Genomic DNA, 461,373 nt, shown 5'->3' with positions numbered 1-461,373 from the left:
CAATATTACATAAGAAGGGTGCAGGTGATTTTATAAAGGTTGCTGAAATTAGCAAAATCACCGAAGAGCCCCAAGAGTTTACGTTTGAATTGAAACAGAAAGACGGATGGTACGACAGCACAGCGACGCTGACTGCGTGGATCCGTAAAGACGCAAAGGGTGATATTTATGCGCTTTCACCCATTTGTAAACATTTAGGATGTACGGTTGGGTGGAACAATGATAAGGCACATCCGGACGAGTATCACTGTCCTTGCCACGGTGCGCGTTATACCAAACTCGGCAAAAATCTCGAAGTAGCTCCAAAACCGCTTGACCAGTATAAAACGAAATTTGATAACGGGTGGGTTCTTTTGGGTGATATTGTGCCTAATACAGTAGCTAGTGAGGAGGCGTAGGTTCTAATGTTTAAAAATGTCTATAACTGGATTGACGAACGTTTGGATGTTACGCCAATTTGGAGAGACGTGGCCGACCACGAGGTTCCTGAGCATGTTAACCCGGCCCATCACTTCTCTGCGTTTGTGTATTGTTTTGGCGGACTGACCTTTTTTATTACAGTGATTCAGATCTTATCGGGTATGTTCTTAACGATGTATTATGTTCCAGATATTATCAATGCTTATGCAAGTGTTGAGTATTTACAATCTAGTGTTGCCTTTGGACAAATTGTTCGCGGAATGCATCACTGGGGTGCCAGTCTTGTCATTGTTATGATGTTCCTTCATACGATGCGCGTCTTCTTTACAGGCTCTTATAAAGCTCCGCGTGAGATGAACTGGGTAGTTGGAATGCTCATCTTCTTCGTAATGTTGGGGCTTGGTTTAACGGGTTACTTATTGCCTTGGGATAATAAAGCTTACTTCGCGACTAAAGTAACACTCGAAATTGCTAACTCTGTTCCAGTGATGGGACCCGTATTGAAAGAACTTATGCAAGGCGGTACGATTGTTGGTGCAGAAACGTTGACTCGGTTCTTCGCACTTCATGTATTCTTCCTCCCAGCGGTGCTTCTTAGTCTGCTCGTAGGACACTTTATTATGATCCGCAGACAAGGGATTTCTGGACCGTTGTAAGTTAATCTGAGAGAGGAGGAATACGGATGGCACATGGAAACAATTCTAAGGAAAAGGTTGTATATGTCGGTGATACCAGAGTTCGTAAAGGCAATGGATTTATCACACCTCCAGACTATTCAGCCTATCCTGGTAAATCGGAAGCCTTTATCCCTAACTTTCTACTGAAAGAATGGATGGTTGGCGTCGTTGTACTTGTAGGAATATTAGTGCTTACTATTTCAGAGCCAGCGCCGCTAGGGTTTCCAGCGAATGCGAGTGCTACGGTTATCCCAATTCCTGACTGGTATTTCTTGTTTCTCTATCAGTATTTGAAGCTTCCTTATGCTTCAGGTGATTATATCGTTCTGGGTACATTAGGTGTAACCGGTGTAGCGTTTGGTTCACTTCTTTTAGCACCATTTCTTGACACGGGCAGAGAACGTCGCTTCTATCGTAGACCGATCGCTTCATCTTTGATGTTCTTATCGCTAGCGGCGATTGTGTACTTAACAAATACCGCTTGGACGGAATACAAACATGAAATGGCTGAAACTGGTCAAATTCCTGAAGATGTTCAACGGGAAGAGAAGGCGGCAGAGAATAGGGCGAAGGGGCTTCCAACCTCGAGTGCAGTTAAGGCAAAGGAAGTAGCGATTGTAGATAAGGATGATCCGGCTATGGGGCTGTTTAAGCAAGCTACTTGCATCTCTTGTCATGCGGCGGATTTGAAAGGGGCAGGCGGGCCTTCACTTCGCGGCGTTGGGGACACCCATGATAAAGAAGCAATCCTTACTATTATAAAAGAGGGTCAAGGACAGATGCCGAAGATGTATGATATTGCTCTGGGAGCGGGGCTTTCGGATCAAGACATTGATGCCTTGGCAGACTGGCTTGCCAAACAAAAAAGCGAACAGTAAAATAAAAATAACGCAAAACCTGATCGAAACTGCGGTCAGGTTTTTGTATGTCTAAATGTAAAGTTTCCACTACTTGGGAGGTTAATGATCTGTATGTCCGTTCTTGATAAACTGTTTAAGCACCGAGGAATCATTTGGTTGTTATTTATTGTGAATCTTCTCGGTACCATTTATGGCTACATATGGTATGGCAATCAATTGGAGTTCACGGCGGCTAACTTTCCGCTTTGGTTGCTCCCGTTTGTTCCAGATAGTCCAACCGCGAGCCTGTTCTTTACCTTGGCGCTGTTGCTAATGCTTTTTCCTCCAAAAAGCTATACGGGAAACAATGTAAGGGAGCTTATTGAGGCGTTAGCGGTTGTGACGTCTGTGAAGTATGGGATTTGGGCAGTAAGTATGATTTTTGCTGGAGGTTATCAAGGAGATATTCTAGTTTGGAAAGACTGGATGCTGGTGATCTCTCATTTGGGGATGGCGGTAGAAGCTTTGATCTATGCACGATTCTTTTCTTTCCGCAAAATGATTCCGCTAGCGCTGTTCTGGACCCTTGCTAACGATATGCTGGACTATTCCTATGGAATATACCCATGGTTACCTTCTGTACTAAATGATGATGTCACACAGGTGCAATATTTCACGATGGCGCTTACGGTGTTTAGTGTAATTGTTGCTTGGTTGTTTAGTAGTAGACAAAGACCAGTAGACTCTATCTATCAGTTTAAGAACAGGTTCTAGTAAGCAGTTCTAACCCTTGTCCGCCTGCCATACATTTAGAATTATAAGAAGTATAAGTTTTATACTATACTTTATCCTTATAATTTTACGAGAAACGAATATCGTCTAATAAAGACGACAACGTCGTTTCTTCTTAGGTAGGAGGGGGATGTCTCATGCTCCGAGGGAGATATTATGTGTTGGTTATTCTAGTGTTTTGCTGGTTACTGACCAGCATGAATGTTGAAAAAGCTTCAGCAGCGCAAGGGAATGCTGGTGAAGGTTCTGGCAAGGTTTCGAAGCAAAGCGCCGACGTTAGTTCGGGCAACGGTTTGACAGTGATGAGCGGAAAGACTGGAGCACAGCAGCTAGAACAAGCCGCTGAGGCGTTGTATGGGTATGTCTTGGAAGGGGATGTGATGAAGGTCCGACAAGAGACCGAAGAGATCTCTAGGATCATAGTGTCCTCTTCTTTTGAAGGAATGACCTCTGTAGAGGGCATTAATGCGTTGTCAGGGGTCATTATGGACCTGAAGGCTGCTGTGGCAAGTGCAAAAGTATCTCAGCAGCAATTGGAGGCTACAGCTACCAGGTTACGATTAGCTGCCAACAGTCTGAATCAACCCGGACAACCCATTTGGCTTCAGTATTATAAGCTAATTCGCGAGGATTTAAATGCGATGGAGCAAAGTGGTGCTACAAATGATCTGACGGGATGGAAAACGGCTGTAGAGAGGCTACAGGGAAGGTATGAAAATATCCGGCCAGCGGTGATCGTCTCTCGGAAACCTGAAGTTGTAAATGCATTTGATTCTTGGCTCTCATATGCCGCAGGCATTCCTTCTTCCTCACGAAAAATCGAACGGGCCCGGTTGCTTGAAATTGTGTCTTATGGTCAGGATACTGTGCGGGTAATGTTCGGAAAAGAGAAGGATGAGCCGGCTTTGTCAGTACCCCTGGCCTCACAAGAATTTGGGATTTGGGGAGGACTAGCCGCAGGGTTTATTATCGCTGTATTAGCATATGCGGGTTATCGTAAGTACCGAGGAGAGAATCAGAACTTCAAACCAATTTAGTGGAATGGTTATATAAATAACCAAAAGGAGCGGGGAAGAGTCCCCCGCTCCTTTTTTAACGAATCAAAACTTATATATTTGGGGCTTCCGCAAAGTACCTGAGTACGTATCGAAGCAAGGCCCCACTTTGTGGGGATATTTTATGTTTCTCTGAATCCCTCGCCTTGTACGTCGTGTACATCGCTAATAATTACGAACGCGTGCGGATCAATCGATTTGACCAGTAAACTAAGACGGCGAATTTCCTGCCTTGAAACTACACAGTACACCATATGTTTGGCTTGCTTAGAATACGCACCGATTGCAGGGATGAGTGTTACACCTCGTTCTAGTTCAGCAGTTATTAGATCAGCAATTTGGGGTGCCTCATCACTAATGATTGTAAATGCTTTGGCGGCATAAGCGCCTTCCTGGATAAAATCGATGACACGCGATGCGATGAACACTGCAACGAGTGTGTATAGAATTTTTTCTTTGGGAATATAGAAGATGGAAGAGCCGATAATGAAAATGTCGATGGCCAGAATAATCTGCCCCATACTCCAGCCGAAATTCCGTCCCAGAATTCTTGCCACAATGTCTACGCCACCTGTAGTGCCACCAAAACGGAACACAATCCCAAGCCCGGTTCCAAGGGTTACCCCTGCGTATAGTGCAGCAAGAATAAAGTCATGTTCGGTACTGAAAGGGACAATCCATCCAGCAGAGATCAATCTTTCGAAGATCCACAAGAAAAGGGACAAAGATCCGATTCCTACCCCTGTGTATACAATTTGGCGGCCGCCTAGGACTTTCCAACCGAGCAGAAACAATGGGAGATTGATTAGCAGTGTTGTTAAAAAGATTGGAATGTCAAAGGCATAATTAAGCAGCAGTGTGATTCCCGTTACGCCGCCTTCCATTAATTGACTGGGAATGATGAAATACAGTAGTCCGAATGCATATACTGCGGTTCCGAGCATGATAGGGGCAACTGTTTTGCTGATTGAAATTACCTTGTTTGAATTCATGGAATCCCTCGTTAGGCCTTGTTTAGGCAGTTTTTCTTTTCCTATAATAAGTATACCTTTTCTTGCGGGTGTTAAAATATTCAAAAAAGATTTGTCTTCAAAACGTCTTTACGATAACATAGGGGCAAACAGAAGGCAAGATATACAGAGGGGGCAAAGATACATTTTATGGACAAAAGTCTTGGTGACATTCAGCGTGAAGTAGACGCTTATATATCGCAATTTAAAGAAGGGTACTTCAGTCCGCTGTCTATGTTAGCCCGCATGTCCGAGGAAGTCGGAGAGTTGGCGCGGGAAGTCAATCATGAATTCGGTGAGAAGCCGAAGAAGTCTGACGAAGCAGAGAATTCTATAGAGCTTGAACTGGGAGATATTTTGTTTATTACTGTTTGTTTTGCAAATTCTCTAGGGATTGATCTGACTGAAGCACATAATAAGGTCATGCATAAGTTTAATACCCGAGACGCTGGTCGTTGGACACCAAAAGACACCGATTAGGCCTCTATAACATATGCTGTACCAAACGAACGGGATTTAGCCGTGAGGATGGTGAGGATATGGATCAAAGGGATTATGTAAGAGAAGCCTATCGCTCTATATTGCGTAGTGACTTTGCAGAAGCTATTGTATGCTTTGAAGCCGCGATTGCAGCAAGTCCGGCTGATGCTGAAGTCAGATATCGTTGTTCCATAACGTATGCCCGCAGTGGTATGCTAGATAAAGCTTTAGTTCATGCTCAGGCGGCTATGAAGTTAGATGGCAGCAAACCTGAGTATAGTCTACATCTACAGCATCTTCAAGCTATGATGCATGTACAGGAAGCTAAGCGGTTGATAGAAGATGAAGATAACAAAACTCGTAACCCGTATCATCCGATTACGCTACTCAAAGAGGCCATCACCCTTGATCCATTATATGGGGATGCTTATGTATGGCTTGCCATCGCACATAGTCGGGTGAATGAACATATGCAGGCTATGGCCGCCTTGAAAGAAGTGATTTCTTTACATCCGGATGATTCTGGCTTGCGAGAATTAATGGTAGACCTTCAGAAATCCATACAATCGTATATGCAGTAACTATATAACTAGTGAAAGCGAGGATGAAAAGATATGAGCAACAAGATCAGAGTTATCGTATCCGGAGCAGGCGGGAGAATGGGTAAAGAGGTTGTTAAACTTGTGCTGCAGGACGAAGAGTTGGAGCTAGCGGCTGCGGTAGATCGTTCAACGATGGATATCGATGCAGGCCGTCTAGTAGGTCTCGAAGACTCAGGAGTTATTGTAACTTCAGATCTTGAGGCTGCCCTCGCGGGAAGCAACGGAGATGTTGTGGTCGATTTCACTACACCACAATCCGCGTATATGAATACAGTGCTAGCCATTAAATATGGAGTGCGTCCGGTTATCGGTACAACCGGATTCACACCGGAGCAAATTGTGGAACTGGACAAGCAGTGTCAAGACCAGGGGATAGGTGGACTTATTGCTCCAAACTTCTCTATAGGGGCTATTCTGTTGATGAGATTTGCGGCTCAAGCTTCAAAATACTTTCCGCATCTGGAGATTATCGAGTATCATGGTGACCAAAAACTGGATGCTCCATCCGGGACTGCAGTCAAAACAGCAGAGATGATTTCAGAAGTACGGGAAGAGCTTCGTCAAGGAAACCCTAAAGAAGAAGAAACGATTGAGGGTGCGCGTGGGGGTTACTATAATGGATTCCGGATACATAGTGTCCGTCTTCCTGGTGTGTTTGCCCAAGAAGAAGTGATTTTTGGTGGGTTCGGACAATCCTTAAAAATCCGGCATGATTCTTATGAGCGAGCAGGCTATATGCCAGGCGTTAAGATGGGTATTCAAAAGGTTATGGGATATACTGGCTTGATCTATGGATTTGAGCACTTTATAGAATAGACAGGGGAGAACACCATGTTAAAGATCGCATTTATTGCACATGATCGTAAAAAAGATGAAATCGTAAATTTTGTATTAGCCTATGAGCATGTATTTGTAGGTCATGAACTATTTTCTACGGGGACTACTGGCCAACGGATCATGGATGTGACTAGCTTGAAGATTCATCGCTATATGTCAGGACCATTGGGTGGAGATCAGCAAATTGGGGCAATGGTAGCCCAAGATGAATTGGATCTTATTATTTTTTTGCGCGACCCATTAATGGCACAGCCACATGAACCAGATATTACAGCTTTACTTCGTCTATGTGACGTATATGGTATCCCTGTAGCAACGAATATCGCAACAGCTGAGGTGCTTGTGAAGGCGATTGATCGCGGTGACTTTGCTTGGCGTGAACTCGTCCATAAATACAAACCAGGTGTTGATGAATGAAGCTGGACATTCTTGTATTTGGGGCTCATGCGGATGATGCGGAGATCGGAATGGCAGGTACGATTGTGAAGCATACCGCTGCAGGACTAAAAGTAGGTCTGTGCGATTTAACAGCTGCGGAAATGTCCTCGAACGGTACTGTAGAGCTACGCAAGGAAGAGGCACAGCAAGCTGCTGATCTGCTTGGCGTGTCTGTGCGGACGAATTTGGGTTTATCTGACAGAGGGCTGTTTATAACAGAAGAGCATGTGGCCGCTGTGACAGCCGAAATTCGCCGGTTTGCTCCTGCGATTGTTTTTGCTCCTTATTGGGAAGATCGTCATCCGGATCATATTGCGTGCAGTAAGCTAGTAGAAGAGGCTGTTTTTAATGCTAAACTACGTAAATATATGCCGGACAAGCCGGCAGTTCCGGCTCCACAGCTGTTTTTTTATTTTATAAATGATTTAGGACGTACGGATCTTATTGTAGATGTTACTAAACAATATGGGCTGAAGGAGCAGGCGTTGTCCTGCTATCGCTCCCAGTTCACCAAGCCGCTCGGTGCCGATGCTGTATCCACACCGCTAACGGAAGGTTATATTGAACGTGTTCGTTCCAGAGACATGTTGCTTGGACAGCGGAGACTTATTCCCTATGCGGAAGGATTTGCAACAAAAGTTCCCTATGCAGTAGATCTGTTTACTGCAGGGGATCAAACTATATAAGGTATAGAAGGGGACGGAATATGGATCGTTTGAAAATAGGCATCACTTGTTATCCGTCTCTTGGCGGCTCAGGCGTAGTAGCGACTGAATTAGGAAAACTCTTGGCCGAGAAGGGACATGAAGTTCATTTTATTACACACAGCATTCCGTTTCGGTTAGGGAAATTCCAGAAAAATATATTTTATCATGAGGTAGAGGTTAATGATTATTATGTATTTAAATATCCTCCTTATGATTTAGCACTTGCTACGAAGATGGCTCAGGTTGCCAAAATGCAGAATTTAGATCTGTTGCATGTTCATTACGCCGTTCCGCATGCTGTTTGTGCTTTCCTTGCTAAGCAGATGCTTGGTAATGATATAAAAGTTGTAACGACTTTGCATGGCACTGATATTACGGTACTTGGACAGGATGAATCGCTAAAAGATCTAATCCGTCTTGGAATTAATGAAAGTGATGCCGTAACAGCCGTATCGAAGGATCTCATTAGAGAAACACGAGAAGTGCTGGATATTACGCGCCAGATCGACCTCACTTATAACTTCGTTGATCATCGTGTCTATTATCCACGGGATGTATCGAATCTGCGAGAAGATTTTGCTTCTCCTGAGGAGAAGATCTTGATGCACATCAGTAACTTCCGCCCAGTTAAAAGGGTAAGCGATGTTGTCGATATCTTTGCTAAAGTGAATCGTGAAATCCCTTCACGTCTGCTGCTTGTTGGCGAAGGGCCAGATCTTCCTAAGATTCAAGCTAAGATCAGTGAAATGGGTCTTGATGATAAAGTCCGCTTCTTAGGAAGACAGGATGAGATTGCTCAAGTTATTTCGTTGGCTGATCTTCTTCTGTTACCTTCTGAGAAGGAAAGCTTTGGTCTGGTCGCCCTGGAAGCGATGGCCTGTGGTGTTCCGACTATAGGTTCTCAAACCGGAGGCATTCCGGAGCTCATAGAACATGGCAAGACAGGATTCATTGCTCCAATTGGTGATACAGAAACTATGGCGAAATATGCAATCAAACTCCTATCGGATGATCGCATGGTGGAGCAGTTCAGACAAGCTTGTCTGGAAACGGCCTGCAAAGATTTCTGTAAGGATTCGATTACAAGTCAGTATGAGGATATATATTACCGTGTGCTCGGGCGCAAGGTACCTAGACTGGATACAGTCAGGGGGTAAGGAGTTCGTAATGAAATGGAAAATGGCGCCATCTGCTATGGCTCTTGCGGCGGAAAATGTAATTTCTGAGCTAACCCAAAACGGCCATGAGGCTTTTTGGGTTGGAGGCTGCATTCGCGATGAGCTATTGGGTAGGCCAGTGCATGATATGGATATTACAACTTCAGCAGTGCCGGAGGAAGTGATAGCCATTTTCGCACGCAGTATTCCGACAGGACTAGCACATGGGACGGTTACTGTGCTTCAGGATGGGCATGGATTTGAGGTGACGACATACCGAACTGAAAGCGGCTATGTCGATCATCGTCGTCCGGACCATGTTGAATTTGTTAGTGATGTGAAGGAAGATCTTCGTCGTCGTGATTTTACGATTAACGCGATATGCTGCGGGCTGGACGGGGATTTGATTGATCCCTTCGGAGGCGAGAAGGATCTAGCTCTCCGTGTGATACGCTGTGTGGGTGATGCTGAGGAACGGTTCGATGAGGATGCGCTTCGCATGCTTCGCTGCGTTCGTTTCGCATCGGTGTTAGATTTCTCCATCGCTAAGAATACGTGGAGGGGGCTACTGCGCCAGCGAGATAAGCTGGCGCATATTGCTGTGGAGCGTGTCCGCGCGGAGCTGGACCGCATTGTAGAGGGGCCGCATCCTCGGCGCGGCCTTGCTATGCTAGCGCGCTGTGAGCTGCTCGCGCGCGGCAAAGCCCCGTTCCCCTGGACCGGAACCGATCTGGCAGCTGTTGCCGCCTTAACGGCCGGGATAGGGGAACTGGAGAGCGCCACCTGCGGTGGGCGCTTCTCCTCCATGCCCTGAAGCAGTCGGCCCAGGAGGCCGATGAGCTGCTGCGGGCATGGACGTTCTCTGGGACGACGCGTACCAGCGTCGTCCAGGTGCTGCGGGTCCGCGAAGCTTGGACCGCTGCCCTGGAGGCTGTGCCGCCGGGGGAACCGGGCGGCACGGATCTATTGCGGCGGCGCTGGATCGCCGCCGTGCTGACCTTCGGCGTGGAAGCCGCCGAAGGGTGGCTCTCGCTGCTAGCGATCCTGCCAGCAGCTGCCCTTTCCGCTGCGAATCAGCCAGCGGACACGGAAATCTCGCCCGCTGTCACCACGGTGCCTGCAAGAGAGTGGATCGTGCAAATGCCACTGAAGAGTCTCTCGGAGCTTGCTGTTACAGGCAATGATTTAGCGGAAGCGCTTGAGAAACGTCCAGGACCTTGGCTTGGCAATATGCTGAGTGCACTTCTGCAGGCGACTGCTTCGGGAGATCTTCTTAACAATAAACAAGAATTGCTGCTTGAAGTAAAAAGGATGGATGGACATGAGCTATGAAAAAGCGCTGTCGCTAACCGGGTTGAAGCAGAAAGCTTCTGATTCGAATTGGCTAGACAGAGTTCAGCTCCTGGAGTCTGTCGTATCTACTCAGGAGGAAGCCAAACGATTGGCGGAAAACGGTGCGCCAGAAGGAACAACCGTAATCGCTGAAGAACAGACCGGTGCTAGAGGGCGAATGGGTAGAAAATGGTTTTCTCCTCGTGGCAAAGGCATTTGGATGAGTATTGTATTGCGTCCGAAGTTACCTTTGTTACAGACTCCTCAGTTAACACTGCTTGCTGGGGTTGCTGTCTGTAAGGCAATTCGCCGAGTAACCGGAGTAGACGCCGGGATTAAATGGCCAAATGATTTGCTTGCGGGCGGTCGAAAAATATGTGGAATTTTGCTCGAGTCTTCGCTAAGAGAAGGAGAGCTTCATTATTGCATCGCCGGGATTGGAATTTCTGCCAACTTGACTGAAGACGATTATCCTGATCACCTGAAGGAAGTAGCGACTTCTCTTCGGATTCAGCGGGGCGGTGTCCCTATTGACCGTTCGGAGCTGGTAAGAGCTGTATTGAATGAGTTAGAGCTGCATTTCAATCTTTACATGGAACAAGGGTTCAAACCTATCAAAGAGCTGTGGGAGTCGATGTCAGTTACTTTGGGTCGCCAAATCGCTCTGAATAGCCCTCAGGGACGCTCTGAAAGTTTTGTGGTAGGTTTGGATGAGTTAGGTGGACTAATCCTTAAAAACAGCGCAGGAGAGATTTCTAGCGTATGCTCAGGTGAAATCGAGCTTTTATAAATCTTTTTTATATGACAGGGTGTCATCCCCTGTCATATTTTTTTCGTGTATTTCCGAGTCCTTTTTGTTATACTATGGGGCAGAGGCGGTATCGTTTTGCGAACTGTACTCTTGATCTGATGTACTTATAATGGTTTTATTATTGGAATCACCTTCATAACTGCGTTAGACGGTTACGTTGGATTCTGCTCTGAGCCGTAAGGACCGAGACAGAAGGGACGATCGCGAGTGACTCTTTTTTGCCCTTCGGACCTTTTTAGCAAATCGTTGCTAAAAGGTTTTTTTGTTGCGATTTTTACGGGGATGTAATTTCAAAAAGGAGGACGAAGAGAGAAATGGCAAACAAACAAGCACTTAATATTGTGAAAATGAAAAAAATGAAAGCAGATGGTGAGCGGTTAAGCATGCTGACTGCTTATGATTACCCATCGGCTCTACTTGCTGAAGAAGCCGGTATCGATCTTATTCTGGTGGGTGACTCCCTGGGAAATGTGGTACTTGGATATGATACAACTTTACCTGTTACGATTGACGATATGGTCTACCACACTCGTTCGGTAACTCGGGGCGCACAAAAAACATTCATTGTGGCAGATATGCCATTTATGACCTACCACGGAAGTATAGATGAAACCTTGCGGGGTGTGCGCAGACTGATGCAGGAAGGGCGGGCTCATGCCGTCAAAATGGAAGGCGGTCTCGAAATTTGCGAGACAGTTACTGCAGTTGTAGCTGCGGGAGTTCCTGTGCTGGGGCATATTGGACTTACACCACAATCGGTAAATATGATTGGCGGCTACCGCATTCAAGGTAAGGACGCCAAAGATGCAAAACGTCTGATGGATGAAGCTAAGGCCCTTGAAGCAGCAGGTGCTTTTGCAGTGGTACTGGAGCTGGTAACAGAAGAAGTAGCACAAGCAATTTCTGAGGCACTGAGCATTCCGACCATTGGGATTGGTGCAGGTCGTTATTGTGATGGACAGGTATTGGTTTTCCATGATTTGTTGCGTTATGCCTCACCCTACCGTGAGAAACGTTTTGTCAAAACCTACGCGGATGTGGGTAGCCTGATTCGTGAGGGTATCAGCCAATATGTGCAAGAAGTGAAGAATCGCTCGTACCCAGATGAAGGTCATGTTTTTAAAGCAGATGAAACCGTTCTGGAATCTTTATACGGCGGTGCCGGAAAGGATGGGGAATAAGATGAGAGTCGTCAGAAGCATTAAGCAACTGCGCGAAGCTTTGGAATATATGAGACAAGGTGGGCATACCCCGATTGGGTTTGTTCCAACCATGGGATACCTGCATGAAGGACATGCCAGTCTGCTTCGGCGGGCAGGAGAAATGAGCAACACGGTCGTTATGAGCATATTTGTGAACCCGCTGCAGTTCGGACCGAATGAGGATTATGATTCCTATCCGCGCGATGAAGAGCGTGATTTGGAGCTTGCGGAACGCGAAGGTGTCGATATTGTATTTATCCCCAGTGTGGAAGAAATGTATCCGCAGCCTACCCGGACTACTGTCTCGGTATCAGAGCTTACCACTCGACTTTGTGGGGCTTCGCGTCCAGGGCATTTTAATGGCGTAACAACAGTTGTTAATAAACTATTCAATATCGTGCAGCCAGATTATGCTTTCTTCGGGCTAAAGGATGCTCAGCAAGTAGCTGTGCTCCGCAGAATGGTATCTGATTTGAATATGAATGTTGAAATTGTACCTTGCCCTATCGTTCGTGAAGGAGATGGACTTGCACTTAGCTCGCGTAACGTATTCTTATCTCCAGAGGAACGTTCTCAAGCACTGGTGTTATCTCGTTCCTTGCGTGAAGCACGTCAGTCCATTGAAGAAGGAAAAGTAACAACCGTTGCTGAAGTGCGGGAATTGTTGACCTCGGTTATTTCCAACTCTCCTTTGGCGGTCATTGATTATGCGGAAATACTGACTTTCCCTAATCTGGAAGGCTTAGAGAACGAAGTTTTATTAACGGATGTAAATGGGGAGATTATTATAGCGCTTGCCGTGAAGTTTGGCAGAACACGATTAATTGACAATAATGTATTTATTCCAAAGGAGGTTGCCGCTCTTGTTTAGACATATGATGAAATCCAAAATTCACCGCGCGACGGTGACAGAAGCCAATTTGAATTATGTGGGAAGTATTACCATTGATGAGAACTTAATGGAAGCGGCAGATATTCTTGAGAATGAAAAAGTGCAGATCGTGGACAACAATAATGGTTCACGGTTAGAAACCTATGTTATTCCAGGGCCTCGCGGCAGTGGTGTGATCTGCCTAAATGGTGCAGCTGCACGTCTTGTTCAACCGGGAGATACAGTAATTATTATTTCGTATGCGATGCTGTCTTCGGAAGAACTGGAGTCGCATAAACCAACGGTGGTATTCGTGGATGAGAACAACAGACCAGTGAAGCTGGCTGATCATGAATTGCATGCTACAATCGCTTAAATTATGGACTTACGCCATGTAATGAATGGCAGGGATGAAAGACCCCGTTCTCGCAGAAAATGAAGTCAGGCAAGCTGAACTGATTTCATCTTCAGTAAGGGGGGATAGCCCATGTTTCAACATTTGTTTGCTGAAATGAACAAGGTGCTTCAGGAGATCGTTACAGATTACCCTACAGCGGAGGGTGCCCGCCGGAATGAGCTTTTATGCAATTATAATATGCTGCATCGACTTAGTGATAAAGTGATGGATGAATGGCTGGCCTTTGCTGAGAAGCTAAGTCACTTTCGTGAAAGTGTAGATTTTACGACTGTGGTTGAAGAGGATGTGCCAGAGCAGGAAGCACCCGAGCTGTGTATGGATACTTTTGTTAGAGGTCAAGGGTATTATAAGCTGCTGATGTATGGGAAATGTATTGAACAGTTTAAGGAAGTTATTGTGCAATATCCGGATAGCTTGGCTGCTCGATTATATTTAGCCATCTCTTACCTGCAGGAAGGGGAGGGGGAAGCTGCTTGGAGCCATCTGAACCATATGCTCGGTTTGATACGGGAAACCAAGCTGAAGGCAATGGTTTATAACGCTTTAGGTTGCATCAGGGCCTCTCAAGAACGGTTCAACGAAGCGCAGGAGCTGTTTGGCCTTTCTTTGCAACTTGACCCGGCACTTCCTGAACCAACCGTTAATTTGGAGGTTTGCCGCCGCCGAGGAGGTAAGCTTCATTTCGGAAATCAGCTTGTTTCATTATTGTAAATTATTACGTTTACGGTTTATTATTCCGCATTTTCATTCAAGCGATGCATCCCCTGAACCAGTGGTGTGCATCGCCTTTTTTCGCAACTTCTGTTATGCTGATTAAGAGTCTCAATTGAAAGGGAATAGAATTATAATGAAATTTGCCGTGCTTGATTTTGAAACAACGGGAACCCAATCCGTGGGTGAAATTATCCAGGTTGGCCTTGCAATTATAGAAGAAGACCGGTCCATCTCCCGGGTATATGGTTCCTACGTCAAGCCCGGAACGCCGATACCTCCTTTTATAACTGGTCTAACGGGGATTACCGACGATGATGTAAAGGATGCACCTGAGCTGGATGAGATGATGATGGAGCTTGTCCCACTCTTGGATGATGTTGTGCTTGTAGGGCATAATGTCGCATTCGACTTCCATTTTTTGCAAAATGCTTTAGACCGATGTGGGTATTTACCATTTCAAGGGCGGATTTTAGATACGATTGATTTTCTGAAAATCTGCTTTCCTTCCCTCACATCCTATCAACTAGGATCAGTTAGTGCACATTTTGGAGTGACGCATGATCGTCCGCATCAGGCAGACAGTGATGCACTCGCAACTGCTCTTGTATTGCTGAAATGTCTGGAGGAGCTCTACGATTTGCCTCTGCTGACGATTCAGAGACTCTGTGAGCTGTTTACGGAAGAGGATAGTGATCTGGGTTGGTATTTTGATGGTCTGCTGCGTGAACGGGAAGCGGAGACGCTTCAGCCCGAAGGTGATCTGACTTTCTATCGTCAATTAGCGCTTGCTGTAGGAGACTGGAACGAATTAGCTCCACCTCGAGACGAGCATGCTGAGAATCCACTACACAATTTATCTTTTACAGATTATATGGATGAAGTAACGAAACGACTTAAAGAAACTTTGCCACAGTATGAAAGCCGAGAAGCTCAGGATATTATGATCAATGAGGTGATGACGGCACTTGCCGAAGACAAGCATCTATTGATCGAAGCAGGGACAGGAACCGGTAAATCCCTTGGTTATTTATTGCCTGCCATATACCAAAGCGTACGCACTAATGAAAAAGTCATGGTCAGCACTCATACTATTAATCTGCAGGATCAATTGCGTGAGCGTGATATTCCTTTGTTAACGCAGGTAGTTCCTTTTCCATTTAAAGCTGCAATTTTTAAGGGCAGAGGGCATTATTTGTGTCTTCGTAAGTTCGAACATAAAATTAATAAAAAAGACTTTATAAGTCCGAGGGAAGATGCGCTTACTGCGGCTCAGATGATCGTTTGGCTGACACAAAGTGAATCAGGAGATGACGAAGAGCTCAATCTAAGTGGACGTGGCGGAGATTTTTGGGAGACGGTAGCAAGCGATACCGATTCTTGTCTGGGTCGCTCGTGTCCTTGGTTCCGTAAGTGTTATTATCATCGGGCTAAGCATGAAGCTGGTATTGCAGACGTGGTCATTACGAACCACTCTAAGCTTTTCGCAGATGTTAAGGCTGGGCATCAACTACTTCCGGCTTATGAACATCTTGTAATAGATGAGGCCCATCATCTGGAGGACGTGGCTGGCAAGCATTTAGGCATGCATATGAAGCATTTCACGGTGGCACATACACTATCGCGTCTTTATAAGGATAGTCGAAATGGCCAACTTCCTACACTTCGCCAAATGCTTCAGTCATCAGGCAGTGAGGAAGCTTCTGAATGGAGCGGAGTGATCGATAGAATCTATCCGGATCTTCTTACCGTAAAAGAAACCTGGGATCTGCTTAGTGATAAACTATTCAGCCTCTTGCCGGAACGCAGCGATGCAGCGGCGGGAGAAGCTGGCCAGTTAGTCATGCGGCTACTTCCTACCCGTAAACCGAAAGATTGGGATGAATTGGTTGCTTTAGAGAATACTATGAATCTGACATTAAGCGAAATTATCCGTAAAGGTGATAAAATGCTTAATGAGATGCGAGATCAAGAAGGTCAATCTTCCTCAGATAGCCTAGTTACCGATATTAGCGGCTTATTTAAGGATTTAGCTTCTATACGTGAGCAAGTACGGTTTTTTATGGGATTAAATGATGAGAATGTAGTATATTGGCTGGAGGCGAATGGAAATTATCGCAGTAAATCGCTACAGCTGTATGCCGTTCCTGTTGATGTTAGTACTCAGCTTAAGGAGCTGTTTTTCGACAAGAAGAAAAGTATCGTACTAACTTCGGCGACACTCTCTGTGGATAAATCTTTCCAGTTTATGATTGATAATCTCGGACTTAATGAAGCTGCGGAAGAGGGGCGTCTGATGACATCACTCCTGCCTTCTCCCTTTAAGTATCGGGAGCAGGCGCTGTTAGTTATTCCGCGGGATTTCCCAAGTGTGAAGGGGAGTGTAGGCGATGCCCGATTTGTCGATACACTCGTACAGTCACTAGCAGAAGCAGCTATTACAACACGTGGGCGGATGCTTGTCCTGTTTACTTCTTACAAGATGCTACGCCAGGTTTACGATCCTCTGAAAGAGGCTCTAGCCTCACAAGAGATCACGGTATTAGGTCAAGGCGTGGAGGGGGGCAGCCGTAGCAAGCTGATCCGCCGTTTTCAGGACAGTGCAGCTTCTGTACTGTTAGGAACAAGCAGCTTTTGGGAGGGTGTAGATATTCCAGGTGAAGCATTAACATGCTTGGCCATCGTGAGACTCCCATTTCAACCGCCAAACCACCCCCTAGCGGAAGCGAAGTCTGAGTTATTACAAGCCCAGAAAAAGAATCCGTTCATGAAGTTGTCTGTTCCTCAGGCGGTTATTCGCTTCAAGCAAGGATTTGGGAGGCTGGTACGGACAGCGCAAGATCGGGGTATTGTTATTGTGTATGACACAAGGGTGATCGAATCTCACTATGGGAAGTATTTCCTCTATTCGTTGCCTGGCCCGAAAATGGAGCATATGCTTACGGATCAAATGGTTCCTCGTATAGCGGAGTGGTTGGAAGACGGAGGCGTTTCTTGAAAAGAACGTCATCGATCTTATTAATCACTCTACAAGGAAGGGCGGTATAAGAATACCGCTCTTCCTTGAGACGAGGTGCAGATATTTCGATAGGATTTGAACAGAATATCACTTAAATTAGGAGGTAAATTATGAAATCGGATAAAATATCAGAAGCCGTTGTTCGCAGACTTCCTGTGTACTTGCGTTTCTTGAATGATCTCCAGAAACGTGAAATATTAACCGTTTCCTCACAAGAACTAGGACAAAAACTTGATTTGAATCCTGCTCAAATTCGTAAAGATTTAGCTTATTTTGGAGACTTTGGTAGAAAAGGTATCGGGTATGACGTAACTTATCTTATTGAAAAAATCCGTCATATTCTGAAGCTGGATCAACAATTGAATGTGGCTTTAGTAGGTGCTGGTAACCTTGGACATGCATTATCTAATTACAATGCTTATCTGAAAGATACTATGAAGATTACCGCTATATTTGACTCCTATGCACCTAAGGTAGGGCGGAAAATCAACTCTCTTACCGTTCAACCGATGGAGGAGCTTGGTCAGACGGTTCGTGAGCAAGGTATTCGAATTGGGATCATTACTGTGCCTGATTCAGAAGCGCAGAATGTAGCAGATATTCTCATTGAGTCTGGCATTGAGGCGATTTTGAATTTTGCACCAGTGATTCTAAAAACACCATCGAATATCCGTGTTCATGCTGCCGATTTTACAACGGATTTGCAAAGCCTTGCTTATTATTTGAAAGACGGAAAGGAAGAAAGCGGAAATGAAGAGCAGTAAAACGATTATTAAGGGCGGGCGTTTTCTTATTCCGGGAACGGATGAGCCGGTTCTGAGCGGATATATGACTATTGAAGATGATTTGATCACTTACATAGGAAAAGAAGAACCTTTAATGGAAGATGATGTGCAAGTTGTTGATGGCAGTCGTCTGCTGTTTATGCCAGGTCTGGTAAACACACATGGCCATGCCGCAATGTCATTGCTTCGTGGTTATGGAGATGATTTAGCACTTCAGGTGTGGCTTCAAGAGAAGATGTGGCCGATGGAAGCGAAATTCACTGGAGAAGATGTATACTGGGGAACCTCCTTGTCGGTACTGGAAATGCTAAAAGGTGGTACTACAACCTTCTTGGATATGTATGATCATATGGATCGAGTAGCAGAGGTAGTCGAATTATCAGGCATCCGTTCCGTACTGATGAGAGGCGTAATCGGATTATGCCCAGAGGAAGTACAAAATCACAAGCTTGCGGAAGCGATTTCTTTTGCACGAAATTGGCATGGTAAGGCTGATGGTAGAATTACGACGATGATCTCGCCACACGCCCCATATACTTGCCCACCGGACTTCTTTGTTAAGTTTGTACAAGCGGCACATGATTTGGATTTACCGATGCATACCCATATGTCCGAGACCAAACGCGAAGTGGAGCAGAATGTGGTGGATTACGGACTTCGGCCTGTAGCGCATTTAGAGAAGCTTGGAATGTTCACACGTCCGTCTATTGTTGCACATGGCGTTCATTTGAATGATGAAGAGATCGAGATACTGGCTCGTCATGATGTAGGCGTGTCTCATAACCCAGGAAGTAATCTGAAACTGGCTAGTGGAGTGGCTCGGGTTACGGATCTTCTAAAGGCTGGTGTGAAGGTGTCACTGGGTACAGATGGTGCGGCAAGCAATAATAACCTGGATATGTTTGAAGAGATGCGTCTTGCAGCCCTCATCCATAAAGGTGTAAGTGGTGATCCGACGGCTGTCCCAGCTCCGGAAGCGCTGCGTATAGCTACAGAGTATGGCGCAAAGTCTATCTTTTTAAATGATGTGGGTAGACTCGCTGTTGGCATGAAAGCGGACTTTATCGCGATTGATATAGACCAGCCGCATTTGCTACCACACACAGATCTGTTGTCTCATGCTGTATACTCTGCCAGCGCCAAGGACGTTGAGCATGTATGGGTGAATGGTAAACAGGTTGTAAAACATGGAGAATGTGTAACGCTAGATGAGGAAGCAATCCGTCGTAAGGCGCAAGAATTATTTGATGGACTGCTTAAACGATAGTCTAAGATCATAACGAATAACTGAAAGGCTGTGACTTTCTGCGATTGCAAAGTTACAGCCTTTTGTGTTTCTGATCATTAGATCATTGAATTGGATATGAAACTTTGGATAAACACACAGGTGTGTTATATAATCAAAAAAGATATATTACTAGAAAGGGAGCTGTACCTTGAAGAAAAGGAAAAAATGGATCCTCCTGGGGTCAGTTCTGATTCTGCTCCTTCTGTTCGGACTTATCCAGTTCTATGCTTATATTATGAAAGATCAATGGAACGAGCGAGATATCGCTAAGGATGTCGCTAAAACCAGTGCTGGTCTGACAGAGGTAACCAAAGCGCAGAAATCCGTGTGGGATGATAATGCGGTGTACTGGGTCTTAACAGGGAAGAATGAAGCCGGGACCGAGTTGATGGTTTGGGTACGTTTTACTGTAGACGGGAAGTTTGCTGAAGGAACCGACGCAGTATATGCTGAAGAACTAAGTAAAGGGACCTCTGAAGCGAAAATGCGTAGCCTTATAAAAGCCGATCTTCCGGACATCAGCATTGAGCGGTTGTTGCCAGGAGTATATAACGGGGAGTATGCTTGGCAGCTTTTTTATAAACAAAGCGGTCGATATTATTATCAATTTTATCGGTTCTCAGATGGGGCTCGAATGGGTGAAGGTTACAGTTTACCTAGCCGCTAAATTAAACAAAAGCATTATAGGAGAAACAAGCGGACCATTTATGGTTCGCTTGTTTTTTAAAATGACATATTATTTGATATACTATAAGTACACGAATTGTGATATACTATAAGAGTAGTTTTTATGTATTGGTATTTAAAGATTCATACGAAAAAAGGTCTGTTAGTTAAGAGTAACAGCCCTTTTTTTGTCGAATTAAATCAATAAATTTAATAAAATGGAAAGAATTAAAAAATAAAATTTTAAATATCTTCACACTTTTTTTCAATATAGTATATACACCTGTGATATACTACTGTTTGTAATTAGAACAGTGTTAGTAGAACGTCAGGCTCTGATGAGCTCTTAGCAGCTATGACTTTGGATCATTCTGTTTACATTTTTTCATCTTTGAGAGGAGGACGTTTCTTGAAATTACGTCTTGTACCTGTACTGATAACGTCTCTACTGTCGGCTATGCTATTATTCGGAGGATTCTTTTTATATCGTCAGTTTGCTTTACAGGAACCGCTCCAAAAGATTGTAACCGGATTTGAGGGAGTAAATACTTCACATATTAGTATTAACCGCGATGAGGTCACTTTGAAACTTGATTTGCAGCCGGGCACGAATTTACGTGATCTAGTATCGTATGTATCCAAAGAAGGAAAATCAGTGATTGAAGGACGTAAACTTAAACTCGATGTGGAGCAAAATTCAAGTGAACTATTGGATGATTACTGGGATAAAGCGATGTTCTCTGTAGCTGAAGCCATGGAGAGCCGTAAATATACGATTATACCTACAGAACTTGATAGATTGAAACAGCAAAATACGGAATTTAAAGATGTGATAGCATCTACTGATATCGACGACAACAATGTGTACGTAAGCTTGAGTAATGGAAAAGAAAGCAAATTTATTATTTTGCCGCGAAAACCTGCGACCTTGGGGGTATGGAATAATGCCTAAGTACCTTAAAGAAATTTTACTCGGATTTATTCCTGTGCTGTTTATTTTCATGGCTTTTTTAGGTATTAATATATTCCCGATTGTTATAGCAGCTGGAATGCTTACTGCATTACTTATAATTGCTCATTTGCGTGGCGGGCTTACGGTGAACGCTGGTGCGGGGAAGAAACGCCAGAAGGAAGGGCCTTCAAAGCTCACTTTTGAAGAAATTGGTGGGCAAGACAATGCGAAGCAAGAGCTTCGTGAGGCACTCGATTTTTTGATCCGGCACGAGGAGATTAGTAAATTTGGGATTCGTCCTTTGAAAGGGATTCTGCTCACTGGCCCTCCAGGAACAGGTAAGACCCTTATGGCCAGAGCAGCAGCGCATTATACAAACTCCGTATTCGTAGCTGCATCAGGTAGTGAATTTGTAGAAATGTATGTTGGTGTCGGGGCTGGTCGGATCCGCGATTTGTTCAAGGATGCTCGTAACCGTGCTGTTAAGGAGAACAAACAAAGTGCCATTATTTTTATTGATGAAATTGACGTTATTGGCGGTAAGCGCGAAGGCGGTCAGCAACGTGAATATGATCAGACCTTAAATCAGCTATTGACCGAGATGGATGGTATTTATAATAACGAAACTCCGCGTATTTTGCTGGTAGCTGCAACAAACCGGAAAGAAATGCTTGATTCAGCATTGTTACGTCCTGGACGCTTCGACCGTCATATTCAAGTGGACATGCCTGACAAAAAGGGCCGCAAATCGATTCTCGAATTGCATGCGAAGAATAAGCCTCTTCATACAGAGGTGAGTCTCGACAAAATCGCTGAAGAAGCCTATGGCTTTTCCGGTGCTCAGCTTGAAAGTGTCATGAATGAGGCTGCGATTTATATGATGCGTGAGGACTTGACGAAAGTTGAGCAGCGGCATCTGTCGATGGCGATTGACAAGGTAATGATGGGTGAAAAAACGGATAGAGAAACAAATAATGAAGAGAAAAAGAGAGTCGCCATTCATGAATTGGGACATGCCATCATGGCAGAGCTCCTTCGTCCCGGAAGCGTTAGTCAGGTTACGCTGACTCCGCGTGGGCAAGCCCTTGGTTATGTGCGACATAATCCTCAGCAAGAGCAGTATTTGTACACCAAAGATTATCTCGAAGATCAGATTATGATTGCACTTGGTGGAGCAGCTGCTGAAGAAATGTATTATGGTGGACGAAGCACAGGTTCACGGGGTGATTTCGATCAGGCGCTGAATATTGTGGAAACGATGATGAAGTCAGGTTTAACTTCGCTGGGTATCGCTAAGCTGGAAATGGTTACCACTGAAGAGCTTATGAAGGAAAATAGTAAGATATTGGATGGGCTGATGACGCGCACTCGTGAGCACCTTGAAAAGCAACGAAATGTATTTGATTACTCTCTTGACATTTTAATGAAGGAAGAAGTACTCTCTGGAGAGCAATTTCGATGTCAATTTCGTGACAGCGTCCTTTTACCAGCATAAATATTTATGCTGGTTATTTTTTTTTACTTTTCAGGCATGCTAAGATATCATTATATGTCGGGCTTTATAAATTTTTGCGACAGACAAGGTACAATACAAAAGTATAGATACCTGAAAGGATGGAGACTTTTTTATGAATTTCAAAAAAATAGGTGTCATCGGCGGTGGCACAATGGGACAAGGTATTGCTGAAATGTTAGCAGCCAAAGGCCTGGATGTATTACTAGTGGAGAAAACCGCGGAGAAACTGGACTACTCTTACGAAATGATCGAGACAAGTCTAGATAAGCAACTGGAGAAATGGGCGATCACTCAAGCTGAGAAGAAGCTGATTCTTAGCCGTATTCAAAAAGTGACACATTTCGCGGAGCTCAGCTCTTGTGACATGGTTATCGAAACCATTGTTGAGGATTTGGAAGAAAAGAAAAAGATTTTGAATCAATTGGATCAAGTATGCCCGAACCACATTATTCTTGCCAGCAATACATCAACACTTAGCTTGACTGAACTTGCAAGTTCTACGATGTATCCGGAACGCGTGATCGGAATGCATTTCATATATCCTGTAGCTAAAGTGGATCTTGTAGAAATCGTACGTGGTCTGAAAACTTCAGATGCTACTTTTGAAGATACAAAATCCTTTGTTGATGAGATTGTTGAGAAAAAAGGTGTAATGATTTATGAATCCCCAGGATTTGTAACATCACGCCTCATTTGCTTGTTTATCAATGAAGCTATGCATGTGCTGCAAGAAGGCGTTGCCTCCGCACAGGATATTGACGATGCTATGCGTATTGGTTATCAATTCCAATATGGACCGCTTGAAATGGCTGACAGATTTGGCCTGGATTCGGTACTTGCGGCACTCGAAAATATGTTCCGTGAATACGGAGAACTGAAATACCGTCCTTCTACAATTCTTAAGAAGATGGTACGTGCAGGACAACTGGGTATGAAATCAGGAGAAGGCTTCTTCAAGTACGACAAGGATGGTGACCGTGTATGAATATTTTAGTTATTAACTCAGGTAGTTCTTCTTTGAAATATCAGCTGTATAACATGACCGATGAATCGGTTTTGGCTAAGGGTTTGGTTGAACGTATTGGGATGGATTCCTCCATTCTGAATCATAAACCTACTGGCAAAGCGGAAGTGACAGAAGTAAGCGAAATTCTGGAACATAATACTGCGATCCGCAAAGTCCTTGCTTGTCTTACAGACAAAGAGCATGGTGTAATTGAATCTATTAAAGAAATTGATGCTGTAGGTCACCGCGTAGTGCATGGTGGAGAGTTCTTCAAATCCTCCGCACTTGTGGATGCTGACGCAAAAACGAAAATTCGTCAATTGTTTGACCTTGCACCACTGCATAACCCAGCAGCAATGATGGGGATTACGGCTTCTGAAGTAAATATGCCAGGTGTACCGCAGGTTGTTGTATTCGATACTGCATTCCACCAAACCATGCCTGAAAAAGCTTATATGTACGCTATTCCTAGAGTATTGTACAATAAATATAAAGTTCGTCGTTATGGCGCACACGGTACATCACACGACTTCGTAAGCAAGGCTGCTGCGGAGTACTTGGAGCGTCCGCTGGAAGATCTGAAGATCATTACTTGTCATATCGGTAACGGCGGTAGTGTAACTGCAGTTCAAGGTGGAGTGTCCGTGGATACTTCCATGGGTATGACCCCTCTGGAAGGTTTGATGATGGGTACTCGCAGTGGTGATCTTGACCCAGCAATTGTCCCTTATGTGATGAACAAGGAAGAATTGTCCGTAGGCGAAGTTAACTCCATGTTGAATAAACATAGTGGTCTCTTAGCAATTTCGGGCGTAAGCAGTGACATGCGCGATATTATTGATGGTATGGAAAAAGGTGAGCCTAATTCCACACTAGCTTTTGAAATGTATGAGTACCGCTTGCGCAAGTATATCGGTTCATATACGGCTGCCATGAACGGTGTAGATGCGATCGTATTTACTGCCGGTGTTGGTGAAAATGCTTCATTGCTTCGTGAGAAACTGCTAAATAACCTTACGTTCCTGGGTATTGAGTTGGATGCTGAAGCTAACAAAGTTCGTTCCGGCGATCCACGTCGTATCTCTACGGAAGATTCCAAGGTACAAGTGCTAGTAGTTCCGACAAACGAAGAACTTGTCATTGCACGTGATACACACCGTATTGTGCAAGGAATTAACGGCTAAATTAGAGGAGAGATTGAAGGCATGGCTAACAAGAGTGTAATTAAGAACGTGAATGAACATGTTGGAGAGAGTGTTGTTATCGGTTGTTGGGTAAACAACAAGCGCTCCAGTGGTAAAATTCAGTTCCTGCAGCTTCGCGATGGTACAGGTTATATTCAGGGAGTTGTAGTGAAATCAGAAGTGCCTGAAGAGGTATGGGATGCAGCTAAGAGCCTCACACAGGAAAGCTCTTTGTATGTGACCGGAATTATCCGCGAGGAACCTCGCAGTCAATCTGGTTTTGAAATGACTGTAACTGGAATTGAAGTTCTGCATCTTACAGAGAATTATCCAATTACTCCGAAAGAGCATGGCGTAGATTTCTTGATGGATCACCGTCACCTCTGGCTGCGTGCATCGAAGCAGCGGGCTGTTCTGGTAATTCGTGCGGAAATTATTCGTGCAATCCAACAGTTCTTCAACGAGAGTGGATTTACAAAGGTGGATCCTCCGATTCTGACGCCAACGTCAGCAGAAGGAACTACTAACTTGTTCCACACGAAGTACTTCGATGAGGACGCTTATCTAACACAAAGCGGACAGTTGTATATGGAAGCTGCGGCAATGGCACTAGGCCGTGTATATTCCTTTGGACCAACTTTCCGTGCAGAGAAATCTAAGACTCGTCGCCACTTAATTGAGTTCTGGATGATCGAGCCAGAAATGGCCTTTACAGATCACGAAGAAAGCTTGAAGGTTCAGGAAGAATTTATTAGCTTCGTAGTGCAATCTGTATTGAAGAATTGCCGTGCGGAGTTGGAAGCGGTAGGTCGCGATATTTCCAAGCTGGAGAATATCAAAGCACCATTCCCACGCATTACTTATGACGATGCGATCAAGTTCTTGAACGATAAAGGCTTTGAAGATATTGCTTGGGGTGATGATTTCGGTGCACCTCATGAAACAGCAATCGCAGAAGCATACGATAAACCTGTATTTATTACTCATTATCCTGCTTCTTTCAAAGCGTTCTATATGAAGCCAGATCCAAACCGTCCGGAAGTCGTACTGTGTGCGGATATGATCGCTCCAGAAGGCTACGGAGAGATTATTGGTGGTTCACAGCGGATCGATGATCCTGCGCTGCTTGAAGAGCGTTACAAAGAGCATAATCTTTCGATGGACTCTTACAAATGGTACATGGATCTGCGTACTTACGGATCTGTACCTCACTCTGGTTTTGGACTTGGACTTGAGCGTACTGTAGCTTGGATCTGTGGCCTTGACCATGTACGTGAGACTATTCCATTCCCACGTACACTGTACCGTCTCTACCCATAAGTTCTTATATTTGAAGGGGGACGTTCATGGACGGCAAAGGATGGAGTACCTGGGGCGAAGGCGTCTCCTTCGGTCTGGAGAACGGAATGGCCGTCATACCTTACGCATTACTGAAGTATTACCGGAAGCTGAATTTAAGCGGAAGTGAAGCTATGCTGCTGATACATCTGCTTTCTTTCAGGCAGGTGGAAGGGATTGACTTCCCTTCTCTTGAGGAGCTTCAGGTTGTAACTGGCCGTAGCATATCTGTACTAGCAGGAGAGTTGCAGAAGCTTATGAAGGAAGGTTTTATTAGCATCGATGGAGACAACGATGAGCTAAGAGACATCCATTATGAACGCTACAATTTCTCAGGGTTATACGGAAAGCTTGGTGCTTATCTAGCGACAGTTGTACAAGAGCATGAGCAAGATAAGCACGTAGGTGGCTATGCAACGTCGGCACCTCGAGCTGCTTCAGGGGGTGGATTCGGCGGAAAGCCCCCCTCATCTCCTTCTCAACTTGGGGCTGAAGAGGAAAGCCGAAATCTGTTCAGTATTTTCGAAAAGGAATTCGGACGTCCGCTATCTCCAATGGAGTGTGAGACGATATCCAGTTGGGTGGATCAAGACCGGTATCCCGAGGAGCTGATTCTGTTAGCGCTGAAGGAATCTGTATTTGCAGGAAAGGTTCATTTCCGTTATATTGATCGAATATTGCTGGAATGGGCCCGCAACCGGGTCAAGAACGCTCAGGATGTAAAGAACTATACACAAAAATTCCGCAATGGCGGAAGATAGATAGATTAGGAGAGAACCGCACTGCTTTAGCCCATCGCTAAAGTCAGTGCGGTTCTTTTTAATATTTTTATAAAAAAATGCAGGGGTAGTTGTTATCGGGCGCGTCTATTGCTGTGGGAAGGAGGGGAGAGTCATTGAAGAAGAGGTATTAATCCAGCGGATTTGCCAAGGTAACGAGGATGCATTCCGTCAATTTGTAAATACATATAGTCAGCAAATTTACAAAATTACTTATTCTGTATTACACGATGTCAAAATGGCTGAAGATGCTGCTCAGGAAGCTTTTTTACAAATGTACAAATCTCTCCCTGACTACCGTTATCAAGGCTTAAAGTCATGGATTACACGGATCGCCTTAAATAAGGCAATTGATGCGAAACGTAAACGTGATCGACTTAGGGAACTTCCTGTTGACTATGAGCTTGTACTGAGCCAGACCGCTTCCAACGAAGAGGATGTGTTGTCAGGTGTTATACGCCGTGATCGGATGGATCGGCTGCTCGGTGAAATCAATAGCCTGCCTGAAACTCATCGTGAAATTATGGTGGCTTATTATCTGGAACATAAAAAATATGATCAGATTGCTGCAGAGCAGGGAATTTCCCTGAAGACGGTAGAGTCCAGATTGTATAGGGCGAGACAATGGATCCGAAATCATTGGAAGGAGGACGAATGGCTATGATGAAGCGTGGAGACGATCTAATCCAACGGGAACAAGCGAAATCTTATATTGAAGGTCACATGGACGAGGCGACCAGAGAAGATTGGGAACAGTTGCTGCTGGAAGATACGGAAAGTTTTACTTCATACATGGAAATGTTGGATGAGCTACAGGAGGATCTGCCTTCATTGGAGAATTCGTCTATTTTTACAGAGAGGGTTATGGCAGATTGGGCTAGTATGACGGAATCGTCAGCAGCATTGGAACAAGTGACGGTTGAAGAAGGGGTACGGCGATATCGCTGGTATGAAAAGACAATCTTTCATTATGCGGTTGCCGCGTCACTTACGCTGTTGATAATGACATCTGGTATGTTTGATAAGTTGCACACAGGTCAAATGGAGCTTATGATCCCTAAAAAAGATAATTCCCCATCATTTAGCGAGCAAGTCATACAGGCAACTAGCGGATGGTTGGATCAGCTAATGGGCAGCAGAAAGTGATGAGAGGAGAAATGAAATATGCAACAGCAGCGTAGTAAATTAAAAGCTTTTTTTCTTAATTTGATTCCTGGAGCAGGTCATTATTATATGGGAAAACGCCCACAGGGAATTGTTTATCTTCTGTTAAGCTTTGGCATCTTATTTATGTCTTTCTTAATAGCTGTGGCTGAAGGTGCCGAGGATATTCTATTAATGGGTGTGATAGGGTTCCTACTTATTGGGACGGTTTCGATGGTGCATCTGGTGGTTAAAATGCTCCAGATGCCTGCTCCGGCAATGACTCCAGATGGATCGAATTTTGATTTTTCTTCAATGCCCGTTAAGACAGACGATAATGAGCGTGTACATGTAATTTTATTATCGTTCATTCCAGGATTGGGTCATTTTCATATGGGGTTGATGCAGCGAGGATTGTCTTTCCTCATTTCTTTCTTCGGTTTCATGACCGTGATGTTATTCCTGGCAGGGATTACGTCAAGTGATGTTTTCCTTCTTCTGTTTGGCGTATTACCAGTGATTTGGTTATATTGTATGTTTGATGCGGTTCAGTTAATCCATCGTAAGCAAGCTGGAGAAGAAATGGTAGATCGTACTTTATTCGAAGAAATGGAGGCTGGTCGTGAGGAGGGGCGCCGTAGCAAAGTTTTGGCTACATTGCTTTCTGCTTTTCCGGGTGCCGGACAAATGTATCTAGGGCTGCAAAAAAGAGGATTACAGCTCATGCTGCTATTTCTAGGGAGTATTTATGTCATGGACCTACTGCGTTTAACGCTGCTATTCTTCCTCATTCCAGTCATTTGGTTTTACAGTTTGTTCGATGGCTTACAGCTTGTCAGCCGACATGGACGTGAACCTTTACAGGATAAGCCAGTCATAGAAGGATTTTTAAATCATCAAGGATGGCTTGGCGCTGCTCTGATGTGTCTAGGACTGTATTACATTGTAGTTAATGTCGCAGTTCCTGCGCTTGATATCAGATTTCCTGGATGGCGTTTAGAGTATATAGTCAATGAATATTTCAGGACCTTTATCGTATCTGTGCTGTTGATTGGCGGTGGTTTGAAGCTGATGGCGGGAAGCAAGAACAATAAAGGGAGAAAAGGGACAGGTGGTCATTCTTGAATAATCAGACAGAATTACAGCAAGGAGTTATTGTTTCAAGTGAGCGTCCGGTTGCTGAAGATAAATCAAGACGCTGGCGTGTTGGAACGTTGTCGATGGGATTGAGCCTTTTATTTCTGGGAGCACTAATCATGGTCTCGCAGTGGAGGGGCGCCGAAGTGTTTGAGACGACGCTTGCTTGGTGGCCGATCATTTTTATATTATTAGGCTTAGAAATTGTGATATACACTTTATGGTTTCGTGGAAAAGGAAAAATGTATTATGATGTACTAAGCGTTCTGTTCGTAGGGTTTATAGCTGTATGTTGTCTGGTTTTTGCGGGATTTAGTTCTTTAGGATTAACACAGGAATTTCGCCGTACCGTTTCAGCTGTGCAAGAAAGTTACGCATTGCCAGATTGGAAGGGAGCCGTTCCAGAGGGAGTTAGTACCATCATTATCCAAGCTGCAGAGCCTTATGGGATTAAAGTAGATCAAACGGGTGGAAACGAGCTGAATGTATTCGGGAGTTATTCTTCAAATAAAGGAAAGCTACAAGAAGCAAAAGAACAACAGCTGCTTCAAACTAAGCATGTTGGGAATACGCTATACATCATTTTAGGGGAAACTCCTAGAGATCTGCTATTCGATAATTCTAGGAACACGCTGGACGTGACTGTTGGGGCTCCGGCTAATGTTAAAGTGATTGTTCGAGATACTTATGGAAATGTTGTAACGGGCTAATCATGGCCTTAAATTGAAAAAAAAGATCGCTTCCTGACCAATGTGGTATGGGAAGCGATCTTTTTATTTTACGAATGCAGCTCTTTCTCAAGCGCAGCGCCCATTTCACGGGAACGTTCGGCACAGCGATTTACTGCCGCGATGACAGTTTCGAAAAATTCTCCCTGCTCGAGTACTTCTATCGCTGCTTGTGTAGAGCCATTCGGGGATGTGACCTTTTTACGAAGTGCAGCTGGATCCTCGCCCGTCTGTTGTACCATTCTAGCAGCGCCAAGAACCGTTTGAACGGTTAACTCCGTGCTTTGATCAAGCGGCAGTCCGCCCCGTATACCGGCAGCGATCATTGCCTCCATCATATAATAAATATAGGCAGGCCCACTGCCGGAGATACCCGTTAAGGTCTCCATGCGTTCTTCATCAATGACTGTTGTTAGTCCGACAGCTTCAAAGATGTTGAGTGCTAGGCGTCGTCCTTTCTCATCTACTTCTTTGGAAAAGGCTATGCCAGTGGCACCAAGACCTATGGAACTAGAAGTATTCGGCATAGTACGGACGATGGGTTGCTCTTTGCCAAGCAGACCTTGCATCGTTCGAATGGACAGCCCAGCAATTACAGAGACTATGATCTGATCAGGTGAGAGAAGTGGGCTGAGTCCCCGAAGTGCTTCTGCAGCGTCTTTTGGTTTCATAGCCAACACGATTACTGGTGAGTTCCGTAGGTAATCTGTTTTTTGTTCAGGATCATTTGTACCGATTACACCGTAACGACTTCTTAGTTCTGCCAGACGTTCACTACTGCTACGGTTAAGCATAATAACATTATCGGATTTTACGATACTACGGCTAATCATCCCGCGAACGATGGCTTCTGCCATAGAGCCTGCGCCATAAAATACAATATTATGATTCATAAGTGGAATGGAAGGTTGCTGACACATGGCTCAAAATCCTCCTAAAAGTGGTGTAATTAAAAACGGATGCATGGACACTAACCCCGAATTTGACCTGTTCCGTAAATCTTATATTTGGTTGAAGTAAGAGCAGGCAGACCCATCGGTCCACGGGCATGGAGTTTCTGTGTACTAATGCCGATCTCTGCACCAAATCCAAATTCAAAGCCGTCTGTGAAGCGGGTTGAAGCATTGTGGTAAACAGCTGCAGCATCAACCTCCTGTAAGAAGCGTGAAGCGTTATCCGGATCTTCAGTTACGATACATTCCGAGTGCTTCGTGCCATACTGGGCGATATGCTGCATAGCTTCGTCTAAATCGCTGACGATTTTGATATTCAAGATATAATCATTATATTCAGTAGCATAGTCCTCTAATGTTGCAGGTAATGCCCATGGGACAAAGGATAATGTTTCCTGGCAGCCACGTAATTCAACGTTAACATCACGGAAAGCTTCGGCCAAAGAAAGCAGATACTCGTTTGCGTAATCCTTATGAACGAGTAGCGTCTCCATGGAATTGCAAACTGAAGGGCGCTGTGCTTTGGCATTCAGACTAATGTTCTGAGCCATTTCTGGCAAAGCGCTTGCGTCGAGATAAGTATGGCAGATGCCTGCACCCGTTTCAATGACGGGCACGGTTGCGTTAAGCACAACATTTTGAATCAGAGAACTTCCTCCGCGAGGGATAATCACGTCAAGTAGTCCGTTGAGCTTAAGCATTTCATCAACGGAGGAACGGTTGGGATCTTCGATCAACTGTAGCGCATTTTTCGGCATTGAAGTATTTGCTAGAGCGTTGTGAAGAACCTCGACAATTTGTCGGTTGGAGGACAGGGCGGAGGAGCCACCACGCAACACAACAGCGTTACCAGTCTTTAGACACAGACCAGCGGCATCAACAGTTACGTTTGGACGTGCTTCATAGATGATGCCGATGACACCGAGTGGAACACGGAGTTTCTGGATGTTGAGACCATTTGGACGTTCAATAGTTTCTAGCGTGTCACCAATTGGATCAGGTAATACAGCGATTTGTTGAAGTCCTTCTGCGATACTGTTAATTCGGCCTACATCTAACGCTAGTCGATCAAGCATGGACTCGGGAGTACCACTTAAGCGTCCGCGTTCCAGATCTTCCCGGTTGGCAGCAATGATAGCTGGAGCTTCACGACGCAGCGCATCAGCCATAACTAAGAGTGCTTCATTTTTTTGGCCGGTAGTTAGACTCGCTAATACTCCGGTGGTTTCCTTGGCTAATTTTGCTTTATTGACAACTTCACTCATGACGATTCCTCCTTAAATTTGTATGGGCAAAATTTTTACCTCAATGTAATCCATTCGTCACGGTGAATGACCTCCAGCCGGTGTACTTCTCCCAGCTTCGGTACAATCTGACGGCTGGGTAAACCTTGAATACTGCGCAGCTGAGTGTCATCGTAATTCACAATCCCGCGTCCCAGCAATTTGGAGTCTGGTCCAAGGACTTCTACAACATCCCCAGCGTGAAAGTTACCTTCGATCTGCTTGACGCCGACAGGCAGCAGACTATGACCGCCATGAAGCAGCGCTTCAACGGCGCCTTCGTCAACGTACAGGGAGCCGAGTGGGGTGGACATAAAGCCAAGCCATTGCTTTTTAACAGGTAAAGAAGATAACTTGGTTGCAAAATAAGTACCTCGGCCCGAGCCTGTCGCTGCGAGTTGTAAATCCCCTGGTTCGGTAGCTCTCCCAACAAAGACGGGCACACCGCCTCGTGTAGCGATCTTGGCAGCATCGATTTTTGAACGCATGCCACCTGTCCCCACACTAGAGCCAGCTCCACCAGCAATAGCATAAATCTCCGGCGTAATATCATCAACGAACTGATAGCGAACAGCGTCGGGATGTTTCCGAGGATCTCCACTATATAAGCCATCCATGTCAGTTAAGACGAGCAATCTGGTGGCTTTCAGCAGGTTAGCTACCAGCGCGGACAAAGTATCGTTATCACCGAATTTTAACTCATCAACGGAGACGGTGTCATTCTCGTTAAATACGGGTACCGCTCCTAGGCGAAGCAGCTCTTCTACCGTCATCATCGCGTTGTTCATAGCTCTGCGACTACAAAAGTCGGTACGGGTTAGTAGGATCTGTGCTGTGGTTATTCCATGCTCGGCAAAAGCTTCCTGATATGCCTGCATGAGCAGTACTTGGCCTACAGCAGCAGCTGCTTGCTTCTCATGCAGCAGCTTCGGACGTGTAGGATAACCGATACTGCGAAAGCCTGCGGCTACAGCACCGGAGGTTACTAATAACACCTCGCAGCCGTTTCTCTTCAATTCGGCAATCTCTGAAGCGAAGAAGGACACGGCTTCGCGATTCAATCCGCCTTCTGTTCCAGTCAGTGAGCTGCTGCCTATTTTGACTACGATTCGTGTCGTCATATCTGTTCACTTCCTCAGTATTTTTATAGATGCTGAAAATGACAAAAAGCCCCCATCCTTAGACTTAGCAAAGGACGAAAGCTTGTAAACTTCCGCGGTACCACCTTCATTGATGAGGGATCATCCGACTTCATTCTCGTAACGGGAGGATCCGTCCTGCTTAGCACAGGCCGCTCGGGGGTAGGATTCGGAACGAAAACCGCGGTAAATTCTTTCAGCCTGTCGGAATTTACTCTCTAGGCGCGGTTAGACTCATTCTTACTGGTCCCGTCTGCACGTTTCACTTATTTTCAATAGAATACCATGGAGATGGTTGCTTTGCAAAGGAAAAACGAAGGAACTATTTCTCGCATTAGAAAGCTTTGATTATTCAGTTTAACCTCTAAGTAAGGGGGTGGAATACTTATAATCTGTTACCAAGAGGTGGATTAAATTGACTAAAGACAACAATCCTGAGCAGGCGCAGAATCAAGATCTAAACGAAAAAGCGGCCAGTTAATGAAAGTGTGGCTCGGTGTCAGATGATCAGAGCGGCCTTCCAAGGGTCTATTCTTCGGTTAATTCAGATACCGTAGATTTAAATGTTTCTACAAAAGCCTTAGCGGCTTTAGATAAATAACGTCCGCGTCGATAGGCTACGACAAGTGTTCGGCTAGGGGCAGGATCAGTGAGCGGTAAGTAGACAGGGACGAATTCACTCCGCGGTGCACGGGCAATAAAATGAGGCACAAGAGTTACACCCATTCCAGTGGCGACCAGTGACTGAACTGTTTCCATGTTATTGCTCTCAAAAACAATTTTTGGTTCGAAGCCAGCGTTTCGGCACAGATCCATAGTCATTTTACGGAAGCCTTGGCCTTCTTTAAGTACGATAAATGGCTCGTCCTTTAGTTCTTCCAAAGAGGTCTTAGTTCCATCTAAGCTACGTTTAGCTAGCGGGTGTTCGGGTGGGACTGCAAGATCGATCCTTTCCTCACCCAGTTCTTCGTAAGCAAGTGCCGGAATTTCGAGCGGCAATGAGAGCAGGCTTAAATCAGTCTGACCACTCGCAGTGAGCTTCTCTAGGTTCATGGAGGAGTCTTCGAGCAGAGTGATTTCTACTTCCGGGTAATTTTGTTTAAAAACCGGAAGCACATGCGGCAGTAAATGTGCACCAGTGATCGGCATACTGCCTACAACGACGCGCCCGGTACGCAGTTCAGAAATATCAGACATTTCTTGTCGCAGCAGTTCTACGCCATCAATGATGATTTGAGCTTGCTCTACGAATTTAGATCCAGCATAGGTCAGTTCAACAGAGCTGGTATTTCGCTGGAACAGCATTACACCGAGCTCTTTTTCCAGCTTGGAAAGCTGCTGACTGAGTGATGGTTGGGCAATGTGCAGCTTGTCCGCTGCACGGGAGAAGTTTTTTTCGGCTGCGATTTGCAGTACATATTGTAGTTGTCTCAGTTCCATGTATAAACTCCTTTGGGAGATTGTTTTTACTTATAAGTATAAACTATGAAACTGAAGTTTTATATAGGTTCACATGTAAGTTCGTGCACGAACGCACTGACCGGCAAATAGGAAGGGGTGGATTACCAGTATTCGCTGGAGTCCTTTATGTTTGCCGGTCTAATTTCGATGCTACGCTATTACGTCTTACTATACTTTGCGGGCTGGAGAGATGCTTTGAGGGTTGTTAAATATATTTCCCGGGTCATATTTAGCTTTGACTCTCCGTAATCTAGGATAGTTCGCTCCATAATATACTGGTCCGGAATTTTTAATTCCCTGGTCTGGAACGTTGATGTAGCTCCCCACGATAAATGGCTGCAGCTTCCGGCGTGTATTTCGTACTACGAATATATTTCTGGCAGCTTCGGATTTCTTGATCCATGAGCTATTCCACTCAACATAGAATTTCGCTTTACGCCAGTAAAAGGCTGTAGATTTGGGTGACTTACGGCTCACAGCTCCACCCCAGTTGAGGAAAAAGAAACCTGCGAATTCTCCCTCCACTTTCTCTAAGAATTCACGCATGGACTTAATTGCCTTGTCCGGGAAGGGTTTTCTTACGAAACCGCTGGAGAACTGGTTGCTGACTCTTTGAGTTAGCACTGGATCAGGCGCTAACATAAAACTCACTACTTTTGTATAGGGCAAAGAGCGGATGATTTGATTCGTAGGCGTTCCAACGCTCGTAACGGGCTTTAAGAGGCGGGAAGCCTCTGCCTTTGATCCGAGGAACAGCCCCGTCATAGTGACATTACCGCCTTTTTTCGGACCAATGGATAATTCACTGCCTAGTTTGGTATTAACGCAAGGAGCCCAGAGTTGCCAAGCTTTGAATACCTTCTCGAACTGATCCCAAGGCCAGGTGATACGAAAAACGGTAGCCGAAGCTGGAGCAGGACGTACTTTGAATTTGTAACTGGTGTAAACTCCGAAATTCCCCCCGCCACCTCCACGGGAAGCCCAGAGGAGATCAGAGTTACTATTCTTATGGGCACGAATAATTTTCCCTTTGGCATCAACCATTTCGAGTTCGATTAGATTATCACTCACAAGGCCCACGGTTCGCTGGAGCGGTCCGATACCCCCGCCTAGGGTGATGCCTCCGATTCCAACCGTAGGGCTATCACCGAATGGAGCCATATATCCTTGCCCAGCAAGCGTGTGTGCAATTCTCCCAACTGTATTTCCGGTACCCACAACAACAGTTCCTGATTTTTTATTTAGTTTGATTTTCTTCATTTCACTTACATCGATGACAATTCCTCCGGTGACCTGTGAAAGATTAACCTCCAGAGAATGTCTACCGCTTCTTGCGCGGATGGGGACTTTATTCTCGTTAGCCCATTTTATGGCGTTCGCAACATCTTGTGTTTTTTGTGCGAAAACAAACACTTTCGGGAATTTGTCAGTATGCGGATCCCAATTCTTACGTGCCGTTTCATACCCTTGATCACCTTTGAAAATAACTCGCCCGGTAAGTCTCGTTCCTGACCTCAATTGTTCCAACTCCTTCTGCGCTAACAAATGCACTGCATTTCAACCAGGACCCGATATAGTATGAAGGGCATTCGTCTAAGGAGTGGGCTGACTAGGGTCTCAGCAAAAAAAACATCTTCAATTTATAGGTTAAACCTATCACTTCTATAGATATCATATCTTGGAATTATAAAGATGGTGATGTTATATTTAGATCATTCAAGAGAGACTCCACGCTCTCTTCCAATGAACGATTCTATTAATGAGGTGAAATTATGAGCAACAAGACAATGTTTGAAAAGATTTGGGATAATCATGTTATTCATCAAGAGGAAGGTAAACCTAGCATTATTTATATCGATCTGCATTTGGTTCATGAAGTAACTTCTCCACAAGCTTTCGAAGGACTTCGCCTCAGTAACCGCAAGGTTCGCCGTCCTGAGCTGACTTTCGCTACAATGGATCACAACGTTCCTACCAAGGATCGTTTTAATATTAAAGATCCAATTTCCAAGCAGCAAATTGATACACTTTCTAAAAACTGTGCTGATTTTGGTGTTAGATTGTTCGACCTGAATGATATCGATCAAGGCGTTGTACACGTAATGGGACCTGAGATCGGCTTGACGCACCCTGGTAAAACTATCGTTTGCGGTGACAGCCATACCTCCACACATGGAGCATTTGGTGCGCTGGCTTTTGGTATCGGTACTAGTGAAGTTGAACATGTAATGGCTACCCAATGTTTGCAGCAATCCAAAGCTAAGACTATGGAAGTTCGTTTCACAGGTAAACGCAATCCTGGTGTAACAGCAAAGGATATGATCCTTGGTGTTATTGCTAAGTATGGTACTGATTTTGCAACAGGTTATGTAATTGAATACACAGGTGAAGCTATTCGTGAGCTGTCGATGGAAGAACGTATGACCGTCTGCAACATGTCGATCGAAGGTGGAGCAAGAGCAGGTTTGATCGCTCCTGACGAAACTACTTTTAACTATCTGCGTGGACGTCAATATGTGCCGCAAGGCGAAGCATATGACGCTGCTGTTGAAGGATGGAAGAGTCTTGTTAGTGACGAAGGTGCTCAGTATGATACGGTGGTTGAATTCGATGTGGAGACATTGATTCCACAAGTGACTTGGGGTACTAGCCCGGGCATGGGTACAGATATCAACTCTAGCGTGCCAAATCCGGCTGACTTTACCACTGAAAATGAACGCAAAGCTGCTGAAAAAGCGCTTGAATATATGGATTTGACTCCTGGAACTCCTATTTCTGAAATTCCAATTGATTATGTATTTATCGGTTCTTGTACTAACGGACGGATCGAAGATTTGAGAGCGGCAGCCGTGGTAGCAAAAGGCCATAAAGTCTCTGACAAGGTTACTGCCATTGTTGTTCCTGGATCTGGTCGTGTTAAAATGCAGGCTGAGAAGGAAGGGCTTGATAAAGTCTTTACTGACGCGGGCTTTGAATGGCGCGAAGCGGGATGCAGCATGTGCCTTGCGATGAACCCTGATGTACTGCAACCTGGGCAACGCTGTGCATCTACCTCGAACCGTAACTTTGAAGGACGTCAAGGTCGCGGTGGACGCACGCATCTGGTATCCCCAGCTATGGCTGCTGCAGCTGCGATAAAAGGCCGTTTCACTGATGTACGTGATTGGAACTATAAGACGGAAGCTGTCAGCTCATAGAACTAGAGAGAACACGGGAGGATAAAACTATGGATGCTTTTAAAAAATTAACAGGAATTGTTGCACCAGTAGATCGGGTGAATGTAGATACGGATGCTATTATCCCAAAACAGTTCTTGAAACGGATTGAACGGACAGGATTTGGACAATTTTTGTTCTACGAATGGCGTTTTGATGAAGCTGGTAACGATAACGCTGCCTTTGAAATGAATAAGCCACGCTATAAAGGTGCTTCTGTCTTGATCTCACGTGCTAACTTTGGCTGTGGTTCCTCACGGGAACATGCACCTTGGGCGATTATGGATTATGGGTTCAGAGTTGTTATTGCACCTTCTTATGCAGATATCTTCTACAACAACTGCTTTAAGAATGGCATTTTGCCGATCAAGCTTTCGGAAGAGCAAGTGGATGAGCTGTTTAATCGGACAGCCGAGCATGATGGCTACCAATTGACCGTGGATCTTGAGAGCAATACACTTCACGATGAATTTGGACTGAGCATCAGCTTTGATCTGGATGAGCACCGTCGTCAGTTCTTGCTGCAAGGTCTGGATGATATCGGATTAACCCTTCAGCATGCAGATGAAATTGCTGCGTATGAAGAGCGTCATGCGGCTAAGTTATTCTCTTAATAATAGGATATAACTGGTTTGATTCTTAACTTTTACAAAAATTACGCAAAACTTCTATTTCCGGGTGTCGGAAATAGAAGTTTTTTTGCTATAATCGAAATATTGATTGGTGATAAAGGAAACATTTGGTGATTTCTGTCGTCTTAATACTTATCTAGATCTATTACTTGCAGAAGGAGCGGGAAAATGAGAAGAGTTGGGTATCGAACGTTGCTACTATTGTTGCTGCCATTATTCTTACTATCATTCACTGGACGTGAAGCTGCCGCAGCTGGTAGCAGCTCAGGCAGAATTATTATGGACAATCAAGAGCTTGCTTTACCAAAAGGAATTAAACTTGAGAACGTCAATGGTAGCGTTATGATTCCCGTCAGAGTGGTAGTGGAGAATCTTGGATTTGAGGTATTGTGGGAGCAGCAGGCCCGCAAAGTAACGGTTCACCAAGATGGAAAAAGCATTGAGCTGGCTGTAGGAAAAAAAACAGCTGATGCGGATGGAGTAACGTTTGATTTAAACGCAGCACCCAAGCAAAGCGGTGGTACAGTTCTCGTTCCGATTCGCTTCGTAAGTGAGCAGTTCGGTCTAAAGGTTGGCTGGGATAATAGCGATAAAACGGTCTATTTGACGGGTGGACAAGCTTCGGTGGCTACACCTGAGGGAACCGTTACTAGTCCAACAGCAACAAGTACTCCTTCTCCAACTCAGATTACTACACCCGGCGTGGATAATGGCACAAGCGCTGGAAGTGTTTTGCCCTCACCGACACCACAATCTACCTCAGTACCAGGAAGCACTGGTGTGAATGCAGCAGGTCCGCTTGTAAATGGGGCAGCCTTCACTGAGAATCGATTAATCATCGCTGTTTCTGGGGCTCCTAAACCTAGCATCACAAAAATGAGCAGTCCAGATCGAATCGTCGTAGATTTTCCCGGTGCAGCTTTTGCTCCTGATTTCGTAGGAGGTCTACCGAGTATTACCACAAACGGAAGTCCGCAAGGGAAGCTGGATGTTACTGGTTACCCTCTAGTTTCTGAGATCCGGTATGCGTTGTTCAGTGTAAGTCCTTCTACTGTTAGGTTCGTGATTCAAACGGTCGGGAGTCAGCCTTATCAATTAAGTACGGATGAAAGTACTGGACTGGTGACACTGGATTTGAATGTTACAGGCAGTGAAGGGAACACCTCAGGTGGTAGTCGAATGACAGGAAAGCCGGTTGTAGTTCTCGACGCGGGTCATGGAGGGACACAATCAGGAGCAGTCAGTCTCACGGGTAAGCTGGAAAAAGACTTCAATCTGTCAGTTATCCGTAAAGTGCAAACACTACTTATGCAGGAAGCTTTGGTTGACGTCGTATTTACTAGGACTGAAGATATTACGTTGGGTCTTCAGGATCGAGTAAATATCGCAGAAGCAGCAAAGGCTAATCTATTTATTTCAGTGCATGGGAATTCACTAGAGCTGGGTTATCCGAATAGAGACAAAATAAATGGCAGTGAAACGTACTATTCGCGTAGTGGGAGTCTGCCGCTTGCTCAGGTCATGCACAAACATCTGATAGCAGGTACTGGATTCAAGGACAACGGAGTAAGAACGAAAAGTCTGCATGTTACAAGAGAAACCAGTATGCCGGCAGTACTTCTAGAAGTGGGGTATCTTACTAATTCAGGAAATGAATCAGGGATGTATAGTGAGCAGCTTCAAGACAAATTAGCGAGGGAAATTGTAGCTGGTATTAAGGAATATTTAGGACTTTAATGCTTAATGTTGGTGAGATTTCTCAATTTTTATGGAATATATTCGCAACCTTTATAGATTATTAGCGTCTAATAGAGGTCTGAGGTTGACGTAGACAGGCCATCACGATCGCCATTCACAGGCGAATACTAGATTTAGAGGTGAAGAATGAAGAAATTCAGTTTGATGTTGTTTTTGTTGCTCTTAGTATTTGTTTTGCCTGAGAACGGACATGCTGCTGCCGGGAATAGCAAGATTTTTCTGGACGGCAAGGAGCTGACCGCAGGGCAAAATGTCCCGGTTGAGAATGTGAATGATACAATCATGGTGCCGTTAAGGTTGATCTCTGAAAGCCTTGGATATAACGTGGGTTGGGATCAGAAGAGCAAGACGGTAACGATTGAACAGCAAGGAAAGGTCATCAAACTGGTTGTGAATCAAAAGATAGCCTCAGTTGATGACAAGACAGTAACGCTTACCACAGCACCTATCCTTCGTAGTAATACGACACTTGTACCGATTCGGTTCATTAGTGAACAGTTCGGATTAAATGTCTCGTGGGACAACGTGAAGAAGAGTGTGTATCTTATTACCCCAGGATCCTCAAATGATAACGGCAGTTCAGGTGGAAATACTGAAAATGGTGGATCTGAGGTTGTACCGCCGGTAGATCCTTCTAAGAATTTAACGATGGTAAATGGTGTGAGCTTTAGTGAAAATCGTTTAAGCATTGCCATGGAGGGTAATTCAGTACCGAAAGTGACAGTGATGACTGGGCCGGATCGGTTAGTTGTTGATTTACCTAATGCCACCTTCTCAGACCTATTTGGCACAGGACAGATCCTTGATCCTGACCTAAACGGTAGCTTGGAAGTGAAAGATTATCCCGATGTATCAGGAGTACGTTACTCCCTTTATAGCACGAATCCTTATACAGTACGTTTTGTAATCGATTTGAACTATGCTAAGAATTACAACGTTAGCGTAACTGGAGACGATTCTAAGCTGGTTGTAATCGATCTAAATGCGGAAAGCACTGATGATACTACTACACAACCAGGAAATAATGGCAGAAAGCTAGTAGTATTAGATGCAGGGCATGGTGCTAAAGATTCTGGAGCAGTGGGTGTTACAGGTAAATACGAGAAGAATTTTAATTTGGCCATCGTACTTAAGACAGCTGAATTGCTGAAAAAAGAAAGTAATATTGACGTCGTGTTAACACGAAGTAATGATACTTTCTTGGAGCTTAAAGAAAGAGCAGCTATGGCGAATAATTTAAAAGCTGATATCTTCATATCTGTACACGCCAATAGCTCCGGTTCCTCATCAGCTAGTGGAACAGAAACGTATTATCAACGGGAAGCCAGTAAAGCATTGGCGAACGTGATGCATAAATATCTTGTTCAAGCTACAGGGCTTAGCGATCGCGGTGTACGTTATGGGAATTTCCATGTTATCCGTGAAACGAAAATGCCTGCAGTATTACTTGAAGTGGGATACCTTAGCAACAAAAAAGATGAAGCATTGCTCTTTACAGATGCACTTCAAAACAAAGTTGCGGCTTCAATAGTGAGTGGGATTAAGGAATATTTGGGTATAAAATAACAGACCAGTGGCAGACGAGCGCCGCAAAGTCAGCTTTCTGCTTTTATTTTAAAAGGCAAGAAGTGGTTTTGCGGTACCTGTCTGCCCGTATTCATCTAGAGGAGGCGTTTATTAATGATGAAACAAAAATGGAGTACAATTGGGATCGCTACACTGCTTCTGCTAGTGATTGCTGGCTGTGGAGACAAGCCTACTGCGGCTCCAGCAAATGGTGTGGAGCAAGAGACTTCAAATGTTGTAAGTGGTGCGGGAGAAAGTACACCGGCTCCAAGCGATGAACCAGGAAACGAAGTGACTAGCACTCCGCAACCGACAGCAGATAATAGCAACACAGAAACTCAGGCAACTGCAAAGCCAGTAGCAGATGAGAAGCAAAAACAGAGCCAGAGTATCGATGCATATTATACGGATTCACAAGTTATGGATCTGATTCCTGCTAAGACTAGCATTAGCTTCTCTGACGATGCCCAGAAATATACAGAGACGTTCAAAGCATTGCAAAGCAACGAGAATACCGACCTTGTATCATTATGGGGCAAGATTGAACTGAAATCGTTAAAGTTTGTTGATGGTCAAATTGTGATGGATCTTCATAAACCGGATGAAGCACAGCTGGGTGCTGGTGGGGAGTCCTTAGCGATTTCATCACTTGCCAAAACCTATTTTCAATTTGAAGAAGTAAAAAGCATCGAAGTTTTGGTGGATGGTGAAAAGGTTGAAAGCTTGATGGGTCATGTTGATCTAATGCATCCAATGACTAGAGATAATAGCTAATTGTTATTACAACAAAGGATAAAAGCATCTAACTGACGAACTTTAAATTATACTATTTATTTGAGTCATAGAGAGGGGAATAATCTATTGTCCGCGCAAAAAAGGTCAAAACGACCATTGAAGGCTTATTCTACGAAAGCAGTATCGGCTGTTATGGCTGGAACCATGATTTTTAGTGGCGCAAGCACAGTGTTTGCAGACACAGCTGCTACGACAGCAGCAACAACCACTACACAATCTGTAGGAATTTTTAGCGATGTGAAGACAGGCTTCTGGGCTGAAAAGCATATTTATAAATTAGCATCACAAGGAATTGTGGTTGGAAATAATGGTTTATTTCGCCCGGGAGATTCTGTAACTCAGCAGGAAGCAGTGCTTATGGCATTACGTTTTATGAAGTTGCAGGATAAAGTGGATACTTCTTCAGCTGTGGCCTTGCCTACTGATTTTAAGGTTTCAAATTATTACAAAGATTATGTTGTTCTAGCTTTCCAGCAAGGTCTTTTGGACAAAACTACGGAAATGTCTCCTGATAATTTGAAAACTTCATGGGGTGAACGTAAAGCATCCCGAGAATGGATTGCTGAACTGTTAATTCGTGCACTAGGTAAAAGTGCAGATGCAACTGTAGCAGCTAGCAAACCGACAGGCTTTGCAGACGATTCTAAAGTGTCTGCGAACAAAAGAGGGTATATCAACGTTGCTGTTGATCTAAAACTAGCCAATGGTCTTGACGGTAATCGCTTTGATCCACAAGGGGCTGTGACCCGTGCTCAGCTGGCGACCTTTTTCAGTCGGGCAGAAGCCCATAATACACTTGAGTATGATAACACTTACACAGGAACAATCAGTCAATTAGCAGATGGGAAACTATCCGTTTATAATAACGGAAAGACTTCTACATATACCCTGGGTGCGAGCACCGCTTATTACACAAGCGCTTCTGAAAGTAGAATAAATCTAAGTGATATCCAACCTTACACAAAGGTTACTGTAATTGGAGCGACATATAACGCAGCCTATGTTGAAGTGACTGACCCTACACAACAAGTGGAGAGCCTTTCCGGAAGCTTCGCAATGGTAGCACCTGGTAATAAGCTATGGCTGAAATCAGCTACTGGGTTCACTGAATATTACTACGATGAAACGACTACCTTTGTAGATGCGAATGGGACTACAATTGAACCTGCTTCGCTGGTAGCAGACAGCATAGTTACGTTACAGCGTGAAACTTATAGTGGTTCACATAAAGTGGTCAAGGTTCAAGTGACTTCAGGCGTTGTTAACAAAACGACAACAGGTACCGTTCAAAGTATAGATCTTACTGGGAAAAGCATTACGTTTAAAAATGTTGCTGGTACGGTGGAAACCTTTAAATGGGAAGATGGAACTTCATTATTCACTTATCAAGCATCCGTGTTGCAGCCTGCAGAATTGAAGACAGGTTCTGCTGTTAAATATACGGTTAAAGAAAATGTAATACGGTCTGTAGAAGTGACAGAAGGTGTTGAACGGACAGTTCAAGGTGTACTTACAGAACTGACCAGTTCAACTGTTGTTTATAAAAAAGAAGATGGAACTCGTGAAGTCAAACTCCTGGCAACAAAACCATCAATTGTTATTCCGAACATGAATAGCGCTGTGGCCGATGATCTTATAGCTGACACAGTAGGTGGGGACAAAATTCAGCTTACGCTGAACAGCAGTGATCAAGTCATAAAGATTGAAGTGTTAAGCCGTCAAATTGAACAGTATAGTGGAGCGACGGTTATTGATTATAATACTAAAACTCAGCTGTTGACAGTTATGGATACCAATAAAAAGGCGCATGTCGTTCAGTTGGATGAAAAAACAAAACTGTTAATTGAAGGTGCACTTCCTAACTTAACTAATATCGGTACGAAGCTTATTGAGAACCGTAAAGTAAATGTAAAAGCTATAGGACAACGGGCTTTGTCGTTGGAAATTGTCACAAAGTATGAAGGAACCTTGACGACTGTTAATACTTCCTCGAGAACTATTGTATTGAAGCTTAATGATGGGCAAACTTTAACGATGCCTTATCCACAATTAATTGATCTCTTTGGTAAAAATAGTCCAACTTTAAGTGATGTTCCTGTTGGTAGTAATGTGACAGCCTCACTGACAACTGGCCAGGACATTATTGCAGTACTGAAAGTGAAGACAGCTTTACAAGTTGAAGCAGCAACTGTTAATGCCGGAACCAATCGTTTGAGTGTTAAATGGAGCGGTGGAACAAGTGAGATCAATACTGCTGTACTTCCAATAACAAATGAAGCTGGCGAGAGCATTAAGCTGACAGCTGTGAAATCGGGAGATTTTCTTAATGTGACTTTTGATGGAAGCACTCCACTCGCTATTCAGACAGTTAAGCTTACAACGGGTCAGATTAATTCAGTCGATGCTGCAGCGAATAGTTTGGTGGTTAAAGAGTATGCTGGTGCAGCACAAAACTTTACTGTAAGCGGTGGGGTTAGAATCATACGTGATGGCGCCACAACAACTGCTCTTAGTAATGTAACAACAGCGGACAGAGTGGAGATTCGTAAAGACACAGATGGAGCGACAGTCATTCGTGTGTTACCACAGTTAACTCGTTCATTCTCTCGTTATGACAGTACGACGAACTCATTGGTGACTAAGAGAGCTAATCTGAACGATAAGTATCAGTTCACTCTTGCTTCAAATGTATATATTCATCAAGGAGATACGACATTGTCCGTGCAATCTTTGAAAGAAAATGATAATATTATAATGTATTTCAATAATGATATCGTGGTTGAAATTGTGAAACAATAGTAGTAATGGTGGATTTCTGAGTGAATCACCGTCTTGACACAGGAGCTTTGCCTGCGTCAAGACGTTTTTTTTGAAATATAAGAAAGTATAAGAGTTGTATTTTCTTGAAATGTATGAAACCATACGTTATAATACAGACTTTGCTTATATTTCTTTACATTAGAGAGGACACGCTCATGTGAGTTTTAATGAGCGTAAACGCTCCGTGGAGGGGACACTATGAAAGTTGCAGAGGTCCGCCACATTTTGGATACGATTGGAGACTTGTTCCCTGATGCTCATTGCGAGCTAAATCACAGTAACGCTTTTGAATTAACGATAGCGGTACTGTTATCAGCCCAATGTACGGATGCAACGGTGAACAAAGTGACCGTGGACCTGTTCCAAAAGTACAAAGCCCCCATCGATTATATTTCTGTACCGCTGGAGGAATTGGAGGGGGATATCCGGCGCATCGGCCTATATCGTAACAAAGCTAAGCATATCCAAAGCCTATGCTCTATACTCATAGAACAGTATGGTGGCGAGGTGCCTGAGGCTCATGACTTGCTTGTAACTTTACCCGGTGTAGGTCGTAAAACTGCAAATGTAGTAGTATCCAATGCTTTTGGAGTTCCTGCCATTGCAGTGGACACGCATGTGGAGAGGGTTGCTAAACGACTTGCATTAGCAGGCTGGAAAGATTCTGTGCTGGAAGTGGAAAAGAAGCTGATGAAGGCTGTGCCACGTGACGAATGGACGATCACTCATCACCGGCTTATCTTTTTCGGACGATATCACTGCAAGGCACAGAACCCAAAATGTCAAGTTTGCCCACTCCTTGATCTATGTCGAGAGGGCAAAAAACGTATGAAAACAGCTGTTGTCAGGAAAGCTAAAGATCATACGCCAAAAAGTTAGAGTTGAAGAAGAGGATGGGATAGAGATGAAATGCATTTCTGTATACACAGATAATTTTGAAGTGTTCTCGGATATTTTTGATCGCGTTGTGGAAAGCCCACTCGAAGAGAACGAAGAGCAAGAAGTAGAAGGTATCACGATCAGTCATTCCGGTGACGTTCCTGAACACTATTTTGAGCGTATGTCAGTGAAACCTGAGGTTGTTGTAATGAGAGATAAATCTCGTGGTTTGACTATTCTGCAACACGGAAAAGTATTCGAAATTCTGTTGCCTGTTTCGGAAACTGCATAAATTTAGAAGTGATAAAAGGAGTCGGCCCTAGGGTTGGCTCCTTTTTTGCTTCTTACTTTTCTAGCGAAAAAGCAGAAAGATGTTTGAATAACCTCATTTCGTAAGAGATGATAGGTTATTTTGTAAGTAGTGTGTATTTAATTTGTGTCAAACTGGTGATAAAATGTAATTATTATTTATAAAAAAGGTTCTGCGTGACATCACAGAAATTACACCTGTATAAACATTGAATAAGCATAAACGTCTTCGGCGTTCTTATAAGGACGGTAAGCGTTTAAGCGAGAAATATAAGGATAATGTATCATGTGAAACTTTTACTTTCCTATATTTTAAAAATGAGTCTGATTTCGTATTCTTGAATGGGTTATATTCAAAGCATGATTAGATGGTAACAGTGGAGGTGGAGAGTCAGTGAGAGCGGAACAGGTTAGAATCGAGAAAGAGTCATTAAGTAAAACGGCATCGCTGCTTTTCCAGTTGCGTGGATTAATGCATCGCTGGGGTGATGAAGGATCTGAACGTATATATGAAGATTTACAACATAAAGAGGGTGGGAATGAGCTGACCCTTGCTTTTTGCGGACATTTTTCGGCAGGAAAATCCAGTATGATCAATCTTCTTTGCGGCAGTTCAGTGCTGCCTTCTGGACCTGTGCCGACTAGTGCGAATATTGTCTCTATTCGCAGTGGAGTTCCACGAGTGCTTATATATCCTAGAGTTGAAGGAAGTAAAAATGATCCTGCTCCTATAGAGACAACTCCAGAAAGATTACAAGAATACTGTCGAAATGGTGGTGAATATTCCGCAATTGAAGTGTGGAATGAGATACCACTGCTAGGTAAGGATGGCGTACTATTGGATACACCTGGTGTAGATTCCACGGATGATGGTCATCAGGCGGCTACCCGCTCTGCGCTGCATTTAGCTGATGTCGTATTTTATGTAATGGATTATAACCATGTACAGTCAGAGAATAATTTGGCTTTTGCTAAAAATCTTAGTGACTGGGGTAAACCTTTGTATCTAATTGTTAATCAGATCGACAAGCACAGGGAACAAGAGATTTCCATTGAGGAATATAAACGTCAACTTGAAAATGCTTTTGAACAATGGGGGATTCATTGTGCGGGAATTCTATTCACCTCTCTCAAAAAGAAAGAGCATCCTCTTAATCATTGGGATCATCTACTCAGCCTTATAACCGAGCTGTTGGAACAAAAGGAACAGCTGCTTCAATATAGCTTGTCTCGTTCTATTCATCATACAGCGGATTCTTCTCTAACTGCATTCCGTGAAGATCAGCAGGAGGAAAGAGCGGCTCTCTTTGAAGAACTAGAAGGTACGAATGCAGAGACAGTGACGAATGAACTGAAGTCACTCGAAGAAGAGAAGGAACGACTTGAGGCGTTGCCTCAGCAGTCACGAGCGAGTTTGCGAACTGGCCTAGACACCTTACTTAATAATGCTAATCTAATGCCTGCAGATGTAAGAGAGGCGTCGGGAAGCTATATGGAAAGTGCTAGCCCTACGTTTCGATTAGGGTTATTCTCTACGGCTGCACGGCGGGAGAAGGAACAAAGTAAACGATTGGCAGTCTGGCAAGGACTGTTGACCCGAGAGGTTTCCGCTCAGCTGGAATGGCATTTGATTCAGCTGGTACGTGATTGGGCGGAGAATCTCGGGCTGTGGGAGGAGGAGGCGGAGACGACTCTGAAGCAAGGGTTCCCGGCGGTGAGCCAGGAGTGGCTGGCGGCTGCAGTTAAGCCGGGAACGGGGTATAGCGGCGAGGCGCTGCTCAATTTCTGCCGCACACTTGCGGCTGATATTAAGAGCCAGTTCCGCCGTGCCGCGTTAGCGGTGAGCGATGAGCTGTTAGCGAAGCTGCCGCCGCTCATGGATGAGCAGCGTGCCGTACTCCAGCGCCGCGAACAGGCTCTTGCGCGGCAGGCGCGCGCCGTTGACGCGCTAGCCGCGCTGGACCGCGCGGCAGCTGCCCGCGCGCACGAGCTCGCGGCGCTGCTGCCACCGCGCCGGCCCCTCACCCCCGGCATCCTGCCGGAGGTGAGGGTAACCCCGCGAGCGGCTGCGCAGAGCGCCGCACCGCGGGAGGTCCAGCCGCCGCAAAACGTCGCGGCTGGAAGTGCCGCCGCCGCAAATTGGGCGGCGGGAACGGCTTCGCCGGCGGGCGGACGCCGCCGGCTATCCGCAGCCGCTGACACGCTGGCGGCTGCGGCAGAGCTGCTGCGCCGCGAGCCAGCGATGGCATCGGCGGCGCGGAGTCTGGCCGCACGGGCGGAGGATCTCGCCGGCGGCCGCTTTACCCTCGCGCTGTTCGGTGCATTCAGCGCGGGTAAGTCCTCCTTCGCCAACGCTTTGCTCGGCGAAGAAGTGCTGCCCGTGTCTCCACATCCCGCCACGGCTGCGGTCAACCGCATATTGGCGCCGGAAGGTGACTTCCGCCATGCCAGCGCGGTTGTCACAATGAAGACCATGGCAGATTTCTGGGATGACATCTGCCATTCCTTCAGTGTGCTGCAACTAGGAGAACCACAGCAAAACTCATGGACAACAGTTCTAGCAAGCTTGCCTGCAAGGGGAGTTCATCCCTCTGCGTTGCCACATGCTGGATTTCTAAGGGCAGCAGCGGCTGGCTGGGCAGAAGCTGAGCCCTTGCTGGGAACGGTGCGAACGGTTGATTTAGAAGAATACCGAGGCCTTGTAGCGGAGGAGACCCGAGCCTGTTTTGTGCAGGGGATTGATTTGTATTATGCCTGTCCATTGACCGAAAGCGGAATTGTACTCGTGGATACACCAGGAGCCGACTCATTGCATGCTCGTCATACAGGCGTAACCTTTAATTACATGAAAAACGCAGACGCGATTTGTTTTGTTACCTATTACAACCACGCCTTTTCAAAAGCAGATCGAGGTCTGCTTGCGCAGCTAGGCCGAATTAAAGATAGCTTTGCACTTGATAAAATGTTCTTTATTATCAACGCTTCTGATCTTGCTTCAGGCGAAGATGAATTGGAAGAGGTACGAGAACATGTTGCTCAAAATTTACGTGCAGGCGGCTTACGCTCGCCGAGAATTTATGCACTCTCTAGCTTGCTTGCTCTGGAAGGCAAAACCCAGCATGATTATGCACGCTATGAGGCTTCCCGTTTCCATCATTTTGAGCAAGCCTTATCAAGCTTTGCGGGAGATGAACTTCCTCAGCTTTCACTTAACGCAGCTGCAGAGAGCATCGCATCTGTTCGACGCAGGGCGGAAGAGTGGCAGAATCTCGCTTCCATGGCGGCAAACGAGCGTGAAGCAGGATTAAAAGAAATGCAAGAACGTCGTCAGCTAGCTATGAAGAGACTTTCCCTATTGGAGACCGAAGAACGTCCTAGCAGAGATCTTGTTCATGAAGGTGAGGAACTGATCTATCATGTCTGTCAACGAATTAGCTTCTCCTTCACCAGAAATTTTCAGGAATCTTTCCACCCCTCATTATTACGTGAGGACGCAGGAAATTTAAAAGCTATCTTCGCTGCGTGTGGTGCAGAGCTGATGCGTACCACTAAGCGTGAATTGGAGCAAGAGCTATGGGCGACAACGCTGCGACTAGAAAGTACCGGGCGTAGACTTGTTCATGAAGCGGCTGAAGCGGCTGCTACTGAGCTGTTTTTCTCTACTCAAGAGTTTCATCTGATGGAGAATGAAGAAGCAGCATGGCCTTCTCCTAGTGAGCTGGAATGCCAGCTTCAGTCCGTGGAATGGCCAACCTTATGGGGATATTTCAAATCCCCTCGCTATTTCTTTGAAGGCGCTGGCCGGGAGCAAGTCAAAGGTGCGACTGAGCCTCTTGTGAAAGAAGCTGTTAATGTTGCGGCGGCAGAGCAGAAGAAAAAATTGCTTGCGCATTATGTCGATTGCATAACCAGAGAATTAAAGGTTGCTGCAGAACGCCTACAAGAAGGGTTAGCGGAGCAAGAGAAAGCGATGTTAGATCTCCTTAAAGGGGGTGAATCCGCAGATCATTGGGGTCAATTAGGTCACCAATTATCTCTCTTGGAACAATCTTTCGTTGATAGATTAGACAAAAATCTTTGAAATTTGTAGGAAATTGTCGAAGAACACTTGCAATCTGGCGTATGATGGATGAAAATAAAGAAGCCTGAAAATATACAATGAAACTGTTTTGTTTTCAGAAATTTATGGAAACGAGATAGTCAATTTGCCGAAAGAGGTTGAAATCGACAATGTGGGGAGCTCCTTTTTCAGCTCAAAGCCGCAAGCTGCTGCTACTGGGCAGCGGGGAACTGGGTAAGGAAGTCATAATCGAAGCTCAACGTCTTGGCGTAGAGACCGTAGCTGTAGACCGTTATAGCGATGCACCAGCGATGGGTGTAGCTCATCGTTCACATGTTATTGATATGCTGGATGCAGAGGCGCTTAAAACGCTTATTCGCTCAGAAAAACCGGATGTTATTGTTCCGGAGATTGAAGCAATCGCTACTCATGCTCTTCAAGAGCTTGAAGAGGAAGGTTTCTTCGTTGTTCCGACCGCACGAGCGGCTCGTCTGACCATGGACAGAGAAGGCATTCGCCGACTTGCTGCTGAAGAACTTGGATTGCCAACAGCGGATTATCGTTTTGCAGATAGTCTGGAAGAACTGCATCAAGCCGTTGCAGAACTAGGCACTCCTTGTGTCATCAAGCCGATTATGAGTTCTTCCGGCAAAGGTCAGAGTGTTTGCAAAAGGCCGGAGGATGCAGAAGAATGCTGGAACACTGCTTTGGATGGAGCGAGAGCTAAAGGGACTCGTGTTATCGTAGAGGCATTCGTTACCTTTGAAAGCGAGATTACACTTTTAACGGTGCGGTCCGTGTCTGGCACGATATTTTGTCCACCTATTGGGCATATTCAGAAGGACGGGGATTATGTCGAATCATGGCAGCCTCACTTTATGAAGGCGGAACTTCTGGATGAAGCTCAGTCTATTGCCAAGGCAGTTACCGATCAGCTCGGAGGTTTTGGTATTTTTGGAGTGGAGCTTTTCTTGACGGATCGAGGCGTATTGTTTAGTGAAGTGTCCCCTAGACCTCATGATACGGGGATGGTAACGATGGCAACGCAGGATTTATCTCAATTTGCAGTGCATGTCAGAGCTATTCTTGGTTTTCCAGTCCAGTCAGTACAATTACTGACATCAGGTGCCTCAGCTACGCTGAAGGCTGAAGGAGAAGGACGAGCTTTTGTTGTGACCGGAATTGGTGAAGCTTTGGAACTACCTAGGACTCAGGTTCGGGTGTTTGGTAAACCAGAAGTCCGTCCAGGGCGGCGGATGGCTGTAGCATTAAGTGCGGCGGAAAATGTGGAAATCGCGCGGACGGTAGCCAAGCAGGCAGCGTCTATGCTAAAAGTGGAGGTAAATGAGGATGAACAGTAGTACCATGGCACCTGTACTGGAAATTCGCAAATGCGGCTTGAATGATCTGGAGAGAGTGACAGCGCTTCTGCGTGAATTCGGCTATCCAACAACGCTTAGCGTGATGAAAGAGAGACTTGAAAGCATGGAGAATAACCATCTCCAATGCACGCTTGTTGCAGAACTAAACAATGAAGTTGTGGGAATGGTCGGTCTTAGACAGGTAATCTCGTATTACAAACAGACAGATTGTATCACTGAGATTACTGCACTTATCGTATCAGAAGAACTCAGAGGAAACGGACTCGGTAAAAGACTTGTGGCCGCAGCTGAAGAATGGGCACGTGAGCAAGGTTGCTGTCAGCTCTTCTTGAGAAGTGGTAACCGCGTAGAACGCGCACCGGCACATGCTTTTTATCGTCATCTAGGTTTCGAAAAGACAGCAGGCTATCGCTTTAACAAAGCGTTGCTATAATACTTATAGGTTCCGATCATCCCCATCCCAGCTACGGCGGGATGGTTTTTTTTTGCTCAAAATCTATTTAAATAACTTAACCATAGATGGAATAGTTTGAATCATATAGAATGAATTTTATGACAGTTAAATAAATCGTGTCCAAAGAGGGATGAGAAATGTACAAGTTAATACTTGCTGAAGATGAAGAAGATGTAAGGGAAGGGGTCATCAGTCAGATTGATTGGGAGCACTATGGCTTCGAAATTGTAGAACAGGCGGAGAATGGACGAGAGGCAGCGGATGCGATAGATCGTTTGCTCCCGGATGTAGTTGTGACTGATATTCAAATGCCTTTTATGAACGGGCTGCAGCTGGCGGAATGGATTCGCGAGCGGCATCCTAATACCAAGATTATTATTCTGACAGGGTATGATGAATTTGAATATGCACAGAAGGCGATTAAACTGCAAATCGATGAGTATATTTTGAAACCGTTTTCTTCACAGGAGTTGATTGATGTTCTGCTAAAGGTCAGAGCCACTATAGAGGCTGAAATTGCAGAGAAGGAGAATGTTTTTGTACTCAGTGAGCATTATCGGAAAAGTCTGCCTGTGCTGCGTGAGCAGTTTTTATCTTCACTAGTTTCACGCAAGTTACGAATGAATGAAATAGATGAGAAAAGTTCGGAATACGGAATAGATCTACATGGGAAATGGTTCCAAGCCTCGGTAATTAGTGTGGATTATATTCGTCCAGAGCGGGAAACGGTTAGCCTTACCGCAGGTAAGCAAATTTCTTTGCGAGATACGGGAGAGAGAAATTTACAGCTCTTCGCTGTGCTGAATATTGCAGAAGAATTATGTAATAAGCATAATTTTGGCAGGGTGTTTATCCATCGTGATGAGGTAGTGCTTCTTTCCATTTGTGATGCAGGAGAAGAAACTGAAATTACGGGGAAAACTTTTGAAATTCTAGAAGAAATCCGCCACAATGTGCAGCGGTTTCTTAAGCTAACGGTAACCGCTGGTTCTGGAACGGTTTGTCACTCGCCTGCTATGCTATTTAACTCCTTTGGAGATGCCATGCAAGCGTTAGATTATCGTCTCATTCTTGGCAATAACAGAGTCATTTGGATCGAGGATGTGGAGTCACGTTCGAATACACTCTTGGCCTATGATGAATTGACCCAGCAGTCCTTAATCCGAACGATTAAGATGGGAACCGTACAGGAGCTTAAGGAGGTCGTGGAGGAGTTATTTGGCGGATTGAATGCTGAGCAGGTATCTACTCAGGATTATCAGATTTTTTTGCTGGAGATTATTACATCCATCCTGCGTGTAGCCAAAGAGTCCGGTAGTGATGCTGCTAAGTTCGTTGGATCTGGCATTTCCTCATTAACTGAGATGAATAAATTCAATAGTATGAGTGAAGCCAAGCAATGGATTATTACGATCTGCAGCCGGCTAATGGACTCTATTGCCTTAGAACGCCAATCTAGCTATAAGCTGCTCATTGATGAAGCTAAAGATTACATCCGTAGCCATTATGAGGAATCGGATATTTCTATCGGAAAGGTCTGTCAGCATTTACATATCAGTACGGGTTATTTTAGCAGTATTTTTAAGAAGGAAATGAAGATGACTTTCGTTAGTTATCTCTTGCAAATCCGATTAGAGGCAGCGAAGGAACTTTTACGCTCCACGGAACTGAAGGCTTTTGAAATCGCCGAGAAAATTGGCTTTGCTGATCCTAACTATTTCAGCTTTTGCTTCCGTAAAAAATATGGTCAGTCTCCCAAAGAGTATAAAAATAGCTCCAGAGGAGGGTAGTTATGCGGCAAGAAAAGCCCTATTCTTTTCGACTGCGGCCGCAGCATCCAACAGGGGGAAAACGCCGGTTGTCCTCTAAGCTGCGTAGTATTCAAGTAACGATTACGCTCACTTTTACATCCGTTGCCGTTCTTGTAGCCGTCGTTGTCAGCCTTATGCTGTATAACAAGTTTGCGAAGACAGCAGAAGAGAATGCCAATATGAATATGCAGCAGATTATTGAGCAAGTGAACTACAATTTGGAGCTTTATGTAAAAGGAATGCGAAATATTTTTGAAACTGCAGAAGATCAAATTACGAATAGTCCCTCCGTGGACTCTGCTTTACTGATGGAAAGAATGGCCATGTTAATGGGAAGTAGAGAGGATCTGGTTTCTGCTGCGGTTTTTACACCACAGGGGAAATACGTCGTGGGTACAGCAGGACAGAAGTTGCGCAGCAACACACAGTTAGAAACCCAGAGCTGGTTTACAACGGCCAAAAGAACATCTGAGATCTCCTATTCAGCGCCCCATATTCAGAACTTGTTTAAAGGTCAATATATTTGGGTTGTGTCGATCAGTAAACTCATTCAATATCAGGAAAATGGAGTCCTAAAAACGGGTATTCTCCTGATGGATTTTAACTTTCGCACCATAGATGAGCTGAGTAAGCAGGTTAAGCTTGGTAAAAGAGGATACGCTTACATCCTCGATCAGTTAGGCAACATCGTGTATCATCCGCAGCAGCAGCTTATTTATGCTGGTTTAAAGTATGAGAATGTGGAGCCGGTATTGGAATATGCTTATCGTAGCTATTTGGATGAGTCTACAGGTGAAAAACGATTTATTACAGTACGTACGTTAGAACAAACCGGGTGGAAAATAGTAGGTGTTGCTTATTATGACGAGATCGTGACCACCAAGCGTGATCTGAACAACTTTTTATCCTGGTTCTTAGCGGTAGTTATTTTATGTGTAATTATCGTATCTGTCGTTTTGTCTGCGCGAATTGCCCGCCCGATCCGTAAGCTGGAACGGACACTTCAGCAGGTAGGAGAAGGGGATCTTAATACTCGAATCGATGTGAGTGGCGCCTATGAGGTAGAACAGTTGTCTAAACGCTTTAACCTCATGCTACAGCGTATCCGTCAATTGATGGATCAAATTATTTATGAACAAGAGACGAAACGTAAGGGTGAGCTTGAAGTTCTGCAATCCCAGATTAATCCACACTTTTTGTACAATACTTTGAACTCTGTGATCCGGCTTGCTGAGCGTGGTAAGACGGAGGAGGTCGTTACAATGATTCAATCTTTATCTAAGTTTTTCCGAATTAGTCTAAGCAAAGGGAATAATATGATTACCGTGCAGGAAGAGCTTGATCATATTCGTCATTATCTCGTCATTCAGAGCTTTCGTTTTAAAAATAAATTCCGCTACGAGATCATTGCACAAGATGAAGTACTGCAGTGTCAGACGATTAAGCTGATTTTGCAGCCGATTGTAGAGAATGCCTTGTATCACGGAATAGAAATGATGCCTGATGAAGGCTTTATCTCTATCCAAGCAGAACTGAAGGACAATCTTGTCATTATAAGGATTAGTGATAATGGATTAGGAATGTCCAAGGAGACTATGAAGGTTATTTTGACAGGCGGCAGTAAGAGTATGAGTGGTTCCGGGGTAGGCGTAAGAAATGTGAACGAGCGTATTGAGTTGTACTATGGCCGTGAATATGGACTTTCTTTTGAAAGTGAAATTGAAGAAGGCACTACGGTTACCCTTATCTTCCCGGCACTAGCAAAAGGCGAAGGCAATGAAGGGCTTAAGGAGGATGAGACATCGTCATGAAAACCTTTCGTTTTTGGCTAACCTTGTTAATGTGTGCGGTGTTATGGACTACAGTTACCTCTTGTTTTAATTCAGCGCCCAATTACATCAACACAAATAAGACCCGTAATATTCATCTTATTGTGAAAATGAACAGGGGCGATTACTGGAATACGGTTAAATTGGGAGCAGAAGCTGCAGCGCAGGAATTCAACGTCAAATTAACCTTCAAAGCTCCGGACTCCGAGAGTGACATCACAGAACAGGTGAAAATGGTGCAGGACTCCATAAAAGAAAAAGCAGACGTGATTATTTTAGCTGCAAGTAGTTACATGGGGCTTGCTCAGGTTGTAGATCAGGCGGCTTATTCCAAAATCCCTGTCATATCCGTAGATGCGGAAGTAGGTTCAGCAAGAGTAAGGACATATATTGGCTCGAACGGCTATGAAGCGGGTCAAAAATCTGCAGAACGATTGATCAAGCTGTTAAAAGGATACGGCGAGGTTGGCATTATTAACTTCACCAATTCAACGCAGAGTGAGAAGCTGGAGTCTTCTAACGGCATTGAGTATGGTGCAAGAGACGCGGAGGAGCGGGAGAAGGGATTTTTAAATTACACTGCACGTTATCCGAATATACAAGTAGTTGAGATTTCATACACGACCTCCAGTATTAAAGATGCAGAAGATCTTACGCAACTGATGCTGCTGAAGCATCCGAATCTTAGAGGAATCGCGAGCCTGAATGAGACTGCTTCACAGGGGGCCGCAATGGCTATCCAAAGTCGGGGGCTGCAAAATATTAAAATGGTTGCTTTTGATAGCTCCCCCTCCATGATGGAGTTGCTGCAGGATGGTACTGTTCAAGCAACAGTCATCCAAAATCCTTTTAGCAACGGGTATTTGGCTGTAAAACATGCCGTTGAAGTGATCGAAGGAATCGATGTACCAGAGCGCGTCGATACAGGAACAAAGCTAATTGATTTGGACAATATGCTGTGGCCAGAGAATCAAAAGCTGTTATTTCCGTTTGTTAGATAGAAGCTGATTTAAAATAGGCACCGAAGGCGTTTATGCTTATACGTTTCGTGAAACGGATACCATCCTTGAATGGGGCGGTATTCGTTTTTTATTTTAGAATATAAGAAAGTATAAATTTTCAATGAAAATCATCCTTATATTTCTTCTTGGGTTCATTAGAATTTTTATAGTAATGAGTAGGATTTTATATTCGCAAGCGTTTTCAGGTGAGGCATAATATGAATGTACCCGAGACGATCAGGGGCAAACAAAAAAAGAAGTATAAATAGGAGGTCAATGAATAATGAAAAAAATCACTTCCGTTCTATTAGCTAGTGCTTTGCTGGGTGCTGCTCTGACAGGCTGTGGTGGCAACAACAAAACTACAGATAGTGCTACAGACAAGGCAACTAACGCTCCAAAGACTGAGAACTCGGGCACTACAACAGAAACGCCTAAAGTTGGGGTCGCCATTTACAAATTTGACGATACTTTTATGACAGGTGTTCGTAACGCTATCGATAGTGCTGCTAAAGGCATCGCTACAGTAGATATCGTAGATAGCCAAAATTCACAACCCACACAAAATGACAAGGTTGACTTATTCATCACTAAAAAATATAACGGGATGCTGATTAACCCAGTTGACCGTACTGCTGCTGGCGTCATTATCGAAAAAGCAAAAACAGCAAACATTCCAGTGGTATTCCTTAACCGCGAACCGCTTCCTGAAGATATGAAGAAATGGGATAAAGTTTATTATGTAGGTGCGAAAGCAGAAGAGTCCGGTACAATGTCCGGCCAACTGATTGTTGACTACTGGAAAGCACATCCTGAAGCGGACAAGAACGGCGACGGAGTTCTCCAATATGTAATGCTGAAAGGTGAACCAGGACACCAAGATGCTGAGCTTCGTACTACTTACTCTATTCAAGCTATCGAAGATGCAGGAATCAAGGTAGAGAAACTGGCTGAAGATACAGCAATGTGGGATCGCGTAAAAGGACAAGAAAAAATGGCGGCATTCCTTGGCTCCCACGGCGACAAAATTGAAGCAGTTCTTGCTAACAACGATGATATGGCCCTCGGTGCAATCGAAGCTCTGAAAGCTTCAGGCTACTTTACGGGTGACAAATTCATGCCGGTAGTAGGTGTGGATGCAACTGCTCCTGCGATTCAAGCGCTGGAAGATGGAACAATGCTTGGAACGGTGCTAAATGATGCGAATAACCAAGGTAAGGCTGCCATCACAGTTGCTGCTCTGCTTGCTAAAGGCGAAACGCCTTCGAAAGATAATGTAGGCTTTGATATCACTGACAACCAATACGTATGGATTTCCTACAAAAAGATTACGAAAGACAACATAGCTGACGCTAAGTAATTAACCTCGGCTACAGAGTTACTCATGATCATATGACAGCACGGGGAGCGGATAACCGCTCCTCGGTATTTCTTTTAGGCAGGGAACAGGATGGAACCGCTGTGCCTCTCATAAAAAAGAAAAAAAGCGTAGGGGGCGTAACAACATGGAAAAAGCTGAGTTTTTGCTGGAAATGAACAACATTACTAAAGAATTCCCCGGCGTCAAAGCGCTGGATGATGTTAGTTTAAAGGTCAGACCCGGTTCGGTGCATGCCCTTATGGGCGAGAATGGTGCAGGTAAGTCCACACTTATGAAATGTCTTTTTGGTATTTATTCACCGGATGCCGGTGAGATCTTTTTGGATGGTGAGAAGGCTTCTATCAGCAGTTCAAATGATGCGTTAAAAAGTGGTATTTCTATGATTCACCAGGAGTTGCATCCCGTGCCGTTCCGAAGTGTTATGGAGAATATCTGGCTAGGACGTTTTCCAACGAAGGGAATCGGACCGATTCAGTTTATTGACCATAAGAAAATGTTCACTGACACGGAAAATTTGTTTAAAGATCTGGATATCGACCTGAATCCCGAAACATTAGTGGGTAAGCTTTCCGTATCCAAAATCCAATCCATTGAAATTGCGAAGGCTGTCTCTTTTCACTCCCGAGTTATTGTAATGGATGAACCCACTTCTTCCCTAACCAGTGTGGAGGTGGAACATTTATTCCGGATCATACGGGATCTCAGAAGTAGAGGCGTAGCTATTATCTATATATCTCACAAAATGGAAGAGATTCTCGCAATCTCTGACGAAGTTACTATTATGCGTGACGGTAAAAAAATCGGAACCTGGCCAGCGGCGGAATTAACTACAGATCTTATCATTTCCAAAATGGTGGGCCGAGAATTGACCAGCCGTTTCCCTGAACGCTTCAACGTACCTGGTGAAGTATACATGAAAGTGGAAGGCTTAACCTCTCCGGAGGAAAGATCTTTTAAAGATGTGTCTTTCGAATTAAGACGTGGAGAGGTCCTTGGTATTGGGGGTCTGGTAGGTGCCCAGAGAACTGAGGTAATTGAGGCGTTGTTCGGTCTGCGAGCCTTGAAATCCGGAACGATCTCTATTAAAGGCAAGGATGTTACTATTAATTCTCCGAAAGATGCTAAGAAACACGGAATGGCTTTGCTTACCGAAGAGCGTCGTGTAACAGGCATATTTCCAGTCTTGTCTGTTCATGAGAATGGTGCGATTGCTAATCTACATCGTTATCAAAAACCGTACTTCCTGTTGAATAGCAAGAAGAAAAAAGTTGAAGTCGATAAAATGATTGAAAAATTACGAACTAAAACACCTACAACCAAAACGCTAATCATGAATCTTTCTGGTGGTAATCAGCAAAAGGTCTTGCTTGCTAGATGGCTGCTTACTGAGCCCGAAATCCTGCTTCTGGACGAGCCGACCCGTGGTATCGACGTAGGGGCTAAATTCGAGATTTACTCCATAATTGCCGACTTGGCGCAGCAAGGGAAGAGTATCATTATGATCTCCTCTGAAATGCCGGAGCTGCTCGGAATGTCTGACCGTGTAATGGTCATGTCGGAAGGACGGCTTACAGGAATATTAGAAGGCGAGCAAGCTACGGAAACCGAAGTTATGCGTCTCGCTGCACAGCATTAAGGAGTACGGATAGGAGAATATGTTTGCGTAATTTTAAGGGGGATCACTACTAATGAACGTTAAAAAAGCTCAATCCTTTGTGACTCAAAACGCAATTTACATCGTGCTGGTACTGCTGATTATGGGGATCATCATATATGATCCAAACTTTATGTCCATCAACACCCTGCGTGACGTACTGATTCAGTCGTCTACACGCGTTATCATCGCGCTTGGGGTTGCCTTTATCCTTATTACGGCAGGTACTGACTTGTCAGCTGGACGGGTAGTTGGTTTTACGGCGGTTATCTCCGCTTCCATGCTGCAAATCCCAGACTATTCCCGTCGTTTTTTTCCAGATCTTCCGCAAGTCGAAGTATGGCTCCCAATCCTTATTGCTATCGTTGCTGGTCTTCTCTGTGGACTTATAAATGGTATTGTCGTTTCCAAGCTTCATGTTCCGCCATTTATCGCTACCTTGGGTACAATGCTAATCGTGTACGGGCTGAACTCCCTGTACTTTGATATGGACCCGAACCAATCCCAGCCAATCGGCGGTCTGCGTCCTGATTTCACCAAGATCGGCTCGGGCTTCATCGGGAGCGGCCAATATTCAATCCCGTATATCGTGCTGATAGCCTTGGGTGTCGCTGCCATTGTGTGGGTGGTATTCAATAAAACCAAGCTGGGTAAGAATATGTATGCTATTGGCGGAAATATGCAGGCAGCTAAAGTATCCGGTATCGATGTTTCCAAGAACCTGATTTACATCTATGCCATTGCTGGTGCGCTTTATGGTCTGGCAGGCGTTCTGGAAGCTGCTAGAACAGGTGGAGCAACTAATAACTACGGTAACATGTATGAGCTAGATGCCATTGCAGCTTGTGTAGTTGGTGGTGTATCTACAACCGGGGGTATCGGTACTGTGCCGGGTGTTTTAGTGGGGGTTATCATCTTTACTCTCATTAACTATGGTCTGACCTTTATCGGCATTAGCCCGTACTATCAGTTGATTATCAAAGGTTTGATTATTATAGCCGCTGTCGCATTTGATATGCGGAAGTACTCTTCGAAGAAGTAGCAGCGTGGTCGCGTGGTGATTAAGGGCTAACTCCGGGGAATATTGGGCTTACGATCGCTGTTGTTCTCAGATTCCTTGATTGATACCGCGTTAGCGGTTGGAATCTGAGAACAAAGGCGACCACTTCGTTTCTACAGCTCCAAAATTCCCCTCCGTTATCCTTATCACCTCGCTGGGGTAGGGCAGAAGAAGCGTTTGCTAGTTATCGCAAACGCTTTTTGGCATGCCTGTTTCGATGGCTTCGCTTCGAAAAAGTAGCAGGTAAAAACAAACAACTAACACTGTCACAACTAAATCTGCCACAACCAAAACTGTTATAACTAAAACTGCCGCAAAAACACTGATACAACTAACACCGTCACAACCAACATTGCTACATCCAATACCGCTACAACAACACTGCTGCAACAACACTTCTGCAACTAACACCGTCACAACCAACATCACTATACCCAATACCGCTACAACAACATCGTGCCAACACCTTCGTGCGAACACCATCGCCTACTGCCGCCAGTAATCCTATAGCGACTTAGCCACGTCTAAGACCAACTTATATTACATGCAGAAACTTCACTTGTTTTTGTTTGAAATGTGGCAAATGAACGGTAAAAATCCCGTAGAATCGACGAAAATGAGCTAAAAGTGGTAAAAGAACGGTAATAATCCCGCAGAATCGGCTGAAATGAGCTACAAGTTGCAAAAGAACGGTAAAAATCCCGTAGAATCGGCTGAAATGAGCTAGAAGTGGTAAAAGAACGGAATTAATCCCGTAGAATCGGCTGAAATGAGCTACAGGTGGCAAATGAACGGTAAAAATCCCTTAGAATCGACGAAAATGAGCTATATGAAGCGGATGCATGAAGAAACAAGGGCATAAATACCCCAGAAATAGCGGAAAAGAGCCCTAGTGGAAGAATAAGGGGTATAAATGCCCCAGAAATAGCGGAAAAGAGCCAAAGTGGAAGAATAAGGGTATAAATGCCCCAGAAATAGCGGAAAAGAGCCAAAGTGGAAGAATAAGGGGTATAAATGCCCTAGAAATAGCCGAAATGAGCCATTGTAGAAGAATAAAGGGTATAAATGCCCCAGAAATAGCCAAACGAGTCATTGTGGAAGAATGAAGGGCATAAATGCTCTAGAATTAACCGATAGGAGCAACGTGAAGCCTTGAATTCGTGGTGAGGCTGAGTTGACGAAAAACGTTAATAGCAGCTGAGAGAACGGCATGATTGCGTGCAAGCGCTAGCGTTCGTTCTTCTCTTTATACTTTAATGCGCATGTGGTACAAATCAATAAATTTGGAGACAACAGCGATAGGAGCAACGTTTCGTTCTCGGAGCGAACGCCCAGCACGAACCGCCATCCTCAATCACACTCCCTTATTAACTCCACACCTCCTACGTTACTCCACACCCCGATCCAAGTACGCTTTGACAATAGCCCTAGCAAATCTCCCGCCTCATCTTGTCATACTTCTGCACCCCACGAACGCGTGAATCCTCCAAACCCGACTCCCCCGCGGCCCGATCCATCCTCAAGTGCATCCCGCAAATCCCAGGAGTCACACGAATCCCCACACCCTACACTCGTACTCGCCCCGTAGCTCAATCCATCTTCAATCACTCTCCCTTATTTACTTAACGGCTACTATGTTACTTTCCACACCACGACCCGAAACTTCGCCCTGCACCCCAAACCCGCATCGCAGCCCTAACCATTCTCAAGCGCATCCCACAAACCCTAGGAGTCACACGAATCCCCGCACTGTCACATCCCCCGTCACCAGCCTTGCCACCAGTCTCTGCCCCCCGTCCAACATCCCACCGTGCAACCTGTATCGACACACCTAACACACTTAATGCGTTTTAACCCTTCTCCCACACCTCAAAGATCAAAATCACATAAACCAACATTCTCCCATATTCTATAGGCAAATGCCTTTGTTAAAGGGGAGCGACTCGATGTTAAGGATTAGATTGAATGAGCTGGGGAAAGGGAATGACAATGGTCCATTGCAAGCGGATGTATGGAGATGGGACGGCATTGGCTGGAACGAATATATTACGCAGCAAGAAGAAGATTTCATACGCACAGAAGAGGAGCTGTTCGTTACGATCCCGGCAGAGGCGGGATTATATCGTGTAGACTACTCTAATAAGCCTTATGAGACGCCGTATGTATTACCGGAGTGGGTTGATGACGAATTAAGGAATACTGGGCTACATCCGGCGCCTTTTAATCTTAAAGAGGGTATGCTCTGGGGGTATATTAACGACGAAGGTCGTGCTCAGATTGAACCTAGATACGAATATGCTGAGGATTTTCAGAAGAACGGGCTAGCAATTGTACAACGAAAAAACAGTAGCGGACTGATCGACAGCTCTGGAAGGGAGCGGGTGAAGCCCATTTACTCGTTTATTGCCCCTTTTTCGGAAGGACGCGCAGTAGTATCAGATGCGAAAGGGTACACATTTATCGATGAAAAAGGTAAAGAGGTGACTCCAGCCCGTTATGATTATCTAAACTCATTGCATGAGGGACTTGCATTATTTTCGAAACAAAATACAACGGGTGGTCCATCACTATATGGGTATGTAGATGCGCAAGGCAAAGAGGTTTTGCCTGCAATTTATGTGGACGCCAATGATTTCATGAATGGTGTGGCTTTGGTCAAGATTAAAGAGGGAGAGTACGCACTCATTGATCCTGAAGGGAAGATTCTCTATACGTACAATCACCCATTCGTAGGGAGTCCGGGTGATGGGCTGCTCTCCTATCAAGCGACTGAGAACGGTAAGTATGGCTATTTAAACACGGATGGAACAGTAGCTATTCAGCCACAATTCACTTCTGCCTTACCTTTCTCGGAGGGGCGTGCAGTGGTGAATACCGCTGAGAACTATGGCAACGCCTACGGGCTGATTGATAAACAAGGAAAAATGATTATCCCCGCGAAATATTATGAAGTCCTGCAGCTTGGTGAAGGCAGAGCAGCTATAGGAACACCAATATTCCCTAGTCAACCTTATCGAGGCTCACGTTACATTATCGCTGATGCAGAGACAGGAGCAATTCTGAGCAATCATACCTTGCTTGGTGTGAATAATTATCAGGACGGACTGGCATCTGTATATGATGCTAAGGAGACTTTTTTTATAGATCGAACTGGAAAAAGAGCAGCTCAGCCTCCAGTTATTCAAGGGACGGGAACACTTACCCTCAGTGGACGCCTAATTAGAGCAGATATAGATCAACGTACAGCATATTATGATCGTCAAGGGAAGCAGATTTGGAGGCAAAATGGAGTCATCCCACTGAGACCTCCATATTCCGTAGTCGAGAAGAAGTACAAACCGAACAGGGATTATCTGGTTTACTATCCGGTTGTTGAAGGAATTGCAAGCGCGGAAGTTTCTAGAGAGGTTAATGATAAATTACGGAAGCTTTCACTAGTCGAAGACCCAGGTAGTAATGGAGCAACACAGGATTTCAGTTATAATGGTGATTTTTCAGTGTCCTTTTTCCGCAAAAACCTTCTAGTGTTGGAGTTAACGGGTTATCGTTATCCTTTTGGAGCAGCTCACGGCATGCCTACCAAAATCTATACACATACTAATGTACGTAACGGAAGGTTCTATAAGCTAGGTGATTTGTTTAAGCCAGGAAGTAGATACGTGGAGAAGCTCAGTAAAATCGTAGGTAAGCAGATTGAAAACGATCCTGAGTACTCCTATGTTTTTCCGGATACGTATAAAGGAATTACCTCAGCTCAGCCTTTCTTTGTAGATAATGAAGCGTTATATCTTTATTTCGCACCTTATGAGATTGCTCCTTATTCTGCGGGTTTTCCTACTTTCCGTATTCCTTATGCAGAAATTATGGGACTTATCTCTACTGAGGGAGAATTTTGGCAGTCGTTTCACTAGTTACTTTTTATCTATTAGCACATAGAAGTTGCTATTCTCTCGAGAATGGCGACTTTTTTTGCTTTTTAACGCCAATATCGAATGCAATTCATGCTCAGGAAACTTACAATCAAGACTAGTAAATGTTAAAAATTAGAAGAGCACAGCTGATAGATTTATGCTACAATGACTGAGGAACAAATTACAACTTTGTAACATTTGTAGCTGGTCACTCTAAGCAGAAACATATATTACACACAAGAAAGAGGAGATGGCAGAATGAAGAACAAGAGATTAAGAGCAATTATTGGTGGTAGTGTAGCAGCTGTTATGGCACTTAGTATTTCTCTTCCACTCGAAGCGAATGCGGCCTCAACTGAGGTAACAGTAATTAAATCAGGTACTAGCTATGAGCAAGTTTTACAATATTTAAAACAAGCTAACCTACAGGGATTCCCTATTTTTAATAGCACAATCGTGGTGTCCAAGCCTCAAACAGGAACGGTTCCAAACAAAGATACATCTACCGGAACTCCGGTTACTAAGCCTTCGGATACAACTACTGTAACCAAGCCTGTAACTAAGCCTTCGGATACGACTACTGTAACTAAACCTGTAACTAAACCTGTAACTAAACCTGTAACTAAACCTGTAACTAAACCTACAGAAACTACACCTACTACAGGTGCTGCGAGCAATAAAGGAACTTATGTTCAACAGATCGTAACGCTGGTAAATAAAGAGCGTGCAGCAGCTGGTTTGAAGCCTGTTGCTGGACTAGACAGCCTTCATAAAGTAGCAGCTACAAAAGCTACGGATATGCGTACTAATAACTATTTTTCACATACTTCACCTACGTATGGTTCACCATTCGATATGATGAAATCCTTTGGGATCACTTATAACGCTGCAGGCGAGAACATCGCCATGGGTCAAAAAACACCAGAAGAAGTAATGAAAGCATGGATGAATAGTCCTGGTCACAAGGCTAATATTTTGAATGCTAACTTCAATTATATCGGTGTAGGGTATGACAATAACTATTGGGTTCAAGAATTTATTGGTAAATAATTGAAAAAAAGTTGCTGGAATCAAACGTTCTCCGATGAAAATCGGGGAACGTTTTTTTGTACCCAAACTTTAATCGCTAAATTTTTTTGAGAATTTTCGTATTCAGATTCGGGTTAAATAAGCGGATTAGCTGGATTTATTTCTATTTTAGACATTTGCAAAACCGGTATGGAAGATTTATGTTTATGTACATAGTTAAGATCTTTGTAAAATGTGGAACAATACATAATAGAACGGCACACGGAGGGATGGCTTTGAATGATTCAAAGTGGACATGGCGCACGGTCAGCCTGATTTCCATAGTAACAACAATAATTCTAATTGTAGGTTTAGTTTATGCGGTCAGAGACATCATCTATCCGGTTGGAGAAGCGTCAGGGACCAACTTACCTCAGCAAACAGCCGCTCCAGTGACGGAGACGGTTAAGAAGCTCAAAGTTGTTGCTCTCGGAGATTCGCTAGCCAAGGGAACTGGTGATAACACCGGAGAAGGATTTGTTAAGCGTACGGTTAGTGGTTTATCCGCTAAAGGTGTCGAAGTTGATTTACTGGGTAATATGGGAATTAATGGTTTAACAACTGCAGGACTGCAAAGCAAGCTGGATGAAGATGGTATAGATTACGCGCTGCATATGGCGAATGTCATTCTGCTCTCGATCGGAGGGAATGATTTATTCAAGGACTCCAATATTTTGCAGAATAGTGGCGCACTTCAAAGTGAATCCACGACTGATCAAGAGCTGACTCCAGAGTCTTTGCTAGCAGCCCTTCCGGAAGCAGTAGAAAGATTAGGTAAGATTCTGGAGAAAATCACGGAAATCAATCCAAACGCTCAAATTTATTATATGGGGTTATACAATCCCTTTGGTGATATACCAGATCTACTTGTACCAGGTAATCAGGCGGTTGCGAAGTGGAATAATGCGGCAATGGATATTATTAATAAGCACAGCAATATGACATTGATTCCAACCTTCGACTTGTTTAACAAGCATTTGGACAAATACTTATCAACGGATCATTTTCATCCGAATGGGGATGGCTATCAACGAATTGGAGAGCGATTCATTCAGGCTATACACTAGAAAAAGAAGTGAGAGCCAGCTTTCTAAGAATGATGATTTGTATTAGATAAAATATCCTTTGAGCAAGTACTAGCCGAGGAAATGACAGTAACAAGGAGCTAAGGAGAATATGACAAAAGCGAACAGTGGAGAATCCAGCCCGGTCGTCTTGTCTGTAGACGGGGTACGGAAAAAAATAGGGCGAAAGTGGATTATAGATGATGTTACGTTTGATGTGAGAGAAGGAGAAATTTTTGGCTTCCTCGGACCCAATGGAGCTGGGAAGACAACTACGATTCGAATGCTTGTTGATTTGATTCGTCCAAGCGAGGGCAAAATCACGGTATGTGGTTACAATGTGAACCGAAATCCGGAAAAAGCGTTGCAATTTGTTGGCTCTATCGTTGAGAATCCTGAGGTATATACCTATTTGACGGGATGGGAGAATTTACAGCATTTTGCCCGAATGCAGCCAGGTATAGATAATGCACGCATTAGTGGAGTTGTAGATATCGTTCGGTTGGATCAACGAATCCATGATAAGGTAAGTACATATTCGCTTGGGATGAGACAACGACTTGGTATAGCGCAGGCTCTTCTGGGACGTCCGCGTCTGCTTATTCTGGACGAGCCTACAAATGGCTTAGATCCAAAGGGGATTAAGGAGCTGCGAGAATTTATACGTAAGCTAGCAGATGAGGGCTTGGCCGTATTTGTATCGAGTCATTTACTTAGTGAAATCCAGCTTCTCTGCGACCGTGTTGCGATTATTAGTAAAGGGCGAGTACTTGCAGTGGGTGCGGTAGATGAGCTGATCGCTCGAAATTCTCCGTATGTACTTTGGGAGCTGGAGCCTTTTGCTGAAGCTAGGGGATTACTGGCTGATCGCCCAGATATTCAGATTCAGAATCTGGAAGACGTTACCTTGGATGATTCAATAATTGCAGGTATGGGCCCAAATTCTTTAATCACAATTATGGATCAGGATTTGATCCCCGAGATTGTGGCTGTTATGGTAACTGCTGAAATCGAAGTTAGGGCTGTGCATAAAATCAATCCGACACTGGAACAGCTATTCTTGAAACTAACGGAGGGTGAGAACGTTGAATAATATGCTTCCGCTAATCCGTAATGAATGTTTAAAAATCATAAAAAAGAAACGGTTTTATGTTATACTGCTGATTCTGATTGTACTGGTGCCTATGTTCACCTACGCTCAAATGCGCTCAGCTGAGCGTAGCCGAGATAAATTCAACTCCGATTGGCGCCTGGAGATCCAGCAGCAGATCATTGATAATCAAAATTCTTTGGGTAGCGACCGAATTCCAGAGGAATGGAAGACTTATCGGCGAATATTTGTACAGCAGCTTCAATATTACCTTCACCATGATGTGAATCCGAACGAGCCAAGCGGCGTTACCTTTACCCGTGAGTTTTTGGATAATTCCGTTACTTTATTTATTCCGTTACTCATTATGGCGGTAGCCTCAGATTTAGTTTCTGCGGAGCGAACTACAGGGACGATCAAAATGCTGTTGACAAGGCCAGTTAAGCGTTGGAAAGTTTTGTTTAGCAAATTGGCGGCACTGCTTATGTTTGTCTCGCTTATTGTACTCTCCACATTTGTGATCAGCTACCTTATCTCTGGTCTTGCTTTTGGATATAAGGGCTTTAATATCCCTGTCTTTACAGGCTTTAAGATCAGTGGGGACTCGGTGGATATGTCTACTGTACATGCAGTACCACAGTGGAAATATATGCTTATGCAAGGTGGATTGGTCTGGTTCGTAAGCGTCATAGTTGCCCTGCTTGCTTTTATGATCTCTGTACTTGTAAGGAGCACTGCTGCTAGTATAGTGGTCATGATGGCAGCGCTGATCGCCGGGAATATTCTGACCAATATGGCTTCAGCCTGGACAACAGCGAAATATTTATTTATGGTAAATCTTGGACTGACTGGCTATTTGTCAGGAACTCCCGCACCCATAGAGGGGATGTCCTTGTCATTTTCCATGGCTGTACTGGCTGTATGGGGGGCTGCTTCGGTGATCATTTCATTCGCCGTCTTTACGAAAAGGGATATTTTGAATTAGAATGTACAAAGTGACGAAAACGTTTGTTTGCATTTCTAGAAATATAAGAAAGTATAAGTTTTCATTAGTTTTGCACTTATGCTGTATTTCTTATATTTCTCGCTTAAAGGCTTACCGTCTTTATAAGGACGCCGAAGGCGTTAATGCTTGAGTATAGAGAAAAGAAGGAGGAGCATGAATGCTCGAACAGATCGATATGTTTGCTGAAGTTTCTAATAACGGCGAGAATAGCCGTACTGGATACGATGCTGACGACATTCAAGTGCTCGAAGGTCTGGTTGCAGTACGCAAACGACCTGGCATGTATATCGGCAGTACAAGTTCTTCGGGACTACATCATCTAGTATGGGAAATTGTAGATAATGCTGTGGATGAGCATTTAGCCAAGTATTGTACGAAGATTGACTTACTGCTTCGCAAAGATGGCTCAGTAACGGTGACGGACAACGGTCGTGGGATTCCAACTGGAATGCATAAGACAGGAGTGCCAACGCCGCAAGTTGTATTTACAATTTTGCATGCAGGCGGTAAATTCGGAGGATCTGGTTACAAGAAATCAGGCGGTTTGCATGGCGTAGGGGCTTCAGTAACGAATGCTTTGTCTGAATGGCTTGAAGTAGAGATTTATCGTGAAGGCAAAATCCATCGTCAACGTTTTGAATATTGGGTGGACAAGAAGGGGAAAGAGCATGTTGGCGAACCAGTAACGGGCCTTGAAATTCTGGGCAACACCAACAAAACCGGTTCGAAAATTACTTTTAAACCGGATATTCGCGTCTTTCCAAATGGAATTGCCCTGAATTATGATACGCTGGCAGAGCGAGTACAGGAGATTGCTTTTCTGAATTCCGGTCTGCGTATTACGCTGCATGATGAGCGGAGCAATCGTCAGGACGAGTTCTTTTACGAGGGTGGAGCAAGCCAATTCGTACAGTTCCTAAATGAGGGCAAGGATGTTCTACATGATGTTATTCACTTCAGCGCTGAAAAGGACGATATCGAAGTGGAAGTAGCCCTTCAGTACAATGGAGGCTATACAGAAACCTTGGCTTCCTTCGTTAACTCCATTCCTACTCGTAGCGGCGGTACTCATGAGACAGGCTTTAAGACCGCGTATACTCGTGTGTTGAATGATTATGCCCGACGTACACAGCTGCTTAAAGAAAAGGATAAGAATTTAGAAGGAAATGATTTGCGCGAAGGTATGATGGCTGTCATTAGTGTCAAAATGTCCGAGGTTGAATTTGTTGGACAGACGAAGGATCAGCTTGGTAGTGCTTCTGCTCGTAGTGCAGTAGACTATATCGTATCTGAGAATATGGCTCGTTTCCTGGAAGAAAACCCACAGGTAGCACAGAGCCTTCTGAAAAAATCAATTCAGGCCTCGAAGGCTCGGGAAGCGGCTCGCAAAGCCCGCGATGAGATCCGTACAGGTAAGAAACGTAGCGAGAGCTCGAATCTTGGCGGAAAATTATCACCTGCGCAGTCTAAGGACGTTACACGAACTGAGCTGTTTATCGTAGAAGGTGATTCAGCTGGTGGCTCAGCGAAGCAAGGCCGTGATTCAAAGATTCAGGCGATCTTGCCGCTAAAAGGGAAACCGATGAATCCGGAAAAAGCCAAGCTGCTGGATATCCTGAAGAACGATGAATATAAAGCGATCATTTCCACGATTGGTGCAGGAATTGGTCCGGATTTTACCGTCGAAGACAGCAATTATTCCAAAATTATCATTATGACCGATGCGGATACAGATGGAGCGCATATTCAGGTGCTGCTGCTGACATTTTTCTATCGTTATATGAAGCCGTTAATAGATGCCGGAAAGGTTTTTATTGCTCAGCCTCCGCTTTATAAGCTGACCCGCAAAACGGGCAAGCTGGAAACCGTAAGGTATGCATGGAGTGATGAAGAGCTGCAAAATTACTTAAAGGAATTCGGCAAAAACTTCGAGCTTCAGCGTTATAAAGGATTGGGTGAAATGAACCCTGATCAGCTGTGGGAAACAACGATGAATCCAGAATCGCGTACACTGCTTCAGGTGCAGATTGAGGATGCTGCTAAGGCTGAGCGTCGTGTTTCTACACTGATGGGTGATAAAGTCGATCCACGTAAACGCTGGATTGTTGAGAATGTCGATTTCACTGAAATTGTAGAGTAGTTGCAGTTAGTAGTGCTGCAAGTGACGAACACTTCCACTGTTTTTAATTTTTTGGTGATAGGCAAACGGAGTGGCGGAATCGTTCTGGAGGAGCGTTAGCGTTCGCCTTTGTTTCCGGATTTTATCCGCTAACAGCGGTATAATCAAAAAATCTGGAAACAACAGCGACCGGAAGAATGATCCGCAAAGCGAAGTGAAAGAATATCACCAATCTTTAAGAAAGTGGACAGATTGAGGAACAGAAGGTGAGCCAAGTGAGTAGTTTATCAGAACAATTTTTGCCGGCTTTTCTGGAAGAGGTCGTCGGTGACCGCTTTGGTCGGTATTCCAAATATATTATTCAGGATCGGGCGATTCCCGATGTCCGCGATGGACTTAAGCCTGTACAACGCCGTATTCTTTATGCGATGTACGATTCTGGCAACACGCCTGACAAGCCGTACCGTAAGTCGGCCAAAACCGTCGGGGATGTAATGGGTAATTACCATCCACATGGTGACTCCTCGATTTACGACGGTATGGTTCGTATGGCACAGCCATGGAAGATGGGGCATGTTCTTGTTGACGGTCATGGCAACTGGGGCTCGATGGACGATGACCCAGCTGCGGCAATGCGTTATACAGAAGCACGCTTATCTCCGATAGCAATGGAGATGATGCGTGATATCGAGAAGCGGACGGTGCTGTTTAAGGACAACTTTGACAATACAGCCAAAGAGCCTGTGGTTGTTCCTTCCCGGTATCCGAATCTACTCGTAAACGGCACGAGTGGGATTTCCGCAGGCTTTGCCACTGAGATTCCGCCACATAACCTACGTGAGGTTATTGATGCTTGTATCGCAGTGATGCAGAAGCCGGATATTGAACTTGAAGATATCATGACCTTTATGAAAGGTCCGGATTTCCCTACAGGCGGCACTATTATGGGCGGAGACGGCATCATGGATGCTTACCGCACTGGTAAAGGCCGTATTTATTTACGCTCCAAGACTGAGATTGAAAATATGCGTGGAGGCAAGCAACAAATCGTGATTACGGAAGTTCCATTCCAGATTGTAAAATCACGACTAGTTACCTCCATGGAGAATATTCGATTAGAGAAGAAAATCGATGGCATTGCTGAAGTTCGTGATGAGAGTGGTCGAGAAGGACTTCGGATTGTAGTTGAACTCAAGAAAGAAGCGGATGCCCAAGGCGTTTTGGCATATCTGCTCAAAAAAACCGATCTTCAAATCACCTATAACTTCAATATGGTGGCGATTGTCAACAAGGCTCCGCAACAGCTTGGTCTTAAAGCCATCCTGGAGGCTTATATCGCGCATCAGCGTGAAGTAGTGACTCATCGCACCCAATTTGATCTGGAACGCGCAGAAGACCGTGCTCATGTCTTAGAGGGCTTGGTTAAGGCGCTGAATATTCTGGATGAGGTCATCGCTGCCATCAAAGCATCGAAGAACCGTCAGGATGCTCAGAACAATCTCGTGTGGATGTTCGGGTTCAGTGAACGTCAAGCGGATTCTATTCTTACCTTACAATTGTATCGTTTGACGAATTTGGAGATTACTTCACTCCAAAAAGAATTGGATGAAATGATGGCAAAGATTACACATCTGCGTGGCATTTTGGAAAGTGACAAGAAGCTCGTAGCTGTAATCCGTAAGGAATTGCTGGAGATCCGTGATAAATACGGGATCGATCGCCGTTCGCTGATCCAAGGCGAAGTTGAGGAGCTTAAAGTTAGCCTTGAAGCGCTGGTCAACGCAGAGGATGTGTTAGTAGCACTTTCCGCAGACGGTTATATTAAGCGTACAAGTATGCTTTCCTTTACCCGCTCTGGTGGGGAACGTTATACATCAGGCGTTAAAGAAGGCGATCATATCGTTAAGCTGCTCGATGTGAATACCCGTGACAGTCTGCTGGTCTTTACGCGCAAGGGGCAGTACTTCTTACTTCCGGTTCACCAGATTCCAGAGTTTAAATGGAAAGAACCAGGTACTGCGATTGTTAACGTTATCGGATTGTCTAAAGGGGATGGAATCATTAGCGTGATTCCGGTCAATAATCTTGATGATCCGCAGCAAAGCCTCGTGTTTATCACCCGCAGAGGTCAGGTTAAGCGTACAGAGCTCAAGGAATACTCTACAAGCCGCTCTGGAGCCGTAGCAGCCTGTAAGGTAGCAGACGGTGATGAGATCATTACAGTGGCTACTAGTACGAATGACAAGGATATTGTACTCGTGACTCGTGAAGGAATGAGTATTAGATTCCATGAGAATGAAGTTAATCCTATGGGCCGTGTTGCATCCGGTGTAAGAGGCATTCAGCTTCGTGAGGGCGATGAGGTGATTTCTTGCTTCTGGGTCAGTGAAGATGAAGGTGAGATCCTTTCTATCTCCGATATCGGATATGCGAAACGTTCATTACTAGTGGATTATCCATCTCAAAGCCGCGGTGGCAAAGGGATGCCAACCTTTGAATTTAAGGAAGGCAAGCGAGTACGACCAAATGGCAGTAAATTAGCAGGGGCTTTCTATTGCAGAGAACCGCTGGAACTTAATGCAATTACACGGGAGAATGCACATCACACATTCTCTTCTGAATCTGCACCACTCGGAGAGCGTCGTTCTACAGGCAAACAGATTGTTCCTGTGGAGAAAAAGGACGAGATTGTTAATCTTTTCCCGGCAGTTAAGTAAAACGAACTAGTAATAAACAGATTTGTTAAAATAACTTATCAAGGTGCTTAGTCAATTCTTCTTGAGAACTGACTAAGTGCCTTTTTTTAATTTTCCCGCTTATCAGTTTAGAAGATTTATTTTTCTTCTTTTGCAGGAAATGGAATTTGTTTCGCGAAAATGTAGTTATACCGGATAGAACCGCAAGGAAAGGAAGGAATCAGTGTGCACGCTTCTGAATTCAGTAAAATTTGGCATAAAATTTTAAAAGATTACAAACTACATATGGACAGTAATCTTGCCCCATCGCTAACGGATGCCCAACTCACAGTACTTGAACTGCTTCAGGAACGTGATGCCATGAAGCCTTCTGATCTGGCTCCACATCTGGCGACCAGTCCTGCAGCGGTTACTATGTTACTTGATCGGATGGAGAAAAATGGGCTTATCATTCGGGAGAGAGATGCTGCGGATCGCCGTATTGTATGGGTGAGTATAACGGAAATTGGAACGCAGGAGACTGTACGTGGTTTGAAGATCCGCAGTGATTTTTTTGCAGAAGCGCTTGATCCGATATCCTCTCATAACCAACAGCTACTACTCTATTTAATGGGCAAAATGGTTGTTACAACTGCACCGGAAGGTTCTACACCATGAATATATACAACAACTCTTTATTTCAAAAAAAGAAGGCCATCCATTAACGGATAGCCTTCTTTTGTAATTCCTTGGACCATAAATCCCATGGATGGGTTTGCGGAGGCAGGGAAATAAGTTCTACTTCTTCTTTAGTAACAGGGTGGGGAAAGCCTACAAGTGCAGACCACAGTGCAATTTGCTGTCCAGGTCTGTTCACCGAAGCTCCATACTTCTGATCACCGTATAAGGGGCAGCCGATGGAGCTAAGCTGCACTCGAATTTGATGTGAACGTCCGGTAAGTAAATCGATCTTGAGCAGGCTGTAACCCTCAGCGCTGCCAAGTACTGTGTAATCCAGAATGGCTTCCTTACCGCCGGGTGTTCCTTTCCGGACTACAGTGACGGTATTGCTCTTGGCGTCTTTAAGCAGCGTATCGGTAAGACGGCCATGAGATGCTGGTGGTTTACCGTGCACGACCGTTAAGTACACCTTATGAAAGCTGTGAGTTCTGACACACTCGGATAGTCTTGAGGCTGCTTTTGATGTCTTGGCAAAGATCATTGCACCGCCAACCGGACGATCCAGGCGGTGGACTAGCCCAATATAGACGTTGCCAGGCTTGTTAAAGCGTTCCTTCACATCTTCTTTGAGCAGGTTGAGCAGATCAGGATCTCCAGTAGCATCCTCCTGAACAGGAATATTCACGGGCTTCACTATGCCTAGAAGATGATTATCTTCGTACAACACTTCAAAGCGCTTCGACATTCCGTCCAGCGGCTCGTTGCTGCCAGATAAATGCTGTGTCATGGCTTACGCCTCCCAGCGTCCCAGAATACCGCATGGCAGGTTCATGCCGGAGGAAGTGATCGGAAGACCGATTTCACCGGAGGTGAGCTTCCCGCCATAACGTTTACCCATGGTCATCGACAACATATTACGTAGGACAGTTGGAGAAATCCCAGTGGTGTATGAATTGATTAGCATAAACAAAGGTTTGTCGCTCATTATTTGCATACAGCTCTCAAGGAATGGATATAAGCTGGATTCCAGCTTCCACATTTCTCCGCCAGGTCCTCTTCCATAGGAAGGCGGGTCCATTATAATCGCATCATACTTACTACCACGACGTTGTTCACGTTGTACGAATTTGAATACGTCATCCGTGATGTAGCGAACTGGACGATCACCCAGGCCGGACAGCTGGACATTTTCTTTGGCCCATTGCACCATTCCTTTGGCTGCATCCACGTGAACAACAGAAGCGCCGGCACTTGCTGCGGCTACAGTAGCTCCACCAGTGTAAGCAAATAGATTCAGTACAGAGATCGGACGGTTAGCTGCCGCAATCTTGTCCATCATCCAGCTCCAGTTGGCCGCTTGTTCAGGAAATAACCCTGTATGCTTAAAATTTGTAGGACGCAAATGGAATTTTAATTTCCCGTAACTAATTTTCCAATCATCCGGAATTGTTTTCTTCATTTCCCATTGTCCACCACCCGCTGAGGAACGGTGATAATGACCGTGTACATCACGCCATTTCGCTGTCTCATTGGAGAGTGGCCAAATAATTTGTGGATCCGGACGGCGCAGGATAATGTCACCCCAACGTTCAAGCTTCTCTCCACCGCCAGTGTCAATTACTTCATAGTCTTTCCAGTCGCTAGCTATATACATTTTTTAATCCATCCTTCAAAAATTCATTTAGCCTTTATTGTACATCATTTCACCATATAGCTACAAACAAAATACGCACAAGCCCAACACTCTACTTATTTTATCCAATGAAGATTATGTGTATAATATTTCCATGCTCACAGCTATTATTCTGGCAGATCAAGCAATGATTGTGTATGATCAGATATCAGAGTCTTTACAATATTTATGATCGGAGAATAGCAGCTTATGTTCAATCTCGCGCCTCTATATTTCCCGATAACTGCAAATCCAGCACAAACTAGTGAATTTCTACCCAGTCAAGCTTTGCAGCCATATATTCGCTGTTTCTGGGGCTCTGTCACACCGCATATTCCTACAGAGGCATCCGTTCATGTAGTGGACAAGGCATCTGGTTACGAACCTCGAATGGAAACAATTATTCCAGATACATGCATGGACATTATTTGGAATCTGAATGAGTCGACAGGCTTAACAACTACCGTTTTTTCCGGCATCAATGATGCTCCTTTTGAAGTCCCTTCAGACAGAGGGGAAGGTATGATCTCAACCTTTGGTATCCGATTTCATTTCTGGGCCGTTCATTTTTTTGCAGATGACCATCTCCGGGATGTCCTGAATGCATTTGTAGATGTGGACCAATACTTTTGTACTTTTAAAAAAGAGCTAGGACTTCTGCTGGAACAAGCAAATTCTATGAATGATAGAATAGTGGCAGCTGAGGCTTATCTTTTTCAGCGTCTTGAGCGTGGTGGACGGACTAATGATCGAATGATGAATGCAATTTATACCCTAATTAAACAAAAGGGTGTGGTAACAGCTGAGGATTTGGAAACCAGCTCTAATCTAAGCCGACGCCAACTCGAAAGACTGTTTCAAGAATACATAGGTGTATCACCTAAAAAAACAGCTGACCTTGTACGATTTCAAAATGTATGGCGGGAAATGTATCAACTGCTTGTGCAGACGAAGAATATGCAGGATCTTATTTTTACGTATGGATTCAGCCACCAGCCTCATTTTATAAACAGTTTCAAGAAATATGCAGGAAGAACACCACTTGAGGCTTTAGTCTATGCGGGCAGATAAATGTCGCAATTTTGCAATACAAAGGGTGCTAGCCTTGTTAAACTCAAGTAAGAAATGGGCACTATGATGATGAGAATGAAAGGGGACAAATTATGATTTCGTCTTTTGAAGGTACTAACATCTACACTAAGGATACTGCTGCGTTGGCTGCATTTTATTCGGAGGTGCTAGGGATTCCAATTCCGTTCGAAGGCTACGGCAATTTTGATGGCGCAAAGATTGGATTCGACAAGAAGCAGCCTGGAATCATCATTTGGGATGAGACGAAATGGGAAAAGCTCACGACTGGCTTTGTTAATTTAGTATTCAGCTGTGATAATCTCGATGAGACGTACGAGCAGTTAAAGGCTAAGGGACTGGATTGTCAGCCACCGGTTACGATGGCGTATGGCGGGAAAGAAATGAATTTCCGCGATCCAGATGGTAATCACATTACCTTGCTCGAAGGAGCATACTAAATAATTTTGAACAAAAAAGGGATTGAACGCAAACAACAACCGTGTGAATAAACGGGAGTTTGCGTTTTTTTTATTTTATTCATTTGACAATGATAATCATTATCAAATAGAATGAGGGTGAAGCACACATCATTTAAATTTTATGTTTAGTAATGGGAGGAACAGAAAGATGACTAAAGTGCTAGTGGCATACGCCAGTCTAACTGGAAACACTGAGGAAATGGCTGAATTGATTGTAGAGGGAATACGCCAAGCAGGCGGTGAAGCCGTTTTGAAATCGGTCACTGAATGTAACGCGGTTGAGATAAATTCATATGAAGGCGTTCTGTTAGGAGCATACACTTGGGGAGATGGTGAGCTACCTGATGAAGCTCTTGATTTCTATGAGGAGATGGATGAGCTTGATTTGACCGCTATGAAATCAGCAGTTTTTGGCAGTGGAGACACAGGTTACGCGATTTATTGTGGAGCCGTGGACTTATTCGTGGAGAAGTTAAAGGAACGTGGAGCTGTGATATTACAGGATAGTCTTAAGATTGAATATGGCCCGAACGCTGCTGAAAAAGAAGCTTGCCGTCAATTCGGTCGTCAATTTATCGAAGCTTGTATGGTGGCATCATAGGATGGGCGGGCCAGCGGGAAGTTGGATGAAGAAACAAGTGAATTTACATACGCCTCCATATAAACGACTGCATGATTATCGAGTGGAGCACATTATGCTTGGAGGGGCCGAGAATTTATCAAGCGGAGCTCCAGCGACCGGGCTCCCACGCTGGCGCCAGCAGGTTCAATATGCTGTAGGGCATACACTTAACGACTTTTATAGTTTGCTGCCTGAAGTTCGAAGGGAGACACCGATACAATTTCTGTTAGAGCGTCGTTGGCCACCTAGGGGGGATGCTTTTCCTTCATTACTGCAATATTGGGATATCAAGACGAGTATAGCGGATGAACTAATGCGTATCGTTTCGACCAATCATTTACTGGAAATTCCGGTAATGCTATACGAGCAGTGGTATGTGCCAGTCCCGGAGCTGAGCTTGGAGCTTTCGATGATTACTCAATTAGCTTGGAATTCTACTCAGAATGGTCGAAGCCTGAACATTCAGAAATTTATGGTGAATGGCAATGAGGATACTATTGCGGGCTTTTTGCATATGACAAACGTCTTTTGTTATGCGGCTTACGGTGAACCTGCGGAGACCGTGGAAATCTACTCCTTGCTAGAGGGTCGTAAATACTCTCACAAGGGAAATGCAGTCCCGTATAAGGAGTCTTTGGATTATGTTCGATTGTTATCTGTATTTCTGGAGCAGGAAGTGCACGCTGATGGCTCATTAAACTGTAGCGACCGTAGAAATGATAGAGGCGAAGCTAATGTTGGAGGCTTTGGGCTGATGTGATTACTCCTAATAATAAAATAAGGCCTCCTGCTCTACAGGCGAGAACGCCCATTAGACAGGAGGCTTTAATTCTATGGATTAGCCGATATAACGGTAATAATCCTGTTTATTCTGAATGATAAAGCCACAGCTTTCATATAGCTTAAGCGCATTGGGATTATCTAGAGCGACCTCGAGATTAATTCCATTATAGTTTTTACGTTCTCGTTCGATCGTTTGAAGAAGTGCACTTCGTCCAATGCCTAGCCCCCGTAGCTTCTTGCTGACAGTAAATCCATAAATCCAGGTTTCATTATCTTCGGTCCACAGCCGCATTTTACCAACAGGTTGTCCGTCCATTTCGATCATAATATGTTCTTGCAGGCCTTCCTGTTTCTGCAGGTCATAGAGTTCGGCAGCATCTTCAGTCTTTATGTCAAAGCCTCCACAATCCAGCTCAACGAGAATTGGGGCTTCGTCTTCACGAGCAGGGCGTAAGATCACAGTCCCTGTGGCTGAGCTTGCTTCAGAAGAAGCAACCGAATTTCCGCCCCATTTCATTTGGTATTCCGCGTGATTAAACTCTAGTGGTAGCGTTTGAAGGAATGCTACACCAGATGATGAGGCAGCAGGAGCGTTTAGAAGTAGGGTATCAACATTGCCTCGTTTGATAATAGTTTGCGCTCGGTTCCACAGTGAGGTGAAGATGCCCCGTCGGCGGTAGCCTGGTCGAACCATGCCACAGACCTCCATATCGCTTCCAAATCCATAAAGTCCTAAGAAGCCGACGAGTAAATCATCTTCATATGTCACGAGCCATTCCGTATCTCCTACGCTTGATGGCTGGCGAAGCATATCCCAATTCAATTTCAGTGAAATTCCATCATATTGCTCACAGCGTTCTTGTAATTCTTCTATATTTCTCAAAGTATCAGTAGTAGTCAAACCCGTTTCCTCCTAAAGTGTATTTGAACTAAGTGTATTAGTTCGAATAGGTTAATAAAGCTTCACGGAAACGGGAACGGAGATCAGTCTCGCTCGCCTGTGTTCCCGCTCAGCACGTCCTTATACTCCGGATGCTTCTCAAATTGATGAGCTGCATAGGAGCACACAGGAACAATTTTCAAATTTTCATTTCGAGCCTTATCTACAACAGCCCGTACAAGTTCTTCACCGGTACCTTGACCGCGCAGTTCCTCAGAGACACGAGTGTGGTCAATGACCAATTCCCCAGCATCTTTATCCAAACTGTATGTGATCTCGGCAAGGTCCTTACCGTCATTCGCAACAAAAAAACGTCCTGTTCCAGTTTGAATTTGCATCTTATGGCTTCACTCCTAAAATGTTATTGCCTATATTTTACTACCATGATTTGCAAAAAGCGAGGAACGAAGCAGATTGATTGCTCGCCCTGGACGTTTGATGGCGTTCCATAGATGGATTTATCGAGGAAGTTAGGATTATTGGTGTGAATGATGCGCTCATGTTACTCAAGGCAGTTGCTTTGTAATGTTTGTTCTGCAAGTAGTCTGGCTTTGCGGAATGGGGACAGGAGGCAGACGTGATCGAGTGACTTTTGGCGAGCCGAGAAGGTGGGGGACTAGAATTTCTGGACAAGCTGGTGTGCTGGATACGCAAGCCGGCCCAGACATTCCTGGCACTCTGACGCAGGAACATCCAGGACAGCCGGACTCATGGGAATCCTTGAGACCTCAGCGTGCCAAAACTCCTGTTATCATAATCATCCATTGGAGCTTTCGGACTCAGATGACGTTATTTGCAAATTTTTAGCCGTTTGAGTAAAGTTTCAGACTCCATTGCAGCTATTCCTTAGGAAAAAGCACAAATTAGGCGATTTCTATGCCAATAACGCCTATGGAGTCCGATAGAACCCCAAATTGGGGGGATACTGCTTATAAGGTCCACTGTGCCCGATAGCAACATCGTGAGGGTATGTGTTCACCGATGGAGCCGAACTGTAATGTCCTGCTGCATATGAGTAGCAATTCCCTTTTAGACTCTCGCAATCTCAAAATCAAAGGAGATGAAAATAAATTCTGCATTCAAACAGTAGTCAAGCAGCAGTCAGTGAATTTTTATACACTCCCGTTTATAAAGTAGCTTGCGTATTCTCAGGATAATACAATAAGATTAAGAGAATATCTCACTACTGAAAAGAACCGCTAGCAGGAGGAATCATTGTGGAATACAAAGTTGAGGTTGAATTTGGATCGATTTATGAGTTATTGAATAGCTTACATACTTATCTCTGCAAAAAATCCTATAAGAAGATTGACCTAGGGGTAGCGTGGGTTACTGAAATTGAAAGCACCCTAAGTGAGGAACTATTATCCCGTCTGAAGGAAACTGAATTAAACAATGAATGGAAAATGTTGAATCTGCTCATTTACTGTTGTCCATTCAAGGATGATGTAGACAGTGTACTGAACTGGATTGAAGGGTTAACAGTTGGCGAGTTATATGAGACCTTATCAAAATATGTAAAGGTATTTCCAAGCCATATGGAGGATTACCGTAATCGCGTAGTATTTTTACTCTCCGAATGGAACCGCCAGTACTTTAGTCAATGCAATCCTGCGATTCTAAGCAAATTACAGGAGCATACGGATTTGAAGAACATGGAGCTTAATGAACTGGATACTGCTGATTTTGTGAACAAAACGACCAACGGATTCTATTTCATGCCTACTGATGGGCTTAAGAAGCTTGTATTAATTCCACAGTATCATTTTCAGCCTGCTAATATTATCTATTGCTACGGTGAATTAACAATCTGTCATTATGCGGCCTGGATTTCGATGGAGAACGAGGAAATTTCACCTTTTATGTATAGAGCCATTCGTAGTCTGGGTGAAAAAAGCCGCCTGAAAATTCTCCATGCTCTTAGCGGTGGTCGCAAAACATTCACCGAAATTGTTAAGCATGCGGGAATCTCTAAGGGGATTGTTCACGATCATATTTTTAATCTTCGTTGTGCAGGTTTGCTTCATGCCTATATTGAAGGGGAGAATGTCACCGGATATAGTCTACGCCTGGAAGGCATTCATCGGATGAATGAGCAGCTATTTGAGTATTTAAAATAATCATTTCACAAAAAAAAAATAACCATCTAAAAGTCAGAATTCTCTTATGCAGAGAGGGTTTTGGCTTTTTTTAGTTGTCTTAATTTTCATTTGATTCTGTTTATAGAGAATTTTTTTAAAGTTCTCTCTTTACAGAACTCGAAAACCTTTCTATAATGAACATCAGAAGTTATTCATACTTAACAGGTAGGAATTATAGTTATTATTCTATTAGAGAGAAAAGGGAGATAGGTACATGAGAAAAAATGCGATTGTAATCACTTCATTACTGCTTACGGGTTCACTGTTACTTTCTGCTTGCGCTAACAACAGTAATAACGAATCCTCGTCTGGTAACAACGCGGCTGCAGGGTCCAATTCAACCAATGTGGAAGCAACAACTCCGGCAGAGACTGTTCCTGCGGGTGCGCTAAGCGAGCCTTTTACCGCAACCGATTTGTCCAAACTTCCAGCAGTTGCACAGAAACGTACAGACACCATTATCGTAGGGTTAACGGACCCAAGCGGAGCTTTTACTCCGTATTTTCAGCAAAGTGGTTATGATGGAAATGTATCCTCACTGCTATATGCTTCTCTCGTAACTGTAGACGATAAAGGCGTTCCAACACCGGAACTTGCAGAGAGCTGGGATGTTTCGGATGATCAGCTTACATACACGTTCCACTTGAGAAAAGATCTAAAATTCAGCGACGGTTCACCATTGACAGCGGATGACGTAGCGTTTACTTGGACGATACAATACGACAAATCGTATGACGGTAGCTCACAGCTCCCATCACTAAATGTTAAAGGCGGCAAAGCCTATAAAGAAGGTACTTCTACAGCGATAGAAGGGATTAAAGTGATTGATCCACAGACGATCTCAGTGACACTTGAGCAACCAAACGCAACAGCGCTGGTACAGCTCGGCTCGAATGTTCTGTCGAAAGCTTACTATGGCAAGGACTATAAATTTGGAGATCTTGAATACATCAAGAAGCTGCATGAGAAGCCACTTGGAGATGGACCTTACAAGCTGGAGAAATTTATTCCGGGGCAAGAAGTGCGTTTTGTAGCGAATGAGAATTATTTCAAAGGTAAACCAAAGACGGAGCATTTCATTTATAAAACTACGGAAGGCGATGTATGGCAGTTCGTAGAAACAGGTGAGGTAGACTACGCTTCTTTTAGTGCGACAGACGAGAATATCGAGAAGCTGAAGGCGCTCGGTTTTGTGAATATTATTCCTTACACTCCAAGCACCTATGGTTATTTGCAAGTCAATCTGAAGCATGAACAGCTCAAGGATAAGCTTGTACGTCAAGCCATTGTGTACGGTCTGGATCGTCAGAGTATTTATGTAGATGCAGCGCAGGGTGCAGGCTCAATTGCCAACATCCCGGCATCCCCTATCTCTTGGTCTTACACGGAGGAAGGCATTAATCCTTACAAATATGATCCAGAAAAAGCAAAACAATTGCTGGATGAAGCAGGCTGGACAGTAGGCGCGGGTGGTATCCGTGAAAAAGATGGCAAACCGCTTACCATTCACTACCTCGGCTCTAAGAGCAAAAACACAGATATTTTCATTGCTGTAGCTAAAGAGAATTTTGAAGCACTGGGTATCGATTTCCAGCCTGAGGTTTTTGCAGACTTTAACTCTTTGGTATCTAAGGTAGAAGGCGGGGACTACGATCTTGTATCCTTCTCCACTAGTATGTTAACTGATCCGGCTGACGGGTTTATGCAATTCTTCGATGGAGAAATCACGGATTATGACAATCCGAAATTCCTGGAGCTATACAATAAAGCCTTAGCTACTACTGATATTGAAGCACGCAAAGCGGTATACAAAGAGCTGTATCAGCTCTTCAATGATGAACTGCCTATTATTTTCACAAGTTACAAAAAGACTGTATACGCCTATAACGGACGTATTGAGAATCTATCGGTCAGCCCGTTCATCGGTCTTGCTGGCAGTCTGCCAACTTGGAGCCTGAAATAAATAATCCAGTGTCCCCTGCTCTGATGAGCAGGGGACAAATCATAAGGAGTCTGTCATGAGCGCTTATTTATCGAAAAGACTGTTGTACATGGTCATTATCTTATTTGCGGCATCATTATTGATCTTCTGCCTGTATGCATCAACCCCCGGCGATTTCATAACTGGAAATATCAAACTGACTGCAGAACGTAAAGCTGAGCTGCGTGAGATTTACGGCTTGAACAAGCCGATGCTTGAGCGGTATGGAATCTGGATGAAGAATGCGCTGCATGGCGATTTCGGGTATTCCTTAGCCCAACAGAAGCCTGTGCTGCAGCTTTTTAATGATTATATTTGGAATTCCTTTTTACTGGCTGCCGTTTCCACGTTTCTGACGTGGGTGATTGCAGTTATTATTGGTGTGATTTCAGCTTATAAGCAATATTCCTGGTTCGATACACTCGTGATGATCGCTATATTCGCAGCAATGTCGCTGCCGTCATTTTTTATAGGCTTATTCCTGATCAAAATCCTGGCCGTCGATCTCAAGTGGCTCCCTCCGGGTGGAATAATCACGACAGGTAGTAATGCTACGGGTCTGGCGTATTTTAAGGAGATTGTAACGCATATGACCCTTCCGGTTGTTGTTATGACTCTACTTGGATTGGGCTCACTCACCCGTTATTTCCGCAGTAATATGATCGATGTCTTAAAACAGGATTATATCCGCACCGCCCGTGCCAAAGGCTTAAAAGAACGAAAGGTGCTATTTACACACGCCTTACGTAATGCCTTGCTGCCCGCAATTACACTGGTTGGTTTCGAGCTTCCAGCACTATTTGGCGGATCACTTATTATTGAAAAAATATTCAATTGGCCTGGGATAGGCCAGCTGTATATGCAGTCCTTCGGACTTAGGGATTATCCTTTGCTGATGGGCTTTACGATGTTTATTGCCATACTTACCGTCATAGGAACGTTGCTTTCGGATGTTTTGTACCGGATTGCCGATCCTAGAGTTCGGCTATAGAGAGGAGGAAGCTGACGTGGCAGTTCAAAGTAATGTAGCGGGTATCTCGAAACCCCAGACCACCAAAGGAAAATCCTCTTTATTCCGGCAATCCCTTCGGAGGTTGCTGAAGAACAAGCTGGCGGTATCCGGGTTTGTGGTAGTGATCTTTATGTTTGCGCTTTGTTTTATTGGCCCGCTGTTCTCACCCTATACGGATAACAAAATAAATATGGCACTGATGAACAAGGCCCCAGATATGAAGCATTGGCTTGGCACTGACGCGCTGGGTAGAGATATTTTGACCCGGGTGATGCAGGCAGGACGCATTTCACTAACGGTAGGACTGGCATCAATGGTTCTTTCAGTGTTTATCGGGGCTCTTTTGGGAGCCATAGCTGGGTATTACCGCGGAATCGCCGATCAAATCATAATGCGGATTGCGGATCTTTTATTGACGGTTCCGAGTTTGCCGCTGCTTTTTATTTTTGGAGCATTATTATCAGAGTGGAAGATTCCAACGGACTACCGGATGTATATCGTTATGCTTATGCTCAGCATTGTGAGCTGGCCAGGTATGGCGCGTATGGTACGGGGGCAAATGCTTAGTCTGCGAGAACGTGAGTTTATGCAAGCAGCTATAGTATTAGGCCTTCGGGATCGGCGTAAATTATTTAACCATTTGCTGCCGAACATTATCCCGCTGCTGATCGTTATGGCAACGCTCAACATCGGTGGCGCTATTCTGAGTGAATCGGTTCTTAGCTTTTTTGGGCTAGGTGTTATGCCGCCAACGCCAACCTGGGGCAATATGATTGACGCAGCGAATAATATGATCGACTTCAAGGATCGGCCGTGGCTGTGGATTCCACCTGGGCTATCCATCTTCGCGACAGTAATCGCGATCAATATTTTTGGTGACGGACTCCGGGACGTACTTGATCCTAAACAGAAGAGGTAGGTGACCCTCACATGAGTGATTTAATGAATATAGACGGTCTAAGTACATACTTCTTCACGGAAGAAGGAAAAGTGAAAGCCGTTGATGATGTAAGCTTCCGTGTCCGTGAAGGAGAGACGGTCTGTATCGTCGGAGAATCGGGCTGCGGCAAAAGTGTAACTGCGATGTCCATCATGGGTCTTGTTGAAGAGCCAGGGGGCAAGGTAACCCATGGCAAAATTGATTTTCAGGGTGAAGATTTGTTGCAAATGGACAAAAACACACTGCGAGCCATCCGTGGCAACGAGATCGCGATGATCTTCCAGGAGCCCATGTCCTCTCTTAATCCTGTAATCAAGATCGGTGAACAAATTATGGAGCCGTTGATCGTGCATTTGAAGATGAATAAGAAGCAGGCGCGTATCCGGGCGATTGAACTAATAAAACAGGTTGGCATATCACGACCTGAGCAAATTGCTGATAGTTATCCACATGAATTAAGTGGAGGGATGCTGCAGCGGATAATGATCGCTATTGCTATCGCCTGCAGTCCAAAGCTATTGATTGCAGATGAACCGACAACGGCGCTGGATGTAACGATTCAAGCACAAATTCTGGATATGCTTCGTGAAATTAAAGACAACTCCGGCATGTCTATTCTATTAATCACCCATGATCTGGGTGTAGTCGCAGAGATGGCCGATTACGTGATTGTTATGTACTCCGGAAAGATTGTGGAGGAGGGGGAGGTTGTTGAATTGTTCAACAATCCCAAACACCCTTATACGAAAGGGCTGCTCAAATCGAAGCCAGTTATCAATCAGCGGCAGGATGAGCTGTATTCCATACCAGGCCAAGTGCCAAATCCGCTTGAGTTGGTACCTTCTTGCTATTTTCATGACCGCTGTGAGCATTGCATGCCTGTATGTGTCAGCAAGCAGCCCCAGCTTAAAGAAGTGGCCAGCAGACAAAAGGTAGCTTGCTGGTTGTATGAGGAGGCGGTTGTTCATGCCTGAGGCATTGCTTGAGGTCAATCATCTGAAGAAATATTTCCCTGTTACCAAGGGATTGCTTAACCGCACGGTTGGGCATGTAAAAGCCGTTGATGATATTAGCATCACGCTTCAGCCAGGGGAGACGTTTGGGCTTGTAGGAGAATCCGGGAGCGGGAAGAGTACAGTCGGACGGACGATTTTACGGCTAACGGATAAAACGGCAGGCGAGATCAAATTCAAAGGGATAGACATTCATTCTTTGTCTCCCGCTGAATTGCGAAATATCAGACCCCAAATGCAGCTAATCTTTCAAGACCCGTATAGCTCACTTAACCCTCGGGTCCGCATAGGAGATGCTATCGGAGAAGCTTTACTGGATCATGGCTTATGCTCAAAATCAGAGGTTCGTGATCGGGTGCTTGAGGCGCTTGAGGCATGTGGTTTATCCTCTTATCATATTGATCGCTTTCCGCATGAATTCTCAGGAGGACAGCGACAACGGATCGGAATCGCGCGTGCGCTTGTGCTGAATCCAGAGCTAATCATTGCAGACGAGCCAGTCTCGGCCTTGGATGTGTCCATCCAAGCACAGATTATTAATTTATTTAGTAAGCTGCAGCAGAGCCGTGGGCTCACCTATTTGTTTATCTCCCATGATTTGAGTGTGGTTGAGCATTTATGTTCAAGAATCGGTGTTATGTATCTGGGATCTATGATGGAGACGGCTTCTAGAGATGAATTATTTAAGAATCCGCTTCACCCGTATACCAAGGCATTGCTATCAGCTGTTCCAATACCTATTCCCAAGCTGAAAAGGGAAAGAATTGTCCTTAAGGGGGATATTCCAAGTCCGGTGAACCCTCCTTCTGGCTGTAAATTCCATACACGGTGTCCCTATGCTCAAGAGGTTTGCAGATCTGAAATTCCGGAATTCCGGGATGCTGGCAATAACCACTTTGTAGCTTGTCATTTGGTCTGATAGCTGTCAAAGATATAATGACGATTCGCTCCTAAGTCTTGAATAATTAATGTTGAATTGTATAATAATACAATTTGACCTTATTTTTGCCTGAGCACAAAAAGTCTTAGAGGGTTTCGAAGCCAGGTTAATGGGGTAATAGAGAGTGGTTAGGTTAGACGTACATATCTAATCGGTCTAGTATAAAATCCCTACTTAGGAGGAATCATCGTGAATACAACAGTACGTTTGACAGAAAGATCCGGCTCGACTTCTTCACAGCGCAGAAAAGGCTTTGTACCGGTAGTCGTGTACGGTGCAGGTTCAGATAGCCAGTCCTTTACAGCGGATGCTAAGACAATTACCGGGATTTTGGCTAATAACCCTCGGGCAGTATTAACCTTGGAATTACCAGACTCGGGTAAAAAGAACGTTGTCATCCAAGAAATCCAGCGTCAGCCAGTATCCAAACAACTGCTGCATATTGATTTTCAACAAATTGATATGAAGGCTAAATTGGATACAAAAGTGGCATTCCACTTTACAGGTGATCCAGTAGGTGTGAAGAGTGGCGGCGTGCAGCAAATTGAATTGCATGAGCTGGATATTCGCACACTTCCAGATAAATTAACGGCATCCTTTGAGGTGGATCTCAGTGGACTAGATATTGGTGATCAATTGCTGGTGTCTGATCTTCCGAAGCATGAAGGCTGGGAAGTATTGACGCCTGAGGACACTTTGATTGTCCGGATCGCACCTCCAGCAGCTCAAGAGCCAACCGATGAAGATGCTGCTGAACCAGCTGCAGTCGAAGCTTCTGGTGAAGATAAAGCTGAATAGAATAGTTATTAAATCATAAGAGCAGATAGAATCCTACCCAAGGAGCTGTCTGCTCTTTTTGTTTTGTCTTCGTGAACACGAATTAATAAAATAAGTGCGGTCTTTCGTATAGTTTCTTAAATGGAATTTATGGTTGTTTCGCCTCATTTAGTTAAAATTTTACAGAAAATCGTTGACGAATTGGCCGCGAAGGCTGAAAATGAGGACAATTACCATGGTAAAGAATTCAAAAGTTCCTGTTGTCGCTGTTTGAAAACGCTTTAGTATTATGCTTCAAAGAACTCTCATTGCCCAGTTCATCATGATTATGAGGAGGAAAGTTATGAAGATGAGGAAGCTGTTTTCGATTTTAATGACAAGTCTGTTGGTGCTTGGGGTAGCTCTACCTTTTGGTGGAAAAGCGAGTGCAGATGCCACAAGTGATGCTTCAAATCGTGCTTTAGTCTGGCTGAAGGCCCAACAGGATGCAACGGCGGGATATGCTTTTGAAGGCTTGGTAGATAGCTTTGAAGATTTCTGGGGACCAAACAACCCCAAACAGATTGTATACACGTATGATCAAGCGGTTGCAGCTATCGCCTTTATTGTAAAGGGTGAACGGACGCGGGCAGAGCAGGTTTTGAACAAAATGCGGGACATTCAGGACCCTTCAGGTTTCTGGCTGAATTCTTATTGGTATAACAATGGCTTCGGAGAAGAAATCCGTAAACATGTGGGACCGGTTGTATGGATGGCAATGGCAGCTATGGCTTATGAAAAGCAATATAATGACACGCGATATCGTCCGATGGCGCTCAAAGCGCTCGATTGGAGCTTACAGTATAAAAAAGCAAATGGCAGTATCGCAGGAGGATGGAGTGCTTGGAGTAACTCTGATGAGCCTTGGAGCTCAACCGAGCATAATATCGATATTTACCGGGTGCTGCAGTATTATGCTTCGGTGGATTCCTCAAAGGCTGCCACATACAATAGCGCAGCTTCTGGAGTCAAAACCTTCCTGGATAATTATGTGTGGGATGACAGTGTCAAACGCTTCAAGGGAGGCTGGAAAAACGATACGAATCTGATTGACCCTAAAATTCCATTGGACGTGAATCCATGGGGAGTACTGGCTTTAGGCGTATCCGGAACGCATAACTATGGAACAAGCTTAGCCTATGTTGAAAATGCCTCCGGCACCCCGGGGACCCTTGCAAATCCGCGTTACAAGCAGACGCTTACTTACAATGATGCTGGGAATACGCTGACCGGCTATGATTTTGACTGGACGGATGAAGTTTTACCCGCATATGACGATAACGGGAATCAAATCGGTAACACGGGTGCTGATGTATGGTTTGAAGGAAGCGCATTTATGTCGCTCGCCTACTTTATGCAAGGCAATGTATCCAAAGCGGATGCCATTAACACTGAAATTATTAAAAAACAAGGCACAAGCGGCGCTTCGCTTGGGGGAATCCCGTACTCACTGAAAGGGACCAGCAACAGCTATTGGGTGATGGCGCAGCAAAACTGCGTGTCCAGCACGGGTTGGTTAATTCTATCCCTGCATCGATTTAACCCATTCACCGGGCAATACTTGACGGGTGGTGGTAATACTGGAGACACGATAGCACCTACTACACCTGCTAATCTGACAGTAACCAGCAAGACGGATACAGCAGTTAACCTGAGCTGGTCTGCTTCAACTGATAATGTTGGTGTAACGGGATATCTCGTTTATCGCGGAACACAGCAGGTAGCCTCTGTGGCAGATACTACAGCTACTGTTACTGGACTAACTCCAAGCACAGCCTATACGTTTACAGTAAAAGCTACGGATGCAGCGGGTAATCTATCATCCGCTAGTAATGCCGCAACAGTTACTACAAATCCCACTGGAGGCAGCGGAGGCGGTGATCATGTGACGGCTGACTTTACAGCAGGGGTAACGAGACTTTCTTCAACAGAAGCGAGCATTTATATTACACCTGTAACCAGTGCTCTTTATGTAGATGTGCATTATAAGGTTAACGGGGGGCCACAGCTTAATTACCGGATGATCAATAGCTCAGGTACATGGAAACAGACTGTGAGTGGGTTAAGTGCTGGCAGCAGCATTGAGTACTGGTTCACTTATGAGAAATCCGGCCCACAATATGATTCAGCTCATTATACCTATGTGCAGTAAGGTTAATGAAAGACTTAAACGATAAGATTTGTAGATAGAGCAAGTAAAATGAAGAAGGCTGTCCCAGATGCCATAGTATTGGCTCGGGAGGGCTTTCTTTTCTTTGTTTTAAATGAAGAGTGAAGCAACAGCCTAGCTTAAATCAAAGAATACAGTGCGGGTAAAAGAGCGAAGATCCTCCTCTAGACGGAGGTTCACTCTTTTCTTGTGTCGTAAAATCTTGGAGGGAAACTTTAATGCAATGATTTGTTTCAGTAGGAGATTTAAGGGGGAGTGTTTTATTTACAACGTAACAGTGTTATGTTACGATGTTTTCGAGGAGTGATCGCATATGGAAGATGATTTGATTTCGAAGAAGCAACTGCTGGATTTAACCGGTATTTCATATGGGCAATTGTATCGCTGGAAAAGGAAGCAGTTAATCCCCGAGGAATGGTTTATTCGCAAATCTACCTTTACTGGACAAGAGACTTTTTTTCCTAAAGAGATGATCTTGTCGCGAATTCACAACATTGTGAATATGAAAGATGGGCTTTCTTTGGATGAAATGGCTGATAAGCTATCGGATAAGGCATCCTTTGAGAAGGTGAGTTTAACTGCTAAGGAAATTATAGAACGTAACATTGTTTCGACAACAACACTGAGGAAATTTGGAGAAAGTCTCGGTGATGAAAGTAAATATACTTTTGAGGAGCTCGTTCATTTATTCGCTGTAGACCGCCTGCTTAGTGCTGGGGAAATGAGTATGGAGGAGGCGGAGCTTCTGTTTCGCACTTTGCAGGAGAAAGTTTCAAGGCTCGAGAGTGGAAGCTGGGAGTTGTTTTTTGTCCGGAAAATGGGGGTTTCATCCTTCATTCTGGCACAAGCGCCTGCGGAGTTATGGTTTGATGAAGGGGTTAGATTAGTCAGTAAAATGACATATGCAGATTTGATCGAACAATTGAAAGGTAAGCTTGCCTACAAGCTTGTTGAATAGGAGGAAGAGTAATGGACAAAAATCAGCTGCCTGATTTAATAATAAACGGGGTTAGTGGTGGGGCCGGAGGTACTTACAACAACGTAAACATGGATGGTGTAGGTAAAGTAGTCGGACCGATTGTGGCGCGAATGTTTAAAGGAAATGGGCATATGAATTTGAATGATGATCTCGCAGCAGAAGAAGCAGAATGCAACGGGGTCATCAAAGTGATGGGTAATATGCGTTTTGGTACCCTAAAGGTGGATGGGGTTCTTAATGTAGGTAAGAGTTTTCGAGGTGAAAGCTGTACCCTTAACGGAATGGTGAGTATCAAAGGGGATTGTGAACTTGAGGATTTCGTAGGTGAAGGTAGCTTTAGTGTTGGTGGTTTACTAAGTGCCGGTCATGTGGATTTCAAACTGCAGAGTCAAGGGAAGGCTAATGAAATTGGTGTGGAAAGCCTCGTGATACGGCAAGTGAATAATGGGTTTTGGAGTAAGATGTTTAGCGGAATCATCCCTAAACTTCGACCTGAGCTATGTGCTCGAACGATCGAGGGAGATTTTATAGATGTAGAATATACAACTGCGGATATCATCAGAGGAAATATTGTCATTATTGGCCCAGGCTGTACACTCGGACGGGTAGAGTATCGCGAACAAATTACAGTGCATCCAGAGGCTAAGGTTGGAAAGGTGGAGAAGGCCCTGTGAATGATAATCTGAAAATAATTGGAACAACATCTTCAGCCGGTGGTTCTTTCAAAGATGTTAAGATCACTGGAGAATGCAAATTCGCTGGAGATGTGAATTGCGAGAAGATGAATCTGACTGGAAATGCCAATATAGCTGGAAATCTGCATATGAAGCAAATGAAAATCACTGGCGAAATTGCACTCGAGGGTAATCTTGAAGGGGATTCCTTACGTGGACAGGGTGAAATAAAAGCAGCCTCCGTAAAAATCGATGAGCTTCATCTCTACGGAAATTTGGATGTGAAGGGTGATTGTGAAGGGGAAAAATTGCAAATTTCTGGTGCCTTAAGTGTAGCTGGATTACTTAGTGCTGAGCATTTGGAGATTAAATTGTTTGGTCCAAGTAGTGCGAAGGAGGTTGGGGGTAGTATCTTAACCATTAAGAAGAGTAAAACGGGGAGACTGCTGCATATGATGAAGCCAACTTCGAAAATACTGTTTGAAGCGGGGCTAATCGAAGGCGATGCTATTGATCTGGTCAATACAAAGGCTAATATGGTAAGGGGAGAACGTGTAATCATTGGTCCGGATTGTGAAATTGAAACGGTGGAATTCCGCGATACACTAGAAGTTCATAAGCACGCAACAGTGAAGCATCAAGTGAAGATATAAAGAGAATTGTATAATCATTTTTTTGAGAAAAAGAGGAGTGGAACATATGAGTGCTGCCAAATCGCCCAATCTGGGTATTGTAATCGCAGGTCTCCTATTAGGAATTCTTATGGCCTCCATGGACAGCACCATCGTTGCAACTGCAATGGGTAATATTGTTGGGGAGCTTGGCGGAATGGACAAATTTGTCTGGGTGACATCAGCCTATCTCGTAGCCGAGATGGCGGGTATGCCCATTTTCGGCAAGCTGTCTGATATGTATGGTCGTAAGAAGTTTTTTATTTTTGGAATTATCGTATTCATGGCGGGTTCGGCTCTCTGTGGAACGGCTGATACAATAACTCAGTTAGCTGCGTACCGGGCTATTCAGGGCATTGGTGGTGGGGCGCTGGTGCCAATCGCTTTTGCCATCATGTTCGATGCTGTTCCGCTGGAGACGCGGGGCAAGCTCGGCGGGGCATTCGGAGCAGTATTTGGATTGTCGAGTATATTTGGTCCATTACTGGGTGCGTATATTACCGATCATATTGCTTGGCAGTGGATATTTTACATTAACTTACCCCTTGGACTGTTGGCTTTTGCGATGGTCGTATTCTTTTATAAAGAATCGCATGAGCATTCTAAACAGCCCATTGACTGGTTGGGCGCGGGTACGCTGCTTGGTTCAGTCATTTGCTTAATGTTTGCGCTGGAGCTAGGCGGGAAAGAGTATGCTTGGAATTCTTCCATGATTTTTGGTTTATTTGCAGCCTTTGCCATCCTTGCAGCAGTGTTTCTTGTTGTAGAGACTAGAGCGAAAGAACCGATTATTTCCTTTGCCTTGTTTAAAAAAAGATTATACGCGGTGAGCATTATCTGTGCACTATTTAGCGGTGCAGCCTTTATTGTGGCTTCTGTGTATATTCCGATCTTTATTCAAGGGGTATTGGGCGGATCAGCTACAAATTCAGGACTTGTATTGCTACCAATGATGGTTGGCTCAGTGGTTACAGCTACGATGGGCGGATTTCTGATGTCAAAAACCAGTTACCGCAGCCTGCTGATTCCTACATTCGCACTTTTGGTGATCGGTACTGGACTTGTAGCGACACTCACGCCGGAAGCTTCACGACTGCTTGTTACTTTATATATGATTTTAATTGGGCTAGGGATTGGTGCTTCATTCTCAGTGCTAAGTACGGCATCCATTCACGGACTGACCGCACAGCAACGTGGCTCTGCCAGCGCAACGCTGAATTTCATTCGTTCACTGGGCATGACCATAGGCATTACCACCTTCGGTATCATTCAAAGTCACTATTTCTCAGGCAGTCTTACCAAGCTACTCTCGGCTAATGGTGGAGGAGCGGCTCCGGCGGGAGTTATGGATTTTAAAGATCCGCATGCTTTGCTCTCACCTGAGACTAGGGCGCTCATTCCACCTGAAATTCTGGGTAAGATTACAGCTGGGTTATCCTCATCCATTGTAAACACCTTTGCTTGGGCGGTAATTCCCGCAGCTTTAGCGTTATTGGCTTCGTTCTATATGGGACGTCAGAAGATGGATGCCTCTGCGGAGGGGGATGTTCAGGCGTCTGGGCATTAGCATGTAGTCTAGATAATATTCGTTTGATTATGTTTCAGTGAAAATAGACATATAAAAAAACGACCACCACTTCGGGTACTTCCTAAGTGGTGGTCGTTTTTTGTCTAAAGTCATATATGCCCTCCATCACTAGTCCCGCAAACAGGTAGAAAATGGTCGATTGTACTGCGAATTTGGTTCACAAGTATCTGACGGTTTCCCTGATAAGGCGTTCTGCTCTCTATCTCGCCAGAAGCTCAGATTCTGATACTCTGAAAACGTAATCAAAATCTGGGTATAGGAGATTCCGATATGGGGGTACCTGCTGGCGAACTGCTTCCCAGCGTCGATCCGGTTCATCGATCCCGCTGGAAGATGAAGAACAAACATAAGTTGTTCTTCATGGCTTTTCCATTTCTTGTTGTCACCTTTATTTTCTATTATCTGCCGATCAGCGGATGGATTTATGCCTTTTATGATTTCATTCCCGGAATACCGTTGTCAGACACGCCTTATGTTGGTTTGAAATGGTTCAAGACGATTGTATCTAATCCGACGCAGACCGCAGAGGTTCTGCGGGTGCTGAAGAACACGCTTGCCATGAGTTCACTCGGATTAATTACATCCATCTTTCCAGTGATCTTTGCCATTATGTTGACTGAGATTAAGTCAGGCTGGTATCGCAAGTTGGTGCAGACATTAACCACGATTCCAAACTTTATCAGCTGGATTCTGGTATATGCATTGGCATTCTCGTTGTTCTCTGTAGATAACGGTGTCATCACTCACATTTTAGTGCAGCTTGGAGTGGTTGATGAAGGGTATAACTTCTTAGCCTCCAGCTCAAATATTTGGGTCACGATGATCGTCTGGTACTGGTGGAAATCGTTAGGCTGGGGTGCTATTCTCTACCTTGCTGCAATCGCAGGCATTGATCAGGAATTGTACGAAGCTGTTGAGGTGGATGGTGCAAGTCGGTTCCGCAAAATTTGGCATATCACCATTCCAGGTCTGATTCCAACCTTTTTTGTACTGCTTCTGCTCTCCATAGGTAATCTAGTCAATAACGGGATGGAGCAGTACTTTGCCTTTCAAAATGCGATGAATAAGGATTCTATTGAAGTGCTGGATCTTTATGTATACAACATCGCTTTCGCGAACAACTTTCCTTTTGCGACGGCCGTCAGCATGTTGAAATCGGTTGTCAGTGTAATCCTACTATTCGCAGCGAACACGTTGTCTAAGATGGTGCGTGACGAATCTATCATTTAAGTCAGGGGTGATCCCACTTGAGAAAGAAAAAACTAACGGCTGGAGAACTTATCTTCCAGATTATGATCTATACACTCTTTGGATTGTTCACCCTGTCATGCATTTACCCATTCTATTATTTGTTCATCAATACGATCAGCTCGAATGATCTTAGTGCAGCGGGGTATATCAAATTTTATCCAAGACAGATCCATTTTGATAACTATAGTAAGGTGCTAAGAATCAGTGGTCTAGGACACGCGGCAACAGTCTCTGTGTATAGAACGGTTGTCGGGACGTTGCTTACTGTGGGGTCTTCAGCTTTTTTAGGATATTTGTTCACCAAAAAGGAAATGTGGGGCCGAAGTATTTGGTACCGGAGTGTCGTGGTTACGATGTATTTTAGCGCAGGTCTGATCCCTTGGTATATTACAATGCACAATTTGCATCTGACCAATAATTATCTGGCTTATATTTTGCCTACGATTATTACCCCATTCAACATCATTTTGGTCAAAACCTTCGTTGAGGCCATTCCTCCATCCCTTGAGGAGTCAGCGTCTATGGATGGTGCTGGTTACATGCGGGTGTTCTGGAGCATTATTGTACCGCTTACTACGCCAATTTTGGCTACGATTACGATTTTTTCCGCAGTGAATCAGTGGAACTCATTTATTGATACGGCGTTTCTGATGACAGATACGAAGTACTTTACGCTCCAATTCTTGTTATGGCGTTATTTGAACGAGTCCAGCTCGCTCGCAGCTTTAATTCGTAATTCACCAGATATGGCCGCTAGTGTAGCGAATATGCAGACTCCAACCTCTGTACGGATGACCGTAACGATGATCGTCGTATTGCCGATTCTAATCGTTTACCCATTCTTCCAGCGCTTTTTCGTCAAAGGGATTATGATCGGTGCGGTTAAGGGCTAATGAGCTACCGGATCGGTAACGAAATGGGGTTTTCCTCTGCTAGGAGCAGAGCTGAACTATAAGTGAAGATACGAAAGGGAGGGTATAAAGCAATGAGACTAAGAAGAGCATCGCTTGTCATGCTATCCGTAATCCTGGTCTTCGTTCTGGCAGCATGTGGTGGGGGGAATAATACGGCTAACTCAGGAAAAAACACGAGCACAGAAAAGCCCACGTCCACTGCAACGAATGCGCCGGCGGAAGAAACAGCAGCACCGGATGACGGAGCACTTGATCATTCCAAGCCGCTGAAGCTGACCGTATTCTCTACAACAGCTAACTATGCGGGTCCACAAACCGGATGGTTTGCCAAAATCATCAAAGATAAGTTCAATATTGAGATGGACATTGTAGCTTCAAACCTTACAGGTGGAGATACCAAAATCTCTGCAATGATGGCTTCCGGAGATCTTGGGGATATCATTATTTTCGGTGATGACAAAAACCATTATCCAAATGCGATCAAAGGAAAGCTTCTCTTAGACTGGACACAAGACGGACTTCTGGACAAATACGGAAAAGACATTGGGAGTACATTCCCAAAAGCGATTGATAAAGCAAAGGTTGCTTTTGGTGGTGGATCATCCGTTTTTGGCATCGGAAACAGCGTAGCTTCTAATCCATCTGGACCTTCTGAAGGGAGAGATATGACTTGGGGGCCAGACCTGCGATGGGATCTTTACCAACAAATCGGAGCACCTGAAATTTCAAAGATTGAAGATTATTTGCCCGTGCTGAAAAAAATGCAAGAGCTTGAGCCCAAAAATGAGCAAGGAAAGAAAACCTATGCCTTCTCGATGTGGTCTGACTGGGACGGCAACTATAAAATGACACTGGCGAAACAGTTCGCCAACATGATGGGCTATGACGAAATTCCTGATACCGCTGTATATGTTAAAGCAGACGAAGAGAAATATTATGACTTCTTATCCGAAGACAGCTGGTATATGAAGTCGCTCAAACTGTATTTTGAAGCTAACAAAATGGGTCTGGTGGATCCAGATTCTATGACACAAAAATTCGACGATGTTGTAGCGAAATACAAGGATGGTCGTCTGTTGTTCTCTTGGTTCCCGTGGCTAGGGGCAGCAAACTACAATACACCGGAAAGAACAGCAGAAGGAAAGGGGTTTGCATTAGTTCCGTTCAAGGATGAGCTGATGTATTCCACTGGCTTCAATGTATACGGTGGTAACGGTATTATAGCAATCGGTGCAAAAGCTAAAGAACCTGCTAGAATTATGGAATTCATTAACTGGATGTATACTCCGGAAGGTGCAATGATCTCTGCAGGAAGCGGAACAGCGGTGCCTAACGGACCTAAAGGTCTAACCTGGGATATGGATGCAAGCGGTAAACCTGTCGTGACTGACTTTGGTTGGAAGGCTTATGCCGATCAACAGAATACACAAGTGCCTGCAGAATATGGTGGTGGTGACTACTACTACGGCTCTAATCAAATGAACTTCTCTTTTGTAGTTCCGGCGATGGTGAATCCAGACAATAAAGAGCCATACGATCACAATCTATGGACGACAACCCTAGAGCGTAATCCGTCTAAGCTTGATAGTGACTGGAGAGCGAAGATGGGCGTTCTGACGCCTAAAGAGTATTTTGAAAAAAATAATCTATTGGCCGTAGCACCACAAGGCTTCACTGGAAAAGAACCATTGATGATGGACAAAACACTGGAGCAAAAGAACAAACAAATTGGTACGGTCATTCAACAAATTTCTTGGAAAATGGTTTTTGCTAAAGATCAAGCCGAATATGACAAATTGAATAAAGAAATGCATGATAAGGTGAATGGTCTCGGCTATGCCGAAGTTATGGATTTCTCGATTAAAAAGGCAGAGGAACTGTTCGAGGCTCGTAAAAGCGTAAAATAAGGTGTGATTAGAAAAATACAAATAGGGCGGGGCGGCGTGGAGGCTGTTCTGCCCTATTCTATTCAATTAAGGATAAATGTGGTATTCTCACATTGATATATATAAATAGAACGCTTACAGGAAGAAGGAAGAGGATCATTCGGATGGTAAGAGTACTTAAGCGTAATCATACCCCAGTTGTCAAATCCTTACGGAATACCTTATTCATCTATCTAGTTATCGGAACACTTCTTCCGCTTCTCTTAGTAGGATTCGTAACCTACACCTCTATTTACTCTATTCTTTCAGGGAAAATTGGCAATGGTATAAGTGCAAGCTTGAAACAGGAAGCCTCTAGCTTGGAGAATGCCATCGACAATATGGATTTTGCCTCTAAACAGTTTGCGCTGGATGGTCAGATTGTGGAAGAAATGTCCTCATTTATTCAGGAAAAGCAAATTTATCGCAAATCGCAAATGATGAACTCCATCAACCAGAAGATCAACCTCGTTAATTTCACGAATCCTTACATTGGACTTACAGCCTACATTATGCCAAGCAGTGATGATCCGGTTCTGTTTACGAATATGAGTGCGCGCAGAAATTTTGATATCAGTACGTTACCTTCTTTTATGCGATATAACGGAGCTGATTATTATGGACCGCATTCTACGATGTATGCCGTCGGCGATAATCTCGTGTTCTCAGAACAGCGCATTGTACGCGTACCAGGTGAACATAAGCTATATATTTATTTAGAGACGAATTACAGCCTGCTTCGCAAAATATTTAATCAGGAATCTTACGGAATGAAAGTAAACCATCTACTTGTGAATCAAGAGGGCACTAGCACTTATGTCATTGATGGTAAATTACCTCAAGGAATTATCAAAGCTGCTGGAAGCAACTCTAATCTATCACATGAAACACTTACCGGATATCATCTGTTTCGATACGCTAGTCCACAGGGATGGAAGCTTATTGCAGTAGTTAAAAAGTCCGAATTCAACAGTGAAATTTATTCTTGGTTCTATAAAATGATCCTGCTCGCGTTCTCGACACTACTCTTTGCCGGAGTTCTGGCTTGGATGATTTGGAAAAAGATTTATGGTCCTTTGCGCAAGGTTAACCTTGAAATTAATCGAATGGCGGAAAATGTTACCTCTCCGGTTGCCTACACGAATGTGGAAGAGTTTGATTTTGTGCTTAGCAACTTCCAGCAGATGAAGAAACAGGTGAATGAGCTGATTGTTGCGGTAGCCCATAATGAGAAGCAGAAAAGCCAATTCGAGATTGAAAAGCTACTTAGCCAGATTAACCCTCACTTTTTGCATAATACATTGAATACGGTGCAGTGGATGGCAAGGCTTAACGGTCAGAAGGAGATCGACAAGCTGGTTACTCTTCTTGTAAAGGTGCTGCATTATAATCTGGGCAAACAAAGCATCATTGTTACCCTTGGAGAGGAAATTGAAGCGATCCGAAATTATATGGAACTGCAGCGCATCCGTTATGACTATGAATTCGAATTTAACGTGGAGGCTGATGAGGATGTATTGTCTGTGGCTGTCCCCAGATTCTTACTTCAACCTCTTGTTGAGAACTCGATTTATCATGGACTAAGCGATAATGGCAGGGTGGACGTCTTGATTACAGAGCATGGTGAAGGAGAAGTTCAGCTGTGTGTAAGAGACAATGGGGCTGGAATGGATGTGGATACGTTAGATCAACTGCTGTCAGAGGATGGCGCCAAGAAACGGGGGCTCGGAATCGGATTCTCGTACGTGAACCGGATGCTCAGAACCTACTATGGAGAACAAATGAAGCTAGAGATGTACAGCAAGCTAGGGGAAGGTACGGTTGTATCTATCGTGATTCCGAGGAAAGGTAAGGAGGACTTCGATGATTAAGGCTGTAGTGGTTGATGACGAGAGACTTGTGCGGAAAGGCTTCATATCTCTAATTGATTGGTCATCCTTAGGGGTTGTGATTGTCGGCGAGGCGGGAGATGGCAAATCGGCCTTGGAGCTACTTCAACAACAGGATGTGGATCTGTTATTTGTAGATTTGACCATGCCCGGCATTTCTGGGTTCGAGCTAATTAAACTAGTAAGGCAGCGTTTCGCAGGTATTCGCTGTGTTGTGCTTACTTGCCACCATGAGTTTGACTATGTGCAGGAGGCCATGCGTTTAGGAGCCGTTGATTATATTGTCAAAACTCTATTGGAGATGGAAAATGCGGACGAGACTATACGTCGCCTGGTCGATCGCATCAAATGGGAGGACAATACAAGGGATGCACTGGTTCATGGTGAAGGTAAAAGGATAGCTGCAGACAAGGCACTGCTCTATTTACCATTAAGCAGCCACTGTAATGAAGAAGAGTTATTTCACCTATCCTTCGTGAAGAATAATCCGCTGATTACCTTTCATGAGATGTGGATGTCGCCCTTGCTTCACCGGTTCTCGGAAGAAGAGGGGAAGCGTGAGCTTAAGAACCAGCTTTCTGGGAGATGGCAGACCGCGCTCATCAGTGGGTTAAGAGATCAGTCACTACAGGAATTGGAGGAGCAGCTAACCACGAAGCTTCGGCATATGCTATTTTATCATTCTAGTGCTGAAGAACTGACCTGTCTGAATTATGAGGAACTAAAGAAGGAAATAGCGGTTCCCCATTTAAAACCGGATGAAGCTGATCTATTCGTGCAAGCTCAAAATCTCAAGTGGACGATTGATGGAAACGAATGGGAGAATTTTGTAACGAACATACTCATGCAGAAGCCAAGGCAGGATAGATTTCTAACGTTCGCCCATTCCCTTTTGCAAAGCTGGAGTTCTTTACTTTTGAAGTCAGAGGATGCTGTTCAACTGGAACGGGATATTTCGTTTAATTTGAACTGGTGTCATTGGAAGACCTGGCTACGCCGATTTTCTGATCATGTGGGAAGGAGAATGCTCGAGCTAGGATTGACTAAAGAGGTGATGTCTTGCCTTATTCGCGCAGTTCGTTACATGCAGAGCCATGCAGGTGACAAAATCAATCAGAGCGACGTAGCGGCGGAAATTAATATGAGCCGTGGTTATTTCAGTCAATGTTTCGCTCGTTTTGCCGGGGAGACATTCGGTGAATGTTTACGGGGAATGCGGCTTGAGTTGGCTAAATCATTATTGCGGGAGACTTCATTACCCGTCTGTGAGATTGCTTCAAGGTCTGGCTTTGAAGATGACCGTTACTTCAGTAGACTGTTCAAAGAACGTATTGGTCAACTCCCGAGTGAATATCGTGCGGAGGGGAAGGACCGATGATGAGATTGTGTAGATCTATCCTCTTACTTGTAATGATGATCGGACTTACATCATGCCGTGACCAGAACAAAACAGTAGATTCTACTCGAAGTCCTCAGGGTGAGGTCGAAGATGCTTCTATAGCGTATAGCAAATACGAAGATCCGATCGTGATTCGTGTAGGATTTAAGGTTCCCGATTCCAGGCTAAATACAGGTGACAGCAACGACAACAATCCTATCACCCGTTATTTGGAGAGCATTACGAATATCAAGGTAGTTCACTCTTGGGAAGCGAAGGGTGAAGATGCTTTTAATCAAAAAGCACAGCTTGCGATCGATAGCAATGATTTGCCGGATGCGATGGTTGTTGATCGAGATCAATTGAAGAAACTCATTGATAATGACATGATAGAGGATCTTACAGAGACCTACAATGTATATGGCTCTGATTTAATTAAGGATATGTACAATTCTACTCAGGGTGAGGCATTATCCGATGCTTCTCGATACGGCAAATTATACGGATTGCCTAATGTAGCCATTGATGCGGATTCGCCTGTTCTGCTCTGGGTGCGTCAGGATTGGCTGGATAAACTGGAGCTGCAGGCACCGCAAACCTTCGAAGATATTGAGAACATAGCGAAGGCTTTTATTGAGAAGGACCCCGATGGCAATGGCAAAAGAGATACGGTCGGACTTAGCGGCTACAAGAATATCATCTATGGGACAAAGCCATTAGTAAATGGTCTGGATGCTGTGTTTAGTGCATTGCATGCTTTTCCCACCAATTGGATCAAGGATAACGCTGGGAATATTGTATATGGATCCATTACACCTGAGACCAAACAAGCGCTTGCCAAACTGGCTGATTGGTATAAAAGAGGGCTCTTGGACCCTAATTTTGCACTTTATAAAGAAACGCAAGAGCCTATTATTACAGGGAAATCAGGCATGTTCTTTGGCCCGTGGTGGATGCCATATTATCCTTTGTCAGAGGCGGTTGCTCTCGATACGAAGGCAGAATGGAGAGCGTATGCTGCTCCACTTGATGAGTCTGGTAAGTTTGTTGCTCATTTGGCTCCGGTAACAGACCGTTACCTTGTTGTGCGTAAAGGTTTCGAGCATCCAGAGGCGATTATGAAGCAATTGAACGTGTTTACAAGACTTGAGAGAAGACAAGACCCTAATTCGGAGGAAGTTAAGAAGCTGGATGATTTCTCTGCGCAAACAGGAATTCAGCTGCGTGCTTATTATCCGTTTGACCTTTTAATTGATTATTCGGATGCGATAGAGAAACATTATGCAGATATCCAGCAAGCTTTGCATGGCAAAATAGACCCGGATACATTAAATCCAGATACCCGTCTCATTTATGATCAATGGGTGGAGGACACTGAACAACCAAAGAAAGATCTGGAAGGCTGGAAAGCAGCGAATGCATATAAATATGGAGTTGCCGTCTTAACCTCAACTGCAATTGAGGGAGTGCGGGGAGTATTTTACGGAAACACCCAACTAATGAAGAGTAAGTGGACGGAGCTTCAAAATCTGGAGAGCGAGACATTTTTGAATATCATTGTGGGCGATTCACCGCTTAGTGACTTTGATGTTTTTGTAGCGAAATGGAAGAGCATCGGCGGGGAGGCGATTACGAAAGAAGTTGCTGAAACTGTAAAGGTGAAGTGAGCACGGGATGATATAGATTTTTTCGCTAAAAGTAGCGGAGTGAATGGACTGATTGTGGAAAAGTGGAGTGTCCTCACCAAGGAAACTGGAGCACTGATCGATAATTAGGGAATTCCTCCCTGTAATTCTGAGATTTCTGCTCATCTGACTAATAATTAGGGAAATTCTCCCTATAATTTCGCTGATTTGTTGGCAAATACCGATATTACTCTGATTTTTAGGGAGCTTTTCCCTAATAATTCTCAAAAAAAGAAGCTGTCCCTTAAGTAGCCTTTACTACTTTTGAGACAGTTTCTTTTTTTGTCCTATTCTTCGTCAGTGCTGATTTTTTGAAGTAAGTAGCGAAGCTGCTCTACTTCCTCGCTGGTTAATTTACCAACTAGGCTCTTGTTATAATCATCTAAAATAGACTGAAGAATTGGCGAAAAATCGATTGCTTTAGGCGTTGGATATAGTAGTTGAGAGCGTCGATCATTAGGATCTGGTTTACGTTCAATATAACCCGAATTCTCTAATTGCTTCACGGAGCGTGCGGTGGTAGCTTTATCGAATTTTAGTTCAGAAGTTAGTTGATCTTGTGTAATCCCTGGTCTGGAAGTAATCAGTTTTAGAAAACTATGTTGCCCACCACTACCTATTCCATAGGGCATGAATTTTTTTACCAATTGCTTTTGATTTTGACGATGAAAATAGGAAATCAACTTTCCTATAGGCTCTTTTTCCAAGATATAGACACCTCTTTGGGTTTATAGTTCGCGTATTTGCTACTCTGAGACAAAGTGTACAATAAAGTCGTTGCGTGCGCAACTAAATTGATGTACACTGGGTAAGCAAGTTTTGTTGCGTACGCAACTAAACGTTGATTATATATTCAATGAGGTGTTAGTTTATGAGTTCTATTAGCGCAACCTATCAGGAAGACAAAGAAATTCAGAAGAAACGCTGGATGATTTTAATTGTTCTGAATATTTTCACCTTCATGTCCACACTTGATGGTAGTATTGTCAACATCGCTCTGCCAGAGTTATCGAAACAATTGAAGCTGCCTATGGCACAAATCGAATGGGTAACCACAGGATATTTGATGGCGATTTGTGCTGCGATTCTTTTCTTCGGGAAGCTTGGAGATATTGTCGGTAAGATTCGAATCTTTAAGATTGGTACGATAGTTTTTGTTATTGGTTCTATGCTGTGTGGATTTAGTTTAAGTTTACCTGCATTACTTGCTTCACGTGTCATTCAGGCTATCGGAGCTTCGATGACAATGGCGAACAGCCAGGGAATCGTTACGGATATCTTTCCTGCCAATGAGCGGGGGAAAGCGCTTGGTTTCATAGGTACATTCGTGTCTCTGGGAAGCATAGCTGGCCCTAGCTTAGGTGGAATTATGGTTTCAACATTAGGCTGGGAGTATATCTTTTGGGTGAACATTCCTATTGGAGTGATCGCTATCCTGTTAGGCTGGAAGGTACTGCCTAAGGATTTAACAAGGACGAAATCTACAATAGACGTTCCAGGTAGTTTACTCTTCGCTATTTTTATCATAAGTTTGTTCGCAGGGCTATTATTGGGACAGCAGCTCGGTTATGGCGATAGCTTAATTGTGACGTCTTTAATCGTAGCTATAGCCAGCTTCATTGCTTTCTTATGGACGGAGCTTCGCCGGAAAGAACCGCTACTACAATTATCATTATTTAAGAATCCGTTGTTTTCATTAAGTATTTTATGTGGGTTTCTCGTGTTTACAGCGAACTTCTGCTTTAATATCATCGCGCCGTTTTATGCACAGAATATGCTGAATCTATCGCCCTTTGAAGCGGGATTCCTGTTGATGCTGTTACCGATATGTATGGTAGTCGTAGCACCAATAAGCGGTGCTTTATCGGATAAAATCGGGTCTGAATTCCTAACTTTTGCAGGGCTGGTAGTCATGGTTATTGCTCAGTTTGGATTAGCTGAGCTTCATGAAGGAAGCTCTGTTGTGCTGGTAGGCGTGTGGATCGCTATGTTAGGAATAGGAAGTGGTCTGTTTCAGTCGCCAAATAATTCACTTGTGATGTCTAAGGTGCCTAGAACTCAGCTTGGTTCTGCGGGCAGCGTCAACTCGCTTGTTCGTAATGTGGGGATGGTCGTTGGTATTACGATAGCTACGACGATTCTCTTTCATGTGATGAGCAGTGAAGCTGGTTATCGGGTAACAGGTCTAGTTCCAGGTCGACCAGAGTTATTTATCAGTGGGATGCATGTAGTGTTCATGACTTCGGCATCCATATGCTTTGTGGCTGCACTGCTAACGGGTTGGAGAATGATTAGTGCAAGAAGCGCCAGAGTGCAGACTTCGGAAAGACCATAAGGAATAAAAGAAAAAGATCCTTCTGACGCTACGGCGTGGAAGGATCTTCTTTGTGATGATATTGAAGTGCTTTCTTAATGGCTTGCAAGTATTGATACCGATAATGATCATCCGGTTCTAAATAGGCACCCTCAGCCCACTCGTTCCAAGCGTTAATATAAATAAAATCACTTTTGAACATCTTCTTGGTCCTCTCAATTTGTCGTGACAGGTATTGACCGAATTTGTGAGGATTTGCACCTAAAGTACTTTGTCCGGCAGCACCTTTGCGTGGTGTATTATCCCAGTTAACAAATGCTCCTGGATATATAATTTCCCCATCCCTATGAGGTGTCCGTTCTAACATAGATTCCCATAATTCATCGTAATCAATGACAATATGCTTTTGATCCTCCACCTGCTTGGAACTCCATAAGTGCTTTACACCACCATGTGCGAATGTGTAGTGAGGCTCGAATTCTAGACTGGCGTCGAACCCGTGCTCTGTCTTTAGGGGGAATCCGCCCAGTGTCCGGACAAGATGAAGGCCCTGAAGTCCGTTTTGCTGAGCCAAATCACGCCAACATTGAAGCATCTCATCACACCGAGGGATGCTGGAGGATCTATAGATAATGAATACTGGTTTGCCGTCTACGCAAATATATCGTTCATCTTTGAAGGCCTCCAACAAAGCATAAAAATGCATTCGCCAATCCCGTTCTTCTCCATATTCTTGTGGCATCAAGACATCTTCTTCAGTGCCATCCCAGCTACGTGTCCAAGGTTCGTTAGCCCAAGACAGACAAAAGGGGAAGTCAGGCTCTTTGCTGGCAAGAATTTGCTGAACCGGTTGTTCCAGAAGTCGCCTGCCATTGAACCAATAGTGATAATAACAAAAACCGTAAATGCCATGAGCTTTTGCAGTTTCTGCCTGCCATTGTTTCACATTAGAGTCCGTTAAATCGTAGTAGTTATTATTTAACGGTTTTTTCGGTTGATCATGTCCAGGATAAAGGGCTGTAGCCTTCCTGACATTTGTCCATTCTGTAAATCCCTCTCCCCACCAGGAATCGTTCTCTGCTATCTGATGAAACTGAGGCAATACAAAAGCGATGCATTTCAAGTCAAGTCACCCCCTATGGTTCCGTGAATATTTTTTTGAGAAGTAGCTTTCCCTGCTGAAGATAAGAATGATTGTACTTCACTTCCTTTAGAGCAAGAGAGGCCGAACTTCTCCTTGCATCACTATGAGCAATATAGTACTTGAAGCTCTCAGAGAGCTCTTTAAAGTTCTGGAAACGAATAAGACCTTCTTCTGTGATGGGGTAACTTTGAAGATGCGGATGATCTTCCACGAACTGAAATACGCCGCAAGCAGCGACCTCCATAATTTGCTGCACAGATCCTGTGCAATTGATGATGATCCTTGCTCCATTATAATAGTTAGATATTTCTGCTTTATCGTAGGTGATGTCTATGAAATTTTTGGTGGGCTCCCACCCGCTACCAATGGTCATTATTTTGAGACCATGAAGTAGTTCCGAATGAGCTAGGGTGTCAAGAACACTATTCATTTGAAAATGGCCGAGAATGAGTACGTCACTGTGGTAACGGTTCTCGACACGTCTTGGATAATAGAGTTCTGTATCTGGAGCATAAGGGAGGTAGCACGAATGTTTCTCACGTAAACCTTGATAATAGATTAGATTAGCTATGTTCTGTGTGAAAATATAATCGAATAACAGCGCTAGATTACGTTCTGTTCGGGTAAGGCAGGTCGCGTCTGCCATCCATACGGCCTTAGGAGCGTTATAAGCTTTGAGGGCAGGAATATTCTCCTCAGGGAACAGGGATTCTGATCCCAAGGCTAGTATCATATCAGGCTGATAATGTGCTAAATATTCTTCTAGATTATGATGTAACTTAATGGCAAGCACTTCTTTGACCAGATGCCTTAGCTGATCTTTAAAAAGTCGTACATTAGGCATTTTATCACTTATCTCTGAGGGGACCAGAAGCAATACTCTTAATTGCTTTAGTTCCCGTGTTATGGTTTCCGCTCTATAAGAGTTCTCGAGAATGAGATTATGGTGTTGCGATTGATGAACTTGGCTGATGGAGACTTCGTGAGTTGAGGTCCTTTGAGGAGTGAGCCTAGTAGCTGTCTTCTTCATAATTCCTCCTGTATTCATTGGAGCCAGTCGTTCGCTCTAGCACCTAGTCTTGCTAATCATTATATGTGTAGGGGGTTCATTTGACTTTAGGTATAAGACCATTAATCTGAATCTTGAAGGAAAAAGCGGATTTAGTAAAAGATGTATATCTATCTATGACCGGATTGTCTTGTCTAACATAAGATATACTATAAAACCTGAAAGGGATGATCGTCTTGCCAACCTTCGATAATATTCTTGTTACAGGAAGTCAGACCATTCAAAATGATCTGCATGTAAACGGGAATGAGACTATCGATTCAAACTTGCAATTAAATGGTAGTCAGACCATTATGGGAAGCCTTCAGGTGAACGGCAGTCAGTCCCTGCTCGGTCATTTGGGGGTTACCGGTGAAATTAGCGGTGCAGGCACCATCAAAACTGCGACCCGTTTGATCGCGGTGAATCAGGCTTTGTCACCAGTTTCAGCACCTACGAGCCTTCAACAAGTCAGATATTTCGCTGTGGGAGTTGCAAGTCAGACAGGACTCGTGCTGAAGGGCACGGATGGAAATGACTATGTATTATTTATCGATTTGACCGGGGGAACACCTAATATTGGGATCCAGCGGGCTTAAATCTATAACATTAACATCTTCAAGCTCTGAACAATAAAAAACAGCAAGTCGCCTAGGTACGAATAGGGACTTGCTGTTTGAGGTTTCTATTAGTTCTTAAAGCTGTGAATTGGAGCAGGAATTCGTCCGCCTCGGTTGATAAAGTTGGCACAATTGAAGCCGTTAACAGCCATGACAGGCGCATATCCAAGTAGGCCGCCAAATTCAACGATTTCGCCTACATCCTTGCCAATGACAGGAATGACGCGAACAGCGGTTGTTTTGTTGTTGACCATTCCGATAGCAGCTTCATCGGCGATGATGCCAGAGATCGTCTCTTTGGTGGTACTTCCCGGAATAGCAATCATGTCCAGTCCAACAGAACATACACAGGTCATGGCTTCTAGCTTCTCAAGCGTAAGAGCACCACGCTGTACGGCTTGAATCATTCCGTGATCTTCACTAACTGGGATAAAGGCTCCACTGAGTCCGCCAACATAGGAGGAGGCCATCACGCCACCTTTTTTAACATTGTCATTTAGAATCGCCAGAGCGGCTGTTGTTCCTGGTGCACCAGCTTCTTCCAGACCCATGACTTGAAAGATCTCCGCAATGGAATCCCCAATTTCTGGTGTTGGAGCCAGAGATAAATCGATAATCCCAAAAGGCACGTTCATCCGTTTCGATGCTTCCTGCGCAACTAGTTGTCCCACACGCGTAACTTTAAACGCAGTCCGTTTGATCGTTTCACACAGGGTTTCGAAGTCCTGCCCCTTCACTTCCTCTAATGCACGCTTGATTACACCTGGGCCACTGACGCCAACGTTGATGACACATTCCCGTTCACCGACCCCATGAAAGGCTCCAGCCATAAAAGGATTGTCCTCGACAGCATTACAGAAGACAACCAGCTTAGCACAGCCGATGGAATCCCGATCCTTGGTGCGTTCCGCAGTTTGAATAATGATATCACCCATTAATTTCACAGCATCCATATTGATTCCACTTCTGGAGGAGCCGACGTTGACGGACGAACAGACTCTTTCAGTGACTGCGAGTGCTTCTGGGATACTGTCGATTAGAATACGATCACCTTTGGTGCACCCTTTTTGCACAAGCGCAGAGAAGCCGCCAATAAAGTTAACGCCGACTTCTTTGGCAGCCTTGTCCAAAATTTCCGCTACAGGCACATACGTATCCGTCTTCACGGCGCCAGCAGCAATAGCAATAGGAGTCACAGAAATTCGTTTATTAACAATGGGTACACCGAATTGTCTTTCCAGATCTTCACCTGTTTTGACGAGCTTCTCGGCGGATCTAGTGATTTTGTCGTATACGTTTTGGTTAAAAGTTCTCATATCTGTATGTGCACAATCCATGAGGCTGATCCCCATCGTTATAGTACGTACATCCAGATTCATTTCACGGATCATCTTATTCGTTTCTTGTACTTCCACCAGTGATATCATGGTCATCCTCCTAAATGCGGTGCATAATATTAAAAATATCCTCATGCTGAAGCTTGATTTCCACGCCGATCGCTTCTCCGATCAAATGTAAATCCTCAACAATATCCTCAAATGCTTTAGTCGCGCCAGAAATGTCTACAATCATCATCATGTTAAAATAATCTTGTACAATCGTCTGAGAAATATCCAGAATGTTCAAATTGTGCTCGGCAAGATATGTACATACCTTGGCAATAATCCCTACTTTGTCTTTTCCTAATACAGTAATAATCCCCTTCATAAATACAGCCTCCCTTTGTATATGGTGATTACGCCGTGTAAACGGAATGAACCATTCCAATCATTATTACAAATGCTGAAGCAAGCTTCAACCAAAGGTTTTTTGTCTGTTTGATCATTTTTATATAAAGTCCTATGAATTTAAAGAAAATTCGATTGACAGTATATGAAAAATATGATGAAGTGAGAGATTGATACGATACTCTGAAGGAGTAAATATGACTACACAAAAATATAAAAATATGGTTGAAGAGCGGACCAAACAAACCCTCCAGGAATGGTCGGAACTGTCGGAAGTTAACGAGAAGGACATTTATCGTTTTTTGCATAATTTGAAAGGTACGGCAGGAACAGTGGGGTTACAAGAAGTTGAACAGTTTGCCGATGCAACGTTGCCCTATTTCATGGAAAGTAGCCTTAAGAGCTGGTCTATTGAAGAGTGGGGCGATTATTTGTATCCGCTTATTCCACTGTTTAACCAAGATTCATCGGTTTCTCTAGGTTCAGTTAAGACGTTAGACAAAAAAGGAAATGATGATGCGCTCCCACATAATGATATTTTGCTTATTGATGATGATGTAGAATTAGTGGCTTATTTAAAAGAATCATTGGAGAAGCAGAACTATTATGTAAGCATAGCCTTGTCCGCTGAACGAGGTCTCAAGATTTTTTACGAAACCAAACCGGATCTAATTCTTCTGGATGTTCTTTTGCCTGATATCAGCGGAATTGAGGTCTTGAATCAAATTATCGGCAAAGCCAAAAAAGAACGTATTCCAATCATCATTATAAGTGGGGAGTACTCTAAAGCGACTCAACTGCATGCGTATAGGCTGGGTGTGATGGATTTTTTATCGAAGCCTGTAGATATTGATTTATTTCTGGCTTTGATTAAAAACCGCTTTGAGTTAAAGCGGGAGTGGCAGGAATCCATCATTGTGGATGAATTGACGGGGGCGTTTAATCGAAAACACTTTAATCAAGTGATGAAGCAGCTGATTTGCGATTTTAAGCGCACGGAACGGGTGTTTTCTTTAGCACTGATTGATCTGGACTATTTCAAAAAGATTAATGATACATATGGTCATCTAATCGGAGATGAGGTATTACAGTCCTTGTCTGAGCTTGTAAAGGGTTCGATTCGTATGGAAGATACCTTTTGCCGCTTCGGTGGAGAAGAGTTTGCTGTGTTCCTGCCAAATACGGATGCAAGTTCTGCATTGACAGTAATAAACCGTATTCAGGAGCAATTTGCTGCCACCGACTTTTTTGCAAAGAATGAAGTCTTTCATGTGACCTTCTCGAGTGGGATATCAGAGGTAACAGAAGCTGAGAATATTGCCGATAAAATTGTAGAAGAAGCAGACCAAGCTCTCTATGCCAGCAAAGATGCCGGAAGGAATCAGACTACACTCTACACGGACCATTTATCGTCGACTAAAAAGCATTCGGTTCTAAATGTAATTGTTGTGGATGATGATGCGTTGATTCGAAAAATAGTGACTCATCAGATTGATACTTGGGAGCCGGAGGATATTGCTGAGGTGAATATCAGCAGTTATGCGAATGGGCTGGATTTCTTGCAATCGGATTGGTATTCCATAGATGAGAAATATATTATTCTACTGGATGGTGTGATGCCGGATCTTGATGGCGTTGAAGTCCTGGAAAGAATTCGCAAGACGTATCCGGAAGTGAATATATTAGTGATTATGCTGACAGGGAGAAATAATCAGGCGGATATTGTACATGCCCTGCAGATGGGTGCCGATGATTATGTAGTAAAACCTGTCCATATGCCTGAGCTGTTGTCCCGAATGGAACGGTTGGCTCATAGATTTTTGTTCTAACACGAAGGGAATTGTGCGAATATGCAAAAAATAATGGTAGTGGATGATGAAGAAGTATTACGGATGTTAATCGAGGATACATTGGAAGATTTGGAGAATGTTGAGATTCACACAGCGGAGAATGGGTTGGAAGCTCTAACTAAGCTGTCTACGGATCCTTATGATTTGGTGATTCTGGATTATATGATGCCAGAAATGACAGGGATTGAAGTGCTTCAGCAGCTGGATGAGGAGAAAAAGAAAACTACAGCTATATTAATGTTAACGGCCAAAGCTCAAGATGTAGATCGAATTCGAGCAGTTGAAGCAGGTGCGCGTTACTTTATGCCGAAACCATTTAGTCCGATGGAACTCTTGCAGATTGTGGAGGGGATCCTGAGTGGTGAAGAAAAGTAACGCTAATCACAGCATCAAAAATAAATATTTCCGCATCATTGTATTAGTGTTTTCTTTAATCATTCTTATGGGAACTGTTTTTTTTATTTTCATAAACTATGAGCAAGATGAATTAAGTAGAGAACGTGAAAGTTTGCAGTATAAAGCAGACACGATCAGCGAGATGGCGAGCACGTTAAATGAGGTGTTTTTCCGAGCTAGGGGATTCACTTTGCTTAAGGACGAGAATGAATTAAAGCTCTTAAATGCAGCCTTAGTAAAATTTGATCAAATACTGGATACGTATTCTAATCTTAATTTATCCGCCGAAGAAGCCTTGTTTAGAGATGGTTTAAAATCATTTTATGTCCAGTATAAAAATAAAACCTTACCGGAAGCAATTCGGCTTGTCGAGGCTGATGATTATGCTGCTTTAAGAGTACTATCCGGAGATGGTATTACTAAATCAGTGAATGATTTTCTAACGTATACGAAAGAGTACAGACAGCGATCCGATGCAGCATTAAATACCATGGCTATGGATTATATTAAACGAGCTAACGAATTCACCTTTATCGCCTTCTTTTTTAGCACGATTATTCTACTGTTCTTTACCTTTATGATCTGGCGGATTCTTAAGAATTTGATTAATCCTATTTTGAAGCTGGAAGGGGCCACTCATTCCTTGGCTGCCGGTGAGGAAATTCTTCTCGGCAAGCTTAAGCATCAAGATGAAATTGGTCGGCTTTATAATGCATTTCTAAATATGGCCAGAAGTATTCAGGACAAAGAAGAAGAATTGATGATGCAGAATGAAGAGCTGCACGCGCAGCAAGATGAACTTCAGGATCAGCAGTATAGACTGCAACGTTCGCTTAGTGAAATAGAGAGTATGATGAAAGCACTCGATCAATCCTCAGCGGTGGGGATCCTTACAGATAAAGGCGTATTTACCTACGCGAATGATAATTTAAGTAAATATACCGGCTATAAAAATTCTGAAATTATCGGTTTTACCTATAAGTTATTTGAACTCTATAATATATCTAGAGAACAAATGCAGAAAATCTTCAACAAATTATATACGGGTGGGGTATGGAGCAATGAACTCCAGATTCTGACTAAAGACGGATTGCCAATCTGGATGCATCTGACTGTCGTGCCGTATCTAAACAATGAGGGTGTGATTTATCAGTACATTTTTATCGCGTATGATGTCACCTCTATGAAAAGTGTACAGCTGGAGCTAGCGGAAACGCTGAAGAATACAGAACAAACCAAAAAAATGCTTGAGCTTAATAATCAGCTGAATCATGACATTACGTACACCTTAGATAAACATGAATTTGCAGATAAGTTTATTCAGTTCATGCATCACCTGTATTCATTTGATTCGAGTTTCTTCCTTCTTGTAAAAGATAAGATCGCGGCTGTTAAAGGGATTCCTCAGGAAAATGTAGACCGTTATCTCGATAATGAGAACAATGAAATGTTATATCGTTTGAAGACGGAAAAAACCTATCTGATTAAGCGTCTAGCTACGCAATCGGAACAGGGAATTTCTGCGGATGAGGTCTACTGTTATGATTTCTATACCACTGTTGTAAATGCAGAAGATGAGATTCTAGCTGTATTTTGCGGGACCCGGATTGGACATTCTTTCAGTAAAGAAGAAATTAATGAGGTTCAAGGAATGATGAACCGCGTAGCTCTGGCGATTGAACGTTTGTTCATGTACGAAGAGATTGAACATGGGCGAAAGCTGAACCGCGATATCGTGAATAACGTAAACGAAGGCATTCAGTTCGTGAGTACAGAAGGCGTGATGCTTCAGATGAATAAGGCGCTGTGCAACATCGTTAACTATGACTGGATTGAAGGTACACTGACTCCTAGAAAAGAATGGATGGATTATTTCATCGAACGCTCGAATGAGAACCATGAGCTTCGGTCGTTTTTTGAACAGGCAATCTCTGAGGATGCTCTGGAGTCCAGCAGTATGCAATACTCCATTGGAACGGAATCCAAGAAGCATATTGATGTTTATGCGATTCCTGTTTTCCGCCGGGAGCTTAGAATTGGTACATTGTTTGTATATAGAGATATCACTAGGGAGTACGAGCTGGATCTTATGAAATCTGATCTTGTCAGTACGGTAAGTCATGAGCTGAGAACGCCATTGTCGAGTGTATTAGGATTCACGGAACTGCTATTGTCCAAAACCATGAAGCCTGAGAAGCAGCTGAAGTATTTGGAGACGATTCATAAGGAAGCGAAGCGGTTGACTGAGCTTATTAATGATTTTCTGGATCTGCAGAGAATGGAGTCAGGGAAGCAGCAGTATATCACGGAGCATGTAAATCTTAGTGAAATTGTCCTTGGGGTTATCGATCAATATAAACTTAGTAGCACACATCATGTGCTATTGGTGGATGAGGCTCTGAATGCGGAGGTAGATGTGGACAAGGATAAGATCGTCCAAGTTCTAACGAATTTGTTAAGTAATGCGATCAAGTTCTCACCCTCTAACAATGAAGTGAAGGTACTGCTGCATAATGAGCCGGATCATATTATTGTGCGTATCCAGGATAATGGTCTGGGCATTCCAAAGGATCAAATCGGACAGCTATTCCAAAAATTCAGACGAGTGGACAACAGCGCCTCCAAAAGAATTGGTGGAACAGGTCTCGGTCTTGCCATCTGTAAAGAAATTATTGAGAAACAAAAGGGAACCATCGGTATTGATTCGGTAGAGGGTGAAGGGACAACCGTTTGGTTTAGCCTTCCAATCCTTAATGCAGAAGCAAGCCGGCAGCAAGATGAGCTGAATAAATGGAATGCCGATAAAGAGCTCAAACCTAATGTAATGATTGTTGAAGATGATTATAGTCTTTCGTTGCTTTTATCAGAAGAGCTAAAAGGGAAGGGGTTCCGTGTTACCCATCACTATCATCCACAGCAAGCTTTTGATCAGGCCTTGAAAACACCATTTGTTGCGATCGTGGTTGATTTGATGCTTGGTGAAGAACTGGACGGCTGGGATTTGATCCGAATGCTAAAAGAGGATTCGAGAACAGAGAATATTCCGATTGTTATCTCTTCTGCTCTGGATCAATCAGATAAGAACCAACTGAATGATGTGATACAGAAGTATTTAACGAAGCCTTATCCGCCAGGTGAGTTATCGAATACGCTTGAAGAGATTGTGAAGATAAAGACAGGGGTAGGCGAGGTATTATTTCCCGAAAGTAAGAAGGATTTATAGTTTTTATTTATCACAATATTTTATAAATAGTATCATTTTTTATAATGAAACCGATCAAAACAGGGCAAATCATACTGTTTTGATCGGTTTTTACGTACTTTATTGATACTTTTTCAATAATTAACAATTTTTAGGTGAAAATGACTTCATTGATCGTTTACAAATATTGTGATAGCCTGATTTTATGAGGTTCTAAAAAAGGCTCAGATAAATTCAATTGAGGCACGGATCATAACCAGATTTCATGTTTAGGAGAGGTGGATATTGTTGCAACTACAGGTAACGAACAGTCCTTTTAACGAGAATCAAGTCGAGCTTCTCAATCGTCTTCTACCAACCTTAACGGAGACGCAGCAAATATGGCTCAGTGGATATTTGTCCGCGATTGGACGTACTACGGCGGCAGCACCAGCAGGTGCTGAACTTCAAGTGCCATCGAATAAGATTGGAAATACAGAGGTTGGCGCTGCTGTAACGAGCCAACCAGCAGCCTCACGGGAAGTGACCATATTATTTGGTTCGCAAACGGGGAATTGCCAGCGACTTGGGGGGAGCTTGTCCCGCAAGCTGGAAGAGCAAGGTTTTCAGGTTACACTCTCCGCGATGAACAATTTCAAACCTACAGCGCTTAAAAAGGTTGAGAATCTACTTCTATTGGTGAGTACTCATGGAGAAGGTGAACCACCTGATAATGCAAGGATTTTTCATGAATTTCTTTACAGTAAAAGAGCTCCTCAATTAGAGAACCTGCGGTTTTCAGTTCTGGCTCTGGGAGACACCTCTTATGAATTTTTCTGTCAGACGGGTAAAGAGTTCGATCAGAGGTTAGAGGTACTTGGTGGTAAGCGCCTAAGTCCACGTGTAGATTGTGATCTCGATTATGACGATTCCGTTGCCGAATGGTTTGAAGGTGTTATTGGTGCATTAAATGCAAATTTAAATGCTCCAGCCATTGCTGCAAAAGCGGTTCAAGCCGCGGAGGACGCAGAGTCACAAGAACCTCTATATACTCGTAATAATCCTTTTAAGGCAGAGGTACTGGAGAATCTGAATTTGAACGGACGCGGCTCGGACCGGGAGACTCGCCATTTGGAACTATCGCTTGAAGGCTCTAATATACAGTTTGAACCTGGGGATGCACTGGGAGTATATCCAGAGAATCATCCTGAACTGGTGGACGCTATTATTCATACTATGGGCTGGAATCCTAATGATAAGGTTCCGTTTAATAAGAAAGGTGATGAAGGAGCCTTACGTGAGGCACTTCTGCATCATTATGAAATCACTGTATTGACCAAACCTTTGCTGGAGCAAGCGGCAAAGCTGTCTGCTTCAAACAAGCTGAGTGAGTTATTAGCTCCAGACCGTGCTCCGGAGCTTAAAGCGTATATTCAAGGACGCGATCTACTCGATTTGATCCAGGACTTCTCACCGTGGGAAGGTCCACCCAGCAGTTTTGTGACGATTTTGCGGAAGCTTCCTGCACGGCTATATTCTATCGCCAGCAGTTATAAAGCTAACCCGGATGAGGTTCATCTAACCGTCAGAGCTGTACGTTATGAGGCTCACGGTAGGGAACGTTACGGTGTCTGCTCAGTGCATTGCGCAGAAAGAGTAGAGCCGGGAGATACTTTGCCTATTTACATTCAGCATAATCCTAACTTTAAGCTGCCGACTAATCCGGATGCGCCGATCATCATGATCGGACCAGGCACAGGTGTTGCACCATTCCGCTCTTTCCTAGAGGAACGTGGAGAGCTGGGAGCGGAAGGGAAATCTTGGCTGTTCTATGGGGATCGGCATTTTGTAACAGATTTCCTGTATCAGACTGATTGGCAGAGAATGCTAAAGGATGGCGTTCTAAGTAAGCTGGATGTCGCCTTCTCACGTGATACCGAAGAGAAAGTATATGTACAACATCGCATTTTACAAAAGAGTCGTGAGGTTTATGAATGGCTGCAAGAAGGTGCTCATATCTACGTTTGTGGTGACGAGAAGTACATGGCGCATGATGTTCATTCTGCACTGCTTACGGTGATTCAGAGTGAGGGCGGACTGAGCCCTGAAGCGGCAGCGGCTTATCTGGAAGATATGCAGCAGACGCAGCGTTACCAGCGTGATGTCTATTAATGGATAGATGGAGTTATCGAAGTGACTTCGGGGGGAGATAACAACAATGGCAAACAATGAGAAGGTTAAGCCGATCGGCGGGCCTCCAAGTGATGTTGAGCATATTAAATCGGAGAGTAACTATCTGCGGGGTGCATTAGTTGAGACACTAAGCAATCCGATTACGGGTGGTCTGCCTGAAGATGATAATCGGCTGCTTAAATTTCACGGAAGCTATATGCAGGATGACAGAGATTTGCGCAATGAACGGGAACGTCAGAAGCTGGAGCCAGCATTCCAGTTTATGCTTCGCGTAGTTGCCCCAGGTGGTGTAGCTACACCGGAACAATGGCTGGTGATGGATGATCTGGCACAGAAGTATGGTAACGGAACCTTACGTCTGACTACAAGACAGGCATTTCAAATGCATGGCGTTCTCAAATGGAACTTAAAAAAGACCATTCGAAGCATCAATGATACGCTAATGACAACCCTTGCAGCTTGTGGGGATGTCAACCGTAACGTAATGAGCAATCCGAATCCTTATCAATCTGAGGTGCATGCAGAAGTCTATGAATGGGCGCGCAAAGTTAGTGATCATCTATCCCCACGTACTCCCGCTTACCATGAAATTTGGCTAGACGGTGAAAAGGTAGTGGATAGTTTAGGAGATCGGGCAGAAGTTGAACCGATCTATGGTCCGGTATATTTACCGCGTAAATTCAAGATTGGTCTTGCGGTGCCTCCTTCAAATGACGTAGATGTGTTCTCGCAGGATCTAGGCTTCATCGCTATTCTTGAGAATGATAAGCTGGTAGGGTTCAACGTTTCTGTAGGCGGCGGTATGGGAATGACGCATGGCGATACCAGCACGTATCCTCAGCTTGGCCGTATCATTGGTTTTTGCCGTCCTGATCAATTGATCGATGTAGCGGAGAAGACAGTAACGATTCAGCGAGACTATGGAAATCGTTCTGTCCGCAAAAATGCACGGTTCAAGTATACGATTGACCGCCACGGTCTGGAATGGTTTGTCGATGAGCTGCATGAAAGACTCGGATGGCAGCTTGAGGCGGCACGTGAGTACCATTTCGACCATAATGGAGACCGCTATGGCTGGGTGAAGGGTACCAATGGAAAATGGAATTTGACGCTTTATATCCAAAGCGGACGGATTCATGACCAAGAAGGGTACACATTGATGACTGGACTGCGGGAAATTGCCAAGATTCATACCGGGGATTTCCGGCTTACGCCGAATCAGAATTTAACGATTGCTAACGTAACCACTGCCAAAAAGCGAAAAGTGGCTGAGCTGGCTAAACAGCATGGACTTACGGACGGAGCTCATCTGTCTGCGCTACGACGCAGTTCGATGTCTTGTGTGGCGCTACCAACCTGCGGACTTGCAATGGCTGAAGCAGAACGTTATTTGCCTTCGTTGATTGATAAGCTAGAGCTTGTCCTTGATGAAGCTGGTCTACGCGATGAGGAAATCGTGATCCGGATGACAGGCTGTCCTAATGGGTGTGCAAGACCGGCACTAGGCGAAATCTCGTTTATTGGTAAAGGTCCAGGCAGATATAATATGTACTTGGGAGCAGGTTTTACGGGAGATCGCTTGAACAAAATGTATAAAGAAAACATAGATGAAAAAGAAATTCTGGAGACGCTGGAGCCAATTCTTCATCGTTATTCAAAAGAACGTCTGCATAGCGAGCATTTTGGAGATTTCGTGATCCGTGCAGGTTATGTCAAAGCGGTTTCGTCAGGTCTTAATTTTCATGACTAATCTAATTTAGACTGAAATGGGTGTCCCAGAGCCTGCATTATGGCTGCTGGGACACCTCTTTGTTGGTTGGCCTTACTTAGAATAAGGGGAGTTTTTTAGTTTCAGACAGGAATAAATATTTTTTTTGCTTAATGATTTGGATTTCTCGTGTTTTTCTTTCATAATATAAAGGGGAAACTAAATACAAAAGAAGAGCCATTGCCCGAGAGTGATGTGTTCTGTACAGAAGAGGCGATATTATGATTATCATGAAAACGATGGAAGAAATCGAAAAAATGCGTGCGGCGGGAAAAATTCTCGCTGAATGTCATCGTCAAATTGCGCAAATTCTACAGCCGGGAATTACTACCTGGGAGATTGATGAATTTGCAGAAAAATTTATACTGTCTCAAGGAGCAACTCCTGAGCAAAAGGGATATAACGGATATCCGTACGCAACTTGTGCCTCTGTAAATGATGTAATCTGCCACGGATTTCCGAAAAAGGAACCACTTAAAGATGGAGATATAGTAACCATAGACATGGTAGTTAACTTAGATGGCTGGTTGGCAGATTCCGCTTGGTCATATGGGATTGGCAACATTAGTGAGCAGGCGACTAAATTGCTAGACACCACAAAGGAATCTTTATTCCGTGGTATCGAGCAGGCAGTTGCAGGCAACCGTATCGGGGATGTCGCTCATGCTATTCAAGTTTACGCAGAGTCTAATGGTTTTTCAGTTGTGCGTGATTTTATTGGCCATGGGATTGGTTCAGAAATGCATGAAGCACCAGAAGTACCTCACTATGGTCCGGCTGGCAGAGGACCTCGTCTTAAAGAGGGGATGGTATTTACCATTGAACCGATGCTGAACACAGGCAGCTACAGAACAAAAATTGATGCGGATGGTTGGACTGCACGTACCATTGACGGCGGTCTGTCAGCACAGTATGAACATACATTAGCTATCACCCCTCAAGGAACTATTATTCTGACTGAACTATAATTTAGGGTAGAAAATAGACCTGATTAGCTTCATCTTCTCATGATGTTGCTGATCAGGTCTATTTGTTGTTCAATTAATCAGTTAATCAGTAATGTTGCGAGTATAATATTCAATGATATCTTTTCGACGAATAATTCCGACAAACACGCCTTCTTTATCAATCACAGGAACAAAATTCTGATCTGCGGCGAGCGTCAGCATATCCTCCATTTCGGCATTTATGAGAACGCTCTCGTTATGAACATGCTTCTGGATATCGCTTACTGGAACTTCTCCTATATTGTCAAAAGTTAGACCTGCTGTGTTTTTCAGCTTCCACAATAGATCACCTTCCGAAAGTGTTCCTACATATTTTCCTTCATTATCAATAATAGGGATAGCCGTATAATGGTGCTGCTCTAATTGTTCTAAGGCTTCCAGCATGGATAGTGAGTTAGTGATATAGGCAACTTGATCTTTAGGCAACAAAAAAGAGGATATTTCCATCGGCATGAACTCCTTTGTATTGAGATTTTTTTAGTTAGGCTACTTTTATTTAAACATACTTTTTGAAGGGATAGGTGTTTTAAATTTTATTATTTAATTATAGGTGAAAAGACCTATTTAATGATAGTCGTAATTTGTCGATTAAAGATAAGGTATATTATCCTAGAGTGGAGTTGTTCAGATGGCGTTATATCGTAGGCTTTCTTTAACGGTTAAATTTGTTCTGGTAGTAAGTTTAGTTATCATTGTTATCTTTTTCTTTAGTCTAATCGCGAATCTGCTTAATCTGCGAAGTGTGAGCATATCGAACGGTGAACTAGAGGCGGAAGTTGCTGGGCGAAGTTATGCGGAAACTATTCAGAATAGTATGGTAGACATAGAGTCGGCAGCAAAGGTATTCACAGAAGTACTGGTTGAATCAAGAGAACATCAAACTTTGAGTCGTGAAGAAGTTATTTCTACAATGAAATCGATGCTTGAGAATAGACCCGAGCTTTTTGCAATTAGTACAGTGTGGGAACCCAATGCCTTCGATCAAAATGATCAGGCTAATATCAATAAGACGCCATATGATGATGGTACGGGGCGTTTTATTCCTTATGTTCTTAGGAATCAAGGTTCAATAACGGTTGAACCCTTAAAGAATTACGATGTAGAAGGTGCGGGTGATTATTACCTTATACCTAAAAAAGAGAAAAAACCGATCTACATTGAACCCTATTCCTATGAGACGACTGGTGGGGCTATAGAGATGATTTCGGTTATGCTGCCCATTTTGGACAAATCGGGCACTTTTCTTGGGACGGTAGGATTTGATGTTTCGTTATCAAAGCTCCAGGAGGATGCTGAGAAATATAAACCTATGGGTGGATACGTTTCTCTAGTCACGGGTAATGGTAAATATGCAGCTAATCCTAATGATCCAGAAAGTGTACTTAAAGATTTCGGTGATACGGAAGAGAAAGCTGCACTGTGGAGACAAGTGAAGAATGGGAAGTCGGTTCAGGGGTACACCAATAATTCGAAAGGAGAAAATGTACTTCGTATTTTTGTTCCGATTCCACTGCCAGAAAGCGATCAGGTATGGTATACGCAGACTGCGATTCCTAAAGCTACAATCATGGCTGATTACGAACAAACGAAAACAGAATCATTTATTATCATGATTGTTGGGATGCTGATTCTAGGAATAGTTATAGTCTTACAATTATGGTTAATGGTGATCAAACCGCTTCGAGTATTATCTGAGAAATTGCAGCTTATGGCTCAAGGGGACTTAACACAAACATTGCAGGTTCGAAATGATGATGAATTCGGTAAGATGTCTTCACATTTTAATCAGATGACATATAAGCTTCGAGAAATGTTTGGACTTGTGGCTGATTTATCGATGTCAGTGGGTGCTACTTCTGAAGAGTTGACAGCGAACGCGGAACAGACAGGGAAAGCTGCTGAACAGATTGCTGTGGCTATTGGACGAGTCGCCGAGGGAGCGCAACTGCAGAATGGTTATGCAGGAGAATCTTCTCTGGCCATGAGCGATCTTAGCATTGGAGTGCAACGTATCGCTGACTCTTCATCAGCGGTGTCTGCATCTGCAGACGAAGTAACCGATCAAACGAAGAGAGGCAGTGCACAGCTTCAAATGGCGGTGAACCAGATGACAGAGCTTAAGCAATCCGTGGACGAGACCAGTCTGGCGATTGAACGACTAGGTGAAAGATCTGTACAGATTAGTGGGATTATTGGTCTGATCTCAAATATTAGTAAGCAGACTAATCTATTGGCATTAAACGCAGCAATTGAAGCATCCAGAGTGGGTGAACAAGGTCGTGGATTTGCTGTAGTAGCTTCGGAAATACGGATGTTGGCGGATCAAACGAAACAAGCTGCCGAACAAGTTACTGAATTAGTCGAACATGTGGTCCAAGATACTAATCAAGCCTCACAGGCTATGGCCGTTGGTAATGAGCAAGTACGTATCGGTGTGCAGGGTGTATCTGACAGTGATCTTTTGTTTACATCGATTCTTGCTGAAATGACACAGGTTACAGATCAGATTCAGGAAGTATCTGCAGCTGCACAGCAGATGACTGCTGGTACAGAGCAAATTTCAGCTAGTGTAAAAGTATTAGCCGAACTTGCATCAGAAGCGTCCGCAGATTCACAAAGTGTAGCAGCAGCCTCAGAGGAGCAGCTTGCTTCTATGGAAGAGATCTCAGCTTCGACGGAATCCCTTAGCTCAATGGTGCAAGATTTGCTGGACAAATTGTCTTATTTTAAAATTTAAACTGATGTGATATCGTGATTACAGGTGGGAAACCCTGTCCTTTTATAAAGGATTAGGGTTTTTTCCATTTCTTACATAATCTAAAAGGTATCTACATGCCATCGGATGTGCTATAATCAATATATCGAAAGTAGTTACCTGCTAATTCACATAGCGTAGAGGGTTATTCTTAAGATGACAATAACCTTGTACCATATGTGAATTTTTATTTTTTTAGAGATTTTGTAAGAGATTTTTTTGGGATAAGAATAACATGTAAATTAAAAAAAGGTGGTAATTATATTATGCAAACAGGAACAGTGAAATGGTTTAACGCAGACAAAGGCTTTGGTTTTATCGAGGTTGAAGGCGGAGAAGACGTATTCGTACATTTCAGCGCAATCACTGGTGACGGATTCAAGTCTTTGGATGAAGGACAACGTGTAGAATTTAACGTAGTTCAAGGCAATCGTGGTCAACAAGCTGAGAATGTTGTAAAACTCTAAAGTTGTGAAAAGAATCCCCAAACTTATAGTTTGGGGATTTTTTTAAATATAAGAAATTATAAGTTTCACACAATACTTTATGTCTTATATTTCTCGCTTAGTAGAAAGGTGGCGGATGTAAGTGCAGGTGTTTGAAGACTGGAATTTAAAAGTGAAGAAAACCTTTAACGCTACAAGCAACAAAGAAGTATTGACTGTGTCTGAAGCCGGTAGCTTGCTTGGTCTGTCTAAAGATCAAATGAAAAGCTATGTAGACCAGCATAAGTTAACCAAAGTCCCAATTATGAGAAGTGTTGTCAGGTATCTTTTACTGAAAAGTGAAATCGATACGATCCTGAACAAAACCTAATGTAACCACAATAAACTTTGCAGACCCATCCTTGATAGGATGTGGTCTTTTTTTTGCCTCAAAAATTTCTTATAAAAAGAAACTTATCGATCCAATGATCGTCTATAATAATGGGATATTTAGGTAATGGAGGGTAGGCACAAATAAAAAGTGATGTTCATTAATGGTGAGAAGTCGCATAAACAGAAAGGGTAATTCATTCAAATGAAAAATAAACAGAGCACTCATCCACCTGCTTCATTTGCATTAAGTAGAATCGAGAAAAAGAAAGTGAAAAAGAATAAAATCAGCAAGAAAATGAAGATTTGGTACTTTTCGATCGCTACCTTACTTCTTGTTGGGCTGGGATCCTTTATTTTCCGTAAAGAACTAATGATTTTTGGGTTTGATAATGTTGTAGCACCAACTATTGAACACACCCTTGAAGAGTCTTATGTGCCGTTGGAAGACACTGAAGAATCTGGATTACAAGCAACGACGGAAAATAAAGACCGTCCTTTCTCTATCCTTCTACTAGGCACCGATCAGCGTGGCAAAGAAAACGGACTATCTGATTCTATTATTTATACAGTTATTCGACCTGTAGACCATAAAGCACTGCTCGTCTCCATTCCCCGTGATTCATATACTGAAATTATTGGAGCAGAAAATATCAAAGGAGCACGAAAAGAAACCAAGATTAATGCAGCGCATTCCTACGGTGGTCCTCAGATGAGTGTGGATACCGTTAAGAATCTACTGAACGCACCTATTGATTACTATGCTACTATTAATTTTAATGGGCTTGTGGGTGTTACAGATGCTCTTGGAGGAGTGGTGCTTCCAATCACCAAGGTGATAGAGAATAAGAGCCCCGATCATGAGAAACTAAGAATTGAGCCGAACAAACCGATCTATTCCGGTAAGGAAGCTTTAATGTATGTAAGATATCGGGAAGATTCTGATTTTAAGCGAACAGAGAGACAACGGATTTTCCTAAAAGCAGCGCTTGATCGGATGAAAAGAATAGATAATATTCTTAATATACAGAACATTATTGAAATTGCTGGCAGTAACTTTAAAACCAATATGAAGTCAGATTTTATTTTGGATTTGGCTAAGAAGGTAATTCTTGAAGGTGGAACCCCTGAAATAACGAGTCATATGCTCCAAGGGGAAGGAAAACATACGGATCAATGGTATTATATACTCGATGAAAATGATGTAAAGCGTACCCATGATATGATTGAGATTTGGCTGAATCCAGAATCTACTGAGGCTGATCTAATAACTGCTTCTAAGGATGATGCTGCATAATATTTTTGCTATTCTATTTTATATTCACACGGAGGTTAGCTTCTATGGCAGTAAAATCAAAGGAGCAAATGATACTCGAATTTAAGTCTCTTATTCCATTCGTGAAATCATTAGAAGAGGTGCCAGATAAACATTGGGATAAGCCCATAGCTACTGGTAAATGGACCGTGAAGGATATTCTCTGTCACCTCATGCTCTGGGATAAATATTTCTATGAAGGTGCTATTAAGAAGATTATTTTGAAAGAACCACTAACAACGAAACATTTGGATTTTAACGAATTTAATGCTAACGCGATTGAGTATGCCAAATTGTTATCCAAGCAAACCTTGATTGAACAATTTGTGCTCTACAGATCTAGAATTTTAGATGCAGTCTCTGGATTATCGGATGAAGAATGTGATTTGGAATATAAGGATGGAGACCGCAAGAAGTTCAGTGTTCGCAAGTATATGAGAAGTTTTATACCACATGATAAGCATCATAAAAAACAGATTGAACAATTTCTAAAATACATACAGCAAGGTTGAAAGCTTGCCTTTTATGGTTTAAGCTTTAGCGCGATTCTGAACCAATTTCATGGATTGGCGAATGAGTATTGGGCCGAACATGCTGCCGGCTGAGGCGGCTATAAAGGAATGTAAGGGAAACCTTATGGCAAAGTAAATGACCGTTCCAGCTACAAAGTCAATAAGAATGAATTTCTTGATCTCGGATAGTGGGATTGTAACGAATACAAATGATTCTTTATTTTTCAAGTGGTTGACCTCCTAATTGATAACGCAGCATATAAATCCACTGTTCATTCTATTTTGAGAACAAGATGTCCCATTCGAAATATTTAGACTAACGGCATAGAAGAGTAAAGGGTGAAGACTCGAATGGATAATCAGGATCATCAAAAAGAGCGGAAACCGCTATTATATATACAGACAGCAAATCATGTTATGGAAGAAATAAGGAAGAGAAGGCTTCAGTCACATGATCTTGTCCCATCTGAAGGGGAAATTGCGAAGTTGTACGGTGTCAGTCGCATGACGGCGAAGCTTGCTCTGCAGATCTTGGAGAAAAAAGGGATCGTTTATCGCCATGCCCGTCGTGGGACATTCATATCCGCTGATTACCAGCATACACATTCCGGTGAACAGATGCTGGAGAAGGTGATCGAGGAGAAGAAACCGATACGAAGGATTGCATTGGTGATTCCTAATATGGATGATTATATTGGTAGAATAATTACTTCCGTCGAAAAAGAAGCGCGTGAAGCGAATTGTCATTTACTCATTCGAATGACTGGGAACAAAGAAGACGAAAGCATATGCTTGCAAGAACTGTACGATGATCAAGTGGAGGGTATTATTTTATATCCGCGTGGGAGTAAGCAGTGCAGTGAGAAAGTATTGGAGCTTAGTCTATTAAACTACCCTCTAGTTATCATTGATCGTATCTTTCGAGAGGTGCAGATTGACTGTGTCTACCATGATCATTACCAAGGGGCTTATAAAACCACCCAGTATTTGATTGAGAAAGGCCATCAGGAAATCGGATATCTTTCAATGGCATTTGATGGTGTGACGAGCAGGGAAGACCGGTATAGAGGTTATCTTCAAGCTATGCTGGATCATGATCTGCCGGTAAACAGCCGTAAAATTTACTTGAGCTGCTCAGAAGATTATATGCATCAGTTGAATGCTCCGAATGTGCAGTTGGCGTCGTTTTTAGGTAATAATTCCGCTTTAAGTGCAGTCGTATGTGCAGACGACTATATCGCTGCATCATGCTTGTATACGGCAATCTCCATGCAAATATTGGTTCCGGATCATTTGTCTATCATAGGGTTTACCGACATTCAATTGGCAAGCTTGCTGCCGGTTCCATTAACTACAGCAAGACAAGCTACAGAGAAACTCGGACAAGCAGCTGTCCAGCGAGTTGTTAAACGGATGGATAATTCACGTGAAGGGGCGCTAACGATTAAGATTGATACCACCATCGTCGAGCGAAGCTCCGTTAGACCCAACGTTATTAAATAATTCGCTTGTAAATTAACTTTTGAGGCTCTTTCCCCACATTTTTGTGGAGGGAAGAGTTTTTTTATATCAGTGATATAAAATTTCGACATTGTATTTTTCATATTATTTAATGTTATTATTTCGGACTATTTGGTTGTATAGATCAGTGACATATAATAATCTGAAAATAGATCGTTGGAAATTCCAGTTTTCTATAAGCCATAATCTAACGGAAGCAGGTCGGGAAAATGAATAACACTAAGAAGGTCCATGTTGTATTTAAAACGCATTTGGATATTGGGTTCACGAATTTGGCTGCGCATGTATTAAGACAATACATGGAAGAGTATATTCCGAAAGCGATCGCTTTGGCCGATACATTAGAGGCTGAAGGAGGCCGCGCGCAATTTGTATGGACGACTGGATCCTGGCTAATTCGTTATTATTTGGATCGCGCACCTGCTTCGGAAAGAGAAGCGATGGAGAAGGCAATTCGTAAAGGACATATAGTGTGGCATGGGTTACCGTTCACTACACATACAGAGCTTATGGATAAGGAGCTTTTCCAATACGGGCTAACGATCAGCCAAGAGCTTGATCAACAATTTGGAAAACAAACGATAGCCGCCAAAATGACGGATGTGCCAGGTCATACCCTGTCCATGGTTCCGTATATGCAGAAAGCAGGCATTCAGTATATGCATCTCGGAGTTAACCCAGCATCTATGCGTCCTGATGTACCAAAGCTGTTTCGCTGGCAGGCAGAGGATGGCAGCGAATTAATTGTGAACTATGCCGGAAGCTACGGAGAGCCGGTTGAGATTGAAGGGATCGACGATATATTGCTATTTGCGCATACAGGTGACAATTGTGGGCCGCCAAGTGCTGAGGAAATCGAAGAGCAGTTCCGTGAAATCCAAGAACGATACCCTGACGCTGAGATTATAGCGTCTTCACTAGATGCATTTGCAAGAAGTCTTATGCAAGTTCGCGAGCAGCTTCCTGTGGTTAGTGAAGAAATCGGTGATACTTGGATTCATGGTGCAGGGACAGATCCATTAAAACTTGCCAAGCTTCGTGAGCTTCAACGTTTGAGAAGCAAATGGCTGTCCGAAGGAAGCTTAGACGAGCATAGTACTGCCTATAAAGGGATGAGCGATGCTATGTTGATGGTAGCAGAGCATACATGGGGTTTAGACGTAAAGAAATGGCTTCCTGACTTTCGAAACTATGCGAAAATAGATTTCAATGATGCTAGAATCAAGGACGAGATTGATGTAGACGATATTCCTGCGAAATTCAATTATATTGGTGCATTCGCTATGGATGAATTCGATAAACATTCTAGTGGTTTATTTTCCTCAGAACAGAGCGTCCGAAAGTATTCGATGATCGAACGTTCTTGGGCGGAGCAACGAGGCTATCTGGATCAGGCAGTCGCATGCCTGGATAAAGATAAACAAGCGGAGGCAAAGGAAGCGTTCGGTAGGCTAGAGCCTACGAGGAAAGATTGTTCCGCTGATGCTGAGCAGGTTAGTGTCCAAGAGGTGTACGCGGTTGAAGGTTACAAACTGACCTTTGGCGTGAATGGCTCACTTGTTCATTTATCGGACGCTAATGAGAAAGTATGGATAGACGAAAGCCATCCGTTCGGCGTTTACGCCTATGAGACATTTGGAACGGAGGACTACGCCAGATACTTCCGTACCTATATGCAAAATTTAGGCTTCACCCATCCATGGTCTGATGCCGACTTTAATAAGCCTGGCTTTGAATTTGTTCGACCATTACCTAGCCATCAGTTATATGAGCCCATCGTAACTGATATGAAGCGAGTAAACGGCAAACGGTTCTTGCTACGTTTACGCATGCCGGTACAAGCCTATGAATTATATGGTGCGCCGAAGGAACTTGAATTAGTGTATGATTTTGAGCATGAAGGTACGGTTGAAGTATCACTGCAATGGTTCGGAAAAGAAGCGAACCGCCTTCCAGAAGCAAGCTGGTTCGGTTGTGCATTGAATATCGATAATCCAAATCTTTGGATGATGGATAAGATGGGCTTGCCAGTCTCACCTTTGCGTGTAGTGAAGGACGGGAATCGTAATCTTCATGCAATTGGACGTGGCGTTAGTTATCAGGGGGCAGATGGGAGCGCCTTTATCGAAACCATGGATGCTGCTTTGGCTGCACCGGGTCAAAAAAGACTGCTACAATTTGATAATTCTTTTGTTTCTCTAGATAAAGGATGGCATTTTAATTTGCACAACAATATCTGGGGTACCAATTTCCCTATGTGGTACGGTGAAGATGCAGTATTTCGTTTTCGTTTAAATTTACAATCGAACCGTAAGTAAAAGAATAGAAGAATACTTGTGACTGAAATGCACCCCTTAGAATAAACATTGGAAAACCCTCTGGGTTCGATGTCTTTCTATGAGGTGCATTTTTGCTCAGTTTCCGCAACTGATAAGATCTCAATGTTAAAAAGACAAATTTCCACTTGGAAAATTTGGTTTTCATAGGTGATATCCCATATTCCGCCGATTTCTTCTACCGCATTCTTTACGCTTTTTAGACCGATACCATGAAAATGCTTGTCTCGTTTTGTTGTGGCTAATTCCCCGAAATGATTCATACGTATTGAATGCTGATATGGATTCTGTATTCTGATAAATAAAGTACCCTTATGATAATGAAGTTGGAATTTAATATAGGGCTGAGTCACACCTGGATGCTTGCATGCTTCTATGGCATTATCAAGGGTGTTCCCTAGAATAATGCTAAATGCATAAGCATCAAGGTCAAGCTGAGGTGGAATCTTAATATCCGTTTGAAAGGAGATACCCAGCTTTTTGGAAAATTGCGACTTGTAATTAATGATAGAGTCGATTAGGATGGAGCCGGTATTACTTTCACCTGAAGAGAGTTCTATTACTCCAAGAAGCTTATCCACATCATTCAGTCCAGCTTCTTTTTCCCCAGCTTGTAATTGAGACCTCAGGCCGAGCAAGATATTCCTGAAATCATGTTGAAACGTAAAGACTTCTTGCTGCCTTTCTTTCGTGAGCAGATACTGGTTCATATAGTAGGTGTTCTGCTGTTCCAACAAGTAGTTTTTATTCTGTGCCGATTGTATGGTTAATACACGATCACACAAAAGAATGATCAGGAAGTTGATTAACAGCAATCCTCCGGACAAAGTCGGATACAACGCCGGATATTCCCGCAATGACAGCTCGCCCGATAATTTTGCAATACTGAGGATGCTGATAAACGGAAAGCAGAACAGCCCGATCCAATACCAACTGCTTAGACTACCCTCGCCAAAAGCTTTGGTAAAACGAAGCGTGATCTGTACCAGTATAAACATCAGAATCTTCGACAAAAACAAGGTAAAGATGTATCCGCTTGTCGTATACACAGGTGCAGTAGCTGCATCTGAAAGAATAATCAGTGCGACTATAAATAAAGCAGCACCAATACGCCATTGTATTTTTCCTTTATACAAAAAGGACAAGAGAACGATCCCCACTATATTAAGCCCTAGCATCCATAAGCCGGGGAGTGGGCTGTAATGAAGGAGGAGTACGAAAATATAATAAGCAGTGTATACGGAATAAAGGATTACTTTGGATTCCCAAAGCCGTGGGAAACAATGGTCATAGAAATAATGAATGATAAATGGGAGAGCTGCCAGTGTGAGGGCATAGAACAGCTCATCCAGTAGAATATTATTCAAGCAGACTCCCCCTGAATTGCAAATAACTCTTTTTCACTACGGTGCTTTGCTTATCGCTAATCGGAAGTTCTTCCCCACTCGTTAATACAATTTTTTTGCCCTGAATTTGTTTTATGTAATCGAAATTCACAAGATACGATTGATGAATCCGCACAAACTGCTTCGAAGGTAGCTTTCCTTCTTCTATAGATAAAGTACTGTAATATTCCGTTTGATCTTCCGTTGTTTGCAAAATGATTTTTCGGCGATCACTTGCCAAGTACATAATATTACGGATTGGAATAAGTAGTTTAGTTCCACTTTGGTGTACAGGCAGTAATTTTGGTTGATTTTGCTGACGCTTGACCTTTATTTGCTGAATCATAGAGATTAGTTTTTTATCAAAAGACTCGTTATGTATAGGCTTCTTTATAAAACCAGAAGGTTGAACGTCAAATAGTTGAACATGATACTCTTCGTGGCTCGATACGTAAATCAACCGAACCCTATCATTATCACAATCTCTCCGTAATATATGACCCGCTGTTATTCCGCTTATTCCCTTCATTTCTATATCCATAAAAATAAGATCAAATGGACAACCATGTTGAATGGCTTTCGTGAAGCTTTCACCAGAATAGAATATGGATACCTCTATCTTTACGGTCTGCTGAATGGGATGGTTGAGGATCAATCTCTCAATATATTCTGTTGTCTTGAAATCATCATCACAAATAGCAATATGTATCATGTGAAATTCCCCTCCTGTGTTATAAATAATAATACATTATATGGGATTATAATCAACCTTTATCCTTTTAGGGATCACTTGGAAGCGGCGAAAGTTACATTTATTCCCGTGTTTTTTACCATGGCGATTAGTAAGTCTAGTAAACATGCTAATTTAATATCAATTAGTAGTAGCAGAGGCAATGGAGGAGTTGAAAAATGAATACAACAATCTTTGAAGCTGAGGGATTAACTAAACAGTACGGCAGTGCAAATGCGCTTCAAAATATAAATATGCAGATTAAACAGGGTGATATCTATGGCTTTGTAGGTGAGAATGGAGCAGGTAAAACCACACTCATGAAAATAATTAGTGGATTAGTTTACCCTACAAAAGGGACTATCCAATTGATGGGTAAAAGTAGTGAGAAGGACATCGCACGGGTAAGAAAAAAAATGGGGGTTTTAATAGAGCTACCTGCCCTCTACCCCCATATGAATGCTGAAGAGAATTTAAGCTTTTATTGCAAGATTCATGGTATTTCGGATTTCAAGAGAATTAAAGATGTGCTGAATTTAGTGGGACTAACGGATGTTGAAAATAAAAATACAACAGAATATTCTCTGGGCATGCGTCAACGCTTAGGGCTGGCAATTTCCCTTCTCAATGAACCGGAATTTTTAGTTTTGGATGAACCGATTAATGGACTTGATCCTACAGGAATTGTAGAGATGAGAAAATTATTAGCTAAGCTGGCACATGAAAAAGGGGTTACCATCTTGATTTCCAGCCATATCTTGAGTGAGCTCCAATTGTTAGCTACCAAATTCGGGTTTATTCATAAAGGGCAGTTCATTAAGGAAGTCTCTGTGGAAGAACTCTTACAATCAGCCGAAGCGCAAATTTGTATTAAGACCGTTGAAATAGCTGCGGCAATAAACGTGCTTAAGAACGATCTTAATATTCATTCGATCACATTGTCAGAAGCCGGAGAAATATTGGTTCCCAAGGATTTGACAGATCTTGAACAGTTAATGTCAACGTTAATTAGAAATGGAATTCCACTTGAAGGAATTAACCTGTCCACAGCAAATCTTGAGCATTATTATATGGATCTGATAGGAGAATGAGCAATGAGGGATTTTCTGAAAGCTGAGTCTTACTTTATAAGAAGGGATATCATGTTTAAGGGAATTTCTCTTCTGTTCCTTATAGCAAGTCTGGTATTAGCAATCTGGATTGGCGGTAAAGCTGGTTTTGAAATCGGTAATCTCGCGGAACCCTTAACGATTGTGACACCTTTATCTTTATTTTTTTATTTTATTATTCCAGTTTACGTATGTTTTTTTGCAACCGAAGGATTTGAATATGGATCTATCAAAGTTATCCTGGCTTCCGGACAAAGTAGGTTTATCTATATCACGGGGAAATACCTTTCTGTTTTTAAAATTATTATATGGTGGATTTTACAATTTACAGTAGTGTTTTATCTCGCTTATATGATAGCTGCTTTGATAATTGGGACTGACATCGGTAATCGTAATTTTTCTGCTGACTTGATTCAAGTTTCCCGTGTACTGGGATTAAATATCCTTTATTTATCAGCTTATGCTGCTCTAATCATTATGGTAGGTATTCTTATTAAAAGAACGGCTTCAGCGGTGGTTGTAACTTTTCTAATTATATTTGGCGACTTCATGATATCCGGTTATTTCCGTGATGCTTCCTCCGCATTGTTAAGGGGGATTTCAGACCATGCTTTAACGACCCAAGTTATGAAGTTTTCCGGAATTTACGTCGTTAATTCACAACATATAGTCCTAACCGGAGCAAAGAGCTTTATGGAAGTGGTGCTGATTCCTGTGATTATCATAGCTATTAGTTTGTCTGTCACCTATATTTCGTTTGGAAAAAGAGATATACACGCGTAGATAAAGGAGGAATTGAAATGGACAGGGGTAATAGATCACCAAAAACGATCGTTATTGTAGGTGCGTTGCTAGCTATTGTAGTTTTTGTTGTTCTTTTTGTTGGTATTGAGATGGGATGAGGCTAGTCTCAGTATATGTCGCGGGGAGTTATGTGAAATGAAATACAATGTAGTATGGATCAGCATTAAAGAGTTATTTCATCCTTACCGTAAAAACATTTGGATAATCAGTATTGTTATGTTGGTGACTTCTATAGGGAGCTTTTTGACTCCTTGGTTTACCAAGCAACTTATTGACATTGGTATTCTTGGTTTGGATTTTTATCGAGTTATTCAATACGTAGGACTAATTTTTTTAGTATTCCTTATCCAACAATTACTTGGTATTTTTCAATTCTATTACTACAAGGAAATAAGTGTGAGAATACCATATGACTTGAATAAGAAAGCTTGTAAACATGTGTTATCCGTACGCACGAAATTTTTTAAAGACAGAAATTTCTCAGTAGTGATGTCTGAGCTTTTTCAAGATATCGCCAACATATCGTCTTTGACAGACACGCAATTTTTAACATCTTTCGTTAATCTATTTAAAGTTTTCGCCGGCTTAACAGCATTGTTTTATATTAACTGGAAATTAACTCTAGTTATGCTCGCTACAATTCCAGTCAAAATGCTAATTAGCAGTTTTTTATATAAAAAGCAAGTAAAGGTATATGAAATCATTATGCACTTGCAATCAAATTTCTCAGAATGGTTAGGGGATGCAATTAGTGGCATTGAAGCGATAAAAGTATGGGGGATTACTGGAAAACGACTAGCGAAACTGAAAGTGAATCTGGATGGAAGTAAAAATGCTAAATCCAAGTTAATGCGTTATGGATTTATTGATAGTATATCGGGTTCATTTATGACGACATTGTTTACTTGTGGTCTTTACTTGTACGGTGCTTGGTTAATCCAAAAAGATGAAATCACTATTGGCGGTCTGGTATCTTTCATTTCGTACTCATCATTGGTATTTGAACCAATTACTATCATATCGTATTTGATTACGCAATTATCCAGCGTGAAACCAGCTTTTGAGCGGTTTTTAAAATTTCTAAATACCGATGCTGAAATTGATAAACCGGAAGCGAAGGAATTATTAGAATCAATATCTATCAATGATCTGAAATTCGAAAACGTATCCTTGGTTTATGAGAATGAAAAAGCTCTGGATCAAGTGAATTTTACCATTCAAAAAGGTGAGAAAGTAGCGATTATTGGTTTGAACGGCAGCGGCAAATCATCTGTTGTAAATCTGCTGCTAAGATTCTATGAGCCAACTGAAGGCATCATCAAAATAAACGATAAAGATGTGAAAGAGTATACTTTTGAATCCTATCGCTCAATATGGAGCTTGATGGCTCAAAATAATTATCTTTTCAATGATACTGTGGCGAACAATATCAACATTTCTGAAGAGCTTACACTTACTGAGATATTGGAAAGCTGCAAACAGTCAGGGGCATATTCATTTATCCAAGACCTACCCGAAAAAATGGACACTCGAATTGGTTATAATGGCGCTAAACTATCGGGTGGACAAAAACAAAAAATAGCACTTGCCCGAACATTAGCACGTAAGGATACAAAAATTCTGCTATTGGATGAAGCAACCTCAAGCTATGACTATTATTCGGAGCAGGTTTTTAACGAGGAACTGTTGTCTTCAGATCGTTATATGATGACTATCATTATCACGCATCGACCGGAAGTATTAAAGAGATTAGATAAGATTATTTATTTAAATGGTGGCAAGGTTCTTGGGATAGGAACTTTTGATGAGTTGTATACATCTCAGGAGAGTTTTAGAGATATGATTACTAGTACGCAAAGGGAGGAAACCCCGGATGCCTTTTATTCCTTTTCAAACGAGAGCGAATCTACATTACGTCTATGACATGAATAGAAACAGTATTTATAAAATCAAACAGAATCAGTATGAAGCGTTAAGTCATATTTCTGAAGGCAGTTATGAGGAAGCTGATGTAAATGTGCTTAAAGATTTTCAAAAGAGAGGGCTTTTAGCTGAATCTCCGATTCTACAAATTGAGCATCCGGCAAGTCAAATGTTGGAGTACCAGTTAGAGCGCTGTGTTAACTCAATCACTTTTCAAATGTCTCAAAATTGCAACTTGCGTTGTGGTTACTGTCCTTACTCAAGCAATGAAATTTATAATAATCGTTCACATTCTGCCCTGAATATAACCTGGGATACTCTGCAGCAAGGGATTGATTTCCTTGTAGCCCATTCTAAAGACGTGGACCACTTGCATGTAGCTTTTTATGGTGGGGAGCCTTTGATTGAAAAAAAACTCATCATAGATACTATGAAATATACACAGGAAAAAGTCAGCGGCAAAGAAATTTCCTTTGGTATGACTACTAATGGCACACTTCTGGATGATAGTTTTGCAAGGGACGTTCGTGATTTTAACATATCCATTATGATTAGCCTGGATGGACCGAAGGATGTTCATAATGAAAATAGGACGTTTGTAAATGGACGTGGTTCCTATGAGATTGTATATCGTAATGTTGTACATATTCGAGATAACTATCCTGATCTATATCAAAAACTGAAGTTCAATACAGTTATTAGTCCAGATGGTAAGTTTGAAGAGATCTTTGATTATTTTAGAGCGGGAGAAGGAGTTAGTGACCTCTCTAAAGTTAACTTTAATACACTATCCATGAACTATACAGAGACGGAATTCGTTTATGGTGAGGCTTATTTTGAAGAACGAAATTACGAAGCTTTGAAGGCATATCTATTGCTGCTAGGAAAAGTAAAAGAAGAGCCTGTGGCCTATCATAAACGTGATATCGAAACCATTTATAGCTACAAAGAGTTTCTTTCGCCAATCAATGAGACCCCGAAAATTGCTCATCCCAGCGGGACTTGTATACCAGGCTTGAAAAAACTTTTTGTAGATGTAAACGGTAACTTATTTCCTTGTGAGCGTATAGATGAAAATTCTTCACTAATGAAAATGGGAAATCTTCAGGATGGTTTTGATATTAAAAAGGTTCGAGAAATTTTGAATGTTGGAGCAGTTACGGAACAACACTGTAAAGAATGCTGGGCCTTTCATTGCTGCTCTATATGCCCCGCTGCAGCGGATAATGGAAAGGATGAACATTATTCAGAAAGCTATAAGCTTAGCAAATGCAACAGGGTTAAAGCGTCGGCATTAGAGAATTTGAAGAACTATACGATGATGAGGGAATTTAAATATCAGTTTAAAAGAGAGGATATTTCACTGTGAAGAAAAAACTGGCGGTTTACCCTTTTCACAAAGGTCTGATACCTTTATTGCTAACAGAAAGTGAGCTTCAGAATTTCGAGCTGATGTATGCCGTAGTTCCAAAAGGCTGGGAGTCATTCGATGAAGTGGACGACACTAAAAAGGCTTTAATATGTGATGAAGAGAGCTTTTATTTAAATGATCTGATTAACTCAGTTGATGTACTGTTATTATGTAAGCCTCAATTTCAAGTTGATGAATCAGGTTACTGCCGGTTAACTTCTCTTGCAGAAGAGAAGGGAAAGCATATTATGTACGTGTCTGAATTAAAAACTGTATTAAACCAATCAACCATAGAGGGTTGGGAGTGTCTGGATCTAGAGCATCCTTCTATATCGAAACAGAATGTATTAGCGAGTATCGACGTCCCAGTTATTTTAATTATGGGGATGGGGGAAAACTGCGGAAAATGGAATTTGCAGCTTAAACTAAGTGAAAACTTTCGCAATTCGGGATATAAGATGAGTTTGATTTCCAGCAATGCACTATCTAGATTATGGGGATACCATACAATCCCAGACATTATAGACGGCAATGATCTAACGTTTTCAGAACAGGTCGAGAGTATTAATGCCTATATTAAATATATAGAACAAGCTGAGAATCCAGATGTCATTATTATTGGAGTTCCAGGAAGCATTCTTAAGTATAGCACTTCAGTTCCCAATGGATATGGGTATATACCTTTCCTAATCAGTAATGCAGTCACACCAGATATCACAATATTAAGTTTGTATAACGGAAATTACGAAGAATCTCATTTGAAAGAAATGAAGTCCACTTGTTTATATAAATATGGCGTTAATATTGATTACTATCATATTTCTGAGAATGTTTGTTTATATAATCCAGAAGCAAGACAACTAGAATACTATTCTGTAGATTATCGAGACTCAATGGAAAACAATTCCTATTCTCAAGAGGGGATGTATACTTTTAATCTTTCTAATTCTACAAGTCAGGAAGAGGCTTTTAGAAGAATTATAAGTGAGCTTCAAAATAATATTCCGATGATTTAAAGGAGGGGAAGGAGTTGTTGTATCTAAACGAACAGGTTATAGAAGAAACAGTCAAAAATTATGTCAAAGAATTCGATAGAACGACCAATCTATTAGGTGTAACTTCTGTTAGAAATATCATTTATATTTTAACAGATCTCGAGAACGAACTTGGATTCCAAATCAATGATTCTTTTGTCCGTGAAATCAAAGACTTAACTGTAGAAAAACTTATTGAAGTTATACCGAAACATCTAAAGTAGTGGCATAGAAATTTCGCTCTATCATTCTCAATGCTGACATAAGAGATGTATTCAAAACAGACCCTATGACAAACTGAAAGGAGGGGACTAAACAATGGAACTGAATAAAAACGCTTCTCAACAAGTAGCTCCTATGGTCTCTACATTTGCAACTTGCTGGTGTATGTGCCTATGCCTTATTTTTACAGAAAAAAGACATAGTGACCAATTAGATGCTTTGAATGCTGTTAAAAATTAGTGAAATTATGCATCATTAATTGAGATCCTGTTTTTGACGAAGTTTTATTAGAAAATTGGCTGTTTTGGATACATCCTTTATGTCAGCATTTAAACTCTAATATAAAATCTCCGGCAACCATATTGCCAGGAGATTTTTTTGTTCAGGGCTTGTTTTGATTGGGCTGATATCGGAAGAGTACTGAAAGTCACAGAGGATTATTTTAATTATAGATATAATGAAAGCGTTATCTTTTTATTGCAGTTTACTTAAATTAAAAGGAGATAAGCTATGAGAGTGAACAAAGTTTCTTTTAACCAGCTTGTGTTTATTTGTTTAGGGATTCAATACATGTTAATGCATTTGTTCTCTGCAGGCGAGGCGATTGTCATCACATCCATAGAGCTTGTTATATACATGATTTTTACAGTTGTTGGCCTTGTAGGATTTTTTATGCGGAGCAGAAAAGTGGATAGTGAGGCTATTTCCGGATTGGTCGCATTATTCTTCAGTGTATTATGGATGGTCTCTTTATTCTCGCAATTTAAGAAAGAAAGCTACCCAGATGCTTTAACGGTAATTAATTCGCTTGGCGTAGCTACTGCCTTACTTGTGCTTCTGGCTGAGTTCATCATTATAGCTAAGGCCTAGCGTAAACACAAACAAAAAAACAAGACAGGTCTATTTAAGACTTGTCTTGTTTTTTATGCATCCCCAGAAATGAAAGCACACCCTGAGCATTCCGCTTAAATTCATATTCTGAATCATGCTTCGTATGATGGAATCTTGTTTCCGAGATTGGATAAAACGGAGTGACTTCTACATCATTCCAGACAAAATAGTAATCTTGCCCACTACGCTCGACGCTCGCTTTGCAGCCATATCCCTCATAGGTTCCCATATATGAAGCATAAATGCTATCGTCAAGCGGGTAGGCTTGCGGAGAGATCGGTACCCTTACAGGTTCGCCGAAGACTAATCCAGCTAGCGATTCCGTTAACTTAGTGACGGGTACGCAATCATAATTAGTCAACATGATTATGCTTGTTTGATCTTCAGGGTATCTATGCAGTTCACTTCGGAAGCCGCGATAGGCACCGCCGTGATACATTCTTTTTCGATCAAAACGTTCGTCCAAGAACCAACCAAATCGATATTTGAGGTTACTGGAATGAAAAGCCATCTCTAGGGTGTTATGAGACACTAATTGATCGGAGTATAAGGCTTGATCCCACAGGAAAAGATCGGCAGCGGTCGAATACATCCCGCCAGCAGATAAGATAGAACTCATATCTATGTATTCCCCCTGAGTATACTCTCCCCAAGAAGAATGATAAGGTGAGGCTAATTTTTGAATAATCTGCTGATTGTTATAAACTCCTGTATTTACCATGCCCAGAGGCTGTAATATAAAAGTAGTGATATAATCTTCAAATGTCATCCCTGTAATCTTCTCAATAATCATCCCAAGCAAATAATAACCTGAGTTGTTATAGGCAAATGAAGTGCCAGGCATAAATGCAGGGGGCTGACTCACAAATAGCTGTAACATCTCCTGTGGAGTCAGCTTTAGCTTATTTAATTTTTGATTATATTCGGGTATGGAAGTGTAGTTGGCTATACCAGAGGTATGTCCTAGCAGGTGAAGGATGGTAATCCCCTCTAGTGCATGCTGCTGAGGGAGATATTTTAGGATTGGATCTTCCAGTCTGAGACGTTTTTGTTCTTTCAGCATCAGGATAGCCATGCCAGTGAATGATTTGGTAAGTGACCAGATCCGGAATTTGGTATCTAAAGTGTTGGGGACCTGATGTTCAAGATTCGCATATCCGTACGCTTTATGTAACTTGATTTCTCCACGCTGAGCTATTAAGACTGTGCCACTTAATGGCCAGCTTTGTTCGTATTTATCTAAATAGTGCTCCAGACGCTGGAACTGTGTATCCACAGGTAACCCCTCCTTAAAGGCATATTCTAACATAATAATAAATTCAGTTGAAGTGGAGAGAAATCGATGAGATATGATTGTTTGATTATTGATGATGAAATTGAGCTTGCGGAGACCACCTGCGAATATTTTAATTTGTTTGATGTTCAAACCGCATTTGTTACGAGCGCCGATGCCTGTCGGAGCTTTTTGAGTGAGCATCAGGTGTCGATGTTACTCCTAGATATTAATTTAGGTGGTGAATCCGGCTTCCAGTTATGCAAAGAACTGCGTCAGACGACCGGGATTCCCATCCTGTTTATTAGTGCCCGCTCCAGTGAGGATGATGTATTAATTGCGCTAGATATCGGGGGAGATGATTATATTCATAAGCCGTATACCTTGAGAGTGCTGCTGGCAAAAGTAAAGGCGGTGCTTAAACGGTACAACAACGAAGTTGTAGCCGAGTCCTCCCTTCTTGAATCCGGACCCATCCAGATTGATCCCGAACTCAGAAGGGCAAGTCTTAACGGCGTACCCCTCAAGCTGAAAACAATGGAATATAAATTGCTAAAGTTTTTGATCCAGCATAAAAATCGGGTAATCCCTAAAGAGGAGCTATTTACAGGGGTATGGGGGGATGTTTTTGCGGGAGATGGCACCTTAAATGTACATATCCGTCATCTTCGTGAGAAGATTGAGCAGAATCCTAACGATCCGCAGTACATCCGTACCGTATGGGGCATCGGTTATGCTTTTGAGGATAAATAAGCTATGACTAAAAAACTGCTGATAGCTCTGATGCTCACTATACTCGCTGCAAGTAAAACTCTCTTATTGCTGATATTTAATTTGAAAGTGGAGACCTCAACAGACCGAGTGGCGATCAATACCATTGTTAAGCTTACAGAGCAGCATTGGGATAAGCTTGAGCCGAAACTGTACAAGGAAAGTCCTTATGATTTCGCCATTATTGATACTTCTGGTGAACTTAAATATCAGACTGAAAATGCGATTTCCGTTAGCGTTAACGAAGCTATCAATAATCGGGATACCTTAGTTGATGTTGTTGTTCGGGATCAGCTGGTGGGTAAAGTAATTATTAATAATGATTATCGTACGATTTTTATACATATGAAACAACAATTTATACAAGTTTCTGTTGCGATGCTGCTTTTGCTTACAATTTTAGGCATCCTCTATATTTGGTTCCTGAATAGATCCATTCTTCGTCCGTTTCGCAAAATGCAGCTATTCGCAAAGCATATCGCAAGAGGCGATCTTGAAGTGCCTCTGGAGATGGATCGTAATCATCTATTTGGTGCTTTTACCGAAAGCTTCGATATGATGCGGGAAGAGCTTGCGGCGGCTAGACACAGTGAATATTTAGCGAACAAGAGTAAGAAGGAGCTGGTTGCTAGTCTCAGTCATGATATTAAGACACCCGTCGCTTCGATGAAGGCGATTACGGAACTGATGTTATTAAGCGCAAGAGATGAGAAGACAAGCAGACAGCTAAATACCTTGTATTCCAAAGCGGATCAGATTGATCGTCTGGTCACAGACATGTTCCATTCCACCTTGGAGGAACTGAATGAACTAAACGTCAGCTTAACGGAGGAGAATAGTCACCTCCTGACTCAAATTATAAATAATGTGAACTTCTACGAACGGATTTCAGCAGCATCTGTACCAGACTGCATCATTATGGTGGATCCCTTACGGCTGCAGCAGGTCATCGATAATGTGGTGAACAATTCCTATAAGTATGCCTACGCCGGTACACCCATCGATATTCAATTCGAGATTAGGGATCATTATCTGGAGATTGATGTTCTGGATTATGGTCCGGGTATCCCTGAGGAGGAATTGCCTTTAATATTCAATAAATTCTTTAGGGGCAGTCTGGCCGTGAGCCAGAACGGTGCAGGTCTAGGTCTGTACATTTCTCGTTATATGATGCAAAAAATGCAGGGCGACATTGTATGCTCCAATCGGGAGGATGGATTTACTGTAAAGCTGCTGATTCCTTTAGCAGGATAGAATTAAGAATTCGCTAAGGATTGCACAAAGACATGTTAAGAACATTTAACGTACGATTAGGTTGCAATTACGAATGAGTCTGTAATTGCAGCCATTATATTGTGCGTAGAGCTAGGGTTACTATTAGCGTAATTAATGAGCATGAACGTAAATGGAGTGTTCAACATGAACGAAGTGAATAATAAAGTATTGATGCAGACCCATAAGCTTGGAAAAACCTTTTCCCATGGAGGAACTCAGCAGCATGTATTAAAAAATCTAGATCTGACCTTATATCATGGTGATTTCACAATTATCATGGGCAGCTCTGGTTCTGGTAAATCAACACTGCTGTATGCCATTTCGGGAATGGATAAACCAACGCTTGGAGAGGTCTTGTTTGAAGGTCAAGATATTACGGCGATGAGTAATGATCAGCTGGCGATATTCCGGCGGAAGAATTGTGGATTTGTGTTTCAGCAGATCCATCTGCTCGATTCAATGAGTGTGCTCGACAATGTATTATCAAGTGCTTTTCTTGTCCAAAAGGATAGAGCTGGGGCTGTGGAAAAAGCCAAAAAGCTGCTCTTAGATGTAGGCCTGGATGACACAATCTGGGGTAAGTTTCCAGCGCAAATCTCAGGAGGAGAAGCTCAGCGTGCCGGAATTATCCGGGCCCTGATCAACAGTCCAAAAGCGGTCTTTGCGGATGAGCCGACTGGAGCGCTAAATAGCTCAGCAGGAATAGGGGTACTGCGTGTCCTAACCGAGGTAAATAAGCAGGGGCAAAGCATAATTATGGTAACCCATGATCTCAAAACTGCGCTGCGTGGTAATCGGATCTTGTATCTGCAGGATGGAGTAGTCATCGGAGATTTGCGCCTTTCCCCTTATAGCGAAGATAGTGGACCTGAACGGCAGCAGCAATTACAGTCCTTTCTGACCGAATTGGGGTGGTAGGGATGAGAAGCTTAATAGGAAAGCTTGCTTGGTCCAATATTCGTAAAAGAAAAAGTGCAACGATTACGCTCTTCGTATTGATTATGATTGCTGCGCTGCTGCTGAACATTGGCCTCACGGTCAGCTTGAAGCTTAATTCTTTTCAGCAAGAAAAAATATCGAAGCTAAATACACCTGATATCACCGCTTATTTTCCTTTAAATGAGAATGTGAAGAATTATGAATCTCTGGTGGATAGCTATCCTTATACTGAAACATGGGAGAATGAGGCGGCGCTTCTGCTACCTGATGTAAAGATAAACTACGGGGGAAACAATACAGCTATTGCTTTCTTGATTCTTAATAAGGATTCGCAGCGCTCTATGGGACTATTTAATACCACTTCTCGGTTGGAACCTGCGGATCAAAATACAATTTATTTGCCGTATATCTTTCACGGAGGCTCAGGGTATAACCTTGGGGATACGATCTCGTTTGAATACGATAACAACAAATTCACTTATACCATCGGTGGATTTACGGAGGAACCCCTTTTTGGGACATTGACGAATGGGGCTTTGAAAATATTTTTAAACGATGAAGGTTATAAGCAATTAGAGGAACGGCTTGGGAAAGAAGTTCAATTTAATTTTTTATCTGTACAATTAAACGAACGGGCGAAAGAAGTCAAGCTGGAGCAAAAGTTGAGTGAACAGATTTTTGGATCTGGAAACACAAGTTCATTTTTAGTCATGCGAACTGATGTGGGGCTCGAAGGTAACCGTGTTTTTGTGAATATTTTAGCCGCTATTCTGATTGTATTTGCATTGATTATGGTTGTAATCTCGTTGATTGTGATCAGGTTTCAGATCTTCGGGAATATTGAGGATAACCTAACCAACATCGGTGTTTTGAAAGCGAACGGTTATACGTCAAGGCAGATCATATCCTCATTTCTTTTACAGTTCGTCTCAGTGTCTATAATTGCCTCCATACCGGGAAGTTTGATTTCTGTTCTAGTCATGCCCTTAGTAGGTAATATGATTTCGTCTTCGGTTGGACTGTTGTGGCCGACAACTTTTGAATTATTAAGTGCTTTGTTGAGTTTGCTTATCGTTACGGTGCTGATTCTCTTAGTTGCCTACCTGTCTAGTAGAAAGATTCGAAGGATTACTCCGATAGCAGCTCTTCAGAGCGGGCTTCTTACCCACAATTTTAAGAAAAATCATTTTCCACTAGCGAGCACTTCATTGAATTTGCAATTCGCCTTAAGTCTGAAGTCTTTATTTAGACAGACCAAGCAGAATTTTATGATCGTGCTGATCGTTGCAGGGTTGACCTTTTCGAGTATATTTTGCTCCATCCTTAATTTTAACTTTAAAGGGGATACTTCAGCCGTTTTAGATTTAGTGGGTCTAGAACGTACCAATTTGCAACTTGATCTAAAAAAAGCTAATCATGATCCAAAGATATTTGCAGAAGTAGAGGCCATGCCTGAGGTTCAGAAGATCTCCATATTGGAAGGTAGAGTAGCTTCTATAGATGATTCCAGTTTTATGATCCGTGTATCTGATGATTATGCCAAGCTGGAGACGCAGACGGTCTATAAAGGTAGGCAGCCCATTTTTGATAATGAAATTGCGATATCCGGTGTAATTGCAAAAATGAAAAATAAATCGATTGGGGACGAGATTCCAGTTACGTTTAATGGGGTAACCCAAAATTATTTGGTGACTGGTCTTAGCCAGCAGATTAATCAGTTAGGTATGGTTGCTACCATAACAGAAGATGGAATGAGAAAATTGCAGCCGAATTACTCAGTCCAGTCCATTAATGTGTACTTAAAGGAAGGGGAAGATCCTCAAGTCTTCATTCAAAAGCTTGAAGAACGTCTCCCTGGACAATGGAACGTAACGAACATTTTAGACATGTTAGAAAGTACGCTCAGTACATTCACTTCAGCAGTATCTTCTATGACAGCAGTCATTACCGCGGTCACGATTATAGTGGTTAGTTTAATTTTGTATTTGGTGATTAAGACGTTGATTATGAAACGTAAGCGGGAATTCGGTATTCTTAAAGGTATCGGATATACGACCTTTAATTTGATGACACAGATTACGTTCAGTCTTTTTCCGGTGATTGTAGTTGGAGTATTATTGGGGAGTTTAGCAGGTTATTTTTTCTCGGATTCGGCGTTTGTATTATTGCTTTCAAGTCTAGGCATTTATAACGTTCAGCTGGCGGTTAGTCTGCCTCAAGTGCTTCTACTGTGTGCTGTCATTCTAGTTGTTGCTTATGTGGTATCCATGTTAGTTGCAAGACGGATTCGGAAGGTCAGTGTATATGATTTGATTATGGACTAAGAGCTTGAACAAGAAACAACGAGCTGGAGGTAGGCTGCACCTGTATTAATAGGTTCCACAGCCACTCCATACTCGTTGTTATTTTTATTACATATTCATTCGTCCGTCATCATAATTGAATTGCCAATCGATGCCGAATTTATCTTTTAGACTACCATAACACGAGCTCCAGAAGGTTTCTTGTAATTCCATACCTACTTTTCCGCCTTCTTTAAGCTTATGGAAATATTTCTTTATGCCATCCAAATCCTTACTAACTACCGAAAGACTAATGTTATTTCCTTCCACAAAAGGCATGCCCGGAAAAACATCAGAGAACATTACATTACTGCCTTCGATATTCAAGCGAGTGTGCATAACTAAATCTTTGGCTTCTTCAGGAAGAGTGAAATTGGGATCAGGTGGTGTTTCGCCAAAGGTCATGATTTGTGGACGTTCAACGCCAAATACCTCCGCGTAAAATTCTGCGGCTTGACGGCAATTCCCGTTGAAATTCAGATAAACATCGATAGACATTTACTTCACTCCTTAAAAGTTTTATTGGCATCGAAAGCATGGTTTAAAGTTAAAATTTAAGATATCTCGCGACTTCCATATTGTATCATTTACCAGTGTATAAACAAATATACTTATAGTCTCATTTGGTATGAACTTAAATATGACTAATCAAAAAAAGCCGCTGGAATATGATCCAGCGGCTTTTTTCCTATGATTTAATTCGTTTACCGAGCAGAACTAGTAGCCAAATGATACCAGCACCTACTATGGCATGACCGAGACCCGCAATATGCGGTAAGAAGCTGATATCAGTCCCGTTAATTTGCAGCATCCCGCGAGTGGCCATAGTACCGATCGTGATCAGGAGACCAATGTTATATACAATGTACCATGCGCCAAAGGATTTAGCTTCATGGATATTAAATAACTTGGCTAGGATCAATGCGATTATAAAGAAGAAGAAGCCCAGTACAAGGATATGAGTATGAAGTGCAACTAAGATGGTGTTTCCTTCGAAATCATTCATTTTGGTAATTTCACGATAAGCAACACCTGCTATCAAACCAAGAATGGCATAGAAAAAAGACGTGTAATACAATTTTTTCATGATCATGACTCCTTTATGTTTATTGTTATATTGAAATCATATCTTTCAAATAAGAACGCAGTATGAACAAATGATTATATAGTGATTAATTTCACGGAATTGACAAAAATTAATCTCTTAAGCATGTCCCACATAGTTTCCACACAATATTCATCTATAATCATTAATATTATTGAACCCCACTATTCATTGAATTCAGGGTGTTCGATGGCACGGGAGGATGAATATGAAAAAAGCGGATTGGATCATAGCCATTCTAGTTATGGGAATGGGTCTGATGTGCATGTTGGTTTCAGCAAATTTTTTTCGTATTGATTTTTTCCGTATTATAAAGTAGGAGATGGTTTTTTTGAAAAGAGGAGTATTTGCAGTAATCTGTGTTGTTATTTTGTCATTTGGAATTGGAACAGCAGCTTATGCTGCCGGGTTTGCTCCAAGCACTTTTAAAGAGATGTTGCCCTTTATGAAAGAAAGACATCCTAACTTAGGTGATTCTGAGCTAGAACAAATGTATAAGAGCTGTCATCAACAAGAGGGCATTTCTAGTACTCGTGGAATGATGTAAGGCTATGCTGATATAGTGTCAACTATAAACAACGCCTTTTAAAAAGAACCCTTTGTTGCATACAACAAAGGGTTCTTTTTTTAACTTTATCATCCCATAAGTATCCTATTACAATCTTAAGTTACCGGGTTCAATGCTCCTTGATACTCATACATTAAATTGTCGATAATCTGCTGTACGGACAATATCTCTTTAATCTCATGAACTCTGGACCCGGCAAACACTAATCCGTTCTTAACATCTCCTCTAAGCGAAGTTAGCAGGGATTCCATGGTACAGAAGCGATGCGAACATACCTTTAGACAATTAGAGCATTTTGCTATTTTTAATTTGGCATCATCACTAATACGTTCTGTGAATTCATTACGAATCGCTCTGCCATCTAGCCCAACTGTAGACTTAATTAGAATAGTATCACCTTGCTGAGCATCTACATATTTTTGTTTAAAGGCCAAAGGAGCATCACATTCATGGCTCGCCACGAAACGAGTCCCCATCTGAACACCAGAAGCGCCAATCCGAAGGGCTTTTGCGATATCATTTCCCGTCAGAATCCCACCAGCAGCAATAACCGGAATCGAAACGGCTTCTACAACCTCAGGAAGAATTTCGAACATGGATCTCTCTGTGCCCAAATGGCCTCCGGCTTCAAATCCTTCCACTACGACTGCAGAGGCACCAAGTCTTTCGGATATTCTGGCTAATTTGGCGGAGGAAACAATAGACACCACAGGAGTACCATACTCTTTACCCCAAGCATAAATATCTCTGGAAATCCCGGCTCCAGAAATAATAAAGTCCACTTTTTCTTCCAAAGCGACCTTCATTTTATCAGCAAAATCCTTCATCGCGAATAGAACATTCACACCGATATATCCAATCCCTTTTGAGAGCTCTCTTGTTTTGCGAATATGCATTCTCAGTTCATCAGTGGTGATTCCTGTACCGGAAATGGTGCCGATCCCGCCTGCATTGGCTACAGCAGCAGCTAAGCCACTTAAGGATATGCCTACGCCCATACCCCCTTGAATTACAGGAACCTTGGATTTAATATGCCCAAATTGGATTGTTGGCAGTTTCATATACGCACCTCTTTCACTAGTTGTAGACCGTTATAAAATGTCTACTGGAGTAACAGTTATAAAGGTATCACAGTTAAATCTTTGCAGATGTGACTGTGCGCATGCTCAAACTATGTTAAATATCATGTTCATATTATAGGAGGGAGAAACATAGAAATCCGTTTATGATACAATAAATAGCAATATTATAAGGAGAGAAGGACTATGTATGGAGTTTGAATATTTGCTTCGTGTAGTTGGAGCTGGAATTTGTGGTGTTTTAGTTGGCTTTGAACGAAAAAGTCGGATGAAAGAAGCGGGAGTTAGAACGCATTTTATTGTTGCTTTAGGTGCTGCACTTATGATGATCATTTCAAAATATGGATTTCAGGATCAAGCTGATTGGTCCTATGTTAAGCTCGATCCCGCACGTATAGCTGCCCAGGTAGTAAGTGGAGTGGGATTTCTTGGTGCAGGAATGATTTTCATGCATAGACACACTGTGAAGGGCCTGACAACTGCAGCGGGGATTTGGGCAACGGCGGGACTAGGGCTGGCGATTGGATCGGGCCTATATATTCTTGGTGGAGGAGCAACAATTATTATCTTACTTGGACAAAAGATTTTGCATGGCCGATACAGTTGGCTGGCCTCACCGAAAACGCAACAGATTGTGATCTGTCTGACTAATTCAGAAGGAGCCGTGAGTAGAATTCAACAGCTCCTTGAAGAAAAAAATATTACCATTTTAAGCTTTCACGCTGAAAATAATAGTCTTGCCTCCGAATTGAATTTAGAAATTATCGTAAAATTTCCTGAATCGTTTAATGCTGTGAAATTGTTGTCACTGATACAAGAGGACGCGTCTGTTAAGGCAGTAGAGTTTCAATAATTTTTTTAACATTCCGCATCAAAAGTTGGTTTCTATATGAAGAACTTACTTTTGATGCGGGTGCAATTTCCATTCCACTATCAATCCGCGCACGATTCTACCTTTTTTCCAATATTCAGATCCACAAAACTTCTGCATCGACCCCAAACCTCTTTTGTTTTTAAGATATTTCCTCCACCTCTAAATTAAGTTTTTCCTATTTATAGTTTCCGCTCGGTCTATTATGAGAGCGGTTTTGGTCTTTGATGTTATGTTTGTGTTATGTATTTATTGGAGATTGTTATAAAAATCACATATTAAACGCTTTCATTTATTTCGAATAAAAAAATATGTCATTTATATTGACATACAATCAATGAGCCTTTATTATTAATCCCATCACTGGAGAAACTAAACTGAAATTTAATCAAATAATACATTAGCGTAGCTTAATTGGCAAATTTTTTCTTATTTTTATAGTTTTATTAGTTTGATTAATGCACTGAAGAAAATAATTAGGAGAATGTCTGTGAAAAAGCACGATCAGGATTTTATGAAGCGGCAAAATCGTTTGACGGTCTTCGAAATCATAAAAAATCAACAACCAATTTCTCGCGCTTCCATCGCCAAACAAACGGGTATGAGTCCTACAACTGTGAGTCGAATTGTTGGAGAATTAACTGAACAGGGCTATCTACTGGATTCGGATCAGGTATCGTCAGGATTAGGTCGGAAATCAACGTTGCTAGCTATGGTTGACGCTTCTGTATTGTCGGTTGGGGTTGAGCTGGATCGCAGTCTTATGATTGTAGGTATCGTAGATTTGCAAGGTAAGCTTCTCTGCAGCAGGCAATACCCGCGTACTCCGGACGAGAGTCCAGACAAGACACTGGAACGAATCAATGAAGCGATTGAACAACTGACGCAGCAGCATGTGATTGACAGAACGCGTATCGTCGGTATTGGCGTTGGACTTCCTGGAATTGTGAATAACGAAGAAGGTATTGTTGTCTTCTCTGTTCAGCTTGGATGGAAGAATGTTGCCTTAGCAAAACGCCTAAAGGAACTAACCGGTTTTGAAATTGCTGTAGATAATGAGTTGAAAGTTAGAGCTCTTGCTGAACACCTCAAAGGCGCTGCTGTTGGATCTGTCCGTACCGCACTATTGGGCTTCGGGCAAGGCGTTGGCTCGGCGATGATCCTTGAGGGAGAGATTTATCGCGGGGTGATGAACAGTGCTGGTGAAATAGGGCATACGACAGTGGATCCTAACGGAATGATGTGCGAGTGCGGTAAGGCGGGTTGCTTACAGACCTATATAAATATCAGTTCATTGTTGTTGGAAGCCAATCGGATTCGTCCGATTCGCACGATCGAGGAGTTATTTGAAGCAAAGGATGCAGGAGAGCATTGGGCGGTTCATTTGATCGAGCGTGCGCTCATGTATATGGCGATTACAATCAACAATGTCGTATGCATGTATAACCCCGATAGTGTGATCCTGAGTGGAGAACTCGTAGACAAATTTCCGGATATTTATGAAGCAGTCGAGAATCTATATCTTTCACGCTTCACATGGGAACCCCTTCGTGGGTCTTTCTCCATTCATCGTTCGATGTTGAACGAGAATGGTGTAATTATCGGATCTGGATTACTATCGCAAAATCGTTTTTTCGCATTGGATTAAAATAATTACATCGAAGGAGGTTGTACAGATGGGGTTTACAACATTAGTAGAAGAATATCGCGGTGGCTTACTGGAGAATGTCCATTATGGTGCAGTTAGTGTGGTCGATGAGAAAGGTAATATTTTGTATAAAGCAGGTAATCCGGAGCATATGACCTATCTTCGTTCAGCTGCTAAACCATTCCAAGCTTTACCGGTTATGAAGCGTCGGATCGATGAGGTTTACGGTTTGACAAGTAAGGAAGCCTCACTCTTTACTGCTTCGCATCGGGGAGAGGCCTTTCATATTGAAGCGCTTGAATCTCTTTTTCAGAAAATGGGATTAAAAGAAGAGGGACTTCATTGTTGTTCTACATACCCACTGAATGAGGAAGCCAAGGCAGAACGCTATCGGGCGAATGAGCCCACTCGTAAAATCTTTCATAATTGCTCAGGTAAACATGCAGGGTTAATGGGCCTTAGCAAATATATGGGTTGGGATATAGATACTTATTATGATCCTAACCATCCCGTGCAACAGGAGATCATTGATATCATGGCTTATATCGCAGAAGTATCGAAGGAATCCATTCCTCAAGGGATTGATGGTTGTGGTCTTCCTATCTTCGCACTCCCTCTTCATAAAATCGCTTATTCATATTTAAAGCTAGCCTGTCCTGATTTGATTGAGAATACGGAAATACGTAACGCAGCTGCTGCGACTGCAAAGCTTATGAACGATAATCCGGTGATGATTGCAGATACGAAATTCGTCTGCTCAGAGCTTCTAAAGGATGATAATCTGACGGCAAAGGGCGGCGCTAAAGGTGTATATGGGATTGGACTCCGAAAGGAACGAATCGGTATCTCGCTAAAAGTATCCGATGGCTCCGAGCAAGTATGGCCTTGTATCATCGCATCGATTCTGGAACGTTTAGGCTATAGCATTCAAGATACGATTGATCGTTTATATGCACTCGTGCCGAACACTATTGTTAATGATGGCGGCACAGTTGTAGGCGAACGCCGTGCTGTATTCCAATGGGAAGTCTGATTATAAAGATCGAGAATAATCTTCAAGTCTCATGAATAATTGGACTGGGAGCTTTTCTAATACATCGTTTCTAAAGGGGAGTGTATAACATGAAAGCAAAAGGAAAAGTATGGTCAATGTTCATGCTGCTGCTTATTACAGTAGTAGTGACTGCAGGGTGCGGCAACAAAGCGAACAACGAGGGACAAGGCGGCAATACCGCTGGTGGAACGGAAACTAGCACCCCAACTACAAAAAATGATAAAGACATTGTAATTGCCATCAATGCTAACTTTATTACGCTGGACCCTCATAACGCAAGCGATACACATTCAATCAGCGCTGCCAGAACGATGTACGAAGGTCTAATGGGTTTTGATGAGAATATGAACGTAGTTCCTGTCCTTGCTGCTAGCCATTCCATAAGTGAAGACGGGTTGGTCTACACGTTCAACTTGCAAGAGAACGTTAAATTCCAAGACGGCACTGACTTCAATGCTGAAGCGGTTAAAGTAAACATCGCCCGTATTCAAGATGAGAAGAACAATCTGAGACTGCGCAAAAGCTTTGCAAAGGTAGCAAAAGTGGAGACTCCTGATGCCAAAACCGTGGTTATTACACTCAGCGAGCCATACAACGCATTTTTAAATAAAGTTGCTATGGCACCTATTATTAGCCCGAAAGCTTTAGAAGAAAACGGAGCTGATATTTCGAAAAAACCTGTAGGAACGGGTCCGTTTAAGTTCAAAGAATGGGTGCAAGGTGATCGTCTAGTTGTTGAGAAGAATACGGATTACTGGCAAAAGGACTTGCCGAAAGTGGATAGTATAACCTTTAGACCCGTACCAGAAAATGGATCACGGATTGCGATGCTGAAGACTGGAGAGGCTGATTTCATTTATCCAATGCCTACCGAGCAAGTATCCGAGGTTGAAGGCCTTGAAGGAATTACTATAGATACCATCGATTCAACCATTGTTCGTTATGTTACTTTGAATACGATGAAGAAACCTTTCGATGATGTAAAGGTACGTCAAGCCATTAACTATGCTATCAACAAAGATGCGTATATCAAGGTGGTGAAATCGGGTCTTGGCGCTAAGCTTGATTCCACGATGTCATCCAAAACACAATATTATTCCCCACAAACAGGTTATGACTATGACATTGAAAAAGCTAAACAATTGCTTGCTGAAGCGGGATATCCTGACGGATTCGAAACCGAAATTTGGGGTGAGAATGAATCTGAAACTATGAAGGGTATGCAATTTATCCAACAACAGCTAGCGCTTGTAGGCATTAAAGTAGAAGTGAAGTCCATGGAAGGCGGTACTTTATCCGACCAAATTAACGCTGCTAAAACACCTGAAGAAGCAAAAATTCAAATGTGGTATGTCAGCTGGTCTCCATCCTCCGGTGATGCAGATGGTGCTACTAGAGGTTTGTTCAGTAGTGAAATGTTCCCACCAGCTGGCTCGAATACAGCTTATTATAAAAATGAAAATGTAGATAAATGGATTGCTGAAGCAAACAAATCTGTTGATCCGGAAGCGGCTAAATCCATTTATGCAAATATTCAAAAAACAGTATGGGAAGATGCTCCGTGGGCATTCATGGGCGTTGACCAAATCATCTCAGGCAAACGATCGAATCTGGAAGGTGTCAAAGTCTTCCCGGATGGTTCCATTAATGTCCTAAATGCAGAAGTGAAATAATTCAAGTCAAACGCAAGATTTAATTTCCCAAGAATTGAACGAGGCCGCTTCTTAAGAATGGTAGGAAGCGGCCTCAACTAAATCATTTGTCGATACTGAAGGGGGCTTATGAGTTGGGTAGATATGCTTTACAAAGACTCCTCGGGGTTATTCCGTTGCTATTCATTGTATCGGTATTAGTCTTTCTGTTTATTCACTTAATTCCGGGCGATCCGGCCCGGCTTATTGCGGGTAAAGACGCCACACTTGAAGAGATTCATGGCATTCAAGAGCAACTAGGTCTCAATCTGCCGCTGTGGAATCAATACATAAACTACATGAGCGATCTACTAAGTGGTAATCTGGGCAATTCGATTCGATCAGGGATTCCAGTAACCGATATGCTAGAAAGTAGAATAATGCCTACCTTGTGGTTAACGTTTCTCAGCATGGCTTGGGCGCTTGTCATTGGTCTTCTAATTGGTGTTATTTCAGCGGTTTATCGTAATAGATGGCCTGATCACTTAGGCACATTGACAGCCATTTCGGGGATGTCGATTCCTGGATTCTGGTTAGGTTTGGTACTCATTCAAATTTTCTCGGTAGAGCTTGGATGGTTTCCGACCGGTGGTGTAGATTCCTGGAAGTCGTATATTCTTCCTTCCATTACACTTGGAATGGGAATTATGTCGATGCTGGCTCGTTACTCACGGTCATCGATGCTAGAAACGTTACGGGAGGATTATATCCGTACTGGACGTGCGAAAGGCTTACGCGAGTATGTTGTTATTAGCAGGCATGCGCTGCGCAATTCTCTTATACAGGTCGTTACTGTAGCTGGACTTCAATTTGGATTCTTGCTTGGTGGATCGGTTATGGTTGAGACAGTTTTCAGTATTCCTGGTCTTGGTAGACTGCTGGTGGATTCCATTTTGTTCCGGGATTATACAGTTATTCAAGCTTTGCTGCTGCTGTTTTCAACACAATTTATTCTTATCAATTTAATTGTAGATTTATTGTATGGCGTACTCAATCCGAAAATCAGGTTTTCTCAGTAAGCTAGAGTAACTGAGAGGCAGAATTACGATAGTTTTCTATAGGGTGAATATAGGATTAGGAGGGATATCATGAGCGACAATTCGGCGGTAATGGGAACCAATTCTCCTATACCCGGAGAGGTAATAGCCCCGGAGAAAACAAAAGGCCGCGCGGGAGTTTTTATTCGCAAGTTCAGCAAACAAAAGATGCCCCTTGTGGCTGCATTTTTTATCATATTGCTTTTTTTAATTGCCATTTTCGGGCCATTTCTGACCCCTTATAATCCTGATGAACCGAACTATGATGCGCTAATGCAGGGTCCGTCTGCCAAGCATTGGGCGGGAACGGATGAATACGGCCGTGATATTCTAAGTCGCTTAATTGATGGTACAAGGTTGACTTTGGCGGTCAGTCTGAGCTCCGTATTGATAGCAGGTGTACTTGGAACCATCCTTGGTCTTGTCAGTGGATATTATGGCGGTTGGCTGGATCGGATTATTATGCGTGGCAGTGACGTATTGTTCTCATTCCCTGATTTACTGCTTGCCATTGGGATCGTCGCTATACTTGGGCCTGGTTTATCCAACGTTGTGATTGCCGTTGCAGTCTTCGGTACACCCTCGTTCGCCCGCATTATTCGGAGCGTAACATTGTCTGCGAAGGAAACATTGTTTGTTGAAGCTGCCCGTTCAATGGGTGCAAAGAATCGTCGAATCATTTGGCGACATATTTTTCCTGAAACAGTCCCTAGTATCATCGTTAATCTATCCATGAAAATTGGTGGGGCAATCTTAGCCGCTGCGTCACTGAGCTTTCTTGGAATGGGTGCGAAGCCAACGGAGCCCGATTGGGGGGCAATGTTAAGCATGGGGCGCGATTATTTAAGTATAGCTCCACATATCGTTTATTTTCCGGGTTTAGCTATATTTTTGACAGTACTTGCATTTAACCTGGTCGGGGACGGACTGCGCGATGCTCTTGATCCCAAAATGAAAAACTAAGGAGGGACAAGACATGACTCAAAATTTGCTGGAAGTACAAGGGCTGAAAACGGAGTTTAAACGCGGCGATGGAAGTATAACGGCAGTTGCAGGTGTTGACTTTGTGATTAAGAAAGGTGAAGTGCTGGGTCTAGTTGGAGAATCCGGCTGTGGCAAAAGCGTTACCTCACTGTCGATTATGCGGCTCCTTAAGGATACGCCAGGCAGAATTTCTGGCGGTTCTGTTCGTTTCGAGGGAACGGATCTGACAAAGGTTACGGACAAAGAGATGCGCCAGATACGGGGAAATGAAATGGCGATGATTTTTCAGGAGCCGATGACTTCACTTAATCCTGTGCTGAAGATTGGTTTGCAATTGATGGAGCCGATAATGTTGCATTTGGGTTATGGTCGGAAGAAGGCTCGTGAACATGCCATTCATATGTTGCGGTTAGTTGGTATACCACGTGCGGAAGACTTGGTGGATGAATATCCGCATCAGCTCTCTGGCGGTATGAGGCAGCGTGTAATGATTGCGATGGCGATGTCTTGCCACCCGAAACTACTGATTGCAGATGAACCAACAACGGCGCTTGATGTAACGATTCAAGCTCAAATCCTTGATCTAATGAAGCACCTGAAAGAAGAACAGGATATGGGAATGCTGCTCATAACCCATGACCTTGGTGTAGTAGCAGAACTATGCGACCGTGTAGTCGTTATGTATGCTGGTCGTGTAGTGGAGGAAGCTTCCGTTCATGAGCTATTTGCAAGACCGCAGCATCCATATACGAAGGGATTAATTCAATCCGTTCCTAAGCTGCGTCAAAACGTACGTCGCTTGGATTCCATTAAAGGGAATGTACCTGATCTATCACAAATGCCAGCAGGTTGTAAGTTTGCGCCACGCTGCGATTATGTCACAGAGCGTTGTCTCTCGCAGGAGCCAGAGTTACTCCCGATTGAGGGACTAGAGCGAAAGAGTCGTTGTTGGCTTACACAGCAGGAGAACACGGAAGGAGGGGAACGTTTGTGAAGGAGACTCCACTCATTGAAGTTAAAAGTCTGAAGAAGTTTTTTTCGGTGAAAAAGGGCTTTTTCGGAACTACTAGATATTTGCACGCAGTTGATGGGATCTCATTCGCTATACGTAAAGGAGAAACGTTCAGCCTTGTGGGTGAAAGTGGCTGTGGTAAATCTACTACGGGTAGATTAGTGACTCGCTTGCTGGAGCCGAATGACGGTGAAGTGTGGTTTAAGGGTCAAAATATTAGCCATATCTCAGACAATCAAATGCGGCCTATTCGTAAAGATATACAAATGGTGTTCCAAGACCCTTATGCTTCGCTTAATCCACGGATGAAGGTGAAGGATCTTGTGGCTGAACCTCTGCTCATTCATACAAAGCTCTCGTCCAAAGAACGGGATAAACTAGCATGCGAGTTACTAGAGACAGTAGGATTGAATAGTATCCACGCCGAGCGCTACGCTTTTGAATTCAGCGGTGGGCAGCGACAGCGGATTGGAATCGCCCGGGCGTTGTCTGTTCGCCCAAGCTTAATCGTAGCAGATGAGCCTGTGTCAGCACTGGATGTTTCGATTCAGTCACAAGTGCTAAATCTGTTGCAGGATCTGCAGGAAGAGTATGGCCTGACATATTTATTCATTTCACATGATCTAAGTGTTGTTGAGCATATTAGTGATCGAATTGGAGTTATGTATCTTGGTTCGCTCGTAGAGACGGCGGATAAGGATACCTTGTATGATCGTCCAATGCATCCATACACACAAGCACTGCTATCTTCTGTACCTGTACCCGATCCTACCTTAAAGAAGGAGCGCATTATTCTGAAGGGAGATCTTCCAAGTCCGGTTGACCCACCGTCGGGATGCCGTTTTCATACAAGATGTCCCTCCTGCATGGAAATCTGTAAGCAGCATGTACCGATATTCCGAGAAGTCGAACCAGGTCATGAGGTTGCGTGTCATTTATTTGATGAAGAAATGCTGAAATTAGAGCGGTAGCTGAAATTGTGAGATAACTTTACGGAAAAGAAGGGACAACGATGAATATCTTATTCGATTCCGCTAATGTGGCGGATACTATTGTCTATTTAGCTTATGACGAGGAGTCTTTTCCTTTTAAGCTGGGATCGCCCCACAAACAGTGCAGCAGTGTGACTTGGTTACATGCTCGCACTGAGGAAGAGTCTGATGTGTTAGCGGTAGGAATGGGAAAGCGCAAGGATATTACGCTTGAGAGGATTCGCCGAGCGGGTGGAGCTGCTGCTCGTGCAATTCTGAAGGAAGGACGCAGTAGTGCTTCGCTTGTTCGCTTAGCATCGGAGGCTATAAATAGGAATAAGGATATTACAGCTGCTGATGAATTACAAGCTTGGATGGAAGGCTGGATTCTCGGCTTGTACCGTTTCCAAACTTATCGGGGAACTACCAAGGTGGAAGGCTCTGTTGAATTACAGCTTCAATCGATAGATTGGCCTGAGCTGTCATCGATTGAATTGGAAGCTGTACGGGTTTCTGCACAGATACGCGCTGAAGGAGCCGTAGTTGCTCGCGATCTTGTGAATGAGGTACCTGGGACACTGAACCCTGATCGTTTTGCGGAATGGATGGCAGAATTTTTCGACCGTGATGATGCTGCTTTGAAAGTCCATATCTATCGAGGACAGGAGCTCGTGGAACTTCAGATGAATGGATTGCTCGCAGTTGGAGCGGGGAGTAAGCACGCTCCAGCCCTAGTTGAAATTCGTTACAAGAGTAACCCTGAATTACCGATGTTAGCACTGGTAGGTAAAGGTGTAACCTTTGACTTAGGCGGCATGAATGTGAAGACGGCTAGCGATATCAGCGATGCACGCATGGATATGGGCGGTGCGGCTGCTGTTATTGGGGCTATGGATATTTTGATACGGAAGCGTGCAAATGTAAATGTGACCGCACTTATTCCAGTCGTTGATAATGTGCCAGATGCTGAGGCGATGTTACCTTCGTCTGTTATCCGCTACCCTAACGGGCTAACCGTTCAGGTTGCGAATACGGATGGCGAGGGTCGACTTATCATAGCGGATGCGCTTATTCATGCCGCGAATATCGGAGCAACCCAAGCTATTGATATCGCTACCTTAACTGGAAATGTCGGTGCGGCGCTCGGATTAGGCATCGCGGGCATATGGGGCGATGCAGATATAACGCAGAGTCTAGTTGAGATTGGTGAGCGCAATGGAGAACGACTGTGGCCCATGCCGTTAATGGATGAATATGAAGCAGATCTTCGGAGTAATTACGCCGATCTCCGCAATGTTAGTACTTCCTCTTTTGCAGGTGCGATTACAGCAGCCCTATTTATTCGGCGCTTTGTAGCAGAATCTATGAGCTGGGTTCATATTGATATGGCTGGGACGGTACAGTACAAACAGGATGTGGGGTACTCTGAAGCTGGAGCGACGGGATATGGTGCACGTCTGCTCGCCGATTATGTCATGAAGCAAGTGCATCATTAACAACTGGAAGAGTGGGTGAAAGTTATGAGATTGGAAATCATCGCTACTTGTATGGATGATGCTCTGACGGCTGAGGCGAATGGCGCAGATCGTCTTGAGCTTATTACTGCCATTACGGAAGGTGGATTAACACCAGGAATAGGGTTGGTGGAGCAGGTAGCCAAATCGGTTAGCATTCCTGTCTTTGTTATGGTCCGTCCGCACAGTCGATCATTTAACTATTCCAAGGATGATATTTTGACCATGGCTGCAGAGATCAGGCAGATTGCAGCCAGTGGTGCTTCGGGAGTTGTTCTTGGCGCATTAACACCGGAAAAAAAGATCGATGAGCATGCGCTTGAAATATTATTGCCATTGACAGATGGCTTACAAGTAACCTTCCATCGTGCTTTTGATGAGCTGGAGGACCAAATTGCAGGTTATCGGACGCTTTGTAATTACCCGCAAATCACTCGTATACTTACCTCTGCTGGACCAGGTCCGGCACCTGAAGCCATTCCCGCTATGCGTAGGCTAGTAGAGGAATCAAGAGGTAGTTCGATAAGTATTTTGGCTGGAAGTGGTTTGAAGCCAGAAGGTATTACATCGTTTATTCAACAGACCGGAGTCACAGAAGTACATTTTGGATCGGCTGTTCGTCATGGCAAAGATGCTTTGTCGCCAATCGATCCAGTAGCCCTGCGGGCGTTAGCTAAGAATATTCATTCGAACGGCTAATAATAGATAGTGAAAAGGTGAATGGTTATGCATAAGGCTGAGAGCTATGTAGTAGGAATTGATTTAGGCGGAACAAAAATTGCCGCAGCATTATTCGATTCAAAGGGTACCATGTTGAATCGGGAATTAATGGAGACAGCTGGCGCGCGCACCGCTGAAGAGGTGGTGCAGCGAATGATCGGAATGATCCGCTCTGTATCCGAAGGGCGACCGCTGATTGGAGTCGGACTGGCTTCACCTGGAGCTGTGAATAGCCAGGATGGAATCGTAATTCACGGTACCAATCTTCCTGAATGGGATAATGTTCCACTGAAACATTGGATGGAGTCAGAACTTGGCATAGAAGTGAAGGTGGTAAACGATGCGAACGCTGCGGCTTGGGGCGAGTATGTAAGAGGGGCTGGTAAAGGCTCGAACAACATGGTGTATGTTACCTTCAGCACAGGAATTGGAGCTGGAATTGTTATGGATGGTGAGCTACTGCTCGGAACGAACTCATTTGCAGGAGAACTCGGTCATAATATTATTGACCCGAACGGAACGGAATGTAGCTGTGGAAGATATGGATGCTGGGAAGTATTTGCTTCGGGTACAGCGATTCGGGATATGGCACTGCGGAGTATGGAGAGCAGAACGTCGATGATTACAGAGCTGGCTAGTAGAAGTGGTGAAAAGATTAATTCTCGACACGTCTTCGAAGCGATGGCACTAAAAGATCCGGTGGCTGTTGAGGTGATTGAGCGAACGATTCATTATATGGCGATTGGATTAGCTAACGCGGTACATACGTTTAATCCTGATCGTATTGTAATTGGTGGAGGCGTAAGCAAAGCTGGTGAACTACTGTTTCCAGCGCTGAGAGAGAAAACAGAGGAACTTGTCATGAAGCCGTATAAAGGAACTTATACTATTGAATCAGCAGGTCTGAGGGATGATGTAGGTCTTATAGGCGCTGCAGCATTATTTCATACCGTCTAGACTATCTGAACTATTTATCAAAGCTAGCGAAAACGGAGGGGCTGAAGAGATGGGTACAAGAGAAGAAAGAACGAGATGGTTCTTACAGGATAGATTCGGTATGTTCATTCATTGGGGATTATATTCAATTCCAGCACGAGGTGAGTGGATTCGTGGAAACGAGCGAATGAGTAGAGAGCATTATATGACGTATTTCGATGAATTTGACGCATCTCGATATGACCCGAAGAAGTGGGCCAGCGCAGCAAAAGCAGCGGGGCAGAAGTATGCGGTTCTTACGACCAAGCACCACGACGGATTCTGCTTGTTTGATAGCAAGCTAACAGATTTTAAAGCGACTAACACGCCTGCTGGACGTGATCTCGTTCGAGAATATGTAGACGCTTTCCGGGCGGAAGGTATTGCTGTAGGTCTGTATTACTCTATTATTGATTGGCATCATGATGACTACCCTGGATATGGTGATAAAGCGCATCCTGATCGGGATAACGAAGCGGCTAAAGACAAGCCGATTGATTTTGATCGATACTTGGAGTATATGCATGGACAAGTGAAGGAACTGTTGACGAATTACGGCAAAATCGACATCATGTGGTTTGATTTCTCCTATGACAATATGACCGGGGAGAAATGGAAAGCAACGAAGCTAATCCGTATGATTCGCTCTATCCAGCCGGATATTATTATCGACAATCGTTTGGGTGGGAATATCCGCGCGGCCGAGCCAGAAGAATATGCTGGAGATTTCTTTTCTCCAGAGCAGATCATTCCTCCCGGTGGCATTGTTGACGTGAATGGTCAATCCATTCCATGGGAAGCATGCATTACGCTTAATGATAACTGGGGCTACCATTCCGAAGATAAAAATTATAAATCAACCCAGCAGGTCATTCGCTCAATGGTCGAATGTATCAGTAAGAATGGTAACCTCCTCCTTAATGTTGGACCAGATGCTAAAGGTGAAATGACACGGGAATCACTGGTTATCCTTGACGAAGTTGGGGAGTGGATGCGCCTTAATGGCGATAGTATTTATGGATGCGGGAAGTCTTCGCTGCCTAAGCCAGAGTGGGGACGTTATACGCAAAAGGGCAACAAGTTGTATGCGCACGTCTACGACCGTGGAATTGGCCCGATCTATTTCCAAGGCTTGAAAGGGAAGATTAAAAAGGCTAGATTACTACGTGATGGTACCGAGCTAAAGGTGGAGGTGCCGTGGATGGCTGAGGAATATTCGGATGTTGACGGTGGGGCGTTTATTACATTAAAAGGGGCTAAGCTTCCCGACGAGATGGATACGGTTATTGAGCTTGAGCTTCTTTAATTAAACCAGATAGAGTGTCCCATAAGTCATGAATGGCTGCTGGGGCACTCTATTGTCCGAAACTCTGTTTTAAAGGCTGGAAATTCGCAAATAACGTCCTCTGGGTCCGTAACACTTAGAGGGTGCTGACTGACACTGTGAAAGCTGTTGAAGCTGTTGAAGCAGGCAGCCAACGAATCAGAATACAAAGCGGCGATTCTCCAAATAACAGGAGAATCGCCGTTCTGTGAATACTAAAGGCGAGCCTTGCGGAAGCCTTCATATATATTGAGGACCGCAATTAAAATCAAGACCGCTATTCCTCCACCTACTAGCCCCGTTTCAAACTGGTTAGCTGTAGTAGTTAATAAATTAGACATGTAGTTAATGAATTCTTGGTTAAATACATTCGGATTTATAAGGATAATAGCGAATACAATAAGCACAATGAGCTCGAGGGCCGTATTACATAATGCTAATTCTCTAGTCCATTGTCTCTTGATTAATTTATATATAGTTAATGCGACTTCTAATCCGATCACAATAAGAATAATAGGCCAATAATCAAGTAACACATGCTGATTAAAAGCTGGGGCTACGAAGTTAAGTGCGCCTTCACCGCCTCTATAGACTCTGATCAGGTGTTCAGCATTAAAATAAACAGTAGCCCAAATGGCAGTCCACAGTAAACTTCCGAACACTTCGAAGCTTGTAATTGCTTTTTTCTTATGGACAAGCGCGATATCCTTCAAATCATCAGGAGTCCATTTCCTTAATTTTGTAGTAAGTGGATGACCTTCCTTTCCTTTATCCGCCCGTTCGATAATAGCGAACACAACAGTTATCCAAAAAAAGACTTGGATTCCTACTTCAAGGAAGGTTCCAATTCCTCTACTTATAACTGCAGTAACAATATCCGCAACTGTTTTATCTCCGCTATAGCCAATCAAGTAATCAGCAACCAGAGCGATTAAAGAAACAACTACAGCGATTGGTATAATCATTTTTAACAACGTAACATATAAATCGAAATAGCGTGGGCCGATGAGATACATGGGCTGATCGCGATACTCACTAGCTAAAATAGCGGGATTGCCCAATTTTGTAAGGACGGCTTTTACCTCTTTTTCGTCATAATCATCCGGTAACATATCCTCGATGGTAGATCGTAATTCGAGAGCGATATCCTCCCGATTTTGTTCCGGTAACCTCCGAGTCACTTCATGAATGTAAATCTCAATTAGATTCATGGTCATCCTCCCCTTGTAATAGGCCGTAGAGCTCTTTCGAATTCTTAAGCCATTCTTCCTTTAGCTGTAAAAAAATTTCTACGCCATAGTCACTTAGAACATAATACTTACGGGGTCTGCTCTCGGATGTGTCCCAGCTGCTCGTCACTAATTCCTGTTTCTCTAATCGGCGAAGTAATGGATATAGGGTGCTTTGATCGATGATGATGCTGGATTCCTCCAACAATTGAACGAGCGAATATCCATACTGGGGTGTTCGTAATTGACTTAAAACGGCTAGCGTTAACGTACCTCTTCTAAGCTCTGTGATTAAAGAATTTAATAAAGTACTCATTCACCCACCTCATTATTTAAAATATAAGGATTTATAATTGCTTATAAATTGTTCTTATATTTTAGGTTTAAACGCTTGCTGTCCTTGAGAGGACGTCGAAGCCGTTTATTCTTACTATGTGTCATACAGTATTCGATCTATACTATGCGTCATACACTATTGTTGTTCTAACATCAATTGAATAAAAAAATCTTCTGAGAAATAAATAAGAAAATTTTTCTATTTTGTGAAGCAGTTTGATTAAAAGGAGGTTGTGAAATGATTCCATTTTTTAGTGACATCCCGAATGCTTCTACACGGGAGGTAGTTAAACCGGTTCATAAGGGTTGGTCAAAGGGAAGTTACTAATATGCTGAGCCGAGCGGAGAGTGTTCTGGAGTGGTATGATGATTTTCAAACCTATATTCCGAAGTGGTATTTGGCAAGCGTGTAGGATTTCTACTGAGCTTGACTACTCGTCAGTTTACTAGTATACTCATATTAACAAATCAAATAACACATAAAATAAACAAACGATGGACGTGACCAAATGAGAAACAATGGATTCACTGAAGATAACCAATTAAGCTTATTGATCTGGTTGCGGCTGGTTAGGGTATATGAGAATAGTAACGATCTTTCCAATGAATTCTTGAAGCAATTTAATTTAACAGTTAATCAATTCGATACCTTGGTACAAATATTATTACATCAGCCTGTAACACAGATGGAAATTGCCGAGCATCTAACCATTACTAAAGGTGGGGTATCCCATATGCTTGGCAGATTAGAGAAGGAAGGATGGATTGAACGCAAACAGGATTGGAAAGTGAAGTACATTACTTTAACGGAAAAGGGCCAAACACTTATTGAGAAGGTACTGCCCTTGCAATCGGATTTCCAAGCCTCGTTATTCGATCCACTGACAGATGAGGAGAAAAAAGTGTTTTACAGCATGCTTAAAAAGATTCATCGCCATAGCCAAGATGAGAATCGACTCCCGCGAGGTGTTCAGTAGTGTCGCAAAAGCTTTATTGATAATAAAGTTTACTTTTTTCCTCATCAGTATACTAGTAAACTTAAATTCGACAAAACTCATTAGGAGGTTTTTAAAATGAAACAACAACCCATAAACGGACAACATCATGTGTCTATGCTTACTAAGGACGCTAAACAAAACTTATGGTTTTATACAGAGGTCCTGGGACTGAGACTTGTAAAGAAAACGGTCAATCAAGATGATCCATCCATGTACCATCTATTTTATGGAAATCGTAATGGTGCTCCTGGAACCGAAGTATCTTTTTTTGAAATGCCAAATGCAGGTCAGACCCGCAAAGGGACGAACAGTATTAGTTCTTTCTCCCTTCTTGTTCCTAGCGATGAAGCCTTGTCATATTGGGCTAGTCGATTAGATTCTTTTGAAGTTCCTCATGAAGCGATTGTAAGTATCGGGGAACGTAAGTCGCTTACTTTTTATGATAGAGATGAATTGACGGTCCATTTAGTATCGGCTGAAAAAGATAACGGTATCGAGCTAGTTGAACCGTGGATTACAGAAGACATCCCTCCAAAGTATGCCATCGTTGGGTTAGGACCCGTTGAATTGACTGTAAGTGAGGCTGGCCGCACAAAGACGGTTTTGGAAGATATCTTGGGCTATACACAAGTTCGGACAGTACCCTCCATGGGTGATTCCAAGATTATGGTAGATATATATGAAACGGGGAAGGGTGGTTTATACACCGAGCTCCAGGTCAAAGAAGTAAATGACAAAGATCGGGAGAGACCGGGTAAAGGGAGCATCCATCATGTGGCTATAAGAGTTAAGGATGTCGAAGAACTAACCGAATGGGCCGCCAAGATCACTGCTGCAGGCTTTAAAAATACAGGGGTCATTGATCGTTATTACTTCCATTCCTTGTATTTCCGGGATCCGAACCATATTCTTTTTGAGCTTGCTACAGATGGCCCGGGATTTGAGATTGATGAAACTTTTGACGCGCTAGGAGAGAATTTGACCTTACCTTCATTTCTGGAAGAACGTCGTGAAGAGATTGAATCGAAGCTTCATCCTATCCGCTAAACCTAATACAACTATGAAAAGAGGACATAATCATGATGGAACAATATAGAATCGATGAGAAAAAAGGGTTGGAGCTAGGTTTATACACGTTAGGTGATCACACCACAGATGCCTTAACAGGAAAAGCAATTAGTGAACGACAACGGATTCAAGAGATCGTAGCGGCTGCCAAATTAGCTGAGGATGCTGGATTAGATGTATTTGGGGTAGGCGAGAGTCATCAACCGAAATTCATTACCTCAGCTGCCTCGGTTGTCCTTGGAGCCATTGCAAATGCAACCGAACGTATAAAGCTTGTCAGTTCAGCAACTGTACTAAGTACAGCAGATCCTGTACGTGTATATGAGGACTTTGCAACATTGGATTTGTTATCAGGCGGTAGAGCAGAGATTGTTGCTGGACGTGGATCGCGTCTCGGGGCCTATGAACTTTTTGGTTATGACGTAAGAGATTATGAAGAATTGTTCGAAGAGAAAATTGAATTGCTCATGAAAATAAATGAGTCCGATCGCATAACGTGGGAAGGGAAATTCCGCCCTGCATTAAATGATATGGAAATCTTCCCTAAGCCCTTAAATGGAAAGCTGCCAATTTGGCGAGCGGTTGGGGGACCTCCAGCAAGTGCAATTAAGGCGGGAAGAATGGGGACCCCGATGATGCTGACCACCCTTGGTGGACCATCATCTGCCTTTAAAGGTTCTGTAGACGCGTATCGTATGGTTGCTGCAGAGTCAGGGTTCAATCCAGCAGACCTTCCCATCAGCACAACTTCTTTAATGTATATTGATCCGGACTCACAAAAAGCATTCCGCGATTATTATCCATATATCAATCACTTGATGAAAGAGCTTCGTGGGTCTTACTATCCGAAAGAACAATTTGCGGAAGCGATGAGTGTGAGAAATGCACTGCTCGTGGGAAGCCCGCAACAAATTGTGGAGAAGATCCTCTATCAACATGAGATGTATGGCCATAATCGTTTTCTAGCTCAGATTGATGTCGGTGGGTTACCTTATGCTCAAGTGGAACAAATGATTGACCTGTTCGCATCTGAAGTAGCACCAGCCGTAAGACGTGCTACAGCTAAGAAATAAGAAAGAGGGGATAGTATGAAGATCATTGGGATTTCAGGATCCATTGTTGGATCGAAGACTAGAATTGCTGTACAGCAAGCACTTAACAACATCACAGAAAAGCATCCGGATTTCGACGTAGAACTAATTGATCTAGGAGATTATAAGCTGGAATTTAGTGATGGACGCAGCTACATGGATTATACAGGTGATACCAAAGTTGTTCTGGAGAAAATCATGGCCGCCGATGCATATATCATTGGCACCCCAGTTTTTCAAGCTTCGATTCCAGGAACACTTAAGAATCTATTTGATTTACTCCCGGTTAATGGGTTTAAGGATAAAGTTATCGGTATTGTAGTAACTGCAGGTTCTTCAAAACATTACTTAGTGGCAGAACAACAACTGAAACCGATCCTCTCTTATATGAGAGCGGTGGTGGTTCCTAAGTATGTTTTTATTGAAGAGAAACAATATGACCGGAAAGTAATTGTGGATGATGATATTATTTTTAGACTGAATCGACTAGCTAATGAATTGGTGAATACCACGAATGCGATGCAGCAAGTGAAGCAAGCGGAAGAAGCAGCGTTTTTCTTTTAAAAAGAAGGGCTCTGTTAAGAAAATACCTTCAGTCTGTAATATAAAAGGGTATTTTATCCCTAACGTTGTATTTCGTGCAACAGAATGGATCCAAAAGAAAGGGGATCTGAATTCTGTTGCATTTTTTACAATTAAGTATAGGTTAAAACTCTTTTTTGAAGGTTTTCAGCAAATTCTAATGTACGAAGTGCAACAGAAACCTTTTTTTGAGGTCTGTATATGACTTTCTATTGCACATTATGCAATGGAATGGAGTTCATATTCTAATTTAATCTCGTATTTCAATAGAATCAATAGTAATATCGACATAGACATGAGCAAGAACTTAACCATTTTGTTAAATAACTGGAAGTATATAATTTGAGGATTCATTTCTGAAAAGGGGGAGTAGTGTGACGAATAACCTTATTGCAAATAGTAGGTTGTATAATCAAATGATTGTAGGCTCTTTACATCACACACCAGAGCAGGTCGTGAAAAAAATGGGGGCTATGCAAGCGCAAGACTATATGCAGGCGGTTTGGGCCATCGGACTACGTTCTCCTGCTACGAAATTAGCTGATATAGAGCGTGCAATCTCTGACCGCAAGATTATTCTTACTTGGACGCTGCGAGGTACGCTTCATTTCGTCCCAGCAGAAGATGTAAAATGGATGCTACAGCTCTCTGCACCGCGTTTAGCATCACAAACGAAGCGGCGAATGGCTGAGCTTGGACTTGATGATCAGACACTGGAGCGCTGTAGAGAAATTATTGTGAATGCTCTAAAGGGCGGGAAGCATATGGATCGTTCGGTCCTACTTCAGCTAATAGAAGAGGAAGGCATCTACACGGGGAATCAACGCGGTTATCACATGCTCTGGAATAGTGCCTATCAAGGACTGATTTGTTTTGGTCCAATGAATGGTAAACAGCAAACGATTGTATTGTTAGAGGAATGGGTGCCAGATTGCCGAGAGCTATTTTACGAACAATCGTTGCAAGAACTCGCCTTGCGGTATTTTACAGCCCGTGGATTAGCGACCGTTCAGGACTTCGCTTGGTGGGCAGGCATAACCCTTACAGATGCCAGACGAGGGCTAGAATCTGTGAAAAAAGAACTTCAATCGACAGATATAAATGGCAATGAGCATTGGATGTCTAACCATCGAGTAGTTTCAGCGGATGAAGAGTCAGGTATCTATTTACTTCCAGGTTTCGATGAGTACATTCTTGGTTATAAAGACCGGAGTGCTGTACTTGAACCTGAGACGGCTCCTTTAATTGTTCCTGGCAACAACGGTGTTTTCCTGCCTATGATTGTTGTTGGTGGCCAAGTTATAGGTACATGGAAACGTTCGATTAAGAAAAAAGGAATTGAGATAGTCATTCATCCATTTAGAGAACTTGGAAATGCTGAAGAAGCTGTGTTTAAAGCTGCTGAAAGATATGCTGCTTTTATCGGGCTGCCGATACTCAATTTTAGCGTGTCTTCTACATTGACATGAGAATGAAAATATCGTTCAGGGGTGAAGATCAAGTTCATGAATGAGGGCGAGTTAAGGTGCTTTATAGAAGACGAATACATATGGAACAGGTGCAGGCACTAACGCACTTATTAGCCCCTGAAAGTTGATTTTTCAGATAGTTCTGATAAGAACGCAACCCGGCAGGTGCGACCTGCCGGGTTTATTCATAAATCTAATTGACTATATGAACTAAATTCGTCTAGCTAATTCTGCACCCTCCCAAATAGCATTAAGCGCTCTGCGAGCTTGTACTGCATCCCCAATTACATGATAAGGAATGGAGCTTTCCTCCAAGAAGTTCTGAAGGGGGTGCTTGTTTAGGGCGCGTGATCCTACTGCGATTACTACATAATCGGCTGGGAGGCTGAGAAGCTCCCCATCTTTTTCAACCATCACGCTATTCTTTTGGATCGTCATGCACTTGCTGTTGGTCATTAATCTAACACCGTGGCCATATAAGCTTTCCATTACACAGATTTTACGAAGGATACCCAGATCATTTGCTACATCGGCTTGCATTTCTACAACAGTGATTTGATTTCCGCGTTCGACCAGGAGCTCAGCGACTTCGAGACCGACCAAACCCCCTCCAATAATAACAACTCGACCTTCAGGGTGAGCTGTTCCCCATAATACATCATGTGAATTTACAACATGACTACTCAGAACACCTTCTACTGGAGGAATAATCGGGGCTGATCCGATTGCAAGAATGACTTCATCCGGACTAATTTCTTGAATAAGCTCTGGAGTAACCTCCGTATTCATTCGAATTTCTACACCTTCACGTTTAGCGGTCTCTCCCATATTCAGAGCAGCCGCGGTCATTTCTTCTTTACGCGGTGCGGCACCAGCGATATAAAGCTGTCCGCCTAGAATGTCATTTTTTTCGCATAAAATTGGAGAATGCCCACGACGTTTCAGTGTGATTGCTGCTTCTAATCCGGCTGGCCCACCACCGGCTATAAGTACTTTTTTTGGTGTGCTCGCTCGTTGTAATTCATATTCACTTTCTCTTCCGGTAGCAGGATTAAATACACAGCTGATGAAAGGCACCTTCGGATTTACAAATCCATCGAAGCAGCCTTGATCACAACCCACACATTTAACAATGGTGTCCGCGCGTCCAGCTAATGCTTTGTTACAGAATTCAGGATCTGCCAATTGAGCGCGGCCAATAGCTACGAAATCAGCCAGTCCTTCGGCAATAATTCGATTAGCAATAGCTGGATCATTAATACGTCCTACAGCTATAACTGGAATGTTAACCACGGATTTAATTTGTGCTGCGTTATCTACATTGAAGCCCACAGGTAGATCGATAGGTGGTACTTCATATTTAATAGCTGAGCCTGCTGGAACTCCGCGCGATACATTAATCGCATCAATACCAGCATCCTCAGCGAGCTTCGAGAAGAGCTTCATATCTTCCAGTGTAAGTCCGCCGGGAAGATCCTCGATAGCAGAGATTCTCATCAAGATAGGGAACCTAGGTCCAACGGCTTCTCGAATGGCACGGATACAAGCGAGCGGAAAGCGACAACGATTCTCCCAGGAACCGCCGTACTCATCCTGACGGAAGTTCATCGCTGGGCTTAGAAATTGTTGTGGCAAATAACCATGACCAGCATGGAATTCTACACTGTCAAATCCAGCTTTTTTCGCACGTGAAGCAGCATCTGCGTAAGCTTGAACCATCTCACTAACTTCGTGATTCTCCAGCTCTCGGGGGATATGTGTTACACCCTCGAAAGGGACAGGGGAGGAGGAGACTTGAATCAGGTTGGGAGTTACTTTCCCTCCATGCCATAACTGAAGACAGCTTTTGCCGCCTGCATCACGAATAGCATGAGCCAATTGGGTCATACCAGGAATGAATTTATCATCATAAATGGCTGGAGCATCCTCAGAAGCAGCCGTTGGGTGAACGGTTGTTACTTCAACTGTATTTAAGCCGTTACCTCCTTTTGCGCGTGCTACATGGTAATCATTCAAGCGCTCGCTGACATACCCACCCGGAGCATTCATTTTTGTTCCCATGGCAGGCAAAATGACCCGGTTCTTAAGCTCCATATTTCCTATCGTACCTTTGCTGAACAAATGTGCGAATTCCATGCTATAACTTCCTCTCTCTATATATATAGGTTAAAAATAACTAGGTTATTTTAACCTATATTATCGAACAGAACGATAAAAGTATGTGCATAAAATCACGAAGTATTTGGCACAAATGCAGTCCTTGAGGTAAGATAAGAAAATGACCGGAAATGAAGTCCGGTAGTTCGGAGGATGAATATGGATATTGAAGTCTTGATTCTGGCTCAATTAATGAAAGGGTCAAAACATGGTTATGAGATTAAAAAAAATATCATTTTCGTAATGAGTAACGATAAAATCGTTAATAATAATTCGCTGTATCCGAAGCTGAAATTGTTTGAAAAGCGAGGTTGGGTGATTAAAAAAACGGAAATGCAGGAAAACCGGCCTAAACGGTATGTGTATTCCATCACAGCCGAGGGTGAGGAGCGGTTTCATATCTGCTTGAACGAATTTTCACTGGAGACTATTCGTATTGATAATGAATGGTCTATTCGTCTTGCTTATTATGAGCTACTGGATCAGGAAGCCCGCCGAAGATTACTTGATTACAGAGAGACTTACATGAAAGAGAAGCTGGAACATTTACAACAGTTATCCCTAGTGGTTGGGAACGGTGAAGATTTGGATTACTCTGAAGAGCTATATTTTTATACCCGAAGTATGGTATTACATGAGCTAGAGTTAATCCATGAGCTTTCCCATAAACTGGTGTAACTGAAATGAAGAAGGGGGGGGTTCCTTGAGAAAAGTATACTTATTAACCCTTGGTCTTGTACTCCTGTTTATTTTTTCAGCCTGCGATCAAGAACAGGCAAGTGATTCTGTAATTAAGGAAGTAACGGTTACAACCAAGGGGAGAGTCATTCAATCTGTCTTAAAGCCACTTGAAAGGAACACTAATTCAGAAGAAGTTAATGTATCTTTCCAAAGCCTTATGACTGAACCGGATGTTTCAATTCCCTATGTGAAGCTTGGAGAAATCATAGAAATCGAATTTAGTAATACAGCCCCAAACAGCTACAAATTGACAGATTATATTTTGAAAGATAATGGTACTTTAAAGTATAAAAAAGAAACAGCAGAGCCGGTAAATGTTGAATGGGCGGATAAGACAGCTACTTTTAAGCTCGATTCGAATATGGCGGCTTTTCTTAGTTCAGATAGTAAGGATTATGAATCAGGGGCAATTATACGGGGATTTCGACTGACAGGCGAGTGGCTAGACCAGACTAAGGAAATCACGTTTGTTATTCGAACAGATGCTAAGTAGGTATGGAGATCATCATAGTGTATAAGGGAGAACCCGGGATTGCGATTCATCAATCAAAAAGACTAACCAGAAAGTCTGGCTAGTCTTTTATGTTGTTCGATCTATTTATTTCACTTTAATGCCCATGGCTTGCGCAACCTTAGTGAATACTTCGGTATTTTCGTATACTCCTGTAAACAACTGAGCGTTTTTGCCCATGGCCGTAATTGGAATATCCACTGCTGTATGACCTGAAGTTGTCCAGTCTACAACGAAATTCTGTTTGGAGTTAGCGATGGCAAACGGACCATCTTCTTTGGAAATGCCGTCACCTGATTCATCTTCAGCATCTACGGCTTCAATAGAGAATCCACCTGTTTCATGGTCGGCGAGAACTAGGACAAGGGTATCCGGATTCTTTTTAGCGAAATCTTTGGCAATCTGTACGGACTTATCTAACTCTTGTCCCGCTTTAATCGTCATCTTGGCATTGTTTTGGTGTGCAAATTCGTCAGTACCCTCTTCTTCAACCATCAGGAAAAATCCGTTTTTATTTGCTGCAAGCGTGTCTAGCGCTTTTTTCGTCATTTCAGGCAGGGATACAACCGGGTTGTAGATATCTCCTTCACCCTCTGGCTTTTGCTGGAACATTTCCTCATTTGCAAATAACCCGAGAAGCTTGCCGCTTTTCGCCTTTTGCATATCGGTTTTGTTCGTTACGTAGGAGTATCCAAGCTGTTTAGCTTTGTCTACAAGGTTCCCTTGCGTTCCTTTGCTCTTCTCTGAAGGATCTTCAGCTGGCTCATCTGCGAACTTACCTGGATTCCCAGCAGGATACCAGAAGTCTTCGCCTCCACCAAGAAGAACGTCAACTTTGCTCTTGGTCAGAAGCTGCAGAGCGATATCACTTTGTTTGGAGCGATCTTCAACATGAGCACCGAAGGCGGCGCCTGTAGCATCAGTAATTTGGCTGGTAGTTACAACGCCTGTAGATTTCCCTGCTGATTTTGCATATTCCATAATGGTTTGTACGGACTTTTTATCTGCATTCATCCCAATGGCACCGTTATATGTCTTGACTCCGCTGGCATAGGCTGTTGCTGAAGCAGCTGAATCTGTAACAGGGACAGTGGAGCTTGTATGAATTAGTCCAGCATATGGCATAGAATCCATCGCTAGATTTCCTTTTTCACCTACTGTAGCTAGGCGGATGGCATTGCGCTGGGCAGTACCCATTCCGTCACCGACAAACAGAATCACATTTCTTGTGTTTGATGAAGCTGCATTGGCCTGATTTGGTGCTTGTGTAGTGACTACGTTGGAAACGAAGAGAGCAGTTGCTGCAGTCGCTACAATTGCCGTCTTAACGCCGTACTTTTTCGGTGATTTCATAATTTCCCTCCTAATGTATGTTTACAACCTCATACTATAGTAATTACATTAAGAGAATGTTTTCGGATATTGTAAAAAATGTAAATTGTAGCGTGCTTGAAAGCATAGGATTTACAGTAGGCAAGATTTCAAAATAAAATATATCTAGGTGTATTATTACAATATTGAATATATTCATCTCCGAATACAGATTTTAAATGCTGCTCTTCCTGAAGAATAAGTAAATGAATGGCTACAATGTTAAGAAAGAATATAATTAGTGTTAATGAATTTGGATACATAAGATACAATCCAAGAAACATGAGATCAAAACCGACAAATGCGGCGTTTCTACTAAATTTATATATACCGTGCGTGATGAGTTTTGTTACAGTAGACTTATCAATCCCAACTCTCCACGAAGTACGCATGGCAATCATTGCTTGTATGAAAATGGAACATCCGAGGGCTACTACACCAACACCGATAAAGTGAATCGCCGGATGATTAAAATGTTCTCCTACTAGTGTAACTATGTATGACTCCGCTAAGGAAAACGTAAACCACGCTGCTCCCCACACAAAAGTAGTAGTCTTAACGAACAGCTCGGTATAATGGATCATAGATCGTTTATTTCCTTTAGCTAATACGTTTCCTTTAATGTGGTTCTTTTTGTAAAGTATAAGGAGCTTCAAAAGGTAAGAAATAAGGAATATGGAGAAAAGAATTAGGGATAGGATATTTTTTAGATTACTCATTGTAATTTCCTCCTCACCAATACATATGAATGATTGCTCATATGTTTGCTTATATCTTATTTCCTGATGCTGTGCATGTCAACTAAATATTGATTTAGGGGGATAATGTGAAGACGTCAACGTATAAAAGATGGTGGTTAGGGGTCCTGATTATTGCGGCTATTGCATTAGTAAGTACTGGAATCGGAATGCTGGTTAAGCCATCGGGGTTGTTAACATATACTTCAAAAGAGTATAAGGTCACTTTGAAGTATCCCTCCGAGTGGGAAGTAAATCCAGAATATGCTGAGAGGTATCAGGGGAACGACGGATTTTTTCAATTATCCGCTATTTCTGGAGAGGGGTTATCCATCGATGAAGTAGCAAACAAGGATGCATTTCATCAACTGAAGCCTTATGGCTCCGATCCACAAATCATTGAACTGACACTAGAGGGGTTAAAAGCGGAAGAGAAAGCACGATTGATTGTGCCTTCTGCTGATCAGGAAGAGGAATGGAATCATCAGGCTGCTATTATTTTGAAATATCCAGAAGTGGTGAAAATAGGAGATTCTTTGTACAATTATTTTATTTTATGGGCGGATATAAAACATGTGGAGGACATAGGTCAGACTGTTCGATTTACTGGAAAACCGTAAAGTGTTTGCGCACGAAGAAAGTCTGCTGGCTTAATTACCGGTATTTCTAGGAAATATTCCAACTGCCATTTTTGTGTTTTTTGAGCTTGACGACTCGTGGGATTATCCCATGGCGGGTACACTCGTAGTGCTCTTTTGCCACCCTCACCTTTATTGGATAATATATCTTGTTTACCTAACACAGCTTTTGGAAATACAAATTGACCAAAGTGATTTTCATTGCGCGTACTTATAACGAAGAGATCAGCAGGATCTGATATATCATAGGGTTGGATGGGGCCATCTCCAATTCTCTCCCATAACGTGACAAACTGCCCGATCTTTGTAGGTGTGATTTTTGCAACACGGAATCTAATGGATAGCGCGTTTAAATTAAATATATACGCCCCATAATCAGCATTGTGTGGTTCATGAATGAGGTCAGAGCAATCAAGATTACACGGGTTATATACAAGCTCTTGGGTAGCAAGCAGATCACTATGAATGATACCTGAAAAGCTGTGATTCTTAAATTTCATCTGTTCAAATCTCCCGGTTGAGTTCCTTAGAAACTCCTAATGTTCTCTATCTTAATGCAAGAATAGGGAGTTCACAACCGTGAACAGAGCACCTTTCCCTTGAGACTGGAGGTAGTCGTATGAAATCCATACATAAATTAATTGAAATTTTTAAGCTGAGTGTTTTGAATATAGAGTCTGTTCCAGAGTCGTTTAGTTCTGAAGTGTATAAACTTACTCTTAATAATCTAGACAACGTATACGTGAAAATTCCATACAACAGGGATAAACTGGTTCGCGAATTTGAGATGCTTGAAAGACTAAAGGGTGTTATACCTGTTCCAAAAGTATTGGATTTCTGGGACGGAGATAATAGAAGTGTCGGTGCATTGCTTCTCTCCGCTATAGATGGGGTGCCGTGTACGAGTAACATTGATCAGAGTCTGGCGTTTCAAATCGGTAATTATCATGCCATGCTTCATGAAGTTACCATGCCAGCGTATGGATGTTATGGATCCGATGGTTTTCAGATGGTAGAGAACAATAGCTGGAGATTATACCTGAAAAATAATTTTGAAAAGTGGAAAGAACCTTGTAAGGAACTCCTTCATCCTGATTTATTTGAGAAATGTATTACTCACTTTGATAGCGTATATTCGGCGTTACCTGAACCTGATGGGCCTTGTGTTGTTCATATGGATTTTCGACCAGGCAATATATTAATAAAAGATAATGAAGTCGTTGGTATAATTGATTACGAGAGCGCTCGTGGTGGTTCCTCTGAAATTGATTTTACAAAAATAAACCGATACGTCTGGGAAGTGAACCCGCTAACACGGCTCCCTTATGTGCAAGGCTACGAATCGGTTCGTCCTTTACTTGATCTGGAAGCTATAATACCGTTTTATAGTTTTTATGATGCTTTTAGTGCGGTAGTTTGGTGTAAAACCAGAGGGATTGAGAACAATAAGGCATTTCTTCAGGAAAGTATAGAGGTATTGCAAAGGTCTATAGAAGGAATGAATTGATGGGAAAAAATTTGAAATGACTTTATTGCATGCTAGGAAGTGCTGTGCTTGCTTTATTGAATAATCCTATGCTTTGTAACTAAATAGAAGTGAAATGTTTAATCTTATGGGGGAGTAGGAGCTTTGGAAATAAAAAATAAACAAGTTGAACAACGGTATTGTCCTTTATGTAAAGAATTAAATCATTGTGGTGCTAATAGTGGTGATTGTTGGTGTTTTCATACGGAGATTCCTGCAGAACTACTAGAAAGGGTACCTTTGGAACTGAGTGGTAAAGCCTGTATCTGTCAAAGATGCGTAGAGGCGTTTAAAAAACATTAAATAGAAATTTAACTAACTCAAGACGAAAACAGTAATTATATTGTGTATACTTAAATAGTAATATAAAAAAACATATGGGGGACACAGATGAGAAAGCCTATAATTGCAGTTGATATGGATGACACGATATGCCATCTAGTCAAACGAGCTATATACCATAACAACAATGATTTCCCCACTCATGTACTGAAGTACGAGGAAATGCTTGATTGGAATACGGATCATTTACGTCATCCAGATTGTACTCAAGATGTATTCTATGGGCGGCCTGGTTTATATGAGGAGCTTGAATTATTCGACGAGCATGTTGTAGGTGAAATGGAGAAGCTACACAATGCTTATGATGTTATTATTGTTACGGCGGCCCAGCCCAATGCAGTTGTTGAAAAATGGAACTGGCTGCAGAAGCATATGCCGTTTATTCCCATCGAAAATTTCTTCCCATGCAAACGAAAGAATCTTATTAATTATGATCTTCTGATCGATGACGGGGTTCACAACTTGGTTCCTGCATTGCAGGACGGAAGGAAAGTACTCTGTATTCCGCATCCATGGAATTTGAGAGCCCGTGAACAATATGGATTTCCATTATTGACCTCCTGGGAAGGTGCGAAAGAGAAGATTGATCAGATTTTTGAAAATTCAAGAGACTAGCTGATTTGAGGAGAGTTGCTCACATAGAGCAATTCTCTTTTTTTATGCTTTTTAGATTTTTTTGCCTATTTTTTTTGCAACTACTTCATCTGTCGTAGTAATTATGGTATACTGCAACTACTACGACAGATGAAGTAATCATAGGGGGTACCATTTTTGATCAGCAGTGATGTTATACGTGGTTACAATGATACGATGATCCTCTACATGCTGCTCGATGGGGAATCCTACGGGTACGAGATTTCTAAGAATATTAGGCAGCTGACTCAAGAGAAGTATGTCATGAAGGAGACAACGCTGTATTCCGCCTTTACCCGGCTGGAGAAGAACGGATACATTGAATCCTTTTATCTGGATGAGAGTCTTGGCAAGCGGCGCACATATTACCGGATTACCCCACTGGGTCTCGCCTATTACCGAGAAAAATGTGAGGAATGGAAGGTTACGCAGGAAGTTGTAAACCAATTTATCAAGGAGTGGTGATAGTGCATGGAGACGATCATAGTATATCTGGATAATATGTTTGCGGGTCTGCCGAAGACTCCGGAACTGGAGCATTTGAAGCAGGAGCTGCTGTCCGGGATGGAAGATAAGTACCTGGAGCTGAAGCGGGATGGCAAGTCTGAGAATGAGGCGATCGGTATCGTTATTTCGGAATTCGGCAATATTGAGGAGCTGACTGCTGAGCTAGGCATCCGTCCAGCCGGACAGGAGAAGACTGTGCCCATGCTTAGTGAAGAAGAGGTTTATGCTTATGCGGCTGCTAAACGTAGCTCTGGATTATGGACCGGTCTCGGTGTTTTTCTCTGCGCATGCGGGGTGGCGCTGTTGATTACTCTTAGTACATTGTTTGAAAATAATGCTGATATGGCTGATAAAGGTTCGATGCTGGGGATGGTCGGAATGTTCGTGCTGGTCGCTGTGGCCGTTGGGATGTTCATTTATAGCGGCATGAAACTCGAGCGCTTCGAAAGTCTAGAGCAAGGCTTTCAGCTACCTTATGCGCTCAAAACGGCGCTTCAGCGCAGTCAAGCCCTTTATGCTCCGACTTATCGCCTTGCTTTGATTGTGGGCGTCTGTCTTTGTGTGCTGTCGCCGACCTTTATCTTCGCAACTTCGTATTTCAACGATGATTTCGCTGCTTATGGAGTTTCTGCCTTTCTGGTGATTGCAGCAACTGCGGTGTTCTTGTTCGTCTATTATGGAAATATCCAAGAAACTTATACGAAGCTACTGAATGAGCCACATATCGATGCAAAGTAGAAGGGAAAAGAACAATTTGTGAGAGGGCTGTGTTGTGGCCTTTGGCGACGGCGATTTTTCTGTTTACGGGCTTTGTCTATGGACGCTGGGACGTCAACTGGGCAGTATTTCCAATTGCTGGCATCCTGTCCGGCATGTTCAGCAATGTGTATCATATTCTAAAGCGCAAAAATGTCTCCTGATTATACTGACTGCACATTAAGGTAACCTCATCCTTTGGAGGTTACCTTTTTTCTTTTGTCCAATTTGCTGGAACATCATTGACATGATGTATTAAATGTATTTAAATGGAATAGACCGACGGTCGGTCTATAAAAAGGAGGACTCAGAATAAATGAGAATTTCCAAAGAAGCGGAAGAACGCAGAAATGAAATATTAGATAAGGCAGAAATGCTTTTTTTTACGAAAGGTTATGCGAGAACTACAGTGAACGACATCTTGCAGGAGATCGGGATTGCCAAGGGCACGTTCTACTATCATTTCAAGTCGAAGGAGGAGGTTATGGAAGCAGTGGTCACACGATTCATCGATGCTGGAGTAGACGTTGCGAAGATCATTGTTGCTGATTCAAAGCTCTCCGTACATGAAAAGCTACTACAAATCATAATGGCACAGAAACCTGATTCGGAGAGAAAAGGTCACATGATTGAACAGTTTCATCAAGCTGAGAATGCACTAATCCATCAGAAAAGCTTGGCTGAAACTATTTTGAAGCTAACACCTGTGTTGACAGAGGTGATTGAGCAGGGAATCGAGGAGAGCTTGTTCCACTGTCCTTATCCAAAAGAAACGATGGAATTTCTGTTGGTTGCCTCACAATTTTTATTGGATGAAGGGATTTTCAAGTGGCAGCCGGAAGAGATCATTCTCAAAATTCAGAGCTTTATTTATATTATGGAGACTACGTTGGGAGCTGAAAAAGGAAGCTTTTCCTACGTAACGCAAATGTTTGAGTAAGGTCCGGGCAGGGAGGATGAATGAGACGCAGGGGAGAGATCGTCAATGCTGCTACAAATTGTGAAAAAAGATTTTCAAAGAAATAAAATCATAACGATCGTCTTATTTATTTTTATGATGTTATCGGCGTTGCTTGCTGCTTGTGCTTCTCAAGTCATTATGGAATTGACCGGTTCTTTAAGTCATTTGCTGGATAAATCAAAAGCTCCCCATTTTGTTCAAATGCATGCTGGTCCAATAGATAACGCAGGTATTCAAAAATTTGCTTCTACAAATCCACTTGTTAAGAATCAACAGACAGTAGAAATGCTAAGGATAGATGGCTCGCAGATTGTCTTAGGTAACAACAATAAGTCGGAAGAGAACAGCGTAATGGATATAGGTTTTGTAAAGCAGAACCCATCATTTGATTTGCTGCTGAATTTAGAGAATCAAGTGATTAGGGTAGCTGAAGGAGAAATCGCAGTTCCTATTTATTATATGAAGCAGAATGATCTGAACATTGGTGATCAGGTTACCCTTTCCAATGGACAGTTAGATCAAAAATTTATGGTTACGGATTTTGTTCGAGACATCCAAATGAATCCCGCAATTGTTAGCTCTAAGCGCTTTGTCGTAAATGACACGGATTATAATGTACTTAAGAAGAACCATGGAGAAGTTGAGTACTTAATTGAATTTCAAATCACCGATTTAAGTAGACTTAGCGAGTTCCGGAATATCTATCAATCCTCAGATATGCCCGCTAAAGGACCAATGATAGACTATCCTTTGTTTAAGACGCTGAATGCGCTGACAGATGGGATTATTGCAGTTGTCATTATTTTGGTAAGTATCCTTCTTATGATTATAGCCACCCTATGTTTAAGGTTTACGATGATCGCGACCTTAGAGGAGGATTACAGAGAGATTGGCGTCATGAAAGCAATAGGAATCTCACAACGAGATATTAGAAGGATCTATTTAGCAAAATATATGGTGATGGCAGCATGCGCCTCACTGCTAGGATATTTATTATCTTTGGGTGTGGTGCGATTGTTTACAGCGAATATCACATTGTACTTGGGAACTGCTCCGAAAACGATCCTTCAGCCTATTATTCCAGTCTTAGCGGTCGGTTTGATCTTCGGGATGATTGTGTTCTTTTGCAGAGTTATTCTTAGAAGGTTTAATCGTATAACAGTAGTTGACGCTTTAAGGTCAGGGACTGTGGGAGAGTTGAAAGGCAATAAAAGTAGAGTAGTGCTGAGTAAGCGCAGGCATATAAATGTGAATGTTTTTCTTGGCCTAAAGGATGTTTATGGACGCTTCACCATGTTCGGATTGCTATTCTTCGTATTTGTGATCTGTCTGTTTATCATTCTTGTGCCAGTGAATATATTGAATACCCTTCAGTCCCCTCGGTTTATTTCTTATATGGGTGTAGGTCAGAGTGACATGAGAATCGATTTGCAGCCATCTGATCAAATAGAGAAGCGATTTAATGAACTGATAACGACGCTAAATAAGGACTCCGATATAGCTAAATTCTCACCATTAATTACTTCTCGATTTAAAGTGCTAGGCAGCGATGGCGTATGGGAGAATATCAATGTTGAAACAGGAGATTTCTCTATTTTTCCGCTCACCTATGTTAACGGAGGAACCCCTGAAAGTGGGGAGGAGATTGCCCTTTCTGATCTGAATGCCAAGGAATGGAACAAAAGGGTAGGGGATAGCGTTCTTTTGGAGGTAGATGGCACTTCGAAAAAATTGACGGTTAGCGGGATCTACCAAGATATAACGAATGGAGGTCGAACTGCAAAAGCCCGATTACCTTATGACCCGAAGTCCGTGCTATGGTATATCGTAGCTTTAGATGTGAATCCGAATGTTTCCGTTCAGGAGAAAATGGATCAATATGCAAAGTTATTTTATCCAGCCAAAGTTACTCATCTAGAAAGCTATTTATCTCAGACGCTCGGGAATACGATTCGCCAATTAAAGCTGGTCACTGGCTTATCCATTGCCATCTCGATATCAATTTCAGTATTGATTACAGCTTTATTTCTAAAAATGCTGCTAGCGAAGGACGCCTCACAAATTGCGATTTTGAGAAGCATTGGCTTCACGTTAGAAGATATTCGAAAGCAATATCAGGTAAGGCTACTACTGGTTTCAGGTCTTGGAATCATTCTCGGAACCTTTGCAGCGAATACCATCGGTCAAAAATTCACTCAATTACTCGGATCTTTTATGGGAGCATCCAAAATACAGTTTGTAGTTAATCCGGTAATAGCTTATCTTGTTCTCCCTCTTTTTTTCATGCTCATTGTAGCACTCACAACATTAGTAAGCACGATATCGATGAAGAAATCCAATTTATCTAAACTAATTGTCGAATGAGGGTGAGGTGGTAGTATGTTCATATTAGAGACGAAGGGTTTAAATAAAACCTTTGTAACCGGGCAAGGAACCCCGCAGACGGTATTAAAAGATGTTCATCTACAGGTATCAAAGGGAGAATTCGTAGCTATAATGGGGCCTTCTGGCTCAGGGAAATCAACATTGCTCTATACGATCAGCGGCATGGACCGGATGACTTCAGGAAGTGTTGTTTTTAAAGGGCAGGACATCAGTGGTCTTTCTGAGAGTGAATTAGCTGAACTGCGTTTAAATCAAATGGGATTTATTTTTCAGCAGATGCATCTTTTAAAAAACCTGACTATTCGGGACAATATCATCTTATCCGCTTATCGAGCTAAAATCGTTAGTCGTAGAACCATCAATAACAGAGCCGCTGAGTTAATGAAAAAAACCGGAATCTCTGCACTCGCTGAGCGTGATATTACACAAGTATCGGGTGGACAGCTGCAAAGAGCAGCGATCTGCAGGTCAATCATCAATGAGCCTGATATTCTATTTGGTGATGAGCCAACAGGTGCACTGAACTCTAAAGCTGCCAGTGAAATTATGGAGATATTAATAGATATTAATCAGACGGGTACAACGATTCTACTGGCTACACATGATGCGAAAGTCGCTGCTCAGGCAGAACGTGTCCTGTATATGCTGGATGGCAGCATAGCTTCTGAGCAATGGCTTGGTAAATTCAATCGCATAAATGGGGACTTAAAAGAGCGGGAAGAGAAGTTGTCGGCTTGGTTATTGAAGTTGGGATTCTGATTGATAGGAAAGGGATACATAACATGGGAAATCTGAATTATAACTTAAATTTCGAAATGCTATGTGTAAAATACGGGTTAGGCCATTTAAAAAATGAACCAGAACAGGTAACAGGTGGTCTTCTACACAGAATGTATCGTCTACAAACGGACAAAGCGCTCTATGCAGTGAAAGCTCTAAACCCTCAAATTATGCATCGGGATACAGCCATGAACAACTATACTCTTTCTGAAAAAGTTGCGAATATGGCTTATCAAAATGGAATAAATGCAGTACCGGCCATCGTATCCAAAGATAGTTTTATGCATGAATTCGAGGGTCAATTCTATTTATTATTTCCATGGGTCGAAGGTAAGGCATTGCCATCAGGAGGTATTAATATAGGGTGTTGTAAAAAGATTGGCGAAAACCTTGCTAAAATTCATAAGATCGATTTCGCTACACTTCTTGATCATCATCCTAATGAAAATCTTGAGGCAGTAAATACATCCACTGTTTGTTGGAATGAATATGCACTAACAGCAAAACAGGATGGTTTGGAATGGTCTAGCTTGCTATTAGATAACCTGAACCAAATAAATTATTGGGAACAACTTGTAGATTCTTCAGCGGAACAATTATTGAATCATATGGTGATCAGCCATCGGGATTTAGATCAAAAAAATGTACTATGGGATGAGCATCAGATACCCATTATTATTGACTGGGAAGCAGCAGGACCTATCCATCCAACCCAAGAGTTAATAGATGTAGCCCTTTATTGGTCAGGCTTTGAATCGGGAAGTGTAAGCAAAGATGCTTTCTGCACGCTTATTAATGCATACCGCGATCATGGCGGCGAGATTTATGCTAACTGGTCCGATGTGCTCAACTATGGTTTTCATGGGAAGCTAGAATGGTTAGCTTATAATATCAGACGGTCACTTGGAATAGAGAGTACGGATGATACAGAGCGAGAACTTGGAACCCGTGAAGTAATAAATACAATCACTGCTTTAAATGACTATGATAACTTTATTCCTCAGTGTATCGAATGGTGTAACCAAGACTACTAAAGGAGAACTTATATATGAATGTAGTAAAAGCTACTATGGAGGATATAAGAGGATGGCTGGAGCTGGCGGCAGAGGTAGAGTCCCTTTTTGGGCCGATGGTAGATGATCCGAATTTCACTCTAGCGTTAGAAAAAAATATCAGTCGACAAAGCGCTTTTTGTGTACGAGAAAACAATGGTTCGCCAGGTTCAAGATTACTTGGAGCTGTGTTATTCTCTTCATCCAATGCCCCTAATTACAAGATTGGTTGGTTATCTGTTTCAGCCATAGAGAGAAATAAGGGTGTCGCGACAGCCCTTCTTAACAATATTATCGAAAGTATCGAAACCCCAGCAGAGATATTCGTTACTACATTTGGTGAGGATCATCCAGAGGGTCAACCTGCTAGAAGATTTTATCAGAAGTTTGGTTTCTTTCCTATGCAGGATGGGGTTCCAAATGGCCTCGAAGGTGGCTCAAGACAAAATTTCAAGCTGACGATCGCTCACAAGGATTCATTATGAAAAAAATAATTTATTTATCGGTGATTTCATTTTTCTTGCTAGCGATTTCTTTCAGCCCATTGTTCAACTATATCCGTGAGTATATGATTTCAGATCAAATCAATCAGCGTTATGAGATCAACCATGCTGAGAAAGGGTATAACACGTTAAACGTTCAAGAACTAACGGTTGATGATAAGCATATTAAGCTCCAAGAAGAAAATACAGGCAGGAAAGCAGAATTGACCCTTTGGGATGAAGAGGAGAGTGTCCCGCCTGGAGATATTGTGAAAGTTCAGTTTTTATTAAATGGTCAAAAAATCTCAACTCCTGATGAAATATGGTTGTCTAATCGGGAACGAGGAAGCAGATATTTCTCATGGATAGATATCCTTACTGTTACGGATCGAAAGACTGGCGAGAAAGAAATTAATATAGTCCAAAGACTTACAGATGATAGTCAGCCGATGGAAAAGAGAAAATGGAAAATAATCACGATCTCACATGATGGCAGTATAGAAGAAAAGGTGCTGAGTTATGCTCAAAGAAGTGACAATCATCTAGGGGTGAAGCTTATCGAGTTCTCGGGTACATCACTTATGGGTATGGGCTACTATTCGGATATTACTAAAAGTTATCCAAGTGTATTTTTCCCTCTAATTTATCCATTTTTAACAGGTGTCGTGGGAATCTTTCTATTGATCATTATAGTTGTTCAATTACTGATCGAGCTTCATAATAGGCGCGTTATTAGGAACAACGGGCGATAACGGTCATAAGATATGTTCTGAAATTACTTATAATTTCGAATCACCTTTAACTTGGTCAAGGTTAATAAAGCAAATAGTAGTAGCAGGACTCCGATGGAACCCATGACAGGGGCTGGACTGAAGTGATCGGACAGGAATGAAACGGCTGTAAGACCAAGTGAGGGTGCTACACTCATAATGGACCCAAGTACACCGAAGACTCTACCTTGTATATCCTCCGAAACTTCCAGCCTGAGGATGGTATTTATCAGCAATGTACAGAATGAGAACATAAAGCCAATAAGAAGAATGATGGGAATGGCTAAGGCAGCAGTAGTGACGAACGATAGCAGGAGGTACAGGGGACCCAGACATAGCAGTCCAGTCATGATAAAGAAGCCGCGATTCTTTAATTTGAAGCCGAGAAACAAGATCATGCTGGAACCCATCATATAACCTAGAGGAATACAGGCTTCCATGAGTCCAAACTGAAAGGGACTAGAATTCCATACTTTGACGGCCATAACTTGCGTTAGCATCAGTGAAGGCATAAAGAACAAAGTGAGCGTAGGAAGCATGATGATTATTGCTCGGGCGAAGGGGTATCTCCAAATATAACGAACGCCATCCGCAAGATCCTGTGTGAATTTTCTGTCTTCTTTAGGTCCGGTATTCACTCGGTTTGGGAGTGGAAGGGAGCGGACAGCAAGAACTAGTAGAAAGGAAACGAAAAATGTAGCTCCATCAAATAATATGGCATCTGCCGCTCCAAAACTTGCTACAAAAATACCTCCAGCCGAATAACCAATCGTCCGACAGATGTTCTCCGACAGGTTCAGAATCCCGACTGCTTTTTGTACATGTTCTTTTCCAACTACAGTGGTAATTGAAGCTTGATACGCAGGGGATTGGAATAATGCTGAGACTGTCGTAAGTCCCGTTAATATGGCCACGATAATGAATGATGTAGAAGACATGGAAATGGCCAGAGCAAGCGTACCTGCTAGACCGCAGCTTATCAAATCAGTGATTAACATAATGGTTCTGCGATTGATCCTGTCTGCGAGTGTGCCTCCTATCGATCCGAGTAAAGAACTGAGCAATAGATTGATTATCGTAATAATGGCAATCATTTTAGCGCTTCCGGTCGTCTGAAGTACCCATAAACTTAAAGCAATGCTGTGAAAGGTGTTTCCAAACAAAGAAATGGAATAGGAGCTGAGTAGCAGCATAAATCTCCGGTTTCCCCAAAGGGTTGGATAGGATTGAGCGGTGGTGGATGCATGTTTTGCTAATACAGGATCTGTCATGGGTAACTCTCCTCTCGACTTAAACGCTTAAGTGAATATCGAAAAAAAATTAATCAACAAAATAACGATTATTCTCTTGTTTGGAGTAGTCAGGACGATGTAACAACTCCTGCATTAGTTCAAAAGCAGTGGCTGACTTATCCCCAGTGAATATGAATTTCTGAACGTCTTCTCCAAGCATTTCTGGGCAATTACAGGTACATAGAACAGAAAGACGTGCGAATACCCCGGATTTTTCAACACAACTTCCGATAAACTCATTAATAACTATAGCTTCTTTATAGATCCCCTCCGATAAGATTGTATTCAATTCCTCCATATTTTGAACTTTGAATATTGCTTTCTCAGGTAAAGGAAGACTATCTTGGATAAAGCTAGTGAGTAGGGAGTTATTGAAGCTCTCCATAATTAAACAAACCTGTGAAAGATCCTCCGGCATTACATTTTGTAGAGCTGAACGATAATTGTAAAGAACTTGCTTAAACAGCTTATCTTCAATCATGCTGTCGATCAAAATCAAGGGGATGCCTTCTACAAAATGTTTGGAAATCGAATAGAAGGATTCATCGTGCACATCGATCAGAAAGACGGCTTCGAGCTTTCTTTCAACGATGATATTCAGAGAAGGATGGTCAGTACCAAGAGAATATAGCAGCGTATGATATCCGGCATCCGTTAAACGCTGTTCCAAAGCACGAATAAATGTGAATTGGGCATAGAGTTTCCAAGGTGGCATATAAGCAGAATTATGGACAAGTACCCCTACTAATCCCGTTTTTTTATTGGCAAGCGAACGGGCTGCTAGATTAGGAATGTAATGAAGTTCTTCGGCAAGTGACAGAATTTGATTGCGGGTCTTCTCAGGAATGGTTTGGTTATCGACGCGGTTCAGAACATAGCTTACAGTCGCAACGGAGACATTAGCTTGTAACGCGATGTCTTTCATTGTAGTCTTTTTCACCAGTAAACTTCTCCCTTGCTGAGATATTTATTTCCAAATATTATCATTAACACTTGAAAAGAGTCAACGATTGACTTTATACCAAGAAGCAAATGATGCTTGTGTTCATTTTTATAATTTGGGTAAATAGATATAAGAAGCTAAATCAGTCAGCGAGAAGAGGTGTGGCTCATGGGAACGAATCTTAATCGGGAAGAGCGCGCGCTGTGAAACCGCTTTAGATACTGACACAAATCTGTGAAATTATTCACTTAATTATTAAGAATTTTAATATATAATTAATTCATAATCAAAATTAGGGGGAATCGAAAATGAGACTATTTAAAATGATTTTAGTGGCTGGGGTTTCGGTAGCAGTATTGGCAGGTTGTGGAGCAAATGAGGATAAAGCAAACAATTCGGCGGCAACTTCAGCTCCGGCTGCTGAGCAGACAGATGCTGTCACTACAGCTTCGATTGTGAATCAAGCAGATGCATTTACTAAGGCTGTTAGCAAAGATGGAAACTGGATTGTTGCGATTCTAAATGATGTAACGATTCCTGATGAGGTTGTTGTAGCTGGAGAATTCCGTAATAAAGGAGCCGCAGATGGCGACATCTACCGTAAGATTGCCCTTTATTCGCAAGATGCTGATCACAAGATCACTGCTACTTATACACTAACCGTACCAAAGTTTACAGTACAAAGTGAGAATTTGAAAGTTGAAGGCGGAACGATTAAAGGCGATGTTTATGTAGAAGCGAAAGGCTTTACTCTGCCTGAAACCGCCACTATTGATGGTAACCTCTATTTCGCAAGCGAAGATCTGAAAACATCAGCTGTTATTGATGGAAAAGTGACTGGAACAACAGAAGTTAAATAATTTCGTAATCAACTTATATAGTAGAAGCCAATCCATAGACTATGGGTTGGCTTTTTTCTTTTTGTGATTATGTGATCTTCGGTTGATTTTCTTAATATTGAACTTATAATATTACTACCACTACTAGGAGGAACACATATGTCTAAGGAGTATTCACGCACATATATCGAAAGTGTAAAGCTTGAAATGTTAAATAGATTGGGACTTAAGCAAGTGTTCTTTAAGGAGCAAATAGGTGACGGCCTGATTTTTGAAGCAGTTGGTTTTGATAAAGGGAGCAAGCATCGTTTTTGTGTTAGACCAAAGACGAAAACAATTGACGAATTTATTTCAGGAAAATGGATGAAGGTCCGCAGCTTTACAATCAAAAGTGTGGAAATTTAAAATTGAAGTCTAAAAAGGGAACCCCATTTAAATCGGAGTTTCCTTTTTTATTTTTGAGAAGGATTCATTGATAATGTGAAGTATCGCCGTACAGATCGATAGTTGTATTGTTGTCAGTTAGGGTTACTTTACACAATGCTGTAGAGAGAATATCCGGTAGTTCCCCTAATTCCTGCAATGATTTATTGAGAAAATGAGCCATAATGACTTTCAGGGTCATCCGATGCGTGACAATAAGTACCTCATGTCCTTCATTATCGTTAATGATACGCTCCATAGTTGGCGTTACTCTTTGTTCAAGCTGACTATAGGTCTCACCTGGGGCTAGAGGAATAAAAAGATCAGGTCTGGTGAAAAAATGGGTGTACTGTAATGGATATTCTTGTTCAATCTGATCTGTGTTCATTCCTTCCCAAATGCCCATGTTAATTTCCATTAATGAAGCTTGCTGTTGAATCGGTAAACTCCGATTTCCTCGTAAAATCTGCGCAGTATGCAATGCTCTTGGACTAGTACTAGAATAAATGGCTCCTAAATTCTCACCTTCCAAACGTTCTCTCAACCATTCCGCTTGCTGTTCACCCAAGGCTGTTAACGCTGAATTTTGATGTCCTTGCATTCTTTTCTGCAAATTCCATTCGGTCTGCCCGTGACGGGTTAGAAATAATACTGTCTCTTTCATTAACGAAACCTCCCTTTTGAATAGTTGTAAGTATAAGATAAATAATTATAAATAAACAATATATAATAGTTAATATTCATAATGTATAGTTATAATAAGAAAGCCGAAGGTCCGTTAAATATGATTATATTTTATATAGTTAGGAAGAAATCAGGATGAACTATCATGTATTAAAATTGTTTTATTATGTTGCGATAACAGGGAGTGTGACCAAAGCCTCCGAACGTTTGCACATTAGTCAACCCGCTATATCAGCGCAGATCCGCAAATTTGAACGGGAGAATAATATCGTATTATTAGAGGTCATAGGAAAGAGAATGGTGCTAACACCGATTGGGAGAAAACTGATCGAACCACTTGAAAAGTTATTTGCTATGGGTGAACAGGTACAGCAGATTATTGAGGATTATCATAAATTTCCTGCGGGTCATATTCGGATTGCAGGTAATTACCTGGCCACAAGCATACTCATCCCCCGGTGGGCATCATTATACAAACAATCTTTTCCGAAGGTTAAAATTCAGATCTCTACTGCTAATTCTCATGAAGTCATGGAACAATTAAATAACTTTGAAGCAGACGTGGCGATTTATAGTGATATGGCGTTTCCTTCTCATCATACAGGGGTGTTCGAACATCGTGAGTTGTACAAGGACGAGTATGTGTTCGTAGTTTCTTCAAATCATTCTTTAGCCAAGCAGGAGGTTAGCTTTGAGGAAGTGATGGCTGAGGCATTTATTATGAGGGAGGAAGGTAGTGCAGCCAGAGAGAGAATTGTACAATTATGTGAAGAAAGAAAGGTACAACAACCGAAGATCGAACTTCAATTTAATGGAGTAAATGAGGTTATTCAAGCCGTGATTGCCGGTTATGGGATTAGTTTTGTATCTGCGTTGTTAGCAAAGCCTTATCTTGATCAGGGTATGTTAGCCAAGGTCGAAGTGGAAAATGTAATCTCAAAGCATTCGATATGGATGAGCCACAGAAAGAAAGAGCTTCAAGAAAGCTATATCCAGTCATTTATTAAGCTCGTCATGAAACAATTAAAAGAAGCGGATAATTTATACTCGGTTCCAACGCATACACCTTAATTAAAATAACTTATGAATTACGATGTATGCATTGAACTGAGATCAAAGATTGGAATGTAATTGAAGCAACTCAGGTGCACTAATGTCTTCTGCTTCAGAAGATTTAAATTGAATGTTATATAATTGTGAGTATAGCCCATTCATTTCTAATAAAGACTCATGTGTACCTTCCTCAACAATCGAACCCTGATTTAACACGATAATTCTAGATGCTTCACGTATGGTGGATAGTCTGTGTGCAATAACCAATGTGGTTCGATTCTTCATTAACAAATCAAGCGATTGCTGAATCATTCGCTCAGATTCGTTATCGAGTGCGGAAGTTGCTTCATCTAGAAGAAGGAGTGGAGCATCACGAAGAAAAGCTCTGGCAATGGCTATGCGTTGTCTTTGTCCACCAGATAAAGTCGATCCATGTTCACCTAGGATAGTGTCATAACCATGGGGCATCTTCGTAATAAACTCTTCTGCACCTGCGAGCCGAGCGGCTTCTCGAATATCCTCTTCGCTAGCTGTACTAGAACTGAAGGCGATATTGTCTCGTATAGTTCCTGAGAACAAATAAGGGGTTTGGGGAACATAGGTAATCATTGCACGTGCTTCTTCAAGCTGATCATGTACAGACTTTCCATAAACCTTGATGCTTCCTGCAGTAGGCTCATAAAGTCCATTACATAATCGAACGAGCGTCGTCTTCCCTGACCCGCTTGGCCCGACAACCGCGATAGTTTCTCCATGTTGTATATGAATATTAAGCCCTGTAAATAGGGAGGCTTCATTATCCGTTTTACCCGAATAGTTGTAGTGGACATCCTCTATTTGTAATGCAGCTACCTCTACGGAAGCGAATGTTGATGAGCTGGATTCTGGCAAAGGATGAGTAGCTCCTTCATCAGGTGCATCAAGTATAGCGAATACGCGGTCAGCTGCACCTAAAGCCTCCTGGACACCTCCCCATGTTTGAGACATATGGACAAAAGGCCATTGAACCCTACCCATCAAAATAATAAAAGCGAGTACTTCACCTGCTGATGTTCCGCCACTTAGAGCTGATAACGCAATTAAAGCGGCGCATGTCACCATTACGAGATTGTTGATAAAGGCAGAAGATTGCCATAAGAGACCATTTAGAAGCGATTTTCGCAGCTGCATTCTTCTTAACTGCTCACGTTCTAACGCATATTTATTTAAGAGAGTTTCTTCAAGCGAAAAGGCTCTTACGACCTTCATTCCTTGAAGCGTTTCTTGTAAGATTCCTCGTAATTCCGCCTCTTTTGCATATATTTGAGTAGATAATTTTCGTAATCTGCGATCAAAGAAACGTCCGGAAAGAAAAACAAGGGGACCCGATCCGAGAGCTAACAGGGCGATCCAGACATCCATTTTAGCCAAATATAGAAAGGAAATGAAACAGAGAAGTAGATTATAGCCTAGATCGTATACGATGCTGTTTATCATCCCCATGGCCATCCCTGCATCCTTAGTGTTACGAGAAGTCAAATCACCTGAATGCATGGACTGAAGGTAACGGAATGGAAGTCGGTGACTTTTATCAAACAGCTTCGCACGAATATCCCAAGCCATCCGACTTTGCATAACAAAGCGGAAGTAATGCTGCACCATAAGACAGCAGATAATGATGACACAAGCAATGGCACAGATTACAGTTATACGTGTTAATGCATCCATATTGGCGTTGTTGATCGTATCAATAAATACTTGCTGAATGGCTGCAAATCCTATGTCCATTACGAGTTTAGCAGAGAGCAGGAGTACAGCCACAATAAATCCAATTCGATAAGGGCTAGCGTAAGAGATTAATCTACGCAGAGCATACCCCAATTTTAGATTCTTGGATTCCATCTCATTCATATCTCTACCTCCCTGACCAGAGTAGAAATATCAGCCTTCTTCATTGAGGTCTCAACCATATTGTAATACTGTCCTTGTAAAGTCATTAACTCCAGATGAGTCCCAGCTTCAACAATAGAACCCGCCTCCATATAATAAATGTGATCTGCATTTCTGATGGTAGATAGTCTATGCGCGATAATAACCGTTGTACGATCATGCATGAGTTCTTGCAGGGCCTGGCCGACAATCTCCTCATTATGGCTATCAAGTGCAGCTGTGGGTTCATCAAGAAGGAGAAGCTTAGGCGCTCGGACAAACGCTCTGGCAATAGATAGCCGCTGCCTTTCACCGCCAGATAAGGTATGGCCCCGTTCCCCAATGGAAGTCTGATATTGAAGGGGGGTTCTCATAATAAATTCATGTATCCCCGCACTTTTTGCTGCTTTAATAATTTCTTCATAGGTTGCGTCAGGTCTTCCCCATGCAATATTTTCATATAGAGTTCCAGTGAACAGATAAGGCTCTTGAGAAACATAAGCCAAATGATTACGCCAAGACCGAGGGGGAATGCTGCTTAACGGCAACTTACCAGATTGGATGACCCCTTCATTAGGTTCATAGGTTGCGAGTATTAATTGAAGGAGGGTGCTTTTTCCACTGCCACTAGGACCGGCAAACGCAGTTACTTTACCTGGTTCTATGGTTAGATTAACGTTAGTTAATACTTGATGATTACCATAATGAAAACCTACATTCTCAAAGGTGATAGGGTACAAGCCACTAATTGCTTGGTTGTTATTCATCGGCATTTCTTTATGAGAATCTTCCTGATTACATTCACGGCTTGCGTCTTCTTCTGGTAAATCAATGACTTCAAACAATCGTTTACCTTGCGCCAGCGAGGCTTGTAATTCTGTCCATAGATTAGCCAGCTTTGATACAGGGTTTGTAATTTGCTCGAAACAAATCAGAAATGCCGCCACTGCTCCCACATCCAATCTCCCTTGGATAACTAGATATCCGCCGTAGGAGAGAACATATAGCAATCCACTAAGAATAACGGCAAAGGGCATATTATAGCCCACAGCTTCTAAGCGTGTGACAGGTAAATGAATGTTGAAATATTGCCTAACACGTTGTGTGAATTGATTATGCAGCTTAGGTACAAGGGAGAAGGCACGCACAACCTCAGCACCCTGTACCGTATCTTGAATAAACATTTGTTGAGCGGTTTCAATTTGCTGTCTTTGCTCGTGCATGGAACGTAGGCGGGAAGTGAAGGGAATCATCACAAGTGGAACAAGCGAGCAAATCAATATAGTTCCGAGCGTTAAGACATATTGGAGTGAGAGCAGATAAGTTAGGAGAAATGTAATTTGCATCAAATTACTGAATAGTTCAATGGTCTTCTGATTGATACCTTGCTGAGCAGCTGGGGCAGAATCATTGATACGACTAATGAGATCAGCAGAATGATAACGATCCAAATCTTTCATCTGTACGTTTAATAATCTAGCTAGCAGTGATACCTGAAGCTTGGAGGTCGACTTGAATTCAAGCACACCTGATAAGTAAGTCAATAAGAAGCTGGCTAAAGCATCTACAATAACGATTATTAGAGCAAAGATAGCACCAGACATCAAAAAGGACATGTTCTGATTCGTAGCAGCGTTGATTATACGTCGTAAAGATTCGGCTATCCCAACTGTTGCAAGGGAAACGACGGCAGCTAAGAGACATAATATGAGGTACCAGCCTAAATAGGGTTTTCCAAGTTTCAGTAAACGCATAAAAGTGTTAGAAACTACTTTGGATTTTTTGATCGAGTCTGCTTCTATGTTTGTAGATCCATTCAATTTAGACCCTCCCCACTATGGTTTTAATTTGCTGTGGTTCACTTAAAAGATAGGAGGTTCCTCATCGAGCATTACTTTTGTGGTGACGGCAAGTAATTCTCTCAATTTATCCATTCGAAGATGGTAATATAATCGATGATCGGTTCTTTTTAGTTCGATAAGGTCTAAAAAAAATAGGAAGTTGGCATGATAAGTTACTGCCGCGGGCGTTATGCCAAGTGCTGATGCAATTTCTTGTCCATAGTGAGGGCGATTCCTTAAGAGCAGCAAGAAGTCTAAACGTCGTTTATCCGAGAATGCTTTTAAAAAAAGTTCAGTTTTCTCTCGATCAGCAGCAGGTCCGAATACATGGTCATTAAAAATGCCGAATATAACCCAAGCGATACGGGAACTTCCTGCGTAAAAGAAGAGAACATGATTCCCAACTTGTGAGAAAAAGCTGACATGAAAAGTAGTGGGAACATCATAAACTGCAGGTTCATTTTTGTTGAAATCACGAATGAATCTTTCAGGATTCGCTAGGAACAAACCTTCATAACGCTGAGAGGCTTGTTCAGACTCCCTTCTTAACTCCTCTTTCCAAAGTGAAAAGACATCCTTGTAGAACTGGTTTAAGAGCTGCATATAACGTAGCTTAGTTTCTTCGGGATAAGCAAGGCACTCTAGTAATGGCCCCTGCGCTTCAATCACATCCAGCTGCGGTTTTGTTCTTGCCACAAGCTCAGCCATTAAGCGGGTATCCTTCTTGACGATTTCCCAATCGTTTCCTTCTAGCAACTCATCTAATTTATCGTAATACACACCATATACCATTTCAGCGACTACCTTTTCTGCAGGACTCTTTTCCAGTCGATTTATCCATGCTTCAGCTGTTTGTGGTTCTGGACAAGTGCAAATGGATTCATAGAAAGCAAAATCGAGTGCTTTATGAAAAAAGTTGTACTGGAAAAAAAACTGAAGTTCTCGGTAGGAGTGAGGTGACAACCGTGCTCGTGCATCTTTATGATAAGACAACGCTTGTGGGTCCATTTCAAGTTTGTAATCCTCAGCTGCCTTAAGCAACTGCTCTTCACAAGCAATCATTCCCATAGAAACAATGAATTCCAAAGCTTCGTTGTACGCAAATTTTATGTTCGAAAGTAAGGTGTCTTTCATGTTATCTTCCATCATAACCTCCGATATTTCTCGTTATAGAATTTAAATGTTGGGATGATACGACTAATATTTAATGATGACTTAATGTTAAAATAAACCATTCATTTTCTTTTGTAAAGGGATATTTTACAATTCGTACTAACTGCTAGGATTCGGTTGTCGTGCATGGTAAACTATGGATAAAAAATAGGAGGGGCCATGATGGAGCCAATCGTGTTCAAACAAATTGAATTTGTACGTAGTGTTACTGTTCGTGCAGTTGAAGAACTTTCCGAGGAACTATTAGATATCATTCCACAGGGCTTTAATAACAACGTTAGATGGAACTTGGGACATATTTATTTGGTGCAAGAGAAGTTCGCTTTTCATTCCGCTAGGGAGCTTATGCAATTGCCGGAAAGCTTTGAACGATTATTTGCAAAAGGTACTAAACCTGCAGAGTGGAGCGAGAAACCACCAACACTTGAAGTGTTAATTGAGATGCTTTCGGAGCAACCCAAACGTATTCAGGAAGCTATGCACAATCGCTTAAGTGAGCAAGTAACCCCTCTTACAACGGGTAGTGGATTAACTTTAAATACAATCGGAGAATTCATAAATTTCACGCTTTACCATGAAGGGATGCATTTTAATACAATCAAACTATTAAATCGATTTGCTGATAAAAGACTTTAGAGATCTTTAGTAGACAAAAGTCTAAGGTCAAGGAGGTATTCGATGGAGGTTGGAAGAATTTTAGGTATTGCATATAATGTGATCCCAGTTAAAGACTTGGAGAAATCTGCAGCTTGGTTTGTGAAACATTTGTCGCATCACTTCACTACAATTTGAGTTCTGAAGATGTGAAAGTCGGAAACATTAGCGATGAAGGTGAGTATGGGAAGTTTTTTGTATTTGAAGATCTGGATGGTAATTTATTTGATGTCTGGGAACACCATGATTGTGAACTGGTTTATTAGCCTCACAAAGGATAGCGAGTTCAATCGATATCCTTTGTTATATATTGGAACGAAAAAAAATTTGTAATGAAAACGGTTTTATGATAATCTAGTTAATGTAATACATGTAACCGGTTACACATTGGGGGATGAAATGAATGATGATGACGATTAAAGATGTTGCTAAAATAGCTGGAGTATCGGTGGCAACCGTTTCTAGGGTGTTAAATGATTCTGGTTATGTGAATATCGATACTCGAAAAAAGGTTGAGGCAGCAATCAAAGAAATGAATTATACCCCTAATGAGGTTGCAAGGTCTTTGTATAAACGGAAATCCAAATTAATCGGACTACTATTACCTGACATTACGAACCCATTCTTCCCGCAATTAGCACGTGGGATAGAAGATCAGATGCAGGAGCATGGTTATCGGATAATCTTTGGTAATAGTGATGAGAACGAGGAAAAGGAATTGGATTATATTCAAACCTTTATCCAAAATAATGTCATTGGCATGATCTCATCCACTAATTTTCCAGAGAAAGATATTTATTCTAATTTAAAAATTCCGGTTGTATTTCTTGACCGTACTTCTAATGACAGTCCCTCCGTATATGCAGATGGCAGAAAAGGCGGACGCCTTGCTGCTCAAGAAATCATTGCACGGGGAAGCACCAAAATTACAGTCATGCAAGGACCGGCGCATATTAAACCGGCGCAGGATCGATTTCAAGGTGCGATTGAAGTACTTGATGAAATGGGAATCACTTATCAAGTGATCCAGACTTCATCTTTCTCCCACACGGAAGCGGAACAATGGGCTGTAGAGTTATTTGATAAATATATAGACACAGACGGCGTAATTGCAAGTAATGATATCGTGGCGACAGCAGTTATTCATGAAGCACATCGCTTAGGTAAAAGAGTGCCACAGGATCTCCAAATCATTGGATTCGATGATATCCCACTTAGCAGCCTGTTGTCTCCTTCGTTATCCACTATCCGTCAGCCTGCACATGACATGGGCCGTGAAGCGGCTGGTTTACTTATTAAGTTAATTGAGCAAGATAAAGTAGAAGATAAAATCATTCAATTACCCGTCAGCTTTGTGGAGCGGGAAACAACAAGAAGTAAAGAATAGATGACAACATAAGAAAGGTTGATGGACATGGCTAAGATTTGTGTAATTGGAAGTTGTTCAATGGATTTGGTGGTAACCTCATCTAAGCGACCTCACGCAGGAGAAACTGTTCTTGGAGAGAGCTTCGCTACCGTTCCAGGAGGCAAGGGAGCGAATCAGGCCGTAGCTGCTTCGCGTTTAGGGGCAGAAGTTATGATGGTTGGTTGTGTAGGTGAAGATTTCTATGGTACGGAGATCATGGAGAATCTTAAGAGAAATCGGGTTCTTACCACCAATGTGGAACCGGTTACACATACCAAAAGCGGTACTGCTCACATCATTTTAGCAGAAGGTGATAATAGTATTATCGTTGTAAAAGGAGCTAATGATTCAGTTACTCCTGCTTTGGTTGAGCGAGCACTTGATGCTATTAAAGGATCTGATATGGTGCTAATCCAACAAGAAATACCCGAAGAAACGGTGTCTTTTGTAAGCGAACTTTGTCATAAATTTAATATCCCTATGCTGCTTAATCCGGCACCTGCGCGTCCCATTAGTGACGCGATTATAGAAAATGCCGCCTATCTGACACCTAATGAACATGAATGTACGATTTTATTCCCTGGGATGAGTACTACAGATGCCTTACGGAAATATCCAAACAAGCTGTTTATCACAGAGGGAAGCAATGGCGTACGATTTTACGATGGAGAACAAGAAGTTCTGGTTCCTACTTACAAAGTTAACGCTATAGATACGACAGGTGCTGGAGATACTTTTAATGCGGCATTTGCAGTTGCTTTAGCTGAAGGCAGCTCCATTCTGGATAGTGTAAAGTTTGCCAATCGAGCGGCTTCCTTATCCGTTACTAAATTTGGTGCACAAGGTGGCATGCCGACAAGAGCAGAAGTGGAGGCGAATCTTTAGTTATGAAGAAACAAGGGATATTAAACAGTCATATTTCCAAAGTGCTTACTGACTTAGGCCACACTGATACAATTGTCATCGCAGATGTGGGGCTTCCAGTTCCACCAGGTGTTCCGAAGATTGATTTGGCGGTTAAACTAGGGGTTCCTAGCTTCCAAGATATCGTTGATATCATTTCGGAGGATATGGTCATCGAAAAGGTGATCGTTGCAGAGGAATTAGAGACTGATAATAAAGTCACCTCTCAATACTTGAATAATAAATTTAAGGAAATACCGATAGAAGCGTATTCACATGAGCAATTTAAGCAGCTGACGATGCAGGCTAAGGTTATTATTCGCACGGGTGAAGCTAAGCCGTATGCAAACTGTATTCTACAAGCTGGGGTCTATTTTGGATAAAAAGGGGGTTCTAAGTGTATGCACATTACGATGAAAGATATTCATAAGTCTTTTGGCGCTAACCGTGTATTGACCGGTGTGGATTTTGAACTTAAGGATGGTGAAGTTCATGCCCTGATGGGTGAGAATGGCGCAGGTAAGTCTACGCTGATGAATATTCTGATCGGTCTGCACCAACGTGACCAAGGCACCATTCGTATAGATGATCAGGAGAAATACTTTACGAATCCCAAAGAGGCAGAACAATATGGAATCGCATTTATCCATCAGGAGCTGAATGTATGGCCAGATATGACGGTTCTGGATAATCTATTCATTGGCAAGGAACGAACATCCAAATTCGGCCTGTTAAATAGGAAAGAGATGAAAGCGTTAGCAAATGAACAGTTTGCTAAGCTCTCTGTGACCATTCCTTTGAACCAAGAGGCGGGGGAATGTTCAGTAGGTGAAAAACAGATGATTGAGATCGCTAAAGCGCTTATGACTCATGCGAAAGTTATTGTTATGGACGAACCTACCGCTGCATTAACCGAGAGAGAAATACAGAAACTATTTGAAGTCATTGTCTCGTTAAAGAAAGAAGGCGTCTCTATCGTCTATATTTCGCATCGGATGGAAGAGATTTTTACGATATGTGATCGAATCACCGTTATGCGAGACGGGAAAACCGTAGACACGAAGCCCATTCCTGAAACTAATTTTGACGATGTAGTTCGGAAGATGGTAGGTCGTGAATTAACGGACCGGTTCCCTGAGCGTACTTCTAAACCCGGAGAAGTGGTTCTTGAAGTTAAGAATGCTTCAAAGAAAGGGCAATTTAAAAATGCTAATTTCTCTGTGCGAGCTGGCGAAATCATAGGATTCTCTGGATTAATGGGATCTGGACGTACAGAGATGATGAGAACCTTATTCGGATTAGAATCATTAGACCAAGGTGAGATTTGGGTGAAGGGACAGAAGATTACCATTCGGAATCCCAATGACGCTATGCAAGCTGGAATCGGCTTTGTTACAGAAGACCGCAAAGATGAGGGGTTAATCCTAGATTTCTCTATTCGAGATAATATGGTACTGACGAATTTATACGACTTTGCCCCTAAAGGTGTAATCAATGCTAAGAAGGAACAAGAATTCGTGGACATGCTTATTAAACGGCTACACATTAAGACACAATCATCATCCACTTTGGTCCGGAATTTATCTGGGGGTAATCAACAGAAAGTAGTTATCGCCAAATGGATTGGTATTGGCCTCAGTGTTCTTATCCTTGATGAGCCTACACGCGGCGTCGATGTTGGGGCAAAACGGGAAATTTATCAGCTTATGAACGAATTAACTGAACGTGGTGTCGCCATTATTATGGTATCCTCAGAACTTCCTGAAGTCTTAGGGATGAGTGACCGCATCGTAGTTGTTCATGAAGGGGAAATCAGTGGAGAACTTTCACAACAGGAAGCTACGCAAGAAAAAATCATGACGTTAGCTACAGGGGGGCAATAGCAATGACTACTATCAAAGATGAGAGTGTAAAGAAAGGTTTCCAAATCGGGCAAATCACGCAGAAATTAGGGCCATTACTAGGGTTAATCATTCTAATTATTATCGTAACCGTGCTGAACCCAAGCTTTATGGAACCCCTTAATATACTGAACTTGCTTAGACAAGTCGCAATTAATGCGCTTATCGCTTTTGGGATGACCTTTGTTATTCTAACGGGTGGTATCGATTTATCTGTAGGGTCTATTCTAGCTTTATCCAGTGCCTTCACAGCCAACTTGATGTTGTCAGGCTGGGATCCAATCTTAGCTATTGTTGTGGGTTGTTTAGCGGGTGGACTGATGGGGATGGTCAACGGACTGATGATTACGAAAGGCAGAATGGCGCCTTTTATTGCTACACTGGCGACCATGACTATTTTCCGCGGATTAACGCTTGTATACACGGACGGTAATCCGATCACAGGTCTTGGTGACAGCATGACGTTCCAATTGTTTGGCCGTGGATATTTACTAGGAATACCTGTACCTGCTATCACGATGATTATCGTATTCGCTGTGTTGTGGATTGTACTGCATAAAACGCCATTTGGCCGTAAAACGTATGCTATTGGGGGTAATGAGAAAGCTTCCATTATTTCAGGGATCAAAGTAGACCGCATCAAAATAATGATCTATTCCTTAACGGGTATGTTATCAGCATTGGCTGGCGCCATCTTGACCTCTAGATTGAACTCAGCGCAACCAACAGCAGGTACATCCTATGAGTTGGATGCGATCGCGGCAGTAGTATTAGGGGGGACGAGCTTAACAGGTGGCCGTGGACGTATCGTAGGCACATTAATTGGTGCTCTTATTATCGGGATTCTGAACAATGGCTTGAACTTGCTCGGCGTATCATCATTTTACCAAATGGTAGTTAAAGGGATCGTTATTGCGATTGCTGTACTCATAGACCGTAAGAAAGCCGTATAAGGGGGATTCCACATGAAAAAGCTCACATTAATTTTTACTTCCTTACTCTTGATTCTTATGACGGGCTGTTCCTTAGAGCCTCCAGAGTGGGCAAAACCGAACAGCGGCGGGGGCCCAGGGAATATGAAGATTGGATTATCCATATCTACCTTGAACAATCCGTTCTTTGTATCTGTTAAAGATGGAGTTTTGGCAGAAGCTAAGAAGCTTGGTATGGAGGTTCTCGTTATCGATGCGCAGAATGATTCGGCCAAGCAAAGTAATGACGTTGAAGATTTAATGCAAAAAGGTGTAAATGCGCTGTTGATCAATCCAGTAGACTCTTCAGCGATCTCGACGGTAGTACAGACAGCTAACAGTCTAGATATTCCAGTCGTTACTTTGGACCGTTCTGCAGATAAGGGAGACATTAAAGCCCTTGTTGCCTCTGATAATGTAAAAGGTGGATCAATGGCAGCTGAATATATTGTAGAGCAGCTTGGAAAAGGTGCAAAGGTTATAGAACTAGAAGGATCACCGGGAGCATCAGCTACCCGTGAACGCGGGAAAGGATTCCATGAAATTGCCGACACGCAGCTTGAGGTGATTGCGAAGCAAACTGCTGATTTTGACCGTACGAAAGGGTTGACCGTTATGGAGAACCTTCTCCAAGGAAATCCAGATGTACAAGCGGTTTTCGCTCATAATGATGAAATGGCTCTTGGTGCTATAGAAGCGATTCAGAGTTCAGGTAAGAATATTCCTGTCATCGGTTTTGATGGAAATGAAGATGCACTTAAATCCATTGAGGCGGGTAAACTCACAGGAACCGTTGCTCAGCAGCCTGCATTAATTGGGCAGTTAGCGATTCAAGCAGCGAAAGACGTATTAGATGGCAAGACGGTTGAGAAACTGATTGCCGCACCTCTAAAACTGGTCGTAAAAGAATAAGTAAATGACTATAGAAAAACACTGCATTCGCCGATTTGGTGAGTGCAGTGTTTTTGATATATATATAAGCTTATTTTTCCTCAATTACTCTATCCGGTAACTGTGTTACATAACTATCTGATAGATGGAGAAGCTCTAAAGCACGATCGAACTCATCCTCGGTCGTTTGTTGCGTGTGGTTACCATCGCCAGATAAGGTATAATGCTGACCATCCTCGAAGCCACTGCCAGATAGGAAGAGCTCTTCATTATTTACGAACGATCCTGTTGGCAAATAATAGCGCTGAGGAAGTAGGTTATAAGTCGATTGATTCAATAAATCTTGTCCGAAATGAATATGATCCGCAAGAGAAATACCCAATAAATTAGATACAGTAGGCAAAATATCCACTTGACCGCCCAACTGTTCTTTTACACTTGGCGTTGTAATCCCCGTCGCTGATAGGATCAACGGAATATTAATTAATTCGCGTTCCGTATATTCATGACCAAGGATTTCCTGTAATAAGACGTGATCGTCCTCTTTTAGAGAGAAGATAGGAAGTCCGCGGTGATCTCCGTACAATGCAATCAAGCTGTTATCCCATACCCCATTTTGTTTGAGCTCATCAATAAAAAGTCCAAGTGCATAGTCAGCATAATTTTGAGCACGAATATAATCCCCGACTAATGTTCCTTCGAATCGTTCTGGAAGGGCCATTTTGTATTTATCCTCAGGGATCGAGAACGGATTATGCGCTGACATCGAAATAACATGGGAGTAGAATGGCTGATCCTTCTGATCCATCCTTGCTAGCTCTGCAGCTGTTTTCTCATACAACACCTCATCAGAAGCTCCATAAAATACCGTGTCCTCTTCACCATAATATTCCTTATCGTAATATCGATTAAATCCTAAGGCAGTATAAAGCTCGCCACGGTTCCAAAAGTCGACTTTATTGGTATGGAATGTTGCCGTATCATAACCTTGCGCTTGAAGCAGCTTAGGTAAGCTTGGAAGCTCTTTTGGCGCATACATTTGAGTGGCTGGACCATCAGGTGGAACATAGAAAGAAGTATTTACAATGAATTCGGCGTCAGAAGTATTTCCTTGTCCAACCTGCTGGTAGAAACGCGGAAAGTAATAACTGCTAGCCGCAAGCTTATTCATATTCGGCGTAATTTCTACTCCATCAATCTTTAGATTGATTAAGAAGTTCTGGAAAGACTCCATCTGAAGAATGACCAGGTTCTTTCCTTTGGCGGCTCCAAATTGAACCGGATTTGAGGTTGCTTGAATTCCTTTGGTCTCGTTAATCGCTGCTTGTGTAATCTTAGCGACGTCGATTTGTTCTTCTTCTTGATTGGCTAATAGAGAGTAAGCTTCATAATTGAGAATGCCCATTTGCTCGGCTTTAACGGTTTCGTTCATACTGGCTCGGTTAGGAAAAATATTCATTGCGCAAATGACGATGGAAACACAGAATAAGATCGCAACCGCTTTCCGGTTACTTTTACGCGACATGGCTTTTTTCCAATTAAGTGCCTTCTGTTTTCTCAACATGACCAAACCAATGACAATGATATCCACAAAAATAAGCATATATTGCGGACGCATGACCGAGAAAATACTTTTCTTAACGGCTCCAACTTGCTTGACCTGATCTAATACTTGTGAAGTAGCAATAATGCCAAAATGATTATGATATACAATGAGTGAGAAAAATAGTGTAGTGATCAACACATTGACCAGCATGTAGATGGCAATTTTTCGTTTCGTTGCGAACCATTCAATCAAGCAAAAGACTAGAAGCACAAAAGGGATTTCTTTAAGCCATGTGGTCCACGTAGGCCCGTCTTCAAAGAGAAAATACCAAGCAAAATAACTTTTAACTAGCATAATGAGAGAGAAAAATAATAGGGATCTTTTACTGAGTGTACGAGGTTCTTTAAACGGCATCTCTTATGCCCATCCTTTTCTTTTAGATTAGTTCATTCTATTACTTGAAGTGTTTAAAATCAACTAGATTGGGGTATAGAAGAGACTTATTTTCCTTAATATTACATTTAGGTGAATGAAACCATACATAGTATATAAAAAATTATTTTTATGGGAAATGAACTTTTTAAGTTACTCCTAACTCTTATAGGGGAGAGAGGTGAAGGCATGGATGTTGCTCGTTGGGTGAAAAAAGCCAAAAAGGGGAATAAAGAAGCATTGCTCCACTTAATCATGTCTGAAAAAGACGTTTATTATAGGCTAGCGTTCAGCTATATGGGGAATGCGCATGATGCCATGGATGCCATGGACGAAATGATCGTCACACTTTATGAAAAGATCGGTCAACTAAAGAAAGAGGAAGCATTTTATAGCTGGAGTAAGACGATTTTGGTGAATGGCTGTAAACGACTACTTCATAAGCGCGGCAAGCTGGTGCTGTTAGAGGATTGGAATAAGGTTGACGATAGGGAAATAGGCCAAGTAGTGAGTAGTAATGATCCTTATCGCAGAAGTGAGCAGCAAATGGATATGGAGACCTTGTTGTTACAAGTAAATGAACATCAGAGAGAAGCGATTCAATTAAAGTATTTTCATGATCTCGATTATCAAACGATAGCTGACATTACAAAGGTTTCGATAGGAACGGTTAAATCAAGAATTTACCATGGATTACAAACGCTCAAAAATCAGTACAGAGGTGATGTTGATGAACAATAATGTCGAGCAACAATTAGCTGATGAGAAGACGCGCATAGCATCCATTACCGCACCTGAAGAATTAGAAATGAGATTAAGAAAGGCTTTGAATTCGGCTCCCGCAAAAAGAACGAAAAGAATAGCACCGATTTGGAAGGTTGCGGCGGTTGTTTTATTGGTGACAGTGATTTCTGGACAAAACTACAATGCTTTTGCTTATTTTGGCAAACAGCTTTTTGGCTTTGATGAATTGCTTAATGGCACAACTTTACAACAGCTAAATGAAAAAGGGTTGGGACAAAACATCAACAAGAAAACTACGTTACTAGACGGAACAACTCTTACCATTAACGGAATTATGGCGGACGCCAATCAATTCATTATGTATTACACCTTAACTAACCCAAATGGACTAGAGGATATGTCTGTAGACGCTTTTAGACCCTCAAAAATAAGTGGTTTTTTAACCGATTCTAACGCAGTAAGTGGTACATCATTAATCAATGAAGAGCATACGGAGATTAAAGGACAGATGTCGTTTGACAGCGTAAATCCATTTTCAAAAAAACTAACGTTACATTTTTGGCAGCAGCTAGTAGAGAACGGCCAGATGAGCGAAGGAACAGTTACGTTCCCTTATAACCCTAATGAGGCCATGGAAACTCAGATTAAACAATCGATCAACAAGAAGGTTAAAGTCGACAAAGGGACGATTACCTTCAAATCAATCACAGCTACACCAACGATGACTGTAGTAAAAGGGAAGCTGGATGTCGATAATTTTGATCGAGTGAAGCTTGGATTACATGGGATACAATTAATTGTCGATGGAACACCTGTAGAGATCCTGGGTAGTGGTAATCAAACCTCATTAGGTGGAAGAACATTTGATATTCGCTTCGACACATTGCCTAAGGAGCTACGTTCCATGCAGCTAGTCGTTAAAGAGTTTCCTGGATATCAAAAGCTGAACGAAAAGTATTCCCTGACTTCCCTTAGTGATAAGCCATTTATAATGGGTGATAAAGAATTATGGTTAAAAGATGTCTCCAAAACCTCTCAAGGCATCGAAATAACAATCGCTTCTGACGATGATGTAATGCTGGATGGTGTGTCTATAGAAACGAACAACGAGAGTACACCTTTAAAAACAACGATCAATCAAAAAGAGACAAAGCAAGTGGACGGCAAACTAATGAAAGAACGAACTTTATTATTTGATACACAAGCAGAGCCTGAGTCATTACTAATAGAAGGGATGCACTATTTGAAGGCATACAATAAAGTGATTGAGATTCCTGTGAAGTGAAGAAAAGTGTAATATCCATTTTTTATAACATATGGTAATCTATATGGACGTGAGAAAAGGAGGGGCACATGGATCATATAGGGGTTTATAGAGTAAGGCGTCCGTCGTTAATACCACTGCTGATAAGCATCAGTGTGCTATTGGGTATTCAATTATTTCAAATTTATAACCTGAACCATCGCTATACAGCTAGCGACGATTTAGTGCTTTCTTGTTTACTTTATGGTCAGGCTATTTTTTGTCTGATTGTCGAAATCGTGTTAGTCTACAGAATATTTACCATCAGAAGGGTTGTTGAAATTCAGATTCAACCGGAATCTATATTAATAGAAGATCTAAGAATAGAAGCAGATCGGATTAATGATATTTATATAAAAGGATATTTTAGTCCTGTAGTTGGGATTAGACCTAAAGTGAATAAATTTGTTCCTTATAAATTATGTTTTAATTTTCTGTCACAAAAAGATGAAGATGAAGTGATGAAACAGTTAAAGGCTTGGGCCGAACGAAATCAGATCAATGTATCTCATAAAAGTTTTTCGAGATGGCTCTAAGCTCCTCTAAATTAATATACGAAATGAAAGACACTGACTCCTTGTTGGTGTCTTTTTTTTTGATTAAATCGTTATGTCATATGACATGTAACGAAGCTAATTGGTGACAGAACGTTTCTAGCTAGAATGACAATCCGTTTGTGATACTCAGAACAGGTTTACTATTTACAACTAACCCTATAGAGGAGAATGGATTATGAAGAAAAAGACACGCAAGCTTAGCGTCATCGCACTATTATTATCAACAGCTGTATTTACAGTATGTTCAGCACCAGTCTCCACTAACGCAACCAGTTCGAAAGGATCTTTTAATGGAAAAGAAATCGAGGCTTTCGCGGACCCTATATTTGCGCAGAAAATGAAGGAATACAATGTGAACGGATCCAATTTTGTAGTGGTTAAAGACGGAAAGGTGCTCGTGAATAAAGGGTACGGATATGCGGACAAAGAAAAGAAAACACTTGTCGATAAGAATACCGTCTTTCAGATCGCATCCGTGTCGAAGACATTTACCGCTTTAGCAGCTTTGCAGCTAGTGGAACAAGGAAAGATGGATCTTGATCACGATATCAATGCGTATCTTGGCGGAATGAAAGTACCAAATGAAACGGAAACTCCGTTAACCTTAAGAAATATGTTATCTTACACAACGGGCTTTGATTACCCGGATAAAGCTAACTTTGTTGCACCGGAATATGTAGATCAGGACATCCCCATGAAAAAGTTTATGACGGAGCATATGCCGACTGTCGTTCGGACGCCGGGTGAAGCGTATACCTATGATAATTTTGCCTTTTTACTTGCGGGCTATGCGGTTGAGAACGTAAGTGGTACCCCGTTTTATAAGTATATGGAGAACCATGTGTTCAAACCGTTAGGAATGAACTCTACTAGTGCTCGATTTACCCCAGAGCTTTTAGCTAGAATGGCCACGCATTATGGACCAGATGGTAAACCTCATCCAACCTTTGGGCATGCGCCTACCGATGGGCCACAGGGCAGCATCCTTTCCACAGGAGAAGATATGGCTAAATATTTAACTCTTTTTCAACAACAAGGTAGCGTGAATGGGAAGCAAATCATTAGTAAAGAAACCACGAAGATGATGCAAACGTACTCTGTATTTGCGAATGAATCGCTTCCGATGACGACGGTTGGAGGATTTGAAGGGTATCGTAATGATCTGATGAATGGCTATCATGTGGTTCTCAAAGGTGGAAATATGCCTGGTCATCAATCACTGATCGTATTATTGCCAGAGGAGAATACCGCTTTCTACATGTCCTATAACAATGACACAATGATGAGCTTAGACATTTATGAAGCCTTGATGGATCACTATTTTCCTGAAAAGAAAGCACCAGAGGCGCCAACGTATCTCCCATTGCCTGCATCAGAAGCTACTAAATATACTGGAACTTATTTGAACACCAGATTCTATTTCTTGAAATCGAACTTCACCTATGCAGATGGCAATCTGATTATGGAGACTGGAACAAGCGGTACACATACGTTACGAATGATTAATCCGCTATTGTTCGAAGATGAATTAGGTAACAAATTGGCCTTTAAAAAAGATCATAAAGATCAGATCGAATACTTTTATTATACGAATCCTAATAGCCCAGACTTTGTTTCAGATGCTCGTAAGGTTCACACGAAGCCAGCATTCGCTGATGTATCTGAGGAGAGCCCTTATAAATCTTACATCGACAACCTGTATTCGCTTGATGTGATAAGTGCTAAATCTGGCAACAATTTCGAACCACAGGGAACGATGACGCAAGGTGAGTTTATGGATGCTCTAATTCTTGCTCATGGTTGGTACGGCTTTCCTCATTTAATTGAGGGGAATAAAGAATTAACGAAAAAAAGTATCCCTGGTTTTGATCGTAATGCTGTTATTACAAGACAAGTAGCAGCCGTTATGATTCAAAATCTAAAACAAGCTAAGCAAGCTTCAGAAATTACGCTTAAAGGTGACACAGACTCATGGGCCACTGATTCGATCATAGCATTAGTGTCACAAGGCATTGTAGATCCTGATACAAAAGTGAATGATGACGGGTCTGTCGATTTTCGTTCTAAAAAGCCTTTGCTTCGCCAAGAAGCGAGTGCATTACTTGATCTTGCTTTTGGATACTATACGTTGCCAATCAAACACTAAGAATTGGACACCTCAGAGAGACTCTTTGGGGTGTTTTTTTTAATGATAGGAGTTTAAGAGCTAAATGAAATTATCGGTAGTATAAGGTTGTTTTAGATGCTAAAATTACCCAAAAGTATACTCTAAACAGCAAGGAGGTATTTTTTTGGATTACAAAGGGTCATCGGTGTATGACAATGAAGATTTTTTCTATAACTATTTATTGAGAAGAAACAGAGCGGATAGCCCAAATAACATTATTGAAAAGCCGGTTATATATGATCTTATGGGCGATGTACTTGGGAAAAAGGTGCTCGATTTAGGATGCGGGGATGCTAAGTTCGGATATGAGTTGCTTGAGCAGGGATGTAACTTTTACGAAGGTGTGGAAGGTTCAAGTAATATGGTCAAAGCGGCAAAAGAACTGTTAAATACATCTAAAAGTGAGATTCACCATGCTACTATGGAGAGTTGGAATTACCCAAAAGAGAACTATGATTTGGTAATCTCTCGGTTAGCTATTCATTATTTACAAGACCTAGAACCAATCTTTGATAGTATCCGTAGTGCGCTTATCCCTAATGGTCAGTTTATTTTTAGTGTACAGCATCCGGTTCTAACATCATCCATGAAAAGTGCAACAACTTCAGAAAGAAAGTCGGACTGGATCGTCGATAACTATTTTGAAATGGGTAAGAGAATGGAGCCTTGGATTGGAGAAAGTGTAGTTAAGCACCACAGAACTTTTGAAGAGTATTTTCAGTCACTGAAAAATGTAGGATTTAAAATAGAGGATATTAGAGAATGTAAACCAAATCCTCAGTTTTTTGATAGTGAAGGCGAGTATAAGAGAAGGATGAGAATCCCACTTTTTCTCGTGTTTAAATGTATAAAATAGTTTGTTGAAGTAACGCTAGTCTAATGAGCATATGAATGAAAAGAATTGCAATAAGGAGGACTAAGATGAAACGGATGCAGTTTATACGCCCAACCGAGCATTACGATCAAAGAATAACTGATATCGATGAGCAGATTTGTGCATTGATAAAACAACGTAAGGAACGCTCGGATAATAATCCAGGATTCCCATCTTTTGAGTATATTTCAGATTGGGCGGCGAAGTTTGAACTTTACGAGGATTTTTTGAAATCGGTATTTGGGACATTATTTAGTGAAGATCATTTTAAGCCGATGGTCGAGCCAACGGGTTTTAGAAAACATATTGCTGTTCTACAATCTATTGAGGCAGATGAGTTCTTCTATACACTGACCTCTATACGACAATACAGTAATGCAAGTGTTGTCACGCTTAGTATAGATTGGGATATTACCTCTGAATTATATGCCAATAAACTTAACCATTTTGAGCTGTATATAGGAGAAGCGTATGACAGTAGAATGACGAATGGCGGAAGTTCATCAGGACATGCAGCTTATAACTACGTAGTATCTCCGCCACTCCCCGACGATATCTCCGGTATTAAATTAGAGTTCAGGGAATTTAGTTCACCCTTAAAGAAGGATGGGACAGGTACTGAAATTGTGTTTAAGCTAGAATAACCATACAAAGTATTTTAACAATAGAATCAAGCAGGAAGAGGTACGTATCTATGAATCAAATGATCTGGCTAACTGGACTATCGGGTTCAGGTAAATCTACGCTTGCAGAGGAACTGAAAAATCACATTGAGAATTGCTACATTCTGGACGGTGATACATTGAGGAGAGGTATTAATCAGGATCTTCAATTTAGCGAAGAAGATCGATTGGAAGTTGGTAGAAGAATTGGTGAGATTGGTAAGATTCTGCTTGATGCGAACCTGAATGTAATCGTTGCCTCGATCTCTCCCTACCGCTCTACACGCGATAAGGTCCGTTCTCTCATAGGGGATTGCTATAATGAAGTTTATGTTCAATGTCCTTTGGAAGTATGTGAGGAGAGAGATCCGAAAGGTCTATATAAACAAGCAAGAGCCGGACAAATCAAGCATTTTACGGGTATTGATTCTCCATATGAGGAGCCCGTTAGCCCGGATGTGATCGTAGAGACAGACAAGTTTTCCTTAGATGAATGTGTGTCGAAAATCCTTCAACACACATCAGCTATGGGGAGGAAATAAAACATTTATTAAATTTGATAGAAAGACGAGCAAACGAATCAATTGTTGCTCGTCTTTTTTACGTTCCATTGTCAGTAACACCGCTGGAAAATAGTTCTGCGAATATCATTGTAAATGATAATCATTATCATATATGATGGGGGTATAAATCTCTCAACATGGAGTGATAGAGAAGGGGGAGCGCAAGACGGTGACATTGAATGATCAAGCTTTGCTATGGAATCAGGCATTCATCAAGATCATAGATATACGACATAGAAGAATGGAACAAGACGAGGAGCTGCATGCGTACAGAATGCCCTCAAGCGTCTTCTTATATGTGACTAGAGGTAGCGCACATCTCCAACTGGACGGCATAGCACACCGCGTCAGCCGGTTTTCCTTGCTCCATGGGGGCAAGGGTCTCTACCTTGATATTACGGCAGATGAGCTGCTGGAATACTATATTATTTTGTATAAAGCGGTACTAGCACTACCATCCCGTCAAGAAACGATCAAGCTGATGGAGAAGCACAATCCGTTTCAAATGCAATATGTATTTAAGCCCCATTATCCGATTTCCGTTTTCCATCATGTCACCTCCATGAGCAAGGAGTGGCATCGTTCAGATCTACTCAATAAGCTTCAAGTTAAAGCGATATTTTATCAAATGGTTTATGAAATTCTAGAGCAGATGGAACGCCAGAATATCATAGCCGTTAAGCCTGACTTGGTGGCCCAAGCGGTTCGTTATATTCATGAACGCTATCGGGAGCCGATAACGCTTGAGACGCTGCTTGAACACCTTAGTTGCAGCTCCAGACAGCTACTGCACGCCTTTAAGAAGCAAGTGAGAACGAGCCCGATCGATTATTTGATTCAATTGCGGATGAGCAAAGCGAAGCAGTTGCTTCTATCCACAGATTTCACGCTGAAGGAAATTGCCGAGAGTGTAGGCTATACCGACAGCTATTATTTCAGCCGTATCTTCAAGAAATACGAGGGTGTTTCTCCCACCAGCTTTAAAGAAGCAGCGTTGCAACAGGAGCAGCGTCGAAATAATCCATCCTTCGTGTTCAGATCTCCCATTGTTGCTAGAAGGCAGCAACGTTATATTGGTAATGAGTTTGAGAATCATTATCAATATAAAAGAGAAGGGGAAATACCGATGTATCGTAAGTCAAGAACAACAATGGCAGCAACCTTATTATTTTGTTTCGTTCTCTTTTTGAGTGCATGCTCGACAGGGGGAACGAATGTCACACCGACAAGCAACAGCACTTCTACTAATAATGTTGCAACTTCCGCAAGTCCAGCTGCGAGTCCGTCGACGGATGTAAGTAATGACACAAGAGTGATTAAGCATGCGATGGGGGAAGAAACGCTTACCGGCGCCCCTGAACGTGTTGTCATATTGACCAATGAAGGAACAGAGGCACTTTTGGCACTGGGCATCAAACCGGTCGGAGCCGTTCAGTCTTGGATTGGTGACCCTTGGTACGACCATATCAAGAAAGACATGGAAGGCGTTACGGTTGTGGGAGACGAGCTTCAGCCGAATATTGAATTGATCGCGAGCCTCAAGCCGGATCTGATTATCGGTAATAAGGTCAGACAAGAGAAAATCTACGATCAATTAAAGCAGATAGCTCCGACGATATTCTCCGATGACCTGGCAGGAGATTGGAAGATTAATTTCAAGCTCTACTCCGAAGCTTTAAACAAGCAGGAAGAAGGAGCGCAGGCGATGGCGGACTTCGATAAACGAGTTGCGGAAGTCAAGGCGAAGCTCGGTAGCAAAGCAGACACGAAAGTGTCGGTGGTGCGCTTCTCCGCGAAACAAGTGCGTATTTATCAGAAGCAAACGTTCTCCGGCGTGCTCTTGAGCCAATTAGGAATTGCACGGCCTGAGTCGCAGGATAAAGACTCCTTTATCGAAGTGATGACCAAAGAGACGATCCCTAGCATGGACGGCGATGTGCTCTTCTATTTCGTGTCGGAGACTCCGGGCAAGGACGATGCATCGAAGGTCGTGGAGGAATGGAAAAAAGATCCGTTGTTCCAAAATTTGAGCGTTTCAAAGAACAACAAGGTGATTCAAGTCGATGAAGCGATCTGGAACTCGGCAGGCGGATATGAAGCAGCCAATCTGTTGCTGGACGAACTCGTTAAATACTTTGATGTGAAATAATAAAGGCGGATCGAATCAACAAGCTGGCGCTGTATTCGCGTCAGCTTGTTGACGATTCCGGCAGTTTAGTTGTTAAGACTGCCAATGAATAGGAGGCTCGGTGCAGACGTGAATGGTTCTTTCCTAAGCAAGCGGAAGCTCGCCGGCCTAGTTGTCGGTGCAATTTTGCTTCTAATTAGTATGTTATGCAGTGTATTGTATGGTCTTCATCAATTCAGCTTGAAAGATCTATGGCTGGCTTACAGTCAATTCAACGGTTCCAACGAACATCTTATTCTGACGAAGGTTCGTGTTCCCCGAACCCTGATTGCGGCACTGGTGGGGGCAAGTTTAGCAGTAGCCGGGGCGATTATGCAGGTTCTGACAAGAAATCCGCTGGCTTCGCCCTCCGTCTTCGGTGTAAATGCGGGCGCTGTGCTATTTATTGTCATCGGGCTACTCGTATTCGGTTCCTCGTTAACGATGAGCGGCATGGTCTGGCTTGCTTTCGCAGGTGCGGTTGCAACATCGGTGGTCGTCTATACGCTTGGATTGCAAGGAGGCGGTTTCGAGCCGGTAAAGCTGACCTTGGCCGGCGCTTGTATGGCAGCTTTCGCTTCCTCTATTACATCCGGCATTATTCTAATTAATAAGCAATCGTTGGAATCTGCCCTATTCTGGATGATCGGCTCTGTAGAAGGAAGAAATCTGGAGCATTTATTGATGGTTCTGCCTTATATGGCAATAGGAATGACGATCTCACTATTACTCTCGGGCTCGTTAAATATTATGGCGATTGGAGACGATAGCGCGAAGAGCTTGGGACAGCGTCTAACGCTGGTCCGCGTGCTGTCTGCTACGGCAATTGTACTATTGGCGGGAAGCTCGGTAGCAGCAGCTGGTCCGATTGCTTTCATAGGACTTATTGTCCCTCACTTATGCAGATACATCGTTGGGCATGATTTTAGATGGCTGCTTCCTTATACCGCATTAGTTGGGGCGATTCTTTTGGTGACTGCGGATTTAGCATCGCGCTTTATTCTGGAATCCAGAGAAGTTCCGGTTGGTGTCGCAACGGCGATTATCGGCGTTCCCTTTCTGATCCATGTGGCTAGGAGGAAACAGCATGCTTAAAGCGCGTATAGCGAAGCATTCATTCTTGTTGTTTTTAGGTTTAACTTGTCTCGTTGCTGCCTTGTCACTCCTTAGTTTATCCGTTGGGGGAGTTAGCGTACCATTAAAAGAGGTACTTGCTTCTCTTACGGGGCGAAACGCAGAAGCCAGCAACTTGATCATTATGCAGTTCCGTTTGCCTCGAATAGCAGCCGCTATACTCATTGGCGCAGCATTGGCTGTAGCGGGTGCGCTATTACAGGGCGTCATTCGCAATCCTCTCGCTTCGCCCGATCTGCTGGGTGTAACAGGAGGGGCATCGGTAGCTGTGGTTGCCTTCATGACTTTCGTGACCGGCTACAGTATCCACTGGGTACCGTTCATTGCCATCGGCGGCGCGTTGGTTGCGACAACAATTAATTATGTATTTGCCTGGAAAAAAGGCGTGTCGCCGTTTCGGCTGGTGCTGATCGGCATTGGCATTTCTACGGCAATGGGCGCGCTCACAACGTTTCTGCTAATTAGCGGGCCGGCTTATTTGGCCGCACAAGTGCTGAATTGGATGACGGGAAGCATCTACGGCACCAATTGGAGTTATATTGAAGTGCTGTGGCCGTGGGTAGCGGTATTCATTCCTTTATCGCTACTGCTCGCGAAGGAATTAAATGTGCAATCCTTAGGTGAGGATGTCGCTCGCGGGCTTGGAAGCAGGCTTCAGTTAAGCCGAATGATTCTCTTATTTTATAGCGTTGCACTTGCCGGTGCTGCAGTTGGCGTAGCCGGGACGATATCGTTCATCGGATTGATGGCACCGCATATCGCCAGAATGCTGGTTGGAAATTCTTACAAGCTGATCATCCCGGTATCCGCATTAATAGGTGCAATCATTCTACTGTTGGCGGATTTGGCAGGAAGAATGCTTTTTCAACCGCTAGATGTTCCGGCAGGCGTGTTCACAGCAGGCATTGGAGCTCCTTTTTTCATGTATCTGCTGTTTAAGCGCAAGAAGATTTAGATCTTCTTTCAAGAGGATGAGAACAGAGGGAGGCAAAGGATGGGGCAGAAATTGGAGCTTTTTGACGTAACTATAATCGGTGGAGGACCGGCGGGGTTGTATGCTGCCTTTTACAGTGGAATGCGCGACATGAAGACGAAACTGATTGAGGCGAGAGAGGAACTCGGAGGAAGGACATTAATGTATCCGGAGAAGATCGTCTGGGATGTCGGCGGCATGGCCCCCGTTCGCGCAGCACAGCTGACAAAGCTCATGATCCAGCAAGCTCAAACTTTTGATCCGACCATTGTACTGGGTCAACAAATTACCGGGTTGGAGAGATTGGTTGATGGCACGATGCGTATAACATCTGCGACCGGAGAGCAGCATTGGAGCCGGACGCTGATTTTGGCCATAGGCCATGGTGCGCTAAAGCTTGCTAAGCTTAACCTGCCCGGAGCGGAAAATTACGAAAAGGATAATCTCCATTATAACGTTACGGATGTGGCAAGCTTTCGCGGTAAAAGAGTGCTAATCTCCGGAGGCGGTGATTCAGCTGTCGATTGGGCTAATGAACTAGTAGGAATCGCTTCATCGGTTACGCTCGTGCACAGGCGGGAACGATTCAGTGGTATGGAACGGAATGTGAGGCGGATGAAGGCATCGAGCGTTCAAGTTCTTACGCCATATGCCATTAAGGATTTATATGGGAATGGCAATCGCCTTGATGCTGTTTCAATCGCTCCATTAAATGCGGAGGGGGAATGGACGGATGAAACAGAACAGGAGCGTCTTGCGGTGGATGCCGTCCTAATTAATCATGGGCTACGCGGGGATTTAGGTCCTATTGTAGATTGGGGGTTAGTGAGAGAGGATTGGAATTTTAATGCGGACGAGAAGCTGGCAACCAATCTTCCAGGAGTGTTCGTGGCTGGAGATACGGCAAATTACGGTAGCAAGCTTTATCTTATTGCCGGAGCTTTTACGGATGCAGCGTTAGCCGTGAACAGCGCCAAGTTGTATATCGAGCCGGATGCGTCAACAAGAGCGCAGGTCTCCTCACATAACAGTAAGTTTGATGAGAAGAACAGGGCGTTAGAACTTGTAGAGGAACGAAGCTGAAGGGATGACTTACAAGCGATGTAAATTCATTAATAGTTTTGGAAAGTTTATCTATGTTTGAAGCAGAATTTCAGCTACTATTGTTAAAGGATAGAACAGTAACTGTTCCTACACTAATGCACATAATTAATAAGACGGTACACTATCTCCCTTATAGATTAGTGATGCTGAATCTGCTTATGTCTATGGATCTCTACCTATCTATCCTTCTAATTTATGATCGGAGATGGTATAGATGAACTCATTGAAAAATAAAATTGCTATCGTTACTGGAGCAAGCAGATCCACAGGAATTGGAACAGCCATATGCCGTTCACTTGCAAGCCAGGGGGCAGATATTTTCTTTACGCATTGGCATCCTTTTGATGAAACGGAAGGGAATGGTGGAGAAAAGGAATGGCCGGAGCAACTTTGTGCAGAACTGAAAAGCTTGGGAGTTAGGGCGAGTCACATGGAAGCAGATTTTTCCAATCCTGAAATCTCAATAAAGATTATGGATCAGGTAGAACAAACTTTAGGAAATGCTTCCATTTTGATTAACAATGCAGCTTTTTGCGTGCCCACGAATTATCAGAACCTGAGCATCACTTCGTTAGATCAACACTATGTAGTGAACAATCGTGGCACGGTTTTACTCAGTACTGAATTTGCCAGAAGATTCGAAAAGAATCATTCAAAGGGGACTCCAGGTAGAATTATTTTTATGGTTTCTAAAGGGCCTGACCCTGATAACCTGGCTTATATATTGACAAAGGGTGCATTAATTGGATTAATTGAACCTCTTTCTGTTGGTTTAGCTCCGCTTCATATCACAGTCAATGGTTTTGATCCGGGTCCTACGGATTCCGGGTGGATAACGGATGAGATGAAAACTCATTTTTTACCTATGTTTCCAATGGGAAGAATCGGTTTGCCAGAAGATGCAGCTAGAGGCATTAGTTTCTTAGCGAGTGATGATTCGCAGTGGATTACGGGGCAAGTAATAAAGTCTGAAGGTGGATTTCTAGGAAAATAAAAGACATAAGTACTTCATCCTGGCTACCGATTGAATGGTAGCCTTTTTTAGCTAGTGGGCAGACTCTCGCTACAAAACATGGAAAATGATGATATAATATCCAAACTCAATAATTTAGATATGAAGGGAGAAGCCCAGCATGATTACTCTCAGAAAGATCACACTAGAAAACCGACGTGCTATTTTCAATTTGGAGGTTTCAGACGATCAACGTCGCTTCGTAGCGTCCAATTTATCAAGCATGGCTTCGTGTTATGTCCTTGTAACCAATGGTGGTCATCCATTTCCGTTTGCGATTTACGCGGATGAAGAGCCGGTTGGTTTTGTGATGATGACTTATGGTATTACTGGATATGAAGTGCCATCCTTTGTAAATGATAGCTATTGTATCTTGCGACTAATGATTGATAAACGATACCAGAATCAGGGCTACGGCCGAGAAGCCATGACAAGAATTTTGGAATTTATCCGCACTTTCCCGGCTGGCCCCGCACAATATTGCTGGATTTCTTATAAGGCTGATAACTTGTCCGCTAAAAGGCTCTATGAAAGCTTCGGTTTCCGTGACAGCGGCGAAATTATTGAAGAAGAGCTAACAACCGTATTACGACTTTGATTTGCTTTCCACTTTTCAAAGGTAGTTTCTTCAGCATTATGCTTAATTTAGAAAGCCCGAGGTGTGATATGGAAAGAGTAGCAAATATTAGAATGGAAGAGAAGAGATATCATGATATGTGTTACGATAGCTATAATTTATTCGAGCCATTGCTAAGAAGTTATAAATAACACTAGGAGATGGTTATGCCTTTTACCTTTGCTCATCCTATATTTGCACTTCCGTTTAAATATGTGAAACCAAAATATTTTAGTACTACAGGCTTGATATTAGGAAGTATGTCGCCTGATTTTGAGTATTTTATTATGCTTGAGCCCTATCAAAGTATAGGCCATTCTATCAGAGGACTATTTTTGCAGGCGATTCCCCTATGTGTGATCCTTGCAGTGATTTTCCATGTCATCGTAAAGGAAATATTAGTATTGCATCTTCCTTCAAACTATAATATTGATCAACGAGCATACAATACCTTAAGCAAGTGGAGATTGAATCCTAAGGGCTGGGTAGTGTTTATCCTATCTGTGATTATTGGTTTTTTAACTCATGTGTTCATCGATGGATTTACACATTTTAATGGTTACTTTGTTGAGCGATATTCTCCTCTAAGAGACCTAATGATTTCTGAGTTCCCTCTTTATAAAATACTGCAGCATTCTTTTTCGGCATTCGGATTAATCATGCTAACCTGGATGATAATTAGTTCTTTGTATCGACACCATGAAACGATAACGACAATACCAGCGGTTTCTATGAAACAAAAGATTGTTTTCTGGACATTAGTAGTTGTTGTAGCAGTTGTTTTGTCCAGTATAAAGTTATTTTTTAGTTCGAGCGGGAATATAATCGGTATTCTTGTGGTTTCACCTATAACGGGGATATGCTTAGGAATTGTACTTGCATCGCACATTATAAGCGTGATACAAACAACAAAACAATAAAAATCATCGCTTCATCAAAGCATCCATAGGGTGCTTTTGTTTTTTATTATTTTAAAAATGGTTGAGAAATACATAGTTAATAAGGGGAACTTTACTTATAATATTACTTTAGCGTATTTTTCCAGTACGCTGTCTTTTAAGCAACACTAGGCTGAAAGGAAGTTATCCCTTGTTTGAGACTTTGCTTTTGAATTTCTTGTTTTTATTGTTTCCAATCTTAATTTTTCTACTTTTCTTTGAGAATCGTGCTTTTGCTTATAATAGTAAGATTCTAGTTCTACTGTCGGCAGTGACCATGTGTCTCTGTATAGCCAAACCTTTTAAACTCGATATGGGCTTTATTTTTGATTTGAGATATGTTCCGTTTATTATTGTAGCTCTTTTTGGTGGATACAAGAACGTTCTACCGCTATATATCCTTTTAAATATCTATCGATTCTATGTGGGGGGAGAGGGTACGTTACAATCCTTTCTTTTCGCCACTTCAATCCTAATCCTGGTCCCTCTATATAGTAAAAGGTTCTTAAAACTAGATTCGAAAAGTCGCATCATCGCGGCAACAATAATTTCTTTTCTGACGATGGGATTTTACCTAATTATATTAGGTTTTACACAGGGGAGTTTAAATAGGGAATATTGGTTTCTCACCTTAAATGCCTTTACGACGCATGTCGGGGTAATGTGTATCAATATGATCTTAATAGAAAAGATTATTACTAATATTAAGAATCGCGACCGAATTATGCAATCTGAAAGATTAAATGTCGTGAGCGAGCTAGCGGCAAGTGTATCACATGAAATCAGAAACCCGCTTACAGTGACCAGCGGTTTTTTGCAGCTGTTGAATAAATCGAAGACGATCACAAGGGAGGAGAAACAGTACGTAGAGTTATCTCTATTAGAATTACAGAGGGCTGAAAAAATCGTGAGTGACTATCTTTCATTTGCTAAGCCGCAATCCGATAATATGGTTTATTCCAACATGCAGGAGGAGGCAGAATATACTAAAAATATCATCATGCCTTATGCCACTATGCACAAAGTAGAGGTCAAATTTAATTTTAATAATTCGCTATTCAAAAATTATGATCGGAACCAAATACAGCAATGTCTTATTAATCTATATAAAAACGGAATCGAAGCCATGAAGGAAAAGGACGGTGGTACGCTGTTCATCGATATTTCGGAAAAAAAACAAAATATTATTATCAGTATTCGCGATACTGGCATTGGAATGACAAAGGAAGAAATATCGCGTCTCGGTAAACCGTATTATTCGACCAAAGCTGAAGGCACGGGACTGGGGATGCTTATGGTCTACAGTACCATTGATAAAGTGAAAGGCATTGTTGAAGTTGATAGTGAAAAAGGCAAAGGCACAACGTTCATTATCACCATTCCAACATAAGGGCAAGTTGCAGAGTGTCTCGTTTGCTGTTTATCCCCCACTAGGAGTGTGTAATACCTTTCATGAATGGATTTCGTGTCATAAGGGAAACGACCCTGTGCGAAGTCCCATCTGGAGGTGCAGCAATGGAGATATTTGTAACTATAGGTGTCAAACTGATCATTAGTTTCTTTGGTTTGTGGATCATTACCTTTATTACTGGCCGCAAGACGCTTAGTCAATTGACGCCTCTCGATTTCCTGTCATCATTGATTTTAAGTGAGATTGTAGGGAATACGATATATGATAATGAGGTGAAGATCTGGCATCTGCTGTTTGCGCTTTTCATCTGGACCGCTTTGTCTTATTTGTTTGAAAAGGCAACGACCCATTTTGTGAAGTTCGGGAACATGGCGGAAGGCCGGACGGTGTTGCTTATTGACGATGGCAAAGTGAATCAGGATTTGATGGAGAAATACGATATTGAGTTTACCCAACTGCTGTTTATGCTGCGGCAGCAAAATATTTTTTCTCTAAGTGAAGTGAAGTATGCTCTGCTCGAAACGAATGGCTCACTGTCGATTATGCGCAAGTCTGAAGAGGAGCAATCGGAGCAGTCTTCCTCTTTTTCCATTACAGTTATTGATAAAGGTAGGCTGCTGGAAGATTCGATGCGTGGCAGACCGATGAATAAGATACAGATCCAGGAATGGATCAGGGAGCATGGCTATCAATGCGTTGAGGACATTGCTTATGCTGAATACAAGGAAGACGGATCACTCTATATCATACCTAAAAACAAACCATAAACCTTGTTAATAGTAATATATTTTAATGGAGGTACATCTTTATGGGGATTTCTTTATGTAAAGCAGACGTAAGTGATGCGGAATTTATTCATCAAATGCAAGTCAAAGCCTTTATGCCATTACTTGAGAAATATAAGGATTATGAAACCAGCCCAGCCAATGAATCCGTAGAAAAAATGATAAACCGAATTAATCAGTCTTTTACAGATTATTTTATGATTAAGAATTCTGATATTGTTGTGGGCGGTGTCCGAATCGTTAAAAAGGAAAACAACACTTACCGTGTCAGCCCCATATTTATTATGCCAGAATACCAGGGGATGGGGATCGCCCAGCAGGTTTTTACAATCATTGAACAGAGATATAATGACGCGAAAAAATGGGAGCTGGATAGTATTGAGCAAGAGCAGAGGAACTGCTATTTATATGAAAAGGTAGGATATAAACGAACAGAAGAAACAAAGCGAATAAACAATAAATTAACTTTAGTATTTTATGAAAAATATATGGATTAAAATTTAGACAGCGGACAGCTCGTGTCCACTGTCTTTTTTGATTAAAATTAATAAACTCTAATACGCTTCACAAATAACGATAAAATTAATCCGATAACTGCAATTGCTGCGATAAATAAGTATGCATGTGTAATTCCTGCGGTTAAAATTTCAGGCTGTGCAGCAGTTGGATGTGTATTAGCGAATCGTGTTTGTCCGCTAGACATTAGTGTAACAGCGAACGTTGTACCAAGAGCACCTGCGATTTGTTGAAGTGTGTTCATAACAGCTGCCCCATCCGGATAGTATTTCACGGGTAACTGATTTAAGCCATTGGTTTGAGCGGGCATAATGACCATAGCTAATCCGATAAACATAGCGCAGTGTATTAAAATAAAGGTCAGGTTACTGGTTTCAGTAGAATTGCTTGTAAATAGAAAACCTGCAATGGTTGCGATGGAGAATCCAAGCGGCAGCAATAATTTCGGACCGAATTTATCAAATATTCTACCCGTAACTGGAGCCATAGCTCCGTTAATCACACTGCCTGGAAGGAGTAGAATTCCTGCAGCTGTAGCTGATAACAATAAACCTCCTTTTAAATATAACGGTAATAAAATAGCAGAGGATAAGATGATCATCATTCCTAAAAAGACCATTATTAGACCTATTGTAAACATAGGATATTTAAACACTCGTAAATTTAGCATCGGCGTTTCCAACTTAAACTGTCTAAATACAAACAGGATTAAGCTGATGACACCAACGATAAGAGGCAGATAGACAATGATTTCACTTAAAGCATGATCAGCGATGTTGCTAAATCCAAATACGATGCCACCAAATCCGAAAGTAGAAAGTAGAATGGATAAAATATCTATTTTAGGTTTAGAGATTTTGGCTACATTTTTGATAAATGTTAATCCGAATCCAAATGTAAATAATAATAAAGGTAAACTTGTCCAAAAGATAAACTCCCAGCCCAAATGATCCACGATCAAACCAGACAAAGTTGGCCCGATGGCCGGTGCACACATAATAACAAGTCCCATCATCCCCATGACAGTTCCACGTTTATGTGCAGGGAAAATTATTAGAATAATGTTCGTCATTAGGGGCAGCAATAAACCAGTTCCCAAGGCTTGCACTAAACGCGCAATTAATAAGGAGGTGAAATTGGGGGAGAGGGCAGCAATTAAAGTACCAATGATAGATAATAACAAGGATGCTGTGAATAATTGTCTAGTGGTAAACCATTGCATTAATAGGGCGGATATCGGAACGAGGATACCTAGTACAAGTAAATATCCTGTGGTTAGCCATTGAACCGTTGAGGCGTTGATTGAAAATTCATCCATTAAGTTGGTAAAAGCCATATTTAAGGCGGTTTCACTAAATAGTCCGACGAATGCTCCTAGCATAAGGGAGAAGGCCATTAGGGCGGGACGTTTAACTTGAACAGCTGCTGTTGATTCCATGATAGGGATAAACCTCTTTTCAGAAATGGATTCGTATTATTTTTGAAGAATAGATGATATGTCAACTATAGAGCAGAGGATATGCATTTATGCCTCTCTTACATTATTCTGCACACGAGTTAACAAAGTTGTTAGCGCTGAGTACTCCGCAGGAGAGAATCCTGTCGCTATAATTTCGTTTAATTTGATCGTCACCTCATTGATTGTAGTCTCTAATTTCCTGCCTTCGTCTGTGACAAAAACATTTACCGAACGACGGTCTTGCGTACTTGGTACTTTATGAATGTACCCCTTGTTCTCTAAGCTAGCGATCATTCGGGCAACACTGGCTTTATCTTTCCCAAGTTTATTAGCAATCTCGTTCTGAGATAGACCTTCTTTCTCAAGCAACAAAGCCATAAGTAAATGTTGTTCAGGCGCAAGCCGAACGGGTGTAAGCAATTTTGTTAAATAATTGGCTATTTCTAAGTGTAAATCTCGAATCACTAACCCTAGCGGGTCTTTGGAATCCATATGATCTCTCCTAATTAGAAAAATAGATGATATATCAACGTTTATGATTTGTTTATATTAACATAAAGTAACATATGCATGTCAAGTCAAAGAGAAATCAAGTACATAGGGTTAACAAAATTTATAGTAGAATTATAGACTTTGGTACAAGCGTGAGGACCTCTTCCACAATATATTGTTGTAAATACAGTGTAGGAGGGAAAATCATGAAGCAAAGAATATCTTCAATAAGAAGAGTCAAAAGTTCTTTGAGTAAAGGAATAAAAACGAAACGTAGTCCCGTAACGAAAAGAGTAGGGAAGTCAAGGATTCATATTAGACAAGCTAACGCATTTGAATTGCAAGTTTTTAGATTAGTCAACGAAGAACGGACGAGTAGAGGAATCGCTGCCTTAACTCTAAATACGCGGCTAACTGATCTTGCGGTTTTGAAATCAAGAGATATGAGGGATAATAACTATTTTAGTCATACCTCTCCAACTTATGGCACCCCCTCTCAAATGCTAGATCGATTTGGAGTGGAGTGGCGTGCTTATGCAGAAAATATCGCGGCGGGCCAAGCAACACCTGAAGCAGTAATGAGAACGTGGATGAACAGTACTGGTCATAGAGCTAATATTTTGGATCCTCGCTTTACGGATATTGGGGTTGGTTATGTAGGGGGAACTGCTACTAGTCAATATCAACATTATTGGACACAACTGTTTATTCAGAAACCATAAGAGATTACAGAGAAGCCACTCTATAATGAAATACGCCTCTGATTGTGTGTCTAAACATTGAGGTGAAGTTCATTTACGGGGTGGTTTGTTTTGTGTTTTTGAACTGCTTTACAGAAACCTTTCTGGATGAATGTCGTCTAACAAGATATGGAATTTTGAGGAGGGGAACTATGCGTAAAAAATGGATACTTATAGGCGTCTTGCTACTTATGGCAATCACTCCATTGATTGATGTCACAAAGGTACAAGCCGCAAAAGTATTGTTTGACGGAACTAGTAGTGCGGAGCAACTAAAAGCAATAGCTTCGATTAATAAAATTCGGCAACAGATGGGGTTGGATGATGTGAAACTTGATCCTGCCCTCGTTAAGGCGGCGATTAATCATGCTCGCTACGCTAATGCTAATTTTACGATAAAGTCTGAAGGCGATTTATCTATAGAAGTGAAAGGTCGTGAGTTCTTTACCCAACAAACGCCTAAAGAGAGAGTATTAACTTCGGGTTTTAGCGGAGAAGTACCGGAAATTATGGAAACCGTATATATGAAAGAGCGGGCCTATGATGAATTTGATATGGCTTCAGAGATTAACGAGCTAGCAGTTATGCATGATCGCAGGGAAGTGATGCTGACCCCCGCAGTTGCTTCTATTGGCATTGCACGAGTGGGTAAGTCTACCGTGATTGTTGGTGCTGTGAAGTCAGAAGGCGTAATGACTTCACCAGCGACTGCGAGCGTATTTCCTTATGATGGAATGACGCGAGTGTGGTCAGGCAACATTTACAAAATGAATGCACAGCAGTTAATTCAAGGAGAAGCTACAACACTTACGGTCTTTAGTAGTCTACGGGATGTAGCGGACATAAAGGCTAAACTAAGCACACAGGCAGGCAACCGCCACATTAGTATCCCGCTTAGTGTGAAGAAACTCAATTCTGGTTACGGGTATGTATTAACAGCGCAGCGTCAGTTGAGGGGGGATCGGGAGTATACGGCGGAGGTTTCATTTCAATCTGGTGGCGAAACGCTAGTGAAAAAATGGACCTTTAAGACAAGCCCATTCCTGTATCAGTTGAACATTGATGATATGCCACTTCTATCAGCACCGCCGCTAAACATTGTGAATGGCATTTCAGAAGTGCCCATGCGTTATCTCTTTGAGTTATTTGGAGCCAGGGTAGAATGGAACAAGGCAACTCGCACGATTACCGCTGAAAAAAATGGACTTTCTCTGAAGATGACCATCGACGATCATACAGCCTACATTAATGGACAAGCTGTGCAGATGAATAGCCCACCTCATCTATACGGTTATGCGACCTATGTTCCTCTCCGATTCATATCCGAAACGTTCGGATATGATGTAGAATACGATCCGATCGAACGTTCGGTGGACATTTGGACAGGTCTTTTATGAATATAAATAATCTATTTTTCCACATACTATATTGTAATTATAGATACTTCAACGACCCCAAGAGAAATTGGAGCAAGCTCGTTAGAACCCTTCAGCATCATGAACTTCTCTTAGTGACTGGAGGGAAGGGCAGCTTTATGATGGAGCGAAAACGACATTCGTTTAAAGTTGGTATGTTATTCTATATTTCTCCAGATGTTAAGCATTCAATAGAGATAGATGCTGAAGATCCCTTATGCTTTCTGTCCGTTCATTTCAACTATGCGAAGGTGAGCATGAACGAGGAGAACTGGGGAATTAGTGGTGATGTGGATTCACTCCATTTGCAAGCTGTATCCGAGTTGAAGGATTATTATCAAGTGGAAGATATCTTCGGACAAATGATTCAGAGCTGGAATACTAAGCTGCCAGGGTATGAATTTGTAGCGAAGACTTTGTTACAGCAGCTTATCATTGCAATTGCTCAAAATACACAAAAACAAAGTCAAAATTACTCCACTTCATTAAAGGTGGAAAAAATTATTAATTATATGCATCAAAAGATCAATGAGAAAGTTAGCTTGAGCGAATTGTCAGATTTGGTACAGCTTTCACCTGCTTATTTATCGAGAGCATTCAAAGAGATTACAGGTTATTCGATCATTGAGTTTTTTAATAAAATGAAAATTGATAAAGCGAAAGAGCTGATTCTTGAAGGGGACATAAAAATCAAAGCGGTTGCGCAAACCCTTGGATTTACGGATGAATTTTATTTCAGCAGAATTTTTAAAAGAATGACAGGTATCAGCCCTTCGGAATTTCAGAGCAAAAATGTCCATGGAGTTTAGAATAATGCATGGTATAGAGCCAATCTGACTGTTAATATGAGGTTGTTATTGTTAGCAGAAAGAAGGCTTTTTTTATGTCCATGTGGAAAAGGAATTTGATCGTTTGCTGGTTTGGTATGTTTGTAACGGGTGTAGGTATGAGCCAGATTGCGCCAGTATTGCCACTTTACATTAAGCATCTTGGCGTGGATAATGCCGATTCCGTTGCTCAGTTTTCTGGCATTGCTTTTGGGATTACCTTTATCGTTTCAGCCATATTTTCACCCATTTGGGGACTGGCGGCAGACAGGTTCGGACGGAAACCAATGCTTTTGCGGGCAAGTCTTGGGATGGCGATTGTGATCAGCTGTATGGGTTTTGCACCTAATGTGTATGTATTAATTGCACTAAGATTATTACAGGGCACAATAACGGGTTATAGTACAGCTTGTACTACATTAATCGCAACTCAGACGGATAAGGAACATGCAGGATATGCTTTAGGAACCCTTTCAACAGCCAGTATTGCTGGAGCCTTGCTTGGCCCAACGATTGGTGGTTTCATTGCAGAAAGCATGGGTTTACAAAGTTCATTTTTTGTTACGGGTGGACTGATGCTGGTTGCCTTCATTACTACCGCTTTGTTCGTGAAGGAATCTTTTCATCGTGAAGATAAAAAGACGCTAAGTATCAAGGAGGTCTGGAGCAGTGTTCCAGAGAAGAGCCTAACGCTAACCTTGTTTGTAACCTTCTTTATTCTAACTGTTGCTTTATACTCTGTAGAACCAATTATTACGGTATATGTTACTCAGCTCTCCAAGAGTGCTAGTCATGTGGCTTTGCTTGCAGGGATGACCTTCTCAGCTTCAGGGCTGGCTAACATCATTGCTGCTCCAAGGCTTGGCAAGTTGTCTGACCGAATAGGTGTTCAAAAAGTTATACTAGTTGCGCTTATAGCGGCAGGACTTCTGTTTATCCCACAAGCGTTTGTTCAGAATCCTTGGCAGTTAATGGGTCTGCGTTTTCTACTAGGATTAGCGGCAGGTGGGTTAATCCCTTCTGTGAATATCCTCGTTAAGAAAATCACACCAGATGCGCTTACAGGAAGAGTATTTGGATTTAACATGTCGGCAGGTTATCTTGGCACATTTGCAGGTTCGGTTCTAGGTGGGCAAGTGGCAGCCTGGTTTGGGATCCGAGATGTATTCTTTATTACGAGTGTTTTGCTATTGATAAATGCAGGCTGGGTTTATTTTAAAGTGTATAAAAAACTAAGTTTAAATGGGAGAGAAGACAATGGAAGACTTAAAGAGATCAGAAACTGAATGTATTGATGCAAAGAAAACGGCGCTGGTTGTAATCGACTTGCAAAATGGAATTGTTAACATGCCGAATAAGGCTCCACATACAGGTGAGCAGGTGGTTCAGAAAGGTAGCAATTTAGTTCAAGCCTTCACGGAAAAGGGGGCATTTGTAGTACTTGTAAGAGTATCCTCGTTAGATGGTCATGATATGTTAAGACCTCAAACAGATCTGAAGATGAATGCAGGAGCCATTCCAGAAGGTTGGGATACCTTGGCACCTGAATTATCTGACTTCAAAAACGCACATGTGATATCTAAACGTCAGTGGGGGGCATTTTTCGGAACGGATCTTGATTTACAGCTACGGCGTCGTGGTATAGATACAATTGTCTTGTGTGGTATTTCTACATCCATAGGTGTGGATACGACAGCTAGAGAAGCTTATCAGCTTGGTTACAACCAAGTTTTTGTGGAAGATGCAATGACTGCTTCTACGAAAGAAGAGCATGACTATGTGTGTAAAACCATTTTCCCTAGGATCGGCAAGATTCGGTCGAGTGGTGAAGTAATATCCCTGTTAAAATAGGATGAATAGCCCTCATGCTCTCTGTAATCCCAGAGATTGTCATGAGGGCTTTTGTTTGAAATCATGTACTTACATGAAGATAAGGAGTAGTATCCCAGCCAAGAAGCAGTAATAAGAGAAGTACTTCAAATTACCTTTAGCCATAATCCCCATAAACCAGCGCATAGAAAAATACGTAACGATTAGTGTAGTGATAAATGCAATTAAGTATGGAATTGCTAGTTGCGCTCGGTTCGGGTCACTGGCAATATCAGATGCCCCCATAACAAGTCCGCCCAGACTGATTGGAATATACAGCATAAAAGAAAAGCGTAAAGCAGTTTCTTGCTTCATTCCCACAGCGATGGAAGAGATGACCGTTGCGCCTGATCGACTTATCCCAGGAATAAGAGCTACAGCTTGGGCAAGTCCGACTATGACTGCATCCTTTGCTTTTAAATCCCCATCTTGTTTACGACCGCGAAGATTACGAATTAACCATAAAGCAACCCCGGTTACCAGCAAGGCGATGGACACGGTGTGTACTGACGAGAAGATCTCCTCAATTTGGTCCTTAAAGAACAAGGCTACGATAACCGCAGGCATGGTGCCAATGATAATGTACAAAGAGAACATAAAATCTGACTTATATTCCTCTTTGCGGGTCAGAATAAATTGAACTAATCCAGTGATCAATCTTCCGATATCTTTGCGGAAAATAAAGCAAATCGCAATTAGAGAAGCCGTATTTGTTAGGATTTCAAAGGATAGCCCATTCTGTTTTAAGCCTAGCAATTTCTGTGCGATGATCAAATGGCCGCTCGAGGAAACGGGGATTGGCTCAGTTGCCCCTTGAACAAACCCTAGAAACAAGTATTTAAGCCACAGTATAATATCTTCCATTTTTCCTCCCAGTATTTTTGTAATCTTTTTAATCATATCTCATTCAATGAAGAAATGACAATAGAACCATCGTGCCATATCGAAGTTCATCGCCTTAAATGAGGGGTTGACTGAACCAGTTATAATATTCTTGAATGGCTTCTTCACTAACCGAGCCTATCGCGAAAGTAAACTAAATGAGGTGGAACTATTTGTAGTTCATTAATTAAAATTCATCGGCAGGACATTCCGAAAGCCGCCAGCGTTCTGGCAGAAGCCTTCGCAAAGGATGATCCATTGTATCAGCATATTTTGCCTGATGAAACAACCAGACTCCGCGTATTAAACATTTTTTTTCATCGTTATATTGAGATGTTGTATCCTTATTCGGATTTACTAACGACGTCAACAAATTATGAAGCTGTCGCTTTGGTGTTCCATTCGGAGCGTCAGAGCGGGACATTGATTTCGAACGTCAACTATATGAAACAAATTGGGCTGGCGATTCTCAAGTGTTTACCGATTTGCCGAATCATTGGTGTACGAGGATTTATTCGAGGACTAACTATTTTGCGCAGTATGAGCTCCTTATGGTTATCGATGTTTGGTGATCGGAAGTATATGCATTTGGATATGCTTGTAGTGCAAGAACGTTACCGTGGGCAAGGATATGTATCAAAGATTATGATGCCGCTGCTCGCCGAGTGCCGCGAGAAGAATGCATTATGCACCTTAGAGACACAGACGCAAAGTAATCTTCCCATCTATGAGCATTATCAATTCCGCACGGTTAAGGTTATCCCCTTACCCAATAGTACATTAGAGCAGTATTGCATGGCGTATTCTCCAAGCGTTACTCAGTAGTTATTAAAACGGGGCGTCCCATTCAGCCATTTCATGGCTTTTGGGGCAGCCCTTTTTTTGATCATGAACTATATTTCGCAGCAGGGATGATTATTTTTATGGCTGTGCCATAACCTGGCTCGCTTTCAATGTGGATACCATAAGGTGATCCAAAGAGCAGCTGAATTCGATCATGAACATTCTGGATGCCAATCCCTGATAAATGATGTTTTTTGCTTACATTCACCTGCTCAGGAACGTTCGGCATCCCTATACCATCGTCCATAATTTCGATGATTAAATGCTCATCCCGCTGGGAGATGAAGATTTGAATATTGCCGCTGACGTATCCAGGGAAAGCATGGAAAAACGCGTTTTCCACAAAAGGCTGGATGATCAACTTGGGGACCAACAGCTCCGTACTGTCTTCAGAAATCTCAAAGTGGACACCGATTTGATCACCGTATCTGATCTGATTGATAAATACATAATGCTTTAAAGTCTCTATCTCCTGTTTTACAGTAATCATGTCCTCTGTAGATCCTAAGGTATTCTGAAGCATGGAGATGAGGCTATCGATCGTTTGATCCACCTGTTGGGTCCGATGCATGTTGGCTAAATATTTGATCGAACTCAGCGTATTATACAGGAAGTGAGGGTTGATTTGCATTTGCAGAGCATTGAGATCTGCCTTCCGGCGTTCCTGCTGTTCGTAGACAACTCTTTCGGTATACCGGTCAATTTCTCTAATCAGATGATTGTAGGCTTTGGTTAATACATTAGTCTCGTAGCTGCCATCTTCCTGCAAGGGATGCAATTTCAGACTGTCCCCTTTGGACGTTTTCATCGTATTGACTAACTGATTCAGGGGCTGAATGATTCGTTTACTAAGCCAATAGACAAACAACATGCTAATCACCAGTACAATGCTAACTACCTTGATGATTTCGTTTGAGATTGTATATAGCGGCGCAAATGCAGTTAATTGATCAACCTCCTCCATAATGTAGGCATTAAACTCCGGAAGGAAATACGAAATATAGGTTTGTTTATTTTCTGAATTTGTGACGATACCTCCTTGCTCCACAGCGTTCATGGCATTCAATAGAAGAACGGAATTATACGTGCTAATGGAAGCCTTATTGCTGCTGGAGAGAATCATACCCTCTGCTGAGATAAGCGAGATATGAATGCCTTCCGAAATGTAGGGGCTGTATTTAAGATAGATGTTAAGCTCGTCCATAACAACGGCTGTATATCCGTACATTGAACCGGAAGCACTATCTACCAAAGGTTTCGTAGCAAAAATATAGTTTTTATAGGGTACAGTTTCTTTGAAAAGATCTGAACTGCTATGATATTGAATTCGATTGGGAATAACTCCATTAATCGTCATATAATCCGATACGATTTCATCCGGTATTTTATCCCATTTCAAGTTATTGCTTGAATAATGGCGTCCTCCTTTTCCCGGCATTGCCGAAACAATGATATGGGAGTTGTCGGGACTGAGGTAATCTTTGTAGATATCAATATATCTTCCAAGACTCATGACCAGATTGGTATGCTCAAGCGAGGTCAGAGCCGGCTTGGTAATATAATTTTTAAATTCAACACTACTGTTTATCTGCAGCATCGTATTCACAACCTGGTCATTGTATCGAAGTAAATCATTCTTTACCAAATTCATATTGGCGGATGAATTCTGGACGACTTGATTTAGTAGAATCCGCTCTGAAATTTTCGAGGAGGCCATGGTAAGGATGAAGGAGATTACAAGAATCCCCATTAACATAAGGATTAGAATTTTGATAAAGATACTATTCTTACGAAGCAAGCCGTTCACCTGTCTTTACTGGGAGATTTGAGTACGGAACTCCACAGGAGTCTTTCCAGTCATTTTTTTGAATACCTTCGAGAAATAATTATGTTCTGAGAATCCGGTTAAACGGCTGATTTCTGATACGGTTAAATTAGGGTCCAGCAGCAGTTCTTTCGCTTTATCTATTCGCACCCTGCTGATATATGTAGTTAAATTCTCTTGCGTTCGCTGTTTGAAATAAGAGGAGAGGTAACTATAGTTAAGATGCAAGGTATTTGCCATTTCTGATAATGAGATTTCATTAGCATAATGTTTGTTGACGTATTCATAAATCTGGTGCAGAATCATCGATTGTTGATCTGTTTGTTTCATACTGGATTTCAGTGCATCTAGGAATTGTATCAAAATACTCTCTAATTCATTGATGCTATAAGCTAAATCAATGGTTTTAAATAACTTTAGTCTGGACGAACCAAGCTCAGAAATGGGCTGCTTAATATGCTCAAGTGTACTCATTGCCGTATAGATGAGATTTTGACATAAACGTTTCAAGCTATATTCGTCATAGTCCTGTGTAGATAAGATTTTCAGAAAAAACGCTTTCAATTGTTCTCTGGCGTCATCTATAGCCAAAATCCGTAACAATGAAGTAAACTGATTCAGGTCGAAAGATACCTTTTCGCTAGGAATGAGAATTGCATTTTCCGGAACTACTACTTGTGTTGGGAAATAGATCAGTTTGCCAAGGTACGGTGTTAATCGCAAATGCGCTTCCTTAATCTGTTCTAAACCGGAAAATGGATTGGAAAGAATAAATGAGATATACAGAAGCTTTTCTTTCACGGCCTCAGCTAATGATTGAATTGATGTCATTATATTTTGAGCTGCAGTCTCCTCATAGTTTAGGAGAATTAGAAATTCTGTCTTAAGGAATATAAAAGAATAGGTTAAGTTATTAGATAAATGTTGCTTTGCCAATGAAAGAAGGAGCTCCTCCATTTGGTTTTGACTCCACTCTGTTCTGGACAGAAGTAAGCTGTTGCTGGCTTTTGCCAGCATAAAGCAATTTCCTCGAAAATATTTTGTGAGCAAGTCTATAGATTCTTCATTTGGTAACGAATCATGTTCAAGCCATTGGGCAAGGATCAACGAAATGTCCAGATTAGGACGAATATTACCGGATGTATGTAAGTTCACTGAACCACACAATGTCTGGATTAAAGTTATAAGCTCAGCAGAAGAGACTTTCGGTTTGAGTAAATAATCAGTAACGCCGTATTTAAAGACTTCCCGAACATAATCGTATTCACTGTAGCTGCTTAATACGATAATTTTAATTTCCGGATATTTCACTTTCATGATTTTTGAGAATTCTATTCCATCCATAACTGGCATCACAATATCGGTGATGACGACATGTGGACGAGTGGATTCGATATGGTCGAGCGCTTCTTGGCCATTTGAGACCTGGGAAACGATTTCAATTCCATAATTGCTCCAGTTACATAAATGCATAATCCCCGTTCGAAGGATGGCTTCATCGTCTGCGATCATCACCCGATAGGTTGAATCGTTTTTGTTCATAGTAGGACACCCCGTTATTTCTCTTGTTGTATTTTTCTCATCATATAACAATCTTTCATATTACGGTATGGGATCTGGTTTGAAAAGCTATATACAAATAAAAAGTGCTATCGACCATAATTTTTACTAGGAAAAAAATAACATTTATTAAATGAACAATAATTACTACTAAGAAAGAACGAATGATTATTATACTTATCATTTTGAATTCTCTAAAATTAGGTTCAAGCGTTAAAGAATGAACCGCTTACATACAAAGTCAAAAGGGGTTGTAGAAATTGAAAAAATGGTTATCAGTATTGCTCTTAGTATCAATGACAGCAACAGTACTCGCTGCTTGCGGGTCATCAAATTCAGCGGAGAAAAATGAAAGCGGTACTACTAAGAAAAAAGTGATCGCTTGGGCCTGGGACCCTTCCTTTAATGGTGCAGCTTTAAAGATCGCTGAAGATCTTTACAAAAAAGAAAATCCTGATTTTGAGCTAGAGGTTGTTGAAATGGCCAAAACGGACTTGGAACAAAAACTGAATACTAATCTGGCAGCAGATGTTAAAGACGGTCTTCCAGATATTATTCTGGTAAATGATCCTAATATTCAAAAATATGTAAACTCATATCCAAATACCTTCGCAGATTTTGGTGACAAGATTGATTACACTCAATTCTCTCCATACAAGGTCGATGCACTTAAGGTAGACGGTAAAATGTATGGTGTTCCTTTTGATATTGGTTCAACAGGTATGTTCTACCGCTCGGATTATCTGGAGGAAGCAGGTTTTACGGATGCAGACTTACAGAATATCACTTGGGATCGTTATATTGAAATCGGTAAAATTGTAAAAGAAAAGACGGGCAAATACATGGCGACCATTAATCCAAATGATGAAGCCTTAACCTCCATTCTTCTGCAATCGGGTGGATCGTGGTACATCACACCTGACAATAAAGGAAACTTTGTTAATAACCCTGTAATGACAGAGACCCTTCGTGTATACAAAGCGATTTCTGATTCTGGGATTGCTAAGCCTGTTACAGGCTGGAGTGAATTTGTAGGCAGCTTTAATGCTGGTGATGTAGCTACAGTAGTATCGGGAGTGTGGCAGGTATCATCTATCATGGATGCTAAAGATCAAAGTGGTAAATGGAAAGTAGCGCCAACGCCAAGATTGGGAATTGATGGTGGTGTTAATGCATCGAATGAAGGCGGTTCCAGCTGGTTTGTGCTTGATGGCTCAGCTAATAAAGATCTTGCAATTGATTTCCTGTCCAAAACAGTGGGCTCCAGCAGTGAATTCTACGAGCGATTCTTGACGGAAAATGGCGGTGTGGGTTCCTTTATTCCGGCATTCTCCAGTGAGGCTTATGGTCAAACCTCAGAGTTCTTTGGTGGACAAGCTATCTACAGCGATTTCACGAAATGGTCTACAGAAGTTCCGGGGATTTCTCTGGGAATGTATACACAGGAAGCAAAAGATGCACTTAAAAATGAATTGCCAAACATTCTGAATGGCGCGGATTTGACGCAAAGCTTAGCTAACATCCAAAAATTGTTCGAACAACAGGTGCAATAAATATAAAGTTAGCAGGTGGGGATAGGATATGGAGAAAAAGTGGAATAAATCTACTATCGCGGGATGGCAGTTCGTATTATGGCCTTCACTGATCATAATGCTGTTTAGCTTCTATCCCATGATTCAATCATTACTGTTATCATTTCAATCAGGGAAAGGGACTGTGTACAGTTTTGTAGGGCTCAAAAACTATGTGCGTCTATTCTCCGACCCTATGTTTAGACAAGCGGTCTCGAATACTTTATTATACCTGGTTATTCAGGTGCCAATTATGTTGTTCTTGGGCTTAATCATTGCCTATTTTCTTAATATGCCTGGTTTGCGCTTTAAGGGGTTTTATCGTACGGCGATTTTTCTCCCGTGTGTAACCTCATTGGTGTCTTATGCAGTCTTGTTCAAAAGCATATTCTCTGTAGACGGTATTCTCAACCGTATGCTTATGTCCATTCATTTAGTGAGTGAGCCTGTTGGATGGCTCACTGACCCACTTTGGGCCCGTATTGTTATAATTCTAGCAATCACATGGCGTTGGACGGGTTACAACATGATTTTCTATTTATCTGCTATGCAAAATATTGATCCTAGTGTGTATGAGGCGGCTTCTATTGACGGAGCTTCAAAGACTCGGCAGTTCTTCAGTATCACTACACCAATGTTGAAACCAATTATTTTGTTTACAGCAATTATCTCAACGAATGGTACGCTGCAATTATTTGATGAGGTCGTTAATATTACCAATGGTGGACCGGGTAACTCGACAATGACGATATCGAATTATATCTATAATTTATCGTTCGTATATACTCCTAACTTTGGTTATGCGGCTACAGTCTCCTATGCCATTGTAATCATGGTAGCTGTGTTGGCATTTCTTCAACTTAAGGTGGGAGGCGAAAAAGATTGAGCAAGCTAAATAAATCAATCATTCATTTCTTTTTAATCATAGCGTCTGTCATTTCTCTATTTCCTTTTGTGTGGATGCTTATTGGGATGACGAATACTTCTTCGGATATAGTAAAAGGAAAATTCTCGTTTGGCTCAAGCTTTTCCGATAATGTAAGTCATTTATTTGGCTCGACCAACCTTGGCCAGGCGTTCTGGAATTCTGCTCTGATCGCGGTCGTGGGTACCCTCCTAACATTGCTGCTTAGCTCGATCGCAGGGTATGGATTTGAGATTTATCGGACGAAAGGTAAAGATCGCCTGTTTGGTATTCTAATGCTCTCCATGATGATGCCGTTTGCAGCGATCATGATTCCACTGTTCCGGATGTTCAGTAAATTTGGAATTTTAAACACGCCTGTAGCAGTTATTCTGCCTACCATTACAACCGCGTTTATGATTTTCTTTTTTATGCAGAATACCAAATCCTTCCCGCGAGAATTGCTGCAAGCAGGTCGTGTGGATGGGCTGGGTGAATTGAGATTATTCACAAAAGTGTATATGCCAACCATGAAACCAACCTATGCGGCAGCAGCGATTATTACATTCATGAGTAATTGGAATAACTTCCTGTGGCCGTTGATTGCACTCCAAAGTCAGGATAAGAAAACACTGCCTTTGATCGTGTCATCGTTAGCTTCGTCTTATAATCCAGATTATGGCATGATTATGGTTTCCATAGTTATCACTACATTGCCGACAGTATTAATCTTCTTCTTGCTGCAGAAACAATTTGTGCAAGGGATGCTCGGATCTGTGAAGTAGTAACAAAATGATATAGTAGGGACGGGGGCATTTAATTGTCTCCGTCCTTATAAGATTTTGTTTAACAATAAATAGCACAACCTTCGATGAATTGATATAATAGAAACATATATTCGCGTACTTCAGAACCCTATACGGATGTATACGGGTTTTATTTTTATTTGGTGAGGATGGCAGAAAGATGAATTGGTCGGATTTTGGCGAACGAAATAAACGATTGAATCCCCTATGGAATCTGGGGGATGGGATGAACCTTGGCGAAATCCAACCGTACAAAGAAATGGTGTCTTTAAGCATCTTGTTGCAGGTCTATTATTTGGAGCTAGAGTCCAATGAGAGAAGATCCAAGGAAGATATTATAGCGCTGGCTTGGACTGCACTGGAACGCTTTAATATTGCGAATCTCGGGACTACCGAATCCGTAGAACGTTTAGTGGACGGCCTGCTCTGGAGCGGAAATGGTGGGGATTTCGAATCCTATTATTATGATGATGCGGCTCGGCAAATGTCTGTGCAGAAATATAAGTATTTCATGGTGGATGAGGATGCGACCCGCAGTAGCTGGGAAGAGAGCGGCAGAACAATCTATCGTCTCTCCGAATATGCCATGGAGCTTATTTTTATGAGTCATGAGATTATTGAAGAGTTTCAGATCAGCATCAAGCTGCTTGAGATTCAAATGCATATTAAGCATGGACGTGTAACAAGGGCACTTCAGGATGTGAATGAGCTTATCTCCCGGGTCCGGAAGATGACCCATGAGCAGCAGGAATACAGGAATGCATTGCGCCGTAACCCGAAGCATATTTTCAGTGAATTTGGAGTGGCTCGGCATCAGCGACTTGAAGAAATTCATCAACAGTTCGAGGAAGAACGCAAGCATTTTGATAACATTCATCGTTCTCTGGCCCGGCTTGCCAATGACGAGAAAGATGTGATCGACTTTAACGAGATTCGTATTCTTTCAGAACGAGTGGAGCTCTCTAGGCGAGTACACGATGAACTGGCCGAGATAGTCTTGAACATTTTTGAGGTGGAGACTAATTTAAGATTGAACTTCCCTGAATTATTCTGGGGAGCAGCCGGATTTAACTTCCGTACTCATATCTGGGAGGAATGGGTTAAAGAAGAGGGGCTTCCAAGCGGCGACAGCCTTGAACTGCTTCTTGGCGGATTGTTTGCTCCGAATCAGGATTTTGTTTATCCGCTTCCCTGGGCTTGGGAGGAGCAAGAGGTTGGTTTTATTCCGGAATTTGTGATGGATGAACTTGATGATGAGATAGATGCGGAGACCGTTCAATATATTCCTAAGGGGATTCCTTGGGCGGAAGTCGTTGAACTGTGGAAGCCTGTGTTCAATGCTCTAGCCGAGTGTGGAAGCTTTACATTTACTGAGGAAGCTTTTACCCCGGAGGAATTAACACGTTGGGCACGCACACCGGATGCTATAGATCTATGGGTGCAGTTTTTTCATTCTGAAATTACAGTACAAGAACAAGCTCCAGAGAACAGCAACGGATCCGATGAATGCCAGTTGCTAATCCGGTATGTACTAGAGGATGATCCTCAACTGGAGAGCTTGCACGGCAAGCTGCTGCGGACGAGCATTGTTTCAGAACCATACCCAAGGGTACGCTGGTCTGGTCTGGACATGAGTCCATTTATTATTAAGATCGTGGAGAGGTGAGAGGTTACAAGCATGAGTTATACATTAGAACAGGTACAGCAAGCTTCACGGCTATTTTTTGAATTACTTCGTAAAAAAGTAATTCCTCTCGATGATCCTGCGGCGGCAGAATGCATGCAGGACGCTGGAACATATGATGCGCTTCAATATGTTGCCAAGGAGGCAGGCTGCCGAGTGATGAATTCCGGACAACGTCTCCATCTGCTCGTCAATCCACTCGGGTCAGTGTTCGCCACCAACTTTACCCAGTTGAAGAATAAATATTCACGAATTGAGCGCAAAACTCATTTACATATCATTAATATTATCATCCTTGTTTTTCTGGCCGAGATGGACCAGGACGAGACTCATTTTAAGTCCGGACAGGACAGTATGTCCTATATACAGATATCCGATCAGGTGTCTTCACTTTTTCAAGCTTGGATACAGATGGATGATGAAGGTCAGTTTAGCCAGCAGTGGCGGTTGGATATCCAAGCGATGTCGAAGGTGTGGACTAACCTTTATATGCAAACTAAGAGTCAGGAAGAGAGCGATCTTCTAACAAGAGGCGCAGGCTCACGAATTGGGCTGATTCATGAAGGCATGAAGCTCCTGGAAGAGGAGAAGCTCGTGTTCATCTCAGAGTCAGAGAAGCGCATATTCCCGCGGGAAGAGCTTTATGAGAGAATGCGGTATTTATATCATGATGTTGACCGGTATCAGGAATTAAAGAAACTCATTGGACGAACTTTAGCTGAGAAAGACGGTGCTACTAATGCCGCGGATTGAACGCATACGGATTACAGGACTTAAATACGAGAAAATGCTCAAGAAATATGATGATATGATTCTGGACCTCTGCAACGAAGAGGGGCCGGCCAATACCCTTATAACGCTTATGAATGGCGGCGGGAAGGGCGTACTGCTGCAATCTATATTTCAGTTATTAATGCCCAAAACGCCATGGGGAAAAGACAGTGAGAACCAGGTTGAAGCATTTTTTCATAACCATAAAAAACAACTTAAACCTTACACCTTTCACGTAGCTATCGAATGGCATCTCGACAACAGTGAGCGTAATGAGTACATGACGACTGGTATTGCTATGACAGCACATAATTCGCTGGATCAGCAGGACATAAAAGTAGATTACTTACTGTACGCACTTACAGATTACGGTGAAGCATCTGAACTTACCCTTTCTACGTTGCCTCTCTTTGATGAAGAGTCTGCTGAACCTACGAGTTTTGAAACGATACAGCAATTTATACGAGATCGGCGGGGAGAAATTGTACCTTTCGGTAGCCATAGCTCGGATTTAAAAAGATATTATGATTTCCTGGCTACTCGGGATATTCATATCGCCGAGTGGCGTAATATGAGGCGAATCAATGGGGAAGAGGGCGGTATTAAAGGTTATTTTAAAAAGAATGATGCCTTTACCAACCATAACTTATTCGAAAAGTTAATTATCCCTGAGATCGGCTCCAGTCTGAATGAGGGACCAAAAGAAGAAGACAATACGCTGCAGCGGATGTTTATTGACACGGCGACAGTAGCTCAACGCCTACCGATGCTTGAACAACGGGAACAAGTCTACACAGAGTTTCTTGGCATGGCTGCGCCATTATATGAGCTGGTGAAGCTAGGAGTTGAAGCAGAGAACGCCGTTCAAGAAACTGAACTGCGTGGACGTCAGATCTATACGGTTATCTATGAAGAGCAGAAAAATGCAGAAGAAGCGCGAAGTAAGGTTGCTAATGAACTGGCTGGGCGTTATCAGGAAGCGAAGCAATTGCGATTTGAGACAGACAATCTCAAGTATTTGCGCAGCAAGGAAGAACTGGAGCTAAAACAGGAAGAGTTCAAAAAGCTCAGTGATGATCAGGGACGTGCACGTGGGCGGCTGGACCATTCCAAGGCTCAGGAGAAAAAGCTAGAAGTGGCTCATTTCTTGGCTAAGCGTATGCTCCACACACGACAAATAGAGCAGTGGCAGAAAGAAATTCAAGCCATCGAAGGTTCCTTAGAGATGAAAGAACGTCAAGAGGTCATTCTGGCGGCTAAAGAAAAGCTTCGGAAACAGTGGGATGTGGTGTTTAACCTCTGGCAACAAACGATCAGTGGGTTTGGAACCGCGGAGCGGGCTCTGACGAGTGAAGAAAAAGGTCTGCGCAAGGAGCGGGAGAGCTTTCTGCTGGAGTTAGCAGGTCTGGATATTCAGATTAATGAATTGACGTTATCTATCCGGCAATATACAGAAGAGCTTGGCACATTCGCAGCCCAGCATGGTCAAGAAGCTGCCCATACTCCGGTGGCGGCGCTTCAACGTACGATTTCTGCTGCCAAAACGATACTTCTGGATATGGAAGCGTTAGAGGAACAGCATAAAGAGGCTGAGAACCGAAAGCTGGTACTGCATAAGAATCATGCCGAGCTCAGTGAGAAACATCGCTCTTATGAACGAGAGATTGATGAGCTTGGGGTACAGCTCGATTCTCAGACCTATAAAGAATCACAGTTATGGTCACAAATCGTTGTGCTGCTGGAAATGTTTGATGAACATAATCGTTTGGGAGCTACTGGTCTTTTTGAAGAGAAGGATACGATTCAACTACGATTTATCCGAAAAATGGATGAAGTGGAGCAGCAGACAAAACGTTCCAGACGAGAGTACTACAATCAGCTTATGGACGTGGAACTTCAGAACCAATCCTACTGGCTGCCGAATTCAGATATTCTCGCGGTCAAGGATACACTCGATTCGCTCAAGATTCAATCTACACCGGGTAGTTCCTATCTAAATGATCGTCCATACCTTGAACGTGAGGAAGAACTAGAGCGCTATCCACTCCTTCCTTATAGTCTGATTGTTACCCGGCGCGAAGCTGATAAAATTAAACCGGATTTGCTGAAGGACACACTGCTGAAATCAGCGGTGCCTATCTTTATCCGTGAAGAGATGGTAGCTTCAGATCCAGTATCTTTTAAGCTTCTAGCTAACCAAGGCCCACAAATGGTACTGGAGCCAGATCGGTTCTTAAACTTTAAGAGCGGTATTCAGGCGAAGCTTAAGGAGCAAGAACAAGTGCTTCAGGACGCGGAGGCTTATTTATCGAAGTTGAAATCTGTGCGTCAGGAATATGAGCGATTATATCAAACAGAGAACACTGTGACGATTACAGCCAAACGCAATACCCTTATGAAACTGCAAAGTGAACTTCAGCAGCGCATTATCAGTCTGAGCAGCGAGATTAATGAGAACGAGAGTACGCTTGCTCGGATCGGTCGGGAACTTATCGAGAATAAGGTGCTTAGTGCAGAGCATGAGCAGAGAGCAGCAGCGTTGCAAGGTTGGATTGAACGTTCGAAGAAACATGAGCAGGATCAAAAGGAGAAGAAAAAGTATACAGATCGTAAGAGTCTAGTGAGCAAAGAGCTTGCGAGTAAGGACCAGCAGCTCGAGCATCTTGAAGCGCAAATGGTAAGCCTTGGCGGAGAGCGTGAGAAATGGATGGGAGATGCCAAGTATGCTCTATTTCCTAGACTGCAGCATTGGTTCCCTGAAATTGTATTTCCGACATATCATCAGCTTTCGGATGATATGGAACCCACACCAATAGATCCCGTAGAGCAGAACCTTCTGTTGCAGCAGCTCAGTACCGTTGAAAGTCTGCAGCAATCGCTGACGGAGAATGAGCTTGAAATTCGAACAAGAGCCGCCCAGATCAAAGCGGCTAGCGAGAATCAAACGGAGCTTGAAGTCAGCCTGAATCAAGTTGATGTGGATTGGCGGAAGGTGGCAGAACCTGCTGAATCTACCGAATCCATTATGGCTGCAAGAAACCGTCAAAAGTCGGAAACCTCTTCGTTAGAAGAAGACTATCAGATTGTTCACGACTCTTTCATCCGTTGCCAGACCGAGTTGGACAATTTGCAGAAGGAACTGCGCAAGGTAGAAAAAGGAATCAAAGAGAAACACGAGCGTGCCGTGGAGATTTGGAATGAGCCACTCGAGCAAAAAGAGACTGACATTCAAGAGCGTTTCCAAGAGAATGAGCACATGCTTAATCAGTGTAAGCGATCTTTGGAACGAATGGATGCACTCATTCAGACGTTATCCAATCAAATCAAAATCATGAATGCACATATTGAGGAACGGGTCAATTTACGGACTGTGCCAGAAGAATTAATGCTGAGTGTTAGAGAAAGCTGCGAGTCTCTCGTTGCTGACTGGCTTCTTCGGATTAAGGATAGCCGGGTTAGACGGGATGAGGTCTCCAGGAAAGTGAAGGAAGAGAAAAACTCATTAACCGGAAAACTTGCCAAGAATGAACGGAATTCTGAACTGGAGACCAAGATTCTGGATCGTTTAAATACGGTGCATTGGGATAACTTTGCTATTGCTCAGCAAGTCCTAGATTCGATGTTACGTAGTTCACGTGATCAGATTGAGAGTATTCAAAACGATAAGGAAGATATGGATCAGTCCCGTAAGATGTGGGTAGCCCGGGCTTCTTATCGTGTAGTACAAATCATTGATATTATGAAGCGAATGGAACGACGGATGATTATTCATAATGAGAATAATTATGCCTTCCCGCTGGTACGACTGAATTATAAGAATATCAATGTACCGAGAGCAAGCGATGAAGTAGAGCCGATGGTGAGCGACTATTTCAATCGATGTATCCAGGAACTGCTTGCAAAATATCCAAAGATTGAACAAGTGCCAGCAGTGGTAATCAAAGAGGTTATTAATGATGGACGAATCGTCTATGCGGCACTTCAGAATCGCTTCCCGATTCTTCAGGTATATAAACCGGTAACGGAGAATTACTTCCTCTATGCCGCTCCGGAAGACTATCATTATTCCGACTGGGAGATCATCAATCGCGGTGCGCTGGATGAGGCTGTCGGCAGTGGTGGACAGCGTCAATCTGTACAGCTGTTGGTAGCCATGATGATCATGACGCATAAACGAGTGAATCGTGAGAACAAGGGATGGACGGTCTTTTTATATGACAATCCTTTTGGAGAAATGGTATCTAATAATGTGCTTGATCCCGTATTTGAAATTTCTAAGGCTCTTAAATTTCAGTGGCTGATTGTAACGCCACCGGAGCTAGTGAAGAATGACGTTAGCGTTCGCTTTGGTGTATACTGGCAGCTCTATTTCGGAGGTGTGAAAGGGGACATGCTAGAATCCACTCTAGTCAAGGGAGGAAGAAAGCTCATTCCTGTTTCGCTTTTTTGATCAGCAGCGTTTACCAGAGACCATAATGAAAAGGGAGTACCGAAGTGGCATTAAGCTACTCCGGTACTCCCCTTTTTTCGCGTTTAGGATGAATTAGGGAAATTGTCCCTAATTAGTTTTTTGATCCGCTCCATATATTAGATTCTTATTTTAATCTTAGGAGATGAATGATTATTTAGGTTTGCGTTCAGAAATATATGAGCCGGTTAGCGTCAAGAAGGTTCCCAGCAAAGTTGCCCAGGTGATCTTTTCATTCAGGATAAGGGCAGAGGCTGCCACCGTAACTACAGGCACAATATATATGTACACACTTGTTTTTACTGCTCCTAAGATTCCTACAGCCCGATTCCAGGTGACAAAACATAACGCTGAGGCTCCCAGTCCTAAAAAGAGGATGTTAGTAATATTTTGGGTGTCTTTGAATCTACTTAGATCCAAATGAAAATCAAAGATAAATAAAGCTGGCAGCATAAATAGGATTCCATAAAAAAACACTTTACGGGTAGCCCCAATCGTATGAACCTGTAAATCGCTTATTTTTCGCATTAATACAGAGTAAATGGCCCAAACCATAGGGGCTATGAAAGCCAAGAGGTCTCCGATCGGGTTCAGTTTTAGAAGAAAACTTCCATTTAGCCCGATTAAAATAATTCCAGACAGCGCAATTACAAATCCTAATATAAACTGACGATGAAATTTCTCTTCCTCCAAAAAGAAGTGAGCAATCACTGCTGTGAAGAATGGAGCAATTGAGACAATCACGCCTACATTGGAAGCAAGGGTGTAGACTAGGGCAATATTCTCTAGAAGAAAATATAAAGTAATTCCACATAATCCTGCTGAAATAAATAGTAATTCTTCCTTAAAGGATTTCGTTCGCACTGGACGTGAATAGATCAGTAACAATACAAAGTAACCCAAAAGAAAGCGGAAGAACAGGATTTCAACAGGTGTAAAATCCGTTAATAGTATTTTTGAAGAGATAAAGGTCGTTCCCCAGATGATAATTGTAATTAGTGCCAGCAGATGTCCCGTATGGGTCTTGCGTTGATCCATCATATCATGCGATCCGTTGATCGCGTTTGTCCCGGCAGCTGAATAAATATACGCATATATTGCTTAGGGGTTAAGCCAATCAATTTTTTGAAAAAATTTGTGAAATGGCTCTGATCGCTGAATCCGGTTAGTGAGGCCACTTCTATGGGGAGTACTCCTTGTTCTAAAAGTCGCTTGGCCTGATTAATCCGAATGGTTTCCAAGTATCGATAAGGAGATATCCCTTTTTGTCTGGTAAATAAACGCAGTAAATGATATTTGCTTAAGCTTGTCAATTCACTTAATTGATTGAGGGTAATATTCTGCGCATAATGAGTCTCTATGTATTCGCAAATGGTTTTGATTTCAGAGGTAAGGTCTTGTGAAGAATAGAAGGGCTCTGCATCGGAATATTCCCTCAGAAGCTGCTCCAGGAGAAACAGAAACAATTCTTCTTTTTGAAAATCAGTTTGATCCTCTAATATCATTTGATGTAGATCGTGTAATGAGGTTGCTAGTTCACTTTGGTAAAGCGCATTATGTGTGAACCGAGGCAAGTAGTCCATGCCGGTAATTTCAAACACATACTTACGCATTATCTCAGGCTGAATATTGAAGGCGCGGTAATCAAAAGAGTTTCCGTCCATCGGTTCACAGGTGTGGGTATCGTGCGGATTAAAGATGATAACATCTCCGCTGTTAAGGATATGTTCTTCATTGTTACAAATCATAAGTCTTTTGCCTTGTTCAATAAAACCTATAACGTAATAGTCATGAAAATGGTTAGGGAATTTCTGCATGATCCCTTCAAAGCGATACGCCTCAAAATTCAAGCCGCTATCGAAGACGATGGTCCGAACTTCACGAGTCACTGCTGCACCTTCTTTTCCAGTTATGTATAAGCATTATAATGTGAAAATCAGGTGCATTCTTGCACGATGTTGCGATTCCGGAACTTCTTATGTTATATGACAGCTTCCTCTGGCTCTAAAATTTTTGGAATGGTTACCGTAAATGTAGTGCCTTGCTCAGGAACACTTTCTACAGTGATCGCTCCGCCATGATTATGTACAATATTCTGCGTGATCATAAATCCAAGGCCTGTTCCTGTTTCTTTTGTCGTATAAAATGGTTTACCAAGTGCTTTAATCTGTTCCTCTGTCATCCCGCAACCTTCATCTTGCACGCTGATTCGGGCTTCGCTTTCATTTGTAAGCACATGAATATATATGTTTCCTCCACTATTCATGGCTTCCATCGCATTTTTAAGTAAATTAATAAATACCTGTTTCAGCTGATAAGCCTCACCATGGACCCATATGGAGTGATCTGTACAGACAGGGAGGATCTGAAGGTTTTTCAGTGCAGCTTGTCCATTCATTAGTGTGGTGACTTGTTCTAGTAAAGATAATAAATCCACTGGTTTACTGACATGCGTCGTTTGTGGCTTGGATAAAACCAGTAGCTCGTTGACGATAAATTCGATGCGTTTCAATTCTGACTCAATAATGAAAAAATATTTATCATTCATGCGCTCGGAAGAGCGAAGCAGCTTCATAAAGCCGTTAATGGCGGTAAGCGGATTTCTGATTTCATGAGCGATTCCAGCTGCTAATTGCCCTGCGGTAGATAATTTCTCGGATTGGATTAGCCGTTCTTCTTCCAGCATTTGCTGAGAGACATCTTTAAATATTCCGATAAATGCCATGTTTCCATTGAAGATAATCGGTAATGTGAATCCATCCACAAATTTCTGCTGACCATTTAAGCAATTAATTAAGTAGCAAACAGAGCCAATCGTGTCACCACTATAATATCTTTCCCTTCGTTCTTGGAGGATTGCATGATTGGTAAGGTCTACAATATTAGTAGTGGATGTACCCATCAATTGATTCAGGCTCTCCGCATGGATTAACTGTAAGCCCGCTGAATTCACATACTGAATAATCCCTTTTGCTGTAATAACAACGGTCAGAGGTAATCCCTCCAGGAGTTGCAGGAATGATTTATCTTTTTCTAGTAGACTGCTTTCCGCTTCTTGCAGCTGAGTTTCTATATGCCTGATCAAGGTCTTGTTCTCAAATTGAGTAAAATAATATAGGGGTGCACCATTAGCATCCGAAACGATAGATATGGAGATCTCTATTGATAACAGCTGTCCGGTTGGTAGGTAGTAGTCCTGTTGGAATCGATGCGGATGGATGTTCATAGAGGAAAGAGACCTTCCAAGCTCAGCAATTTCATGGATCTGACTTAGAAGGGTTCGGACGGATGGTGAAGGTGTTATTAACTCGTTATGATCATATCCCAATAGGGTACTTAGGGCTGAATTCCATTTTAGGAACGTTCCATCTAACGAAACTAGAGCCATTCCAATTACAGCATGTGTAAAAGAAAAATCAAAACTTTGGAATTCATTGGACCGCACTGCTATTCACCTCTCATATTCTTTCCACTATATGTAATAGTCATAGTATAAAACATATAATCAAATAAAATATATAAATTTTTATATGATCGAGAATCGTTCGAAATAGCTATGTGTTGTTGTGAAAAAAAGGGTGCAAGAGTCAAACGATTTCAGTTAGAATTAAAGGATATGTTGTATTTTTAGAAAGTGGAGGTGTTGTGCCGTGCAATCAATCGTTGGTGAAATCAGAGAAATTAATCGCTATCCAGTCAAGTCATTTGCAGGTGAACGATTGGAAACCTGTGTAATAGAACCGTATGGAATGTTAGGGGATCGCTTCTGTGCCTTTTATGATGAGTCAAAAGAGGGCTGGTGGCGGTATTTTACGGCTAGAAATAATCCTAAAATGCTGACCTACCAAGCGCAATTTATCAATGGAGAAATTCATGTAAGGGCTTCGGATGGACGAACCTTTGGGTGGGATGAGCATTTATTGGAAGAAATCCAAAGCCAAACTAAAACGCGAATTACCATGTCTAGTATAAAAGCTTCACATCCACAGCCAGAGCACCCGCAATTGTTATCGGTGGATGGCGCCAGTATTTTACTCATTACGGATGCTAGTTTGAAGAAGCTAGAGGCTGCGTGGGGACATACCTTAGATCAGCGCCGGTTTCGTGGGAACTTTGTTATAGCTCTACGCGATGAATCTCTTTTCGAAGGGGATTGGATCGGCCGGCAGCTCTCCATAGGAGATGTTCAGCTACAGGTAGATAGTTTTTGTGAGAGATGTATGGTTATCACGATGGACCCGGATAGTCAGGAAAGAGACCCTAAGTTATTGAAAAAACTAAACCAAGAGTTTGAACTACACTTCGGAGTGTACGCTTCTGTAGTTAAGACAGGGGAAATCAGAATCGGAGACAAAGTAGAATTAATGGATTAGATAATGATATAAACGTCCTTTACATTCTCATATGGATAATTTACCCTTTAAAGGAATGGAAAATTCATAGCGGGAGGGAATGTATGAAGAAGAAAATAATATCCCTGTTGATGGTATCTTTACTTTTAGTAGTGTATCTTCCTACGAATGCATTAGCAGCGGATAGCAGCAAAACGCAAACATATGTGAACACTCAGAAGCTCGCGGCAGAGAAAGCAGCATTCTTAACGGAAAAGATAGGAACGACAAGTCTCCAATATGCTCTTATCGATGGCGATAATATCGTTATGAGCGGCACAGCTGGATACAGCCATGTGGAGAGCAAAACAGCACCAAGCACTACAACGATGTATGGAATTGGCTCGACGAGTAAAATGTATACGACCGCTTCTATTATGAAGCTCGTTGATCAAGGAAAGGTAGATTTGGATGCACCTGTCGTATCGTATCTGAATAATTTTACGATGGAAGATTCACGCTATAAGCAAATCACCGTACGAATGCTGCTGAATCATTCATCAGGTCTTGGGGGTTCGAACTTATCAAACTCTTTCTTATTCAATGATTCTGATTCTATCGCCAAAGATAATTTGCTAGCGACTTTGACAACTCAACGCCTAAAGGCAGATCCAGGAGCCTACTCAGTATATTGTAATGATGGATTTACGCTGGCGGAGTTGATTGTTGAGAAAGTTAGTGGAATGGACTTCACTACATTCATCCATCAGAATTTTACAGGTCCTTTAGGGCTTGGGCATACGAAAACGCCAGTAGATTCTGTGGATTCTAGACAGCTGGCAAGTGTATACAATGCTACCTACCCTGCCGCTTTACCCCAAGAGACGATTAACGTGATTGGAACAGGGGGCATCTATTCTACGGCTGAAGATTTGGTGCGATTTGCAACTATTTTCACTGGAGGATCGAAAGAACTTCTGTCAGAAAAATCAGTAAAAGCGATGGAGCAAGAGGAGTACAAGCGTGGAATGTGGCCAAAAGGAAAAGATAATTCGTTTGCGTATGGATTGGGCTGGGACAGTGTAAATTTATATCCATTCAATCAGTACGAGATCAAAGCTCTGACAAAGGGTGGGGATACAACTCTGTATCATACTTCACTTGTTGTATTGCCTGATCAGCAGATGGCAGCAGCTGTGGTATCTTCTGGTGGGGATAGCACAACCGATCAGATGCTTGCTAACGAAATATTGCTCAGTGCGCTACAAGAAAAGGGAGTTATCAAGGAATTAAAACCTACACCTACCTTTAAAGCTTCGAACAAAGAGGTTATGCCGCAGGAATTGCTGGATTATGCGGGTGTCTATGCGGATTCTACACAACTGATGAAGATAGAGATTAGTAAAGCTGGGGAATTGAGTGTATCTTCGATTATGGCACCTACATTTCCAGGTCAGAAATTTTCGTATAATACAAACGGTGAATTCTTAGATGCAACGGGTACTAATAAAGTCAGCTTTGTGAAGGAAAGCAATGGACGTGTCTACCTTTGGATTCAAGGGTATGGGGTCATTCCAGGGCTTGGTGAGACTGCTCTTTCTCAATATTCAGCTGAAAAGCTAGAGGCAAACGCTTTATCCAATGAGGTCTTGTCAGCTTGGCAGCAGCGTCAAGGGAAATTGTATTTTGATGTCAGCGAGAAGTATAGCTCACAATTTTACATGAGTATGCCAGTAGCTGGAATTGCTATGTTCCCTGATGCACCGGGCTATATGGGCTCAAATAAAATAACTGGGCCGAATAAAGCTGAAATGACCGTGCAAATTCCAACTTTAGGTGGGCGCGATCTTGCGGATATTGTTTTTGAAAATAAAGAGGGCGTGGAGTATCTCAAGATTGGAAACCAATTATTTATAACGCAGGATGCCATTAAACCTATCTATGCCGGCCCGCAATCATTGGTGACCATTCAAGCAGATGGATATGCGAGATGGTATGAAGTACCTGAGACAGCATCAGGCAAGTTGATGACAGTAGGGCTACCACCTAAAGGTTCCTTTGCTGTCTATGATGCGAATGGTGTGTGTGTGAATTTCTCTACTGTCAGTGGTCTTACGCAAGTTAAACTTCCGAGTAACGGGAAGATTGTATTTGTAAGCGATGTGGGTGCGAAGTTTGAATTGACAATCAAGTAGTAATAAACCATTTAAGTATATTTTATTAAAAAAGATCCTGTTATCCAGATAATATATCTGGATAACAGGATTTTTATTAGAAAATTCTATATTCCCTATTTAAAATTCTTAGAAAACTCTTTTATTTTATCTACAAAAATCCCCTTGAGCTGATCAGTACCTTCTTTGGGAGCCTTATAGGCTTTATAACCGCCAAAGGATTCGATGCAAACCGCAGCTTGTTTTAGATCATCCGGAAAATTCTTCTCAATTAACTCCTCCGTAGTCTTTGGTTTTTCGTTACAAATATAGTAGCCCATCTTCTTATTTAGTAACTCATCTTTATTTTTTTTGATAAAATCACGAATCGCTTTATATATTTTCTCGTCTCTTACTCCAGCACCTAAAATAATGCTATCAAATGCCTCAAGACTTGGCTTCTCTATTTCAATATTACAGATCTTACTCTGAGGAAGCTCTTCTGATAATACCTTTGCGCATTGCTCTGTTGCCCCTGATTTTGTAGCGTATAGAATAAGTACTGCCATTGTGGTCCCTCTTTTCAGTTTAAATTGTTCAGGTTTCAAAATACCCTCGCAAATCGAATATCTTGATAATCGAGATATTATCTATACTATCGAAAATGCAGATCTTTTGTCAAGTTAGCAATAAGTTCTCATGCGTTAATCAAACACCCTTATTATGGTATCATAGGGATAATTACGCTATCACTAACTAAATCTTTTAAGAATCAAACGATAAAGAGGGGAGTGGAGATAAGTTGAGTATTATCGTAATGCTAGTCATCTATTTTTTGCTTGGAGTATTCGTGATTAAATTAGGCATCGATAACTCTAGAAGTACGCAAATATCTAAAGAATTATTAAATGAGTTAAGAGAAATCAAAGAACTAATGATAAGAAATAAATATGAATAACTTCTTAGAAGGAGGCAACAGGATTGATTATTCCATTTTTATTATTAATTATTGCTTTTTCTGGTTTTTTTCTAAGGATATGGATTGTTGGCCCGGATAAAGAAAAACTTTCTGACGACGGTAATGAGCTAAATATAAAAGGTAAATTAATACTCGGACTTATTGGATTAATTTCGGTAATTGTCATAATGATAGCTGATGGCGTACAGGGGATAGGAATGAAGTGGTTTTGGATTGTATTCATAATTATTTCCCTAGGATTTCAGTCATTTATTGATTGGAAATTTTTAAAGCATACGAAACAACATATCGTCTCACTGATTTTGTTAGTTGAAGGTGTGGTGTTAGTTTATTTCCTTTTCTAATCGTTTGTACCATAAAGCCTAATCTCCTGTCAGCGTGCACAAGGGATTAGGCTTTTTTGCTTATTGTAGGATAAACGATCCTTTTGATGTATTGATCACTTTTTCACATAAGAGGAGGGTTAAAATCTACCCTAGTTTTAGTTATTATTCGCCTATCCGAATTCATGAATGGAGCTTTATAATCTCAAATGTAAGCGTTTCCTAAATGACTATAAAGGGGATGAGGAGATGACGACAAAAGGGACAAAACGTTTTATATGGGGATTTCTTATAGTATGGGTCATGTTAATGACGATCTTTACGTTTAATGATCTGAATCTATCCAAAGCTCTGTATAACGAACATGAATCGCGGTTTGGTTGGTTTTTTGAGGTATATGGAGAACATCCAGCTTTTCTAGTGTTATTCGCAGCTGGGAGTATTCTATTTAGTACGGTTAGAAATGAACGGTTGATAAAGAAGATTATGGTCCGTCTGGTGTCCGGATTATTCATCCTACTTAGTGGATTTGGTATTATAACGATTACTTTAACTCGTGGGTATGGGCTGGATGGAGATCATGTTATGATCAACAGTTTAATTATAACCGTACTATTTGCAACGTTGTGTCAATGGCTATTGAACCTTATAGCTGTTCAAACGCTAAGACAGTATAATCGTGCTGCTTGGGCAGCTATCGTGATCGTATTCGCGGAGATTCTGCTTGTAAATGTCCTCAAAATCTTTTGGGGCAGGATGCGTTTTCGTAATATGGAGGGCGATTATTCTCTATTTACAAGCTGGTTTCTCCCCCAAGGCATTCAAGAGAACGGCGTCACAACGGAAGCATACAAATCCTTTCCTTCGGGTCACTCTGCCAATGGCTGGACCATGATGCTGTGGATGATGTTTATGCCTTTCGCTAATAAATGGCGCAATATCATGCTTGTCTGTGCGGTAGTGTGGGGAATCAGCACCTCGACTAGCCGCGTCATTATGGGAGATCATTTTGCAACGGATGTATTATTTGGAGCATTTATTACAATTACTTGTATGCTGCTGTTCTGTAAGCTCTTTAATGTTGATCTGTATCCTAATAGTCAACATACCGCTACCGCTCTGTTAAAAGATAAAAATGCCCCCTATTTTCGTTAAAATACGGACAGTTTAAAAGAATCAGCTTCAGTACAATGCAATTAAGAAAGCGCTAACAAAATGCGGCGCAGGGGAGATGGTAGTATGAATGAAAATCAAATGCCATGGAGAGAGCGAATCAGTTATGGGCTAGGGGATACCGCGTCAAATCTGATATTCCAGATGACAACACTTTACCTCATGTACTTCTATACGGATGTGTTTGGTCTGAACCCTGGTGCAGTAGCTGTGGTATTTCTTGTTGCACGGGTAATCGACGCGATCGTCGAGCCGTTCATTGGTGTCATGATTGACCGCACGCAAACAAAGTGGGGGAAATGCAGACCCTATTTTCTTTGGCTTGCTGTTCCTTTCAGCTTGACTGCAGTACTTATGTTTTTGACGCCGGATTTTGGTGATACGGGCAAACTTGTATACGCATACATTTCGTACACCGTGCTCGGTATTATGTATTCAGGTATTAATCTACCACTGTCTGCAATCCTGCCAAGTCTGACTAGTAATTCTAATGAACGTACAGTGATCAATACGGTTCGTATGATATTCGCCGTAATTGGGGTTGTTACAGTTAGTGCTGGAACGATGCCGCTTGTGAAAGCTTTTGGTGGTGGCGATCAAGCAAAGGGTTTTCTGGTCACCATGATCTTGTTCTCAAGCATTGCACTGCTGCTGTTTCTAAACATGTTTGCGAACACTAAAGAACGCGTAAAAGCCATTGATGAAAAACCGCTTCCGATGCGAGAAGGTGTTAAAGCGCTCAAAGGCAATGTACCTTGGTTGATCATGCTTCTGATGAGCTTGTTCCTGTGGATCACAACATCGATACAAGGACAGACCAGCATTTATTATATGACCTATTATATGAAAAAGCCTGAACTGATTCCTATCGTGAATTCGATGCAATTGTTGATGATATTTTCGATGGTGATCGCTCCTTTTGTAGTGAAGAAAATTGGGAAAAGGAACACAATTATTATGGGATCAGTGGTTTCTATCATTGGCTACCTTATTGCAATTACTGGGGGGAATGCCCTTTCTGTTCCGGTGCTGTTGGCAGGGCTTCTTATAAGCGGGCTTGGCATGGGAGTAGGAGCAGGTCTGATTTTTGCAATGATGGCCGACACGGTTGATTATGGGGAGTGGAAATCAGGTGTTCGGGCACAAGGCCTACTTTATTCAGCTGCTAGTTTTGGGGTTAAGGTGGGGATGGGACTCGGTGGAGCACTTGGTGGGGTGATATTGTCGATGGGTGGTTATGTAGCTAACTCCACGGCGCAGTCAGAATCCGCATTAGCTGCGATTTCATTTAACTATTTGTGGGCACCGATTATTGGCCAAATTATTATGATTACTTTGCTGTTGTTCTATCGTCTTGACAAGGATCAACCCGTTATGATGCGTGAACTCGAGGAACGTCGCAATTCTTCTATCGCTATGTAAAGAAACTAGTCATTCATAAGGAGTGAAATGAACATGGTACCTAACATTCAAGAAATTATTGCACAAATGACTTTAGAGGAAAAAGCAGGTCTTTGCTCAGGACTAGATTTCTGGCAGACAAAAGCCGTCGAACGACTAGGTATTCCATCCATCATGATGACAGATGGTCCACATGGTCTGCGTAAGCAAAAAGCTGGGAATGATCATTTGGGTATATTCGATAGTGTCCCTTCTACTTGTTTTCCGGCAGGAGCTGGAATGGCTTGCTCTTGGGACCGGGAGCTAATCAAGCAGGTAGGCGCAGCCATTGGGGAAGAGTGTCAGGCAGAAGATGTCTCTATTTTACTGGGGCCTGGAGCTAATATTAAACGTTCACCCTTATGCGGCCGCAATTTTGAATATTTCTCTGAAGATCCGTATTTATCCTCCGAGATGGCAATAGGCCATATCGAAGGCGTTCAGAGCCAAGGCGTAGGAACTTCGTTAAAACACTTTGCTGCAAATAATCAAGAGCATCGGCGTATGTCTGTAGATGCAATTGTAGATGAGCGTACACTAAGGGAAATCTATTTGGCGAGCTTCGAAAGCGTTGTGAAAAAAGCGCAGCCATGGACCGTTATGTGCTCCTACAATCAGGTGAACGGTGAGTATGCTTCAGAGAATCCGTATTTACTCACGGATATATTAAAAGAAGAATGGGGACATGAAGGGTTCGTAGTTTCTGACTGGGGTGCGGTGAATGAGCGAGCTAAAGGCTTAGCTGCAGGTTTGGAGCTAGAAATGCCGTCAAGTAATGGTGCCGGTGATCAGAAGATTATCGATGCGGTTCAGAGCGGAACATTATCTGAAGCAGCACTGGATCGTGCGGTGGGTCGCTTGCTTTCTATTATTTTCAAAGCTGTTGAGAATGACAAAGAAAATGCTTCTTATGATACTGAGGCACATCACCAATTAGCTAGAGTTGCTGCCAGAGAAAGTATGGTGCTACTCAAAAATGAGGATGGGTTGCTTCCTCTGAAACGTGAGGGCTCCTATGCCGTGATCGGTGATTTCGCCCGTAATCCACGGTATCAAGGTGGTGGAAGCTCACATATCAAGCCAACTAGGTTGGATGATATATATTACAGCCTTCTAGAAGAAGCGGGTTCATATGCGAAATTGAGTTATTCTCAAGGTTACGTTTCTGATAGCGATGAGCCGAGTCTGGAACTTATTGGGCAAGCCATAGAAGCCGCTGCACAAGCGGATACGGCGATTGTGTTCGTCGGATTGCCAGAGCGCTATGAGTCTGAAGGCTACGACCGGACTCATCTTCGTATTCCAGAGAGTCAGGTCCGCTTGATCGAAGCAGTCGCTGATGTTCAGCCTAACACTGTCGTTGTGCTGAGTAACGGATCGGCCATTGAAATGCCTTGGATCAGCAACGTCAAAGCTGTGCTTGAGGGTTATCTAGGTGGGCAAGCGCTTGGTGGTGCCATCTCCGATCTGTTATTCGGAAACGTAAGCCCATCAGGTAAGCTGGCAGAGACCTTCCCTTTACAGCTGGAACATAATCCTTCCTACTTAAATTTCCCTGGCGAAGGAGATACTGTTGAATACAAGGAAGGATTGTTCGTAGGATACCGCTACTATGATGCTAAGTGGATAACACCTTTATTCCCGTTTGGATATGGTCTCAGCTATACAACATTTGCATACTCTGATCTTTCGGTAAGTTCGCACTCTTTGAAAGATACTGACACGCTGCAAGTAAGCGTGAAGGTTACCAATACTGGCGCTATGCAAGGCAAAGAAGTAGTACAGCTATATGTAAAAGACGTACTCAGTAATGTGGTGCGGCCAGAGAAGGAGTTAAAGGGCTTCGCGAAAGTAGATCTGCAGCCTGGGGAAACGAAGCAGGTAAGCTTTACGCTTGATAGCAGAGCGTTTGCTTATTATAACGTGAAGCTGAAAGATTGGCATGTGGAAACCGGTGAATTTGAAGTTTTGGTGGGAGCTTCCTCCCAAGAGATCCTGCTTGTTGAGTCTGTGGTTGTTGAATCAACTGTATCCCTCGCTAAATCCTATACCCGTAATTCAACTATAGGTGATCTTATGGGAGATCCACAGGCTGCTGCTATTATTCAAGCCATGCTGTCACAAGCTGGTGAGATGATGCCCATGCTTCAGGATGGCTCGGATATGATGATCGAGATGATGCGCAACATGCCGATTCGTGCAATGGTTATGTTCAGTCAAGGTGCTATGACGGAACAAGGGTTAGATGAGCTGATTAATCTATTGAATTCCAATAAATAAATCTGGGAGAGTGAGATAAAAGACATGATAGATTTGAAAGCTAAACCGTTTCATCTAGATGATGAGGGGATTAAATGGGTGGAACAAACCTTAGCCTCTCTGGATTTGGCGGGCAAGGTCGGGCAGTTATTTTGCCCGATCGGGTTCACCGATGATAAGACGCAGCTGGCACTTTTGACACAAGGGATTAAGATTGGCGGGATTATGTTCCGTCCCGGCCCAGGAGAGATGGTGCAAGAAACACATCGCTACTTACAGGATACATCGGATATTCCGCTGCTAATTGCAGCTAATCTTGAAGCAGGAGGTAATGGTTCTGCGGCAGAGGGTACTTTCTTCGGTAAGCAGCTGCAAGTGGCGGCGACGGATAATACCGAAATGGCTCGTAAACTTGGTATCATTGCCGCGCGGGAGGGTGGTGCTGTAGGCTGTAACTGGGCTTTCGCACCCATTCTCGATATCGACTATAATTTCCGTAATCCGATAACCAATGTTAGAACATTCGGTTCTGATCCGCAGAGAGTAGCTCGCATGAGCAAGGCGTACACCGAAGCGATTCAAGAGCATGGCATGGCCGTATCTATTAAACACTTCCCTGGGGATGGCGTTGACGAAAGGGACCAGCATTTGTTGACCTCTATTAACTCACTTTCAGTGGAAGAGTGGGATGCTACCTTTGGGAAGGTATACGCGGATTGTATAGAAGCTGGCGCACATACGGTTATGGTAGGGCATATCGCTCATCCCGCCTATTCCAGAGAATTACGTCCGGGGATTACAGATTTGGAGATTATGCCTGCAACGTTAGCTCCTGAGCTTTTAAATGATTTATTGCGTAACAAGCTCGGCTTTAATGGATTAATTACTACAGATGCTACGCCAATGGCGGGATTCACAATGGCAATGAAGCGGGAGCTAGCGGTTCCGACATCCATCGCTGCGGGTTGTGATATGTTCCTCTTTAACAAGAGTTTAGAAGAAGACTTTGCCTATATGATGAAAGGAATTGAGACCGGCATTCTGACGGAGGAGCGCGTGAACGAAGCAGTGACTCGTATTCTTGCAGTGAAAGCTGCGCTGGGACTTCATAAGAAGAAACAACAAGGCACGCTCGTTCCAGAAAAAGAAGCCCTTGCCGTCCTTGCTTGCGAAGAGCATGTGCGTTGGGCTCAGGAATGTGCAGATGAGTCAGTAACATTAGTGAAGGATACACAGGAGATGCTCCCCATTAGTCCTGAGAGTCACAAACGTCTACTTGTATTCACACTAGGAGGCGAGGAAGGTTTATTCGGAGGGGCAGATATTGCACCGTACTTCATTTCCAAGCTAAAAGAGGAAGGATTCGAGGTAACGCTCTTTAATAAGAGTGAAGTTGATTTCAGTGCCATGTTCGGAGGTGTAAAAGCGTTAACGGATCACTATGATGCTGCGGTCTATATCTCAAATCTGGAGACCCATAGTAATCAAACCGTTGTACGGATTAATTGGGCACCTCCATTTGGGGCAGACATGCCATGGTTTATTCAAGAAATGCCAACGATGTTCATTTCTGTAGCCAATCCTTATCATTTGATCGACGTCCCGCGTATACCAACGTTCATTAATGCCTATTCACCAAGTAATTATGTGGTAGATGCACTGATTGAGAAGCTTGTGGGGCGTTCCTCCTTTAAAGGAGTTAATCCTGTGGATCCGTTTTGTGGCTATTGGGATACACAACTATAATTAGAATTCATAGAGATCTGTAATAGTATCAAGCGATTGAATAGGATAGTTCTATTCAATCGCTTTTTTTATAATATAATAGGGCATAAGACATATATTGAGAGAGTGAGAGGAGGGTGCTAGTTGCAAAGCTACACCTACGAAAATATTGAGATGGACGATCATCTTCCGGTCCACATGTTTTTGCACAGTACCCATCAGGTCCCGAATCATTGGCATGATAGCATTGAAATATTATTCGTACTCAAGGGGAAACTTGAACTTTTCACAAAGGACAGATTTAGAGAGTTAAATGAAGAAGATTTGTTCTTGATTAATGCTAATGAAATTCATGCGATTAAAGCTGAAGAGAATAATTTGGTGCTAGCTCTGCAAATTCCAGTTTCTTATTTACTTCTGATTGAACCTCAGATTGAAAGAATGTTATTCGATTGTAATTCTGCGGCTGCTAGCTATGAAGAACAATCTAAGTTTGATGAACTTCGTACATTGCTGGCTGAGATGATGCTGCTCCACAATAAGCGCCCACAAGGGTATCATCTACGCATACAGTCCTGTCTTCTTAATTTAACTTATTTACTCATGCAAGGATTTTGTGAACAAGACCAAAGTCCTGAGAAACATGATGATAAGCATCGTGAACGGCTATTGCGAATTACCTCTTATGTCAAAGAGAACTACAATCGGGCAATTAACATCCAGCAGTTGGCCCTTCAGGAGTATTTGACCGTTCCGTATTTATCGCGTTTTTTCAAAGAGTATATGGGTACTTCCTTTACCAAATATGTGAATGCGGTGCGTTTGGATAAAGCTGTAAAAGATTTGACGCTTACCAATCTATCCATCACACAGATCGCTCATGATCATGGGTTTCCCAACCTGAAATCCTTTAATGCGGTGTTTAAAGAGTTCTATCGACAGACGCCTGGAGAATACCGGAAGACCGTCTTGGACGGACGCAGTTCATTTCAGAAAAGCAGTGTGGCCCAGTTTAACTACTTTGACATGAATCCCACACAGGCGTTTGAGTCGCTATTCAAATATCTGCCTAATAAGAATTTATCAGCTACTTCCAATCTACCAGTTGCCCTTCATATACATAAGCAGACCCATGAGATTTCGGTAAAGTCTAACCAAAGCAAGGAGCTTGCGCATACTTGGAAGAAGCTCATGACGGTAGGAAAGGCCAAAGAGGTATTGTTTGCAGAGGTACAAAGACATATCAAGCAAATGCAACAGGAGATTGGGTTTCAGTATATACGGTTTCACGGTATTTTTGATGATGAGATGATGATTTATGGCGAGAATGAGCGGGGAGATGTGAGCTTAAACTTTGCTTATAGTGATTCATTATTTGATTTTTTACTGTGCTCCGGATTGAAACCGTTTTTAGAGCTCTCTTTTTTACCACGCCAGCTTGCGGGAGAGGGAGCTACTTCTGTTTTTTATAAAAAGAGCTTGGTGGGTAGTCCTAAGGACCTCGGTAAGTGGAATCAGATGATTCATCAGTTTATTACGCATTACATTCATAGATATGGCATTCATGAAGTGAGGCAGTGGTATTTCGAGGTGTGGAACGAACCGGAAATCCATATTTTTTGGCCAGATACTTATGAAGCTTACTGTGAGCTGTTCATTTCAACATTTCAAACCATCAAATCCATAGATTCTGAGCTACGTGTGGGGGGGCCAGGTGTTTTATCTCTTACGTTAATGCAGTCAGATTGGCTGACAAGGTTTATGAATGATGTGTGCAGACGAGGCGTAAAGCCTGATTTTATATCCTTTCACAGTTATCCGTATGATGAATCGTTAAAATCAACTCAAGTGATTCAGGTGGATTATGAAGAGAATCCGGATGTGTTGTTTCAGAAAATAGAGCTTTCAGCGGATACAGAATATTTATCGCGAGTCATTATTAAATTGAAGAAAACCATATCGGAAGCTATGGGAAGTGATGTTCCTGAACTGCATATGACAGAATGGAATGCCACAGGCTCTCACCGTGATTTAGTGAATGATACATGCTTTAAGGCAGCCTATATCGTAAAAAATGTACTGGAAAATATGGATGGTCTCCATAGTTTTGGTTATTGGACGGCTACGGATTTGCTAGAGGAGTTCAAAATGTCGTCAGAAATGTTTCATGGAGGTTTGGGGCTGATGACATATAACGGGATACCAAAGCCATCCTTCTACGCGTTTAAACTACTTGCAAAATTAGGCCGCCAATTCATTCATCAAGGGAAAGGATATTACATTACTAGTAGTGATATGGGGCTGCAGGTGTTGATGTATGCTTACGCGCATATCGATTCATTGTACCAAAAAGGTGATGCCTCGCTCATTAATCGCACGAATAGATACGATGTGTTCGAAGAAGGTGGAGACATAGAGTTGACGTTGGAGCTTGCAGATATTCAGCCTGGCTCGTATACGATCAAAAGACATACAATTAACAAGCAAAATGGAAGCGTTTTCGACCTGTGGGTACGAATGGGGGCGCCTCATCCTATAGATGCTGACACCCTTAATTATTTGAAGCAAGCCAGCTGCCCGCAACTGACCTTTGAACAAGTCGAAATAACGAGCACCTATTCGTTAATTAGTAAGTTGTCTCCGCATGAGGTGCAGTTGGTGGAATTGATGCGCTTATGATGGGGTTATTTACAACTGGACAGAATCCTGGGTTCGTTAGACAAAGTTCCTCGGAGTATTGCGGTTGAAGCTTGGATAGCTCTGTGAAATAGTAGCTGATCATATGATTACCACTTGCCGATCCATTCTGAAATGACAGTGATAAAAAAGTGTGGACATGACTGTAATAGTACTTCGTTTCCCGTTTAGGTAGCCTGTATACATGTGGAGGCGCGTAGGTAACAACATCAAAGAGATTGGCATAACGGTAACTCTTGCGGACATATTGTTTAAAAGCATTAACGAAGTTCGGATCCCCTACACGTGGTGAACCATAGGTGTACAGAATAGGTGAGATGTGCGAGGTGTTGGCCGCAAGATCAATAGCACATAAAGTGGCGAGTGCTCCGCCAAGACTGTGACCAGTAATGTATAAGGTCTTATCGGGAGATAACTTAGCGAGTGTAGAGATAATCCCATCGCGCGCTGATGAGTAGATATTCGTGAAACCGCGGTGGGTAAGGGTATCTTCTTTAATGTAATTGAATCTCTCTTGTGAGGCCATAACGTTTGACATCCAATCGGTTGTGGAGCTGGTTCCTCGGAAGGCAACGATAATCTCTTGTGGAGATTCCAAAATAAATCCAAAGCGTTCCCACACCTCGCTGATGGATCTTGCTTCAATCGTATCCACGATCTGATAATCTAATGGAACGACGAACGAACCCTCTTTATTTGAGAACTGCGCATAGGTCTGTCCGCAGATAGCAGCTAGAAAGATAGCCCTTTGCTCTTGATCATTTTTTGTACCCATGTGCACCCCGCCCCTCTTCCTAAACTATATTAGGGGGACGAGGGAGAGATTCCTATATCATGCGAGACCCTGTACTAATGTGAAAGGGCTAAATTCTACACCGCTTGAATACTTACTTCAGATGATCTGTTATTAGGAGGTTTAACGATATGAATCTAACTTTAGTGTGCGTAAATGATTAAATTACTTCGAAAGTCAAAAGTTCAGCGACGCTTAATGATTTCATTTCTGCTGCTTGCTATTATCCCACTGTGCACCTTCGGCTTTCTAGCTTACCATAAATCGAATGAAGCAATCACCTCTAAGACAACTACCTTTGTAAATGATATATTACGCCTCTTAGGAAGCAAGATCGGAACAGAAGTGGCCAAATATGAGACTTTCGCCGATCAAATCATGTTGAATGGAGATATTCAGCAAGCACTGCTCCGCTACAATAGATTGAGTGATCTTGATATTAGTAACATACATAAGAAGTTTGAAGACACTGTGTTAAGCGATAAATTTTGGCTGTTTGCTACAATCAAAACACTACAGATTCTAACTAATAATGGACAAGTTCTGTACGATTATGGATACGAAGAATTTACTACAGAGGATAAACAGCGAATATTTGCTCAGGCCAAACAGAATAAAAGTGCAGATATCTGGACCACAGCCCATACGACAGCTGGTGATAATATCCTTTCATTGTCTAGGAGGATTCCACTTTCATATGGATCGGGTGAAACTGTAGGGTTCGTCATTATGGGGATTGATGAGGAATTATTCTCACAGATTTTGTTTGGAAGCATTAATATGGGACAGGGTAGTGAACAAATCATTATGAATGATGCAGGAGAAATATTGACGAGCAACAACCACTTGTTTCAGTCGGATCAAGATTTGGAAGCTAATCGTACTTTAAATCATTTGATTAATTCCCGTATGGAGACGGGGACAGTAACGCTGCGGGCAGAACCCTACTTTTTCTTAAATACACATAATGAGGTACTTCATTGGAATGTAATTAGTTTAATTCCGCAAGCCTACTTGAATATGGGATCTGTAGAGATTAGAAATGAAATGTTCTTCATTGCCGTCATATGTGTAGTTGTTTCATCCTTATTTGCAACCTTCATCTCTGTTAGTATCTCCACCCCCCTTAAGAAGTTAGTGAGTGGAATGAACCAGGTCATGCGAGGTAATTTAAAGGTAGAAATAAACGACAATCATCCAGATGAAATCGGATACCTTTCAGGGAAATTTGAAGCCATGATCGAGGAAATCAAACTATTGATTGACCGTGTGGAGCAAGAACAGGCACAGAAGAGGGGTATTGAGCTACAAATGTTGCAGGCACAAATTAATCCGCATTTTCTATTTAATACATTGAGTTCGTTAAAATGGACGGCGATGCTAAGTCAGGCGGATAGTGTAAGCAATGGTTTAGGTGCACTGGCTGAATTACTTCGAAGTACAATTGTTCAGAAGAATGAACGGATAACGCTTGGGGAAGAGCTTCGGAACATCAAGAACTATGTAGTTATTCAACAAATTAGATACGGGATGTCATTACAGGTTGATGTGCAAATTCCTGAACAGTTATTAGATACTCAAGTGTTGAAATTTTTGCTTCAGCCCATTGTAGAGAATTCGATTATTCATGGACTAAGCGGCGAGAATATGGAACCTAGAATTACAATGACTGCTGAATTGAACGGAGAGGTGTTAAAGATTAAGTTAAGCGACAATGGGAAAGGGATGAGTGCTGAGAAGTTACAGGAGATATTGCAACTTAAAGATAATCATTCAGAGAATCGATTAGCAAATATCGGTATTGGAAATGTACGGGAGAGAATCAAATTACATTATGGAGACCCCTATGGATTAGAGATTTGGAGTAAGCCTGATCAAGGCACGGATGTTATCATCACGATACCTTATATTTCTACACTTCAGGAGGACTCAGCTGATGCGGATACTAATTGTGGATGATGAGAAAATAGTGAGGATTGCACTTAGTACACTAATTAAATGGGATGAATATGGTTTTAAATTAATGGGTGCTGTTGCAGATGGATACAAAGCTCTTGAGGTCATAGAGAGTGAATCGATCGATATCGTGATTATGGATCTAGTGATGCCTAACATGGATGGACTTGAATTAATCCGAACGCTCAACGAACGCAAATTCACTGGGAAGTTTGTGGTGCTTAGTAATTATGATGATTATGCTTACGTGCGGGAAGCCATGAAACTTGGAGCAGAAGATTATATGTTGAAGCTGACGCTTAAGCCAGATGAGCTGATTGTCTTGCTGACGAAGATCTCGGAGCAATTATTAACGGAACGAGAGCTTAAAGAACAGGACATTCATATGAAAATTAAGCTTAATGAAACGCAGCTTCAGCAACGGAACAGCGTATGGAGAGAGCTTCTTTTAGATCAGGAGCAGGACATGGTTTATTTGTTACAAGAAACACAGAAGTACGGGATACCCTTCGATAGACTTGCTGGTAATCTTATTATGATAAGAATCGATGATTATGTGGAGGCGCTAAGTAACGGCAAAATTAATAACAAGAGGCTACTTAGCTTTTCTATAGCGAATATTGTGAAAGAAACCGTGTCTGATCACTTTGCATTTGATTTCATAGAGATGGAGAGTAATCAGTATATTGTTATAGTTTATGAACAGAGCGGTTATTCTGACGAACCCAGTTGGTTACTGTTGATGAATAACTTAGTGCAGATGCTTAAGCTGTATTTGAATTTAAGTGTCAGCATTACATTAAGTGATGCATTCGTAGGTTTGAAGCAGCTGAGAGAACAATACACTTTGTGTCTGCGAGCATCTACAAACAACTTTTATACGGGGCCTGCATCTGTCTTGGTTGCTGGGCATTCAAAGTTAACCCAGTCACTACACTCCATTAATTATGTGGAATGGTTGGATCAAGTCAAAGCAGCAGTTGAGGTAGGGAACACAAAGCTAGTATTGGAGAATATAAGCATATTATTTAATGAGGCAAAACAAATCAAATGGGACCCTTCAGCCTTAAAATTTCACCTTTTGGGATTATTATCTGACCTAGACAACTTGGTCTTAAAATGGAACACACAAGTACTGTCGTCCACTGAACAAAATAGGGTAGGGGCAACAACGCTCTTAGAAAGTTTTGAGAGTGATATTTCACAAGCTGAGTCTATGGAAGGGCTTAGTCTATCTATTGAACAAGCGATGCAGGAAGCCATTAATCTATTGTATCAAGTTAAAAGTAATATTTATCGCAAAGAAGTACTTCGAATCACGGAGATTTTGCAGGAGAATGTTGAGAATAAAATAACGCTTGACCGTCTCGCTCAAGAAGTAAATATGAATGTTAATTACTTATGCCGTGTATTTAAGCAAGATACGGGTAGAAGCATTGTTCAATATATGAATGAACTAAAAATCAATAAAGCGATTGAATTGTTAAAGCTTCCGGATACGAGGATTAAAGAGGTGGCTTCACAGGTGGGGATAGATGATCCGTTTTATTTTAATCGGGTATTTAAGAAGATCGTGGGGCTTAGTCCTTCAGATTTCCGTAAGAAATTACTCGCAACTAAATAAGTCCAAGGAGGAGGCACCTGTTATGAAATATGTGGAATCTATTAAAAATAGTTTAATATTCGCAGGTGTGATCCTATTATTATGGGCTAGTGCAGGATGTACTCCTTCAGATTCGAGCCTGAGCAAAATACAATCCTCGCAAGTGAAACATGAGTTCGCGAACAAAATTCTGAACTTAGCTGTATTTGAGGGAGGGCAAGGAAAGGATTATTGGCTTGCGGTGAAACAACGATTTGAATCAGACTATCCAGGGGTAACTGTTAATTTGACTGCAAGCCCCAAGATCATGGAAATACTTAAACCGCAAATCGCAGTTGGTAATCCACCCGATATCATTTATATCTCACAGAGTGAGACGACAGGTATGATTGAAGAAATGTTAAGAGATAAATTATTACTCGATTTGACGGATGTATTTGAAGGGAATGCTCTCGATAATCAAGAACCTCTTAAGAATAAAATGCTGGATGGTATTTTAGATTATGCTAATCCCTTAGGGGATGGAAAAATTTATGCCGCACCGTTCTATACCTCTCCAATGGGGCTAATCTATAACAAGACTCTTTTTGAGAAAAAAGGCTGGAAGCTCCCAGAGACATGGGATGAATTCTTGAAGTTAGGTGAGCTCGCTAAGAAGGATGGAAGATCACTATTTACCTACCAAGGTTTGTTTCCGGGTTATTTAGAGTCTATTTTCTGGCCGTCAGTGGCATCTGTAGGGGGGATGGAAGACGTCTGGAAGGCGGAAAATTATGAGAAGGATGCATTTAGGTCCGATTCCGTCAGACAAATAGCTGAGGTGTTGAGTGCTATAGCACAAAAAGGTTATGTCATGCCAGGAACCGTTAAGTTAAGCCATACACAAGCACAGGCTGCTTTTCTACAAGGTAAGGCATTGTTCATTCCCTGCGGAATATGGATAGAGAATGAAATGAAAGGCACTCCACGCGAAGAAGGATTCGAATTTGGTTTTCTCGCACCACCTGTGTTTAATAAGGGGGATCAGAGGTATGTCATGTCCTATTTGGATAGCCTGTTTATTCCCGCCAAGGCGAAGAATATTGAACTTGCCAAGGAGTTCCTGCGTTATCAATACAATGATGATATCGTTCAATTAAATGCGGAGAAATCCAAAGGTATAGTCACGGTTAAAAATGGTCTGGAAATCGTAAAGCCATACACTTCTCCAATATTCTATGATTCCGTTCAAATATCTCAAAAAGATGTAGCACCGATTGTTTTTCAATGGAAACAAGCATCGCAGCTAGTCATCAAAGACGTAGAGGCAATATGGAACCCAATAACTGGCCTAATGAGCAATACGCTGACTGTTAAACAGTGGCAAGATGAGGTTGAGAAAATAACCAAGAGTGTGCGGGAATTAAGTTCTTCTAAAGAATAAACCTGTTTATTGAGTGTCCTAAATCGTACAGGTTTTGTTCAATTCTGTTAATGGTAGCTTTAGCATTTAGCAGTGTAAAATTGGATTAACTATATGGGATTGGATGTGACGTGAATGAGTGTAGTCATTTCAACATTAACTCTTGAAGGTGCATTATTAGAAGGAGAGAATCCTCTTCCAATGTTCAGAAACAGAGACCATCATACAAAAGTGGGGGATAATGGTACACTTACGCCAGAATTGAGACAGCAGCTGGGTGAACATACAGGTGGGAGATATTTACCTTATCGCATGCAGGATCGCTATACACGTGAAAGAAAACCGATGGTTATGAAGTCGATTGTATTGGAAAATGACATCTTAAAAGCAGTCTTTTTACCTGAGTATGGAGGTAGACTCTATTCGCTTAAAGATAAACGTACGAACAAAGATATTCTGTATACTAACCCAGTCTTTCAACCGGCTAATTTAGCTATATTAAACGCTTGGTTCTCTGGAGGGATTGAATGGAATGTGGGACAGGTAGGTCATACCTTTACGACCGCATCTCCCGTACATGCTGCCAAATTGATGGATGATAAAGGCAATGAATTTCTAAGAATTTATGAATATGAGCGTTGTAAAAACATTTTTTGGCATATTGATTTTCATCTTCCTCAAGGGGCTAAGGAACTCTCTGTCTATGTAAGAATCATTAATGATAGCAAAGCGTCGGTTCCTATGTATTATTGGACAAATATTGCAGCACCGGAAACCTTGCAATCAAGAGTATTCTCATCCACTAGTAAGGTTATCTATATTGATCATCAAGTGAAGGGGTTTGGATTGGGAGATTTGCCAGTGCTTCCTTCAGTTCCAAATGAAGACTCGTCATATCCAATGAGAATTCCTTTCTCTAACGAGTATTTTTTTCAGACAGAAGCAGATTATAAATCCCCGTGGGAAGCGATTGCCTATGAGGATGGTAGTTTATTCTACGAACGTTCGACTAGCCTCTTAAGATATCGTAAATTATTTTGCTGGGGCAACCATGCAGGTGGTAGAAGATGGTGCGATTTCTTAGCGAAGCCAGGCGAAGGTAATTATGTTGAGATACAAGCAGGGCTTGCTCCAACACAGATGCATGGAATAGACATGCCTGCGAATTCAATATGGGATTTTACTCAAATATTCGGTGTTACTCAGGTGGATGCACATAAGGCAAATCAAAGCGATTGGTCTGAGGCTCGGGATTTTATTGAAACGCAAGTCAATGAACAATTGCAAGAAGATGAGGTGTATATTCTTCATGAGAAGTTGCAAGCTTATGCTAATTTAACACCATCAGAACTATTGCACTCAGGCTCAGGCTGGGGAGCACTTGAGGACATTCGTAGAAAAGCTCATAATGAAAGGTCGATTCCGGATGGATTTTTATTCTTGGAATCCAGTATTGCAGCACCGCAACTTCCATGGTTAGCCCTGTTACAAGAGGGTGGTTTGCCAGAGGGAGATATGCAAGATATTCCGGCCTCTTGGATGGTCCAAGAAGAATGGATGGAATTGCTTCGTACCAGTCTAGAGCATGCAGATAATCAAACGTGGGATTCCTACTTGCATTATGGCACTATGCTCTATGAGCATGGAATGGAAGATCAAGCTATAACTGCGTGGCATCAATCGCTTGAATTGAAGCCGTCTGCTTGGGTTTATCGTAATCTGGCGATTACCTCTGAACAGAGAGGAGAGGCAGATCAGGCGATGGTCTATTATGAACTGGCATATTCTTTATACAATGACTTTCCAGACAGAGCATTTGCAGATGAGTATATTAGCATGTTGATTAGAAATAAACAATTTGCTAAGGCTTGGAGTGTGTACGAATCACTTCCTGAAGAGTTCAGGCAAAGTGATCGTCTCCAAATTATTATTGGAGCTGCTGCTCAGGAGTTGGATCATAATGAATTCCTATTAAACTTATTCCAGAAAGAATTTGCTGTGATTCGTGAAGGCGAAGTTACGATTGTGGAGCTATGGTATAAATTTCAAGCTAAAAAGCTAGCGGAGAGCCGAAATACTGTATTATCTGAAGAATTAATGAAGGAAGCTATCACCCTATATCCACCGCCTAATAACATTGATTTTAGAATAGTGGGAGCTTAACCAAGAGAGAGTTTCGATGATTTTAATCGAAGCTCTCTTTTTTTTAGGATGCTGAAGGTGATTAAAATTTAGATAAAATTGTGCATGCTTTGTTCAATATCGTCGATGTTAGACCTGAGTTGCTTCGTTATATACTTACTTGTGAAAGCACTTTCATATTTGAGGGGGATGCTACACACGTGAAAAAAAGACAAAAGAAGCTCACAGGTTTGTTGCTTGCTATGTCGATGGTTCTAATGTTATTGGCTGGTTGTGGATCAAGCAATACAACGAACAATGCTGCCCCGCCTGAAGCAACTAAGGAGAACACCCCTACAGCTACAACTGAGGCTACCACCGAAGTTAAAGCTACTGGACTAGAAGGTAAGGTAGTGTTCTGGTCGATGTGGAGCAGCACTGAACCACAAGCGAAGGTTATTGAGTCTGCAGTTGCTGAATTCAAGGCAGCTAATCCAGAAGTTGAAGTGGATCTGAAATTTACCGGTCGTGATATCTTAAAATTGATCAAGCCTGCTTTGGATGGAGGAGAGCAAATTGATATCTGGGAAGCCGATCCAGGTAGCCCAGCTGGTATTCAAGGGATGAAAGATTACGTTATGAAGCTTGATGATTTGCTTGCGGAGCCATCCATCGGAATGGAAGGCAAGTCAGTAAAGGATTCAATGATTCCAAGCTTGTTAAGCTGGATACAATCGCTATCCACAAAGTACGGTTTAGAAGAAGGTATTTATTCGATTCCGCAGCAACCGTATGCAGTACTCTTTTTCTATAACAAGGAAGTGTATGAGAAAGCTGGGATAACAAAAGCACCTGCCACTTGGGAAGAATTCCTTGCAGATGCTGAAAAAATCAAAGCAGCAGGTTCAGCACCGCTTACCTTCGATGACGCATATCGGGACTTATTTATTGGATCCTATCTGGCAAATGCGATGGGGGCAAATTGGGTAAGCCAGCTTGTACAGGATAAGACCGGTGAGATGTGGAATGATCCAATCATTCTTCAATTCGCTAAAGATATGGCTAATTTAAACGCTAAAGGTTTTTTCTCTAATAAAATTGCCGGAAGTAAATATCCTGCGGCTCAGCAAGATCTCGTGCTTGGTGGTTCTGCCGCTTATCTAAATGGAACATGGCTTCCGAATGAAGTGCTTGCCACCTCAGGACCAGATTTCAAATGGGGCACGTTTCAATTCCCAGATGTTCCAAATGGAAACGGTAAAGGTGGAAAACAAGGGTTGATCTTTGGATCTCAAGGGATGTTCATTAATAAATCGAGCAAGAATGCAGAGGCTGCTTTTGAGCTTATCAAACATATCGTTAGTAAGCAGATACAAGAAAAAATGGCGAAGGATGCACTTGCGATCCCAGCAACTATTGATTCTGAATGGCCTGCGATGCTTGCTGAAGCAGAAGCTGCTTTTCTAAATGCAAAAGAAAATATGCCTTGGGGTGGAGGTATTGGTGATGGAGGAGACTTTACGCTTGCTACCATTGTGCCTACCTTCATGGAACTTATCACTGGCAAACTGAAGCCAGAAGAATTCGGGCCGAAGCTAAGTGCAGAAGCTAAGAAATTCTACGCCGGTAAATAAAACATAACAGTTCCAAAATTCTCCTCCGTCACTTCGTTCCCTTTTCTCGAGTCTTTTTGTTCAATCTAGATTTAATGTAAATCTATATGTGGCGGTCAATAGCGGCAGCTGCATATAGATTTTTTTAAAGTATAAGGAAGAATAAGTTGCACATTATGATGCGGGGGATACAAAGATGAGAATTAGTAAACCGATTATGATGCTATTCCTTCTGCCTGCTATCCTAGTTTATATGTCGATCTTTTTTTATCCAACTTTGCGGGCAGTGTTTATGAGCTTTTACGAGATATCTAATATAAACAGTAGTATCAGTGAATGGAAATTTATTGGTTTAGACAATTACTGGGGGTTATTTCATAATTCCTATTTTTTAAATTCTTCATTAAATGTGCTTAAGATTTGGATTATTGGTGGACTCATTGTTTTCGTTATGGCTTTTTTCTTCTCCGTGCTTATTTCCTCCGGCGTTCGTTTCAAAGGCTTCTGGAGAGCCTTGATTTACCTGCCTAATACTGTATCTGTTGTTGTCATGTCAGTCATATGGCTTCAGTATGTGTATAATCCGACCTTTGGATTGTTGACACATGTATTTCGCCTTCTTGGACTTGAACAATTAGCCAATATTCAATGGACGGATGACCAGCATTTATTTTTATCCATGCTGATCGCTTTTTGTTTTGGATCAATTGGTTATTTCTTATTAATTCTTGGTGCGGCCATGGATCGGATTCCTAATGATTACTACGAAGCAGCATTATTGGAAGGAGCAAACACAGTATATCAGTTCTTCCATATTACTCTTCCGTTACTCCGTGATGTGTTTAAGACCACGCTGGTGTTATGGACGGTTACAGCCATTAACTTCTTTGTATGGTCTTCCATTTTCGGGAGAAATGATCCACATACGATGACTCCTGGCTATTATATGTACTTGAAGGTATTTGGTGGGGAGAGAATTTCTGATACGCAAGCTTTCAATGTTGGAGCAGGAGCTGCGATTGGTGTGTTGATTACTGTTGCAATTATTGGCTTTTCCTTCTTGATTGGTCTGTTGTTTAGGAAGGATCGTTTAGAATACTAGGAAGGAGGAGACAATATGCGTCTTCACTCAATCACTCGAATCATACGATATGTTCCATTAGTAGTCTGGCTTATCTTTACAATTATTATTTTTGGATACGCATTCCTTGCTTCACTCAGCACGACAAGAGAGATATTTACGAACAAACTACTGGCGAGCGGATTTCATTTCTCTAACTATACCCGATTATTCGAAGAAACGAAGATCGGCTTATACTTTTTGAACAGTCTAGTTTATACGGTAACCTCTTGCGTAGGTATTATTGTTGTTGCAGCTCCGGCTGCTTATATATTGGGACGAATTCAGTTTAGGGGAAAAAGGTTAGTTGATTTAATGTTTATCTCGGCATTATCAGTTCCGGGGCTACTGATCTCGATCCCGTTGTTTTCGTTATTTTATTCATTGAATTTAACAGGCTCAACATTTACGTTAATCTTTGTATACATTTTTACGAATGTCCCTTTTGCTGTATTTTTGCTTACAGGGTTCTTTGCATCCATTCCGAAAGAATTGGAGGAATCAGCAGCGATCGATGGATGTGGGCCGATTAAAGCTTTTATCAAAATCATCTTACCTATGGCACAGGCTGGTATTTTGACGTTAACGATTTTTAATGTGATGGGGATCTGGAATGAATATTTTTATGCTCTGATCTTTGCTAATAATCCGGATCGACATCCAATAGCATTAGCTCTTCAATCCATCGTAGTAGGATATACGAATACTGGTAATTACTCGGGTATTTTTGCTGCATCACTTCTGGTGTTTCTGCCCACGTTTATACTTTATCTTCTTGTGTCCAGAAAGATCGTTGCTGGGATTACAATCGGTTCTGTAAAAGGTTGAGGTAATAACCACCTAATAATATAGGTGGTTATTTGCGCACCCATAAGGATTTCTTAGGAAACTTAACTTGCGACAAGGAAACCCATACAGTACACTTTCTTTAACTAGTACAAACTAAGATAGCTTGGGAAAGAACTTTGAAAAAGGAAGTGTTAAATAGTGGATTTAGAGATGGTCATGCAGGAGCTGGAAGCGCTTGGCAAGGAACGAACCAAGAAAATATATATGTCTAATGGAGCAAAGGAACCGCTATTTGGCGTGGCTACCGGAGCAATGAAGCCAATCTTCAAGAAAACCAAAATAAATCAGCCATTGGCTGAGGAACTTTACGCGACAGGGAACTATGATGCCATGTATTTTGCCGGCATCATTGCTGATCCCAATGCAATGACGGAAGCGGATTATGACCGATGGATGGATGCGGCTTATTTTTATATGCTGTCGGACTTTGTAGTGGCAGTAACCTTGGCAGAAGCAGATATTGCACAACAAGTTGCCGATAAATGGATCGCGAGTGGTGAAGAGCTGAGAATGTCAGCGGGCTGGAGCTGTTACTGCTGGCTGCTTGGCAGCCGGCCGGATGTTGAGTTTTCCGAAAGCAAGCTTGCTGGTATGCTTGAGATGGTGGAAAATACGATTCATGATTCTCCAGAACGTACCCAATACGCAATGAATAATTTTATGTACACAGTGGCCGTATCTTATTCGCCACTTCATGATAAGGCCAGTGAAACCGCAAGAACTGTAGGGCCAATTGAAGTTGATAAGAATAAGGCAAAGAGTAAATTGATTCACGCGTACGCAAATATTCAAAAAGCAGTCGACAAAGCTCGGCTTGGTTTTAAACGCAAGCATGTAAGATGTTGATCTAGCAGAAGCTTCTAGAGAAGAAAAAGGAAAAAGGATTCCCTGAAACTTCACTCTGCGTTACTATATAGAAATGACTCCAAGTGGGAGAGAGAAGGGGGAAAAGCATACATGGGCAACTTATTGGAAATTTTGCACAAGGAAGTCGTACCGGCAGAAGGCTGCACAGAGCCGATCGCAGTTGCGTATGCCGTCTCCTTGGCGGCAGAGCTTCTCGAGGAAGAAATAACGGGGATTCAGCTGCATCTCAGTGGTAATATTATTAAAAATGCAATGGGAGTGGGCATCCCTGGGACAGGCCAGACAGGTCTGCCTATCGCAGCAGCCCTTGGTGCGGTGGTCGGACGTTCGCACAAGGAGCTGGAAATCCTATCAGGTCTGACTCAGGATGAGCTAAAGCTGGCAAATGACCTGCTTGATCGAAAGCTGCTAAAAGTGGAGATAATGGACACTCCTGAGAAATTATATATTGAAGCACAGGTGAAGACAGAGAATCATACAGCGACTGCCATCCTTGCTAAAGAACACACTAATATAGAATATCTGGCTCTGGACGGAAAAAAAGTGACACCTAAGAAGTCTAAAGCAGATTGTGGCAAGCCTGGACTTTCTGATACTGAAGCCTATGAAGGCTCTGTAGATCGGATATTTGAGTTTATAACTACGGCTCCATTTTCAGACCTTAGCTTCCTCTTGGAAGGCGCTCGGATGAACAAAGCGATTTCCGAAGAGGGACTCCGAGGCGATTATGGGTTGCAAGTAGGGAAGAAGATGAATCAGCAATCTGCTGTGAATTTGTTCGGCAATGATGTAGCGAACAAAATAATAGCGGCGACTGCTGCGGCTTCAGATGCTCGCATGGATGGCAGCGCAATGCCTGTGATGACAACAGCGGGCAGCGGTAATCAAGGCATCGCCTGTACGCTTCCTGTTATATCTTTGGCGGAATTACTTGGCAAGGATGAAGAGACGCTAGCTCGGGCGCTTGCACTAAGTAATCTGGTCACTGTGCATATCAAGCATTATATTGGGCGGTTGTCGCCTTTATGTGGTTCAGGAATTGCAGGTGGAGTTGGAGCGAATAGCGGGATCATTTATCTCATGGACGGCACTCTTGAGCAGATCAAGCATGGGATACAGAATACGATAGCCTCTTTATCAGGTATGATTTGCGACGGTGCAAATTCAACCTGTGCGCTGAAGATATCCACCTCCACCAATACGGCGATTCAGGCAGCCACACTGGCGATGAACAATATTGCTCCTACGACCAAGGATGGAGTTATTTTCGAAGAGGTGGAAGACACTATCCGCAACATGGAGCGGCTGGTTCAGGAAGGTCTGGCGGATACTGACAAGACCATCTTAAATATCATGCTCTCCAAAGGCGGAGCGAATTAGCTTCCTTTAAGGTAATAACAGGTTAGAACTTCATAATTTAAGACCGTCTGGTTCCCTACATGAATGGCAGGAGACTGGGCGGTCTTTTTATCTATTCAGTAAGGGTATTTGTTATTGCGAAGATTTGCATTAAATTTTAACATAACTTATTCTGAGATCATAAAGGCATAGACTGATGGTATAAAAAGGAGATATTATGACGGAGAAGATAGATATAGGATGGAACTTTGAGAACAGTTATGCTCATCTGCCGGAATCCATGTTTACAAGGATCAAACCAACTCCTGTGCGTAAGCCGGAGTTAGTTATTTTAAATGAGCCATTGGCTACTACCTTAGGGCTGAATAGCACAGCACTACATAGTAAGGAGGGGGTTCAGAATCTTGCAGGCAATGAAGTCCCTGAAGGTACTGTGTCCCTTGCTCAAGCGTATGCTGGACATCAATTCGGACATTTTACCATGTTAGGTGACGGCCGAGCTGCGCTGATTGGTGAGCAGATCACACCCCAAGGTGAACGCGTAGACATTCAGCTTAAGGGCGCGGGAAGAACACCATATTCTCGTGGTGGCGATGGCCGAGCCGGACTTGGACCGATGCTTCGTGAATATATCATCAGCGAAGCCATGCATGGTTTGGGTATTCCTACCACTCGCAGCTTGGCAGTGGTAACTACTGGAGAAACGATCATTCGAGAAACAGAGCAGCCTGGTGCTATTCTGACCCGAGTTGCTGCAAGTCATCTACGGGTGGGCACCTTTCAATATGTTGCAGCGTGGGGTACTGTTGAGGATGTCCGTACTCTGGCAGATTACACATTACAAAGACATTATCCGGAAGCTGTTTCTCAAGAGAATCGTTATCTTTTCCTGCTTCGGGAAGTGATTGGACGTCAGGCTGAATTAATTGCCAAGTGGCAGCTGGTAGGATTTATTCACGGAGTAATGAACACCGACAACATGGCGCTTAGCGGAGAAACGATTGATTATGGTCCTTGCGCCTTCATGGATGTGTATCATCCAGAAACGGTATTCAGTTCCATTGACCAGCAGGGTCGTTATGCTTATGGCAATCAACCGGGTATTGCCTCTTGGAATCTCGCGAGATTCGCGGAGACTCTCCTGCCATTGCTGGCTGATGATCAAGAACAGGCGATTCTGCTCGCTGAAGAGGAAATTGCAGATTTTAAAGAGCGGTCTTACCATCACTGGCTCTCAGGTATGAGGGCGAAGCTCGGAATCTTCAACGAAGAGGTAGAGGATGTAGCGCTAATTGAGGATCTGCTAGATTTGATGCAGAAATATCGGGCAGACTATACCAATACCTTCCGTGCCCTAACTTTAGAGAAGCTGGAAGAAACCGCTCTGTTTGGTGCAGCGGAATTTACGAAGTGGCAAGAGTTATGGCAGGCTAGACTTAGCAGACAGCAGCAATCGAAAGAGGTTTCGCTGCAGCTAATGCGCAATAGTAATCCTGCGATCATTCCGCGGAACCACAGGGTAGAAGAAGCGCTCCAAGCGGCAGTACAACAGGAAGATTACAGTGTGATGGAGCGATTGCTTAAAGCTCTCTCCAATCCTTACGCGTATTCCCCTGAACAGGATGAATACTCGGCACTACCTGAGGAATCAGCACGTCCATATCGAACCTTCTGCGGCACTTGATTTGCTGATAATGATCTAAATAATGAGGTGAAGTAAGAATGTTTCATGCATATGATGTTCTGGCTAACCAGTTGCTAGCTAATGCGAATGATCCAAGTTGGTATGTGCCTTTTGAGGTAGCCGTAAAAGACTTAAGAGAAGAAGAAGCATTTTGGAAAGTAACGGAAGAAAGCAATAGTATTGCTGAGATAGTGCAGCATCTGCTCTACTGGAATGAAACTTGGCAAACAAGGTATAAAGAAAAGAGTGTCCATGCGGTTCCTTCAGTGGATAACAATAATACCTTTGTCGTTGCAGAAGGAGTAACGTTCCAAGAGCTTCAACAACAACTCTTAGAAGTTCTTTTACGTTGGCAGGAACTGATTACAAAGGAACAATTGGATGCCGATGTTCAAGAATTCCAAGGCAGTCAGTGGTGGGAAGTAATAGGCAATGTGACAACACATAACGCGTATCACGTAGGGCAAATCGTTTTTATTCGAAAGATCCAAAAGAGTTGGAATCGCACTATGAAGTGAATTGAAGGACGTTAACGGATGTACATTCATCTGGCTAACGTCTTTTTTGCGAATATCAATGGAGATAAGTTGCGCAAAATACTTACATATACTTATAATCACTTATTTAATACTTGCAAATACTTACTTAATAACTTATGATGACTTTAGGAGGTGCATACATGATGTTTCAAGAGGAGAGATTGTTAAAAATACTCGAATATTTGAAACAACACCAATCGATGAGTGTTCAAGAGATCTGTACGCAATTTGATGTATCCAGAGATACCGCACGTAGGGATATTGTTAGATTAGTACAAGAAGGTGTTGTGATCCGAACGCATGGAGGGGTATCGTTACCTGAGTTACAAAAAGAATTGTTATCTTATCAGGATCGATTGATCGATGAATCTGAGAGTAAGCAGAGGATAGGGAAGGCTGCTGCGCAGCTTATCCAAGATCATGAGACTGTGATTTTAGATGTATCTACCACCGTGCAATTTGTAGCAGAACAGATCAGTGCGAAGGATATTACGGTTGTTACGCACTCGATTGATAACGTAGGGATCTTGTCACAGCGGGAGGATCTGCAAATTTATGTTCTTGGTGGTTACTTGAATGTGAAAAACCGCCTGTTATATGGCCCTTCTATTATCGATAAACTTAGTGAAATCCGTGCTGATAAAGCCTTTATTGGAGCATCCGCGATCCGTGCTGATGGACTCTACTATCCATATGAAGAAGATGTGCGGGTGAAGAGAGAAATGGCCCGAAGATCAGATCAAGTCATCTTAGTGGCTGATCACACCAAATTTATTGGCAAATCATTTTTCCGTCTAGACTTTGAGTTCGTTGACATTCTAATTACCGATCGGGAACTCCCCAGTGAGATCAGAGAAATTCTAGATCAGAAGAACATCACAGTGATTGAATGTCTAGAAGAAACTGAAGGGGCTCGAGAGCAAGACTGATAACAAAACAGAGGAGGATATTTATGTCTTATATTCTGCAAAATGTACAAGTGGCGCTTCAGAATCGTATTGTCCCAGCGGCTAATGTGTGGATTTCTGAAGGGAAAATTATAAAGATAGATACAGAGGATCTTTCGATTCCAGAGGGACAACATGAACGGATTGACGGTGGTGGCCATTTATTAGTACCCGGGATGATAGATGTTCATATTCATGGCGCCAATGGCTTCGATATGATGGACGGTACGGAAAAGAGTATTCAAGAGGTCTCAAGTGCTTGTGCTTCATCTGGCTGTACCTCATTTTTGGCTACCTCTGTGAGTTCTACGCTAGAAGATCTTTTAGAAATGATTCGTAGTGTCAAGCGTGTGATCGGACATGAAGTGGGCGCAAAGATCGCAGGTATTCATTTAGAAGGACCTTACTTGAACCCGAAGCGAAAAGGAATGCAGAACGAAAAGTATCTACGCCACCCCAACTTAGAAGAAATGAACCTGATTTTTGAAGAAGCGGGTTCACTTATTAAGATGGTTACAATCGCTCCGGAGTTGCCGGGAGGGATGGAGCTCATTTCCTTTTTGAAAGAAAAGGGTGTAGTTATAGCCATCGCTCATTCGGATGCCACATATGAAGAAGCTAAACAAGCCTTTGCGTCGGGGGCAAGTCATGTTACGCATTGTTTTAATGGCATGCGTCCTATCCATCATCGAGATCCAGGGGTAATTGTGGCTGCTTTTGAAGAGAAGCATGTAAGCCTTCAAGCGATTGTGGACAACGTCCATCTGCATCCTGCAATTATTCGATTAATGCATACCTTGAAAGGACCAGAAGGAATGGTCTTGATTACAGATGCACTGCAAGCTATGGGATTAGGTGATGGGGATTATATGTTTGGAGGCCATCATGTTACGGTATCCGAGGGGGTAGCGAGACTGAAGGATGGAACGCTAGCTTCAAGCACAGTGACTATGAATGAAGCTTTACGTTATACTGTCGAAACTGGAATTCCATTGATAGACGCCGTAAAGATGGCTTCAACTACGCCGGCCAATATTCTTGGACTTCAACAAAAGGGGACAATAACATCCGGCTTTGATGCTGATCTGGTCCTCTTGGATGATGAATTTAAAGTGTGCTGGACAATGGTGAATGGTCAAATTTCATAAATCATGATGAATACAGGTTACTTCTGCTCAATGCAGTTGTAACCTGTATTCATGTGCGGTTATGCCAAACACGCTTTTAAAATGCCGGTTCAAATGAGTTAAATCCACAAATCCACAATCTACTACAGCGGCATAGATATCCTTAGTTTTCTCAATGGACTGCTTGGCATGCTCTACCTTGCAATTCAAGAAAAATTGATAAGGTGATATTCCTGTATGTGTCTTAAACTCTCGGATAAATTGATATTTGGAAAGTCCAAACTCTTTACAGAGATCATCTAGTTTTAGTACATGTTCTAAACTGCAGTACATCATTTCCTTTGCTTTTTTGACAAATTTATTATTTATCCTGTGCTCTGTAACTAGTTCAGTATTAGATACTACATGAACCAGGTTTAACAACAGCTCACTGCACAAGGACTCCTCTTTGCCATTCTGGATGGCATGACTTAGCGCTAATATGCACTGTGCCAATTTGTCATCGTATAGAATGGGAGAGGCGAAGCGGAGTTCTTTTTTTCCAAGGATCTCTTGTATCAAGGTTGGTTTGATATATAGCATGACATAATCAATACCTGCTTTATCATATGAATTGCCGTCATGCGTTTGCTCTCGATTAAATAGCATTACGCCATTTTTATGAGAGGATTGCAAGCTACCATCAAGGTTATATTGCTGAATGCCACGTAAGGTGACACCGATTGCGTATTCCTCATGGCAATGTTTTTTATAAGTGAAATCACTCATGCTAGCTGACAATGTTAGGATATCTGCTGACTTTTTATAGTTGAATTTCTCCACGCTCTTAACCTCCACGACTTATAGGATTCCCGATATCATAATGGCAGAGTATACTAAAAATAGTGCCATCAGAGTATTTAGAACTTTTTGGTGATTTTGCAGAAATACTCTGAAGATTGCCCCAAATACAACCCATGTCGTAAAAGCAAAAAATCCGATCACAGTTATAATTATAACAAACATAAATAAGGTGAGAGAAGAAGTATAGAATGGCATTACATAGCTGGGAATGACTGTTAAAGTAAATAAGAGCACTTTAGGATTCACAAGCTGCATAAGTAAACCCGACCGAAAATTGGCATTTGGATTAGGCTGGTCTTCCATTGCACCCATTTTAAAGATTTTATAAGCAAGATAGAGCATATATATACTTCCGACGACTTGCATAATGATCAGGATATTTGGGATGACCTCCACCAGAACACGATTCATCAAGGTAGAAAGGATAAGCAATAGACCAAAAGCCATCGTAGCCCCGTATACATACCGCATGGTTTTCTTAGCCCCTGAATGTTGCACGGAAGAAAGAATAACAATATTGGCAGGACCGGGTGAACATGTAACTACAATGCAATAGAGAAAAAAGGAAATTATATTCATGATGACCTCCAGTAAAAGTTGTCTTATGAATATAAACCTCATAACTTGATTGTTTATAGTACATTATTGCAGAGGAGATCAACATAATGAATGAGACAAAGCATTTAACTATTAGTACACTCACTGAGGGCGATTATGTATCTACATGCCGGGTATTTGAAGAATCAATATCGGATGCCTTTAACAAAGAAGGATTAGGTCACTTACTAGAGGATATACAAAGTGAAACCGATCATAAAAAGCAAAAGGCGCTATCTTCACTGGAAAAGGCAAACTCGGATATTTATTTCTTTATCGCTAAAATCAATGGGAAGGCTGTGGGTACGATTTCCTATGGTCCCTGTGGTGAGACTATTCAAATCTGTGCAGAACATCAGTTGGATCATTTGGGGGAATTGGGGAGTTTATACGTGTTGCCAAGCTATCAGGGGCAAGGGATTGGTTCGGCATTAATTAAGAAAATGATGATATTTCTAAACGAACAAGGGATCGAGCAATTTTGTTTGGACAGTGGCTATAAACGTGCACAAATCAAGTGGAAGCGTAAATTTGGGGAGCCTTATAAGGTAGTAAAAGATTATTGGGGACCCGATTCCGATCATATGGTTTGGTTGTGTAATGTAAGAAGTGATTAAATGGAAATTGTACATCATATGAAACGAACGTGTCGTAATATTATATATTAGATGTCGCATTTTCCTACTAATAAAGGGTTTTATTCTGTGATATTTTATTAGTAGATGTCAGAATAACATATATACGGGAGGCACAAGCAAATGACGATTAGAATTGGTAAGATTAGCTATTGGCATGTACATGCTTGGGACTATACGAAGCAAGCTCAAGAACATGAGGATACTGTATTGGCTGCAGTTTGGGATGAAGATGCAGAGCGTGGGAAAAAAGCTGCCGAAAGCTTAAATGTTCCTTTTTTCGAATCACTGGATGACCTGCTTGCGCAAGAGGATATAGATGCCGTCATAGTAGATGCGCCGACCAATGTGCACAGAGATGTAATTGTTGCTGCGGCTAAAGCGGGCAAACATATTTTTACGGAAAAAGTAATTGCCCCCACACATAAAGAAGTTGAAGAGATCATAAGCGCAGTGGAAGAGAACGAGGTGAAGCTGACCGTATCCTTGCCACGTCTAAATGATGGATACGCATTAACGATTCAAGAGGTTCTAAGTCAAGAACTGCTCGGAGAGATTACTTACGTTAGAGTTCGCTTATCTCATAATGGGGCTACAGAAAACTGGCTTCCCGATCATTTCTATAGCTTGGAACAATGTGGTGGCGGAGCTTTGATTGATCTAGGCTGTCATCCTATGTATTTGACGAAGCTTTTCTTAGGTCAAGATGTGACCGGTGTAAATGCTAATTTTGGTTATGTAACGGGCAAGGAAGTAGAAGATAATGCAGTGGTAACATTATTTACGGATTCAGGAGCAATTGGTGTGGTCGAGGCTGGTTTCGTGAATAGTCATTCGCCGTTTACCATCGAGGTACATGGAACCGAGGGGACTCTTCTTTACGGAACACCAGAGGATAAGCTTCTTCTTAGAAGTAACAAATCCGCTGACAAAGAGGAAGGATGGAAAGAAGTAGCGCTACATGCTAATCGTGAAAGCGCATTCCATCAGTGGGTTAATCATATCCAAAAGGATACTTTCGCCACCGAGAATGTTCAAATTGCTGTGGAGCTTACGAGATTAATGGAGGCGGCGAATCGTTCTGCTAAAGAAGCTCGTATGATTCGGTTAGCAGATCTAGACGCTTAACCGGTCTCCACCTGTTAGGAGGATTTAACATTGAGTAACTTTCCCTATGAGATGATGTTTGAGAAGCATGATATGCTCGAAAGATTGGATATTTCAATCCAATGGGGACATTACGAGATAACAGTTCTTAGATTTCATTTGACATCTTTTCCGCCGGGAAGAGTCATAGATTTCCATAATCATTCTGAATTCGAATTTCATTTTATTCCAAGAGGAAAGGGAGAAGTGACTCTTGGCGATTTAAAATACCCCTTGTCTGAGGGAATGTTTTATTTAACCGGACCGGGTGTCATGCACCGCCAAGAGGCGGATCCAGATGATTCTATGGAAGAACTGTGTCTACATGTGGACATCAAAGAGAAGATCAGAGAGGAGGTTGATCCTTGGGAGGTTGCGGAGGCTGAGACCTGTGTTCAGAAGCTAAAACAGCTACCACTAGTTCCAGCGCAAGATTATCACAGCGCTATGAAATGTTTTCTTGAAGCCTATGAAGCTTGTGAAGGTAAACTAACGGGATATTACACTTCCATTAAACATCTCGTAATCAGCATTTTATTAAAGGCAGTAAGAGCGTATGATGCAGGTGGAATTCGAACAGAAGCACCTGTTAGAGATATGTCAACTTATCGGTACCAATACGCCATTCAATATATGGAAGCTAATTATTCAGGAGCTGTTACCTTGGAGAATGTTGCTGAAAAGCTGAATATTAGTTCAAGGCAGCTGCAGCGAGTGTTTAAACAAGTTAACGCCGATCAATCTTTCAGTAGGGCGCTTGAGGATATAAGGTTGAAAGCGGTCTGCCGTAAGCTTGAAGAAAGCAATTGTCCGATCGAACAAATCGCTCAAACGGAAGGGTTTACGAATGCTACATATTTGCATATTGTCTTCCGCAAGCGGTTAGGCATGACTCCAGCAACTTATCGAAATACAAAACAAACTAATTAGAAGTGAGGGTGAAAGATATGAGTAAAGTGTTTCGCGTAGGAATTATTGGATGTGGTGGAATTGCGAATGGCAAGCATCTTCCAAGTTTGAGCAAGCAAAGTAAAGTGGAAATCGTAGCTTTTTGTGACATTATTAAAGAACGTGCTGATGAAGCAGCGGAGAAATACGGTACTAGCGAAGCTACTGTATATACGGATTACACAGAACTATTGAAAGATCATTCGATTGATATTATTCATGTGCTTACACCGAATGATGCTCATGCAGAAATTTCAATTGCAGCCCTTGAAGCAGGAAAACATGTTATGTGCGAAAAACCAATGGCCAAGACGGCAGCAGATGCCAAACGAATGGTGGAAGCAGCGAAACGTACAGGCAAGAAACTAACCATTGGATATGACAACCGCTACAGAGAAGACAGCTTATATTTGAAAAAAGCATGTGAGTCCGGGGAGCTTGGTCATATCTATTTTGCAAAAGCACATGCCATCAGACGGAGAGCGGTACCGACATGGGGAGTATTCCTCGATGAAGAGAAGCAAGGTGGAGGACCTCTGATCGATATCGGAACCCATGCGCTGGATCTAACGCTGTGGATGATGGATAACTATAAACCAAAAGTCGTGCTGGGCACTAAATATCACGAACTGTCTCAAAAAGAAGAGGCTGCCAACGCTTGGGGACCTTGGGACCCTAAAAAGTTCACCGTAGAGGACTCAGCCTTTGGGATGGTCGTAATGGAGAATGGCGCCACAATTATGCTGGAAGCGAGCTGGGCACTCAATTCTCTGGATGTGCATGAAGCGAAATGCAGCTTGAGCGGGACTGAAGCAGGCGCAGATATGAAGGACGGACTTAGAATTAATGGAGAGAAATTCAGCAAGCTGTACACCAATAAAATTGAGCTTGGGGCAGGCGGCGTTGCTTACTATGAAGGAAAAGCAGAAAGTGCACCTGACATCGAATTAAGAAAGTGGATCGAGGCTATTGAACAGGATAAAGACCCGGTTGTAACACCTGAACAGGCTTATGTTGTTTCGCAAATATTAGAAGCGATTTATGAATCTGCACAAACGGGTAAGGCTGTGTATTTGGATTAGATTTTTGACAAGCATAGCGATATAGAGTAATATCCACTTGTGATTTAATTACAGGGATCTGAGACAAGACTCTCTCTTTACTGGGAGAGTTTTTTTGTTTTTTTTGCATGTTTGAATACTGGGTTATAGGGGTGAAGAGCATGAACACTGTAGAACGCAATCAAGTACTTATTGTGGAAGATGACGATAATATTAGACGGTTTATAGCTATCAATTTAACGAATAATGGGTTTGTGGTTAGTGAGGCTGCTTGTGGAGAAGCAGCATTGCAGAGCTTTGAGACGAACCGGCCAGACGTTATTGTTCTGGACATCATGTTGCCGGATTTAAATGGGTTTGAGATCTGCCGGAAGCTAAGAGAGCAGGATCCTGGGGTCATTATCATTTTTTTAACAGCACGAGGACAAGATCTGGATAAAATCAATGGCCTTGAAATGGGTGCCGACGATTACATTGTGAAACCTTTTAATCCATTAGAACTGGTGGCACGGATCAAAGCGATAGTGCGTCGTACAGAAACAGCTTTAAAACCGCAGAAAACTATCCTTCAAGCTGGACCGATTCGCCTGGATTTGAACTCGAACAAGATGTTTAAGCACGATGACATTATTGAATTAACCCCGAAGGAATTCCAGTTGATGAAGACCTTTTTAGAGCATCCGGATACAGCACTATCTAGGAATGAATTAATGAACCTGGTCTGGGGTGAGGATTTTATTGGTGATCCGAAGACAGTAGATGTTCACGTGCGTAAGCTAAGAGAGAAGATTGAAGAGGATGCCTCTAACCCGCATTGGATTGAGACTGTATGGGGGCTCGGATACCGCTTTAGAAAGGATGGTTGAAGAATGGGTATTCAGAAAAGATTAGTAGGAAGCTATTTTGTAGTGATCTGTCTTACTGTGCTCATTCTTGAGATTATTCTTAATTTATCTGTACGTTATTATTATTTTCATAATATAGAGCAAACCCTGATGAATCAAGCAGAACTGTCGGCTTCTTTTTATCAGCAATATTTTAGCGACGAGGATTTAGAGGCACAATCGGATAGGTTGTTAAAGGGCTTTGCCAGCCATTCCGATGCACAGGTACAGATTATTAATGCTGAAGGTCGGCTGTTGCAGGATTCTAATGGAATCCAAGGCGATTTTACGATGACAGATAATATGGATATGCAAGCAGCCATACAAGGGCAGCCTGACAGTTGGAAGGGTGAGGACCCTGTAACGGAGGAAGCTATTTTTACGGTGTCGTATCCTTTACAAGCCAAAGGTAACATCGTCGGGGAAGTGAGGTTTATTACCTCCTTACTGGAAACGATACATACAGTAAATCAAATTGCGGTTTTGCTGATCGGGGTAGGTTTGCTCGTGATTGGTATTGTCACCTTGCTTGGATTATTACTATCTTGGACCATAACCAGATCCATTAAAGATCTGAAACAGGCAGCAGACCAAATGTCCGAAGGAGATTTCAGCATAAGAGTACAAAAGCGTTATCAAGACGAGCTTGGTTCCTTGGCAGATACATTGAATATGATGGCCAGTCGAATCTCGAAAAGTGAACAGCTTAAGAATGATTTTATCGCATCCGTATCCCATGAACTGCGTACGCCATTGACCTCGATCAAAGGCTGGGTAATCACCTTGAAGGCGGGTGGGGAGAGTAACCAGGCTCTGTTTCATGATGGGCTAGATATCATTGAATCTGAAAGTGACAGGTTAACTCATATGGTGGATGAATTATTGGATTTCTCCAAATTGGATAACGGAAGAATCGCAATTCACCTCACAACTGTGGATCTAACAGAGCTGTTGCAGCATATTGGCAGACAACTCACCCCTAGAGCAACCAGACAAGGCATCTTGTTCGAAGTGAAAATAGAAGAGAATCTGCCTGTCATTCAAGCTGACGAGAATCGTGTGAAGCAAGTCATGATTAATCTCATTGATAATTCGCTCAAATTCACTAGTTCCTCAGGTCGAATTCTTATTACTGCCCATACGGTTCCAGGGAAAGTTGTAATTACGGTTGAGGATACTGGGTCAGGCATCGCAGAAGCGGATTTAGAGAATGTGCGGCGAAAATTCTACAAAGGGGATCAACAGGCGTCAGGCAGCGGTTTGGGACTGTCCATCTCGGAACAGATTATTACGTTGCATCATGGCGAGCTGCGTATAAGCAGTACTTTAGGTAAGGGGACGATTGTCCAATTTGACTTGCCGATATAAATAGAGCTCAAATTTAACTATTTCATAACCACTTTCATCTCTTTCACAGATAAAATACTATATATGCGGACAAGCGAGGAGTCGATGATCCAAATGCCGAGCAAATTCATAAAGATAGGTGCTATGTTAACAACGATACTTTTGCTCGGAGGATGCGGAGTGCCGGCGACACCAGGAGAGCTGATTAAGCCTCCATCATCAGAAGCAAGCCTGCAGCGAGACAAAACGAGCCAGGAATTTATCAAATGGCTTCCCGACAAAGCTCAATTGATAACTCCGTTGGATGGACAAGAGGATAATGCTATCTCCTTTGGGGATATGGATGGAGACGGAATCGATGAAGCGGTAGTTGTATATGAGTACAGCAAAAACAAAGGTTCTTCTATAAAAGCAATGCTGCTTAGGCAGGAAAATGAAGCGTGGCAAAAGATTTCGGAGGTTGAGGGGTTTGGGTATGGCTTGGATTATGCCGAATTCTATGATGTCGATGATGATGGCCATAACGAGCTCGCGCTGGGCTGGTCATTGGGCGAGGCAGGGAACGGGCTGGATATTTATACGCTGAGTGAAGATAAATTAAAGCTGTTATCGAAGAAGGCGTATTAGGACAAATTTGATCTGAGATAATCATACCACTTTATAATCCGCTGCACTTCAGCTTCATCTTGAGACAAGATGTATTAGTGCTCAGGCGGATTATTTATGATGCTCATTTTACAACAAGAAAAATACAGAAATTAAATAGAGGTTGTATCATGTTTCTCACCACCAAAATTGCAAAGCTGGACAGATCCGTACTGTTTCTCGTAACATGCCTAGTTGGTATTGGTACTGTTGCTATTTATGGCGCGACTACGGATACACGGTTAGATGGTCTTTACATCAGTTCGTTGTATTTATTTGCTTTATTTTGCATACCCATGTTATTCATCGCATTGGTAGATTATAAGATTCTATTAGGCTGGTTAGCGTATCTCTTTTATAGCGTGGGTATTGGTCTACTTGTGCTAGTTAAGTTGGTTGGGGAGAACCTCAATGGTGCCGTGCGTTGGTTAAGTATTGGAAGCTTTCAGCTCCAGCCCTCCGAGCTGGCTAAAATATGTACGGTGCTGCTCATTGCTCATCTATTGGGTAAACGAGAAGGACAGCAGCTTCGCTTTTTTCAAGATTTAGTGCCGGTTTGTTTCGTTTTTTTTATTCCTTTTATTTTGATCATGGATCAACCCGATTTGGGTACAGCGCTCGTTTTTGCGGGCATATTGCTTAGTATGCTTTGGATAGGTAACATCCGTGCTCTATATATGATCTTGATCCTCGGTGTGGTGATCATTTCGATTGGCACGATACTATGGCTCTATTATGCCAACTTCGATTTGTTATCCAAGATTGTCGAGCCCCATCAATTGTCACGAATTCAGGCTTTTTTGGACCCGCAGAGTGATCCCGATAAATCTTGGCATGTCAAAAATGCAATGATAGCCATTGGCTCCGGTGGATTATCTGGTAGTGAAGGTATTTTTTTGCGAAAAGGATATATTCCATACGCGTATTCCGATTCGATCTATGTAGTCATCGGTGCAAAATACGGTTTTATAGGTTCATCCATTTTGCTGATGCTATATTTATTGCTCGTCTATCGAATGATCTTTATCGCACTCGAAAGCAGGGACCGTGCAGGGGCATATGTTGTCACCGGGTTTATCGCCATGATTATCTTTCAAGTTTCTGTTAACCTTGGAATGCATCTTGGATTGCTGCCCCTGACAGGGATATCCTTGCCGTTTATTAGTTATGGAGGTAGCTCGTTACTTACTAATATGATTGCGATTGGCATAGTGCTAAGTGTGAAAGTCCATAAGGATGAAAGCACGGATTGAAAAAGCTACTGGAACTGAGTGGAGGGAATTATGACTAACAAACGCAAGTGGACAACAACTCGTAAAATTCTGACGAGCATTGGACTTGTCTTAGGCGCAACGATTATCGGAATTGGAGTATATGCAGGGTATTTATACAAAAAGACGGATAACGCGATAGAGCGCATGGCTGCTCCAGTCAACGTCCAGCCAACCGCTGCCCCAGAGGAAAAAAAGGAAACGGTATCGGTTGAACCTATGATTTTTCTGCTTGCCGGAGTAGATAGTCGGGACGGTGGTGGTGGGGTAATGAATACGGATGTTCTAATGCTTGTCAGCTTCAATCCTGACTCAAAGTCGACGAGTTTCTTATCTATACCGAGGGATTTGTTGCTAAAACCTAAATCGTTGCCCTCTCGCAAAGCTAATTATTATTATGCTTACCATTACATAAAAGATAAAACTGAAGCTATCCCTAATACAAAAGAGTTTTTCAGCAATTTACTAGGTCTGCCAATTGATCACATGGTTGTGGTGAATTTTGATGTGCTGAAGGAGACGGTGGACTTGCTTGGCGGGCTAACCATTGATGTCGATATGGATATGAAATATATCGATTCGGCAGATGGAACGAACATCGACTTAAAGAAGGGCTTGCAGAAGCTGGATGGCAAACATGTGCTTGATTTTGTGCGTTACCGCAAATCGAATCAAGGAACGGCTGAATCCTCCGATTTTCAGCGCAATGATCGACAGCAGCAAGTAATTAAGCAGATTCTGGATAAGCTAGGGAATTTCCAAGGCGTGTCCCAATGGGGGAATGTATTGGACATCATCGGTGAAAATGTGAAGACAGATATTCCACAAGCAGATCTCCAGCAATGGTTGTTGAACTTCCCTAAACTCAAACCAGATCATATCAATTCCTTACATGTGGAATCTCTTTGGAAGAGTCCATACGTGTATGTGAATAAAGAGGATCTTAAACAAGCACTTACTACTCTGAGTACGGAAGCGGGTGTTAGCTCCGAAAGTTCATTGCACCTGGAGAATATTGGAACGGTAGATTGAAAGACTATCACTTAAACTGCTCTTAGGAGCAGTTTTTTTGTGTTCTACTAATAATCCCGATAACCAGTAAAGTTATCCGTCAACGGGTAGAGGCCTGACTTCCAAGCATAGTACCATGAACACAGCGATTATAAATCGTATATTGTTTAGGTTTAATTGAGAGGAGAAGGGGATTTCATGAAATACAGACTGGGTATTATGTTTCTAATCGTACTTACAGGGATGATATCGATAGCTGCATTTAATCCGATTATTGGACCGCTTGCTCGGAATTTGGGACTTAGTGATTTTCAATCAGGATGTTTGGTATCGGTAGCGGGACTTTGCTGGCTGCTCGGAGGATATTTCTGGGAAAAACAAACATTCATGAGCCGAAAATGGCTGCTCGCTTCGATTATGTTCGTCTACATGGCAACACTAGTCATTTTTGCACTGCTGGCTGATTATGCAGTACATGCTGAGAGTAAAACAAGCCTATTTTGGAGTTTCTTTATACTTCGCGCAATCGCCGGCTTTTTCTTTGGAGGTATTCCGGCATTAGCACAAGCTTATGTTATGGGCTGGAGTACAAAAGAGACCCGTACTCAGGGAATGGCATTATTCGGTGCAGCCAATGGACTTGGCTTCGTAGTAGGACCTGCAATGAGCGGAGGAATGGCTTCGATGGGACTCACCTCACCAATGTACGCCGCAGCCATATTATTATTCACCTTGGCTATATTATTTCTAGTGTTTATTCCTAAAGAAAAGAATATCGAGATCGAACGGCAGGCGATTTCACTTTCACCCAATGACAAACGGATACGCCTCTATTTATGGATTGGACTATTGCTATCGTTTGCTCTGAATATCGTGCAGGTTACTATCGGATTTTTTGTGCAAGACAGCCTTGGATACAGTACCCAGCAAGCCACACAGCTAATTGGAACAGGTCTGGCTATCTCGGGAATAATGGTGGTGCTCTCGCAAATTGTGATCAGCAAATATCTCAAATGGCATCCTAAAAAGGTGCTGCTCGTAGGGCTATTATTTGTGGCTTTGGGTCTGCTAGGCTTGTTATTGTTTATCAGATTTGCTTATGTGGACTTTACATTCTTGGGAATTGGCATCGGCTTTACATTGCTTGGCTACAGTGCGGGTGCTTCAATGGCGGTTCAAGACCATGAGCAAAGAAGTGTTGCTTCCTTTATTGCGGCCCTGCAAGGTGGCGGATCATTCATAGGTCCAGTTATAGGCACAGCTTTATACACCGCGAATATGGCACTTCCTTATTCTTTCTGCGTGTTGTTGATTGGTATTGTAGGTATCGCGAATTTGAAAAACAGATCAACGGATCATGTGGAGAGTTGTTAAATAGAAATGCTGCTCATAGAGTAGATTCTAAGCTGTCGAGGGAGTCTCGACAGCTTTTTTAGTCTGCAGATTTCTGCTGGCAGTGGCTTTATGTAGAAAATAAGGAGAAAGAGTTTTTTACCTCGTAACAGCCTTCCAATTAATAGTATAATAAGAACTCGTAGGAGTTATTTGAATAAAGTTGTATACATACTCTATTTAAGGAAGAAGGAGCTGAGAACATGACTGTTAAGACTACAGCGGAACAAATCCGCATTATAGAATATGATCCTTCTTACGCTAAGGCGGTTGCAGAAATGTGGAACCGTAGCAACGAAAGCTGGGGTGGAGGCACCAATCAGAGAACAGAGGATACAGTACGCCGCGAGATGGAAATCTCGTCCAATCTGAATGTGTTTCTCGCCGTTGATGGTGAGGAAGTGGTTGGCTTCTGCAGTTTTGCCCATTACCGTCAAGACGAAGGAGCTTTGTATGTTCCGCTGTTGAATGTACGACCTGATTATCACGGATACAAGGTAGGTCGTAATCTGATTTTGAACGCTGTTCGCACAACAATTGAAGCGGGCTGGCCACGTCTTGATCTGTTTACTTGGGCAGGCAATACGAAGGCCGTACCGATGTATAAGAAATGTGGATTCTTTTGGGAAAAAAATGAGGATTACGTTCATCTGATGAACTTTATTCCGACGGTTCTGCAAACGGAAGCACTCGCTCCTTATTTAGAACAGCTGGATTGGTATGCAGATAGTACCCGTGAACTGCCCATTCAGCCGGATGGTCGCCGGGAGCGTGGTTTTGATTTCTTCGATTACACTTGGCAAAAGGGCGAACTCTCCTTACGTGCAGAATTCGAGAAGACCGGTCGCGGCCTGACGGCTCTTGATACACCTGACTATGAAATCTCCACGGAGATTGACGATCACGATCTCGTATTCGGTTCCACCTACAAGATTCGCTATCACATCAAGAATCGTTCGGCGTCTGAACTGGCTATTGAGATCAAAGGCCAAAATGACAAAAATATTCGTTTTGCCTTGTCTGCTGCACCAACACTCGCGCCAGGAGAAACACTTATCGTAGAAGGTGAGTTCGAGCTTGATCCGATTCGTGAAGAGCAAAACGACAAGAAGACTCACCCCGTGGTTATGAGCAAATGGATTATCGGTGGCAAGCGCGCTGAGTTCCGCATAGGTGTTGCTCCTAAATTCCCGCTGAAAATGATGATGGAGTTGCCAAAGCGTGAGCTGTATCCGGGTCTTCCCGCTGAGCTATATTTGAATGTTGAGAATAATTTTGCAGCGGAAGCGGAATTTTCTTTTGATTTGCCAGAGGAAGAATTTTTGACGTGGGCGGATAGGACAGTAAGCTTCTCGGTTCCAGCTAAAAGTAAGGCTTCCATCCGAGTACCCTTTACCCTAAATTCATATGGCCTTTATTCACGGGATATTGAGGTGACGGCCGTTCCGGTTGGAGAGAAGGCAGTGTCCTTCATCAGCAAATTATCTGTGCTAATGAAAGGAACACATGGCCGCTTTGGTGGGGAAAACGGGGATCAGTGGGTGGCTGTAAACGGCGCCTATTCCGTACATCTTAATAATAACGACAATGGGATGTGGATTGAATATCCCGGATCGAGCCATAATTTCTGGTTAACCCATCCGAAGTTAGGTAAACCATTCGCCGAAGAATTCTCGAAGAAACAGGCTAAAGAAGTAAAGATCTATTCCGAAGGAGAGGGCCAAGTTCTAGAGACCCTTTATGAATCGGATGAATTCCCGGGTCTGGAGATAAAAAGAGTGGCTAAGCTCTTTGCAAACGGAATCGCTGAGTTTTATAGCGAGGTACGCAATACTAGTAACCAAACGTTGGAAGAGGATATGTATCTGCTAACGAATTTCGGATTTTTTGGCAAACGGCTCATCCTGCCTTATCAGGGGCATTACGTAGATATGGGCGATGCTTATTCGGGTGATCCGAGTTATTGGGACAGCGCTCAAATTACGGAAAATTGGTTGTTTAGCAAGGAAGAAAATGTCACATGCGGCGTTTGCTGGGACCCTTCGCTGAAGCTGCTTCGTCCGGAGTATCCACTTGGACTGGAGCATAATCTTGGTCAAATCTCTGCTGGAGATGTTGTACGAACAAAGACGCTGGTGTTCGCTTTAAACACCTTCCTGAAGTGGTCGGATTTCCGCACCTTTGCACGGAAGCAGCTGGATCCGATCACACCGGTGTTGGATGATCATCTTGAATTAACGCTCGGCGGTGGAAATCCGTTTGCGGCGGGGGCCCTTCATGCGGAGTTCATCGAACGAAAGATGACTCCGCTTAATGGAAGCCTCGAGTTATATGTACAAACGGATAGAGGAGAGGAGCAGAAAGTCGCTGAGATGGATCTGCAAAGAGAGCAGAATCTGCACTCCGCGGGCTTTGAGCTCTCGCCTGAGGAAGCGGAATCTTCTTCAGAACACAGCCAATCAGGACAGAAGGTTCGAGTCGTCTATCGTGGAGAGGATCGTATTCAAGAGCGAGCAGGCCTCTGGTTCCCTCAAACGGAAACAGCAGCCGTTGTCTGTGGCACAGAAGAGGGACCAGCGGGTCCTATTTACACTGTGAGCAACGGAGTTCTTTCTATTGCAGCTGCTCCTGATTTCGGCAGTGTTGTGCATTCCCTGAAGTACCATGGAGAAGAATGGCTGGATAGCTCCTATCCGGAAGCAGCACCACGTTCCTGGTGGAATCCTTGGCATGGTGGTCTCGGTGTAGGTATTTCAGGCATAGGTGGTTTTAGTCGCTTGGAGGAGCCTAGAAGCGCAGCTTGGACCGAGCAAATGGATGTTCAGGGCAATGTATGGAAAGGATTACGTATCACTACTTCGATCGAGAAGCAGGAAAAGAACCGAGGGATTGTTGTTAATCAGCATTACCTTATGCTCCCCGGTGTCCCTGTGCTCTGTGTGTTGCATTCGGTGACCAATGACAGCGGAATGACCCTGCCGAATTATTCGTTGTCGGAGGAGAATTATATCAAACCTTCGCCAGTCTATGCCGAAGGACGGATGGAATTCTCCAAGGAGGGCAAGTTCTTATTAGGAACGGTTGAAACCTATCTTGAGGCCAAGGGACTATTGCGAATTGGTGCATCTTCGCGTAAGGATATGCTGCATATGGTGAGCAGTCACCCGAATCAGAGTGCCTCGGTGTATGTGAACAATAAGGTATTTAATCACGGGGTGCATCATCATCTTCCGCTTCTTAATGGAGAAACCGTTTGGACACAGCCGTCCTTCCTGATCATGGGAGAACTCGCTCTGAATTCAGAGGATGTCCGCAGTCTTTTGAAGCTGACCTTTGCTAGACCTACTGACGAAAAGGAGATCTCAAATGCCGATCATTGATATTCACATTCACCTGTCGGACATCGACAGCTTTCATCAAACAGCACTGGATCTCTCCAAAGTCGATTACACTGCTGCCGGGCTCAAAGCGGAGTTTGATAAGAACGACGTTATTCTGGGCATTGGAATGGGGGTATCGGAACAGACGAAGGGAGCTTTCCCTGACTCTACTTCCCCTAATCCAATGGGCCTTGACTTGGAAGACACTGTGCCGCCTTTCTTAATGGAGTGCGTGGGGATCAATCCGAATATGCTCGGAGGAAAGGATGCTCAGGAGGAACTGGATCGAATTGAGGCACGGCTGCAAGCGCCCGAGGTAGCTGGTATTAAGCTCTATGCCGGGTACTATCATCATTACGTTTATGACAAAATCTATTCACCGATCTATGAGCTGGCAGCCAAGTACGGCACGCCTGTCGTCATTCATACCGGTGATACGTACTCGATGAATGGATTGCTAAAGTATGCACATCCACTTACCGTAGACGAATTAGCGTTTCAACGACGTGATGTGAATTTCATGATCTGCCATCTTGGCGATCCGTGGGTAATGGATGCCGCCGAAGTGGTGGCCAAAAATCCAAACGTCTATGCCGATTTGTCCGGTCTTGTGGTCGGTGATCGGCCTCATTTTGAACGGTTCATGAATGAACCTCTGTTCATGGATCATTTTCGCCGGGCGCTGGTGTATTCCGACCACTATGAGAAAATGTTGTTCGGCACGGATTGGCCACTCGCTCCTATTGACCTGTATGCGGAATTTGTCCGCCGACTTGTCCCTGAGCAGCACCACGAAAAAGTATTTTACGAGAATGCCTTCGCCTTATTTCCACGCATCCAGCAGCGGATTGCGGCGCTCTAAGCATTACGAACAAGCCATCCTTTAGTTCTTCTAAAGGATGGCTTGTTTTTTTTGTAAAAGGGATATTAACTCATCTAGCAACCCTATCATAGAGAACGTGATCCCAAGGCTCAAGTGCCTTGGGATTTTTTTTGCTAAGAGGGGTAGTATAAAATCATGCTTAACCGGGTTATTGTTTGCCCTGGATTATGATATACATGGGGTTTGTCTGCGAGGAATGAGATAGAATCACCTGATTTCAAGAGGTATTCATTGTTATTGACACGGAAAGACAATTCTCCGTCAAACACGGTGATTAATTCTTCGGTACCTTCCATATGAGAATTGGCATCAAGGTATCCACCCTTGTCTATCTCTACGGTATAACCTTCAAACCGTTTACTTTCTTCAAATGGAAAAGATAGATACACTCGATATTTTCCGTTATCTTCAAGCAGTGGCTGAATGTCACTTCTTAAGATTATTCTTGTGTCGGGCTTTGGGTAATCTATCAGCGCAGAAAATGAAATTTTTAAGCCATTGGCGATTTTCCAAAGGGTTGTAATGGTTGGTGTCGATTCGCCTCTTTCGATTTGACCAATCATTGTTTTGCTGACGCCTGTTAATTCCGCAACCTTTTCCAGGCTTAACTCTTTACTTTTTCTTATCTTTTTTATATTTTCCGCAATAATTAGATTTATTTCTTCCACTATAATTACTCCTGTCTCCATTTACTTTATAACGATCGTGATATACAATAAAACGCACGAATGTACGTTATAACGTCTGATAAATACATTATAGCATACAAGTTGGAAGGGGAGATATAATTTAGTGTTTGTTTCTTTGTTTTTATATGCATTTGTTGCAAGTTTTACTCCGGGACCCAATAACATTATGGCAATGACTTTTGCAAACCAAGTTGGGCTGAAAAAAACAATGAAATTTTGTTTAGGAGTGGGTACAGGATTTTTTATAATCATATTGTTATGCTCCTACTTTAATCTACTTTTGAATAATCTTCTTCCACAAATCAAATCTATTATGGCTGTAATAGGCGGAGTCTACATGCTGTATTTAGCAGTTAAAATGATTACAAGTAAACAACCAGAAAGTGATGCAGCTGGAGATAAACACAATAGCTTTATTGCGGGAATGCTTTTACAATTTATCAATCCAAAAGGGATATTATATGGGATCACAGTTACATCAACATTTATCTTTACCTATCCTTCTTCTTCTTTTAGATTATTGAGTTATTCTTTAATTCTTGCTTTCATCGGTTATATGGGCACTTTTTGTTGGTGTTTGTGTGGTTCTCTTTTCAAAAAAATGATATCTAAATATAGAAGTCAATTTAATGTATTGATGGGACTGTTGTTAGTGTATTGTGCAGTTTCGATAGTATTGGGATGAAGGATTATTAAGGGAAAAGCAATATTCGACCAATACTTTTTTGTCTAGTTATTTTTTACTACTAAAGCTTATGATATTGATGTATTGTGGATAGATACGAGGACAAAGGAGATGCAATATGCTACCATCACTCACATTTCTTAAACTTCAATTAGAGGGTGTTCTGCGTAATAAATTCGAGCAGGGGCATCAAACCTCCGGTTATTTAGCTAAGTTGGAAAAGCTCCCTGCAAGCTACGATGCCTATCTAGAATTCGCCCATAGCTTGGCTGTCATTCCAATGAGGGACAACTGGCCTTACTATGAGCCAAACGATTTAGATGAGATATGGCGGGAATGTGATCCGGCTCGACCTCTAGGTCAGGTCGGGATTTTGAATCTGAAGGATAGCTCAAAGCGTGTAGAGGCAGGTTTCCTTGCTTCAGTCTGTGGCTCAATGCTAGGCAAACCGATAGAGGTAAACCCCAGCTTGTTGGAAATACGTCAAGCGTTAACTTCTGTAGGGGAATGGCCACTGAATGATTACATTTCTGAAGAAACTCTCCATGCGCTGGATCGTCGTCATTGGTCTTGGTTTGAGACGACACGGGGGCGAATTCGTTATGTGGCACCTGATGATGATATCAATTACACATTAATGGGAATGATGGTGCTAGAACAATTCGGTGATGGTTTTTCGAAAAGGAATTTAAGAGATTTATGGTTAAATCATATTCCGCTAAGTACAACTTGGGGTCCGGAAAGAGCTATTTTGATGCTATCAGGCATTAGCTATTTGGAACATGATAAGGAACTATTCAATCATTCCGAAATAGAGGCTTGGCCTGATTTTATGGTGCAAGGTACGGAACTATGCGGTGCGGCGATTCGTGCAGATGCTTACGGATATGCCTGTCCTGGTCAACCTGCTCTGGCTGCTGAGCTAGCTTGGCGGGATGCAAGTTTTACTCATCGCCGGACCGGCATTTACTCCACGATGTTCATTGCTGCTGCGATTGCTGTTGCTCACGTGCAGCGCGATCCCATTGAAATAATCAATACGGCTCTGCAATTCGTCCCTAAAAGAAGCCGATTCTACGAGATTACTAAAGATTGCCTTGAGATGGTAGCGAATGCAGATGACTGGCTGGAAGCGTATCAGAGCATTAACCATAAGTATGCGAATTATTGTCACTGTGATGTTTATCAGGAAATAGGCACCTTAATTAATACCCTGCGATTTGCAGACAATGTTGGTGATGGAATATGCAAGCAGGTGATGCAAGGAAACGATACGGATAGCTTTGGAGCAACGGCGGGCTCTCTGCTTGGGGTTTATTTCGGTCCTGATCACTTGGAATCAAGGTGGCTTAAACCTTTTCAAGATCGGATTCATACGGGGCTTTCTAATTTTCATGAGCAAAGTCTTTCTTGTTTAGCGGAACGGATGGGGCGTTTACCAGAGCTGCTGCAAACCGGTCGTTATCAAGTTCAGCCTAGTGAGCTCTATGTGAGCAAGAATACGGATCTCGATACATAATAGGCTTACAAAAAGTCCACAGCAACAAATGTTGCTGGTGGATTTTTTTGCTTTTTATTTTTTTGAATTAGAGATGAATAATTCAATCGTGCTTTACAAAAACTTTATTCGATTAAGTCACTACTTTGCCAAATCAGGAGGGGTCGTTATTAAACCATTTATCGTAATAGTAGCGCTATTGCTCGTTACAGCTTGTTCGGGTAATCAATCTGCCAACAACCAAATGACTACTCAACAAACGAAGGTTGGACATCATGCTGGCAAAACAGCTACAACAACAACCTTAACTCAAGCGTCTTCTATTTCCACAGAGAATGCTGGGAAATCAGCGATTAATGCTAAACAAGTACCCGGCGATGTAACGAAATGGCTGGATGGGTTTATCCGCACTACTCCACCTACAGGTGGTACAACAGGGGATCAAACCACTTATCCGCAAACTTCCGCTAAGCCACAGTATTCTGCTAATCCGCAACAATCGGCCAATCCACAATATTCTGCTAACCCGCAAACCTCCACCAATGCATCGGCATCTGTGCAGAAAGTATTGGAACTGGTAAACAAAGAAAGAACAAACGCAGGCTTGAAACCCCTTAGTTTGAATAGTGAGCTGTCGAAAATGGCTTTGGCTAAAGCGCAGGATATGTCCGATAACAATTATTTTGACCATCAGTCACCAACCTACGGATCTCCGTTCGACATGATGAAGGCATTTGGGATCTCCTATAATACAGCAGGTGAAAATATCGCCAAAGGCCAGTCGAGTCCGGAAGAAGTAATGAATCAATGGATGAATAGCCCTGGACACCGTGCCAACATCCTGAATAGTTCCTTTACTGAAATTGGAATAGGTTACTACAACAGTGAGTGGGTTCAAGAATTTATTGGTTAGTGTGATCAGCAATCTAAACGTCACATATTAAAAGCTAATTTTAAAACCCATGTCATCAGACATGGGTTTTATTTTTATAGAGGAGGGTAGTTAATTCCACATATGGCTGGAAGATCGAAAACGATGTTGATGATCACTATTTCGTCTGGGTTTTGTCGATATGCTCGGAGGGTTGACCTTGCGATGATGGAGATTGCTGTGGCAGCCATTTTTGTGCCAGTGGCCACATTAAATAAGTTATTGTGCCTACAATCAAGAAATTAAAGATAATGAGTTCTGAGGTACTCATGACGCGAAAAGAAGCCATTAGATTACGAAATGTTTCTTGTATGCTAAAGAGTGAAATGAAGTCAAGCAGAAAGATCAGTGCTATTACTAAGATTAATAAGAGTATAGTTACGACGAATATTTTCATACTACTTCCCTGCCTTCATTGTTAATATTCCAATAATATTTGCTGTTAATGGGTAGAATAATCACGCAAAGAGCAGCAAATAATGGAGAGAAAGGTGAAGGGCATGGCAGAGGATGGCAATGCGAGTAGCAAAAGTACTGGAAGCAATCCACAATGGACCGTCCCTTCAATTCCGATTGATTCAACAGAATTAAGAGTCAATTTAGAGCAGATTCGCCAAAAGACAGGGAATAGTGGAGATATAATTATTCGTGAATTTACGATAGGGGGCTCGGAGGAGGAGCTTCAAGCCGCAATTATTTATGTGGATGGCATTGTTAACAATACAACCATTAATCAATTTGTCATGGAAGTCTTGCTGAACGTCATGCTGAGTAATGAACAAAGGACATTAAATGATCTGGTCCAAGTAATCACTGATAAAATTGTTCCAATAGGTGGTCTGAAGACACTTGTTCAATGGGATGAACTCTATGATGCTTTGTTGTGGGGGCAGACCATTTTATTAATTGATGGATCGAAAGAAGCACTAGCGATTGCTACATCGGGCGGTGAAGTCCGCGCTATAGATGAGCCCGGTACGGATACTTCTATTCGAGGATCTCGTGAAGGGTTTGTTGAAAGCTTAACGACAAATATTTCGATGGTTCGGCGTCGCATAAGAAATCCTAATTTATGGCTGGAATCGATGACATTAGGTCAAGTTACACATACCAGGATAGGGATCATGTACATAAATGGGATCGCGGATGATAGCATTGTTGAAGAGGCGAAGCGACGTCTCCGCAAGATCAAATTGGATAGCATTCTGGAATCAGGATATATTGAGAAAATGATAGAAGATCAGAGTTTTACTCCGTTTCCAACGGTCCTACCTACAGAACGCCCAGATACCGTCGCTGCTAATCTTTTAGAAGGAAAAATTGCAATTATGGTGGATGGAACCCCCTTTATGCTAATCATCCCAGCCGTTTTTAATCAATTCTTTCAAATTACAGAGGATTCTTATCATCGGTATGATATCAGTGTTGCATTGCGGCTGTTACGCATCGTAATGTTTATCATTTCGATGATTGGACCTTCTTTCTATATTGCAGCAACAACCTTTCACCAAGAAATGATACCAACGCAGTTAGTGATTTCGCTTGTTTCACAGCTAGAAGCAACGCCATTTACCGCGTTTGTTGAGGCGCTATTAATGGAGGTTATTTTTGAAATTCTGCGTGAAGCGGGTGTTCGTATGCCAAAAGCAATTGGATCAGCAGTATCCATCGTTGGAGCACTTGTCATTGGGCAGGCAGCTGTACAAGCAGGTTTAGTGTCAACGGCAATGGTTATTGTTGTTTCACTTACAGCTATCTCTAGTCTAGCGACGCCTGTTTTCTCAATTGCTGTATCCGCGAGATTGTTACGTTTTCTCCTCATGATCAGTGCAGCAACGTTCGGTTTCTTTGGAATGATTCTTACCTTGATTATGATCATTGCACATATGTGTAGTTTACGTTCATTTGGTGTACCTTACATGGCTCCTTATAGTCCAATGATGCATGTAAAGAATAGTCAGATTCATGCACCTTTACCGATTTGGATGAGACATTTGATTCCAAAATTGATGAAGAAGCCTACAACAGAGCAAGTGGGTGATCAAGATGGGACGTAGAATGGCACGGTTTTGTTTGTCGATGGTTATGATTGCTCTCCTTACGGGTTGCTGGGATAGTCGAGAGTTAACGGATATCGGTTTTGTGGTTGCGATGGCGATTGATAAAGGAGAAAAAAAGAACATTAGGGTTACGGTTCAGATCGTGAATCCTGTAAATGTCTCAAGTACACAAGGAGGAGGTAGCCCAATGCCTTTACCTCCAACCACATATTCAGCAGAAGGAAATAATGTATTTGATGCCACTCGCGTTCTCTCACAAAAACTTTCTAGGCAATTGCATTATGGTCATGCGATAGTTCTCTTGGTAGGTGAAGATTTAGCTACAACACAAGGGATAAAGAAGCTTTTTGACGGCATTGAGCGGGATAGTGAGTTTCGTCCTTCCGCTACAATGGTTATCGCGAGGGGAACGACGGGAGAAGAAATCATTAAACAACGAACGAGTCTCGATAATTCACCTGCCATTAAAATTAAGAAAATGGTAGCTGAAACCGAGAAAGCCTTTGGTGAAAATATTGATGAGAAAATATACCAAGTCATTCAAGCCATCGTCTCATCTGGTAAAGAACCTACGATTACTGGCATTCAACTCGATTCTACAAATAAAGAAGATAAATTAATGGCTAATGGGATTGCTACTTTTAAAGATGGAAAATTAATGAGGTGGTTAGACGGAAATGAAAGCCGTGGATTCTTATGGGTGTTAGGCAGAGTTAATTCGACATTGTTAACCATGGATTGGAATGGTCAGCCACATACAATCGGGATCGAGAATATACGAACCAAATCATCATTTCATTCAAGCTTTGATAAATCCGGTAAACCAATTATTGAGGTGAAGATTGGCGCGGATGCAAATATTGGTGAGGTTGATGTCCCAATTGATGTAACTAACCCGAAATTGTTCTTGCAAATTGAGCGCCTGTACATGCAAGCCGTTCATGATGAAGCGGTAGCCACGATTAAATTAATGCAACAGCAAAAGTCGGACATTTTTGGATTTGGAGAAGTGGTGCATCGTGATCACCCTAAGCAATGGAGAACGTTAAAGCGGGATTGGAACGATGTGACCTTTCCCACCATTGAAGTAAAAGTGAAAGTGGAGGCTTATTTGCGTAATACTGGGTTGCGTAATAGAACCATAATGGAAAGTATCGATAATAGCTGAAAAATGAATTGTTCATAGAGAGAAGGAGTGACGTTGGAAAAAGCAAAGATCAGTCCCCGTCAATTGCTTATTCTTGTATTGATGTTTGAAATCGTGAGCGCGATTATCTCCGGATTTGGTGCAGAAGCCAAGCAAGATGCATGGATCACCGCAGTCCTCGGAATGCTCGGGGGAATTTGTTTATTTCTAATCTATCATCGATTGTCTTTATTTTATCCGGATCTTCCGCTCACGGAATATGCGAAAAAAATATTAGGGCCCGTTGTGGGTCGTATCGTCGCCTTGTTATATGTCGTCTATTTCTTGTTTAATGGGAGTTTTGTAGTCCGTGAATTTGCCTCAATGGCTGTATCCTTTGTTTTTACACAGACTCCCTTTCTCGTTATTATTGCTTTGATGCTACTTTCGGTTATGTATGTCATTGGAAAAGGTATTGAGGTGTTGTCGAGGACAGCAGAGCTCTTTTTTTCTGTGTTACTTCTTGTTACTGTCACCGGTCTAAGCTCGATCCTTACCTCTGGGAATGTAAATCTTCAAAATTTAAGACCTGTACTCGAAGAGGGATGGTTAACCGTGCTGAAGCAATCGATTCCAAGCACCGTTGTATTTCCTTTTGGAGAGATTATAGTGTTCTTGATGTTGTTTCCCTATGTGAATAAACCGCAACAAGTGAAGAAAACAGTGATTACAGGATTATTGATCAGCGGATCTTTTATCGCGTTTGTTACGATGCTAAATGTGTCTGTCCTCGGTGCGGATCTATTTACAAGAACACAATACCCATTGCTGACAACCTCGGAGTTGATTGAGGGAAGAGCTTTACTAGAACGATTGGATGTATTGTTTCTCGTCACAGCTATTGTCGGTGGTTTTTTCCGGATCGGCATTTATTTATATGCGACGCTAATCGGTGCGGCAACATTGTTCGGTATTCCCTCCTATCGCAAATTAATGATCCCCGTGACTATGGTTATGTTTATTTGTTCCATTGCGATGGCAGGAAACTATGTAGAATTTATCTATACAGGATTACGTGTCGTCCGGTTCTATGTCCAGATTCCGATGCTGTTTATCATTCCACTAATACTTCTTGTGATGGGCTGGTTTCAAGAGAAGAAGAAGCTGAAATCTGCGAAATAAGGAGCTTATATTCTAGAGTTGCATTTATTAGCCTTTACAATTATACTCGTCATAGCAACTATAATCATGTCTATTATCTGGAGGCTATACCATTGGAATTAGAAAAATACATAGGCGTAATTGTACACCGGGCAGATTTAAAGCTGAATAACTATTATCAAAAAGTGGTAAATCCCTTTGATATTACGGTGGACCAATGGGAGATCCTCGTTATTCTTTGGGAGAGTGAAGGGATTACTCAAAAGGATATTGCTGAAAGACTATATAAAGATCAGACGAACATTGCGCGTATGCTCTTCAAGCTTGAAAAGAAAGGCTTTGTTCATCGTGTAACCCATGAGACGGATAGAAGATCTTTACGTGTATATCTAACCTCTAAAGGGCGTGAAATAAAAGATGAGATTCTTGCTCCCTCTCTTGAAGCGTATAGAAAGACCATTGAAGGGTTAACTGAGGAAGAGGTTGAAACCTTTAGAAGGCTACTTTCTGTCATTCATAATAATGTAAAGGATTTATAGTAGATTTTGTTTGTGAAAAGAGAAGCTCTTCACGCCAATTAGTTGCTATGACGATTATCGTCAAGACCATTTGTTTTGGATCGTTTTTTTTATTACTTAATACTTGCTATAGCAACTAATGCTTCGACAATTATAAGGAGGATACAAAGATGAGAAGAAGCAAAAATAAAATCGGGATTTTTGATGCCCAGTACAGAGCGTTGACTATCGGTATTATTCTGGTAGTCACAACAGTAGCATTTGAAGGATTGGGGGTTACGACGATTGCACCAAAGGTGGCGCAAAGTTTGAATGCGATCCATTATTATGGTTGGATTTTTAGTGCATTTCTTTTATCCCAAATCATTGGCACAATGGTCATTGGACAGCAGATTGATAAGAATGGTGTATATAAATCATTTGTAGTTTCTATTCTAATCTTTGTTACGGGTATCATCATTGCAGCAAATTCCTTCAATATTTACATGTTGATCGGCGGAAGAGCTTTTCAAGGTTTCGGAGCAGGTGCACTTTTAACTTGTGTATACTCCAGCATTACTTTAAGTTACCCTGACAGTCTAAGAACAAAAATACTTGCAGCTTTCTCTAGTGCTTATATTCTTCCAGCATTAATTGGTCCTTATATCGCAGGGCTTTTAGCCGAAAATCTTTCGTGGAGGTTTGTGTTCTGGCTTGTTCTACCGTTCATTGTTCTATCTGTATGCTTAACGCTCCCATTATTTCGTAAGTTACAAACTGAAAATAATAATACTTCAACGACGAAAAGAGGGACGTATAAAGAAATATATGCAATTTTATTAACATTAGGAACAGGGCTGCTATTAGCAGGATTAGGATTTTTACCTTCTTGGAAAGGGATTGTGTTTTCAATTGCAGGGGGCTTAATTATGATTCAACCTTTACGGAAACTGCTGCCTGAGGGTGCTTTAGTAGTTAAAAAAGGTTTGCCGGCAACCATTGTTACTAGAGGGCTGTTTGTTGCATGCTACTATGCTGTTGAAAGCTATGTTGTTCTAGCTCTAACAAATGTTAAAGGGTTATCGGCAGATATTGCGGGCTTAATCGTTGCTGCTGGGGCTATAAGTTGGTCAATAGCAGCGTGGATGCAATCCAAGCTTGATGAACAAGACCATGGGAGGGGCCGTAGACAACGGGTGACGATTGGCGTTGCTTTTATGATAGTCGGAGTTGCGCTGGTCATAACCGTGATAGGCATTTCAGGTAATGGAATTGTGCTCGCAGTGTTCTCACAAATACTTACCGGTTTTGGAATAGGGCTGGCACATCCAACCACGGGAGCTATTGCACTACAGCATGCCGAAGATGGCGATGCAGGTTCAATTTCAGCGAATATTCAATTTATTGATGCGTTTAGTCCTGCTCTTAGCATCGGATTAGGCGGTGCCCTAATTACCATTAGTGAATCCTTTGGATGGGGCGTAATGACAGGAATCCTCTTGGCCTTATCGATCCAGCTTCTTTTCGTAATTTTAAGCTTTATAGCTACTTTCCGAATTGCGAAGAAGGCAAGCTGAGGCAGATATAATATATGACTGTGAAAGCGAGGGGGAAGACAAGGTTGTACTGACTGTAGCCCATTTAAACATCTCATATCCCATCTTTATGGGATTGGTCCTGGCAATGGATCTACTTATAATTGTTAGTAATTCTTAGACAAATATGAGTGGGGACGGGATCAGCATGAATGTTGCAAAAAATACAGAGCTAGCGGGCACCCGCAGGCGGCGGTTGGGTATGATGGCGGCTATTTGTATGGGAGCTTTTATTTCCCATTTTACAGCCGGAATTATGAATGTATCGCTTCCTTTTTTTATAAATCATTTTCAGACGGAGCTTGCGAAGGGGTTATGGATCACAACAGGGTACCTACTAGTGATTACTGCGCTTCTCCCTGTGATGGGAAAACTGGGTGATCGTTATGGGTTTCGCCGCATTCATAATCTCGGATATGTGATTTTTACAGTTGGTTCGATCTTGGTCGCTTTTTCACCTAATCTGCCAATATTGCTTACGCTTAGAGTTGTGCAGGGCATAGGTGCTGCGATGTTCCAAGCAACGAATATTGCGCTCATCACCATCCATATGCCGAAAGAGAAAAGAGGACATGCACTCGGAATTCTGAGTACGGCTGTCGCACTGGGCGGGATGACAGGCCCTATTGCGGGAGGTTTGATTGCGGAGTGGCTTAGCTGGCAGTGGCTATTTTTGATCCATGTTCCTGTGGCAATTGTGGCTACAGCTATGGCTTACCGGTACATTCCGAGCCGTATGCAAGATCGTAAGTCGGGAACTGTCAGCATCGTGGGGGCTAGCTTGTTCATGGTATGGATCACCTTGCTTCTTCTCGTGATAACAAATGGGAGCAAGTGGGGGTGGGTGTCTACGCAGACGATGGCGAGTTTGATGGGGTTTATCCTGCTGTTGGTCACGTTTCTATTATGGGAACGGAGGCAAAAGACACCTTTTTTACCTCTTCGGGCGCTGAGAATTCCTTCTGTGGCGGGTGGCTTGATCGTTAGCTGTGCCTCTTTTATTCTTTCTAATACCTTGCTTGTCCTTATTCCATTTTATTTGATGGGAGCAGCGGTTCAGTTTTCGTCCTCCACGACCGGTTACATTATGGCGGCTTATCCCATTGCATTGGCCTTTGCAGGTCCTCTTGCAGGCTACTGGTCCGATCGTTATGGTTCTCGTCGGCTGATGCTTATGGGGCTGAGTGCTATGGGAGGCGGGTTCGTCCTGTTGCTAGTATTTTTAGAGAATATCCCGGTCTATGGAATCGCTGCGATTCTATGTCTTATTGGACTTGGGATGGGGCTCATTGCTTCTCCGAATAATAGCTATATTATGCAGCAGACGCCTAAGGAACACGTAGGTTCAATTGGAGGAATAATTGCCTTAACACGAAATGCGGGGATGGTGTTTGGCTCAGCACTTGGACTTGGGATGGTGAGTGGAGAGATAGGGCAGGAGAATCAGCTACAGGCGTTCAAAATGGTTTTTGGGATTAATATTTTCATTTGTATAGGCGTTATTATAATGATGGTTGTTATCAATAGACGGCCATTTAAATCTGCTTGATCTAAAAAAATGTGTGTGTAATCACAACTCAAGGTTTGGTGTTCTGTTACGTTGAGAGTAACGAAAGATTATCTAAATATGGAGGATAACGATATGTTTTGTTACCAGTGTGAACAGACACCGACTGGCGGTTGCACCGTTGTTGGAGTATGCGGCAAAAATGAAACCATTGCGAGTTTACAGGACACGATGATTTTTGCCTTAAAAGGAATTGCAGCTTATGCAACACATGCTCGGCAGCTAGGATATAGTGATCCCGAGGTGGATCGAATTACCCACGAAGCTTTGTATATGACCTTGACCAATTCCAACTTTAATACGCAGGAGCATTTGGAAATGGCGATGAAGGTTGGAGATGCGGCGGTTCGCGTCATGGATCTGCTGGATCGTGCGCATACGGACCGCTTCGGGATTCCACAACCAATCACAGTCAGCCAGAATAAAATTGAAGGTCAATGTATTGTGGTGACAGGGCATAACCTGTATGCACTCGAGGAATTGCTGCAGCAGACGGAAGGAAAGGGCATCAACATCTATACCCACTCGGAAATGCTACCTGCCCATGGCTATCCTGCGCTCAAGAAGTATAAACATCTGAAAGGCAACATCGGCAAAGCTTGGTACGATCAACGCAGACTTTTCGAGCAGTTTCCTGGTGCGATTCTTGCAACTACAAACTGTGTGATGCCGATTAAGGGTACGTATGCAGACCGCTTTTTCTCATATGAAGTAGCAGGGCTGGAAGGTGTAGCGAAAATCACGAATGACGATTTCTCCCCACTGATTAATCGTGCGTTGTCATTACCTGCGGCTGATGTAGAGTCAGATCTGGTACTTACGACAGGATATCATCATGAAACAGTAATCGGGCTGGCACCAGAGATCATTCAAGCTGTCAAAGATGGGCATATCCGCCGGTTTTTCGTCATTGCAGGTTGTGACGCGCCAGGTAAAGGTGGGAATTATTACCGCGAGTTGGCGACCTCCTTACCGAACGATACCGTCATTTTAACCACTTCTTGCGGAAAATTCCGCTTTAATGACGTAGATTATGGAACTGTTGGAGACACAGGCATTCCGCGTTATATTGACCTTGGGCAATGTAATAATTCTGGTTCTACGGTGAAGATTGCTTTAGCTCTGGCTGAGGCATTTGATTGTACGGTGAACGAGCTACCTGTCAGCATCGTGCTGTCTTGGTTTGAGCAGAAAGCAGTAGCCATTCTGCTTGGTTTGTTCAGTCTTGGCATTCAGGATATTCGTATCGGACCGAAACCGCCTGAGTTTATCTCGGATGGGGTGTTGGATGTGTTGGTAGAGCTCTTTGGATTGAAGCTGATTACAACTGCCGAGGAAGATATGAACGCGATGTTGGCGTTGTCGTAGGTTTAATAATCATGTTATGTGGAATAGTTCGACAGAGGGTGTCCCAAAAGTCATAAAATGACGGAGGGACACCCTCCTTTTTTAATGTGGGGGCGTAGCGGTCATTTCCAAAATTCAGGTGAAAAGTAGGTAGACTCAGGACAAGCGATCACTATAATGGAAATAAGATACATTCATAGAACCAATTTATAGCATATAAACAAGAATTCGGCTAAGTAAATAAGCGATTAGAGGAGGCCATCTCGTGGGAAGATCATTCGCAAATTTGCATATCAGGTCGAACAACCTTGAGAACACTGTCGAAGCATTAAGAAAGCTAAGCGAAAGGCATGGCGAAATATTAGGTAAGTCAAATAATGAGGCTACAGAGATCAAAGTTGTCATGTACGTAAGCAAAAACAACGAGAACTGGATCAGCGTGCTCCACGATTATTTTGTATGGGGTACGGTGAAGGAGATCGGCAAAACGTTGTCCTCGCTTATCGAGGAGCCAGTGATGACCGTCGGATATATGAATGAGGAAATATTCGAGTTGTCGTTTTTCGAGAATGGAAACCTTCAAGCCGAAAGAATCTTTTGTGAACAGTGGACGAGGGATGAATATGAACAACTCAAAGAAGAGCGTCTTAATGATGACTACTTGCGGAAAGCGTTGGATATCCGTATTGAGGATTTTGAGGACCTCATTAGTATTACGAGACCGGAACAAGCCGTAGATAAGCTGTCAGAAATCGTAAGAATGTCTTTATGGAGTGATTCGGAGTGGATCACGCATGAAGAAACTCTCAGAGAACGTTTTAGGACATATGAATTTTGAAAAAAGTATGAAGGAATACCGGAATCATGTTTGCGTTAAAGTTTATCTGTTATCTGGGTATTGTTCGTATGCCATTGATTCTCTGTAAACAGGAGGAGTATTTATGTACATCGTATCCCGGCCAACACCGCCGTCTTTTATGAACAGGATGCTGGGCAGGCGTTTGAAGTTATGAAGCAGTGGCTCTTGTCGAAAGAGTGCGAAGAAGCGATTTCAGAAAATAACAGATGAACTGCTGCCATTAGAGGAATTAGAAAATACATGGAAGTCTCCTAATTTATTGATCAGACGATAGTTCTTTAACCGCGAATATTAGTTCAATTAGCAGTTAATTCACGTCGAATTGATCTTGATGTGTTTTAGTGGAAAGGATGATAGAAATGCCAAATGATAACCAAGCTCGTCCTTCAGCTGGTTCTGTTAGAGAAGTTGGTAGTTATCCTATCGATCTGACAGGTCCATGCAGTCACACTCTTGTCATTAAGCCTGGTGTGGGTAGTCTATCTATTGGTCCGTCGCAATTGGGGAAGAAGGCAGACCTTCATGTCGCGTCTGATGCGCAAATCGATTGGACCGTATTCGATGCCTTTGCCACGCCGGCTGGCTCTCCCTGGCCACGATTTCTACATTATACAGGCAGTGACCCAGGCTTCTTTGACTGGGCAAAGAAACGGCCCATTGAAGAGATGACGTGGACACCGATCCTGTCTGCAGACACGGTGGTGGACACCAGTCAGTCCAATTTGTATGGCTTGCATATCGAGTTGGCCCCATCCGGGAGTTCCCTTAGCCTAAAGCTTCCAAAGCGGTCTTTCCGTCTGAGTGTGTCCGGCGATCTAACACGCCTCTCGGCCACAGGCGATATGCCATCATCCCTGACACTAGCGCCGCGTACCGGCCGACGCAAGAATGATATTCCTTTCTTGCTGCCCGACCTGGGTGAGTTGCACCAGGTAACGAGCTTGACGCTACAGAATACACCGCTGGGACAGCCTATCTCGTTGGAGTGTCTAAATCGGTATCCAAACCTTAACTCATTGAGTTTGTGGGGGAACTTCTGCGACCTGGACATATTGGCTCAACATGCCAAATTAACGAATCTGGAGCTACGTTTCATGCCGGATCTGGGGGAGCTTCCTACCTTGAACGTCTGGCCGTTGCTTGACAGATTCATCGCCTACAATGTGGAAGAGATCGCTGGCAAGCATCTGAAACAGCAAATGAAAAAACGAGCTGAAGTACGCCCTTGGACCGACCATGCTTCAGTGAGCCAGTTACGAAAGCCTGAGTGGTGGACGACAGAGTTCGGCCGCCCGTTCTCGTCCTGGCCTAAACGTCTGGCCAAGCTGGCTAATGAAGCTTATAACGTTGCACAGGCAACTTTGTCCGAGGCCCGAACCTTTGCCGAAGCCGAGGCAGCCATTTCTGCCTTCACCGCGCGCTTTAACAACCTCAAAGGCATCGAAACCACCGAACGAGAAGACCTTGCTGAAGCGGTATGGCAACTCAGCCAGTCTGATCATCTGATTGGTCAGCCAATAACAGAGGAGATGGCTCAACGCTGGTTCGATGCATCGCGCGGTTACTGAATGAATTGAAAGTCATTACAAGCCTTGAACAGCTACAATCTTTTAAGAAAAGATTCAAAAAAATATGTAATTGGAAGCAATGGAAGGTAAGTAAAAGAATGTACTTCTATTGCTCCTTCTCTCATTTAACCCTCCCAATTTAAAGAGTGAACTACATTATACTGGCGGGATATTGTTATATGATTAACCCCATTTCACGGAGTCTATCTTTAATTTTCTTTATACGAGCTTCTTTTTCGGTAGCTTCAGTTAATACCACCACAGATGTTTCGTTATACTTCTTTATAATCCTCTTTAAAGTTAATTCTTTCATATCCTTTTTACTCTGCATTGTAACACGAGGGACAATGGTATGGTTTTCTATGGTTTTGGGATCTGCAGAAATTCGTTCTAGTAAATTAAGTAGAAGCATCAGTCTTTTGTGTCCCAACCTCGGAACTTGGTATAGTTTTTTCCATGTGGAATTTAGTAGGTGATCAAGGTTTATATATCCCTTGGAGTATAGAGCATTTATGAGGCCCGTTAAATTTGGTCCCTGCTCTTCTGCATAAGCAACAGTTACAATACAAGCAATATCCTTACTATAAAGATGCGCTGGAAGTGGGAAGAATTGTATTAATGCCGCATTTCCATCGATGATGTCATTCATGATGATTTACCTCCATTAAAAATATTTGGTCATTATTCACGTATAGAATTCTGGTGAAGGTTGTGCAAAATATTATTACACTCTGCATTATTAAAACCTAAGTTACTGATCATTTTCTGAACATCAGCAAAGCCAATTGCATGAGCATGTAGAATATTCAGAAGATTTTACTATTTAATAAGTAACAATCGACTCGAATATTCGCTGCTGTGCTTCGTAATCAACACTAAGTAATGGTATGATGTAGGCATCAATTTTATGGGGTGCACTATGATGGATATTCGAATCAAAGAACTGCTTGATGCTACACAGCAAAAATATGGATTGGACAACTACTACTTACACTCTCATGAAATTTATCGCGACGTTACGATACTGGGAGAGACCAACTATTTTCTTAGTATGGAATGGTTTCCTGCACATATGAAGGAATGGAAGGGCGATTACAATCCGGAAGGAACTGCCGTCATCACGATTGACCTACAGTCCCGCAACTATAAAAGTGTGATTTTTGTTGGCGGGATATCTTATGCGAATGGGACACCATTCCAAAATATAGATTTTAACGGAGTCATCCGGTGGATTGAAGATGAGGCAAGGATTGTATACGGTAAACAATTCCACTTAGAGAAGGAACAGATTGGAGAATATCATTTTATTGAGAAAATAGGTAGCATACCAGTCACTCCTGGTGGACGGATCGAGCTTCGCTTCGATGCGGAAGGCAGGCTTGTTTTTTACAGTGTATATGGCCAGTTTCCTTCCAGCTCCCTTGTGCATAAAGAGAACTATACTCTCACACTTCAAACGATAGAGCCACAGGCGAGGAAACAACTACAGCTTATAGAATATCCGGTGTACGAGACGAAGCAACTCCTGCCGATCTATGGGATAGAAGAAATCTACATTACAAATGACGGAACAACCACCATCCCATTTGAGTTTATATCAGGTACGAGAGCACGACTGAATATTGATCAAGTAATCCATTGGGAGCAACAGAATACGGAGCTGGAGCCGTTCGAAAGGACAGAGATACGTCAACTTGAGGTAGTTACCATTGAGCAGGCAATAGCTAGTGAGCCGCATCCGGACTCATTTCCTATCACAGACGCAGAACAAGCCGAATGTATACTCGCAGTCGAAGCTGGTTTAAGCCAGCTCTATCCAGATGAATCCGGAGAATGGATATTGAAGACTTTACAACGGGAAAGAGGACATATTCAGGCAACACTTAGGATGAATGCGCCAAATAATCGTATATTCCAGCGTAAGATCCTCTTGTTTATTGATGTGCAGAATTATAAGGTTATAAATTTTATGGATAACAAGCCAATGCTTGATATGTTTGATGAGTTCAAGAGCGAAGGGGAAATTGCTGTGAGCCATGACGAAGCTTATGACAAGCTCAAGGGATGGTTCGAATTAACACCCGTCTATGTGTATGATCCTGAGCAGAAGAAGTATGTGCTGTGCGGAAAGTTAGATTGTAATTATGCTGTGAAGGCTACTAGTGGAGATGTGGTGGAGTTGAATAGCTTGGAATAATAATGCCAGCTTCCTTATACGAGTAGGATGAATAAAGGGAATGAAGTATAGTAAGGTGATGCAAATATAATAATATGATTAGAACTTACTAATTTTGTGAGTTACTTTGGGAGTTGAAGATATGTCGACAGCTACAGGAACCAAGGAAAATCCTTGGAAATTAAAGACACCACCGCAAACATCCGAGTATGAAATGTACAAGGTCGAAAAAGACGGTAAAGTAATTATAGTTTGCACTGTAGGGAAAACGGTTTTGCATTATGACTACCGCTGTATTGAAGATCTGCACGCCATGCTTATACAAAATGGTGATTGGATGGAGTTAGGAAGTGCTGATGAGCAAAAACCAGCAAAAGAAGGTACCGTTGAAGCATGGGGGCGTTCACCTGAAAACCCTGTCGGCGGTTGGTATGGATTAAAGAAGGGACTTCGGGGGCGATTCGGAATGTATATTCCACCGTTGCTCGAAGAATTGGGTCTTGCGGAAGTAGAGCATAATCCAAGAAACAATCGGATGAAAGCGATCTTGTAAACGAAGGAGAGCCTAAAGGCTCTTCTTTTTTTGAGCCATGCCCCTAACCGGTGGTCTTTCGTACACATTGCAGTGATTAATTTAGTTACAAAACGTTTTTTTTAGTTACATAAACTTTCAAGAGCAGGGCCTTTGCCGTTAAGCTGATTGTAAAAATATTCACAAGGGGGCAAAGCTATAACATGAATAAAAAAGTAACCACTGCTCTTATTCTCGTTCTCTCAGTCATGCTTGTTATCACAGGATGTGGCAACAGCAACAGCAGCAATGGAAACGGGAACAAGAACACCAGCAAGAACACCAGCAAGATCAACGAGACAAAGGAAACTGAAGCCGTTTCGGGAGCATCCAAAGCTAGCTATACACCGTACGATCAACTAAAAGATAAATATGACATCATCATTATCGGTGCAGGCGGTGCCGGAATGTCTGCTGCACTTGAGGCGAGAGCAAAAGGTATGAACCCGGTTATTTTTGAAAAAATGCCGGTTGCCGGCGGGAATACAACAAAATCATCTTCGGGAATGAATGCTTCTGAAACGAAATTCCAAAAAGAGCAAGGCATTGAAGACAGCAATGATCTCTTTTATGAAGAGTCCTTAAAAGGTGGCCACGATACGAACGATAAAGAGATGCTTCGTTTCTTCGTAGACAATTCCGCAAGTGCGATTGATTGGCTGGATTCTATCGGGATTAGATTGAATAATATCACGATTACAGGCGGGATGAACGAAAAACGTACACACCGTCCTGAAGATGGCTCTGCAGTAGGACAATACCTTGTCAAAGGTTTGGTGAAAAACGTACAAGAACAAGGCATTCCCCTTTTTGTTAACGCCAATGTCAAGGAAATTACCGAAAAAGACGGTAAGGTCAATGGCGTCAAAGTCATCTTTGACCAAACGGAGGAGAAAACGATTACAGCGTCTGCTGTCGTGGTGACAACCGGCGGTTTCGGCGCTAATCTAGATATGATTTCAGGAGTCAGATCTGATTTGGAGGGGTATGTTACCACCAACCAGCCGGGCAGCACCGGTGACGGTATCAAGATGATTGAGAAGCTCGGCGGTACCACAGTCGATATGGATCAAATCCAAGTTCACCCGACTGTGCAGCAGGAAAAATCCTATCTCATTGGGGAGGCTGTTCGTGGGGAAGGAGCGATCCTGGTTTCAAGTGTGGGCAAACGTTTCACAAACGAACTGGATACAAGAGATAATGTCACCGCTGCAATCAATAAGCTTCCTGAGAAATCTGCGTTTCTTGTATTTGATTCCGGCGTAAAATCTCGCGCTAAAGCGATTGAACAATATGAAAAAATGGGCTTCGTTATCCAAGGAGATTCGATCGAGGCTTTGGCAATAAAAATGGACGTACCGGCAGATCAGTTGAAAACCACACTGGACAGCTGGAAAAGCGCGGTGACGAATAAACAGGATGCCGACTTCGGCAGAACAACCGGAATGGATAATGACTTGTCCGGCGCGCCATATTATGCAATTAAAATCGGCCCGGGAATTCACTACACGATGGGAGGCGTGAAAATCAACACCAACACAGAAGTTTTAAATAAAGACGGACAACCGATTCCAGGCCTTTTTGCAGCAGGAGAAGTTACCGGAGGCTTGCATGGTCAAAACCGGATCGGCGGTAACTCTGTTGCGGAAATCATTATTTTCGGCCGCCAAACGGGTATAAAATCCGCTGAATTCGTAAAAGCACAATAAGTTATCCTCCTGCCTCTTTTCGGCTAGGCAAACAAACGCTTGGGCTCATCTTAGCCATGCGTTTGTTGTTTTATTATAACGGTGTAGCGTATAAGGTCATAGCCATCCTTGCACGTATACGTTAGAATGAAGAAAAATTTCCGGAGGGACAGCTGATGAAAATTGGCAAACATACACTTCGGCTGCAAACAACAATTACTTTGATGATTGGTGCAGTTCTTATCATAATGCTGCTAGTGGTCTATGTGCTATTTAGTATAAAGGTTTCCTCACAAACAAAATCCTCGTTGGAACAAAAGGCTGTGATCATTTCCCGTACGTTATCGCGTAACCCTCTAATTATTGAAGCGTTAAACAAATCACGCAGCTCGTCTGAATTGCAAAGCTACACTGAGGAAATCCGATTGTTGAACAATGTGGAATTTGTTGTGGTCATGGATATGAATGCGATCCGATATTCCCATCCGGACAAGGACAAAATTGGTAAGCATTTTATCGGTGGCGACGAAGCCGCAGTCTTGCAGGGGCAGGAAAGCATTTCGGAAGCCGAGGGTTCTTTGGGCCCATCTGTAAGAGCGTTTTCACCTGTCTTCTCTGCAAGCGGGAAACAATTAGGAGCGGTGGCAGTAGGGATATCACTGGGAAACATCAGACTTGCCATAAGAGAGAACGTGGGAATCCTTTATTGGGGATTGCTTATAGGTAGTCTAATAGGGGCTGCGGGAGCATTTCTGCTGGCACGTATTATCAAAAAAATGATGTTTGGCATGGAACCGGCTGCTATTGCTAAGCTTTTGGAAGAGCGCAACTCCATGCTACAGTCAGTTAGGGAGGGAGTCATTGCCGTTGATAAAGAGTCACGTATTACTTTGATTAACACAGAAGCCAGGCGTTTGCTTGCAGCCATTGGCATGCAGGATGATCCCTTGAACCAGTCGGTGGAGAGCTTTTGGCCATCACTGCGGATGAATACAGTGCTCAAAACCGGTGAAGCCAGCCAGGACTTGGAGGTGGAGCATAGCGGTGTTACGTTACTGGCAAACGTGGTTCCCATTCATGTAAAGGGAGCTGTAGAAGGTGCAATTGCCACATTCCGTGATAAGACGGAGATCAGCATACTTATGGAAAGGTTATCTGGCATCTCCTTATATGCTGAGGCATTGCGTGCCCAGGCGCATGAGTTTATGAACAAGCTGCATGTAATATTAGGATTAACACATATGAAAAGGTATGATCGGTTGGAGGCGTATATAACAAGTACTGTCACAACAACACAGGCAGAGATGGGAACGGTGGTGAGACAAGTAAAGGACCCTGTGATGGCGGGATTTCTATTGGGTAAGCTGAGCCGGGCCAGAGAAGCCGGAGTTCGGCTGGTGCTTCTGGAGGATGGGGTTCTGCCGGAGCCTAGCGATCCGGAACGCTCCTGCCAACTCATTACGATAGTCGGTAATCTTTTGGATAATGCTATGGAAGCACCGGAAGGTAGAGGCAGCAAATATATTCATTTCAGCTTTCAATATCAGGATAAGACGCTGATAGTTACGGTTAGCGATAATGGAAGCGGTATCCCAGATGAGAAATTGCCGCTTATTTTTCAACAGGGGTATTCGACAAAAGGAAATGACCGAGGCATCGGCTTGTATCTGGTTGAGCGGAGCCTTAAAGCTATAGGAGGTAAGATTGTTTGTGAAACAGGAAAGGGAGAAGGGACTCGATTTACGGTTAGTTTACCCTATCGAGCAAAGAGTGATGGTCAATGATTAGTGTATTGATTGTAGAAGATGATCCGATGGTAGCCGAGATGAATAAATTCTATCTGGAGCAAGTGGAAGGTTTTCAGTGTAAAGGCTGGGCAAAATCAGTGGGTGAAGCTCTGATCAAATTGGCAGATGAGTCTTTCGAGCTGATTCTGCTGGATATTTACATGAAAGAGAGCAATGGATTGGAGCTGCTGTCCGCTCTCCGTCGAGGCAGTAAACGAATAGATGTGATTATCATTTCAGCTGCGAGCGATAAGGACAGTATCCGAGACGCGCTTCAGAACGGTGCAGTCGATTACCTTATCAAACCGTTTGAGTTTCAACGCTTTCTCGCAGCCCTTTCCGCCTACAAGGAGCAGAATTTTCTGTTCCGCAATCAGGATTCCCTGGATCAGTCTGAACTAGATAAGCTAACCGGGTATAGGAAAGAGCCCTCGGCCGTTCAGGATTTATCCAAGGGCTTTACCCGGCATACATTGCGGACGGTCTGGAAAGCGGTGGAGACCCATAATGCAAATTCCTTTAGCACTGAAGAGATTGCAGTTAGTTCCGGAATCTCGCGGGTTTCGGTCGGGAAATATCTTGCCGTCCTCGCAGATATGGGAGCGCTGAACAGTGAATTGACCTATGGCACCATAGGAAGACCTGTACAGCGATATCGCATGTCTTCCCGCGGCAGTTCTGTGATTTCTAAATTCATATAATTTTTTGGAGTGGGCCGCCGGTTCCGTGTTTTATAAGGAATCGGCGGTTTTTGATTGCTTATTTTTGATAGCGCTTACTTTAATAATTTTTATAATTCAATCAATAATTACGTAAAAACAAAAGCGCTTTCATTTCCGCTACTATAAGGCTAGAAAAGAGTTTAGGAGGAAATGAAAAATGCAAAATACGATTCCATCACCTGTTTCCCAAGGAAAGGAAGGTCCCCTGCCAGAAAAGGCTGCCTTCATTCAAAAATGTAAGCAATTTAAGGTGGGTGTCTTTCCGCTCCCTGTGTATCTAGCTCTGGCAGTGGTCATTCTTCTTGCAAGTGTGGCGGGGAAGCTACCGAATGACATGATTGGAGGGTTCGCTGTCATTATGGTTCTGGGTATTCTGCTGAGTGATATCGGTATGAAGCTTCCCTTGTTGAAAAATATAGGCGGCCCCGCAATCATGGCCCTTATGATCCCATCCCTGCTGATTTACTTGAATTTGTTCAACTCTACTGTGACAGACGCTGTCACCACATTGATGAAAGAGGCCAACTTTCTGTACTTGTACATCTCCATCCTGGTGAGTGGCAGTATGCTCGGCATGCACCGCAAAACATTGGTAGCGGGTATTACGCGGATCTTCATCCCGCTGATCGTCGGAACGATTGCAGCGGTTCTCGGCGGACTACTGGTAGGAACGCTCACAGGTTATAGCATGTATCATACTTTTTTCTTTATTATCGTACCGATCCTTGGCGGTGGAATCGGTGAAGGCATTCTTCCTCTCTCGATTGCATACTCAAGCATTCTGGGTGGACACGAAGCGGGTTATTACGTATCGCAGATGATCCCGTCGGCAATTATCGGCAACGTATTCGCCATCATTGTGGCGGGCTTCCTGAAACGTCTGGGCGAGAAAAAGCCCCATCTAAGCGGTAACGGTACACTAGTCAAATCCGGTGACGATCTACAGCATGACAATCCGGATAGCAAACCCAAAGATTTCATGATGATGGGTGCGGGACTTCTGATCGCATGCAGTTTCTTCATTGTTGGGGCATTGCTTGCAGATTATGTAGGGATACCCGGACCGATTGTCATGATTCTGATGGCCGTACTGATCAAATGTGTCAAGGCGCTTCCCGAAAGATTCGAAAATGGGGCTTACCAGTTGTATAAGTTCGTTGCTGGTAACCTGACATGGCCGCTCATGGTAGGTTTGGGCATGCTATACGTTCCTTTGAAGGATGTAGCTGCCATTATCTCTGTACCTTATGTGCTGACCTGCCTCGCCATCGTCTTCAGCATGGTGGTTTCCGGCTATTTTGTGGGAAGAAAAATCAATATGTACCCTGTCGATGCGGCAATTGTAACCGTCTGCCATAGCGGCTTGGGTGGAACCGGAGATGTAGCCATTCTCTCTGCCTCCAATCGTATGCAGCTCATGCCTTTTGCCCAGATCTCCACCCGGATCGGCGGCGTCAGCACTGTTATTGTGGCAACTATTCTATTGCGGTTTTGGAGCTGATTAGGATGTCAAGCATACAGCCAGAAAGCTTGTAGAGAAAAATACATTGCAATTAACAGGAGGAACAGTAATGAAAATAATGGATGAAGTAATGAAGATGCATGTTGGCGGCAAGCTGGAGACCGGCTTGAAGAACCCTATTCGAAGCATGGAGGATTTATCCAAGGTATATACACCCGGAGTAGCTAAAGTGTGTCAGGCTATCGCCGCAGACCAAGATAAAGCATACGAATATACGATAAAGAAAAATTCGGTGGCGGTCGTTAGTGACGGAACAGCTGTACTCGGACTTGGCGATATCGGTCCCAAAGCAGCCATGCCGGTCATGGAAGGCAAAGCAGCGTTGTTCAAACAATTTGCAGATGTGGACGCTTTCCCAATCTGCCTGGATACAAAAGATACCGAGGAAATTATCGCGATTGTTAAAGCAATCGCCCCTACCTTCGGAGGCATTAATCTCGAAGATATTTCTTCGCCACGTTGCTTTGAAATTGAAGCGAGACTTAAGCAGGAGCTCGATATTCCAGTCTTCCACGACGATCAGCATGGAACGGCGATTGTGGTACTGGCTGGAATTTTGAATGCGTTAAGAGTATGCAACAAGGACATTAAGAATGTAAAGATAGTGGTGAACGGTATTGGAGCCGCCGGTATCGCCGTATCTAAGATGCTCCTGCATGCCGGTGCTGTAAATTTGATCGGTGTGGACCGCCAGGGTGCAATTAACCGTGCTGTCCATTACGATAAATCGCATTGGAGCGAGTTTGCACTAATTACGAATCCTCATCTGGAGAGAGGTTCCTTATCTGAAGTTATTCAGGGTGCTGATGTATTTATCGGACTATCCGCCCCAGGTGCCTTAAAGCTAGGTGATGTAAAAAGAATGGCTGCTGATCCGATTGTATTTGCCATGGCCAATCCTACTCCGGAGATTGATCCTGAAATTGCCGCGCCTTACGTCAAGGTTATGGCGACAGGGCGCTCCGATTTTCCTAACCAAATCAATAATGTTCTCTGTTTTCCCGGTATTTTTCGTGGAGCCCTTGACTGTGGCGCCACTGAAATCAATGAAGATATGAAACTGGCTGCTGCAGAGGCGATATCTTCGGTAATTGACGCCAGTGATCTTCATGAAACTTATATTATGCCGAATGCGTTTGATCCACGGGTAGTGGAGCGTATCCGGGAAGCGGTTATTCGAGCGGCGCTCAAGAGTGGTGTGGCAAGAATAGGTACGTTAATGGAAAGCAATAATACATGATGTTAGGTAACTCTGCCTTATGCTTGTTTCTCCATTCGCTGGAAGAATATCCAAGCATGTCGGCGTAGGTATAACGCTTCGCGGTGGATTGCTGCAAGCGATCATTGGTTTGGCGTCTATGGGGATGATTTCTAATCTGCCGCTTCTTATCGTGATGAGGATCCTTTTTGTGGGGGGGATCGCACTAGCCGTTCCTTCACTTGTTTCGCTTGTTGGGCAAGTGGGCGGCAAGATGCGGGGGATAGCTGTATCTGTATATACTTTTATATTGTTTACAGGCACAAGCTTTGGTCCGATTATCTCGCTTCAATTGATGAATCATGCAAGTTATTTAATTACATTTCTTCTATTGGAATGTATTCTGTGCATTGGGTTGATAGCAGCATGTCTTATTCATCATGAGGAAGCAGGGGAGTTAAACAGCTAGTAAATTTGTGATCAATAAACAAAAAACGATGAAATGACATCATAACGATTGTTTATTCAAGGTAACTTCATTTGAAGTTACCTTTTTACTTTGAAGTCACATGGGACCCGCAATGTGGTCTGGAGAAGCTTATGTCCTAATGAAAATAGTTGTATAAAAATTTGATATACGCGCAGAGAAATTCCGGTGAATAGCGTCAAATAGAAGTGGACGTTAAAATGATTTAATTTGGTTCATTATGTTCCTTATTGCAGTCGAACAGTTCTTAAGCTTTTTGTAAGAATCCGATAAGAAAAAAGAAAGTTCTGTTATGTACAATGTATGAAATGAGAGACTATAACCGTATTAAGGATGGTGGCTGAGTTGGGTTTCAAAATACGTAAAACCACAGTGCAATCCGTCTGGATGATGTGGGAAAAAGCTTTTGCGTTGCTTTCACATTTTCGCGGATCGCATAAGTCGAGTTTTGGTATATGTACCGTGATGCTAAAAAAACACCGGGGACAGCCAATTGTATGCCAGGACGCCACGGTCATCAACCAGGGTGAGTGGGTGGGAGAGCTCCATCTCGATAATGGAAGCATTCTGAAGTTGATCCAGTCCGAAGGATCGGATCGTGCTGCACTCCAAACGGCTCGCATGCTGCGTAAATCAATGCAACAAATCAATGAAGCCTTCGAATCGCAGTCCGAGTTCAGGCAGGTCAAGGCTTTATTGGGGATTACACTGCTCCATCGGGGATTAACACACGGTCTTGGTTTTGAACAGCAAAATATAAAGTCCGGTGTTTTTGAACGCATCACCACCATTTATCTTCGATTGCTGCTGTCTGCTATGCATCCGGAAGGGAGACAAAGAATCAATCGGCGAACAGAGCAACTGGTCCCGATGTTACTGATCCATTCACGCGCCTCACTGAAAAATAGATTCTCACCCGGACAGAACTACTCTGGATAGGACTTAAGCTTGTTATAAGGAGGTGTAATCATACTTACATATCTAATAGGAGGAATACTATGTACCGCCACTCTTTACATGTTTATTCCGAGTTTGATTACGCGAGTGAGCGGCTTTGGTGTCTTTCGCAAAGGAACGGTAAAAAAACAGGTGGCATTCACTTTTGACGATGGGCCACATCCGAAATATACGCCGATATTGCTGGATTTATTGAAGTTGCATCAAGTGAAGGCTACTTTTTTCGTGCTAGGATCGAGAGCGGAGCAGTATCCAGACCTGATCAGAAGAATGGATCGGGAAGGCCATCAGATTGGCATCCATAATTATTGTCATACCTCTAACTGGCTGATGCTGCCCCGTACGATTAGGCGAGAACATCTGGACCGCTCTGCTGATATTATAGAGTCTATTGTCGGAACCCGACCCAATCATTACCGTCCACCCTGGGGATTAATCAATCTATTTGATTTCTTTCGATACAAACAGTATCGAATTGTTCTATGGTCGCTGAAGGCAGGCGACTGGAACACCCGGGTCTGTCAAACCCGGATGCAGGCCACTCTGTTAAGTGGAATCACCGATGGCTCCGTTGTCCTACTTCACGACAGTGGTGAGACTGTGGGCGCGGACCGGCATGCTCCTTATTTTATGCTGCAATCTTTAGAGGAAGTGCTAAACCAACTGCAGGCAAGAAACCTGCAATTTGTTCGTCTTGACGAAATGTCTTGACGTATTCCAGTGTTTTTGCTGTTAAGACTTAAATTGTTTGCGGAAGCAGAGCGGCGAGATGCCCATCAATAATTTGAAGGTTCGTCCAAAATGGGAGGTGTTATCAAACCCAACCATTCCCGCAATTTCAGTAACATTAAAAGAAGAGCCAACCAGCAAATCACGCGCTTCTTTAATGCGGATGTTATTGATATATTCAATGAAGCTGAACCCGGTGGCTTCTTTAAAAGTTCGGCATAAGTAGGAAGAGCTTATGTCGAATTTCTGTGAAATCTCACAGAGCTTAAGCGGTTCCATATAATGTTGATTTACATAATTAACGATGTCCAGGACTTTCTTGTGTGTACGATTGGATTCCACCATTGGAGCAACACGGCTGTCGAATAGTTTACGATTAAGATAGAGGAGCAACTCCACCAATAATAGTTGTTGGTACTGTTCATATCCGCGTGCTTGCTTCTTCCCCTCCTGAATCATCTTCTGAAAAAGCTGTTCGATGAAATACTGATCTATACCGGTCATCTTCAAAGCGCGGTAATCACTTTTGAACAATTCGAGCAGTTCCTCACTTTGACCACCGGTACAAAAATGCTGCAGGAATTCTTTTTTAAACAGCAGTGTAACCCGTTCATACATATTGCAGCCGGAATTAACCAGTTTGTGCATTTCGTGAATATCCATAAATAGCAACGTACCGCCCGCAACCTGGTAGGTTCTGTCCCCTATAAAATAATAAAAATCCCCGGATATTAAATACAGAATCTCATATGCATCATGATAGTGTCTTGAAGGCATGCTGGTGTATACCTGTTTCTTGCGGCTGATCTCAAAAAGAGTAGACTCATAAAATACCGGTTTCATTCAGCACCTCCTAAGAGGATTGTAGACTTAATCTAGGGGTTGTAGCAATATATGTATAAAAATTAATAATTACAAGAAAATACGTGCTGTTTGGACAAACTTTTTGAGATAAGCTTAAATGGAATTACCAAGTGTTGGAAAAAGGAGGGCTGTCATGCTCAGATAGGTTGGGGATAAGGTTCGCTGCCACTCAAAGTTAAAGCGCTTAAACTATTTAATCAAAGGAGAGATTGCGGTGCTTAATTCAACGAATAGTAAGGTTTCCAAGAAGATGAAATTTTCATTGTTGATCCTGCTCAGTTTTTCAATGATTTTTTCTTATGGCTATCTGTCCAGTGCATCTCAACAGAAAAGTTATGCGGCAGGGAACCCTGATTCTAATTTCTCACCGGCAACACTTCAATTCTTGCGCGACAACACAGGTCTGGATGGTGAGCAGTGGAACAATATTATGATGCTTGTCAACAAACCGGAGCAGGACGATCTGAACTGGATCAATTTTTACGGATATTGTGAAGATATTGATGATGACCGCGGATATACGATTGGAATATTCGGTGCGACTACAGGTGGCTCAAATGATACCGGTCCCGACGGTCCGGATCTGTTCAAGGCATATGATGCTGCCAAAGGCGCGAGTAATCCTTCGGTTAAAGGCGCATTGGCCCGGATCGGTGTCAAGGGTTCCATGAAAGGGAAGATCCTCGAAATCAATGAAAGCGAAGAGAGCTTCTGCAGAAAAATCGGCAATTTGCAAAATGATCCCGAGTGGAGAGAGGCTATGTGGAAAACGTTCTACAATATCTACATTAAATACAGTGTGGAACAGGCCCGCAATCGCGGCTTTAACTCGGCATTAACTATTGGTTCCTTCGTGGATGCAGCGCTGAACCATGGAGCTACCGGCGGTTCCGAGACTCTTCAAGGGCTTTTGGGTAAATCAGGAAGCAGCACGGATGAGAAGACTTTCATGACCAAATTCTATAAAGAACGGACCAAGATTGTGGATACTAATGAGTACAACTCTCCGCCTAACGGCAAGAACCGTGTGAAGCAGTGGAGCAATTTGCTCAACATGGGAGAGACAGACCTGAAGGGTGCAGATTCGGCAATCCTTCAAGTCACTGACTGGGAACTTCAATAAGAGGATTGTAAGGGTAGACAGAACCGCCGTTCTTCTCGGTGACGGCGGTTCGATGATAAGTGAGATTAATGAAGAGGGAGATGGGTCGAATGGATAACCACCAATCTTATCTCAAAAACAGATTTCCCAAGGTAATCAGTCTAATGGTTATAGGTTTGCTGCTTGCCATGGAGTTGACCGGTTTTGTTTCAGCAGGAAGGGAGGGAAATGAGGAAGATCTTGCAAGCGAAGTAACTGCAGCTCAGGAAACGATTGCCCAGTGGATTTTTAAAGACAAAGGCGAGAACGGAGTATTTCCGGCTACAGGCGGAGTATATCAGACGGCTTCATCCATTCGTGATATAGGAACAAATACGGATGCATACACCTATGAGCCCAGTGAGAACAGCGTACGCAACCAGGGCTGGCATGAAGGAACGGGCACTAAATACTGGCTTGCCACGCTTTCTACCCAAGGCTTCGAAGGTATCCTCCTCTCTTCACAGCAAACTTCTTCAAGTACAGGACCTAGGGATTTTAAGGTGCAATACAGTATAGATCAGCAGGAATGGACAGATGTTGCGGGCGGCAACCTTGTTCTAGCCCAGAACAATTTTAATTGTTCCAATAATTCCTGCAAATTAACGAACCTCGCATTGCCTGCGGGAACTAACAATCAAGATGTACTCTATATCCGCTGGGTGGTTAACTCTACGAAAAGCGTAAGCGGGGGAACAGTGTCCAGCTCAGGCTCAAGTAGAATCAAAGATGTAGTAATTAAAGGAACACGTAGCAGCGGCGAACCTGGGGACACTCCCACACTTGAGGTAAGCAAAACTCCCGCTTCAGGGGCTGCAGATGTTTCCCTTAATGCAGAGATCACTGTGAAGTTTAATAAAGCCATCAGTCTCGACAGTGGCTATCAAGTTGTAATCACAGAAAACAATGTTCCTCTTAACAACATCTCTACTTCGCTCCTCGGTCAAGACTCGGTTAAAGTCAGCCACCCTAATTTTATTGCCGGTAAAACTTATAAAGTGACCATCCCAAAAGAGCTTGTTAAGGGGACTACGGATGGCCGGACACCGGAAAACGATATTACCTGGAGCTTTAAGACGAAGTCTCCGGATATCGGCAACAAAACACCAACTCTGCTGAACATGACTTTTAATGGGGACCCAAAGACAAGTATCGCCTTTGACTGGTATACAGCCGAAACCGTCAGAGGTACAGTAGTGCAAGTGGTGGAGGCCTCCAATGTGGGAGGAAGCGAGTTCCCGGAACAACTGGCAATATCTTATGAGGGCAGCTCAACAGTTATTGAAACCTTAATGACATCAGGAGACCGAAGCTCCAAAAAGTATAAAAAGTTCGCTAGTCACAAAGTTATTACAAGCGGTCTCAATCCTGGAACTAAGTATATATATCGGGCCGGTAACGGTGATGCGGACGGCTGGAGCGAGGCGGGTTCTTTTACCACGGACAAGGCGGATAATCAGGATTTCCATTTCCTCTACGTGACCGACACCCAAGGCTCAAGTAAATCGAATTTCGATCTGTGGCAGGATACTTTTAAGCGAGCTATTGAGAAAACGGTAGATCCCAAGTTTGTTCTTCTTACAGGGGATCTAACGGATGATGGTGATCTGGAGCAGCTGTGGCAGTGGTTCTTGGGTGTGCCGAAAAAAGAATTTGCCAATGTGCCATTTGCACCGATTATCGGCAACCATGAAATAGAGGATTATCCGAATAATAACTTCTATAACCATTTTAATCTTCCAAAAGATGTCGGGACGGGTGCTCATGACGGGTCTGTATATGCTTTCGAATACGGCGATGCACTGTTTATGCAAATCAATTCCCAGTACGAAGGAGAGGTCAAGCCGTACAAAGCAGATATTCAGTTCACGAAGCAATTGGAATGGATGCGGAATCAGGTGGCAAAGACCGATAAGAAGTGGAAATTCGTCTCTATGCATAAGGGAGCTTATTCCTCAGGGGATAATGCTTCGGCAGAAAGCGACCGGGTAGAATTTTACCGGAAATATCTGATTCCTGTATTTGATGAGCTGGGTGTGGATATGGTGTTTGAGGGACATGACCATATGTATATGAGGTCTTTTCAAATGCTGAACAACGTTCCGATTAAGAATGTCATTACGGATGAGCAAGGAAATGTGCTGAATCCCAAAGGGACTGTGTATCTAATGGGTAACTCGGCCGCTTCGAAATTCTATGCTATTAATCCAGACGCAGACACTTTTTTTGCAGCAAAAAACGATCAGCCCAACAAGAAAATGTTCGTGGATGTTTCCATTACAAACGATGTGTTGAAATTTACATCCTACACAGCAGTTAAAGATAAACCCCTTGCCGTCTATGATGCTTACAGTATTAAGCGGACTGACGTCAAACCCGGCATTGTCGAAAATCCAAGCGCAGTAAGACAGTCAGGGAACCGTGCAGTTCTTTCGTGGAAAGCACCAACAAATAGCCCTGAGCCAGTGCGAGGTTACCGGATTTATGAGAAAAATGATAAAGTCAGCACAAATTGGAGCGTGTATGTGCCTACGGTAAGTGGTCAGACGAGTTACAGCTATACATTAAACGGCATAGATTCTGCTAAAGCCTACAATTTCGTGATTAAAGCAGTGGGGACAAGAAATAATTCGCTTCCAGCAGAGGTAGGAATGCAATGAATTCTCAAAAAACAAAATTTCTAACCGAATGTACCATGGTTAAAAGACACTAGCCTATGCTAGTGTCTTTTTCCTTCCAAGGGCAGTCTCATAAGGATGCCTCATATTTTAATGCACGCCTAATAATGGATTTCTATTCACCTTGCAAATAGCGTTTTGTTTAATTGTCTAATTTAAGGGGAAACAAATAAGCAGGGGCCTAAGGCCTCCTGCTTATTTAACATTTTCTCTAGACTTTAATGATATATTCCTTGCCTTCCTTACGTTTTTTAGCATATTCAGCTGTTGCTGTAAAAAGTACGTCAGAGGATGAATTAAGTGATGTTTCAAAAGAATCCTGCAAAACACCTATGATGAAACCTACACCAACGACCTGAATCGCAATATCATTCGGAATGCCGAATATGCTACACGCCAGCGGAATGAGTAAAAGCGAACCGCCGGCAACACCCGAGGCACCTGCAGCAGATACAGCGGATAGAATGCTAAGAATAAGCGCCGTACCAAAATCTACTTCAATGCCAAGCGTATGAACAGCTGCGAGAGTTAAGACAGAAATCGTAACCGCTGCACCCGCCATATTAATCGTCGCACCTAATGGAATGGAGACCGAATACGTATCTGTATCCAGCCCCATTTTTTTACATAATCTCATGTTGATAGGAATGTTTGCAGCTGAACTCCGAGTAAAAAATGCGGTAATTCCACTTTCCTTCAGGCAGCTAAAAACAAGTGGATATGGATTTCTGCGAATATACAGGTATACGATCAAAGGATTGACAATAAACGCTATAAATAGCATACATCCAATAAGAACGAGAAGTAAATTTCCGTAATCGAGCAAGGAAGAAAGCCCGTTTGTTGTAATGGTATCAAAAACAAGTCCCATGATTCCTAACGGTGCCAAGCTGATTACCCATTTGACGATTTGTGATAGAGCATCTGAAAAATTAGCAAGCAGGTTTTTTGTACTGTCATGGGCATTTCTTAAAGAAATGCCAAGAAGGATAGCCCAAGTTAGGATGCCGATATAGTTGGCATTCATCAAGGCGTTTACCGGGTTGTCGACAACATTGAACAGTAAGGACTTAAGTACTTCTACAATCCCATCAGGTGGAGTCAGATCTTCAGCACCCTTTACAAGTGATAAACTTACCGGAAATATAAAACTTGCAATAACTGCTGTCAGCCCCGCCAAAAAAGTACTTAAACCATAGAGGGCAAGAATCGATTTCATATTCGTTTGATGGCCTTTTTTATGTTTAGAGATGGCAGTCATTACTAGGAGCAAGACCAATAAGGGCGCAACCGCCTTTAATGAGAATACAAATAAGGAACCGAAAATGGTGATCCCTGTTGCATTAGGAATCGATAAAGCCAAGATAATCCCCACTATAATCCCCATAAGTATTTGTTTTACCAGGCTTAATTGGTTCCATTTGAGTATAAATGTTTTCATGTATTCCCTCCGGTTTCAATATGGAAATATTACTAAGCCCAGCCAGCAGTTGTAATGAGATAAGTTAATATTTAACGTTAGTTTATCATGAAAATTGTCGGCCGTGTACGAGTGCCAAAAATTGTGAAAAGGTAATTGAACGATATGATCGAAACAGTGAAAAACCACGAAATACAGTTTCACTGTATCTCGTGGTTTTTTAAGATTTAGGTATTTAATGTTTTTATTACAACATTACTTTAACAACCATAGCGCCGGGGAATTAGCAGGCTCCCAACCGGTTAACGATGTATGGGCTTGACGACATTCATACACAGAACCATTATAGGTTACCAATGTACCGACTGTGTAAGGGGTATTGGGTGCCCAAGCTGGGGCTGTAGACGCTGTAGCGGTTGTGCCATTGATGGTGCTGGCCACTGATTGATTGCCTGCGGCGTCGAAGGCATGTACATTGAACGTATATGTTGCACCGGCGCTAAGACCTGTTACCGTATAATCCGTTGTGGAGCCAGGTACAGTGGTGATTAATGTCGTTCCTCTATAAATACGGTAGCCTGTAACACCAACATTATCCGTTGACGGATTCCACATTAACTGAATACTGGAGGATGTTGGTGTCCCCATAACATGTAAGCCGCCGGGGGCTGTGGGTGCTTCCGTATCATTACCGACAGGTGCATTAGTAGTAACACTGACGGAATTGCTTCCATTTGAGACATTTCCAGCAGCGTCTTTTGCCTTGACACTAAAGGTATAGGCAGTATTCGCGGTTAATCCAGATACGGTGTAATTTAATGTAGTGCCGGATACGGTTGCAACCAATGAAGTTCCGTTAAATACTTGGTACCCTGTTACACCGGTATTATCCGTGGATGCGTTCCAGGCCAATGAAACGCTGGTGGATGTTTTTTCAGTTGCCGTCAAAGCTGTTGGTGCGGAAGGAGCTTGGGTATCGACAGGGTTGCTTCCGCTAAAGTTGACATCAATGACATTATAGAAGGCGTTCGGAGTATCTGCGACTTCCCACACAGCCAAGATGACGTGGTATCCACTACGTTCCGGAACGTTAAACGTGTCTGAGTAAGTGAAGGGTGGCTGTACACCTCCATAGTTCACCGAATAGAAAGGAGTCAGGTCGAATGAGTCCCGAGTAAGAGCGGCGTTAGGATTCCAGTCGGGCTTTGTAATATAGTATTTCCAGCTGGCCGTCGAATGAGCGGCAGTCAATTTCCAAGTGAATGTATTTTGTCCGGCAGAGATGTTGACTTTAGACCAGCGTGTAGCCGATTGTTCATCAAGCTTGGGAAAAGCTCCGTTAGCGCTTGCAATCTTCCCGTCTGCTGGCCCTGCAGCAGGGAACCCCTTAGGTGCCTCTAGACTTTGGGGCTCATAAACAATCGGGCCACAATCTGTATTTTGTCCTGATTTACAGAGTGCAGCCCGGCTAGCAGGTCCTTCAACATAACCGTGAGAAAAGGATCTTTCCGGGAATAACATTACAACCAATGAAAAAATCAAGATCATACTCCCATAAGCTAACAACTTTACCCTAGGTGAATGAGAAATACGGATAGATGACATTTTACTCCTCCTTTTTATATAAAAATATGCACTGCGAACAAATGATGCATTCAGTCCCGAACGTTTTGTCTCAATTACAACTCCTTTCTTTGTTGAACGTATTTATATAAACTCATAAAGAGCTCATATATCGACATGAAAGGTAAGAGAAAAAGGTGCGTAGGGCTAAATTCATTGAATGATAACAATTTTTGTAACACCATAGTGATTATATGCAAATAAATGGTATTTGTCTACCAAATTTAGAAAGAATATGCTATTTTTTAGTATGAAAATTCTCCCTCGGAACACGATCTATATTCCCCTTATAGTTCCATATAATTCTTGGAATTTGAAAGATTCATTTAGAATGATTAAACGACAAAATATATTATTTTCTTAATTTCTCTCTCTTTCTTTTCTTTTTTTTGTGATGAAAAATGAAAAATACTGTATGTAAAATAAAGCGGTAAATTATATATTATTCAGAAAATTACAATAACAACGCTTTCAAAGGTTGCTATTTTTGGTTTTATTTACTATTATTAGTTGGAATTACTTACAAAGGATGTAAGTAATTGATATTAGTGTGGGATTAACTGTCTGGAGAACAGTTCAATTCATAGAATTATAAGCTTTAAATAGATAAAAAGGAGTGAGGAGATGCAATACTTTTTTTATTTGTCAACCTTCATTTTTATTGGGTTTCAAATTCTTTACACAGTCATCCCTTTATTTTTCAGTAAAGTTAAGAAATTGAACAACGATTGTGCTGAAAAATCGATCTCCGTTTTAGTTCCTGCTTATAACGAGGAGCTCACCATTAAGAATTGCATAGATGCAATGGAGGGCCTAAATTACAGTAACTATGAAGTCATTATTATTAATGATGGTTCGAAGGATCAGACGTTTCAAAAATTAAATGAGCTTTTGGACTTATCAATAAGTGACAGAGAAGCAGAGGGCAAGCTTACATACGGCGCTATTAAAGGGATTTATCATTCGGAGAAATATGAAAAAATATTTGTAATTGATAAATTCAACGGCGGAAAGGCAGATTCTCTCAACGCCGGCATCGATTGTGCGAATTCTGATATTGTTATTACGCTGGATGCGGATAGCATGCTGGAAATAAACTCGCTTAAATATGTAAATCAATATTTTCAAGATGATAAGATCATCGCTTTAGGTGGGACTGTGAAGATCGTACAGGGTGCTGAGAAAAGGAACGGAGTTATCCAAGATAAATTTACTGGTAAAGGTATTATAAAAAGCCAAGTTATCAGCTACATCCATGGATTTTATGTTAGAAAACTAACACAATCGGTTTTTAATTCAATTGTCGTTATTTCAGGCGCATTTGGTGCTTTTTATAAGAGTATATTGGTGGACGTTAACGGGTTTAGAAGTACTGTAGGAGAAGATATTGATATTACCTTAAAAATTCACGAGTTTATTAAAGCGAATAACTTAAATAAGAAACTCGTATACGCGCCAGAAGCTGTATGTTACACGGAATGTCCAGAAAACTTAAGTAACTTTTATAAACAAAGAATACGCTGGCAAAAAGCTTTTGTAGATTGCATATTAATCTATTGGTCCAAATTATCACGAAAGTTTAGCGTTGGCGTCAGTCTCTTTTTTGCTATAGATGGTTTTATCCTAGGTACATTAACAGCATTTACAAGCGTTTTTTATCTTATACAATCGCTCTTTCTGGGTACCAATTTATTTCAGGCCATTATTCTCTTGTTGTCTGTTATCGTCATTAATGCGCTGCAAATCGGGATTTCTCTCTATTTATGCAAAAAATATGGCAGCAATTATTCAGTTAAAGATTATATTCGGATGTTTGTGTTTAGCCAAGTTGAATTACTAACCTATCGAAATCTGCTGCTTTATATGAATATCGTAGGCACGTTTAAATATTTTGATAATGACGAGGGCTGGGGATTCGTTGAGAGAAAAGGGGTTTCAAGTATCAGCTAGTCTCCTAACTGTAGCTATTAACAAACTACCCATCTGGAGGTACTTATGAATCATATATTGAATGATAAACGAATTATATTTATAGATGTATTACGAATAATGGCCATCGTTGCCGTCATCATTCTGCACTACACTGCAGACTTGCTTACAAGGACAAATGATTTCAATACAACCGCTTGGTGGATTAGCAACTTTTTTAATTCGATATCCAGATTTGCTGTGCCCGTGTTCTTTATGATAAGCGGTGCGATGATCCTTCGAGTGGAAGTGAAATCATATCGGCAGTTTTATATTAAAAAAGTACTTCCTTTAATCATTTCCTTAGTTAGCTGGTCACTCATTTATGCCGTTTACACCCAATATTTCATTCAAAAAAGCAGCATGGGCGTTTATGATTTTTTCATTCATTTTTCGTATGGTTTAATCTTTGATAAGAATTATATACATTTATGGTTTCTATACGCGATTATTGCGATCTATATAACAGTTCCTTTAATTAGTAAACTTGTAAAAGTATGCAGTGAAAAGGATATAAAATATTATCTGCTGATATGGTTCTTGATAAGTGTGGTTTATAAATTCATCTCTGATCTTGTATTCAGATTGGCCTCCGAATATATCAATATTCCTATAACCAATATCCCTTTGTTCATGGGTTATTTAGGATATTTTATCCTGGGATATTATCTCTTTAACTATACGATATCGATGAAAGCCAAAAATCTTTTCTTTAATTTAGGCATTATATCCTTTTTTGTAACGCCATTAGCGACCTATTTTTCTTCCTTGTACAGTGGTGTGCTAGATGAAATGTTCTATGGAAACTATTCACTCACGACATTTTTTATGGCTATTGGAACGTTTATCTATTTTAAAGAAAAAGAAACCGCCATTAGCGAGAAGTTAAATTACAAAGTCAAAAAAATAATTAGCTCCATTTCCAAAGCTAGCTTTAGTATCTACTTAATTCACTTGTTGATTGAAATATTGGTATCCAGAAGAGCAGAAATACAAGCTACTCTACTCCAATCTATAGGCAACCTTACTTTTAATGTAATTATTATATTCTTAATCAGCTATTTCACGGTTAAAGTCTTAAATCTAAATAGATACATTACACATGTCTTATTTGGGGGAAGAAGTTAACATGATGAAAATAAGTGTATATACAAAAATCTTCATAGCTATATTAGCTATAGGCATGGGAATTTACTATTACAATCTCAATGATTCAGACAAAAAAATAACCTCCGTGTACATACCGTTATGGAAAGATTTTAAAGATCTTAAGCTAAAAGACAAAAACATTGATATTGCTATTCTCGCCTTTGCCAAAATTAATAAAACCAATGTATATTTTGATCTAGACCCTGCTAAAAATGAGATCATTAAAGAAAATATAAAGAAACTGCAAGCAAATAATAAAAAAACGAGTTTCATACTTGGTGTTGGTGGGTATAAAGCGGACGGATTCTCCGATGCTTCATTGGATGAAAACCGGTACTCCTTTACTGAGAGTATGATCGCAATGGTTAAGGAGTTAGATTTAGATGGGATCGATATAGACTGGGAATATCCAGCCTTTGATTCCTGGAATACGACTAAAGCCCGACCTGAGGATACCAAGAACTTTACTAGTCTAATGAAGGAACTTGATGAAAAATTGGATAGACTCCCGCGTAAAAATAAAAATTACTATTTAACCTTTGCTGCAGGGAATGAAGAGTGGTTCTTCAAAAACGTTGAAGTTAAAAAAGTAGAAAAGTATGTGGATTTCATTAATGTCATGAGCTATGACTTGACTGGAGCTTGGTCAGATACAACAGGGTATAATTCGAATTTATTTATAGATAAGCATAAAAAGAGCAAAACCAGCGTGGATCGTATTATTCATTTATATTTAGATCGTGATGTTGATCCGAGCAAGCTTCTCCTAGGTATTCCAGCTTATTCCTACGGATGGGAGAATGTTAAAAGTGATGTGAATAAGGAGGCCTCATTTTTACTGGGTAAACCTATCAATATCGACAAAGTAGATTTAAGCTACAAGACGATAAAAGAAAAATATATGATCCAAGATGGATTTAAACGATACTTTGACGATACAGCGAAGACGGCCTATTTATATGATGGTGATACTTTTATTACGTATGAAGATAAAGAGGCCTTGCAGGCAAAAGTTAAATATATCAAAGATAAAAAACTGGCTGGTGTCATGGTGTGGGAGTATTCTCAAGACTCTGACGACGGCATTGTTAAGTACTTATCTGATAATCTGAATAAGTAGCAAGTGCTAAATAGAAGAGGAATAGTCTGAAGAGGCTTATTCCTCTTTTTTGTGTTTTCTTTCTTTAGCTATCCTAAAGCTGATTTGAAGTCTATGCCCGAAGTCGCCCGCATCTTTGCTGAACATCATCGTTGTTAAAGCTGTCCATTCCTCCTACGGTAACTCCTCCGAAAGACAGCTTCACTCTTCACCAGATCATAGTTCATTGCGCATTGGCGTGACTTCTGTTCCTTTTATCGGCATAGCCTTTGCATTTGTATCTTCAAAGTATAACGGCAGTCCTTCTGCTAGAATAGGCAAAAGGGTTTGGGTTGGGTCTTGGCGCTGATGATGAATATGCAGGTGGGGTTCTGATGTGGAACCACTATTTCCTACATGTCCAAGCACTTCACCGGCATTGACGTGATCTCCAACTGCAACGGTAACACTATCTTGTTTGAGGTGATTAAGTAATAAGTAGGTTCCCGTCGCATCAATCCTGAGATAAACGTGATTTCCTTCCATGGAAATGAATTTTTCAGTACCTGGCACAATATCAGATTCATCGTCAAAAGCTGCAATAACCGTTCCAGATACCGGTGATAGGACCTTTTGCTTCCAAATTCCGTAATCTTCCAGATTAGTACTTCCTGTATTATAGGGTTCCATGACTAAATCATAGGCCCAACGTTCCGAAGGCCAACTGTTTGCTCAGAAAATGGCCATTTAACTGTGACTGAAGGGTGGACGTTGATTATACGTACAGGATATACCAACTGTATAATATTCATGGTCAGGAGGAAATGTGAAGCTAATAAAGTACATAAAACGAGAGGCATCCATTTATCGGAAATTCTTTTCTTCTTGATAATAGAAACTAATATTAAAAAGATATTTAATAATACTCCTACGAAACCTAGCATTGGGATGATAAATTTAAGTGCCATCCATGCATAGACACCAGGTAAGCCGTTAATCAAAAATACGCAGATCCATGACAGTAATGCTGCAGCTAAAATTGTACTACCTAAATACCCGAATGCTTGAATGATTCTTTTCATATTCGCTCCTAACGTATAAGAAAGTATATAGTAGTTAGACGAATATAACTGGAAAATCACTTCGACTGCTATTATGGATAATATCACCGCAGGGAAATCTGGAAAACAAACATTTGTACAACTGTATTTGTCTTGTACCGTTCTTTAATGTTGGTAATAGACTATATCAATCTCAGAGAAGGAGTTGATTTAGTTGGCCAACAGTGATATACGTCTTGCTCTTTGGTCGGGTACTAATTTTACCAATCGCAGGATTCGATTCAGACGTGGAGGAGTTGCGGTTCGTGATCTTGGAGCGTTTCGGTTTAACAACGTTCTCTCGAGTTTCCGTCTCAGAAATGTTGTGCAGAGCTCTGAAGTAACGCTTGTACTATTTTCACGAATTAACTTTCAGGGATCGTTCCGTGTGTTCCGTGGCAGCCAAAACGTAGCGAACTTGAATAATTTTAACTTTAACAATGTCACATCTTCGTTTATATTGGTAGGCCGTATCCTTACAAGCTCCGAAATTTCCCAAATTCAAAGCACTGGTAGAGCGCCTCGAGATATCCTCGTAATAAGACAATAATAATGCAAAGGGTGCCCTAGGGCGCCCTTTTTTTATAAATATCAGTAGCACAGGTCAAGTCAAAATATGCACAGAATTTAATATATTAAAAGAGAATAGGTGCTGCTCCCGCAAACAATCCTCCTTTAAACTAGATACGTACTTAACAAAATCTGCTAGAGGAGGATTCAAATGCGCAAAAAGGTTATCGGGAGAATTTGCAGTACAGTTATGGTTTGCAGTCTGCTTGCAGCAGGTAACGGAACGACCTACGCCAGTGGCGCCAATAACTCTGATGCTCCTACCAACAAATCGGTCAAGAACGTAATCCTGTTTATTACTGATGGGATGAGCTTATCCGATGTGAACTTGGCCAGATGGTATCAAGGAGGACAGGCGCTTGCAATGGATAAGTATTTCAGTGGGCTGGTCAGAACCTATTCTACGGATTCACTTACCACAGATTCCGCTGCGGGAGCTACGGCTTATGCCACTGGCCATAAGGTTAAGAGTGAGACGGTATCCATACTGCCCGACCGAATCACGATGCCGTTCGTGGACGCAGTTAAGCCAGAGGACGTGAACAAACCTCTGCTTACGATTATGGATGCAGCGAGAATGGCCGGGAAAAGTACAGGAACGGTATTTACTTGTGAATTAACGGATGCGACGCCAGCTACATTTTTAAGTCATGCATACACGCGTGACAATGCGCAGTCTATTGCAGAACAGATGGTCTACAGTGGCGTAGATGTTCTTCTCGGGGGTGGCTCCGGGTATTTGGTACCCGGCAAAGAAGACATTAACCGTAAGGACGGAGAAGATTTTACCAAAATCCTGAAATCAAATGGGTATGAATACGTAACGGATAAGACAGGTTTGATGAATTCTAAAACGAATAAAATCTGGGGGCTGTTCAACCCCGAAGCACTGGATGCTGATTTTGATCTGAACCCGCAAAAGCAACCGAGCCTTGCTGAAATGACCAAAGTAGCGATAGAGAAATTGTCACAGAACGAGAAAGGTTTTATTCTGATGGTCGAAGCAAGCCAGATTGACTGGTACGATCATGATAACGATCCGGTGGGGATTATGAGTGAGACATTAGCGTTTGATAAAGCTTTCAAAGCCGCTGTTGATTTTGCAGAAAAAGAAGGAAATACAGCAGTCTTGTCCGTTTCGGATCATGCTACTGGCGGGCTCAATATGACGAACTATGATTCCACCAAAGACCTAGTCTCCGTGTTGAAGAAAGCGAAGCACACCAGTTATTACATTGAAGGCAGTATTAATGAGCACAATTTCAAAAAGGTCCTAGCGGATAATTATGGACTTAGTGATTTAACAAAAGAAGAAGCGGATCAAGTCAGATTAGGAATGAAAGATAACCTTTCGCCGGTCATCGGTAAAATCTTGGGGAATAAGATAGGCGTAACCTTCTCTACGGATGATCACACATCGGAAGAGGTTGGATTGTTCGCCTACCATCCGGCTAATTATAAACCGACCGATTTCGTGAACAGCGGTGTAATCCAGAATACGGATGTGAATAAGTATATTCAAGAAGTGACCGGACTAAATCTGGCGCAACTTCAGGATACACTGTACGTATCCAGTGATAAATTCAAGGCCAAAGGAGCTACGATCACCCTAGATAAGACCGATAAGACTAATCCGGTGGTTGTAGTGAAAAAAGCAGGCCAAGTTCTCAAGCTGCCTATAGATAAAAACATCGCCATTCTGGATGGCAAAACAACGAAACTCAATGTACTGACAGTAATGATTAAAGATAAAGTGTGGATTTCACAGGATGCATTAGACTTGATTCTCTAATTATTAGAGTTCATGGCATGATTCTTCGACTAAAAGTTAAAGCGCTTAAACCCGAAAACCCCTTTTTTATGAGGGGTTTTTTGTTGCAGGCTTTGTTCCATAGGTCATCAAGCGCCAAAGCTTTTCTAAAGGTCCCATGGAAAAGAACTTGAACCAGATGGTACTACAAATGATTTGAATAATATAAATCAGAACAGCGATGTAGAGAATATCTTTGGGTGAAACGACTTCGAGACCTATCATTGAAATGATTGCCGTCCCTATAATGCTTTGAGCTACATAATTTGTAAATGCCATTTGACCCACCCGTGATATGGGTGTCAGGAATTTCACCATTTGTTTGTTTTCTAATAGTAGAAATAATGTTGTTAAGTAAAACAAAGTGGTTGGAAGTGATCCTAAGCCCGTAACTGAATCTACATTGCTGCTCCCGCTTTGAGAAGCGTTCCAAATCCATAATGAGAAACCAACGAACAAAAGAAATGATGCTATTTGAATCCATCTAATTGGTTTTGATAATTCTTGTATATGTGTCAGCCAACCTGACTTTGCAGTTAAAAAACCAGCTAAAAACATAATAAAGATTTGCATAGCGTCATTAGAAAAAATATCAAGGATAGATGAGATTGCCCCTTGAGAGGGTAAAAATATTTTTACCATCAAGGAAATGATGTAAATGGATGTCATACCCATAAGCCACTTTTTAAGTGTAGAAACCGTTGTGTGATAAAAAGGGATCAGAAACAATCCGATAATGGCGTATACGGGTAGAATGGTTCCCCAAAAGATAAATACATGAATGATTCCCAGCAGCAAGAGGATCAGTAAACGTCTAGCCATACGCCATCTAGGTTTATCTCCCCGACTTTCGGCTCTTGAGGCGAAAATGTATAGACCTACTCCGAATAGGAATGAAAAAATAGAAAAGAACTTTTTTTGTACGAAGATGATTATCAAAGTATTGATGATTCCATTAATGCCACTATAGTCTGGTAAGGGATCTCCTTCAATAATAACTTTAAAGGCTCCAACATTTATCAGCAGAATGCCAAAAAGAGCAAGCCCGCGAATGATGTCGAGTGAAACGATTCTTTCTTTTTGTGAAATCGAGGGATTCATTAATAGTTCTCCTTTGAAAATAGTTTCATTTGCTTAGAAGTCAGTATAAGTTGCGAACCTTACATTAAATTGATGCCAACATTACAGGATCCTTAAATATGATAAAATGTTCCAACTCCAGTTGAATTAGAATCAGTTTTATGGTTAATATGAATACTAAATAATTATGGGGTGTGAACTAGAAATGTCAGCATATACTCAACCAATCTTTGTGGCAGCGATCTTTTTTGTGGTTTTAGCATTCGCCTTATTTATCCCATGGCTCATTTATACATATAGAAAGTATAACTATCTGCCATTTTCTACCACGTTAATTTCATTTTCGTTTATTTTTTACTTTCTAGCAGCGTTATTTTTAGTCTTGTTGCCGTTGCCAGAGATACGCGATACTTGTTCACTACAAAAACCGGGCACACAACATTATTCACTTATGCCATTTCAATTTATAGTGAGCACCTTAGGGAATAGTGGTATCGTGTTATCACAGCCTGCAACTTATAGACTGTTATTTAGCCAACCCTCATTCTATCAAGCTTTTTTTAATTTCTTGCTATTATTACCTTTTGGTGTTTATTTGCGATACTTTTTTCAAGACAAGAAACACTGGAAGAAAGCTCTAGGCATCACGTTCTTATTAACATTATTTTATGAGATAACACAGGTAACCGGTATTTTCGGGATTTATAATTGCCCTTATCGTATTTTTGATGTGGATGATTTATTGTTGAATACTTCTGGCGGGGTACTGGGCTTCTTTATTGCTCCAGCCGTGTTGGCGTTATTCCCATCCAAAAAGAAAATTAATGAGAAAGCTGAAAGATTATTAGCTCTTGATGAAGTAAGAGGGATGTCTGTGTTGCTGGCTGTTATGATTGATATATTTATCAGCAACATAGTAGTTAAAGTTGTGTTGAGTATGACCAACGTTAATATGGTTAGTGAATTTATTGCGAGCACAATTACACTTTCTGTAACTTTGTTTATTATTCCATGGATTTGGAATGGATCGACAATCGGTACAAAAATAATGCGTTATCGCTATGACAGTAAAATAAGTCGAGTGGAAACGAACAAGCGATTATTTAAACGCTTTGGTGCCATTTACGCGATGTACTTCATAACAGTCATTGCGAATACTTTGAATAACGTGGAACTATCAATGGATTCTCCATTCTATAAGGCATCTATATTCTTAACGTTAGGTGCAGCATTGACCTCTATCATTTTAACGATCGTGTTGTTCATTCATGTTATATTAGTCGTGTTTGGCAAACAAAAACGCCGCTTTTACTTTGATGAAGCTTCTGATTTATATACAACGAGAAAAAAATGAATTCTTTTCAATCGTAAAGGGGTACCCCGTAGTCTTTAATGGCTATGGGGTACCTCTTTTTTTGGATTTAAGCTTTTTGTAAGGTTGGCATGAATTTGCTGTAAGGTTCACAGCCTATAGTATAAGTATCAGCAAATTATGAGGTGAAATGAATGGAACCATTATTAAAAGTAGAAAACATAAAAAAAGTATACGGGAAGTTAAGTGCTGCTTACACAGCCTTAGAAAACGTGTCTTTTGACATTCATGAAGGTGAGTTTGTAGGGATTATGGGACCTTCGGGCGCTGGAAAATCAACCTTGCTAAATTTGTTAGCAACTATTGATTCCCCAACTGAAGGGAAGATTTATATGAAGAACAAGAGTATTCATGATATGAAGGAAGCAGCCTTGTCAGACTTCAGACGTGAACATCTCGGCTTCATCTTCCAAGATTACAATTTACTCGATTCCTTGACTGTAAAGGAGAACATATTGCTTCCTCTGGCGATTGCTAAAATTCCAGCGAAGAAAATCAGTCACCTCGTGACTCAGATTTCTAAAGTATTTGGGATTGAAGATCTACTGGCAAAATATCCTTACCAAATCTCTGGTGGTCAAAAGCAAAGAACCGCTGCGGCTAGAGCGCTCGTGACAGAGCCTGCACTGATTTTGGCTGATGAACCAACAGGTGCGCTTGACTCTAAATCAGCAACAGATTTATTGGAAAGCTTAAGCACTTTAAATGAAAATAACAACTCGACCATTATGATGGTGACTCATGATGCCTTTGCCGCAAGCTTCTGCCGCCGGATCATTTTCATCAAGGATGGTTCATTTTCAACAGAAATATTTCGTCGTGATCAGACACGCAAAGCCTTCTTCCAAGAAATCTTAGATGTTCATGCGGCCATTGGGGGTGAGGTAGATGACGTTATTTAGTCTAGCAAGAAAAAATATAGCCAGAAACTTTTCACAATATTTTTTATATATTGCATCGATGGTGTTTAGTATCATCATTTACTTTACATTTGTGACCTTAAAATATAGCGATACGATAGCAGAACAGACGGCTTCATCCCAAAAACTTGGTTCACTAATGAGTGGGGCGGCAGTCATTCTCATCTTTTTCGTGTTCATATTTATTGCTTATTCCAATTCATTTTTTATGAAAAAACGTAAAAAAGAAGTCGCATTGTATGCGTTGCTAGGGGTACGTAATCGTCAAATAGGCTTTATGCTCTTTTTCGAAAATTTATTGTTAGGATTATTCTCTTTAGTAGTAGGAATTGTACTTGGGTTCCTATGTTCAAAAGGATTTATGACGATTTTAATTCAATTAATGGGTTATGACGTTGTAGCACCCTTTACATTTTCAGCGGCGGCAGCGATGAACACGGCTATCGTGTTTCTAGTTATATTCTTAGTAACATCGTTTCAAGGCTATCGCTTGATCTATCAATTTAAGCTGATTGATTTATTTCATGCTTCCAAAAAGGGAGAAGTGGCGCCTAAACCATCTATGATAGTAGCTGTTCTTGGAGTGTTACTCATTGTCTTGGGCTATTGGCTTGCAATGCAGGACCTTTTCACTTCTAAAGTATGGGAAAAAATTGGATTCCCCTTGACTGTATTAATTATTTTAACAACGGTTATTTTGGGTACATTTTTATTGTTCCACAGTGTGACTGGCTTTGTGTTAGCAATGATTAAGAAAAATGAAAGGTGGCTTTGGAAAGGCCTTCATGTCATTACTATTTCGCAGCTGCTCTATCGTATTCGTGGGAACGCACGTACATTAACTGTGATTGCCGTGTTGAGTGCTACGACAGTAACTGCCGGTGGAGCGGTCTATGGCCTTTATTACAATACGAATGACTCGGCGAAAACGATTAATCCGAATACCTTTATGTATCAATCCACAGATGCAGAAATGGACAAGCAAGTGAGTGCTGTAGTATCAGATACAAAATACGATAAAAATATTGAAGCACTATCCATTACGTTTCATACGAAAGAGTTAAACTCGCCATCAACATTCGATAGCTCTGATAAAAGAGAATATACAGTTATCGATGAAAAAACATACAACCAATTAGCAAGTCTACAACATAAAGAAAAATTAGATGTAAAGGACAGCTACGCGGTTATTTTAGATATCGGATATGACAAAAGGTTCTCACCAATATATACAGGGAAAACTATAACAACAGGCAACGGCCATCCTCTCACATTCCAAAGCTTTAAAACGCAAAGCGTATTGAATGTAGGTACAGCAGGTATAACCGTGGTAGTCTCGGAGGATCAGTATAAAGTGTTGCAAAATGATGGGAAAGTGCTGCACTATCGTGTTCTTGGGGTAGATGATGCTTCTGTAGATTTATCTAAAAAAATTGCAAACCAATTACCTGAAGAAGCGTTATTTTCAAGTGGTCCACAAGATTACCAAACAAGTTTGGAAGGTGTGGGGTCTCTACTGTTTATCGGAAGTTTCCTTGGTCTAGTATTTCTGGCTGCTACAGGCAGTATCATTTATTTTAAGGTTTTAACAGAGGCAGAAGAGGATAAATCACAGTACAATATGCTGCATAAAATGGGTGTCAGTGCAAAAGAAATGCGAAAATCAATTGCGTCACAGGTATTCGTCATCTTTGTTGTACCGCTTGTAGTAGGGTTATTGCATAGTGTAGTGGCTTTAAAAGCATTCTCTAGTCTACTGATGATAGATTTAGCAAAACCTGTGTTGCTCTGGATGATTGCTTATACCGTAATTTACGGGTTGTATTATTTCTTAACCGTAGCTTCTTACAATCGTATTATCACACTAAATAATAGAACAGAAGGATGATTGAGATGAAAAAATTTCTAATTACTATGGGTATTTTGTTTGTTATTGGAGTTGTAGGGGTCTTTGCTATAGCCAAGATTGATTTCAATCGCTTCAATGCCGAAAATTACTACTTACAAATCACTGAGGATGGGGAACCCCATGAATATAAACTGAGCGATGGTTCGGTCATGACCTCTTATTCTTATACACTAGAGGCTACAAATGCTAAAGGTACTACAATTCCACTGGAATTTAATGCACAAAAAAATCTTCGTAAAGGCGCCTACTTGAAAATGTATGTAAAAAAAGGGGATCAAGTCTCCTCATACGATGAAGTGAAATTAGAGGATATTCCGCTAAAGGCACTAAAAAACTAATAAATTGAAGAAGGGCTGTCTCCAATAAAGTAAGTGGAGAACAGCCCTTTTCTCTGCCTAATGAGTAAGTAAGTCATCTGTATTATAAAAGTATAGTAATGGTGGTACCGGTATTTTCATCGCTCGTCAAATCGAGGTTCCCCTCATGAGCCCAAATAATGTCTCTGGCGATGGCCATACCTAACCCAGTTCCATGCTTACTCGTTGTGTTTGTACCCCGATAGTAGCGTTCGAAAACCTGTTCCAGATCTTTAGCTGGAATACCCTGGCCATTATCAGAAATTGTAATTTGGGTATGCGGACTAATGGTTTCCACTCGAATCTTCACCACAACATTTTCATCGTTATGCACCAGCGCGTTGTAGATAAAGTTAAGGATCGCTCGTTTTAGTAATTTTTTATCTACTTTATGTACGGCTTTAACCATATTTGCCTCAAACTCTATCTGCCGTTCACCAAAGGTCGGGTCATTTAAAAGTTCAATCGTTATTTCTCGTAGGAACTGAACGAGATTCACCTCTTCAAATTGCAGGGATAGCTGGTGATTACGCAAACGTGTCGTTAAATTGAGGTCATCTAACAGATCTTTCATATACATCGATTTACTCTTGATAATTGACGTGTATTCCTGTAATTCTTGGGCTGTTAAATCTGTGGCACTGTCGTTAATAAATTCTGCATAACCTTGAATAGAAGCAAGTGGTGTCTTCATGTCATGTGAAACATTGCTAATCCATTCCTCACGCATTTGATCGAGACGTTTACGTTCCTCTTCATGTCGATCGAGCTTTTCAGATAGTTCATTCATATTACGAAAAACATCTTCATAAACACCTTTGGGAGTAGGCATTTTCTTAAAACGTCGTTCCCTGAGCTGTTGAATACCCTCTATTAATGTATGAAGGGGTGCAGTTAACTTTTTCCCAAATAGAAATCCAATGAGGATTACAATAAGCACATCAACGATTAAAAAAATGAAAAGAAAAACATTAACATCTTTGAAAATTTTAGCGTAGTCATAGGTCATTACGTACCGGCCTATTTTTGGATTATTAATCCCTAAAAAGTAACTGAAATTTTGGGCTTCGCTGACAAAAACCGTCGTGCGTGCATCTAATTCTTTATATTTATACATTTGTACAATTTCAATAGGAGAATACTCTGTTTTCAATTCTTTAGGGGTATAAAAGGCAGCTGCTTGCTCCCCTTGGTCATTCAAGAATTGTACCCAGGCGCTCATTTCTTGTAGTTTTTTGAGACCTTCTTCATTCACAACAGGTTTGCCAGCCTGTAATTCTACGTATTGTGAAAAGGTCCGGCTAAAGGTTTCTGCAGATGCTTCTTCAGTGCCAAAGTTATTATTATTTACCTTTATAACGAATAAGGAAAGGAACAAAATCGCGTTTACAATACCAACGATCACAACAATAGTCATAACCGATCTTAAAAAGCGGAGTGTCAATTTCCATTTCAACTAGTCTCACTCCTTGGTATTTAATTTATAACCTAACCCTTTAACCGTCAAAATAAAGGAAGGATTTGAAGGGTCGGCCTCAATTTTTTCGCGTAAGCGCCGAATATGTACCATCACTGTATTATCGGAACCAAAAAAATCTTCACCCCATACCTGTTCAAACAAGGTTTCTTTGCTTATGATCTGATTCGGATGATGCATGAAACAGCTCATTAAACCGACTTCTTTGGCGGTAAGCACAAGGGGTTCGCCATTCTTTTTTAATTCTGTCTCATTGGCACTGAGCTCAAAGGGGCCCACTTGCAAACTTTTCGGAGCCTTTTTTTCCTCTGTAAAGCCAGCTCTTCTCAGTTGTGCCTTTACCCGATAGGCAACTTCTTTGGGACTGAACGGTTTAGTAATATAATCATCGCCACCTATCGCCAGTCCTAACAGCTTATTAATTTCCTCATCCTTTGCAGACATAAATAAGATCGGTGCATTTGATGTTTCCCGAATTTTTCTGCATAAGTCATATCCTTCTCCATCTGGTAGCATAATATCTAGCAAGATAAGCTCAGGATTATACTCCTGAAACTTGTCCCAGCCCTCTGCAACTGTCCCGGCAGTTACAACGTCTGCAATACCTTCTTTATGTAAAACTGCCTTCATCAGACGAGCTAAATCATCTTCATCGTCTATGATTAATACCCATTTATGACTTGCCATTTGTTTTCCTCCAAATCCGTCTTTATGTACATTATTACATTATAAAGGACTCTTTATTTCTTGCGCAAAAAAATCGCAAAAGAAAGGCTTGCATGAAGATGGGTATTACTTAGACGAACATAGCAAAGCAATATTCGGTGATTTATTAAAATTCATTCTAGATATAGCCAAATCAGGTAAGGAGGAAAAATTGTTTCGCCCCCTGCCTTCCATGGCATTGATCGCACTGTATATGGCCCTTTGAAGATGTTCGCTAAAATGATGGAAGAAGGTGAGTTACTGTATTCGCTTGAGCTCGAAGAAGAACTTGCAGACAGCTTTTGGAATCCATTAGATGGCTTGATTGCAGCCCTGGGCGTTGATTACAGCATATTCCTGATGATGCGGTACAACGAGCTTGAAGGGGATGTTGGATCAAGAATTGAGTGGCATCACGTTATATGGTTGGTGTAGTATTGTCTGCTGCCTTTATTCTAGGAGGCACCTGCGCCGCGTTGATTCCTTCGGGCGTAATGACACTTATACAGGTAGCATTCGTATTAATCATTGCACTATTATTACTAAGTGTAGCGGCCATGCCGGTGTTCTTGACTGCATTAAAGCAGCTTGCTAGCAAATTAAATGGTTCAAGCAACGGTGCTACATCAAAGAATGTAGTTGATAAATCGAGTCATATTTAGACGGCAGTAAAATGTAAAAATACATGCGTTATACGTATGCTGAGAACAATAGAAAGAATCTTCGGGGACCTTTGTGGTCCCTTGTTTCACCATATCAGAAGGTATATAATTATCGACTATACCTTACAACTTTATTACGCTATAATCAACGTAAAGTCACCAGATGATCTAAGAGTAGGATGATTTTAATAGATTAATTAATATTTGCTTTTGATATGCCAAAACGTATTTTGTTATTGAAATAGGTTGTTTATATTGTTTATGATATTATTAAAGGTGTTAATTAAATCTAGAGTAGGTAGATTATGAGTCTAAATGACAACGTATTAATTAAAATTCGTGAGATGCGAGAGAGTTTTACACCAGTTGAACGATTGGTCGGAGATTACATTTTAGAAAATACGGAAGAGATCCCTCATTTGTCGATTAAGGAATTGGCTCAATCGAGTAAGACAAGCGATGCATCTGTCCTTCGTTTCTGTAAGACGATGGGTTACAGCGGATACCGCAATTTTATTGTGAGTATATCGGCATCTTTGGGTTCTCGTGATGAGGATTCAAAGGCTCAATATACAGATATTCAGCCAGGTGATGATCTCTCGACAATTATATCAAATATTTCATTGAATAATTGCAAGTCCATTGAGGATACGCTTAGTGTTATTGATCGAAAAGAAATTACAAGAGCTGTAGAATTACTATGTCATAGTAAGCGAATTGTTTTCTTTGGAATAGGTGCTTCGGGACTCGTTTGTATGGACGGGGAACAGAAGTTCTCTCGAATTAATAAGATGTGTCATGCCTATACAGATGGTCATAGTCAGCTCACGGCAGCAACTTTACTTGAGAAAGATGATGTTGCCATTTTCATTTCTAACTCTGGAGCAACTAGTGATATTATTGATGCACTGGAAATTGCCCAAAAGAATAGAGCGAAATGTATTGCGATTACGAAGTACAATAAAAGTGAGCTTGCGGAGCGGGCGGATATTGTACTGAGCATATCCACACCTGAAATAACAATCCGCAGTGGGGCTATGGGCTCGCGTATTGCGATGCTTACGATCATCGACATATTATTTGCTGGTGTCGCAAGTGCAGAATATGAAGAAGTAAAAACCTACTTAACAAAAACGCATAATATATTAAAGAAAAAACTTAGAAATTAGGTTCTGATAGAATGAATGTGGAGGAAAGCATTGATCATGGATCAATGCTTTCTTTTTTTTGTATTTCATTCACTTCGTATACTTAAATATACTATTTATCAATCCATGTCAGATTATCTACATGATGAATACGTTGATCTAATGAATATAATAAGTAGTTTAATTCAATAATTAATAGCGTGGCACACAATTATGAGGAAGAAAATGAATGGAATCGAAGACGAAACATCATCCGGTTGAACACGGATGATGTAACTTTATGTTTCGTTTGGAGCGACAATCAGCAAATAATACATTTTTTTAAATCGATTTAACCTTAGAGCCATGGCGATCAAAGCAATTGGTAAAAATTTAAATTGCATCTTGTAAGCGCTTTATAAATGTGGTATAACATAGTGTGTAAGGAATGAAATAAAACATCAGAATTTATTTTCTTTATGAAATTATATTTCAAAATGTATTGACGAAGCGACGGTGTTGTATTAGTATAAGAACATAATAATTGTAAGTTAATCTAACGCGTTTTGTTAATTACATGACAGATTAAGGCTGGGAAGAAGGAGGATGGCTATGAATGACTACCTTGCGGGATTGACAACAGAGGCTGTGAATCCAGACACATTAATGATTGATGAATGTACTACGGAAGAAATGATCCAGTTAATGAATCAACAAGATGCACTGGTCCCCAGAGCTATAGCTGAGGAGATTCCGCAGATTGCAAAGGCGGTAGATATTCTACATCATAGGTTGTCTAATGGTGGAAGAATGTTTTACATAGGAGCTGGCTCATCAGGAAGATTAGGTGTTCTGGATGCTTCCGAATGTCCTCCTACCTTTGGTACAGATCCTTCCTTGGTGCAGGGCTATATTGCTGGTGGTGATATTGCTTTGCGTACTGCGGTTGAAGGCTGTGAAGACGATATGGATGAAGGGATCGCATTAATCGAAAGCATTGGTGTAACAAACAAAGATGTACTTATTGGGATTTCGGCAAGCGGTAGTGCAAACTACGTTATTGCAGCTTTAGCGAAAGCAAAGGAACTTGGAGCAGCCACTATCGGTGTTTGTAACAACAGAGGCTCAAAGTTCGAACCCATTGTAGATGTTTGTATAACACCTGTTGTAGGACCTGAGGTCATTAGCGGTTCGACTCGATTAAAGGCAGGAACTGCTCAGAAGTTGGTGCTTAATATGCTGACAACATGCACAATGGTCAAGTTAGGAAAAACGTACAACAACTTGATGGTTGATCTGAAGGCTAGTAATTTTAAGCTCGTAGATCGCTCGATTCGTATCATCATGAACACGACTGGTGTAGATACATCAACCGCCGCAGAAACACTTGAAAAAGCATCTATGAACTGTAAGCTGGCAATTATGATGATTAAATCGGGGTTAGATGCAAAAGAAGCAGAACAAGTACTTAACGCAAACGGAGGACGCTTGAAACAGGCAATCTCATCATTGGTTTAGGTGTGAAAAGTGGAATAACAGGATGGATGCTATTAATAATTGAGGAGGCTGTTTTCGATGAAAAAAAGATCACGTGGATTAACTCTGTTTTTGTCAGGAATCATGATGGTATCACTATTATCGGCTTGCGGAGGAAACGGAAATAACGCTCCAGCTTCTACAGATTCCGGTAACACAGGAACTAGTAACGGTGGTTCTGAGCCTAAAAAGGATACGATTACAGCACTTTTACCTCCGATATCAGCGAACTATCAAACACGTTTTGCTGATATGGAAAAAGAATTTAATACACTACATCCTAACTTGACTTTGAAAATCGAGCCAGCGAGCTGGGAAGATATGACGCAAAAACTTGATACTCAAGTAAATGCAGGTTCTCCTCCAGATATTGCTTTTATCGGTGCTTCGGGAATTTCGAAATATGCAGCACTTAATGTACTAATCGACCTTAACGGTGCCCTTTCTGATGAAGCCAAGGCAGATTATGACGAAGTTCCATTGAAATATTTCCAACTAGGTGACGCTCAATACGGCCTACCAGCGTATATGGAAATCCACACTATCGGTGGTAACAAACAATTCCTTGAAGAAGCCGGAATTGATTGGAAAAGCATTCAACAAAACGGTTGGACTTATGAAGAGTTCCGTAATGCAATTTCTAAAGGCGTAGTGAAAAATGATAAAGGTGAAACTACTCGTTATGGTTTCGTGTTCGCAACATCTGGTGTAGCATCTAAAGACTATCTAGCTATTCTTGCTAAAACTGCAGGTTTACCAGATTACTTCGATAAAGATCTTAAATATACGTATACAAGCAAAAACTTCTTGGGTCTACTTACATCTATTCGCGAAATGATCAACGATGGTTCTATGCCTAAAGAGCTAAGCTCTATCGATGCTGGTAAACGGTGGAACATGTTCCTAACGGGTCAAACGATGATCACAGGTAAAGGTTTATCTGCATTTGAAAACTCTGCTCGTCTAAACAATGAGAAGATTAAAGCGAACGATGGTTCAGCTGTTGCAGATTCTATTGAAGTTGATTATATTTCACTTCCAGTCCCAACATTCAACGGTGCCGATTATGTCCCTACTTCAATCGTTGATGGTTATATCGCACTTCGTGGTAAAAAAGCTCCATCTGAAGAGCACATCAAAAATATTGCCCTAGCAACGAATTTCTTGTCTTCTGGTTCAATTGCTGCTAACTACAGTAATGAGCTGTTCTTATCACCAATTACTGAATCTGCACGTAATGCAGAAGTACTTGAAAAATTCCCTCGTAACGAAGATAACGTTGCTGCAGGTAAAGCTATGATGGGAAAAGCGCTTCCGGCTCGTACAGATATTCCTACTGATCTGGCTGCTGAAGCATTAAAAATTGAAACAGAAGTTATTATTCCTAAACTACAAGCCTTACTTGCAAATGAGATAGCTCCACAAGAAATGTATGATGCAGTTAAAGCAGCTGCAATTAAATCTTTCGGTAAAGATGGTATTGTAGTTGACTAGTCTGTCTTAGGCTGACATGTGAAAGCTGTGCGTAGCTAGAACGTACAGCTTTCCTTCTAAATTAGCTAGAGCTTGTACTGTTTTTAGAAGAGAGGTGCGACCCAATGAATCAAACGTTGACTAAAAGAAAAAAGTTAAAACTCGAAAGTGACTCAGGTTGGGGATACGCGTTTATCGCAGTAGCACTTATTGCGTTTTCTTTATTTACCGCATATCCAGTCATCAATGCTTTTATTATCAGCTTACAAAAATATGGTCCATTAGGATCCACTTTTGTTGGCATGGATAACTTCGTTAACTCGTTTTCAGATGAACTTTTCTGGAAAGCACTGAAAAACACGTTAGTATATACGCTATTAACTGTTCCGTTTAATATTCTTCTATCATTTTTAATTTCAATTTTGATTATTCCTTTCAAGAAAAAAACACAAACGATCTTTAAAGCACTATATTACTTGCCAGCCGTAGCATCTGGTGTAGCGCTTTCTGTTGTGTGGCTGTGGATCTTCGATCCGTTAAAATCAGGTATTGCTAATAAGCTCGTGAGTTTTTTAGGTATTGAAAATCAAAACTGGCTTGGTTCCAGTGCAACTGCAATGTTCTCACTTGTGTTAATGTCATGGTTATCAAGTCATGGTACAGCAATTATTATTTATATAGCCGCATTACTCGCTATTGATAACAGCTATTATGAAGCAGCTGAAATTGACGGTGCGTCTTTCCTGCAAAAGCTTTGGTTTATCGTTGTCCCTTTCCTTAAGCCAACAACGCTATTCCTACTTGTTACTGGTGTTATCGGTTCCTTCCAAGTCTTCCAAAACGCTTATCTTATGACAGGCGGTGGACCAGACCATGCAACAACAATGGTAGGTTTGTTAATATTTAACAATGCGTTCACATATTTTGAGTTTGGTGAGGCAGCGGCACAATCATTAGTTCTAGCAGCGATTATCGGATTTATATCATTCCTTCAATTCAAGTTTTTAGGTAAAGATGTAGAATACTAGGAAAAGGAGCAGAATACTATGGGTTTGTACAACAACAGCTTAAGAAGCAAAGGGTATCTGTTCATACGTAATGGCGCAAACATTACGTTCCTTATCCTATTTGCCGCAGCTACCATATTCCCGATATACTTTATGGTCATCTCCTCGTTCGGTGATCCGGTAGAAGCTGGTGCAATGAGCTATTCTATCTTACCATCGAAGATTTCATTTGATTCCTATAAATTCTTCTTTAACTTCAGCCCACATACATGGGACTGGTTATTGAATTCATTTATAGTGGCAGCGTGTATTACGGTATCTAACGTATTTTTTGCTACACTCGCTGGATATGCTTTTGCAAAAATGAAATTTAAAGGAAAAAACATTTTGTTCGCTATTTTGCTGGGATCTATGATGATTCCTGTTCAAGTCACACAGGTTCCACTATATATTTTGATCGTAAATATTTTTGAATTACAAAATACGTACACGGCGTTGATTATGCCGAGCATAGTAACGGTATACAACATCTTCTTGGTTAAGCAGTTCATGTCCTCCATTCCAGTTGAAATTATTGAATCTGCTAAAATCGAAGGTTGTTCCCAGCCTAAAATCTTCTGGTATATCATTATGCCTTTATCTAAAACAATTATGGCAGTACTAGCAATCCTAACGTTCATGGCGGCATGGAATGACTTTTTCTGGCCGTTCCTAGTAACGAATACGATGGATATGCAAACCATTCAGGTCGGCTTGAAAAACTTTCGCTTTGCGAATACAACTTACTTTGCACCGATGATGGCGGGGGCAACCATTTCAGCAGTTCCAATGTTTATTTTGTTCTTCAGTTTACAAAAATACTTCCTTGAAGGGGTAACAGTTGGAGCGGTGAAAGGTTAATGGACAAACAATCAAAAGTTGATGCAACATACTTAGTTGGCTTAATGTCCGGTACATCAGTAGATGGTATTGATGCAGCAGTAGTTAAGCTTTTCCCATCAGCCGAAAAAGAGCATGGAGTAGAGATTGAATTACTGGCTTTTGAAAACACACCTTTTGAGATGCAAGTTAGAAACTCCATATTTGAGCTTTTTGATCCCGCTAGCGCTACGATTGATAAGGTTGGCGCAATGAATATGTGGCTTGGCGAATTATACGCCCAAGCCACATTATCCGTTATAGGGAAATGCGGCCTTTCGCCTTCGCAAATATTCGCAGTAGGATCGCATGGTCAAACAATCTATCATGCTCCGGATGAGAATGTTATGGGTGGTTATAATCTGCATTGTACCGTTCAGATTGGGGATGGTGCAGTTATCGCCAATCGCACAGGAATTCCTTGCGTATCAGACTTTCGAATTGCTGACATGGCAATGGGTGGACAAGGAGCTCCGTTAGTACCATTTACCGATTACTTATTGTTTAACAATCCAAAGAAAACACTTCTGATGCAAAATATTGGCGGAATAGGCAATGTGACTGTTTTGCCTGTAAATGCCTCACCGGATGAGGTATTTGCTTTTGATACGGGTCCTGGAAATATGATTATCGATGGCCTTGTATCGCAATTATTTGCACCAATGACAATGGATGTTAATGGCGAAATTGGTGCGGGCGGTCAAGTGATTGATGAGCTATTGAAATGGATGCAGCAGGATAAATATTATACGATGCCGTTACCAAAATCGACAGGCAGAGAACGGTTTGGCCAACAATACGTGGCACAAATTATTGAAATGATGAAGGTTAATCACTGGAAAGCAGAAGATGTTGTTGCAACAGCTACGTACTTAACTGCCTGGAGCATCGTCGATAGCTATGAACGGTATATTGCACCGCAGCACCAGGCTGAGCAATTGTTAATTGGCGGCGGTGGAAGCTATAACAAGACGCTTTTGCGTGATTTACAGCACTTATTTGCACCGCATAACGTGCAGGTGCTGACGCAGGAGGATATCGGTGGTAATAGTGATGCTAAGGAAGCGATTGCTTTTGCTCTGCTAGCGTATTACACGATGGAGCGCTTACCAAACAATATCCCGCTAGTAACTGGAGCTTCACAGCCAGTAGTAATGGGCAAAATTTCCTGGCCCTATATTGGACGTTCACAGGAGGCTTAAATGTTGCAAATCAGACCCTTTTCAATTGAAGATCACTCGGCAGTTGTAGAGCTTTGGAATCGTGAGGCTACAAAATATGATTATAAGCCATTTACAGAGCGAGAGTTTCAAGATACATTCATCGACCATCCTTATTTTGACGCTGACTGTATATGGGTAGGCTGTGACGAAAAAGGGATTGTTGGTTTTGCAGCTGGCTGCTGCGGTGACGATCTCCCTCTTGGAGATGTGGCCGGTTATATTACGAGTGTTATTATAGATACCCATGTGGCTTCTCTGGAGCTTTACGATGCTTTTCTATTGCGTTTAGAAAAAAGATTCCAAGAACTTGGGAAAAGACAAGCGGATGTATTGTTTTTCAACCCTGTTAAGCTGAAGTGGAGTATTCCAAGTGCACCTCAGCATGAGCATAATAATGCCCCGGGCATCAGTAAGGACCTGCCATTATATGAAGCTTTAATGGCTAGAGGCTACGAAGATCGTGCGACGCAATGCGGCATGTATTTAAAACTCGGAAGCTTTATTGTTCCAGAAGATATTTTAGATAAGGAAACCAATGCAAATAGCAAGGACTATTACATTACGTCCTATGTCCCTGATTTACATACAGGGCTTGAAGCAACGCTTGCTGCCCTGCAAAATCCGCAGTGGAAGAAGGATATTGTTACTTATGTGAAGGTTGACGCACCACTTGTAGTAGCTGTGTACGGCAACGAGGTTGTGGGCTTTGCAGGTCCAATTATTTCACAGTCTAATGGTAGAGCATTTTTTTGCGGTATCGGAGTACACCCAGAGCATGAGGGTCATGGCCTTGGCAGTGTATTATTTTTCAGAATGGTTGAAGCTTTTCAAAATGTGGGCTGTCAATATATCTCTCTATTCACTGGAAATAATAATCCGGCTCTTCGAATCTATCAAAAAGCGGGCTTTACTATTGAAAAACAATTTTCTATATTGCGGAGGGAACTTTAAAGATGAGCGAAAAATTCACAGTATTAGCAATTGGAGCGCATGTTGGTGATGTGGAACTAGCTTCTGGTGGTGTGCTCGCTAGTCATAGTTTAAAGGGAGATCGCATTGTGACACTAGCGTTAACTGCGGGTGAACGAGGGGTCCCGGCAGGACAGGATATGAAGGAATATCGTCAGCAAAAAGTGAAAGAGGCACAGGTTTTTGCGGATATGCTAGGCGGTGAAGCCATTGTATTCGATGATTATTGTGACGGAGAGTTGCCTGACAATCAAGAAATTCGTATGGAGGTTTGTGATGTAATTCGTCGCGTGAAGCCTAACATTATTATTACACACTGGAAAAACAGTATGCATAAGGACCATGCGCTAACGCATCATATCGTAAATGATGCCCGTTTCTTCGCAAGTCTATCATCCTTTGAACGAGCGCTCCCCGCGCACTTTGCAGCAAGATTATATTACTCCGAAAACTGGGAGGATGCGGTTGATTATGTCCCTTACGTATATGTGGATTTCGATCAAGCGGCATTTGATCTATGGATAGATGCTTTAAGCAAGCATTGGTTTGTGACGAATAGCAAATCTTTCAAATACATGGATTACTATAAAGCACTAGCAGTTGTTCGCGGCTGTGAAGCAAGAAAGACATATGCAGAAGCATTTATGGTGCCTGCTGAAACGGTGAAGGTTAGGCAGTCTAGTCTTTGGTAACTATTCAATTAGCTAAGAGGGAGTGTTTCTATGTATAGCAGGAAACATTCCCTTGTTCTATTCATTTATGCGAAAAAGCAGCTAGGAGGCAGCTTCATATGGTGTTAAATGGGATTGATTCTATAACGAATTATCGTTATTTGTTCGAAGGTAAGCGCGTAGGATTGATTACAGCGCCGACAGGTCTTACGAAGGATTTTGCATCAACGATTACTATACTACATGAAAATTTTAATCTTGCTGCGATGTTTTCACCTGAGCATGGCGTTCGCGGAGATTTGGATGCAGGGGCAGTAGTAGACACTTACATGGATCCTTTTACGAATGTTCCAGTCTATAGCTTGTACCGTAAAGACTCCAAGCGTTTAACAAAAGAAATGCTGAATGAAGTAGACATCATTGTATACGATATTCAAGATGTTGGTGTACGCTATTACACATTTATTTATACGATGCTGTATGCACTTGAAGATTGTGCAAATGCAGGTGTAGAATTTGTTGTTCTTGATCGTGTTAATCCGCTTAACGGGGTAACGGTAGAAGGGAATGTCTTGAAGCCCGGCTTCAAATCATTTGTTGGAAATTACGAGCTAGCCGTGCGATACGGCTTAACAGCAGGTGAGGTAGCAACGATGGCAAATGATCAAATGAATTGGAATGCATCGCTGCATGTCGTTCGTTTGGAAGGCTGGGAACGGAGCATGTCCTTCCCGGATACAGGACTAACTTGGGTTCATCCTTCACTTGGAATGCCACGATATGAAACAGCTTTATTATATACAGGAACATGTCTATTTGAGGGCACGAACTGCTCGGAAGGACGAGGCACAACGTTCCCGTTTGAAATGATTGGTGCTCCGTTCATTCAAGCGCAGCAATTGGCAGATGAGATGAATGCAAAAGGTATCCCGGGTGTGCTTTTTCGTCCAGTTCATTTCAAGCCAACGTCATCTAAACATTGTGGCGAGCTATGCGGCGGGGTACAAATTTACATTACAGATCTCCAAGTGCTGAGGCCTTTAGAAGTTGGGGTAACCTTATTATTTACGATAAGAGATTTGTACGAGCAATTTTCATTCCTGCCTCCTGTGAAGGAGGGCTCTCGTCCATTTATCGATTTGCTGGGGGGAGACAACATGTATCGTACGGAAAATATGCAAGCCAAGCAGCTGCTTGAACAGTTTGCAGCGGAAAGCAAGCAGTTTGCAGAAATAACACAGCAGTATCATTTATATCGCTAGAGGAAGGTGAATAATTGATGAGAACAATAGAACATATGAGCTTGCGCGAAAAGATTGGACAAATGTTCGTAACAGGCTTCCCTTCAACCGAGATCACTCCTGAGCTGAAGGAAGTTATTGAGCATTATAAAGTCGGCAATATTATTTTATTCTCACATAATATCGACAATAAATATCAATTAGGCGAGCTTGTTACTGAGCTGCAGCAATGGTACACGACACATACTGGTATCCCGGGTTTTATTACGATCGACCAAGAAGGCGGTCGAGTCACTCGTATGCCTAAAGACGCGACCAATGTTGCTGGAGCCATGGCAATTGCTTCTTCAGGACGACCTGAAAATGCGTATGCAGCAGGCAGAATGACTGCCAGAGAATTGAAAGCATTAGGTATTAATTTTAATCTAGCTCCAGTTATGGACGTTAACAATAATGCATTGAATCCAGTCATAAATGTTCGTTCCTATGGTGATTCTGTTGCAACAGTATCCCAGTATGGAATTCAAATGATGAAGGGATTGCTCGATGGAGGCGTCATGTCCTCACTTAAGCATTTTCCAGGTCATGGTGATACAAATGTCGATTCACATATTGGCTTGCCTACCATTGAAAAAACACTTGAGGAATTAGAGCAGCTTGAGCTGCTGCCGTTTAAGGCCGCAATTGAGCAAGGCGCTCAAGCGATTATGAGTGCACATATTTTATTTCCGAAAATTGAAAAATCCGATGTGCCCGGAACTATGTCTCATACCATTATTACAGAGATATTAAAAGGAAAATTAGGATATAAAGGGTTAGTTGTATCGGATTGTTTAGAAATGGACGCGATCAAACGATACTATGGTACGGCAAAAGGAGCGTTAGGAGCTGTTAAAGCAGGTATTGATTTGGTATTCATTAGTCATACTCCTGAGACAGTGAAGGAAGCGATTCATTTGATCGAAGAAGCTGTAGCCACCGGTGATTTGGATGAAGCGCTAATTGATGCAGCTGTTACAAAAATTTTAGCTTATAAAGCACAATATGCGACGATTGAGGAGCTAGATTATGAACTAGTTGGCTGCGATGTACATCGCCGAGCAAATGAGCTAATGCGTACGGAAACGATCTGCCTCATTAAAGGTGAGCTCCAGCCCATTCATACCGGTGACGAGCAAGTGTTATTTATGGGTTCCTATTCATACCGCACCGATCTTGCGTCCAGCAGCTTGAATCAAGCTCTTAGCTTTCCGCAATATATGGGGGAGCATTTTAATACAGCTTATGAGATTATCGACATTGACCCGAGCGAGGAGCAAATCAACGCTGCGCAGCCAAAGGTACAAGGCTACAAGCATATTGTTATCGGCTTGTTCAATGCGCGTGAAAACAAAGGTCAGCTTGCGCTTGTTCAGAAGCTGCTGGCAGCAGGCTGCAAAGTAACGGCCATTACATTAGGTCGCCCGTATGATTTACCGTTAATCGAAGGCGAGTTCTGCGGAATTGCGGCATTTGAGTATACACTTGATGCATTCAAATCACTCCTTCCAATCCTAAATGGTGAGGTTGTACCCACCGCCAAGATTACGATTCAGATGTAGACAAGCATAAACGCCTTCGGCGTCCTTTCAAGGACGGCAAACGTTTGTGCGAGAAATATAAGGATAATATATCGCGTGAAACATATAAATTCTTATCTTTGAAAAAAGTACAACAAGGGGACATAGGTATGGCATTTATCGTTGGAATTGATGGGGGTGGCACGAAAACAGCTGTCACCATTACGCATGACCAGGAAGACTCTTTATTCACCTTTACTGTAGGGCCTATTAATTATAACGGTGGTGATGCTGATGCTATTGCCGCCTCCTTTGAGGAAATTTTTAGTCAAACGAGGCTCTACTGCGGTAATTTACAAGAAGTTGCTCATATATGTATAGGTGCGGCAGGAATAAGTAATCCGCTGGTCATCAATTTTTTGGAGCAGCATGTGAGAAATAACGGTTATATCGGGCCATTAACGATTACAGGCGATCAAGAAACCGCATTATACGGGGCACAAAATGCGATGCAAGGCATCATTCTCATTGCCGGTACAGGATCGATTTGCTTTGGGGTCAATGAAAAAGGAGAGCAGCATCGCACAGGAGGCTTTGGTCATCTGATTGATGACGAGGGAAGCGGTTATAGCATTGGGCGCGATCTATTATCCGTATTAGTTCAAGTGGAGGACGGAAGAATAACCGATACGGTCATCCCAGCGATGGTATATGAGCACCTTGGATTAAGCACTGTGAAAGAGATTATTGGCTTTGTTTATGATAAAAATACGACGAAAAAAGATATTGCGCAGCTCGCACCGATTATGACGACCGCATGCGAGAAGGGCGATGCACATGCAATAGCGTTAGCGGAGAAATGTGCAGCCAATCTATATGAACTTGTTGTGCCTGTTATTGAACGGCTTAAGCTATATGAAATTCCGATTGCGATTGCAGGAAGTGTGCTGCAAAAGTCTCGCTTTGTGAAAGAAGCCTTGGAGCGAAAGCTCGCACAGAGCTACCCGCAAACAAAGCTGATTTTGCCGATTAAGGATGCAGCCTACGGTGCTGTCCTGTTAGGAAGATCAAAAATGAACAACGACTAGTTTTTGTCGCTTTGGAAAAATAAGGGTGTGTCATAAGTCCGAGCAGTTGGACTTGCGACACACCCTTATTTTAAAATGGTAGGAATCAAAAATGGCTTAAAATTTATCGGTCAAATAAAACACGGCTTGTTGTTTCGGAAATAGAGCTTGAAGGATGTTAGCGTGCTCAGTACTGTCCTTTGCTGCGCCTGCTTTATTATAGCCGAACATGATATAAGTCATTAGCTCACGTTCATCTACTTCTATTGAAGTATAGGGATTGGTATGATTACTAGTATCGGAAACAGAAAGCCGCTTTTGCTTATAATCCAAGTAAATACAGTCCTCATTGCTGCGAAGTGCAATATGCAGTTCCTGGTCTGCAATTATGTTGCTACGGTTTAGGCGATCTTCTAATTCAGGCTGAAGCTTATGGAAAGTTGAACTGAGATTGATCATTTTCCACATCGCCATATTGATTTGAATTGAATTTGCTTGATGCTGTTGGTAATAGGAATATAGCTTATGGTCCTCTGGGAGCATCGCTAATATTTGCTTTGCATTTTGGCGCAGCTGACATAAGGCATGAAACAAAGCTTCAACGCCGTTTTCGGCTTCGTTCAAATACAATAATTCATTAATAAATACTTGTTCAGTATCTTTCTTTTCAATGATGCCATAAGCGACGATTTTTCCATTTCTGCGAAGGAGCAAGCAGTCAACTTTCTTCCATTCCGGCCAGGTCAATAAATCATTCCAATACGTTTTACTTCGGATCACGGTGTAGGTACGATTCTTATTAAATTGTTCATAGATGAAACGGATATCATCAAGATAACAGGCCTCAAAAGGAATGATTTCATCACTGCTTTGCTGCTGCTCCAAACTTGCTGGTTTTTCAATTGCGAAAGCAGTCTCGGGAATAAGTCTCCAGCCAGCTTTTTCATAAAACGCATGCTTACTAGCCAAAAGCAAGCTTATATCATAATCGGTTTCTTTCATATAGTTGGTCTGCGCATGAAGAATTTTGTGTGCAAGCCCCAGCCCGCGGTAATTTAGATCTGTACCGACACTCCCCATTGCACCGGTTTTCAAGATCGCTTGACCGACTCTGATATGAAACGGAAAAATTTGTACATTAGATGCAATCTTATCGTCAACCATCGCAAACCATGTTGTATCTGGATCATATGTGGTGTCTAGGTCTAATCTTTCTTGGAAAAAAGCTCGGCCTACGGAAAAGCATTCATCTAAAATATCGTAAATCTTTTCAAGCTGCTCTCTAGTTGGATGGTTCATTACGATGATGTTTGGTGTCGTCGTCATCTTTCATTTCCTCCTGCGACGTAATGTTGGGATAAATTTAATAAATGAAAAAAACGATTTTTTGGAATTTAATTTCTTATTTACAGTTTAATATTGAAATAAAAATTCGTCAATAATGGAACGTGTGGAATCGTAGAAGTGATACAAAGTTTAGATTACTCAATATAGTCTAAATGAGGATTAGGAAAATAGCGACTTCGGCTGAGCAATTACAAGCACAAAACGCACAAATGAAGGCGCAGCTTAAAAAGAAGAATGATAAACCGTTCAAGAACTTTTTGCGAAAAATCGGAAATATTTTCATACCAATGATTCCTGCATTTGTTGGAGCGGGTTTAATTGCGGGGAAGTATGATTTCGCAAATTGAGCTAGACTTAAATGAATTGCCAGAATCAGAGAAAAAAGTAGTGGAGTACATTCTTGCAAATGCTAAAGAAGTGCTGCATATGACCATACATGAGTTAGCGACAAAAGCGGAGGCAAGTAGTGCGGCGGTTGTTCGTTTTTGTCGGTCGCTTGGAATAGAGGGCTTTCCAGCGCTGAAAATCCGTTTATCAGCGGAAGTAGAAAATACGCAGTATGTTGGCTACTTTGATGTTGAATCGAATGAAACGGTGCATTCTATCATTGATAAAATGTTGTCAAATACAATACTGACCTTTCAGAATAGGGCCAGCATGATTTTACGGTGGAGCAGCTAGCGAAGACAAGAAAAATGATTGAAATTTTGAATGATTAAATTGCGATAAGAAGCTTCTACCAGAGTATGGTGGAAGTTTTTTTATTGTAAAGTGCTTTAAGCAGATCGAATAGACATTTTGAATGGAGGAGATTTTCTGGAAGCTAAAGTAATAACACTTATTTGAAAGAAAAGACGAAATTCAAAGCAAGAAGAATGAGAATGTTATTTTATTGCAGATTTATCCTGCGAGGCCCGATTTTAATCCTCAGCTGGATAGTTTTACACATATTCTTTGTTATGAAGCGAGTAAACCAGCTGATATTCCGTTAGATATGATAAGTCATGCTGTCGCTGAGAGTAAGTATGTTACTTACCTGATTTTGAACAGACGTATCCCTTGTGTCGTAATTTTCTTTTTTTAGGGGGAGTTCAACTTTCTTACCCCGCCAACGGCAACGAGATTTGCTCCACTTGAATCTCTTGAAGCTTTTTGAGGGTCGTCACATGATTTGGAGGCAGGATTGTGGCTCGCAAGTGCTCAATCATCCGCTCAATTAATCGAAACGCATTCCGCAAGATAAACCACTTCTCCACGCGCTTTGTTGTACGAACCGTTACTTTTTTATACTTCATAACGGAAGTTAGTTGATTCGATTTTTGTGCAAACGCTAGTTCCACTTGCTTACGGAGATTCAGCATGTGCTCTTGTAGCATACTGCCCTGTGAAACAGGTCCGTAGAAAAACGGGTTTTCCTTGAAGGAATAGCCAAACTGCTTCTCACAAGGCCTTGTAGCGGACAGACAGCGCATTTGTCATCGTCTCCGCGAAAACAAGAGGTATATGTTTTTTTATCGAATCCGTCGAAAACAAGGGCATGTCCTTGCTCACATTCCGGTTTTCCTTCATGGGAACAGAGTTCAGGAAATATCGTGTTTTCTGATTTCCGTTACGACCGCTACATCATGCTTAAGGCGCGCTTCTTTTTGATCATCGGGATCGAAATAACCCAAATCGGCCACCAGATAATCGACCTTGAGTCCTTCGATTTTCTTCATTATTTCAATTGGCGGCAGCATTAATTTGACATCCGCCGTATCATTGGGCGGGATGACCGATCCTTTCGGGCTGGGGCAAACAATGGAATGCTTGCGATAACCAATGAAAAACTTGTTCTGGTTCGCCTTCGCTCGTTGAACGCCGCAGATGGCGTCGTGATCGGAATACGTCTTCTCGCAAAGTCTGCAGCTCAAACTGTAAGTCCATGAAAATGCATCTCGCGTATGGTTTGATGTTGGTAGGGGTACCTTCATTTTACCGTTCCTCGTAAAGGTGCATTTTTTTAATACAACTTTATGAGCTTTTTGAACAGGCTCTTTCAAGATACAGTGTTTTTCATTTCAATGATTTAAAGATTAATTCTCCAAGTTATTGGAGCTATTTTTGCACATAAATCAATTGATTTAATTCAATTGAATTAATCAAATGAATGAATTATACTTGCAATGTAACAGGTTCATTCATGACATCTATTGGAGGGGGGCCATTCGCATGTATACGGTTGGATGATGACAAAAGGCAACGATCAGTAATGAACTCTGGAAAGAAATAAACGTTAGGAGGAGAAAGAGGTATGAACAATCAAGATACTAGAATCCCTACCTACTCACTTGCGGAAAGAGATCGTAGATGGAACATTGCAAATCAGCTAATGGAAGAAGAGCATGTGGATGTATTGATTGTGTATGGAGATCGAGAAGGTGCGTTCCCTGCTGTATTTAACCCGGACACCTACTTTACGAATGAGCGTCCAGGTTCTATTGTCATTTTCCCTAAGAATGAAGAGCCGATCTCTGTTGTCTTTTTAGCCACTGCTGTGGAAGATCATATTCAAGCTGGATATACGAATACGCAAGGCTGGATACGCCCGGAAAATATGTATGTCGGAAAAATGGGTGCGCACATTGTCAAGATTATGGAAGAGAGAGGACTTACCAATAAAGCATTTGGTGTGATTGGCTTAGAGCCTTATCCTCCCTATTACTTTGATGGAGCCATGCCCTATAATACTTGGCAAACGATCCTAAAAGGATTACCGAATGGGACCTTTAAGCCTGTGGGACACAAATTTTTCGCACTGTCTTCTGTGAAAAGTCAGGAGGAGATCGCGGTATTAAAATGGTCAGCGAACGTTGGGGAAAAAATGTGCCAGGCGATGCTTGAGGCAACGAAGCCAGGCGTGAGAGAAAATGAGATCTATGCGGCAGCGATGAATGCTTGTGCGACCCATGTCGGGTTCACGACAACGATATTAATGGGATCAGGACCAGAGTTCGTAGGATGGGGATTGCCCGCATGGACATATCGACCAGAGGAGCCGCGCGTGATCCAAGAAGGAGATATTATTTTGGCCGAGGTATTTTCATCATTCGGAATGCTAGAGACGCAGCATCAGCCTTCAATCGCTGTAGGAGCTGTGCATCCGGATTTTGAGCGGGCGGCAGCGGCAGCGAGACAATCGTATGAGAACGGAGTAAAAGAGCTGCGGCATGGGGCTACTTTCGGAGACGTGGTTAAAGCGATGAATGAGCCGATGCGTGAAGCAGGAGGTTGGCACGTTCATCCGCTTATTCATTCCATTAGTCCATTTGGTCTTATTGGGGTTGGCGATGAGATTGCACGGTTGCCTGAGGCGAGAGAGTACGGGAAAGTGCTGCCGATCCCATCCATAGGGTTAGAGACCGAACTCAAGACAGGAATGGTGTTTGCATTTGAGCCGAATTGTGCGATTGGTAAGAAGGTCATTAATCTTGGCGGAACGGTGATCGTGGGTGAAGCTGGGGGGATTGAACTAAATAAAAATTCTACTCAGCTGATGAGGGCAACTTGGTAAAATAGCAAAAGGGTACGTATAGAAGAATGTTTATGTCTTCGTTACGTACCCTCTTTTTAATGAGAATAGCCGCTGCATGTACGAATCGACATTTCGCCAAGCTCCTTGGCGATCAAAGCAATGTGTACTTCATCCAAGTCTTGAATCCCTTGGCGTCTCAAATAGGTTTCCTTCGCCACAGAGAACGCAACCGATTGTCCAACAATTGCATGTGCGATTAATATCGTTTTTGGATCTTTTGCGTCTAGATCCATTAATTTACTCACCAAGACGGCAATCATCTGATGTAGTGGCTGGAAGAATTGTTCATACAAAATGTCATAAGCCTCTGTAGGCTGCATCTGCTCTCTTGCGATAAATACACTTCTTGCATTGGCTTCATGATTACCAATCATCGTCTTGGAAAATTGCGTCATGACTTTTTTAAGAGCTTCTGCGGCTTCTTCTTTTGACCGTTTCTCAATCTCTTCTGTCTCAATTAAAGCCTGCTTCAAAAAATCATCTTGAACGGCTGCTGTCAAGCGACGGGCAACCGCTAAGTACAATCCTTTTTTTCCACCGAAATAATACGGAATAGCCGATTGGTTCACACCAGCTTCATCTGCAAGGGTCCGCGTACGTACGCCTTCATAGCCATTTAATCCAAAGATCCGCAGCCCTGCTTCTAATAAACGAGTTTGGGTGGAGTCTTCATTTCCTTTATTCATATCGTTGCTTAGGTTTGTATTCAATGTCCATTCCTCCATACTGTTGAGTATAATTAATTCAAATGAATTAATCAAACTAACTTCCTTTATGAAGTGACGGATTGTACCGAGCAGCACGGCACATATCCTTCCTCTCCATGACCAACAACGAAAAAAGAAGAAATATTGTGCCGCTCTAGAAGAAAAAGAGTGAATAGCAGTCTTCAAGCTACTCTATCTGGTCCTTTATCGCTGAACCCATGTCTGCGCAAATCATAGCGAAGAATATGATAGTGTTGCTGCAAATAAGGAACAATCAAATCCCAAGAACGTAAATTCATACCCGCTCCGTGGATAATCAGGATAGCGTCTATTTGTTGGTTAAGAGAGTTAGAGTGAAGATATTCATAATAAATGTTCATACCATTTCGATCAATATAAGGCATATGCTGTTCAGTTTCCTCTCTTCATTAAATCGTGAGATTAATCGCATTCAGCACCGAGTGTCACTTTAGCGTCCATAGGAATCACTCGACAAGCGTTGGATAATGTTTATTTATTATCCACACAAGTCATCCAAATTGCAGAATATTTAAAGTAAGTGTCCGAAATCCTATCCTTTACCTACACAGAATTTCAAACAGATGTACTTGCCATAATTCAGTTGTCAGATGAGTAGCTCTGCGTAGTAAAAAAACTGGATAAATTGTTAATTTCATCCCTATAGTCACTAAAATCGATTATAATAAAATTTATGTTCAAGTCGATTACCTATCCTAAGTTAATAGGATCATCATACGCAAAAAGGCATAGTGATGAATCGCCTATGCTATAAGGGTTATAGAGTTTTCAAATAAACACTTATGTATAAGAGGAGGCGAATGATATGACGATAATGCCTGTTATAGTAATGATCCTTGTATTTGTACCTGCCATTGCACTCATGGTAAGCATGCCTTATTTAACAAGAGAGACGATTAGTTTTGGGGTCAACGTCAGCCCTGTACAATTCCAAAGTGAGCCTCTGCACCAGATGCGGAAGTCATATGCTAGGATCAGTGCTACCTTGCATACCATCTTGTTCATTGTTTGTATCATCTGTCTACTATACGGTGATGAACATTCCAAGCAACAAAGTTGGATCATTGTTACTTATTCACTTGCCATGGTTGTAATCTCCCTAGTCATTAACATTAGCTATCATTTCAAAATGAAAAGTTTACTACCTATGCTGCCTATTGCTCTGGAACCATCGATCATGGCAGTGTACACTGGATTTCGGAAAAGAAACATTGGCTTGTCTAATAATTGGTTCCTCATTCATGTTTTAATTACTGTTGTTAGTATTGTAACTGTGCTATACAACTACGATCTGATTCCTGATCAGATTCCGATCCATTACAACAGCAGTTGGAACGTAGACCGCTATGCAGCTAAATCTTTTAGTTCTGTGTTTATGCCTACGATAATGCAAGTGTTCATAATACTTTTGTTCATATTTGAGAATTGGAGTATTCGCAGAGTAAAGCAGCAGGTTCAACCCAATGATCCTAACCGTTCCATCAGACAAGATGCAACTTACCGCCGTACTTGGTCATATTTTATGCTTACAGCAAGCTTCTTAATGGTTATCCTGTTTTCTGTTGTGCAACTAAACATGATATCTCTGCTTAACATGAATTTCGCTATCCCTATTATCCTAATCATAATAGCCCTTATTATCATATACGCCTTTGCCTTAACGTTCTGGGCTGGTCAGGGCGAAAGCCGCTTGAAGCGATCTGCCGATAGCTCCAATGTCAGACCTGTCCATGATGATGATAAATGGCGATTAGGTATGATTTATTTCAATCGTAAAGATCCAAACCTAATCGTCAAGAAAAGGCTCGGAGTCGGCTGGGGATTAAATTTCGGTCACCCAGTAAGCTGGCTGTTTTGGCTCGTAATTATTGTACTGTTAGTTGTGGTGCGGTAACAAGGCTTGGAGGTTAATACTCACCGGAGTATAGGCGAAGTTAGAGTTTCGAAACAGAATATTTACCGAAAAAAAACGCCTAAAGGGCGTTTTTTATTATCTTTAAGTATCTCAGTAATATCTTTTTTGAATTAAATCGCATATCAAAGAGTATTTCTCGTATTAATATCTCTTTGTTACAATCAGATTGTTATCTAAAGGAGGGTATAAATTGAACTATCGCAAATTAGGAACGAGTGGTTTACATCTAAGTGAGATTGCTTATGGTAATTGGATTACACATGGTACTCAAGTGGACAATGATACTGCCCATGCTTGTGTTCACGCTGCATTGGATGTAGGGATCACAACATTTGATACTGCAGATGTATATTCCGATACGAAAGCTGAGATGGTGCTGGGCCAAGCATTAAAAGGAGTGCACAGAGCTGATATCGAATTGTGTACCAAGGTGTGCCATCCCACAGGGACGGGACGTAACGCAAGAGGTCTGTCCCGCAAGCATATTATGGAGGCGTGCCATGCTTCACTGAACAGATTACAGACCGATTACATTGATATCTATTATGCGCATCGCTTTGACGCAACAGTATCCCTTGAAGAGACCTTCTTGGCTTTTTCGGATCTGGTACGTCAAGGTAAGGTTCTCTATGTCGGGATAAGTGAGTGGACGGCGGATCAGATAGCAGAAGGTGCTGTTTTGGCGAGAGAATTAAAGGTGCCATTGGTGGCTAGTCAACCTCAATATTCGATGTTATGGCGCGTGATGGAGACGGAGGTAGTTCAAGCTTGTGAGCGGGAAGGGATTGGACAGGTGGTCTGGTCGCCGCTTGCTCAAGGGATTCTTTCAGGCAAATATATGCCAGGGCAACCATTGCCAGAGGGTTCTCGTGCTTCAACAGCTGCGGGCTCACCTTTTATGAATAAATTGGCGGGTCAATGGCTTCGGACTGAGGTGCTTGAGGCGATCTCGAATCTCTCTACCATCGCCAGCGAAGTTGGGTTGACGCTTCCGCAATTGGCTATAGCATGGGTGTTGCAAAATCCACAAGTCTCATCTGCAATTATTGGGGCATCCAAGCCTGAGCAAGTAATAGAAAATGCCAAAGCTGCGGGAGTTCGTCTGGATAGGGAAGTTATGATGCAAATCGATAGGGTGCTAGAAGGACTCGTTGAACGTGATCCTAGAAAAACGGGCTGAATATTATATCATTCACCATTAATAACTTCTGAACTCATTTGTCCTATGATCTCTAGTAACGCGGATAAGGAGGCACGATCGGAATCGGTTCTCCAAGCGGCATAAAGGGGAATCGATGGTGTGCTTTCTTCAAAGGGACGAAATGCGACACCTTCGCGCTGAAAAATAGCAACTGATGAGGGCACAATGGAAACTCCAAGATTAGCAGCTACCAAGTTTACAATGGTGTACATCTGAATGGCTTCCTGCACAACATTCGGATACATATCGTGTTGGGCACAAAAGCGCATAATGAGGTCGTGAAAAGGAGCTCCTAGATGGCGTGGGAACGATATAAACGGCTCTAAAGCTAAAGAACGAATGGATAACACCGTTAAATGAGCTAGGTGATGCTGCTCTGGCAAAACGGCAACAAGTGATTCATTGACTAGGGGACGATGGTCGATATGTTTGCCGGGCTCTATATAACGTACAAATCCAATATGAATCGTTCCTTCATGTAAAGCCTGCCACTGCTGAGCAGACGTCATCTCATGTAATGTGAGTTGTACTTGTGGATAACGTTCCCGAAACATTTTTAACATATCAACCAATACTCCACCAGCTGCAGAATCTATAAATCCAATGTTCAAATGTCCGATAATTCCTTGATCGACTAATTGTGTTGTTTTAATAGAGCGTTCCAGTTGAGATAAAATGGATTTGGCCTCCTCTAGAAATACCGCCCCCGCTGGCGTTAGACGAACTTGTCTTTTGTTCCGTTCTAATAGTTTCATACCAATCTCATTCTCCAGAGCTTGAATTTGCTGGCTTAAGGGAGGCTGCGTCATATTCAGCTTCTCTGCTGCACGGTTAAAATGCAGTTCCTCTGCTACTGCGATAAAGTATTGCAATTTTTTTATGTCCATACTGTTCAATCTCCCTTGAAATGCTTCTCCAAGCAAGTATAAGGATCTTTGAACGAAAATGAAAGGAAGGGCTCGTCGTCCCCCCATAAGCCTCTCACCCCATCTTAATTTTAGACAAAAAACATTATTGCAATTGGATCGTAGAATTTGTTAAAGGGGACTAGAGATGGTTTTATTCGAGTGCACGATGCGCTAGACTAGATATGACGAATTGTTTAGATTGGTCATAAGGGGGAGAACGACGATGATAAGAGGATTAACAACAGCAGGCTTGGGTGAACTCAGTTCTAATGAAGAATATATCAGACTTGCGAGCCAATTCGGCTTTCAGTCGATAGACGCAAATCCATTGGAGTTAGTGCAGCAGTATGGTAAGGATGGGGCTGTTCAATTGCTGGAAAGCCATGGCATCATGTTAGGATCATTTGGTTTAGTGGTAGATTGGCGCACAACAGAGGAAAGCTTTAGAGAAGGGTTGAAATCGCTTACCCAAATGGCTGAGGCCGCTGCTGCATTAAATTGTACGACATGTTGTACATATATTTTACCTTCGACAGATCTTCCGGTCGCAGCTTTTATGATTGCAGCCACAAGACGCTTAAGACTGTGCGCGGAAATATTAGGCGCTTATGGAATTACATTAGCATTAGAGTTCGTAGGCCCTCATCACTTACGTACACAATGGGCAAATCCACTGATCTGGACGATGCAAGATATGTTGAGCTGGATGGAGACGATTCAAGTAAGGAACATCGGATTGTTATTGGATTCTTACCATTGGCATACGAATGGATTAACGAGTGAGGATCTGCTGAAATTACAACCGCATCAAATTGCATATGTCCATATTAATGATGCTAAACCTCTACCGATAGAGGAATTGTTAGATTTCGATCGATTGTATCCAGGAGAAGGTTCTATTGATCTCACAGGATTCTTGGGAAGCCTGAAAAAGATCAGGTATGCCGGTGTGATCGCCCAAGAAGTTCTGGCGCCAGCTTCCGCGCAAAGTTCATCTGAATTATTTTCTCGTTCTAAAGCAGGCTTCGATAAAGTATTCTCATCACTGGAAAACGTACCCATATAGAATGAACTTGAAAATATTCAAAAAAGGGAAAAGTGGTCGAAGTCCAAACATTCTCTGGAGTCCCGACCAACCCGAAATAGGAAAATCATCAGATCAATCTATATAGCATTTGATGATCTCGCGTAAATTAAGTTCTATAAAAACTTCTGCCGAAGTGTTGGTAGAAGTTTTTTTCTGTTAGCAAACGCTCTCCCCATGTGATAGTATTTCACTAAAATACGGAGATGACTATTTAGCGGATCCAATGTTAGTGAGAGGGGAACAGTCGTGTCGATTCGGATAAAATTACTGTTATCTTATACGGGAATGCTAGTCGTTAGTTTACTTATCATCGTAATGACGGCAGCTTTATTTACAATTGCATCAACTGGAGATGTTCATAGTCTTCGGGATTTTTATAAAGTGCACTATCAATTAAATCCGTTGTCGGAGCAAGAAGAGTCGATTTTTTTAGAATTAAAGTATTTAGCCAAGCATGACCCAGATGAATTGCAGAACAAGGATTTGTTACTGGAATATGATTTTAAGCTAAAGACAGAGAAAGCGGGACTATTTGTAAGGCGAGTGAATGACCCTGTGTTTGAATCGCGCACCTTCAATCAACCTGAATTAAAGGATGCTTTACCTCCTTACGATCTCAATAACTATCAGATTCGTAACACTTTTAATATTAAAGAAAGATTTTATGGCTATGCCAAATTTGACTTTAAATATTCGGATGGGGCGAAAGGCAGTGTTTTCGTCATCAAAGAGCATAGCCCTTTTGCGGAACTCACACGGAGGCTGTTACCGATCTTTTCATTGATATTAATTGGCGTTCTTGTGATTGCGAATGTGCTATTATATCGCTGGATTACACGAAGTGTTATTAAGCCACTGAACAAGTTAAGGGATTCCGCAGAACGAATTCAAGAGGGTGACCTCCAATTTGAACTTAACCTGCAGTCCAAAGATGAGATTGGGGAGTTAAATAAAGCGTTCGAGACGATGAGACAGAGGTTGCAAGAGTCAGTGAACCTTCGTCTGCAATATGAGGAGAATCGGAAAGAATTAATCTCAAATATTTCACATGATTTACGTACTCCGATTACGAATATTAAAGGGTTTATTGAGGGCATACGAGATGGTGTCGCCAATACACCTGAGAAGATGGACATGTACGTCGACATTATTTATAACAAAACTATTGGAATGGATAAATTGGTTGATGAGTTGTTCCTATATTCCAAGCTGGATTTGAATCAGGTTCCATTTTCGTTCGAAGCGGTGGATATTATTGCATTCCTTGAGGATTGTATCGAAGAGATGCGCTACCATAACGAAAATAAAGGAGTTTCATTTCATCTAGACGACCATAACTCCGAGCGTATTGAGGTTGTTGCAGATTTGGATAAATTAAAACGGGTATTACTGAATGTAATTGGAAATGCGCTGAAGTATATGGACAAGCCGGACCCTTTCATCCGTTTTTCTCTGCAAGTGGATAGTGAATGGGTGACTGTTGAAGTGAAGGATAATGGAATGGGTATTGATGCTGAAGCTCTTCCACATATCTTTGAACGTTTTTATCGTGCAGAGCCTTCTCGGAATCTATCGACAGGCGGTAGTGGACTTGGTCTTGCGATAGCTCGTCAGATTATTGAAGGGCATGGTGGGTCGATATGGATGGAAAGTGAACCAGATGTGGGATCAAGCTTGTTCTTTACTTTAAAGCGAACGACTGACGAAGGAGGATTTCATTCGCATGACACGGATTCTAATTATTGAAGATGAGGCAACGATAGCGCAATTGGAAAAAGATTATTTTGAGCTGAACGGTTTTGCCGTTGATATATGTCATACAGGTTCTGAGGGGCTTGGGCAGGCTCTTGAAGGGGATTACAATCTTATTATCGTAGATTTGCAGTTGCCTGGCATCGATGGCTTTGAATTATGCCGCCGTATTAGAGAGGCGAAGGAAGTGCCGATCTTTATCGTATCTGCGAAAAAAGAGGAGATCGATAAGCTTCGGGCGTTTAACCTCGGAGCGGATGATTATATTACGAAACCCTTTAGTCCAAGTGAATTAGTAGCAAGAGCGAAAGCGCACCTAACGAGATATGAACGTATGCTTAGTAAGCTAGAACCAATGGAGAAGCATGAGATCCAAGTCCGTGGAGTTCATATCGATAAAAATGCCCGCAGGGTGTTTGTACGTAATCATGAGGTTTTGTTTACCGCGCGGGAGTTCGATGTACTGGTCTTTTTAGCGAGTCACCCGAATCGGGTATTCCGCAAAGATGATCTATTCGAACGGATCTGGGGGATGGACTCCAGCGGGGATATCGCAACGGTTACGGTTCATATTCGCAAAATACGGGAGAAGCTGGAAGCGGACCCCTCGAATCCACAATATATTGAAACGGTGTGGGGTGCGGGATACCGGTTTACGGTGTAATGGCGTTTTTCTTTTAAGATTTTCGATAATTTTAAGCTCTAGTTAATACTTTATTAATAAATCGTTTCTGGGGAGTTTATTTCTTTCCTTTATCATTCAGTTATATACATGAACAACTAATAACTTAATGATCTAAGGGGGAAATATAGTGAAAATCGTAGCTAAAAAAGCAGCAGCATTAATGGTCGCAGCAACATTAGGCGCAACCTCTTTACCCTTTGCGGTGTTAAATGTACAAGCAGCACCTGCATCAAGCCATAACGGGATATCCGCAGCAGCATCCAAGTTATCAGATAAAGAAATTCAAGAAGCCGTTGAAGTACTTGCGGGATTAGGTGTGTTACAGGGTTATGCAGATCATTCGATGGGTGTGAACAATCCAATCAATCGTGCAGAATTAGCGAAAATGGTAGTATTGACTTTTAAATTACAAAGCACTGAAGAGAACACTGCCCCATTCACCGATGTGAATTCGAACGTATGGTATTACAAATATGCGTCAGTACTTGTTGGTTTAGGGATAATGGAAACGGAAGATGGTAAATTCAGCCCTAATAAAACGGTAACGGATGAAGAAATCGTGCAAGTTGTATCGAAGGCGTTGAAGCGTGATGTCTTATCGGTTAACTACTGGGCTAATAAATTGCAATCCACTTCTGGACCTGTAACACGTGGCGAAACAGCGGCCTTACTGAATACAGCACGTAAAGCAATGCCATCCGATAAAGCTCAAATCACAAGTGTGAAATCGATCAATGAAATTACATTAATCGTAACCTTGGATGCTCCTTTGACAGCTGAGGATGAGGTGTTTGCTAAAGCAAAAGAAGATTTTGTATTCAATGACGGTCTAACCTTAACGAATATGCCGCGGCTGAAATCGGGTTCTGTTGCAACGTACATTGTTCCTACATCGGTGCAAAAAGCTGGAACAACCTATAATTTAACGTACAAAGGTAAGAATGCAGGATCATTTGTAGGAAACGCAGCCAAGGTGGATATGACAGCAACCACTCAGGTAACCAACGACACCTTTGAGATTGAAGCTCTGAAAACAAATGGCGTCATTGACTATGGATATGTCATCTCTGCATACAGTGGTGGACGTGCTGCTAACGCATTTGTTTTGGATGAGAACAACAGAGCAAATGGCATCACGTATCAAATCATTCCTTCCATGCAAGGTAGACAAGTAACGATTACCCCAGAAGGTGGAGAATCCATCGTTGCCAAGTATGTTCCATTTACACAATCGACAGATGGTAAGATTGAGCCGAAATTCCGGCTTCCTGAAGGACAAGTCTTGAAAGCAGGTGTGAAATATACCGTAACATCCGACTGGGCCAATATATCAAATCCTTCATTCGAAGCAAAAGAAATAGCGCCACTGCAAATCTCTGGCGCTGAAGCTGTCAGCGATACATCCATCAATGTATCCTTGGCTCAAGACCCTGGTGATGAATTGTTTTCGGGTCGTAGTGTACAACTAACCGCTCCAAACGGAGACAAATGGGTTGCAACCTATAAATTCTCCAGTCGTAAAGGTGCCGTAGGTGTATTCGATATTACGGATAGCGGTAAATTGGCTGCTGGGACAGTGTATACTGTGACACCACTAGGCGCATGGGCAACCTCTCAAGCCACATTCACTTCGAAATAAGGCGAGTCTACATGAAAGGTGTGGAATGTCATGCGCTTTCTCGTCTTAACACTCTTACTCTTTATATCAGGATGTCAGACCGATGATTTCAAGGTGTTAAACAACCAAGGGCAGCAATCAACTCAGGAGGTGAACAATGAAATGGATAAGCTGAACCAAGCACTGTTAGCAGCGACTCGTCAAGGAGATAAGGAGCTTCTAACAAAACTATTAACAGACGGTGCAGATATTGATGTTACAGATAATGAGGGTAGAACGCCCGCTTTAATCGCTGTACACACGAATCAACTGGATATATTCAAATTATTGCTTGAAAAAGGTGCCAACATCAATATCCGCGACAATCGCTCGGATAATCCACTTCTTTATGCAGGCGCTGAAGGAATGCTTGATTTTGTGAAGGTATCTATTGCTGCAGGTGCTGATACCTCAATTGTGAATAGGTTTGGGGGGACCGCACTCATCCCTGCTGCAGACCGTGGTCATGTGGATATTGTGGAAGAACTTCTTACAAGTTCTGACGTCAATATTGATCATGTCAATAATCTGGGTTGGACTGCATTACTAGAAGCTATCATACTAGGCGATGGGGGCAAAGAACATCAGGCAATAGTGCAATTGTTAATTCAGCATGGTGCTGACATTCAACTTGCAGATTCTAATGGAATTAGTCCCTTACAGCATGCGCAAAATAGGGGTTATCAAGAAATGGTAGAAATGCTAATGAACAAGAGTAGTGATTCGATATAATTTAAATAAAAGGAACTCCGCTCAAAACGGAGTTTCTTTTTTTTGTCCTTTGAAACTAGGATTACCCACCTCGTAATATAGTATAATCAGACTATAATGTTCAATAGTGGAAGATGGGAATATAGCACTATTAAATTTATCGAAGAATGAGGCGTGCATGAGAACTTCGGAGAATAAGATTAAGTTAAGTCATTTATTATACATAGTAGTATTTATCGGTCTCTTGATTGTTGTGCGATGGGGCTGGCATAATCATTTTTCGTTGTCCAATCCACCTGCTGTGAAACAAGGTGTATTAGATTTACGTGGGGTGGATATTGAATCACTAAGCTCCTTTCCGCTGGATGGTGAATGGGAATTCTATCCTGAACAATGGGTGAACGCTACCAATATTAACAACGCTACGAAATGGCAGAGGCTTCAGGTGCCGGGTAACTGGACTTCTAAATTCAATCCGGCAGATCAAGAGAAGGCATATGGATACGGAACTTATCATTTGCGTATTCTGCTGGATCAACCCTTATCTGAGCCGCTTAGCTTTTGGTTTCAATCGGTCTATACTGCTTCTGAAGTGGAGATTAATGGAACAGTCCTCTCACGATTCGGTAAGTTATCTGAAGAGAAAGAAGGCCATGTTTCTGTCACGAAGTCATTCTTGATCAGTTATGTACCGACAGATCAGAACCAAATGGATCTATTTGTTCGAGCGTCAAATTACGGGTCACCGTTAAAAGGAGGCATTGTTAGGTCTGTAGAGTTTGGCATTCAACATGAGATAGATACAGTCTACTGGAATTCCATTGGCTTGCAGCTAATTGTAGGGGTATTGCTCTTGATCCACGGGCTTTATTTACTGATTATTTATTTGATGGATGTGCGAAAAACAGAGTTGATTATTTTCTTTTCGATGATGGTCGCAGCGGCTGTATCTATTGGGGTTGAACATAATGGACTATTGTTCCGGTTTCTTCAAGTTGATTTTGCCTGGATATTGAAGCTAAAGGTTCTTTCATACATAGGGTTTTGCTTGTTTCTGTTCCTCATGGGAAGAGAGCTCTTTGGGAACCTGCGGAAAGGTAAGGCTTTTTATAGTTATATCTTCTCACTCCTCGGTTTCACTCTATTTATAATCTTTGGTCCAGAAGAGACAGTGCTGTTTTCGATCGAAAAAGGGGTCTATATGATCCTGTATTACATTCCAGTATTTTGGACGGCTTATTATTTTATGAAAATGGTATTTATTCAAGCTGAGGGAGCTCTATTTTTATTATGTTCAGTGCTAGCTGTGATTAATAATATAATGTGGGCATCTGTCTATTACGCAGGAACCTCACAATTTATGTTTTATCCAGTTGATTTAATTGCTGCACTTGCTGCTTTTTCTACCTATTGGTTTAGGAGATATTTTCATCAATCCCATCAAAATGTGTTACTGAATGCTCAATTGGCTGAATCGAACAAATTAAAGGATCGTTTTTTGGCCAATACATCTCATGAACTACGGACTCCTTTGCATGGGATTATGAATATTGCTCAGAGTGTGCTCATAAGAAAGAAACATGTACTGGATGAAGAGAGTCAACGTGACATGGAACTGCTAATAATGGTCAGTCGGCGGATGTCGCTCATGCTGAACGATTTGCTAGATGTAGTGAGATTGCAGGATAAACGGATTGTGATGAACATCAAGGTGGTGCAAGTAAGGTCCTTGGCTGAGGGCGTGCTGGATATGTTACGCTTCCTGACCGGTGGGACTAAGGTGGAGCTTCGCATGGACATTAATGAGGATTTGCCGTGTGTATATGCTGATGAGGAACGATTGGTACAGATTCTGATTAATCTAGTTCATAATGCGCTTAAGTTCACCGAACAGGGAAGTGTTGTACTGTCAGCAGAACAAGTGGATGGGCAGGTATGGATCCATGTTACGGATACAGGAATTGGTATGGATGAGGCACTGAGAAAGCGTGTATTTATGCGTTATGAACAAGGAGCTTACGGTGAAGGTGGTATCGGTCTGGGTCTTAGTATTTGTAAAGAGTTGGTTGAGCTGCACGGTAGTGAATTATTATTGCAATCGCAGCCGGGCAAGGGAAGTAAGTTCAGCTTCAAATTACCTGAAGTAAATGAGAGTGTACAGTCTTCCATTTCTGATATTCATATAGAAAAAGATACGGACCCATTGTCACCTTTCAGTGAATGGATCACTGCTGAGGTATCTACTATGGTGGCCGCCACATACTCCGCGAAGGAAGTAGAGCCACTCTCGAATACAGACGCTGATATTATTCGTGTTCTGGCGGTTGACGATGATTCGGTCAATCTAAAAGTTTTGCAAAATATTTTGTCAGATGGAACATATCAGATGGTGACTGCGACTTCTGCTCGTGAAGCGCTGGATAAGTTAAACCATGATCGATTCGATCTGATCATCGCTGATGTGATGATGCCGGGTATGTCTGGTTACGAAATGACTAGATTAGTCCGCGAGCGGTTTACGATGTATGAATTACCTATTATTCTACTGACTGCTCGTAGTGAGCGGGAGGATGTCTATGCGGGCTTCTTGGCTGGAGCAAATGATTATGTCACCAAACCGGTAGATGCGGTGGAATTGAAGTATCGAGCCTTGTCCCTTTCATCTATGAAGCGAGCGGTCAATGATCGGTTGAGGATGGAGGGTGCTTATTTACAAGCGCAGATCCATCCACACTTTCTCTTCAATACACTGAATTCGATCATGTCCTTAAGTGACTTTGACACTGCCAAAATGAGAGAGTTATCAGATGCGTTCACAGCTTATCTGCGCATAAGTTTTGACTTCTTAAATGCAGGCAAGCTCGTTACGCTGTCACAGGAGCTTGAGCTGGTGGAGAATTATATATATATCCAGCAGCAGCGTTTTGAGGAGAGACTCCATGTGGAATGGAAAGTAGATGCGAATCTTGAAATGTTGATGCCTCCGCTTACGATTCAACCACTAGTTGAGAATGCTGTTCGACATGGCGTTTTAAGTCGGGCTAAAGGTGGGACACTGCGTATTCATATTGAGACACGTGCGGATGCTGTTCATTTTAACATTGTAGATACAGGGATTGGAATGGACGAAGCACAAGTCAGCATGCTGTTAAATCCGAATGGATATAAGAATCAAGGTATTGGACTGCTTAATACGGATAGAAGATTGACACAACTATATGGACGTGGCTTGCAAATTCAAAGTATCCCTGGTTTGGGAACTACGGTGTCATTTATCATACCTGATAAAGATTGATTGTGATCATGGGGGAACTCCTTGGAGTTATCCCTTTTTGGTGTTTTCTTTAGGAATTTATGTGAATATTTCATTATTGTTGCATCATTGATTGTAAAAATAAAAGCTACCTGCCATTATTACAGAGAAAGGAAAATTTGTAATCAAAAAATCATTCATGATAGGAGAATTAGAATGACTAATAACTTATTTGTAAACGAGACAAGAGAACAACTGAGCTGGATGAATCGCCCCGAGCGTAGGGAGTTTACAGACTTAGATGAGCTTACAATAATTGCACCACCTAAATCGGATTTTTTCCAAGACCCGGCAGGAAAACATATGGTAAGCTCAGCGCCATTCTTATCTACACCTGTTGGAGATTCATTTGAATTGACAACCAGACTTCGTGTCGAAATGCGCCATAAATATGATTCAGGATGTCTCATGTTTATGATGGACCATTATAACTGGGCCAAAATTTGCTTTGAGTTTGACGGACAGTATCCCATAATCGTGTCTGTGGTAACAAGGGAAGGGATGTCTGATGATTGTAATTCCGTACATGTTGCTGTAGACAATCCGTATTTGCGTATTACCAAACAAAATCATTGTGTTACCTTCTCCTATTCAGAGGACGGAGCGAATTGGACACTGATCCGATATTTTGGAATGAAGGAAGGTGCTGAATGCGTAGCAGGTGTTGTCGCACAATCTCCCCAAGGTGAAGGCTGCTCAGTGAAATTCGACTATTTGAGTTTGTCGGAATCGAAGGGTGAAAGCCGCTTCTAATGGATCAATTTTTAATAAATAATCCTTTTCGGTCTAATTGTAATTGTTTTGAAGTGAATTGGATGATGAATTCCTCCACGGCGGATATGGTAGCAATGATACATACAAAGACATTCCAAATGGTGTGATCGATGTGGAGAAGCCATAGAGGAGTTATAAATAAGAGGAGTCCGGTCAGTTTATTGCCATAGGTGTGAATGCTTGCGTAAGTTTTGAATCTTCGGAGGGCAACCCCTATCGATGTTAGACGGATGACCGCGATCATGAAGATCCATATCATGATTTCGAGCGTAAGTCCCAGAAGCGGATATAGTGTAAATAAGGAGACCGCTATCAGTATCGTGTCGGCTGCGGAATCCAGTTTTGCTCCAAGGCTACTTGTTGTGTTCGTCATTCTAGCAATAGGTCCATCGATCAGATCGGTGACCCCGCAAAGGATATAAATTACAAGGAAGGTCAAACTTAGCGGATCGAGGAATAATAACAACATTGCCAAAATGATTCTGCCAAACGTAATTCCATTGGGTATTCTCTTCATCATTCAATCCCGCCTTAGTATACGACCTTATCTTATTTCTATTTTACCAGAGGAGTGCAAATTCTATAAAAAACAAGCCGGAGCGAATGCTCGCTCCGGCTTGTTTCTATGTTTGTTAAAGCTTATTGCGCGGATACAGACTTGAACCATTCGTTAACTTCTTTGGTGATTTGGTCACCGCCATTGGATTTCCAATTGGCAACGAATTGGTCAAAGGAGTCTACTGGCAGTTTGCCATAAATAATTTTGTTGAAAGTTTCCATTTCGGACTGGCGAAGCAGGTTCCATTTGGATACCATCGTTGGTGTAGCAGCACCAGTAAAGTAGTTTTGTTTACGAACGTCTAGTTGTGACATAACCACTTTTCCTGCCGCCCAGTTTTCTGGTTTACGGAACTCTGCCATTTGTTTTTCATAAGGTGTTACAGGTGTCTCGCCGTCAGCAAGTTTAACCAAAGTCTTCATAAACAGATCAGGAATACGGGCCGGACCTGTTAAGAATGGGAATTCATTGGAGAAGTCTTTAATCTTGTCTTTATCACTTGTTGGTTGTCCATCAATCATATCCCAGTCGTAACCTTTAGCAAAGCCATATTCATATTGACTGCCTGCAGCAGGGTTAGCTAAGTTATCAAGCAAGTAGTTATAGTACAAGAAAATAGCTTCTGGGTGCTTAGCATCCTTGTTAATCATGATACTAGCATTTACACCGGAATTCTGCCATTTGGTTCCAATCAAACCATCTGGTCCTGCTGGAACCGGATAACCTTTAATCTTCGCTCCAGGTACATTCTTCATAAGATCGGGAGCAGGCCAGTCTGGAACCCAGTTGGCGCCTGGCAGAATACCAGCTGCACCTTTCGTGAAGCTCTCAGCGGATTTACCTTCATCCCAAAGGGCGGAGTCCGTGTGAATATATCCTTTATCCATCCATTCGCTAAGCTTTGCGAGTGCTTGCTTAGCACCTGGGTTAATGGAACCATATTCAAGATTGCCATCTTTATCTTTGTTCCATTGTTCCTCAATTGTACCGTATGCCCCGAATAACCAGTCTAGTTGGCCCATCCAGGTATTTGTGTTGTTTTTCAAAGAAATTGCAAGCGGGTACACATCTTTAGGCGCTAAGCCATCAGGGTTTTCGTTCTTAAATTTATCCATGATGTTCTCAAGATCGGCGATGGTCTTAGGCGCTTCCAGCTTCAGCTTTTCCATCCAATCTTCACGTAACCACAAGAGCGTATCATCATTGTCGGTATATTCAAGGATCGGCAGATTATATTTCTTACCGTCTTTAGTGAATGGGTACCAAAGTTCTGGATGTGCTGCAACGTGATCTTTCAGAATTTTGTTTGCATACTTATCAAATAACTCATCGATAGCGATGAACTGACCGGAATCAATAAGCTGATTGGTCAATACTGCGTTAGTTGGTGCAAAAACGAAATCAGGAAGCTTTTCGCCGGAAGCAATGGCAAGTTGAAGCTTTTGTCTGTATTGATCGTCATTTGCAGGATACCAAGTATCTTTATGCTTCATACCCAATGTTTCAAGCATCCAGCGATCGTGAACGTTGTTTTCTTTGGTATCACCTTGAACATACTTCTTAGGCATCAATACGGCACTGAACTCGATCGGTGGATCGTATTTGCCTTTTGCGAAAGCGGCATCTGCTTCGGATTGGGTATTATTGGTAGCGTTACCATTTTTGGCATTCTCATTAGATGTGCCGCTACTGCCACATGCTGTGAGAGTGATAAGTGCTGTGACCGTGAGAAGCGACCACATTTTCTTGAACTTGATCATTCTTCAATTCCCCCTACTGTGTATGATCTTTACAAGTGTAACTTTAACAACTTGTCGGGGATGTCATCTATATGAGATTTTTAGTTTCGATAGGACTCTATCATGTTATTTGTTAGTATCTCTATATTCCTGCGGCGTTACCCCAAACTGCCGTTTGAATACTTTGATAAAATAAGCAGGGTCCATATATCCAATTTCCATGCTGATTTCATAGACTTTTTTATTGGTGGTCTTCAGCTTATGACAGGCACGATCCATCCGCAAGCGCGAGATATAATCGCTAATGCCTTCACCTGTTTCAATCTTATAAATTTTTGATAAATGGGTCGGATGGAGATTTACATGGTCAGCCAGAACACGTAATGATACATCATCATGCAAGTTCTTATCCGTATAATCTTGAATTTTCTTCACATACTCGGAACGTATATCTTTGATTTCGTTGGATGTGCCTTCTTTTAGATTGGCTAGAACACTTAGTGACCATTTTCTTAGTTTACTAATGCTGGTAAAAGCATCCCCACTTTGCAACGCTTCTATATCGGTCCCCATTAAGTTTGCTAGCGTATGACCATTGCGATGTGCAAGATTCGTGAAAGAAGCAGTAATTAAAAAGCCAGCCTCCATGCAATGCTCCCACGATTCAGACCATTTCTCATCCAGTTCCGCACAGACGGCAAGCAATTTCTCTTCGGCCGCATCCCAATGTCCACTCTCCAGTAGATGAATCAAAGAGGGTGGGGTATAAAGAGCGTCTAAAGGTCCTTGTGCTGAGGGAAGCTCCAAGTCACTGACCCGCATAATGAATTCTCGCTCATCTCCGACAATTTGGCGGAAAGAGGAGGAGGCCTGATGAAAACGATTCGACAGCTGCTCAGGAAACTTGAACCACTCCGTGATTACAATGGATAGTGAGCCTTTCAGAAATTGCTTGACCTTATATTGAAGTTGTAGAGAAAGCTTCTCTAATATGGATTCTTTTCCAAGGTCAGCTCCTTGTTCTTTAAGTTGGAGCAGAAACACAAGATATCCATGTTCCTCTTTAACGCCCCAGACTTCCATAAATTCTCCCATAATCTCTTCAGCCATATTAATAATCGCATATTCAATCAAGGTTTGATCGGTATTATCAAATTCTCTGAATTCTTCTTCCATTCGTACCAGCATCAATGCGGCTTCTCCGGATTGAAAGGGCAGATCGTAACTCACGAGCTTCCGTTCCCATTCACCGGCTTGAAAACGATGACCTTGCAAAGCATCCAGTAGCAAACGCCCCCGTAAAACAGGGAGGTTCTCCCGGAGGGTAAACTGGGTTCGTTTAAGAGAACTTATAAGCTCCCATTCAGCATTCAATTGATTGATCGCATTTTTGACTGCTCCGAGCAATTCATCATCAGTCGGCGGTTTAAGCAAGTAATCCACGGTCTTGTTTTGAAGTGCTTTTTTGGCATAATCGAATTCTGAATGGCCGGATAAAATAATACATTTAATTTTTTTGTTATGTTTTCTTATCCGCTCTATCAATTCGATTCCCGTCATTTCTGGCATTTGAATATCTGAGATTACTATATCAATGGGATGCGTATCGATAATTTGTAGCGCTTCACGTGCGGAATAAGCTTTATGCACATGTTCAATTCCTAGCGTATGCCAGGGTTTAGTCATGGAAAGATTATCTACCCAGTGTGCTTCGTCGTCTACTATGATCATCTGCATGTTGTTAGTCTCCTTGATGTTCCTTTAATTTATAACTATCATCCTCAGTTGGGATTTCCCAGATAATTTCTGTTCGGAATCCACCGAGAGGGGATGGCTTGAAGGTAAGACTTGAATGATTGCCGAACAGGTGAATGATCCGCTGATTTGTATTCCAAAGACCACAACCCATTTCCTCCTGCAAAGGCTCCTGCATTTTACGGTTTAATGCTTCTAGCTGATCCAGATTCAGGCCAGGACCATCGTCATCGATATAAATTCTACAGAAGCCGTTTGACTTCTCACCACTAATCTTGATCTCACCTGATGAATAGGACTTCGCTACTCCATGAATCACAGAATTCTCCACCATAGGTTGAAGCATTAGGCGAGGTACAGATTGGCTAAGCATATCCTCAGGAATATCAATATGATAATCAATTCTGCCATTACGCAGTTTCTGGATATCTAAATAGTTGACTAAGAGCTTGATTTCTTCCTCCAAAGAAGCCGTCTCCCGTTCCATCCGGGTGGTATAACGATAGTAAGCACTTAGATTATAAGCCATTGAGACGACAGCGTCCTCATCTTTCATCTGGGCCATATTGATAATATAACCAAGACAGTTATAGAGAAAATGCGGGTTAATTTGTGCTTGGAGCTGCTTCAGGGTAGCTTCTCGAGCACGGATCTTTTCATTAAATACATTTTCTATCAGGTCTTGAATTTGATGGGACATATCGTTAAAACGACGGAACAGAAACGAAAACTCATTTTGCTCATTGCTATGAAGCCGTACGGAGTAATCTCCTTGCTGTACGCGCTGTAAACCACTGACTAGTTTTTTAATCGGATATTGAACGTTTCTATACAGCAGAATGGAAGAGGATACTCCCACAACAAACAGCAGAATCATTGTGATATAGAATAAATCTCGACTAAGAGAAATCGGTTTGAGAATTTGATAAAGGGGGACAACATCTACTAAATGCCAATCCAAAGAGGCTGATTTCACAGAACTGACCAAATAGTTCTTCCCATTTAGTTTCACTACATCCTGAGTTGTATTCTCCGGAGAGTGATTATCCAGGTAATTAACTAGTTCGTCGGATAGCTGCTTGTCCGCGCTACGGTTGAGGATCGGTTTCTCCCCTTTGTGATAGAAGAACGGATCGCCTTGCCCACCTGCTTTGTACGAATCGAGCATGTTCTGAATGTTCGTATAACTGAAGCTGGCTTCAATGACTAGGCTACTTCCTGTTAACGTCCCCGGCTGAGCTAAGGAATCCGTTAAGAACCAGTAAAAGGATTTTAAATCGCCTTGAGATTCCACACCATGATCACCATACGTCCATCTTCCACTCATATTTGCTTTTAAATAATCCTCATCATACCCGATGGGTCTGTCGTAATTGGCGATGACATCTTTATTCTGCTGTGAATGAACGGCGTATCTGGTCGGCCAAATATCTGTAACCCCAGCTTGAAGCACCATCTTTTCCTGGAGGATATATCTGGTCTGCATCTGATCATAACGATCTTCCCATACATTTAGTCCATTGAATGCCCTGACGTTGGGATCTCTTGAAAGAATAAGGGTGAAGTCCATCATCTGATTAATTCGAGAATCGATCTGATTGGATAAAAAAGTGAGTTGTTTCGTATTGGACGTCTGCAACTCTTTGCCTACAACCTCGAAGGTGACGTTATTTGAAAAGGTATACATGATAATGATGGGAATGAATAGGAGTATGATCAAGCTGTTTATTTTGGCAAACAGACTAAATCGAGATTGTAAGTTTCCTCTAAGTATTGTAAAGCGCTTCCATAAATTCATAAATGCCCCTCCAGATGTTGTCCTAATAAAACCCTATCAAGCCTAACAATGTTATATAGTCAAACCTGAGAAACGCCTGATACTATTTATAGCAGAGATCCCCATCACACACAAAATATTTTTTTTGGGAACAGGAGAGAGCTATGGAGGCTAATATGGAGGTTAACTCGATACCACAGGCGAGCCTAGAAAGTCAGCCGAGTAAAAAAAGAAAAAAAGGCTTTAATCAACCATGGATTCTCCATTTTATGGTGTTGCCAGCGGCAATCATGGTTTTTATTTTTTCTTATATTCCGATGTCCGGAATTCTTATGGCATTTCAAGACTATAAACCTGCACTAGGTTTTTTTGATTCCGAGTGGGTCGGACTTAAGCATTTCAGGTACATGTGGGAGAATGATTATTTCCTGTCCATTACGTGGAATACGTTATTTTTTGCTTGCTCCAAAATTGTTTTGAACTTGATTATTCCGTTTATCTTCGCCTTATTGCTTAATGAGGTAAGAAGAATGGGCCTTAAAAGAACTATTCAAACACTCGTTTATCTTCCGCACTTTCTGTCTTGGGTTACACTTTCAGGGATTCTCATTGATATCCTTGCTCAGACAGGTATTGTCAATCAATTCCTCACATCTGTATTCGGCATCAAGCCGATTTTCTTCCTAGGAGACGGCAACTGGTTCAGGTTCACTATCATTGCTAGTGATGTTTGGAAAGAGTTTGGTTTCAATACGATTATCTTTTTAGCGGCACTTTCGGGTATCAATCCATCACTTTATGAAGCTGCTGAAGTGGATGGGGCGGGGCGTTGGAAACAAACGATGTATATCACAATTCCTGCGTTAATCCCAATCGCTATCGTAATCGCCACCTTGGCACTGGGTAATGTGCTCAACGCAAACTTTGACCAGATCTTTAACTTGTACAGTCCATTGATCTATCAGCAGGGAGATATCATTGATACTTTCGTGTATAGAGAAGGTCTACTAAGCGGACAGTTCAGTTTCGCAACCGCAGTTAATCTATTCAAATCGTTAATTAGCTTAGTCTTAATCGTAGTCTCTTACCGACTTGCTTATAGATTTGCAGGGTACAGAATTTTCTAGAAAGGATGACAACTGATGTACCATAAAACAATTCCATATCGAATATTCAGTATTATCAATAATGTGTGCTTGACTATCCTTTCCGTGCTCTGCCTGCTACCTTTGTACCACTTACTCATGGTATCTCTTAGTGCATCCGCACCTGCTAATGCTGGATTAGTCACATTCTGGCCGATTGGCTTTACCTTTGAAGCCTATGCAAAGACGTTTAATAATGTCAATTTCCTTAACTCCTTGTGGGTGTCTGTGGAACGGACAATACTCGGAACAGGACTTGCGCTGGTGGTAAATACGGTTGCAGCTTATGCGCTGTCTAAGGAAACAAGAGTCTTTCGTGCAAGAAACGTCTATCTTTGGTATTTTGTTGTCACCATGCTGTTCAGCGGTGGTCTGATACCGGGTTACATTCTAATTCTGAAGCTTGGTCTCATGAATTCATTGATGGCACTTATTCTTCCTGGATTAGTTGCTGTATTTAACATCATTTTGCTTCTGAATTTCTTCCGTACCGTACCTAAAGATCTTGAGGAAGCAGCTTTTATTGATGGGGCAGGACACTTTCAGACCTTTGTGAAAATATATTTACCGGTCTCCTTACCTGTTATTGCAACCGTCTCTCTATTCCTTATGGTAGGACACTGGAACGCTTATTTTGACGGTATTATTTATATCAGAGATGCAGATAAGCTTCCGCTAGCGACGTTTATGCAGACGATTATCGTTCAGGCAGATATGTCTAAGCTTGATCCGGCAGCCGTTGCTAATTTATCACAACGAACCATCCGGGCCTCGCAGATTTTTATAAGTGCTTTGCCAATTCTATTGGTTTATCCTTTCCTTCAACGTTTCTTTGTAACTGGGATTGTGGTAGGTGCTGTAAAAGAATAATCTCTTTTTAGAAAAAGAGTTTGAAGAAGGAGCTACGGTTCTAGTCCAGACTAGAACATGTAGCTCTTTTTTTATTTAGATGGATTTCATGGCTAAACTGGATAATTATTGAAAACAATAAAAATATTCAGAAAATTTTCATATGACGATCATGCTAACATAGGCTATAATGAGGTCTAAAAAAGAAAAAAAAGAAAACGGGGCATAAGAATGAATCAATTTAAAGGTGAAAAAAATCTTCTCTCAGAGAAGAAGGAGCGGTTCTCTTCCGCCGGCTTTATTTTCGCAGCGATCGGGAGCTCAGTAGGTCTGGGGAACATGTGGAAATTTCCGTATATCACTGGGGAAAATGGGGGGGCGGCTTTCTTCCTTCTCTTCATTGTATGTTTAGTGTTGATCGGTTTACCCGTATTGTTGGCAGAGTTGGCCATTGGTCGTAGCGGACGTGGAAGCGCGGCTACTGCATTTGTACGTGCCGGAGGCGGGAAGAACTGGATGGCCGTCGGATTTCTGCAAGTCCTTGCACCATTTTTAATTCTTTCCTTTTATATCATTGTTGCAGGATGGACGTTGAACTACGCAATGATTGCCTTCAATGGACAATTGTTCAGTTCCAGTAATTATGCAGGTGAATTCAGCTCCTTTATATCTGGACCTATGCCAATTGTTTGGCAGGGGATAGCAATCCTTATAACGGCGGGTGTTGTTATTCTTGGAGTATCAGGCGGGATCGAGAAATTTAATAAGGTATTGATTCCTGGTCTGGTTGTTCTCCTAATTGTATTGATGATTCGTGCGGTTACCTTACCAGGTGCAAACGAAGGAGTAGCCTTTTTCCTAAAACCAGACTTTTCGGTGCTGACGGCGGAATCTGCGTTAGTCGCTTTGGGACATGCTTTCTTTTCATTGTCGCTTGGGATGGGAATTCTCCTGACTTACGGCTCTTATGTGGATAAAAAACAATCGCTAGGAACTGCTGCACTCGCAGTCGGGGCAGGAGATTTGTTATATGCGTTTATCGCAGGATTGATTATTTTTCCGACGACATTCTCATTTGGGATTGCTCCTGATCAAGGTCCTTCGCTAATTTTCATTGCTTTGCCAGCAGCTTTCTCAGCAATGCCATTTGGTGCATTCTTTGGTGGTTTGTTCTTTATCTTGCTGGCGATTGCCGCTTTAACTTCTGCCGTATCTCTGCTTGAGGTGCCTGTATCTTTCGCGATGGAGCGCTGGAATTGGAGCCGGAAACGTTCAGTTTGGATTTTGTCATTAGTATGTTTCCTCCTCAGTATTCCTTCGGCGATGTCACTGGGAATGGTCCCTGAGCTATCGTTTGGCGGCAAAGCGTTGTTCGATTGGGTGGATTTTGTAACTTCTAACATTATGTTGCCACTAGGCGGTCTGTTGGTTACCATCTTTGCCGGTTATTTCTGGAAAGGGGCAGCAGAAGCGGCTGGGCTTAAGGCAGGTTGGTTCCGCGTTTGGTTATTTATGCTCCGGTATGTTGCGCCGATTCTGGTGTTCTTGGTGTTGCTTCATACTTCAGGGATTATTAAATTTTAATTTAATTCAATTTCTAAAAAATCATCAAAAAAAGCTCTACGACCCTTGTGGTTGTAGAGCTTTTTTTGATATTGAAGATAAATACATTATTCCTCTAAATCCTACTTGACTAGGTGGATTAATTGGAATATAGTATAAAAAAAGATTGCACGAATCAATTCAAAACTAATAATTGTATACAATTATACAAATATATTGTTGAGGCTCTTGCCCGACAGATTATCGATGAGGAGCTACATAAATATGGCGATACGATCACGTAGGTTGTCAAAGGATAATACCTATGATGCATTAAAACAAAAAATTATTGATAGTGAATTAGAGCCGAATCAACCTGTACATGAAGAAAATTTGGCAGCGTTACTAGGGGTTAGTCGTACTCCACTAAGAGAGGCAATACAGAGATTGGAGAACGAGGATTTTCTCATTCGACAGCCAAATGGAAGACTGCGGGTGGCTTCTGTGACACTCAAAGAGGTTGAAGAAATATTCCAAATTCGCAGCATGCTTGAAGGCTATATCGCAAGAAATGCAGCTAAGCATGCTACAGAGAACGATATTGTTAATTTAACGACGATGATTACAAAAATGAAACACTCCTTCCAACTTGGCGACAATCAGAATTTTGTAACCTATGGATTTGAGTTCCATGATTATTTATCAGAAATCAGCGAACTAAAAACATTCGAGAAAGTTCTGAATCAATTAAGAGATCATTCCCTTCGCTATTGTAGATTCGTCTCCATGCATGGAGATTGGAATACACAGGCGGATGAAGAACATGATCTTATCTTGCAAATGATCGCTGACCACAATGAAGATGGCGCTGAAAAAGCAATGCGAGATCATATTTTAAGCAGTCTAGCTACTGCACTTGACCGGATTAAAGGTATTGAAGAAAAGTTGGAAGCATAAAGAAAGGGGAGCACTTTACTATGAATATACTTAATGAGGTTGATCAAGCATTAGCGAATCAATTAATTGATGTTCGTAGAAACCTACATAGAGAGCCTGAATTAGCTTATGAAGAATTTAAGACCACAGAGAAATTACGGGAATGGCTGACCCATGCCAATATTCATATTCTAGACCTTCCGTTACAAACCGGACTTATCGCAGAGATCGGACAAGGTAATGGACCTGTTGTAGCTATTCGCTGTGATATTGATGCACTTCCGATAGAGGAACAGACTGGATTATCTTTTGCTTCTGAGATTCCTGGAAAAATGCATGCTTGTGGGCACGATTTTCACACGGCTACGATTCTAGGAGCTGCCTTATTGTTAAAGGCACGTGAAAGTGAATTGCCTGGCAAGGTTAGAGTATTGTTCCAACCAGCAGAAGAAACAGGGCATGGAGCGGAGAGTGTCTTAGCATCAGGAGGACTCAAGGGTGTTGACGCTATATTCGGTTTACATAATTCACCAGACCTGCCTACAGGAGCTTTTGGAACAAGAACAGGAGCTTTAACAGCAGGTGTTGATCGGTTTGAAATTACGATAAAAGGTGTCGGCGCTCATGCTGCTTATCCTGAAAAAGGTGTGGATTCCATTGTCACTGCGGCTCAGATCATTACCTCGCTACAAACCATCGTAAGCCGTCAAAACAGTACCACTGAACCGGTTGTGTTAAGTGTCACCAGAATTAATGGGGGCTTCACATGGAATGTCCTACCGGAAAAAGTGGAATTAGAAGGTACGGTGCGAACTTACAATGAAGAGATTCGTCGCCAGATTCCAATCCAAATGACCCGAATCATTGAAGGAATTGCTGCAGCTGCTGGGGCAGAGGCTAAGCTACATTGGTATCCAGGACCACCAGCAACGATTAATCATGGCGAATGGGCTGACTTTACCAAAGAGGTCGCTTCAGATGCCGGATATATAGTACATGACATCCCACCGCAAATGGGAGGAGAAGATTTCTCCTTTTATTTACAACAGATACCGGGTGCTTTTGTAAATATAGGATCAGGCCCAGCCTATGCTTTACATCACCCTCGATTCGATGTGGATGAAGCTGCGATTTTACCCGCTGCGAAGTACTTCGCTTTATTGGCAGAACAAGCGCTGGTGAAGCTACAAGTCAAAGCTTAATTGATCTCCTAGACCTAAATCCTAAAGATGATTGAGAGGAATGTATATGATTGAACTAAAGCAGGTTTCCAAAACGTTCACTCGGAAAGGAATCACGATTGATGCTCTTAAAGGGATCGATTTAAAGGTCGATAAAGGCGATATCTTTGGCGTTATCGGCTATAGTGGTGCGGGGAAAAGTACATTAATTCGTTTAGTCAATTATTTGGAAAGACCTACTGAAGGACAGGTCTTCGTTGCTGGGCGTGATTTAGGAACCTATAACGATAAAGAGTTACGGGCGGCTAAGAAGAATATCGGCATGATTTTTCAACATTTTAATCTATTAGAATCTAAAAAAGTATTTGATAATGTAGCGATTCCTCTAGTTCTCTTAAAAAAGAATAAGAATGAAATCCGCCAGCGTGTACAAGAGTTGCTAGAGTTTGTTGGATTAAGTGACAAAGCAGGGAGTTACCCTAGTGAATTATCAGGTGGACAGAAGCAGCGGGTCGGGATTGCCAGAGCGCTTGCCTCGAATCCATCCATCCTATTATGTGATGAAGCGACTTCTGCCTTAGATCCACAGACGACACATTCTATCTTACAGCTATTAAAAAAAATCAATGCAGAGTACAACATTACTGTGATGATCATTACACATGAAATGTCTGTCATTCAAGAGATTTGCAACAAGGTGGCGGTGATGGAAGAGGGCCGAATTATTGAGCAAGGAAGCGTTCTAGATGTATTCGGTAGTCCGAAGCATAAGACCACACAAAATTTTGTGAAGACGGTTATTCAGAACAGCATTACGCCAAGCGTCCAAAAATCCATCAAAACAGAACCCGGAAGTGTTCTTTATAAACTTAATTTTGTTGGAGAAAGCGCCTCTGAGCCTATCCTGTTCGAGATGATTCGATCCTTCGATATGAAGGTCAATATTTTATTTGCGAACACGACCGAGATTCAGGAAACGACACTGGGTACAGTAATTATTCAATGCAGTGGAGATACAGCTGAGATTAACAATGCGTTATCTTTCTTAAAACGTCATGGAGTCGGTGTAGAGGAGGTAGAATCTAATGTTTTCGACCACATTAACAGGTGATCAATTTCTGCAGGCGATTATTGAAACGATTCAGATGGTTGGCGTCTCCTTGTTTGTTGGCTCATTGATAGGGATACCCTTTGGGATATTGCTTGTAATCACTCGTCCTGGTGGGGTTTTGGAGAACAAAGCGCTTTACGCCATACTAAATCCAATCATCAACATTATACGCTCTCTGCCTTTTATTATTTTACTTGTAGCGATTGTACCTTTCACACGTTTGATTGTTCATACTTCGATTGGGACAAGCGCAGCGATCGTACCTTTAATTATCTACATCGCACCATATATTGGCCGTTTAGTAGAGAACTCCCTGCTTGAAGTGAACCCGGGAATTCTCGAAGCTGCTGAAGCGATGGGGGCAACGCCATTTCAAGTGATATGGTACTTTTTATTGCCAGAGGCAGTTGGATCATTAATCCTGTCTTTGACAACGGCAACGATCGGGTTGATCGGTGCAACTGCAATGGCTGGAACGGTAGGGGGCGGCGGTGTCGGTGACTTGGCGATTGTATATGGGTACCAACGTTTTGATACGGTTGTCGTGGTAGCTACTGTTGTTATTCTCATTATTTTAGTGCAAGGCATTCAATCTTTAGGCAACACGCTAGCAAGAAAAATTCGCCGTTATTAGTCATTACATATTCCGGGAGGGAGTTTGGCAGATGAGTGAATGGAGCAAGCAAGATCGATTTAAAGCGATATTATCCGGAGAAAAGGCAGATCGCCCAATTGTAAGTGGTTGGCGGCATTTTATCGACAAAGAACAAACTGCAGATGATTTAGCGCAAACTACGATTTCTTTTACGAAACAATATGATTGGGACTGGGTCAAGATCAATCCTAGAGCTACTTATTTGGCGGAAGCTTGGGGCAATCAATATGATTTTACGGATTATCAGACTGTATTTCCAAGGCAGCAAACAACAGCAATTCCATCAGCGGTTAATCTATGGGATATCGAAGTTAAAAAGGCGGTGCATACAGCTTCCTTGGCCGAACACTTAGAGAGTGTTAGAAAAATTCGTCAAGGACTACCTGATACCCCACTAATCCAAACGGTATTCTCTCCATTGACTGTATTGCTATTTATTGTAGGACGTTCTGCTTATGTTACAAAAACAGTGTTTGGCATTGAGCATCCAGTAACTTTGGAGTCGTTATTTAAGGAGCATCGTGCGGCAGCGCACCATGCGTTACATGCGATTTCATTAACCTTAGCCGATTATGTACAAGAGCTGCAGCAAGTGGGTTCTGACGGTTTGTTCTACGCTGTGACAGGCACCGCTCACCCAGGATTATTTGATGAAGCCATGTTTGACGAGTTCTCCAGACCTTATGACTCTATTGTCTTAGAAGCTGCAAGCTACGGCAAAAACATTCTTCATACTTGTGGGGCTTATGCCCAGCCTGAGAAATTTAATGATTATCGAATTGATGGAATCAGCTGGGATACTGTAGCCGAGGGGAACCCTGGTTTAGAGGCGGATCTTAAAGCTACTAAAGTAGGTGGCGTCGATCATGGGCTGTTCGCTGTAAACGATATCGCACAAATTAAGCAGCAGGCTAAAGAAGCACTGACATTAATGAAAGACCAGCCTTTTATTCTTTCTCCAAATTGCGCTATCCCACTTAATGTGACGGATGAGGCGTTAGCACAGCTAAAACAATCTATATTTGAATAGGAGATGAAGTTATGAAAAAGTTGATAGTAGTGTTGATGATAGGGGTTCTAGCGGTGTTGACGGCTTGCGGGAATAGTCAATCCGATAATTCAGGAGATAAGAAGAAGCTTACCATTGGATTTGGTGTGGGAACCTATGAGGAGCAATTCCGCCAATCGATCCTTCCGATCTTAGAGAAACAAGGCTATAGCGTTGAAATTAAGTCCTTTTCGCAAAACATGCAGGTCAATCCTGCGATGAAGGAAGGCTCCATTGACGCAAGTATCTTCCAAAGCACAGCATACATGGAGGCAATCAACAAAGAAATCAAAGCAGACATGGTAGGGATTGCTTATGCGCCTGGTGCACCACAAGGTCTTTATTCCGTAAATCATACTACACTTGACGATGTTAAAGATGGTACAACCGTAGCTGTTCCGAATGATCCGGTGAACCAAGAGCGTGCACTGCGTATCCTGGAAGAATTGGGTTGGATCAAGATTAAAGATGGCGCAGGCGTAGCTGATTTTAACATCAACAGCATGGAACCGGATAAATATAACATTGATATTAAAATATTGGACCCTGCTCAAATCCTAGTTTCACTGCAAGATGTTGATTACGGCGTTGTAAACGGGAATTATATTGCTAATTCAGACAGAAAGATTACGGATGCCTTGAAAATCGAAAATACGCCTATGGAACACAGAATTATCGTATCGGTTAATAAAAAGGATGAAAATACACAGTGGGCGAAAGACTTGAAAGCAGCTTATGAATCTAAAGAGTTCGAAGAATATATTCGTGGAATAGAGAAATATGATGGTTTCATTCTGCCTGAAGCATGGGACAACAATTAAGTAAGGAAGTGAACTCAAGTGACACAAGAAAAGATTCATTTTATTGGTGGAGGACAGATGGCGGAAGCGATCATTCGCGCATGTATATCCAACAACACCCTGTCGGTAGATCAAATTAGTATATCTGACATTAATGAAGCTCGTCTTCAGTTTTTGAGTACCAAATACGGAATAGATACGAAGAGCTCACAGGAGCAAAGCCTATCTACTGCAGATCTGATTGTGGTTGCGGTGCGTCCACAGGATGATTTAACTACACTTGGACAAATCGTACAACAATTCGCTTCACCTACCGCAGTCATCGTATCGATTGTGGCAGGTGTGACGAATGTCCAATTAGCTGGTTATTTTGGAGCTGAGAGGTCCATTATCCGTGTCATTCCAAATACATTGACGGATACAGGCTACGGATATAGCGGTGTAGCATTAAATGCTTACGCTAACCGTGATCAAGTGGAGCATTTCTTACTCGGATTTGGTAAAGTGCAATATCTGGATGAGACATTAATGGATATTTTCACTGGATTTGGTGTGGCTGGCCCCAACTATATTTATTATTTCATTGAGTCTTTTGTAGATGCAGGTGTGCTTGCCGGATTGCCGCGTGAGCAAGCCTGGAATGTTGCACTGGAGAATATGATGGGATCGGTAGCTATGCTGCAGCAGACAGGGCTGCATCCAAGACAACTGCTAGATATTAATAATTCACCTGGCGGAGTTGGGATGCATGGCTTGTACGAATTAAATAACAGTGATTTCGCAGCAGGTCTGCAAAGAAGTGTTCTGGCGGCTGTGAAGCGTACTACTGAGCTAGGAGTGAAGTAATCATGGTAACAGTGAAATGGGATCATTTAGTACACTACGTCAATGATCTGTCCAAACCAGTTGAAATTTTTGGAGCTCATGATTTGGTTGCTTTTAAGGGAGGTTCTCATAAAGATTGGGGAACCTATAACGCATTAAGTTATTTCGGGCTAACCTATCTGGAATTTCTGAGCATTGAGAATCTTGAGCTGGCAAAGGCAACTGAACATAATCTAGTGGTGAAAGACGCTGTAAAACTTCTGCCGGAGCATGAAGTCTTAAGCAGAGTAGTCATCCGGACAGATGATATTGAAGAAGTAGCGGCTTCCCTTAAGGCAGCGGGTTTATCACTATCTCCAATCATCGATGGGAAGCGTCTAGATAACGAGGGAAGATTAATCGAGTGGCGCATGATGACTATCGGTGGTGATTTTCAAGGCCTAGTCTATCCGTTCATCATTCAATGGAGCGGGACAGATGCAGAGAGGTTAGAAAGATTATCATCGTCTGGAGTCATCCAGCCTCATCCTGCAGGTCATGTTGAAATCGTGCGCGCTGTATTCCATGTCTCCGATCCTGCAGCTACCGCTAAACACTGGGGATCGATATTCGGACTGCCTGTAGCAGAGTCAGAGGACGGTACTTTTATCCTTACGATTGGAGATAAGTCTTTTGCTTTCGTACATGGGGACGAGAACCAGTTCAAACAGGTGTTTTTTGAAACGGATTCGTTAGCGCTGAAAGGGAAGACGATTCAGATCGGTGACGGGGAGTATGTTTTTGTATAAGGCATTAGTTTCTATATAATTTAAGATGAAAAGACTTGCTCGAATGTATTGATACCTCGAGCAAGTCTTTTTGCTATCCATTGATGTGATCTTTTTGTTTTAATCAATTTGTAAACCAGATGAAATTCCATTTTATAGTAAGATAACCATGATAACGAAGATTGAAAACCTCGAGTATGCAGTTAAGAGATAACTTTCAACGGATTAATTCATGTACCAAAAGTATAGTGTCCACATTGATTGGGATTGCAATTGAAGAAGGATGTATCCCTTCTGTTGAGATTACTTTGAATAACAAATGTTTATTGCGATGATAACTTTTTCAAGTACAGATAATCGGCAGTCATCGAAATATCGTTGTTGTCACAAAACGACTCCTTATCTCGTTTTATATGCAGACGGAATAAGGAGTGGTTGCAATGAAAGAATTGACATGCATCGTTATTGGCGGAGGATATGCAGGTATTAATGCAGTTAAAGCGATTCGGAAAACATTTAAGGGGCAAGCAAGTAAACGAACACTCCGACTTATTTTAATCGATAAGAACCCTTATCACTTTCGCAAAGTATTGCTTTTTAAGCCCGCGGTCGGAGATGAAGAGATTACTATCCCTCTGACTAGGTTATTTCCCGAGGGGGTTGAATTCGTTCAGGCTACTGTAACGAAAATCGAATCAGGGGAAAGAAGGCTACTTTGTCAGGATGCTGTAGGAAATAAGAATTCGATAAAATATGACTTCCTCGTTCTGGCGGTGGGCAGCGTCGTGCGGCAACCCGACTCTGATCTAGGAGGTATAGCATTAGCGAGTTTAGACGCTGCGTGGAAGATCCGAGAGGCATGGCGCGCGAATATAAAGAAAGCTGTAAAGGAAAAAAGCTCGAAAGAACGTCAGAGATTAATGACCATTGCCGTTGTTGGAGCGGGCATAAGCGGCATCGAGACATCTGCTGAACTAGCTTATTTTTTTCGTAATGATGCGGTATCATTGGGACTTGACCCGAATGCTGTAAGGATAAATTTATTTAACGCGAATAAGAGACTTTTCCCAGAAGGCCCGGTAAAAGTAGGCCTTAAACTGGAACGTTCACTTGACGCTTGCGGAGTAACTACCTTACATGGAAGTAGGGTATTACAGGAGAAAGAGGGAGTGCTAACCTTATCTAACGGCGAGACGATGTCCGCTGGCCTATGTGTCTGGACGCTGGGGCTGTTACCCAACCCAATGCTGCAAAGCATCGGGTTACCAATCACTCCGGAAGGATACGTGATCGTAGATGCAAGTTATCGGGTTCAAGGGGCCCAGGGTGTATACAGTATCGGCGACTGCGCGCGAATCGTAGACCCTGCTACCGGACGGGTGGACGGGAAGACGTGTAAGGAAGCGACCGCCCAAGCAGCAAGGCTTGGAAAGATTTTATCGGCGGATATTGCAGGGCGTCCGGCACCCATGCATAAGGAATTTATTGACTTTTTTTGTTTTGCCTTAGGTCCGGAGCAGGGAATGGTATGGACACATCAATGGGGGTTAGATATTATTTTTACAGGAAAGCTGGGTTGGCGAATAAGGAAATTGACATGGGATTCGGCAAGTCTGTTAAAATAATGTAAACAGAGGGTTAGTGGAAAAGGGTGGAATTTTAAGATGCAAGAATTATATGAGCATTATAAAGGGCTGCTTTTTACGCTTGCCTACCAACTGACTGGATCGGTCTCCGATGCGGAGGACGCTGTGCAGGACGTATTCCTGAAGTTGTATGATGTAAAGCTGGATCGATTGTTTGAACCTAAAGCATATTTGTGCAAAATGGTAACTAATCGCTGTCGGGATTTATTCAATTCGGCGCGTAAGCGGCGAGAACAGTATTTCGGGCAATGGCTTCCTGAGCCCCTTCTTACTCCGAATGATGAATCGTTTGAATCGGTTGTTCAAGGCGAGCTGCTGTCTTATGCTATGCTCGTCTTGCTTGAAAGGCTGTCCCTTACGGAACGAGCAGTGTTCGTGCTTCGTGAGGCGCTCGGCTTTGAATATGCTAATATTGCTGAGCTCGTTGGCAAAAGCGAAGCGAATTGCCGCAAGCTGATCAGCCGTGCGAGAGGAAAAATGGGGATTACCCCCGATGAACCAGTCAATCCCGAAGCTGCAAGCGAAGAGTGGGTCCGTCGACTCCTAGCGGCTCTCGAACAGGGTAACGTGGATAGGGTTGTATCCATGCTCGCCAAAGATGTCGTGTTGGTCTCAGATGGAGGGGGTAAAGCCTTCGCCGCCGTCCATCCTATTGAATCGCGCGATCTCGTCGCTCGTTTCCTTCTCGGCTTAACTCGTAAGGCTCCTCATTACGAAGGAGGCGTGCATGTAGAAATGAGGGATATAAATGGCCAAACAGGACTCGTTGTCCGTTCAGGAGATGGCATCGTAACTGTTGCGCTAATGCATGTCGAGAGAAATTCGATTCGCAACTTATACTTTGTTAGGAACCCAGATAAGCTGAGGCATTTATTGAAATGAAAAGAGGATTTGAAAAAAATCGCCGTTAGAACAGTTATGGAGATGCGGGGAAGTGAGCACTCCGGTAACACTAACGGAGTTGATTACTAATAACAAGGAATTCAGGAGTGTAACAACACTACTAGGATCAGAATAAAGGAATACAGTGGATTAGCCAACCAATCACTTAAAGTGCTTGTTAGAAGTTAAGTTTAGTGGTAATCAAAGTGAGGGTTATGTTATGCCAAAAAATGATAATATGCTAAAAATTCTATGGATGTTGAATTCGGGAGAGAAATTGACTGCAAAGCAGATATCGGAAAAGTTAGAGATGAATATAAGAACAGTTTATCGGTATATTGATGCACTATGTGCCAGTGGTGTCCCTATCATATCCGACACAGGGCACAATGGCGGGTATAGCTTGCTGCACAATTTTATCAAATCTCCTCTGCTATTTAGTATTGATGAAAAAAAGACACTGCTTCATGCTGCCCTATTTGCAAAAGAAGCCGGATATCCTTTGAGTGAGGCATTAGAGAATGCAACATCTAAGTTGAAAATGTATTCGAATCAGGAGCAGGAAAGTATACTAAGCCATCATTTAGCCGGATTTGAAGTAATAAACCGCAAGGGATACCCCGCTGTTCAGCCGGTATTGCAGGAATTGGAGCACGCTGTAGCAAATGAATGGTCTGTAGAAATTTCTTATCGTAACAGTCATGAAGAGCAGTCCCCAAATAGGGTAATAGACCCCTATGGCGTGGTTAATTGGAACAATAAGTGGTACACAATTGCATTTTGCCACCTGCGGAATGAGATTCGCAGCTTTCGGGTAGAACGAATTCTGAACATCACTCGCACGCCATTCTCATTTAGGCGTCCCAATGATTTTTCAGCGCGTACTTTTTTTATGAAAAATCTGTTACCAGATGTAGTAGGTAAATCCGAATTAATTTCTTTAATTATTGGTGGCAGGGCAGAGGCGTTGGATGATTTATGCATACATTGGTTTTTGGAGCATCATTTGCAGGAGCGGACATCAACGCAAGCAATTTTTTTACTTGAGGAAGAATCACTGTATACATATGTTCCGTATATAATTCTTCCCTATGGGAAATCCATTCAAGTTATTGAGCCACAGAATCTAAAGAATAAACTTGTGGCGGTTGCTTCAGAGTTAATGGAATATTATCAAGTTTAACAACTTCACTGACAGCAGATGTCAGTGAAGTTGTTTTATTATAATGATAACCACTCATTAAAGATGAATGGTTGCTGTTACCTAATAAACTTTATGAGGAGCACTTAGAAATGAATAATACAGTATATCTTTATGTGTTTGATACCATGTCCGATTGGGAAATAGGTTATTTAACCGCCGAACTGCACTCTGGAAGACACTTCAGACAGGGGCTGGGTCCAGCAAAAATAGTCACCGTTGGGATAGAAAAGACTCCAGTAACTACAATGGGCGGATTGAAAATAATGCCTGACATTAAAGTGGATGAGTGCAGCATTAAAAGCGTAGATGCACTGATTTTACCTGGTGGAAATACATGGACAGAAGCTATTCACGTGCCCATATTAAAAATTGCCGAAATGTGTTTAAAGGAAGGGATAGTAGTTGGAGCAATTTGCGGTGCTACCTTAGGACTTGCTCAAGCAGGATTGTTAGATTCACGTTGGCACACAAGCAATGATTTGGCCTACCTTAAAATGATTTGCCAATGTTACACGGGCGAAGAATATTACAAAGTGGAATCTGCTGTCACCGATGGGAAATTGATCACCGCATCCGGAGTAGCTCCAGTAGAATTTTCTGTTCATGTTTTAAAAGCGCTAGATGTATTTTCTCCAAAAACATTAGACGCATGGTATCGACTTAATAAAACTCAGGAACCTAAATATTTCTACGAGTTAATGAATTCAATCCAATGACAGTATAGGGATATTAGGCATGTGGAGTGCTGTGTGTTGTTGATTCACTAATAATGTCTGAAGACCACATTTACCTATAAATAGAAGCCCAGGCGTGTTCAACGCTTGGGCTTTTGCAGTTTGGTCTAAGCCGCGCTATCATCCAATAATTCTCTAGGGGGTCATGATTTTTATTTGATCGGAATGTACAGATCTCACGTTCCCCAAATATAATGGAACGTTTGGGGAAGCGTGCGCAGTGTACCAGTGTGAGTGAATACGGCGTAACGCCCCTCTGGAATTACCTTTTGTACAAATTTTGCAGGAAGTCCTTTAAATGAAGCCACTTCGATGCCAGCGACCTCCGTAAATAGCACCGTCTTTATATTCTGTTAAACCAAAGCCTTCGAGTTTACGAGTGTAAGCAATCTTATGTGCTGTATTTTCTGAAATAATATTGCCTAGCTTATACCCAATTTCATAGCTTGTTCCTTTCAAATCCAGTGTATGAACGGAAATCGTTAACATCCTGTTCCCTCCTTTTTTCTACAGTTTAAGGTGGAAAGGGAAGCAGTGCATGATATTTTGTGCTGTTTTTTTCGCTCAATACCAAAATAAGTTTTTTTACCGCATAACAGAAGTTAATGGAGGATATAACAAAGGTCCAATTTCGTAATTATTTCCGGCGTGAGTAGGAATTTAAAATCCGTCAGCTCATGTTATTTAGGTGATAGTCCATACTTTTAGAATAGTGGCGCATATTATATTTTAGGAAGTAAAAGGGAGGGATAATCAATGAGCTGTGGAGTTGGAGGCAGATTTACTTCTACTGGAGAAATTTTGGTTCTTTATATCTTATTGGTAATTATATTATCTGCTTGTTTCTTTGTATAATAGCAGGCTATCAGAAAGAACAATAGCCACTGTTCCAAGGCTATTGTTCTTTTTTTGCAAATGTTGATGGACATGCCAATCCTTTATTTCGTTCCAATAACGAGAATAAATCCGATGTATTCATGATAACGGTCCATTATGCTGTTGTACTTACTGATCACTTCCCAAATCGTGTGGTCAAGAAAGGAATCAGTATCCATTTGTTGATAATGGTCTGGATGCTCTGTAAGATCCTCACTTGATTTAGGAAACAAGAAGGGACCATCTATCTGTGAATGATAAAATCCCATAGTGTTTACTAATGCTGACCATTTATTAAAGTCCCATAGATTCTCAACATGATAAAATGTTCTAATCACTTGATTGATTTCTGTAGACATAGGTTTATATTTAATCATTTCTCTATCAAAAAGCTTGCCTCCAGTCCGCAAAACCCTATAATATTCCGAAAATGCCTTTTCTGTATCAGTGAAAATGGATACAGACTCAACAAGAATCACATCAAATGACTCGTTAGGAAAAGGAAGCGAACTTGCGTCACCTACTAAGAATTGAATTATAGATTTCTCTTTTTCAGCCCGTATTTTTGCTTTTGAGATCATATCTGGGTGAATATCTATACCTATTACATCATGACCTTGTGCAGCTAAATAACAAGATGTTCTGCCAGTGCCACAACCAACTTCAAGGATTCGGGAAGCAGGTGGTAGTGGATATTGTTCAAATTGCTTTAAAGTTGCAGTAAACCCTCCAGGATGAGCATTTCCAACACCTAATTTAGCAAGCATATTCAAATATTCCATGAGTGTAAATTCCTTTCACTGCGGGTCTTATTTTATAATATGAAAAAAAAATAACTTTGTACCGCAGTGCTAAATATTAATGACTTAAGAACATACATAAAAAGAAAATGTTGGTTTATTATTAAATTAAAATCCAGGTCGTCAAGCAATGTGCGTAATTGCTTGACGATCTGGATTTTTTTGCTAAAAAGGATATGATTGTCCGTTCTTTTAGTAGTCTCCGATTACAAGTTGAGGTTTTATTTAATTATTCAAGAACACTTGAAAATAATGTAAATGTAGAGTATTGTAAGTAGTAAGTAGTAAGTAGTAAGTAGTAAGTAGTAAGTAGTAAGTAGTAAGTAGTAAGTAAATCAAAACGCTCACCATATGGAATAAATATCATCCAGTAAATACGAATTTATGGATAGGGGTGGATGGTTATGATGGATTTAAAATTAGCACCGAGTTTTTCAGTGATCGCGCTTAATGCACAGAGAAGTCTTCATATGACTACTGTCAAGAAAGTGTCTTTACGCTGTATGGCAGCAGCGGTTATATTGGAGCTTTACTTAGAGGGATGTTTTACGCAATCAGAGAACAAGTTAACTTTGCCCAAGGAAGGATTGGATCAAGCTCATTCAGCACTTTATAGAGAAACGGTTCTACAGCCCTTGCTTCATAAACATGCTGAAGTGAAGGGTGATCTTAATTGGTGGGTAAAAAAGGCCTCCATGCTGTCTAACAAACAATTAAAAAAGTTCGAGACCGCGATTTCAGATGATCTTAAAGCAATGGATTTGCTTGAAGATATCCCAAGTCTGTTAGGGAGCGACATGTATTTTGATACTGCCGAAGTTGAAGTTAGAGCGTATCGCAGTAATATGGAGGCGTACACAAGCATTACAGAGAACATTCGTGCAGAGATTTTGGAAGAGGGTTCAGTAACGGATGAGGTCATTTGTATGCTGTGGCTGCTTCGTGAATGTGGATGCATGCATGATTTCTTCTCGCTAAATGAAATAGAAAAGGTAAATATCAAACTACATGATCTATACCAAAGTAATGTATGGGCAAAGGCATTGCTTCCAATACAAATTCGCCATGGAATTGAGCTGGGAATCAAACGCTTTTTAGAATTGAAGACAAAGTTTGCGAAGACTTTTATCGGTAGTAGCATCAATCTTTTATTCCCTGCCCTAGAGCCATCGCGAGCTGTCTTTATAGAAACAGAGTCTTGGTTTGATAATTCTAATCAAAGACTAGACGCAGTTATTACAAGATTATTGTCCTATGGACATGAAGTTAAGGTGATGGAGAGAGGATCGATTGCGACCCTTAAAATTGATAATTTGTTATACGATGCGATCCCGCATTTTGTAATGATGAAAGTGCCAATCCAAGGTGTGCGTCTTGTTCCGAAGCGCCCGCTGTAAAGGAGTTGGTAATCAATGTCTAGACAACGCTCCATGGAGAATATTTTGGCTTCAGAGTATGTATCTATAGGTGAATTGGTAAGAATCACAAACTCTCGTTATAGTACACTCAAACATTACACAGAAGAAGGCATGCTTCCCTTTGAACAGGCCGAGGAGAATTTAACACGAAGATATAAAAGAGAGAAAACCGTCGCACGCATTCTTTGGATCAAAGAGATGAAAACAAACGGTTTATCTATCCCGCAAATTAAAGAAGCTTTAGGAATGAATTAAACATCGGGATTCCCGATGTTTTTTGCTTTTTTAGTCAAAGAATTATAAACCCTCAGATAGCCGTGCCCCAATCATCTGAACAAATTGCTCAGCCGCAATAGACAGCTTTCGATCCCGTCGTACTGCAAAACCTATACTGCGAGGTAAAAGCGGATCTTCTAACTTCAACTCATGAAGCTTTTCACTATGAAGATCCTCTTGCACGAAAGAACGGCTGATAAAAGCTGCCCCATACCCTAATCTGGCGAACTCTGCTAGCAGTTCTATGCTCCCCAATTCAATATCTGGAATTACCGATAATCCCTTAGTCGCAAACCATTGTTCAACAAATACTCTAGTACTGCTCCCTTGAGAAAATAAGATTAAAGGCAGCTCTGACACTTCTCTCATGGTTAGTGAACGACTAGCTAATTCTTGATAGGCTTCACCTACTACAAAACAATCCTCTAACACAGCCAGCGTCTGTATATTTAGCAGTGGATCGTGAAGCGGCATATGGACAAAGGCGCAGTCGATCTCACCATCTTTTAAACGCTTAGTGATGTCTGGCGTCTTCCCATGAGAAAGACGAATTCGTATACCTGGGTATGTGCTATGAAAGGTATTCAACTGCGGCAACAAAAGATGCTTGATCAGATAATCACTGGCTCCGATTCGTATTTCTCCCTCATTTAACTGCTTCAAGCTCTCCAGATGCTTCTGTGCAGAATCCAGCATGGAAAAGGATTGCTCCACATATTCAAATAGCGCTCGTCCTTCTTCTGTAAGCTCTACACCTTTGGACAGCCTGTGAAACAGCTTCAGTCCTAAGGCTTCTTCCATTTGTTTAATGGCATAACTCACAGAAGGCTGTGTAATATGTAGTTCCCCTGCAGCTTTTGTTAAATTTCGATGACGAGCCGTTTGCCAGAAAATACGATACCACTCCAAGTTGAACATGTGGTATAGATCACCTCTATATCAATATGGTAAAAATCCAATTTCATTTATTTCATTTCATTCATTATAATCAGACTAGAGGAATAATTCAAAGGGGTGGATGAAGTGGAATCCAATCAACCGGACTTAGAAGCACGATCTCCATGGTCAACGAATAGCGATAAACACATAGTGAAGATTAGCCCAGCGAAAGCGGTAATCAATGGGACGATAACCATATCAGGAAGTAAAAGTCTGACAAATCGGGCCTTGGTAATCGCTGCTTTAGCAGATGGACGTTCAGAAATAAAGGGAATATTAAGAAGTGATGACTCTTACTGGTGTATTGAATCATTAAAGAAACTGGGGATTCCCGTTGTGATAGAAGAAGAGACAGCTGTTGTGGATGGATGTGGCGGCAACTGGCCGAATCCGACTGGTGAGCTATATGTAGGAGCGGCAGGTACGGTTGCGAGATTTTTACCCGCTGCACTCGCGGCAGGGACTGGCACTTGGACAATGAATGGAAGTAAACGGCTTTGTGAGCGACCACTCGCGCCATTACTCGATGCATTAACGACCCTTGGTGCACAATTTGAGTATAAACAAGCCGACCGTTGTTTACCTTTTACATTAGAGGCAAAAGGTCTGCAAGGAGGAAAGGCAACCCTGCCCGGCTCCACTTCAAGTCAATTTATAAGTGGATTACTGCTAGCTGCACCGTATGCCAAAGAACCGGTAAACGTGTATATTGATGGAGAAGTTGTGCAAAGAGACTATGTCGAGATGACCCTTGCCATGATGGCCTCATTTGGTGTAACGCCAGAAGCATCTCAGGACGGTCAATCGATAACGGTTCCTACAGGAAAGTATCAAGGTCACACGATCACCTTAGAGCCTGATGTATCCACATGCTGTTACTTTTGGGCGGTAGCTGCGCTTACGGCAGGACGTGTACGAATTGAAGGGATCAATGCTAGCAATACAAGTCAACCTGATATCGAGTTCTTAGACGTTCTGGAGGTAATGGGCTGTACCGTTGTTCGTGGAGAGAACTTTGTTGAAGTACAAGGTGTCCCACGGCTTAAGGGTGGATACACAGTGAGTATGAAGAAGTGGTCGGATCAAACATTAACAATGGCTGCTATGGCTATTTTTGCAGATGGTCCAATCACTCTAAAGGATGCCGCACATATCAGACATCATGAATGTGATCGGATAGCCGCGATATGCGAGGAAATAAGTAAGCTTGGAATACGTGTGGAAGAGTTTGAGGATGGTCTAACGGTATATCCGGGTCAGCCACTCCCAGCTTTACTAAATTCTCATGACGATCATCGGATGGCTATGGCGCTTTCTTTAATCGGCTTGAAGATTGAAAATATTCAGATTATCGACCCTGGTTGTGTCTCCAAGACCTGTCCAGATTATTTTGACCGTTTGTCAGCGTTAGGCGTACAGGTCCAATACTAAATAAGGAGTGCATATATAATGGCAGGAAATACATTCGGTGAAGTGTTCAAAATTACAACCTTCGGTGAGTCACATGGTGTGTCGGTAGGGGTCATAGTGGATGGTGTAACACCAGGCGTCGAGATTAACGAAGCGTATATACAGAAACAGATGGATCGGAGAAAGCCGGGCCAATCTTCAGTGACTACTCCTCGTAAAGAATATGATGTTGTCCACATACAATCTGGAGTATTTGAGGGGAAAACAACAGGTACACCGCTCTTTGTAGTTCTTCAAAACCACGATATGAGACCAGAAGCGTACAGCGAGATCCAGGACGCTTTTCGTCCGGGCCATGCCGATTTTACTTATTTACAGAAATACGGCATTCGAGATCATCGCGGTAGCGGACGTGCTTCAGGTAGAGAAACTGCGGCAAGAGTGGCCGGAGGTGCGATAGCTCGTAAGTTGTTAGAGAGAAGAGGCGTACAGGTAGTAGCGTACACACAAGAAATCGGAGGCATAAGATGTGAATCCTTCGATGAGGGTGTGATTGAACAAAACGCTGTCCGTGCCTGTGATCCAATTGCAGCTGACAAAATGATTAAAAAAATTGAGGGGTTAGCGGAGATTGGGGATAGCTGTGGTGGCATTGTAGAATGCCGTATTCGTGGCGTGGTTCCGGGTCTTGGAGAGCCGGTCTTTGATAAATTGGATGCAGAGCTGGCGAAAGCTATGCTGTCCATTGGCGCTGTTAAAGGGATAGAATTTGGAGCTGGCTTCGAAGCAGCAACGATGCTGGGGAGTGAGCATAATGATGCGAGGAATAGCGATGGTTTTCTAACTAATCATTCCGGAGGAATCATCGGGGGGATTAGCACAGGACAAGAAATCGTATTTCGGATCAGTGTAAAGCCTACTTCGTCCATCTCTGTGCCACAGCAAACGACTAACATCAAAGGGGAAGAACAAGAGATACGCACCGAAGGCAGACATGATCCATGTATTTGTCCCAGAATCGTACCTGTCGTAGAGGCTATGGCTTGTTTAGTACTGGAGGATCAGTACAAACGACAAGCCGCTATGCTTGGATAATTCTAGAGCGGCATAATGGTGATGTTTGATTTTGACATGATTATTGAATTATTTTCCATTTAATGATATTTTTAAGATCGAATCATTGTCTCAGTCTACCCTGGAAGGAGCTGTACCATGGAACGATCAATTTTTATGAAAAGCATTGCTGCCCCTCTCGGCTTAATCCTGTTCTTGACCAGTATCGGTCTTGCCATTTCCTTTGCCTTCCCACAGCGGTCAAAAGCAGCGGTTGTTAAGTCTTCTGCTGCTTTTAGTTTGTTTGAGCAAAGAGTGAAGAAACCTTCATCTCTCAGTCTGGCCCAAGCCACCTTAGTCAATCGTATTGATGAGATGACGCCAGCAGAGGCTAATTTAGCCGTTTTACATTTGGAAAATGCCCTGAAAGCTTATCTACCTACAGCAATCAAACGAATGAATACGCCTGCTATTCAACAAGATATCAAAGATATTTATACTCCAGGCATGTCAATGGTGCTGGCTCGATCCAAGGTGAAGCAGTCCCAGACCCGTGTTGTTCTACAGGACTTGACTGCCATGGACTATAAGCTTGAATTGGGTGGCGGACGCTTTTATCCAATCATTCAATACAAAAGCTTCAAAGTGTTCAAACCTTACGTCTCCAAAGATTTGCAAGCCTATATCGAGCTGATGGCTACTGAGTCTGAGCAACCCTCTGCTGTGAACGGAACTTTGCTGATCAACTGGTACAAGGTCATAGAACGGGCTATGGCATATGAAGATTTTTTGTCAACCTATAAGTCTTCCAACCGTACAATAGCTATTAAGGAAGCCTATAACGTAGCCAAAGAATATGTGTTTAACGGTGCCCAAAACTCTCCGCTCTTTGATAAGATAACGCAAGTGATGAGTGAAGAAGCGGCAATTGCATACGAGAATACATTGTCAGAAGCGGGGCCAGAGCAGATTGAAGCCAGCCCACTACTGATCCAGCTTGAAGAATTTTTGATGCTACTGGAGAAGAACGGGGATAAGAAGACGCAGGCTGTTAAGGATTTTCTGAAATCGATTTAAGCTATAAAAATTTCAAAATAATAACTCTTGGAAGGCACTAACGTCCTGTTAGTGTTTTTTTTGCGAAAGGAGAACCTATGAACCGAATACTAGTCATTGGATCTGCTGGATCGGGCAAATCTACCTTGTCTCGCAAACTACATTACATACTTGATCTCCCTGTTGTACATTTGGATACCTATTACTGGAATGCCGACTGGGTTCCTAAACCAAATGAAGAGTGGAATAATATTGTCGAACAATTTATCAATGAAGAGCATTGGATCATGGATGGTAACTATTCAAGAACGATGGATATCCGAATTAACAAAGCCGATTTAATAATTTTCTTAGATATGCCTAGACTTCTATGCATCTACCGAATTATCAAACGACGAATTATATATCACAAGAAATCCAGACCGGATATGAATCAAGAATGCCCAGAAAAATTAGATTGGGATTTTGTGAAATGGGTTTGGAATTATAGAAAAAAAGGTCGAGTGAACACTATAAAGAAACTTGAGCAGATTAAAGGACGTAAAGAGGTTGTTATTCTGAGAACGAGGAAAGAGATGGATGAGTTTATAGGGAAGGTGGAGAAGGAAGGGGCTGGTCTGGGATGACTTGCAAACTGTTAGTTCAATCTGTAAATAAGTCATTAGAAATTGTTGATTTGTACTTTGTACAAGGATGGTGTAGATACTATCACAACGGGTCATCCTGCGGTTAGAAAGTTTAACAATTCTAAGTTATGAGATGATCCTGAATGGGTGGATGGTGTTTTTGAAAAGCTTGAACAATATAAATTCGAACTGAACTCTTGAGCATGTAATTGGATGAAGAGCCAATAGAAATGATAAGCAATTAAAGCAGCGATGTGCTAAGGTTTTAATTCTCAGCCCTAGCACCGCTGCTTCATTTTAAGGTATTCTAATCTAATTCTGCTATTATTTCAGGGCTTTACCCAGGACTCGTTCAGATCCATTTCCCGAATACAATCAGCCGAGTCATTCCTGTTGTTACTAATCATTGGTGTGACCGGGTACACCTGCATTTCATCTGCTGAATAAGGCCGCAGAATCGGATTCAGTGCTTCCAGATCATTTGTCTCCTCATCAAGCCATCGAGTGATATCCTGTGGGGATAAAATCGCCGGCATCCGGCTCTCAAATTCGCTAATCAGTGGATTGGCATCTGTCATGACCAGAGAGCAGGTGCGAAGAGGCTCCCCGCGCGTATCCCGCCAAATTTCGTATAGACCAGCCACTCCGAACATACTGCGATTATTCATGACTACCCGAACTGGATAAGTCTTTTTGCCTTCTTTTTTCCAATAGTAAAATCCATTACAAGGGATAATACAGCGCTGCTTGTCCACCATCTTGCGATAGGTTGGATTCTGATGCACATTTCGGAGATCCGCATTGATCGCATCTTTACCCCAATAAGGAATGAAGCCCCAGCGGAACTCATCCAGAATTCGCTCACCATCCTGCTGTAATACGACAGGCATATCCTGTGTGGGACTAATATTATAGCGGTCTTTATAGTAGTACATCACCCGTTTGATTTCAAAATGATCCCTAATGTCTTGTAGTTCGGCCGCCAGAGAAAAACGTTGACACATGAAACATCAGCCTCCTTTTGTTTCGTAGTGTTTGTAAAAGGAGGTAAATTATTCATGATTTCCATGGTCCTATTTTAGCAATCACTCCGTTTCTTTATAGCTTAACCTAGCTCCTTGGAAGCTTCCCTCCATATTGCGCCCTTAGCTGCTGCAATTTGTCCAGCTTACTCAGACTACTCTCCCTGTTTACTAAGCCTACCCCAAGAATCAGATTCTCGATAATATACGTGGGACCGACCATGGAGTGAAACTCCCAAACCTCACCTCTTCCGGCATACAGTACAATGTCTGCATCTTGGGATCGAGGATACACGAGTCTATCGGTGATCAGGATGACCTGGTAATTAGCTTCACGTGCATGGTCCAGAATCACTTCGATTTCAGGTAACAGTTGAACGAATCCAAAGACAAGCAATACATCTTTTTGATCAGCATGCATTAAGGTCTCTAGCAGTTCGTGACCGCTGGGGGCCATTTTTTTCATCTGTATTCCAAAACGTGCCATACGATAGATCATCAGCTCTGCCAGTCCAGCACATGGACCAGGGCTATATACATACACAATTCGTGCTGTCGACAGATTATCCACTGCGCGCTGCAGCGCCTCGTCGCTTAAATAGCGGCGTGTTTCTTGCAGATGATGTAAGCAATTGTCCAGCAGCACATGAGGGAGTGAACTATCATCCGATCTTTGCATGGCATCACGCATTTTTATGGAAGGTGTAGACTCGAAGCGGAAACGGAGTCGGCTCTTGAAATCCTTGGCATGCTTGTATCCAGCCGCTTTCCAGAACCGTGAGACGGAGGCGATACTTAATTGAAGCTCATCTGCCATTTCCTGTTCGGTCATGTAGACCACACGTTGCTCATTTTTTTGAATGAAGTCAGCAATAATTCGTTGATTTGGTGAGAAAGCGCGACGATTCCAATCCTTATACAATCTCTCATTCCTCCTAATATGAAGCAATAAATAGAATATAACGTGCGAAGATGTTGTAAATATTTTTACAACGTTAAAAATACTGAAAAGAATATTACTCCCATTTAACAATTGGTAAAAGTTGTGCTGACATGGCCTTCTTATAATAAAGATAAATTCCTGTAGGGAGGCCAAATATTCATGAGTACGATAAAAACACGCTACACGCTGACCCAGTCACAAAAAATGATGATTTTTGTACTGTCGATGTCGCTTTATGGCTTGTCCAATATGTTTACGGAGCTTGTGCCTGGGATCAAACTAGGCCCCATTGAATTATCGATTGAATATTTCGCTTTCATTCCTTTGACCTTATGTATGCTGTTTCATCCATTGTATGCGGCTATTGGGGCAGCTGTAGGTGAAGTGATCTTCGGGGAACTAATGTTAGGTCAATTTGGTGGGCTGGGTGAATTGGAGAAATTCATCACTTTCTCACTGGCGATGTATACTGCTGGCCGTATGGTATCTGATCCGAAGAATCGTAGACAGGTTGGAGTGGCGGCGATTACTGGCGTAGCGATTCACCAGTTCTTTAGCTCTGTTGTGGATATAGTGAAAGTATGGGTGGGTGTAGAAGAGCTTGAAGCTGTTAAAGGTCTGGCAGAGAGTATCGTTGTAATCGAGGGAGTTGGCTTTTTGAACGATGTACTCTTCTCCGGTATCTTGTTCGCCTTAATTCCAACTATGTATCTGGTTCCACGTTTATATGGAAAAATCGAACCTTTACTTGGTATGAAGCCGCGTGAACGGAACATGAAATATGCAACAGGGGCTTGGTTATCTCCTAAGCTTGTCATTTTTGGAACGCTTCTGGTCATGGTTGCGCTTGGATCGGAATTGCTCTCGGAATCCGGATGGAACTTTGGTGACTTTGAGTTTGTGTGGGCAGAGTCCAATGAAGACAGCTTAATTTGGCTGAGTATGCTGGTAGCGGCAATTGTTGCAGCAACAACGATTATATCCCTGATTCGGCGTTCAGCACGTAAAAGACAGGAAGTGGTCAAGTAGATGCGTAATTCAATACTCGAACTGAACGGAGTTACCTTTACTTATCCAGGAGCCGAACAACCTGTACTGCAAGATGTATCCTTGCGGCTAGAAGAAGGAGATTTCATTGCTATTATCGGCAGTAATGGTTCGGGAAAATCCACGCTGTGTAAATGCTTTAATGGCCTGATTCCTCATTATTACACAGGGGACTTCACTGGAGAGGCGACGATCTGTGGACAACCGGCGGATGGGAAAAGTGTAGCTGAGCTTTCCAAGCATATAGGATATGTTTATCAGGATTTTGAGAATCAATTGGTGCGTCCGACGGTTCTTGATGATGTGTCGTTTACGCCACTCAATTATGGATTTGCCGATTACAAGGAACGGGGAGAGCGAGCACTGGCGCTGACCGGACTTAGCGATTTAAGAAATGAATTCATCTGGCAATTGAGTGGCGGGCAAAAACACTTGCTAGCTCTAGCCGGAGCATTAGCGATGGATCCGGAAATTCTGGTCATTGATGAACCGGTAGCTCAGCTGGATCCGCAGCATGCCTGCCATATCTATGATATTTTGCGCCGTTTGAATGAGGAGCATGGGAAGACCATTGTAGTGATCGAACATCATGCGGAATTTATTGCAAACTATTGTAAGCATGTTGTCCTGATGGATAAGGGGAGAATGCGCTGGCAGAAGCCGGTGCGTGAAGCCCTCTCATCTGTAAAAGAACTGCTGGAGCTGGGCATTTATCCCCCCGATGTGACTCGGGCAGCTTGGCTGTTGCAATCTGATGCGCGGCTAACCCAATTCCTTCCCTTGAGTGCTGAAGAAGGGAACGCCCACATGATATTACGGCAGCATGCGATCCAGAGAAATGATCCATCTGACTATATGAAGGAGCAGTCCCTTACTGTAATTCGGGAAGAGAAGAGTGTCGTTCAGATGGAGAATGTACACCTCTCATACCGTACGATTCATAAGACGATGCATCCAGTCTTGAATGGTGTTCAGCTAGATCTGCGGCAGGGTGAGTCTATCGCTCTTATTGGCAACAACGGAGCGGGCAAATCTTCTTTAATGAAGCTGATTGCTGGAATTGTCAGACCTACAGCTGGAACCGTAAATGTGAAAGGGATGACCGTGAACGGTCTGCCACCCGAGCGTCTCTCCAGTACCGTAGCATACGTATTTCAGAACCCAGAGGAAATGTTTATTGAGGATTCTGTACGCAAAGAAATTGCTTATTATTTGAAGGCACGGAAGCTACCAGACACAGAAGAGAGAGTAGCAGAAATGCTAAAAGCTTTCCGGCTCAATGAATTAGCAGAACGTGACGCTCGACTTCTGAGTGGGGGGCAGCAGCGCCGAGTATCGCTAGCCATTGGTGCCGCTGTTCGTCCTGCCGTCATGCTGCTCGATGAACCAACGGCGAATCTGGATATTTCGACCAAACAGGAAATGGTTCATGTGCTGGATACACTTCGCAGTCATGTTGAGACAGTGGTGATCGCGACACATGATATGCAGCTTGTGTCTGAATGGGCGACTAGGATTATCGTTATGCATCAAGGCAGGATTATTGCTGACGGAACGACAGATGAAATCTTCGCTGACGGACTTCTATTACGGAGGGCAGGTCTGGCTCAGACACAATTGATGGAGCTGAGTCGTATGCTCGGTTTGCCCAAAATTTGCAGCAGCTTAGAGGAATTCGTAAGTCTAGTGGAAGTGAAAAAGGAGGTAACTGCAATCCATGGAAGCCGTTAAACGGGCACTTGACCGTATATCTGTAGAACAAATTAAACTGGAACTCTTAGGGACTGCTTATAACAGCAGCAGTACTTTTCTGGGGAGGCTCGACCCGCGAACGCTGCTACTTTGGTATTTGTTCTTTGCCATTGTGCCTTGGTTTGTACATAACCGTACAGTTCTCTTAGGGATGTTCGTGCTTATGGTCTTAACGACTGTCCTCTCCCGAGTCAGCCCATACATTATTTTTATATTGTGTCTGGGATTAATCAGCCAAATTGGGTGGATGTTCATCCTGTCGCTCTTTTTCGGCGGAGGAATTGAATCGTTGCTGCCTATGTTGACGCTGACACTTAAGCTTTCAGTGATATCACTAGCGAGTATTACGGTGTTCTCCAGTCTCGATCCGGAAAGACTTAGCGACGGCCTGCTATCCTTAGGGATTCCTGATACATTTGCTTTCAGCTTATCTTATGGTTATCGTATTTTGCCTACGTTATTGGAAGAATTCCATCAGATTTTGTTATCCTTCAGACTGAGAGGGCAACGACCGCTGCAACATGGTTTGTTGTATTGGAGAACAGCAACGTATTATTTGCGCATTGTGATCCTGGCTTTTTATCCACTCATGCTAAACACCGCTAAACGTTCCCGGACCACGATCGAGGCGCTTGAGACTAGGGGATTTAGCTACGGTCTGAATAATAAGAAAGTGAAGAAGATCAAGTTATCTTATTTGAAAATGAAGCGGTCCGACTGGTACTTTTTATCCGGATCCACCGTTTATGTTATTTTGCTTTGCTGGATCGGCTACCTCTACCCTAAACTGGTGTATTAACATAACTCATAAGCTCAAAGGAGACGAATTAGACATGAATATTGATCTGCATACCCACGGTAAATTATCTAAGAAATCGACCTTTTCCCCTGAATATTTTGCTGAAATGATGTTTGAGGCGAAAGCGAATGGATTACAGGCAGTAGCTTTGACCGAGCACTTTAACACTTCTAATTTCTTTGCGATGTATGAGACCCTGGACCAGACTTATCCTTATAACGGACATTATTATGATGTAAACGGACTTAAACTGTTTCCAGGTATGGAGGTGGATATCGCGGAGACAGGTCATATCCTGCTGATCGGCCTTAAGGAGAATGTTCTAGCAGTTCGCGCTTTACTGGATGAGCATACGCAGGAGGGGGATTTTATTCCTTTCAAGGATCTGCTGGACATGGCTGACGAACATAACCTTTGGAAAATCGGAGCTCATCCTTTCCGAACTTCTACGCCATTACATCAACTGGACCCGGAGCTGCTTCGGAGATTAGATGCTTTTGATTTCAATGCAAAGGATATTTACATGCAGGGGGCAGAGACTTATAAGAACCTGATCATACCATTTGCTGAAAAGCTTGGTGTACCTGTGATTGCCGGTAGTGATAGTCATCAATGTCTGCAATATGGGAGTGTTCTGAATCGGTTGAATATTACCTGCTCGACGGTTGAGGAATTGAAAGAAACCATTAAGCAAGGCAACTACGAAATTGAGCTTTCGCCTTGTCTTCACACCAAAGTGAAAGCTTCGGTCATGATGAAGAAACTATTGAAGCAGCTCATTGGTGAAGCACCTTCCAGAGATGATGCAGGGGTTAGCAACATGGTCTAGCCGATTCCAAACATTCCTGTTATACTTTTTTCGTGAATGTAATCGGAGGTGGTACTGTGCTAATGCTGGTTTGCCCATTAGCTAGAAGTTCCTCATGCAAAGCCTAAATTAGGGCGATACTTTGCGTGAGGTGCGATAGGATGGATGATCGCCCAAACTAAATATTATCGTTTCTAATAATGGGCTTTGCACCTTATGAAATTTCAAAATATAAGGGGCTGAAGAGCAATGAATACACCATTTATTAGAAACCATCAATATAATTTTATTAAAAAACAAACAGACTTCCTTCTAAAAACACTGCGAACTGTAGCGGATCGAAGAGTCTTGGAGACGGTAAGATATCGTTCATCGTTGAATGTATTAGAAGCTTTTTCAACACTAAGTGATAGTCAGCAACAGTTGCTGCAACAAATATCTGCCTTTGAGACTGCATACGATTTTCAGAAGTATCTTAGTGGATTAGAGCCTTATTTAGAACCTTTTCCACAGATTACACCGAAACAGATTCAGAAGTTATTCCCTAAGAATAAGAAGCTGAAGGTACCTGATTTATCAGCAATCGACTTTCGATATATGACATATTTGAGCTGGATAGATATTGCTACCAATAAACTATTTATTGTATATCCGTTCGAAGGGCAGTTTATCGGTATTGAGGGTAGAATGACACCAATGAACAAGAAGGGGTATTGCCTGTTCTGTAATCGGCAGCAGCAGCTCGCCTTCTTTACGGTCAAGACCAGGCTTGCAAAATCTTCGCCGGATGATTACTCCTCCATTGGCCAATATATTTGCATAGAGAGCCAAGAATGTAATCATAGGATTACGGATACAGCAGCGTTAGAGAGATTCATTCTCTCCACTCGTGCATAATGTTAGGATTAGCAAAGGCTGCTTTTGTAGGTAGCTTCAGACTATAGAGCAATAGGGTTTTGAAACGAATGATTTCCGTTTCGAAACCCTATTTGCTGTTCGTTCAATTCTGAATTAATTATTTTGAATATTGTTGAAATAGGAACAAAAAAATAATGTGATATACTATTGTTAATGCAAGAGTGGGTAGGAGGACAGGTCATGAACAAAGAAGATCAGATCCTAACGGGTGTCAGGGACCTATATAATAAGATGGTTTGGCTTAACAAAGATAAGATGGAAGCAAGTCTTAAGGGTTATACATCTTCCGAAGTACATTGTATTGAATACATTGAAAAAAATGTAGATTCCAACGTAACAAAACTTGCGGAGTCCTTTTTTATGACTCGCGGTGCTATAAGTAAATTAACTAAGAAACTCATAGAAAAAGGCCTGATCGAAAGCTACCAGAAGTCGGATAACAAAAAAGAAATCTATTTTAGGCTTACTGAGCAAGGAAAAGTAATTTATAAAATCCATGAGAACCTTCACAAAGAGTTTCAAGAGCGGGATAAAGCCGTCTTTGCGCAGATAACCGAGGAACAATTTGATAGTATGCTTAGTTTCGTGGAAAAGTATAGTAGTCATTTGGATGCGGAAATAAAGAAACAGGGTAAAGATATTAAATCGGAATAAAATTTGAATAATGAAAATGAAACCACATGCAGTCGTGCTCTATGGAGAACGGCTGCATTTTTATTGTTATTATTTTGTTGACAAGGAAACAAAATGGCGATACGATAAACATGTTTCCTAGGAATCAAAACAGTGACTTTAAGGAGTGAACATAAATGTCCATATTTAAATCACACAATAAACAGAACACAGGACAATCCGTAGATAAACACGCATTAATATTCGGTCTTATCTCTGTGTTTCTTTGCGGAATAGGCTTTAGTATCATAATGCCTGTCGTCCCATTCTTAGTGCAGCCTTATACTAGCAGTCCGGGAGAACAAGCAATAGTTGTTACGATGCTGACCTCGGTATATGCAGTCTGTGTATTTTTTGCAGCCCCCGTACTTGGAGCTTTGAGCGACAAATATGGCCGGCGTCCATTACTCTTAGTATGCCTGTTGGGTTCCGCCGTCGGGTACTTGGTTTTTGGCATAGGAGGGGCTCTATGGGTACTATTTGCTGGACGTATAATCGAAGGGATAACAGGCGGGAGCATAAGCACGATCTTTGTATATTTTGCAGACATTATTCCTTCGCAGCAGAGAACCAAATACTTCGGATGGGTAAGTGCAGTTGTAGGTGTAGGCACCGTCATTGGCCCAACGATAGGCGGATTACTTGCTAAGTTTGGTTATTCTGTTCCCTTGTATTTTGGAGCAATCATAACTTTATTGAATGTTGTTTATGGATTCTTTTTTATGCCAGAGAGCCTTGCCAAGAAGAATAGACTGAAGGAGATTACCTTTGTAAGACTGAATCCATTTTCACAGCTTGCAAACTTACTTTCCATGAAAAACTTAAATAGGCTGCTAGTCTCAGCGTTTTTACTCTGGATTCCTAACGGATCTTTACAGGCAGTATTTTCTCAATTTACGATGGATACTTTCAGCTGGAAGCCTGCACTAATCGGACTTATGTTTTCGATTATGGGTCTCCAAGACATCATTTCACAAGGTTTGATCATGCCAAAGCTGTTGAAGAAACTTAGTGATAAACGTATAGCAATTCTTGGAATGGCTTCGGAAATTATCGGTTACAGTTTTATTGCGTTATCTGCGTTGTTCTCATTCTATCCTCTTTTTATCGCTGGAATGTTTATATTTGGCTTTGGGGATTCGATCTTTGGGCCTTCATTTAACGGGATGCTTTCCAAGTCTGTCGATTCTAGTGAACAAGGTAGGATTCAAGGAGGTAGCCAATCTATTCAGGCTTTAGCAAGAATGATTGGGCCTATCATTGGAGGTCAGATTTATGTATCACTAGGCCATGCCGCACCCGCATTTATGGGGATGATCCTTATAGCAGCAGCCATACTCGTTTTGTATAAGCGTCCGGATGTAATTATGTAAACTACCTACGTTTAAGAACATATAAAAATAGGGTTTCAGAACTCAGGGACAAGTTCTGAAACCCTATTTGTCATAGTTATTGTTTGTTTTTGGAATCTTTATTGATAACCCGTGCAGGACGAGTTACCCAGTTCGTACGATTCATCGGTTTAACTGTATCAATTCTGGTATTTGACGGTTCATTTGAAGCTTCAGTCGCTTCTGTTTCAGTAGATGTTGTAACTTCTTGATCCACGCTTTTTTTTCTTGATAGTCCTGTTCCATCATGCTTGCCTCGGTTCCATACTCTTCCCTTACTCATACATACACTCCATTTCTATACGCTTATTCATAAACCATATCATATTAGGACAAGTTAAGGAAGAAAGACATAAGCACAAATTGAAGGATTTTTCAAGTTATATTGGTTACTGGAGATTTCATTTGGCGATAGCTATAATAGTACTGATATTGAAAGGAGAGTACTTATATTATGGCAATCAAGATCATAACAGATAGCGGTTCTGACCTACCCCTTGACTACATGGAGAAGTATAATGTTTCCGTGGTCCATCTACCGGTTCATTTTGGGCATGAGTTAATGCCTGCGGATACGGATACGAAAACCTTTTATGCTAAAATGAGTGAATCCAAGGAGCTACCTACTACGGCAAGTCCAAGTCCAAACCAATTCCTTGAGACATTCAGGCAAGTAGAGGAAGGTACTGACATTATGGTCATTTGTATGTCCTCTAATATTAGTAGCACTTATCAGACGGCTATGATCGCTATGGAAATGTACCAAGAAGAAGGACACACCAATGCGATAGAGGTTATAGATTCCAAGACCTTTTCTGGCGGGTTGTCGCTGATCGTGGGCCTTGCGGCGAAGTGGTCACAGACTTGTTCAAGTCTGCAGGAACTGAAGGACAAGGTACTTCAGCAAATGGATGAAGTTCGCGCATATTTTACACTGGATACACTTGAGAATGTAATGAAGGGCGGACGCCTAAGCCGTATATCAGGAGCGGTTGCTTCCGTGCTAAATATCAAACTACTGCTTAAAATCAGCGAAGAGGGTACTGTTGAGGTAGTGGAGAAGACCCGGGGTCTTCCAAAGGCATTAAACCGACTGCTTGCGCATTTGGATGAGAAGCAGCATGACTACGAGAAGGCTGTTATCGCTATAGTACACAGTAATTGTGAGAAGCTTGCACTTGAGATTAAAGAACGCATCTTACAAAAGCACCCGTTCAAAGAAGTTTTACTCTCAAGTATGGGACCTGTAATGGGAACCTATGCGGGTGAAGGTGGAATTGGTGTTGCTTTTTAATAGGACTCCGAGGGCGTTTATATTTGCCAGCAGGTGTTCAGATTTCTGGAATTATACGATCGTACATGGGACGAGTTCCTGTGTGCGATTTTTATTTAAATATAAGAATTTGATGGATGTAATAATTTAGCTATTCTTTAGATTGCGTTTAGGTGGGTTTAATAATCGAAGATTATAGTTAGATGGGGTGATTACTGTGTATACAATTCTAATCGCAGATGATGAAGCAGAAATTGTGGAATTGTTGAGATTATATTTAGAGAAAGAGTACAACATTGTGGAAGCGAACAGTGGGACTGAAGCGTTAATGCAAGTGCAGAACCAAAAAATTGATTTAGCGATTCTTGATATTATGATGCCTGGTCTAGATGGACTGCAATTATTGAAGAAAATTCGTGAGTTCCATCATTTCCCGGTGTTGTTTTTATCTGCAAAAAGCGAACATTACGACAAAATACTGGGACTTGAACTCGGTGCCGACGATTATATTTCTAAACCGTTTAATCCATTGGAAATTGTAGCTCGTGCAGGAGCTTTACTGCGGCGGGTACATCATTTTGACGCACAGATTATTGAAGAAAAGGCAGCTGAACAAATTGTGTTGGGAGAATTGAGGCTGGATCAAAGCCAGTGTCTGCTCTATCGTTCAGGAGAACCCGTCGTTCTTACTTCTACTGAGTACAAAATTCTGGAATTAATGATGAAACAACCGGGTCGGGTCTTTACACGAAAAAAAATATATGAGGCGGTATGGGAAGATTTCTATGTGTACGAGGATAATAGTATCATGGTACATATCAGTAATATCCGGGAAAAGATCGAGGAAGATTCCAAAAAGCCGGTTTATTTAAAGACTATTAGAGGGCTGGGATACAAAATTGAAGCGCCTATGGAGCAATAGAGATCAACGACCTTTACAATCATCGCTGACGCTGGATTTTTTGTTATTCATCTGCATTTTGTTTTTTCTTGTGATTGTTTATTATTTGTTCATTAACCTTGATGTGACCCATATGTTCGAAAAAAATAAAATCGCTGATCCTGATTTGAAGGTTGAAGCGAGTGCCTATCGAGATAATCTGGAGCATGGGATAGAAACCAAACGGCTTCTGCGTAGCGGTGGGTGGATTGAGATCTTGGGTCAAGACAAGAAGGTCATCGACGTAGTTGGTGAGAAGAAAGACGATGTAACACAATATACCGACAATCAGCTCTTAAATAACCTGGAAAACGGAGAAGATCAGGCGTACTTCTACTCGTTGACTACACGTAATAATGAGAATGAATCAGAGTGGCTGCTTTTGAAAATCCCTAGAGAAGTTATCGACATTTCAATTAATAGTGATCCATTAGTTGAATACTTCAACCACTCGCTTTCATACTATGTTTTTTTAGGAGTTGGAATGGTTCTCTTGCTTATTATCGTGTACAGCTATTGGGTGGCACGAAGAATCAGGAAGCCGCTGCGTATTATTACGCTTGGTTTGAAGCAGATGATTGAAGGAAATTATGATACTCGTATCTCGCTATATGCAGAGAAAGAATTTTCGCAAATTGGGGAGACTTTTAATTATATGGCGGACGTAATTGAGAAGACAACGAAAGAAAAACGTCAAGCAGAAGAAAGTAAGAAACGCATGATGGTTGATCTTTCTCATGATCTGAAGACACCCATTACGAGTATACAGGGGTTTGCACAGGCGTTGGTTGAAGGCCGTGGTGAGGACGAAGAACGCCAGAAACGGTATTTAACCTATATCTATAATAAATCCTCGCAAGTGACCAAGCTGATTCAAAATATGGTGGAGCTACTTAAAATAGATTCCCCAGATTTTTTACTACGAATGGAGCGTCATGAATTGGGCGAGTTTATTCGTGAAATCGTTGCAGACTCCTATGGTGAGATTGAACAAAAGAACTTCATCCTGCAGCTGAATGTTCCTGAACAGGAAGTGTTCGCAAGCTTCGATGCGGAGCTACTCTCGAGTGTAGTTCATAATTTGATCTCCAATGCTTTGACATATAATCCGCCAGGCACTCATCTACGAGTGGAGGTTATCCCCTCGGAGAGCGAGGTTACTATTGAAATTGCAGATACCGGAGTAGGCATTCCTGAAGAGCTTTGGTCAACGCTTTTTGATCCGTTTGTTCGAGGAGATAAAGCGCGGTCAACTACAGGTGGAACGGGTCTTGGTTTATCCATTGCTATGAAAAATACAGAGAAGATGGGTGGAACGCTTCATCTCAGTCGCGGAAAGAAGGAACCAACGGTATTCACTATACGTATTCCCAAATAACGAGATGAAAGACACCCGAAAATAGAAGATAGGAGAGAACTATGGCTAAACTGAACACATTCATTCGAGTTTGTATAGCGATCCTTTTGGTGTTAGGCATCGTATTTTTAGGCTCACAAGTTAATTTTATTTTCAGTCCAATCTTGTCTTTGTTTAATGTTATTATCGTGCCCTTAATGTTGGCAGGATTTTTCTATTATTTACTCCGACCTCTAATCAATACTTTGGAGAGATATAAACTAAATCGCTCTGTTGCGATCATCATCGTATATGTGGTCATTGCATTGCTCTTGTTTGGTTTTAGTATTGGAGTATGGCCTTCACTTCGAACACAGCTAATTAATTTTGTCGATAATATGCCAAATCTGATCGCAGCCGTGAATCAGCAGTTATTGAGGCTCGAGGACAGTGGATTCTTGGCTTCTATTATCCCAGCAGATATGGATCTTGCTTCCCAATTGACTGAATATTTAAATAAAGGATTTAATCTGATTTCGAACTACGTAACGGGTCTATTCTCCTTTGTTTCAAATTTCGCGATTATTTTATTTACCTTTCCTATTATGTTGTTTTACATGCTTAAGGAAGGTGGGAAGTTTGGTCGTAAGATTGTAAGTTTCTTTCCAAAGAAGTATCGTGGAGAAGGGACTTCAATGATGAGTGAAATTGACAGTGCGTTAAGTGGATTCATTGTTGGTCGGGTATTAGTCAATCTGGCACTTGGTGTTCTGATGTATATTGGTTTCCTTATTATTGGACTACAGTATGCATTGTTGTTGACAGTGATTGCTGTTGTGATGAATTTTGTACCTTTCATTGGTGCAATTCTCTCCAGTATCCCAATTTTCATTATCGGATTCATCCAATCGCCGTCCATTGCAGTATGGTCCATCATCATCGTTCTTGTAGCTCAGCAAATTCAGGATAATCTGATTGCTCCCTACATTTTTGGGAAAAAGCTTGATATTCATCCGCTGACAACGATCATCTTAGTGTTGGTTGGTGGAGATATAGGCGGGATTATTGCGATATTGCTGATTATTCCATTGTATATGATTGTGAAAATCCTCTTGACCAAAGTGTATAATTTGTTTGTTAAGAACCACAGGGCAGAGTCAGAGGTAGAAGTAGAAGTAGAGGTAGAGGTAGAGGTAGAGGTAGAGGTAGAGGAGAGCCTTTAATATCTCTTAAATTAGCAAATATGGAGGTTGTTTATATGAATGAAGGAACGGAGCAAGGATTAATTCATATCTCAGATGATGTAGTCACATCGATCGTTGGACAGGTGGTTCTGGAAACGCCAGGTATTGCCGGGATGTCAGGAAGTAATATTTCGGACAACTGGGCCAAACGTTTGGGCGGTAAAAATGTGAAAAAAGGATTGTCTGTAGAAGTGAAGGAAGTAGACGTTGCCATCGACCTGCGGGTTATTGTTAATTACGGATGTGTGATTCAAGAGGTCTGTTATATGCTGCAAAAAAATGTGCGTAATGCTGTGGAGAATATGATGGGCTTGTCCCTTGTTTCGGTAAATGTGAAAGTTGAGAAGGTAGCCCTTCCAGTATAAGGATATCTCTCAATAGGCACCGTGATATAGGCTTCTGCATAGAATGGAGCAAATCCATTTACGGAGGTCAGAGCATCCATGTCGACATATAACACTGGGCAAGAGCAGAATGTGATTTATCAGGCCGATCCTACGGTGATCCGGCACCTGCACGGTGTCCGTGATTCCTTGCATCAATCTTGCAAGCCCTACCTAAACCATAGGGTGAATGTACAGACTTTAGATGGCTTAGTGCATGAAGGCACTATTGCCGGAGTAGATAATAAACATTTGTATTTGAACGTTGCAGTAAATGGGCAAATGCCGCGCGGATATTATAACCCTTACCAACCGTATCATCCGGGTCATGGTCATGGTCCGTATCCCGGCCCGGGTCCTTACCCAGGTCCTCCTAATAATAATGTGATCTTGCCGCTTGTGTTGTTCGAACTGCTGGCTATTTCTTTACTCTAAAGTTGAATTCTATTGAATAAGAGCATGTACTGGTTTTGCGATCGTACGTTGACGCGACTAGTCATGTTCTTTTTTTGTGTAATTGATGTGTACTCTTGATATAATTGCTGTAATACTGGAGGTGTCATATGATTAAATATCCGATTTTGAACAAGAATGCGACAATAGGGGTAACAGCACCTTCATCTGGAGTAGGCGCTCAAAATGCAGAGTTAATTAAGCTTACTTCAAGCCGTTTGGAATCTAAAGGATTTAATATGATTTGTGGGGATACGGTATGGACGCAAGAGAAAGCCAAATCCGCACCGGCCAAAGTTCGTGCTCAGGAGTTTAACGAGATGATGGGCAGTGAGCATATTGATATCCTTATTCCGCCTTGGGGCGGAGAATTGTTAATTGAGGTTCTTGAATTTATTGATTTTGATACTATGAAGGACAAGTGGATCTTAGGCTATTCAGATATTAGCGTGCTGTTGCTTGCAGTTACGTTAAGAACGGGGATTGCTACGGCCCACGGGACTAACCTTGTTGATTTAAGAGGAGAATATTCAGATGATACCACAGCCATGTGGGAAGCGGTTCTAGAGACAAAATCAGGGGATTCTATCGCCCAGCATTCATCGCTTAAATATCAGGGGGAATGGCAACATGATGCTCCTACGCCTTATGTATTTCACTTGACAGAAGATACCCGTTGGAAGACAGTATCCTCTGGTCCTGTAACTATGAAAGGGCGTCTGCTAGGGGGATGTATAGATGTAATTAGGCATCTGATTGGCACACCATTTGGCAATCTGCGGCATTTCCAAGAACAAATGATTAACAATGAACCGATCCTATGGTATTTGGAAAACTGCGAACTGAATACGGTTGATGTACGTAGGTCATTAGTTCAGATGAAGCTAGCAGGTTGGTTTGAGAATTGTTCTGGCATTATGTTTGGCAGAAGTCCTGCTAATCGACCAGTAGAGAACTACACGGCCGAAGACATCTACGCAGAGCTTTCTGAGGAGCTCCAGGTACCTATTGTGTATGATATCGATTGTGGTCATATTCCACCGCAAATTACGCTTATTAACGGTGCGTATGCTGAAGTTGATGTGACGGACGGAGTAGGAACGGTAAAGCAATTTTTCTATGAATAAATGCATACAAAAAAAAGGGACAACCATTTGGGTTGTCCCTTTTACTATTAGTTCTGTGTATTTACAATTGCAGTGATTTCCTCGTCCAGGTCTAGCCTTACATCTTCGCGGTATGCACGAATGCCATATTCGCTAAGCATGTAACGTAGAATCGCCTCGATCATGTTGGACTCAACTAAATATTGACTACGTCCCTGTACCCAAACCTCAGCAGAGTATCCGGTGTCTTCTTCCCAGCTTAGTTCTACTTGAACATCTTCAGGGCGAACCGCTTTACGTTCAGCCATGTGTAGGCAGAGGGCATTGATGATCTCATCCATGCTTAGAACCATTGTTGACATTAGTAACGCCCACCTTGATCTTCTAAGCGACGACGTTCTTTTCTGCGACGGAAGAAGGACATCACGAGCATTACGAGCACATAGATAGCAAGCATATTAATGACGAATCCTAGAATGTTACCGAAGGCACCCATACCGGCGAACATTCCGCCGAACAGTAACCCAGCCAAACCACCGATCATCATACCTTTCATTAAGCCGCCACCGCTGAAGAATCCCCGTTTCGTATTCGCAGTAGATCCTGCTGTGGAGCTTTTAGTGCTATCGCTTTTTCTTACGTTATCGGTTGTTGATTTTTTTGGAGTTGTTGAATAGCTGCGAGTGCCGGATTTAAATCCGCCACCACCTCGCTTCGCATCCACAAAGTTCGGGGTAGCTACGGCGAAAAATAGAGTGAAGGCCATTACAATCATCATTACGCGTTTCATTGGTTTCATTTAGTACGAAAACCCTCCTGTGAGTATGAATTTGTGTGCATGTTCAGTATTACGCAGCTAGTCCTACTAGGTTTCAATTTTTATTTAAAATATAAGAAAGTATATGCTTGCCATAATTTATACTTTTTTAATCAGAAAAAAAGCGTGGATCCAGGATCCACGCAATTAGCAGATAGAAGGTAGTTACTTAAATCATTTATACCCATCAACGACAAGCTCAAGCGCTCCGGTAGCCGGATCGATGATCATGCCATGCACTGGTACATTTGGGGGTAGTAATGGATGCTTATTGATCAGATTCACAGTTTGGGATACCCCTTCTTGGATATTGTCAAACCCGCGTAACCACTTGGTAAGCTTGATCCCGGAATTCTCCAGCGTGTTTAGCACCTCTTCGGATACTCCGCGTTCTTTTATGGAATTGATCATATGATCTGCATTGAGGGAAGCCATACCGCATTCATAGTGCCCAACTACGATAACTTCCTCCGCGTCAAGTTCATATAACGCAACCATGACACTACGCATAACACTACCAAAAGGCTGAGAAATAACCGCTCCGGCATTTTTGATGATTTTAACATCACCGTTTTTAAAATTCATCGCTTTTGGTAATAGTTCAACCAGACGGGTATCCATACAAGTGATAATCAACATTTTTTTATCTGGATAGCGGCTTGTTAAATACGCTTCATACTCTTTATTCTCTACAAAACTCTTATTAAAGTTAATAATATCGGATACATGGCTCATGGCTATTCTTCCTCCCTAAAATCACTGAATTGTACTTACATTACGCATATCTCTTACCAGAATGTTTTTTCCGTAAATCTGTGAATCACTGTCTAGCTTAAAGGAAGAGAATCTTTCCTCGGCATCCAGACGCATCTTGTCCTCATAAAAGATTTCCTGCTGGCGGCTTACGATAAAGGGAAGGGAATCACTTTCCATCCTGGAATCGCCGTCCTCCACTTCTGAAACAATCAGTAATACATTAATTCCGTCACACCCGCAGCCTTCCGTATCATAAAAGAGCTTGAAAAATCCTGGCCGATCTTCAAGCCTTTCCTTCAACTTCCTTTCTGCGAGAGGTGTAACTTGAAACATCATAGCCTGTTCACGCTCCTTTGAATTTTGTGCGAAGCAAGATCTGCTTCTTATGTAACCCATTGAATATTTTAAATTAGAGATGTTATCTCTGAAGTTGATTATACTCATTCAAAAAAGTATCATCAAGAGGAGTCGGCAAAACAGAGAAAGCAGGTGTAATAAAATGGAACAGCAAGTGAAGGAACAGTGGGAGAAATTTAGCGAGTTATTATCAAAAATAAGTGGATATTCAGAGGCCATAGAATTACTTCACTGGGATTTACGCACCGGTGCGCCACGTAAGGGAGTAGAGGTTCGTTCGGGTACGATTGGGATGCTGAGTGGAGAACTGTTCAGACTCGGAATTTCGGAGGAAATGGGAGATTTTACTGCATTTTTTACCCGTCCTGAAGTGATTTCCCAGCTATCACATGATCAGAAGAAGATCGTTACCGATTGCCGTAAAGAATATGAGCGCAGCAAGAGCATCCCTTCCAAAAGATTTGAGGAGTACGCTGTCCTGTCCGCACATTCCCAAACCATCTGGGAAGAAGCCAAGGAGAACGATGATTTCGCTACTTTTGAACCTTACTTAAGCAAGATAGTTGCTCTAAAGCAAGAATTTATCGATTATTGGGGTGTAAAAGGAACGCGGTACGATACGCTTCTTGATATGTATGAGCCTGATCTTACGGTAGAAAAAGTGGATGAAGTATTCAGCCGCCTGCGCAGCCGTTTGGTACCATTGGTAGAAGCTATCGCTGCTTCGCCCAATAAACCGGACACAAGCTTCTTACAGCAGATCTTCCCTAAAGAACAGCAGGAAAAGTTCGGCAACTTTATTTTAGAGCAAATGGGCTACGATTTTGACGCAGGTCGTTTAGATGAGAGTGTGCATCCTTTTGCAACAGGATTGAATCCAGGTGACGTTCGTATTACAACCGCTTATCTGCTTGATAATGTGACTAGTGCCATATTCAGCTCACTACATGAAGGTGGACATGCGCTTTATGAGCAAAATATCAGCAAGGATTTTGTTGGAACACCACTGGCACAAGGTGCATCGATGGGGATTCATGAATCTCAGTCGAGACTATGGGAGAACATGATCGGACGCAGCCGGGCTTTCTGGCAACGTTATTACGGAGATCTTCAGCAACAATTCCCGGAACAGCTTGCAAATGTGGAGTTGGAAGATTTCTACCGGGCGATCAACAGCGTGGAGAACTCATTTATCCGCATCGAAGCAGATGAGCTTACATACAATCTGCACATTATCGTGCGTTATGAGATCGAGAAGCTTATTTTTAATGAAGGCCTTTCTGTAAAAGACTTGCCTCAAGTATGGAATGCTAAGTATCAAGAGTATCTGGGTATTACTCCGCCATCTAACGCACTTGGTGTGCTGCAAGATGTCCATTGGTCTGGCGGGGATTTCGGATACTTTGCTTCCTACTCCTTAGGCAATATGTACGCTGCACAGATTCTGAATACACTTCGCAAAGAGTTACCGGAGTTTGATGAGTTAATTGCTGCAGGGAACCTGTTACCTATTAAAGAGTGGCTAACCGATAAGATCTATCGTTTCGGCAATAGCTTAACGCCTTCACAAATTATTGAGCAAGTAACGGGGGAACCACTGAGTCCAGATTATTTAGCTGATTATTTAGAAGCGAAGTATACGGAGATTTACAAACTGTAATCCAGTAGGGTACGCGTGGTATAATAGAAAGAAAGCTTAGACGGAAGGATATGGATATGGCAAATACTCACACCTACAGCCGGAGAGAAGAAGTCGCGAATGCGATTACGCACGGGATTGGAACGGTATTAAGCGTGGCTGCACTTGTTCTGCTTGTTGTTTTTGCAAGTCTGAAAGGAACGACATGGCATGTGGTCAGCTTCTCCATCTATGGAACGACAATGCTGCTTCTGTATCTGAATTCAACACTAGTGCATAGTCTCAAAGAGGGTAAGGCGAAGGATTTGTTCGAATTTTTCGATCATTCTGCTATTTATCTGTTTATTGCTGGCACGTATACCCCCTTTTTGTTAGTCGCCATTCGGGGTACGCTTGGATGGAGTTTGTTCGGCGTTATTTGGGGAATCGCAGTGTTCGGCGTTTTCTTCAAGGCATTTTTTGTTAAAAAGTTTCTGTTCATGTCCACCATATTCTACATCGCAATGGGCTGGCTGATTGTAATCGCTTGGAACCCTCTTTCGGCTGTTGTAGCAGACGGAGGAATGATCCTGCTGATGGCTGGAGGTATACTCTATACATTAGGTACTGTTTTTTATGTATGGAGAGGGTTTCCATACCATCATGCGATTTGGCATGTATTTGTCCTTGCGGGTAGTGTCACACACTTCTTCGCCGTATTGATTTATGTACTGCCGATCCAATAATTTCAAGCGTATTTATTGCGTGAAAAAGGGATTTTTAATAAAGAAAGAGATGACAAGCAAAAATGCTTGACATCTCTCTTTCTTTTAGGTATCATAAGGGACGTTGTGAAGGTGTAAAGTGTTTTTCCTTGACGAAGGGAGTGCCCTTAATGAGTCAGGAGAATAGGCTCGAGAAAACGAATCGTATCAATCTGCTTTTTGCCTTTTATGAACGACTGCTTACAGATAAGCAGCAAACGTTTCTTAAATATTATTTTCACGACGATTTTTCCTTGGGAGAGATTGCTGCTGAATTTGAAATCAGCCGCCAAGCCGTTTATGAACATATTAAACGGGCGGAGCAAGTCCTAGAAAATTATGAAGAAAAACTTGGTTTATTAGTGAAGCATGAGAGTCGTACCAAATATTTAGAAGAACTGCGCAGACTGCCGGAGAATGGGATGCTGCCTGAGCAATATAAACTTCGGTTCGCGGAGATCGTGGATCGCTTGCAGAGGTTAGAGTAGCATGAAGGGAGAAACTGCATATGGCGTTTGAAGGTTTAACCGGAAGATTGCAGAATGTGTTCAGCAAGCTGCGCGGTAAAGGTAAAGTATCCGAAGATGACGTAAACGAAGCTATGCGCGAAGTACGGTTGGCCCTTCTGGAAGCCGACGTTAACTTCAAGGTAGTTAAAGAATTCGTGGCTAAGGTGAAAGAAAAGTCTATTGGCACAGAAGTGATGGACAGCTTTACACCTGGGATGGTCATTATCGACATCGTTAACAAGGAACTAACCGAGCTGATGGGCGGAAGCCAAGCGAAGCTGGCCAAGTCGAACAAGCCACCAACTGTCATTATGATGGCGGGTTTACAAGGGGCGGGTAAGACAACCACTTCGGGTAAGCTGGCGAAGCTGTTACAGAAGGGCAATCATCGTCCATTGCTTGTTGCGGCAGATATTTATCGCCCTGCTGCGATCAAACAGCTTCAAGTACTTGGAGAACAAATTAAAGTTCCAGTATTTTCGCTAGGTGACCAGACTAGTCCGGTAGAGATTGCCAGACAAGCTGTACAACATGCGAAGGATAACGGACTTGATTATGTAATTATTGATACTGCAGGCCGCCTGCACATTGATGAAGAATTGATGGAAGAACTGAAGCAGATTCACAACATTGTAAATCCTGATGAAGTTCTGTTAGTAGTTGATGCAATGACCGGTCAAGACGCCGTGAACGTAGCTGAGAGCTTTAATAAGCAGCTTGAGCTTACAGGGGTTGTATTGACGAAGCTTGACGGCGATAGCCGCGGTGGTGCTGCACTATCCGTCAAAGCCGTAACTGGTTGCCCGATCAAATTCGCTGCGCTAGGTGAGAAGATTGACGCATTGGAGCCGTTCCATCCGGAACGTATGGCTTCGCGGATTTTGGGTATGGGTGACATGTTGTCGCTGATTGAGAAAGCTCAAGCGAACATTGACACTGATAAAGCTAAGGAAATGGAACGTAAGATGCGTAATGCAGAATTTACGTTTGATGATTTCCTTGAGCAAATGGATCAGGTGAAGAAGCTTGGCCCGATCGATCAAATTCTTGACATGCTACCTGGCATGAACAAAGCCAAGGGCATTAAGGATTTGAAGGTTGACGACAAGCAAATGGGTCGCGTTGAAGCCATAGTTCATTCTATGACTAAGACGGAAAAGCGTCAGCCCGAGATCATCAACCATAACCGCCGCAAGCGTATTGCTGCTGGTAGCGGAACTTCGGTTGCCGAGGTCAACCGTCTCATAAAGCAATTTGATGAGATGCGTAAGATGATGAAGCAATTCTCAGGCATGATGGGCGGAGGCGGCAAAGCCTCTAAGAAGAATGCGATGAAGCAGCTTAAAGGTCTAGGTGGAAAAGGTATGAAGTTCCCTTTTAAATGATCTTGCTGTTCTAATATCTCGAAACTATTATAAGGAGGTGATTTTTCGTGGCAGTACGTATTCGTCTGAAAAGAATGGGAGCGCATAAAGCGCCTTTCTATCGTGTAGTGGTTTCCGATTCCCGGTCCCCTCGTGACGGTCGTTTTATCGAGGAAATCGGTTATTATAATCCGATTGAACAACCGGCAGTAGTTAAGATCGATGAGGAAAAAGCTCTTAAATGGCTTCAAACAGGTGCGCAAGCATCTGATACAGTACGCAACTTGCTTTCCAAAGCAGGCGTAATGAAGAAGTTTCATGAGCTTAAGCAACAGAAATAATGACTGATTGCGAGGGTCCTCTATGGAAGAATTAGTTGGAGTAATTGCTAAGGCTTTAGTGGATCATCCAGAAGATGTGACGGTACGAGCGGTGGAGAAGGATCACCTAATTGTCTATGAACTGTCCGTACATCCTGATGATGTTGGAAAGGTCATTGGCAAACAAGGAAGGATCGCTAAGGCGCTCCGTACAGTAGTCACATCTGCAGCAGTCAAGAGCGATAAACGCGTAACTGTAGATATTTTATCTTAAATGATGCGTACAATGAGGGGCTAGGGATAGTATATCCCGGCTCCTTTTTGTTCAAATATAGATTAGATGAAGCTTGTAAAGGAGAGGGTTGTATGACAGAAGAGTTAACCGTAGGCAGACTTGTGAATACGCATGGTATTCGCGGGGAGATTAAAGTACTATCCCATACCGATTTCCCTGATGTTCGTTTTGCTGCAGGTAAGAAGCTGCAGGTGATCCCTGCAGATGGCAGTTCTAAATTCGAAGTAACTGTAGAGTCCGCTCGTGAGCACAAGGGTATGTTCATCGTTAAGCTCAAAGGGTATACGAACATCAATGAAGTGGAAAAATATAAAGGAAGCCTCCTGAAGGTTCCGAGTAATGATCTGGTGGATCTCCCTGAGAACGAATACTACTTCCACCAAATCGTCGGTTGTAAGGTATACACGGATGAAGATGAAAACAAACCACTCGGTACGATTACAGAAATCTTACAGCCTGGTGCGAATGACGTATGGGTTGTTAAGCCTGCAAAAGGACAAGACATCCTAATTCCTGTAATCAACGATGTAGTCCTGAATGTGGATATAGAAGCCAAACGAATTGTTGTCCATTTGATGGAAGGGTTATTGCCATGATGAGAATTGATGTGCTTACGCTCTTTCCGGAAATGTGCGAAGGCGTATTCAGCACAAGCATTCTTGGTAAAGCACGTGAAAAAGGAATCGTATCCTTAAATGCTGTGAACTTCCGTGATTTCTCGGGAAATAAGCATAATAGTGTGGATGATACACCGTATGGCGGTGGCGGGGGTATGGTGCTCAAGCCTGATCCGATTTTTAATGCAGTCGAGCATGTGCTTGGTATTACACCGAACGAGGAAGATCACAATCGATCTGATGAAGTGGGCTCTGTGAAGCCGCGTATCATCCTTATGTGCCCACAAGGAAAAACTTACAATCAGAAGATTGCAGAGGAACTGGCGCAAGAGCAGCACCTAATCTTCATATGTGGGCATTATGAGGGATATGATGAGCGGATTCGTGAGCATCTGGTAACTGATGAACTTTCAATGGGTGATTACGTGCTAACAGGTGGAGAGCTGCCTGCGTTGACGGTTATAGATTCCATAGTCCGGCTTCAGCCAGGAGCACTTGGAAATGAAACCTCTGCGATATCTGACTCGTTCAGCACTGGACTGCTAGAATATCCACACTACACACGTCCTGCCGAGTTTCGCGGCTGGAAGGTACCGGATATTTTGCTGAGTGGTCATCATGCTAACATCGACATATGGCGGAGAGAGCAGGCACTGCTGCGCACGTTGGAACGCAGACCGGACCTGCTTGAGACTGCAGAACTTACATTGAAAGACAAAAAGACACTGGAACGTCTAAGGAATGTGGACAAACCGGAGTGATAATTTAATGAAACAGGTATATTTGACGTCTTTTTAACGTATCTTACGTTGAGGAGGCGTTTTTGTTATGTGTACCTGAGAACAAATAAAATAATAGTTTTCAAAATAATATGAGTATTGGTGCGTTAAAAGCTTCTTTTTAGGGTAATGAATAGAGGTGCCGCACTAATACATGCAGCTGATAACGCAGCAAGCTTAACTATTGAAGGGAATGAACTGAAGTGACTACGAAGACGCATGAAGAATTCAAGCCTAACGTGGACACAATCCACAAGGAAGCGGAGCCGCTCCGCACCGTGAATGATATTATCGATTTTTATACAAATCGCAATGCCCATTCGCCATTTAAAGAGTGAACATATAAGATTGAATGTTAGGGATTGATTGTTAGGCTTAATAAAACCATTAGATACAGTGAATTTTGTGTTCGCTGTCGCTAATGGTTTTATTCTTTTAGAAGGTAACAAAGCTTGAATCCTATTACTCCGGTTAAACTGTAAATAACCACTTTCCAATGAGATCTAGCATCTCAGCGAAAAGTGGTTATTTTTGAAATTATAAGAAAGTATAAGTTTCACGATATACTTTATTCTTATAATTCTCGTACAAACGCTTACCGTCCTTAAAAGGACGCCGTAGGCGTTTTAGCTTGCTATAAAAGTTCGTGGAGGCACATGTTATTCTTTGCGTAAGATTTTGTGTACTCCTGTAAGGAGTGAGTACAGCGCAACACATACGAGAACGGTAACAGCCCATGCGTAGTTGCGAACGGTGTAAGTAAGTGAAGCTAAAATAACGAAAATGGTGATACGCAGTACGCCTTCTTTAATAAACTGTTTTCTTTCTACATTCATGAGATTGGCCTCCTCGAATGGATGGGATATTGCGGACTTCTAGCTGTAGATAGGTCTTACATTATCTATAGCCTTGAGGAATACGAAAGATACAAGGATCGAAAAAAGTAAATATTGACCCAAAGTCCGACCTATGTAAGTTCGCCGTTACCGACCTGTACTCCTACACATAGATTATATCATTACGAACAAGGAGGAGTACACTAGTGGAAGCTTATTATAATTGTTTGCGTTGTAAGGATAGAAGGGTGCGGATTCTGACTAGAGACGGTAGACAGCATGAAGGCGTTATTACAGATGTAGACAGATACAATGTTTACTTAAGAACTGACAATGGTTCTGTGCATACTTCTGCTTTTTGGGGAAATTCTTTTGCCGGAAATCAGATCTTAACTTTAAGTTTATTCACTCTGCTAGCCATCGCATTAATCTAATCATTAGGAACCAAAAACAGACCGCCCGATTATCCCGGACGGTCTGTTTACTGCTGATTACTGTACTGTAATTGCACCTATATTTGAGCTTAGGGACAATAAGGGGCCGCCTCCATTGATATCGGTCTTTCCACCTTCTACGCCTTTGATTTGCCCGAGATCACTATTGGCTTCTAAGCTGCATTTCATACCATCGGCTAAGACAGCACTGAGGCTGCCGACCTCTGTTTTGGCTTTTAGGCTGCTATCATTCTTCATCCCTGTTATATCCATTCGTATGCTGCCAGTATCGGATTTAACAGTGGATTTGCCAGTGATTTTAGCTCTTTCAATATTGATCGCTCCAACGTTGCTGACGATTTGATAATTTCCCTCTAGATTGTGAAGACGAATTTGACCTACGTTATTTGTGATTTTATATTTATTCATGCTGGCGGGGAGCTCTATATTATAGCTTATGCTAAAATCTGAATATCCGTATTTGTCTTGCGCCCATGTCCATAAGTCCTTCTTAGGACTTGATTTGGAATGCGTGGACACCTTCAACGTATCACCACTGACCTCTACTAAGACTTCAGCATCATCCATAATCTTTTGACGGTCAGACGCATGGAGAGAGCTGTTGTGGGCTGAGATCGTTGCATTTACATGGATCAGATCTCCTGTAACAGCTGTAACTTCTATTTCTCCTACTGCATTGTCCATGCTGAGTACGGATGCTGAACCGATCGCTTGAGATACGGAGAGTTCTTTGCTAATGCTGTCTGCTTTAACTTCGTCAACTACCTTAGTAGCTGTTTCCTCAACGGCTTGCTGCACAGTTGCAGCTGCTTTTCCTAGCTCTTGCTTGACAACTTCACCAATGTTCTGGTGCACATCCTCAGAAATACTCTTTTCAACCTCATTTTTGGCAGATTGTCTGCCTGGTAATTCAGTGCAACCCGCCAAAAGTACGATAGATAATACGGCTACTGCTGCTAACACACTATTATTATTCCTTTTCCTCATTGAAAAAACTCCTCCTCATATATGGGTGTATGTGATCTGACATATGTGATTTCGTTATGTACTTCTGTAAGTATAGCTTATGGAATTTATCTGTAAAAACGGCTGGAGGCGGGTTATTATACTGGACCAAAGACTAGGTCTCAAAAGTGTTCACTACACTTCGATTTTTAATTGTGCTAAAATAAATGAAAGATCACTCGCTGAATAAATACGGTACGGGTACATATTTAAAAGGGCGCGGAAATCCTCATATAGAACCTTCAGCAGCAACTGGAAATCGCTTTTTTCGGATAGAAGTGCATAGGTGTGCTAAGGCTACATTGTATACAGATATAGACCGTTACCTCACTTGCAGAACAGGGCGGTCTTTTTACTTTCTTTCTTTAATAAATCCTGAAGGGTGGAGGGAGCCAAATGAAATATGTAGCCATTTTGCTTGCCTTAGTAGTTTTGACAGGCGTATATTTTTTAGTCTGGAAACGGAAAATAAATACCACAAAAAATTATTCGCGTACCACTCAGAGCAATGTAATCTCAATGGATAGTCATCGTAAAGCCAAACAAAGCCCAGGGGAGCAGCCTTGCTCTTCTTGTAAGAAGAAAAATGGAAAGCTAGTCTTCTATGCACAAGATAATGGAACTGTGGTTGGTCTATGTAAAGATTGCCAATCGAAGGCGAAAAAAAGAGATATGCTACCGCTTTAAATAGAAAAAAATAAGTTGTATTAGCCCGTCCTTTATGGTATTATTATCTCTGTTGTGTGGAATACGGTGGTCCGCTGCGGATAATGAGGGAGAGCAAAGATCTCTCCGGAAGAGGCAAGAACACCTGTACGGAAGGAGGAAGTCCTTAATGAATATCCTACAAGCTATTACGCAAGAGCAACTTCGTAAAGATATCCCGAGTTTTCGCCCGGGTGACACTTTGAAGGTGCATGTAAAAGTAATCGAGGGAACTCGTGAGCGTATCCAGTTGTTCGAAGGCGTTGTAATCAAACGTCGTGGCGGTGGAATCAGTGAGACTTTTACGGTTCGTAAAATTTCTTACGGTGTTGGTGTGGAAAGAACATTCCCAATCAACTCGCCTAAAATCGAGAAAATCGAAGTGGCTCGTCGTGGTAAAGTGCGTCGTGCTAAACTTTATTATCTTCGTGAACTACGTGGTAAAGCAGCGAGAATTAAAGAAATTCGTCGCTAGAATAGTGACAAAGGAAAGGGGCTTGAATTCAAGCCCCTTTCGTTTTATTATTTTATGAAAATATAAGAAAGCATCAGTTTCACGTTATACATTATTCTTATATTTCTCGTATAAACGCTTACCCGCCTTAAAGGACGCTGAGGGCGTTTTAGCTTGGCATACAATGCGTGCGACATATACGCTTGGGGATCAGCTTCTCCGAAAAGGCCTCCTGAAGGAGTATCTGTGGAGGGGTTTTTGGCAGGAGCTTTTTTGTGTTGTATAGTAAGAGTAGTATTAAGAGAGGACGGTGAACTATGCAGCAGGAACAAAGTGAAACTTTGGAATCAAGCGCGCAGAACCCACGTAAACCTAAAAATGAAGTCTTGGAATGGGTCAAGGCCATTGCGATTGCTTTAGTGTTGGTTTTTCTGATTCGCTGGCTTTTGTTCAAGCCTTTTATTGTAGATGGACCTTCCATGCAGCCTAATTTCCATACTGGTGAACGTGTTATCGTAAATGAGATTTTGTACGATATTAGATCTCCGCAGCGGGGCGAGGTTATAGTATTCCACGTGCCATCTGAGGGTAGAGATTTTATTAAACGTGTAATCGGTGTCGCTGGAGATACTGTGAAAGTAGAAGGGGATGTAGTTACAGTTAACGGGGAAGTTGTTAATGAGACCTATATCCAAGATGCAATTGATGCAAAGCATAGTATCAACGCTCTGTATAATAATAAAGATTTCCCTAATGAAGAGTTCCCAGATGGTACTGTTCCTGAAGGACACGTGTTCGTTATGGGGGATAATCGCTCGGATAGTACGGATAGCCGAATGATCGGTTATGTACCTCTGGGGGATATTGTAGGCCGTGCAGATTTAATCTTCTGGCCGATAAAGGATATTTCACTGATTAACCATTAAGTTGACAGAAGTCAAAGGAGGTGACGGCAATGGCCATTCAATGGTTTCCTGGTCATATGACGAAGGCTAGGCGGCAAATCGAGGATAAGCTGAAGCTGATTGATGTTGTAATAGAATTGCTCGATTCCCGTCTGCCGCTTTCCAGCCGCAATCCGATGATTGACGATATTTTGCGGGACAAGCCAAGATTGATTATTTTGAACAAAGCGGATCTGGCAGATCCAGAAATTACACGGAAATGGCTGGCGTACTTCAAGGCACAAGGGCATGTTGCTTATCCTGTTGATGCATCTACTGGAACAGGTGTAAAGGATATTCCAGAGCAAGTCAAGCTGCTGCTAAAAGAAAAGATTGACCGGCAGATTGCAAAAGGAATGAATCCGCGAGCGATGCGTGCATTGATCGTTGGTATTCCTAACGTTGGTAAATCAACACTCATTAACCGGATGGCTGGTAAGAGTATTGCTGCTACTGGTGACCGCCCAGGGGTAACCAAGGGTCAACAGTGGATTAAGACAGGCGGCAACTTGGAGCTTCTGGATACCCCAGGTATTTTATGGCCGAGATTTGAGGACCAAGAAGTAGGTTATCGCCTAGCGGTAACAGGTGCAATAAAGGAAGAAATCCTGAATATTGAGGACATCGCCTTTTATGCAGTGAAATATTTGGTGAAGGACTACGGCTCTAGATTTCAAGAACGCTTTGGCATTGAGAAGCTTCCTGAGGATCTGGAGAATCCAGATGAGATCGTAGCTGTTATGGAAGCCGTGGGTCGTAAACGCGGTTGTCTAATCAGCGGTGGACGTGTAGATCTGGAAAAAGCTTCGCGGGCCTTGTTGCATGAGCTACGGGCAGGTAAGCTTGGACGCTTTACGCTGGAAACGCCTTAAATGGTGTGAATTCTGCGTTTAATGGACTAGGTATGGAAGAGCCATCCGAAATTTCGGAGGCTCTTTTTTTATGTTTTGGGTCCTCGACAAAGTACCTGAGTCCGCCTCAAGCTAAGCCCCACTTTGTGGGGATATTTTATGGGGATGGATTAAATTGGAACGTCTATTTTAAGATGACCATGTAAGCTTTACTATGATAAGCTGACTTATATAGATCATAGAATAATTCATAATTGGCGGTGACAAATTAGTGAGTTCGTTAGATATGTTGGCCTATGAAAAAGAAGGCTGGGAACAGTCTTATCGCCGAATAGCAGGCGTAGATGAAGTAGGAAGAGGTTGCTTGTTTGGGGACGTCGTCGCAGCAGCGGTGATTTTGCCAGAGGGGCTTATTATTGATGGAGTGAATGATTCCAAAAAACTTACAGCTAAAAAGAGAGATGCTCTATACGAGATTATAATGGACCAAGCGCTGGCCGTGGGTGTGGGGTATGTAGACTCTACTGTCATTGATGAGATTAATATTAAGCAAGCTTCACGCCTGGCCATGAAAAAGGCGGTTGAGAGTCTAGAGCAGACTCCTGACTATATGCTGATCGATGCTGAAAAGGTAGACCTCCCTTTGCCACAACAGGCAATTATTAAAGGAGATGCTAATAGTCAGTCCATTGCAGCAGCTTCAATTATCGCTAAAGTGACACGAGACAGGTTGTGTGAAGGTCTGTGGGAGGAATTATACCCTGATTATGGGATTGCGATACATAAAGGTTACGCGACCAAGCTTCACCGGGAACAAATTACGGCTCTAGGTCCAACACCTATGCATCGGCGCAGTTTTATTGGGCGGATTCTCGCGGAGCAGCAAACGTTATTCTAGAAGCAATGCTTAAAAAAGTAGGATGAATACCGATATAGTAAGAAGAGAGAAAATGGAGGGAGGAGAAACGGTATGAATATCGGAACATTGATCCGTGGATTGCTTGGAGATCAAAAACCGGGTGCGGCGAAGTCTTTAGAGTTAAAAGAAGGGCAAGTTGTTCGTGGTGTTGTCCTCTCTGTATCGGATTCAGGCAAAGAAGCGGTTGTGCAAATCCAAGGTACACCTGTTCGTGCAGAATTAGAAACACCACTACTGCCTGGAGAAACCTTGAATTTACAGGTTGGATCACCCGGAGAAGGCGGATTACCCGTATTGAAGCCGGTCTCCCTCGGTGAAACGGCGTTAGTCACTCCCCAAAGCATGGGTGAGGCCTTGGAGTCGCTAGGATTAGCTGATTCCAAAGCAGGTCGAGAAATCGTACTAGCGATGCAAGCAGGAGGCGTTCCACTTACAAAAGAGACAGCGGCTTTGCTGGATGCGGTAATGAGTGCAAAACCAGCTGGTGTGCCTGCTTCGGAGTGGCTTGACGCAGCTGTCATTTCTGTAAAGCGGGGACTACCCGTTACAGCTGAGAGTGTGAGAGGATTGCAGCAGGCTGTATTTGGCCCGCAGCTGCATCAGCTTTTATCAGCACTGGAAGATCAGATTACTATATGGGCAGGTCAAATTGCTAATGAAGAAACAATGACCGCAGAATCTAAAGCTGGAATGGGTACAATTACTGGAAAACTCGAACCCTCGGTAACTGCAGGTGCTGGAAGTGGGAATAACATGGGTGTTGTTGAGAGTGATGTCACAGAAGCTGACCCTATACAATTGGCAGCTAAAGGAAATGGACATGCTACAACTAAAACCGCTGAAGGCAATATTGCTAGTGGAAGTACGGCTCTTTCAGAAGGAGTAGCTGAAGGTGCTCTGAAACCGGTTGAACAAGGTACGCCAGTCAAGGTGACTCTTAATATAGCTTCTGATAATGAAACGGGGATTGGAACTGGCAAGCCAGTTGTAGTTGATGAGACAGGTGAAGGAGCTCAGATCTCCAAGGGTGGTATTGTTACAGAGCCTATGGCTGGTAAATCAACACCTGCCATGACCTCTAGCGCTCAAAATAGTGCTTTAAGCGCTCAAGCTGATAGTGCGGTGAATAATCCTATCCGTTCCAGTGAAGTTGAGATTCAGGGTAATGACTTGAATTTGAATAAGGATGGGGCATTGGATAGTGCTATACAGGCAGATAAGAGTCGGGCTGCCTCGATGGATAAGAGCGGGGCTATGCCGGGTGGCGCGAGTGTGAGCGCCGAAGGAACTGCTGCTGGTGCGGCGCCCCACGCAGCAAGTGGTGCCGCCCTGCTTGCGAAGCTGCAGGGCGTGCTCACCGAGCTGCGCGGCAGCTTGCCGCAGCTCGCCATGGTCCCGCCTGCTGACGCGGCGGGAGCAAGCCCTGCCCCCGCGGCTGCTGCGCCGCGCGGGGAGGCCCCGGCTGCGACGGCTTCGCCGGTGCAGCCAGACACCGCCCCACCCGCGGACGCGGAGTCGTGGGTGGGGCGGGTGCTGAAGCTGCTCGGTGCGGAGCACGAGCAGCAGGCGGTGCGCGGCGTCGCAGTAGCCGCCGCTGAGACGGCCCGCGCGGCGGCAGGTACGGCCGCGCTTGGCAGTGCGGGTGTCGGAGGCGAACAAGCCACCGACACCTTAAAGGGCGTGCTGCTGCAGATCATGAGCAGCAGCGAGGTGCCGCCCGCGGTAAAAGAAGCCGCGAGCGGACTAGTGCAGCAACTGACAGGACAACAGCTGCTGCTCAATACAGATCGAACGGCTCCTTTCGCGCAAGTAACTTTGTTCTTGCCGTTGCAAGGTCCAGATGGGCAGGAGACAGCTTCCGTTCATATTCAGTCGCGTCGGGGACGCAAGGGTGAATTAGATGCTGCCAATTGCAGGCTCTGGTTTGATTTGGATATGAAGCAGCTCGGCCAGACGCTGGTTGATGTGCAGGTTGTTGATCGAATCGTTAGTCTTAAGCTGCATAATGATCATCCTTGGGTGCTTGAGCTGTTGGAACAGCGGCGTGATGACATTAAAACGGCAGTAGAATCTATTGGTTATCAGTTGTCGGGATTAAGAACTGAACCTTTACCAGAACTAAAGCTATCTACAGAACTTGCCAATCCCCATAGTAAGCTTGTTGATTATGTTCCTGATGCTTATAAAGGAGTGGATTACCGTATATGAACGAGAATGAGCCTGTACCTCCAATTTCACAAGGGCTCAAAAAAGCGGTCGCTCTCAAATATAGCCCAGGACAAAGCGAGGCACCTGTCGTTGTTGCCAAAGGACAAGGGGCGATAGCGGATCTGATTCTGCAAAAAGCTAAAGAGAGTGGGGTTGCTGTCCAAGAGGACGCAGCTCTCGTAGAAGTTCTTTCAAAGCTCGATCTAGATCAACAGATTCCATCTGAACTTTATCAGCTAGTGGCTGAAATCCTCAGCTTTGTGTATCAGAGCGACCGTTCCGCCGGTGAACGGAGACCGGAATGAAAGAGCCATACACAAAAGAACGCTACAACCGCAAACAGAAGGGAGCCGCTGCTGAAGACGGGGCTGTGCAGTACTTATCTACTTGTGGGTACAAGATCTTAGAACGAAATTGGCGTTGTCGAACCGGAGAACTTGATATTATTGCGGAGAACGAAGGCTGTATTATTATTGTTGAAGTTCGCAGTCGTAGTGGAGAGCTATATCAAGGGACTCCGGAGGAATCTGTGAATACACGAAAAATACATCAAGTGCGAAATACAGCACAGGTTTATTTGCATATGAAAGGTTATGATGATCGAAGAGTAACTTTTGACGTCATTAGCATTTTACTGAATGAAGATTTAAGCATTGCTTCTTTGGGGCATATACGTGAGGCTTTTTAAGCTGCACCCCATATTCTCACGCCATTCATTATGGGCACTAGCATTCTTATGAAAAAAGTCTTTACATAGCCTCCGCACAGTGGGTCATTTCTCAAAAGAAATGGGTAAACATTAGAGTAACTTTTTAATGTCATCATGAGGAGGGCTGTTTAAGTGAAGAATAAACCTTTTGAAATGCAGGTTAGTTTTGCTTGCCAATATTGCCAGCAGAAGATTGAAGTGAAATTTACCGCAGAGCCAGTATCCGTTGTCTGTTGTGCAAATTGCAATAAGAACTTCACGGTTATGCGGCCCACTATAGCTGAGGAAATATTAATCGATTGGAAAAATGAGGCGCTATTTCAAAAAATCCGTGCTGATAAATCACAAAACAGCAATAGCAGTCTCTTAGCGCTTGTTATAAAAGTCATAGAGCTTCTTACATGGCGTGATAAAGGAAATGGACAGGTGGAAGCGATTAAAGAGATGCGTGGCTGGCTTATTGAGAATGAAGAGACTCCCCCTCTAGCTGAACTGATCCAGAGCGATAATAAAAAACGATCACATAAGCGGCGTGACTGGAGATAATCATACAAACTATGATCAAAAAAGAAAGAAGGGTGAACATGGCTAACGTTTTTTTTACATCCGACCATCATTTTGGACATAAGTTGATTATTGATTTTGAATCCAGACCCTTTATTGATGTGGGGCAAATGAATGAAGCCATGATTGAGAGTTGGAATTCGGTCGTAAATCCGGATGATAAAGTGTTTCATTTGGGAGACTTTTCGTTTCTTAATAAGGAAGCGACACGTGCTATTGTGGAGAGGTTACATGGCTATAAGATTCTAATTCTCGGCAATCATGATCGGGGACGCGGTCGGGATTGGTGGCTTGAAGCAGGCTTTGACGAGGTTAGTGAATATCCGCTGATTTATAAGGATTTCTTTTTTCTCTCTCATGAGCCTATGTATATGAATAAACATATGCCTTACGTAAATGTGCATGGTCATATTCACGGCCAAAAATATGAAGGAAACAATTATTTTAACATTTGTGTAGAGCATTGGAACTATAAACCGTTGACTTTTGAACAGATTAGGGACTCTGTCATAGTTAGTGAAGAAGGTTAATGTGGGTCTATGGAATTATTTATGCGTATTTATGCAATTTGATGTTTATTAATAATTCTTGATTACGCAAAGATTCCCTATATATAATGAGATATAATAGCAAATTTATTACCGGAAAATAAGGAAGCACCTTTTTTCTTGAAGATGTGACACCCAAACAGGGGTGTATTTCAGGAGATGAGGTGTTTTTATGTATGGAAAAATGCATAGTGCATGTCTGTATGGAATTGAAGGGGTAATGATAGGTGTAGAAATTGATCTTGCGAATGGATTGCCACAGACGAATATCATTGGTCTGCCTGATTCTGCGATTCGTGAGGCAGTAGAACGAGTAAGAGCCGCTATTAAGAACTGTGGTTATCGTTATCCCCAGCAGCGCATTACGATAAATTTAGCACCAGCCGACTTACGAAAAGAAGGTTCTGCCTTTGACCTTGCGATTGCTCTGGGGATACTGATAACTAGTGGTCAACTGATAATGCCCTCAGCCAATGAGGTGCTTTTTATTGGAGAACTTGCGCTTGATGGTAGTCTGCGTCCAGTATCAGGTGTTCTACCAATGGTGGAAGCAGCGCGCAAAAATGGATTTAAGGCTGTACTGCTTCCTGAAGGGAATGCTGCTGAGGCAGCTTTGATCAGTGGTATAAATATATACGCAATCGACCATTTATGCACATTACCGAACCCGGAAGAATTACCGTCCAATTCAGCAAAAGGTGAAGACGAACTGAACCAAAGGAATGGGGGAGTTTCCGAAGATATGCCTTCTTTATCATCTCTTCCTTTTCCTGTAACTGTGACCAAGGGGATAGATGCTAATGACCGACCTCCGGTTCTAGTCTTTTCTTTGGAACATCTTAAATATACCCCAGTTTACCGTACTTCTGACGACTCCTCATATGGAATGAACGAGATGATGGATGATTACAGTGATGTGCTAGGGCAACAACATGTAAAAAGAGCCCTAACCATTGCGGCAGCGGGTATGCATAATATATTGCTCATCGGTCCACCCGGTACAGGGAAGACAATGCTGATTAAACGCCTTCCAAGCATCCTTCCGAAATTGTCTGAGAGTGAGGCACTAGAGGTAACCAAAATTTTTAGCGCAGCAGGAACTTTAAAAGATGCCCACAACGGCTTACTGCGTAGTCGTCCTTTTCGCTCTCCGCATCATACCATATCGGCCGCAGGCCTTATTGGGGGTGGAGGCATTCCAAAGCCGGGAGAAGTTAGTCTTGCGCATCGAGGGATTCTCTTTTTAGATGAGTTGCCCGAATTCTCTCGGAATGTACTCGAAGTGTTACGCCAGCCGCTCGAAGACGGGGTTGTTACCATAAGTCGTGCTCGAGCTTCTTTTACCTATCCTGCAAAATTCATGCTGGCCGCATCGATGAATCCCTGTAGCTGCGGTTATTTTGGGAGTAATCTTTCTCAACAACATTGTACATGCAGCCTCGCCAGGATTGCTCAATATCGCGCAAAGATATCAGGACCCTTATTGGATCGTATTGATTTACAGGTGGATGTTCCTCGCCCGAAGGAATGGGATCGTCAAGGGCATGTTCTATCTTCGGCTGAGATGTATGCAGAGGTGATGGCGGCACAGACGATACAAGCTAAACGGTTTAAGCGTTTGCCTATTTCTTGGAATAGTGAACTTTCCGGCGCTTCCCTTCGGAGATATGCAAGTCTTAGTCGTGAAGGTGCCCAATTGCTGTATGACATTCTGGAAAATTTAGGTTTGAGCATGCGAGCGCATGATCGAATTATTAAGCTATCCCGTACAATAGCTGATCTGGAAGGCGCACCGGATATTACTTCCGCGCATCTTGCGGAGGCTGTGCAGTACCGTAATTTAGACCGGCAGGCGATGACAGAAGAATAAGCTAAATAGAGCAGCGATTCCCGTTATTGGCGAATTGCTGCTCTGTTTTTGGGTTATTAGTTTCACTCCGCAAAATTGTTAACGTCTCTGGAACCTTATGGACCCGTAAGATGTGATATGGGCATTTTTAGCTTTTAGAGCGTGTTTTCGGACTTCTGAGACACTAATTGAATTTAAAATCATCTGTGTCCGTTAGGGCTTCGTTTGAGGAAATATTTCTCTGTATTTCCTTACAGTACATTCAATTCTACAGCGATATTGCCGCGGGTTGCGCGGGAGTATGGACAAGCGCCATGAGCAGCCTCTACTAAAGAGGTTGCGGTTTCTCTGTCAACGCCTTTAACTAGCACATCAAGCTTAACCGCTATGCCAAAACCTCCATCTTCAACTTTACCAAAGCTGACTGTGGCCGTTACTTCGCTACCTTCAATTTTCACTTTTCCGAGTCGGGCAACCATGTTCAGTGCACTATCGAAACAAGCGGAATAACCAGCTGCAAATAATTGCTCAGGATTTGTACCTTCGCCACCGGCACCTCCCATTTCGCGTGGTGTGCTGATTGTAAGGTTGAGCTTAGGGCTTTCTGATTCGATAAAACCGTTTCTTCCTCCTACGGCTTTAACAGTGGTTTCATACATTTTTTGCTGGATCGTCATCATTGTGTATCTCTCCAATTCCTAATTAGTTTGTGTACAATCTAATTTATCACAATTAACTATAATGTCAAATTATTTTTTCCTATTAACATGATGTTATGAATGAATTATGATAAAATAAGGGTATAAGGCAGGTGATTAAGATATGAAAATGAATGAAGAAGATATGCAAAAGATGACGACTACACCTGAGCTGCTGATTGAGAATCAACTCTGTTTTACGATTTATGCTTGCTCTCGTGAGATCACAAAGCTGTATCAACCTTATTTGGATAAGATCGGTTTAACATACTCGCAATATCTGGTAATGCTTGTGTTATGGGAACGGCAGCAATGTACGGTTAAAGAAATTGGTGAGGCGCTATTTTTGGATTCGGGTACGCTGACACCTCTTTTAAAACGCCTACAAGCTGCAGGGTTGATCGTGCGTGAACGTTCGACACAAGATGAGCGAAAAGTTCTGATTTCACTAACGGAACAGGGCTGGGCACTTCAAAGCAACGCAGCTTGTATTCCCGGGAAAATGATGGAAGAAACGACTATGTCCGGCGATGAGACTGTAGAGCTGCTTGAGCAGTTCAAAAGCTTGCTAAATCGTGTTCATGATGCGAACACTCAAGATAGTAAAAAGTAAGTGTAATCAGGAGTCTGTGCGATCGTTCGCATTCCGGCATGAAATCAAGCGAAAAAATGTGTACAAATCATGAATATATTTAAGGAAAGCGTTTTAAAAACATGTTACACTATTCTGGGTTCCTTTATATGGCATATAGGTAAGTATAAGCTTAGTCTTATAGATTTACTCAATGTCTCTCACAGAAATAAGGCCATTCTTTTACGAGTGGTAGAGCAGTTTCTGTTGGTTCCGGAATAGTGCTGCATGTTTAGCGCATCAGCCTATCCCTAACCCCGCGGCAATCAAAACGGAAGGCGAGATGACAACAGGCTGCCTGTTAAGTCACCACGCTACTTTAGGAGGCTACCGCTATGAATATCCACGAGTATCAGGGAAAAGAAGTGCTTAAGAAGTACGGTGTGGCCGTACCGAATGGAAAAGTAGCTTATACAGTGGAGGAAGCGGTAGAAGCCGCAGAGTCACTGAGTACACCGGTTGTTGTAGTTAAAGCTCAGATTCATGCAGGTGGACGAGGTAAAGCTGGAGGTGTAAAGGTTGCTAAGAATATCGATGAAGTGCGTACTTACGCAACCGAAATTCTCGGTAAGACTTTAGTTACTCACCAGACTGGTCCGGAGGGTAAGGTAGTAAAACGGCTGCTCATTGAAGAGGGCTGTCAAATTGTTAAAGAGTATTACATCGGTATCGTTGTTGATAGAGGAACTGGCCGAGTGGTTATGATGGCATCTGAAGAAGGTGGCACAGAGATTGAAGAGGTTGCAGCTACACATCCGGAGAAGATTTTCAAAGAAATCATTGATCCGGCAGTAGGTTTGCAGACTTTCCAAGCTCGTAAATTAGCTTACAGCATCTCTATTCCTAATGAACTGGTAGGCAAGACTGTTAAATTCATGCAAGCGCTATATCTAGCTTTTGTGGATAAAGATTGCTCTATTGCCGAAATTAACCCATTGGTAGTTACTGCGGATGGGAATGTGATGGCTCTAGATGCTAAATTGAATTTTGACCCCAATGCCTTGTTCCGCCACAAAGATATTCAAGAGCTTCGGGATCTAGATGAAGAAGATTTAAAAGAAATTGAAGCCTCTAAGTATGACCTGAGCTATATTGCACTTGATGGCAATATTGGTTGTATGGTGAACGGTGCAGGCCTAGCGATGGCAACGATGGATATAATTAAATATTACGGAGGCGAACCCGCCAACTTCCTTGATGTAGGGGGCGGTGCAACTACCGAGAAAGTTACAGAAGCCTTTAAAATCATTCTATCGGATGAAAAGGTAAATGGAATTTTCGTTAATATTTTCGGTGGTATTATGCGCTGTGACGTTATTGCTAACGGTGTTGTGGAAGCGGCAAGTCAATTGGGATTGACTAAACCGCTTGTTGTACGTCTTGAAGGAACAAATGTTGGATTGGGTAAGCAAATCTTGGCTGGATCGGGACTTAACATTGTAGCTGCTGATTCTATGGCGGACGGTGCCCGTAAGATTGTATCTCTTGTGCAATAATGGCTCGGAAGTTGAAGCCAGTTATCGTATTTGACAATATAAGTAGGGATGTGACTTAAGGCATGAGCATTCTTGTAGATAAAAATACGAAAGTTATCACGCAAGGTATTACGGGAGCAACGGGCTTGTTCCATACTAAGGGTGCGCTTGATTATGGAACTCAGATGGTTGGAGGAGTAACGCCGGGTAAAGGTGGAACGACAGTTAATATCACCCTTGAAAATGGCAGTGAAGTTAGTCTTCCGGTATTTGATACAGTCGCTGCTGCTAAGGCAGCTACTGGTGCAACTGCAAGTGTGATTTATGTACCGCCAGCATTCGCAGCAGACTCCATCATGGAGGCTGTAGATGCAGAGTTGGATTTGGTTATCTGTATTACCGAAGGTATTCCAGTGCTTGATATGGTAAAAGTCTCACGTTATATGGAAGGTCGTTCTACAGTGTTGATCGGTCCAAACTGTCCGGGTGTTATCACTCCTGGAGAGTGTAAGATTGGAATCATGCCTGGCTATATTCATATGCCTGGTTATGTAGGAGTGGTCTCGCGTAGCGGAACGCTAACCTATGAGGCGGTTCATCAGCTGACCACGCGTGGAATTGGGCAATCTTCGGCTGTAGGTATTGGCGGAGACCCGGTTAAAGGCTCTGAGTTTATTGATATTTTGAAGCTGTTTAATGAAGATCCGGGTACGAAGGCAGTTATTATGATCGGAGAGATCGGTGGAACTGCAGAGGAAGAAGCAGCAGAGTGGATTCGTGAACACATGACCAAGCCAGTTGTAGGCTTCATTGGAGGAGCAACTGCACCTCCAGGCAAGCGTATGGGGCATGCTGGTGCTATCATTTCTGGAGGGAAAGGTACAGCAAGCGAAAAAATTGCCGTACTGGAAGCTTGCGGAATCAAGGTAGCCCCTACACCTGCCGAAATGGGTTCAACACTCGTAAGTGTGCTTGAAGAGCGCGGTATTCTCAATGCTTTTACATCGCACTAATTAGTGTAGTTAAGACAGAGAAATCACTCCACGTAGTGAGGTTATTTCGTGTATAATTAATTAAAGAGGTAAGCAACCTTTTGTTCCTATTTAGGGATGAAAGGTTGCTTTTTTTATTTTAAATAGAAATTTATTGAATTTAAAGAAATACTTGCGTTTTCATGATGTGTAACACAAAATAGGGAAGGCTAGGCCTTCCATGTTAAGGGGCGAAAAATGATATGGAAGAACGGGAACTACTATTCGGCTTTAATGAAGTGGAAGGCATTGGCTGGAAAACTATCGACAAGATTCGCAGAGCTGGGCTTTTGTCAGAAAAAGCATTTTCTTGTAGCTCAGAAGACTGGGAAAAGGTTGGATTGAGCGAGAAAGTGTCGATTCAACTTGCTTCTATATATACGTTGGAGTGGATAGCAAACCGCCGCTTACTAATGGAAGAAAGTGCTGTGAACATGGTTACGATTTTTGATGCAGACTATCCCCATTTATTGAAGGAGACAGCTCAGCCACCATGGATTCTTTATTATCGTGGGCGTTTGGATCTGTTATCGACACCCAGTGTAGCGATGGTCGGTACTCGTGTGCCAACAGCTTATGGACGGAAGGTAGGAGAGATCCTCACGAAAGAGCTTAGTGAAGCAGGTCTAACAGTGGTTAGCGGATTAGCTAGGGGGATTGATAGCGTTTGTCATGAAGCTGCGCTAAGAAGCGGTGGGGGCACAATAGCGGTAGTGGCTACAGGACTTGATCGGGTCTACCCGCCTGAGAATAAGGAGCTTGAACGATTGATTTCCCGTGATGGGTTAGTGCTAACAGAGTATCCCCTTGGAACCAAAAGTCATCCAGGGTTATTTCCGCAGCGCAATCGAATTATTGCAGGCCTCACATACGGGACAGTGGTCGTAGAGGCGGATAGTAGAAGTGGATCACTCATTACTGCAGATGCTGCCTTGGAGGCAGGACGGGATGTTTTTGCTGTCCCTGGACCTATTACGTCTCCAAAAAGTAGAGGTGCTCTTGATCTGATTAAACAGGGGGCAAAGCTGGTAACCGGTGCACTAGATATTTTAGAAGAATACACTTCTTTTCTCCCGACAAACCTCTCAAAAACGGGTGAAAGTGGTCCCTCTAAACAGGTGGCTGACGATTTGTTAATTGAAAAGAAATTGACAAATGAGGAGTTACACCTATACCATATACTGCATCAAGGCCCCTTTATTTTGGACGATCTGCTTGTGAGGACAGGATGGGATTTTGGACATTTGCATTCAGTTCTGTTATCTTTAATCATAAAAAAAGCGGTAGCACAATTACCAGGAGCTATTTATAAGGTAATTTAATATAGAGGTACGAGTGTTAACGAGGAGGAAGAGTCTATGGCAGATGCATTGGTTATTGTCGAATCGCCCGCGAAAGCGAAGACAATTGGCAAATATCTAGGTAGTAAGTATATTGTAAAGGCATCTATGGGACACATCAGAGATCTACCGAAGAGTCAAATTGGTGTTGAGGTCGAGAATGATTTCAATCCCAAATATATTACGATTCGTGGTAAAGGTTCTATATTGAAGGAATTGAAAGACGCTAGTAAAAAAGTGAAAAAAGTCTATCTCGCAGCTGACCCCGATCGCGAAGGAGAAGCAATTGCTTGGCACTTGGCACATGCCCTGGATCTAGATAATACACAGGAATGCCGAGTTGTATTTAATGAGATCACCAAACAAGCGGTGAAGGATGCTTTTAAGACGCCACGCAAGATTAACATGGATCTTGTGAATGCACAGCAGGCAAGACGTATACTGGATCGGCTAGTAGGTTACAAGATTAGCCCTCTATTATGGAAGAAAGTCAAAAAAGGGTTATCTGCTGGACGTGTTCAATCTGTAGCTGTAAAGATCATAATGGATCGTGAGAATGAAATCTCCGCTTTTGTACCTACTGAATACTGGAGTATTACAGCTAAACTTGGGATTCGAGATTCTGTCTTTGAAGCTAAGTTTCATAAGCTGAATGGTGTGAAGAAGGAACTTAATCAGGAAAGCGATGTTCAAGAGGTCCTTGAGGCAATCAAGAACGCAGCTTTTAAGGTAAGTAATGTGAAGGAGAAGGAAAGACAACGGCATCCTTCGGCTCCTTTTACAACAAGTTCCCTTCAACAGGAAGCAGCTCGTAAGCTTGGATTCCGTGCAGCTAAGACAATGTCTGTTGCCCAGCAATTATACGAAGGTGTGGAACTAGGCAAAGAGGGAACCGTAGGTTTGATCACCTATATGCGTACGGACTCGACACGTTTATCTGTCACTGCACAGGATGAGGCTAAAGAGCTGATTACTGCTAAGTATGGTGAAAAGTTCTTACCTGAAGCCCCTCGCCAGTATTCAAAGAAAGCGGCTGGAGCACAAGAAGCGCATGAAGCGATCCGACCAACTTCAGCACTTCGTGAACCGGAAATGGTCAAAGAGTTCTTAAGCCGGGATCAATTCCGTCTTTACAAGCTGGTGTGGGAGCGGTTCGTATCCAGTCAAATGGCGTCTGCTCTTCTTGATACACTCTCGGTTGATATAGAAGCAGGTACAGCCACATTCAGAGCGGTGGGTTCGAAGGTTTCATTCCCAGGGTTCATGAAGGTTTACGTGGAAGGTAACGATGATGGAACTACAGATGAAGATAAGTATTTACCGCCTCTTGAAGCGGGAGATGCTTTAAATAATCAAGAGATCGAGCCGAAGCAGCATTTTACACAGCCACCACCGCGATATACAGAAGCAAGGCTTGTAAAGACACTTGAGGAATTAGGGATAGGACGCCCAAGTACGTATGCACCAACGCTTGAAACGATTCAGAAGCGTGGTTATGTAGCGATTGAAGAGAAAAAATTCATGCCTACAGAGCTTGGAGAACTTGTCATCGAGCAGATGGAACAATTTTTCCCGGAAATATTGAACGTAGAGTTTACGGCTAATATGGAAGGCGATCTTGACCATGTGGAAGAAGGCTCAGAAGATTGGGTGAAGGTTCTTGCCGAATTTTACGAGTCTTTCGAGAAGCGCTTAGTGTTTGCCGAAGAAGAAATGAAAGAAATTGAGATTGAAGATGAAGTCTCTGATGAGATCTGCGAGAAATGTGGTAAACCACTTGTATATAAATTAGGACGCTTTGGGAAGTTTCTAGCATGTTCTGGCTTTCCAGATTGCCGAAATACGAAGCCGATTATCAAAGATATTGGTGTAACTTGCCCTAAATGTAATGAAGGAAAAGTTGTAGAGCGTCGAAGCAAAAAAGGGCGTGTCTTCTATGGCTGCGATCAATATCCAGGGTGTGATTTCGTCTCTTGGGATAGACCATCCACTAAACCATGTCCATCTTGCGGGGCTTGGATGATTGAGAAACGCAATAAGCAAGGCACCAAACTGCAATGTACGTCTTGTGACCATACAGAGGCAGTTTTAGACAACGAAGAAGAGTTAGCAGAATAATAGTCTCTACAGGAGGAAATAAGACAGTGACAGATACAGCAAAGGTAACAGTAATTGGAGCAGGTCTCGCAGGAAGTGAAGCGGCCTGGCAAATAGCCTCTCAAGGCGTACCGGTAAGATTGTATGAAATGAGACCAGTGGTGAAGACGCCAGCACACCACACCAATCAATTCGCAGAACTAGTATGCAGCAACTCCTTGCGTGCAAATGGTTTAGGCAATGCGGTGGGTGTATTAAAGGAAGAAATGCGACGTTTAAACTCTCTTGTATTAGGTGCGGCTGATCGCCACGCTGTACCTGCTGGCGGTGCACTTGCCGTGGATCGGGATGGTTTCTCGGGAGAAATTACGAGTACATTGCATAATCATCCGCTTGTGGAAGTCATAAATGAAGAACTTACGCATATACCGGAGGAAGGGATTGTTGTTATTGCAACGGGTCCACTAACTTCCCCTGCATTATCTGCTGAAATTAAGGGTCTATTAGGTGAAGAGTATTTCTATTTTTATGATGCTGCAGCACCGATTGTTGAGAAGGACAGTATTGATATGAATAAAGTGTATCTGGCTTCCCGTTATGACAAAGGGGAAGCAGCATATCTGAACTGTCCTATGACTGAAGAGGAGTTTGACGTGTTTTATGACGCGTTGATTTCTGCAGAAACGGCGGCACTCAAGGATTTTGAGAAAGAGATATACTTTGAGGGCTGTATGCCTATCGAAATCATGATGAAGCGCGGTAAGCAAACTGCATTGTTTGGTCCGATGAAGCCTGTTGGGCTTATCAATCCGCACACAGGTAAGCTACCTTACGCGGTAGTACAACTTCGTCAGGATAACGCTGCTGGAACGCTTTACAATCTGGTGGGCTTTCAAACGCACTTGAAATGGGGCGAACAGAAGCGGGTATTCTCGCTGATTCCAGGTCTTGAGAACGCTGAATACGTTCGCTATGGGGTAATGCACAGAAATACCTTTATTAATTCTCCTAAACTCTTGCATCCTACTTATCAAATGAAGGGTAAAGAAAGGCTGTATTTTGCTGGACAGATGACTGGCGTGGAAGGTTATGTGGAATCAGCAGCTTCAGGTCTGATTGCCGGCATTAACGCTGCTAGAGCCGCACTTGGTCAAGAAGGACTGATCTTCCCACAAGACACGGTGCTTGGTAGTATGCCTGCTTATATCACTTCCGCTGATCCGGAGCATTTTCAGCCTATGAATGCCAATTTTGGTCTTCTGCCGAAGGTGGAGAAGAAAATCCGTAATAAGAAAGAAAAGAATGAGATGTTAGCGCATCGTGCACTAGACAGTCTTGCCGAGTACGCCAATCGTACGGGCCTTGCTTATAAAGAGCCGGAGGCTATCGATAACCAAGAATAAGCGTCTTCGGCTTCCTTATAAGGATGATAAGCGTTAGCGTTTAAGCGAGAAATATAAGGATAATGTATAACGTGAAACGTATACTTCTTATTTTTGAACAAAGCCCATCTTAAGGAGGTAACTACAATCATGGTACCCAGCTTTCATGCGACTACAATTTGTGCTGTAAGACATAACGGACAGGCAGCTATAGCAGGTGATGGTCAGGTTACATTCGGAGAGAGTGTAATTATGAAGACGACGGCCAGAAAAGTTCGTCGCTTATACAGAGGACAAGTAATAGCAGGGTTTGCAGGATCTGTGGCCGATGCTATCACTTTGTTCGAAAAATTCGAAGGCAAGTTGGAGGAGCATCATGGAAACCTGCAACGGGCAGCCGTAGAATTGGCGAAAGACTGGCGTCAAGATCGTATTCTTCGAAAACTTGAGGCATTGATGATTGTTATGGACAAGGAAGGAATGCTCTTGATCTCCGGAAATGGTGAAATTATCGAGCCAGATGATGATGTGCTCGCTATTGGTTCCGGTGGTAACTTTGCACTTGCTTCCGGTCGCGCGCTCAAACGTCATGCTCCAAATCTTGCTGCTGCGGATATCGCTCGTGAAGCTCTTCAGATTGCATCAGAAATATGTGTGTATACTAACTCCAATATTATTGTTGAGCAATTATAGGCTCAGTGCCATAGAGACAAGGAGGAATTCACGATGGTGAATCAATCGCTAACACCCCGTCAAATCGTAGCTGAATTGGATAAATATATTGTAGGTCAGAAACAAGCTAAGAAATCGGTAGCTGTTGCCCTTCGTAATCGTTATCGGCGCAGTCTGCTGGCTGAGGAACTGCGTGATGAAGTTGTTCCTAAGAACATCTTGATGATCGGACCAACTGGTGTAGGGAAAACTGAGATTGCTCGGCGTCTAGCTAAGCTCGTTAATGCTCCGTTCATCAAAGTGGAGGCAACCAAATTCACTGAGGTGGGTTATGTAGGGCGAGATGTGGAGTCTATGGTGCGTGATTTAGTTGAGACCTCTATTCGTATGGTGAAGCTAGAGCGTACGGAAAAGGTGAAAGACCGTGCAGAAGAACTGGCTAATGAGCGGATTGTCTCTATTTTAGTGCCTTCGTCTTCAAAAAATAAATCTCAGAAGAATCCTTTTGAGATGATTTTTGGCGGGAACTCTTCACAAGAGGATTCTAAAGAAGATTCCGAACCAGATGGAAGCTTAAGCGAACGTCGTCGCGGGGTTAGATTTAAGCTGCTTGCTGGTCAATTGGAAGAAGATATCATTGAAATAGATGTTGAGGATACAGCGCCATCTATGCTGGATATGTTTGCAGGGCAAGGGAACGACCAGATGGGGATGAATATGCAAGAAATGTTTGGCAGCTTGCTTCCGAAGCGGACGAAGAAGCGCAAGCTTCCTATCCGTGAGGCTCGTAAAGTGCTAATTCAAGATGAAGCAACCAAACTGATTGATATGGATGATGTCATTCAGGAATCTGTGACACGCGCTGAACAATCGGGTATTATTTTTATCGATGAGATTGATAAGGTTGCAAGTCAAGGAAAGGGTTCGGGCCCTGATGTATCACGTGAAGGTGTGCAAAGAGATATCCTTCCAATTGTAGAGGGTTCTACAATCATGACAAAATACGGTCCTGTGAAGACGGACTACGTGCTCTTCATGGCTGCCGGGGCTTTTCATGTTGCTAAACCTTCTGATCTGATTCCAGAGCTTCAGGGGCGTTTTCCGATTCGCGTAGAACTAAGCAGTCTGACACTGGAGGATTTTGTTTCCATCTTAACAGAGCCAGAGAACGCTTTGACGAAACAATATGTTAATTTGTTAAAAACCGAGGACATTGAAGTGGAGTTCCAGAAAGATGCTATTTATGAAATTGCCAAAATAGCTGCTTCAGTGAATCAAAATATGGAGAACATAGGTGCTCGACGTCTTCATACGATTTTGGAGAAGTTATTGGAGGATCTTTCTTTTGAAGCACCTGAGCTGACGCTGGACACTATGGTTATTACACCAGAGTATGTGCGTGAGAAATTGGCAAGTATTGCGCAGGATCGTGATCTAAGTCAGTATATTCTTTAATGCGACAAATTCTTATTCTTTTGGATTTGGGCATATTGAATTAGAAAATTACAATTTAGTGTCATTAATAGGTAAAAAAATGTAAAAAGATGCAATTAAAAAGATAATTTTGAGTTAAAAAAGGAATAAAATAGCAATAAAGTGCTAAAAGCCCTGTCTTTTCTAAAAAGATAGGGCTTATTTCTTATTGTAATAATATACAAATTAAATGAAAATCAATGTATGTGAAAATACTAATTAGTTATACTTTGCGACAAGGTTCGACGTAGAAACTGATAAATAGAGGACTTTTATACTTTATTTGTCGAAATCAAGCAGGTTTTTTAAGGAAAGTTGTGGAATTCATTTCATTATGATAGCTTTGAAAGGAGGAATTATCTTGGGATTGCTGAATAGTGTCAGTTTTCAACGATTGCAGGGAGGCATTGATGCTGCCTACAAACGACAAAATGTTCTAGCGAATAATGTGGCTAACGAAGATACGCCAAATTTCAAACGTTCTGATGTTTCATTCGAAAGTTTCCTTCAGCAACAAGAAAGTGGAATAAAACCTACACTTAACGCGAAGGTAACGGACTCCCGACATTTTCAATTTGGTAGTAAAAGAATTGTACCAGCAGCTGTCGTTAGTACGGATGAAACTACCTCGATGAATAATAACGACAACAATGTGGATGTAGAACGAGAAATGGCGTTAAGTGCTGAGAACCAACTCAGGTATAGTTCTTATGTCGAGCAGATCAACAGTCAAATTTCGATGATGCGAGCTGTAATTCAAGGAGGATAAGATTGCATGAACTTTGGGAGTAGTTTTGGGATAAGTGCATCAGCATTAACAGCTCAACGATTGCGGATGGACGTGATTTCCTCCAACGTGGCCAATGCGGAAACTACAAGAGCATCGGTCGTTGATGGCAAAGCCGTTCCTTACCGTCGAAAACTTGTTGTTATGGAAGCTACCGAAAGCAATAAGTTCTCGAATATACTAAATTCGAAATTGAACGGTAGTAGTAGTGAAGGTGTAAAGGTGCAGTCCATTATAGAAGATACTTCACCGTTAAAGCCAGTTTACAACCCAAGCCATCCTGATGCGGATGCCGAAGGTTATGTCTATATGCCAAACGTAGATATTACTAAAGAAATGGTAGATATGTTATCTGCATCACGTTCTTATGAAGCCAATGTCACGATGCTGAATGCATCTAAAGCTATGGTAAGTAAAGCACTCGAAATTGGGCGCTAAACGTAATTAACACAAGGAACGCTTCCACAGTGAGTTTTGTACGAAGTGAATCTAGGAAGCATAAGCTTACAAAACTTTTAGGAGGGAAACAGTTGATACAGAATATCACTAATGGGGTTCAAGCTGTACAGCAGCTTGCCATGAAACCAACATCTACCGAAGTTTCATCCACTCCTGCTAATGCCATGGAGAGCTTTGGTTCTTATCTTGAGAATGCACTCACTAAAGTAGCAGATCAGGAACAACAAGCAAAGGATATGAGTAATAAATTTGTATTGGGAGAAGTGAACATAGACGAGGTGATGATTTCTTCCCAACAGGCTTTACTGAGTTTGCAGTTGACTACACAAGTCCGGAACAAAGTGATAGAAGCCTATCAAGAAATTATGAGAACTCAAATTTAATTAATTCCTAGCTTAGTTCCGGATGGGGTGACACTGTGAATGAAAGATTTGCCCAATATCGGGAGAAGGTGACCCTGTATTGGAACAGATTTAGTGGTAAACAGAAGATTTTATTCTTTTCTACATTGTTTATCATTCTAATAATAATCGTAGTATTAACCATGCAGCTTTCAAAGACAGAATATGAAGTAGCGTTTCAAGATTTGGACAGCACAGATTCAGCTGGAGTAATGAACTACTTGGATACAGCAGGTGTTTCATACCGATTAAGCCAAGATGGAAAAAGCATCTCCGTGCCAAGCACAGAAGCGGCTCGAATAAAGGTGGATATCGGTTCTCAGGGGATTGTTCAGGGGGGCTCTATCGGTTATAAGGTCTTTAATGAAAATTCGTCAATGATAGGGACGACAGATAGTGAGTTTAATGTGAAGTATAATAATGCATTAAACGGTGAAGTAGAACAGTTAATGAGACGTATGCAAGGAATTAAGGATGCTAAAGTGCTGATTAATCTGCCTAAAGAAACAGTTTTTGCTTCCCAGGCTGACCAAGAGCAAGCATCTGCATCCGTTGTGCTCTCATTTAATCCGGGATTCAGACCCACTCAAGATAATATTGATGGGTACTTTAACCTTGTAAAGACGGCTGTTCCAAATCTACCAATCGATAACATTACGATTGCTAATAATGAAGTCGAGTTAATGCCTACGGCCAAAGGTGGACAAGCTGGAGTTTCCAGCCAAGTCGAAGAGAACTTCGCTCTTCAGAAGAAATTCGAAGAAGAAGTAAAGAAAGATGTGAAACAATTCCTTAGCACTCTTACGGGTCCAGATAAAGTTGATGTTCTTGTATTTTCGAAGCTGAACTTTGACAAGGAAAACCGGAAGGAGAATCTCGTAACCCCTGTGGATACAGAGAACATGAAGGGGATTGAGATCAGTTCACAAATCATTAGTAATTCGTATTCGGGTCAAGGAAATACAACTGGTGGAGTGGCAGGCACTGGTTCACAAGATGTAGCGGGCTATCCTTCACAAGCCGGTACGGATACTTCTACTTCGGAAGAATCTTCTGAAACGAGGAACTATGAAGTAAACCGAATTACAAAGGATGTTATCGCAAGTCCCTTTACTGTTAAAGATTTAACCATAAATGTTGCAGTTGAACCACCTACAGGACAAAATACTTTGGACGCTGCTACATCAGCAGCAATTCAAAACATTTTGGTAAATATTGTTCGTGCTTCGCTCGCAGATTCAGGTACTACATATACAGACGCTGATTTAACCAAAAAGGTTTCGGTGTATTCTCAACAATTTGGCGGAACCGCTGCTAATACAACACCAGGTGGTCTTGCCACATGGATGTTATGGGCTATCGGAGCAGCTGCATTGCTGGTTGGAGCAGGTGGAGGATATCTAATCTATCGGAGTCGTAAGAAGACTGTGGAAGAGGAAGATGAAGACATTCCATTGCAGGTTCCTACCGAATTTCCATCTATTAATTTGGAAAGTGTGACGAATGACAGTCAAGTTCGTAAGCAATTGGAAAGTTTGGCTAAGAAAAAGCCAGACGAATTCGTAAATCTGCTGCGTACATGGCTTGCAGACGAACAGAGGTGAACTAATGGCAAAGGCTAGTCAGCAGGGGCTTAGTGGCCGTCAAAAGGCCGCGATCCTGCTTATCACACTAGGGCCCGAGGTATCGGCGCAAATATTCAAACATTTAAGAGACGAGGAGATTGAACAATTAACTCTTGAAATTGCCAATGTCCGTAAAGTGGACAGCAGTGAAAAAGAGTCGATCATGTCTGAGTTCCATCAGATATGCCTCGCCCAGGAATATATATCACAAGGCGGTATTAACTACGCCAAAGAGATTCTGGAGAAAGCACTTGGTTCCGCAAAAGCAATGGAGGTCATTAACCGTCTGACTGCGACTTTGCAGGTAAGACCTTTCGATTTTGCACGCAAGGCTGATCCAAACCAGATTTTGAACTTTATTCAGAATGAGAATGTCCAGACTATCGCACTTGTATTGTCTTATCTGCAATTCGAACAAGCCGCAGCTATTCTCTCCTCATTACCTCAAGAGAAGCAGGCGGAGGTGGCTAGAAGAATTGCTGTAATGGACAGCACCTCTCCGGAGGTCATTACACAAATTGAACGAGTGCTAGAGCAGAAGCTTTCTGCTACAGTAACTCAGGATTATACAAATGCTGGCGGTATCGAATCAATCGTACAGATCTTGAATGGTGTTGACCGTGGGACAGAGCGCACAATTCTGGATTCTCTCGAAATTCAAGATCCAGAGCTCGCCGAGGAAATCAAGAAGCGGATGTTCGTATTCGAGGATATTGTCAATGTGGATAACCGTTCGATTCAGCGTATTATTCGTGATATTGATAATGCGGACCTGCAGCTTGCCCTTAAGGTTGCAAGCGAAGAAGTACGAGATGTTATTTTCCGGAATATGTCCAAACGTATGGCAGAGACATTCCGAGAAGAAATGGAGTACATGGGTCCTGTGCGGCTGCGTGATGTAGAAGAAGCGCAAACGCGTATTGTAGGTACGATCCGCAGACTCGAAGAGTCTGGAGAAATTATCATCGCTCGTGGCGGAGGAGATGACATCATTGTCTAAGCTGATTAAGCATTCTCAGTATGTTCCAGTTGATGTACTGAAAAGATTGGAGCAGGCCCGGCACTATGCGGGCCTAACTGAGGAGCCCGTTCCAGAGGAGACTGTAAGCGAGACTCACTATCATGATCCCGCTCGTGAAGAGGCTGAAGTGGCACGTAAGCAAATGCTTAAAGACGCCCAAGAATTTGCTGAAGAGCAAGTACGGAATGCCTCTCTTG

General features: G+C 42.4%; 419 protein-coding genes and 3 pseudogenes (2 of these 422 running past the window's edge). 339 read left to right on the top strand and 83 right to left on the bottom strand.

What is annotated here, in order from left to right; translation table 11 throughout:
- From MKY19_RS20900 to MKY19_RS20880, 5 genes are all read left to right on the top strand, one after another.
- On the top strand, positions 1-398 hold the 3' portion of the coding sequence (locus MKY19_RS20900) for a ubiquinol-cytochrome c reductase iron-sulfur subunit (RefSeq protein WP_042190144.1). 157 nt of this gene lie to the left of the window's left edge; the window shows 398 of its 555 coding nt (coding positions 158-555); its start codon lies off the left edge, out of view; it ends in the stop codon at positions 396-398.
- Between the two features lie 6 nt (positions 399-404).
- A complete protein-coding gene (locus MKY19_RS20895; protein ID WP_042129529.1) occupies positions 405-1,076 on the top strand; it encodes a cytochrome b6 in 672 nt (223 codons plus the stop codon).
- 26 nt (positions 1,077-1,102) lie between these two features.
- Positions 1,103-1,975: a menaquinol-cytochrome c reductase cytochrome b/c subunit gene (locus tag MKY19_RS20890; RefSeq protein WP_042190142.1), complete on the top strand. Its 873-nt coding sequence runs from the start codon at positions 1,103-1,105 to the stop codon at positions 1,973-1,975.
- 93 nt (positions 1,976-2,068) lie between these two features.
- Positions 2,069-2,710 carry a DUF1405 domain-containing protein gene (locus MKY19_RS20885; RefSeq protein ID WP_256716306.1) on the top strand — a complete coding sequence of 214 codons (642 nt, stop codon included), beginning with the start codon at positions 2,069-2,071 and terminating at the stop codon, positions 2,708-2,710.
- 155 nt (positions 2,711-2,865) lie between these two features.
- Positions 2,866-3,765 (top strand): sporulation protein YpjB, encoded by a 900-nt coding sequence (locus MKY19_RS20880; protein WP_339797418.1) that lies wholly within the window; start codon positions 2,866-2,868, stop codon positions 3,763-3,765.
- A 140-nt stretch (positions 3,766-3,905) separates the two neighbouring features.
- On the opposite strand, the gene MKY19_RS20875 is transcribed toward MKY19_RS20880, so the two are convergent.
- A complete protein-coding gene (locus MKY19_RS20875; RefSeq protein WP_042190138.1) occupies positions 3,906-4,775 on the bottom strand; it encodes a YitT family protein in 870 nt (289 codons plus the stop codon).
- 168 nt (positions 4,776-4,943) lie between these two features.
- Here MKY19_RS20875 and MKY19_RS20870 point away from each other — a divergent pair, with 168 nt between their 5' ends.
- From MKY19_RS20870 to MKY19_RS20740, 27 genes are all read left to right on the top strand, one after another.
- Positions 4,944-5,273 carry a nucleotide pyrophosphohydrolase gene (locus MKY19_RS20870; protein ID WP_036676271.1) on the top strand — a complete coding sequence of 110 codons (330 nt, stop codon included), beginning with the start codon at positions 4,944-4,946 and terminating at the stop codon, positions 5,271-5,273.
- A gap of 59 nt (positions 5,274-5,332) precedes the next feature.
- Positions 5,333-5,854 carry a tetratricopeptide repeat protein gene (locus MKY19_RS20865; protein ID WP_042190136.1) on the top strand — a complete coding sequence of 174 codons (522 nt, stop codon included), beginning with the start codon at positions 5,333-5,335 and terminating at the stop codon, positions 5,852-5,854.
- A 33-nt stretch (positions 5,855-5,887) separates the two neighbouring features.
- Positions 5,888-6,691 carry a 4-hydroxy-tetrahydrodipicolinate reductase gene (gene dapB / locus MKY19_RS20860; RefSeq protein ID WP_042190132.1) on the top strand — a complete coding sequence of 268 codons (804 nt, stop codon included), beginning with the start codon at positions 5,888-5,890 and terminating at the stop codon, positions 6,689-6,691.
- Positions 6,692-6,706: 15 nt separating this feature from the next.
- Positions 6,707-7,129, top strand: a complete 423-nt coding sequence (locus MKY19_RS20855; protein ID WP_042129517.1) for a methylglyoxal synthase — start codon at positions 6,707-6,709, stop codon at positions 7,127-7,129.
- Entirely contained in the window at positions 7,126-7,836 is a 711-nt protein-coding gene (gene bshB1, locus MKY19_RS20850) for a bacillithiol biosynthesis deacetylase BshB1 (protein WP_339797412.1), read from the top strand. Before MKY19_RS20855 ends, bshB1 begins: the two co-directional genes overlap by 4 nt.
- 20 nt (positions 7,837-7,856) lie before the next feature.
- Positions 7,857-9,014 (top strand): N-acetyl-alpha-D-glucosaminyl L-malate synthase BshA, encoded by a 1,158-nt coding sequence (gene bshA, locus MKY19_RS20845; protein WP_339242685.1) that lies wholly within the window; start codon positions 7,857-7,859, stop codon positions 9,012-9,014.
- 10 nt (positions 9,015-9,024) lie between these two features.
- The gene (locus tag MKY19_RS20840; protein ID WP_339797409.1) at positions 9,025-9,828 is read left to right on the top strand and encodes a CCA tRNA nucleotidyltransferase; all 804 of its coding nucleotides are present in this window, start codon (positions 9,025-9,027) and stop codon (positions 9,826-9,828) included.
- A complete protein-coding gene (locus MKY19_RS20835) occupies positions 9,729-10,346 on the top strand; it encodes a hypothetical protein (RefSeq protein WP_339804423.1) in 618 nt (205 codons plus the stop codon). The genes MKY19_RS20840 and MKY19_RS20835 overlap by 100 nt, the downstream gene beginning before the upstream one ends.
- Positions 10,336-11,136, top strand: coding sequence for a biotin--[acetyl-CoA-carboxylase] ligase (locus MKY19_RS20830; protein WP_339797406.1), 801 nt, complete (start codon positions 10,336-10,338; stop codon positions 11,134-11,136). Before MKY19_RS20835 ends, MKY19_RS20830 begins: the two co-directional genes overlap by 11 nt.
- Before the next feature lie 335 nt (positions 11,137-11,471).
- Positions 11,472-12,338, top strand: a complete 867-nt coding sequence (panB, locus tag MKY19_RS20825; RefSeq protein ID WP_076284579.1) for a 3-methyl-2-oxobutanoate hydroxymethyltransferase — start codon at positions 11,472-11,474, stop codon at positions 12,336-12,338.
- A gap of 1 nt (position 12,339) precedes the next feature.
- Positions 12,340-13,230, top strand: a complete 891-nt coding sequence (panC, locus tag MKY19_RS20820) for a pantoate--beta-alanine ligase (protein ID WP_076299588.1) — start codon at positions 12,340-12,342, stop codon at positions 13,228-13,230.
- The gene (gene panD, locus MKY19_RS20815) at positions 13,223-13,606 is read left to right on the top strand and encodes an aspartate 1-decarboxylase (RefSeq protein ID WP_042129504.1); all 384 of its coding nucleotides are present in this window, start codon (positions 13,223-13,225) and stop codon (positions 13,604-13,606) included. Before panC ends, panD begins: the two co-directional genes overlap by 8 nt.
- 111 nt (positions 13,607-13,717) lie before the next feature.
- Entirely contained in the window at positions 13,718-14,359 is a 642-nt protein-coding gene (locus MKY19_RS20810) for a hypothetical protein (RefSeq protein WP_339797401.1), read from the top strand.
- A 136-nt stretch (positions 14,360-14,495) separates the two neighbouring features.
- A complete protein-coding gene (gene dinG / locus MKY19_RS20805) occupies positions 14,496-17,357 on the top strand; it encodes an ATP-dependent DNA helicase DinG (RefSeq protein WP_042190117.1) in 2,862 nt (953 codons plus the stop codon).
- Between the two features lie 131 nt (positions 17,358-17,488).
- On the top strand, positions 17,489-18,142 hold the full coding sequence (locus MKY19_RS20800; protein WP_076284581.1) for a redox-sensing transcriptional repressor Rex: 654 nt from the start codon (positions 17,489-17,491) through the stop codon (positions 18,140-18,142).
- Positions 18,129-19,430 (top strand): amidohydrolase, encoded by a 1,302-nt coding sequence (locus tag MKY19_RS20795; RefSeq protein WP_339797398.1) that lies wholly within the window; start codon positions 18,129-18,131, stop codon positions 19,428-19,430. Before MKY19_RS20800 ends, MKY19_RS20795 begins: the two co-directional genes overlap by 14 nt.
- A gap of 169 nt (positions 19,431-19,599) precedes the next feature.
- Positions 19,600-20,118, top strand: coding sequence for a DUF5590 domain-containing protein (locus MKY19_RS20790; protein ID WP_076284583.1), 519 nt, complete (start codon positions 19,600-19,602; stop codon positions 20,116-20,118).
- A 408-nt stretch (positions 20,119-20,526) separates the two neighbouring features.
- A complete protein-coding gene (locus tag MKY19_RS20785; RefSeq protein WP_042190109.1) occupies positions 20,527-21,069 on the top strand; it encodes a hypothetical protein in 543 nt (180 codons plus the stop codon).
- The gene (locus MKY19_RS20780; protein ID WP_339797394.1) at positions 21,062-22,564 is read left to right on the top strand and encodes an AAA family ATPase; all 1,503 of its coding nucleotides are present in this window, start codon (positions 21,062-21,064) and stop codon (positions 22,562-22,564) included. Before MKY19_RS20785 ends, MKY19_RS20780 begins: the two co-directional genes overlap by 8 nt.
- Before the next feature lie 133 nt (positions 22,565-22,697).
- Positions 22,698-23,570, top strand: coding sequence for a 3-hydroxyacyl-CoA dehydrogenase NAD-binding domain-containing protein (locus MKY19_RS20775; protein WP_042129488.1), 873 nt, complete (start codon positions 22,698-22,700; stop codon positions 23,568-23,570).
- Complete coding sequence (locus MKY19_RS20770) at positions 23,567-24,775, top strand: acetate kinase (RefSeq protein WP_042190106.1); 1,209 nt, start codon at positions 23,567-23,569, stop codon at positions 24,773-24,775. Before MKY19_RS20775 ends, MKY19_RS20770 begins: the two co-directional genes overlap by 4 nt.
- Positions 24,776-24,796: 21 nt before the next feature.
- Positions 24,797-26,095 (top strand): asparagine--tRNA ligase, encoded by a 1,299-nt coding sequence (gene asnS, locus MKY19_RS20765; protein ID WP_036676308.1) that lies wholly within the window; start codon positions 24,797-24,799, stop codon positions 26,093-26,095.
- A 26-nt stretch (positions 26,096-26,121) separates the two neighbouring features.
- On the top strand, positions 26,122-26,874 hold the full coding sequence (locus MKY19_RS20760; protein ID WP_060622747.1) for a DnaD domain-containing protein: 753 nt from the start codon (positions 26,122-26,124) through the stop codon (positions 26,872-26,874).
- Positions 26,875-26,968: 94 nt separating this feature from the next.
- Positions 26,969-27,556: an RNA polymerase sigma factor gene (locus MKY19_RS20755; protein WP_339804420.1), complete on the top strand. Its 588-nt coding sequence runs from the start codon at positions 26,969-26,971 to the stop codon at positions 27,554-27,556.
- Entirely contained in the window at positions 27,553-28,038 is a 486-nt protein-coding gene (locus MKY19_RS20750) for a hypothetical protein (protein WP_052404371.1), read from the top strand. The genes MKY19_RS20755 and MKY19_RS20750 overlap by 4 nt, the downstream gene beginning before the upstream one ends.
- A gap of 18 nt (positions 28,039-28,056) precedes the next feature.
- Complete coding sequence (locus tag MKY19_RS20745; RefSeq protein WP_339266147.1) at positions 28,057-29,160, top strand: hypothetical protein; 1,104 nt, start codon at positions 28,057-28,059, stop codon at positions 29,158-29,160.
- The gene (locus tag MKY19_RS20740) at positions 29,157-29,882 is read left to right on the top strand and encodes a hypothetical protein (RefSeq protein WP_339797389.1); all 726 of its coding nucleotides are present in this window, start codon (positions 29,157-29,159) and stop codon (positions 29,880-29,882) included. The genes MKY19_RS20745 and MKY19_RS20740 overlap by 4 nt, the downstream gene beginning before the upstream one ends.
- 68 nt (positions 29,883-29,950) lie before the next feature.
- Here MKY19_RS20740 and proC (MKY19_RS20735) read toward each other — a convergent pair whose 3' ends face one another.
- The 5 genes from proC (MKY19_RS20735) to MKY19_RS20715 all read right to left on the bottom strand — a co-directional run bounded on the left by proC (MKY19_RS20735) (position 29,951) and on the right by MKY19_RS20715 (position 36,254).
- Positions 29,951-30,820, bottom strand: a complete 870-nt coding sequence (gene proC, locus MKY19_RS20735; protein WP_042190097.1) for a pyrroline-5-carboxylate reductase — start codon at positions 30,818-30,820, stop codon at positions 29,951-29,953.
- A 50-nt stretch (positions 30,821-30,870) separates the two neighbouring features.
- On the bottom strand, positions 30,871-32,118 hold the full coding sequence (locus tag MKY19_RS20730) for a glutamate-5-semialdehyde dehydrogenase (protein WP_042190094.1): 1,248 nt from the start codon (positions 32,116-32,118) through the stop codon (positions 30,871-30,873).
- Between the two features lie 35 nt (positions 32,119-32,153).
- Positions 32,154-33,257, bottom strand: a complete 1,104-nt coding sequence (gene proB, locus MKY19_RS20725) for a glutamate 5-kinase (RefSeq protein ID WP_042190091.1) — start codon at positions 33,255-33,257, stop codon at positions 32,154-32,156.
- 546 nt (positions 33,258-33,803) lie between these two features.
- The gene (locus MKY19_RS20720) at positions 33,804-34,715 is read right to left on the bottom strand and encodes a LysR family transcriptional regulator (protein WP_076284590.1); all 912 of its coding nucleotides are present in this window, start codon (positions 34,713-34,715) and stop codon (positions 33,804-33,806) included.
- 189 nt (positions 34,716-34,904) lie between these two features.
- Complete coding sequence (locus MKY19_RS20715) at positions 34,905-36,254, bottom strand: FAD-binding oxidoreductase (protein ID WP_339797384.1); 1,350 nt, start codon at positions 36,252-36,254, stop codon at positions 34,905-34,907.
- A gap of 254 nt (positions 36,255-36,508) precedes the next feature.
- Here MKY19_RS20715 and leuC point away from each other — a divergent pair, with 254 nt between their 5' ends.
- The 17 genes from leuC to mglC all read left to right on the top strand — a co-directional run bounded on the left by leuC (position 36,509) and on the right by mglC (position 61,324).
- Positions 36,509-37,933: a 3-isopropylmalate dehydratase large subunit gene (gene leuC / locus MKY19_RS20710; protein ID WP_042190084.1), complete on the top strand. Its 1,425-nt coding sequence runs from the start codon at positions 36,509-36,511 to the stop codon at positions 37,931-37,933.
- 29 nt (positions 37,934-37,962) lie between these two features.
- The gene (gene leuD / locus MKY19_RS20705; RefSeq protein WP_042190082.1) at positions 37,963-38,565 is read left to right on the top strand and encodes a 3-isopropylmalate dehydratase small subunit; all 603 of its coding nucleotides are present in this window, start codon (positions 37,963-37,965) and stop codon (positions 38,563-38,565) included.
- Between the two features lie 186 nt (positions 38,566-38,751).
- Positions 38,752-40,320, top strand: coding sequence for an N-acetylmuramoyl-L-alanine amidase (locus MKY19_RS20700; protein WP_339797380.1), 1,569 nt, complete (start codon positions 38,752-38,754; stop codon positions 40,318-40,320).
- A 147-nt stretch (positions 40,321-40,467) separates the two neighbouring features.
- Positions 40,468-41,907: an N-acetylmuramoyl-L-alanine amidase family protein gene (locus MKY19_RS20695; protein WP_076284593.1), complete on the top strand. Its 1,440-nt coding sequence runs from the start codon at positions 40,468-40,470 to the stop codon at positions 41,905-41,907.
- Positions 41,908-42,021: 114 nt separating this feature from the next.
- A complete protein-coding gene (locus MKY19_RS20690; RefSeq protein ID WP_042190076.1) occupies positions 42,022-42,681 on the top strand; it encodes a GerMN domain-containing protein in 660 nt (219 codons plus the stop codon).
- A gap of 87 nt (positions 42,682-42,768) precedes the next feature.
- Positions 42,769-45,501 carry an S-layer homology domain-containing protein gene (locus MKY19_RS20685; RefSeq protein ID WP_339797376.1) on the top strand — a complete coding sequence of 911 codons (2,733 nt, stop codon included), beginning with the start codon at positions 42,769-42,771 and terminating at the stop codon, positions 45,499-45,501.
- 219 nt (positions 45,502-45,720) lie between these two features.
- On the top strand, positions 45,721-46,401 hold the full coding sequence (nth, locus tag MKY19_RS20680) for an endonuclease III (protein WP_339797374.1): 681 nt from the start codon (positions 45,721-45,723) through the stop codon (positions 46,399-46,401).
- A gap of 25 nt (positions 46,402-46,426) precedes the next feature.
- Complete coding sequence (locus tag MKY19_RS20675) at positions 46,427-46,693, top strand: hypothetical protein (RefSeq protein ID WP_042129455.1); 267 nt, start codon at positions 46,427-46,429, stop codon at positions 46,691-46,693.
- Between the two features lie 411 nt (positions 46,694-47,104).
- Positions 47,105-50,791, top strand: a complete 3,687-nt coding sequence (locus tag MKY19_RS20670; protein WP_339797371.1) for a dynamin family protein — start codon at positions 47,105-47,107, stop codon at positions 50,789-50,791.
- A 149-nt stretch (positions 50,792-50,940) separates the two neighbouring features.
- The gene (gene purT, locus MKY19_RS20665; protein ID WP_339804417.1) at positions 50,941-52,131 is read left to right on the top strand and encodes a formate-dependent phosphoribosylglycinamide formyltransferase; all 1,191 of its coding nucleotides are present in this window, start codon (positions 50,941-50,943) and stop codon (positions 52,129-52,131) included.
- On the top strand, positions 52,121-52,585 hold the full coding sequence (locus tag MKY19_RS20660) for a GNAT family N-acetyltransferase (RefSeq protein WP_231573317.1): 465 nt from the start codon (positions 52,121-52,123) through the stop codon (positions 52,583-52,585). The genes purT and MKY19_RS20660 overlap by 11 nt, the downstream gene beginning before the upstream one ends.
- Before the next feature lie 158 nt (positions 52,586-52,743).
- A complete protein-coding gene (locus MKY19_RS20655) occupies positions 52,744-54,396 on the top strand; it encodes a response regulator (protein ID WP_339266128.1) in 1,653 nt (550 codons plus the stop codon).
- A 2-nt stretch (positions 54,397-54,398) separates the two neighbouring features.
- The gene (locus MKY19_RS20650; RefSeq protein ID WP_149646849.1) at positions 54,399-56,228 is read left to right on the top strand and encodes a sensor histidine kinase; all 1,830 of its coding nucleotides are present in this window, start codon (positions 54,399-54,401) and stop codon (positions 56,226-56,228) included.
- Entirely contained in the window at positions 56,225-57,247 is a 1,023-nt protein-coding gene (locus MKY19_RS20645; RefSeq protein ID WP_076284597.1) for a substrate-binding domain-containing protein, read from the top strand. The genes MKY19_RS20650 and MKY19_RS20645 overlap by 4 nt, the downstream gene beginning before the upstream one ends.
- A 283-nt stretch (positions 57,248-57,530) precedes the next feature.
- Complete coding sequence (locus tag MKY19_RS20640) at positions 57,531-58,607, top strand: galactose ABC transporter substrate-binding protein (RefSeq protein ID WP_143764073.1); 1,077 nt, start codon at positions 57,531-57,533, stop codon at positions 58,605-58,607.
- A gap of 145 nt (positions 58,608-58,752) precedes the next feature.
- Positions 58,753-60,264, top strand: coding sequence for a sugar ABC transporter ATP-binding protein (locus MKY19_RS20635; protein ID WP_042190063.1), 1,512 nt, complete (start codon positions 58,753-58,755; stop codon positions 60,262-60,264).
- A 52-nt stretch (positions 60,265-60,316) separates the two neighbouring features.
- Positions 60,317-61,324: a galactose/methyl galactoside ABC transporter permease MglC gene (gene mglC / locus MKY19_RS20630; RefSeq protein ID WP_339266122.1), complete on the top strand. Its 1,008-nt coding sequence runs from the start codon at positions 60,317-60,319 to the stop codon at positions 61,322-61,324.
- Between the two features lie 1,655 nt (positions 61,325-62,979).
- On the opposite strand, the gene MKY19_RS20625 is transcribed toward mglC, so the two are convergent.
- Positions 62,980-63,171, bottom strand: coding sequence for a hypothetical protein (locus MKY19_RS20625; RefSeq protein ID WP_339266120.1), 192 nt, complete (start codon positions 63,169-63,171; stop codon positions 62,980-62,982).
- Between the two features lie 117 nt (positions 63,172-63,288).
- On the opposite strand from MKY19_RS20625, the gene MKY19_RS20620 reads away from it, so the two are divergent.
- The 8 genes from MKY19_RS20620 to MKY19_RS20585 all read left to right on the top strand — a co-directional run bounded on the left by MKY19_RS20620 (position 63,289) and on the right by MKY19_RS20585 (position 74,953).
- Positions 63,289-65,253 carry a WG repeat-containing protein gene (locus MKY19_RS20620; protein ID WP_076284600.1) on the top strand — a complete coding sequence of 655 codons (1,965 nt, stop codon included), beginning with the start codon at positions 63,289-63,291 and terminating at the stop codon, positions 65,251-65,253.
- Between the two features lie 258 nt (positions 65,254-65,511).
- Entirely contained in the window at positions 65,512-66,303 is a 792-nt protein-coding gene (locus tag MKY19_RS20615; RefSeq protein WP_339797365.1) for a CAP domain-containing protein, read from the top strand.
- Between the two features lie 248 nt (positions 66,304-66,551).
- The gene (locus tag MKY19_RS20610) at positions 66,552-67,388 is read left to right on the top strand and encodes a GDSL-type esterase/lipase family protein (RefSeq protein WP_339797363.1); all 837 of its coding nucleotides are present in this window, start codon (positions 66,552-66,554) and stop codon (positions 67,386-67,388) included.
- 109 nt (positions 67,389-67,497) lie between these two features.
- Positions 67,498-68,478 (top strand): ABC transporter ATP-binding protein, encoded by a 981-nt coding sequence (locus MKY19_RS20605; protein WP_339797360.1) that lies wholly within the window; start codon positions 67,498-67,500, stop codon positions 68,476-68,478.
- The gene (locus tag MKY19_RS20600; protein WP_339797357.1) at positions 68,471-69,460 is read left to right on the top strand and encodes an ABC transporter permease; all 990 of its coding nucleotides are present in this window, start codon (positions 68,471-68,473) and stop codon (positions 69,458-69,460) included. The genes MKY19_RS20605 and MKY19_RS20600 overlap by 8 nt, the downstream gene beginning before the upstream one ends.
- A 178-nt stretch (positions 69,461-69,638) precedes the next feature.
- Entirely contained in the window at positions 69,639-71,621 is a 1,983-nt protein-coding gene (gene parE / locus MKY19_RS20595; RefSeq protein WP_042190046.1) for a DNA topoisomerase IV subunit B, read from the top strand.
- Positions 71,622-71,875: 254 nt separating this feature from the next.
- Entirely contained in the window at positions 71,876-74,317 is a 2,442-nt protein-coding gene (gene gyrA / locus MKY19_RS20590; protein WP_339266112.1) for a DNA gyrase subunit A, read from the top strand.
- Between the two features lie 204 nt (positions 74,318-74,521).
- The gene (locus tag MKY19_RS20585; protein ID WP_076284605.1) at positions 74,522-74,953 is read left to right on the top strand and encodes a MarR family transcriptional regulator; all 432 of its coding nucleotides are present in this window, start codon (positions 74,522-74,524) and stop codon (positions 74,951-74,953) included.
- Positions 74,954-74,996: 43 nt separating this feature from the next.
- Here the strand turns inward: MKY19_RS20585 and MKY19_RS20580 are convergent, their stop codons facing one another.
- Positions 74,997-75,743, bottom strand: coding sequence for an RluA family pseudouridine synthase (locus MKY19_RS20580; RefSeq protein WP_339797351.1), 747 nt, complete (start codon positions 75,741-75,743; stop codon positions 74,997-74,999).
- 3 nt (positions 75,744-75,746) lie between these two features.
- A complete protein-coding gene (locus MKY19_RS20575; RefSeq protein WP_042129425.1) occupies positions 75,747-76,610 on the bottom strand; it encodes a class I SAM-dependent methyltransferase in 864 nt (287 codons plus the stop codon).
- Between the two features lie 228 nt (positions 76,611-76,838).
- On the opposite strand from MKY19_RS20575, the gene MKY19_RS20570 reads away from it, so the two are divergent.
- The 4 genes from MKY19_RS20570 to MKY19_RS20555 all read left to right on the top strand — a co-directional run bounded on the left by MKY19_RS20570 (position 76,839) and on the right by MKY19_RS20555 (position 79,560).
- Entirely contained in the window at positions 76,839-77,699 is an 861-nt protein-coding gene (locus MKY19_RS20570; RefSeq protein WP_339797348.1) for a helix-turn-helix domain-containing protein, read from the top strand.
- 92 nt (positions 77,700-77,791) lie between these two features.
- Complete coding sequence (locus MKY19_RS20565; RefSeq protein ID WP_042190035.1) at positions 77,792-78,157, top strand: VOC family protein; 366 nt, start codon at positions 77,792-77,794, stop codon at positions 78,155-78,157.
- A gap of 169 nt (positions 78,158-78,326) precedes the next feature.
- Positions 78,327-78,779, top strand: coding sequence for a flavodoxin (locus MKY19_RS20560; protein ID WP_042190032.1), 453 nt, complete (start codon positions 78,327-78,329; stop codon positions 78,777-78,779).
- Complete coding sequence (locus MKY19_RS20555; protein WP_339797343.1) at positions 78,694-79,560, top strand: hypothetical protein; 867 nt, start codon at positions 78,694-78,696, stop codon at positions 79,558-79,560. Before MKY19_RS20560 ends, MKY19_RS20555 begins: the two co-directional genes overlap by 86 nt.
- Positions 79,561-79,638: 78 nt before the next feature.
- Here the strand turns inward: MKY19_RS20555 and MKY19_RS20550 are convergent, their stop codons facing one another.
- Positions 79,639-80,484 carry a GNAT family N-acetyltransferase gene (locus tag MKY19_RS20550; RefSeq protein WP_076284608.1) on the bottom strand — a complete coding sequence of 282 codons (846 nt, stop codon included), beginning with the start codon at positions 80,482-80,484 and terminating at the stop codon, positions 79,639-79,641.
- Between the two features lie 83 nt (positions 80,485-80,567).
- Positions 80,568-80,861 carry a GNAT family N-acetyltransferase gene (locus tag MKY19_RS20545; RefSeq protein ID WP_042190028.1) on the bottom strand — a complete coding sequence of 98 codons (294 nt, stop codon included), beginning with the start codon at positions 80,859-80,861 and terminating at the stop codon, positions 80,568-80,570.
- Positions 80,862-81,048: 187 nt separating this feature from the next.
- Between MKY19_RS20545 and MKY19_RS20540 the strand changes: the two genes are divergently transcribed.
- The 19 genes from MKY19_RS20540 to MKY19_RS20450 all read left to right on the top strand — a co-directional run bounded on the left by MKY19_RS20540 (position 81,049) and on the right by MKY19_RS20450 (position 104,472).
- Positions 81,049-81,330: a hypothetical protein gene (locus MKY19_RS20540; RefSeq protein WP_339797339.1), complete on the top strand. Its 282-nt coding sequence runs from the start codon at positions 81,049-81,051 to the stop codon at positions 81,328-81,330.
- 410 nt (positions 81,331-81,740) lie between these two features.
- Positions 81,741-82,643 (top strand): winged helix-turn-helix domain-containing protein, encoded by a 903-nt coding sequence (locus tag MKY19_RS20535; protein WP_339797337.1) that lies wholly within the window; start codon positions 81,741-81,743, stop codon positions 82,641-82,643.
- 235 nt (positions 82,644-82,878) lie between these two features.
- Positions 82,879-84,627, top strand: coding sequence for an ABC transporter substrate-binding protein (locus MKY19_RS20530; RefSeq protein ID WP_339797334.1), 1,749 nt, complete (start codon positions 82,879-82,881; stop codon positions 84,625-84,627).
- A gap of 55 nt (positions 84,628-84,682) precedes the next feature.
- On the top strand, positions 84,683-85,636 hold the full coding sequence (locus tag MKY19_RS20525; RefSeq protein WP_339242616.1) for an ABC transporter permease: 954 nt from the start codon (positions 84,683-84,685) through the stop codon (positions 85,634-85,636).
- Positions 85,637-85,652: 16 nt separating this feature from the next.
- On the top strand, positions 85,653-86,576 hold the full coding sequence (gene opp4C, locus MKY19_RS20520) for an oligopeptide ABC transporter permease (protein ID WP_339797330.1): 924 nt from the start codon (positions 85,653-85,655) through the stop codon (positions 86,574-86,576).
- An 11-nt stretch (positions 86,577-86,587) separates the two neighbouring features.
- Positions 86,588-87,571 carry an ABC transporter ATP-binding protein gene (locus MKY19_RS20515; RefSeq protein WP_339797327.1) on the top strand — a complete coding sequence of 328 codons (984 nt, stop codon included), beginning with the start codon at positions 86,588-86,590 and terminating at the stop codon, positions 87,569-87,571.
- Entirely contained in the window at positions 87,564-88,529 is a 966-nt protein-coding gene (locus tag MKY19_RS20510; protein WP_042190014.1) for an ABC transporter ATP-binding protein, read from the top strand. Before MKY19_RS20515 ends, MKY19_RS20510 begins: the two co-directional genes overlap by 8 nt.
- 210 nt (positions 88,530-88,739) lie before the next feature.
- On the top strand, positions 88,740-89,348 hold the full coding sequence (locus MKY19_RS20505) for a 50S ribosomal protein L25 (RefSeq protein ID WP_052404365.1): 609 nt from the start codon (positions 88,740-88,742) through the stop codon (positions 89,346-89,348).
- A 322-nt stretch (positions 89,349-89,670) separates the two neighbouring features.
- Positions 89,671-91,518, top strand: coding sequence for a fibronectin type III domain-containing protein (locus tag MKY19_RS20500; RefSeq protein ID WP_339797322.1), 1,848 nt, complete (start codon positions 89,671-89,673; stop codon positions 91,516-91,518).
- 331 nt (positions 91,519-91,849) lie between these two features.
- Positions 91,850-92,494 carry a YhbD family protein gene (locus MKY19_RS20495; protein ID WP_076284615.1) on the top strand — a complete coding sequence of 215 codons (645 nt, stop codon included), beginning with the start codon at positions 91,850-91,852 and terminating at the stop codon, positions 92,492-92,494.
- Positions 92,495-92,505: 11 nt separating this feature from the next.
- A complete protein-coding gene (locus tag MKY19_RS20490) occupies positions 92,506-93,189 on the top strand; it encodes a hypothetical protein (RefSeq protein WP_339266096.1) in 684 nt (227 codons plus the stop codon).
- Entirely contained in the window at positions 93,186-93,842 is a 657-nt protein-coding gene (locus MKY19_RS20485) for a hypothetical protein (protein WP_076284617.1), read from the top strand. The genes MKY19_RS20490 and MKY19_RS20485 overlap by 4 nt, the downstream gene beginning before the upstream one ends.
- Positions 93,843-93,888: 46 nt before the next feature.
- Positions 93,889-95,427, top strand: a complete 1,539-nt coding sequence (locus MKY19_RS20480; protein ID WP_339804414.1) for an MDR family MFS transporter — start codon at positions 93,889-93,891, stop codon at positions 95,425-95,427.
- A gap of 291 nt (positions 95,428-95,718) precedes the next feature.
- On the top strand, positions 95,719-96,678 hold the full coding sequence (locus tag MKY19_RS20475) for an ABC transporter permease subunit (RefSeq protein WP_042190003.1): 960 nt from the start codon (positions 95,719-95,721) through the stop codon (positions 96,676-96,678).
- Between the two features lie 17 nt (positions 96,679-96,695).
- Positions 96,696-97,592 (top strand): carbohydrate ABC transporter permease, encoded by an 897-nt coding sequence (locus MKY19_RS20470; protein ID WP_339242594.1) that lies wholly within the window; start codon positions 96,696-96,698, stop codon positions 97,590-97,592.
- A gap of 92 nt (positions 97,593-97,684) precedes the next feature.
- Entirely contained in the window at positions 97,685-99,520 is a 1,836-nt protein-coding gene (locus MKY19_RS20465) for an ABC transporter substrate-binding protein (protein WP_339797316.1), read from the top strand.
- A gap of 143 nt (positions 99,521-99,663) precedes the next feature.
- A complete protein-coding gene (locus tag MKY19_RS20460) occupies positions 99,664-101,409 on the top strand; it encodes a histidine kinase (protein WP_339797314.1) in 1,746 nt (581 codons plus the stop codon).
- Positions 101,402-102,805 (top strand): response regulator, encoded by a 1,404-nt coding sequence (locus tag MKY19_RS20455; protein ID WP_339797311.1) that lies wholly within the window; start codon positions 101,402-101,404, stop codon positions 102,803-102,805. The genes MKY19_RS20460 and MKY19_RS20455 overlap by 8 nt, the downstream gene beginning before the upstream one ends.
- Positions 102,802-104,472, top strand: coding sequence for an extracellular solute-binding protein (locus MKY19_RS20450; protein ID WP_339797308.1), 1,671 nt, complete (start codon positions 102,802-102,804; stop codon positions 104,470-104,472). Before MKY19_RS20455 ends, MKY19_RS20450 begins: the two co-directional genes overlap by 4 nt.
- 305 nt (positions 104,473-104,777) lie before the next feature.
- On the opposite strand, the gene MKY19_RS20445 is transcribed toward MKY19_RS20450, so the two are convergent.
- The gene (locus tag MKY19_RS20445) at positions 104,778-105,197 is read right to left on the bottom strand and encodes a MarR family winged helix-turn-helix transcriptional regulator (RefSeq protein ID WP_076284623.1); all 420 of its coding nucleotides are present in this window, start codon (positions 105,195-105,197) and stop codon (positions 104,778-104,780) included.
- 164 nt (positions 105,198-105,361) lie between these two features.
- Between MKY19_RS20445 and MKY19_RS20440 the strand changes: the two genes are divergently transcribed.
- Complete coding sequence (locus MKY19_RS20440; RefSeq protein WP_339266085.1) at positions 105,362-106,825, top strand: MFS transporter; 1,464 nt, start codon at positions 105,362-105,364, stop codon at positions 106,823-106,825.
- 28 nt (positions 106,826-106,853) lie between these two features.
- Here the strand turns inward: MKY19_RS20440 and MKY19_RS20435 are convergent, their stop codons facing one another.
- Entirely contained in the window at positions 106,854-107,927 is a 1,074-nt protein-coding gene (locus tag MKY19_RS20435; protein WP_339797303.1) for a glycoside hydrolase family 99-like domain-containing protein, read from the bottom strand.
- A 13-nt stretch (positions 107,928-107,940) separates the two neighbouring features.
- A complete protein-coding gene (locus MKY19_RS20430; RefSeq protein ID WP_339797300.1) occupies positions 107,941-108,978 on the bottom strand; it encodes a glycosyltransferase in 1,038 nt (345 codons plus the stop codon).
- Between the two features lie 206 nt (positions 108,979-109,184).
- On the opposite strand from MKY19_RS20430, the gene MKY19_RS20425 reads away from it, so the two are divergent.
- The gene (locus MKY19_RS20425; protein WP_256721644.1) at positions 109,185-109,595 is read left to right on the top strand and encodes a hypothetical protein; all 411 of its coding nucleotides are present in this window, start codon (positions 109,185-109,187) and stop codon (positions 109,593-109,595) included.
- 89 nt (positions 109,596-109,684) lie between these two features.
- Here the strand turns inward: MKY19_RS20425 and MKY19_RS20420 are convergent, their stop codons facing one another.
- Together MKY19_RS20420 and MKY19_RS20415 are read right to left on the bottom strand one after the other, a co-directional pair.
- Positions 109,685-111,040: a PFL family protein gene (locus MKY19_RS20420; protein WP_256716384.1), complete on the bottom strand. Its 1,356-nt coding sequence runs from the start codon at positions 111,038-111,040 to the stop codon at positions 109,685-109,687.
- A 13-nt stretch (positions 111,041-111,053) separates the two neighbouring features.
- Positions 111,054-111,323, bottom strand: coding sequence for an ACT domain-containing protein (locus MKY19_RS20415; protein WP_042189980.1), 270 nt, complete (start codon positions 111,321-111,323; stop codon positions 111,054-111,056).
- Between the two features lie 217 nt (positions 111,324-111,540).
- On the opposite strand from MKY19_RS20415, the gene MKY19_RS20410 reads away from it, so the two are divergent.
- From MKY19_RS20410 to map, 6 genes are all read left to right on the top strand, one after another.
- Positions 111,541-113,172 (top strand): diguanylate cyclase, encoded by a 1,632-nt coding sequence (locus tag MKY19_RS20410; protein WP_339797295.1) that lies wholly within the window; start codon positions 111,541-111,543, stop codon positions 113,170-113,172.
- A gap of 21 nt (positions 113,173-113,193) precedes the next feature.
- The gene (locus MKY19_RS20405; protein WP_076284629.1) at positions 113,194-113,568 is read left to right on the top strand and encodes a response regulator; all 375 of its coding nucleotides are present in this window, start codon (positions 113,194-113,196) and stop codon (positions 113,566-113,568) included.
- Positions 113,555-116,812, top strand: a complete 3,258-nt coding sequence (locus MKY19_RS20400) for an ATP-binding protein (RefSeq protein WP_339797292.1) — start codon at positions 113,555-113,557, stop codon at positions 116,810-116,812. The genes MKY19_RS20405 and MKY19_RS20400 overlap by 14 nt, the downstream gene beginning before the upstream one ends.
- A gap of 267 nt (positions 116,813-117,079) precedes the next feature.
- Entirely contained in the window at positions 117,080-118,942 is a 1,863-nt protein-coding gene (locus MKY19_RS20395) for an assimilatory sulfite reductase (NADPH) flavoprotein subunit (RefSeq protein ID WP_339804410.1), read from the top strand.
- Between the two features lie 46 nt (positions 118,943-118,988).
- Positions 118,989-120,713 (top strand): assimilatory sulfite reductase (NADPH) hemoprotein subunit, encoded by a 1,725-nt coding sequence (cysI, locus tag MKY19_RS20390; RefSeq protein WP_339242568.1) that lies wholly within the window; start codon positions 118,989-118,991, stop codon positions 120,711-120,713.
- Between the two features lie 239 nt (positions 120,714-120,952).
- A complete protein-coding gene (gene map, locus MKY19_RS20385; protein WP_042129378.1) occupies positions 120,953-121,699 on the top strand; it encodes a type I methionyl aminopeptidase in 747 nt (248 codons plus the stop codon).
- An 81-nt stretch (positions 121,700-121,780) separates the two neighbouring features.
- Here map and MKY19_RS20380 read toward each other — a convergent pair whose 3' ends face one another.
- Positions 121,781-122,185 carry a CBS domain-containing protein gene (locus MKY19_RS20380; RefSeq protein ID WP_042189973.1) on the bottom strand — a complete coding sequence of 135 codons (405 nt, stop codon included), beginning with the start codon at positions 122,183-122,185 and terminating at the stop codon, positions 121,781-121,783.
- Between the two features lie 181 nt (positions 122,186-122,366).
- On the opposite strand from MKY19_RS20380, the gene MKY19_RS20375 reads away from it, so the two are divergent.
- The 5 genes from MKY19_RS20375 (at position 122,367) to MKY19_RS20355 (ending at position 127,135) form a co-directional block, all read left to right on the top strand.
- Positions 122,367-124,475 carry a methyl-accepting chemotaxis protein gene (locus MKY19_RS20375; protein WP_339266073.1) on the top strand — a complete coding sequence of 703 codons (2,109 nt, stop codon included), beginning with the start codon at positions 122,367-122,369 and terminating at the stop codon, positions 124,473-124,475.
- 284 nt (positions 124,476-124,759) lie between these two features.
- Positions 124,760-124,960: a cold-shock protein gene (locus MKY19_RS20370; protein WP_036685790.1), complete on the top strand. Its 201-nt coding sequence runs from the start codon at positions 124,760-124,762 to the stop codon at positions 124,958-124,960.
- Positions 124,961-125,081: 121 nt separating this feature from the next.
- Positions 125,082-125,309: a helix-turn-helix domain-containing protein gene (locus MKY19_RS20365; RefSeq protein WP_042189969.1), complete on the top strand. Its 228-nt coding sequence runs from the start codon at positions 125,082-125,084 to the stop codon at positions 125,307-125,309.
- Positions 125,310-125,606: 297 nt separating this feature from the next.
- Entirely contained in the window at positions 125,607-126,605 is a 999-nt protein-coding gene (locus tag MKY19_RS20360; protein WP_339797287.1) for an LCP family protein, read from the top strand.
- A gap of 44 nt (positions 126,606-126,649) precedes the next feature.
- Positions 126,650-127,135, top strand: a complete 486-nt coding sequence (locus MKY19_RS20355) for a DinB family protein (protein WP_042189967.1) — start codon at positions 126,650-126,652, stop codon at positions 127,133-127,135.
- An 18-nt stretch (positions 127,136-127,153) separates the two neighbouring features.
- On the opposite strand, the gene MKY19_RS20350 is transcribed toward MKY19_RS20355, so the two are convergent.
- Complete coding sequence (locus MKY19_RS20350; protein ID WP_042189964.1) at positions 127,154-127,363, bottom strand: hypothetical protein; 210 nt, start codon at positions 127,361-127,363, stop codon at positions 127,154-127,156.
- A 123-nt stretch (positions 127,364-127,486) separates the two neighbouring features.
- Here MKY19_RS20350 and MKY19_RS20345 point away from each other — a divergent pair, with 123 nt between their 5' ends.
- Positions 127,487-128,638, top strand: a complete 1,152-nt coding sequence (locus MKY19_RS20345; protein ID WP_339797283.1) for a GntR family transcriptional regulator — start codon at positions 127,487-127,489, stop codon at positions 128,636-128,638.
- A 227-nt stretch (positions 128,639-128,865) separates the two neighbouring features.
- Positions 128,866-130,974, top strand: a complete 2,109-nt coding sequence (locus MKY19_RS20340) for a DUF5054 domain-containing protein (protein ID WP_339797281.1) — start codon at positions 128,866-128,868, stop codon at positions 130,972-130,974.
- 77 nt (positions 130,975-131,051) lie between these two features.
- Here the strand turns inward: MKY19_RS20340 and MKY19_RS20335 are convergent, their stop codons facing one another.
- Both MKY19_RS20335 and MKY19_RS20330 read right to left on the bottom strand, forming a co-directional pair.
- Positions 131,052-132,359: a GHKL domain-containing protein gene (locus MKY19_RS20335; protein ID WP_339797278.1), complete on the bottom strand. Its 1,308-nt coding sequence runs from the start codon at positions 132,357-132,359 to the stop codon at positions 131,052-131,054.
- Positions 132,352-133,089, bottom strand: coding sequence for a LytTR family DNA-binding domain-containing protein (locus tag MKY19_RS20330; RefSeq protein WP_339797275.1), 738 nt, complete (start codon positions 133,087-133,089; stop codon positions 132,352-132,354). The genes MKY19_RS20335 and MKY19_RS20330 overlap by 8 nt, the downstream gene beginning before the upstream one ends.
- A 197-nt stretch (positions 133,090-133,286) precedes the next feature.
- Here MKY19_RS20330 and MKY19_RS20325 point away from each other — a divergent pair, with 197 nt between their 5' ends.
- From MKY19_RS20325 to MKY19_RS20290, 8 genes are all read left to right on the top strand, one after another.
- Positions 133,287-134,198, top strand: a complete 912-nt coding sequence (locus MKY19_RS20325) for an ATP-binding cassette domain-containing protein (protein ID WP_339266060.1) — start codon at positions 133,287-133,289, stop codon at positions 134,196-134,198.
- Positions 134,199-134,201: 3 nt separating this feature from the next.
- Positions 134,202-134,999 carry a hypothetical protein gene (locus tag MKY19_RS20320; RefSeq protein ID WP_339797273.1) on the top strand — a complete coding sequence of 266 codons (798 nt, stop codon included), beginning with the start codon at positions 134,202-134,204 and terminating at the stop codon, positions 134,997-134,999.
- 156 nt (positions 135,000-135,155) lie between these two features.
- On the top strand, positions 135,156-136,943 hold the full coding sequence (locus tag MKY19_RS20315) for an ABC transporter ATP-binding protein (RefSeq protein ID WP_339266058.1): 1,788 nt from the start codon (positions 135,156-135,158) through the stop codon (positions 136,941-136,943).
- Positions 136,894-138,312, top strand: coding sequence for a radical SAM protein (locus tag MKY19_RS20310; protein WP_339797270.1), 1,419 nt, complete (start codon positions 136,894-136,896; stop codon positions 138,310-138,312). Before MKY19_RS20315 ends, MKY19_RS20310 begins: the two co-directional genes overlap by 50 nt.
- Complete coding sequence (locus MKY19_RS20305) at positions 138,309-139,370, top strand: TIGR04066 family peptide maturation system protein (protein ID WP_339797267.1); 1,062 nt, start codon at positions 138,309-138,311, stop codon at positions 139,368-139,370. Before MKY19_RS20310 ends, MKY19_RS20305 begins: the two co-directional genes overlap by 4 nt.
- Positions 139,371-139,384: 14 nt before the next feature.
- The gene (locus MKY19_RS20300; protein WP_042189946.1) at positions 139,385-139,612 is read left to right on the top strand and encodes a hypothetical protein; all 228 of its coding nucleotides are present in this window, start codon (positions 139,385-139,387) and stop codon (positions 139,610-139,612) included.
- Positions 139,613-139,706: 94 nt separating this feature from the next.
- Positions 139,707-139,850 carry a hypothetical protein gene (locus MKY19_RS20295; protein WP_280786537.1) on the top strand — a complete coding sequence of 48 codons (144 nt, stop codon included), beginning with the start codon at positions 139,707-139,709 and terminating at the stop codon, positions 139,848-139,850.
- Positions 139,851-140,120: 270 nt separating this feature from the next.
- Positions 140,121-140,480, top strand: a complete 360-nt coding sequence (locus MKY19_RS20290; protein WP_339266051.1) for a hypothetical protein — start codon at positions 140,121-140,123, stop codon at positions 140,478-140,480.
- Positions 140,481-140,514: 34 nt separating this feature from the next.
- Here MKY19_RS20290 and MKY19_RS20285 read toward each other — a convergent pair whose 3' ends face one another.
- A complete protein-coding gene (locus MKY19_RS20285) occupies positions 140,515-141,777 on the bottom strand; it encodes a serine hydrolase domain-containing protein (RefSeq protein WP_339797263.1) in 1,263 nt (420 codons plus the stop codon).
- A gap of 66 nt (positions 141,778-141,843) precedes the next feature.
- Between MKY19_RS20285 and MKY19_RS20280 the strand changes: the two genes are divergently transcribed.
- From MKY19_RS20280 to MKY19_RS20265, 4 genes are all read left to right on the top strand, one after another.
- Positions 141,844-142,527 carry a response regulator transcription factor gene (locus MKY19_RS20280; protein ID WP_076300532.1) on the top strand — a complete coding sequence of 228 codons (684 nt, stop codon included), beginning with the start codon at positions 141,844-141,846 and terminating at the stop codon, positions 142,525-142,527.
- Positions 142,528-142,530: 3 nt separating this feature from the next.
- A complete protein-coding gene (locus tag MKY19_RS20275) occupies positions 142,531-143,799 on the top strand; it encodes a HAMP domain-containing sensor histidine kinase (RefSeq protein WP_339797260.1) in 1,269 nt (422 codons plus the stop codon).
- 165 nt (positions 143,800-143,964) lie between these two features.
- Positions 143,965-144,738 carry an ABC transporter ATP-binding protein gene (locus MKY19_RS20270; RefSeq protein WP_042189939.1) on the top strand — a complete coding sequence of 258 codons (774 nt, stop codon included), beginning with the start codon at positions 143,965-143,967 and terminating at the stop codon, positions 144,736-144,738.
- Between the two features lie 2 nt (positions 144,739-144,740).
- A complete protein-coding gene (locus tag MKY19_RS20265) occupies positions 144,741-147,083 on the top strand; it encodes an ABC transporter permease (RefSeq protein WP_339797258.1) in 2,343 nt (780 codons plus the stop codon).
- 87 nt (positions 147,084-147,170) lie between these two features.
- Here the strand turns inward: MKY19_RS20265 and MKY19_RS20260 are convergent, their stop codons facing one another.
- Together MKY19_RS20260 and MKY19_RS20255 are read right to left on the bottom strand one after the other, a co-directional pair.
- A complete protein-coding gene (locus MKY19_RS20260; RefSeq protein ID WP_042189935.1) occupies positions 147,171-147,599 on the bottom strand; it encodes a VOC family protein in 429 nt (142 codons plus the stop codon).
- Between the two features lie 190 nt (positions 147,600-147,789).
- Positions 147,790-148,188 carry a DUF2871 domain-containing protein gene (locus MKY19_RS20255; protein ID WP_042189934.1) on the bottom strand — a complete coding sequence of 133 codons (399 nt, stop codon included), beginning with the start codon at positions 148,186-148,188 and terminating at the stop codon, positions 147,790-147,792.
- Between the two features lie 349 nt (positions 148,189-148,537).
- Between MKY19_RS20255 and MKY19_RS20250 the strand changes: the two genes are divergently transcribed.
- Entirely contained in the window at positions 148,538-148,753 is a 216-nt protein-coding gene (locus MKY19_RS20250) for a hypothetical protein (RefSeq protein WP_339266038.1), read from the top strand.
- A 116-nt stretch (positions 148,754-148,869) separates the two neighbouring features.
- Here MKY19_RS20250 and MKY19_RS20245 read toward each other — a convergent pair whose 3' ends face one another.
- The gene (locus MKY19_RS20245; protein ID WP_339266035.1) at positions 148,870-149,835 is read right to left on the bottom strand and encodes a nitronate monooxygenase; all 966 of its coding nucleotides are present in this window, start codon (positions 149,833-149,835) and stop codon (positions 148,870-148,872) included.
- Between the two features lie 208 nt (positions 149,836-150,043).
- Between MKY19_RS20245 and MKY19_RS20240 the strand changes: the two genes are divergently transcribed.
- The 12 genes from MKY19_RS20240 (at position 150,044) to MKY19_RS20185 (ending at position 163,636) form a co-directional block, all read left to right on the top strand.
- Positions 150,044-150,706, top strand: coding sequence for an MgtC/SapB family protein (locus MKY19_RS20240; protein WP_042189928.1), 663 nt, complete (start codon positions 150,044-150,046; stop codon positions 150,704-150,706).
- A 508-nt stretch (positions 150,707-151,214) separates the two neighbouring features.
- Entirely contained in the window at positions 151,215-152,372 is a 1,158-nt protein-coding gene (locus MKY19_RS20235) for an ROK family transcriptional regulator (protein WP_339797254.1), read from the top strand.
- A gap of 28 nt (positions 152,373-152,400) precedes the next feature.
- Positions 152,401-153,405, top strand: coding sequence for an asparaginase (locus MKY19_RS20230; RefSeq protein ID WP_339797252.1), 1,005 nt, complete (start codon positions 152,401-152,403; stop codon positions 153,403-153,405).
- An 89-nt stretch (positions 153,406-153,494) separates the two neighbouring features.
- Entirely contained in the window at positions 153,495-155,099 is a 1,605-nt protein-coding gene (locus tag MKY19_RS20225) for a glutathione ABC transporter substrate-binding protein (protein WP_339266029.1), read from the top strand.
- Between the two features lie 113 nt (positions 155,100-155,212).
- On the top strand, positions 155,213-156,136 hold the full coding sequence (locus tag MKY19_RS20220) for an ABC transporter permease subunit (RefSeq protein WP_042189920.1): 924 nt from the start codon (positions 155,213-155,215) through the stop codon (positions 156,134-156,136).
- 69 nt (positions 156,137-156,205) lie between these two features.
- The gene (locus MKY19_RS20215; protein WP_042189918.1) at positions 156,206-157,117 is read left to right on the top strand and encodes an ABC transporter permease subunit; all 912 of its coding nucleotides are present in this window, start codon (positions 156,206-156,208) and stop codon (positions 157,115-157,117) included.
- A gap of 13 nt (positions 157,118-157,130) precedes the next feature.
- Positions 157,131-158,132 carry an ABC transporter ATP-binding protein gene (locus MKY19_RS20210; protein WP_042189916.1) on the top strand — a complete coding sequence of 334 codons (1,002 nt, stop codon included), beginning with the start codon at positions 157,131-157,133 and terminating at the stop codon, positions 158,130-158,132.
- Positions 158,129-159,121 (top strand): dipeptide ABC transporter ATP-binding protein, encoded by a 993-nt coding sequence (locus MKY19_RS20205; protein ID WP_042189914.1) that lies wholly within the window; start codon positions 158,129-158,131, stop codon positions 159,119-159,121. The genes MKY19_RS20210 and MKY19_RS20205 overlap by 4 nt, the downstream gene beginning before the upstream one ends.
- Before the next feature lie 41 nt (positions 159,122-159,162).
- Complete coding sequence (locus tag MKY19_RS20200; protein ID WP_339797248.1) at positions 159,163-160,617, top strand: leucyl aminopeptidase family protein; 1,455 nt, start codon at positions 159,163-159,165, stop codon at positions 160,615-160,617.
- Positions 160,618-160,641: 24 nt separating this feature from the next.
- Positions 160,642-161,334 carry a copper homeostasis protein CutC gene (locus MKY19_RS20195; protein WP_076300524.1) on the top strand — a complete coding sequence of 231 codons (693 nt, stop codon included), beginning with the start codon at positions 160,642-160,644 and terminating at the stop codon, positions 161,332-161,334.
- A gap of 27 nt (positions 161,335-161,361) precedes the next feature.
- On the top strand, positions 161,362-162,312 hold the full coding sequence (locus tag MKY19_RS20190) for an ROK family protein (protein ID WP_143764145.1): 951 nt from the start codon (positions 161,362-161,364) through the stop codon (positions 162,310-162,312).
- Positions 162,313-162,361: 49 nt separating this feature from the next.
- Complete coding sequence (locus MKY19_RS20185; RefSeq protein WP_339797246.1) at positions 162,362-163,636, top strand: alpha-L-fucosidase; 1,275 nt, start codon at positions 162,362-162,364, stop codon at positions 163,634-163,636.
- A 233-nt stretch (positions 163,637-163,869) separates the two neighbouring features.
- On the opposite strand, the gene MKY19_RS20180 is transcribed toward MKY19_RS20185, so the two are convergent.
- Both MKY19_RS20180 and MKY19_RS20175 read right to left on the bottom strand, forming a co-directional pair.
- Positions 163,870-164,865 (bottom strand): hypothetical protein, encoded by a 996-nt coding sequence (locus MKY19_RS20180; RefSeq protein ID WP_042189905.1) that lies wholly within the window; start codon positions 164,863-164,865, stop codon positions 163,870-163,872.
- On the bottom strand, positions 164,852-165,199 hold the full coding sequence (locus tag MKY19_RS20175; protein WP_042189902.1) for a PadR family transcriptional regulator: 348 nt from the start codon (positions 165,197-165,199) through the stop codon (positions 164,852-164,854). Before MKY19_RS20175 ends, MKY19_RS20180 begins: the two co-directional genes overlap by 14 nt.
- A 529-nt stretch (positions 165,200-165,728) precedes the next feature.
- On the opposite strand from MKY19_RS20175, the gene MKY19_RS20170 reads away from it, so the two are divergent.
- From MKY19_RS20170 to MKY19_RS20150, 5 genes are all read left to right on the top strand, one after another.
- Positions 165,729-166,196 carry a MarR family transcriptional regulator gene (locus MKY19_RS20170; protein ID WP_042189900.1) on the top strand — a complete coding sequence of 156 codons (468 nt, stop codon included), beginning with the start codon at positions 165,729-165,731 and terminating at the stop codon, positions 166,194-166,196.
- Positions 166,197-166,292: 96 nt separating this feature from the next.
- A complete protein-coding gene (locus tag MKY19_RS20165) occupies positions 166,293-167,264 on the top strand; it encodes a ring-cleaving dioxygenase (RefSeq protein WP_042189898.1) in 972 nt (323 codons plus the stop codon).
- 32 nt (positions 167,265-167,296) lie between these two features.
- Positions 167,297-168,358 carry an LLM class flavin-dependent oxidoreductase gene (locus MKY19_RS20160; protein ID WP_339797243.1) on the top strand — a complete coding sequence of 354 codons (1,062 nt, stop codon included), beginning with the start codon at positions 167,297-167,299 and terminating at the stop codon, positions 168,356-168,358.
- Positions 168,359-168,373: 15 nt separating this feature from the next.
- Positions 168,374-168,940, top strand: coding sequence for an NADPH-dependent FMN reductase (locus MKY19_RS20155; RefSeq protein ID WP_042189896.1), 567 nt, complete (start codon positions 168,374-168,376; stop codon positions 168,938-168,940).
- Positions 168,941-169,332: 392 nt separating this feature from the next.
- On the top strand, positions 169,333-170,427 hold the full coding sequence (locus MKY19_RS20150) for a winged helix DNA-binding domain-containing protein (protein ID WP_339797241.1): 1,095 nt from the start codon (positions 169,333-169,335) through the stop codon (positions 170,425-170,427).
- A 210-nt stretch (positions 170,428-170,637) separates the two neighbouring features.
- Here the strand turns inward: MKY19_RS20150 and MKY19_RS20145 are convergent, their stop codons facing one another.
- Entirely contained in the window at positions 170,638-172,563 is a 1,926-nt protein-coding gene (locus tag MKY19_RS20145; protein ID WP_339797239.1) for an FAD-dependent oxidoreductase, read from the bottom strand.
- Between the two features lie 180 nt (positions 172,564-172,743).
- On the opposite strand from MKY19_RS20145, the gene MKY19_RS20140 reads away from it, so the two are divergent.
- Entirely contained in the window at positions 172,744-173,262 is a 519-nt protein-coding gene (locus MKY19_RS20140) for a PadR family transcriptional regulator (RefSeq protein WP_339266004.1), read from the top strand.
- Between the two features lie 25 nt (positions 173,263-173,287).
- Positions 173,288-173,818: a hypothetical protein gene (locus MKY19_RS20135; protein WP_339797236.1), complete on the top strand. Its 531-nt coding sequence runs from the start codon at positions 173,288-173,290 to the stop codon at positions 173,816-173,818.
- Positions 173,819-173,923: 105 nt separating this feature from the next.
- On the opposite strand, the gene MKY19_RS20130 is transcribed toward MKY19_RS20135, so the two are convergent.
- Entirely contained in the window at positions 173,924-175,189 is a 1,266-nt protein-coding gene (locus MKY19_RS20130; RefSeq protein WP_339797234.1) for an alkaline phosphatase, read from the bottom strand.
- 128 nt (positions 175,190-175,317) lie between these two features.
- Positions 175,318-175,926, bottom strand: coding sequence for an isoprenylcysteine carboxylmethyltransferase family protein (locus MKY19_RS20125; protein ID WP_339797232.1), 609 nt, complete (start codon positions 175,924-175,926; stop codon positions 175,318-175,320).
- Positions 175,927-176,033: 107 nt separating this feature from the next.
- Here MKY19_RS20125 and MKY19_RS20120 point away from each other — a divergent pair, with 107 nt between their 5' ends.
- Entirely contained in the window at positions 176,034-176,564 is a 531-nt protein-coding gene (locus MKY19_RS20120; RefSeq protein ID WP_339797229.1) for a peptidase M56, read from the top strand.
- On the opposite strand, the gene MKY19_RS20115 is transcribed toward MKY19_RS20120, so the two are convergent.
- A complete protein-coding gene (locus MKY19_RS20115; RefSeq protein WP_339797226.1) occupies positions 176,534-177,082 on the bottom strand; it encodes a MepB family protein in 549 nt (182 codons plus the stop codon). The two genes, MKY19_RS20120 and MKY19_RS20115, sit on opposite strands and share 31 nt — an antisense overlap.
- A 119-nt stretch (positions 177,083-177,201) precedes the next feature.
- Here MKY19_RS20115 and MKY19_RS20110 point away from each other — a divergent pair, with 119 nt between their 5' ends.
- From MKY19_RS20110 to MKY19_RS20060, 11 genes are all read left to right on the top strand, one after another.
- Complete coding sequence (locus MKY19_RS20110; RefSeq protein WP_076286589.1) at positions 177,202-178,089, top strand: aminoglycoside 3'-phosphotransferase/choline kinase family protein; 888 nt, start codon at positions 177,202-177,204, stop codon at positions 178,087-178,089.
- Positions 178,090-178,497: 408 nt separating this feature from the next.
- Entirely contained in the window at positions 178,498-179,064 is a 567-nt protein-coding gene (locus tag MKY19_RS20105; protein WP_042189883.1) for a 5'-nucleotidase, read from the top strand.
- A gap of 156 nt (positions 179,065-179,220) precedes the next feature.
- Entirely contained in the window at positions 179,221-179,547 is a 327-nt protein-coding gene (locus MKY19_RS20100; protein ID WP_042189881.1) for a PadR family transcriptional regulator, read from the top strand.
- Between the two features lie 6 nt (positions 179,548-179,553).
- Positions 179,554-180,327: a permease prefix domain 1-containing protein gene (locus tag MKY19_RS20095; protein WP_339797222.1), complete on the top strand. Its 774-nt coding sequence runs from the start codon at positions 179,554-179,556 to the stop codon at positions 180,325-180,327.
- Positions 180,328-180,368: 41 nt separating this feature from the next.
- Positions 180,369-180,509, top strand: coding sequence for a hypothetical protein (locus tag MKY19_RS20090; protein WP_339797220.1), 141 nt, complete (start codon positions 180,369-180,371; stop codon positions 180,507-180,509).
- Positions 180,510-180,661: 152 nt separating this feature from the next.
- On the top strand, positions 180,662-181,285 hold the full coding sequence (locus MKY19_RS20085; RefSeq protein ID WP_339797218.1) for a TetR/AcrR family transcriptional regulator: 624 nt from the start codon (positions 180,662-180,664) through the stop codon (positions 181,283-181,285).
- Positions 181,286-181,330: 45 nt separating this feature from the next.
- Positions 181,331-183,670 (top strand): ABC transporter permease, encoded by a 2,340-nt coding sequence (locus MKY19_RS20080; protein ID WP_339797215.1) that lies wholly within the window; start codon positions 181,331-181,333, stop codon positions 183,668-183,670.
- Positions 183,671-183,685: 15 nt separating this feature from the next.
- Positions 183,686-184,450 carry an ABC transporter ATP-binding protein gene (locus MKY19_RS20075; RefSeq protein WP_042189875.1) on the top strand — a complete coding sequence of 255 codons (765 nt, stop codon included), beginning with the start codon at positions 183,686-183,688 and terminating at the stop codon, positions 184,448-184,450.
- A 23-nt stretch (positions 184,451-184,473) separates the two neighbouring features.
- Positions 184,474-185,505, top strand: coding sequence for an aminoglycoside phosphotransferase family protein (locus MKY19_RS20070; RefSeq protein WP_339797212.1), 1,032 nt, complete (start codon positions 184,474-184,476; stop codon positions 185,503-185,505).
- 14 nt (positions 185,506-185,519) lie between these two features.
- Positions 185,520-186,008, top strand: coding sequence for a GNAT family N-acetyltransferase (locus tag MKY19_RS20065; RefSeq protein ID WP_339797209.1), 489 nt, complete (start codon positions 185,520-185,522; stop codon positions 186,006-186,008).
- On the top strand, positions 186,005-186,757 hold the full coding sequence (locus tag MKY19_RS20060; protein ID WP_339797206.1) for a hypothetical protein: 753 nt from the start codon (positions 186,005-186,007) through the stop codon (positions 186,755-186,757). The genes MKY19_RS20065 and MKY19_RS20060 overlap by 4 nt, the downstream gene beginning before the upstream one ends.
- A 23-nt stretch (positions 186,758-186,780) precedes the next feature.
- On the opposite strand, the gene MKY19_RS20055 is transcribed toward MKY19_RS20060, so the two are convergent.
- Together MKY19_RS20055 and MKY19_RS20050 are read right to left on the bottom strand one after the other, a co-directional pair.
- Positions 186,781-188,046: an MFS transporter gene (locus MKY19_RS20055; protein ID WP_339797203.1), complete on the bottom strand. Its 1,266-nt coding sequence runs from the start codon at positions 188,044-188,046 to the stop codon at positions 186,781-186,783.
- A gap of 49 nt (positions 188,047-188,095) precedes the next feature.
- Complete coding sequence (locus MKY19_RS20050) at positions 188,096-189,007, bottom strand: LacI family DNA-binding transcriptional regulator (protein WP_339797201.1); 912 nt, start codon at positions 189,005-189,007, stop codon at positions 188,096-188,098.
- Positions 189,008-189,318: 311 nt separating this feature from the next.
- On the opposite strand from MKY19_RS20050, the gene MKY19_RS20045 reads away from it, so the two are divergent.
- On the top strand, positions 189,319-189,870 hold the full coding sequence (locus MKY19_RS20045) for a polymer-forming cytoskeletal protein (protein WP_042189865.1): 552 nt from the start codon (positions 189,319-189,321) through the stop codon (positions 189,868-189,870).
- Positions 189,871-190,008: 138 nt separating this feature from the next.
- Positions 190,009-190,254 (top strand): hypothetical protein, encoded by a 246-nt coding sequence (locus MKY19_RS20040; protein ID WP_042189863.1) that lies wholly within the window; start codon positions 190,009-190,011, stop codon positions 190,252-190,254.
- Positions 190,255-190,318: 64 nt separating this feature from the next.
- Here MKY19_RS20040 and MKY19_RS20035 read toward each other — a convergent pair whose 3' ends face one another.
- On the bottom strand, positions 190,319-190,936 hold the full coding sequence (locus MKY19_RS20035; RefSeq protein ID WP_339797199.1) for a histidine phosphatase family protein: 618 nt from the start codon (positions 190,934-190,936) through the stop codon (positions 190,319-190,321).
- Between the two features lie 155 nt (positions 190,937-191,091).
- Between MKY19_RS20035 and MKY19_RS20030 the strand changes: the two genes are divergently transcribed.
- Entirely contained in the window at positions 191,092-192,027 is a 936-nt protein-coding gene (locus tag MKY19_RS20030) for a LysR family transcriptional regulator (RefSeq protein WP_339797197.1), read from the top strand.
- Between the two features lie 42 nt (positions 192,028-192,069).
- Here MKY19_RS20030 and MKY19_RS20025 read toward each other — a convergent pair whose 3' ends face one another.
- The 3 genes from MKY19_RS20025 to MKY19_RS20015 are packed head-to-tail and all read right to left on the bottom strand — an operon-like array spanning position 192,070 to position 196,907.
- Positions 192,070-193,899 (bottom strand): ABC transporter ATP-binding protein, encoded by a 1,830-nt coding sequence (locus MKY19_RS20025; protein WP_339797195.1) that lies wholly within the window; start codon positions 193,897-193,899, stop codon positions 192,070-192,072.
- A complete protein-coding gene (locus MKY19_RS20020; RefSeq protein ID WP_339797193.1) occupies positions 193,896-195,737 on the bottom strand; it encodes an ABC transporter ATP-binding protein in 1,842 nt (613 codons plus the stop codon). Before MKY19_RS20020 ends, MKY19_RS20025 begins: the two co-directional genes overlap by 4 nt.
- 42 nt (positions 195,738-195,779) lie before the next feature.
- The gene (locus tag MKY19_RS20015) at positions 195,780-196,907 is read right to left on the bottom strand and encodes a helix-turn-helix domain-containing protein (RefSeq protein WP_339797191.1); all 1,128 of its coding nucleotides are present in this window, start codon (positions 196,905-196,907) and stop codon (positions 195,780-195,782) included.
- 183 nt (positions 196,908-197,090) lie between these two features.
- Between MKY19_RS20015 and MKY19_RS20010 the strand changes: the two genes are divergently transcribed.
- From MKY19_RS20010 to rbsB, 7 genes are all read left to right on the top strand, one after another.
- Entirely contained in the window at positions 197,091-197,567 is a 477-nt protein-coding gene (locus MKY19_RS20010) for a DinB family protein (RefSeq protein ID WP_305953493.1), read from the top strand.
- Positions 197,568-197,991: 424 nt separating this feature from the next.
- Complete coding sequence (locus MKY19_RS20005; RefSeq protein WP_076300554.1) at positions 197,992-198,972, top strand: LacI family DNA-binding transcriptional regulator; 981 nt, start codon at positions 197,992-197,994, stop codon at positions 198,970-198,972.
- A gap of 27 nt (positions 198,973-198,999) precedes the next feature.
- Positions 199,000-199,878 carry a ribokinase gene (gene rbsK / locus MKY19_RS20000; RefSeq protein ID WP_076286604.1) on the top strand — a complete coding sequence of 293 codons (879 nt, stop codon included), beginning with the start codon at positions 199,000-199,002 and terminating at the stop codon, positions 199,876-199,878.
- Positions 199,879-199,880: 2 nt separating this feature from the next.
- Positions 199,881-200,279: a D-ribose pyranase gene (gene rbsD / locus MKY19_RS19995; RefSeq protein ID WP_076286605.1), complete on the top strand. Its 399-nt coding sequence runs from the start codon at positions 199,881-199,883 to the stop codon at positions 200,277-200,279.
- A gap of 18 nt (positions 200,280-200,297) precedes the next feature.
- On the top strand, positions 200,298-201,779 hold the full coding sequence (locus MKY19_RS19990; protein ID WP_339797185.1) for a sugar ABC transporter ATP-binding protein: 1,482 nt from the start codon (positions 200,298-200,300) through the stop codon (positions 201,777-201,779).
- 2 nt (positions 201,780-201,781) lie between these two features.
- A complete protein-coding gene (rbsC, locus tag MKY19_RS19985; RefSeq protein ID WP_042189841.1) occupies positions 201,782-202,750 on the top strand; it encodes a ribose ABC transporter permease in 969 nt (322 codons plus the stop codon).
- Positions 202,751-202,762: 12 nt separating this feature from the next.
- The gene (gene rbsB, locus MKY19_RS19980) at positions 202,763-203,680 is read left to right on the top strand and encodes a ribose ABC transporter substrate-binding protein RbsB (protein ID WP_076286607.1); all 918 of its coding nucleotides are present in this window, start codon (positions 202,763-202,765) and stop codon (positions 203,678-203,680) included.
- A 70-nt stretch (positions 203,681-203,750) separates the two neighbouring features.
- Here the strand turns inward: rbsB and MKY19_RS19975 are convergent, their stop codons facing one another.
- A complete protein-coding gene (locus MKY19_RS19975; RefSeq protein WP_339797182.1) occupies positions 203,751-205,559 on the bottom strand; it encodes an LTA synthase family protein in 1,809 nt (602 codons plus the stop codon).
- A 267-nt stretch (positions 205,560-205,826) separates the two neighbouring features.
- Here MKY19_RS19975 and MKY19_RS19970 point away from each other — a divergent pair, with 267 nt between their 5' ends.
- The 17 genes from MKY19_RS19970 (at position 205,827) to MKY19_RS19890 (ending at position 223,144) form a co-directional block, all read left to right on the top strand.
- Entirely contained in the window at positions 205,827-206,378 is a 552-nt protein-coding gene (locus MKY19_RS19970) for a sigma-70 family RNA polymerase sigma factor (RefSeq protein WP_339797180.1), read from the top strand.
- Positions 206,326-207,666: a DUF4179 domain-containing protein gene (locus MKY19_RS19965; RefSeq protein ID WP_339797178.1), complete on the top strand. Its 1,341-nt coding sequence runs from the start codon at positions 206,326-206,328 to the stop codon at positions 207,664-207,666. The genes MKY19_RS19970 and MKY19_RS19965 overlap by 53 nt, the downstream gene beginning before the upstream one ends.
- A 68-nt stretch (positions 207,667-207,734) precedes the next feature.
- Positions 207,735-208,220, top strand: a complete 486-nt coding sequence (locus MKY19_RS19960; protein ID WP_042129237.1) for a hypothetical protein — start codon at positions 207,735-207,737, stop codon at positions 208,218-208,220.
- A gap of 196 nt (positions 208,221-208,416) precedes the next feature.
- Positions 208,417-210,387 (top strand): serine hydrolase, encoded by a 1,971-nt coding sequence (locus tag MKY19_RS19955; RefSeq protein ID WP_339797176.1) that lies wholly within the window; start codon positions 208,417-208,419, stop codon positions 210,385-210,387.
- A 145-nt stretch (positions 210,388-210,532) separates the two neighbouring features.
- Positions 210,533-211,264: a class I SAM-dependent methyltransferase gene (locus tag MKY19_RS19950; protein WP_339797174.1), complete on the top strand. Its 732-nt coding sequence runs from the start codon at positions 210,533-210,535 to the stop codon at positions 211,262-211,264.
- 65 nt (positions 211,265-211,329) lie between these two features.
- The gene (locus MKY19_RS19945; RefSeq protein ID WP_339797172.1) at positions 211,330-211,926 is read left to right on the top strand and encodes a hypothetical protein; all 597 of its coding nucleotides are present in this window, start codon (positions 211,330-211,332) and stop codon (positions 211,924-211,926) included.
- Entirely contained in the window at positions 211,923-212,486 is a 564-nt protein-coding gene (cysC, locus tag MKY19_RS19940; RefSeq protein ID WP_339271726.1) for an adenylyl-sulfate kinase, read from the top strand. Before MKY19_RS19945 ends, cysC begins: the two co-directional genes overlap by 4 nt.
- A gap of 190 nt (positions 212,487-212,676) precedes the next feature.
- Complete coding sequence (locus MKY19_RS19935) at positions 212,677-214,656, top strand: AraC family transcriptional regulator (RefSeq protein ID WP_339797170.1); 1,980 nt, start codon at positions 212,677-212,679, stop codon at positions 214,654-214,656.
- Positions 214,657-214,764: 108 nt separating this feature from the next.
- A complete protein-coding gene (locus MKY19_RS19930; protein ID WP_339242430.1) occupies positions 214,765-215,769 on the top strand; it encodes an iron ABC transporter permease in 1,005 nt (334 codons plus the stop codon).
- Positions 215,762-216,763, top strand: coding sequence for an iron ABC transporter permease (locus MKY19_RS19925; protein ID WP_339797167.1), 1,002 nt, complete (start codon positions 215,762-215,764; stop codon positions 216,761-216,763). The genes MKY19_RS19930 and MKY19_RS19925 overlap by 8 nt, the downstream gene beginning before the upstream one ends.
- A 39-nt stretch (positions 216,764-216,802) precedes the next feature.
- Entirely contained in the window at positions 216,803-217,864 is a 1,062-nt protein-coding gene (locus MKY19_RS19920) for an NAD(P)/FAD-dependent oxidoreductase (RefSeq protein ID WP_339797165.1), read from the top strand.
- A gap of 235 nt (positions 217,865-218,099) precedes the next feature.
- The gene (locus tag MKY19_RS19915; RefSeq protein WP_339797163.1) at positions 218,100-218,879 is read left to right on the top strand and encodes an SDR family oxidoreductase; all 780 of its coding nucleotides are present in this window, start codon (positions 218,100-218,102) and stop codon (positions 218,877-218,879) included.
- Between the two features lie 139 nt (positions 218,880-219,018).
- Positions 219,019-219,495: a GNAT family N-acetyltransferase gene (locus MKY19_RS19910; RefSeq protein WP_339797161.1), complete on the top strand. Its 477-nt coding sequence runs from the start codon at positions 219,019-219,021 to the stop codon at positions 219,493-219,495.
- 185 nt (positions 219,496-219,680) lie between these two features.
- Positions 219,681-220,433: a DUF4184 family protein gene (locus MKY19_RS19905; protein WP_339797159.1), complete on the top strand. Its 753-nt coding sequence runs from the start codon at positions 219,681-219,683 to the stop codon at positions 220,431-220,433.
- Between the two features lie 742 nt (positions 220,434-221,175).
- Complete coding sequence (locus tag MKY19_RS19900; RefSeq protein WP_339797157.1) at positions 221,176-221,841, top strand: ATP-binding protein; 666 nt, start codon at positions 221,176-221,178, stop codon at positions 221,839-221,841.
- 125 nt (positions 221,842-221,966) lie between these two features.
- Positions 221,967-222,629: a YetF domain-containing protein gene (locus MKY19_RS19895; protein WP_042189803.1), complete on the top strand. Its 663-nt coding sequence runs from the start codon at positions 221,967-221,969 to the stop codon at positions 222,627-222,629.
- Positions 222,630-222,670: 41 nt separating this feature from the next.
- A complete protein-coding gene (locus MKY19_RS19890) occupies positions 222,671-223,144 on the top strand; it encodes a GNAT family N-acetyltransferase (RefSeq protein ID WP_339797155.1) in 474 nt (157 codons plus the stop codon).
- Between the two features lie 47 nt (positions 223,145-223,191).
- On the opposite strand, the gene MKY19_RS19885 is transcribed toward MKY19_RS19890, so the two are convergent.
- Both MKY19_RS19885 and MKY19_RS19880 read right to left on the bottom strand, forming a co-directional pair.
- Positions 223,192-224,601 carry an MDR family MFS transporter gene (locus tag MKY19_RS19885; protein ID WP_339265930.1) on the bottom strand — a complete coding sequence of 470 codons (1,410 nt, stop codon included), beginning with the start codon at positions 224,599-224,601 and terminating at the stop codon, positions 223,192-223,194.
- A gap of 87 nt (positions 224,602-224,688) precedes the next feature.
- A complete protein-coding gene (locus MKY19_RS19880; protein WP_339265928.1) occupies positions 224,689-225,114 on the bottom strand; it encodes a MarR family transcriptional regulator in 426 nt (141 codons plus the stop codon).
- 206 nt (positions 225,115-225,320) lie between these two features.
- Here MKY19_RS19880 and MKY19_RS19875 point away from each other — a divergent pair, with 206 nt between their 5' ends.
- The 5 genes from MKY19_RS19875 to MKY19_RS19855 all read left to right on the top strand — a co-directional run bounded on the left by MKY19_RS19875 (position 225,321) and on the right by MKY19_RS19855 (position 229,947).
- Positions 225,321-225,836 (top strand): CAP domain-containing protein, encoded by a 516-nt coding sequence (locus MKY19_RS19875; RefSeq protein ID WP_188114664.1) that lies wholly within the window; start codon positions 225,321-225,323, stop codon positions 225,834-225,836.
- A 170-nt stretch (positions 225,837-226,006) separates the two neighbouring features.
- Positions 226,007-227,251, top strand: coding sequence for a stalk domain-containing protein (locus MKY19_RS19870; RefSeq protein ID WP_339797150.1), 1,245 nt, complete (start codon positions 226,007-226,009; stop codon positions 227,249-227,251).
- Positions 227,248-228,078, top strand: a complete 831-nt coding sequence (locus MKY19_RS19865; RefSeq protein ID WP_339797148.1) for an AraC family transcriptional regulator — start codon at positions 227,248-227,250, stop codon at positions 228,076-228,078. The genes MKY19_RS19870 and MKY19_RS19865 overlap by 4 nt, the downstream gene beginning before the upstream one ends.
- A 74-nt stretch (positions 228,079-228,152) precedes the next feature.
- Complete coding sequence (locus tag MKY19_RS19860; protein WP_339797145.1) at positions 228,153-229,382, top strand: multidrug efflux MFS transporter; 1,230 nt, start codon at positions 228,153-228,155, stop codon at positions 229,380-229,382.
- The gene (locus MKY19_RS19855) at positions 229,354-229,947 is read left to right on the top strand and encodes a hydrolase (protein WP_339797143.1); all 594 of its coding nucleotides are present in this window, start codon (positions 229,354-229,356) and stop codon (positions 229,945-229,947) included. Before MKY19_RS19860 ends, MKY19_RS19855 begins: the two co-directional genes overlap by 29 nt.
- A 69-nt stretch (positions 229,948-230,016) precedes the next feature.
- On the opposite strand, the gene MKY19_RS19850 is transcribed toward MKY19_RS19855, so the two are convergent.
- Positions 230,017-230,829 (bottom strand): undecaprenyl-diphosphate phosphatase, encoded by an 813-nt coding sequence (locus tag MKY19_RS19850; RefSeq protein WP_339797141.1) that lies wholly within the window; start codon positions 230,827-230,829, stop codon positions 230,017-230,019.
- A 276-nt stretch (positions 230,830-231,105) separates the two neighbouring features.
- Between MKY19_RS19850 and MKY19_RS19845 the strand changes: the two genes are divergently transcribed.
- Positions 231,106-231,672, top strand: coding sequence for a GNAT family N-acetyltransferase (locus MKY19_RS19845; RefSeq protein ID WP_339265919.1), 567 nt, complete (start codon positions 231,106-231,108; stop codon positions 231,670-231,672).
- Positions 231,673-231,733: 61 nt separating this feature from the next.
- On the opposite strand, the gene MKY19_RS19840 is transcribed toward MKY19_RS19845, so the two are convergent.
- Together MKY19_RS19840 and MKY19_RS19835 are read right to left on the bottom strand one after the other, a co-directional pair.
- Positions 231,734-233,440, bottom strand: coding sequence for a sensor histidine kinase (locus MKY19_RS19840; protein ID WP_339797139.1), 1,707 nt, complete (start codon positions 233,438-233,440; stop codon positions 231,734-231,736).
- Positions 233,441-233,503: 63 nt separating this feature from the next.
- Positions 233,504-235,057: a response regulator gene (locus tag MKY19_RS19835; RefSeq protein WP_339797137.1), complete on the bottom strand. Its 1,554-nt coding sequence runs from the start codon at positions 235,055-235,057 to the stop codon at positions 233,504-233,506.
- Between the two features lie 278 nt (positions 235,058-235,335).
- Here MKY19_RS19835 and MKY19_RS19830 point away from each other — a divergent pair, with 278 nt between their 5' ends.
- The 6 genes from MKY19_RS19830 (at position 235,336) to MKY19_RS19805 (ending at position 245,261) form a co-directional block, all read left to right on the top strand.
- A complete protein-coding gene (locus tag MKY19_RS19830; RefSeq protein ID WP_339797135.1) occupies positions 235,336-236,628 on the top strand; it encodes an ABC transporter substrate-binding protein in 1,293 nt (430 codons plus the stop codon).
- A 28-nt stretch (positions 236,629-236,656) separates the two neighbouring features.
- Entirely contained in the window at positions 236,657-237,532 is an 876-nt protein-coding gene (locus MKY19_RS19825) for a sugar ABC transporter permease (protein WP_076121149.1), read from the top strand.
- Positions 237,529-238,335, top strand: coding sequence for a carbohydrate ABC transporter permease (locus tag MKY19_RS19820; protein WP_339265913.1), 807 nt, complete (start codon positions 237,529-237,531; stop codon positions 238,333-238,335). The genes MKY19_RS19825 and MKY19_RS19820 overlap by 4 nt, the downstream gene beginning before the upstream one ends.
- 181 nt (positions 238,336-238,516) lie before the next feature.
- Positions 238,517-240,022, top strand: coding sequence for a hypothetical protein (locus MKY19_RS19815; RefSeq protein ID WP_339797128.1), 1,506 nt, complete (start codon positions 238,517-238,519; stop codon positions 240,020-240,022).
- A 12-nt stretch (positions 240,023-240,034) separates the two neighbouring features.
- A complete protein-coding gene (locus tag MKY19_RS19810; protein ID WP_339797126.1) occupies positions 240,035-240,793 on the top strand; it encodes a DUF6063 family protein in 759 nt (252 codons plus the stop codon).
- Positions 240,771-245,261, top strand: a complete 4,491-nt coding sequence (locus MKY19_RS19805; RefSeq protein WP_339797124.1) for a hypothetical protein — start codon at positions 240,771-240,773, stop codon at positions 245,259-245,261. The genes MKY19_RS19810 and MKY19_RS19805 overlap by 23 nt, the downstream gene beginning before the upstream one ends.
- A gap of 171 nt (positions 245,262-245,432) precedes the next feature.
- On the opposite strand, the gene MKY19_RS19800 is transcribed toward MKY19_RS19805, so the two are convergent.
- From MKY19_RS19800 to MKY19_RS19790, 3 genes are all read right to left on the bottom strand, one after another.
- On the bottom strand, positions 245,433-246,320 hold the full coding sequence (locus tag MKY19_RS19800) for a DMT family transporter (RefSeq protein ID WP_339797122.1): 888 nt from the start codon (positions 246,318-246,320) through the stop codon (positions 245,433-245,435).
- Positions 246,317-247,168 carry an AraC family transcriptional regulator gene (locus MKY19_RS19795; RefSeq protein ID WP_339797120.1) on the bottom strand — a complete coding sequence of 284 codons (852 nt, stop codon included), beginning with the start codon at positions 247,166-247,168 and terminating at the stop codon, positions 246,317-246,319. Before MKY19_RS19795 ends, MKY19_RS19800 begins: the two co-directional genes overlap by 4 nt.
- A 92-nt stretch (positions 247,169-247,260) precedes the next feature.
- Entirely contained in the window at positions 247,261-248,724 is a 1,464-nt protein-coding gene (locus tag MKY19_RS19790) for an ATP-binding protein (protein ID WP_339797118.1), read from the bottom strand.
- A 205-nt stretch (positions 248,725-248,929) separates the two neighbouring features.
- On the opposite strand from MKY19_RS19790, the gene MKY19_RS19785 reads away from it, so the two are divergent.
- Positions 248,930-249,652 carry an MOSC domain-containing protein gene (locus MKY19_RS19785; RefSeq protein WP_339797116.1) on the top strand — a complete coding sequence of 241 codons (723 nt, stop codon included), beginning with the start codon at positions 248,930-248,932 and terminating at the stop codon, positions 249,650-249,652.
- 83 nt (positions 249,653-249,735) lie between these two features.
- Positions 249,736-251,805 carry a serine hydrolase domain-containing protein gene (locus MKY19_RS19780; RefSeq protein WP_339797114.1) on the top strand — a complete coding sequence of 690 codons (2,070 nt, stop codon included), beginning with the start codon at positions 249,736-249,738 and terminating at the stop codon, positions 251,803-251,805.
- A 95-nt stretch (positions 251,806-251,900) separates the two neighbouring features.
- Here MKY19_RS19780 and MKY19_RS19775 read toward each other — a convergent pair whose 3' ends face one another.
- Positions 251,901-252,332, bottom strand: coding sequence for a flavodoxin domain-containing protein (locus MKY19_RS19775; protein ID WP_339242364.1), 432 nt, complete (start codon positions 252,330-252,332; stop codon positions 251,901-251,903).
- Positions 252,333-252,744: 412 nt separating this feature from the next.
- Here MKY19_RS19775 and MKY19_RS19770 point away from each other — a divergent pair, with 412 nt between their 5' ends.
- The 6 genes from MKY19_RS19770 (at position 252,745) to MKY19_RS19745 (ending at position 262,341) form a co-directional block, all read left to right on the top strand.
- Positions 252,745-253,086 (top strand): DUF4181 domain-containing protein, encoded by a 342-nt coding sequence (locus MKY19_RS19770; protein WP_339797112.1) that lies wholly within the window; start codon positions 252,745-252,747, stop codon positions 253,084-253,086.
- A gap of 228 nt (positions 253,087-253,314) precedes the next feature.
- Positions 253,315-254,220: a phosphatase PAP2 family protein gene (locus tag MKY19_RS19765; RefSeq protein ID WP_339797110.1), complete on the top strand. Its 906-nt coding sequence runs from the start codon at positions 253,315-253,317 to the stop codon at positions 254,218-254,220.
- Positions 254,221-254,304: 84 nt separating this feature from the next.
- Complete coding sequence (locus MKY19_RS19760) at positions 254,305-255,660, top strand: MFS transporter (RefSeq protein WP_076286555.1); 1,356 nt, start codon at positions 254,305-254,307, stop codon at positions 255,658-255,660.
- Positions 255,661-255,693: 33 nt separating this feature from the next.
- Entirely contained in the window at positions 255,694-257,958 is a 2,265-nt protein-coding gene (locus MKY19_RS19755) for a glycoside hydrolase family 3 C-terminal domain-containing protein (protein WP_339797107.1), read from the top strand.
- A 24-nt stretch (positions 257,959-257,982) separates the two neighbouring features.
- The gene (locus tag MKY19_RS19750) at positions 257,983-259,683 is read left to right on the top strand and encodes a glycoside hydrolase family 3 N-terminal domain-containing protein (protein WP_339797105.1); all 1,701 of its coding nucleotides are present in this window, start codon (positions 257,983-257,985) and stop codon (positions 259,681-259,683) included.
- A gap of 123 nt (positions 259,684-259,806) precedes the next feature.
- Complete coding sequence (locus MKY19_RS19745; RefSeq protein WP_339797103.1) at positions 259,807-262,341, top strand: helix-turn-helix domain-containing protein; 2,535 nt, start codon at positions 259,807-259,809, stop codon at positions 262,339-262,341.
- Here the strand turns inward: MKY19_RS19745 and MKY19_RS19740 are convergent.
- Positions 262,289-263,134: a lipase family protein gene (locus MKY19_RS19740; RefSeq protein WP_081393246.1), complete on the bottom strand. Its 846-nt coding sequence runs from the start codon at positions 263,132-263,134 to the stop codon at positions 262,289-262,291. The genes MKY19_RS19745 and MKY19_RS19740 overlap by 53 nt on opposite strands.
- Before the next feature lie 174 nt (positions 263,135-263,308).
- Here MKY19_RS19740 and MKY19_RS19735 point away from each other — a divergent pair, with 174 nt between their 5' ends.
- The 13 genes from MKY19_RS19735 (at position 263,309) to nagA (ending at position 280,360) form a co-directional block, all read left to right on the top strand.
- Entirely contained in the window at positions 263,309-265,111 is a 1,803-nt protein-coding gene (locus MKY19_RS19735) for a sensor histidine kinase (RefSeq protein WP_042189748.1), read from the top strand.
- Positions 265,089-266,732, top strand: coding sequence for a response regulator (locus tag MKY19_RS19730; RefSeq protein WP_339797101.1), 1,644 nt, complete (start codon positions 265,089-265,091; stop codon positions 266,730-266,732). The genes MKY19_RS19735 and MKY19_RS19730 overlap by 23 nt, the downstream gene beginning before the upstream one ends.
- Positions 266,733-266,754: 22 nt before the next feature.
- The gene (locus tag MKY19_RS19725) at positions 266,755-268,134 is read left to right on the top strand and encodes a carbohydrate ABC transporter substrate-binding protein (RefSeq protein ID WP_339265885.1); all 1,380 of its coding nucleotides are present in this window, start codon (positions 266,755-266,757) and stop codon (positions 268,132-268,134) included.
- Positions 268,135-268,314: 180 nt separating this feature from the next.
- Complete coding sequence (locus MKY19_RS19720; protein WP_339797098.1) at positions 268,315-270,276, top strand: DUF5107 domain-containing protein; 1,962 nt, start codon at positions 268,315-268,317, stop codon at positions 270,274-270,276.
- A 179-nt stretch (positions 270,277-270,455) separates the two neighbouring features.
- Positions 270,456-271,868 (top strand): ABC transporter substrate-binding protein, encoded by a 1,413-nt coding sequence (locus MKY19_RS19715; protein ID WP_339797096.1) that lies wholly within the window; start codon positions 270,456-270,458, stop codon positions 271,866-271,868.
- A gap of 175 nt (positions 271,869-272,043) precedes the next feature.
- Positions 272,044-272,949, top strand: a complete 906-nt coding sequence (locus tag MKY19_RS19710) for a sugar ABC transporter permease (RefSeq protein WP_042189741.1) — start codon at positions 272,044-272,046, stop codon at positions 272,947-272,949.
- 15 nt (positions 272,950-272,964) lie between these two features.
- The gene (locus tag MKY19_RS19705) at positions 272,965-273,795 is read left to right on the top strand and encodes a carbohydrate ABC transporter permease (RefSeq protein WP_076286546.1); all 831 of its coding nucleotides are present in this window, start codon (positions 272,965-272,967) and stop codon (positions 273,793-273,795) included.
- A gap of 159 nt (positions 273,796-273,954) precedes the next feature.
- Positions 273,955-274,662, top strand: coding sequence for a DNA alkylation repair protein (locus MKY19_RS19700; RefSeq protein WP_042189737.1), 708 nt, complete (start codon positions 273,955-273,957; stop codon positions 274,660-274,662).
- A gap of 111 nt (positions 274,663-274,773) precedes the next feature.
- Complete coding sequence (locus MKY19_RS19695; protein WP_076299336.1) at positions 274,774-276,063, top strand: L-serine ammonia-lyase, iron-sulfur-dependent, subunit alpha; 1,290 nt, start codon at positions 274,774-274,776, stop codon at positions 276,061-276,063.
- 196 nt (positions 276,064-276,259) lie between these two features.
- On the top strand, positions 276,260-277,726 hold the full coding sequence (locus MKY19_RS19690; RefSeq protein WP_339797092.1) for a YdiU family protein: 1,467 nt from the start codon (positions 276,260-276,262) through the stop codon (positions 277,724-277,726).
- 38 nt (positions 277,727-277,764) lie between these two features.
- Positions 277,765-278,244, top strand: coding sequence for a DinB family protein (locus MKY19_RS19685; protein ID WP_339797090.1), 480 nt, complete (start codon positions 277,765-277,767; stop codon positions 278,242-278,244).
- Between the two features lie 164 nt (positions 278,245-278,408).
- A complete protein-coding gene (locus MKY19_RS19680; protein ID WP_339271724.1) occupies positions 278,409-279,194 on the top strand; it encodes a DeoR/GlpR family DNA-binding transcription regulator in 786 nt (261 codons plus the stop codon).
- A 23-nt stretch (positions 279,195-279,217) separates the two neighbouring features.
- A complete protein-coding gene (gene nagA, locus MKY19_RS19675) occupies positions 279,218-280,360 on the top strand; it encodes an N-acetylglucosamine-6-phosphate deacetylase (protein WP_339265875.1) in 1,143 nt (380 codons plus the stop codon).
- Positions 280,361-280,387: 27 nt separating this feature from the next.
- On the opposite strand, the gene MKY19_RS19670 is transcribed toward nagA, so the two are convergent.
- On the bottom strand, positions 280,388-281,161 hold the full coding sequence (locus MKY19_RS19670; RefSeq protein WP_076299332.1) for an AraC family transcriptional regulator: 774 nt from the start codon (positions 281,159-281,161) through the stop codon (positions 280,388-280,390).
- An 18-nt stretch (positions 281,162-281,179) separates the two neighbouring features.
- On the bottom strand, positions 281,180-281,761 hold the full coding sequence (locus tag MKY19_RS19665; protein ID WP_339265872.1) for a LysE family transporter: 582 nt from the start codon (positions 281,759-281,761) through the stop codon (positions 281,180-281,182).
- A gap of 86 nt (positions 281,762-281,847) precedes the next feature.
- On the opposite strand from MKY19_RS19665, the gene MKY19_RS19660 reads away from it, so the two are divergent.
- The 12 genes from MKY19_RS19660 to MKY19_RS19605 all read left to right on the top strand — a co-directional run bounded on the left by MKY19_RS19660 (position 281,848) and on the right by MKY19_RS19605 (position 296,361).
- Positions 281,848-282,396: a GNAT family N-acetyltransferase gene (locus MKY19_RS19660; protein ID WP_339265870.1), complete on the top strand. Its 549-nt coding sequence runs from the start codon at positions 281,848-281,850 to the stop codon at positions 282,394-282,396.
- Between the two features lie 141 nt (positions 282,397-282,537).
- Complete coding sequence (locus tag MKY19_RS19655) at positions 282,538-283,542, top strand: Gfo/Idh/MocA family oxidoreductase (RefSeq protein WP_339242327.1); 1,005 nt, start codon at positions 282,538-282,540, stop codon at positions 283,540-283,542.
- 30 nt (positions 283,543-283,572) lie between these two features.
- Entirely contained in the window at positions 283,573-284,490 is a 918-nt protein-coding gene (locus MKY19_RS19650) for a helix-turn-helix domain-containing protein (protein WP_231573306.1), read from the top strand.
- A 17-nt stretch (positions 284,491-284,507) separates the two neighbouring features.
- Positions 284,508-285,590, top strand: coding sequence for a Gfo/Idh/MocA family oxidoreductase (locus MKY19_RS19645; protein WP_339265868.1), 1,083 nt, complete (start codon positions 284,508-284,510; stop codon positions 285,588-285,590).
- A 140-nt stretch (positions 285,591-285,730) separates the two neighbouring features.
- Positions 285,731-286,435 (top strand): response regulator transcription factor, encoded by a 705-nt coding sequence (locus tag MKY19_RS19640; RefSeq protein ID WP_339265866.1) that lies wholly within the window; start codon positions 285,731-285,733, stop codon positions 286,433-286,435.
- Positions 286,436-286,438: 3 nt separating this feature from the next.
- Complete coding sequence (locus MKY19_RS19635) at positions 286,439-287,821, top strand: HAMP domain-containing sensor histidine kinase (protein WP_339797085.1); 1,383 nt, start codon at positions 286,439-286,441, stop codon at positions 287,819-287,821.
- A 93-nt stretch (positions 287,822-287,914) separates the two neighbouring features.
- Positions 287,915-288,427 carry a hypothetical protein gene (locus tag MKY19_RS19630; protein ID WP_339265862.1) on the top strand — a complete coding sequence of 171 codons (513 nt, stop codon included), beginning with the start codon at positions 287,915-287,917 and terminating at the stop codon, positions 288,425-288,427.
- A gap of 149 nt (positions 288,428-288,576) precedes the next feature.
- Positions 288,577-289,698 carry an FtsW/RodA/SpoVE family cell cycle protein gene (locus tag MKY19_RS19625; protein WP_339265861.1) on the top strand — a complete coding sequence of 374 codons (1,122 nt, stop codon included), beginning with the start codon at positions 288,577-288,579 and terminating at the stop codon, positions 289,696-289,698.
- Positions 289,699-289,728: 30 nt separating this feature from the next.
- Positions 289,729-290,748, top strand: coding sequence for an LCP family protein (locus MKY19_RS19620; protein WP_339797082.1), 1,020 nt, complete (start codon positions 289,729-289,731; stop codon positions 290,746-290,748).
- Between the two features lie 177 nt (positions 290,749-290,925).
- The gene (locus tag MKY19_RS19615; protein WP_339797079.1) at positions 290,926-292,101 is read left to right on the top strand and encodes an MFS transporter; all 1,176 of its coding nucleotides are present in this window, start codon (positions 290,926-290,928) and stop codon (positions 292,099-292,101) included.
- A 221-nt stretch (positions 292,102-292,322) separates the two neighbouring features.
- Positions 292,323-295,499, top strand: a complete 3,177-nt coding sequence (locus MKY19_RS19610; RefSeq protein ID WP_339797077.1) for a GNAT family N-acetyltransferase — start codon at positions 292,323-292,325, stop codon at positions 295,497-295,499.
- On the top strand, positions 295,486-296,361 hold the full coding sequence (locus MKY19_RS19605) for a TatD family hydrolase (protein WP_042189698.1): 876 nt from the start codon (positions 295,486-295,488) through the stop codon (positions 296,359-296,361). The genes MKY19_RS19610 and MKY19_RS19605 overlap by 14 nt, the downstream gene beginning before the upstream one ends.
- Positions 296,362-296,495: 134 nt before the next feature.
- On the opposite strand, the gene MKY19_RS19600 is transcribed toward MKY19_RS19605, so the two are convergent.
- Positions 296,496-297,050, bottom strand: coding sequence for an XRE family transcriptional regulator (locus MKY19_RS19600; protein ID WP_339797074.1), 555 nt, complete (start codon positions 297,048-297,050; stop codon positions 296,496-296,498).
- Positions 297,051-297,174: 124 nt separating this feature from the next.
- Between MKY19_RS19600 and MKY19_RS19595 the strand changes: the two genes are divergently transcribed.
- The 3 genes from MKY19_RS19595 (at position 297,175) to MKY19_RS19585 (ending at position 300,167) form a co-directional block, all read left to right on the top strand.
- Positions 297,175-297,756: a LysE family transporter gene (locus MKY19_RS19595; RefSeq protein WP_339265852.1), complete on the top strand. Its 582-nt coding sequence runs from the start codon at positions 297,175-297,177 to the stop codon at positions 297,754-297,756.
- Between the two features lie 118 nt (positions 297,757-297,874).
- Complete coding sequence (locus MKY19_RS19590) at positions 297,875-299,275, top strand: ADP-ribosylglycohydrolase family protein (RefSeq protein ID WP_339797070.1); 1,401 nt, start codon at positions 297,875-297,877, stop codon at positions 299,273-299,275.
- Between the two features lie 73 nt (positions 299,276-299,348).
- On the top strand, positions 299,349-300,167 hold the full coding sequence (locus MKY19_RS19585; protein ID WP_339797068.1) for a CAP domain-containing protein: 819 nt from the start codon (positions 299,349-299,351) through the stop codon (positions 300,165-300,167).
- Positions 300,168-300,303: 136 nt separating this feature from the next.
- Here MKY19_RS19585 and MKY19_RS19580 read toward each other — a convergent pair whose 3' ends face one another.
- A complete protein-coding gene (locus tag MKY19_RS19580; RefSeq protein ID WP_339797065.1) occupies positions 300,304-300,582 on the bottom strand; it encodes a hypothetical protein in 279 nt (92 codons plus the stop codon).
- Between the two features lie 82 nt (positions 300,583-300,664).
- On the opposite strand from MKY19_RS19580, the gene MKY19_RS19575 reads away from it, so the two are divergent.
- The 9 genes from MKY19_RS19575 to MKY19_RS19535 all read left to right on the top strand — a co-directional run bounded on the left by MKY19_RS19575 (position 300,665) and on the right by MKY19_RS19535 (position 311,965).
- A complete protein-coding gene (locus tag MKY19_RS19575; RefSeq protein WP_339797062.1) occupies positions 300,665-302,242 on the top strand; it encodes a spore germination protein in 1,578 nt (525 codons plus the stop codon).
- Complete coding sequence (locus tag MKY19_RS19570) at positions 302,232-303,413, top strand: Ger(x)C family spore germination protein (RefSeq protein WP_339797060.1); 1,182 nt, start codon at positions 302,232-302,234, stop codon at positions 303,411-303,413. The genes MKY19_RS19575 and MKY19_RS19570 overlap by 11 nt, the downstream gene beginning before the upstream one ends.
- 33 nt (positions 303,414-303,446) lie before the next feature.
- Positions 303,447-304,553, top strand: a complete 1,107-nt coding sequence (locus MKY19_RS19565) for an endospore germination permease (RefSeq protein WP_339265841.1) — start codon at positions 303,447-303,449, stop codon at positions 304,551-304,553.
- Positions 304,554-304,645: 92 nt separating this feature from the next.
- Positions 304,646-305,071: a MarR family transcriptional regulator gene (locus MKY19_RS19560; RefSeq protein ID WP_042189684.1), complete on the top strand. Its 426-nt coding sequence runs from the start codon at positions 304,646-304,648 to the stop codon at positions 305,069-305,071.
- 149 nt (positions 305,072-305,220) lie between these two features.
- Complete coding sequence (locus MKY19_RS19555; protein WP_339797056.1) at positions 305,221-306,606, top strand: MFS transporter; 1,386 nt, start codon at positions 305,221-305,223, stop codon at positions 306,604-306,606.
- 166 nt (positions 306,607-306,772) lie between these two features.
- Positions 306,773-308,173, top strand: coding sequence for an MFS transporter (locus tag MKY19_RS19550; protein WP_339797054.1), 1,401 nt, complete (start codon positions 306,773-306,775; stop codon positions 308,171-308,173).
- A gap of 93 nt (positions 308,174-308,266) precedes the next feature.
- Positions 308,267-309,559 (top strand): hydroxylamine reductase, encoded by a 1,293-nt coding sequence (gene hcp, locus MKY19_RS19545; RefSeq protein ID WP_042189677.1) that lies wholly within the window; start codon positions 308,267-308,269, stop codon positions 309,557-309,559.
- A gap of 244 nt (positions 309,560-309,803) precedes the next feature.
- Positions 309,804-310,376 (top strand): hypothetical protein, encoded by a 573-nt coding sequence (locus MKY19_RS19540; protein WP_339797051.1) that lies wholly within the window; start codon positions 309,804-309,806, stop codon positions 310,374-310,376.
- 380 nt (positions 310,377-310,756) lie between these two features.
- On the top strand, positions 310,757-311,965 hold the full coding sequence (locus MKY19_RS19535; RefSeq protein ID WP_339797048.1) for a hypothetical protein: 1,209 nt from the start codon (positions 310,757-310,759) through the stop codon (positions 311,963-311,965).
- Between the two features lie 175 nt (positions 311,966-312,140).
- Here MKY19_RS19535 and MKY19_RS19530 read toward each other — a convergent pair whose 3' ends face one another.
- Positions 312,141-312,614, bottom strand: a complete 474-nt coding sequence (locus MKY19_RS19530) for a hypothetical protein (protein ID WP_339797046.1) — start codon at positions 312,612-312,614, stop codon at positions 312,141-312,143.
- 270 nt (positions 312,615-312,884) lie between these two features.
- On the opposite strand from MKY19_RS19530, the gene MKY19_RS19525 reads away from it, so the two are divergent.
- From MKY19_RS19525 to MKY19_RS19480, 10 genes and pseudogenes are all read left to right on the top strand, one after another.
- A complete protein-coding gene (locus tag MKY19_RS19525) occupies positions 312,885-314,162 on the top strand; it encodes a hypothetical protein (RefSeq protein WP_339797043.1) in 1,278 nt (425 codons plus the stop codon).
- A gap of 121 nt (positions 314,163-314,283) precedes the next feature.
- Positions 314,284-314,694, top strand: coding sequence for a DUF6855 family protein (locus tag MKY19_RS19520; RefSeq protein WP_339797039.1), 411 nt, complete (start codon positions 314,284-314,286; stop codon positions 314,692-314,694).
- Positions 314,695-314,876: 182 nt separating this feature from the next.
- Positions 314,877-316,421, top strand: coding sequence for a flavocytochrome c (locus MKY19_RS19515; RefSeq protein ID WP_339797035.1), 1,545 nt, complete (start codon positions 314,877-314,879; stop codon positions 316,419-316,421).
- Between the two features lie 155 nt (positions 316,422-316,576).
- On the top strand, positions 316,577-318,184 hold the full coding sequence (dcuS, locus tag MKY19_RS19510) for a DcuS/MalK family sensor histidine kinase (RefSeq protein WP_339797031.1): 1,608 nt from the start codon (positions 316,577-316,579) through the stop codon (positions 318,182-318,184).
- The gene (locus MKY19_RS19505) at positions 318,181-318,888 is read left to right on the top strand and encodes a response regulator (protein ID WP_076286516.1); all 708 of its coding nucleotides are present in this window, start codon (positions 318,181-318,183) and stop codon (positions 318,886-318,888) included. The genes dcuS and MKY19_RS19505 overlap by 4 nt, the downstream gene beginning before the upstream one ends.
- A 178-nt stretch (positions 318,889-319,066) precedes the next feature.
- Positions 319,067-320,410 carry a 2-hydroxycarboxylate transporter family protein gene (locus tag MKY19_RS19500; RefSeq protein WP_339797029.1) on the top strand — a complete coding sequence of 448 codons (1,344 nt, stop codon included), beginning with the start codon at positions 319,067-319,069 and terminating at the stop codon, positions 320,408-320,410.
- A 70-nt stretch (positions 320,411-320,480) separates the two neighbouring features.
- Positions 320,481-321,671 (top strand): NADP-dependent malic enzyme, encoded by a 1,191-nt coding sequence (locus MKY19_RS19495; protein ID WP_076299310.1) that lies wholly within the window; start codon positions 320,481-320,483, stop codon positions 321,669-321,671.
- Positions 321,672-321,690: 19 nt separating this feature from the next.
- A pseudogene (locus MKY19_RS19490) lies at positions 321,691-322,098 on the top strand (MFS transporter); the annotation flags it as partial.
- Positions 322,099-322,503: 405 nt separating this feature from the next.
- Positions 322,504-323,055 (top strand): polysaccharide deacetylase, encoded by a 552-nt coding sequence (locus MKY19_RS19485; RefSeq protein WP_339271721.1) that lies wholly within the window; start codon positions 322,504-322,506, stop codon positions 323,053-323,055.
- A gap of 78 nt (positions 323,056-323,133) precedes the next feature.
- Positions 323,134-323,784 (top strand): polysaccharide deacetylase family protein, encoded by a 651-nt coding sequence (locus MKY19_RS19480; RefSeq protein WP_179086686.1) that lies wholly within the window; start codon positions 323,134-323,136, stop codon positions 323,782-323,784.
- Between the two features lie 21 nt (positions 323,785-323,805).
- Here the strand turns inward: MKY19_RS19480 and MKY19_RS19475 are convergent, their stop codons facing one another.
- Complete coding sequence (locus tag MKY19_RS19475; protein WP_042189655.1) at positions 323,806-324,645, bottom strand: AraC family transcriptional regulator; 840 nt, start codon at positions 324,643-324,645, stop codon at positions 323,806-323,808.
- A 235-nt stretch (positions 324,646-324,880) separates the two neighbouring features.
- Here MKY19_RS19475 and MKY19_RS19470 point away from each other — a divergent pair, with 235 nt between their 5' ends.
- Together MKY19_RS19470 and MKY19_RS19465 are read left to right on the top strand one after the other, a co-directional pair.
- Positions 324,881-325,789 (top strand): chitosanase, encoded by a 909-nt coding sequence (locus MKY19_RS19470; protein WP_339265808.1) that lies wholly within the window; start codon positions 324,881-324,883, stop codon positions 325,787-325,789.
- A gap of 89 nt (positions 325,790-325,878) precedes the next feature.
- Positions 325,879-328,467, top strand: a complete 2,589-nt coding sequence (locus MKY19_RS19465; RefSeq protein WP_339797020.1) for a metallophosphoesterase — start codon at positions 325,879-325,881, stop codon at positions 328,465-328,467.
- Between the two features lie 229 nt (positions 328,468-328,696).
- Here the strand turns inward: MKY19_RS19465 and sstT are convergent, their stop codons facing one another.
- Together sstT and MKY19_RS19455 are read right to left on the bottom strand one after the other, a co-directional pair.
- Positions 328,697-329,926, bottom strand: coding sequence for a serine/threonine transporter SstT (sstT, locus tag MKY19_RS19460; RefSeq protein WP_339265804.1), 1,230 nt, complete (start codon positions 329,924-329,926; stop codon positions 328,697-328,699).
- Positions 329,927-330,160: 234 nt separating this feature from the next.
- Entirely contained in the window at positions 330,161-331,510 is a 1,350-nt protein-coding gene (locus MKY19_RS19455; protein WP_339797017.1) for a lytic polysaccharide monooxygenase, read from the bottom strand.
- A 642-nt stretch (positions 331,511-332,152) separates the two neighbouring features.
- On the opposite strand from MKY19_RS19455, the gene MKY19_RS19450 reads away from it, so the two are divergent.
- From MKY19_RS19450 to MKY19_RS19440, 3 genes are read left to right on the top strand one after another with little or no spacing between them, the layout of a single operon-like run.
- Positions 332,153-333,478: a glycosyltransferase family 2 protein gene (locus tag MKY19_RS19450; protein WP_076299301.1), complete on the top strand. Its 1,326-nt coding sequence runs from the start codon at positions 332,153-332,155 to the stop codon at positions 333,476-333,478.
- 45 nt (positions 333,479-333,523) lie between these two features.
- Entirely contained in the window at positions 333,524-334,624 is a 1,101-nt protein-coding gene (locus MKY19_RS19445) for an acyltransferase family protein (RefSeq protein WP_339797012.1), read from the top strand.
- Between the two features lie 4 nt (positions 334,625-334,628).
- Entirely contained in the window at positions 334,629-335,765 is a 1,137-nt protein-coding gene (locus MKY19_RS19440) for a glycosyl hydrolase family 18 protein (protein ID WP_339804405.1), read from the top strand.
- Between the two features lie 195 nt (positions 335,766-335,960).
- Here MKY19_RS19440 and MKY19_RS19435 read toward each other — a convergent pair whose 3' ends face one another.
- Positions 335,961-336,413, bottom strand: a complete 453-nt coding sequence (locus tag MKY19_RS19435; protein WP_339797009.1) for a M23 family metallopeptidase — start codon at positions 336,411-336,413, stop codon at positions 335,961-335,963.
- Positions 336,414-336,415: 2 nt separating this feature from the next.
- Positions 336,416-336,805, bottom strand: coding sequence for a hypothetical protein (locus tag MKY19_RS19430; RefSeq protein ID WP_339797007.1), 390 nt, complete (start codon positions 336,803-336,805; stop codon positions 336,416-336,418).
- A 193-nt stretch (positions 336,806-336,998) separates the two neighbouring features.
- On the opposite strand from MKY19_RS19430, the gene MKY19_RS19425 reads away from it, so the two are divergent.
- Together MKY19_RS19425 and MKY19_RS19420 are read left to right on the top strand one after the other, a co-directional pair.
- Entirely contained in the window at positions 336,999-337,373 is a 375-nt protein-coding gene (locus tag MKY19_RS19425; RefSeq protein ID WP_339265795.1) for a hypothetical protein, read from the top strand.
- A 171-nt stretch (positions 337,374-337,544) separates the two neighbouring features.
- A complete protein-coding gene (locus MKY19_RS19420) occupies positions 337,545-339,185 on the top strand; it encodes an alkaline phosphatase (RefSeq protein WP_339797003.1) in 1,641 nt (546 codons plus the stop codon).
- A 66-nt stretch (positions 339,186-339,251) separates the two neighbouring features.
- Here the strand turns inward: MKY19_RS19420 and MKY19_RS19415 are convergent, their stop codons facing one another.
- Positions 339,252-340,304: a DUF418 domain-containing protein gene (locus tag MKY19_RS19415; RefSeq protein ID WP_339797001.1), complete on the bottom strand. Its 1,053-nt coding sequence runs from the start codon at positions 340,302-340,304 to the stop codon at positions 339,252-339,254.
- A 184-nt stretch (positions 340,305-340,488) separates the two neighbouring features.
- Here MKY19_RS19415 and MKY19_RS19410 point away from each other — a divergent pair, with 184 nt between their 5' ends.
- The 4 genes from MKY19_RS19410 (at position 340,489) to MKY19_RS19395 (ending at position 344,822) form a co-directional block, all read left to right on the top strand.
- Positions 340,489-341,637 carry a VanZ family protein gene (locus tag MKY19_RS19410; RefSeq protein ID WP_339796999.1) on the top strand — a complete coding sequence of 383 codons (1,149 nt, stop codon included), beginning with the start codon at positions 340,489-340,491 and terminating at the stop codon, positions 341,635-341,637.
- Between the two features lie 152 nt (positions 341,638-341,789).
- Entirely contained in the window at positions 341,790-342,557 is a 768-nt protein-coding gene (locus MKY19_RS19405; protein ID WP_339796996.1) for an ABC transporter ATP-binding protein, read from the top strand.
- On the top strand, positions 342,544-344,463 hold the full coding sequence (locus MKY19_RS19400; RefSeq protein WP_339796993.1) for an ABC transporter permease: 1,920 nt from the start codon (positions 342,544-342,546) through the stop codon (positions 344,461-344,463). The genes MKY19_RS19405 and MKY19_RS19400 overlap by 14 nt, the downstream gene beginning before the upstream one ends.
- A gap of 5 nt (positions 344,464-344,468) precedes the next feature.
- Positions 344,469-344,822, top strand: coding sequence for a YxeA family protein (locus MKY19_RS19395; RefSeq protein ID WP_076285453.1), 354 nt, complete (start codon positions 344,469-344,471; stop codon positions 344,820-344,822).
- An 82-nt stretch (positions 344,823-344,904) separates the two neighbouring features.
- Here MKY19_RS19395 and MKY19_RS19390 read toward each other — a convergent pair whose 3' ends face one another.
- Positions 344,905-346,296, bottom strand: a complete 1,392-nt coding sequence (locus tag MKY19_RS19390) for a HAMP domain-containing sensor histidine kinase (RefSeq protein WP_339796989.1) — start codon at positions 346,294-346,296, stop codon at positions 344,905-344,907.
- A gap of 6 nt (positions 346,297-346,302) precedes the next feature.
- A complete protein-coding gene (locus MKY19_RS19385; RefSeq protein WP_076299296.1) occupies positions 346,303-347,004 on the bottom strand; it encodes a response regulator transcription factor in 702 nt (233 codons plus the stop codon).
- Between the two features lie 339 nt (positions 347,005-347,343).
- Here MKY19_RS19385 and MKY19_RS19380 point away from each other — a divergent pair.
- The 12 genes and pseudogenes from MKY19_RS19380 to MKY19_RS19325 form a co-directional block, all read left to right on the top strand.
- A pseudogene (locus MKY19_RS19380) lies at positions 347,344-347,684 on the top strand (MMPL family transporter); the annotation flags it as partial.
- Positions 347,685-347,989: 305 nt separating this feature from the next.
- Entirely contained in the window at positions 347,990-348,853 is an 864-nt protein-coding gene (locus MKY19_RS19375) for a MurR/RpiR family transcriptional regulator (protein ID WP_060622962.1), read from the top strand.
- 570 nt (positions 348,854-349,423) lie between these two features.
- Complete coding sequence (gene murQ, locus MKY19_RS19370; RefSeq protein ID WP_042189612.1) at positions 349,424-350,329, top strand: N-acetylmuramic acid 6-phosphate etherase; 906 nt, start codon at positions 349,424-349,426, stop codon at positions 350,327-350,329.
- Positions 350,330-350,386: 57 nt separating this feature from the next.
- Entirely contained in the window at positions 350,387-351,841 is a 1,455-nt protein-coding gene (locus MKY19_RS19365) for an extracellular solute-binding protein (protein ID WP_339796984.1), read from the top strand.
- 104 nt (positions 351,842-351,945) lie between these two features.
- Complete coding sequence (locus tag MKY19_RS19360) at positions 351,946-352,848, top strand: sugar ABC transporter permease (RefSeq protein WP_042189608.1); 903 nt, start codon at positions 351,946-351,948, stop codon at positions 352,846-352,848.
- A gap of 18 nt (positions 352,849-352,866) precedes the next feature.
- Positions 352,867-353,727: a carbohydrate ABC transporter permease gene (locus MKY19_RS19355; RefSeq protein ID WP_042129105.1), complete on the top strand. Its 861-nt coding sequence runs from the start codon at positions 352,867-352,869 to the stop codon at positions 353,725-353,727.
- Entirely contained in the window at positions 353,727-354,947 is a 1,221-nt protein-coding gene (locus tag MKY19_RS19350; protein ID WP_339796980.1) for an anhydro-N-acetylmuramic acid kinase, read from the top strand. The genes MKY19_RS19355 and MKY19_RS19350 overlap by 1 nt, the downstream gene beginning before the upstream one ends.
- Positions 354,948-355,919, top strand: a complete 972-nt coding sequence (locus MKY19_RS19345; protein WP_339265779.1) for a GNAT family N-acetyltransferase — start codon at positions 354,948-354,950, stop codon at positions 355,917-355,919.
- A gap of 2 nt (positions 355,920-355,921) precedes the next feature.
- Positions 355,922-356,629 carry a PIG-L family deacetylase gene (locus tag MKY19_RS19340; RefSeq protein WP_076106428.1) on the top strand — a complete coding sequence of 236 codons (708 nt, stop codon included), beginning with the start codon at positions 355,922-355,924 and terminating at the stop codon, positions 356,627-356,629.
- A gap of 98 nt (positions 356,630-356,727) precedes the next feature.
- On the top strand, positions 356,728-357,870 hold the full coding sequence (locus MKY19_RS19335; protein WP_076141025.1) for a DUF1343 domain-containing protein: 1,143 nt from the start codon (positions 356,728-356,730) through the stop codon (positions 357,868-357,870).
- Positions 357,871-357,887: 17 nt separating this feature from the next.
- Positions 357,888-359,450, top strand: coding sequence for a glycoside hydrolase family 3 protein (locus MKY19_RS19330; RefSeq protein WP_339796975.1), 1,563 nt, complete (start codon positions 357,888-357,890; stop codon positions 359,448-359,450).
- A gap of 128 nt (positions 359,451-359,578) precedes the next feature.
- Positions 359,579-360,496, top strand: a complete 918-nt coding sequence (locus MKY19_RS19325; protein ID WP_339796972.1) for a BadF/BadG/BcrA/BcrD ATPase family protein — start codon at positions 359,579-359,581, stop codon at positions 360,494-360,496.
- 96 nt (positions 360,497-360,592) lie between these two features.
- On the opposite strand, the gene MKY19_RS19320 is transcribed toward MKY19_RS19325, so the two are convergent.
- Positions 360,593-361,801, bottom strand: a complete 1,209-nt coding sequence (locus MKY19_RS19320; RefSeq protein WP_339796969.1) for a GNAT family N-acetyltransferase — start codon at positions 361,799-361,801, stop codon at positions 360,593-360,595.
- 227 nt (positions 361,802-362,028) lie between these two features.
- Between MKY19_RS19320 and MKY19_RS19315 the strand changes: the two are divergent.
- Together MKY19_RS19315 and MKY19_RS19310 are read left to right on the top strand one after the other, a co-directional pair.
- Positions 362,029-362,163: pseudogene (locus tag MKY19_RS19315) on the top strand (PTS sugar transporter subunit IIC); the annotation flags it as partial.
- A gap of 22 nt (positions 362,164-362,185) precedes the next feature.
- Complete coding sequence (locus MKY19_RS19310; RefSeq protein WP_339796965.1) at positions 362,186-362,503, top strand: hypothetical protein; 318 nt, start codon at positions 362,186-362,188, stop codon at positions 362,501-362,503.
- A gap of 419 nt (positions 362,504-362,922) precedes the next feature.
- On the opposite strand, the gene MKY19_RS19305 is transcribed toward MKY19_RS19310, so the two are convergent.
- Together MKY19_RS19305 and MKY19_RS19300 are read right to left on the bottom strand one after the other, a co-directional pair.
- The gene (locus MKY19_RS19305) at positions 362,923-363,294 is read right to left on the bottom strand and encodes a hypothetical protein (protein ID WP_339796962.1); all 372 of its coding nucleotides are present in this window, start codon (positions 363,292-363,294) and stop codon (positions 362,923-362,925) included.
- Between the two features lie 108 nt (positions 363,295-363,402).
- Positions 363,403-363,864, bottom strand: coding sequence for a transposase (locus MKY19_RS19300; RefSeq protein ID WP_339796959.1), 462 nt, complete (start codon positions 363,862-363,864; stop codon positions 363,403-363,405).
- Positions 363,865-364,115: 251 nt separating this feature from the next.
- Between MKY19_RS19300 and MKY19_RS19295 the strand changes: the two genes are divergently transcribed.
- A complete protein-coding gene (locus MKY19_RS19295) occupies positions 364,116-365,375 on the top strand; it encodes a M24 family metallopeptidase (RefSeq protein WP_042189577.1) in 1,260 nt (419 codons plus the stop codon).
- A gap of 56 nt (positions 365,376-365,431) precedes the next feature.
- Here the strand turns inward: MKY19_RS19295 and MKY19_RS19290 are convergent, their stop codons facing one another.
- Together MKY19_RS19290 and MKY19_RS19285 are read right to left on the bottom strand one after the other, a co-directional pair.
- Positions 365,432-366,106: a CerR family C-terminal domain-containing protein gene (locus tag MKY19_RS19290; RefSeq protein ID WP_339265764.1), complete on the bottom strand. Its 675-nt coding sequence runs from the start codon at positions 366,104-366,106 to the stop codon at positions 365,432-365,434.
- A gap of 179 nt (positions 366,107-366,285) precedes the next feature.
- Positions 366,286-366,507 carry an alpha/beta fold hydrolase gene (locus tag MKY19_RS19285; protein WP_339796956.1) on the bottom strand — a complete coding sequence of 74 codons (222 nt, stop codon included), beginning with the start codon at positions 366,505-366,507 and terminating at the stop codon, positions 366,286-366,288.
- A gap of 440 nt (positions 366,508-366,947) precedes the next feature.
- Between MKY19_RS19285 and MKY19_RS19280 the strand changes: the two genes are divergently transcribed.
- Positions 366,948-368,036 (top strand): DUF1648 domain-containing protein, encoded by a 1,089-nt coding sequence (locus MKY19_RS19280; RefSeq protein ID WP_339796954.1) that lies wholly within the window; start codon positions 366,948-366,950, stop codon positions 368,034-368,036.
- A 211-nt stretch (positions 368,037-368,247) separates the two neighbouring features.
- Positions 368,248-369,237 carry an aldo/keto reductase family protein gene (locus tag MKY19_RS19275; protein ID WP_339796951.1) on the top strand — a complete coding sequence of 330 codons (990 nt, stop codon included), beginning with the start codon at positions 368,248-368,250 and terminating at the stop codon, positions 369,235-369,237.
- An 8-nt stretch (positions 369,238-369,245) separates the two neighbouring features.
- Here MKY19_RS19275 and MKY19_RS19270 read toward each other — a convergent pair whose 3' ends face one another.
- The gene (locus MKY19_RS19270) at positions 369,246-370,145 is read right to left on the bottom strand and encodes a LysR family transcriptional regulator (protein ID WP_339796949.1); all 900 of its coding nucleotides are present in this window, start codon (positions 370,143-370,145) and stop codon (positions 369,246-369,248) included.
- 244 nt (positions 370,146-370,389) lie between these two features.
- Here MKY19_RS19270 and MKY19_RS19265 point away from each other — a divergent pair, with 244 nt between their 5' ends.
- From MKY19_RS19265 to MKY19_RS19235, 7 genes are all read left to right on the top strand, one after another.
- Positions 370,390-371,232 carry a sugar phosphate isomerase/epimerase gene (locus MKY19_RS19265; protein ID WP_339796946.1) on the top strand — a complete coding sequence of 281 codons (843 nt, stop codon included), beginning with the start codon at positions 370,390-370,392 and terminating at the stop codon, positions 371,230-371,232.
- Between the two features lie 267 nt (positions 371,233-371,499).
- Entirely contained in the window at positions 371,500-372,999 is a 1,500-nt protein-coding gene (locus MKY19_RS19260) for a HAMP domain-containing sensor histidine kinase (RefSeq protein ID WP_339796944.1), read from the top strand.
- Positions 372,977-373,669, top strand: a complete 693-nt coding sequence (locus tag MKY19_RS19255) for a response regulator transcription factor (protein ID WP_339265751.1) — start codon at positions 372,977-372,979, stop codon at positions 373,667-373,669. Before MKY19_RS19260 ends, MKY19_RS19255 begins: the two co-directional genes overlap by 23 nt.
- 148 nt (positions 373,670-373,817) lie before the next feature.
- Positions 373,818-375,329 (top strand): S-layer homology domain-containing protein, encoded by a 1,512-nt coding sequence (locus MKY19_RS19250; protein ID WP_339796941.1) that lies wholly within the window; start codon positions 373,818-373,820, stop codon positions 375,327-375,329.
- A 141-nt stretch (positions 375,330-375,470) separates the two neighbouring features.
- On the top strand, positions 375,471-376,079 hold the full coding sequence (locus tag MKY19_RS19245; protein ID WP_339796939.1) for an ankyrin repeat domain-containing protein: 609 nt from the start codon (positions 375,471-375,473) through the stop codon (positions 376,077-376,079).
- A 157-nt stretch (positions 376,080-376,236) separates the two neighbouring features.
- Positions 376,237-379,353, top strand: coding sequence for an ATP-binding protein (locus tag MKY19_RS19240; RefSeq protein ID WP_339796936.1), 3,117 nt, complete (start codon positions 376,237-376,239; stop codon positions 379,351-379,353).
- Between the two features lie 174 nt (positions 379,354-379,527).
- Positions 379,528-380,124 carry a DUF1349 domain-containing protein gene (locus tag MKY19_RS19235; RefSeq protein ID WP_339796932.1) on the top strand — a complete coding sequence of 199 codons (597 nt, stop codon included), beginning with the start codon at positions 379,528-379,530 and terminating at the stop codon, positions 380,122-380,124.
- Positions 380,125-380,128: 4 nt separating this feature from the next.
- Here MKY19_RS19235 and MKY19_RS19230 read toward each other — a convergent pair whose 3' ends face one another.
- The 4 genes from MKY19_RS19230 to MKY19_RS19215 form a co-directional block, all read right to left on the bottom strand.
- A complete protein-coding gene (locus MKY19_RS19230; protein ID WP_339796929.1) occupies positions 380,129-380,665 on the bottom strand; it encodes a CDP-alcohol phosphatidyltransferase family protein in 537 nt (178 codons plus the stop codon).
- Between the two features lie 119 nt (positions 380,666-380,784).
- A complete protein-coding gene (locus tag MKY19_RS19225) occupies positions 380,785-382,464 on the bottom strand; it encodes an ABC transporter substrate-binding protein (RefSeq protein WP_339265739.1) in 1,680 nt (559 codons plus the stop codon).
- A gap of 105 nt (positions 382,465-382,569) precedes the next feature.
- Complete coding sequence (locus MKY19_RS19220) at positions 382,570-384,180, bottom strand: response regulator (protein WP_339265737.1); 1,611 nt, start codon at positions 384,178-384,180, stop codon at positions 382,570-382,572.
- A gap of 4 nt (positions 384,181-384,184) precedes the next feature.
- Entirely contained in the window at positions 384,185-385,996 is a 1,812-nt protein-coding gene (locus MKY19_RS19215) for a histidine kinase (protein ID WP_339265735.1), read from the bottom strand.
- A gap of 155 nt (positions 385,997-386,151) precedes the next feature.
- Between MKY19_RS19215 and MKY19_RS19210 the strand changes: the two genes are divergently transcribed.
- The 15 genes from MKY19_RS19210 (at position 386,152) to MKY19_RS19140 (ending at position 401,282) form a co-directional block, all read left to right on the top strand.
- Positions 386,152-387,102 carry an ABC transporter permease subunit gene (locus MKY19_RS19210; RefSeq protein WP_042132288.1) on the top strand — a complete coding sequence of 317 codons (951 nt, stop codon included), beginning with the start codon at positions 386,152-386,154 and terminating at the stop codon, positions 387,100-387,102.
- A 15-nt stretch (positions 387,103-387,117) separates the two neighbouring features.
- Positions 387,118-387,990 carry a carbohydrate ABC transporter permease gene (locus MKY19_RS19205; protein ID WP_076285371.1) on the top strand — a complete coding sequence of 291 codons (873 nt, stop codon included), beginning with the start codon at positions 387,118-387,120 and terminating at the stop codon, positions 387,988-387,990.
- Between the two features lie 210 nt (positions 387,991-388,200).
- On the top strand, positions 388,201-389,553 hold the full coding sequence (locus MKY19_RS19200) for a sodium-dependent transporter (protein ID WP_042189546.1): 1,353 nt from the start codon (positions 388,201-388,203) through the stop codon (positions 389,551-389,553).
- A 243-nt stretch (positions 389,554-389,796) separates the two neighbouring features.
- Positions 389,797-390,468 (top strand): GntR family transcriptional regulator, encoded by a 672-nt coding sequence (locus MKY19_RS19195; protein WP_042189543.1) that lies wholly within the window; start codon positions 389,797-389,799, stop codon positions 390,466-390,468.
- A gap of 20 nt (positions 390,469-390,488) precedes the next feature.
- Positions 390,489-391,649, top strand: a complete 1,161-nt coding sequence (locus tag MKY19_RS19190; protein ID WP_339242203.1) for an amidohydrolase — start codon at positions 390,489-390,491, stop codon at positions 391,647-391,649.
- A gap of 46 nt (positions 391,650-391,695) precedes the next feature.
- Positions 391,696-392,739, top strand: a complete 1,044-nt coding sequence (locus MKY19_RS19185; RefSeq protein WP_042189539.1) for a methionine ABC transporter ATP-binding protein — start codon at positions 391,696-391,698, stop codon at positions 392,737-392,739.
- The gene (locus MKY19_RS19180; RefSeq protein WP_042189536.1) at positions 392,714-393,373 is read left to right on the top strand and encodes a methionine ABC transporter permease; all 660 of its coding nucleotides are present in this window, start codon (positions 392,714-392,716) and stop codon (positions 393,371-393,373) included. Before MKY19_RS19185 ends, MKY19_RS19180 begins: the two co-directional genes overlap by 26 nt.
- 31 nt (positions 393,374-393,404) lie before the next feature.
- Entirely contained in the window at positions 393,405-394,424 is a 1,020-nt protein-coding gene (locus tag MKY19_RS19175; protein WP_339242198.1) for a uroporphyrinogen decarboxylase family protein, read from the top strand.
- Positions 394,425-394,435: 11 nt separating this feature from the next.
- Complete coding sequence (locus tag MKY19_RS19170) at positions 394,436-395,263, top strand: MetQ/NlpA family ABC transporter substrate-binding protein (RefSeq protein ID WP_076299273.1); 828 nt, start codon at positions 394,436-394,438, stop codon at positions 395,261-395,263.
- A gap of 18 nt (positions 395,264-395,281) precedes the next feature.
- A complete protein-coding gene (gene proC, locus MKY19_RS19165; RefSeq protein WP_339796923.1) occupies positions 395,282-396,088 on the top strand; it encodes a pyrroline-5-carboxylate reductase in 807 nt (268 codons plus the stop codon).
- A gap of 2 nt (positions 396,089-396,090) precedes the next feature.
- Positions 396,091-396,855 carry a VOC family protein gene (locus MKY19_RS19160; protein WP_339796920.1) on the top strand — a complete coding sequence of 255 codons (765 nt, stop codon included), beginning with the start codon at positions 396,091-396,093 and terminating at the stop codon, positions 396,853-396,855.
- 419 nt (positions 396,856-397,274) lie between these two features.
- Entirely contained in the window at positions 397,275-398,459 is a 1,185-nt protein-coding gene (locus MKY19_RS19155) for an FAD-dependent oxidoreductase (RefSeq protein WP_339796917.1), read from the top strand.
- Between the two features lie 39 nt (positions 398,460-398,498).
- A complete protein-coding gene (gene sigJ, locus MKY19_RS19150) occupies positions 398,499-399,362 on the top strand; it encodes an RNA polymerase sigma factor SigJ (RefSeq protein WP_339796914.1) in 864 nt (287 codons plus the stop codon).
- Between the two features lie 220 nt (positions 399,363-399,582).
- Positions 399,583-400,545 carry a YafY family protein gene (locus MKY19_RS19145; protein ID WP_339265722.1) on the top strand — a complete coding sequence of 321 codons (963 nt, stop codon included), beginning with the start codon at positions 399,583-399,585 and terminating at the stop codon, positions 400,543-400,545.
- A gap of 110 nt (positions 400,546-400,655) precedes the next feature.
- The gene (locus MKY19_RS19140) at positions 400,656-401,282 is read left to right on the top strand and encodes a type 1 glutamine amidotransferase family protein (protein ID WP_339796911.1); all 627 of its coding nucleotides are present in this window, start codon (positions 400,656-400,658) and stop codon (positions 401,280-401,282) included.
- 312 nt (positions 401,283-401,594) lie between these two features.
- On the opposite strand, the gene MKY19_RS19135 is transcribed toward MKY19_RS19140, so the two are convergent.
- A complete protein-coding gene (locus tag MKY19_RS19135; protein WP_339796909.1) occupies positions 401,595-401,789 on the bottom strand; it encodes a hypothetical protein in 195 nt (64 codons plus the stop codon).
- Positions 401,790-402,056: 267 nt separating this feature from the next.
- Between MKY19_RS19135 and MKY19_RS19130 the strand changes: the two genes are divergently transcribed.
- A complete protein-coding gene (locus MKY19_RS19130; RefSeq protein WP_139328621.1) occupies positions 402,057-402,155 on the top strand; it encodes a sporulation protein YjcZ in 99 nt (32 codons plus the stop codon).
- Positions 402,156-402,238: 83 nt separating this feature from the next.
- On the opposite strand, the gene MKY19_RS19125 is transcribed toward MKY19_RS19130, so the two are convergent.
- A complete protein-coding gene (locus MKY19_RS19125) occupies positions 402,239-402,958 on the bottom strand; it encodes a class I SAM-dependent methyltransferase (protein ID WP_339796906.1) in 720 nt (239 codons plus the stop codon).
- 422 nt (positions 402,959-403,380) lie between these two features.
- On the opposite strand from MKY19_RS19125, the gene MKY19_RS19120 reads away from it, so the two are divergent.
- A complete protein-coding gene (locus MKY19_RS19120; RefSeq protein WP_339796903.1) occupies positions 403,381-404,373 on the top strand; it encodes a hypothetical protein in 993 nt (330 codons plus the stop codon).
- Positions 404,374-404,388: 15 nt separating this feature from the next.
- The gene (locus tag MKY19_RS19115) at positions 404,389-404,649 is read left to right on the top strand and encodes a helix-turn-helix domain-containing protein (protein ID WP_339796899.1); all 261 of its coding nucleotides are present in this window, start codon (positions 404,389-404,391) and stop codon (positions 404,647-404,649) included.
- A gap of 42 nt (positions 404,650-404,691) precedes the next feature.
- Here the strand turns inward: MKY19_RS19115 and MKY19_RS19110 are convergent, their stop codons facing one another.
- A complete protein-coding gene (locus MKY19_RS19110; protein ID WP_339796897.1) occupies positions 404,692-405,588 on the bottom strand; it encodes a LysR family transcriptional regulator in 897 nt (298 codons plus the stop codon).
- A gap of 105 nt (positions 405,589-405,693) precedes the next feature.
- On the opposite strand from MKY19_RS19110, the gene aroA reads away from it, so the two are divergent.
- The 4 genes from aroA (at position 405,694) to MKY19_RS19090 (ending at position 409,754) form a co-directional block, all read left to right on the top strand.
- The gene (aroA, locus tag MKY19_RS19105; protein WP_339796894.1) at positions 405,694-407,040 is read left to right on the top strand and encodes a 3-phosphoshikimate 1-carboxyvinyltransferase; all 1,347 of its coding nucleotides are present in this window, start codon (positions 405,694-405,696) and stop codon (positions 407,038-407,040) included.
- Between the two features lie 18 nt (positions 407,041-407,058).
- The gene (aroC, locus tag MKY19_RS19100; RefSeq protein WP_339796891.1) at positions 407,059-408,114 is read left to right on the top strand and encodes a chorismate synthase; all 1,056 of its coding nucleotides are present in this window, start codon (positions 407,059-407,061) and stop codon (positions 408,112-408,114) included.
- Positions 408,115-408,231: 117 nt separating this feature from the next.
- Complete coding sequence (locus MKY19_RS19095; protein ID WP_339796888.1) at positions 408,232-409,149, top strand: hypothetical protein; 918 nt, start codon at positions 408,232-408,234, stop codon at positions 409,147-409,149.
- Positions 409,150-409,226: 77 nt separating this feature from the next.
- Positions 409,227-409,754 carry a DNA topology modulation protein gene (locus MKY19_RS19090; RefSeq protein WP_076285390.1) on the top strand — a complete coding sequence of 176 codons (528 nt, stop codon included), beginning with the start codon at positions 409,227-409,229 and terminating at the stop codon, positions 409,752-409,754.
- A gap of 329 nt (positions 409,755-410,083) precedes the next feature.
- Here the strand turns inward: MKY19_RS19090 and MKY19_RS19085 are convergent, their stop codons facing one another.
- Entirely contained in the window at positions 410,084-410,758 is a 675-nt protein-coding gene (locus MKY19_RS19085) for an SOS response-associated peptidase (RefSeq protein WP_339796884.1), read from the bottom strand.
- 106 nt (positions 410,759-410,864) lie between these two features.
- Positions 410,865-411,698 carry a MurR/RpiR family transcriptional regulator gene (locus MKY19_RS19080; RefSeq protein WP_339265697.1) on the bottom strand — a complete coding sequence of 278 codons (834 nt, stop codon included), beginning with the start codon at positions 411,696-411,698 and terminating at the stop codon, positions 410,865-410,867.
- Between the two features lie 180 nt (positions 411,699-411,878).
- Between MKY19_RS19080 and MKY19_RS19075 the strand changes: the two genes are divergently transcribed.
- The 7 genes from MKY19_RS19075 to MKY19_RS19045 all read left to right on the top strand — a co-directional run bounded on the left by MKY19_RS19075 (position 411,879) and on the right by MKY19_RS19045 (position 419,088).
- The gene (locus tag MKY19_RS19075; protein ID WP_339796880.1) at positions 411,879-412,748 is read left to right on the top strand and encodes a cell division protein FtsQ; all 870 of its coding nucleotides are present in this window, start codon (positions 411,879-411,881) and stop codon (positions 412,746-412,748) included.
- Positions 412,749-414,497, top strand: coding sequence for an energy-coupling factor transporter ATPase (locus MKY19_RS19070; protein WP_339796877.1), 1,749 nt, complete (start codon positions 412,749-412,751; stop codon positions 414,495-414,497).
- Positions 414,484-415,317, top strand: a complete 834-nt coding sequence (locus tag MKY19_RS19065; RefSeq protein WP_339796874.1) for an energy-coupling factor transporter transmembrane component T — start codon at positions 414,484-414,486, stop codon at positions 415,315-415,317. The genes MKY19_RS19070 and MKY19_RS19065 overlap by 14 nt, the downstream gene beginning before the upstream one ends.
- 34 nt (positions 415,318-415,351) lie before the next feature.
- On the top strand, positions 415,352-416,146 hold the full coding sequence (locus MKY19_RS19060) for a PHP-associated domain-containing protein (RefSeq protein WP_339796870.1): 795 nt from the start codon (positions 415,352-415,354) through the stop codon (positions 416,144-416,146).
- A 228-nt stretch (positions 416,147-416,374) separates the two neighbouring features.
- Positions 416,375-417,022 carry an elongation factor G-binding protein gene (locus MKY19_RS19055; protein ID WP_042189501.1) on the top strand — a complete coding sequence of 216 codons (648 nt, stop codon included), beginning with the start codon at positions 416,375-416,377 and terminating at the stop codon, positions 417,020-417,022.
- Between the two features lie 201 nt (positions 417,023-417,223).
- Positions 417,224-417,697 (top strand): MarR family transcriptional regulator, encoded by a 474-nt coding sequence (locus tag MKY19_RS19050; RefSeq protein ID WP_042189499.1) that lies wholly within the window; start codon positions 417,224-417,226, stop codon positions 417,695-417,697.
- A 155-nt stretch (positions 417,698-417,852) separates the two neighbouring features.
- A complete protein-coding gene (locus MKY19_RS19045) occupies positions 417,853-419,088 on the top strand; it encodes an MFS transporter (RefSeq protein WP_339796866.1) in 1,236 nt (411 codons plus the stop codon).
- A gap of 76 nt (positions 419,089-419,164) precedes the next feature.
- On the opposite strand, the gene MKY19_RS19040 is transcribed toward MKY19_RS19045, so the two are convergent.
- Positions 419,165-419,389 (bottom strand): hypothetical protein, encoded by a 225-nt coding sequence (locus MKY19_RS19040; RefSeq protein ID WP_339796863.1) that lies wholly within the window; start codon positions 419,387-419,389, stop codon positions 419,165-419,167.
- 171 nt (positions 419,390-419,560) lie between these two features.
- Here MKY19_RS19040 and MKY19_RS19035 point away from each other — a divergent pair, with 171 nt between their 5' ends.
- From MKY19_RS19035 to MKY19_RS19005, 7 genes are all read left to right on the top strand, one after another.
- Complete coding sequence (locus MKY19_RS19035; protein ID WP_042189493.1) at positions 419,561-420,400, top strand: DegV family protein; 840 nt, start codon at positions 419,561-419,563, stop codon at positions 420,398-420,400.
- A gap of 196 nt (positions 420,401-420,596) precedes the next feature.
- Positions 420,597-421,301 (top strand): response regulator transcription factor, encoded by a 705-nt coding sequence (locus MKY19_RS19030; RefSeq protein WP_042189491.1) that lies wholly within the window; start codon positions 420,597-420,599, stop codon positions 421,299-421,301.
- A 112-nt stretch (positions 421,302-421,413) separates the two neighbouring features.
- Positions 421,414-422,697, top strand: coding sequence for a HAMP domain-containing sensor histidine kinase (locus MKY19_RS19025; protein ID WP_339796859.1), 1,284 nt, complete (start codon positions 421,414-421,416; stop codon positions 422,695-422,697).
- Between the two features lie 41 nt (positions 422,698-422,738).
- Complete coding sequence (locus MKY19_RS19020) at positions 422,739-423,878, top strand: AI-2E family transporter (protein ID WP_339796856.1); 1,140 nt, start codon at positions 422,739-422,741, stop codon at positions 423,876-423,878.
- A gap of 35 nt (positions 423,879-423,913) precedes the next feature.
- Positions 423,914-424,264: an Asp23/Gls24 family envelope stress response protein gene (locus tag MKY19_RS19015; protein WP_042129003.1), complete on the top strand. Its 351-nt coding sequence runs from the start codon at positions 423,914-423,916 to the stop codon at positions 424,262-424,264.
- 78 nt (positions 424,265-424,342) lie between these two features.
- Complete coding sequence (locus MKY19_RS19010) at positions 424,343-424,717, top strand: hypothetical protein (RefSeq protein WP_042189486.1); 375 nt, start codon at positions 424,343-424,345, stop codon at positions 424,715-424,717.
- Positions 424,718-424,845: 128 nt separating this feature from the next.
- Positions 424,846-425,862, top strand: coding sequence for a S66 peptidase family protein (locus MKY19_RS19005; protein WP_339796852.1), 1,017 nt, complete (start codon positions 424,846-424,848; stop codon positions 425,860-425,862).
- A gap of 47 nt (positions 425,863-425,909) precedes the next feature.
- Here the strand turns inward: MKY19_RS19005 and MKY19_RS19000 are convergent, their stop codons facing one another.
- The 4 genes from MKY19_RS19000 to MKY19_RS18985 form a co-directional block, all read right to left on the bottom strand.
- Positions 425,910-426,194: a YxcD family protein gene (locus tag MKY19_RS19000; RefSeq protein ID WP_339804402.1), complete on the bottom strand. Its 285-nt coding sequence runs from the start codon at positions 426,192-426,194 to the stop codon at positions 425,910-425,912.
- 8 nt (positions 426,195-426,202) lie between these two features.
- On the bottom strand, positions 426,203-426,631 hold the full coding sequence (locus MKY19_RS18995) for a membrane protein (protein ID WP_042194151.1): 429 nt from the start codon (positions 426,629-426,631) through the stop codon (positions 426,203-426,205).
- Between the two features lie 201 nt (positions 426,632-426,832).
- On the bottom strand, positions 426,833-427,393 hold the full coding sequence (locus MKY19_RS18990; RefSeq protein ID WP_042189481.1) for a carbonic anhydrase: 561 nt from the start codon (positions 427,391-427,393) through the stop codon (positions 426,833-426,835).
- 21 nt (positions 427,394-427,414) lie between these two features.
- Positions 427,415-427,750 carry an iron-sulfur cluster biosynthesis family protein gene (locus MKY19_RS18985; protein WP_339796849.1) on the bottom strand — a complete coding sequence of 112 codons (336 nt, stop codon included), beginning with the start codon at positions 427,748-427,750 and terminating at the stop codon, positions 427,415-427,417.
- A 163-nt stretch (positions 427,751-427,913) separates the two neighbouring features.
- Here MKY19_RS18985 and MKY19_RS18980 point away from each other — a divergent pair, with 163 nt between their 5' ends.
- The 9 genes from MKY19_RS18980 (at position 427,914) to MKY19_RS18940 (ending at position 434,375) form a co-directional block, all read left to right on the top strand.
- Positions 427,914-429,431 carry a carboxypeptidase M32 gene (locus MKY19_RS18980; RefSeq protein WP_339796846.1) on the top strand — a complete coding sequence of 506 codons (1,518 nt, stop codon included), beginning with the start codon at positions 427,914-427,916 and terminating at the stop codon, positions 429,429-429,431.
- A 56-nt stretch (positions 429,432-429,487) separates the two neighbouring features.
- A complete protein-coding gene (locus MKY19_RS18975; protein ID WP_042189474.1) occupies positions 429,488-430,135 on the top strand; it encodes a hemolysin III family protein in 648 nt (215 codons plus the stop codon).
- Between the two features lie 149 nt (positions 430,136-430,284).
- On the top strand, positions 430,285-430,641 hold the full coding sequence (gene ylxM / locus MKY19_RS18970; protein WP_036688609.1) for a YlxM family DNA-binding protein: 357 nt from the start codon (positions 430,285-430,287) through the stop codon (positions 430,639-430,641).
- 20 nt (positions 430,642-430,661) lie between these two features.
- Positions 430,662-432,047 (top strand): signal recognition particle protein, encoded by a 1,386-nt coding sequence (gene ffh, locus MKY19_RS18965; protein WP_042189471.1) that lies wholly within the window; start codon positions 430,662-430,664, stop codon positions 432,045-432,047.
- Between the two features lie 47 nt (positions 432,048-432,094).
- A complete protein-coding gene (gene rpsP / locus MKY19_RS18960; protein WP_036688604.1) occupies positions 432,095-432,367 on the top strand; it encodes a 30S ribosomal protein S16 in 273 nt (90 codons plus the stop codon).
- A gap of 22 nt (positions 432,368-432,389) precedes the next feature.
- Positions 432,390-432,620, top strand: a complete 231-nt coding sequence (locus MKY19_RS18955) for a KH domain-containing protein (protein WP_042128982.1) — start codon at positions 432,390-432,392, stop codon at positions 432,618-432,620.
- A 92-nt stretch (positions 432,621-432,712) separates the two neighbouring features.
- Positions 432,713-433,237 (top strand): ribosome maturation factor RimM, encoded by a 525-nt coding sequence (gene rimM, locus MKY19_RS18950; protein ID WP_339796843.1) that lies wholly within the window; start codon positions 432,713-432,715, stop codon positions 433,235-433,237.
- On the top strand, positions 433,237-434,019 hold the full coding sequence (gene trmD / locus MKY19_RS18945; protein WP_042194150.1) for a tRNA (guanosine(37)-N1)-methyltransferase TrmD: 783 nt from the start codon (positions 433,237-433,239) through the stop codon (positions 434,017-434,019). The genes rimM and trmD overlap by 1 nt, the downstream gene beginning before the upstream one ends.
- A gap of 221 nt (positions 434,020-434,240) precedes the next feature.
- Positions 434,241-434,375, top strand: coding sequence for a hypothetical protein (locus tag MKY19_RS18940; protein ID WP_256716277.1), 135 nt, complete (start codon positions 434,241-434,243; stop codon positions 434,373-434,375).
- 321 nt (positions 434,376-434,696) lie between these two features.
- Here MKY19_RS18940 and MKY19_RS18935 read toward each other — a convergent pair whose 3' ends face one another.
- On the bottom strand, positions 434,697-434,873 hold the full coding sequence (locus MKY19_RS18935; RefSeq protein ID WP_156113147.1) for a hypothetical protein: 177 nt from the start codon (positions 434,871-434,873) through the stop codon (positions 434,697-434,699).
- A 206-nt stretch (positions 434,874-435,079) separates the two neighbouring features.
- On the opposite strand from MKY19_RS18935, the gene MKY19_RS18930 reads away from it, so the two are divergent.
- A complete protein-coding gene (locus tag MKY19_RS18930; protein ID WP_042189469.1) occupies positions 435,080-435,307 on the top strand; it encodes a hypothetical protein in 228 nt (75 codons plus the stop codon).
- A gap of 57 nt (positions 435,308-435,364) precedes the next feature.
- On the opposite strand, the gene MKY19_RS18925 is transcribed toward MKY19_RS18930, so the two are convergent.
- The gene (locus tag MKY19_RS18925) at positions 435,365-436,315 is read right to left on the bottom strand and encodes a hypothetical protein (protein WP_339796839.1); all 951 of its coding nucleotides are present in this window, start codon (positions 436,313-436,315) and stop codon (positions 435,365-435,367) included.
- 414 nt (positions 436,316-436,729) lie between these two features.
- On the opposite strand from MKY19_RS18925, the gene MKY19_RS18920 reads away from it, so the two are divergent.
- From MKY19_RS18920 to MKY19_RS18870, 11 genes are all read left to right on the top strand, one after another.
- Positions 436,730-437,020 carry a hypothetical protein gene (locus MKY19_RS18920; protein WP_339796837.1) on the top strand — a complete coding sequence of 97 codons (291 nt, stop codon included), beginning with the start codon at positions 436,730-436,732 and terminating at the stop codon, positions 437,018-437,020.
- Between the two features lie 148 nt (positions 437,021-437,168).
- Positions 437,169-437,513, top strand: coding sequence for a 50S ribosomal protein L19 (gene rplS / locus MKY19_RS18915; protein WP_042128973.1), 345 nt, complete (start codon positions 437,169-437,171; stop codon positions 437,511-437,513).
- A 296-nt stretch (positions 437,514-437,809) separates the two neighbouring features.
- Positions 437,810-438,418, top strand: a complete 609-nt coding sequence (gene lepB, locus MKY19_RS18910) for a signal peptidase I (RefSeq protein WP_042189466.1) — start codon at positions 437,810-437,812, stop codon at positions 438,416-438,418.
- Positions 438,419-438,447: 29 nt separating this feature from the next.
- On the top strand, positions 438,448-439,308 hold the full coding sequence (gene ylqF / locus MKY19_RS18905) for a ribosome biogenesis GTPase YlqF (protein ID WP_042189465.1): 861 nt from the start codon (positions 438,448-438,450) through the stop codon (positions 439,306-439,308).
- Positions 439,309-439,573: 265 nt separating this feature from the next.
- Complete coding sequence (locus tag MKY19_RS18900; protein WP_339271716.1) at positions 439,574-440,185, top strand: ribonuclease HII; 612 nt, start codon at positions 439,574-439,576, stop codon at positions 440,183-440,185.
- A 72-nt stretch (positions 440,186-440,257) separates the two neighbouring features.
- Positions 440,258-442,414, top strand: a complete 2,157-nt coding sequence (locus MKY19_RS18895; RefSeq protein WP_339796832.1) for a DNA ligase — start codon at positions 440,258-440,260, stop codon at positions 442,412-442,414.
- Entirely contained in the window at positions 442,411-442,719 is a 309-nt protein-coding gene (locus tag MKY19_RS18890; protein WP_042128964.1) for an EscU/YscU/HrcU family type III secretion system export apparatus switch protein, read from the top strand. Before MKY19_RS18895 ends, MKY19_RS18890 begins: the two co-directional genes overlap by 4 nt.
- Entirely contained in the window at positions 442,716-443,102 is a 387-nt protein-coding gene (locus MKY19_RS18885) for a YraN family protein (RefSeq protein WP_339265661.1), read from the top strand. The genes MKY19_RS18890 and MKY19_RS18885 overlap by 4 nt, the downstream gene beginning before the upstream one ends.
- 153 nt (positions 443,103-443,255) lie before the next feature.
- The gene (locus MKY19_RS18880) at positions 443,256-443,669 is read left to right on the top strand and encodes a hypothetical protein (RefSeq protein ID WP_139328534.1); all 414 of its coding nucleotides are present in this window, start codon (positions 443,256-443,258) and stop codon (positions 443,667-443,669) included.
- A 38-nt stretch (positions 443,670-443,707) separates the two neighbouring features.
- Positions 443,708-444,217 carry a metallophosphoesterase gene (locus MKY19_RS18875; RefSeq protein ID WP_042189461.1) on the top strand — a complete coding sequence of 170 codons (510 nt, stop codon included), beginning with the start codon at positions 443,708-443,710 and terminating at the stop codon, positions 444,215-444,217.
- 190 nt (positions 444,218-444,407) lie between these two features.
- On the top strand, positions 444,408-446,105 hold the full coding sequence (locus tag MKY19_RS18870) for a YifB family Mg chelatase-like AAA ATPase (RefSeq protein WP_339796829.1): 1,698 nt from the start codon (positions 444,408-444,410) through the stop codon (positions 446,103-446,105).
- A 230-nt stretch (positions 446,106-446,335) separates the two neighbouring features.
- On the opposite strand, the gene MKY19_RS18865 is transcribed toward MKY19_RS18870, so the two are convergent.
- Entirely contained in the window at positions 446,336-446,764 is a 429-nt protein-coding gene (locus tag MKY19_RS18865) for an organic hydroperoxide resistance protein (RefSeq protein WP_042189459.1), read from the bottom strand.
- Positions 446,765-446,906: 142 nt separating this feature from the next.
- Here MKY19_RS18865 and MKY19_RS18860 point away from each other — a divergent pair, with 142 nt between their 5' ends.
- From MKY19_RS18860 to MKY19_RS18795, 14 genes are all read left to right on the top strand, one after another.
- Positions 446,907-447,395: a MarR family transcriptional regulator gene (locus MKY19_RS18860; RefSeq protein WP_305953481.1), complete on the top strand. Its 489-nt coding sequence runs from the start codon at positions 446,907-446,909 to the stop codon at positions 447,393-447,395.
- Positions 447,396-447,748: 353 nt separating this feature from the next.
- A complete protein-coding gene (sucC, locus tag MKY19_RS18855) occupies positions 447,749-448,909 on the top strand; it encodes an ADP-forming succinate--CoA ligase subunit beta (protein ID WP_042128955.1) in 1,161 nt (386 codons plus the stop codon).
- A gap of 62 nt (positions 448,910-448,971) precedes the next feature.
- The gene (gene sucD / locus MKY19_RS18850) at positions 448,972-449,901 is read left to right on the top strand and encodes a succinate--CoA ligase subunit alpha (protein WP_042128953.1); all 930 of its coding nucleotides are present in this window, start codon (positions 448,972-448,974) and stop codon (positions 449,899-449,901) included.
- 221 nt (positions 449,902-450,122) lie between these two features.
- Positions 450,123-451,241, top strand: a complete 1,119-nt coding sequence (gene dprA, locus MKY19_RS18845) for a DNA-processing protein DprA (RefSeq protein ID WP_339796823.1) — start codon at positions 450,123-450,125, stop codon at positions 451,239-451,241.
- A gap of 36 nt (positions 451,242-451,277) precedes the next feature.
- On the top strand, positions 451,278-453,377 hold the full coding sequence (gene topA / locus MKY19_RS18840) for a type I DNA topoisomerase (RefSeq protein WP_339796821.1): 2,100 nt from the start codon (positions 451,278-451,280) through the stop codon (positions 453,375-453,377).
- Positions 453,377-454,759: an FADH(2)-oxidizing methylenetetrahydrofolate--tRNA-(uracil(54)-C(5))-methyltransferase TrmFO gene (gene trmFO, locus MKY19_RS18835; protein ID WP_339804397.1), complete on the top strand. Its 1,383-nt coding sequence runs from the start codon at positions 453,377-453,379 to the stop codon at positions 454,757-454,759. Before topA ends, trmFO begins: the two co-directional genes overlap by 1 nt.
- 129 nt (positions 454,760-454,888) lie before the next feature.
- Positions 454,889-455,431 carry an ATP-dependent protease subunit HslV gene (gene hslV / locus MKY19_RS18830; RefSeq protein ID WP_042189455.1) on the top strand — a complete coding sequence of 181 codons (543 nt, stop codon included), beginning with the start codon at positions 454,889-454,891 and terminating at the stop codon, positions 455,429-455,431.
- A 33-nt stretch (positions 455,432-455,464) separates the two neighbouring features.
- Positions 455,465-456,865: an ATP-dependent protease ATPase subunit HslU gene (gene hslU / locus MKY19_RS18825; protein ID WP_076299246.1), complete on the top strand. Its 1,401-nt coding sequence runs from the start codon at positions 455,465-455,467 to the stop codon at positions 456,863-456,865.
- Between the two features lie 379 nt (positions 456,866-457,244).
- Positions 457,245-457,652: a flagellar basal body rod protein FlgB gene (gene flgB, locus MKY19_RS18820; RefSeq protein ID WP_042189453.1), complete on the top strand. Its 408-nt coding sequence runs from the start codon at positions 457,245-457,247 to the stop codon at positions 457,650-457,652.
- A 6-nt stretch (positions 457,653-457,658) separates the two neighbouring features.
- Positions 457,659-458,108, top strand: coding sequence for a flagellar basal body rod protein FlgC (gene flgC, locus MKY19_RS18815; protein ID WP_042189452.1), 450 nt, complete (start codon positions 457,659-457,661; stop codon positions 458,106-458,108).
- 92 nt (positions 458,109-458,200) lie between these two features.
- A complete protein-coding gene (fliE, locus tag MKY19_RS18810; protein WP_042189451.1) occupies positions 458,201-458,512 on the top strand; it encodes a flagellar hook-basal body complex protein FliE in 312 nt (103 codons plus the stop codon).
- Positions 458,513-458,547: 35 nt separating this feature from the next.
- Entirely contained in the window at positions 458,548-460,134 is a 1,587-nt protein-coding gene (gene fliF / locus MKY19_RS18805) for a flagellar basal-body MS-ring/collar protein FliF (protein WP_042189450.1), read from the top strand.
- Positions 460,135-460,138: 4 nt separating this feature from the next.
- Positions 460,139-461,155, top strand: coding sequence for a flagellar motor switch protein FliG (gene fliG / locus MKY19_RS18800; protein WP_042128934.1), 1,017 nt, complete (start codon positions 460,139-460,141; stop codon positions 461,153-461,155).
- A protein-coding gene (locus MKY19_RS18795) for a FliH/SctL family protein (RefSeq protein ID WP_042189449.1) crosses the window boundary here: on the top strand, positions 461,148-461,373 show its 5' end (the start). 623 nt of this gene lie beyond the right edge of the window; only the first 226 of its 849 coding nucleotides appear in the window; its start codon is at positions 461,148-461,150; the stop codon falls past the right edge of the window. The genes fliG and MKY19_RS18795 overlap by 8 nt, the downstream gene beginning before the upstream one ends.

The sequence above is a fragment of the Paenibacillus sp. FSL R5-0744 genome (genome assembly GCF_037972555.1).
Lineage (GTDB): Bacteria > Bacillota > Bacilli > Paenibacillales > Paenibacillaceae > Paenibacillus_AQ.
This window is presented reverse-complemented; position numbering and strand designations above follow the sequence as displayed.

Bases quoted from the DNA above. Each gene is read 5' to 3' on its own strand.
- MKY19_RS20895 (WP_042129529.1), top strand. From the start codon at position 405: ATGTTTAAAAATGTCTATAACTGGATTGACGAACGTTTGGATGTTACG.
- MKY19_RS20890 (WP_042190142.1), top strand. From the start codon at position 1,103: ATGGCACATGGAAACAATTCTAAGGAAAAGGTTGTATATGTCGGTGAT.
- MKY19_RS20885 (WP_256716306.1), top strand. From the start codon at position 2,069: ATGTCCGTTCTTGATAAACTGTTTAAGCACCGAGGAATCATTTGGTTG.
- MKY19_RS20880 (WP_339797418.1), top strand. From the start codon at position 2,866: ATGCTCCGAGGGAGATATTATGTGTTGGTTATTCTAGTGTTTTGCTGG.
- MKY19_RS20875 (WP_042190138.1), bottom strand. From the start codon at position 4,775: ATGAATTCAAACAAGGTAATTTCAATCAGCAAAACAGTTGCCCCTATC.
- MKY19_RS20870 (WP_036676271.1), top strand. From the start codon at position 4,944: ATGGACAAAAGTCTTGGTGACATTCAGCGTGAAGTAGACGCTTATATA.
- MKY19_RS20865 (WP_042190136.1), top strand. From the start codon at position 5,333: ATGGATCAAAGGGATTATGTAAGAGAAGCCTATCGCTCTATATTGCGT.
- dapB (WP_042190132.1), top strand. From the start codon at position 5,888: ATGAGCAACAAGATCAGAGTTATCGTATCCGGAGCAGGCGGGAGAATG.
- MKY19_RS20855 (WP_042129517.1), top strand. From the start codon at position 6,707: ATGTTAAAGATCGCATTTATTGCACATGATCGTAAAAAAGATGAAATC.
- bshB1 (WP_339797412.1), top strand. From the start codon at position 7,126: ATGAAGCTGGACATTCTTGTATTTGGGGCTCATGCGGATGATGCGGAG.
- bshA (WP_339242685.1), top strand. From the start codon at position 7,857: ATGGATCGTTTGAAAATAGGCATCACTTGTTATCCGTCTCTTGGCGGC.
- MKY19_RS20840 (WP_339797409.1), top strand. From the start codon at position 9,025: ATGAAATGGAAAATGGCGCCATCTGCTATGGCTCTTGCGGCGGAAAAT.
- MKY19_RS20830 (WP_339797406.1), top strand. From the start codon at position 10,336: ATGAGCTATGAAAAAGCGCTGTCGCTAACCGGGTTGAAGCAGAAAGCT.
- panB (WP_076284579.1), top strand. From the start codon at position 11,472: ATGGCAAACAAACAAGCACTTAATATTGTGAAAATGAAAAAAATGAAA.
- panC (WP_076299588.1), top strand. From the start codon at position 12,340: ATGAGAGTCGTCAGAAGCATTAAGCAACTGCGCGAAGCTTTGGAATAT.
- MKY19_RS20810 (WP_339797401.1), top strand. From the start codon at position 13,718: ATGTTTCAACATTTGTTTGCTGAAATGAACAAGGTGCTTCAGGAGATC.
- dinG (WP_042190117.1), top strand. From the start codon at position 14,496: ATGAAATTTGCCGTGCTTGATTTTGAAACAACGGGAACCCAATCCGTG.
- MKY19_RS20800 (WP_076284581.1), top strand. From the start codon at position 17,489: ATGAAATCGGATAAAATATCAGAAGCCGTTGTTCGCAGACTTCCTGTG.
- MKY19_RS20795 (WP_339797398.1), top strand. From the start codon at position 18,129: ATGAAGAGCAGTAAAACGATTATTAAGGGCGGGCGTTTTCTTATTCCG.
- MKY19_RS20780 (WP_339797394.1), top strand. From the start codon at position 21,062: ATGCCTAAGTACCTTAAAGAAATTTTACTCGGATTTATTCCTGTGCTG.
- MKY19_RS20775 (WP_042129488.1), top strand. From the start codon at position 22,698: ATGAATTTCAAAAAAATAGGTGTCATCGGCGGTGGCACAATGGGACAA.
- MKY19_RS20770 (WP_042190106.1), top strand. From the start codon at position 23,567: ATGAATATTTTAGTTATTAACTCAGGTAGTTCTTCTTTGAAATATCAG.
- asnS (WP_036676308.1), top strand. From the start codon at position 24,797: ATGGCTAACAAGAGTGTAATTAAGAACGTGAATGAACATGTTGGAGAG.
- MKY19_RS20760 (WP_060622747.1), top strand. From the start codon at position 26,122: ATGGACGGCAAAGGATGGAGTACCTGGGGCGAAGGCGTCTCCTTCGGT.
- MKY19_RS20750 (WP_052404371.1), top strand. From the start codon at position 27,553: ATGATGAAGCGTGGAGACGATCTAATCCAACGGGAACAAGCGAAATCT.
- MKY19_RS20745 (WP_339266147.1), top strand. From the start codon at position 28,057: ATGCAACAGCAGCGTAGTAAATTAAAAGCTTTTTTTCTTAATTTGATT.
- proC (WP_042190097.1), bottom strand. From the start codon at position 30,820: ATGTGTCAGCAACCTTCCATTCCACTTATGAATCATAATATTGTATTT.
- MKY19_RS20730 (WP_042190094.1), bottom strand. From the start codon at position 32,118: ATGAGTGAAGTTGTCAATAAAGCAAAATTAGCCAAGGAAACCACCGGA.
- proB (WP_042190091.1), bottom strand. From the start codon at position 33,257: ATGACGACACGAATCGTAGTCAAAATAGGCAGCAGCTCACTGACTGGA.
- MKY19_RS20720 (WP_076284590.1), bottom strand. From the start codon at position 34,715: ATGGAACTGAGACAACTACAATATGTACTGCAAATCGCAGCCGAAAAA.
- leuC (WP_042190084.1), top strand. From the start codon at position 36,509: ATGAGCAACAAGACAATGTTTGAAAAGATTTGGGATAATCATGTTATT.
- leuD (WP_042190082.1), top strand. From the start codon at position 37,963: ATGGATGCTTTTAAAAAATTAACAGGAATTGTTGCACCAGTAGATCGG.
- MKY19_RS20700 (WP_339797380.1), top strand. From the start codon at position 38,752: ATGAGAAGAGTTGGGTATCGAACGTTGCTACTATTGTTGCTGCCATTA.
- MKY19_RS20695 (WP_076284593.1), top strand. From the start codon at position 40,468: ATGAAGAAATTCAGTTTGATGTTGTTTTTGTTGCTCTTAGTATTTGTT.
- MKY19_RS20690 (WP_042190076.1), top strand. From the start codon at position 42,022: ATGATGAAACAAAAATGGAGTACAATTGGGATCGCTACACTGCTTCTG.
- nth (WP_339797374.1), top strand. From the start codon at position 45,721: ATGAAAGTTGCAGAGGTCCGCCACATTTTGGATACGATTGGAGACTTG.
- MKY19_RS20675 (WP_042129455.1), top strand. From the start codon at position 46,427: ATGAAATGCATTTCTGTATACACAGATAATTTTGAAGTGTTCTCGGAT.
- purT (WP_339804417.1), top strand. From the start codon at position 50,941: ATGTGGGGAGCTCCTTTTTCAGCTCAAAGCCGCAAGCTGCTGCTACTG.
- MKY19_RS20660 (WP_231573317.1), top strand. From the start codon at position 52,121: ATGAACAGTAGTACCATGGCACCTGTACTGGAAATTCGCAAATGCGGC.
- MKY19_RS20655 (WP_339266128.1), top strand. From the start codon at position 52,744: ATGTACAAGTTAATACTTGCTGAAGATGAAGAAGATGTAAGGGAAGGG.
- MKY19_RS20650 (WP_149646849.1), top strand. From the start codon at position 54,399: ATGCGGCAAGAAAAGCCCTATTCTTTTCGACTGCGGCCGCAGCATCCA.
- MKY19_RS20645 (WP_076284597.1), top strand. From the start codon at position 56,225: ATGAAAACCTTTCGTTTTTGGCTAACCTTGTTAATGTGTGCGGTGTTA.
- MKY19_RS20640 (WP_143764073.1), top strand. From the start codon at position 57,531: ATGAAAAAAATCACTTCCGTTCTATTAGCTAGTGCTTTGCTGGGTGCT.
- MKY19_RS20635 (WP_042190063.1), top strand. From the start codon at position 58,753: ATGGAAAAAGCTGAGTTTTTGCTGGAAATGAACAACATTACTAAAGAA.
- mglC (WP_339266122.1), top strand. From the start codon at position 60,317: ATGAACGTTAAAAAAGCTCAATCCTTTGTGACTCAAAACGCAATTTAC.
- MKY19_RS20620 (WP_076284600.1), top strand. From the start codon at position 63,289: ATGTTAAGGATTAGATTGAATGAGCTGGGGAAAGGGAATGACAATGGT.
- MKY19_RS20615 (WP_339797365.1), top strand. From the start codon at position 65,512: ATGAAGAACAAGAGATTAAGAGCAATTATTGGTGGTAGTGTAGCAGCT.
- MKY19_RS20610 (WP_339797363.1), top strand. From the start codon at position 66,552: ATGGCTTTGAATGATTCAAAGTGGACATGGCGCACGGTCAGCCTGATT.
- MKY19_RS20605 (WP_339797360.1), top strand. From the start codon at position 67,498: ATGACAAAAGCGAACAGTGGAGAATCCAGCCCGGTCGTCTTGTCTGTA.
- parE (WP_042190046.1), top strand. From the start codon at position 69,639: ATGCTCGAACAGATCGATATGTTTGCTGAAGTTTCTAATAACGGCGAG.
- MKY19_RS20580 (WP_339797351.1), bottom strand. From the start codon at position 75,743: ATGACACAGCATTTATCTGGCAGCAACGAGCCGCTGGACGGAATGTCG.
- MKY19_RS20575 (WP_042129425.1), bottom strand. From the start codon at position 76,610: ATGTATATAGCTAGCGACTGGAAAGACTATGAAGTAATTGACACTGGC.
- MKY19_RS20570 (WP_339797348.1), top strand. From the start codon at position 76,839: ATGTTCAATCTCGCGCCTCTATATTTCCCGATAACTGCAAATCCAGCA.
- MKY19_RS20565 (WP_042190035.1), top strand. From the start codon at position 77,792: ATGATTTCGTCTTTTGAAGGTACTAACATCTACACTAAGGATACTGCT.
- MKY19_RS20560 (WP_042190032.1), top strand. From the start codon at position 78,327: ATGACTAAAGTGCTAGTGGCATACGCCAGTCTAACTGGAAACACTGAG.
- MKY19_RS20545 (WP_042190028.1), bottom strand. From the start codon at position 80,861: ATGCAAATTCAAACTGGAACAGGACGTTTTTTTGTTGCGAATGACGGT.
- MKY19_RS20540 (WP_339797339.1), top strand. From the start codon at position 81,049: ATGTTTGTTCTGCAAGTAGTCTGGCTTTGCGGAATGGGGACAGGAGGC.
- MKY19_RS20530 (WP_339797334.1), top strand. From the start codon at position 82,879: ATGAGAAAAAATGCGATTGTAATCACTTCATTACTGCTTACGGGTTCA.
- MKY19_RS20525 (WP_339242616.1), top strand. From the start codon at position 84,683: ATGAGCGCTTATTTATCGAAAAGACTGTTGTACATGGTCATTATCTTA.
- MKY19_RS20515 (WP_339797327.1), top strand. From the start codon at position 86,588: ATGAGTGATTTAATGAATATAGACGGTCTAAGTACATACTTCTTCACG.
- MKY19_RS20510 (WP_042190014.1), top strand. From the start codon at position 87,564: ATGCCTGAGGCATTGCTTGAGGTCAATCATCTGAAGAAATATTTCCCT.
- MKY19_RS20500 (WP_339797322.1), top strand. From the start codon at position 89,671: ATGAAGATGAGGAAGCTGTTTTCGATTTTAATGACAAGTCTGTTGGTG.
- MKY19_RS20495 (WP_076284615.1), top strand. From the start codon at position 91,850: ATGGAAGATGATTTGATTTCGAAGAAGCAACTGCTGGATTTAACCGGT.
- MKY19_RS20490 (WP_339266096.1), top strand. From the start codon at position 92,506: ATGGACAAAAATCAGCTGCCTGATTTAATAATAAACGGGGTTAGTGGT.
- MKY19_RS20480 (WP_339804414.1), top strand. From the start codon at position 93,889: ATGAGTGCTGCCAAATCGCCCAATCTGGGTATTGTAATCGCAGGTCTC.
- MKY19_RS20475 (WP_042190003.1), top strand. From the start codon at position 95,719: ATGGGGGTACCTGCTGGCGAACTGCTTCCCAGCGTCGATCCGGTTCAT.
- MKY19_RS20465 (WP_339797316.1), top strand. From the start codon at position 97,685: ATGAGACTAAGAAGAGCATCGCTTGTCATGCTATCCGTAATCCTGGTC.
- MKY19_RS20460 (WP_339797314.1), top strand. From the start codon at position 99,664: ATGGTAAGAGTACTTAAGCGTAATCATACCCCAGTTGTCAAATCCTTA.
- MKY19_RS20455 (WP_339797311.1), top strand. From the start codon at position 101,402: ATGATTAAGGCTGTAGTGGTTGATGACGAGAGACTTGTGCGGAAAGGC.
- MKY19_RS20450 (WP_339797308.1), top strand. From the start codon at position 102,802: ATGATGAGATTGTGTAGATCTATCCTCTTACTTGTAATGATGATCGGA.
- MKY19_RS20440 (WP_339266085.1), top strand. From the start codon at position 105,362: ATGAGTTCTATTAGCGCAACCTATCAGGAAGACAAAGAAATTCAGAAG.
- MKY19_RS20430 (WP_339797300.1), bottom strand. From the start codon at position 108,978: ATGAAGAAGACAGCTACTAGGCTCACTCCTCAAAGGACCTCAACTCAC.
- MKY19_RS20425 (WP_256721644.1), top strand. From the start codon at position 109,185: ATGATCGTCTTGCCAACCTTCGATAATATTCTTGTTACAGGAAGTCAG.
- MKY19_RS20415 (WP_042189980.1), bottom strand. From the start codon at position 111,323: ATGAAGGGGATTATTACTGTATTAGGAAAAGACAAAGTAGGGATTATT.
- MKY19_RS20410 (WP_339797295.1), top strand. From the start codon at position 111,541: ATGACTACACAAAAATATAAAAATATGGTTGAAGAGCGGACCAAACAA.
- MKY19_RS20405 (WP_076284629.1), top strand. From the start codon at position 113,194: ATGCAAAAAATAATGGTAGTGGATGATGAAGAAGTATTACGGATGTTA.
- cysI (WP_339242568.1), top strand. From the start codon at position 118,989: ATGGCAAACAATGAGAAGGTTAAGCCGATCGGCGGGCCTCCAAGTGAT.
- map (WP_042129378.1), top strand. From the start codon at position 120,953: ATGATTATCATGAAAACGATGGAAGAAATCGAAAAAATGCGTGCGGCG.
- MKY19_RS20380 (WP_042189973.1), bottom strand. From the start codon at position 122,185: ATGGAAATATCCTCTTTTTTGTTGCCTAAAGATCAAGTTGCCTATATC.
- MKY19_RS20375 (WP_339266073.1), top strand. From the start codon at position 122,367: ATGGCGTTATATCGTAGGCTTTCTTTAACGGTTAAATTTGTTCTGGTA.
- MKY19_RS20370 (WP_036685790.1), top strand. From the start codon at position 124,760: ATGCAAACAGGAACAGTGAAATGGTTTAACGCAGACAAAGGCTTTGGT.
- MKY19_RS20360 (WP_339797287.1), top strand. From the start codon at position 125,607: ATGAAGATTTGGTACTTTTCGATCGCTACCTTACTTCTTGTTGGGCTG.
- MKY19_RS20355 (WP_042189967.1), top strand. From the start codon at position 126,650: ATGGCAGTAAAATCAAAGGAGCAAATGATACTCGAATTTAAGTCTCTT.
- MKY19_RS20345 (WP_339797283.1), top strand. From the start codon at position 127,487: ATGGATAATCAGGATCATCAAAAAGAGCGGAAACCGCTATTATATATA.
- MKY19_RS20340 (WP_339797281.1), top strand. From the start codon at position 128,866: ATGAATAACACTAAGAAGGTCCATGTTGTATTTAAAACGCATTTGGAT.
- MKY19_RS20330 (WP_339797275.1), bottom strand. From the start codon at position 133,089: ATGATACATATTGCTATTTGTGATGATGATTTCAAGACAACAGAATAT.
- MKY19_RS20325 (WP_339266060.1), top strand. From the start codon at position 133,287: ATGAATACAACAATCTTTGAAGCTGAGGGATTAACTAAACAGTACGGC.
- MKY19_RS20320 (WP_339797273.1), top strand. From the start codon at position 134,202: ATGAGGGATTTTCTGAAAGCTGAGTCTTACTTTATAAGAAGGGATATC.
- MKY19_RS20315 (WP_339266058.1), top strand. From the start codon at position 135,156: ATGAAATACAATGTAGTATGGATCAGCATTAAAGAGTTATTTCATCCT.
- MKY19_RS20310 (WP_339797270.1), top strand. From the start codon at position 136,894: ATGCCTTTTATTCCTTTTCAAACGAGAGCGAATCTACATTACGTCTAT.
- MKY19_RS20295 (WP_280786537.1), top strand. From the start codon at position 139,707: ATGGAACTGAATAAAAACGCTTCTCAACAAGTAGCTCCTATGGTCTCT.
- MKY19_RS20290 (WP_339266051.1), top strand. From the start codon at position 140,121: ATGAGAGTGAACAAAGTTTCTTTTAACCAGCTTGTGTTTATTTGTTTA.
- MKY19_RS20280 (WP_076300532.1), top strand. From the start codon at position 141,844: ATGAGATATGATTGTTTGATTATTGATGATGAAATTGAGCTTGCGGAG.
- MKY19_RS20275 (WP_339797260.1), top strand. From the start codon at position 142,531: ATGACTAAAAAACTGCTGATAGCTCTGATGCTCACTATACTCGCTGCA.
- MKY19_RS20270 (WP_042189939.1), top strand. From the start codon at position 143,965: ATGAACGAAGTGAATAATAAAGTATTGATGCAGACCCATAAGCTTGGA.
- MKY19_RS20265 (WP_339797258.1), top strand. From the start codon at position 144,741: ATGAGAAGCTTAATAGGAAAGCTTGCTTGGTCCAATATTCGTAAAAGA.
- MKY19_RS20260 (WP_042189935.1), bottom strand. From the start codon at position 147,599: ATGTCTATCGATGTTTATCTGAATTTCAACGGGAATTGCCGTCAAGCC.
- MKY19_RS20255 (WP_042189934.1), bottom strand. From the start codon at position 148,188: ATGAAAAAATTGTATTACACGTCTTTTTTCTATGCCATTCTTGGTTTG.
- MKY19_RS20245 (WP_339266035.1), bottom strand. From the start codon at position 149,835: ATGAAACTGCCAACAATCCAATTTGGGCATATTAAATCCAAGGTTCCT.
- MKY19_RS20240 (WP_042189928.1), top strand. From the start codon at position 150,044: ATGGAGTTTGAATATTTGCTTCGTGTAGTTGGAGCTGGAATTTGTGGT.
- MKY19_RS20230 (WP_339797252.1), top strand. From the start codon at position 152,401: ATGGGGTTTACAACATTAGTAGAAGAATATCGCGGTGGCTTACTGGAG.
- MKY19_RS20225 (WP_339266029.1), top strand. From the start codon at position 153,495: ATGAAAGCAAAAGGAAAAGTATGGTCAATGTTCATGCTGCTGCTTATT.
- MKY19_RS20215 (WP_042189918.1), top strand. From the start codon at position 156,206: ATGAGCGACAATTCGGCGGTAATGGGAACCAATTCTCCTATACCCGGA.
- MKY19_RS20210 (WP_042189916.1), top strand. From the start codon at position 157,131: ATGACTCAAAATTTGCTGGAAGTACAAGGGCTGAAAACGGAGTTTAAA.
- MKY19_RS20200 (WP_339797248.1), top strand. From the start codon at position 159,163: ATGAATATCTTATTCGATTCCGCTAATGTGGCGGATACTATTGTCTAT.
- MKY19_RS20195 (WP_076300524.1), top strand. From the start codon at position 160,642: ATGAGATTGGAAATCATCGCTACTTGTATGGATGATGCTCTGACGGCT.
- MKY19_RS20190 (WP_143764145.1), top strand. From the start codon at position 161,362: ATGCATAAGGCTGAGAGCTATGTAGTAGGAATTGATTTAGGCGGAACA.
- MKY19_RS20185 (WP_339797246.1), top strand. From the start codon at position 162,362: ATGGGTACAAGAGAAGAAAGAACGAGATGGTTCTTACAGGATAGATTC.
- MKY19_RS20180 (WP_042189905.1), bottom strand. From the start codon at position 164,865: ATGAATCTAATTGAGATTTACATTCATGAAGTGACTCGGAGGTTACCG.
- MKY19_RS20175 (WP_042189902.1), bottom strand. From the start codon at position 165,199: ATGAGTACTTTATTAAATTCTTTAATCACAGAGCTTAGAAGAGGTACG.
- MKY19_RS20170 (WP_042189900.1), top strand. From the start codon at position 165,729: ATGAGAAACAATGGATTCACTGAAGATAACCAATTAAGCTTATTGATC.
- MKY19_RS20165 (WP_042189898.1), top strand. From the start codon at position 166,293: ATGAAACAACAACCCATAAACGGACAACATCATGTGTCTATGCTTACT.
- MKY19_RS20160 (WP_339797243.1), top strand. From the start codon at position 167,297: ATGATGGAACAATATAGAATCGATGAGAAAAAAGGGTTGGAGCTAGGT.
- MKY19_RS20155 (WP_042189896.1), top strand. From the start codon at position 168,374: ATGAAGATCATTGGGATTTCAGGATCCATTGTTGGATCGAAGACTAGA.
- MKY19_RS20145 (WP_339797239.1), bottom strand. From the start codon at position 172,563: ATGGAATTCGCACATTTGTTCAGCAAAGGTACGATAGGAAATATGGAG.
- MKY19_RS20140 (WP_339266004.1), top strand. From the start codon at position 172,744: ATGGATATTGAAGTCTTGATTCTGGCTCAATTAATGAAAGGGTCAAAA.
- MKY19_RS20130 (WP_339797234.1), bottom strand. From the start codon at position 175,189: ATGAAATCACCGAAAAAGTACGGCGTTAAGACGGCAATTGTAGCGACT.
- MKY19_RS20125 (WP_339797232.1), bottom strand. From the start codon at position 175,926: ATGAGTAATCTAAAAAATATCCTATCCCTAATTCTTTTCTCCATATTC.
- MKY19_RS20115 (WP_339797226.1), bottom strand. From the start codon at position 177,082: ATGAAATTTAAGAATCACAGCTTTTCAGGTATCATTCATAGTGATCTG.
- MKY19_RS20110 (WP_076286589.1), top strand. From the start codon at position 177,202: ATGAAATCCATACATAAATTAATTGAAATTTTTAAGCTGAGTGTTTTG.
- MKY19_RS20105 (WP_042189883.1), top strand. From the start codon at position 178,498: ATGAGAAAGCCTATAATTGCAGTTGATATGGATGACACGATATGCCAT.
- MKY19_RS20095 (WP_339797222.1), top strand. From the start codon at position 179,554: ATGGAGACGATCATAGTATATCTGGATAATATGTTTGCGGGTCTGCCG.
- MKY19_RS20085 (WP_339797218.1), top strand. From the start codon at position 180,662: ATGAGAATTTCCAAAGAAGCGGAAGAACGCAGAAATGAAATATTAGAT.
- MKY19_RS20080 (WP_339797215.1), top strand. From the start codon at position 181,331: ATGCTGCTACAAATTGTGAAAAAAGATTTTCAAAGAAATAAAATCATA.
- MKY19_RS20075 (WP_042189875.1), top strand. From the start codon at position 183,686: ATGTTCATATTAGAGACGAAGGGTTTAAATAAAACCTTTGTAACCGGG.
- MKY19_RS20070 (WP_339797212.1), top strand. From the start codon at position 184,474: ATGGGAAATCTGAATTATAACTTAAATTTCGAAATGCTATGTGTAAAA.
- MKY19_RS20065 (WP_339797209.1), top strand. From the start codon at position 185,520: ATGAATGTAGTAAAAGCTACTATGGAGGATATAAGAGGATGGCTGGAG.
- MKY19_RS20060 (WP_339797206.1), top strand. From the start codon at position 186,005: ATGAAAAAAATAATTTATTTATCGGTGATTTCATTTTTCTTGCTAGCG.
- MKY19_RS20055 (WP_339797203.1), bottom strand. From the start codon at position 188,046: ATGACAGATCCTGTATTAGCAAAACATGCATCCACCACCGCTCAATCC.
- MKY19_RS20045 (WP_042189865.1), top strand. From the start codon at position 189,319: ATGAGACTATTTAAAATGATTTTAGTGGCTGGGGTTTCGGTAGCAGTA.
- MKY19_RS20040 (WP_042189863.1), top strand. From the start codon at position 190,009: ATGTCTAAGGAGTATTCACGCACATATATCGAAAGTGTAAAGCTTGAA.
- MKY19_RS20035 (WP_339797199.1), bottom strand. From the start codon at position 190,936: ATGAAAGAGACAGTATTATTTCTAACCCGTCACGGGCAGACCGAATGG.
- MKY19_RS20030 (WP_339797197.1), top strand. From the start codon at position 191,092: ATGAACTATCATGTATTAAAATTGTTTTATTATGTTGCGATAACAGGG.
- MKY19_RS20025 (WP_339797195.1), bottom strand. From the start codon at position 193,899: ATGAATGAGATGGAATCCAAGAATCTAAAATTGGGGTATGCTCTGCGT.
- MKY19_RS20015 (WP_339797191.1), bottom strand. From the start codon at position 196,907: ATGATGGAAGATAACATGAAAGACACCTTACTTTCGAACATAAAATTT.
- MKY19_RS20010 (WP_305953493.1), top strand. From the start codon at position 197,091: ATGATGGAGCCAATCGTGTTCAAACAAATTGAATTTGTACGTAGTGTT.
- MKY19_RS20005 (WP_076300554.1), top strand. From the start codon at position 197,992: ATGATGACGATTAAAGATGTTGCTAAAATAGCTGGAGTATCGGTGGCA.
- rbsK (WP_076286604.1), top strand. From the start codon at position 199,000: ATGGCTAAGATTTGTGTAATTGGAAGTTGTTCAATGGATTTGGTGGTA.
- rbsD (WP_076286605.1), top strand. From the start codon at position 199,881: ATGAAGAAACAAGGGATATTAAACAGTCATATTTCCAAAGTGCTTACT.
- MKY19_RS19990 (WP_339797185.1), top strand. From the start codon at position 200,298: ATGCACATTACGATGAAAGATATTCATAAGTCTTTTGGCGCTAACCGT.
- rbsC (WP_042189841.1), top strand. From the start codon at position 201,782: ATGACTACTATCAAAGATGAGAGTGTAAAGAAAGGTTTCCAAATCGGG.
- rbsB (WP_076286607.1), top strand. From the start codon at position 202,763: ATGAAAAAGCTCACATTAATTTTTACTTCCTTACTCTTGATTCTTATG.
- MKY19_RS19975 (WP_339797182.1), bottom strand. From the start codon at position 205,559: ATGCTAGTTAAAAGTTATTTTGCTTGGTATTTTCTCTTTGAAGACGGG.
- MKY19_RS19970 (WP_339797180.1), top strand. From the start codon at position 205,827: ATGGATGTTGCTCGTTGGGTGAAAAAAGCCAAAAAGGGGAATAAAGAA.
- MKY19_RS19965 (WP_339797178.1), top strand. From the start codon at position 206,326: ATGGATTACAAACGCTCAAAAATCAGTACAGAGGTGATGTTGATGAAC.
- MKY19_RS19960 (WP_042129237.1), top strand. From the start codon at position 207,735: ATGGATCATATAGGGGTTTATAGAGTAAGGCGTCCGTCGTTAATACCA.
- MKY19_RS19955 (WP_339797176.1), top strand. From the start codon at position 208,417: ATGAAGAAAAAGACACGCAAGCTTAGCGTCATCGCACTATTATTATCA.
- MKY19_RS19945 (WP_339797172.1), top strand. From the start codon at position 211,330: ATGAAACGGATGCAGTTTATACGCCCAACCGAGCATTACGATCAAAGA.
- MKY19_RS19925 (WP_339797167.1), top strand. From the start codon at position 215,762: ATGCTTAAAGCGCGTATAGCGAAGCATTCATTCTTGTTGTTTTTAGGT.
- MKY19_RS19920 (WP_339797165.1), top strand. From the start codon at position 216,803: ATGGGGCAGAAATTGGAGCTTTTTGACGTAACTATAATCGGTGGAGGA.
- MKY19_RS19915 (WP_339797163.1), top strand. From the start codon at position 218,100: ATGAACTCATTGAAAAATAAAATTGCTATCGTTACTGGAGCAAGCAGA.
- MKY19_RS19910 (WP_339797161.1), top strand. From the start codon at position 219,019: ATGATTACTCTCAGAAAGATCACACTAGAAAACCGACGTGCTATTTTC.
- MKY19_RS19905 (WP_339797159.1), top strand. From the start codon at position 219,681: ATGCCTTTTACCTTTGCTCATCCTATATTTGCACTTCCGTTTAAATAT.
- MKY19_RS19900 (WP_339797157.1), top strand. From the start codon at position 221,176: ATGCAATCTGAAAGATTAAATGTCGTGAGCGAGCTAGCGGCAAGTGTA.
- MKY19_RS19895 (WP_042189803.1), top strand. From the start codon at position 221,967: ATGGAGATATTTGTAACTATAGGTGTCAAACTGATCATTAGTTTCTTT.
- MKY19_RS19890 (WP_339797155.1), top strand. From the start codon at position 222,671: ATGGGGATTTCTTTATGTAAAGCAGACGTAAGTGATGCGGAATTTATT.
- MKY19_RS19885 (WP_339265930.1), bottom strand. From the start codon at position 224,601: ATGGAATCAACAGCAGCTGTTCAAGTTAAACGTCCCGCCCTAATGGCC.
- MKY19_RS19880 (WP_339265928.1), bottom strand. From the start codon at position 225,114: ATGGATTCCAAAGACCCGCTAGGGTTAGTGATTCGAGATTTACACTTA.
- MKY19_RS19875 (WP_188114664.1), top strand. From the start codon at position 225,321: ATGAAGCAAAGAATATCTTCAATAAGAAGAGTCAAAAGTTCTTTGAGT.
- MKY19_RS19870 (WP_339797150.1), top strand. From the start codon at position 226,007: ATGCGTAAAAAATGGATACTTATAGGCGTCTTGCTACTTATGGCAATC.
- MKY19_RS19865 (WP_339797148.1), top strand. From the start codon at position 227,248: ATGAATATAAATAATCTATTTTTCCACATACTATATTGTAATTATAGA.
- MKY19_RS19860 (WP_339797145.1), top strand. From the start codon at position 228,153: ATGTCCATGTGGAAAAGGAATTTGATCGTTTGCTGGTTTGGTATGTTT.
- MKY19_RS19855 (WP_339797143.1), top strand. From the start codon at position 229,354: ATGGAAGACTTAAAGAGATCAGAAACTGAATGTATTGATGCAAAGAAA.
- MKY19_RS19850 (WP_339797141.1), bottom strand. From the start codon at position 230,829: ATGGAAGATATTATACTGTGGCTTAAATACTTGTTTCTAGGGTTTGTT.
- MKY19_RS19840 (WP_339797139.1), bottom strand. From the start codon at position 233,440: ATGGGGATTCTTGTAATCTCCTTCATCCTTACCATGGCCTCCTCGAAA.
- MKY19_RS19835 (WP_339797137.1), bottom strand. From the start codon at position 235,057: ATGAACAAAAACGATTCAACCTATCGGGTGATGATCGCAGACGATGAA.
- MKY19_RS19825 (WP_076121149.1), top strand. From the start codon at position 236,657: ATGGAGAAAAAGTGGAATAAATCTACTATCGCGGGATGGCAGTTCGTA.
- MKY19_RS19815 (WP_339797128.1), top strand. From the start codon at position 238,517: ATGAATTGGTCGGATTTTGGCGAACGAAATAAACGATTGAATCCCCTA.
- MKY19_RS19810 (WP_339797126.1), top strand. From the start codon at position 240,035: ATGAGTTATACATTAGAACAGGTACAGCAAGCTTCACGGCTATTTTTT.
- MKY19_RS19800 (WP_339797122.1), bottom strand. From the start codon at position 246,320: ATGATGGATCAACGCAAGACCCATACGGGACATCTGCTGGCACTAATT.
- MKY19_RS19780 (WP_339797114.1), top strand. From the start codon at position 249,736: ATGAAGAAGAAAATAATATCCCTGTTGATGGTATCTTTACTTTTAGTA.
- MKY19_RS19775 (WP_339242364.1), bottom strand. From the start codon at position 252,332: ATGGCAGTACTTATTCTATACGCTACAAAATCAGGGGCAACAGAGCAA.
- MKY19_RS19765 (WP_339797110.1), top strand. From the start codon at position 253,315: ATGACGACAAAAGGGACAAAACGTTTTATATGGGGATTTCTTATAGTA.
- MKY19_RS19760 (WP_076286555.1), top strand. From the start codon at position 254,305: ATGAATGAAAATCAAATGCCATGGAGAGAGCGAATCAGTTATGGGCTA.
- MKY19_RS19755 (WP_339797107.1), top strand. From the start codon at position 255,694: ATGGTACCTAACATTCAAGAAATTATTGCACAAATGACTTTAGAGGAA.
- MKY19_RS19750 (WP_339797105.1), top strand. From the start codon at position 257,983: ATGATAGATTTGAAAGCTAAACCGTTTCATCTAGATGATGAGGGGATT.
- MKY19_RS19740 (WP_081393246.1), bottom strand. From the start codon at position 263,134: ATGGGTACAAAAAATGATCAAGAGCAAAGGGCTATCTTTCTAGCTGCT.
- MKY19_RS19735 (WP_042189748.1), top strand. From the start codon at position 263,309: ATGATTAAATTACTTCGAAAGTCAAAAGTTCAGCGACGCTTAATGATT.
- MKY19_RS19730 (WP_339797101.1), top strand. From the start codon at position 265,089: ATGCGGATACTAATTGTGGATGATGAGAAAATAGTGAGGATTGCACTT.
- MKY19_RS19725 (WP_339265885.1), top strand. From the start codon at position 266,755: ATGAAATATGTGGAATCTATTAAAAATAGTTTAATATTCGCAGGTGTG.
- MKY19_RS19720 (WP_339797098.1), top strand. From the start codon at position 268,315: ATGTTCAGAAACAGAGACCATCATACAAAAGTGGGGGATAATGGTACA.
- MKY19_RS19710 (WP_042189741.1), top strand. From the start codon at position 272,044: ATGAGAATTAGTAAACCGATTATGATGCTATTCCTTCTGCCTGCTATC.
- MKY19_RS19705 (WP_076286546.1), top strand. From the start codon at position 272,965: ATGCGTCTTCACTCAATCACTCGAATCATACGATATGTTCCATTAGTA.
- MKY19_RS19695 (WP_076299336.1), top strand. From the start codon at position 274,774: ATGGGCAACTTATTGGAAATTTTGCACAAGGAAGTCGTACCGGCAGAA.
- MKY19_RS19690 (WP_339797092.1), top strand. From the start codon at position 276,260: ATGACGGAGAAGATAGATATAGGATGGAACTTTGAGAACAGTTATGCT.
- MKY19_RS19685 (WP_339797090.1), top strand. From the start codon at position 277,765: ATGTTTCATGCATATGATGTTCTGGCTAACCAGTTGCTAGCTAATGCG.
- MKY19_RS19680 (WP_339271724.1), top strand. From the start codon at position 278,409: ATGTTTCAAGAGGAGAGATTGTTAAAAATACTCGAATATTTGAAACAA.
- nagA (WP_339265875.1), top strand. From the start codon at position 279,218: ATGTCTTATATTCTGCAAAATGTACAAGTGGCGCTTCAGAATCGTATT.
- MKY19_RS19665 (WP_339265872.1), bottom strand. From the start codon at position 281,761: ATGAATATAATTTCCTTTTTTCTCTATTGCATTGTAGTTACATGTTCA.
- MKY19_RS19660 (WP_339265870.1), top strand. From the start codon at position 281,848: ATGAATGAGACAAAGCATTTAACTATTAGTACACTCACTGAGGGCGAT.
- MKY19_RS19655 (WP_339242327.1), top strand. From the start codon at position 282,538: ATGACGATTAGAATTGGTAAGATTAGCTATTGGCATGTACATGCTTGG.
- MKY19_RS19645 (WP_339265868.1), top strand. From the start codon at position 284,508: ATGAGTAAAGTGTTTCGCGTAGGAATTATTGGATGTGGTGGAATTGCG.
- MKY19_RS19640 (WP_339265866.1), top strand. From the start codon at position 285,731: ATGAACACTGTAGAACGCAATCAAGTACTTATTGTGGAAGATGACGAT.
- MKY19_RS19635 (WP_339797085.1), top strand. From the start codon at position 286,439: ATGGGTATTCAGAAAAGATTAGTAGGAAGCTATTTTGTAGTGATCTGT.
- MKY19_RS19630 (WP_339265862.1), top strand. From the start codon at position 287,915: ATGCCGAGCAAATTCATAAAGATAGGTGCTATGTTAACAACGATACTT.
- MKY19_RS19625 (WP_339265861.1), top strand. From the start codon at position 288,577: ATGTTTCTCACCACCAAAATTGCAAAGCTGGACAGATCCGTACTGTTT.
- MKY19_RS19620 (WP_339797082.1), top strand. From the start codon at position 289,729: ATGACTAACAAACGCAAGTGGACAACAACTCGTAAAATTCTGACGAGC.
- MKY19_RS19615 (WP_339797079.1), top strand. From the start codon at position 290,926: ATGAAATACAGACTGGGTATTATGTTTCTAATCGTACTTACAGGGATG.
- MKY19_RS19610 (WP_339797077.1), top strand. From the start codon at position 292,323: ATGACTGTTAAGACTACAGCGGAACAAATCCGCATTATAGAATATGAT.
- MKY19_RS19605 (WP_042189698.1), top strand. From the start codon at position 295,486: ATGCCGATCATTGATATTCACATTCACCTGTCGGACATCGACAGCTTT.
- MKY19_RS19590 (WP_339797070.1), top strand. From the start codon at position 297,875: ATGCTACCATCACTCACATTTCTTAAACTTCAATTAGAGGGTGTTCTG.
- MKY19_RS19585 (WP_339797068.1), top strand. From the start codon at position 299,349: ATGAATAATTCAATCGTGCTTTACAAAAACTTTATTCGATTAAGTCAC.
- MKY19_RS19580 (WP_339797065.1), bottom strand. From the start codon at position 300,582: ATGAAAATATTCGTCGTAACTATACTCTTATTAATCTTAGTAATAGCA.
- MKY19_RS19575 (WP_339797062.1), top strand. From the start codon at position 300,665: ATGGAGAGAAAGGTGAAGGGCATGGCAGAGGATGGCAATGCGAGTAGC.
- MKY19_RS19570 (WP_339797060.1), top strand. From the start codon at position 302,232: ATGGGACGTAGAATGGCACGGTTTTGTTTGTCGATGGTTATGATTGCT.
- MKY19_RS19555 (WP_339797056.1), top strand. From the start codon at position 305,221: ATGAGAAGAAGCAAAAATAAAATCGGGATTTTTGATGCCCAGTACAGA.
- MKY19_RS19550 (WP_339797054.1), top strand. From the start codon at position 306,773: ATGAATGTTGCAAAAAATACAGAGCTAGCGGGCACCCGCAGGCGGCGG.
- hcp (WP_042189677.1), top strand. From the start codon at position 308,267: ATGTTTTGTTACCAGTGTGAACAGACACCGACTGGCGGTTGCACCGTT.
- MKY19_RS19535 (WP_339797048.1), top strand. From the start codon at position 310,757: ATGCCAAATGATAACCAAGCTCGTCCTTCAGCTGGTTCTGTTAGAGAA.
- MKY19_RS19530 (WP_339797046.1), bottom strand. From the start codon at position 312,614: ATGAATGACATCATCGATGGAAATGCGGCATTAATACAATTCTTCCCA.
- MKY19_RS19525 (WP_339797043.1), top strand. From the start codon at position 312,885: ATGATGGATATTCGAATCAAAGAACTGCTTGATGCTACACAGCAAAAA.
- MKY19_RS19520 (WP_339797039.1), top strand. From the start codon at position 314,284: ATGTCGACAGCTACAGGAACCAAGGAAAATCCTTGGAAATTAAAGACA.
- MKY19_RS19515 (WP_339797035.1), top strand. From the start codon at position 314,877: ATGAATAAAAAAGTAACCACTGCTCTTATTCTCGTTCTCTCAGTCATG.
- dcuS (WP_339797031.1), top strand. From the start codon at position 316,577: ATGAAAATTGGCAAACATACACTTCGGCTGCAAACAACAATTACTTTG.
- MKY19_RS19505 (WP_076286516.1), top strand. From the start codon at position 318,181: ATGATTAGTGTATTGATTGTAGAAGATGATCCGATGGTAGCCGAGATG.
- MKY19_RS19500 (WP_339797029.1), top strand. From the start codon at position 319,067: ATGCAAAATACGATTCCATCACCTGTTTCCCAAGGAAAGGAAGGTCCC.
- MKY19_RS19495 (WP_076299310.1), top strand. From the start codon at position 320,481: ATGAAAATAATGGATGAAGTAATGAAGATGCATGTTGGCGGCAAGCTG.
- MKY19_RS19485 (WP_339271721.1), top strand. From the start codon at position 322,504: ATGATGTGGGAAAAAGCTTTTGCGTTGCTTTCACATTTTCGCGGATCG.
- MKY19_RS19480 (WP_179086686.1), top strand. From the start codon at position 323,134: ATGTTTATTCCGAGTTTGATTACGCGAGTGAGCGGCTTTGGTGTCTTT.
- MKY19_RS19475 (WP_042189655.1), bottom strand. From the start codon at position 324,645: ATGAAACCGGTATTTTATGAGTCTACTCTTTTTGAGATCAGCCGCAAG.
- MKY19_RS19465 (WP_339797020.1), top strand. From the start codon at position 325,879: ATGGATAACCACCAATCTTATCTCAAAAACAGATTTCCCAAGGTAATC.
- sstT (WP_339265804.1), bottom strand. From the start codon at position 329,926: ATGAAAACATTTATACTCAAATGGAACCAATTAAGCCTGGTAAAACAA.
- MKY19_RS19455 (WP_339797017.1), bottom strand. From the start codon at position 331,510: ATGTCATCTATCCGTATTTCTCATTCACCTAGGGTAAAGTTGTTAGCT.
- MKY19_RS19450 (WP_076299301.1), top strand. From the start codon at position 332,153: ATGCAATACTTTTTTTATTTGTCAACCTTCATTTTTATTGGGTTTCAA.
- MKY19_RS19445 (WP_339797012.1), top strand. From the start codon at position 333,524: ATGAATCATATATTGAATGATAAACGAATTATATTTATAGATGTATTA.
- MKY19_RS19440 (WP_339804405.1), top strand. From the start codon at position 334,629: ATGAAAATAAGTGTATATACAAAAATCTTCATAGCTATATTAGCTATA.
- MKY19_RS19435 (WP_339797009.1), bottom strand. From the start codon at position 336,413: ATGGAACCCTATAATACAGGAAGTACTAATCTGGAAGATTACGGAATT.
- MKY19_RS19430 (WP_339797007.1), bottom strand. From the start codon at position 336,805: ATGAAAAGAATCATTCAAGCATTCGGGTATTTAGGTAGTACAATTTTA.
- MKY19_RS19420 (WP_339797003.1), top strand. From the start codon at position 337,545: ATGCGCAAAAAGGTTATCGGGAGAATTTGCAGTACAGTTATGGTTTGC.
- MKY19_RS19415 (WP_339797001.1), bottom strand. From the start codon at position 340,304: ATGAATCCCTCGATTTCACAAAAAGAAAGAATCGTTTCACTCGACATC.
- MKY19_RS19410 (WP_339796999.1), top strand. From the start codon at position 340,489: ATGTCAGCATATACTCAACCAATCTTTGTGGCAGCGATCTTTTTTGTG.
- MKY19_RS19405 (WP_339796996.1), top strand. From the start codon at position 341,790: ATGGAACCATTATTAAAAGTAGAAAACATAAAAAAAGTATACGGGAAG.
- MKY19_RS19400 (WP_339796993.1), top strand. From the start codon at position 342,544: ATGACGTTATTTAGTCTAGCAAGAAAAAATATAGCCAGAAACTTTTCA.
- MKY19_RS19395 (WP_076285453.1), top strand. From the start codon at position 344,469: ATGAAAAAATTTCTAATTACTATGGGTATTTTGTTTGTTATTGGAGTT.
- MKY19_RS19385 (WP_076299296.1), bottom strand. From the start codon at position 347,004: ATGGCAAGTCATAAATGGGTATTAATCATAGACGATGAAGATGATTTA.
- MKY19_RS19375 (WP_060622962.1), top strand. From the start codon at position 347,990: ATGAGTCTAAATGACAACGTATTAATTAAAATTCGTGAGATGCGAGAG.
- murQ (WP_042189612.1), top strand. From the start codon at position 349,424: ATGAATGACTACCTTGCGGGATTGACAACAGAGGCTGTGAATCCAGAC.
- MKY19_RS19365 (WP_339796984.1), top strand. From the start codon at position 350,387: ATGAAAAAAAGATCACGTGGATTAACTCTGTTTTTGTCAGGAATCATG.
- MKY19_RS19360 (WP_042189608.1), top strand. From the start codon at position 351,946: ATGAATCAAACGTTGACTAAAAGAAAAAAGTTAAAACTCGAAAGTGAC.
- MKY19_RS19355 (WP_042129105.1), top strand. From the start codon at position 352,867: ATGGGTTTGTACAACAACAGCTTAAGAAGCAAAGGGTATCTGTTCATA.
- MKY19_RS19350 (WP_339796980.1), top strand. From the start codon at position 353,727: ATGGACAAACAATCAAAAGTTGATGCAACATACTTAGTTGGCTTAATG.
- MKY19_RS19345 (WP_339265779.1), top strand. From the start codon at position 354,948: ATGTTGCAAATCAGACCCTTTTCAATTGAAGATCACTCGGCAGTTGTA.
- MKY19_RS19340 (WP_076106428.1), top strand. From the start codon at position 355,922: ATGAGCGAAAAATTCACAGTATTAGCAATTGGAGCGCATGTTGGTGAT.
- MKY19_RS19335 (WP_076141025.1), top strand. From the start codon at position 356,728: ATGGTGTTAAATGGGATTGATTCTATAACGAATTATCGTTATTTGTTC.
- MKY19_RS19330 (WP_339796975.1), top strand. From the start codon at position 357,888: ATGAGAACAATAGAACATATGAGCTTGCGCGAAAAGATTGGACAAATG.
- MKY19_RS19325 (WP_339796972.1), top strand. From the start codon at position 359,579: ATGGCATTTATCGTTGGAATTGATGGGGGTGGCACGAAAACAGCTGTC.
- MKY19_RS19320 (WP_339796969.1), bottom strand. From the start codon at position 361,801: ATGACGACGACACCAAACATCATCGTAATGAACCATCCAACTAGAGAG.
- MKY19_RS19305 (WP_339796962.1), bottom strand. From the start codon at position 363,294: ATGCGCTGTCTGTCCGCTACAAGGCCTTGTGAGAAGCAGTTTGGCTAT.
- MKY19_RS19295 (WP_042189577.1), top strand. From the start codon at position 364,116: ATGAACAATCAAGATACTAGAATCCCTACCTACTCACTTGCGGAAAGA.
- MKY19_RS19285 (WP_339796956.1), bottom strand. From the start codon at position 366,507: ATGCCTTATATTGATCGAAATGGTATGAACATTTATTATGAATATCTT.
- MKY19_RS19280 (WP_339796954.1), top strand. From the start codon at position 366,948: ATGACGATAATGCCTGTTATAGTAATGATCCTTGTATTTGTACCTGCC.
- MKY19_RS19270 (WP_339796949.1), bottom strand. From the start codon at position 370,145: ATGGACATAAAAAAATTGCAATACTTTATCGCAGTAGCAGAGGAACTG.
- MKY19_RS19265 (WP_339796946.1), top strand. From the start codon at position 370,390: ATGATAAGAGGATTAACAACAGCAGGCTTGGGTGAACTCAGTTCTAAT.
- MKY19_RS19255 (WP_339265751.1), top strand. From the start codon at position 372,977: ATGACACGGATTCTAATTATTGAAGATGAGGCAACGATAGCGCAATTG.
- MKY19_RS19245 (WP_339796939.1), top strand. From the start codon at position 375,471: ATGGATAAGCTGAACCAAGCACTGTTAGCAGCGACTCGTCAAGGAGAT.
- MKY19_RS19240 (WP_339796936.1), top strand. From the start codon at position 376,237: ATGAGAACTTCGGAGAATAAGATTAAGTTAAGTCATTTATTATACATA.
- MKY19_RS19235 (WP_339796932.1), top strand. From the start codon at position 379,528: ATGACTAATAACTTATTTGTAAACGAGACAAGAGAACAACTGAGCTGG.
- MKY19_RS19230 (WP_339796929.1), bottom strand. From the start codon at position 380,665: ATGATGAAGAGAATACCCAATGGAATTACGTTTGGCAGAATCATTTTG.
- MKY19_RS19225 (WP_339265739.1), bottom strand. From the start codon at position 382,464: ATGATCAAGTTCAAGAAAATGTGGTCGCTTCTCACGGTCACAGCACTT.
- MKY19_RS19220 (WP_339265737.1), bottom strand. From the start codon at position 384,180: ATGCAGATGATCATAGTAGACGACGAAGCACACTGGGTAGATAATCTT.
- MKY19_RS19215 (WP_339265735.1), bottom strand. From the start codon at position 385,996: ATGAATTTATGGAAGCGCTTTACAATACTTAGAGGAAACTTACAATCT.
- MKY19_RS19210 (WP_042132288.1), top strand. From the start codon at position 386,152: ATGGAGGTTAACTCGATACCACAGGCGAGCCTAGAAAGTCAGCCGAGT.
- MKY19_RS19205 (WP_076285371.1), top strand. From the start codon at position 387,118: ATGTACCATAAAACAATTCCATATCGAATATTCAGTATTATCAATAAT.
- MKY19_RS19200 (WP_042189546.1), top strand. From the start codon at position 388,201: ATGAATCAATTTAAAGGTGAAAAAAATCTTCTCTCAGAGAAGAAGGAG.
- MKY19_RS19195 (WP_042189543.1), top strand. From the start codon at position 389,797: ATGGCGATACGATCACGTAGGTTGTCAAAGGATAATACCTATGATGCA.
- MKY19_RS19190 (WP_339242203.1), top strand. From the start codon at position 390,489: ATGAATATACTTAATGAGGTTGATCAAGCATTAGCGAATCAATTAATT.
- MKY19_RS19185 (WP_042189539.1), top strand. From the start codon at position 391,696: ATGATTGAACTAAAGCAGGTTTCCAAAACGTTCACTCGGAAAGGAATC.
- MKY19_RS19180 (WP_042189536.1), top strand. From the start codon at position 392,714: ATGTTTTCGACCACATTAACAGGTGATCAATTTCTGCAGGCGATTATT.
- MKY19_RS19175 (WP_339242198.1), top strand. From the start codon at position 393,405: ATGAGTGAATGGAGCAAGCAAGATCGATTTAAAGCGATATTATCCGGA.
- MKY19_RS19170 (WP_076299273.1), top strand. From the start codon at position 394,436: ATGAAAAAGTTGATAGTAGTGTTGATGATAGGGGTTCTAGCGGTGTTG.
- MKY19_RS19160 (WP_339796920.1), top strand. From the start codon at position 396,091: ATGGTAACAGTGAAATGGGATCATTTAGTACACTACGTCAATGATCTG.
- MKY19_RS19155 (WP_339796917.1), top strand. From the start codon at position 397,275: ATGAAAGAATTGACATGCATCGTTATTGGCGGAGGATATGCAGGTATT.
- sigJ (WP_339796914.1), top strand. From the start codon at position 398,499: ATGCAAGAATTATATGAGCATTATAAAGGGCTGCTTTTTACGCTTGCC.
- MKY19_RS19145 (WP_339265722.1), top strand. From the start codon at position 399,583: ATGCCAAAAAATGATAATATGCTAAAAATTCTATGGATGTTGAATTCG.
- MKY19_RS19140 (WP_339796911.1), top strand. From the start codon at position 400,656: ATGAATAATACAGTATATCTTTATGTGTTTGATACCATGTCCGATTGG.
- MKY19_RS19135 (WP_339796909.1), bottom strand. From the start codon at position 401,789: ATGTTAACGATTTCCGTTCATACACTGGATTTGAAAGGAACAAGCTAT.
- MKY19_RS19130 (WP_139328621.1), top strand. From the start codon at position 402,057: ATGAGCTGTGGAGTTGGAGGCAGATTTACTTCTACTGGAGAAATTTTG.
- MKY19_RS19125 (WP_339796906.1), bottom strand. From the start codon at position 402,958: ATGGAATATTTGAATATGCTTGCTAAATTAGGTGTTGGAAATGCTCAT.
- MKY19_RS19120 (WP_339796903.1), top strand. From the start codon at position 403,381: ATGATGGATTTAAAATTAGCACCGAGTTTTTCAGTGATCGCGCTTAAT.
- MKY19_RS19115 (WP_339796899.1), top strand. From the start codon at position 404,389: ATGTCTAGACAACGCTCCATGGAGAATATTTTGGCTTCAGAGTATGTA.
- MKY19_RS19110 (WP_339796897.1), bottom strand. From the start codon at position 405,588: ATGTTCAACTTGGAGTGGTATCGTATTTTCTGGCAAACGGCTCGTCAT.
- aroC (WP_339796891.1), top strand. From the start codon at position 407,059: ATGGCAGGAAATACATTCGGTGAAGTGTTCAAAATTACAACCTTCGGT.
- MKY19_RS19095 (WP_339796888.1), top strand. From the start codon at position 408,232: ATGGAACGATCAATTTTTATGAAAAGCATTGCTGCCCCTCTCGGCTTA.
- MKY19_RS19090 (WP_076285390.1), top strand. From the start codon at position 409,227: ATGAACCGAATACTAGTCATTGGATCTGCTGGATCGGGCAAATCTACC.
- MKY19_RS19085 (WP_339796884.1), bottom strand. From the start codon at position 410,758: ATGTGTCAACGTTTTTCTCTGGCGGCCGAACTACAAGACATTAGGGAT.
- MKY19_RS19075 (WP_339796880.1), top strand. From the start codon at position 411,879: ATGAGTACGATAAAAACACGCTACACGCTGACCCAGTCACAAAAAATG.
- MKY19_RS19070 (WP_339796877.1), top strand. From the start codon at position 412,749: ATGCGTAATTCAATACTCGAACTGAACGGAGTTACCTTTACTTATCCA.
- MKY19_RS19065 (WP_339796874.1), top strand. From the start codon at position 414,484: ATGGAAGCCGTTAAACGGGCACTTGACCGTATATCTGTAGAACAAATT.
- MKY19_RS19060 (WP_339796870.1), top strand. From the start codon at position 415,352: ATGAATATTGATCTGCATACCCACGGTAAATTATCTAAGAAATCGACC.
- MKY19_RS19055 (WP_042189501.1), top strand. From the start codon at position 416,375: ATGAATACACCATTTATTAGAAACCATCAATATAATTTTATTAAAAAA.
- MKY19_RS19050 (WP_042189499.1), top strand. From the start codon at position 417,224: ATGAACAAAGAAGATCAGATCCTAACGGGTGTCAGGGACCTATATAAT.
- MKY19_RS19045 (WP_339796866.1), top strand. From the start codon at position 417,853: ATGTCCATATTTAAATCACACAATAAACAGAACACAGGACAATCCGTA.
- MKY19_RS19040 (WP_339796863.1), bottom strand. From the start codon at position 419,389: ATGAGTAAGGGAAGAGTATGGAACCGAGGCAAGCATGATGGAACAGGA.
- MKY19_RS19035 (WP_042189493.1), top strand. From the start codon at position 419,561: ATGGCAATCAAGATCATAACAGATAGCGGTTCTGACCTACCCCTTGAC.
- MKY19_RS19025 (WP_339796859.1), top strand. From the start codon at position 421,414: ATGTTCGAAAAAAATAAAATCGCTGATCCTGATTTGAAGGTTGAAGCG.
- MKY19_RS19020 (WP_339796856.1), top strand. From the start codon at position 422,739: ATGGCTAAACTGAACACATTCATTCGAGTTTGTATAGCGATCCTTTTG.
- MKY19_RS19015 (WP_042129003.1), top strand. From the start codon at position 423,914: ATGAATGAAGGAACGGAGCAAGGATTAATTCATATCTCAGATGATGTA.
- MKY19_RS19010 (WP_042189486.1), top strand. From the start codon at position 424,343: ATGTCGACATATAACACTGGGCAAGAGCAGAATGTGATTTATCAGGCC.
- MKY19_RS19005 (WP_339796852.1), top strand. From the start codon at position 424,846: ATGATTAAATATCCGATTTTGAACAAGAATGCGACAATAGGGGTAACA.
- MKY19_RS19000 (WP_339804402.1), bottom strand. From the start codon at position 426,194: ATGGTTCTAAGCATGGATGAGATCATCAATGCCCTCTGCCTACACATG.
- MKY19_RS18995 (WP_042194151.1), bottom strand. From the start codon at position 426,631: ATGAAACGCGTAATGATGATTGTAATGGCCTTCACTCTATTTTTCGCC.
- MKY19_RS18990 (WP_042189481.1), bottom strand. From the start codon at position 427,393: ATGAGCCATGTATCCGATATTATTAACTTTAATAAGAGTTTTGTAGAG.
- MKY19_RS18985 (WP_339796849.1), bottom strand. From the start codon at position 427,750: ATGATGTTTCAAGTTACACCTCTCGCAGAAAGGAAGTTGAAGGAAAGG.
- MKY19_RS18980 (WP_339796846.1), top strand. From the start codon at position 427,914: ATGGAACAGCAAGTGAAGGAACAGTGGGAGAAATTTAGCGAGTTATTA.
- MKY19_RS18975 (WP_042189474.1), top strand. From the start codon at position 429,488: ATGGCAAATACTCACACCTACAGCCGGAGAGAAGAAGTCGCGAATGCG.
- ylxM (WP_036688609.1), top strand. From the start codon at position 430,285: ATGAGTCAGGAGAATAGGCTCGAGAAAACGAATCGTATCAATCTGCTT.
- ffh (WP_042189471.1), top strand. From the start codon at position 430,662: ATGGCGTTTGAAGGTTTAACCGGAAGATTGCAGAATGTGTTCAGCAAG.
- MKY19_RS18955 (WP_042128982.1), top strand. From the start codon at position 432,390: ATGGAAGAATTAGTTGGAGTAATTGCTAAGGCTTTAGTGGATCATCCA.
- rimM (WP_339796843.1), top strand. From the start codon at position 432,713: ATGACAGAAGAGTTAACCGTAGGCAGACTTGTGAATACGCATGGTATT.
- trmD (WP_042194150.1), top strand. From the start codon at position 433,237: ATGAGAATTGATGTGCTTACGCTCTTTCCGGAAATGTGCGAAGGCGTA.
- MKY19_RS18935 (WP_156113147.1), bottom strand. From the start codon at position 434,873: ATGAATGTAGAAAGAAAACAGTTTATTAAAGAAGGCGTACTGCGTATC.
- MKY19_RS18925 (WP_339796839.1), bottom strand. From the start codon at position 436,315: ATGAGGAAAAGGAATAATAATAGTGTGTTAGCAGCAGTAGCCGTATTA.
- MKY19_RS18920 (WP_339796837.1), top strand. From the start codon at position 436,730: ATGAAATATGTAGCCATTTTGCTTGCCTTAGTAGTTTTGACAGGCGTA.
- rplS (WP_042128973.1), top strand. From the start codon at position 437,169: ATGAATATCCTACAAGCTATTACGCAAGAGCAACTTCGTAAAGATATC.
- lepB (WP_042189466.1), top strand. From the start codon at position 437,810: ATGCAGCAGGAACAAAGTGAAACTTTGGAATCAAGCGCGCAGAACCCA.
- ylqF (WP_042189465.1), top strand. From the start codon at position 438,448: ATGGCCATTCAATGGTTTCCTGGTCATATGACGAAGGCTAGGCGGCAA.
- MKY19_RS18900 (WP_339271716.1), top strand. From the start codon at position 439,574: ATGTTGGCCTATGAAAAAGAAGGCTGGGAACAGTCTTATCGCCGAATA.
- MKY19_RS18895 (WP_339796832.1), top strand. From the start codon at position 440,258: ATGAATATCGGAACATTGATCCGTGGATTGCTTGGAGATCAAAAACCG.
- MKY19_RS18890 (WP_042128964.1), top strand. From the start codon at position 442,411: ATGAACGAGAATGAGCCTGTACCTCCAATTTCACAAGGGCTCAAAAAA.
- MKY19_RS18885 (WP_339265661.1), top strand. From the start codon at position 442,716: ATGAAAGAGCCATACACAAAAGAACGCTACAACCGCAAACAGAAGGGA.
- MKY19_RS18875 (WP_042189461.1), top strand. From the start codon at position 443,708: ATGGCTAACGTTTTTTTTACATCCGACCATCATTTTGGACATAAGTTG.
- MKY19_RS18870 (WP_339796829.1), top strand. From the start codon at position 444,408: ATGTATGGAAAAATGCATAGTGCATGTCTGTATGGAATTGAAGGGGTA.
- MKY19_RS18865 (WP_042189459.1), bottom strand. From the start codon at position 446,764: ATGATGACGATCCAGCAAAAAATGTATGAAACCACTGTTAAAGCCGTA.
- MKY19_RS18860 (WP_305953481.1), top strand. From the start codon at position 446,907: ATGAAAATGAATGAAGAAGATATGCAAAAGATGACGACTACACCTGAG.
- sucC (WP_042128955.1), top strand. From the start codon at position 447,749: ATGAATATCCACGAGTATCAGGGAAAAGAAGTGCTTAAGAAGTACGGT.
- sucD (WP_042128953.1), top strand. From the start codon at position 448,972: ATGAGCATTCTTGTAGATAAAAATACGAAAGTTATCACGCAAGGTATT.
- dprA (WP_339796823.1), top strand. From the start codon at position 450,123: ATGGAAGAACGGGAACTACTATTCGGCTTTAATGAAGTGGAAGGCATT.
- topA (WP_339796821.1), top strand. From the start codon at position 451,278: ATGGCAGATGCATTGGTTATTGTCGAATCGCCCGCGAAAGCGAAGACA.
- hslV (WP_042189455.1), top strand. From the start codon at position 454,889: ATGGTACCCAGCTTTCATGCGACTACAATTTGTGCTGTAAGACATAAC.
- hslU (WP_076299246.1), top strand. From the start codon at position 455,465: ATGGTGAATCAATCGCTAACACCCCGTCAAATCGTAGCTGAATTGGAT.
- flgC (WP_042189452.1), top strand. From the start codon at position 457,659: ATGAACTTTGGGAGTAGTTTTGGGATAAGTGCATCAGCATTAACAGCT.
- fliG (WP_042128934.1), top strand. From the start codon at position 460,139: ATGGCAAAGGCTAGTCAGCAGGGGCTTAGTGGCCGTCAAAAGGCCGCG.